Raw genomic sequence first — 461,373 nt, forward strand, 5'->3', positions numbered from 1 at the left:
TGAGGACTACTACGAGATCCCGGTCGACATCGAGGCGGTGCGCCACGTGTATGCCCTTCGCCCACTGACCCAGGACGTGGTCACCGCTTTGAACGACAAGGTATCCCTGGCGGGCATTGCCGAAGCAGCCGCCGCGATCGGCTATGCCATCGCAACTGGCTCGGCTCCCTGACCTGCACTTGCCGGAGATGCTTCGCGGGTGCCGAGCGCACCTGTCAGAGCTCCTTGAGAGACTTTCGACCATGACCTCGATTGATCATGAAGTGCGGAAGTCGTGGGATCGTATCGACGCCTGGTGCAGAGATCGTCTGCAGAGGGCCCCCGTAAGGGCGGCTGCGGACGAGGGTCAGCTCCGTGCGGTCGAGGCGGATCTTGAGGTAGCACTTCCCACCGAAGTGCACGAGTGGTGGACCCTGGACCGTGTCAGCGCCGACTACTGGATCCCTGGATCGTTTGCACCGGTGGGCCTGGAGGAAGCCCTGGAAACGAGAGAGATCTGGTTGCTGGTCGCGGAACAGGAAGGGGCCTCCTTCGATGCGAACGGCGAACCAGAACCGCGGTTCCTGCCGTCGTTCCTGCCGATCGCGATGAGTCCTGGCGGTGACGGACTCATCGTCGACCTGCGGCTCGGCGATTCCTATGGCTCAGTTTTCCTGTGGAACCACGAGACGTGGGTGCTCGGGGTACCGCTGTGGGGTTCGGTGGCTTTCATGCTCCAGGACATCGCTGCCGCACTCGAATCAGGGACCTCGGCCCTGCTCCGGCATGCCGCCCTCGGCGGCACTGAAGAGGCATGCGTCGCTGTCGTGGACGACGCCGGCGATCTGGTCTGGGAGGTAGCAGAACACTGATTGTGTGCGCCCCCTTCGAAGTCGTCCACAGCTCCTGACCGCAGGTCAGGGATCTTCGGAGGGGTTGACAACAAGACTGGCAATACGCCGTTGGTGACAGGTGGCACGGCGATTTGGTGACAACAACCACGGCACGTAGACCACGAAAGATCCGGTCACGACCCCCATCAGGTGACAACTAACCCGGCACGGCACAGACTCATATCGCATTATTCGGGGTCAATGCCGCTTCGACTCGAGGCCGGATTCGTGATGGGCCTCGCCCGGGCCACCCCAGTGCAGGCCATCACTGCTGTAGTCGTGGCGTTGAGGAAGAGCATGAACGTCCACGACGCGTCGGCGGCGTCGATGCGGCCGATCCGGAGAGGGGCGTCTCCCGCCTGGTCGAGGATGTTGACGGTTGCTGCAAGGGCTTGTGTCTGCTGACCGCGCTTCTGGGTGATCCGAAGCCTGGTCCGGTAGGTGTGCATGACCTGGTTGGCGGGGACCAAGCCATCCCAGATGACAAAGGCGCCTCCGCTGAGTAGGGCGTCACGCGCTGGACCACATGCCGTCGTCTGCCCACCGAGCATCGCGGCGAGATCTTCACGCGTCATGCCCTGACCTCGCTCGTTGGGCCTACTTCGGGAGCCGGACGGGTCCAGAGTGTGAGGTCGCTGCTGGTGGCAATGGCGAGGGTGCGTCCGGACGGCGAGAAGCCTGCGGCCCGGAATTCTGAGTAGTTGGAGTCGAAGATATGCCACCAATGGTCACCGTGCGGTCCACCGTGAGGCATTCCTCCGTCTGTGGAGAGCAGAACGCGATGGTGGGGCCACTCGGGGCTGACGACTTCCAGGCTCCAGCCGTCGAGGGTGGTGGTGTGGAGGCCGCCTCCGAAGAGTCCGGCGATGCTCACTCGGGTCCCAGCGACAGGTCCGAGTCCGGGACAGGTGAGATCGGGCACGGCGTCGGGGGTGCTGTCATCTGGGTCAGGGTCGCGGTCACGGGCGATCTTCTCGCCTGTGGTGGCGTCGAAGAGGCCGTGCCCGTCAATGGAAACCACCATGATGAGGTCGCGACCAGTGTCGGGAGCGACGGCGAAGCCAATGCCGAGAAGGCCGCCTATGGGGGTCCGCCGGTCCAGGACTGTTCGCCAGGGGGTCGGCGGCGGAGTCTCGGGGGCCGACATAATTTTCTCACGCAACTGCTGCTGGTATTCCGATATCATTGATTCTCTCTGGTCTCGCTATCGCGGTTGGCTCGTTCTTTTTTCCGTAGCCGATAGAGTCGGTTTCGACAGGCTGGCGAGCACGTCACTCGAATCTTGTTGGCAGGGCCCTTCTCCACGGGGCTTGAGCAGACGGGGCAAGTTGCCGCTTGCCGCCCGCGAGCGGAGTCGGGTGCACGCGCTGGCCAGGGGGTCTCACCTCTGTCGATCCGGCGGCGTGTGTAGGCCCAATTAATGCAGCGCCGCGAGCACCAGCGTCGTCGACTGCCACGCCCGAGCGGTGCTTCGCAGGCATTGCAGGTTGGTTCCGGGATGGTCAGTGCTTCTGCCAAAGCAGCGGCCTGTTCACGTTGCCGTTGTTGGTGGCCTTTTTGACGGCAGGCCTGCGAACACCAGCGCCGGAATTTGTCACCACGAGAGGTGAGGACTAGTTTCTCCCCGCAGCTCTGACATTCCGTAGTCTGCTGCTTTCGCGGCCTTGGCTTCCGTCGGCGATGGGCTTTCTGGCGACATGCCGGCGAACAGATCTGCCTGAATCTGTTAGTGTTCTGGAAAAACGTGATCTTTCCGCAGCCTATGCATTGTGTGCGGTCAATGATTTCTCGGAGGTTGGCGGATTCGCGGCCGCTCACCGCAGCCAAGCGATCCCAACTCAGGGGCCCCCGATGAAGCGGCGGCTCGCAGAGGTAGGACCAGAGAGAGCTGGCCTTGAGATGGTTGGCGGTTGCGAGGCGTTCGACGTAGGACTTCGCGCGCTCACCGGCGACGGGCCGGACCCGCATGGGCAGTTGGGCTGGTGGGCGGTGGTCAAGTGTGGGCATCGGAGATGATCGGATTCAGCAGGCTGGTGAAGTGGGTGCGCGATAGCTGGTCCGCTGGTTGCGGACGTAGGCGTTGAGTGTGGAGAAGGAGATCGAGATGCCGTGGTCGTCCATGAGCGTCTTCCAGATGTCCTTCGCGCTCACGTTCCGCGAGATCATCGGGATGACGATGTGCCGGACCGAGGCGATGACCGGGGTCTTTCGGTAGCGGCTCGGGCGTTCACGGGCAGGCGGCATCACGGCGGTCAAAGCCGCGCGGACGGTGCGCTGGCTGACGCCGTGCCGTTCCGCGAGATACCGCAGCGAGAGACCGGCTTCCGCGTCCTTGCGAATCGCTCGATAGAGCAGGTAGATGCCCCGGGGCAGTCGCTGGTACTGGCCTGTGACGGTGGTGCGTCGGCGGGGAACGACGGCATCCGTCAGGGCCAGGTTGAGGTGGTCGGCTGGATGGCCGGTGAGGACGGCGAGACGGTCGAGGCGGGGCTTTCCGGTCCAGTTGGGTGGACCGCAGGCGATCGCGTGCAGGGCGCTGGGCCGAAGGTGGTTGGCCTTGGCCAGGCGCCTGATGTAGTTCTCGGTGCTCTCGCCCAGGTGCGGGCGGACTCGCATGGGAAGCGGAGCCGCGGGACGTTCGTCGGCGGTGCCGGAGGGCATGGTGGGGGCGGTGCCTTTCTGCGCGGCGGTCAGCTGGATTCCGAACTGTGGTCAAGAGGAATTGCGTTGAGACCCGGCTTCGTGATCTTTCGCTGCCGGTGAGGATCGCGTCCAGGGCGGCGCCTCTGATCAGGTGGGACAGCGAGCCGATCATGCCGTCGGTGCGGTCGTGCAGGTAGCGGTCCAGAGCGGTGAGGCTGCCCGCTTTGTGGTCGTGCAGCCTCAGCGAGTCTTCCAAGGTGGCCACCAGCCCCTACCACTCCGTGTTGTAGGGCAAAGGTGCGGTGGGAACGAGGGTGAAACGTCCGGCGATCTGCTCGCCGCGGGTGCCGTCGAACAACGCGGCCCGCTCGACGTTGATACCTGCGTAGACGAACGTGGCGGGAATGCGCTCGGAGAAATACTTCAAGGTGTCGGAGACCTCGGCTCCGGACCTGGTCGTCAGCGAGATGTTGTGCAGCTCGTCAACGAGGACCAGGCCCACGCGGGCGTCAGTGAGGACGCCGCAGACGGTCTCCAGGATGTCGGTGATGTTCGAACGGACGCGGACCGGCAGGGCGAGGAAGCGCGCGAACTCCACCGCCACCATCCGGGCCGTCGCGGCTGGCGGCACGGTGATGTAGACGACCGGGATGCGGTCGCTCACCCCGGGATGCCGGGCCCGGTCAAGGAGTTCGTGAGCGCGGCCGAGCTGGGTAATTGCGGTGGTCTTCCCCGTGCCGGCCGGACCGGAGACGATCAGCCCCCGCCGGGCACTGACCGCGTGCCGGTTCAGCAGGGCCAGACGGCGGCCGCAGGTGACGGTGTGCTGGACCGTTGATGTCGCCACTACCAGCAGCCGGGTGTGATGGTCCAGGCGGTCCTCGTCGTAGCGGGTCAGCTCGGCCGGGCTGAGTGCGGCCCGCTCGGCGGCACTCAGCAGCGCGGGTATGACGGGCTGATCGTCGACGAAGGACCGCCAGCCGGACAGGCTCGTCAGATGCCGCCAGGCTCCCGAGGACCATCGGCGAAGGGGGCGAGCGGGTCGTGCGGTGCGGTCATGAACGCTTCCAGGGGTCGGCGAGAGGATCGAACAGGCCCAGCGGAATCACCTTGGCCAGCGGCGCCTCTTCCTCCGCCACGGCTTCAGGAGCCGGGTTGGGCTCGGTGACAGGCGCAGGCGTGGGAATCGGCGGGGTGGCCTTGGTGCGGGCGGCCACCTGCTTCTCCCGCCGCGTACGTTTCTTCGGCTTGCCCGTCCCGGCCTGTGCCGGACCCGCATGGGCCCGCGTCAGCAGAGCCGCGGCCGCCTCCGCGATCTCCGCCTCGGTACCCTTGGGCAAGCCCTGGGCAGCGTGGTCCCAGGCCAGCTCCCCGAAGGGAACCGGGGTGTGACGCAGGTGCTTCCAGGTCGCCTCGATCCACTCGCCTTCGCCGTGGTGATTGCGTACCCAGATCCGGGAAATGTCGTAGGGGTCGTGATGGACCTCCCACAGCCCCTTCTTCTCCGCGACACCGGAATGCTGACGGCGGATCAGGCCCGGAGCATCGTAGGTGCGACGCTTGATCCTGATGCCGTAGTCGTTCACCGCCCGCCAGGTCGACGGCAGCAACTCGATGTAGTCCTCGGCGCTCAGCGCGACCGGAACGTAGCCACAGGCCTCGATGAGGGCGGCGTACTTCTCGTTCGGTGTGAACGAGCGGCTCGGGTGCAATGGGTCACGCAGCCCGTCGTGTTCGCGATTTTGCCACGTCGCGACGAGCCATTCGTCGAGAAGCTCCTGCAACTCCGGCAGGGACCAAAGCGGCTGCTTCTCCAGGTTGCGGCCGCGGTGGTCGGTGCTGCGGCCGGTGTAGCCGGCGACGAACTGTGCGAAGAGCGGTGCCGACGGAGTCAAGCATCTTCTCCACGTGCCCCTTCTGGAACGGGGACGCCTTGTGCGTGGGCTGGAAGTCGATCTCCAGGAAGCGGCAGGACGCCTTGAAGTTCCGGGAGATGAACACTTTCCCGTGGTCACAGACGATCATCTCCGGCACGATCACCGGTTTCGCAGCCGCGTGCTCCAACCGCTCGTCGATGTCCAGCAGCCGGCGATAGGGCAGCACCGACCTCGACATCCGCAGGGCGTCCACCCAACCCGGCCGCATCACCTCGGGGGTAAGTGTGCGGGCCAGCAGCACGCTCGCGTCGACCGACTTCGTGGTGGGCCGCAGCACCGCTGCGGGCACCGTCCTGGTCGCGACATCGATCATGCCGGTGAGCTCGATCTTGCCCACCACCCCGTCGTCCAGGCGGACCAGAACGTCCAGCGAAGTGGAGTCGATCTGCACCACCTCGCCCGGCGCGAACACCGTCCACTGCCCGAACGGCGTCTTCGCCCCGTGGGCGCGTGAGCGGCGGTTGCGGGCTGTCGCCGAGACGGGTTTGCCAAAGGTCAGCTTGGCCAGCAACCGGTAGAGCGTTGACTGCGACGGCAGTTCCACCGTCTCACTGTTCTCCCGCAGGATCTCGCCGGTCCGCCAGATGATGTAGGTCCCGGTGCGGGTGGAGTCGTCGATCCCCTCCTTGATTGCTTGCCGCATGGCCTCGACCACCGCGTCGTCGACAGTCCCGAACTGCGGCTTCTTGCGCACCGGCCGACGGTCGGCCAGCCCCAGCAGCCCCTCGGCCTGATAGCGGCGGCGGAAGTTGCCGATCGTGCTCACGCTGACCTGGTAGCCCGCGGCCGTGAGTTCGGCCGCCTTCGCCCGCTCGCGCGCGGTCAGCGAATGGCGGGCCGGATCGTACTCAGGGCGCGGTCCAGCATCTTCGTCCGCATTCGGATCGACGCCGTGCAGGACCTCCAGGATGTGGCCCTCCCACCACAGAGCCTTCTCCCGCGCGTGCTCCGGAAGCGCCTCCAGCAGCGACACCGGCGGCAGCGGCATGCGTACCGGGCTGCTGAGCACCTCGAAGCTCTCATCGCCCAGCAGCACCGCCAGCGGAAACTCCCGCGGCGAATCGTCCTCCTCTGCCAGCGTCACCGCCCGGGCGGACACTGCGAGCACCGCCCGCACTTGTCCGGCGAACCGGACCCGATCGCCCACTCGGATCGCCGCCGGCCTCGACAATTTGCGCATCTGGCTCCCTTCGCCGCGCGTGCCCGGCCGCGGACGCAGCAGCAAGCCACGGCTCCGACTCTCCAACTGCGGCCCGATGACAGTTCCATCCGACGTGTGCACCACCGTGCCACCGCTCAGCAAGGCCCCGCCGAGGTCAGCGCGTAGTACCCCGGTCCACATCAGGTGGAACAGCGCCGGCAGGACACGCAGGACGTCCCCGGCCTCCTTGCTCCCGCCCGCAGCCCATGAGGCTGCCGGAAGACCTCCACCAGACGCTCGACGATGTCGGTCTCACGGCCGCACCGCCTGTGCCGGTAACGGGCCAGCCACCGCAGATTCGCCATGAACACCGGATCCGGGACACCGACGTGCGCAAACTCCCAGCCCACCGCCGAACAGGCCCGCTCGGTCGCGGCGAACGCTTCCGCGGTCCGCTCGTCGACATCGTCCTCGGCACGGACATCGAGCACGCGGGCGCGTCCGTCGGCCAGCCGTACGAAGTAGTCAGGCGCGTGCCGCCGCTTCTCTGCCTCCTCGCGCCAGTGCAGCCAGAACGGCTGTGAGGCGATCCCCACCACGTCCGGTGCGAAGTCCAGTAGGATCAGCCGATCCCGCTCCAGCCACGACTCGTAGCCCACATGGTCGCCGGTGGTCACCGCGTAGTACCAGCCCGCGAGGCTGCGGTCACCTTTGTTCCAACGGAACCCGCGTACGGGCGCTACGTCCTCGAACCGGACACCCCACCCGGAGCCCAACGCGGTGCGACGACGTCGGCCGCTGTCGAAGAAGTCCAGGTCAAAGGCGCCCAGCACGGGATCGCCGTACGCGCGTAACGGTTCCCCCACCGTCTCCCCAGACAGTCAGCCTTAAATGATCACTCAACCTTCAGTGAGAAAACCTAGCGGTCACCAACCTTCGGTGACAATGCTCAACCTTCGCTGCGAGAGATCATCAAGAAGTTCGTGTTCATGGGCGGCGCCGCCCAGGTGCCGGGGAACGTCACACCGGTCGCCGAGTTCAACATCTGGGCCGATCCGGACGCCGCCGAGATCGTGCTCTCCTCCAGCATCCCGTTCACCATGGTCGGCCTGGACGCCTCGCACCGCTGGCTGTTCCGCCCCGCCGATCTCGCCGCGCTGGAGGCCGCGGGTCCGGGCACGGCCCTCGCCGCCCGGCTGATGCGCACGTACATGGACGCCTACGCCCGCCACGGCGGCGACGGTACCTGCCCACTGCACGATCCGCTGGCCGTGGGGGTCTGCGGGGACGAGGCGTTCGTCGAGGCAGCCGAGGGAGCCGTCGTCGTGGAGTGCGCCAGCGAACTCACGCGCGGCCAGACGGTGTTCGTGCCGGCCGACGCCCGGCGGATCCACTACTCGGAGTCTCCCGCCCTGACCAACCGCCTCCGCGCCACCGGCCGCGTCGCTGTGGGCCCGGGCACCCGCGACTTCAGCAAGGACTTCGTGACGACGCTGCCGCAGTGGCCGGCGGTGGGCTGAGCCTGGCCGGAGCGAACCGACGCCCGGCCGACGCATCGTGCCTGACGGCCGACTCCTGGCACCTGGCACCTGGCACCTGGCCGATCATCGGACAAGTCATCACCCCTGTGGATAACCGCAGGCCCGTCTTCGCGCCCTTGATGCAGAATGCGAGCCATGGACATCACCATCAGGCAGATCTTCTCCGACGAGTAGGCCGCCCTCGGTGAGATCACCGCACAGGCCTACCTGGTCGACGGACTGCTGGACTTCGGGGAGAGCGACGCGTACCTCGGTGAGCTGCGGGACGTGGCGAAGCGGGCCGCGGCGGCCTACGTGCTCGTCGCCGTGGAGGAGGGCAGAGTGCTCGGCGGCGCGACCTTCGTACCGGCCGGGGGCCCGATGGCCGACATAGCGAGGCCGGGCGAGGCCGAGATCAGAATGCTGGCGGTCGCGCACGAGGCACGCGGGCGGGGCACCGGCGAGGCCCTCGTACGGGCTGTCTGAAGCGCGCCCACGCCGTGGAGGGCTGTGTACGCGTCGTACTGTCGACCCAGCGGAGCATGCGTGCCGCCCACCGGATCTACGAACGCCTGGGCTTCACCCGCACACCAGAGCGCGACTGGAACCCCGTCCCCCACCTCGACGACGTCACGCTGCTCACCTACGAGTTGACACTCTGACACGCTCCGAAGCCGACGCGGCACAACATCTGGGGGTGCCCCCGCAGCCCGACACAAGATGTATGCTCATGCTCGCTGTCGCCGCAGGGGAATCCGGTGCGAATCCGGAACTGTCCCGCAATGGTGTACTTGCGTGCTTCTGCACGCGTGTTCAGTCCGAACACCTGCCGACAGTGCGCCCGGCCGTCCGGTCCGGGTGCCCTGACGTCCGGGCCTCGTGGAATGGGCCGGTGGACGCGACGCCCCCGTGCGCTCGTGTGCTGCCGCCTGCCCTCCGCAAGGCCCTATGCCGAGCGAGGGAGAGCCCCACGTGACCATCGCGCCAGCCGACCCGGTGTCAGCCGACCTGGCTTCAGCCGCCCCGGCGACGGAGACCGACGGTCCCGGCACCGCGTTGCTGCGGACCCTGACCGAGCTGACCGCCGACCTCCCCGACGCCGACCCCGGCCGGGTCGCCGCAGCCGCGCTGCGCGGCCGGTCGGCGCGGGCCGACGAGGCGGAGCTGCGCGAGCTGGCCACGGAGTCGGCCGCCGGCCTCATCTCCGACGACCCTGCCTACTCGAAGCTGGCCGCCCGTCTGCTGGCCATCGCCATCCGCGCCGAGGCCGCCTCCCAAGGCGTCACGACGTTCACCGAGTCGATCGCCGTGGGCCACCGGGAGGGCCTCGTCGCCGACCGCACGGCGGAGTTCACACGCGTCCACGCCGCGCGCCTCGACGCCTTGGTGGACCCTGCCGCCGACGACCGCTTCGGCTACTTCGGCCTGCGCACCCTGCACAGCCGCTATCTGCTCCGGCACCCCCTCACCCGCAAGGTCATCGAGACGCCCCAGCACTTCATGCTGCGGGTCGCCGTCGGCCTCGCCGAGGACGACACCATCCGTGCCCTCGACGAAGTCGCCGCGCTCTACGGGCTGATGAGCCGCCTCGACTACCTCCCCTCCTCCCCCACACTCTTCAACTCCGGCACCCGGCACCCCCAGATGTCGTCCTGCTACCTCCTCGACTCGCCGCTGGACGAGCTGGACTCCATCTACGACCGCTACCACCAGGTGGCCCGCCTCTCGAAGCACGCCGGCGGCATCGGCCTGTCGTACTCCCGCATCCGCTCGCGCGGTTCGCTGATCCGGGGCACCAACGGGCACTCCAACGGCATCGTGCCGTTCCTGAAGACCCTGGACGCCTCGGTCGCCGCGGTGAACCAGGGCGGCCGGCGCAAGGGCGCCGCCGCGGTCTACCTGGAGACCTGGCACTCCGACATCGAGGAGTTCCTGGAGCTGCGCGACAACACCGGTGAGGACGCCCGCCGTACGCACAACCTGAACCTGGCGCACTGGATCCCGGACGAGTTCATGCGCCGGGTGAACGCCGACGGGCAGTGGTCGCTGTTCTCCCCGGCCGACGTGCCGGAGCTGGTCGACCTGTGGGGCGAGGAGTTCGACACCGCGTACCGCGAGGCGGAGGCGAACGGCCTGGCGAAGAAGACCATCCCGGCCCGTGACCTCTACGGCCGCATGATGCGTACCCTCGCGCAGACCGGCAACGGCTGGATGACCTTCAAGGACGCGGCCAACCGCACGGCCAACCAGACGGCCGAGCCGGGCCGTGTCGTCCACTCCTCCAACCTCTGCACGGAGATCCTGGAGGTCACGGACGACGGGGAGACGGCGGTCTGCAACCTGGGGTCGGTGAACCTGGCCACGTTCGTCGACCGGGCGACGGGCGACATGGACTGGGAGCGGCTGGACGAGACCGTCCGCACCGCCGTCACCTTCCTCGACCGCGTCGTCGACATCAACTTCTACCCGACCGAACAGGCGGGCCGCTCCAACGCCAGGTGGCGCCCGGTCGGCCTCGGCGTGATGGGTCTCCAGGACGTCTTCTTCCAGCTGCGCCTGCCCTTCGACTCCCCCGAGGCGAAGGCACTGTCCACGCGGATCGCCGAGCGCGTCATGCTCGCCGCGTACGAGGCCTCCGCCGCCCTCGCCGAGCGCGACGGCACGCTGCCGGCCTGGGAGAAGACCCGTACGGCCAGGGGTGTGCTGCACCCCGACCACTACGGCGTCGAGTTCACCTGGCCGGAGCGCTGGGCGGCCCTGCGTGAGCGCATCGCGACGACCGGCATGCGCAACTCCCTGCTCCTCGCGATCGCGCCCACGGCCACCATCGCCTCCATCGCGGGTGTGTACGAGTGCATCGAGCCCCAGGTGTCCAACCTGTTCAAGCGCGAGACGCTGTCCGGTGAGTTCCTCCAGGTCAACTCGTACCTGGTGAAGGACCTCAAGGAGCTGGGCGTCTGGGACGCCCGCACCCGTGAGGCGCTGCGCGAGTCGAACGGCTCGGTGCAGGACTTCGCCTGGATCCCGGCCGACGTACGGGCGCTGTACCGCACGGCCTGGGAGCTCCCGCAGCGCGGCCTGATCGACATGGCCGCCGCCCGCACCCCGTACCTGGACCAGTCCCAGTCGCTGAACCTGTTCCTGGAGACGCCGACCATCGGCAAGCTCTCCTCGATGTACGCGTACGCCTGGAAGTCGGGACTGAAGACGACGTACTACCTGCGCTCGCGCCCGGCGACCCGCATCGCCCGCGCCGCCCGGGGCCAGGCACAGGCGCAGACCCAGCCCGGCAGGACCGTCCCCGCCCAGTGGGCCGCCGACCCGGATGCGGTCGCCTGCTCCCTTGAGAACCCCGAGTCCTGCGAGGCCTGCCAGTAATTCCCGCCCGCCACCCGACCACCACCCCTGGAGGACGGCGCTTCGCGCCGGCTGCGATGACCAATCAGAACCTTCTCGACCCCGGCTTCGAGCTGACGCTCCGCCCGATGCGCTACCCGGACTTCTACGAGCGCTACCGGGACGCGATCAAGAACACCTGGACCGTCGAGGAGGTCGACCTCCACTCGGACGTCGCCGACCTCGCGAAACTCTCCCCCGCCGAGCAGCACCTCATCGGCCGGCTGGTGGCGTTCTTCGCGACGGGTGACTCGATCGTCGCGAACAACGTGGTGCTGACGCTGTACAAGCACATCAACTCCCCCGAGGCGCGGCTCTATCTGAGCCGGCAGCTGTTCGAGGAGGCCGTGCACGTCCAGTTCTATCTGACGCTCCTCGACACCTACCTCCCCGACCCGGAGGACCGGGCGGCGGCCTTCGCGGCCGTGGAGAACATCCCGTCCATCCGCGCGAAGGCCGAGTTCTGCTTCACCTGGATGGACTCGGTGGAGAAGCTGGACCGCCTGGAGTCCATGGCGGACCGCCGTCGCTTCCTGCTCAACCTGATCTGCTTCGCCGCGTGCATCGAGGGCCTGTTCTTCTACGGCGCCTTCGCGTACGTCTACTGGTTCCGCAGCCGGGGCCTGCTGCACGGCCTGGCGACGGGCACCAACTGGGTGTTCCGCGACGAGACGATGCACATGAGCTTCGCCTTCGAGGTGGTCGACACCGTGCGCAAGGAGGAGCCGGAGCTCTTCGACGACGAGCTTCAGCAGCAGGTGACCGACATGCTGCGGGGGGCCGTCGAGGCCGAGTTGCAGTTCGCCCGCGACCTGTGCGGGGACGGCCTGCCGGGCATGAACACCGAGTCGATGCGGCAGTACCTGGAGTGCGTCGCCGACCAGCGCCTGGCGCGCCTCGGCTTCGAGCCGGTTCACGGCTCCGAGAACCCGTTCTCCTTCATGGAGCTGCAGGGCGTCCAGGAGCTGACCAACTTCTTCGAGCGGCGTCCCTCCGCCTACCAGGTCGCAGTCGAGGGCACCGTCGACCTGGACGAGGACTTCTAGCTGGGCCCGAGGCCGCTGGAGCCCGACCACGCCCCGGATGCTTCCCGGCGCCGCCCGTTTCCACCGCCTCCACCGTGGGGCGACGGGCGGCGCCGGTCTTCTCGAACCGGCCCGTCCTCTCGAACTCGCCCGTCTCTCACGGGATTGCGATCAGGCGGTGCGGGCGACGTGGTGAGACGGCGAGGAGGTACCCCGGGGTCGGTACGCGCGGGCCGCTGCGGGTGGGGCCCGTCGACGGCGGCGGCACGCCGCTCCGCCTCCCTGAGCTGCCGGTCGATGCGGTCACGCCCCCGGGCCCACCGCCGGACCTTCCGGGCCCCGGAGGCGGCCTGAGGGCGTCAGCCGCTGTCACCCGACAGGCGCTCAGCCGTTGGCGACGACGGGGTAGCGGGGCTCGTTCTCGGCCATCTGCCGCAGGGCGTCCTTGCGGTCGCGCTTGGAGAGCCGGTCGATGTACAGGTAGCCGTACAGGTGGTCGGTCTCGTGCTGCAGACAGCGCGCGAAGTAGCCGGTACCGCGCACCTTGATCGGGTTGCCCTTCTCGTCCTGCCCGGTGACCTCGGCGTAGTCGGGGCGGGCAAGCGGCATGTACGCGGTCGGCACCGACAGACAGCCCTCGTTGTTGTCGTCCAACCGGCGCTTCTCAGCGGGTAGTTCGACCAGCTTCGGGTTGCAGACCACACCGACGTGCCGCTTGCCCTCGTCGTCCGGGCAGTCGTACACGAACACCTTCAGATCGACGCCGATCTGGTTGGCGGCCAGGCCCACGCCCTCCGCCGTGCGCTGGCTGGCGAACATGTCGTCCACCAGCGTCGCCAGCTCGTCACCGAACTCGGTGACGTCCTTGCACTCCTTGTGCAGCACCGGGTTCCCGACGACCGTGATGGGCCGCGACGTACCCCGCTCCCGGTAGGCCGCCTCCCGCTCCTCGCACTCCTCGGTGTCGATGACGAAATCCTCGTCGTCCACGGGGAGCACGCCCGCGTGCTGCTGATCGGTGTCCTGCTGCGCCATGACCGACGTATGCCTTCCTAGAAAAACAGGGGGGGTGTGATGCTGATACAGGGTACGGGGATCGCGCCGCTCGGGGGACGCCCCTTCAGGGGCACGGGGAACCGCCCGATCAGCCACGACGTGCCCGCGGCCGAAGACGGACCGCACGCCCCCTAGCAAACCTCTTCCAGATCCCGCCAGTCCCTGGAATCAGGGCTGTCGGCGACCCATCCGTCCAACAGCCCCCGGACCAGCGAAGCAGGCGCCGCGATCCCGCACTCCCGCTCCGGCGCCCACAACTGCCCGTCCGTGACATGCCCCAGCGGCCCGGGATGCCCCGGCTCACTGTGGTCGTGCGGATCGAGATGATCGCCGTCGCCCTCGTCCGACGGCATCCGGGACTCCGAACAGAGCCGACACAACAGCCGGACCGACGACGACCAGTCCTCCGCCGCGAACCCGGCGTCGGCCGCGAGCCGCTCCAGCGCGTTCCGGTCGGCCTCGGTCGCGGCCTCCAACAGCACCACCCACGTCGGCACCGGCGACGGCGCCCACAGTTCGATCTCGTCGAACACCGGGTAGGCGTGCCCCGCGGCCGTGGTCCGCTCCCCGTGCGGCACCCCGTCGTGCAGGACGACCTCGCCCCAGCGCCGCCCGGACGACGGCAACGGGATGGAGAGCACCTCGATCCGGGCGGGATCCAGCCGCCGCCCCCACACGACCTCTGCCTCACCCTCCGGCGAGAGCCGTACGGCCGCGCTGCCGAGGTCCATGCCCACCAGCTCGCCGGAGTCCCCGGGGCCGGCCCCGGGCTTCGGCCGGGCCGCGCCTCCGGGCACCTTCAGCCCGTACGCCTGCCAGGCCCGGCGGGCCAGCGGCCAGTCCTGCAGGGCGGTCGCGGCGATGCCCACGTTCCACCAGTCGGGCGCCCCGGTCTCCCGGTCGAGCAGCGCGACGGCCCTGAGGCCCGCGGCCCGCGCCTGCTCCCAGTCGTGCCGGAACTTGTGCAGCAGGGCGAGATTGAACCAGGACTCCGACAGCCACGGCTCCAGGTCCGCGGCACGTGTCAACAGCGCACCGGCGTCCTCGTACCGACCGTCGCCGATCAGCGTGAACGCACGGTCGGTGGCCTGCCGCCAGGAGGCGGAGGGCCGATGCCGTCCCTTGCCGAAGATCCTCACGATTCCCGCCTGCCAGTTACGGTTCCCGCCTGCCAGTTCCGTCGGAGTGGGCTGGCCGTCGCCCCCGGTACACCCTCTCCCTCGCATCCAACCACGGACGGACGGAGGGTCGCTCATTACCCATGGGTTACCCCACCACGGGCAAGATCAGACTGTCTCTGGACAGCACCCACGCGAGCGATTCCGCCACCTCCGGATGAGAGTCCCGGGCCGTGCCCAGCCGCAGTTCCGCCCGCGCCCGGAGCGGCCCTCCGGGCGCTGCTGCCCGCGTCTTCTCCTCGTATGCCTGCACGACCCGCACGATCCGCGCCGACCGGCTGCTCAGGGTACGGATCCGCCTGCCGCTCTACCACCACGGCGACCTCGACGTCCGCGCCGGTCCGCCGTACGACCGCGCCGCCCGGCGGTGCTGTGCGGCGCTGCTCGGCCGTCGGGAGCCGGGCGGTGGACCCGGCGGGCGGGCACGGGGCGACCGGGCTCAGCCGGCCGATGTCGTGCGTCAGCGCCACGTCCGCCCCCTGCCGCGGGTTCCGGTCGGGGCGCACTCGGCGATCTCCGTCTCCCGGACGAGCGAGGCGTTGGTCTGCGCCTGTACCGACCCCGTGACGGCCCTCCCGAGTCCCGGCTCCGGAGTCTGGGACAGGTCGGCGCGGGCGGGTGAATCTCCGGGGCGACGGTGGCCGGATTAACCCCTTCGTGTGAGGTACCGCTCCTGTGGCGACTGTCGAGGCCAGTCGTTCAGTGCGCCATGTCGGCCGCGAGTTCTGCGGCCATACCACCGGACCCGGCGTGGGCTCCCGGTCGGTCAGCTCCCAGCCGCCGGGCGGGCTGAGCACCATCGCGAAAGCCGCGTCGAACACGGCCGCCGTGCAGACGACCTCCAGTTCGGCGGCGCCGACCAGTCCGGTGGCCGCCAGGTGCGATTCCAGCCGGTCGCGTCGGATTCCGCCGCGCAGGCCGCCTGCCAGGCGTCGTCGTCGATCCGGCCGGAGGCGAGCAGCACGGACGTCGCGGTCGGCGCGCCCGGTTTCTCGATCGCGCCGACCAGGCCGTTCCGCAGGTGAATCGTGCCACCCGGGGAACCGGAGACCCGGACCGTACCGGTGTGACCCTCCCGCGGTGCAGTGTCTGCAGAAGCGCGGGGACGTTGCGCACCGGGGAGTCTTCACGCCAGTACTTCGCGGGCTCGGTCGCCGAGACCGCGCAGGGCGAGCGCCAGGTTCGCCCGGTCCCGGTCGAGACCGGCCGCGAGCAGCAGCGGGCCGCCGGCCTGACGGTCCAGGAAGAGCAGCACCTGGTGGCGTCTCCTGCTGGTCATGACCACGCTCTCCCCCCTCGGCCCCCGCCTCACCGAGCCGATCGGAGATGAGGGTGGCCAGGTCGGAGAACTCCGCCCCGGTCCCCGCCTGGGCGGCGTCACCCGCCGCGGCGTAGGTCAGACCCGTGACCGCGTCGATGAGGGCGACGCCGGTGACGCCGGGAGAGTCGAAAAGCCGGTTCAGAGAGGCCTGAAGCGCCGTCACCCGTTCCCCGATTCGCCCTCCAGGTGCACGCGCCGCACAGTACTTTGAACGCCAACTTCCTTAACACACAACAAAGTTGATGTCTGTGACCGGTGAGTCACTCGCGTTCGATCTTAGTTGGCCGGACAGTGACCGGTCAGCAGCACTGAGGAATTGGGGCAGCAGCTGCGCACGCTGACCTCGCTGGACATGAACGACGGCCTCGAAGTCTGAGCCCGTCCCAGCCTGCCGACGACTGAGCCCGTTCCACGAACGACCTACGGCCGCTCCCGAACGGGCTCAGGGAAGGCGCCAGAAAAGCACCGGTGAAGCGCCTGGCTCAGGTCTCCTGCGGGGTCACCGGCGAGGCTGTCACATCATGCTCGGGCACGGCCTGTCCCGATCGGATCAAATCGATCCGGCCCATCACCTTGGCACGCAGGTCAGTGGGCACGTCGTCCTGCCCGCAACACCGCTTGACCAGTTTCTTGACGGCCTGTTCGAGCCCGTACTTCTCCAGGCACGGCGAGCATTCCTCGAAGTGGTGCTCGAACTTGGTGCAGTCGGTGTCGGGCATCTCACGGTCGAGGAACTCGTAGAGGTGATCGAGGATTTCGCTGCAATCCGTCTCGTGCGGCTCTCCGCAGCTCATGAGCCCGAGCCTTTCGCTTCGTTCGACTCTCCGGCGCCGGCCGGGACCAGACCGCGATCACGGGCGTAGTCCTCAAGCATGCCGCGCAGTTGACGGCGGCCCCGGTGCAGCCGGGACATCACCGTACCGATGGGTGTCCCCATGATGTCGGCGATCTCCTTGTACGCAAAGCCCTCGACATCGGCGAGATAGACGGCGATGCGGAATTCCTCGGGGATCGCCTGCAGCGCTTCCTTCACGTCCGAGTCGGGCAGGTGATCGAGCGCCTGCGACTCGGCGGAGCGCAGCCCGGTCGACATGTGCGACTCGGCGCGCGCCAGCTGCCAGTCCTCGATCTCCTCGGCCGCGCTGCGCTGGGGTTCGCGCTGCTTCTTGCGGTACGAGTTGATGAAGGTGTTCGTGAGGATGCGGTACAGCCAGGCCTTCAGGTTGGTACCTTCACGGAACTGGTGGAAGGACGCGTACGCCTTCGCGTACGTCTCCTGCACCAGGTCCTCGGCGTCGGCCGGGTTGCGCGTCATGCGCAGCGCGGCCGAGTACATCTGATCGAGGAACTCCAGAGCGTCCCGCTCGAAACGGGAGCTGCGCTCCGCGGCGGTCTCCGTGCCCTCGGGCTGCTCCGCCTGGCCCCGTTCGGTCCCTGCGTCGGTCCCAGTGACCGGACCCACCTCCTCCAACGTCTGTGCGGTACCGAGACCGGTACCACCAGATTCGGAGGATAGACGACGATCCACACCGGCCGCCGCCCGAACGGTGCTGCTCTTCGCCGCGTGCAGCACCGTCCAGTCCAGGTCGGCGCGGCTGCTGCGGGTCGGGCAGGTGGTCGAACCCATGCGGCGGACTTCCTCTCCTACGAGCGGTTCAGCACGATCTCGCGCTGTCTGATCCGCACAACAGAGGTCCGTCACACAACATTCCCGCTCCCCCACCGGCTCCCTACCGAGTGACGCGTTCCACTCCGCTCATCGCAGTGACGCGATCCACTCCACGACACCGTCGGTGACCACCCTCAGCGCCTCCTCCTGATCGAGGGGCGCCCGCTTCGGCACGGCGAACCCGTGATCGCCGTACGGCACCTCCACGAGCCCGTAGGAGCCGTTCGAGCCCGTCGGTCCACTCGCCCCCTCCGGGAACTCCTCCGGCTTCCCGAACGGGTCGTTTCCACCCTGCACGACGAGCGTGGGCACCCCGGCCCCGAGCAGCTCGTCGGCGCGGGACTTCTCCGGCCTGCCCGGCGGATGCAGGGGAAAGCTCAGCGCGAGGACGGCCGCCGCGCCCAGCTCCCGCGCCGTACGGCAGGCCACCCGGGCACCGGCGCTCCGCCCGCCCGCGATCACCGGCAGTCCCGGCTTCGACAGCGCGGGCCACACCCCCCGCCAGCCCACGTCCAGCGTCTTCGGCGCCGGCGCCAGCTTCCTGCCCGCCACCCGCCACGGCTGCTCGACCAGCGCCACGGTCACCCCGTGCGCCGGGAGGACGGCGGCGAGCGCCTGGAGGTCACGGGCCTCGACGCCGCCTCCGGCGCCATGACCGGCGGCGAGGACCCACTGGGCCTTCCTCGCCCCGTACCAGCTGACGCGGGCCGTACCGACCTCGGTGTCGATCTCTTCCTTGATCTCGGTCACATCAGAAGAGTGTGCCCTCCTCGGGGCCCTCCAGCTCCTTCAGCAGTTCCGGGCTGTTGTTGCGGACGTTGCTGACGGCCGTGGAAACGGGGTAGGCGCGCATCAGCCCGGCGGGCGGCGGTGCGAGCAGCCCGCGCAGATCGTCGAGGTCCGTGCGGGCCGGATCGAGCCAGCTGTCCCAGCGGTCGGGCGTGAGCATCAGCGGCATCCGGGGGTGGATCTCGGCCAGACTGTGCGGGCCGTCCTCCGGGGCCACGGCCAGCGGGGTCGTCTCGGCCTCCGTGGTGAGCACCGAGCAGGTGGCCCACCAGGCCCGCGGGTGGTCGTCCGGCAGCGTCCTGTCCCGCCAGAACTCGTACAGCCCGGCCATCGCGAAGACCGACCCGTCGGCCGGCAGCACGAAGTACGGCTGCTTGCGCGGCCTCTTCTTCCTGCCCTCGACCTCCAGCTCACGCTCCCCCTTGCCGGTGACCCACTCGAAGTAGCCGTCGGCGGGCAGGACACAGCGCCGGGTGGCGAAGGCGCGGCGGTACGACGGCCTCTCGTGCACGGTCTCCGCGCGCGCGTTGATCATCCGCGCGGCGCCCTCGGGGTTCTTCGACCAGGACGGGACCAGACCCCACTTCAGTTTCCGCAGCTGGCGAACCGGTCTCTTGTCGTCGGCGTCCTTCAGAGGGCGGTCGACAACCGCGTAGACCTCCTTGGTGGGGGCCACGTTGTAATCGGGCTCCAGGGTCTCCTCCGGCTCCCACTTCTCGATCTCAAAGATTCCTGCGAGATCCTCGGGCCTACGACTCGACGCATACCGTCCGCACATATGTAACCACCCCTCCGACCTGCGAAAACGCCAGATCATGCCGTCTCGGTCAGCACCAGTCAGCGCGGTGCTGGGTCAGCGCCACATCCATCACCTTGACCGCCCGCCCAGTGGCGTCCGGGGTGAGGTGCCCGTACGTGTCCGCCGTCTCCTTGATGCTCGTGTGCCCCAGCCACCGGGACACGTCCGAGTGAACCGCTCCAGGATCGGTGGAGGCTTCGGACTGCGCCGAGTTGGGTGGAGTCGAGTTGCTTGGTCTCAGGCTACTGGCGGGGTGCGGAGTTCGTACTCCACCGGGCTGAGCATGCCCAGGGCGGAGTGCCTGTGCTGTCGGTCATGGAAGATTTCCAGGTACTCAAGGAGCGCGGTGGACAGCTCCAGACGCGTCCGCCACCGTTGGACCGAGGCCCGGAGGCCGGGGAGCTGGTGCAGGTACTCGCGCAGATGGCTCGGAAGGTGCCGTGCGTCGCAATGTGGGCCAGCGCGGCCCCATCCAGCTCGTCCAACACACGCGGCACGCGCGCGTCGTCGTACTCCAAGGTGATCGCCGAGCCGTACCGGTCGGCGAGTTCAGGCACCTCCGCGCCGCCGGTCGCCAGGCGAACCCGGGCACGCTGCCCGGGTCTCCGTGACAGCCTCGTTTTCATGCATCCGTCGATCACTTCCGCTCGCGACGCGGACTTGTTCGCCCTCGGATGTTGTCAGCTCGGTGCGTTCGTGCCCCTGACAGTGCTCACGATGCGCAGTCCAGCCGTTGTGAGACATCTGTTCAACCTGGGTCGTGCCAGATTTCCCATGGTTCCGTCGGAATTCCTGCGCCGGATGCAGGATCGCCTCGCCTTGTCACCGGACCTGCGCCCGTATCTGCCCCTTCCACCCGCCACGGCCTCCCTGCCACTCGACGAGAAACCGAAGACGAGTCTGCAGCGCGGCATCACACGTGCCGCCACGCCGGACCGCACCGATCGCCTGTTTCCCGGCGACATCGCCGTACACCGGCCCGGCGGCGCGCTCAGCCTGGCGAACGGGGCCTCCGGTGTCCTCCTGGCCCAGCACATCGTGGGCACTTAACTGGATCCCCAACACGTTGAATGGCTGGCGCGGGCGGCCCGGCAGGCCCTCGACGACATCCCCTCGGGGCTGTGCGACGGGCTGGCCGGAGCGGCCTGGCTGCTGCACCGCCTGCGTCACCCCGAGACGGCGGACATGGTGAAACGCGTCCTTTCCCGTCCGCTGCCGAGCTCACCGAGCCTCCACGGCGGACTGACGGGCGTCGCCGTCGTCTCGGGCTACGCGCTGATCGCCGCGGCCAACACCTGCGCTCTCGCCCAGCGCGACCGCCGGCCCCGACGCGCCCACCTGCGGGCGCTCGGCCTCGGCCGGGCGCAGTTGCTCCGTTGCGTGCTCTACGAGGTCCTGGGCGCGGCCGCCCTGGGGCTGACGCTGTCGGCCGTCACCGCGTTGGTGTGCCTCACCCCGCTCTCCCGGGCCGTGGGCGAGGGCGTGTTCCCCGCTCTCGACGTTCCGTGGACCACGGGGGTACTCGCCGCCGCGCTCGCGGCCGTGGCCCTTCCCGCCGTACTCGTGGCCCATCCGATGCGGGGCATCAGACAGCAGTTCGCGGGGGACGCCTCATGATCGGTGGCCTGGGCAGGCGGTTCTGGCTGCTCTACAGCGGTGAGTCCGTGTCCGCCGTGGCACCGCGGCCTCCGCCATCGCCCTGCCCGTGGTCACCCTCCACACCACCGGCGACGTCCGGCAAGCGGGGCTGAACAGCACAGCACTGTCCGTCGGTATCGTCCTCGCCCGCCTGCCCGCCGGAGTGATCGCCGACAGGTACGACCACCGGAATCTGCTCCTCGTCAACAATGCAATCGGGGCGGGGCTCCTCGGGACCCTGACCCTCCTCCTGGCCAGGGACACCGCATCGCTCTGGGCGTTGCTCGCGGCGGCTCTGCTGCTTGGCGCGGTCGGCAGCATGCTGGCGCCGGCCGAGACCGCACGGGAGTGTGATCCCGGCGCAAGCGGACTCGGACGGCGGTGACCCTGTGCCGGGTGTGTCATTCGGCCCTGATGTTGTCCACGTACACGACGCCCTTGGTCGCCGCGCCGCTTCCATGGCCGAGGTACAGATTGAACGCCGTCACCTTGGCGAGATGAGCCGCGTCGAGCACGGCTCCGGCGGGTGCGGTGTCCCAGGGAGCGGGCCCGAACTCGCTGAAGGGTGCCCTGACCTCCTGCCCGTTCATGTCGGACAGTTGAACCTGATACCAGAAATCAACTCCGCCGGCGACGATCTGGAGCGCCCCGCCGTTTGCGGAACCGTCGCCCTGCATCCACAGCGCCAGGGACGTGAAGGCGGACCAGTCCGCGACGACCGACTTGCCTATGCCGGTGAACTCGGCGCCGGTGAAGTCGTACGCGTAGGCCAGTCCGTAGGAGCCCGAGGACTTGTGGTCGGGCGACAGGGTGAGGGTGTTGGAGTTGAGATGGGTGTACGCCTCGCTCAGGGCGGCGTCGTCTCCGGCGTATCCCTCGAAGTCGTCGACCCAACCGGCAGGCAGCGGTGCGACCTCGCCGAGGAGGACAACGGCCGAGTCGGTGAGCGTCTTGCCGTCCACCCGCGCGCTCACGGTGAGGGTCACCGAGCGGCTGTTCCGCAAGGCCGCATCGATCGACCAGTCGCCCGAGTAGAAGCCGTCGGCGTCGAGGCACAGCCGTCTGGCGCGTCCGCCGTTCACGGAGTAGGTGACCCGGCTCGCCCTCGCGGGCGTGACACGCACCCGGACGGTGGTCTTGGAGGCCGTCACGCGTTGTCGGTCCGTGGGAGTCACGAGGTGCATGAACGGGGCGTTCCTGACAGCGGTGGTGCGAGCGGAGTACACGCCCCGGAGATCGGCGGCGAACAGGGTGTAGGGGTCCTGGTGGTACTTGACGAAGTCCGGCAGCAGGACGTGGCCCGGGTACGGCACATAAGCGCGCTTGGCGCCTCCGAAGTTGGCCCAGGTGAGCATGAACGTCACCTGACGGGCCAGCGGGTCCGCCTCGACGGCCTGCGACAGCTGGGTGAACCACTGCGGGTTGCGGACCTCGGTACCGCTCTCCCCGAACTCGGTGAAGGCCGGCGCCTTGCCTCGCTCGTTCGCCAGCCGGACCACCATCGCCAGGTCCTTCACCAGACCGTCCAGCCAGGCGGTCGGTCCGGCGTTTTCGTCGTAGGAGTCGTAGCCGAGGATGTCGACGAAACGGTCGCCCGGGTAGGTCTTCAGGTAGCCGGTCGGGTCGCCTCCGAAACTCGAGTTGGGCGAGTAGGCGTAGAGCAGGTTGTGGACGCCCCTGGTGTCACGCAGGTACTCGACGGTGTAGCGGAACAGCTCGATGTACTCGCCCGAGGTGGTGTGGCCGGCGCCCCACCAGAACCAGCCTCCGTTGTTCTCGTGGAAGGGGCGGAAGATGACCGGGATTGCGGTGCCGTCCGGCCTCCGCGCGCCCTTGACCGCCTTCGCGATGCGGTCGAGGAAGGCGTTGAAGTGCGCGTGCTTCGCGCCTCCGGGAAGGATCTGGCTGACCACTCGGCCCGTTGTGTCGTAGAAGTTCTTGCCGGTGACGAAGTTCGGCATGTGGGCGGTGAGGGTGTTGATCCCGCCGCGTGCGTCTCCCTGCCGGATGCACCGGCTGAGCGCGGCGATGTTCTCGGCTTCGGTTCCGTCCTGGACGCCGGGGCGTTCGTCGCCGTCGAGGATGAGGGTGTCCCAGCCGAAGACCGCGGGGTAGTCGCCCACCGCCGCCCTGGTGTCGGACGCCTTGCCGTCGGCAGTGGTGAAGGTGAAGCCGTAGGTGAGGTCGTGCTGGTGACCGAACAGGATGCCTTTGCCCTGCTGCCGCTTCAGGTACGCGAACAGCGCGCGGGTGGCGGGGGTCGCCTTGTCGTCGACGATCCGGACCGGCGTCGGCGCGCCGGCGGGCGCCGTGGGGGAGGTCGCCGCGGCGGCCACCGGTATTCCGGCGCCCGCTGCCATGGCGACCGTGGCGCCGGTGAGGATGAACGCTCGACGCTTCATGGGAGGGTTCGACATGTGCATCTCCTTTGAGGTGGGATCTCCTGCAAGGGGAGGTGACTCACTGGGGTTCGAGTGCACCGCCCCAGGGGGCGGGTGTCGTGGGCCGGGAGCCCCCCGTCGGCGGCGCCGTGCGTCGTCGGGCATGGCGGCGTGCATCGCGTCGGCCATTGCACGCGGCCGCGTCGTCGGGCATGGCGGCGGCCGCCGTTGTCCTATGCCGGGTCGCGGCGTCGCTCAGGTGGCTTGGGGTAGGCGGCCTGCTCAGTCGGCCGTCGTACAGTCGTCGCATTCCGGGGGACGAGCCGTCTTCCACTCCCGAGGGTGCCCAGAGCTGTGAACCGGGCCTGGACGGCCGCAAGCGTTGTTTCCGTAACGGGCTTCGTTGTAGGGGACTTTGAACCAGTCGGTCACCTCGCCCTCGACCAAGTAGCGGCCCGAGGACTGCTTCTCGTAGTACTTCTTCACCGACTGGGCCTTCTTGTCCGTGCCGAAGTACAGCCGCTCGTAGTGATTTTGGCTGTAGTCCGCCTGCCAGGCCGTGGTGTTGTTCTTCGTGCGGTCCGGCTCGGGTATCTGGTTGTGCAGCGGGCGGGGCGCGCCGCCGTAGCGGCTGTCGATCTCGTCACCGAACTCGACCAGGATCGTGAAGATCACGGGACGGGTTTCCTGGGGTGATCACAGGTGTCTCCAGGTCAGCACACAGTCAGCACGGGTAGAGCAAGAGCCCCGGATCACTCCGGGGCTCTAACACTGTGACATGCACGTTTGCCGTCAGGAACGATCGCTGCTAGGTCAGCGTCTCAAGTACCGTCCGCACATAAGTGCCACACTGCCAGGCCCGCCCGTCTCCCGACCACCGCCCGCAACGATGGCGCTACGCGCCGGCCCCCGTCAATCGCGACCCGGAGGAGCCACCGCAGAACATGGAAAGCACCGCAGCCACCTCCCTGGCAAGCCTGTGGGACGAGGTATTCGGCACCCAGCCCGACCCCGACACCTGGGTCGTCATAGTCACCGCGGTCGCCGCGCTCGCGGCGATCGCCCCGCACGGCGTATGGCGGCTCTCACGCAACGCCGTCACCATCGCCCACGAGGGCGGCCACGGCCTGGTCGCGCTGCTCACCGGCCGCACCCTGACCGGCATCCGCCTGCACTCCGACACCAGCGGCCTCACCGTCAGCCGCGGCAAGCCCACCGGCCTCGGCATGATCCTCACCGCCGCCGCCGGCTACACCGCGCCCCCGCTCCTCGGCCTCGGCGGCGCAGCCCTCCTCGGCTCCGGCCGCATCACCCTCCTTCTCTGGCTCGCCACGATCCTGCTGATCGCCATGCTGCTCATGATTCGCAACGCCTACGGCGCCCTGACGGTCGTCCTCACCGGCGGCACCTTCGTGGTCGTCTCCTGGCTGGCGGGCCCCCAGGTCCAGGCGGCCTTCGCGTACGCGGTGGTCTGGTTCCTGCTGCTGGGCGGAGTACGGCCCGCCTTCGAACTTCAGGCCAAGCGCCGCAGGGGAGGAGCGGGCGACTCGGACGCGGACCAGTTGTCGCGCCTGACGCACGTACCGGCGACGGTGTGGCTCCTCATGTTCCACGTGGTGTCGGTGTGTTCTCTGCTCGGTGGCGGCAGGTGGCTCCTGGGAATGTGACAGCGTGTGATGCGCCCCGAAAGGGGCGCATCACACGGGCGCGGCGAGCCGGCACGCTCGACCGCGGACGGCCCGCACCCGCACACGGCGATCACGGGGCACCCCCTTCCGCGCCCGGCCATTAAAGTGGCGGCATGGACCTGAACGCACAGCCCGCCCTCTGGCCCGCCCCCCACGCGAGCGAAGCCGTCGACGCGACGGTCCACGTCCCGGGGTCCAAGTCGGTCACCAACCGCGCCCTCGTGCTCGCCGCCCTCGCGAGCGAGCCCGGCTGGCTGCGCCGCCCCCTCCGCTCCCGCGACACCCTCCTGATGGCCGCCGCGCTGCGCGCGATGGGCGTCGGAATCGAGGAGACCGTGTCGTCCAGCTCCGCCGTGACGGGCGGCTCCGGCGAGGCCTGGCGCGTCCTGCCCACCGGCCTGCGCGGCCCGGCCACGGTCGATGTCGGCAACGCCGGCACGGTCATGCGCTTCCTCCCGCCGGTGGCCGCCCTCGCCGACGGCCCCATCCGCTTCGACGGCGACCCCCGGTCGTACGAGCGCCCCCTGAACGGCGTGATCGACGCCCTGCGCGTGCTCGGCGCCCGGATCGACGACGACGGCCGGGGCGCGCTCCCGCTGACGGTCCACGGCGGGGGTGCCCTGGACGGCGGCCCTGTGGCGATCGACGCGTCCTCGTCCTCGCAGTTCGTGTCGGCGCTCCTGCTGTCCGCCCCGCGCTTCAACCAGGGCGCCGAGGTCCGCCACATCGGCTCGACGCTTCCCTCCCTGCCGCACATCCGGATGACCGTCGACATGCTGCGGTCGGTCGGCGCCCAGGTGGACACCCCGGAGTCGGGCGGCGAACCGAACGTCTGGCGGGTCACGCCGGGTGCCCTGCTCGGCCGCGATCTGACGATCGAGCCGGACCTGTCGAACGCCCAGCCGTTCCTGGCGGCGGCCCTGGTCACCGGCGGCAAGGTCGTCATCCCCGACTGGCCCGCGCGCACCACCCAACCCGGTGACCGGCTCCGCGAGATCTTCACGGAGATGGGCGGCATCTGCGAACTGACCGAGTACGGCCTGGTGTTCACCGGTTCGGGTTCGGTCCACGGCATCGACGTGGACCTGAGCGAGGTCGGCGAGCTGACCCCCGGCATCGCGGCGGTCGCCGCCCTCGCCGACTCCCCCTCGACCCTGCGCGGCGTCGCCCACCTCCGCCTCCACGAGACGGACCGCCTGGCCGCGCTCACCAAGGAGATCAACGAACTCGGCGGCGACGTCACCGAGACCGCCGACGGCCTCCACATCCGCCCCCGGCCCCTGCACGGCGGTGTCTTCCACACCTACGACGACCACCGCATGGCCACCGCCGGTGCGATCATCGGCCTGACCGTGGAGGGTGTGCGGATCGAGAACGTGGCGACGACGGCCAAGACGCTGCCGGACTTCCCCGAGCTGTGGACCGGGATGCTCGGGAAGAACTGACGGGCGGACCGGGATCATGCGCCGTTACGGCAAGCACACCGACGAGGACGACATCCGCAGCCGCCCGAACCGCAAGGGCAACCGTCCCCGTACGAACATCCGCCCGAAGCACGAGGACGCCGCCGAGGGCATGGTCCTCACCGTCGACCGGGGTCGGCTGACCTGCCTCGTCGATGACCGGGTCGTCTTCGCGATGAAGGCCCGTGAACTGGGCCGCAAGGCCGCGGTCGTCGGCGACACCGTCGCCCTCGTCGGCGACCTCTCCGGCAAGAAGGACACCCTCGCCCGGATCGTCCGCATCACCGACCGTACGTCGGTCCTGCGCCGCACGGCCGACGACGACGACCCGTACGAACGCGTCGTCGTCGCCAACGCCGACCAGCTCGCCATCGTGACGGCCCTCGCCGACCCCGAGCCCCGCCCCCGCCTCATCGACCGCTGTCTGGTGGCGGCGTACGACGGCGGCCTCACCCCCCTGCTGGTCATGACCAAGTCGGACCTGGCCTCGCCCGACAAGCTCCTTGAGCTCTACGGCCACCTGGACATCCCGTACGTGGTGACGAGCCGCCAGGAACTGGAGGACGGCGACGCCGCCGACCGCGTACGCGAACACCTCGGCGGCAGGATCACGGCGTTCGTGGGCCACTCGGGCGTGGGCAAGACGACCTTGGTGAACGCCCTCGTTCCCGAGGAGCGACGCCGCACGACGGGCCTTGTGAACGCCGTGACGGGCCGTGGCCGGCACACCACGACCTCGGCGCTGGCCCTCCCACTGGCGGACTCCCACGGCGGCTGGGTGGTGGACACCCCGGGCGTACGGTCCTTCGGGCTGGCCCACGTCGACCCCTCCCGGGTCATCAACGCCTTCCCGGACCTGGTGCCGGGCACGGAGGGCTGCCCGCGTGCGTGCAGTCACGACGAGCAGGACTGCGCGCTGGACCAGTGGGTGGCGGACGGGCACGCGGACCCCGCCCGGCTCTACTCCCTGCGCCGACTCCTCGAGACACGAGAACGGCGGGAAGGCGACTGACCTCCGCGTTGTTTGCGCCCCGGCCCACCCGGTAAGTGCATAATCGCACCACGTCGGATCCAGGGCGGGCGAGACCACCGAAGCGGTCACGGAGCGTGGGGACACGGGAGGACGAGACATGGCGTGGCTGCTGGTGGTGGTGGCGGGGCTGCTGGAGACCGGGTTCGCCGTCTGTCTGAAGCTCTCCCACGGCTTCACCAGACTCTGGCCCACGGTCGCCTTCGTCGTCTTCGCACTCGGCAGCTTCGGCCTGCTGACCCTCGCCCTGAAGAAACTCGACGTCGGCCCGGCCTACGCCGTCTGGACCGGCATCGGCGCGGCCGGCACGGCGATCTACGGAATGGTCTTCCTCGGTGACGTCGTGTCCACCCTGAAGATCGTCTCGATCACGCTGGTGATCGTGGGCGTCGTGGGGCTGCAGCTGTCGGGATCGGCGCACTAGGGCGGGTTTCGAAAGGCCCGTCTGGCACGCGACGCCTGGCACGGCACCTCGCCGCGTTGCCGGGATCGCCCGCGTACGCCCAGTACGCGGGCGACCCTCCGCCTTGCGACGCACCGCACCAGACGCCGCGAGCCCCGCCCTCCGGGCGGACGACGCTACAGTCGAAACACGCCCTGGAAGGCCGATGAAGATCTTGCTCCGGCCGCCCGGCTCGCCCCGGATCGCCGGTAAATGTCAATCGGCGTGAATGGGTGCAAGCCGGGCGCAATTTCAAGATCTTCAGGGCACTTCCAGTGCCGCGACAGGTGACGTTCGCCCGTCAAGGAGCGGTGTCCGTCGGACTTTCGGCCGGTGCGGCGAGAGGGCGTGCCCGGGCGTCGCGACGGGGCGAGAGTCGCCTGCCGTGGCGCTAGTTCCCGCCCGGCCACAGGTGGTTGAGAGGCCGGCTCAGCTGGCGGGGCAGCGCGGTCCGTACGAGGTCCGCGACTCCGCCCTCACCCGGGGGCGCCGCCACGCAGGACAGGGCGAGGCGGACGGCGAGTTCACAGGAACGGGCCAGCTCCGTCGTCTCCGACTTGGGAGTGCCGGGCGCGGTCAGCACGGCGACGGCGCGCTCGCGCACCAGGGCCACGAAGTCGGCGGGTGCGGGCAGCGGCCCGTCCGCGCGGCGCTGCGCGGGCACCACGGAGGACGAGGGCACCGCCGAAAGCGTCGGAAAGGGCAGGCGCTCGCTCCAGCAGCCGGTGAGCATGGCGCGAACCAGCGCGTTCCTCCGGCTGGCGACCACGGTCCACTCGGCGGTCGCGGCCAGCCGGTCCCGGGTGTCCGCGGGGGTGGTCAGCGCCCGGTCGACGCCCGCCAGATAGCCGTCCGCTTCCCTCCGGACCAGGGCCCTGGCAAGCCCGTCCTTGCTGCCGAACTCGTTGTACAGCGTCTGGCGTGACACTCCGGCCACCGCCGCCACGTCCACCATGCGCACGGCGGACCACGGCCGGCGCACCAGCGCCGTGTAAGCGGCGTCCAACAAGGATTCCCGCGCTGCAGGCATCATCGCCTCCCTGAAAGCGAGCGGCGGCTCTGGCCCTCACATTTGACGCGCATCAAGTCACTGTCAAGGGTTCACGACGGGCCCCCAGGGGCGCACACCGGCCAACGTGCGCGGCCCCCTCCACCCCTCCCACCACAACACCACACCCTCGCACCCTTCACTGCCCGAAGCGACGCAACAACCCCCGTCAGGACAGCAGCACAGACACATGTGCCCGCCACCGTCCCGCCCATGCCACGACCGCCTGACACCCCCGATCACACCCACCGCGGCCCTTCCGGAACAACACCCGCCCAGCAGCCGCCCACTCGTCCCGCGAAAGCCACCCGCCGACACTCCGGCCAACTACACCCCCGGAACGACACCCGCCCGAGGGCGCAGGCGGCGCCCCGTGGACGCCGGGCCGCGTGACCGACCCCCGCCCGGCACCAGCCGCCGGGCGCCCTCCCGACCCCCGCCCGAGCCCACGCCCCAACGGACCACCAGCCCCCGGTAGCCCCGTAGCGACCTCGACAGATACCGTTCGCCACATGGCCGACTACCTCGACGACCTCCGATTCGCCCACGTCCTCGCGGACGCCGCCGACGCGACCACGATGGCCCGCTTCAAGGCCCTCGACCTGAAGGTCGAGACGAAGCCGGACATGACCCCGGTGAGCGAGGCCGACAAGGCCGCCGAGGAACTGATCCGCGGCCAACTCCAGCGCGCCCGCCCCCGCGACGCGATCCTCGGAGAGGAATACGGCGTCGAGGGCACCGGCCCCCGCCGCTGGGTCATCGACCCCATCGACGGCACCAAGAACTACGTCCGGGGCGTCCCCGTCTGGGCCACCCTGATCTCCCTGACGGAGGCGGCCGAGGGCGGCTACCAGCCCGTCGTCGGCGTCGTCTCCGCCCCCGCCCTGGGCCGCCGCTGGTGGGCGGCGAAGGGCGGGGGCGCCTTCACCGGCCGCAGCCTCAGCTCGGCCTCCCGCCTGCACGTCTCCCGCGTCGCCGAACTGCCGGACGCCTCGTTCGCGTACTCCTCCCTCAACGGCTGGGAGGACCGAGGCCAGCTGAACGGCTTCCTGGACCTGACCCGCGAGGTGTGGCGCACGCGCGCGTACGGCGACTTCTGGCCGTACATGATGGTCGCCGAGGGCTCGGTGGACATCTGCGCCGAACCCGAGCTCTCCCTCTGGGACATGGCCGCCAACGCGATCATCGTCACCGAGGCGGGCGGCAGCTTCACCGGCCTCGACGGCCGCCCCGGCCCGCACAGCGGCAACGCGGCGGCCTCGAACGGCCTCCTCCACGACGAACTGCTGGGATATCTGAACCAGCGCTACTGAACCGATCCCGCAGATTTCCGCAGATTTCCGCAGATTTCCACTGATGCGCACGGGCCCCTGCGTGCTATCAGGGCGCCCCCGAACTGACCACGCACGCCCCCTTGTTGACCTCCGCTTTGCCTGCCACATTGAGAGTCCCCCGTTTGTGCACTTGTGCAGTGCTCAAGCAGCGGTCACGAGGCGCCTCCGGCGCCGGGCCTGAGCTATCTGCCCCGGGGAATTCCTAGGAGGTGGCTGAACTCCATGCTCGTCCGCGACGCCATGAGCACAGTGGTCCTCACCATCGGCCCCGATCACACCCTCCGCCAGGCCGCCGCGCTGATGTCGGCACGCCGGATCGGCGCGGCCGTCGTCCTCGACCCCGACGCCGGCGGACTCGGCATCCTGACCGAACGCGACGTCCTCAACTCCGTGGGCCTCGGCCAGAGTCCCGACAGCGAGCGGGTCCACGACCACACCACCACCGACGTCGTGTTCGCCGCGCCGTCCTGGACCCTGGAGGAAGCAGCCCGCGCCATGACCCACGGCGGTTTCCGCCATCTGATCGTCCTCGACCGCGGCGCTCCCATCGGGATCGTCTCGGTCCGCGACATCATCCGCTGCTGGACACCTGCCCGACAGCACGCACCGGCGTAGCCCCCGGCGGGCACACCAGCGCGCGGCACACGGACGGGCCGGAACCTCCTGCGAGATTCCGGCCCGTCCTCAACGACAAGCGGTCCAACCTTGGCCGGCCGCACAGGGCCTGGACGGCGACCTCCAGGCGCCTGCTGAGCCTCCACCAACGGATTCCGGTCTCATATTGGATAAAATCCAAGTCGAGTCAAGCTCCAAAGTCACACCTGTTCGGGATCTGTCGCCCCGTGCTGTTAGGCTGACCGGTATGAGTGACCTTCTGGAGCGGCTGCGCGGACGCGGATGGCGTATGACCGCGCAGCGACGTGTCGTGGCGGAGGTCCTCGAGGGCGAACACGTCCATCTGACGGCCGACGAGGTACACGCGCGCGCTGTCGCCAAGCTGCCCGAGATCTCCCGGGCGACCGTCTACAACACCCTCGGCGAGCTGGTCTCCCTCGGTGAGGTGCTGGAAGTCGCGACGGACAAGCGGGCCAAGCGGTACGACCCGAACGCACACCGCCCGCACCATCACCTGGTCTGCGCCCAGTGCGGCACCATCCGCGACGTCCACCCCACCGGCAATCCCCTCACCGACCTCCCCGCCTCCGAGCGCTTCGGGTTCACCGTCTCGGACGTGGAGGTCACCTACCGGGGCGTCTGCCCGCACTGCGCGGCAGCCTAGTCCCGACGCGCCGGACGCTCCCCGTACAGCCAGGTGACACACTCAGGGCCCGGAACCTTATCGGTTCCGGGCCCTGAGTCTTCAGTAGCGGGGACAGGATTTGAACCTGCGACCTCTGGGTTATGAGCCCAGCGAGCTACCGAGCTGCTCCACCCCGCGTCGTTGAACCCAACAGTACGTGCACCTCAGGGACCAGCGCAAATCCATTGCGCCCCACGCTCCGTCATGGCGCGCCCCCACCCCCTGCCAGCCCCGGCAGAGGCGCACCCCTCGGGTCCGGCCCAGCACGCCCTTACGCCGACAACTCGTCCCGCAACGCATCCCGCAACCGCGCCGCCCGCTCGGCAACCTCCGCCGGCCCGAGCGCCACGGCCCGGTCGGCCCACCGCTTCCCCTCGACCAGCTCCCCCCGACGCGCGCAGACGAGGGCAAGCCGCAAAGCCGCCCGCCCATGCCCCGCATCGGCGGCTCGGGCCCACCACACGGCAGCCTCCGGCTCGCTCCCCTCCCGAGCCAGCAGCAGCCCCAGATTGAACGCACCGTTCCGCGACCCGGACTCCGCCGCCACCCGGTACCACCGCGCCGCCTCGACCACGTCACCGCGCGCCGCCGCCAGCATCCCGACCCGCACCTGCGCCCGCCGATGCCCCTGCGACGCCGCTCTCTCGTACCACTCCTCGCACTCGTTCTTCTCCCGCACCGGCTCCCCCAGCTCATGCGCGGGCGCAGGCGGCCGACGCGCGTCGAGCACGGCGGCCAGCCGGTACGCGGCCTCCGCGCTGCCCCCGCCCGCGGCACACCGCAGATGCCGCTCGGCGGCCCGCTCGTCGCCGTCCCGCAGTCGCGCGATGGCGACCTGGAGCGCCGCCTCGGTGTGCCCGGCGGCGGCTGCCCGCTCGTACCAGACGAGCGCCTTGACGTCGTCGCCCCGCCCGGCGAACAGGATGCCCAGGTTGAAGGCGGCGTCCACGCTGCCCGCCTCCGCGGCCTTGGAGAACCACGGCTCGGCCCCGGACGCGTCACCGACCTGGAGCAGCAGGATGGCCAGCGCGTTCGCGGCCTCCCGGTGCCCGGCGTACGCGGCGCGCCGGTACCACTGCTCGGCCTGCGCGGTCCGCCCCTGCTCGGCACAGAGCAGCCCGAGGTTGTAGGCGCCGTTGATGTCACCGGCGTCCATCGCGGCCCGGTACCACCGCTCGGCAGTCTGGGTCTCGCCGCGCTCGGCGTGCAGCGCGCCCAGGGCGTTGGCCGCGTTGCCGTCGCCGTTCTGGGCGGCCCGCAGCCACCACACGGCCGCGCTCTCGGTGTCGCCCGCGTCCCGCAGCAGGAACCCGAGCGCGCACGCGGCGCGCGGCTCGCCGTCCCTGGCGGAGGTCAGGTACCAGCGCCCGGCCTCCTTGAGCTCGCCGCGCCGCTCCAGGATCGCCCCGAGGTGCAGCGCGGCCCGCCGGTGCCCGCGCGCGGCGGCCTGGCGGTACCACTGTTCGGCCTCCTCGGCTGCGGTCGGTCCGACACCGTTGTCAGCGTCGGGCTCCCCCGCGCGGACGGCTGGGGCACGGCCCCCACGGACGACGGGCCGGCCCCCACGGCTCGCGCCGCCGATCTCGAACGCCGCACGTGCGATGCGGCGCCCCTCGCGCACGGCGGCACGCTCCTCCTGCTCCGCACGCTGGTCCAGTGCCCGCGCGAGCCGGTACGCGGCCTCACGGTGGCCGCGCTGGGCGGCGACCCGCATCCACCCCTCGGCAGCGGTGTCGCTGCGGTGCTCCAGCAGGTCGGCGAGGGCGTATGCGCCCAGCGCGTGGCCGTGCTCGGCGGACTGGCGCAGCCAGTACTCGGCGGCCGGTTCGTCGCCGCGCTCACGGTGGTGGCGACCGAGGGCGTGTGCGGCCGCGGCGGAACCCGCGACAGCGGCGGTCCGCCACCAGCCGGCCGCCTCGTCGGGGTATCCGCGCTGGTGCAGCAGGACACCCAGGTTGTTGGCGGCGGCGCGGTCCCCGGCGGCGGTGGCGGCGCGCAGATAGGGCTCGGCCCCGTCGAGGTCACCACGGCGCAGCAGCATGGCGCCGAGGACGCTCATCGCCTCGGTGCCGCCCTTCTCGGCGGCGAGCCGCTGCCGGGCCTCCTCGACGGCGTCCCCCGTCTCGTCCGGGTCTGCGGACTGCGCGGAGTCGGCCGGCTGCAGCGCACGGCCGGCGGACGCCGTGAGTTCGGCGGTCAGTACGGACTCGGCCGAGGACCCGGGCTCGGCGGGCACCACAAAATCGACAGGCGGCGCAAAGTCGGCATGCTGCGCAAACCGCCCTGTCGCCAACAGAGTTGCCTTGTCCCCCATAACGTCCATCGTCGCACCACCTGCAACCTGGGTACACCTGGTATACCGCAGCCATTGAGGTCACTACAGCGTTTTGTCGACTTGCCCACAGAGCGACAAGTCAAACACAGATTTCCCCACTCCCCCTGCAACACGTCGAAGGCCCGGATCCTTTGGAGGATCCGGGCCTTCAACTTCAGTAGCGGGGACAGGATTTGAACCTGCGACCTCTGGGTTATGAGCCCAGCGAGCTACCGAGCTGCTCCACCCCGCGCCGTTGCTCAGCAACCGTACCACGGCGCGGGGTGGGACTCTGAATCAGCCGCCTCCGGAGCCCTCGTCACCGCTCTGGTCGCTGTTCTCGCCGGTGTCGCCGCCGGTCCCGTCGGTCGCGGCCTGTGCCTCCTCGGCACGCTTCAGCGCGTCCTCCAGCTCCTGTTGGGCCCGGCCGTACGCCTCCCAGTCGCCGTCCTTGAGCGCCTGCTGGCCCTCGTCGAACGCCTTCTGGGCCTCCTCCAGGGCCTGTTGGACCGTCGGGTCGCCGGACGTCGGCGGCTCGTCGGTGCCCTCGTCGCCGTCGTCCGCCGGTGGCTCGGTGGTGGAACCCTCGGTTTCGAACACCTTGTTGAGCGCCTCGTCGAGGGTGTCCTCGAAGGCCGTGTTGCCGCCGTAGGTGACCAGGACCTTGCGCAGCAGCGGGTACTTGAGTCCGCCGCCTCGCACGTAGACGGGCTCCACGTAGAGCAGTCCGCCGTCGAGCGGGACCGTCAGGAGGTTGCCGTACTCGACCTCCGAGTCGCCGCGCCTCAGGAGACTGATGGTCTCGGCGATGTCCTGCTCGGAGTTGAACTGGCTCTGGACCTGTTTGGGTCCCTCGATGGCCTCGCTCGTCGGCACCTTCAGGATTCTGATCCTGCCGTAGTCCTTGGTGCCCGCTTCGGCGTTGACCGACATGAAACCGCTGAGGTTGTCACGGCCGTTCGGGGTGAACGTCGTGGTCAGCGAGAATTCCTGCTCCTGCACACCCGGCATCTTCATGCTCAGGTAGTACGGCGGCACCGCGTTGCCCGAGGTGTTGGTCGGATCGTCCGGGACCTGCCACACCTCACTGCCACTGAGGAAGGTGTCGGCGTCCTTGACGTGGTACCGGGTCAACAGCTCGCGCTGGACCTTGAACAGGTCCTGCGGATACCGCAGATGGGCCATCAGCGAGTCCGAGATGTCGTTCTTCGACTCCACCGTGCCCGGGAATGCCTTCATCCAGGTCTTCAGGACAGGGTCCTGGGTGTCCCACTGGTAGAGCTCGACCTCACCCGTGTACGCGTCGACGGTCGCCTTCACCGAGTTGCGGATGTAGTTGACCTGGTTCTCCTGGGCCACCACCGCGCGCTGGCTGTTGTCCGCGGTCAGCGAGTCGGCCGTCGTGTCGCCCAGGGTGGTGCGGGAGGCGTACGGATAGCCGTTGGTGGTGGTGTACGCGTCGACGATCCACTGGATCTTCCCGTCGACGACGGCCGGGTAGGCGTCGCCGTCGATCGTCAGCCAGGGGGCGACCGCCTCGACGCGTTCCTTGGGTGTGCGGTTGTACAGGATCCGTGAACCCTCGCCGATGGCTCCGGAGTAGATGATCTGCGGCTCGTTGAATGCCACCGCGTACGCGGCCCGGTTGACCGGGCTGGAGAGGTTGACCCCGCCGTCGCCCGTGTAGCTGGTGGTCTTCTCACCGGTGTCGTCGGAGTAGTCGATCTCCTTCTGGGGACCGCCGACGATGGAGTACTGGGTGGTCTTCTCGCCGTAGTAGACCCGCTGCTGGTACTCGCCCAGTTCGCCCTTGGACGGCAGGTCGGACTCAGTGAACACCGGACGGCCGCCGGAGGTGGCCTCGGTGCCCTTGGCGGCGACCACGCCGAAGCCGTGGGTGTAGCGGAAGTGGTCGTTGATCCAGTTGTTCTTCGGAATGCCGGCGAGGTTCAGCTCACGCAGGCCGATGACCGTGTCCTGCTCCGAGCCGTCCTCGCCGCTGTACCGGTCGACGTCCAGGTTGGCGGGGAACGCGTAGTAGTTCCTCATCTGCTGGAGCTGCTGGAACGTCGGTGAGACGACGTTCGGGTCGAGCATGCGGATGCTCGCCGTGGTGTCGGCGTCCGCGCGGAGCTTGGCCTTGTCGGTGGTGTTGCTGGTGCCCGAGTACTCCTGGACGTCCGTCCCGTCGATGCCGTAGGCCTGCCGGGTGGCCACCAGGTTCTTCTCGACATACGGCGCTTCCTTGGCCTGCTCGTTCGGCTGGACCTGGAACTTCTGGACGATCGCCGGGTACAGCCCGCCGATGAGGATCGCGGAGAGCACCATCAGGCCGAAGCCGATGACCGGCAGCTGCCAGGTGCGCCGCCAGATGGTGGCGAAGAACAGCAGTGCGCAGATGACGGCGATGCAGAACAGGATCGTCTTGGCCGGCAGATACGCGTTCGCGTCGACGTACCTGAGGCCCGTCCAGTTTCCCGTCGCCTTGAAGTCGCTGGACTTCACCGCGAGACCGTACCGGTCGAGCCAGTAGGCGACCGCCTTCAGGGCGACGAAGATGCCGATGAGCACCGACAGGTGCCCGGTGGCCGCGGCCGTGGCGCGCGCGCCCGGGGAGGTGACCCTGAGGCCGCCGTACAGGTAGTGCGTGAGTGCGGCGGCGATCACCGAGAGCACGGCGGCGGCGAAGCCGAAGCCGAGCAGGAAGCGGTACCAGGGCAGGTCGAAAGCGTAGAAGGCGACGTCCAGGTCGAACTGGGGGTCCTTCTGGCCGAACGGCACTCCGTTGACCCACATCAGCCAGGTGCGCCACTGCCCGGAGGCGGAGGCGCCGGCGATGAGGCCCACCAGGGAGGCGATCCCGAGGAGCAGCCACTTCTTGTAGGGCGCGATGCCCATGCGGTACCTGTCGAGGCTCTGCTGTTCCATCGACATGGCGCTCAGTGGTGGCCGCAGCCGGTGCGCCAGCCAGATGTTGAAGCCGACCGAGGCCGACATCAGCAGACCGAAGATGAAGAAGAGCCCGATCTTGGTCCACAGGGTGGTGGTGAAGACGGACGAGTACTTCACCGACCGATACCAGAGCCAGTCCGTCCAGAACCCCGCGAACATGACGAACGCCATGCCGAGGACGGCAAGGACGCCCAGCGTCATGAGCAGCGTCCGGACACGTCGGGACGGTCGGCCCACTCTGATTCGCGGCCCCGTCGGGCCTCCGCCGCGGTCCGGCATCTGGAAAGCCAAGGTGCGCACCTCGAAGTTCGCTGTCGATCCATCAGGCCCGCGTCTACGGACCCTCCAGCGGGCCCCATGGTCGTAGGGGCCTCACCTATGCAACTTACTCACGCTTTACTCGGTTCCCAGATCCGGGAACGAACGAGGCAGGATTGTGACCATGTCCAACACTCCCATGGCAGCGAACCCCCTCACCCGGGCGGTGCTCGAAATCGACGAGTACGCCTCGGGCCTCGGCTGGGACCAGCCCACTCGCCTCTTCGCCCTCGTGGATACCGCGCGTCTGCGGTCCCAGGAACCCGCCCTCGCGGCCCAGCTAGGCCTCCAGGACGCGTCCGAGTCCGCGGGCCTCACCCCGATCGAGCAGGACGAGATCCCCGCCGGCAAGGCGCTGGACGACTTCCTCGGCACCATCGCCTGGCCCGACGCGGTGGTCGGCTGCGCGCTGACCGTGGAGCGGCTGATGCTGCCGCCGTCCGCCGAGGCGTCCGTCCCCGAGAACCTCGACGGGTCCCGCCTCACCCAGTGGGTCGCCTCCCACCCGGACCGTCAGGAGGTCCGTATGACGGTGGCCGTCCTCCGTGACGGCTCCCGCGACTCCGCCCTGCGCCTGCGCGACAAGGACACCCCGACCGAAGTCCTCACCGGCCCCGAACTCGTACCGGGCCTGGCGGAGGCCCTGTCCGCGACCTTCGTGGACTGATCTCCGGCCGTACGGCGTTGGGGGTGCCCCGGCTTCGAGGGCACCCCCACGCGCGCGTGCACGTCCGTCTGCGTCAGCCCTCGATGGTGCACTTCGGCAGGTCGGCGGTGTCGCCGGAGCGGATGTCCTTGAGGGCGCCGAGCGCGTCCTCGATGGTGTCGACCTTGACGAGGGTGAGTCCGTCCGGGGTGTCCTTGGCGGCCGAGGCGCAGTTGTCCTCGGGCGTCAGGAAGTACTGGGCGCCCTTGTCGCGCGCGCCGACCGTCTTCATCTCGATGCCGCCGATGGGGCCGACCCTGCCCTCGTCGTCGATCGTGCCGGTGCCGGCCACGAACGTGCCGCCCGTCAGATTGCCCGGCGTCAGCTTGTCGTAGATACCGAGGGCGAACATCAGTCCGGCGCTCGGGCCGCCGACGTCGGCGAGCTTGATGTCGATGGTGAACGGGAAGGTGTGGTCGGTTCCGGCGGAGATCCCGACGATGGCCCGCTCCTCGCCCGAGTCGTCGGACCTGGCCGTGGTGATCGTGACCTTCTCGGTCTCGGTCGCCGTCCTGTTCGCCTTCTCGGCGGCGGCCTGCGCCTTGGCGGGCACGATGACGAAGTCGACGTCCTCGCCCGGCTTGTGCCGGGTGACGAGTTTCGCGACGTCCTCGGGGACCTTGACCGCCGTACCGTCGACGGACTTGATCACGTCACCGGCGTGCAGCTTGCCCTCTGCCGGGGAGTCCTTGAGGACGGTGGAGACGATCACCCAGGACTTCACCGGGATGTCCAACTGCTTCAGGGCCGCGACCTTGGCGCTCTCCTGGGACTGGCTGAACTCCTCCGCGTTCTCCTGGGTCGACTGCTCCTCGGTCTTGCCGTCCGGGTACAGCGTGTCGTGCGGAACGACCTTGTTGTCGTGCGCAAGCCAGCCGTACACGGCCTCGACGAGGTTCATCCTGTAGTCGGCGCTGGTGACCCTGACCGTCGTCATGTTGAGGTGGCCGGTCGCCGCATACGTCTTACGCCCGGAGATCTGCAGCACCGGCTCGCCGTCGTGCTCCCCGAGCGTGTTCACCGTCGGCCCCGGTGACATCTCCGCATAAGGCACGGGAATGAACACTCCCGCGCACAGGAGCGCGATCAGCATCAGGGTGGAGGCGAGCATCGTCGCGGTGCGGCGTGGCATGGAACGACAGTACGGGACAGGCTATAAGTGCACTGCCGGGGCCGTCCGTCCGGGGCGACGGCGAAGCCGCCCGCGCTGGCCCCTGGGGCGTGTTTCGAAAGTCCCACGCGGGCGGCCCTCCGCCTTGCGGCACACCGCACCAGACGCCGCGAGCCCGCCCTCCGGACGGACGACGCTACTTTCGAAAATCGACCTTCTAGCCGCCGGAGTGGGACCGCTCCATGGCCTCGCGGAAGCGCGAGTAGCCCGCGAGCTCGGTGCCGTCCTCGATGGTCCTGCGGTTACGGCCGACCCAGCCACCCCACAGTCCGGCACCGATCGCAGCCACAAGTGGAATCAGCAACCAGGCGAGCGCCGCCATGCCGACCTCCCAACCCCTCAAGCGACCGCAACTGACTGATCAGCAGATTATCCGTCTACTCCGTCAACGCTCGCGCCGGGGGGCGGGTTACGCAACCGGAACGCGCACGGATGCATTCCGGTCGGCTTCAGCAGGCCCCCACCCATTGCTCCGTACCGTCGGAGAACTTCTGACGCTTCCAGATGGGCACCTCGTGCTTCAGATCATCGATGAGTTTCCGGCACGCCTCGAAGGCTTCGCCCCGGTGCGGACACGACACGGCGACGACCACGGCCAGGTCCCCGACCTTCAGGTCCCCCACCCGGTGCACGGCCGCGAGCGCCCGCACCGGATACTCCGCGACCACCGCCTCCGCGATCCGCCGCATCTCGGCTTCGGCCGTCGGATGACACGAATAGCCGAGCTCGTCCACATCGGCTCCCCCGTCGTGATTCCGCACGGTGCCCACGAACAGCGCGGTCCCCCCGGCCGCGTCGTCCCCCACCGCCCGGAACACCTCGTCCACGGAGAGCACCGTCTCCCGAACACCGATCAGCCTGACGGGCTTCTCAGCCCCCCGCTCACCGGGATGATCATCATTCACTGCCATACCCCCATCGTGCCCCACCCGCCCCCGACCCGACATGGTCGAAACAGCGCACGCGCGCGCGTGGGGGCTTGGAGTCTCGTACAGCCACGCACTATCGCGGGCAGTCGTGCCGCCGGCGCGGCACCGGTGGACGCGGCGGCACCGGCAAGCGCCGGTGACCGAAACCCACCCCCGCCCGGCCCCGGCGAAGGCGCACCCTCAGATCCGCCGCCGAGCCTTCCGGGCCCGCCGTACCAACGCCGCCGTACCCAGGAGCGCGACCGTCGCACCCGCGGCGCCCGCCGCCGTCGCGTCCTTGCGCCCCAGCCGTCGTCCCGCCACGGTGTGCCGCCCCGCGACCTCCTCCAGCAGCTCCGCGAGCACTTCCTCGTTCGTCCACAGGGGCCGCCACCCTGCCTCGTGCAGCCGGCTCCCGCTGACGACCCACGGATACATCGTGTACGCCAGATCCCCGGCCGGCGATGGCGTCAGCCCGATCCGGTGCAGCCGGGCCGCGGCGCCGAGCGCGACCGCGGACGGCAGCTCCATGCGCCGGATCCCGCTGAGCTCCTCGACCTCCTCCTGCTCCAGCCACCCCTCGCACCCGACGGCCAGCTCCCCGTCGACCTTCTCCAGGACGGCGTACTCCAGCGCTCCGCACAGGTCTTCGACGTGACAGAACTGCCAGGCGGGCCGCGACCCGGCCACCACCAGTAGCCGAGGCGACTCGAAATACCTGGTCAGCGCTGTGTCCGTGCCCCCGACGAGGACGGCCGGCCGTACGACCGTGACATTGAGGCCCGGGTGGGCGCGCGGCGCCCGGCGCGCGAGCCGCTCGATCTCCAGCAGATCGCCGACGCCGGTGGCCTCGGCGGTCGCCCGCAGCTCGGCGTCCTCCAGGAGCGGCAGTTCGTTGTCGGGCAGTGCTCCGTAGACCATCGCCGAGGTGCACAACACGACCCGGTGCACCCCGGCGGCGGCCGCCGCCGTGAGCACGGTCTGAGTGCCGCGCACGTTGTACGCGCTGCGGGCCGCCGAGTCCGCGCCCAGGTCGAGGTCGACCGCGAGGTGCACCACGACATCCGCCCCGCGCAGCTTCTCGGCGATGGCCGGGTCCCGCACGTCCAGGATGTGCCACTGGGCGGACGCGCACTCGCCGCGCCGCTCGTCGATGGCGATGACCTGCCGGATCTCTTCGGAGTCGGCGAGCCGCTCGGCGAGCAGCGCTCCGACGCCGGACGCGGCACCGGTGACCGCGACGACGGGCCCGCGCGCGGCGGGACTGGTTGAGTGGTTTCGCGCTGCGCGAACCTGCGGATCTGGGGAACTCACCGGGCGTCTCCAGCGGTTGTCTTCAGTACGAACGCGCGTGACGCGTGCGTACCAGGTGGCATCCATCCTGCCGCAGGCCTTCGGTCGGCGGAGCACCGAGGCCTTAACCCGCCGTAGTGTCTACGCTGGATGGTGTTCGGGCAGCCGTGCCGTCGGAGAAAACCCGATGGCCCTATCAGCCGAGGAATCCCGTGAGTGACACCCCATTCGGATTCGGCCTTCCGCCGGAGGAGCCGGACGACGGCGACGAGGGCAAGAAGAAGGACCAGGAGAGCGGTGGTGGTCAGGGACCGGCCAACCCGTTCGGCTTCGGGTTTCCCGGTGCCGGCGGCCCCGGCGCCGACAATCCGTTCGCCGCGATGTTCGGTTCCATGAACCCCACCGACCTGGGCGCCGCCTTCCAGCAGCTGGGCCAGATGCTCTCGTACGAGGGCGGTCCGGTGAACTGGGACATGGCCAAGCAGATCGCCCGCCAGACGGTCTCCCAGGGGACCGCGGACGGCACGAAGGACGCGAGCATCGGCCCCGCCGAGCGCACCGCCGTCGAGGAGGCCGTCCGCCTGGCCGACCTGTGGCTGGACGACGCGACGTCCCTGCCGTCCGGCGCCGGCTCCGCCGTGGCGTGGAGCCGCGCGGAGTGGGTGGAGGCGACCCTGCCCGCCTGGAAGGAGCTCGTCGACCCGGTGGCCGAGCGGGTCGGCGGCGCCATGGGCGACATCCTGCCGGAGGAGATGCAGGCCATGGCCGGCCCGCTGATCGGCATGATGAAGTCGATGGGCGGCGCCATGTTCGGCCAGCAGATCGGCCAGGCCGTGGGCGTGCTCGCGGGCGAGGTTGTCGGCTCGACCGACGTCGGCCTGCCGCTCGGCCCGGCCGGCAAGGCCGCGCTGCTGCCGCTGAACGTGGCGGCGTTCGGCGAGGACCTGGGCGTCGCCACGGACGAGGTGCGGCTCTACCTGGCCCTGCGCGAGGCCGCCCACCAGCGGCTCTTCGCCCATGTCCCGTGGCTGCGCTCGCACCTGTTCGGCGCGGTCGAGGGCTACGCGCGCGGGATCAAGGTCGACACGGCCAAGCTGGAGGACGTGGTCGGCCAGTTCGACCCGCAGAACCCCGAGGAGCTGCAGCAGGCGCTCCAGCAGGGCATGTTCCAGCCGGAGGACACTCCGGAGCAGAAGGCCGCCCTGGCTCGTCTGGAGACGGCACTGGCGCTGGTGGAGGGGTGGGTGGACGCGGTGGTGCACGCCGCCGCCAAGCCGCGACTGTCGTCCGCGGACGCCCTGCGCGAGACGCTGCGCCGCCGGCGCGCCACCGGCGGTCCGGCCGAGCAGACCTTCGCCACGCTCATCGGCCTGGAGCTGCGCCCCCGCCGCCTGCGTGACGCCTCCCGCCTGTGGGCCTCCCTCACGGACGCGCGCGGTGTCGACGGCCGTGACGCCCTGTGGGCCCACCCGGACATGCTGCCCACCGCCTCCGACCTGGACGACCCGGACGGCTTCGTCCACCGAGAGCAGCTGGACTTCTCCGAGCTGGACAAGATGCTCGGCGAGGCCGCGGGCGGCTCCACCGACAAGCCTGATCCGAAGCAGAAGGACGACGACACCGAGTGAGCCTGCACGACGACGCGGTCCTCGTACTGAAGAGCTACGAGGACCAGGCCGAGCTGCGCCAGGCGTATCTGGACCATCTGGCGGCCCACCCGGACGGCATGTGGAAGGCGTGCGGCGCCGGGCACATCACGGCGAGCAGCCTGGTGATCGACCCCGAGCGCGGGCAGGTGCTGCTCACCCTCCACAAGAAGCTGCGCATATGGCTCCAGATGGGCGGCCACTGCGAGCCCGAGGACACCACCCTGGCGGACGCGGCCCTGCGCGAGGCGACGGAGGAGTCCGGCATCGCGGGTCTGACGCTCCTGCCGGGTGGCCCGGTCCGCCTCGACCGCCATGAGACCCCGTGCGCCTGGCACCTGGACGTCCAGTACGCGGCTCTCGCCCCCGCCGGAGCCGTGGAGGTGATCAGCGACGAGTCCCTCGACCTGCGCTGGTTCCCCTACGACGAGGTGGCGACCGTGGCCGACGAGTCGGTCGTACGGCTGCTGGAGGCCACGCGGGCGCGGCTCTGAGCCGCTCTTCCGTGTGGATCCGTCCACGATCGGTGTGAAGCCGACGGGTTCCGTAAAGGCCCCCGCTGGGGGGACGGACCCGTGAGGGTGACCGCCATGGACGGTCGCCCCTACGGGTCCTTGCCCGGACTGATCCCGCGTGGGTGATCAGTTGCGGCTGCCCCCGAGGGAGTTCCCGGTCAGTCCGGCGGAGCCCATGCCGAACTGTCCGAGGACCCCGGACGTACGCAGGTGCTGCGGCGGCAGCAGTTCGCTCGGCTGTACGAGGACGTGTCCGTGGCCGGAGAAGTGCATCTCCCAGCCCTCACCGGTGGAGCCCCGGCGGCGCCACACGGCGGAGGTGGAGGTCGGCGCCTGGAGCTGTGTGCGCAGTGACGTGGACCAGGCGATGACGGCGTCCGAGTCGACGCAGACGTTCTTCTCGGGGGTCACTTCGAGGGTCAGCGGCTCGCCCGAGGTCATCAGGACCACCTTGCCGTCACCGGAGAGCTCCAGGTTGTACGCCCCCGCCGAGGCCACCTCGACGGCGCTGTCCACGGCGACGATGCCGACGTTGAGCGAGCCGTCGAAGGCGAGTACGGCGGAGGAGTCGACGGTGATGCCGTTGCCGGCCTCCATGATGTGCAGGTACTGCGCGAAGTTGGCGAGATAGACGATCCCGTTGCCCTTGCAGCGCATGAGTTCGAGCCGCTCACCGGTCATCCGCTCGGCATTGCGCCAGCTGCGGTTGCGGTACTGGCTGTCGAAGTCGACCTGCCCCTCGAAGGCGGCCATCGCGCCCTGGCGGGCCAGGACGGGGCTGCTGCCGATCGTGACGTCGGTCTTGAGCAACTGGGGGTTCTGCAGTGTGTAGCGCTCCGTGTGGTTCACCGGAATGTGCGCGAAGAGTGTGCTGTGCATGGGGTGCTGTTCTCCTCTCGGTCCCGGTCAGCCACGGATCTTGAAACGGTCGCCGGTGTCCTCGCTGGGCTGGACGACCACGAAGCCCTGCCCCTTGAACCCGATCTGGAATGCCTCCCCGCTGCCCCGGCCGATGAGCGCGCCGGCCTTGATCGTGCGGCGGGCCTTCATGTCGAGGCCGTCGGTCCAGGCGATCAGCGCGTCCGGGTCGACGTAGGTCTCCCGTTCGCCGCAGTCGAGGGAGATCGGCACGCCCCGACTGACCAGGGCGACCCATCCGGTGCCGCGGATCACGAGGTTGGTGAGGCCGGAGCCGGAGAGCTTGGCGAGGCCCTTGACCGGCTCGATGGTGAGCTGGAGGGAGGCGTCGCAGGCCAGCAGGGCGGGGCCGTTGACGGACAGTGCCTCGTTGTTCAGGTGGAGGACGAGGACGTCGCCGCCGTAGTCGGCGAGGTAGAGGTCGCCGTCGCCCCGGCAGAGCATCAGCTTGCCGCCCTCGCCGGTGACCATCTCCTCGGCGCTGCGGCGCAGCGTGGCGGGCGGGCCGTCGAACTGTACGTAGCCGTCGTAGGCGATCATCGAGCCGGCCTTGGCCAGGAGGTCCTGGCCGGTGACCATGGTGACCTTGAGCGTCTTGGAGCTGTGCACGCCCATGCGGACGCCGGTGGACGCGGAGCGGTGCGCGTTGAGTGTCTGGAGGTCCATGCTCTGCCTCACACCTCGAAGGGCTGGACGACGACGAAGTTGCCGGGGGCACCGCGGAACTGGAGGTTCACGGCCTCCTGGGTCTGCCGGGCGTACCCGGAACGGCGCAGCCGGAGCGAGGTCGTGGTGACGGCCTGCGCGCCGGCGGACCAGGCGATGACGGCGTTGCCGTCGACGTAGGTGGCCGGGCCGACGGGCAGAACGACGGGAACGCCGCGCGTCTTGACCACGACCGCGCCCGTGCCGGAGAAGAGCATGCTGAACAGGCCGCCACCGGGCAGGCCCGCGCCCTCGATGCGGCGGATCTCGGTGTCCAGGGCCTCGTCGAAGGCGAGGACCCCGCGCGCGCTGGTGTAGAGCTGCTCGTTCTCCAGACGGATGACGAAGAGGTGGCTGCCCTCGTCGGCGAGGAACACCTCACCGTCTCCGGAGCAGCGCATCAGGGCCATGCCCTGGCCCGTGAGCTGACCCGTCAACTTGCCGAGCAGTCCGGAACCCTTGTGGGCGAAGTCGATATCGCCCTGGTAGGCGACCATGCTGCCCTGCTTGGCGAGGATGTTGGCGCCCTTGGTGAGCGTCGTCCGCACGAGCTGTGGGTTCTGCTCGGTCCAGCGGTCGCCGACGGGTGCCTCGGAGTACTTCGTCAGGACGACGCGCAGGCCCGCCTCCGGGGGCACCGGCGCGAGATGCGCACCACCGCCGAAGGGCTGGGAGTGCCCCGGGAAGGCCGCGGGGGCGCCGGGAGGCGTGAACGGGCCGCCCTGGGGCGCGGCCCCCGGAGGCGTGAAGAGGCCACCCTGAGGCGGGGCACCGGGAGGCGCGAAGGGCCCACCCTGCGGTGCGGGCGCAGCGGTGCCGCCGGGCGGCGTGCTCAGGGGCGCGACGATGGTCGGTGCGGTGTGTACGGAGGGTGCGGGCGCCGGGGGCGGCGCGAACCCCTGCGCGGGCACCGGGGCCGGTGCGGGCGGAGCGGCGGGGGCGCCGAACGCGGGTGGGGCGAAGCCGGGCCCGGCTTCGGTCTGCGGCTGCTGCGGCGCGGCGGGCTCCTCCTCGGCGACCTCGCCGCCGAAGTTCTTCAGCAACGCGTCGAGGCCGCCGTCGAAGCCCTGTCCGACGGCCGCGAACCGCCATACGTCCTTCAGGTAGAAGTCGCCCAGCATCACGGCGCGCTCGGTGGAGAACTCCGAGCCCTCGAACGGGTACCGGGCCACTTCCTCACCGCCCGCGACGATCCGGATGTAGCCGGGGCTGATCTGCGACATCTGCCCGCTGCCGTCGAGCGTCGCCGTGAAGGACAGCTTCTGGATCCGCGGCGGGATCTTGTCGAGGGTGACGCGGAAGGACTCCGTGTCACCCGGCTGGGCCCCCAGGAGCTGGATCGACTCCTCCGGGCTCTTCGGCTGGTTGAAGAAGACGAAGTAACGGTCGTCCGAGAGCCGTTCGTCGGCGTCCAGACCGAAGCAGCTGATGTCGAAGGTCAGCCCGGGGCCGGAGATCTGTACGCCTACGTACAGATCCGTACCGGCGGTGAGGTCACTGATCTTGGCCTTGTGGCCGCGTTGGAATTCCCTGGCCATGCGTGACGACCGTCCCCCATCCCGAAAGTGAGTGCGCCTGCGAGTGCGTCGCGTCAGGCTAACGCCAAAGTCCTGAGGCGAACGAGGCTGGTACAGAACCAGTACAAGAGCGCGACTTCGGTCGCCAGTCCCACAAGCGCACCCACGTGCGTGCGAGGTACCCGTTTCACATCGCTCGACCTCAGGGCACGGGTCCCGGCTCGCGTTCAGCCGCTGGTCGCACGTCTCCCGAGGGACGTCCGCGCGGTGGTGTCACTCGTCGCGCGTGACCGGCAGACGAGGCAGCCGGTCGGCGGCGACCACCCCTTCGAGGTAGCCGCGAGCGCGCTCGGTACGGGGATAGGCCTCCAGCAGCTGCCAGAAGCGGGGCCCATGACCTGGTACGAGCAGATGGGCGAGTTCGTGGACAAGGACGTAGTCGACGACGTACTCGGGCATGCCCTGCAGCCGGTGCGAAAGACGGATGCTTCCCTCTGCGGGGGTGCACGAGCCCCAGCGGGTGTTCTGGTTGGTGACCCAGCGGACCGAGGTGGGCCGGGCCCGACCGCCGAAGTACTGGTCCGAGAGCCGGGCGGCGCGCTCCACCAGCTCGGCGTCACCGAGGAGCCGTTTGCTTTCCTGCGCCGCCAGCTTGTCGAGCATGACGGTCACCCAGCGCTGCTCCTCCGCCTCGGACATCCGAGCGGGGATGAGCACGACGGTGCGATCGCCCTCGCGGTACGCGGAGACCGTTCTGCGCCGTCGCGCGCTCCTGCGGACCTCGATCGCGCTCGCCCCCGAGCCGCTTGGCGGCTGGCTCGTCGTGCTGCGCTGTGGCTTTCCGGCGCGGTGCAGTGGGTCGGCGGGCACGCCCCGACGTTACCCGCTGCGCACGGGGGAAGTCCCGCCTCCGGGACGGTTCGATACCGATCCGCACTCCGAGCGCCTGATTTGTACGACGAATACCGTCGCCTGTGGACAACTCTCGACACTCATCGTCGCGGTGCGTGCATGCTGGCACTCGTCGGCGGACCAGGCACTCGCACCGTCGGCACACGGGAACCTTCTTCTGGCTACGGGGGCCGATCATGCATCCGATGGTGAAGCCCGCGCTCCGGCGCGGCTGGCGGGATCTCAACACCGTGCAGTTCGGTCTGGCGCCGGCGCACGCCATGATGCTGGGCCCGATGGACACGGCGACAGGCAGCTTCCTCGCGCTGCTCGACGGCACACGCGGGCTGCCGCTCCTGCGTGACGAGGGGCGCCGCATGGGTCTTCCGGACGGTCATGTGGACGGGCTGGTGGACCGGCTGGCCCGGTCCGGGCTGCTGGACGACGCGACGGGCGGCGGCCCGGCCGCGGACGCCCTGCGGGGCAAACGCGAGGTCCTGGACCGATTGCGGCCCGACGCCGCCACACTCTCTCTGGTCACGCCCGACCCGGGCGACGCCATGACACGTCTGGCCGCCCGCCGGTCACTGAGAGTGCAGGTACGGGGTGCGGGGCGGGTGGGGGCGGTGCTCGCCTCACTGCTGTCGGGGGCCGGAGTCGGCGAGGTCGACGTCCGCGATGTCGGCCGGGTCGAGCCATGGGACGTGACGCCGGGTGGCCTGCCGGCCGAGTCGATCGGCGAGCGCCGGGACGCGGCGGCACGCCGGGCCGCCCGCCACGCGGCACCCGATCGTCCGCCCCGGCGCCGCCGCGGACCCCAGCCGCCGCCGGCGGACCCGTCCGCGGACATGCGGGCGAACCGCCTCCGCGAGGAGCCCGGCTTCTCACTGGTGGTCCTCGCCCCGCGCGACGGTGTCGACGTCCACGCCCCGAAGCCCACCGCCGCCGAGCCGCTCATCGCCTCCGGTACACCACACCTGTACGCCGGAGTGGTGGAGGGGACGGGTGTGGTCGGACCCTTGGTCCTGCCCGGTGAGACGGGCTGCGCGGGCTGTCTCGACCAGAGCCGTACCGACCGCGACGAGACCTGGCCGCGGCTGGTCGCGCAGTGGCGGTCCGGCCGTCCGCGCCAGGTCGAGGCGTGCGATCTGACTCTGGCCACGACCGTCGCCGGACTGGCCGCAGGGCATACGCTCGCCTTCCTCGACGGGCAGGTCCCCTCCAGCGTCGGCGCCCGCTGGGAGGTCTCGGTGCCGGGCTTCGACTGGCACCCACGCCCGGTGTGGCCGCATCCGGCATGTTCCTGCGCGGCTGCCGACACAGGTGCCGCCGGAAAAGGTAACGGGGAACACGTCGCAAAGGACGGGGAGGCACGCGAGACAATGGCTGGGCATCAGCGGTCAACGAGGCTGTCTCGCAAGGCACACGCGGCACAGCCTGCTGGGACTTGGAGGGCGCATGTCTGATCTTCCCCGGAAGGCGGTCACCCGGACCGCCAAGCTCGCCGCGCTTCCGCTCGGCATCGCAGGTCGGGCCACCTGGGGACTCGGCAAGCGGATCGTCGGCGAGTCGGCGGATCTCGTGGGCCGCGAACTCCAGCAGCGCACGGCGGAGCAGTTGTTCAAGGTCCTGGGCGAGCTGAAGGGCGGCGCGATGAAATTCGGGCAGGCCCTGTCCGTCTTCGAGTCGGCGCTCCCCGAGGAGGTCGCGGGCCCCTACCGCGCGGCGCTGACGAAGCTCCAGGAGGCGGCGCCGCCGATGCCCACGCGCACGGTGCACGCCGTGCTGGAGGAACGCATCGGGCAGGACTGGCAGGAGCTGTTCCTGGAGTTCGAGGACAAACCGGCCGCCGCCGCCTCGATCGGCCAGGTGCACCGCGCGGTGTGGCACGACGGCCGCCCGGTCGCCGTCAAGGTGCAGTACCCGGGCGCGGGCGAGGCTCTCCTCTCCGATCTCGGCCAACTGAGCCGGTTCGCCCGTCTCCTGGGTCCGCTGGTCCCCGGGATGGACATCAAGCCGCTCATCGCGGAGCTGCGGGACCGTGTCTCCGAAGAGCTCGACTACGGCTTGGAGGCCCAGGCCCAGCAGGCACACGCGGAGGAGTTCGCGGGCGACCCGGATGTCGTGGTCCCCGCCGTGGTGCATCAGTGCGAGCAGGTGCTGGTGACGGAGTGGATGGACGGCACGCCCCTCTCAGAGGTGATCACCGACGGCTCCCAGGAACAGCGGGACCGGGCGGGGCAGCTGCTGACCCGCTTCCTCTTCTCGGGCCCGGCCCGTACCGGCCTACTGCACGCCGACCCGCATCCCGGCAATTTCCGCCTCCTGCCGGACGAGAAACTCGGCTGGCGTCTCGGCGTCCTCGACTTCGGCACGGTGGACCGTCTGCCGGGCGGCCTGCCGGCGACGATCGGTGAGGCCCTGCGGCTCACCATCGAGGGAGAGGCCGACGCGGTCTACGAGATGCTCTGCACGGAAGGCTTCGTGAAGGAGTCGATCGACCTGGACCCGGACGCGGTCCTCGACTATCTGCTGCCCATCATCGAACCGGCACGGGCGGACGAGTTCGCCTTTGCCCGCGGCTGGATGCGCAGCCAGGCCACCCGCATAGCCGACCCCCGCTCCCCCGCCCACCAACTCGGCAAGCAGCTGAACCTGCCGCCGTCCTATCTCCTCATTCACCGCGTGACCCTGAGCACCATCGGCGTCCTGTGCCAACTCGGCGCGACGGTCCGCATGCGTGACGAACTGGAGGAATGGCTGCCGGGCTTCCTGTCGGAAGAGGAGGAGGGCGAAGCGGCCGCGGGGGCGTGAGAGGGCGACCTGCGTCTCACCGGGGCCGCTCCGAAGCATTCCTGATCCGACCGGATCGGCAGCACGGCAACGTATCGGTCCCGGGCTCACCGGCCGAGTCCAGCCGGCCCTCGATCGCTCTCAGGCTCTCTCGGGCACAGGCCTCGCAGATGTAGTGCCGTCCGTCGTTCTCCACGGAACAGACCAACAGCGGCTGGAGGGCTTCGACGGTGGTTTCGCAGCGGGCGCACACGAGGGCCTGGAGTTCTGTGGCGGGGCCACTGTGGTCGCCGTCCCCGGAAAGGCTTGTCCCCCGGCGACAGCAACGCCGCGGTCGGCGGACGCGCGGTCACCACGCACCGCGGGGGCCGGCCCCGTGGGACCGGCCCCCGCGAGGAGCCACTGCTACGAATGGTCGTGATGCGCCTGTCCCGGCTGGATCATGGCGGTTGCCGTGTGGCGGCTACTGCATGACCGCCATGGCGAGCGCACGGCGGGCGCGCAGCGAGGCGCGCTCGGCCCGGCGCTGCATCCGGCGGGCGACCACCAGGCGCATGGCCTGGCGCTCCTGCCCGGCCTGGTACAGGCGCTCGTGCATATGCGCACGGGCGAGGGCTTCTGGCATGAGATGCATTTCTCGGGTCCTGTTCTGACGCGAGTCGTTCGCGCCGGTGGTGAAGTCTGGAGTCGCGGAGCCGGCGGGTTCGCTCGTGGACGGCTTCATCGGGGCCTGCTTCTTGGGGTCGTGCGTGAGGGGGCGGTCGATTGTTCCGGTGATGTTCATGCTGTGACCGGGTTCTTGCGCGGGCGACCACGAGGCCGCTTGCGGGCCACGACGACACCTTGGACGAAGAGCTCGCCACCCCAGACGCCCCAGGGCTCACGCCGCTCCTTGGCGCCGGCGAGGCAGGCCTCCATCAGCGGGCAGGTGCGGCAGAGAGCTTTGGCGTACTCGACATCGGCCGGCGACTCGGCGAAGAAGACCTCCGGGTCGTAGGAGCGGCAGGGGACGGGCACGCCGAGGTTCTCGATGGCGTCGTCGAGCGCGGTGAGCGCGGTGAGCGGGGTCAAGGTGGAGTCCTCCGTGAGGCCGGGCGGGGGGATCGTTTCGGAAGGCGGTACGGACGGGGCGTGCGCTTCGAGTTGCACGGTTCGTCTTCCTCGTCTGGTCGTTCCGGCCTGTTGGCCGGTGGCGGCTGGTACCGGGTTCTTTTCTTGTCCCGAGGCCCCTTCGCTCTGCAACCCCCGGTCGGGGACAAACAGAAGGGCCGCGGATCCCGGATGGGGTTCCGCGGCCCTGAAGGCGCCGGCCTGATCGTCGATCAGGCTGGATCACTCCAGGGTTCAGGCCCACGGAAGGCCCACATCAGGTGGTGCTGCGTCGTCTGCTTCCGGAATCCGGCACCGGCCGCCGCGAAGGCATAGGCCTGCGCCTGCGCCGCTACTGCTGCTTCCAGTGCCTTGGTCGGTCGCTCATTGCGCTCACGGACGGGAAGACCCGCGGGAGACACGCAGGACGCCGGACGGCCGCCACGGACGGCGGACAGACCGGTGCCCAGGTTCGAGACGCCGAGCATGGACGTGGAGACGGCCGAGCGATCGGTCATTTTGACCGTGCTGATGAAGCTGGTGTTGATGCTGATCACTGGGATCGCCTCCTCTCGGCGTCTACGGGGACCGGCGCGAACCAATCCGACGGATATGAAGTACACCACGAAATCAGGGCCTTCGAGAAGGCCGCTGCTCTCGTGCCTAAGAACCTATGGGGATTGCTGGGGCATGCGCAAACTATTTTTTCGACGAGTTCGTTTCAGCCGTTCCCGTCCGCACCCCCAGGCTCCCGACCTGCGCAGATGTCGAGAACATCGGCGCCGTACCGCTGGAGCTTACGGGCGCGGACGCCGGGGATGCGACCGAGTTCAACCGGAGTGATTGGCCCCGCTTCCGCGATCGCCATCAGCGTCCGGTCGGTGAAGACACAGAAGTCCGGCTGCCCGCTGCGCTGCGCCTGGACGGCCCGCCACTCCCGCAGCCGCTCGTAGAGACCCTCGTCCATGTCGGAGGGGCAGTCCTCGCAGCGCATCAACTTCATCTCACCGGCGTCCCGCAGAGTGCGCCCGCAGACGCGGCAGCGGGCCGGGGCCCGGCTGGCGCGGCGCAGGGCCGCCTCGGTGCCACCGTTCGCGAAGTCGCCGAGCCGGCCACCTACCGAGCCCGGTTCCACGCCTCCGGAGCCGCCCGCGCCGGTCCGGCCCGCCATGGCGGTGGATCCTGGGCGCAGGCCGTTGAGGAAGCGGCTGGGGTGGCGGTTGGGGCGGTTGCCCGGCGATCGGGACAGAGCCCAGGAGACGGAGAGCTGCTCCCGGGCGCGGGTGACGCCCACGTAGAGGAGTCGTCTCTCCTCCTCGATCTGCTCGTCCGTTCTCGCGTAGGTGATCGGCATCATGCCCTCGGCGACGCCGACCAGGAAGACGACGTCCCACTCCAGGCCCTTCGCGGAGTGCAGCGAGGCGAGGGTGACGCCCTGGACGGTCGGGGCGTGCTGGGCGCTCGCCCTTTCGTCCAGTTCCGCCACCAGGTCGCCGAGGGTGGCGTCGGGCTTGGCCGCGGCGAAGTCCCGGGCGAGGTTCACCAGGGCCGCCAGTGACTCCCAGCGCTCCCTCACCGCGCCGGACCCCGCCGGGGGTTCGCCGGTCCAGCCCTCGCCGGACAGCACGGCCCGCACCTGTGAGGGAAGGTCGACGGCGTCCTCGAGGAGGGTGTCGTTGCCGCCGAAACGGGCGGCGGCCCGCAGTGAGGCGCCCGCCTTGCGCACCTCGGGTCGGTCGAAGAACCGTTCTGCGCCGCGCAGTCGGTAGGGCACCCCCACGTCCGCGAGGGCCTGCTCGTAGGTCTCGGACTGCGAGTTCGTGCGGAACAGGATGGCGATCTCGCTCGCGGGGACTCCGGAGGCGATGAGATCACGGATGCGGCGGGCTGCACCCTCGGCCTCGGCGGGCTCGTCCGTGTACTCGGTGTAGCGGGGCTCGGGGCCCGGTGGGCGCTGGGAGATCAGTTCGAGTCGGTGGTCGGCGGCGCGGCCACGGGCCTGGGAGAGCAGGTCGTTGGCGAGGTGGACGACCTGCGGGGTGGAGCGGTAGTCGCGGACGAGCTTCACGACCGTGGCACCGGGGTGGCGCTGGCGGAAGTCGAGCAGATGGTCGGGAGTTGCGCCGGTGAACGAGTAGATCGTCTGGCTGGCGTCGCCCACGACGCACAGGTCGTCCCGGTCGCCGAGCCACAACTCCAGAAGGCGCTGCTGGAGGGGGCTGACGTCCTGGTACTCGTCGACCACGAAGTGCTGGTACTGGGAGCGGACCTGCTCGGCGATGTCGTGGCGGTCCTGGAGGATGCCGACGGTGAGCAGGAGGACATCCTCGAAGTCCATGACAGCGCGCTCGCGTTTGAGGTCCTCGTACGTCGCGTAGATCCGGGCGATCTCCGCCGGGTCGCGGGGCGCCTCGCGACCGTGCTTGGCGGCTGCTGCGGCGTAGTCGGTGGGGACGGTCCGGGTGACCTTCGACCATTCGATCTCGGCGGCGGCGTCCCGCAGTTCGCTGCGATCGAGACGGATGCGGCAGGCGGTGGCCGCGTCGGCGACGAGTTGGATCTTGCGGTCGACGAGGCGCGGCATGCCGCCGCCGACGGCCTTCGGCCAGAAGTACTGGAGCTGGCGCAGGGCGGCCGAGTGGAAGGTCCGGGCCTGGACTCCGGCGGCGCCGAGCTGACGAAGGCGGCCTCGCATCTCGCCGGCTGCCCGGTTGGTGAAGGTGACGGCCAGCACGCTGGCGGGCTGGAGGATTCCGGCGCGCACCCCGTAGGCGATGCGGTGGGTGATCGCCCGGGTCTTGCCCGTGCCGGCGCCCGCCAGGACGCACACCGGACCGTGCAGGACGGTCGCCACCGCGCGCTGCTCGGGGTCGAGCCCTTCGAGCACCGCGTCGGCCGAGTCGGGGACCTGCGGGAAGAGGGTGGAGTGCGTTGCTGCTGTCACATGGCCATGCTGCCAGGTCGCCTGAGACGGCTGAGCACGTTGTCCACAGGCAGGTACTCGCAGTCGTACTAATGCGGCAGGCGCCACTGTATGTCCGTGCGGCGGGCGCCCGGCAGCGGTGGTGGACACCACCCGCGTACGGGAATGGCGAGCCCGTCGCGTACGTTCCCCTCACTGCGACCACGCACCCCTCAGACCGTGAAGGAGCGCCGGGAAAATGGCGGGCACTGTGACGATGTACAGCACCACGTGGTGCGGCTACTGCCGACGGCTGAAGAGCCAGATGGACCGTGAGGGCATCACGTACAACGAGATCAACATCGAGCAGGACCCGGAGTCCGCGGCGTTCGTGGAGAAGGCGAACGGCGGGAACCAGACGGTGCCCACTGTTCAGGTAGTTCCCTCCAGTGGTGGCGCTGAGGTCGTGATGACGAACCCGAGCCTTGCCCAGGTGAAGCAGGCGCTCGGCGTCTGACTCACATGACGCACACGACCCCCGACCGGCCTGGCGCCGGATCGGGGGTTTTGTATGCCCAGCATGTACAAGGCGACTTGGCGGTAACGTGATCGACATGACGGCCGAGGAGGAGGCGGACGGCGAGGCGCTGGTCGGAGGCATGGTGAACGCGGGGGCGGTCTTCCGCCGGGGGGCCCTGGTGGAACGCCCGGCACCGCACAACGCACCCGTCCTCCATGCCCACCTCCTCGCGCTGAAGGAACACGGCTTCGACGCGGCTCCGACTCCCGTGGGCCTCACCGCAGACGGCCTTGAGCAGTTGACCTTCATTCCTGGCGACGTGGCTCTGCCACCGTTCCCGCCCTGGGTGCTGACGACAACCGCCCTCGAATCGGTGGGGATCCTGCTGCGCCGCCTGCATGAGGCCAGCGCGACCATCGCGTTCGACACACACGTCGAGTGGCCCCAGAACCTTGCCGACCCGGAGGGAGGAACGATGGTGTGCCACAACGACGTGTGCCCGGACAACGTCGTCTTCCGCAACGGTCGTGCCGCCGCCTTGATTGATTTCGACCTGGCAGCTCCGGGCCGTCCTCTCTGGGACGTGGCCATGGCCGCCCGCTACTGGGTTCCCACGCTTGATCCGGTATCCGCGGCTGCCCTGTATCCCGCCGGACTGGATGTGCCTGCACGGCTGCGGATCCTCGCCGACAGCTACGGTCTCTCGACGGGAGAGCGCGCCGAATTGCCCGGCGTAGGAAGTGACCGGCCTGCCCGATCACGGCTTCTGGCTCTTCGACGACTGCGACGTGTACCGCATGCGCTACACACCCCACGGGGCGTTCATCGGCGGTGAACTGCTGTCTGCCGATCCACTCGCGGAGTACCAGGGTCACCGGACCCCGGGGGCGTGGGTGATCCAGACCCAGCGGGCGTTCAGGCAGAAGATCGGCGCGTAGCGCGTGACGTACGGGTGCTAGCCGGTGTGACCTCGCGTCGGCAGGGGCTTGCCGTACCAGAGTTCGATCAGTCGGGCCGCGATCGAGATGCCGTAGGGAGGCATGACCTCCCCGGACTCGAACGCGGCCCGCAGCTCTTCGCGGGAGAACCAGCGGGCCTCGTGGATCTCGTCGCCGTCGACGTCCACGACGGTCGAGGTGGCGCGCGCCATGAAGCCCAGCATGAGGCTGGAGGGGAAGGGCCAGGGCTGGCTGGCGATGTACTCGACCTGGCCGACGGTGATGCCGACCTCCTCGTGGACCTCGCGCCGCACGGACTGCTCTATGGATTCGCCGGGCTCCACGAAGCCCGCCAGCGTGGAGAAGCGGCCCTCGGGCCAGTGGACCTGACGGCCGAGCAGGATGCGATCCTCGTCGTCCGTCACGGCCATGATCACCGCCGGGTCGGTGCGCGGGTAGTGCTCGGCGCCGCAGGCGGGGCAGCGGCGGATGTGGCCGGCTGCCGCGATGACCGTGCGCTCGCCGCAGCGGGAGCAGAAGCGGTGGGTGCGCTGCCAGTTCTCCAGGCCGACCGCGTGCGCCATGAGGCCGGTGTCGCGCGGCGACAGCAGCATGCCCGCCTCGCGGAGTCCGGCCGGGCGGGCGGACTGGTCCATGCGGCCGGGAAGCGCGTCCTTCTGGAGTGCGAAGTAGCTCACACCGTCGGCGTCGGCGCCCAGGAAGTAGCGGTGCGCCTCGGTGAGCGGGGCCTCGAAGGAGGGGACCATGACGAGTTCGGTGCTGCCGTCCGGGGTCTCGTCGATGAGGACCTGGCCGCCGGAGACCACGAAGCAGCGGGTCGTGGGGTGACTCCACGCCGCGGCGAGCCAGGCCTCGTCGAGCCGGTGGTGGGCGGCCCGGTCGATGCCGCTCGCGGCGGTGAGTGCGATAGGGCGGTCGGCGGTGTGGTCGGTCCAAATGGTCACGGGTGCTTCCAACTCCCCCGGTGGAACGGTTGATCGGGCGGGCGGTGCGGCGGGCGGTGCGCGGGGGCTCCTTCAGTGTGCCTCGCGGGAGTTTCTGGCCAGCTCGCCCCAGAGACAGACGCTGGTCCCGACACCCTTGAGGAGCAGGTCGAGTTCGACCTGCTCGATGGGAGCGTGCCAGCCGTCGGAGGGGACGGAGACGCCCAGGAAAAGCACGGGCGCGTCGAGGGAACTTCCGGGGGGTCGGCAGTGGGCCCGGAGCCGCCCTCGCTTGGGTAGCGGACCGGCTGCTCGAAGGCGCGGCCCATGGCCCGCACCACCGCCTGCGGAGCCGGGTGGTCCAGGGGCGTCAGGCAGGGGCGGGTGGACGCGGGCTGCACGTCGTGGTGCCCGTAGGGCCGTGGGTGCGTCGGGGTCCTCCGAGGGCCGCTCCGCGAAGACAGCGGGGGCACCCGGCACCTCCCGGACCTCGGCGGTGGAAAAGCCGGTCTCCTTGAGCTGGGCGGCCAGCCAGTGGGCGCTGCGTCGTACGGCCGTCGCGTGCTCGGGCTGAGCCGACACCGACGGGATACGCAGCCATTCCACGAGGTCGTCGAGGGAGGCGGCGGATGGTTCTCGATGTACGTACGGACGACGCTGACGGCGCTGTCAACGGGCTGGCTCATGTTCACGAGCCTAGCGGCCTGCACGGGCATGCTCGTCCGGCGGTTCGTCGGTGAACGCCCCCGGCTCGTCCGCCGTCGCGTCCGGCCCATCGGCGGCGGCCGGCCCCTCGGCTCCGGGCTCCTGAAGGAGCAGCCGTTCCAGCGCCTCCCGGCCCGGCAGGTTCTCGGGCCGTACGACGTCCCCGGTACGGACGTACAGGAAGGCGGCCCCGACGGACCGCAGGGGCACGCCCTGCTGTTCGGCCCAGGCGAGCCGGTAGAGCGCGAGCTGGAGCGGGTCGGCGGTCCGGCTGCGGCTGGTCTTCCAGTCGACGATCTCGTACGTCGTCGCTCCGTCGCCGTCGCTCTCCCGGTAGATCGCGTCGATGCGGCCGCGTACGACGCGTCCGGCGATGCCGAGCTGGAAGGGTGCCTCGACGCGGTACGGCGTGCGGCGCGCGTACGGGGTGCGTTCGAAGGCGTCCTTGAGGGCCTCGAGGTCCCGCTCGTCGGCGATCTCGGCGTCGCTGCCGGGCAGTTCCTCGGGCTCCAGCATGGGCAGCCGGAGCTCTTCGAATCGGGCCTCGACCCAGGCGTGGAAGCGGGTGCCGCGACGTGCGGCCGGCTGTGGGGGGCGTGGCATGGGGCGGGCGAGTTCCCGTGCGAAGCCGTCCGGGTCGGCGGCCAGGCGCAGCAGTTGCGAGGCGGTCAGCGTCGCCGGCAGGGGTACGTCGGTGACCTTCGCGCGGGCCCGCAGGAGCTCGCCGGTGAGGGCGTCCAGGTCGCGGTCCCAGGAGGCGATGGTGCGGGTCTCCTCGGGGGTGAGGCCGGATGCGACGGGGTACCTGCGGGCGTGCGGCACGGCAGGCAGGCGCTCGCCCTGCCCGGTGTCACCCACGCGCGCGTGGGTGACCGGTGCGGAGTGTGGGGGGCGGTCCGCCGACCAGGAGTCCCAGTCGGCGGGGCCCTCCTCGGGGAAGTCGTCGAGCGCGTCCCCGGAGCCGCCCGTCGGGAAGCCGTCCTCCCCGTCGGGGACGTCGTCCGGGGGCGGGAAGCCATCGTCCCCGTCGTGGGCTTCTTCGTCGTCCGGCGGAGGTGGCCAGTCCGGGTCCTCGTAGGCGTGAGCGGCGGGGTCGTGGAGGGCGAGGTCGTGGGCGGCGGGGTCGTGGGGGGCGCTCGGGTGCGTGTCCTCGTGGGAGGCGGCCCTCTCCAGGTGGGCCAGGACGGTCGCGGCAGCCGCGCGGCGGCGTGCCAGGGCCGTGTCGTCGAGCGGGAGGGGCCAGGCGCGGTCGGCCGCCGTCTCGTGCAGGGCGGGGTTCTCGGCGTCCTCCTCGGGTTCGTCGGCCCAGACCTCGATCTCGCCGTACCCGGCGGCGCAGTGGTCGTGGAGGGCCTTGAGGAAGTCGGAGGGGCCGCGTGGGTGCTTCTGGGAGGCGCCCCACCAGTGGCCGGAGCCGAGGAGCAGGGAACGGGGGCGGGTGAAGGTGACGTAGCCGAGGCGGAGTTCCTCGGTGTGCTGGTGGACCTTCATGGCCTCCTGGAAGGCTTTCAGACCGCGCGAGTCCCAGGCGTCGACGTCGGGGAGGGTGTCTGCGTCGCCGCGCAGTTCGTGCGGCAGGACCTTGCCCTGGGCGGTCCACTTCTCACGGCCCCGGGTGCTGGGGAAGGTACCGGTGACAAGGCCTGGGACGGCGACGACGTCCCACTCCAGGCCCTTGGCCTTGTGGGCGGTGAGCACCTTGACGGTGTTCTCGCCGCCCGGCAGTGCGTTGTCGAGGCCCTTCTCGTACTGGGCCGCCGTGCGCAGGAAGCCGAGGAAGGCTAGCAGGGTGGCCTCGCCGGCGCTGTTGGCGGCGAAGGAGGCCGCGATGTCGAGGAAGTTGGACAGGGTTTCGCGACGGCGGGCGGCGAGGGCGTGCGGGGACGCGGAGAGTTCCACCTCCAGGCCGGTGACGGCGAGCACCCGGTGGAGGACGTCCATCAGCGGGTCGGCGAGCGAGCGGCGCAGGTCGCGCAGTTCGGCGGCGAGCCGGGCGAACCGGACGCGCGCGTCCGGCGAGAACGGCAGTCCGTCGTCCTCCCTCTCGGCTTCGAGCGGCAGCTCCAGAAACGTGTCCAGGGCATCCGCCAGCGAGATCACCTCGGCCGGGTCGACGCCCTCGACGGCGGCGGCGAGCCGCCGGTCCGGGTCGTCGTCGCCGTCCAGGCGCGCGTGGGACACGAGCAGCCTGGCCCGGCGCCCCAGGAGGGCGAGGTCGCGCGGGCCGATCCGCCAGCGGGGGCCCGTGAGGAGACGGACGAGGGAGGCGTTGGCTCCGGGGTCCTGGAGGACCTCGCAGACGGCGACGAGGTCGGCGACCTCGGGGAGGTGGAGCAGCCCGGAGAGGCCGACGACCTCGACCGGGATGTCGCGGGCGACGAGCGCGCCCTGGATCTCGGCGAAGTCGGTGGCCGTGCGACAGAGGACCGCGATCTCGCCGGGCTCCTTGCCGGTGCGCACGAGGTGGGCGATCGAGTCGGCGATCCAGTCGAGTTCCTCGGCGTGCGTGGGCAGCAGGGCGCAGCGGACCATGCCGTCGCGTTCGGCGCCGGGCGCGGGCCTGAGTGCCTCCACGCCCGCGTGCATGGCTCGCAGGGGTTCCGCGAGGCCGTTGGCGAGGTCGAGGAGCCGGCCGCCGCTGCGGCGGTTCTCACTGAGCGCCTGACGGGTCGCGGGGCGGCCGTCGGGGTGGGCGAAGTGCTCGGGGAAGTCGTCTAGGTTGGCGACAGAGGCGCCACGCCAGCCGTAGATGGCCTGGCAGGGGTCGCCGACCGCCGTCACGGGGTGGCCGGTGCCGCCCCCGAACAGGCCCGCCAGAAGGACACGTTGGGCCACCGAGGTGTCCTGGTACTCGTCGAGCAGGACCACCCGGAACTCGTCCCGCAGGATGCGGCCCACCTCGGGGAGCCCGGCGAGGCCGGCGGACAGGGCGATCTGGTCGCCGAAGTCGAGGAGGTCCCGCTCACGCTTGGCCGCCCGGTAGCGGCCCACCAGCTCGGCGAGTTCACGTCGTGCGGCAGCCGCCTCGGGGACCTTGCGGAGGTCCGCGTTGGTGAGCTTCACGGCTTCCAGGTCGCGCAGCAGGTCGGCGTCGTACGCCCGCAGGTCCTCGGGCCGTACGAGGTGCTCGGCGAGTTCGGAGTCGAGGGTGAGCAGGTCGCTGACCAGGTCGGGGAACGAGCGGGTGAGCGACGGGTACGGGCCGGGGGACTCGCGGAGCACACGCGCGGCGAGTTGGTAGCGGGTGGCGTCGGCGAGGAGCCGGGAGGTGGGTTCCAGACCGATGCGCAGGCCGTGGTCCGTGAGGAGGCGGCCGGCGAAGGCGTGGTACGTGGAGATGACCGGCTCGCCCGGCGGGTTGTCCGGGTCGATCACGTCCGGGTCGGTGATGCCCGCCTTGACCAGGGCCTTGCGTACGCGCTCGGCGAGTTCGCCCGCCGCCTTGTTGGTGAACGTCAGGCCGAGCACCTGCTCGGGGGCGACCTGCCCGGTGCCGACCAGCCACACCACACGGGCGGCCATCACCGTGGTCTTGCCGGAGCCGGCTCCGGCAACGATCACCTGCGGGGCAGGCGGCGCGACGATGCAGGCCGTCTGCTCCGGGGTGAACGGGATGCCGAGGAGCTCCTTGAGCTGTTCGGGATCACTGATACGGGCGGACACCCCAGAGAGGCTAGCGGCGGCCACCGACAACGGATGCCGGATCGCCCTCCGGGTGAGGAGAAGTGCTGGTCAGCTCTTGTGGTGGGGTACGTCACTCATGTCATTCCACCACGTGACGGCCCTCCGGGCGGGCGCTGCAGGACGCCCGGAACGCGCAGTGTGCGCAGTGTTGTCCCGTGGTCGGGGAGAACCGTTCGTCCAGGACTTTGCCCGCCGCGGTGGCGAGGAGGTCTCCGACCCACTCCCCCTCCAGCGGTTCCTGGGCCTGCACCTTCGGCAGGTTCTCGCCGCCGTTCTTCTTGGCGGCGCCCTGCCGCAGTTGAACGAGTTCGGCGCCGCCCGGCTCGGGGCGTGTGCCTTCGAAGGGCTCGTCGACGGCGCCCTCACGGACCGCCAGCTGGTACACGGCCAGCTGGGGGTGGCGGGTCACCTCGGCGGAACTCACGGCCTGCTTGCCGGTCTTGAAGTCGACGACGTACGCGCGGCCGTCGGCGTCCGTCTCGACGCGGTCCATGGAGCCCCGGATGCGCACCTCGTAGTCGCCCGCTTCGAGGGTGACGTCGAAGTCGTGCTCGCTGGCCACGACCGCACGCCCCGTGCGGTCCATGACGTGCCACTTCAGGAAGCGTTCGAGCGCCACGCGCGCGTGCTGCTTCTCCTGCTCGGACTTCCAGGGCGCGTCGAAGGCGAGCGCGTTCCACACGGAGTCGAGGCGTTCCATGAGGACGTCGAGGTCGGCCGGGGTGCGTCCGGAGGCGACCTCGTCGGCGAGGACGTGGACCACGTTCCCGAAGCCCTGGGCGGCGGTCGCGGGCGCGTCGGCCTTCACCTCACGGCCCAGGAACCACTGCAGGGCGCAGGTGTTCGCGAGCTGGTCGAGAGCACTGCCAGACAGCACGACGGGCTGGTCGCGGTTCCGGAGCGGCACTCTGCTCTCGGTGGGCTCGAACATGCCCCACCAGCGGTACGGGTGGGCCGACGGCACGAGTGGCCGGCCGTCCTCGTCGCTCAGCGCGGCCAGCCTGGCCAGGCGCAGGGCGGCGGCCTCGCGGAGGGTTTCCGACACCCGGGGGTCCACCGTCGTGGCACGCAGTTCGGCGACGAGGGCCGCCACGGACAGCGGGCGTCGGGGGCGGCCGGTGACGTCCCTGGGCTCGACGCCCAGTTCGGCGAGGAAGCGGGAGGGCTGGTCGCCGTCGTCGGCGGGGGCCTGGACCGCGGTGACGACGAGGCGTTCGCACGCGCGCGTGGCGGCGACGTAGAACAGACGGCGTTCCTCCGCCAGGAGCGCGCCCGGGGTGAGCGGTTCGGCGAGACCGTCGCGCCCGATGCGGTCGGCCTCCAGGAGCGAGCCGCGGCGGCGCAGGTCCGGCCACAGGCCCTCCTGGACGCCGGCGACGACGACCAGGCGCCACTGGAGGCCCTTGGAGCGGTGGGCGGTCATCAGGCGTACGGCGTCGGGGCGGAGCGCCCGGCCGGTGAGTGTGTCCGCGGCGATGTCCTCGGCCTCGATCTCCGCGAGGAAGTTGAGGGCACCGAGGCCGCCGGTGCGCTCCTCCGCGCGGGCCGCCGTGGCGAACAGCGCGCACACGGCGTCGAGGTCGCGGTCCGCGTTGCGTCCGGCCGCCCCGCCGCGCCGGGCGGCCCGCTCCAGTCGCCTGGGCCAGGGTGTGCCGTCCCACAGCTCCCACAGCGCCTCTTCGGCCGTGCCGCCGCCCGCGAGGCGTTCACGGGCCTTCCGCAGCAGCGCGCCGAGGCGTTGCGCGCCCCGCGCGTACACCGGGTCATGCGCCACCAGCCGCTCCGGCTCCGCCAGCGCGCGTGCCAGCAGTTCGTCCGATGGCGGTGGTACGGGGTTGCCGCCGGCCCGCTCCTCCTCGCGCAAGGCACGGCCGAGACGCCGCAGGTCGGCGGTGTCCATCCCGGCGAGGGGGGAGGCCAGGAGGGTGAGCGCCGTTTCGGTGTCGAGCCAGGAGGGCTGCGGTTCGGGTGCGTCGGTTGGCTCTCCGGACTCCTCGGCCTCCGCGGGGCTCGCGGGCTTCTCCGAGGCCGCCGGCGTCACTTCCCCCAGCTCCGCCCGCGCCACCGCCCGCAGCGCCGTCAGCAGCGGCTGTACGGCCGGTTCGTGGCGCAGGGGCAGGTCGTCGCCGTCGATCTCCAGAGGGACGCCGGCGGCGGTGAGGGCGCGCCGGATCGAGGGGATCGTGCGGGCGCCGGCGCGCACCAGGACGGCCATCTCGCTCCAGGGGACGCCGTCCTCCAGATGGGCCCGGCGCAGGACGTCCGCGATGTTGTCCAGCTCGGTGCCCGGCGTCGGGTACGTGTAGACCTCGACGCGACCGCCGTCCCGGGCGGGCCGGAGCTCGCGGTGGGCCCGTACCTTCGCCGCCGGGAGGCGGGTGAGCGGCATGCGTTGGGTGACCAGGCGGGTGGCGGCGAGCAGGGCCGCTCCCGAGCGTCGGGAGGTTCTGAGGACCGCGACCGGGGCCCGGCGGCCGTCCGCGCGCGGAAAGGCGGCCGGGAATTCCAGGATGCCGTTCACGTCGGCGCCCCGGAAGGTGTAGATCGACTGGTCGGGGTCGCCGAAGGCGACCAGGGTGCGACCGCCGCCGGCGAGGGCCCGCAGCAGCCGTACCTGCGCCGGGTCGGTGTCCTGGTACTCGTCGACGTAGACCGCGTCGTACTGCGCGGCCAGGTGCTCCGCGACGCCGGGGCGGCCGGCCAGGAGCACCGCGCGGTGGACCAGTTCCGCGTAGTCGATCACTCCGTGCAGGTCGAGGACGTCGAGGTACTCGGCGAGGAAGGCGGAGGCCGCGAGCCAGTCCGGGCGGCCGATACGGTCGGCGAAGGCACGCAGGTCCTCGGGGGCCAGGCCGAGTTCGCGGCTGCGGGCGAGGACCGCGCGGACCTCGTCGGCGAACCCGCGTGTGGTGAGGCAGGCGCGCAGTTCGTCCGGCCAGCGCACATGCGCGAGGCCCAGGCGCTCCAGGTCGGGCTGGCCGGCGAGCAGTTCACGGACCGCCACGTCCTGTTCGGGGCCGGACAACAGCCGCAGTGGTTCGACGAAGAGTTCGCTGTCCTGGTGGGAGCGGACCAGGGCGTAGCAGAAGGAGTGGAAGGTGGTGGCCTGGGGGGCGCGTGCGGCGCCCATCCGCAGGGCCATCCGGTCGCGCAGCTCCGCGGCCGCCTTGCGGCTGAACGTCAGCACCAGGAGGCGCGAGGGGTTCGCGCCGCGGGCCACGCGGGCCGCCACGGACTCGACGAGCGTGGTCGTCTTGCCGGTGCCCGGGCCTGCGAGAACGAGCAGAGGGCCGGTCCGGTGGTCAACCACGCCGCGCTGCTCGGCGTCCAGACGAAGGGAGTCCGTTCGGGCCGGTGGGGTACGCACCAGTCGGTAAGCGCCATGGCTCCCCTGTCGCACGTGGGTGCGCGACAGGCGCCTGGTGGAGGAAGAGGAGCTCACGTGGTTCGCCGGTCCTGGTGGGTGTGCGAGGTGTCACTGCCGACGCGGTGCGCCGTCGTCGAGGGGTGGTGGTCGGGAAACGGGTGGAAGGCTCGCCGCTCGTCGAGGGCGGTGGCCGCGGGGTGAGAGGGACGCCCGCAGCCGACGCTACGCCGACGGGTGGTGCGGAAGTATGGCTTCCCCTTTTCCCTGCCGGCTCGCGCGGCACGTGCGTCCCTCGCCCCACGAACGTACGGCATGCCACCGGCGTGCCTCGCTTCCCCCGAATGGAGCAGCGGGCACACGGCGGTCCGCCGGATGCCGGAAGCTGTCAGATGTGAGCTGCGGCGAGTCCGCCGCCGTCCCAGCGCGCCCGTCTCATGTCGACGCGCGGCACATGACCCTCGGTGGCACGGCTCGCCTCGCGCAGCGGGGTGCCCTCCGCGCGGTAGTGGTCCAGGGCTCTCAGCTCGTGGCCGGGCAGCAGGACGCCGTCGGCGCGGACCACCCGCCACCACGGGACCGCGCCTCCGTAGAGGGCCATCACGCGGCCCACCTGGCGCGGGCCGCCCTCCCCCAGACACTCGGCGACGTCTCCGTACGTCATGACCAGCCCGGGCGGGATCAGGTCGGTGACCTCGAGGACCCGCTCCGCGTACTCCGGCAGGGCGTCCACCGGAATGCTCTCCTCGCTCATCCGCCCCATCCTGCCCCACCCCACCGACAATGGGACGTGGTGGCCGACGCGTGCGTCCCTCATCGTGGGGGCGGTCTTCGGGCAGACTGTGCGCCCCCGCATTGCACCCTGATGCCCCTGTGTGCCCACCGGGCATGCCACCATCGTGCGGGCGGTGACTGGTGATACGAGACCAAGAAGAGACGATGAAGCAGGAGAGCGTGCACCCCGATGACGCGGCGGGCACCTCTGACGCCTCGTCGCGCCCGGGCACCGCCGACGGGGAAGGCAAGGGCACCGAAGAGGTCTCGGAGAAGGACTCCGGCACCGCCGAGCCGCCGGCCGAAGCGGCCTCCCCCACGGCGCACGAGAACGAGGAACAGCGGGCTGAGACCGACCCGGAGGACGCCCAGCCCGAGGAGGTCGAGGGTGACGAACCACTGCTCCCCGCGCGCGTACACCGCCCCTCCGACCTCATGCGGCTGTCGGTCGGCATTCTCGGGATCATCGTCCTGCTGGCGATCGCCGCGTTCGCCCACGGCACCACCTCCGGACTCGAACAGGACATCAGCAAGGGCACGGGGCAGGCGCCCGATCTCCTGATCAAGCTCGCGGGCCTCGGATCGAGCATCGCGATCCTGCTGGTGCCGGTCGCCTTCGCGATCGAACGGCTGATCAAGCGGGACGGGCTGCGCATCGCCGACGGCGTGCTCGCGGCGGTCCTGGCGCACGGAGTGACGCTGGCGACCGACCTGTGGGTCGCCCGGGCCGCCCCGGGCTCGATCCAGGAAGCGCTCACCCAGCCCTCACCGGGAGACATCCACGCCCTCACCGACCCGGTGCACGGCTATCTCGCGCCGGTCATCGCCTATATGACCGCCGTCGGCATGTCGCGCAGACCGCGCTGGCGGGCCGTGCTGTGGATCGTGCTGCTGCTGGACGCCTTCTCGATGCTGGTCACCGGCTACACCACACCGTTCTCCATCATCCTGACGGTGTTGATCGGCTGGACCGTCGCCTACGGGACGCTGTACGCGGTCGGCTCGCCGAACGTGCGCCCGACGGGCCGGACCCTGATTGCGGGCCTCCGGCGGGTCGGCTTCAAGCCCGTGAGCGCGGCGCGCGAGGAGGTCCCGGAGACGACGGAAGGCGGCGACCGGGGCCGCCGGTACTTCGTGACGCTGGAGGACGGCCCGCCCCTGGACGTCACCGTCGTCGACCGGGAGCAGCAGGCACAGGGCTTCTTCTACCGCGTCTGGCGGCGGCTGACGCTGCGCGGCATCACCACACGCCGCAGCCTGCAGTCTCTGCGCCAGGCACTGGAGCAGGAGGCCCTCCTCGCATACGCCGCCATCGCGGCCGGCGCCAACGCGCCCAAACTGATCGCGACCTCCGAACTCGGGCCGGACGCCGTGATGCTCGTGTACGAGCACACCGGCGGTCGCACGCTGGACTCCCTGGCGGACGACGAGGTCACCGACGACCTGATGTCCGACACTTGGCACCAGGTGAAGGCGCTGCAGTCCCGGCGCATCGCGCACCGCAGGCTCGTGGGCGACGCGATTCTGGTGGACCGTTCCGGCATGGTGATCCTCACCGATCTGCGCGTCGGGGAGATCGCGGCCGGCGACCTCGTGCTGCGCATGGATGTCTCCCAGCTGCTGACGACGCTGGGTCTGCGGGTGGGCGCCGAGCGCGCGGTCGCCTCGGCGGTGAGCGTGCTCGGGCCGGACGCGGTGGCCGGCTGCCTGCCGATGCTGCAGCCCATCGCGCTGTCGCGCTCCACGCGCGGGACCCTGCGCAGGCTGGCCCGGGAGCGTGCGGAGCGCGAGCGCGAGGCGGTCCTGGACGCCTCCCGGTTGGCCAAGCAGGCCCATGCGGAGGAGCACAAGGAGGCCGCCGAGCCCGGCAAGGCCGACAAGAAGGCCGTACGGGCCGAGCAGCGGGCCGAGAAGAGGGCGATCGTCGAGGCCCTGGAGGAGGCCCGCGAGGAGGATCTGCTTACCCAGATCCGCCACCAGGTGCTGCTGATCAGGCCCCAGGCACCGGTCGAACCAGCCCGGCTGGAGCGGGTCAAGCCGCGCACACTGATCAGCCTCATCGCCGGTGCGATCGGCGCGTACTTCCTGCTGACCCAGCTCACCCACATCAAGTTCGGGCCGCTCATCGAGAACGCCGAGTGGGGCTGGGTCGCCGCGGCCGCGCTCTTCTCCGCCCTGAGCTATGTGGCCGCGGCGATGAGCCTGCTGGGCTTCGTGCCGGAGCGGGTGCCGTTCCTGCGAACAGTGGCGGCGCAGGTCGCCGGGTCCTTCGTGAAGATCGTGGCGCCGGCGGCGGTGGGCGGGGTGGCCCTCAACACACGCTTCCTGCAGCGTGCGGGGGTGCGGCCCGGCCTCGCGGTGGCGAGTGTCGGCGCGTCGCAGCTGTTCGGGCTGGGCTGCCACATCCTGATGCTGCTCGCCTTCGGTTACCTGACCGGAACCGAGAAGACCCCGTCCCTGTCGCCGTCCCGCACCGTCATCGCGGGCCTGTTGACGGTCGCGGTGCTCGTCCTGGTGGTGACCTCGATCCCGTTCCTGCGCAAGTTCGTCGTCACGCGCGTGCGGTCGCTCTTCGCCGGTGTCGTACCACGCATGCTCGACGTACTCCAACGGCCGCAGAAGCTGATCACCGGCATCGGCGGCATGCTGCTCCTCACCGGCTGTTTCGTGATGTGCCTGGACGCCTCGATCCGCGCCTTCGGCAGCGAGAACGCCTCGGTCAGCCTCGCCAGCGTCGCCGTCGTCTTCCTCGCGGGCAACGCGCTGGGTTCCGCAGCGCCCACGCCGGGCGGTGTGGGCGCCGTCGAGGCCACCCTGACGGTCGGGCTGACCGCCGTGGGGCTCCCCCTGGAGGTCGCCGCGCCCGCGGTACTGCTCTTCCGCCTGCTGACCCTGTGGCTGCCCGTGCTGCCGGGGTGGCTGGCCTTCAACCAGTTGTCACGCAAGGAAGCCCTGTAGCGCCTTCAAACGAGTGCGCGCGCGTGGCGTGCACACTCCAAGTCCACGCGAGGATCCGGTTGTCCCTGACTCACCCGCACGGCCCGCGCCCCGAGCGCGCCGACCCGGGCGGCTCCAGGATGGGGCCATGCCCACCCCGCCCCGCCTGCGTGCCGTCGCCGTGACCGCCCTCGCCGTCCTGCTGTCCCTGTCGGCGGCGGGCTGCGGCGACGAGGCCAAGGGCGACGACGAGGAGCTGACCGCCCAGAACCCGAGCTGGAAGAAGTGCGAGGCACCGTCGGAGTCCCAGGGCGGCGGTACCGCGCCCTCGCCGCTGCCGGACGGCGACGTGTGGCAGTGCGCGACCATGAAGGCTCCCCTCGACTGGGACGAGCCCGAAGGCGCCACCATACCCATCGCGCTGATCCGGGCCCGGTCCAGCGGCCCCGAGGACCAGCGCATCGGCTCGCTCGTCTTCAACTTCGGCGGCCCCGGCGGCTCGGGCGTGAGGGCGCTCCCCGCCTTCGGCGCGGACTACGCGAAACTGCGCACCCGTTACGACCTGGTGAGCTTCGACCCACGTGGCGTCGGCCGCAGCTCGGGCGTCGAGTGCCAGGACGACGAGGAACTCGACGAGTACTTCCAGCAGGACGGCACTCCCGACGACACGGCCGAGCGGGCAGAGCTCCTCGACAGCACGAAGACGTTCAACTCCGCCTGCGAGAAGAACTCAGGCAAGATCCTCCCGCACGTCCGCACCACGGACGCGGCCCGCGACCTGGATCTCATACGCCAGGTCCTCGGCGACGACAAACTGCACTACTTCGGCATCTCCTACGGCACCGAACTCGGCGGCGTCTACGCCCACCTGTTCCCGGACAACGTGGGGCGGGCCGTGTTCGACGCGGTGGTCGACCCGACCCAGACAGTGGAGCAGGGCACGCTCGGACAGGCCGAGGGCTTCCAGCTGGCGCTCGACAACTACGCGCGGGACTGTGTGTCGAAGGTGGAGGACTGCCCGGTCGGCGACACCGAGCAGGACGTCGAGAACCGGATCAGCAAACTGCTCGACGACCTCGACACCAAGCCGATCACCGGAATCTTTCCCCGCGACCTGACGCAGTCGGCCGCGACGACCGGCATCGCCCAGGCCCTGTACTCCCAGGACTTCTGGCCGTATCTGACGGCGGGCCTGGAACAGGCGTACGACGGGGACGGCCGTCTGCTGATGCTGCTGTCCGACTCGATGAACGGGCGCAGCGAGAACGGCGAGTACAGCAACCTCGCCGCGGCGCACGTCTCCATCAACTGCGCGGACGACAAGCCGCGCTACACCACCGAGGACGTGGAGGCGAAGCTGGCCGAGTTCCGGGCGGCCTCTCCAGTCTTCGGTGAGTGGCTGGCCTGGTCCCTGCTCACCTGCACCGACTGGGCCGTCGCCGGTGCGGCCGACCACCCGGATGTGCGAGCCCCGGGCTCCGCACCCATCCTCGTGATCGGGAACACAGGTGACCCGGCCACACCGTACGAGGGCGCGCGGAGGATGGCGGAGGAGCTCGGAGCGGGAGTCGGTGTCGAGCTGACCTACAAGGGGCAGGGGCACGGTGCGTACGGCAGCGGGAACGCGTGTGTGCAGACGGCCGTGGACGGCTACCTGCTGACGGGGGAGGTACCGAAAGCCGGCACGGTCTGCCAGTAAAAATGCAGGTCAGAGGGTTATCCACAGGCGATCTCGGCGTTCACGGCAGTCCGCCTACCATGGCATCACCGCCATTCGCGACATGCGGCGGACGGTATCCGAGAGGGAGACGTGCTCATGACGCGATTGCCACGGGGAGCGGGAGCGGCTCTGGCCGCCGCCGTGCTGCTGATCGCCGGCTGTAGCGGCGGCACGGACGGCGGAGCGGGCGACGGAAAGGCCTCGGCCTCTTCGCTCGCCTCCCAGAAGCTCGACTGGGCACGCTGCAAGGCGACTGCGGAGGGCCCGGAACCGGGCGGCGACTGGCAGTGCGCGACGCTGACTGTGCCGCTGGACTACACGAACCCGGGCAGCGAGACGATCGGGCTCGCGGTGATCCGCAGCAAGGCGACGGGCGACGACGGCGAACGTCTCGGCTCGCTCCTGTTCAACTTCGGCGGGCCCGGCGGCTCCGGCGTCTCCATGCTGCCGTCGTACGCCGGGCTCACGGGCGAACTGCACGAGCGGTACGACCTGGTGAGCTTCGATCCGCGTGGCGTCGCCGCGAGCGAGGGAGTGCGCTGCCGCAGCGACAAGGAGATCCAGGCGAGGGAGTCGGTGGACGCCACACCGGACGACCCTAGCGAGGAGACGGCCTTCTTCGAGGACGCGGCCGACTTCGGCGCGGGCTGCGAGAAGGCTGCGGGCAAGCTGCTGTCCCATGTCTCGACCGCCGAGACGGCCCGCGACATGGACCTCATGCGCCAGGTCCTCGGCGACAAGAAGCTGCACTACTTCGGCATCTCGTACGGCACCGAACTCGGCGGCGTCTACGCCCACCTGTTCCCGAAGAACGTGGGACGCATGGTCCTGGACGCGGTGGTCGACCCGACCGCCGACACGACAGGCCACGCGAGGAACCAGGCGCTGGGCTTCCAGCGTGCCCTGGACAATTACCTCAGGTCCACGGGCCAGGACCCGGAGGAGGGCACACGGAAGATCGTGGACCTGCTGGACCGGATCGACACCGAACCGCTGGCGACGACGTCCGGCCGCGAGCTCACCCAGACGCTGGCGATCACCGGGATCGTCCTGCCGCTCTACAGCGAGCAGAGCTGGCCCACCCTGACCAGCGCGCTCGACGCGGCGGAGGACGGCGACGGCACCGAACTGCTCGCGCTGGCCGACGGCTACAACGAGCGTGACCCCTCGGGCCGCTACGGCACGACGACCCACTCGCAACGGGCCATATCGTGCTTGGACCAGAAGCAGCGGCCGACACCTCAGGAGACGAAGAAGCTGCTGCCCGAATTCCGGAGGATCTCGCCCGTCTTCGGCGAGTTCCTCGGCTGGGACACCGCGGGCTGGTGCCACGACTGGCCGGTGCCCGGACTGACGGACTCACCGGAGGTGAGCGCTCCGGGAGCGGCACCCGTTCTCGTGGTGGGCAACACCGGGGACCCGGCGACGCCCTACGAAGGCGCACAGAAGATGGCCGAGGAGCTGGGCGAGGGTGTCGGTGTGGTGCTCACCTGGAAGGGCGAGGGCCATGGGGCGTACGGCAGCGGCAGCCGCTGTGTCGACTCGACAGTGAACGCGTATCTGATGGCCGGGGCGGTGCCGAAGGACGGCAAGGTCTGCACGTAGCCGGCCCCGCGACGGCAAGGGGCCCGGCACCCGTGGCGCCGAGCCCCTTCCCGGAAGGCCTGTGTCTAGTAGACCGGCTTCTGCGGCTCGATCTGGTTGACCCAGCCGATCACACCGCCGCCGACGTGGACCGCGTCGGCGAAGCCCGCCGACTTCAGGACGGCGAGGACTTCCGCACTGCGGACACCCGTCTTGCAGTGCAGGACGATCTTCTTGTCCTGCGGAAGGGCCTCCAGGGCGGTGCCCATCAGGAACTCGTTCTTCGGGATCAGCCTGGCGCCCGGGATGGAGACGATCTCGTACTCGTTGATCTCCCGGACATCGATGATCTCGATGTTCTCGCCGTCATCGATCCACTCCTTGAGCTGCTTGGGAGTGATGGTCGAACCGGCGGCCGCCTCCTGGGCCTCCTCGGAGACGACGCCGCAGAAGGCCTCGTAGTCGATGAGCTCGGTGACGGTGGGGTTCTCGCCGCAGACCGCGCAGTTCGGGTCCTTGCGGACCCTGACCTGGCGGTACTGCATCTCCAGGGCGTCGTAGATCATCAGGCGACCGACCAGCGGCTCGCCCGTGCCGGTGAGGACCTTGATGGCCTCGGTGACCTGGATGGAGCCGATGGACGCGCACAGCACACCGAGGACGCCGCCCTCGGCGCAGGAGGGGACCATGCCCGGCGGCGGGGGCTCCGGGTAGAGGCAGCGGTAGCAGGGGCCGTGTTCGGACCAGAAGACGGAGGCCTGGCCGTCGAAGCGGTAGATCGAGCCCCAGACGTACGGCTTGTTGAGCAGCACACAGGCGTCGTTGACCAGGTAACGGGTCGCGAAGTTGTCGGTTCCGTCGACGATCAGGTCGTACTGGCTGAAGATGTCCATCACGTTCTCGGCCTCAAGCCGCTCTTCGTGGAGGATCACGTTCACGTACGGGTTGATGCCGAGGACGGAGTCGCGCGCGGACTCGGCCTTGGATCGGCCGATGTCGGCCTGGCTGTGGATGATCTGACGCTGCAGGTTCGACTCGTCGACCTCGTCGAACTCCACGATGCCGAGCGTCCCGACGCCCGCCGCGGCCAGGTACATCAGCGCCGGCGAGCCCAGGCCGCCGGCGCCCACACAGAGCACCTTGGCGTTCTTCAGCCGCTTCTGCCCGTCCATCCCGACGTCGGGGATGATCAGGTGGCGGGAGTACCTGCGGACCTCGTCTACGGTGAGCTCGGAAGCGGGCTCGACCAGGGGTGGCAGCGACACGGGGACTCCGTTGGTCGGTCAATCACTACAGTTGTTCTCCCCGTAACACTGCCACGCCCTTTTTCATTCCGAGACACCCGTTCCAACCAGCGAGACGATTTCGTCCCAGTAGCCGGGCATCGTCTCCCAGGGGTCCATCCGCCCGCCGCGGTCCATACGGTCGGTGAAGTAGATCGTGGCGGCGCCCTGCCAACGGGCGATGCGCAGTGCCTCGTCGAGGTGGCCGCGCGGGACACCGTGGACGAAGTGGCAGAAGCGCTCGGGCGGATGGTCGGCGGTCCATTCGGCCACCTGCGACCAGCGGTAGCCGCTCCAGGGGCCGGAGAAGGTCACCAGTTGGTCGGCGGTCTCGGCATATCCGGGATACGGGTGGGCGCCGTGGCCGAGGACGATGTGGCCGCCGCCGAGGAGCGTGCGGAGCGCGGTGACCGTGCGGTGGACCTCGGGAAGCGCGCCGCGCTCGGTGGGACAGCGGTCCAGGAGGAAGCCGTCGGCCTGGTACCAGTCGAGATACCGGCGTGCGTCGGAGACGGTCTCGCCGAAGGCGCGCGCCCCGTATGTCACGTCCAGGTGACCGAGGACCCGGACGCCCGCGTTCCGCAGCCGTCCGACGGCTTCCAGGCAGTGCGGGTCGGGGCGGGTGCCGGGACCGTCGGAGACGTTGAGGACGACCCAGTGCAGAGGGGCGCCGGGGCGGGTGAGTTCGCCCCATTCCAGCGGGGCGACAAGGGGGTGGGCATAGCCGGGGATGCCGAAGCCGTGACTCAAGCCGGTGCTCTCGGTGCCGGACGGGGCGGGGGTCAGATACGGCATGCCGCCTCCATCCAGATGTCGGCGAGGGACTCCTCCAGGTTGATCCGGGGCCGCCAGCCGAGCCGGTCGCGGGCGGTGCGCACATCGGCCTGCTGCCAGCTGCCGCAGCCGTCCGGGTAGGGGTAGGGGTAGGAGACGGGGGCGGCGTGGTCCGGGTCGGGGCGGGGGTGGCCGATGGTCGGCCGGATGGGGCCCGGCGGGGCGTCGAGTTCATGGAGAGCGCCGCCGTAGCCGGCCACGCGGGCGAGGACGGCCGCCGTGTCACGGAGACGCACGGCACGGCCCGAGCCGATGTTGATCACGCCTTGGGCAGCGGACAGAGAGGCGGCGTGGACGGCGCGGGCGACGTCGCGTACGTCGACGAAGTCGCGCTGGACGCCGAGGCCGCCGAGTTTGAGTTCGCCGTCGCCGGACTGCATGGCGCGGCGCATGGCCTCGGCGAGGCGGCCGAGCGGGGAGCCGGCGGGGGTGCCCGGTCCGGCGGGCGAGAAGACACGGAGGACCACGGCGTCCAGGCCGGAGCCGAGGACGAGTTCGGTGGCGGCGAGCTTGCTCACTCCGTACGGGCCACCGGGGCGGGGCACGGCGTCCTCGGCGGTGGAGGAGCCGGGCTGGCTGGGGCCGTACTCTGCGCCGCAGCCGACCTGCACCAGGCGCGCCCCGCAGCCGCTGCGCCGCAGGGCCTCGCAGACGGTGGCGACGGCGACGGTGTTGTGCCGGGTGAGTTCGCGGGCGCCGCCACGGGTGGCTCCGGCGCAGTTGACGACGACTCCGGGGTGGACGGCGTCCAGGAAGCGGGTGAGCGCGCCGGGGCTGCCGGTGGCGAGGTCGAACCGTACGTCGGCGTCGTCGCCGCGGCCGAGTGCGGTGAGCTGGACGGCCGGGTCGGCGAGCAGGCGCTCGGCGACGAAGCGGCCGAGATATCCGTTGGCTCCGATCAGCAGGACCCTCATCGGGCGGCTCCCGGGGCGGGCTCTCCGGTTCGGGAGGTGATCATCTGACGTTCTCCTTATGGGGTGGTGCCGTGGGTGATGACGTGGGGCCCGCGGTGTCGGCCCCGCGGGAGGAGACGCCCGGGACGGAGGTCCCGCGCGTCGGTCGGGCTCGGGCTTCGCGGGGCGGTGTGTCGCCGCCCCGCGAAGCCCGAGGCGGGTCAGGTCGCCCCGGAGGGCAGGGCGTGGGCCGAGGCCCGGGTCAGGGTGCGGGTGGCATGGATGAGCAGGACGAGTGCGGCGGTGCCGCACACCAAGGCCGGGACGGCGCCGGGCCCCCAGGCGTCGGCGACGGTCTGGACGGGGACGGCGAGGAAGGAGCAGCCGGGCAGGCGGCTCGCGAAGACCGTGGCCGGCGCGAGCACCTCGACGAGTGCGGCCGTGCGCAGGGCGGCGGCCGGGGCGTGGGGAAAGCCGTGCACGGTGAGGAGGCGGGCGAGCAGGAGGAGTGCGCCGAGCGCGCCGGCTCCGGCGTACCCGGCGGGCTCGTCCAGGACCACGCCGCACACCGTGAGCAGGGTGGCCAGAGCACACAGGTGGAGTGCGAACACGCCGAGGATGAGGGGCTGCACGGAGTCGGTGAACTCCGCGAGGCCTCGGCTGACGGCGAGTTTGCGGCGGGCGCGTGCGGAGAGGAGGTGGGCGCACCAGGTGGCCGGGGCGCAGGACAGGGCGAGCGCGAGTACGGGTGCGGTGGCGAAGGGCCAGAGGCCGTGGAGGCCGCCGCCGTCGAGTCCGGCGGCGAGCAGGCCGTCGCCGAGGAGGGCGTACGCGATCAGCCAGCAGGTCCAGACGCGGGTACGGCCCGTGGTGCCGGACGGGGCGCGCAGCGGGCCCCGTCCGAGGGCCACGCGGATGCCGACCGCCACCGCGAGGGCGCCGAGGGCGGCGGCCATGAGGCGGGGTTGGCCGTCGGTGAGCCGCACTCCGGCCACGGCCGCCGCGCAGAGGGCGCCCGGCAACAGGGCGAGCACGGCCCATCCGCCGCGTGCGCCGGGCGCACTCGGTACCGGCTCGCGCTCGGTCGGCGCGTCCCCGTCACGCGGCACTCGCGCGTACATCTCCTCGGCGAGGGAGAACACGTCCCGGTGCCGGAAGCGGGCGGCCGTACGGTCGGTCACCCCGTGCGCCTCCAGCCCGGCGGCGATCTCCAACGGGTCGACCGCCCGCTCGCACAGCTCCCGGTGCCGGTGCATCAGAGTTTTCACCGGGTCGACACCACCGCGTCGCGGGGCGGGCTCGGGGGTGGCTGTGTCGGGGCCGTCGCCGACCGCCCCGGGCGAGGTTTCACCGCCGGTGTCGCCTGCCGGCTCCCGCGGACCCGGCTCACGCAGCCGACCGGGCTCCCCCAGCGCTTCCGGCGTACCGGGCGCGTTCGGCGTATCCGACTCCGTCGACGCACCCGACCCGCTTGCCTCGCTCCGCCCGCCCGAGCGCTCCAGCCCGGCCGGCCCATCCAGCTCGCCCTGTCCGTCCAGGCCGTCCAAGCCGTCGAGTCCGGCCGACTCCACCTCGCTCATCGCGCCCCCTCCCCCGCAGGTACCGGCTCGCCGGCCGCCGTACCCGGAGGCGCCTTGGCAGCCTGTACCGGCGTCGTCGGCCGTACCGGCATGGTCGGCTCCACCGGCGTCATCGCCCGTACAGGCAAGTCGTGGGCCCAGCGTGGGCGGGAGGCGACAACTCCACCGAGGCCGGCGACATCGGCGACCCCGGGCACTCCGAGGCTGTCCGCCACCGGGCGGGACTCGGCCCAGCGGCCGGGCACACGGGCCTCGGCGGGGGCTCCGAAGGGCAGTGGTTCGCCGGTGTCGTCAAGGACGACCTTGCGTACCGGGGCATGGGAGACGATTTCGAGGTAAATACCATGAAACGCCGCGACGTTCTGCTCGACGGTGAAGAGTTCGAGGGCGCGTGCGCGGGCAGCCGCGCCGAGGCGCGCACGGCGCTCGGGTGCACGCAGGAGCGCCACGCACGCCTCGGCGAGCGCCCGCGGATTGCGCGGCGGAACGACGAGCCCGGTGCCGCCGATGACCTCCACGACCGCGCCCACGTCGGTGGAGACCGTCGGCCGTGCGCAGAACATGGCCTCGACCAGGCTGATCGGGAAGCCTTCGACGACGCTCGACAGCACCACCACGGCCCCCGACGCGTACGCCTCGGCCAGGTCGAGGACGGCCGGGTCGCCGATCTCTTCGAAGGAGACGGGGTCGTCGCCGACCGCGTGGGCGCCCGCCGCCTCGTCAGGGAAGAGCTGTGCGGCCAGCGCCTTGCAGTGGCCCAGATAGGCGGTCGCCTCGGCGCCCGCGGCTGGTCCGACGATCCTGAGACGCGCCTTGGGCTCCGCCCGGCGGACCTCCGCGAAGGCGCGCAGCAGGGAGATCAGGTCCTTGGCGGGTTCGATACGGCCGACCCACACCAGCGTGTGCGGGTCCGCGCACTCGGGGGACTCGCCCACTTCGGCGAAGCGGGATGCCTCCATGCCGGGGTAGACGGTCCGGATCCTGGCGCGGTCGGCGCCGCAGCGCTCCTGCCAGCGCCGGGCATGGGTGTTGCCGGGGGTGAGGCAGGCGGCCTGCTGGTAGACCTCGCCAGTCAGTCGCCGGTGGAAGGCCGCGAGCAGGGCGCGCACCGGCGCTTCTCCCAAGGCCCCGAGGTAGTGCGCCCGCAGCGGCACGCCGTACTCGGTGACCAGCAACGGCACCCCGTGGAAGTGGCGGGCCAGCAGACCGGGCAGCGCGGCCGAGCCGCCCGCCGCCGCGTGGCACAGGTCGACCGAGCCGAGCCCGTCCTCCTCGTACCAGTCGAGCGAGAGGGGGCGCAGCGCGCGTTCGAGGTGGGAGGCGACTGTCAGCAGATCCGGCACACGCGCCTCGCGCGCCCCTCGCAGCGCGCCTGGCGCGCGACAGGCGCGCTCCAGTGTGCGCACGGCGGCCTCGGAGCGCAGCGCGCCGACCAGTCCGCCCTCGTCACGAGCCAGTTCGGCGAGCCCGTACAGCGCGTTGCCGAAACGGTCCGCCTCGGCACCGGAGCCGTCCCCGGGCGCTTCCGCGGTCCCGCCGACTCCCCCCGAGCAGACCGCCGCCGCCAGTTCGCCGTACACCTCCGCGAAGCGCCGTCGTGCACGGCGGCCGTACACGACACCGTCGCCCTCGGCCGTCCACAGCGGTGCCGTACGGACCCGGCCGACCTGTGGCGGCAGCGGGATCCAGCCCTCGTCCTCCTGCCGCTCGTTCCGGCTGAGCGCGTAGACGTCGAACTCGTGTCGCTCCAGCCCACGCACGAGTCGGTCGCACCAGAGCCTGGCGTCACCGCTCACATACGGATAGCCACCCTCCGTAAGCAGTCCGATGCGCACGTGTGCACCCCCGATCTCCCGTTCGAGGAGCCGCCGTTCACCCGGCGGCTCGCAGCGGGACGAACGTATGCGGACAAGGCGGTGGCGCGACGGACGGTTGTCCATCACGCCACCAAAAGGGGTGAACGGTCGTAACTTTCCCTGACGCAACGCGTTTTGTCGCGCTAAGGAATCAAGTGACCACTCCGCATCGGATACTGGGCGGCCGTACACCGCCGCCCAGTCAACTCCCGGGGTACGGCCAGGGATTGGCCTTGCAGGTGATCCCGTCATGGGTGAGGAACTTGCTCTGCTGCTGCATGACGGGGGCGAGTTCCCCATCCTTGTCACAGGTCACATGGCCGTAACCCAGGCGGTGGCCGATCTCGTGATTGATCAGCATCTGCCGGTACGCGTGGATCTGATCGCCGTACGTCTCCGAGCCCTGGGCCCAGCGGTACGCGTTGATCATCACGCGCTCGGTGGCGGCCGAATCGCAGGACACGTTGTCCACGGTCGTATCAAGTCCCGACTTGGCACACCACGTCGCGGTGGTGCCCGGACTCGCCAACGTGATCACGAAGTCGGGCGTCCCCGAAGAGATCCGCTCGAACGTACGGCCGCCACTATGTGCCCAGCTCCGGTCGTCGTTCAGGGTCTTCCGCACGGCCTCGGCGAACAGTTCCGCGTCCAGCCCGAGCCCCTTCTCGACGTCGACCCGGTAGCGGTATTTCCGCCCCTTCCCCGGCGCCTCGTCGAAGCCCCCGACCGCCTCGAACCCCCCGCCCCCCGCAAGGTCCGGGGCGAGCGTGTACTTCTTGTCCATCTTCTCGTCGTACGACAGCGGGGCCACGCTCGGGCTCGGCGTACCGGACGGTGTGGGCCGACTGTCGCCGCGCGAGGCGTCCCACACATCACGCGCACCGGCGTCGGCGGGCTGCGACTGCGTGGCGGTGCCGTCCTGGCCGTCGGCCACCTGCCCGCCGACGACGACCGCCAGCACGGTCGTGACCGCGGCGGCCGCGATCCCGGCGAACGCCCGGCCCTTGCCGCCCTTCGCCGTCTCCGTGACTTCGGGCACGTCGCGCCCGGCCTCGGGCGGGCCTCGCAGGGGCTTCTCCGCGAGAGCCACCTCGACCCGGCCGTCGTCCTCGGCGTCCGGCACGCCCGCGACGCCGTGCGACCGACCGGGAGCGAAGACGTCGTCGACCTCGTCGAAGGCGTCCAGATAGGCCTGGCGGGGGCCACCGGAGGGCATGTTCTCCCGCCGCTGCCGGGGAATGGGGACACGGCGACCGGAACGCTCCGAAGGCACGCCGTACGGGGCACCTGCGGGAGCCCCGTGCGCCACGCCGTGCCCGGCACCTGCCTGACGCCCGCCACCACCCGACTGTCCCCAGCCACCACCCGCTTCACGCTGCTCGGGATGATCACCACGGCTCTGCGGGACGCCGCGGGTGGGGGTGCCGTCGGGGAGTCGGGGAAGCCGTGCGTCGGCGTGCCGTCGGCGAAGCGGGGCACACCGTGCGCCGGCGTACCTTCGGGAAACCGCGGAAACCCGTGTGCGGGCGTGCCACCGGAGCCACGCGGGCCCTCCTGCCCGGGCCCGGCGCCGGTGAACGGAGGCACCCCCTGGCCCCGAGTCGCGTCGTACCCGCGCGGTGGCGGAGTACCGCCCGGCGGTCGCGCCCCTGCCGTCGGCCCCGGAGCCGGTGCGCCTTCGGCGCCCCGAAATATCGGCCCGCCCGCCACCGGTGCTCCCGCTGGTCGCGGCGCCGCCGCCCGGCGGTCGCCGGGGTCGGCGGACGCGGCCGTCCGGGTCACCGGCATGTCGTTGGTGTCGCCTTTCGGCGCCCGCCCCTTGCGGCTGTGCCGTCCCACGCCGCGCCTCAGCTCCCCACACCGGCAGATCCCGTGGCGGACCCGCCCGCGGCCGGTTCGTCGTCATCGGCGGCGGCCGAGCCACCACGACCCACCGGGGCACCGTCACCCGACGCATCACCCGAAGCCGAAGCCGACGTAGCGGTCTGGATCCTGGTCCCGGCCTCGGCTTCAGCCTCTGCCTCCGCCGAACCCACCGGCCCCGACACCTCCCCGCCGTTCAACTTCGCCGAATCCGCGAGCAGTTCGCGGAACCCGGCGGCGACCGCCTCCGGGTACTCCATCATCGCCACATGTCCCGCGTCCGGCAGGGAGACGAGGCGGGAGTCGCGGAAGGCGCGGGCGGCGCGCTGGGCCATGCGGTAGCCGACGAGTTGGTCGCGGCAGCCGTAGACGAGGAGGGTCGGCGCGAGGACACGCTCGGCCTGGCGCCAGAGGGAGTGCTGCCCGCCCAGGGTGTACGCGTCCACGAGCCCGCGTGCGGACCGGGTCAACGCGTCCCACGTGTACGGCAGTCGCAGGCGCCGTTCCATCTCCTCCACGGCGTTGCGGAAACCCTCCTCCGTGACGCGGCCGGGGTCGCCGTAACAGAGCGCCGTGACGCCCCGTACGCGCTGCTCGGCGTTCCAGCCCTTGGTGAAGCGGGTGAACAGTGCCGACATGCCCGGCAGCGCGAGCATCGCGGTCGGCACGGCGGTCCGCTGCACGCGGAGTTCCGGCAGGGCGGGCGACACGAGGGTCAGCGTCCGGACGAGATCGGGGCGCAGTGCGGCGACGCGGGTCGCGACGGCGCCGCCGAGGGAGTTGCCGAAAAGGTGCACGGGGCCGCGCTCGGCGGAGTCGAGGTAGCGGATGACCGCGCGCGCGTGTCCCGTGACGGAGTAGTTGCCGTCGTCCGGCGGCGGCGAGTCACCGAAGCCGGGAAGATCGAGCGCCTCACTGTCCACAAGCGTGTCGAGCAGCGGCATCAGCGCCGACCAGTTCTGCGAGGAACCGCCCAGGCCGTGCACGTACAGGGCGGGCGGCAGCCCTGCGCACGCCGGCGGTCTCGACCGCACCGTCAGCGTGATCCCCGGCAGCCGGACCGACCGCAGCCGCTCACCGGGCGCCACACGCACGGCACTCGCCTTCGGCGACGCGGTGGCGTTCAGCAGGGACGGCAGCTCGGTCGAAGACATGCGGGCAATGTTACGAGACGATCACGTAGTGGCTCATGTGTTCCCCTGTGTTCGCCGTCACAGATCGCGCCATGGAGCGATGCCGAGCATCGGCCGTATGTCACGGGGTACCGGAGTGCCGAGCACTCACCGCCGAAGCGCTCCGGACCGCATGGCGCCACGATCGCCCGTCTCCTAGGCTCGTAGACAGGGCACCTGGGCTCACGAACGGGCACCCGTACGCGGCTCCGCCGCCTTCAGGGGTGGTCCGCCCGGCGCCGGTGCAGCACCAGGAAGGGGTATCCACGATGGCCGTTGACCCGACCGAACCCGACACCTTCACCGAGGAGGAGCCCGTGGAGTTCGAGGACGTCGAGGCCCCCGAGGCCGACGCCGCCGAGCAGCACACAGAGGTCGCGCAGGACCGGGACGACCCGCTCACCGACGCCGACAAGGACGCCGCCAACGAGGCCGACCTGGCGGAGCAGGCCCGAGTGGTCTCCCTCGACGAGGACGACTACCGATAGGCCGCGACCTGCGGACTCGACACGGCCCCGGCACGACTCGGTACGGTCAGCACGGCCCGGCACGGCCGGGTGCGACTGCCGGTAACCCCGCCCTCACCAGGGAGGACCACCGGTGAGACGAAAGGCGACGATCGGTGACCAGAAAGGGCTCCCTTCTGCCCGCCCTGCCCCTGTTTGACGTGGTCCGCGGCACTTTCCCCGCCGTCCGGTCCGTGAAATTCTGCGCTCGCACCGCGCGCACCCGGGTTACCGAAAAGTACGATGACGGCGCGGCGCACACCGCATGTGGACGATCTTGGGAGGCGGCGTGACAGCCATCGAGCAGACAGAGGCGGCGCGCCCGCGGGGCACACGCCTGCCGCGCCGAGCCCGACGGAACCAGTTGCTGGGCGCCGCCCAGGAAGTCTTCGTGGCACAGGGCTACCACTCGGCCGCGATGGACGACATCGCCGAGCGTGCCGGTGTCAGCAAGCCGGTGCTCTACCAGCACTTCCCCGGCAAGCTCGATCTCTACCTGGCCCTGCTGGACCAGCACTGCGAGTCCCTGATCCAGGCCGTACGCAGCGCGCTCGCGTCGACGACCGACAACAAGCAGCGCGTCCTGGCCACGATGGACGCCTACTTCGCGTACGTCGAGGACGAGGGCGGCGCGTTCCGGCTGGTCTTCGAGTCGGACCTGACGAACGAGCCCGCCGTGCGCGAGCGCGTCGACAAGGTCACCAACGAGTGCGCCGAGGCCATCTGCGACGTCATCGCCGAGGACACCGGCCTGTCACGCGCGGAGTCGATGCTCCTCGCCTCGGGCCTGGGCGGCCTGGCCCAGGTGGTGGCGCGGTCCTGGTTGCACAGCGACCGCAGCGTCCCGCGTGAGCAGGCGGTCCAGCTGCTTGCCTCGCTGGCCTGGCGCGGTATCGCCGGCTTCCCCCTGCACGGCCTCGAACCCCACTGACCGACCCCGGCTGACCGACCGGCACTGACTGACTGCCCCTGCTCGCCCAGCACTGCCCGCCCAGCACTGGGCGCTCAGCGCTGATCGACGGAACTGACTGATCGACGTAACTGACGTGCACAGCCCGGGCCGGTGACTGCGACGCAGCCCCGGTCCGGGATTTCGTTCCCCCACCCTGTTCGCTCCTGGCGTTCTCGCGCGGAACATGTACGTCCCCTCACCGGGCTAATGTGTGCTGCGTACGGCGCGGAAGCCCGCGCATCTCACTGACCGTCGGAGGGACATAGCCGTGGAGGTCAAGATCGGCGTGCAGCACGCGCCCCGCGAGATCGTTCTGGAGAGCGGTCAGAGTGCCGAGGAGGTCGAGCGTGCCGTTGCCGAGGCGCTGGCCGGCAAGTCGGCGCTGCTCAGCCTCACGGACGAGCACGGTCGCAAGGTGCTGATCCCTGCCGACCGTCTCGCCTACGTCGACATCGGCGAGCCGACCGTCCGCAAGGTGGGCTTCAGCGCGCTGTAGTCAAGAGGCACAAGAGGCGTACGGCAGGGCCCGGTGGTGTGAAAGTGAAACCACCGGGCCCTGCCGTACGCCCATCCCCCAGTGCGCTCATGACCTTCAACCGCACAGAGCCCCCATATCTCCCCCACAGAGGATGATTGCGTCTCGTGACTCGCGGGTAGTACCCGCTACGACCGATTTGCCCAGGCCAGGCTGTGCGGGAGGGAACCCCGATCATGTTCTTGGAAGCACTCGGATCCGCACTTCTCGGCCTCGCCCTGGCCGGCGCCGCCGTCTACCGCCTGCCGCACCGGCTGCCGCCCCGCACCCTGGTCCTTCCGACCGGCATCGCGGGAGCCCTCTTCGGTGCGTTCCTCACCCACACGGCACTGTCCGCGAACTACCTGCTGGTCCTCACCGGCGCCCTGATCGTCGCCGCCGCCTCCCTCTCCCTCCTGCTGCGCCCGACGGAACGCTTTCGACGCAGCAGCTCAGCGACGGCGTGAGGGGTCCGGGACAAGCGCGAAGCCCTGTCCCGGGGCGCGGGGAACCACGCGACCAGCCACGAAGCACCCGCACCCGCCGGACGACAAGTCACCCCACGGCGACTAGGCGCTCACGCGGCCAAGCCCAGCGCGGCCATCCGCTTCGTGTGTGCCTCGGTGATCCGCGAGAACATCCGCCCCACCTCGGCCAGATCGAACCCGTCGGCGACACCCCCCACCAGCATGGTGGACAGGGCGTCCCGGTCGGCCACCACCCGCTGCGACTGCGACAGCGCCTCCCCCATCAACCGCCGCGCCCACAGCGCCAGTCGACCCCCCACTCGCGGGTCCTCGTCGATCGCCGCCCGCACCTTCTCCACGGCGAACCCGGCGTGCCCCGTGTCGTCCAGCACCGCGAGCACCAGCCCGCGCGTGTCGGTGTCGAGGTGCGCCGCGACCTCCCGGTAGAAGTCACTGGCGATCGAGTCGCCGACATACGCCTTGACGAGCCCTTCCAGCCAGTCCGACGGCGCGGTCTGCTTGTGGAACCCGTCGAGCGCTTCGACGAACGGCTCCATGGCCCGGGTCGGCTCCTCTCCGATCTCGGTGAGCCGGTCCCGGAGCCTCTCGAAGTGGTGGAACTCGGCCGCCGCCATCTTCGCCAGCTCCGCCTTGTCGACGAGGGTCGGCGCCAGCTTGGCGTCCTCCGCGAGCCGTTCGAACGCCGCCAGTTCCCCGTACGCCAGCGCGCCCAGCAGATCCACCACCGCGGCCCGGTACTGCGGATCGGCGGAGGCCCGGGCCCAGTCCTGGGCGGCGATCCCGGTGACCTCGGTGGTGTCGGCGGTGTCGGCGGACTCGCCGACGGGGGCGTTCTCAGGCTTGTCAGACGTGGTCATGAAGCGCACAATAGCCCGCTGTCCGCAGGGCGGAAGGGCGTGGTCATCCACTGTGACGACGACTACGTGACCGAATCGGCCATCGCATATGCGCGATTCCGAGGTATGGTGGTAATGCGCCTGCTGGTACGCCGACGTAGTTCGACGGTGCCTCGACAGGCCGCACGCATGAGGATGCCCGGTCGGTGGCCCGATCGGCTCCGACCCGACAGCCCTCCTTTTCCGTACGGCACTCTGCGTACGGCGTCCGGAGGGAACCCCTCAGCGGTATGAGCGCTAGAGCGTCGGCAGTGGTCCCGTGCCACACGGCCCGCCCGTGAGGGCGGCCGACGTCCCCGCACGGTCGACACGACCCCCCGCGCTCGCCTCGCACCGCGTACACAGAAGAGGCAGCACCCTGACTACGACTTTCCGAGATCTCGGAATCTTCCCCGAGACGGCCGAGGCCCTGGAGGCCGTCGGCATCATGAACCCCTTCCCCATCCAGGAGATGACGCTCCCGGTCGCCCTCTCCGGCACCGACGTCATCGGCCAGGCCAAGACCGGCACCGGCAAGACGCTGGGCTTCGGCCTCCCGCTCCTTGAGCGCGTCGTCGTCCCCGCCGACGTCGAGGCCGGTCGCGCCAAGCCCGAGGACCTCGTCGACGCCCCGCAGGCGCTCGTCGTCGTCCCCACGCGCGAGTTGTGCACCCAGGTCACCAACGACCTGTTGACCGCCGGCAAGGTGCGCAACGTCCGCGTCACCGCGATCTACGGCGGCCGGGCCTACGAGCCCCAGGTCGAAGCCCTGAAGAAGGGTGTGGACGTCGTCATCGGCACCCCCGGGCGGCTCCTCGACCTCGCGGGCCAGAAGAAGCTGAACCTGAAGCACGTCAAGTGCCTGGTCCTCGACGAGGCCGACGAGATGCTCGACCTGGGCTTCCTCCCCGATGTCGAGAAGATCATCAACATGCTGCCGGCCCGCCGCCAGACGATGCTCTTCTCGGCGACCATGCCGGGCGCGGTCATCGGGCTGGCCCGCCGTTACATGTCGCAGCCGACCCACATCCGCGCCACGGCGCCGGACGACGAGGGTGCGACAGTCGCGAACACCTCGCAGCACATCTACCGCGCGCACAACATGGACAAGCCCGAGTTGGTCGCGCGCATACTGCAGGCCGACGGCCGGGGACTGGTCATGGTCTTCTGCCGTACGAAGCGCACGGCGGCCGACCTCGCCGACCAGCTCAAGCAGCGCGGCTTCGCCTCCGGCGCGGTCCACGGCGACCTCGGCCAGGGCGCCCGCGAGCAGGCTCTGCGAGCCTTCCGCAACGGTAAGGTGGACGTCCTCGTCTGCACCGACGTCGCCGCCCGTGGCATCGACGTCGAGGGCGTGACCCACGTCATCAACTACCAGTCCCCCGAGGACGAGAAGACGTACCTGCACCGCATCGGCCGCACCGGCCGCGCGGGCGCCAAGGGCATCGCGATCACACTCGTCGACTGGGACGACATCCCGCGCTGGCAGCTCATCAACAAGGCGTTGAACCTCGGGTTCAACGACCCGCCGGAGACCTACTCCACCTCGCCGCACCTCTTCGAGGAACTGAGCATCCCCGCGGACACGAAGGGCGTACTGCCGCGCTCCGAGCGCACTCGGGCGGGGCTGGACGCGGAGGAGCTGGAGGACCTGGGCGAGCCGGGCGGGCGCGGTCCGCGCGGGCGCGGCGGCCGTTCCTCCGGTCCGTCGCCGTCCGCCGAGCGTGAGCGCCCGGCGCGCACGCCGCGCCATCGCCGCCGTACGCGTGGCGGTGCCACGGTCGACGGCGCGTCCCCGGAGGCCGCAGCGGTCACCGAGCCCTCGGCACCCGCGCCCACGCCGGGCGGTTCCGGCTCCGACGAGTCCGAGCCGCGCACACCACGCCGTCGCCGCCGTACGCGTGGCGGGGCGGCCCCTGCCGTCGAGACCGCCGTGGAGGCATCCGAGAGCACACCCGCCGAGGCCGTGGTCGAGGCGGTCGAGGAGACCGCCAAGCCGCGTCGCCGTCGTACGCGCGCCGGGGCCGCTCCCGCCACGGAGGCCGCCGTCGAGACGGCCGCGCCCGCTGAACGGGCCGAGGCCGTGGTCGAGACCGTCGCGGGCACGCCCGCCAAGTCGGTCGAGGCCGTCGAGGAGGCTTCCGAGCCGCGTCGCCGTCGCACCCGTAAGTCCGCGGTGGCAGCCGTCGAGGCCGTGCCTGCCGCGGAAGCCGTGCTCGACACGGCCGAGGGCACGACCGACGCCGAGCCGCCGACGGCCGAGGCCAAGCCGCGCCGTCGCACCCGCAAGGCCGCCGCACCCGCCGAGGCCGTGGTCGAGGAGACCACCACCGAGGAAGCGGCGCCCAAGCCGCGCCGCCGGACCCGCAAGGCCGCGGCCGACGCGGTGGAGGCTTCTCCGGCCGTGACCGCTGAGGCGGTGGCAGAGGCTCCGGTCAAGACCCGTCGTCGTACGCGCAAGGCAGCGGAGGCTGTCGTCGAGTCGACGGACGCCGCTGCCGAGGCTGCTGTCGACACGGCCGAGGCCGCCACTCCCCGGCGGCGCACCCGTAAGACGGCGGCGGCCACGGCCGAGGCCACGGTGCCGGCTCAGCCGACGGAGGAGCAGGCCACGAAGCCGCGACGTACTCGCAAGGCGGCGGCTTCGACTGTCGCCGCCGAGCAGACGGCCGAGGCTCCGGCGCCTCGTCGGCGGACGCGGAAGGCCGCGGCTGCCGCCGTGGAGTCCGCGGAGAGCTGAGGCCGTTCAGCTGAACGAGGCCCGGTCCCCGTTTTCGGGGTCCGGGTCTTCGGCTTTTCGCGGGCTGGGTCTTCGGCGTTCCCGCAAAGGGTTCTCCCGCAAAGGGTCTTCTCCGCGCCCGCCGCCCCTACCGTCCCGTCCCCAGGGGCGGCGCCCCATCGACCTGCCACGGGGATCCGCCCAGGACCTCGCTTCTCCAGCGCCGAGGAGCTGGATTTCGCCCGACCCACCCGCCAGCTACCCTCCCCCCATGAGCCGTCCCTCCACCTTCACCCCGCCCCCCGGCGCCCGCGCCCACCGTCTGCGCACCCCTCGCGGCGAGTTCGCCGTGATCGAGGCGGGGACGGCGGTCAAGGGCACCGTGCTGCTCGTGCCGGGTTTCACCGGGAGCAAGGAAGACTTCATCGCGTTGCACGAACCGCTGGCGGACGCGGGATACCGCACGGTGGCGGTGGACGGACGCGGACAGTACGAGAGTCCGGGCGCCAAGGACGACGAGGCACCGTACGCGCAGGCGGAGTTGGCGAAGGACCTGCTCGCCCAGGCGGCGGCGGTGAGCGACGGTGGCCCCCTGCACCTCGTCGGCCACTCCCTCGGCGGCCAGATCTCCCGCGCCGCCCTGCTGCTGGACGCCTCTCCCTTCGCCTCGCTCACCCTCATGTCCTCGGGCCCCGCCCAGATCTCGGCCGGCCAGCAGCAGCGCCTGAAGCTGTTGCGGGACGCCCTGGCCGTGATGGGCATGGAGCAGGTGTGGGACGCCATCCAGGCGATGGAGGCGCCGGAGGAGACCGAGACGGGCGCCCTCGACGAGGGTCTGGACGACCGCGCCGACCTGCGCCGCCGCTGGCTCGCCACCAGCCCCGCCCAGCTCATCGCCACGGGCCGCCAGCTCTGCGCGGAACCCGACCGCGTCGCCGACCTCGCCGCCGTGGACCTGCCCAAGCACGTCCTGTCCGGCGAACGCGACGACACCTGGCCGATCCCGGTCCTCGACGACATGGCCGTACGCCTGGGCGCGCACCGCACCGTCATCCGCGACGCCGACCACTCCCCCAACACCGACCGGCCGAAGGCGACGGCGGACGCCCTCATCGCCTTCTGGGACGGGATCGACGGCTGATCAGCGGCACAGGACGATCGAGCCCCGGACCCCACCGGCGGCGTGAAAAGCGCCCGCCAGTACTGCCTACTGCCTAGTACTGCGCCCGCAAGTGCTCCCAGAACCCGTCCCGCAGCGCCCGTCTCAGGTCCGCCTGCCCCCGCAGCGAGTACTGGAGCAGTCCCTCCGCCTCGACGAGCAGGTCCTGGTCGACGGAGCCGGGGAGGTACGGGTGGCCGTGCAGAAGCTCCTGCAGGCTCTCCCGTCCCCGGGCGGCGAGCCACTTCGCTGCGATCTGGGCGCCGACGAAGCGGACGTCCTCGCGGGAGGGGCGGGGCCCGGAGGCCTCATAGGCCGCGGCCCGCCGGGACACATACGGCTTGAAGAAGTCGAGGTCGAAGGTCCGTTGGCTGTCGACCTCCCAGAGCAGCGGGTCGGCCTGGTTGCGGCCCTCGGGCGCCTCGACGCCCCACAGATGGACCCGCGCCCCGTACCCCTGCGCGGCCTCGACCGCCGAGACGAGGTCCTCGTCGCCGCCGATGAGGGCCGCGTCACTGATCGCGCGGTGCCGGGCCAGTGACTCCAGGTCGGTGCGGATGAGGGAGTCGACACCCTTCTGCTGGTTGTTGGCGTTGAGGTTGCCGAGGCGCACCTTCACGTCCGGCAGTTCGGCGATCGACTGCTGCTCCGCCGTGTGGATGCGGCGGCGTGCCCCGTCGTACCAGTAGACCCTCAGCAGCCGGCTGTCCGCGAAGATCGTCCGCGCCTTGTCGATCAGCGCCTCGATAAGGCCCTCCGCGTCGAGGTCGAAGGACCGCCGGTCCTCGGTTCCCGCGACGAGCCGTCCCACGGCAGCGTACAGATACCCGGCATCGACGAAGATCGCGTGTGTCGAGGGCGTCTTCGCCACCTCGGCGAGCATGCGCTGCAGCAACTCGTTCGTACGGTCGATGCGGGCGCCGAGCGCCGTGAGGTCGTCGTTCATATGCATCCATTGTCCCGGCGGTCACGCTGCGAACACAACCGGTCCCGATCAGTCTTCCCGCTCGCAGGCAGACATGCCCACCTCTTACCGCTCAGTAATTAGGTTCTCGAAAATTTTCCTTAGCGTAGGGAATGTTTGTAACATGCATACCGTTGATTACTCAGGGAACACGGGCACCGACGACCCGTGAACCACCACCAGTAGTTCTCCTCAGGAGGATGACCAGACGAAGGGAGAAGCCCTTGCGCTTCGAAATCCTGCGACTCGACGATGTCGACGGCACGCCTGTCGACAGCACCGTCGTGGATGCCGCCTCCGTCAACCGGATCGTGCAGCAGGCCGCCGCCATCGGGCAGCGCCTCTGGATCCGCCCGGCCGACGTGACCGCCTCGTAGTACGCGGTCCCGTTCACACTTCAGAGCCCCGTACGGCACCGACGCCGTACGGGGCTCTGCTACGCGGACCGACGGGTGCACAGCCGTTCAGGCACCCCGCACGACCTGGGTGACACCGTTGATGATCTGCTGCACGGCGATCGCGGAGAGCATCATGCCCGCCAGCCGCGTCACCAGCACCACACCGCCGTCCTTGATGACCCTGATGATCAGCAGCGAGTACCGCATGGTCAGCCACAGCACGACGTGGATCACCAGGATCGCGGCCCACACGGACACCTGTCCGGACAAGCCGTCCGCCTTCTGCACCGCCAGGATCACCGACACGATCGCACCGGGACCGGCCAGCAACGGCATCCCCAGCGGCACGAGCGCGACATTCACGTCCTTCGTCTGCTTCGGTTCGTCGGTCTTGCCGGTCAGCAGATCCAGCGCGATCAACAGAAGAAGCAGTCCGCCCGCGATCATCAACGCCGGCACCGACACATGCAGATAGGCCAGGATCCGATGCCCGAGCAGCCCGAAGACGGTGATCACTCCGCCGGCCACGCAGACGGCCTGCAAGGCCATCCGCTTCTGTGTACGGGCGGGCCGCCCTGCGGTGAGCCCGAGGAAGATCGGGGTGATCCCCGGCGGGTCCATGATCACGAAGAGGGTGAGGAAGAGGGAGCCGAAGACGGCGAGATCGAACACGGGATGCCTTGCTGGGGGAGGAGACGAAAGGTGAGGGCGCGGCCTTGCGCCCGACCGTCGCCGCTGTGGGCACGGCCGGCAGGGGAGACGGCCGGGTGCCGTACGACGGGAGAAGAGAGGGCGAGGCGACGCGAGGACGAGAGGGCCAGCTAGAGGGCCCCGCCGGCCCCCGGGACCGGAAACGCTCCGGTAGCCCGGCGTGTGATCTCCCCGTACACCTCGGGGTCGGTCGTGTACTCGCCGAGCACGCAGGTCTTGCGGCTGCCGTGGTAGTCCGAGGATCCGGTGGTGAGGAGACCCAGTTCCCTCGCCAGGCCGCGCAGCCGCGCCCGGGTCGCCGGGTCGTGTTCCATGTGGTCGACCTCGATACCGTCCAGCCCGGCGGCTGCCAGGTCGGCGATGGCGGACTCCGGTACGGTCCGGCCCCGCTTGACGGCTGCGGGGTGGGCGAAGACGGCGACGCCGCCGGCGCCCTTGATCAGCCGGATCGCCTCGAAGGGGTCGGTCTCGTGCTTCTCGACGTAGGCACGGCCGCCGTCGGCGAGCCACTGTTCGGTGAAGGCGTCGCCCACGGTCGGTACGACGCCGAGTTCGACGAGGGCGGTGGCCACATGCGGACGCCCCACGGAACCGCCGCCGGCGATCCGCCCGACCTGCTCCCAGGTCACGGGCACACCCAGGTCGTTCAGCTTGGCGATCATCCCCCGGGCCCGCGGGACCCGGTCGTCCCGGACCAGCTCGCGCTCGGCGAGCAGCCGCGGCTCCTCGGGGTCGAACAGGTAGGCCAGCATGTGCAGGCTGACGCCGTCCAGCCGGCACGACAGCTCGGCGCCGGTGACCAGCGTGAGCGCCTCCGGCAGAGCGGCGATCGCCTCGGCGTGCCCGCGCGTGGTGTCGTGGTCGGTCAGCGCGACGACGTCCAGCCCTGCCGCCGCGGCCTTGCGTACCAGCTCGGTGGGGGTGTCCGTACCGTCGGAGGCCGTGGAGTGGCAGTGCAGATCGATACGCACGACTCGGACTCCAGGCTCAGACGAAGCGGAAGCGGACGCTCAAGGATAACGCTCTTCCAAACCGCTTCTGTCACACCCGAAACCTGGGAGCACCCCCTACAGGTGCCGGGAAGGGCCCGCTGACAGCCCCGTCCAGCGGCGCAAGAGCGAGGAGCGCAAGAGCCAGGAGCGCGGAAACTGCACGCCCAGCCCCAGCCCCCGGCGCAGCCCGCAGCCCGCAGCCCGCAGCCCGCAGCCCGCAGCCCGCAGCCCGCAGCCGCCAGACCCTAGGACCCCGGAACCCCAACCGCGACACGCGTCCTACGGCTCCAGAATCCGAGGCGAAAGCGCTCCGCAGGGGAGCAACTCCACCTCCGCCCCCGCCTCCCGCAAATCCGTCAGCACGAGCTCGTCGTACATCAACAGCCCGGTCTGCTCGGGCCAGACGATCGCCCACAGCCACAGCCCGAGCGCCTCCCCCGCGAACACCGCACGGTCGTCCGGCGTGCCGGAGACATGCCAGAGCGGTGTCGGCCGACCTGCGGCGAGCACCTTCGCCTGGGGCGGCTTCTCGACGCTCAGATACGGTCCGGGGTCGGGGCCGTCGATGCCCGCGTATCGCGCGCCGAGGCCGACGCCGAGTTCCTCCGCGATGAGGACGAGTTCGCCCACGCCCCCGAGCGGGCCGGGGCCTGAACAGGCCACGGCGGTGGCGCGACCGCCGCTGCGGTCGTCGCCGGCGAAGACGGCACCCGTGAACAGCCAGCCCACCGGCAGCGGCCACGGCATCCAGACCGGCACCTTGGCACGGTGCACCACGACGCCGAGGGCCTCGACGCTGGGCGGGATCACGGGCTGCAGCGGGTGCACCGTCCCATGCACGGAACACTGCCAGGCGTCGGCAAAGAGGCCGGGAGCCCTGACCCGGCCACCACACTTCGGGCAACTGGGTTCGCCCCTCATAAGGCCCAACGGTCCTCCCCGTGCTTCCTCGCGTCAAGGACGATCACCCGTCCGGCGTGCGCGCGTCACATTTCACGCAGGTTCCGCGCACGAACGCCGGAACCCGGACAGCGGCCGGCCCACCGGCCGACCAACGGAATCAACTCCCCACCCAGCCAGGGGAAGCGGCGATTTTCGGCCGCCTGTCGAGCACCCTCCGGTCACCCATGGCGTGCCGTCCGTCACACGGGGACACCGGAGCACCGTGCCGGGCGATCCCGTCAGCCCAGCGGGACCGACCTGCGGGCCGGGTCGCGGAGGTCCGTTCCGTGGGTGAGCCAGCGCTCCTGGAGGGCCTGGGCGCCGTGCACCCTCTTCCACGCGGCCTCGTTGGCGGTCATCGGGAGGAGGGGCAGGAACCGTACGGGGTCGGCGGGGGAGCCGAGTTCGAGGTCCTCGACCAGACCGCCGGACTCGGCGACGAGGACGGAGGTGAAGGGGGCGCCGGGCCACAGCGGCCCACCCACGTCGAGGGAACCGCCGGGGGCCACGACCACGCCTTCCACCTGCGGCGAAGCGGCGAGTACGGCGAGCGGGCGGAGCACCTTGTCGGTGTCGGCGACGCCGTGTCGCACGGACAGGACCAGCTCGGCGCGGGGACCCTTGACAGGGTCGGCGAGGACAGCGGTGGGGTCGGACATCGGCTGGGCGGACATGCCGAGGGTGGCGTAACGGACGACGTCACCGTCGGTGAAGCGGAGGACCTCGATGCGGTCCGTGCCGAGGAAGGTGACCGCGGCACGCGCGTCCGGTTCGCCCAGCGCGGTGCGCAAACGGGCCTCCACCAACGGAAGAACATCAGCCATGGGCTGAGCATAGAACTCGTCAGGAACCGGCAAACGGGCACCTTGACACTTCAGCCGACTGTTAGTCTTGGGCGCCGGTCGAGACAGCACGCGGGCAGCACGCAGAAGCGTCGCTCTCAAGCCTTCGCGTCTCGGCCGAAATGACTGACTCCCCTACGGGGAACCCCGAACGGGGTATGGAACGTCCCTTACGAGGGACCGGCCGGAGGAGGTGGGGCTGCGATGGACCGAAGTCGACCGTGCAGTACTACCCGCTCTTCCGATCGCTGAGTTCCTTAGATCTCGCTGTAGCCGTCGTTCTCGCTCCGCTGGCTGCCACCCTCACTCGCCTCGTACCGCCTGTCGGTCGTCGCGTATCGGAAGAGCACTTCTTTCCCGTCTTGATCTGAATCAAGCGAAGCTGTCACCGCGACGGTGCGGTGCTCCCCGCTTTGTGGACGTGCCAAACATCCGAAGTCAAAACGTCCCCATTCCGGGTAGTTCCAACTGTCGTCGGCGGCCTTTCGTTGCGAAGGAGCCTGCTCATGTCGATGATCCACAACCTGCGCGCGGCGGTCCGGCCGGCCCGTCCCTCGCGCCTGTCGCTGCGCAAGGACGGCGGCACGTACGACGCCACACGCCCGGCGGAGGCGGCGACGGCCGTGGTGGACTGCGCCGTCTACCGCGACGGCGCGCGGGTCGGGTTCGAGCGGAACCTGGCCCCGCACGAGGCGATCCGTCAGGTGCGCCGCGACGGCGGCTTCGTCTGGATCGGCCTGCACGAGCCGTCCGAGAGTGAGTTCGCCGGCATCGCGGCCGAGTTCGGGCTGCACCCGCTGGCCGTGGAGGACGCGGTGCACGCGCACCAGCGGCCGAAGCTGGAGCGGTACGACGACACCCTCTTCACCGTCTTCAAGACCATTCACTACATCGAGCACGACGAACTCACCGCCACCAGCGAGGTCGTGGAGTCCGGCGAGGTCATGTGCTTCACCGGGCGGGACTTCTTCATCACCGTCCGGCACGGCGGGCAGGGATCGCTGCGGGCGCTGCGTCACCGGCTGCAGGACGACCCGGAGTTGCTGGCCAAGGGCCCGTCGGCCGTGCTGCACGCCATCGCCGACCATGTCGTCGACGGGTACGTGGCGGTCGCGGACGCCGTGCAGGACGACATCGACGAGGTGGAGACGGAGGTGTTCTCCCCCGGGCGCAAGGGCACACCCCGGGGCACCGACGCCGGCCGGATCTACCAACTCAAGCGCGAGGTCATGGAGTTCAAGCGCGCGGTGCTGCCGCTGGTGCGGCCCATGCAGCTGCTGAGCGAGCGGCCGATGCGGCTGATCGACCCGGACATCCAGAAGTACTTCCGTGACGTGGCCGACCACCTCGCGCGGGTGCAGGAGCAGGTCGTCGGCTTCGACGAGCTCCTCAACTCGATCCTCCAGGCGAACCTGGCGCAGGCCTCCGTCGCCCAGAACGAGGACATGCGCAAGATCACCTCGTGGGCGGCCATCATCGCCGTACCGACGATGGTGTGCGGCGTCTACGGCATGAACTTCGACTACATGCCGGAGACGCACTGGAAGTACGGCTACCCGGTGGTCCTCGGCGTGACGGTCGCCCTTTGTCTCGGCATCCACCGCACCCTGAAGCGCAACGGGTGGCTCTGACTCGGCGAGGAGCCGGGAGCCGGGGCCCCGGTTAGGCTGCCCCTATGACCGCCGACTCGCTGGCCGCCGACGCGCTGCTCGACCGGGCCCTCGTGGAAGAGGCCACCAGGAAGTCCGGGCTCATCTGGGTCCGGGGCGACGGGGTGGCGACGCTCCAGGGGCGGGGCCAGGGCGCGCCCTCGCGCGCGCTGTGGCACGTGTGGCACGACGGCGCGGCATGCGTGGTCGGCGACGGGCCGGGCGAACAGCCGTTGCCGGGGCTGACCGCCGGGGGATCGGCGGTCGTGACCGTCCGCAGCAAGGACAAGGGCGGCCGGCTCGTGAGCTGGGCCGCGAGCGTGGTCGAGCTGGCTCCGGAGTCCCCCGAGTGGGAGGCGACGGTGTCGGAGCTCAAGGGCAAGCGTCTGAACGCCCGCGACGGCGAGGCGATGCCGGCCCGCTGGGCCCGCGAGTGCCGCGTTCTCCGCCTGCGGCCGACCGGTACGACCCTGCCGCTGCCCGACGACGACCTGGCCGAGGCGCCGGTACCGACGCCCGCGACGACGCGACAGCCGATTCCGGCGGCCGTGCCGCGCCTGCTCTTCGGGCGCCGCAAGCGGAAGTAGGGAAGAAGGAAAAGGGCGCCCGGTCCACCCGGGTCGGGCGAGGCGTCAGGACGTCGGCAGTTGCTTGCCGTAGTCCACCACCGACTTCTCGTCGGGTTCCTCCAGGGGGAAGTTCTTGCCCCAGTCCGTGAGGCGGATGGTTCCGGCGTCGCCGGCGCGGACCAGGCGCAGCGGGTAGGGGGTGCCTTCGAGGGAGACGTCGAGGGTGCCGCCGGATCCCTTGTCGCCGGTGATGCGGATCGTGCGGGTGCCGGACTGCTCGTAGTGGCCCTCGGTGGACAGGGTGCCGTGCAGGGTGAGGAGGCTGTTGAGGAGGACTTCCTTGTCGGTGAAGCCGCTGAACCGCTGGTAGGCCGGGTCGCCGGTAGGCACCTTCACATACATGCCGTCCAGCTTGTCCGCGGCTGCCGCCTCCGACTCCTCGCCGTCCTTCCCGGAGTCCTGGTGGTTCCAGAAGTCCGCGTCGGCCTTGAGGAAGAGGTGCTCGCCGACCCTCAGCAGCCGGAAGGTCGAGCCCTCCGACGTCACCGAACCCATGCCGCCGTCCTCCTTCAGGCGCATGTCCAGCTTGTAGGTCCTGCCGTTGCTCACCACGGCCCCCGACAGCCGGACCGTGTCCGCCGCCGTGGCCGCCGCCTTGGTCTTGCTCTGGATCTTCGCGGGCGTCAGCCTGCCGACCCCGTTGGTGCCCTCGTTGGGATCCTCGCCGCACCCTGTGAGTCCCAGCCCGCTCGCCACGAGGGTGCAGACGGCGCTCACCAGTGCGGCCCTTCGAGTACGGGGAATCACAGTCACAGGCGATGCACCTCTTCGTGGGGAGTCCAGGCGTACGGCAGAGTACCGGGGCTCCCGCCGTGCCACGGAGCCAGTCCGTCCGCACCGCTCACCAGGGCATATCCGATCAGGACGGGCTAGCCTGAAGCCGTCCTCGGCGGACAATCCCCCTGCGACGGGAAGGAAAGGGGCGGCTCATGGCGGCGGCACCCCGGATCTTCGTCTCCCACCTCTCCGGCGTCGCCGTCTTCGACCCGAACGGCGACCAGGTGGGCCGCGTCCGCGACCTCGTCGCCATCCTGCGGGTGGGCCGCAAGCCGCCACGCCTGCTCGGCCTGGTCGTCGAACTGTCCACCCGCCGCCGGATCTTCCTGCCCATGACCCGCGTCACCGGAATCGAGTCGGGCCAGGTCATCACCACCGGCGTCCTGAACGTGCGCCGCTTCGAACAGCGGCCCACCGAGCGGCTGGTCATCGGGGAACTGCTCGACCGCCGCGTACGGCTGGTGGAGACGGGCGAGGAGGTCACGGTCCTCGACATCTCGGTGCGGCAGCTGCCGGCCCGCCGCGACTGGGAGATCGACCGGGTGTTCGTCCGCAAGGGGAGGGGCGGGCCGTTCCGGCGGCACAAGGGCGAGACGGCGACCGTGGAGTGGTCGGCCGTCACCGGGTTCTCGCTGGAGGAGCACGGGCAGGGCGCCGAGAACCTCCTCGCGACCTTCGAGCAGCTCCGCCCGGCCGACCTGGCCAACGTGCTGCACCACCTCTCCCCCAAGCGCCGGGCCGAGGTCGCCGCCGCTCTCGACGACGACCGGCTCGCCGACGTCCTGGAGGAGCTGCCGGAGGACGACCAGATCGAGATCCTCGGCAAGCTCAAGGAGGAGCGGGCCGCCGACGTCCTGGAGGCCATGGACCCGGACGACGCCGCCGACCTGCTCGCCGAGCTGCCGGAGGAGGAGCAGGAGCGGCTGCTGACGCTGATGCAGCCGGACGACGCGGCGGACGTACGGCGGCTCATGGCGTACGAGGAGAAGACCGCCGGCGGTCTGATGACCACCGAGCCGGTCGTGCTGCGCCCGGACGCGACGGTCGCCGAAGCGCTGGCCCGGGTCCGCAACGCCGACCTGTCCCCCGTGCTCGCCGCCCAGGTGTACGTGTGCCGGCCGCCGGACGAGACCCCGACCGGCAAGTACCTGGGCACCGTCCACTTCCAGCGGCTGCTGCGGGACCCGCCGTACACGCTGGTCAGTGCGATCCTCGACGACGATCTCCAGCCGCTGGACCCGGAGGCCGCGCTGCGGGCCGTCGCCGGGTTCTTCGCGACGTACGACATGGTCGCGGCGCCCGTGGTCGACGAGGGCGGTTCACTGCTGGGCGCGGTGACCGTGGACGACGTCCTGGACCACATGCTGCCCGACGACTGGCGGGAGACGGAGTTCCATCTGCACGAGGACGGCGTGGACGCCGAGGGGGCCGCCCATGGTTCCTGAGCGTGAGGGGCCTGACGGGCGGGACGGGTGGCGTACTCGGGCGCACTCGGGGGCTTCCGCACGCCCGCGTAAGCGCCTCGACCAGCCGCTGGCGCGCCGGGCCAGGCTCCTGCCCGAGTGGGACCCTGACGCCTTCGGACGGCTCTCGGAGCGGATCGCGCGGTTCCTGGGCACCGGGCGGTTCATCGTCTGGATGACCGTCGTCGTCATCCTGTGGGTGGTGTGGAACGTCTCCGCCCCGAGCGATCTGCGCTTCGACAACTACCCCTTCATCTTCCTGACCCTGATGCTCTCCCTCCAGGCCTCGTACGCCGCCCCACTGATCCTCCTCGCGCAGAACCGCCAGGACGACCGCGACCGGGTCAACCTCGAACAGGACCGCAAGCAGAACGAACGCTCGATCGCCGACACCGAGTATCTGACCAGGGAGATCGCCGCGCTCCGCATCGGCCTCGGCGAGGTCGCCACCCGTGACTGGCTGCGCTCCGAGCTCCAGGACCTGGTCAGGGAACTGCACGAACGCGGCACCGACGGGGCGCGGACCGTATTCCCGCAGGAACATCCTCGCGGACGTGACATGGGCGACCGCTGAAGGGGCTCCCGGGGCCCCCGCGCAGCGCCGTACCATCGTCCTTATGGCTACGGAAGACGCGGTGCGCGAAGCACTGTCGACGGTGAACGACCCCGAGATCAACCGTCCCATCACCGAACTCGGGATGGTCAAGTCGGTGGAGATCGGCGCGGACGGAGCGGTCGAGGTCGCCGTGTACCTGACGGTCTCCGGCTGCCCCATGCGCGACACGATCACCCAGCGCGTGACCGAGGCGGTCTCGCGCGTCGAGGGCGTCACCCGCGTCGGCGTCGAACTCGACGTCATGAGCGACGACCAGCGCAAGGAGCTGGCGAACGCGCTGCGCGGCGGCCAGGCCGAGCGCGAGGTCCCTTTCGCGAAGCCGGGCTCACTCACGCGCGTGTACGCCGTCGCCTCCGGCAAGGGCGGCGTCGGCAAGTCCTCGGTGACGGTGAACCTGGCGGCGGCGATGGCCGCCGACGGCCTGAAGGTCGGTGTCGTCGACGCGGACATCTACGGCCACTCCGTGCCCCGCATGCTGGGCGCCGACGGCCGCCCCACCCAGGTCGAGAACATGATCATGCCGCCGTCCGCGAACGGCGTGAAGGTCATCTCGATCGGCATGTTCACCCCCGGCAACGCCCCCGTCGTCTGGCGCGGGCCGATGCTCCACCGCGCCCTCCAGCAGTTCCTCGCGGACGTCTACTGGGGCGACCTGGACGTCCTGCTCCTCGACCTCCCGCCGGGCACGGGCGACATCGCCATCTCCGTGGCCCAGCTGGTCCCCAACGCCGAGATCCTCGTCGTCACGACCCCGCAGCAGGCGGCGGCCGAGGTCGCCGAGCGCGCCGGCTCCATCGCCGTCCAGACCCACCAGAAGATCGTCGGTGTCGTGGAGAACATGTCGGGCCTGCCCTGCCCGCACTGCGACGAGATGGTCGACGTCTTCGGCACGGGCGGCGGTCAGTCGGTAGCCGACGGCCTCACCCGCACCACCGGCGCCTCCGTCCCGGTCCTCGGCAGCATCCCCATCGACGTCCGCCTGCGTGAGGGCGGCGACGAGGGCCGCCCCGTCGTCCTCTCCGACCCCGACTCTCCCGCCGGCTCCGCCCTCCGAGCCATCGCGGGCAAGCTGGGTGGCCGCCAGAGGGGCCTGTCGGGCATGAGCCTGGGAATCACCCCGAGGAACAAGTTCTAGGGCATCTGCCGAAGCCCAGGGCGCTTGTGAGGGGCGCGGGCTGTGTCGATGGGCGGCTCCGCCGCGTGCCCGCGACAGGCCGCGAAAGCTCCCGCAGTCCCCGGGCGACCCGCGCCCCAGGGCGATGAAGGGCACCGCGCCACAACCGGGCGGTGCCCTTCGCCGAGAAGGGGCCTCTTCGGACGAGCCCTGTCGGCTACGCGTACGCCGAGAGGGCGAGCGCCGTCGGCTACGCGTACGCCGAGATGTCCTTGATCATGGCGAAGCCCAAGCCGTACGCGCTCATCCCTCTCCCGTACGCCCCCACATGCACACCCTCCGCGGTCGGCCCCGCGAGCACCCACCCGAACTCGGACTCGCGGTAGTGGAACGGCGTCGGCACCCCGTCCACGGGCAGGGACAGCGTCGACCAGTCCGGACCGGCCAGGTCGTCCGCCAGGACCCACGCGGTCTCGGTCTGCTGGTCCAGCCAGTCGTCCCGCAACGTGTGGTCCAGCCGGCCCGGCCAGGTGAGGGAGACCAGCCCGACCCCGGCGAGCCAGGCCGCGGAGGAGACCGAGGTGGCCTCCAGCACGCCCGTGCCGTCCGCGCTGCGCCGTACGTCGTTCCCGGCGACGGTCACCACGACCGCGAACCGCTCCTTGCTCTCGTCGTCCGCACCGGCGGTGTACTCGTTGCGCACCGAGGGCTCGTCACCGTGGCCGATCGAACCGTGCTCGACGGCGCCTTCCGCCGACGTACCGACCTGCATCAGCCAGCGCGGCCCCGTGAAGGCCTCGTCGAGGCCGTACCAAGGGAAGGGCGCCAGCAGGTAACCGTCGACCGTGCGGCGGACGGAGGGGACCTGTTGTCCGCCCTCCGCGGCCGACGCCTGAGCGCCTACCCGACTCGTCGTCTCCATCTGCCCGGACGCCTCCTCGCTCTCGACGGACCGGAGCGGCCCCGCCCCCCTCGGCGTCGTCGCTCGCTCTCCTTACGGTCCGCACAACAACTGGGCAGCATAGCCACAGCTCTCCGGGCAACAGGGAAAGCGCCCGGCGCGTAGGACGGCGTAGGGGCGACTCCAGGCCGTACGACGGTACGTGACGGTATGAATCGCATCACGCACGGGGGCGCGGCGGCGCATGGCTGACGGCGCCGAAAGGGCAGGTCCGAGGGCCGTACGGCGGCCACGCGGCGGACGGCGACCGGGCGGACGGCTCAGGTGGCGTCCATGTCGTACGGCGGACGCTCGCCCAGTTCGAGCTTCTCTCGCTTCTTGGTCATGTCGATGGCACCGCCGGAGGAACCAGCGGAGTCGGCACCGACGGCGGCCGACGAGGACTCGGACTCGCGGCCGTGGACCGCGTCCGTGAGCTCGGCCATCTCCTTCTTCAGGTCGAAGCCGTTGCGGATCTCCTGCAGTCCCAGCTCGTCGTTCTCCATCTGCTTGCGGATGAACGTCTTGGGGTTGAGGTCCTCGAACTCGAAGTCCTTGAACTCCGGGCCGAGTTCACTGCGGATGTCCGCCTTGGCGCTGTCCGAGAACTCGCGGATCTTACGGATGGTCCGCGTGATGTCCTGGATCACCTTCGGAAGCTTGTCCGGACCGAAGACGAGCACGGCGAGGACGACGAGCGTCACCACCTCGAGCGCACCTATGTCATTGAACATCTGAAGCTCCTTGCGATGTCCTCGGTCCCGTTCCGCGGGCCCCGGCAGGTCTTCCGTGGTCCGGGCCGGGTCCACGGTACCCGGGGATCCCGCCGATCCGGTACCGTCGGGCGGCTTCCGACCACGTCCGCACGACGGGTTTTCCCAGCTGTTTGCCTGGTGGGAGGGAGTACGGGACCCCCTCCTGTGAAGTTGCTGTCAGTACCACCGGCCGTCCCGGTCGCCGTGGGCGGCTCAGTCGCCGGACGAGCCGAGCGTCAGGGCGACCGTCTGCTCCCTGCCGTTCCGCCGGAGGGTGAGCTCCAGCCGGTCGCCGGGCCGGTGGGCGCGGACCTTGACGATCAGTTCTTCACCGGAATGGACCCGCTGGCCGTCGACCTCGGTGACGACGTCACCGGACCGGATGCCCGCGCGGTCGGCCGGGCCGCCCGGGGTCACCGCGGTGCCGCCGTCGCTGCCCTCGTCGCCGACGCGGGCGCCGTCACCGGCGTAGTCCATGTCGAGGGTGACACCGATCACCGGGTGGGTCGCCTTGCCCGTGTTGATCAGCTCCTCGGCGACGCGCTTGCCCTGGTTGATGGGTATCGCGAAGCCGAGCCCGATCGAACCGGCCTGCCCGCCGTCCGACTCGGAACCGCCACCGGCGGACCGGATGGCGCTGTTGATGCCGATCACCCGGGCCTTGCCGTCGAGGAGCGGGCCACCGGAGTTGCCCGGGTTTATCGGCGCGTCGGTCTGCAACGCGTCCACGTACGACACGTCACTGACGTCGCCGCTCTCGCCGCCGGCCGTGATGGGCCGTTCCTTGGCGCTGATGATGCCGGATGTGACGGTGTTGGCCAGGTCGAAGGGTGCGCCGATGGCGACGACGGGGTCGCCGACCTGGACGTCCTCGGAGTTGCCGAGCGGCAGCGGCTTCAGCCCGCTCACACCGGAGACCCTCACGACAGCCAGGTCGTAACCGGTGTCCCGGCCCACGATGGTGGCCTTGGCGGTCTCACCGCCGCTGAACGTCACCGATATGTCGCCGTCCGACCCGGCGGGATCGACGACGTGGTTGTTCGTGAGGATGTGGCCCCGCTCGTCGAGCACGAACCCGGTGCCGGTCCCCTGCGCGCCCGTCCCGCTCACATGCAGGGTCACGACGCTGGGCAGCGCGCGGGCGGCGATCCCGGCGATGCTGTCGGGAGCCCGCCCCGTCACCCCCTCGCCGGACTGCGGCAGCTCGACCTCCCCCACCCCGCCGTTCCGCTCCAGATACGCGCCCACGGCCCCGCCGACGCCCCCGGACACGACGGCGATCAACAAGGCCCCGACCAGCAGCACCTTCCCCCGCCGCCGACGCCGCCGCGTCACATCGTCCACAGCGGCCCCGTTCTGCTGCAACGACCCCGACCCGGCCCAGGGGTCGTAGTTCCGCCAGGGACCTTGCGGCGCCTGCGGGGCGTCCGCGTAGGGAGACCGCGACGGGTCCCCGTACGCCGTCGGTGCCGCCTGGGACACCTCCGCGTACGTATCCGTCGCCGACTGCGACGGATACGCGTAGGAAACCCCTGGAGACCCGTACCCCGAGCCATCCGGAAAAGGCCCCGCCGCACCCTGGGGCGCCTCCGGATACGACGCCGCTGCGACGGCCTGGGAGCCCTCCGGGTACGACGACCCTACGGCGGCCTGGTACGCGTCCGGATACGGAGCCGTCGGCTGAACTCCCTCGGGGTACGGGGCCGCCGTCGGCCGACCTGCCTCCGGATACGGGGCCGCCCCCGGCCGAGGTGCGTCCTGGTACGGGTCGGCTGCCGCGGGTTGCGGAGGGGGCGGGGGTACGGCGGTGCCGTGGGCCTGCGCCAGCGGCGACGGCGGGGGCGCCGCCGCCGTCGCGTGGGTGCGCCCGCCCGGCGACGGTGCGGGTGACCCGTCGGGCGTCGGGGCACCGGCCGAGGTGGCCCCGGGGGCGTTGCTGCCCCCGCCGAGGCCGGCCCGCCGGACGGCGCAGTCCCCGCCGAGGTCGCCCCACCCTGCGGAGGAACACCGGCCGACGCAGACCCGGCGTGCGGCGCGGCCACCGCCAAGGTCGACCCACCGTGCGTCGGTGCTCCCGTCGGCGCGGTTACGCCGTGCGTCGGTGTGCCCGCCTGGACGTTCGTGCCGTGTGCGGGAGTCGTCGCCGGGTGCTGGACCGGTGGAGCGGGCGCCCAGGGGCCGGGCTCGCCGTACGGCGGGGTGCTGTAGGGGTCGGGGTCGTGCAGCGGCTTGGGTCGTGTGGAAGGCGCTCCAGAGGGTTCCTGGGCACCAGGCCCACCGGACACCTGCGTGTCGGCGACAGCGGTGGCCGCCACGCCGGTGACCGCTGCCGTCGCCGCGCCGGCGACTGGGGGCACAACCGCTGCCGTGGCGGAACCCGGTGCGCTCGGCTCGCCCACGCTGTGGGCCGCCGACTCCGGAGCCGCTGGCTCCCGGGCCGACGCCTCAGGCCCCGCCGCCCCCTGAGTCGTTTCCTCAGCACCAGCCGCCGCGGCGTCCTGGGCACTCTTCTCCAGCCCCGACCGCGTGGTCGCCTCATCGGAAGACGGCGAACTCACCCCACCGGCCGAGCCGTTGCCATGCCCCAGCCCCAGCCCCAGCCCCAGCCGGGTGGTCGTCGCATCGGAAACGGGCGAACTCGTTCCACCGGCCAGGCCGTTGCCGTGTTCCAGTCCCAGCCGCGCGGCCGTCTCACCGGAAGCCGACGAACCCACTGCGTCCGCCGACCCGTTGCCGTGCCCCGGCCCGGGGCGCGTGGTCGCTCCACCCGGAGCAAGCTCACGTCCCTCAGTCCCTTGCTCGGCGGCGCCCAGCGGCATCGCCGCCCCGGTACCGGCGTGCGCGGGCTCGGCCTCAGCGGCACGTCCCGTGCCCGCCGAGGCCGGGCGCTCCAGGGCGAAGTCGCCGTCCGCGTCGGGGGCCGGCGTGGAGCCCGGCCGGGGCGGTGCCTCCGTCACCGGGCGGGCCAGTTCGAAGTCGGTGTCGGCTTCGGCAAGTGCGTGCGCAGGCGTCGTGCCGGGCCGCTCCGACTTGAAATCGCCTTCGGTGTCGTCCTCGTGCGCCCCGGTGTGGTGCCCCGTCGTCCCGGCCCCCGCGCCGCGCGCTCGGGGTCGGCTCCACCACTTCGCCTTCGTGGGCTTCCCCTCGTTCATGTTCTCCCCACACCTAGGGCCCGTCCAAGGACCGGTCCGCTGCCCGCCGTTCGCCGAGTGCCGCGGGCCGGAACCGGCCCGAGCGGACACGGCCCACTCGGGATTCAACCAGGTTCGCGGGCCGGCGCGCAGAACTCGGGGTCAGCGGAGGGCGGGCGAGGTGGGAGTGGGAGACGAGGTGGCGTCGGGAGCCGACAGCAGTCCCGGGCCGGTGAGCTCGTATGCCGGCGACCAGTCGGTGAGCTGGAGCGGCTGCGCGTCGGTGAGCGGACGTATGAGCGGGGACATGACGGAGGCGCCGGTCAGCACGGGCGCGGTCGGCGGGTATACGGCCGAGCGGCCCTGGCCTGCCGGAGCGGGGACCCCGGGCAGCAGGGGCGCGGAGACCTCCGTCGGCGCCACGGGCACCTCGCGGGTGGACTGCTGGCTCTGTCCCAGCAGCGGCCCGACGGTCCCCCGGCGGCGCTGCGCCTCCGAGGGCGGAACCGTCCCCGAAGCCTGCGTCCGCAGGGGCGTGACATTGCTGCCGGAGCCGGCGCCACCCCGGGCGTCCACCGTCTCGATGGGCATCCCGTTGGTCACGCCGCCGAGGGCGATCGCGGCCAGCGACACCGCGCCGGCCGCCACGAAGGCGAACCGCATGCCGCGCGAGGCCGAACGCTCGGCCTCCTGCCGGCTCACGGCATGGATCCGAAAGCCACGGTCGCGCGTGACTCCGCTGTCGTCGGCGGCTCTGTCCTCACGGTCCGGGCCGGTGTCCCCCGAGAGAACGCGTCCGCCGCCCAGGAAACCCCGGTCGCCCAGTGCCCCGCGCTCGCCCAGGAGGCCACGCCCGCCGAGGAAGCCGCGGTCACCGAGGAACCCACGGCCGCCGGTCGGACCCCGGCCGCCGAGCAGTCCGCGGCCTTCCGACGGCGTCAGCGCACCGCCGTGTGGTCCCGGCGGGACGTATCCGAAGGATTCGCCGCCGGGTGCGAATACGCCGAAGTCGGCGAAGTCCCGGGAGTCGGAGGAGTCGACGGGCAGGGCCGGCCCACCGGCCGCGCCCCCGAGTCTTCCTCCGAAGCCGACGGACAGCGGCGAGCCGCCGTCGGTGTCGTCGCCCGCCGGGAGCATCTGGAGACGCGCCAGAAAGCTCTCGGAGGGAGGCGGTGGGGCGGCCTCCGCGAAGACGTTCTTCAGACGGCGCTGCTCGTCGGCCTCCGTCTTGCACTTCGCGCAGGTGGCCAGATGCGCCAGGACGCGGTCACGCGCCTCATGACCGAGCTCTCCGTCGACCAGGGCGGAGAGACGGTCTCCCAGATGCTGCTCAGCGGGGGTAGGCCGGGATCCACTCACGCGGTCGCGCCCCCTCCTCCCAGCACGGGCACCCGCGGCACCGTGAAGCCGCGACGCTGCTCGGCCCGAGCCTCCGGGGAACGGTGCGCGAGGGCCCTACGCAGCTGGGAGCGGCCGCGGTGGATCCGGGAGCGGACCGTGCCGAGCTTGACGCCCAGGGTCGCGGCGATCTCCTCGTACGACAGTCCTTCGATGTCGCAGAGGACGACGGCGGCGCGGAACTCGGGCGCGAGGGTGTCGAGAGCCTGCTGGACGTCGGCGTCGAAGTGCGCGTCGTTGAAGGCCTGCTGCGGGGTGGGCTCGCGGCTGGGCAGGCGCTCGGCCGCGTCGTCCCCGAGGGCGTCGAAGCGGATGCGCTGCTTGCGCCGGACCATGTCCAGGAAGAGGTTCGTGGTGATGCGGTGCAGCCAGCCCTCGAAGGTGCCGGGCGTGTACGTCGACAAGGAGCGGAAGACGCGGACGAAGACCTCCTGGGTGAGGTCCTCAGCGTCGTGCTGGTTGCCGGTCAGACGGTAGGCGAGCCGGTAGACGCGGCCGCTGTGGGTGCTGACGATCTCCTCCCAGGTGGGCGGAGTCCACGCGTGCGCGTGCGCGTCCGTGGTGAAGGTCGCGGTCTGCGCGGCGTCGGCGGCGTGGCTGTGGTCAGCGGTGTCGTTCACGGATTTCGGCCTGCCCGCCGATCCGAGGAAGCGCCGCAGCACTCCTCCCCGATCCACAGGCGCAGCCGCACCTCCCCTGTCGGCTCTGGTGGTGTCCAGTGGAGCCCCTACCATAGCCACCTCGCCCGTTAGCTCCGGATAAGCGGTTTTACGAGAAGTTGATGTGCGCCGATGTGGCTCATATGGCTGATACGGCTCATATGGCTTTGTCAGCACCTGCGCCCCCGCCTGTGCGGCGTACCTGTCCATCCCGTGCCCCCCGTCGCGGCCCCCGTCACTCACTCATCCCTTTAAACGACCGGTCCCATCAGCAGGTTCCCGACGGCAACGGATACAGTCACGCCCAGGCAACCACGGGGACATAAGGAGAGGGTCATTACCGGCAACCGGCTGACGAGCTGGGCGTTCGCCGACGCCTTTGTCGCCGAGGACGACGCGCTGCGCTGGGCCCGCGACCGGGCCCGGGAGGCAGGGCTGCGCTCGGTGTCGCCCGGCACGGGCGCCGCGCTGCGGGTGCTCGCCGCCACCGTGGACGCGAAGGCGGTGGCGGAGATCGGGACCGGGACCGGTGTGTCCGGGATCCATCTGCTGCACGGCATGCGGCCGGACGGGGTGCTGACCACCGTGGATCCGGAGCCGGACCACCAGCAGTTCGCCCGGCAGGCGTTCCGCACGGCCGGTTTCGCCAACAACCGCGCGCGCTTCATCCCGGGCCACGCGCTGGACGTGCTGCCCCGGCTTGCGGACTCCGGGTACGACCTTGTCTTCTGTGACGGCGACCGGCTGGAGTGCCTCGACTATCTCGCTGAATCGTTGCGGCTGCTCAGACCCGGCGGCCTGGTCGCCTTCGAGGGCGTCTTCGCCAGTGGCCGCACGGTGGACTCGAACCCCCAGCCGACCGAGGTCATACGGCTGCGGGAGCTGCTGCGCACGGTCCGCGAGAGCTCTGAGCTGGTGCCGTCGCTGCTCCCGGTGGGCGACGGCCTGCTGTGCGCGGTCAAGCGCTGAGGGACGTTACCGGACGGCACCTGGCACAGTCCCCGGCACAACAGTCGCCCCGGCCCCGCCGGGTGGCGGGGCCGGGGCGACTGAAAGGGTATGGCCGCTACGCGCGTCAGCCGACGACCTTCTTGAGGGCATCACCAAGGGCGTCGGCCTCGTCAGGGGTCAGCTCGACGACGAGCCGCCCGCCGCCTTCGAGCGGAACGCGCATGACGATGCCCCGCCCCTCCTTGGTCACCTCGAGCGGGCCATCGCCCGTCCGCGGCTTCATGGCCGCCATGCTCGTACCCCTTCCTGAAACCAGCTCATCGCCAAGCCGACGGCCCGGGAGGGCAGGCACGGTCCCACCTGGGGACACGCGACACCGGCATCGAACACATTGCTTCCAGGCCATTATCCCGCATCTCACGACCCGATGACCAACATCAGTCGGCATCGCTTGGGCAACGCGCGGTAGCAAAACCACTCAATTCGGCGATGTGACTGCGATACTGCGCCGCCTCGCGGGTCCGGTCCGCCGCTCGGGTATCGGTGATTTGTTGACGCAGGTCACACGTCCGCTCCGCCGCCGCCGCCGTTGATCTCCGCCATGCTGTGCTGTGACGAGGGCGTACTGACCAGTACGTCGCCAGCCGTGACACCGGAGGGGAACCGCCATGGCCGACACCGTGCTCTACGAGGTGCGCGACGGACTCGCGACGATCACGCTGAACCGTCCGGAGGCGATGAACGCGCTGAACGTCGCGACGAAGGTGGCCCTGCGGGAAGCCGTGGAGACCGCCGCCGGGGACGACGCCGTACGGGCCGTGCTGCTGACCGCGGCCGGGGACCGGGCGTTCTGTGTGGGCCAGGACCTGAAGGAGCACATCGGGCTGCTGATCCAGGACAAGGAGACCGGCTCCCGGCAGACCATGACCACCGTCCGCGAACACTACAACCCCGTCGTGAAGGCCCTGGTCGGCATGGCCAAGCCCGTGGTCGCAGGCGTGAACGGGGTCGCGGCCGGGGCCGGCTTCGGCTTCGCGCTCGCCGCGGACTTCCGTGTCGTCGCCGACACGGCCTCCTTCAACACGTCGTTCGCCGGGGTCGCGCTGACCGCCGACTCCGGGGTGTCGTGGACCCTGCCGCGCGTGGTCGGTCCCGGCCGGGCCGCCGACCTGCTGCTCTTCCCGCGCAGCATCAGCGCGCAGGACGCGTACGGGCTGGGGATCGCGAACCGGGTCGTGCCGGCGGCGGACCTGGCCGGGGAGTCGCGCAAGGTCGCCCGCGCCCTGGCCGAGGGGCCGACGGCGGCGTACGCGGCGCTGAAGGAGTCCCTGGCGTACGGGCTCACGCATTCTCTGGAAGAGGCGCTGGAGAAGGAGGACGAGCTGCAGACGCGGGCGGGATCCTCCGAGGATCACGGGATCGCCGTACAGGCGTTCGTGAACAAGGAGAAGCCGAGATACCTGGGGCGGTGACGGTCCGTGGGGAACCGCGGGTTCGTCGTGGCCGTACGCGCCCACGGGACGCAGCCGCACAGGTCACAGCCTCGTGTCCCTAGAGGGACGCGCTCCTCGCCACGCATGTGTCCAAGTGGTCGTTCACCAGTCCGCAGGCCTGCATCAGCGCGTACGCCGTTGTCGGGCCGACGAAGCGGATGCCCCGCTTCTTGAGGGCCTTGGAGAGGGCGGTGGACTCGGGGGTGACCGCCGGCACGTCCGCAAGGGTTCTCGGAGTGGCGCGGGTCGTCGGGTCCGGGGCGTGGGACCAGATCAGGGTGTCCAGCTCGCCCGGGGACCAGTCGGACAGGACGCGGGCGTTGGCGATCGTCGCCTCGATCTTGGCTCGGTTGCGGATGATGCCCGGGTCGGCGAGGAGGCGTTCCTGGTCGGCGTCCGTGAAGGTGGCCACTTCGGCGATCTTGAAGTCGGCGAAGGCCGCGCGGAAACCCTCGCGGCGGCGCAGGATGGTGATCCAGGAGAGGCCGGACTGGAAGGCCTCCAGGCAGAGCCGTTCGTACAGGGCGTCGTCGCCGTGGACCGGGCGGCCCCACTCCTCGTCGTGGTAGGCGGTGTAGTCCTCGGTGGACAGGGCCCAGGGGCAGCGGAGCGCGCCGTCGGGGCCGGCCAGGGCGGTGCCGTCGCTCACTGGTGGCCGCCCTCCTCCGGCTTGTGCGGCGAGGTCACGCTTGCCGCGCGGGCGCCCGCGAGCGCGGACTCCAGGTCGGTGATGCGGGCGTCCCGCTCGGCGATCTCGGCGCTGAGGCGGCCGAGGGCGTCGTCCACGTCCGCCATGCGGTAGCCGCGGACGGCGACCGGGAAGCGGAGCGCCTCGACATCCGCGCGGTTGACCGGGCGGTCCGCCGGCAGCGGGTCCTGGAACCGCTCGCCCGCGGCCTCCGGCAGCGCCGCGCTGTCGCCGCCGCCCACCACGGCGAGCGTGACCGCGGCGACCACGACGGCCAGCGCCACGACCAGGAACAAGAACATGAACATCGCTGGGTCCCCTCGACAGTGCTCGGCTCCGATCGTGCCATGCGAGTCTGACAGTTAGGGTCGCAGGCGGTCGCGCAAGGCGGTCATTCGACGGGACGCACCGGGAGAGGTCACAGCGGATGCTCAGGCTGGGCAAGCGGGAGTTCGACGCGCACGAGCCGGTGATCATGGCCATCGTGAACCGGACCCCGGACTCCTTCTACGACAGGGGGGCCACCTTCCGGGACGAGCCTGCGCTCGCGCGTGTGGAGCGGGCGGTCGCCGACGGCGCGGCCGTCATCGACATCGGCGGGGTGAAGGCCGGGCCCGGGGAGGAAGTGACGGCGGCGGAGGAGGCGCGGCGGACGGTGGGCTTCGTGGCCGAGGTGCGGCGGCGGTTCCCCGATGTGGTCATAAGCGTCGACACGTGGCGGCACGAGATCGGGGAGGCCGTCTGTGAGGCCGGTGCCGATCTGCTGAACGACGCGTGGGGTGGGGTCGATCCCCGGCTCGCGGAGGTGGCGGCGCGGTATCGGGTGGGGCTGGTGTGTACGCACGCGGGTGGGGCCGAGCCTCGTACGCGCCCGCATCGGGTCGAGTACGGCGATGTCATGGCGGACATCCTGCGGGTGACCGTGGGCCTGGCGGAGCGGGCGGTGGCACTGGGCGTGCCTCGGGAGGCGGTGCTGATCGATCCGGGGCACGACTTCGGGAAGAACACACGGCACAGCCTGGAGGCGACCCGTCGGCTGGGCGAGATGGTGGAGACGGGGTGGCCGGTGCTGGTGTCGCTGTCCAACAAGGACTTCGTGGGGGAGACGTTGGACAAGCCGGTCAAGGAGCGGGTGGTGGGGACCCTGGCGACCACTGCCGTGTCGGCCTGGCTGGGGGCTCAGGTCTATCGGGTGCATGAAGTGGCGGAGACTCGGCAGGTGTTGGACATGGTGGCGTCCATCGCGGGGCATCGGGCACCGGCTGTGGCTCGGCGGGGGCTTGCCTAGCCGGATCTCTCGCCCCCGCCGCCCTACCCGTCCATCCTCAAGGGGCAACGCCCCTTTGACCCCGTCCGTTTCCGTTCGTGGGGCTGCCCGCGCATCTCCCCGCGCCCCTGAGAGCGGGGGCGCGGGGGTGGGGCCGTGGTCAGCGGCCTGCCTCCTTGGAGACCAGCGCCACCGCCTCGTCCACGTCGTCTGTCACGTGGAAGAGGGTCAGGTCCTTCTCCGAGGCCTTGCCCTGGGCGATGAGGGTGCCGGTGAGCCAGTCGACCAGGCCGCCCCAGTAGGACTCGCCGAAGAGGACGATGGGGAAGCGGGTGACCTTCTGGGTCTGGACGAGGGTGAGGGCCTCGAAGAGTTCGTCGAGGGTGCCGAGGCCGCCGGGGAGGACCACGAAGCCCTGGGCGTACTTGACGAACATCATCTTCCGGACGAAGAAGTAACGGAAGTTGAGGCCGATGTCGACGTAGGAGTTGAGGCCTTGCTCGAAGGGAAGCTCGATGCCGAGGCCCACGGAGATGCCGCCCGCTTCGAGGGCGCCCTTGTTGGCCGCCTCCATGGCGCCCGGCCCGCCGCCGGTGATCACGGCGAAGCCCGCCTCCACCAGGCCGCGGCCGAGCCGGACGCCCGCCTCGTACTCCGGTGCGTCCGCCGGGGTCCGGGCGGATCCGAACACGCTGATCGCGGGCGGGAGTTCGGCGAGCGTGCCGAAGCCCTCGATGAACTCGGACTGGATGCGCAGGACACGCCAGGGGTCCGTGTGGACCCAGTCCGAGGGGCCGCCCGCGTCCAGCAGTCGCTGGTCCGTCGTGCTCGCCTGCACCTGGGCGCGTCTGCGCAGCACCGGCCCCAACCGCTGCTCCTCCGGTGGCCCGTTCTCGCCCTCTGGGTTGCCGGTCGCCATGTCCGCTCCCTCCGCCGTGCTGGTCGTTCACCTCAGCGTAGATCCAGGCGGGTTACGGACGGGGGACGCGCGCGTGTCCGCCACGATCCGCCACCACGCGCGGGTGGCTCACGCCGTCAGCCAGGACTTCAGGCGCTCCTCCCCCGCCAGGATCTTCGCCGTCTCCACCCGTTCGTCGCGCCGGTGCGCCAAGTGCGGGTTGCCGGGACCGTAGTTGACGGCCGGGACTCCGAGGGCGCTGAAGCGGGAGACGTCCGTCCAGCCGTACTTGGGCTGGGCGGTGCCGCCGACCGCGTCGATGAAGGCCACGGCCGCCGGGTGGGACAGGCCGGGCAGCGCGCCGGGGCTGTGGTCGTCGACGAGGAAATCCTCGACCCCGCAGTCGGCGAAGACCTCGCGGACATGGGCGACGGCCTCCTGCTCCGTACGGTCCGGCGCGTAGCGGAAGTTGACCGTCACCACGCACGCGTCGGGGATGACGTTGCCGGCGACGCCGCCCGAGATGCCGACGGCGTTGAGGCCTTCCCGGTACTCCAGGCCGTCGATCAACGGGTGGCGCGGCTCGTACGACGCCAGCTTCGCCAGGATCGGGGCCGCCGCGTGGATGGCGTTGGAGCCCATCCAGCCGCGGGCGGAGTGGGCGCGCTCGCCCTTCGTCGTCAGCAGCACCCGCAGGGTGCCCTGGCAGCCGCCCTCCACCTCGCCGTTCGTGGGCTCCAGGAGGACCGCGAAGTCGCCCTCCAGCCACTCGGGGCGGGCCTCGGAGACGTGCTTCAGGCCGTTCAGGTCCGCGGCGACCTCCTCGTTGTCGTAGAAGACGAAGGTCAGGTCGCGGTTGGGAGCCGGGACGGTGGCCGCGATGCGCAGTTGGACCGCGACGCCGGACTTCATGTCGCAGGTGCCGCAGCCCCACAGGACGCCGTCCTCGTCGAGGCGCGAGGGGACGTTGTCCGCGATGGGGACGGTGTCGATGTGGCCGGCCAGGATCACGCGCTCCGCGCGGCCCAGGTGCGTTCGAGCCACGATGTTGTCGCCGTACCGGTCGACCGTGAGGTGCGGCAGGGCACGCAGGGCGCTCTCGATCGCGTCCGCGAGCGGCTTCTCCGTGCCGCTCGCGGAGGGGAAGTCGACGAGCTGCGCGGTCAGCCGCGCGGCGTCCAGCGTGAGGTCAATCGGAGTCTCGGCCATGTCCCCGACCCTAACGCGCCGGCAGGGCGGGGCCGCCGGCGAGTGGATCAGGTCATCTCCGCAGTACTTTCACAACCCTTGCACAGCCGCCGTTACTCTCCAGTACCTTGGACCGCGTGTCAGAGCCGTACCCCTTTTCCCCAGGTCCTCGTCCACGCCGTCGTGGCCGGCGTGTGCTGCGCTTCATGGCGGCGTTCGTCGTCATGACCGCGCTCGGGGCGTATCTCGTCGTGCAGTATCTGACCGGCGGGAACGGCACGCCTCGGTGCATGGTCGTGTCCGGCACGGACGACGGGGCGTCGTACGCGTTCACCCCCGAGCAGGCGGCGAACGCGGCCACGATCTCGGCGGTCGGCACCTCGCGCGACCTGCCCGAGCGGGCCGTGACGATCGCACTGGCCACCGCGCTGCAGGAGTCGAGCCTGCGCAACATCGACTACGGCGACCGGGACTCCCTCGGGCTGTTCCAGCAGCGGCCCTCGCAGGGCTGGGGCACCAAGGAGCAGATCCAGGACCCGGTGTACGCGGCGGGCGAGTTCTACGAGCACCTCGTCAAGGTCGACGGCTACGAGGAGCTGCCGCTGACCGTCGCCGCCCAGCGGGTGCAGCGCAGCGGCTTCCCGGAGGCGTACGCCAAGCACGAGCCGGACGCCACGCTGCTCGCCGCCGCGCTGACCGGGCGGACGGCGGCCACGCTGACCTGTGAGGGGCGCCGGGAGACGACCGGCGTCGGCACCGTCTACGCGGGCGGCCCCGACGCGGTGCGCGCCGCGCTCGTACGGGACTTCGGGGGCGCGCGCTACGAGGTGGCCGGCGCGGTGGTGGACTCCGAGAACCGCGCCGGGGCCCGGACGCCCGCGACGCCCAGCCCTGCCGTCTCCTCCGCCGCCGGGACCGTCATCATCCCCCTCTCGGACGCCGGGGACTCCGCCGAGGTCCGGCAGCGCGGCTGGGAGCTGGCGCACTGGGCCGTGGCCCACGCCTCCCGCCTGGGCGTCGAGCGCGTCTCGTACGCGGGCCGGGAGTGGATCGCCGAGGGCCGGGCCGGTGCGTGGCGCAAGGCCCGGCAGGCGGGGACGTCCGCCGCCGAGGTCCGAATCGTCACTGGACAGTAGGTCTCGCGGCTCACCCGTGCGGGGGACGTGCGGCGCGTCGCGTGGACGGGGGAGGGCAGGGTTTCGCCTCCTCACCCCGGGTTCGCGGAATTCCTTGGGAACAAAGGGCTGTAAGGATTCGGCCGACTTTCAGACCGGGTGACGTTTGTCGGTATTTGCCCGCATCCGATAATGCGACGCATTGCAAACTCTTTACGCCGGATCGCCGCAACCTTCAGCGGCTTCGAGCGGTAGTCACTGCGTCCGAGCCCGGAGCGATCAGCTCCCGGGCTCGGACGGACACTTCACCGTCCTCTTCCGTCAAAGGAGCATCATGTCCCTCCCCCTGACCCGCCGGATCGCCCGTGCCGCGCTGCTCACCGCAGCGGGGGCGGCTTCCGTGGTCGGTGCGGCCGGCTCCGCGAGCGCGGCGCCCGAACTCCCGGCCGCCCCGAACCTGAGCGGTCTGTCCGCCGTCGACGGGGCGAACGCCGGCGACACCCTGGACGGCGCGGCGCAGAACGTCACCGGCCTCGCCGGCGAGGCCGCCAAGCAGACGGTGCCGGCTGCGGGCAAGACCGGTGGGAAGGCCGTCAAGAAGGCGACCCCCACGGTGCAGAAGGTCGCCGGGGACACCGCCGGGTCCGCCGGTGAGGTCCTGGGCGGCACGACCAAGACCGCCACGAAGGGCGGCCTGCCGACCGACTCCGTGACCAAGGGCGCGTCTCTGCCCACGGGGCAGCTGCCGGTCGGGAGCCCGCTCGGCTGACGCCCGGTCGAACCGTTGAAGGGGTCCGGGGTCTCCCCCGGGCCCCTTCGGCACTTGTGCGGCTGGACACACCACCGGCGAGGCGGCTACGTCAGGCGTTCCACCGCTGCCGCCACTCGCTCGTCCGTCGCCGTGAACGCGACTCGTACGTGGCGTGCGCCCGCCTGGCCGTAGAAGTCGCCGGGGGCCACGAGGACGCCGAGGTCGGCCAGGTGGGCGACGGTGGTCCAGCAGGATTCGCCGCGGGTGGCCCAGAGGTAGAGGCTGGCCTCGCTGTGTTCGATGCGGAAGCCGTGGGCGACGAGCGCCTCGCGGAGGGCGGAGCGGCGGGCGGCGTAGCGGGCGCGCTGCCGCTGGACGTGGTCGTCGTCGCCGAGGGCGGCGACGACGGCGGCCTGGGTGGGGGCGGCGGTCATCATGCCGCCGTGCTTGCGGATCTGGAGAAGGGGGCCGAGGACGGCCGGGTCGCCGGCGAGGAAGGCCGCGCGGTAGCCCGCCAGGTTCGAGCGCTTCGACAGCGAGTGGACCGCGACGATTCCCTCGTACGAGCCGCCGTTCACATCCGGGTGGAGGACGGAGACCGGGTCGGCGTCCCAGCCGAGCTCCAGGTAGCACTCGTCGGAGAAGAGCAGGACGCCGTGCTCGCGGGCCCAGGCGACGATCCGGGTCAGCTCGGCCTTGGAGAGGACCTGGCCGGTGGGGTTGGAGGGCGAGTTCAGCCAGAGAAGCTTCAGGCCGGTGGGGTCCAGGTCCGTCGGGCCCGGCGCGTCAGCGCCTGGTGTCAGCGTGTAGGCCTCGTGGTCGGCGCGGGCTAGGCGGGCGCCCACCTGGTACGTCGGGTAGGCCAGGCTTGGGTGGGCGACGCGGTCGCCGGGGCCGAGGCCGAGCTGGGTGGGGAGCCAGGCGACCAGTTCCTTGGAGCCGACGATCGGCAGGACGTGGTGGTGGGTGACGTCGCGGGCGCCCAGGCGGCGCTCCAGCCAGCCCGTGATCGCGTCGCGCAGCTCGGGGGTGCCCCAGACGGTCGGGTAGCCCGGTGAGTCCGCGGCGGCGACCAGTGCTTTCTGGATCGGCTCGGGCACCGGGTCGACCGGGGTGCCGACGGAGAGGTCGACGATGCCACCGGGGTGAGCGGCGGCCGTCGCCTTGTACGGCTCCAGCTTGTCCCAGGGGAAGGTGGGGAGGCGGTCGCTGACTGCGGACACGGGATCTGGCTCACTTTCTCGTACGAACGTTCCCGAGCGGTGGGACGGGCGCGTACGCACCGCTCGTACGGCGAACGCCTCGGCCCCGTACGTCGATCATGGTGATCGGACCGTACGGGGCCGAGGCGGTACGGACGCGGGCCGCAGGGGCCGTGCCCCGGCCCGCGACCTCGCTCTCAGGCCTGCGGCGGCAGTGCGGCGACGAAGGGGTGGTCACGCTCGATCAGGCCGAGCTTGCTGGCACCACCGGGCGAGCCGAGCTCGTCGAAGAACTCGACGTTCGCCTTGTAGTAGTCCTTCCACTCCTCCGGAGTGTCGTCCTCGTAGAAGATCGCCTCGACCGGGCACACCGGCTCACAGGCACCGCAGTCGACGCATTCATCCGGGTGGATGTAGAGGGACCGCTGGCCCTCGTAGATGCAGTCGACCGGGCACTCCTCGATGCACGCCTTGTCCTTGACGTCGACACAAGGCTGCGCGATGACGTAGGTCACGCTGTCGTTCCTCCTCGATAGGGCGCTGGCGGGCCTCCTCAGGCTCCGCCGCCTGGCGCGCGGGAGCGCGGCGTCGTCGATGCCCGCACCTAGTATCTCCGTTCCTGGGCATGATCCGAACAGGAGGGGTGAACTGACCTGTGGAAATCTCTGCCGGTGCGCGGCTCGAGATCCGTGTCTCCGCTGCTGACGTGGGCAAACGCGTCTCCGTGCGACGCGTCGACGACGATGCCGCCGGGAGTGGGAAATTCACCGACACGGTTGGTGTTCTCACATCATGGGACGACGGCGTGCTGCTGATCACACGTCGGGACGGGGAACGGGTGCGGGTCGCGGAGTCGTCGCTGGTCGCGGCGAAGGTCGTGCCCGCCGCCCCCGCCCGTCGGCGCGGACCCGCCGCCTCGTACGCGGAACTGGCGCGGGTCGCCGCGCGGGGCTGGCAGCCGGTCGAGCGGGAGCGGATGGGTGACTGGGAGCTGCGGGCCGCCTCCGGGTTCACCCGCAGAGCCAACTCGGTGCTGCCCCTGGGGGACCCCGGTGTGCCCCTGGATGACGCGCTGACGACTGTGGAGTGCTGGTACGCGGCCCGGGGGCTGCCCGCCTACTTGCAGCTCGCCACGGGTGCGGAGGGCACGCAGGAGCTGCTCTGCGCCGAGGTGGAGCGGCGGGGTTGGCGCCGGGAGGTCACCGCCGAGCTGTGGATCGGGGCGCTCGCGCCGGTCGCGGACCGGGAGGCGGCCGGGGTCGGGCTGTCGCGGACGGCGGACGAGGCGTGGCTCAGCCGCTACCAGCGCAAGGGGGTCAGCGAGGTCGCGCTGAAGGTACTCGGCAGCGGGTCCTCGGTGTGGTTCGCGACGGTGCCGGGCGACGGGGACGCGGCACCGGCCGCCATCGGGCGGTGCGTGGTGGACGGACGGTGGGCCGGTTTCGCGGCCGTGGAGGTCGATCCTGCCCAGCGGCGGCGGGGGCTCGCCACGACCGTGATGACCGCGCTGGCCCGGCGGGCGCTGGAGGAGGGGGCCTCCGCGGGCTGGTTGCAGGTGGAGACGGACAACGCGGGGGCGCGGGCCCTGTACGGCGGGATGGGGTTCGCGGTGCATCACTCGTATCACCACTACCGGGGGCCCCGGTGTGATGGGGACGGTGTCGCTCGCTCCGGCGGCGATTCGGGTTCCGGTTCCGGTTCCGAGCCGTCTCGATCGTCATGAGCGGGCACGACCCTGCTGTGCCCGCCCCGCATCCCCCGGAGCCGGAGCGGGCCGCCGAGGTGCGGCGGCGGTTCGGCGAGGAGGCGCGGGCCGAGCGGCCCGATCTGGCCGTGCTGTGCCTGCTGGTGGGGGCGGCGGGCGACGGGGCGCTGGACGAGGCGGGGACCGACGCCGCCGAGATCGAACTCGACCGCCTGGCCGGGCTGATGCCGTACCGGCCCGGTGGGCCCCGCGCGTGGGCGGTCGCGGCGGCCGAACTGCTCGGCGGGCGGTGCGGGTTCCATGGTTCCGCCGCGGACTATCAGCGGCTGGAGTCGTCGCTGCTGCACCAGGTGCTGGTACGGCGGCGGGGGCTGCCGATCCTGCTGTCCGTGGTGTGGATGGAGGTGGCCCGGAGAGCGGGTGCGCCCGTGCACGGCGTCGCGCTGCCGGGACACTTCGTGGTGGGTTTCGGGCCTCGTGACCAGCAGGTGCTCGTCGATCCGTTCGACGGGGGGCGGGTGCTGAGCGGGGACGATGCGGAACTGCTGGTCACCGGGGCGACGGGGGCGCCGCTGGACCCCGGGATGCTCGTTCCGGCCGATCCGCTGGACGTGGTGCTGCGGGTCCTCAACAACGTGCGGGCGTGGGCCGCGGCGCGGCCCGAGCGGTCGGATGTGGCGTTGTGGGCGCTGGAGTTGTCGTTGGCCTTGCCTTCGCATCCGGCGCGGTTGCGGTACGAGTGGGCGCAGTTGCTGGTACAGCGGGGGGATTTCGTGCGGGGGGCGGCTGAGTTGCGGGCGTATGCGGAGGTGGTGGCTGGGGTGGACGCGGGCGCGGCCGAGCGGGTGCGCAGGCAGGCGGACGCGGCTCGGGCTCTGCTGAACTGAGGCCCACCCATTCCCCTTGGGGGTTCGATCGGAGCGGCGTTGTGTGCGGGTGTCCGTGGCCAGTGCCGCGGCAGGCGACGGGTGCCCGTGAAGGAGCGGCGTCCGGTGCGTGCTCTCGGTGTGCCGACCGGAAGGCGTCATCCGCCCGAAGGGCCTGGACGTACTCGGGCTCTCGGCAGGTGCGGCGAGAGGGCGTGCCGGGCGTCGTGACGGGGCGAACCTCGCCTGCCGCGGCACTGGTCGCACCCACGCGGCGCAGCCCCGCGCCCTGAGCGGCGTGCCCCCGCGTAGGGACGGCGGCGGTCGCTCACCGGCGCCTGCCGGGTGCCGCGGCGCCCACCCGTGCCGCACCAGCGGCACGACCGCCCGCAGCTACGACAGGGCGGTGCTCCACGGCTGCCGGGCGGGCTGCGGGCCCGGCGGCGAGGCCTCCCGCAGCCACCACCGGACGGCGCCACGCCGCCTGCCGAAGGGGCTGCCGCCCCACAGCGCGATCGCCCGCGACCACCACAAGGCCGCGCCTGACCCCGCGGGGTAGGCAGCCCCTTCGGGGCATGACCGCCAGCAGTCACCACGGCACAGGCGGTAGCGCCGTCGGCGCTGCCGCCTGTGCCGATGACTTCCCGTACGGCGGGGCGGCGTCGCGGCTGCCGGGTGGGCTGCCGCCCCGGCCATGCGATCGTCCGTAACCGCCACAGGGCGACGACGCGCCCCTGACGGGCGGCTGGAGGACGGTGGGGCGGAGCGTCAGCTCGGGTTTGTTTCGATGACTGCCACGCGGTCTGTCGTGCTCTTCAGGGCCAGGCGTAGGGCGCTGTAGACGTCCTGGACGGTGACCGGGGTCTTCTCTCCGTTGCCCCGGGTGATCAGGACTCCGTCGAAGGTGCTGCCGTAGAGGTCCTTGAGGGCCTTCTCGTCGTAGGAGTCGACGAGTTTGCCGTCGACCGTCTTGACGGTCAGGAACTTCCACAGGGAGTTCTCCGGGCTCATCGGGAGCGGGACGCTGCTCGCGGGGTCCGTCTGCACGACGACGTTGGCGGACATCGCCGGCTGCGCGAACTCCTTCATGAACCGGTCGACCTCGGCCTTGTCGACCGACGGCTCCTTGGTCGTGGTGGGGAGGCTCACGGCGGTGGCGGTGCCGGTCTCGACCTGGGTGCGGTAGGCCTTCTCGACGGCGTCGGTGGACTCGTCGACGTCGATGCCCTTGCCCGCCTTACCGTAGACGGCGACGGCCTTGCCGGCCTCGTACTTGACCGTGCCGTCGCTCGCCGAGCCGGAGCTGCCCGCGACGCGCTTCAGGGCGGCCTCCAGCTTCTCCTCGTCGACGGGCATGACGGGCGCGACGACGCGCTTCTGGCCGAAGAGCGCGCCGATCACCGAGACGGGGTTGTAGTCGCTGACGGCGGCGGCGCCGACCGTGGCCTGCTTGTCGAACTGGAGTCCGGCCTGGTCGGGCTTGAGGGAGACGGTCTCACCGTCGACCGTGAGCTTCAGCGCCTCGTCCGTGCTGTCGCCGAGGGCGCGGTCGAGCTTGTTGACCGCCTCGTCGCGGGTGCCGCCGCCGATGTCGACGCCGAGGACGGTGGTGCCCTTGGGGACGTCGGAGTGGTTCAGCAGCAGACCGGCGCCGTAGACACCGCCGCCGAGGACCACCAGACCGCCGACGAGCAGGCCGAGCTTGCTGCGGCCCTTCTTCTTGGCCGGCTTCGAGGACTTCGTGTTCTTCGCCGGGCCGGACTTCTGCTGCGGCCCCGGGTCCGGCAGCTTCGGCGGGGTGTGCTGCACCGCGCCGTCCGAGCCGCCCGCGCCGAAGGGCGCCCCCTGGGTGCCGGGGGGCACGACCGGGATGCCGCTGGTCAGGGTGTGCCCGGAGGGGTTGTCGACGTGGCCGGGGCCGCCGTAGCCCGGGGTGCCCGGCTCGGGGGCGGGCCGCTGCGGGGTGAGGACCGCGGTGTCGTCGCTGAGGCCCCCACCGGGGCGGCCGTAGCCGGCGCCAGGTGCGGAGAAGTCGGCACCGTGACCGCCGAAGGGGCCGCCCTGGCCGCCCTGACCGGGCGGCGGGCCGAGCGGGCTGTCGCCGGTGACGGGGCCGCTGGTGGGGCCCGCCGGGCCGGTGTTGCCGTTCGGGCGGCCGGGACCGCCGTTGTCCGAGAAGTACGGCAGGTCGTCGCGCTCGGGCTTGGTGCCGGCCAGCGCGGCGGACACGTCGAAGGAGCCGGTGCCGCCGCCGTGGCCGGGAGCGACCGGCTGGGCCCCGGTGGCCCCGGGGAGCCCGCCGCCGTTCGCACCCCCGGGCCGGGGGCCGCCGGCCACCGGACCCGCACCGTTCGCACCGCCGGGCCGGGCGCCCGCGCCGGGGCCGCCCGGCGCGCCGGAGCCCTGGCCGCCCAGCGAGCCGGTGGGGAACCCTGCCCCGCTGCTTGCGCCGCCGCCCGCGCCCTTGGGCGGGGCCGAGCCCCTGCGGGGCGCGAACCAGTCGCTGGTGGGCTTGTCGTCGGCCGGCGCGGTCGGTTCCGGCGCGGGGGCCGGGGTGTCCGTGAACACGGGCATGGCCGTCGTGCCGGTGGTCTCCGACTCGGACCCGGCGTCGTCCGCGACGCCCTCGCCGTCGCCGACCGGCTTGCGGACGACGACCGGCGGGATGGGGCGCGAGCCGGGGATGTTGATCCGCACCCGCGTCGTCAGCGTGGTCTCGGTCCTGGGTCCGTCCGGTCGCTCGCCGGCCGCCGACCGGGCCGCCTCGGCACCGGCCTCGGTGGCCATGGGCGTGCCGTACGGCGGTGTCCCCGACGGGTACGCGGTGCTGCCGCGCCCATTGGCCCCGGAGGACGAAGTGTCAGTTTCACGACTCAAGGCAGGTTCTCCCGGTTTGCTCCGCCGCCCGTCACGACCTCAACTCAGCGGGCAGCTCGGCGGCGCGCACCACCATACTGGCCACTTCCGGCGCGTATCCCACGACCGCGTGGGAAACCCGCACGGGACCCGCACCGGCGCACTACGGCGAAGTGGTACGTCACTTCCCAAGTCGGGCGTCGGGCCTGGTCGGTTGCCGCCCCCACCCAAGGGTGGCGCACATCACAGCCACAGCCATGCCGCCGAGCAGGAAGAGATACGAGCCGACTCCCGCGCCGAACAGGAAGTCTCCCTCCGGCCGGGGGGACGTCAGCAGGATGACGGAGATCATCCAGCCGGCGGCCGGCGCAACGGCCCCCGCTCTGCCGCCCATAGCCTGCGATCCGCCCAGGAAGAGCCCGGCCGCACCGAGCAGCGCGAGCAGCAACCCGCCGGGGAACCAGGCGGCTTGGAGCAGCCCGCCGGCCGCTGCGACCACGGCTCCCAGCACGAAGAGCACCAGGTGGGCGGCGGTCCGCCCACCTGGGGGCAGTGTCAACGGCTGGGCGAGCGCGCTGCCTTGCCCGCCCGAGGTCCGGTCCGTCGGTTTCATCGCCGGCCCGCCTCCCGGCGGCCGTGCGGGCACACCACTCGTTTGTCATACACATGCGTACGCATCACAGGGCCGTTCCGTTCTGCCGTTCCTCGAAAGAATTGCCGGGGATCCCTTCGAACAAGTCGCGCTCCCGGCCCCCTCCTTCGCGTCTGCCGCGCACCAACTCGTAGTACTCGGTCGTCAGGAGGGGCTGCGCGAGTTTGTTGGAGAGGGCGAAGTACGGCTCGGCGACCTCGATCTGGGTGGCGTGCGCGCGCATCGCGGCGATCTTCGCTGCCGCGAAGTCGGTGCCGTCGATCTCGGTGGTCACGAGGTGGTCGTCGACCACTCCGGGCACATCGGTGACGGCAGCGGTCTGCCGGAAGGGGAGCCGTCCGGGCTCGGCGAGGTCGCGGCGGAGTCGGCCGAAGCCCTCCATGAGCACCCCACGCGGCACGCGGTTCCAGTAGACCTTGTCGATCTCCCAGGGCTCGCCCAGGTCGGAGCGGAAGGCCGGGTCGGGGGCCAGGTCGGCGGCGCGCATGGCGACGCGGTGCGCCTGGATGTGGTCGGGGTGGCCGTAGCCGCCGTCGGGGTCGTAGGTGACGAGGACCTGGGGGCGTACCTCGCGGATCACCCGGACCAGGTGGGCGGCTGCCTCGTCGAGGTCGGCGGACCAGAAGGCGCCGGGCCGCTCGTTCTGCTCGACGCCCATCATCCCGGAGTCGCGGTAGCGGCCGGGGCCGCCGAGGAAGCGGTGGTCGCTGACACCGAGCTCCTTCATGGCCTCGGCCAGCTCGCCCTTGCGGTACGGGCCCAGCTCGTCGTCACGGTCGGGCGCGAGACGGGCGAGGCGGGGCGGGATGACCTCGCCCTCCTCGCCGAGGGTGCAGGTCACCAGCGTCACCCGCACTCCCTGGGCCGCGTACTTGGCCATGGTCGCGCCGTTGTTGATCGACTCGTCGTCCGGGTGCGCGTGCACCAGGAGCAGTCGGCGTGCGGAGCGAGATGGGCGTCCCCCCGGCCGAAGGTCGGGGAGGGCAGATCCGTCATGGACCCACCCTACGAGGCGCCCGTGCCGTGCCTGTGCCGGGTTCGGGCCTTCACGGGAGCGTACGGGCCGCGGGGGTCTGTACGGGGACCCCGGCGGCCGGAGCCGTCAGAACTTGATGCTGCCGATCATGCCCGCGATGTTGGTCGTCAGCTCGCTGATCGTCGGCGCGATGGTCGAGGAGGCGAGGTAGAAGCCGAGCAGGATGCAGATGATCGCGTGTGGTGCCTTCAACCCCGACTTCTTGATCAGGATGAAGACGATGATCGCCAGCAGCACCACCGCCGAAATCGAGAGTGCCACGGCGGCTCACCTCCAAAAGTTCCCTGGGACCTGGGGAGCGAAGCAGTTGTCGACCGATGACGGCGGAGCCGTCGTCAACCGATGACAGGGGTGACGCAGTTGTGAATCCGTACAGCGGCCAGCAGGTTCCTACCCACTCAGCGGTAGTGATCATAACTATCCATACGCGCGCATCGATCGGCGCACGGCCGCACAAGGGGGCGCATGGCCAATATGGTCGGAGGATGACGACCCAGCCCGAGTCCTTTCCCCGTCGGCACGCCCGGACGCAGCGTTTCACCCTCGGCGCGCCGCGTGCGTTCTCCGTCGCTCCGGACGGTTCCCGAGTCGTGTTCCTGCGGTCCTCCTCCGGTACCGCCAGGGCCAACAAACTGTGGGTCCTGGACCTCCCGGACGGCGAGGAGCGGGTGGCGGCCGACCCGGGCACGCTGCTGGACGGCTCTTCCGAGGAGTTGTCGGCCGAGGAGCGGGCGCGCCGGGAGCGCAGCCGCGAGGGCGGTGCCGGGATCGTCGGCTACGCGACCGACGTGGCCGTGGAGTTGGCCTCTTTCGCCTTGTCAGGGCGGCTGTTCGTGGCCGAGCTGCGGGCCGGCACGACACGTGAACTGCGCGTCCCCGGGCCGGTGATCGACCCCCGCCCCTCCCCCGACGGCCGGTGCGTCGCATACGTCGCCCAGGGCGCGCTGCGGGTCGTCGGGGCGGAGGGCGGTGACGATCGCGCGCTCACCGAGGAGGGAGCGGAGAACGTCACGCACGGCCTGGCGGAGTTCATCGCGGCCGAGGAGATGGGCCGTTCCCGCGGTTTCTGGTGGTCGCCCGACTCGGACCGGCTGCTCGTGTCGCGCGTGGACGACACGCCGGTGCGCCGCTGGTGGATCTCGGACCCCGCGCAGCCGGAAAGGGAACCGCGGCGGGTGGCGTATCCGGCGGCCGGCACCGCCAACGCGAAGGTGCGGCTCTTCCTGACCGACCTCTCCGGGACCCGCACGGAGGTCGTGTGGGACCGGGCGCGCTACCCGTATCTGGCGCATGTGCACTGGTCAGCGGCGGGTGCCCCGTTGATCCTGGTGCAGGCGCGGGACCAGCTCAGCCAGCTGTTCCTGGCAGTGGACCCGGGCACCGGGACGACCCGGATGGTGCACGCCGACGAAGATCCACATTGGCTTGATCTTTTCCCTGGGGTGCCCGCGTGGAGTCCGTCCGGCCGACTCGTGCGTGTCGCGGACGAGGGCGGCGCGCGGGTGCTGGCGGTCGGTGAGCGCCCGCTGACGGGACCGCAGTTGCACGTCCGTTCGGTCCTCGACGTGGCCGACGACGACGTGCTGGTCTCGGCGTCGGCCGGTGCGGCGGCCGTGGACCCGGAGGTCGGCGAGATCCATGTCTACCGCGTGAACGAACTGGGTGTGGAGCGCGTCTCGCAGGAGCCCGGCGTGCACTCGGCGGCGCGCTCGGGGGGCGTCACCGTGCTCGTCTCGGCCACCCCGGGGACAGCGGGTGCCCAGGTGCAGGTACTACGGGACGGCAAGCGTGTGGCGACCGTGACGTCCCGCGCGGAAGATCCCGGTATGTCCCCATGCGTGCGGTTCACGCAGGGGGGCGCACGCCGCGTACCGTGCGCCCTGCTTATGCCGAGGGACTACGACGGGGTCACACCCCTGCCGGTCCTCATGGACCCCTACGGCGGTCCGCACGGCCCCCGGGTGCTCGCCGCCCACAACGCGCACCTCACCTCGCAGTGGTTCGCCGACCAGGGTTTCGCGGTGGTCGTCGCCGACGGGCGCGGCACCCCCGGCCGCTCCCCCGCCTGGGAGAAGGAGATCGACGGCGACTTCACGCTCTCGCTCGACGACCAGGTCGACGCGCTGCACGACCTCGCGGAGTCCCATCCGCTGGACCTGTCCCGGGTGGCGATCCGCGGCTGGTCGTACGGCGGGTATCTGGCGGCCCTCGCGGTGCTGCGCCGCCCGGACGTCTTCCACGCCGGCATCGCGGGCGCCCCGGTCACCGACTGGCGGCTGTACGACACGCACTACACCGAGCGGTACCTGGGCGACCCGACGACGGCCCCTGCGGCATACGCGAAGAGCTCACTGATCACGGACGAGGGACTGTCCGCGCCCGCCGAGCCGCACCGCCCGCTGATGATCGTGCACGGCACCGCCGACGACAACGTCGTCTTCGCCCACGCCCTGCGCCTGTCCTCCGCCCTCCTCGCGGCCGGCCGCCCGCACGAGGTGCTGCCGCTCTCCGGAGTCACCCACATCACCCCGCAGGAACAGGTCGCGGAGAACCTGCTGCTGCTCCAGGTGGACTTCCTGAAGCGCTCACTGGGGCCGGTGTAGGCCCGCGGCGGGTACAGCAACGGGCCGGGGCTACATGGCGAGCCCCGGCCCGTTTACGGCACCCGCACGGCCGTACGCGTTGTAGATTCGCGCGTCCGTATATCGGAACGACGTCAGCCAAGTTGCCTGCGCGTTAACGCGGTTGATGTGCGTTTGTACGGCTGTGCGACGCCACCTCACGGATCGTCCACGGGTTCGCCGGACGGCCCCACCGACGGCACCACCTGCTTCTCCTCCGCGAAATGGCAGGCCGAGTCATGGGCCGCCGGGCCGGTCACGAGCCGGAACTCCGCGGGGACCGCGAGGAGCGGCACCTCCAGGGCGCACCGTTCCCGGGCCTTCCAGCAGCGGGTGCGGAAGCGGCAGCCGGAGGGGACGCTCGTCGGGGACGGCACATCGCCGAAGAGGATGATCCGCTCCCGGTGCTCACGGGCCCCGGGGTCCGGGACGGGCACGGCGGAGAGCAGCGCCTGGGTGTAGGGGTGCGTCGGGTGGTCGTAGATCTCGGCGTCCCGGCCGATCTCCACCATCCGCCCGAGGTACATCACCCCGACCCGGTCGGAGATGTGCCGCACGATCGACAGGTCGTGCGCGATGAAGACGTACGACAGTCCGAACTCGCCCTGGAGCCGGTCGAGGAGGTTGACGACCTGGGCCTGGACGGAGACGTCGAGGGCGGAGACGGGTTCGTCGGCGACGATGATCTCGGGGCGGAGGGCCAACCCCCGGGCGATGCCGATGCGTTGACGCTGGCCGCCGGAGAACTGGTGCGGGTAGCGGTTGATGTACTCGGGGTTGAGCCCGACCACGTCGAGGAGTTCCCGCACCCGGCGTCGGCGGTCGCCCCTGGGCGCGACCTCGGGGTGGATGTCGTACGGCTCCCCGACGATGTCGCCCACGGTCATGCGGGGATTGAGGGAGGTGTACGGGTCCTGGAAGACCATCTGGATGTTGCGGCGGACCGCCTTCAACGCGCGTCCCGACAGCTTGGTGATGTCCTCGCCCTTGTAGCGGATCGAGCCGGCGGTCGGCCGTTCCAGGTGGACCAGCATCCTGGCCACGGTGGACTTGCCGCAGCCGGACTCGCCGACGATGCCGAGCGTCTCGCCCTGGCCGAGGGTGAAGTCGACGCCGTCGACGGCCTTGACGGCGCCGGTCTGTTTCCTGAAGAGGATGCCCTCGGTGAGCGGGTAGTGCTTGACCAGGCCGCGGACCTCCAGGATCGGCTCAGTCGCCGTAGCCGTCGTGACCATCGAGGCACTCCCTCCAGTAGTGGCAGGCGCTCGCCCGTGGGCCGCCGGCCGGGGTCACCGCGTGCGGGGGCGGTACGTCGGTCCGGCAGACGTCCCGGGCCATCGGGCAGCGGGGGTGGAAGGCGCAGCCGGGCGGGATGTCCATGAGGTTGGGCGGCAGGCCCTTGATCGCGTACAGCTCCCGGCCCTTCTGGTCCAGGCGCGGGACGGAGTCGAGCAGGCCGCGCGTGTACGGGTGGGCGGGGGCCTTGTAGATGTCGTGCACGGGGGCGGACTCGACGATGCGGCCCGCGTACATCACGGCGATGCGGTCGGCGACGTCGGCGACCACGCCGAGGTCGTGGGTGATGAGGATGAGCCCCATGTCCAGCTCGCGCCGGAGTTCCGCGAGGAGGTCCATGACCTGGGCCTGGACGGTGACGTCCAGCGCGGTCGTCGGCTCGTCGGCGATGATCAGCGCGGGTTCCAGGGCCAGCGCCATGGCGATCATGATGCGTTGGCGCATCCCGCCCGAGAACTGGTGCGGATAGTCCCCCGCGCGCTCCTTGGCGGCGGGGATGCGGACCCGGTCCATCAGCCCGACGGCCTGGGCGCGGGCGTCCTTCTTGGACATGCCCCGGTGGACGACGAACATCTCGCCGAGCTGGTCGCCCACGCTCAGCACGGGGTTCAGGGACGACAGCGCGTCCTGGAAGATCATCGCCATCTCGGCGCCCCGGAGCTTCCGGCGGTCCTCCTCCTTCAGCTTCAGCAGGTCCTGCCCCTTGAACAGGATCTCGCCGCCGGTGATCCGCCCGGGCGGCATGTCGAGGATCCCCATGATCGCCTGCGCGGTGACCGACTTGCCGGAGCCGGACTCGCCGAGCACGGCCAGGGTCTGCCCCTCGTCCACGCCGTAACCGACACCGTTCACAGCCTTGGCGGCCCCGTCCCGGGTGCTGAACTCCACCCGCAGATCCCGCACCTCGAGCAACATGGCGACGCCTCACCTCAACTTCGGATCGAGGGCGTCGCGCACCGCGTCGCCGAGCATGATGAACGCCAGAACCGTGACCGCGAGGGCGCCGGAGGGCCAGAGGAGGGCGTGGGGGGCGTTGCGGATGTAGGGGGAGGCGGCGGAGATGTCGATGCCCCAGGAGACGCTGGGGGGTTTGAGGCCGACGCCGAGGTAGGACAGGGTCGCCTCCAGGGCGATGTACGTGCCGAGCGCGATGGTGGCCACGACGATGACCGGGGCGACCGCGTTCGGGGTGATGTGGCGGAGCAGCATGCGGGAGTTGGAGGCGCCGAGGGCTCGGGCGGCCTGGACGTAGTCGTTCTGCCGGGCGGTGATGACCGAGCCGCGGGCGATGCGGGAGATCTGCGGCCAGCCCAGCAGCACCATGAACCCGATGACCGGCCAGACCGTGTTGCTGGTGACCACGGACAGCAGCACCAGCCCGCCGAGCACCACCGGGATGGCGAAGAAGACGTCGGTGATCCGGGACAGGATCGCGTCCCAGAACCCGCCGAAGAACCCGGCGAGCCCGCCGAGCACCGACCCGAGGAGCGCGACCCCGAGCGTGGCGCAGACGCCGACGGCGATCGAGATCCGCGCCCCGTAGACGGTACGGGTGTACACGTCGCAGCCCTGCCCGTCGTACCCGAAGGGGTGGCCCGGCTCGGAGCCCTGCTGGGCCTTGGCCAGGTCGCACTCGAGCGGGTTGCCGGAGGCGATCAGCGACGGCCAGAGGGAGATGACGGCCAGGAAGAGGATCACCAGCCCCGAGATGATGAAGACGGGGTTGCGGCGCAGGTCGCGCCAGGCGTCCGACCAGAGGCTGCGGGCCCGGTCGGACGGGCCGTCGTCGTCCGGCAGGGCCGGGCCCTTCTCCAGGATCTCCCCCTCGGTGGTGGCCAGGCCCATCGCGCCGCCCGTCCCCGTCGCGGCGGTCTCCCCGTCCTCGGCGGTGCGTACGCCGCCCGAGACGTGCGGCTGAGGAGGCTGCGGCTCAGGCATAGCGGATCCTTGGGTCCAGTACGGCGTAGAGGAGGTCGACGAGCAGGTTGGCGACCAGGAACACCAGGACGAGCACGGTCACGAAGCCGACGACGGTCTGGGTGTTCTGGCGGAGGATGCCCTGGTAGAGCTGGAAGCCGACGCCGTGGATGTTGAAGATCCGCTCGGTGACGATGGCGCCGCCCATCAGGGCCCCGATGTCGGTGCCGATGAAGGTGACGACGGGGATCAGGGAGTTCCGCAGCAGGTGTTTGCGGATCACGCGGTGCCGGGGCAGGCCCTTGGCGACGGCGGTGCGGACGTAGTCGGCGCGGGCGTTCTCCGCGATGGACGTACGGGTCAGCCGGGTCACGTAGGCGAGGGAGACGGAGGCGAGGACGAGCCCGGGGACGATCAGTTCGCCGAAGGGGGCGTCGGAGGAGACGGAAGGCCGGATCCAGCCCCACTCCACGCCGAGCAGCAGCTGGAGCAGCAGACCGGTGACGAAGGTGGGGACCGAGATGACGACCAGGGTGACCAGCAGCACCCCGCTGTCGACGGGCCGGCCGCGGCGCAGGCCGGTGACGACACCCAGGATGATGCCGATGACGATCTCGAAGAAGATCGCGACGATCGTCAGCCGGATGGTGACCGGGAAGGCGGAACCCATCAGCTCGGTGACCTCCTGCCCGTTGAACGCGGTGCCGAAGTCGCCGGTGAAGACGTTGCCCATGTAGGTCGGGTATTGGTGCCAGACGGGCTTGTCGAGGCCGAACTCGTGGCGCAGCCGGGCGGCCGTCGCCGGATCGCACTCCCGGTCGCCGCAGAGGCCCGCGACGGGGTCGCCCATCACGTTCACCATCAGGAAGATCAGGAGTGTGGCGCCCACGAAGACCGGGATCATCTGCAGCAGGCGCCGGACGACGTACCGTCCCATGAGAGGTCAGCTGACCTTGATGTGCTCGTAGACGGGCACGCTGAACGGGTTCAGTGAGACATCTGAGAGGCGTTCGGAGTAGCCCGCGCTGCCGTTCTGGTACCAGAGCGGGATGGCGGCCATGTTGTCCCGGACGACCCTCTCGGCCTGCTGGAACTTCTCGACGGCCCGCTGCGTGTCCTCCTCGGCGTTGGCCTCGTCGACGAGCCTGTCGAACTCGGCGTTGGACCACTTGCCGTCGTTGGAGGAGGCGTTGGTGTAGTAGAGCGGCTGGAGGAAGTTCTGGATGAGCGGGTAGTCCATCTGCCAGCCGGCGCGGAACGGGCCGCTCATCTTCCGCTGGGTGATCTGGTTGCGGTAGTCGGCGAAGGTGCCGACCGGGTTGCCGACGCACGCCTTGTCGTTGTCGAGGGCGTTGTTGACGGAGTTGCAGACGGCGTCGACCCACTGCCGGTGGGAGCCGGTGTCCGCGTTGTACGTGATCCTGACCTGGCCGCCGGGGAGGCCGCCGCCCTCCTCGATCAGCTTCTTGGCCGCGTCCGGGTCGTACTCGCAGGCGTCACCGCACAGGCCCTCCTCGTAGCCGCCCCCCGCACCGAGGACGGGTGAGGTCCAGTCGGTGACGGGGGTGCGGGTCTTCTGGAAGATGGTGTCGGTGATCTGCTCGCGGTCGATCGCCCGGGACAGTCCCTCGCGGACCTTCTCCATGCCGTCCTTGCCCCAGTTCTCGTCGTAGTACGGGAAGGACAGGGTCTGGATGATGCCGGCCGAGGTGTTGATGTACCGGTCGCCGAGGTCGGCCCGGACGTTCTTGAGCTGGGCGGCGGGGACGTCGTCGACGAGGTCGAGGTTGCCCGCCATGAGGTCGGTGTAGGCGGTGTTGTTGTCGGTGTAGACCTTCAGGTCCACGCCCCCGTTCCGCGCCTTGTCCTCACCCGGGTAGTCGTCCCACTTCCTGAGCGACAGCTGGGAGCCCTTGGTGTACGACTCGACGGTGTACGGGCCGTTGCCGACCGGCTTGCTCAGCCAGGCGTCGTGGTCGGAGAAGAACGACTGCGGCAGCGGGGCGTAGGCGTTGTAGCCGAGAGTGTCGGGAAAGGTCGAGAACTTCTGGGTGAGCCTGACCGTGAAGGTGTTGTCGTCGACGACCTTCAGCCCGGAGAGGGTGTCGGCGCTCTGCTCGCTGCCGTCGTCGGGGTGCGTCTTGTCGTAGCCCTCGATGTACTCGAAGAAGTACGCGTTCTTCTGGTTGTTCTTCAGACTCGCCCCGTAGTTCCAGGCGTCCACGAAGGACTTGGCGGTGACCTTCTCGCCGTTGCTGAAGGTCCAGCCGTCCTTGATGGTGATGGTGAAGTTCCGCGAGTCCGTCGTCTCGATCTCCTCGGCGAGCATGTCCTTCGCCTCACCGGTCTCGGCGTCGTACCGCTTCAGGCCGCGGAAGATCATCTCAAGCACCTTGCCGCCCTGCACCTCGTTGGTGTTGGCGGGCTCCAGCGGGTTCTGCGGGTCCCCCCAGGAGGAGCTGAGCACCGCCCCGCCGTCCCCACTGCCGCCACCGCTGTCGCCGTCCCCACCCCCACAGGCCGTCGCGGCGAGAGCTACCGCCGCCGCGCCGGCGACCCATCGGGCGTGCGTGGCTCCACGCATGGAGTGCCTCCTCGTACGTGCGCGGGTGTGCGCAGGGCTCCAGCGCGGGCGCGCTGTTCCGATACCGGACAATATCGATCAAATGCAGGTATAGGGCACATCGCGCGAGCCGTCCGGGGGACGGCCTCCCTCCGAATGCACGGCAGCGCCGCCTCCGACAGGGCGTCAGGGGCGCGGTGGAGGAGACTCGCGAAGTGTCCGCGGAGTCCCACTCGGACCATCCGCCAGACGGGGTTGCATGCGCGCACCATGGCGGGACCGGTCTCCCATCCCCCACGACCCGCGTGCCGCCTCCGTCGTCAGAGCCGCCCTCCGCGCACTGCTGCGCGCGACCCGCCTGGGGTGTGTGTCCGACACAGTCGAACTCCTCGCCTCCGAGCTGGTCACCGCCGTCCCGCCGCGTGACGCGGCATGAGGCGTGGCCCGCTCGTCATCCCGGAGGAGTTGCTCGACGAGGAATGCCTGACCGTGGACGCCACCCAGGTGCTGGCCGTCATCGAGATCGTCTCACCGTCCAACCCGGACAACGACCACGGCGAGAGGCTCACCGATTACCCCGCCATGGGGATCGCCCACCACATGATCGTCGATCCACGCACGGGCACGGTCGAGGTGCGTTCCGACCCGTGCCGGGGGCGCTAGCGCGCAAGGATCCGTACGTCTTCGGCGACAGGGTGCCTTTCGGCGCCTGGACGGTGGAGACCGCCGCATTCCGTCGCTACGGCAGGGCGGGGAACAGCTCAACCCGACGGGCTGCCCCCGAAGGCGCAGATCAGCCCGGCTCCCCCCGCTCCACACAGAATTCGTTGCCTTCGGGGTCGGCCATGAGGACCCAGCCGCCGCCGTCGGGGCGGGTGTGGTCGGCGATCACACGGGCGCCCAGCGCGAGCGCCCGCTCGACCTCCTCGGCCCGGGTGCGGCCGTGCGGCTTCAGATCGAAGTGGAGCCGGTTCTTCGCCGACTTACCCTCGGGCACACGAACGAACAGCAGCCTCGGGCCCCCGGCCGGGTCCGCGATCAGCGCCTCCGGGTCACCGGGCTTGTCGTCGTCGGCCAGCGGGCGGCCGAGCAGTTCGCTCCAGAAGAGGCCGAGGTCGTACGGGTCACCGGTGCAGTCGAAGGTGAGGCTGTGGATGGTGGGGGGCGTGAGGCTCAACTGGGTTTCTCCGTTGTGAGTCGGTGAGCGGGTGATCGGGTGAGGCAGGTGATTCAGCCGTTACGGGTCTGACCGGGGTTGTCGTGGTTGAGGGGCGGGGTCACGGGACGGCGGTTGGTGCCGCGCGCCGGTGCCCTCCCTCGTCACCAGCCCTCCTCCGCAGACCGCCGGGCCGCCGGCCCCAGCTGCTCGACGGCTCGCCGCAGTTCCTCGGGGCAGCCACCCGTTCCTGGTCAGACGCCGGTCAGCCCGTCGACGAGCTCCCGTACGACGTCGAGGTGCCCGTTGTGCCGAGAGGTCTCCTCCACGAGGTGGAGGAGCACCCAGCGGAGGTCGACGTGACGGCCGTCACCGATCGGCCGCTGGGCCTTGCTGTCCAGGTCGTGATCGGCGACCAGGCGGCGGTAGCGGGCGCTCTGCTCCTCGTACTCGGCCAGGAGTTGGGGCAGCGGGATGTCGACGGCGAGGCGCATCTCCGGGTCGGGGTCGTCGTCGGTCGCCTCCGCGAGCGGACCGGACATGCTCTCCCCGAGGAACACCACCTGGAACCAGTAGTACTCGACCCACCTCAAGTGACTGATCAGACCGCACAAGGTCATGAGCGGCGATCCCGGCAGTGGAGCTCTCCGCGCGTCCTGTCGTGACACACCCTCGCACTTGGCGAGTGCGGTGCCTCTTGCGTAATCGAGGAAGGTGGTCAGCTGCGTCCGCTCGTCCCAGGCGCAAGGTGTATCGGTGCGTTTCGTCATCGTCGGCAACCATCCCCGCCACCGGCCCGAGTGGCAAACGAATTAGCACGCCGGTCCGACTTCGCGATCTCGCGCCGGGTCTCACGTTGGCCACCGCTTGAAATGGCCGTGAAAAGTCGTCCCGGCGGCGCTGAGACAGATGGTGTCTGCGCCAGATCGACCGGTGCAGCAACCTGGCCGCAGTCACGGCCGACGGGGTGAAGACTGCGGCGAGGAGGTGGCGGGTGTGTCCCACTTCGCATGGCAGGATCCCAGCTTCGGCGAGCCCCGCGCCGACACCCGCGTAGAGCTCGCCACTACCCCACGGGCCGCACTCACCTGCGCCAGAGTGACGAGAAAGCGCCAGGTCACGGACTTGCGCCGGTGGCGCACACTATTCCCGTACATGTTCCCGTCCTGTTCGGACTTCGCTCTGCCGGGGTTCGGGTGAGCCTCGTTCGTCGGAGTACGTCCGATGCGGATCGGAGGCTGCGACGCTCGGGGCCGCGGGCTCGCTACGACGGATCCACAAGACTGTTCCCGCCAGCAGTACGGTGCCTGCCAGCAGCCAGGGCAGCGGGCCCGGTCGCACAGCGCCGACGACCAAGCCGGTCAGAGCGCCCACCAGTTGCAGGGCGAGGGACTTCACGGACAGTGCCGTGGCGCGGCCCGAAGAGGCGACTCGGCGGTGCAGAAGGGCGTTCACGTTCGGCTCCGCCGCGCCGAGTCCGACATAGACCAGGCCGTAACCGAGCGCGGCGACGGCCGTGGGGACCATGCTCGTGAGGCCTGCGGTGGCTCCGAGCAGGGACAGCCCGGTCACCATGATGCCGAAACCGGCCAGAACCGCGCGCTCACCGCTGCCTGTGACGCGGGCGGCGAGCGGTGCGAAGTGGCTACCCATGCCGAAACAGACGAAGCCCGCACAGGCAAGTCCGGCGTACAGCACCGCGCCCGACTCGGACGCACCGGTCAGGGCAGCGGCCCGGCGCGGTGTGAGCAGTTCGATCGCGCCCAGGGCACCACCGACGGCCCCGGCGCTGAGGAACACGCGGGCCACGAGCGCGTCACGTACGCCCAGCCGCAGTCCACCCACGGCGGTGACGGGGATGGAGCGCAGCACACCGCGCAGGGCGGCCTTCGGCCGGGGCGGCTCACGCAGAGCGGTCAGGACACGGAGCACGAAGGCGATCTGGATCGCGGCGCCCAGCAGCAGAGGGACGGAAAGCGGCAGCACCGTACCGGAGGTCGCCTCGCTCAGCCGGGCGCCGATGTCGGGCCCCAGCCCGAGCAGCCAAGGGAGGGCACCACCGAGCAGGGTGCCGGTCGCGAGCGCGGCGGATGTCGCGGAGGAGCCCCGGGCAAGGCCCGTCCGCAGGTCTGCGCCGGGGCCGGAGTGACGCTGGACGGTGTCGACGTACCATGCCTCGGCGGGTCCACTGGACAGTGCTCGGCCCGTGCCCATGAGCACCAACCCGACGGTGAGGACCCAGGGAGTCGTGCCCAGGCCGACGAAGGTCAGGGCAGTCAGGTTCAGCACCCCCGCGGCGGCCAGGACGGTACGGCGTCCGATGACGTCGGACAGTCCTCCGGTGGGCAGTTCCAGCACGGCCACGGTCAGGGAGTACACGGCGAAGAGGCCCGCGATGGCCGCCAGGGTCATCCCGCGTTCGGTGAGCAGCAGGACCTGGGGCGCGACACTCAGGCCCACGGGGAACCAGAAGAGGGCGCAGACCGTGGCGTAGCGGCGGCGGGCACTGCGTAAGACCGACGGCTCGGTCATGGTGTCCGACGACTCGGTCACGGCTGGTCCTCGCCGTCCGCCTCCGTGGTGGCGGAGGTGCCCGGCCCCGGGCCCTGCGCATTCGGGGCGAGGGGCAACCCGGCGGTGAGAACCACGACTTGGGCGGCGCGCGGATCCCCCGCGTCGCGGGCGGTCAGCTCCTCCAGCTTCCGGCCGAACGTCTCCCGGAGTTCGGTCAGCGACTCGGGGGTCAGCCTGGGCATGAGGTCGCTGATCCCCGACGGCTCCAGCCACTCCGTGCCCAGCCGTCCAGCGTCGATGTCCGCCTCGTGCCGGGCGACGGACACCTCCAGGTGCTCGATCTGGCGCCTGCGCGACTGGCTGACGAAGGCTCGGCCTCCCTCCGAGGCCCTCATCGCCTCGTTGCTCCAGGAGGTCACGGTGTGCACGGCCTGCCAGCGGCGCTCCCGCCCGTCGCGGTGCTCGGCCTCGGTGACGAACGCGTACTTCGCCAGAACGCGCAGGTGATAACTGGTGGAGGCGGATGACTCGCCGGTCCTGGCGGCGAGTTCGCTCGCGGTGGCCGGGCCGTCCTGCCGCAGCAGTCCGAGCAACCGGATACGCAGCGGGTGCGTGAGGGCCTTCAGGGCTGCCGCATCCTGCCCGGCATCGAGTACGCGCTTGTGCTCATGACTGGCCATGCCGAGAGAGTAGGTCCCGACCACCGTTCCCCAAAAGAACTTTTGGAAAAAAGTTTTGGCAAAATCGGGAGTTGTTGAACCGCAGCTCAGCAGAAGATCGACAGAGGTGATCAGCGAGCGTGACCGTGTGGCCCAGGGACCTCGCCGGCCCTACCGTGACGTGGACGCCTCCAGTTCGGCTGTCGAGGGCCGAAGTCGCACGGCGAGGTGGAGGTGGCCGGTGCCGTCGATGGCCGAGTGTTCTCGGCCCGCCTGATTCCCGGCGCCGTCGGGCGCGGCGCCGGGAACATGAGGGCCAGGCCCCTACGCCGCGTGCACCACGTCCTTCTCCTCCGCGAAGTGACACGCGGACTCGTGGGCCGCCGGAGTGTCCGCGCCCTGGAAGATCTCGGGGATCGCCAGCAGCGGCACCTCCTCGGCGCACTTGTCCTGAGCCTTCCAGCAGCGCGTGCGGAAGCGGCAGCCCGACGGCGGATCGGCCGGCGACGGGACGTCGCCGGTGAGGATGATCCGTTCCCGGCCCACCCGGGCCTCCGGGTCCGGAACCGGCACGGCGGACAGCAGCGCCTGCGTGTACGGGTGCGTCGGGTGGTCGTAGATCTGCACGTCGGTGCCGATCTCGGCCATCTTGCCGAGGTACATCACACCGACCCGGTCGGAGATGTGCCGGACGATCGACAGGTCGTGCGCGATGAAGAGGTAGGAGAGGTCGAACTCGTCCTGGAGCCTCTCCATCAGGTTGATCACCTGCGCTTGAACCGACACGTCGAGCGCGGACACCGGCTCGTCACAGATGATGATCTCCGGGTTGAGCGCGAGACCGCGGGCGATCCCGATGCGCTGGCGCTGACCGCCGGAGAACTGATGCGGGTACCGGTGGATGTACTCGGGGTTGAGGCCGACCACGTCCAGCAGATCCTGCACCATGCGCCGCCGGTCCCCCTTCGGCGCGACCTCCGGGTGGATCTCGAAGGGCTCGCCGATGATGTCGCCCACGGTCATGCGGGGGTTGAGCGAGGTGTACGGGTCCTGGAACACCATCTGGATGTTCCGCCGCACCGCCTTCAGGGCCCGCCCGGAGAGCCGGCTGATGTCCTCGCCCTTGTAGAGGATCTCGCCCGCGGTCGCCCGCTCCAGGTTCATCAGGAGCTTGGCCACCGTGGACTTGCCGCAGCCGGACTCGCCCACGATCCCGAGGGTTTCGCCCCGGTACAGGTCGAAGGAGACTCCGTCGACCGCCTTGACCGCGCCGACCTGCCTCTTCAACAGCACGCCCTGGGTGAGCGGAAAGTGTTTCGCCAGGTTGCGGACCGACAGGATCGGCTCGCCCCGCCCGGTCGAGTCCTCCGGGGCGACGGATGTGTCCGCTCCCGGGCGCTCTTCGGAGGCTTTCGCGCCGGAGACGTCCGGCGCGGTCTCGTCCGTCGCCCCTGTCTTGCTGAGCTCAGCCATGGATCGTCTCCTTCCAGAAGTGGCACGCGGAGCCACGGCCCGCCAGTTCGGTGCCGTCCTGCTCGGTGACCGGGTGCAGCGCGGGAGTGTCGGCACGGCAGACGTCCTGGGCCTTCGGACACCGCGGGTTGAAAGCGCAGCCGCTCGGGATGCGTGTCAGGTTCGGCGGCAGACCGCTGATCGCGTACAGTTCCTGGCCCTTCTGGTCCAGGCGCGGGATCGAGTCGAGCAGCCCCCGCGTGTACGGGTGTGCGGGCCGCTTGTACAGCTCATGGACCGGAGCACTCTCCACGATGCGGCCCGCGTACATCACCGCGATCTTGTCCGCGACGTCGGCGACCACGCCGAGGTCGTGGGTGATCAGGATGAGGCCCATGTGGTATTCGCGCTGCAAGTCGGCGAGCAGGTCCATGACCTGGGCCTGGACCGTCACGTCGAGCGCCGTCGTGGGCTCGTCGGCGATGATCAGGTCCGGCTCCAGAGCGAGCGCCATGGCGATCATGATGCGCTGGCGCATACCGCCGGAGAACTGGTGCGGGTAGTCGTTCACGCGCTGGGCCGCGGCCGGGATGCGCACCCGGTCCATCAGCTCGATCGACTTGGCCTTCGCCTCCTTGCGGCTCATGCCCTGGTGGACGCGGAACATCTCGCCGAGCTGGTAGCCGACGGTGTAGACCGGGTTCAGGGAGGACAGCGCGTCCTGGAAGATCATCGCGATCTTCGCGCCACGGAGCCTGCGCCGCTCCTCGGCCGCCATCTTCAGCATGTCCTGTCCCATGAACAGGATCTCGCCCTGCGTGATACGGCCGGGAGGCATGTCGAGGATGCCCATGATCGCCTGGGCGGTGACGGACTTGCCGGAGCCGGACTCGCCGAGCACGGCGAGCGTCTCGCCCGCGCGCACGGTGTAGTTCACACCGTTGACCGCCTTGGCGACGCCGTCGCGTGTGTGGAACTCGATGTGGAGGTCGCGGACTTCCAGCAGCGGAGCGTCGCTGTCCGGACCGCCTCCCTGGTGGGGCACCATCGATGCCTCGTCGATGAGAGTCATGGTGTACGCCTCCCTCAGCGCAGCTTCGGATCGAGGGCGTTGCGCACTGCATCGCCGAACATCAGGAAGGACAACACCGTGATGGAGACCAGCACGGACGGCATGATCAACACGTACGGCGCGTTGCGGATGGACTGGAAGCCCCGGGAGATGTCCACACCCCAGGAGACCACGGGATCGCTCAGGCCCACACCGAGGAACGACAGCGTGGCCTCGGCACCGATGTAGCCACCGAGCGAGATGGTGGCGACGACGATGATCGGAGCCAGTGCGTTGGGCAGGATGTGGCGCAGCAGAATCCGGTTCGTGGAGGCGCCCAGCGCCTTGGCCGCGACGACATAGTCGGACTGCTTGACACCGATGACCGCACCACGGGCGACACGGGCGATGGTCGTCCAGCCCAGGAAGGAGATCGCCAGGATCACCACCCAGACGCTGCGCCTCTCGAAGCTCGTCAGGATGACCATGGCGCCGAGCAGGAACGGAATGCCGAAGAAGACGTCGGTGAGCCGGGACAGCAGGGAGTCCCAGAGGCCCCCGAAGTAGCCGGCGATCACGCCGAGGAGGCCTCCCGCGACCGTCACGATCACCGTGACGAAGACGCTGACGAGGATGGAGGCACGAGTGCCGTAGACCATGCGCGTCCACACCGAGCGGCCCTGGATGTCGTATCCGAACCAGTCGGGCTGCATGATGTGCGACCAGTTCGGCGGCTTGAGGTAGTTGTTGGCCAGGTCCGCCTCGGTGGGCGAGCCATCGGTGAACAGACCGGGGAACACGGCCATCGTCACCAGCAGCAGGATCAGCAACGACGATGCCACGAAGAGGGGGTTGCGCCGCAGGTCGTGCCAGGCATCGGACCACAGACTGCGGGGCTTGCCCAGGCCGTCGCCGGCTTCTGGACGTGAAGCGGTGGCGGTCACTGGCGCGTCGTCGCCGCCGAGCGTCTCCTTCTGGAGCGCGATCTTCTCAGACATACCGGATCCTCGGGTCCAGGACCGCGTACAGCAGGTCGACGAGCAGGCTGCAGATCAGGTAGACGATCACGATGAGGCTGACCACTCCCACCACGGTCGCCCCCTCCCGATGACCGAGGGCGTCGAAGACGAGGCTACCGATGCCATGGATGTTGAAGATGCCCTCGGTGACCACGGCGCCCGCCATGAGTGTGCCGAGGTCGGTTCCGAGGAAGGTGACGACGGGGATCATGGAGTTGCGCAGCAGATGGACGCCGATGACGCGGCGCCGGGGCAGTCCCTTGGCGATGGCCGTACGAATGTAGTCGGAGCGCAGGTTCTCGGCGATCGACGTGCGCGTGAGCCGGGCCACGTAGGCCAACGAGAGGGCAGCGAGCACCGTCGCGGGAAGCAGAAGTTCGTTCCAGTTCTCGTCCAGGGACACATTGGGTTCGACGAGGTCGAGTTGGAACGCGAAGAAGTACTGGGCCAGGCGGCCGAGGACGAAAGAGGGCATGGACACGAGCACCAGGGTGAGGCCCAGCAGCGCACGGTCCCGGAAGCTGTCCGGACGCAGGCCGGCGACGATGCCCAGGGCCACTCCGACGACGGTCGTGAACACCAGGGCGAACAGCGCCAGTTGAACCGTGACGGGCCAGGCGTCAGCGATGACTTCGGCCACCGGTCGCCGGGAGGCGATCTGGGTGCCGAAATCACCCTGGACCAGCCCTGTCAGATAGTCCCAGTACTGCCACCAGATCGGCTTGTCCAGACCTAGTTCGGCCTTCAGGGCCGCGATCTGCGTGGGGTCCGAATACTGCTCACCGGCGAGCGCGCGGACAGGGTCGCCCGGCAGGGCGTACATCATCAGGAACACAAGGGCGGTGGACCCGATGAAGACGGGGATCATCTGGAGCAGTCGTCTGGCGACATAGTGCCCCATGGGTGCCTCCATGGTAAGGATTTGAGGGGTGCGGGGCCGCTCCCTCGCATACTTGGGAGAGCCTGCCCACGCGTCCGGCGCGCAGAGCGAGAGGTGCTCTGCGCGCCGGACGGTCGTACTGGGTGACGCCGTACGGTACGAAGGACCGCGGTCGTCAGGTCACTTGGTCGTCACGTCGTACAGCTTGTACTGGCCGTGCCAGTCGATGTCGACGTTGTCGACCTTCTCACCGTAACCGCCGTTCATCTCGTAGAACCACAGCGGGATGGCCGGCATGTAGTTGATCAGTTCCTTCTCGACGTCCTGGTATGCCTTGACGTAGGAGTCGAGGTCCTCGGCCGCGTCGGCCTTCGCCATCGCCTCGTCGACGTTCTTGTTGGAGAAGCGCCCGTTGTTGGACTCGGCGTCCGAGTGGTACAGCTCCTTCAGGAAGTTGCCGTTGAGCGGGTAGTCGCCCAGCCAGCCACCGCGGTACATCGACTTGACCTGGTCGTTGTCACGGGCCTCAAGGTCGGTGGCGAAGTCCGGCTTGGCGTCGCCCTCGCACTTCACACCGGTGGCCTTGGTGATGGAGTTGCAGACCGCGGTGACCCACTCGGCGTGACCGCCGTCGGTGTTGTACTGGATGAAGACCTTGTTGCCCGGGACGCCGCCGCCGTCCTTGATGAGCTGCTTCGCCTTGTCGGCGTCGTACGTGAAGATGTCCGTGTCCAGCGTCTGCTTGCCCTGCGCACCCGGGGCCACCCAGCCGTCGGCAGGGGTGCGCGTGCCCTGCAGCACGGTCTTGGTGATCGTGTCGCGGTCGATCGCCATCGACAGGCCCTGGATGACCTTCGGGTCGATGTCCTTGAAGGTCTTGGAGTAGAACGCCGGGACCAGCGTCTGGATGGCGGCGTACGGCTTGGCGATGGCCCGGTCGCCCAGGTCCTGCTCGTACTTGGCGAGGTCGGTGGGGCCGACCTGGTCGATGATGTCGAGGTTGCCGGACAGCAGATCCTGGTAGGCGGCCTCGATTGTCGAGTACGCCTTGTACTGGACACCGGCGTTCTTGGCCTTGTTGGCGCCCTTGTAGTCGGCGTACGCCTTGACCTGGATGAGCTTGTCGTGGTCCCACTTCTCGAACTCGTAGGGACCGTTGCCGATCGGCTTCTCACCGAACGCCTTCGGGTCGGCGTGGAACGCCTCCGGCAGCGGCGCGAAGGTGGAGTAGCCGAGCTTGTACTCGTAGTACGGCAGGGCCTCGGAGAGTTCGATGGTGAACGTCGTGTCGTCCACGACCTTCAGGCCGGACATCGTGTCCGCCTTCGCCTTGGCCCCCTCCTTGGCCGGGTGGACGTCCTCGTAGCCGGCGATGTCGGCGAACCAGAAGGCGTTCTGCTGCGCGTTGTCGATGTGGGCCGACCAGTTCCACGCCTTCACGTACGACTCGGCGGTGACCGGGGTGCCGTCGTGGAACTCCCAGCCGTCCTTCAGCTTGACGGTCCACGTCTTGGAGTCCTCGGTGGAGATGGACTCGGCGTTGAGGTACTCGATGCCGCCCTTCTCATCGAACGTCAGCAGGCCGGCGAACAGCGCATCGAGGATGTAACCGCCGTTGGACTCGTTGGTGTCGGCGGGGATGATGCCCTTCTGGGGCTCTCCCACGTTGATGGACACATAACGGGCCTTGCTGGACTCATTGTCCCCGTTGCCGCTGTCGCTGTCGCCGCCGGAGCTGCAGGCAGTGGCCGCCAGAGCCACGACTATCGCACCGGCAAGCCACTTCGCGCTGTTGGCACCGCGCATTTGGATTCCTCCTCATGAGTCCATGACCACTTCAGGAGGGGCACAACAACGCAACACCGCCACCGGGACGGCGAAGATCGGAGAGTGCCCCCGCACGCTCGCGAGTCGACGCCTCCCACAGCGCATGACCCATTCACTCGAGCTCTACGCGCCTAACTATCTGCCATCACCTACGCCCCGACCACACCCATTGGGTCTCGGTTCAATCACATCTGACACTAACTTCTTCCAAAATCCGGACAAACAGTTTGGCGAAAGATCCCTACGAAACGGACTCGTTACACATCTATCGGTCGCCACTGTTCGCATTTCGGACATCGGCAAGAAGAAAGCCGGTTGCGTCTCCGCGATTCCTGTGCTGTGCGTCTCAGGCTCTCCACTCACACGCCTTCCCTGTTGTCCGTCGACTGCGCAAGGGCACCGATAGGACACCGTGGGAAGAGTGCCGAGGAACGTCACGAAGATGAAAACGTGATGAGAGGCTGACGTCCCCCGCAGGGTAGTGCGAACCGGCCACGGCACACGACCGGCGCAGCCCAACGCGAGGGTTTTCCCTCACCCTCGGCACGCCTCCGGAACACACCGGAAACAGGGAGCGAAACGTGCGACGGCTCGGCCGCCGCGCGTTGCGTCAGCGGCCGAGCCTACGTACATGCCCTCGCACACTTCGGCGCCCGGCTCCACGAAGAGCACACGCGCTCCTGGACGTTCGTCATCGCAAGGGTGGGACGGCGCCGACGCGATGCGGAAACCGGCCATGCCGCGCTCTGCGCAGCGATCGAGTTCTCGGGGCAAGAGATCACGCGGCTTGACGGCCGGCTCGGGGGCCCGGGTCCAGAGCCAGCGGGGCGGATCAACCAGACCGGAGACGGCCGAGTGCGAACTCCGCCCCACAGCGCGAGGCGAGACCGATCCTGCCGTAAACGCGGGGCAGACGTCTGCGACGGCCCGGACGCTCCGTCGCGGGAGCGCCCCGGCCGTCGGCCTGAACGGGGCAGGCAGCGTCAGCCGTGCTTGGCGCGGCTGGCGGCGCGCGCCCGCTCACGCGCGTCCAGGTTGACCTTGCGGATGCGTACGGCCTCGGGGGTCACCTCGACGCACTCGTCGTCGCGGCAGAACTCGAGGGACTGCTCCAGGGAGAGCTTGCGCGGCGGCACGATCGCCTCGAACGAGTCGGCCGAGGAAGACCGCATGTTCGTGAGCTTCTTCTCCTTGGTGATGTTCACGTCCATGTCGTCGGAACGCGAGTTCTCACCGACGATCATGCCCTCGTACACCTCGGTGCCGGGGTCGGTGAACAGCACGCCGCGCTCCTGGAGGTTCGTCATCGCGAACGCGGTGACGGCGCCGGAGCGGTCGGCGACGAGCGAGCCGTTGTTACGGGTCGTCAGCGTGCCGAACCACGGCTCGTGACCCTCGTGGATGGAGTGGGCGATGCCCGTGCCACGGGTGCCGGTCAGGAACTCCGTACGGAAGCCGATGAGGCCGCGGGAGGGGACGACGAACTCCATGCGGACCCAGCCGGAGCCATGGTTCGACATGTTGTCCATGCGGCCCTTGCGGACGCCCATGAGCTGCGTGACCGCGCCCATGTGCTCCTCGGGAACGTCGATCGTCATGCGCTCGACCGGCTCGTAGACCTTGCCGTCGACGTCCTTGGTGACGACCTGCGGCTTGCCGATGGTCAGCTCGAAGCCCTCGCGGCGCATCTGCTCGACCAGGATGGCCAGCGCCAGCTCACCACGCCCCTGGACCTCCCAGGCGTCGGGACGCTCGGTGTCGAGGACGCGAAGGCTGACGTTACCGACCAGCTCACGGTCCAGGCGGTCCTTGACCTGGCGTGCGGTGACCTTGCGGTCCTTGACCGCGGCCTTGTTCTCCGCGCCCTTGCCGGTGCCACCGCGGCCGACCAGCGGCGAGGTGTTCGTACCGATGGTCATCGAGATCGCCGGCTCGTCGACCGTGATCAGCGGCAGCGCGATCGGGTTCTCGGTGTCGGCGAGGGTCTCGCCGATCATGATGTCCGGGATACCGGCGACGGCGCAGATGTCACCGGGGCCGGCCACCTCGGCGGGCTTGCGGGTGAGCGCCTCGGTCATCATCAGCTCGGTGATGCGGACGTTGGACATCGTGCCGTCGCGCTTGATCCACGTGACCGTCTGGCCCTTGCGCAGCTCGCCCTGCTCGACGCGGAGCAGCGCGATACGGCCCAGGAAGTTGTCGGCGTCCAGGTTGGTGACGTGCGCCTGCAGCGGCGCCTCCACGTCGTACTCCGGCGCCGGGACGTGCGACAGGATCGTGGAGAAGAACGGCTCCAGGCTGTCGCTGTCGGCCGGGACCGTGCCGTCCTCCGGCTTGGTCAGCGAGGCGACACCGTCACGCGCACACGCGTAGACGATGGGGAACTCGATCTGGTCCTCGTCGGCGTCGAGGTCGAGGAAGAGGTCGTACGCCTCGTTCACGACCTCGTCGATGCGCGAGTCGGGCCGGTCCGTCTTGTTGATGCACAGGATGACGGGCAGCCGGGCCTTCAGAGCCTTGCGCAGCACGAAGCGGGTCTGCGGCAGCGGGCCCTCGGAGGCGTCGACGAGCAGCACGACCGCGTCCACCATCGACAGACCGCGCTCGACCTCGCCGCCGAAGTCGGCGTGGCCGGGGGTGTCGATGATGTTGATGGTGATGACGTCGCCGCCATCCTTCGGGTGGTACTTCACCGCCGTGTTCTTGGCGAGGATCGTGATGCCCTTCTCACGCTCCAGGTCGTTCGAGTCCATCATGCGGTCGTCGAGCGACTCGGCGGCGTGCGCGGCGAAGGCGCCGGCCTGCTTGAGCATGGCGTCGACCAGGGTGGTCTTGCCGTGGTCTACGTGGGCGACGATGGCGACATTGCGGATGTCGTGGCGCGTGGCCATATTGCGGCGTACTCCCGGAGTGTGAGGAAGGGGCCGACGCGTACGTCTGTGTTACGCGGACCCTGCCGGGCGGAACATGCCACGGCCTCACCCCATGGTACGGGGCCGCCGCCGCAGGGGCTCGCAGGGTTGTGTTGGCGCTGATCAAGGCTGGTCAGAGGGCTGACGACCCTGGTGAGCCAGGGCCGACCGCGCTTGTCCGCGCACACGTGAGCGGACGAGGCGTGCGCGCAGGCGTCGTTCAGCTGTCGACAGGAGCCTTCGCCCCGGCCCTCAGGGCGTCCTTCGCGGCTGCCGAGTCCTTGGCGCAGGACAGCAGCGCGGCCTGACGTGCGGCGTCGCTGCCGGCGGCTTCGTCGCACTTGAGGCCGCCCTCTCCGTCGACCTTCCAGCTCTTGGCATGGCCCGTGGTCGCCTCACCGCCGGGGCAGGAGTACCGGAAGTCCCCTGCCGCCTCCTTCACATAGGCATAACCTACGTATTCGCCCGCCGAGTCGGCCGACAGCGACAGGGAGCCGTCGTTCAGCACGGGTGCCTTGAGGCCGACTGTGACGAATGCGGACTCGACCGAATCCTCGTCCAGCGAACGTGCACCGGGATCGATGTAGCCGATCTCCTTGCCCAGCGAGAACAGAACGTCGGCAGAGTCCAGGCTCGGCCCCTCCGCCTGTACCGAGACCTCCGGCGTGTACAGCCGACGCAGCTTGCTGGTGAGCTTGCCACCACCATCCCCCTGCCGCTCCGCTCGGGAGACACCGGTAAGCCGCGTCGGCTGCTCGACGTTGGACCAGGTGAAGGTGCCCCCCTCGCACGCCTTGGCGACACGCACGGACGGTGATTCCTTGGCCTCGGGTTTGTCATCCTCGCCCTTGTCGCCGGTGCAGGCCGCCAGCCCCACCGCCAGGACAACCGTGACCAGTCCCGCCACCGGGGCCCGTCGCACTCCGCCGCGCATTCGTGCTCCCCTCCCCCGTACGACTGACACAGCCGCGTGATGACCAGCGATGGACTCATCGTGCTGACGGCGTGAGGGCAGGGCAAGCGACTTGAGCGTTACCAGAGGTAGCCGCCCGGATCAGTTCCGTGATGAGGGGCCCGACGACGCCCTCGTACTCTTCTTCAGGAAGCCCATGTCCTCGTAGAGCGGGGTCCGGAAGCCGAAGGCGCCCGCGTTGGCCAGGTCGGTGCGGGCGGCGACGAGCTGGGGTCGCTGGTAGAGGGGGATGGACCCGGCGGCGGCCCAGATGTGGGCGTCCGCCTTGCGGATCAGGGAGCGGCTCTCGGACTCGTCGAGGGTGGCCACGGCCTGGTCGAAGAGCTGGTCGACCTGGTCCGTGCCGACACGCGTGTAGTTCTGCTCGACGCTCAGTGAGCCGTCGGCCGCGGGGACCGGCTTGGCGTAGATCGGCCGGGCGTCGGTGGCGGGGTAGGCGGAGGTCGGCCAGGAGTACAGCGCGAGGTCGAACTGCCCGTTCGCGATGTGGTCCTTGAAGTAGCTCGCGTCGGCGACCTCGGAGATCTCCGTACGGATCCCGACGCGCTCCAGCATCACCGCGATCCGCCGGCCGACGGTCCGCAGGGACTCCGTACCGGGCCCCGACGGCAGCACGAACCGCAGCGTCAGCGACTTGCCGTTCTTGGTGAGCGGTTCGCGCGCGGCGTCGGCCGGCGCCCGCGTCCCCGTGGGCGCGTACGCGCCGGGCGCGTCGCCCGGCCTGAACCGTCTGCCGTCCTGAGCGAGCTGCCCGCCGTCCTCGCCCTCCTTCTCGTCCTTCTCGTCGGCGTCGTACGGCTTGTTGTCCTCGCCGACGATGTAGGTGCCGTCGTCCTCGGATTCGGAGCCGGAGCCCGAGCCCGAGCCGGAGTCGCCCTTCTTCCCGCTCTTCTCCCCCTCCGCGCCGGCCGCCTTCTCGGCCTGCTTCAGCGGGCCGCGTTCCCATCCGGCGTCGGCGAGCAGGGCGCGTGCCTTTTCGGTGTCCTGGCCGCCGAGGGCGCCGCTGTTGTCGGCGTAGGCGGCCTGGCCGGCCAGGGCGAGATGGCTGCCGACGGGGACGGCGGGCAGGCCCAGGGGCTTCAGGACGAGGGCGGCGAGTTCCTCGCGGTCGATGGCGCGGGCCACGGCCCGGCGGACACGTTCGTCGGCGAGGGGGCCCTCGGAGCCGTTGAGGGCGAGCTGGGTGAAGGCGGGTTCGAGGGAGCGGCGGACCGCGAAGCCACGCAGGGCGGACTGCTGAGTCGTGTACGCGGCGATCGCCTCGCGCCGTTTCTGCCGGGCGCTGGTCTCACCGTCCGCGGCCTTCTCGTCCGAACCGTGCGCGATCGCCCAGGACCGCAACGACCGCGCGGTGGTCAGGCCGGAGCCGGAATCGTGGGCGAGGGGGCCGGCCTGCCCGCGCGAGCCGTCCCGGGCCGGCGGACCCGCGCCCTGTCTGCCCGGTTCACCCCGCTTGTCGCGCGAGGAGGCCGACATGATCCGCTCGGCCTGCGCGGAGTCGATCTCGGCGATGTCGACCTTGTCCTCGGCCAGCGCCTTGACCCGCTTCTCACGCGATACGGCGCGCAGGACCAGCTCGGAGAGCTTGGCGGGGCGGCCCCACCAGCGGGGGTTGCGGGTGAGGGTGACCTCGCCGTCCTCGCGGTCGACGTCCTTCAGCGCGAAGGGCCCGGCGGTGACCTTGAGCTTCTTGCGGGCGCCGTCGTTGAAGGCGTCCGGGGTGCCCATCACCTGCTTGGGGTACAGCGGCGAGAACAGCGACTTCCAGTCGGCGTACGGGCGGGCGAAGGTGACCCGGACCTCCAGGTCGTCGTCGCCCCGCTCGATCTTCTCGATGCGTTCGTAGCCGGCGTTCCTGGCCGTCCAGTACGCGGAGTCCTTGCCGGACAGGGCCCGCCACTGCGCGGCGAAGTCGGCGGAGCCGATCTCCCGGCCGTCGCTCCACACCGCCTCCTGGTGGAGCTTGTAGAGCACGACCTGCCGGGGCTCGCGTTCGACGATCTTCGCGGACTCCACGTAGTCGGAGTTGAGCCGCGGGCGTCCGTCGGCGTCGAGGCGGTACATCGACGGCAGTACGGCGCCGGCGATCCGTGCCGTCGCCGGGCCGGCGTCGGCCTGGAAGGTGTTCAGCGTCTCCGGTACGGCGTCCACGGCCCAGCGCAGGGTGCCGCCGTCGGCAACGAGGTTCCGCGGGGCCGACGCGATGTCCTGGCCGGCGAGCGGCTTGCCGGCCGGGTCCTGTTCGCTGCACCCGCTCAGCACGGGCAACGTCAGCACGCCTGCCGCCAGAAACGCCACGGAGCGGCGCCGGGCACGCGGTCGAACGCGGTCGTGGGGCATCGGCGTCACTGCGACCTCCTCGCTCCGCGGTGGGAGAACGGGGACGGGGGCGGCTCTGATCACGTTCGGCGGTATATGGAGCTGATCAGACGGATGCGGCCCACTGAAGTGGACGGGGTCCGTATGGGGTCGCCGACACGACGAGGGGTACCTCGGAACCCACCCGTGCGGCCCAACGCGGCTCTTGGGCGCCTCGGATACCGGGGGTGCGGACTCGTCGTAGTGCGGGTGGCGTGTGTGCTCGCGTGGTTCCCCGCGCCCCCGGAGAGCAGGGGCTGCGTCCGGTGCTTCCCCCCGCGGGGGGCGTGTCTTTCAGGGGCGCGGAGAACTGCGCGGGAAGCCCCCGCGCCCCGCAGACAACAAACGCACCACGGACACCCCCCACCTCGCCCCCCCACCCACCCGCGAGAAGCCCCGGCGCCCGGGCACCCAGCGAGGCTCCGGCGGCGGCAGCCCCAGGGCGAGGGAGCGGTCGCCGCACCCCCGCGCACCGATTCCCTCCAGCCAATCCACGCACACCGCTTCCCACCGGCAGGTGTGACGCGCGACACTCGCAGGCGCATGAACGTTGCCGCCTTGGGGCCACCACCCCGTGAAAGCGAGGGCAAGTCATGGCCGTGCACGACGACTTGGCGTCAGTCCGGCGCTGCCTGGACGAACTGACCAGGTCCGTACGTCGCCTGGAACAGCAACTCGGCGACAGTGGCCTGGAGATACGCCGCGTCCGGACGGACGCCGACCACCTGCGCGAGAGCATCGCGCTGCTCAGTGAGGCCGCCCCCGACCTGACGAAGCCACGCCGCCCCGACCTGGTCTCCATCCCCGACACCCCGTACGACAGCTCCCTGTGGACGGACTCGGACGACGAGGGCCTCGGCGCCCGCGACCGCCGCGCCCCCTGAACCGACGTAGCCGAAGCAGAGCCCGAAGACCGACGACCAACACGCCCAGAAACCCGACCGGGAGTCTCCCGTTGGCCACTGGTACGGAACCCCCAGCAACAGAACCCCCTGTCCAGCGCGGCGGCGTGCGGACCCGTACGCGCGCCGCGATCGCCGCACCGCATCTGCGCACCGACCGCTGGTGGCTGGCCCCCGCCGCCACGGCCGCCGGGCTGCTGGCCTTCATCGTGTACTCGACATGGCGGGCCTTCGCGGACGAGCACTACTACGCGGCCCCTTACGTATCGCCTTTCTACTCGCCCTGTCTGGCGGAGCGCTGCGAACCGATGCGGGGCGGCCCCAACTGGGAGATCTTCGGCGGCTGGTGGGGCATCTCACCCGCGGTCATCATCCTGATCTTCCCGCTCGGTTTCCGCCTGACCTGCTACTACTACCGCAAGGCCTACTACCGGGGCTTCTGGGCGTCCCCGCCCGCCTGCGCGGTGGCCGAACCGCACAAGAAGTACTCCGGGGAGACCCGCTTCCCGCTGATCCTGCAGAACCTCCACCGGTACTTCTTCTACGCGGCCCTGCTCGTCGCCGCGATCCTCACCTACGACACGGTCCTCGCCTTCCGCGACGAGAACTACGAGTGGGGCCACATGGGCCTCGGCACCCTCGTGTTCCTCGTCAACATCGTGCTGATCTGGGCGTACACCCTCTCCTGCCACTCGTGCCGGCACATCGTCGGCGGCAAGCTCAAGCACTTCTCCAGGCATCCCGTGCGCTACCGGATGTGGCAGTGGGTCGGCAGGCTGAACGCCCGTCACATGCTGCTCGCCTGGGCCTCGTTGGTGAGCGTGGCGCTCGCCGACTTCTATGTGTACCTGGTCGCGTCCGGCGCCTTCGACGATCCGACCCTCTTCTAACAGACAAAGGGTGCTTCTGATGTCCGTGGTCGAACGACAGGAGTGGGACGTCGTCGTGATCGGCGCCGGCGGCGCCGGACTGCGCGCCGCGATCGAGGCCCGTGAGCGCGGCGCCCGTACGGCCGTGATCTGCAAGTCCCTGTTCGGCAAGGCCCACACGGTGATGGCCGAGGGCGGCATCGCCGCCGCCATGGGCAACGTCAACTCCGGTGACAACTGGCAGGTCCACTTCCGCGACACGATGCGCGGCGGCAAGTTCCTCAACCAGTGGCGGATGGCGGAGCTGCACGCGCGGGAGGCTCCCGACCGGGTGTGGGAGCTGGAGACCTGGGGTGCCCTCTTCGACCGTACGAAGGACGGCCGGATCTCGCAGCGCAACTTCGGCGGCCACGAGTACCCGCGGCTGGCGCATGTCGGCGACCGTACGGGTCTGGAGCTGATCCGCACCCTCCAGCAGAAGATCGTCGCGCTCCAGCAGGAGGACCACAAGAAGACCGGCAGCTACGAGTCCCGGCTGAAGGTCTTCCAGGAGTGCACGGTCACCCGGGTCCTGAAGGACGGCGAGCGGGTCTCGGGAGTCTTCGGCTACGAGCGTGAGTCCGGGCGTTTCCTCGTCCTCGAAGCGCCCGCCGTCGTCATCGCCACCGGGGGCATCGGCAAGTCCTTCAAGGTGACGTCGAACTCGTGGGAGTACACGGGCGACGGGCACGCCCTCGCGCTGCTGGCCGGGGCGCCGCTGCTGAACATGGAGTTCGTGCAGTTCCATCCGACGGGCATGGTCTGGCCGCCGTCGGTGAAGGGCATCCTCGTCACGGAGTCGGTGCGCGGCGACGGCGGGGTGCTCCGCAACTCCGAGGGCAACCGGTTCATGTTCGACTACGTCCCGGACGTCTTCAAGGAGAAGTACGCGGAGTCCGAGGAGGAGGGCGACCGCTGGTACGGGGATCCGGACCACAACCGGCGTCCGCCCGAGCTGCTTCCCCGTGACGAGGTGGCGCGGGCCATCAACGCCGAGGTGAAGGCCGGCCGCGGCTCCCCGCACGGCGGTGTCTTCCTGGACGTGTCCACGCGGATGCCGGCGGAGACCATCCGCCGGCGGCTGCCGTCCATGTACCACCAGTTCAAGGAGCTGGCGGACGTCGACATCACAGCCGAGGCGATGGAGGTCGGGCCCACCTGTCACTACGTGATGGGCGGTATCGCGGTCGAGTCGGACACGGCGGCGGCGCGCGGGGTGCCGGGCCTGTTCGCGGCCGGTGAGGTGGCCGGCGGTATGCACGGCTCCAACCGGCTGGGCGGCAACTCCCTCTCCGACCTGCTGGTGTTCGGCCGCCGGGCGGGGCTGCACGCGGCCCGGTACACGGCGGGGCTCGCCGGGGCACGGCCGCCGGTGGACGAGATCGAGGTCGACACGGCCGCCGCCGAGGCGCTGCGGCCGTTCTCCGCCGAGGGACCGGCGCCCAACCAGCCGGAGAAGGAGGCGGGACGGCCGCCGGAGAACCCGTACACCCTCCACCAGGAACTCCAGCAGGCGATGAACGACCTGGTCGGCATCATCCGGCGCGAGGGGGAGATGGAGCAGGCGCTGGAGAAGCTCGCCGAACTGCGGGTGCGGGCGCGCCGGGCGGGTGTGGAGGGTCACCGGCAGTTCAACCCCGGCTGGCATCTCGCCCTGGACCTGCGGAACATGCTGCTGGTCAGCGAGTGCGTGGCACGGGCCGCGCTGGAGCGCACCGAGTCGCGCGGCGGCCACACCCGCGAGGACCATCCGACGATGGACCACGGCTGGCGCCGTATCAACCTGCTGTGCCGGCTGGCCGATCCGACGGGCCGGCCGGAGGCCATGGATGTCGCCGCCGACCAGATCGCCCTCACCCGTGAGACCACCGAACCCGTCCGCCCCGACCTGCTCGCCCTCTTCGAGAAGGAGGAGCTGGTCAAGTACCTCGCCGAAGAGGAGCTGTACGAGTGAGCAGCTACGAGGAGCCGCGGTCATGAGCGGCTACGAGGCCCGTTTCAAGGTGTGGCGGGGCGATGTGCAGGGGGGCGGCCTGGAGGACTTCGAGGTCGAGGTGAACGAGGGTGAGGTGGTCCTCGACATCATCCACCGCCTCCAGGCGACCCAGGCGCCCGACCTCGCCGTCCGCTGGAACTGCAAGGCGGGCAAGTGCGGTTCGTGCTCGGCGGAGATCAATGGTCGTCCCCGGCTGATGTGCATGACGCGGATGTCGGTGTTCGAGCGGGACGAGACGATCACCGTCACCCCGCTGCGCGCCTTCCCGGTGGTCCGTGACCTGGTCACGGACGTCGACTTCAACTACGCCAAGGCGCGCGAGGTGCCCGCCTTCGTGCCGCCGGAGAAGCTCGGTCCCGGCGAGTACCGGATGATGCAGGAGGACGTGGACCGTCCGCAGGAGTTCCGCAAGTGCATCGAGTGCTTCCTGTGCCAGGACACCTGCCATGTCGTCCGCGACCACGAGGAGAACAAGCGGGCCTTCGCCGGCCCCCGCTTCCTCATGCGCGTCGCCGAGCTGGACATGCACCCCCTCGACGCGGCCGAGGACACCGGCCTCGACCGCAAACGCACCGCCCAGGACGAACACGGCCTCGGCTACTGCAACATCACCAAGTGCTGCACCGAGGTCTGCCCCGAAGGCATCAAGATCACGGACAACGCGCTGATCCCTCTGAAGGAGCGCGCCGTCGACCGCAAGTACGACCCGCTGGTGTGGCTGGGCTCGAAGATCAGGAGACGTTCCTCAGCGGGGTGAGGTCCCGAGGAGGTCGAACGTCCGCCGCGTGCTGTGCTCGGCGATGGCCCGCCTGAACGCCCGGTCCGGGAAGTCGCCGTCGAGCAGCCGCAGCGGACCGGTGGCGAGGCTGAGGCGCGGGGCCGGACGGTAGAGGCGGAGCCGGTCCTCGTCGAGGCCGGGAACGCGCAGGGCGTCGTAGTGGGAAGCGCACGGGTTCGCGGATTCTTGGAGCGGTCTGCGGGCGAACCCACACGAGGGTTCGCGTTGGTGCCAGCCACAGTGGCGAGTTCGCGGCGATCAGGAGCAACGGACGGGGCGTGGGAGTCCGGCCTGGTCGAGGATCATCCAGGTAGCGAGGCGGGTGAACGTGGCCGTCGGCGGGTGGCTCTGTGACGACGCCCTGATGCTCGCCCCCGCCGGCTGAAGGGCCGCTGGACAATCGCCGAGAGGATTCCTAGACTCATCATCTAGATATGGAATATGAGTCCAGTCAAATCTTCAGGTTGGGGCCTCGTGGCACGCGTCGTTGATGGTGTGGAGAGGGTCGAACGCGAGGGCGTCGTCACCTCGGCCTCGGCTGAGGCGGACGAGCACCTCATCCGTGAGGCCGAGAAGATCGCTGTTGCGCTGGGCCGCATGTTCCCGGGCCTGTGCGAGGTGGTTCTGCATGACCTGCGGGATCCGCAGCACGCGATCCGAGCGATCGAGAACAATCTCTCCGGCCGCGAGGTCGGGGACTCCGTCACAGAGCTGGGCCTGGCCCGCATCGAGGACCCCGGCTACCCCAGCGTCATCCAGAACTACCCCAACCAGTTCCCCGACGGTCGCCCGGCGAAGAGCACGTCCATCGGGATCAAGAACGCGGCCGGCGAGTACATCGCGGCTCTCTGCCTGAACCTCGACGTGTCGGTGCTGTCACCGGTGACGCTCGCGTTGTCGAACCTCGTGGCCACGGACACCGAGCACCGCGAGCAGGCCCTGGAGACCCTGCGGGACCGCAGCGCGCGCGAGCTTCGCCAGGCGGTGGAGGAACTGGCCGCGGAGCGCGGCGCGACTCCCCGGTCGCTGAGCAGACAGGACAAGAAGGCACTCGTACGGCAGCTGCACCAGGGCGGCTACTTCGACTCGCGTGATGCCGCGCAGACCATCGCGGACCTGCTCGGCGTGTCCCGGGCGACCGTTTACAACTACACCAAGTAAGGGGCACTTCGTGACCGCCGCCGGATCGACCACCGATCCCATACCCGTTCCCTCGTCCGGCTCCGGCCGGCCACCGGCTGCGCGCCGCCTGCTGCACATCACCGAGGAGCAGACCGCCGCGCTCGTGGACGAGGACCTGGCCCTCGAAGCGGCCCGCGCCGCCTTCGCCGCGACGGTGGACGGCACGGTCTTTCCCAGCCTGGCCGTGCACGGGTCCGACCCGCGCAACCAGTTCACCCTCAAGCCGTCCGCGTCCGCGACCCACGCCGGGGTGAAGATCGGTACCTACTGGCCGGGCAACACGGAGCACGGGCTGCCGCGCCACCACTCCACCCTGCTGCTGTTCGACCAGACCATCGGCAGGATCGCGGCCGTCTTGGAGGTCGGAACCGCGAACGCTTACCGGACCGCTGCGGCCGACGCCCTCGCCGTCGACCTGCTGGCCCGTACCGGTACCACCACGCTGGCCGTCTTCGGCACCGGCCACCAGGCCGCCTACGAGGTGGCGGCCGTCAGCCGCGTCCAGCCCATCGACGAGGTCCTGGTTGTGGGACGCAGCGCCGAGCGTGCCGAGCGGATGGCCGTGGTACTGGCGGCGCAAGGGCATACCGCCCGGAGCGTGGGCGCCGAGGAAGCCTGTGCCCGGGCCGATGTGATCGTCACCGCCACGACCGCCCGGGCCGACACTCCGCCGCTGTTCGAGGCTGCGTGGGTCCGCCCCGGTACGCACGTCTCCTGCATGGGTGCCGACGCCCCCGGCAAGCGGGAACTCCCGCCCGAACTGTTCGCCCGCGCCCGTGTCTTCTGTGACCTTCCCGAGCAGGCCCGCCGTATGGGCGAAAGCCAGCACGCCCCGGCGGAGACGGTCCTCATCCCGCTCGGCGAGGTCCTCACCCAACGCGCCACGGGGCGCACGGACGACAGCGACATCACGGTCTTCGACAGCTCCGGAATCGGCCTGCAGGACCTGTATCTGGGCCTGGCCCTCCTGAAGAAGATGGACATCTCCCTGTGAACAACCCCGCACCCGCCACGAGCGCCAGCGCCGCCTGGACGCTTGCCGATCCCGACACGCCGTTCGCCGTCGTCGATGTCCACAAGATGCGGCGCAACATCGAACGACTGGCAGCCAGGGCCGACCGGCTCGGGGTCGCCCTGCGCCCTCACGTGAAGACGGCCAAGAGCCTCGACGTCGCCGCCCTCCTGCACCACGGCACTCCCTGTCCCGTCACCGTCTCCACCCTCGCCGAGGCCGAGGCGTTCGCCGACGGCGGCTACACCGACATCACCTACGCCGTCGGCATCGCCCCCCACAAACTCCCGCGCGTCCTCAAGCTGCTGCGCCGCGGCGTCACCCTGCGCATCCTGCTGGACAGCACCGAGCAGGCGGAGTTCGTCGCCCAAGCCTCCCACGAGGCGGGCCTTGCCGTCCCCGCCCAGATCGAGATCGACTGCGACGGCCACCGCGGCGGCCTCAAGCCCGACGCACCCAAGCTCGTCGAGATCGGCCGCATCCTGCATGACGCGGGCTGTCTGGACGGAGTGCTGACCCACGCGGGCGAGTCGTACTTCGCCTACACCGGCGAGGAACAGCGCCTGGCAGCGAAGAACGAACGCGACACCGCCGTCGTCGCGGCAGAGCGGCTGCGCGCTGCCGGCCTGCCCGTGGCCACCGTCAGCGTCGGCTCCACCCCCTCCGCCCACGCGGCCGAGGACCTCACCGGCGTCACCGAACTGCGCGCCGGCAACTACGTCTTCTTCGACCTGGTGATGGCCGGCATCGGCGTCTGCCGCATCGAGGACATCGCCCTGTCGGTCGTCGTCACCGTCATCGGCCACCGCCCCGAATACGGCTGGATCGTCACCGACGGCGGCTGGACGGCCATGTCCCGCGACCGCGGCACTGCCGTCCAGGCGCAGGACCAGGGCTATGGCCTGGTCACCGACCTGGACGGCACTCTCATCCCGGACCTGGTCATGACGGCCGCAAGCCAGGAACACGGCACCCTCACCACCCGCGACGGCGCCCGCCTGCCCGACCTGCCCGTCGGCACCCGCCTGCGCATCCTGCCCAACCACGCCTGCGCCACCGCCGCCCAGCACCAGGGCTACCACGTCATCGACAGCACCCGAACCACGAACACCACACCGGCGATCCAGGACATCTGGCAGCGCGTCACCGGCTGGTGACCAGCAAGTACACCGGACCAGCCGCCCCGTCAGCGGATGCGGGGCAGGGCCTTGTCCGGATGTGCGGCGTGCACGTACTTCACCGCGATGTTGGGGTGGATGCCAAAGAGACGGACGAGGTGCACGGGATCGGCGGTCTCTCGTGCCTCATACAGGATGCGGTCGGCCCACACCTGCCGGGGCAGCAGTCCGACCTGGTCGAAGGCAGCCCGCAGGGCACAGTAGCTGAGCTGTGGCGATGCCGGATGCCGACGCCCGGACGTCGTCGGCGGTGAGCTGGCGCAGATCCTCCCCGGCAGCGGCCCAAGACGTAAGGGCGGGCCAGGCGATGCGCAGATAGTGGCGGATACGCCGGTAGTGCGCCGGAGGATGCTGGAACCGGCCGCAGCCCCGCATGACCCGTACCCAGGCGCGCAGCTGGTCGGCCATCGGTTCGGGTAGCTGCGCGATTCGCCCGGACAGGGCCCGTTCGTCGTGCCGGTCCCGTTGCTCGGCCCCCAGATCCGGGATGCAACGGTGGGGCTGGCACTGGACGTCGGTGAGCAACTGGCCATCGCTTTCGAATATCTTGTCCTCCTCCAGCAGGGCCTGGCCGTTGAGGAACGAGATCACGCAGCGGGTCGCGGCGGTGCCGGCCGCTACCGCCCCGGCAAGGGAGCGCACATCCCGCTCAGGAATCGGCGCGTGCGGGCCCACCCTGGCCAGCAGGGTATGCAGAACCAAGGCTGCGCCGCCCACGACGCTGCCCTTGTCGGCAATCCAGGATTTCGGGTAGCCGACGGTAAACGCGTCCAACACCTCCTGAGCCCGGTCCGGCAGCGGGCACAAGGCAGTGGTGGCGACGTGCTTCTCGCGCTGCCAGGTACGGGGCATGGTGAACAGGATCAGCTGCCCCAGATCCATCGGCGCCGACGTCACCCGCTCCCTGGTCAGCACCGTCCGGGCTCGATCACGTGCGCGGCTGACGGGGCCGGACCGCTTGTGCACGACGAACCCCAGCTCCCCGGCCCGCCGCTTCAGCTGGTGTGCCAGCACCCCGGCGAAGGCGAGCTGGGTGAAGGACCCTTGCCCTGGACGACGAACCGCCCCCAGCTCCCCGCAGACACCAGCCCGGAACCCGTGCCTACTCCAGTAGGGCCGAACCTGCTCGTGTCGGCCTCCCTCTCGCGAACCACGCGATCACGACATGCCCCCGAATACCCACCGGCCTCCCTCTCCCCCGCTCCGCTCACCCCGCTCGCGACCACACAACGCCCGTCATACGCTCCCCGATGTGACGTCGAGCCTGCCCACGAGCCGGCCCCGGGGCCTCACCTCCCACATAGGCGTACGGCTGGTACACGCCGCGTTCGGGGGGCTGGCAGCCATGGGCTGGCTGCTGCTGCCTACGGCGCCGGAGGGGGGCGTAGGCGGGCGGGCCGCGGGGGTGGGGGCCAGCGAGCGGCCCGTGATCACAACCGTGGAGGAGCAGGCCGTGGCCCCGACTGCCGGCGGACAGAGCGTGAGCCTGGTCCATGGCAGGGGGCGGGTCGGCCCCGTCGGGTCGGCGACTGCCGTAGGCGACGGCACCGACGGGGTGGATCTGATCCTGCCGGTGGCTGTCGCGGGGGCGGTGGTGATCGGGGCTCTGTACTCGGTGGTACGGCGTAGGCGGCGTGGTCGGCTGCGTACGACTCCGGGCGGGGTTCTCGTACCTCCGGTCACCCCGTTGTCCGAGGTGCGGGGGCGGGCTGAGCGGCTGCTTGTCGGGACGGACGACAGTGTCCGTACGAGTGCCGAGGAGGTCCGTTTCGCGGCGGCCCTGGCGGGTCATGACGCGGCGGAGCCGTTCGTGGAGGCGTTGGCGGACGCGCGGGGCGAGCTGGCGGTGGCCTTCCGGGCCGGACAGCGGCTCGACGACGACGCGGACACCCTGGCGCCCGACGAGGAGCGGGCCCTGCTGGAGGAGATCCTCACCCGCTGCACGACGGCCCAGCGACGGCTCGACACGGCGGCCCCCGCCTTCGATCAACTCCGCGCCCTGGAAAGGGACGTCACCCCCGCACTGGAGTGCGCGGAGGCCCGCTTCCACGAGCTGACCGGCCGTACGGTGAGCGCGGCCACCACCCTCACCACCCTCCGCGACACCTACGCCCCGACCGCCTCCCTCCCCGTCACCGGCCACGTCGAAGAGGCCAAGGACCGCCTGGTCTTCGCCACGGCCGAGCTCAACCGTGCCCGGCAGGCCGCCTACCCGGGCGACGTGGGCACCGCGGCCGTACACCTCCGGGCCGCCGAGGGCGCGATCGACCAGGCGGACGTGTTCGTGACCGGCGTGGAGCGGCTCGCCGTGGAGCTGGTCCGGGCCGCCGAGGCCGTGAAACAGGACGGCCCCGCCGTCGACCCGTACGCCGGCCCCCTCGACCCCCTCGACGTCCTCCGCCGTCGGCACCGCCCCCTCCTCCCGGCCCGCAGCACCGTGGCCGCCGCGACGGACTTCGTCACCACCCATCGCGGGGCCGTGGCGGCTAGGGCCAGGACCCGACTGGCGGAAGCGTGGCGGCACTTGGCGCGGGCCGCAGCGGACTCCCCCGAGACCGACACCCCGCACGCCCGGCGCGCCCACACCCTCGCCGAGGAGGCCCGGCACCTGGCCGAGCAGGACGTACGGGCGTACGGGACCCCGTACGGCGATCCCGTCGGCGACACTCCGGCCGGGGCCCTGCTGGGCGGCATCATCCTCGCCGAGGAACCCGGCGGGGGTGGCCAGGGGGAGGACTGGCGGGGCCCGGCCTGTTACGGCGGGACGGCGACGCGTGCCCGCAGGGCCGTGGGCGGCCGGTTCTGACACCGCCGCGCCCTGGAGGGACGCGGGGAACCGCGCGACCGGCCACCACACACCAGCAGCCCGGAGGCCGCCGAGCCGCCCTCTCCGGCGGCCCGTCGCCGCCCGCCGGGGAGTCGCAGCCGGTGAGGAGGCCGACCCGCCGACGAGGAGCACCGCGCCTAGAACAGGCTCAGCAACGCCTCCGCCGGATCCGTGAGCCCGTGCTCCCCGCCGGGGAGCGGCAGTTCGAACCACACGGTCTTGCCGCGCGGCGTACGGCGCGAGCCCCACGCGGCGGAGAGGAGGCCGACCAGTTGGAGGCCACGGCCGCCCTCGTCGGTGTCACGGGCGCGGCGCCGACGGGGCTGGACGAGGCCCGCGTCCCAGACCTCGCAGACGAGCGTTCTGTCGAGGAGGAGCCGGAGCCGTATCTCACCCTCGCCGTATCGCAGGGCGTTGGTGACCAGCTCGCTGACCAGTAGCTCCGCCGTGTCGACGAGCGGCTCCAGGTCCCAGCCGAGGAGCCGGCCGCGGGCGTGCTCCCGGGCACGGCCGACGCTGCGGGGCTCACGCGGCAGGATCCAGTCCCCGACGGAGTCGGCCGGCAGCCCCTGGACGCGTGCCATGAGCAGCGCGATGTCGTCCTCGCCGTGGTGGGTGTCGAGGGTGTTGAGGACGTGGTCGCAGACGTCCTCCAGGGAGCGGGCCGTGTCGGCGCGCAGCGTGGTCGGCGTCTGGGCCGGGTCCGTGAGCGCCCCGACGAACGCCTGGAGGCCCTCGTCGAGGGGATGGTCGCGGGATTCGACCAGTCCATCCGTGTAGAGCGCCAACAGCGCGCCTTCGGGCAGTTCGACCTCCACCTCCTCGAACGGCTCGCCCCCGACGCCGAGCGGCATGCCCGGCGGCACGTCGAGCATCAGCGCGCTCTCGCCGGGTTCGACCAGGACGGGCGGCAGGTGGCCGGCGTTGGCGAAGGTGCAGCGGCGGGTCACCGAGTCGTAGACGGCGTAGACGCAGGTCGCGAGGTAGACCTCGGCGAGGTCCTTGTCGAGGGGCCGGCTGGCGGCCGTACGGGAGGCGGACTGGACGCCGCCGGAGGTGCCGAGGCCGCGGGCGATCTCGTCGAGGGCCGAGAGAACCTCGGCGGGTTCGAGGTCCAGCAGGGCCAACGTACGAACGGCCGTACGAAGTTCGCCCATTGCCACCGCTGCCCGTAGTCCGCGGCCCATCACGTCGCCGACGACGAGTGCCGTGCGGTGCCCGGGGAGTTCGATGACGTCGAACCAGTCGCCGCCGACCTCGGTGGCCGCGTTGCCCGGCAGATAGCGGCAGGCGATGTCGAGCCCGGAGGCCTCGGGGTCGCCCGGCGGCAGCAGGGAGCGCTGCAGGATGAGGGCGCGCTCGTGCTCGCGGCGGTACAGCCGCGCGTTGTCGATGCAGACGGCGGCGCGCGCGGCCAGCTCCACGGCGAGTGCCCGGTCGCGTTCGCCGAACGGCTCGCTGCCCTTCGTACGCGAGAACTGCACGAGCCCCACAACGGTGTCGTGCGCGACCATCGGCACCGCGAGCGTGGACTGGATCAGGCTGCCGTCCTCGGGCACCTGCTGGGGGCGGGCGGTGCGCAGGGCGTCCGCGCAGGGCGAGTTGAACGGGTAGTGGTGGACCGCGCCGACGCGCACCGGGGCCGGTCCGCCGACGAAGGGCGCGTCGGAGACCGCGCTGGCGAAGGCGACCCGGCGCAGCTCGGCGCTGCCGTCGGCGAGTCCGGGCGGGGTCTCGTCGCCCGCAAGGAGGCCCTGGTAGAGGTCGACGGTGGCGAGGTCGCAGAAGCCGGGGACGACGACGTCGAGGAGTTCGCGGGCGGTGGTCTCCAGGTCGAGGGAGTTGCCGATGCGCGAGCCGGCGTCGTTGAGGAGGGCGAGATTCCGCCGGGCGGCGGCGGCCTCGCGGGCGGCGGCGCGGCGGGCCGTGATGTCGGTGCCGAGCCAGGCGATGCCGATGGGGCGGCCGGTGCCGCTGTGCACGCGATAGAGGTTGACGGACCAGTGGCGGCGCTCGTCGGACCCGGGCACGAAGCCCGTGATGTGCATGTCCGTGATCGAGTCACCGGTCTCCATGACCCGCCGCAGGGTGGCTTCGACCCGCTCGGCCTCCGGGGACTGCAGATAGTCGCTGACGCCACGGCCGCGGTGGTCGTCGACGTCACCGCCGTAGAGGGAGGCGAAGCGCTGGTTGGCGCGCCTTACCCGAAGATCGGTGTCTATCAGAAGGAATCCGAACGGAGATTGGCCGAAAATGGCCTGCGAAGCGGCAAGGTCGGTCTCCATCCGTCGCAGGGTCCGGACGTCCACGACGATGCACACGGCGGCCCGTTCGCCGCCCTCCACAGTGGTGGGCATCACATAGACCTCGGCGAGTCCCTCCACCCCCTCGGGGCCCGGCACCCGGAAGGGGACCACCCCGGTCCACTCCCGGCCGTCGAGGACCTCGGCCATCTTCCGCTGGCCCTCTTCGCGCCGGTCGGGGTCGACGAAGGCCTCGATGGGGTCCATGCCCACGGCCCGCATGGCCGATATACCGAACAACTGCTCGGCACGCAGACTCCATTGGTCGACGAGCCCGTCGGGGCCTATGGAGAACGACGCGACCTTGATGTAGTCGTAGATCGACCCCGGCGGGCTGGTCTGCCACATCGGGTCGCCACCCCCGTGGCCTGCCATGACGCCCCCGGCGTGATCGGCGGCAACTCCCTGTGCCCCGGCCGCCGCACGGCCCTCCGGCCGATGTCCCGCACCGCCACGCCCGGCGGAGCCACGGCTCCCGGACGTGCGACCGCCTGACGCCCGGCCGGCGGACGCTCGCCTCTCGGACTCCCGCCGCCCGGACCCACGGCCCGTCGGGTCGCCGCCCGCTTCACCGCGCACGGCCCCGCTGTCGCGTGTGGCTCCGCTGTCGCGTGTGGCTCCGCCCAGGCCGGAATCGCCTGCGGCCTCAGGCCTCGCGCCGCCCGACGGGTCCTTGGACTCCGTGGACTTCGTGGCCTTCGCTGGTATCTCGCTCACGCGAACCGTCCCCTCCAGCTCACCGCGTCCGGCTTCGGTCACCAGGGGCGGCTGCCCGCAGTATCCAGCACTACGGCGCCGCGCAACACGGTGTTCACGATCACAGCACGGTCCCGATCGTTTTTGGACCGGCTGGGACATACTCCCAAGTCTTCTAACCAAGGGGTGCCCACTCGAATCAAAGACTCCAGCCAGCCCTACTGGCTTGAACCAGTCGGTCGCACGAGCGCCCGGAGGAGCCGCCCCTTCCGCCGGGCCGTACGCCGTGGGCTCCGGCCGTGCACCGGGACCCTCGCCCCGTACGTCGACGGGACCGCTCAGCCGGGAACCGCCAGCTCGAACCAGACCGTCTTGCCCGTCTCTCCCGGGCGGGTACCCCATGCCCGCGAGGAGCAGGCCACCAGTCGCAGACCCCGCCCGCTCTCGTCGTCGGCCTCGGCCGCGCGCTCGCGGGGCGGATCGGGCAGCGGGTCGGAGACCTCGACCAGGAGAGTGCCCGAGGGGTCGGCGGGACGCACGAGCCGTACCCCGATGGGGCCCGTAGCGTGCCGCAGCGCGTTGGTCACCAACTCGCTCACCAACAGCGCGGCGATGTCCCCGAGCACATCGAGCCCCCACGCGCGCAGTCGCCCGCGGACCACCGCCCGCGCATCGCGCACCGCACCGGGCTCCGCCGGAAAGGTCCACTCGGCGCGGTCGTCTCCGATGTCGATCACGCCGATCACTTCCCAGTCCAGAAGCAGACCCTGTCCGGTTTCATGGGGTTAATGGGCACATACCCGATATGCGGCTCGGAGTACCGCGCACGAGGGCGCACTGTGGCACGAACGGCGTAGGGGGCGCACCGTCATGGACGGAAGCGGGCCACGCCTCATGCCGCGTCACGCGGCGGGACGGCGGGACGGCGGGACGGCGGGACGGATGAACATCCCCTTGAAACTCAGCCTTCCCCGTTCCCCCAGGCCAGGCGAGCCGTCTCCATCACCGCCGGCACATCCTGATCCAGCCAGTCGACGTCCCACACCTCATCCACGGCCAGCCAACGCAACTCGTCATGGTCTTCCAGCGGCCGGGGCTCCCCGGACAGCAGATGCGCGATCCAGACCCGCAGCACATACCCCGGCCGCACCACCCACTCCCCGGGCACCCGCTCCGCGGACTTCGCCTCGACGCCGAGCTCTTCGCGCAGCTCACGGACGAGGGCCCGCTCGGGAGGCTCGCCGGGCTCCACCTTGCCGCCCGGCAGTTCCCAGCGTCCGGCCAGCTCAGGCGGTGCACTGCGGCGCGCTGCGAGCAGTCGCCCGCCACTGAGCAGAGCGGCTCCCACCACCACGATCGGTTCGGTCATGCGCGGGAGCCTACGGGAGCGGGCACGGACGCCGGGCGGGGTGCGTCACTTGCCCCCACTCCGCCCGTTCTGCCCGATGCGTTCGACCCAGTAGAGCTGCCTGTGGCCGCGGTTGTCGAGACTGTCCGCGATCTTCTGCGCCTCGGCGCGCGTCGCGTACCTGCCCACCCGGTAGCGATTGCCGTTGTCGTCCTGCCTGACGACGAGCCAGGGAAGAGTGATCGTGCCGTCACTCATCGCCCCCCACCGCTCCTTCCCGCCCCGGCCCGCCCGGGCCCCACCCCCGGATCCCGCCGTGCCCCACCCAAGGAAACCGCAATCCGCATATGCCCGAGCGTACGCCCAACCTTCACGGAGCGAATCCGCCTTCTCACAAAGACGTACGCAACAAGCCAAGACGACGGGGCCGCACCCCGTCGAACGCGCCGCCGATCGCTACCCGCGCGCCCCCCAGCGCGTCAACGAGCAGCGATCCAGCGCCGTTCGTACGGAACGGGCCGCCGCCGGGCTCCATGACGACCCGGCCGCAAGAACGACCGAATTCGAACTGTGTTCGGGCAACCTCTCAAGGCTTCGACAGAGACAGCCCCAACTCCCATCCGGGGAGGGTTACTTGACACACCCCAGCGCCACCGGTCGCCCCCCGGGATCGACTGCTTCCCCGAACGGGCGGTCAGCGCGAGGTCACTTCACCGGCAGGTGGTAGGCCACCTGGTAACGGTCCGCCGGGACCACCACGTCCGCCGTCTCCACCGGGCGGCCGGAGGCGAAGTAGGTCCGCTGGACGACCAGGACGACATGCCCGGGGACTCCCCCGAGAGCGAGCAACTCCTCGGCGAGGCCGGGACGGGCGCCGACCTCCTCGGTGACGTTGTCGACGACGACGTCGATGGCGGCCATGCGCTCGACGACACCCATCCCGCGGAGGGGGCCCTCCTCGGGGAGCATCACAGGGGTGCGGCCGGTGAGGGCGAGGGGCTCCCAGGAGGTGGAGAGCATCATCGCCTCTCCCGCGTCCCGGAAGGTGTACCTGGTGCACATCACGCGGTCGCCGGGCTGGATGGCCAGCCGCTCGGCGACACAGCCGCTCGCTTCCATCTGCTCGCTGCGCGACTCCCAGGTGCCGCGCGCGGCGGCGTCGGCCTGCTCCTGCCGGAAGGGCGTGGCGCCGCCGACGGGCCGGAACCCCGAGCGGGCGACCCTGCGGGGCACCGGCCGCTCGCGCACATACGTGCCCGACCCGGAACGGCCTTCCACCAGCCCCTCGGCCATGAGCACCTTGCGGGCCTCCAGCGCGACCGTGTCCGAGACGCCGTACTCCTCGCGGATACGGGCCTGGGAGGGGAGGCGGGTGTGCGGCGGCAGCGAACCGTTCACGATCTTCTTGCGGAGATCACCCGCGACACGCAGATACGCCGGCTGCTCACCGAAAGTCACTGACCGCTCCCCTCTGCTGTACAGACAGCAACAGCCTGGCAACCGTGGGTTGTGCCAGGCAAGCAAAGGCCAGAGAATCACTCGATGTGATGACATGTGCCCGGTGAGGGCTTTACGCAGGCACTTTCTCCCCGCTATGGCCGCCGTCACACCTCCAAGCCGGAGTCGCCCCCTCCGCCCCCTCCGCCGCCTTCGCCGGTGTCCTCCTCGCCGTACGCCCGCGCCTCGGTGGCCAGCCCCAGAGCCTCGCGTGCGGTGACCACCTTCGGGCCGTCGGTCAGCCGGTGCGCCTTGTCCCAGTGGTCGCTGCGTAGCCCTCCAACGAGCCGTCCGGCGTGTCGAAGCACTCCCCCTCGTCCACCGAGAAGGTGCCGCCCGCGCTGCCCGCCGCGTCCCGGAAGCCGTCCCACACGTCGCGCGCGCCGCCCGTGGAGAACGCGAGCGCCATCAGCAGCGCGCCGATCGCCGACAGCACGATTCCGGCCACCGCCATGCCTCTCCCGCGCTCCCCCTTCTTCCTGATCTGCGCCAGCCCGAGAATCCCCAGCACCAGCCCGACGCCCGGCAGGAAGCACAGGACCCCGAGCACGAGCGCGGCGATGGCGAGCCCGTTGACGGGCACGGGTGGCTGCGGCACCGGATACGGCCGCCCCCAGGCGTGGCCCCAGGGTTGCGGGACCGGTCGGTACGGATCCGGCTGGGGCCCGGGAGGAGGGGGTGTGGCCACGGGTACGGGTGCTCCTTGCGCCGAGCGGAGAAGGACGAGCCGGGAAGGGTGAGCGAGGCGGGGTGAGCGAGGTGGGAACTGACGTACGACTGGGCGCATGGTAAGCGTGCGACGGACGACGGCGGTAGGGACATACCCGCGGCGGGGGCGGGGACCTGGGGGCGCACGGCGTCGTCGCTCACACCGGCCGGGCCCCCACGCCCCCCCATGACGCACCGTCACCAACCCGCCCCCACTACCCTGCGCTCATGACACCTCTGCCGGATCGCTTCTGCCCGACGGACGGTACGCGCGTCCCCGCCGCCTCCCTCGCCTGGTGCTGCCCGGCCTGCCGCGGCCCTCTGAACCTGGACTTCGCGCCCACTCCGGCTTCGCTGAAGTCCCTGACCGGCCGTGTGAACTCCCTCTGGCGCTATGCGGAGTGCCTGCCTCTCACGGCGCCCACGGTCTCGCTGGGTGAGGGCCGGACCCCGCTCGTCGAGCTCAAGGACGGAGTGCTTGCCAAGCTCGACTTCCTGATGCCGACGCTGTCGTTCAAGGACCGCGGCGCGGTGCTGCTCGCCGAACTGGCGCTGCGGCTCGCACCCCGGCGGGTGGTCGCCGACAGCAGCGGCAACGCGGGCACGGCGGTCGCCGCGTACTGCGCCCGGGCCGGGCTGCCCTGCACGGTCTACGTCCCGGCCGGTACGTCGGCCAAGAAGGTGGAGCAGATCGAGGGGCACGGCGCGCAGCTCCGCATCGTCGACGGCGACCGTGAGGCGACGGCCCGGACGGCCCGCGAGGCGGCGGACGCGGACGGTGTCTTCTACGCCTCGCACGTCTACAACCCGTACTTCCTGCACGGCACGAAGACCTACGTCCACGAACTGTGGGAGGACCTCGGCGGCCGTCTCCCCGAGGTGATCGTCGTACCGGTCGGCAACGGCACCCTCCTGCTGGGAGCGGCCCTCGCCGTCGCCGAACTGCACGCGGCGGGTCTCATCGACCGCCGCCCCGCCCTCCACGCCGTCCAGTCCGCCGCCGTCGCCCCACTCGCCCACGCCTGGGCCGAGGGCGCCGACGATCTCGTCGGGGTCACCTCCATGGCCCCCACCCACGCCGAGGGCATCGCCATCCCCCGTCCGCCCCGCGCCCGCCAGATCCTCCGCGCGGTCCGCGACTCCGGCGGCACCTTCGTGACCGTGACGGAGGACCAGATCCGCCACGCCCAGCGCGACCTGGCCTCCCGCGGCTTGTACGTCGAGTCCACGGGCGTGGCGTGCTGGGCGGCCGTACGGGAGGGGGCTCTCGGGGGGCGTACGGCGGTGGTGCCGCTGTGCGGGGCGGGGCTGAAGACGGGGTTGGCGGAGAACTAGACGTCTTCCGCCCCGGTGCGCGGCTCCGCCCCGAGCCGACTCGGGTCAGTACGCCGCGAACAGCGTCACGGCGAGGAGCCCCGCCCCCGCCGCCGTCAGCAGCATCCTGCTCCGCTTGTCTCCGGCCCCCAGCGGAAGCGCTCCGCCGACGACGGCCAGCACACGAAGCTCACCGTTGAACACGACGAGCACGCCGCGTATCACCCATGCCACCCACATGTGCCCCCTCTCCCGTCCGCTCCACCTGCCTGTCCAAGGGCGGTGGTCTACATGATCGACAACGGAGAACTGGTGGCGCGGGTCGACCACGTCGGGCATCGCTCCCCGTTCACGGCACCTGACCTGACACCGGCTGATCCGGCGTCAGGACACGGACTCGGCCGAGCCGGTCCGTAGGGACACATCGTGCGGGGTCAGGTGCCGAGCCCTTGTAGAGGAGTGTCGAGGAGGCTGGTCGCCAGCCACTGTTCGACGCCGGCGATGTGAACGGTCGCGGCGGACGCTGCCAGCAGGGCGTCGCGTGACTGGAGTGCCTGGAGGATCTCCTCGTGGTCCTGATGGGCGTTGGCCAGCGCTCGCCGGGCTCGGCTGCCCCGGACGATGCGGACCCTCTGGGTACGGGTGGAGAGCCCCTGGAGGAGCATCGTCAGGACCGGGTTGCCGACGGCTTCGACGATGCCCACGTGGAAGGCTATGTCGTGGGCGACGAACTCCTCCACGGTCGCGGCGGCCCGGCATCGGTCGAGGATCTCGCGGAGCGCCCGCAGGTCGTCGGGCTGTAGCAGGGCGGCGGCGAGTCCGGTCGCCTGCGGTTCGAGCAGTCTGCGCACCTGGAGCAGTTGCAGGGCGGTGTGCCCCTGGGAGACGTCGGCGGCGAAGGAGAGCGTTTCGAGGAGGAGGTGCGGCTCCAGGCTGGACACATAGGTGCCGTCGCCCTGCCGGGTGACGAGGATCCGCATGGCGGTCAGCGCCCGCACCGCTTCGCGCAGCGAACTGCGGGAGAGGCCGAGCTGTCCGGCGAGGACCTCCTCCTTGGGCAGGCGCGAGCCGGGCGCGAGTTCACCGGCGACGATCATCGCCTTGATCTTGTCCATCGCCTCGTCGGTCAGTGCCACGACGGGTGCCTCTCTGCGGGGAACCTTCCCGCGGGTGCGGGCGGGGCCGCTTCCGCCGGTCTCGCACGGAGCCCGCGCGGAGCGGCCCGCGGCTGCGCCTACTCCTGCTTCTCGCCGGAGGCGAAGCGGGAGATGATCAGGGCGAGGATGATGATGGCGCCGTTGAGGAACTGGTTCCAGAGCGCCGGCACACCCGCCAGGGTCATCACGTTGACGACGAGTTGGAGGGTGAGCACGCCCGTGAGGGCGCCGATGACCGACCCCTTGCCGCCGTTGAGGCTGACCCCGCCGATGACCGTGGCGGCGAAGACCTGGAAGATCCAGCCGCTGCCCTGGGTGGCGGAGACGGAGCCGTAGTGTCCGCTGTAGAGGATGCCGGCGAAGGCGGCGAGCAGGCTGCCGACAATCAGGACGACCCAGACGATGCGGTCGACGCGGATACCGGCGGTACGGGCGGCTTCGGCGTTGCCGCCGATCGCGTACAGCGCCCGGCCGTGGCGCAGCCAGGCGAGCGCGCTGCCGCCGATGGCGAACAGCAGCGCGCAGATCCAGATGGCGGCGGGGACCCCGAGCCAGGACGCCTTGCCCAGGTAGGTGAAGGAGGGGGGCAGGTCGACGATGGACTGGCCTTCGGAGAGGGCGACCTGGAGCCCGCGAAGCATGGTCAGGCCACCGAGGGTGACGATGAAACCGTTCAGCCGCAGTTTCAGTATCAGGAACCCGTTGAGGGCACCGATCGCCACGCCGACCAGCAGGCACAGCGGGACCGCCATCCACTCCGGGAAGAGTCCCAGGCCGGCGAAGCGTCCGCCCGAGCCGGGCAGCACGAGCCATACGGCGATGACGGGCGCCACGCCGATGGTGGATTCCAGGGACAGGTCCATCCGGCCGACGATGAGGATCAGCGCGGTGGCGAGCACGAGCAGGCTGAGCTCGGTGGACTGCTGGGCCACGCCGATGAGGTTGTCGGCGGTGAGGAAGGCCGGCGAGACGATGAACCCGATCAGGCCCAGCACGAAGATGGCGGGGACGAGGGACAGGTCACGGAAGCGGCCGAGAGCGAGTCCGCGCCGGGCGGTGTCCGCGTCGGCCGGCTCCGCCACCTTCACTGGCGGCTCGGTGAGATCTGTGGTGGCGGACATGACTACCTTCCGTGCTCTTCGGTGCCGGATACGGCGGATGCGGTGGCCGCGCCCGATGTGGTGGGCGCGGCGGATGCGGAGGGGGCCACGGCGACGCCTTCCATGGCGGCGACGACGTGTTCGTCCTTCCAGCCGCGGTCGAACTCGGCGACCACCCGGCCGTGGAACATGACGACGACCCGGTCGCAGACCTTGAGGTCGTCCAGTTCGTCGGAGACGATCAGCGCGGCCTTCCCGCCGTCGGCGACCTGACGGATCCTGCCGAGCAGGAACTCCTTGGACTTGACGTCCACGCCGTTGGTGGGGCGGATGGCGACCAGGACGTGCGGGTCGGTGGCCAGGGCGCGGGCGACGACGACCTTCTGCTGGTTGCCGCCGGAGAGGGCGGAGACCGGGGTGGCCGCTGCCGGGGTCTTGATGTCGAGGTCCCGGATCATGCGCTGGGCGAAGGCCCTGGTGCGGGCCGGCAGCACCGTGCCGAACGGGCCGAGCTGGTCGGTGACGGTCAGTGTGGCGTTCTCCGCCACGCTGCGGTTGTTGACCAGCCCCTGGACGTGGCGGTCCTCGGGGACCAGACCGACGCCGGCGGCGAGGGCGGACGGCACGCTGCCGGTGCGCACCCTCGTCCCGCCGACCGAGATGGTGCCGCCGACGGCGTGGTGCAGACCGGCGACGGCCTCGCCCACCCGCACGTTGCCGCTGGCCGTGGCACCGGCCAGCCCCACCACCTCACCCGCGCGGACCGACAGGTCCAGTTCCCGGCAACCGCCGGGCAGTGTGAGGCCGTCGACGGTCAGCAGTTCCTCGGAGCCGGCCCGCGCGGGGCGGCGTCCGCTCGCGACGGCCGGGCCGGCCGAGGCGCTCTCGCCGGTCATGGCTTCGACCAGGTCCTGGTGGCCGAGCCCGGCGACGGGCGCGGTGAGGATGTGGGCGGCGTCGCGGTAGACGGTGACCGTGGTGCAGAGGTCGTAGACCTCCTGCAGGTGGTGGGAGATGAAGAGGAAGGCGACGCCCTGGCGCTGGAGGTCGCGGAGCTTGTCGAAGAGGCGGCCGATGCCACGGGCGTCGAGCTTGGCGGTCGGCTCGTCGAGGATGATGAAGCGGGCACCGAAGGACAGGGCTCGCGCGATCTCGACGAACTGCCGCTGTTCGACGGTGAGCTCCCTGGCCCGTGCGGCGGGATCGATGTCCACGCCGTACTCGGCGAGCAGCTCCCCGGCCCTGCCACGCAGCTCCTTCCAGCGGATGGGCCGTATCGCGCCGGTGCTCTGCCGGTTCAGGAAGAGGTTCTCTGCGACGGTGAGGTCACCGATGATGGTGGACCGCTGGTAGACGCAGGCGACGCGGGAGCGCCACGCGTCGATGTCGCCGAAGGGGGGCGCGGGTTCGCCGGAGAAGCGCAGGGTGCCGGAGTCGGGCTGCTGGAGTCCGGTGAGGATGGAGACGAGCGTGGACTTGCCGGCGCCGTTCCGGCCGACCAGTGCGTGCGACTCGCCGGCGGCGACGGTGATACGGGCGTCGCGCAGCGCCACGGTGGCGCCGAACCGCTTGCTGATGCCGGTCGCCTCGGCCACCGGCGCCGGATGGGCGCGGCCGGTCGCCGGCAGGGTCGCGGTGTCCGCCATGGTGGATACCGTCCTTCGTGTACGGATGCTGGCCCGGGAGCGGGAGGGCGTTGCTGGTTTCTCCGGTACGCCGTCATGCGGAGGGGCGGTGACGCCCGCCCCTCCGCATGGCCGACCGGTCCTGCCGGTCACTGGCCGACGTTGTTGCCCCACAGGGACTTGTCGTCCACGTTCTCCTTGGTCACCAGCGGCGCGGGCAGCTGGTCCTCCAGACCGTTCGGGATCTTGACGATGGTGGAGTCGTGGTCGGTCTTGCCCGGCTCGAAGGTCTTGCCCTCGGCCGCGGCCTGGGCGTAGTAGAGGGCGTACCGGGCGTAGAGGTCGGCGGGCTGGGAGACGGTGGCGTCGATGTGGCCCTTGCGGATCGCGTCGAACTCCTGCGGGATGCCGTCGTTGGAGATGATCGTGACGTGGCCCTTCTCCCCCGCGGGCTTGAGCAGGCCCTTCTGCTCCAGCAGCGCCAGGGTGGGCTGCAGGAAGACACCGCCGGCCTGCATGTAGATGCCGTTGAGGTCGGGGTGCTGGGCGAGGAGGCTCTGCAGCTTGGCGGAGGCGACGTCACCCTTCCAGTCGGTGGGGAGTTCGAAGACCTTGATCTTCGGGAACTTCTCCTTCATGCACTGCGCGAACGCCTCGGAGCGGTCGCGCCCGTTGATGGAGTCCAGGGCGCCCTGCAGTTCGGCGACCTTGCCCTTGCCGCCCAGCTGCTTCCCCAGGAACTCGCACGCCTTGGTGCCGTAGGCCCGGTTGTCGGCACGGACGACCATGTAGACGTCACCCTTGTCCGGTCTGGTGTCGACGCTGACCACGGGGATCTTCTCGGCTGCCAGGGTGTCGAGTGTGGAGGCGATGGCGCCGGTGTCCTGGGGGGCCATGACGACGGCCTTGGCGCCGGTGTTCTGGAAGACCTGGACGTTGGCGACCAGCTTGGTGACGTCGTTCTGCGAGTTGCTCAGCGGGAGCGCGTTGACTCCCTCGGACTTGATGCCACTCCTCATGTACTGCGCGTAGGAGTTCCAGAAGTCGGAGTCGGAACGGGGCAGGTCGATGCCGACGGCGGGCTTCCCGCCACCCGAGGCGGCCGAGTCCGCGCTCTCTCGGTTGCAGGCGGTGGCCAGCGCCATCACCGCCAGGACGGCGGTGGCGGCTGCGGCGGTGGAACGGGTGCGGGCGAGCTTCATTGCGGGTTCTCCTTGGCCTGGGCGGGGAAGCCGCTGGGCGGCGGTGGGATGGTGGAGGATTCGCCGGAAGGCAGGGCGAGACCACCGATGGGGTGCAGGTGCCGGCTCATGGGGCAGGTACGGACCGTGCCCGGCGAGGACGGGATGAGGGACAACCGATGGCCGAGAAGCGGAGGGGCCGGAACGGCCGCCCGGCACCAGCTCGGGCATTCCTCCGATGTATCTCGGACAGTCGAGGACGTTACGACGGCGTTGCCGACATTGACAAGAGTCCCCATCCGTTGATTTCCGTCATATCCCGCGGAAGGCGGCCGCGATCAAGTCGCAGCATGCCGAGCCACCCCTCCCACCCGCCCCTGACCTGCTCTTTCTCTGGCACTCCTCACCGAGGGGCCTGCTGTCACGACAGCCTTACGATTCGGCAAAGGGCGACTCCGGGCGCCCGGAGCGGTACGTCGTCGCGGCTGCTCGTGCGCGCGAACGCCTCCCCCCGGTGCCACGCGCGGGCGAATCCGCCCGTACGGCCAGGACGGGATGATCCTCGATCGATGCGATATTCATCGGATGTAGGCGATCATGAAGCGTTTGCCGTGGCGCGAGACAGGCACCCGAAACCGTCATATCGGCACGGTGATTGACACCCAAGGCAAATACATCCGAGGTGTGCGTTGCGCGTCGGCCCTGTTGGTTCTACAGTCACGGTGCCGTCATACATCCGATGACTGCCGCGAAATTACCCGGACGCCACGTCGCGGGTTGCGGTGTGGGCCCTGTGGGCGGCCCTGCCGCCACGGCCCACCGCCACCCCCGAACCACCCAAGGGAGCCCCCAGTGAAACTGCTACGCGTCGGTGTTCCCGGCGAGGAGCGGCCTGCTGTCCGTGTCGCCGATGGCCGGCTGTTGGACCTGTCGTCCGTGGTGTCCGACATCGACGGCGCCTTTCTCGCCTCGGGGGGCGTCGACCGGGTCCGCGCGGCCGTGGAGGCGGGGCCCCTGCCGGAGTGCGACCCGGACGGGTTGCGGATCGGCGCGCCGGTGGCGCGGCCCGGGAAGGTCGTCTGTGTCGGCCTGAACTATCGCGACCACGCCGCCGAGACCGGTGCCGTGGTCCCGTCCCGTCCGGTGGTCTTCATGAAGGATCCGGGCACGGTGGTCGGCCCCTACGATCAGGTGCTTGTCCCGCGTGGCTCGGTGAAGACCGACTGGGAGGTGGAACTGGCAGTCGTGATCGGCCGCCGGGCCCGCTACCTGGCGGGCCCCGAGGAGGCGGCGGAGGTGATCGCGGGGTACGCGGTCAGCCATGACGTCTCCGAGCGCGAGTTCCAGCTGCAGTACTCCTCGCAGTGGGACCTGGGCAAGTCCTGCGAGACCTTCAATCCGCTGGGCCCGTGGCTGGTCACCGCCGACGAGGTGGGCGACCCGCAGGACCTGTCCCTGCGTCTGAGTGTCAACGGCGTCAAGCGCCAGCACGGCCACACCAGCGACATGATCTTCCCGGTCCACCACATCGTGGCCTACCTGAGCCGGTACATGGTTCTGGAGCCCGGTGACGTGATCAACACCGGTACGCCCGCGGGCGTGGCCCTGGGCCTGCCCGGCACCCCTTATCTCCGCGCCGGTGACACCGTCGAACTCGGTATCGACGGGCTCGGTGACCAGCGCCAGACCTTCGGCCAAGCGTGAAAGGCACCCCCTTGACTGCAACCCCCGCCCGGATCACCGCGGTCGACACCCACGACATCCGGTTCCCCACCTCACGCGAGCTGGACGGCTCGGACGCGATGAACCCGGACCCCGACTACTCCGCCGCCTACGTGGTGCTGCGTACCGACGCCGCCGACGGGCTGGAGGGCCACGGCTTCACGTTCACCATCGGACGCGGCAACGACGTCCAGGTCGCCGCGATCGACGCGCTGCGTCCCCATGTCCTGGGCCGCCGTGTGGACGAACTGTGCGCGGATCCCGGCTCCCTGAGCCGGGACCTGATCGGCGACAGCCAGCTGCGCTGGCTGGGCCCCGAGAAGGGCGTGATGCACATGGCGATCGGTGCGGTCGTCAACGCGGTCTGGGACCTGGCCGCCAAGCGGGCCGGACAGCCGCTGTGGCGACTGCTGGCGCACGCCGACCCCGAGTGGCTGGTCTCGCAGGTCGACTTCCGCTACATCGCCGACGCCCTCACCCCCGAGGACGCCCTCCAGCTGCTGCGCGCGGGCCGGACCGGGCTCGCGGAGCGCGAGGCGGTCCTGCTGGAGCGCGGCTACCCCGGCTACACCACCTCACCGGGCTGGCTCGGCTACTCCGACGACAAACTCACCCGGCTGGCCAAGCAGGCCGTGGCCGACGGCTTCACCCAGATCAAGCTCAAGGTCGGCGCTGACCTCGCCGACGACATCCGCCGGATGCGCACCGCCCGCGCCGCCGTCGGCGACGGCATCCGCATCGCCGTCGACGCCAACCAGCGCTGGAACATCGGCGAGGCGATCGAGTGGACCAACGCCCTGGCCGAGTTCGCCCCGTACTGGATCGAGGAACCCACCAGCCCCGACGACATCCTCGGCCACGCCGCCGTGCGCCGGGGCGTCGGCCCGGTGAAGGTCGCCACCGGCGAACACGTCCAGAACCGCGTGGTCTTCAAGCAGCTCCTCCAGGCCGAAGCCCTCGATGTCCTCCAGATCGACGCGGCCCGCGTCGGCGGCGTCAACGAGAACCTGGCCATCCTGCTGCTCTCCGCGAAATTCGGGGTCCCGGTCTGCCCGCACGCCGGCGGCGTGGGCCTGTGCGAACTCGTCCAGCACCTGTCGATGTTCGACTACCTGGCCCTCTCCGGCACCACCGAGGACCGGGTCATCGAGTACGTCGACCATCTCCACGAGCACTTCACCGCACCCGTGGAGATGCGCGACGGCCACTACGTCGCGCCCCTGGCCCCGGGCTTCTCCGCCACCATGCGCTCCGGGTCAATCGCCGAATACCGCTACCCGGACGGCGGGTTCTGGGCCGCCGACCTCGCCGGACGGGAGGAAGCCGCATGACCGAACCGACAGGTGAACTGACAGGTCTCAAGGCGATCGTCACGGGTGGCGCGTCCGGTATCGGGCTGGCCACGGCCGGGCTGCTGGCCGCGCGGGGCGCGGCGGTGGCCGTGCTCGACCTCTCCCCGGGGGCCGTGCCGCGCCCGCTGCTCGCCCTCAAGACCGATGTCGGCGACGACACCTCGGTGCGGGCCGGTGTGGACGCCGCGGCAGCGGAGCTGGGCGGCCTGGACATCCTCGTCAACAACGCGGGCATCGGTGCCGCGGGCACCGTCGAGGACAACCCCGACGAGCAGTGGCACCGCGTCCTGGACATCAACGTCCTCGGTCTCGTCCGCACCAGCCGCGCCGCCCTGCCGTATCTGCGCCGCTCGCCGCACGCCGCCATCGTCAACACCTGCTCCATCGCGGCCACCGCCGGCCTCCCGCAGCGCGCCCTGTACTCCGCCAGCAAGGGTGCCGTGCAGTCCCTGACCCTGGCCATGGCCGCCGACCACGTCCGCGAAGGCATCCGCGTCAACTGCGTCAACCCCGGCACCGCCGACACCCCCTGGGTCGGCCGGCTGCTCGACGCCGCCGACGACCCCGAGGCCGAACGCGCCGCCCTCGACGCCCGCCAGCCCATGGGCCGCCTGGTCACCGCGGAGGAGGTCGCCGCCGCCATCGCCTACCTGGCGAGCCCCGCCGCCGCCAGTGTCACCGGCACCGCCCTGGCCGTCGACGGCGGCATGCAGGGACTGCGACTGCGCCCGTCGGCCCGCCCGTGACGGCCACGACCCCGCCGGCCATGGGGCGTACGACGCTGGGCGGCAGCACCGTCGAGGTCACGCGGCTGGCTCTCGGCTGCGCGGGCCTGGGCAACCTCTACCAGCCGGTCACCGACGAGGCCGCCTTCGCCACCGTGGAGGCGGCCTGGGAGGCGGGCGTCCGCACCTTCGACACCGCGCCCCACTACGGGCTGGGGCTGGCCGAGCGCCGGCTGGGCGCGGCACTGCGCGACCGCCCCCGCGACGCGTACACCGTCTCCACGAAGGTGGGCCGGCTGCTCGTGCCCCGTCCGGACGACCGCCCCGGCGACGACACCGCCCACGGCTTCGCCGTCCCCGCCACCCACCGCAGGGTCTGGGACTTCACCGCCGACGGAGTGCTGCGCTCCCTGGCGGCCAGTCTGGACCGCCTCGGCCTCGACCGGGTCGACATCGCCCTGCTGCACGACCCGGACGACCACGCCGAGCAGGCCCTGCGGGAGGCGTACCCGGCGCTGGAGCGACTGCGCGGCGAAGGCGTGGTCGGCGCGATCGGCCTCGGGATGAACCAGTGCGCCCTGCCGGTCCGCTTCCTGCGCGAGACCGACATCGACGTGGTCCTCCTGGCCGGCCGCTACACCCTCCTGGAGCAGGAAGGGCTCGCCGAGCTGCTGCCGCGGGCCGCCGCCCGCGGCAGCAGCGTCGTCATCGGCGGGGTCTTCAACTCCGGCCTGCTCACCGACCCCCGGCCCGGCGCCACCTACGACTACGCTCCCGCGCCACGGCCGGTGCTCGACCGTGCCCTGCGGCTCAGGACGGTCACCGAACGCCACGGTGTCCCGCTGCGGGCCGCCGCCCTGCGCTTCCCGTTCGGCCACCCGGCCGTCGCGAGTGTCCTGACCGGTGCCCGTTCCGCCGAGGAGGTGCGCGACACCGTGGAGCAGCTGCGGCGCCCCGTGCCGGACGCGGTCTGGGAGGAGCTGCGCGCCGAGGGCCTGCTGGCCCCGGACACCCCCGTCCCCGTACCCCCGCCCGCCGTGGGATTCCCGTCGCCGAAGGAGCCGTCGTGAGGGTCGCCCTGCATACCGAGGTCCGCGCCGACCGCGTCGAGGAGTACGAGGCGGCCCACCGAGAGGTCCCCGAGGAGCTGACCGCCGCCATCCGCGCCGCCGGAGTGAGCGAGTGGACGATCTGGCGCAGTGGCACCCACCTCTTCCACCTGCTGGAGGTCGAGGACTACGCGGCGATGATCGCGCGGTTGGAGAAGCTTCCGGTCAACATCGCCTGGCAGGCCCGGATGGACGACCTCCTGGAGGTCGTCCACGACTACTCGGCCGGGGGTTCCGACGCCGGGCTGCCCGTGGTGTGGGAACTGTGACCGGGGCGGGCACCGGCCCGGGGGTCGTCGACGCGCACCATCACGTGTGGGACCTGTCCGTGCGCGACCAGGACTGGATCGTCGGAGACGAACTCGCCCCGCTGCGGCGCGACTTCTCTCTGAGTGACCTGGAGCCGGAGGCGCGCGCCGCCGGGGTCACCGCGACCGTACTGGTGCAGACGGTCACCGTGGCGGAGGAGACGCCGGAGTTCCTGGCCCTGGCCGCCGGGAGCGCGCTGGTCGCCGGAGTCGTCGGCTGGACCGATCTGACCTCTCCCGATGCCGCCGACGTCCTCGCCGCACTGCGCGAAGGCCCCGGTGGGGAACGCCTGGTGGGCATCCGCCACCAGGTGCAGGGCGAACCCGACCCGCGCTGGCTGCTGCGACCGGAGGTACTGCGGGGACTGGCCGCGGTCGCCGAGGCGGGACTCGTCTACGACCTGCTGGTCAAGCCCCACCAGCTCCCCGCGGCCGTAGAAGCGGCCCGGCGTCTGCCGGGCCTCACCTTCGTCCTGGACCACCTGGCCAAGCCGCCCGTCGCCTCCGGTGAACTCCGGCCGTGGGCGGCCCGGGTACAGCGACTGGCCGCCCTGCCCAACACGGTGTGCAAGCTCTCCGGCCTGGTCACGGAGGCCGACTGGGCCTCCTGGACCGTCGCGGACCTCAGGCCGTACGCCGAGACCGTGCTGGACGCCTTCGGCCCGGAGCGACTGATGTTCGGTTCCGACTGGCCCGTCTGCCGGCTCGCCGCCGGATACACGGAGGTGGTCGACGCTGCCCGGTCGCTGACGGCGGGTCTGACCCCCGCCGAACGGAGGGAGGTCTTCGGCGGCACCGCCGTCCGCGCCTACGGACTGACGCCGGCCACCGGCGGCGACGACGCCCACCCGACGGCCCCTCACACGGCGACGCCCCCGGTCCCGCCCCGGGAGAACCCACACACATAGCTCACCGATGTGCTCCGGCGAGCACCCGCCACCGTGCGGTCTCTCCCGGTCGCGTCGCGCCGTCTGAGGGGTGACCGAGTCACTCCGGGCGGCCTGTGTGCCGGAGCCGCTGCACCGTGTGCGGTCTGCCGACAGTCAGGAGAAGACCCTGTCAGAGCCGATCACCCGCCGAGACCACCCCGTCGCCGTGTCCGACGCCTCCCAGTTCGCCGACGCCCTGATTCATGACACTCCCCTCCAAGGAGCCCGCCGAGGCCACCTCGCCGTCACGGGACGCGGGACATCCTGCGCGAGCTGGCCGAGTACGTCGCCGGGGAGGCGAACGGGTGAGCCGCTTCCGGTCCGGCGTGTGGCGCGGCGGACCGGTCGGCGACCGCGGCGGCGCGCGTGTCGCAGTCGTCGCGCTGCCGGGGTGTCAGCGGGCACGCTTCGACCGTGCACGGCCCGGCACCCCCGACCTCCAGGCGATCACGGCCCACCCCTACCCATGACGGCATGCCCGGCAGTCGTCACCCACGTTCGGGGCGGGGGTGGGACGTGAGGGCGCCGGAGGCCACGCGGTCGGCCCTGGCCGCGTCGGCCAGGGCGGCGGCAGCGGCTTCCGCGGCCTGTGCCGTGTCGTCGGCGGCCTGGGCGGCGCTGTCGTCCGAGGGCTTCTCCCGGGTGGCCGGCGACTGGGGCAGCACCTCGGTGAAGGCGCGGGACACACCCTGGAGCGCGGAGGTGATCTCGCTGGGGATCACCCAGAAGTTGTTCCCCGAGCCCTGCGCGAGCTGGGGCAGTGTCTGGAGGTACTGGTAGGCGAGCAGCTTGGGGTCGGGGTCGTTGCGGTGTACGGCCTGGAACACCTCGTCGATGGCCCGGGACTGGCCCTCGGCCTGGAGGATCGCAGCGGTTCGGTTACCCTCCGCACGCAGGACGGCAGCCTGCTTGTCGCCTTCGGCGGTGAGAATCTGCGACTGGCGTTGCCCTTCGGCGCCCAGGATCGCGGCCCGCTTGTCCCGCTCGGCACGCATCTGCTTCTGCATCGCGTCCTTGATGGACTGCGGAGGGTCGATGGCCTTGATCTCCACCCGGTTGACCCGCAGCCCCCACTTGCCGGTGGCCTCGTCCAGCACGCCACGCAGTTGGCTGTTGATGGTGTCCCGGGAGGTGAGGGTCTTCTCCAGGTCCATGGATCCCACGACGTTGCGCAAAGTGGTGACGGTGAGCTGCTCGACCGCCTGGAGGAAATTGGCGATCTCGTAGAAAGCCGCTCGTGGGTCGGTGACCTGGAAGTACAGAACGGTGTCGATCTCGACGACCAGATTGTCCTCGGTGATGACCGGCTGCGGTTTGAAGGACACCACCTGTTCCCGCAGATCGATCACCGGATGAACGCGGTCGATATAAGGAATGACGAGGCTGAGGCCTGGATTCAGGGTCCGATGGTAGCGGCCGAGGCGTTCCACATTTCGAGCACGCGCCTGGGGCACGATACGGACCGCCCGCACCACGGTGAAAACCGCGATGAGCGCGACGATCAGGCCGGCAATCAAGAACGCCGAGATTTCCATGGTTTCAGTCCCTGGGGTAGACGAGCGCGGTGGCGCCGCTGATCTCCATGACGTCAACGGTCTTTCCAGCGGGAATCACGAGCGTCTCGTCGTAGGCGCGGGCCGTCCACTCCTCACCGTCGATACGGACCCTGCCCCCCAGGCCCGTCACCTCGGAGACCACGTAGGCATGCCTGCCGACCAGTGCGTCCACGCCGAATCGCTCCACTTGGCGCCCCACCACATGGCGCAGCGCGACGGGGCGCACGAACAGCACGGTGACGGTAGCGACGACCGTGAACACCAGGAACTGGAAGGGCAGCGGCAGCCCGACCGCAGCGGACCCCGCCGTGACCAATGCGGCCGCACTCAGCATTCCGAGCGCGGCGGTAAGAGTGAAGATCTCCGCCACAGCCAGCACGGCTGCGATGATCAACCAGATCAGCCATAGATCCATTGCGTGCCTCTTCTGACCGGTGTGGGTGCGAAGGGCCTGACTCTCACCATTGGACCCCGATACGGGACAGCCGCGATACCCCTGGGAGGAGACTTCGCCGAACGCGCCGAGGTGTAATGGCGCAGCACACCACCGAGCGACCATGGCCACCATTTCACACCTTTGCAGTGGTTTTACCCGTATGGAGAAGATCCTCACCTCGCGCAGGCGATCGATTTCGAGGCGGGGCGCGAAGCGGCCGGCGTCTGGCACAGCAGCACGGAGCGGCCAGAACCGGAAGCGGCAGCGGAAGAGCGGAAGCGGCAGCGGCTCAGGCCGGGAGCTGAGCTGCCCCGAGTTTCACAGAGTCCGGCGATCTTGTTTCAGGCGAACTGCGGTGATCAGAAGTCACCCGGGTAGACGATCTGGGTTAACGTCGATAAGTTATCGTCACTAACCAGGATGGGAGTGGCCTGTGCTCACACTTGAAGCCGAAGACGTCTACGCGCTCGCGCCGTATGCCAAGACGCTCGGAGTCGTGTTCGAGGAGATCACGGAAGTCAGCGTTCAAGGCAGGTTGGCGCACGATCCCTCCCTTTCCACGGTGGGCGGTGGCCTCCACGGAGGGGCGTTGATGGGGCTCGCCGACGTGTGTGCTGCCGTTTGCGCCGCCCTCAACGGTCCAGCCGGCGCCGCACCAGCCACCGTGGAGTCGAGCACGCATTTTCTTCGGCCCGCACACACGAGCGTCGTTGCGACGGCTCGCCCCTTGCGTCTGGGACGCAACACTGTCGTCGAGGTCAACGTTCATGATGACAAAGGCGAACTATGCGCCCGGGTGACCCAAGTGGTCACTACCATCAAACCGAAGGCATCTTGATGTTGGTCACGCACCGTCAGAACATCACGGCGAGGCATCCTCCCCTCAGGGCCGCTCGGACATTCCTGTCGTCTGCGTAGTGCCGCCCTCTCACGAAGGCTCATATCTGTGACCGGCTCCCGAGTTCGTGCCGCCAAGGGCCAGGGCGGTCTGCTGCGAAACCAGCTTCTCGACATCGCCGATCGGCTACTGGCAGACGGTGGCGCCGACGCTCTTACGATTCGTGCGGTAGCAACAAGCGCGGGAGTCAGCCCGCCGGCCGTCTACCTCCACTTCGCCTCGAAGAGGGAGCTCGTCCATGCGACGTGCCTGCGTGTGTGGAGCTCACTGTTCATCGAGTTGGAAGCAGTGTCCCGGGAGATCCCGGATCCCGTGACGGCGCTCTATGAAACCTGCGTCGCCTACATCGCATTCGGACTTCGTCATCCTTCCCAGTACCGACTGGTGATGTCCGGTGAGGCCACCGAAGCCAGCCGCCAGAACGAAGATGCGTGCTTCCGCTACTTCCGGGACAAGGTCACAGCCTGTCTTGATGCCGGGGTGCCTGTCGAGAGTAGGACCGAAACCGCCAGAGTGTTGTGTGCCAGCGTGCACGGGGCGGTTTCTCTTCTGATCCACCAAGAGCGTGACGTATGGCCTCCAGATGGCGATCGCTACGTCAGACGGGCGGCGTCCTCAGCCGTCCACGGCGCTCTTCTCACTGCATCCCACACGCTCAGCCCCTCGATGGCCGGCGTGACGCAGTCGGGCTGAACTTTCCGAGCGCCCTTCGTCGTTGCGTCCACCACCGCCTCCAGACATGCCTGGCTGTGCTGTGAGCTGGCCGCCGGTCGTGACCGCCGCGTCGGGTCCGCCGCCCCGCACGCCGCCACGCCGTCCGTACGCCGGACCGGGGCCTACTCCGCCTTGATGGCGCTGAGCGGGTCGAGGCGCGCGGCGCGGCGGGCGGGCCAGAAGGCGGCGAGCACGCCCACCAAGCCGGCCAGCGCCAGGAAGAGGGCCAGGCGCCCCCAGGGCAGGACGAGTTCGAAGCCGGGCATGTCGGAGGCGAGCAGTCGGCTTCCGGCCCAGCCGAAGAAGATGCCCAGACCGATGCCGAGGACACCGCCGAAGAGGGAGATGGCCAGCGACTCCAGGCGCACCATGCGCCTGGCGCCGTGCCGGTCCAGCCCGATGGCACGCAGCATGCCGATTTCCGGTGCTCGTTCGACCACGGACATGGCCAGGGTGTTGATGACGCCGAGGACGGCCACGATCACGGCCATGGCGAGCAGCCCGTAGAGGACGTTGAGCATCATGGTCATACCGCGGGCTATGGAGTCGGAGACGTCCTGTCTGCTCTGGACGAGTACGGCCGGGTTGTCGCCGAGCGCCTTGGCGATGCCCCGCCGGGCGGTGTCGCTGGGGCCGCCTTCGGTCTTCACCAGGATCTTCCAGGCACTCGCGGTCTGCAGATGCGGGTCGAGGGTGCGGATGTCGGTGATGACGCCGCTCAGCAGGTCGTTGCCCTGGTAGATACCGGAGACGGTCAACCGGCCCTGCTTCCCGTCCGGGTAGGTGACCGGCACTGTGGTGCCGGTGTGCCATCCCCGCATCTGCGCGGTCTCCGTGGAGACGATGATGCCGCGGCCGCCGAAACGGGCGAGCGAGCCCTCGGTGAAGTCGGGCCGGACCAGGCGGTGGACGGTGGCGGCGTTGACGCCGGTCACGAAGGTTTCCTGGCCGGCGATGCGGACCGGGGCCTCGCGCAGAGGGCTGACGGCGCTGACCCCGTCGACCTTGGCGAGGCGCTTCTCCACCGTCCCGGAGAGCGGATCGTAGGTGGCCATCCGCACGACGTAGTCGGCTGACAGTGCGGCGGTGGCACGCTGGTCGATGCTCCGCTGACCGCTGACCGCGACCACCGTCAGCGAGGTGATCAGGGTGAGGCCGATGGTGAGGGCCGAGGCCGTGGCCGCGGTACGGCGCGGATTGCGCAGGGCGTTCTCGCGGGCGAGCTTGCCGCAGACGCCGAAGCTGCGCAGGACTGGTGCGGTGGCGGCGATGAACGGGCGGGACAGCAGGGGGGTCAGGACGAGCACCCCGGTCATCAGGATCGCACCGCCCAGCGCCATGACCATCTGGCCCTCGTCCGGCTTCATTCCGGTCGCACCCAGCACAGTGACGGCCCCAGCCGCGGTGATCAGGGCTCCGAGGGCGTTGCGCACGACGAGCGAGCGAGGGGTGGCCACCGCGTGCACGCTGCCCATCGCGGCCACCGGCGGAATCTTCGCGGCGCGGCGGCCCGGCAGCCATGCGGCCAGCATCGTGATGCCGATACCGAGGGCGAGCGAGGTGATGACCGTGGCCGGGGTGACGGCCAGAGGGCCATCGGGCCATGCGTGTGACCCCTTCCCGAAGGACGAGGTCAGCGGGCGCAGTGCGGCGCCGATGCCGATGCCGGCGGTGAGCCCCGCCACCGAGGCCACCAGACCGACGAGGAACGCCTCGATGAGGACGGAGCGGGTCACCTGGCGGCGGGTGGCGCCCACCGCGCGCAGCAGGGCCAGCTCCCTGGTGCGCTGGGCGACGAGCATGGTGAAGGTGTTGGCGATGAGGAAGATCCCGACGAACAGCGCGACACCGGCGAAGACCAGCAGGGTGGTCCGCAGGCTGGTCACGCTGCTCTCGGCCCTGAGGGCCTGCGAGTCGGCGAGCTCCTGTCCGGTGATCGACCGCAGGTCTTCGGGGAGCACCTTGTCGAGGGCCGCCGCGAGCTCGGTCTGGGAGGTGCCCGGTGCGGCCTTGACGTCGATTTCGCTGAATTCCCCGGGCCTGCCGAACAGTTGCTGCGCGGTGCGTGTGTCGAACAGGGCGAGCGTGCCACCCGCGGCGACCTCACCGCTGTCGGTGGTGAAGATCCCGACCAGTCGCGGTGTGCGGACCGGCCCGTCGACCGACAGGCGGACGGTGTCACCGACGCGGTACCCCGCCCGCTCGGCGGTCTCGGCATCCAGAACCACCTCGCCCGGCCCCGTCGGGGCACGGCCGTCCTTGAGTGGGTAGCGGGCGTCCCGGTCACCGCTGTTCACGGCGTAGTTCGCGCCCTGCGTAGTCCACCCCTTGCCCACCAGATCGCCGTTCTTGCCGGCCACGGCGGTGAAACCGGAGACCACTCCGGTCACCGACTGCACGCCGGGCACCTTCGCCATCCGGCCCACGAGTTCCGGCGTGAGCTTGGAGACGGTACCCGGCCGCGCGTGGGCACCGTCCGACTGGACGGCGACGTCCACGTGGTCGAAGCCCTTGTTCGAGCTGTTCTGGTACGCGGCGGAGACGGTCGAGGTGAGGACCAGGGTGCCGGCGACGAAGGCCACGCCGAGCGTCACGGCGAGGACGGTCATCAGCAGCCTGGCCTTGTGTGCGAGCACATTGCGCAGGGCGGTACGGAACATGGGCGATCAGTCCTGGGGGAAGAGGAGAGGGCAACCGGACACGGAGGGCCCGCGGGTCAGCCGGGGTGCCGGGAAGGAGTCGCCGAGAGGCCCAGCATGCGGTCGAGCACCGTGTCAGCCGTGGGCTGGTGGAGGTAATCGACGATCCGGCCGTCGGCCAGGAAGATCACGCGGTCCGCGTAGGAGGCGGCGACGGGGTCGTGGGTGACCATCACCACGGTCTGGCCCAGCGCCAGGACGGACGAGCGCAGAAAGCCCAGTACCTCGGCTCCGGAGTGGGAGTCGAGGTTTCCGGTGGGCTCGTCCGCGAAGATGATCTCGGGCTGGGAGGCCAGCGCGCGGGCGACGGCGACCCGCTGCTGCTGGCCGCCGGACAGCTGGGACGGGCGGTGCGACAGGCGTTGCGACAGGCCCACCGTGTCGATGACCTGGCTCACCCACTTCCGGTCCGGCTTACGGCCGGCGATGTCCATGGGCAGCGTGATGTTCTCGCCGGCCGTCAGCGTCGGCATGAGATTGAACGCCTGGAAGATGAAGCCGACCTTGTCGCGGCGCAGCCGAGTGAGCTGCTTGTCCCCCAGGGAGGACAGTTCGGCATCGCCGATCCGGGCCGTACCGGAGGAGATGGAGTCCAGACCCGCCATGCAGTGCATCAGCGTGGACTTTCCCGAGCCCGACGGGCCCATGATCGCGGTGAACCGGCCGCGGTCGAACTCCACGGACACGGAGTCCAGTGCGGTCACGCGGGTCTCCCCCGGCCGTAGACCTTGGTCAGATCCGTGGCCGAGGCCGCCACCGGAGCGGTGGCCCGGGTGACCGCCTGCGCTATCAGGGGGTGCTGCGTCGGTCCGGGGCGCTGTGCCCCAGGGTGGTGTGACATGGCGGATGGCTCCCATTCGGCCGGGCAAGGGGGGTCCGGGACGATGGAGGCGGCCCCGTCCCACACCCCGATCATCCGGTGGAGCGGGGCCGCCGCGGATCAACCGGAATGCCGAAAGGCCCGGCCCGTCCGCATCGGCCGAAGAGCCGAGGCGGCCCGCCGGATACCGCCGTAACGTGAGGTGGCATGATCCACGCCTTCCGGGGCCGCTCCCGCACACATCAGGTCCTGCTCGTGCTGGCGGGTGTCCCCGTCCTCGCCCTGCTCGTCGCCGAGGGGCTCAACACCGGCTTCGCCCCCACCGCGGCGGCCACCACCGTCGCCGGCGGACTGTGCGTGGTGGCTCTGTTCGTACCGCCCGCGCGCTTCTTCCTCGTCGCCGGCTGCGCCGTGGCGGCGTCCCTCGCGCTGTCGGTGACCGAGCTGCAGCTGCCCCGGACCCAGCGGCCCGACAACACCCCGGGGATGACGGAACTGTGTGCACTCCTGCTGATGATCGCCCGTACCGTGCGCCTTCAGCCGCTGCTGCGGATCACCGCCCTGGTACCCCCGACAGGCGTGGCCGCCCTGCTGCTGAACCTGCGGATTCCGGAACCCGGGTACGAGCTTGTGAAGACCCTCGTGGGGCCGGCGGTCCTCTTCAGCATCGTGCTGATGGTCGTGCTGGGGCTGTATCTGCGTCTCGTCGACACACTGCGCGACCGCGAGCGGACGGCCGCGGAGCAGGCCGCACGCCAGGCCGAGCGCCTGGAGCACGCCCGGGAGCTGCACGACTTCGTGGCCCATCACGTCACCGCGATCGTCGCGCAGGCCAAGGCAGCCCGCTATGTCACCTCGGCCGGCCGGGCACCGGCCCCCGCAGACCTGGACCGGGTGTTCGCCGGGATCGAGGAGGCCGGCTCACAGGCGATGGACTCGATGCGCAGCATGGTCTCCATGTTGCGCACCCCCGGGGATCCGGCCGCCACCCGACCCGGAGGCGACCTCACCCGCGTGCGCGACCTCGTCGAGAGCTTCTCCGCCGCAGGCCCGCCAGCCCGCCTCACCCTCGACCCCCGGCTCGCCGAACGTTCCCTGCCACCCGAGATCAGCACCACCGTGCACCATCTGGTGCGGGAATCGCTCACCAACATCCGCAAGTACGCCGACACCGCCGCACACGTCACCGTGGACATCCGGCTCCGGGCCGACGACCCCGGCCGACTGGACGTCTCGGTGAACGACGACGGCCGGGCCGCAAGCGGCACGGCACACCGCCCCCGGACCGGCACATCCGGCCATCCGCCGACTGTCCGGCGCGGCACCGACTCCACCGGACAGCCCACGCCCGGCCGACAGCGCGGCGGCTACGGCCTCATCGGACTCGCCGAACGGGTCGAGGCCATCGGCGGTCACTTCACCGCGAGCCCCCGGCACGGCTGCCCCGGCTGGCAGGTCACCGCCGACATCCCCCTCCCACCATCACCCCCGGCGAGCCATCCATGACCACACGACCGGCAGCCCCCACCACCTCTGCGACCATGACGACATGAAGATCCGTGTCCTGATCGCCGACGACCAAGACCTGATCCGGTCGGCCTTCCGCATGATCCTCAGCGCCCAGCCGGACATGGCCGTCATCGCCGAGGCCGCCAACGGCACCGACGCCGTGGAAGCGGCCCGCCGACTCCGCCCGGACGTCTGCCTCCTCGACATCCGCATGCCCGGAATCGACGGTCTGGCAGCCACCCGCCTGCTGGCCGGCCCCGACGTCTCCGACCCGCTCAACGTGCTGATCGCCACCACATTCGACCTCGACGAATACGTCTACCAAGCGCTGCGCAACGGCGCCTGCGGCTTCCTCCTCAAGGACGGCGCCCCCGCCCTCCTCGCCGAAGCCGTACGCGCGGCGGCCGCCGGCAACTCCCTCATCTCCCCCTCCATCACCGTCCGCCTCCTGCGGCACATGGCGCCGCCCCCGCAGAAGGATTCCGGCTCCTGCCCCGCTCCCTCCCCCACTCGCGCGACCACCCGGCTCACCGAACCCCTCACCCAGCGCGAACTCGACGTCGTCCGCCTGGTCGCCCGTGGCTACACCAACGGAGAGGTGGCAGCAGAGCTCTACGTCACCCACTCCACGGTCAAGACCCACCTGGGCAACATCCAGCGCAAACTGGCCGCCCGCAACCGCGTCGAGATCGCGGCATGGGCCTGGGAGGCGGGGGTCTGCGCCGGCCGGGGCTGAACCTTTGCGCGCGGCACCGTGGCCGCGAACGGCGATGGCCACTCGGCGACGCGTGCGCCGCACTCCGACGAAGACGCACTCCCAACTTCCCCCGCAGTCAGGGACTCCACGCTACGAGAAGAGACTCGGAATGATCCGGTCGCCCGTGGCGAGGTGCCTCCACCGCGCCGGAGTCAGGGGCACGAGGCGTACCGGAGCCGAGTGCCGGGCGCGAGGCCAGGGACGAGTTCGACCCACCCGGGCGAGGTCCATGTCGCTCCCTCCAGCGTCCCTCCGGTTGCCGATGTCCCACATCGGCCGCAGCACTCCGGCTCCGGGGATCGGCGTACGCCGGAACGTCTCACCGGCCGGCCGGCCGGGCGAGTACGAGTTCGGCCCGGATGCCCCCCAGGCGGATCTCGGCCCCCGCCACCAGCACCACTCCCGGCTCCGTTCGAGCCCTATCATCTCCGCCTCACGCCCCAGCGCCTCCCAGAAGCCCGGCGGCGCCGTCCATTCGTCACCCAGCTCCTCCAGCAGGTCAAGCGCCACTTCCCACTCGTCGTGCGTGTGGTGGTCCCAGCCGTCGGACACCGTGATCTCGTTGCCGGTGGCCGCTCCTTCGGGTACCAGCGGCGAGGCGGGCCTCAAGCACCCCTACGACATCCATGCGCCGAGTACGGATCAACAGATCAACGCCTCCTCGTGACGGCCGCAATCGCTAGGGTTGTCCCATGACCGCACTGCCCGACTGGATGCGCCCGCCGCGCGCGGAAGGCTGGTTCGCGGAGGACCTGGACCGCCTCCCCGAGGCACCACGCCACACCGAGCTCATCGACGGAGCCCTCGTCTTCATGATGTCGCCCCAGCGGGCCTGGCATGGCCGCCTCGTCACCGCCCTGACCACCACGCTCATGGCGCAGGCACCAGCCGGCTTCGAGGTCGAGCGGGAGATGACGATCCGCCTCGATGCCCGCAACCGCCCCGAGCCGGACCTCTTGCTGACGAACCTGCCCTACGACCCCGACCGCACCTGGTACGCCCCAGAGGACGTAAAACTCGTCGTCGAGGCCGTCTCCCCCGAATCCGCCCACCGCGATCGCACCGTAAAGCTGCGCAAGTACGCAGAGGCCGGTATCCCGCACTACTGGTGCGTCGAGGATGAGGACGGGGCTCCTGTCGTCCATGTCTACGAGCTCGACGAACCCACCGGCGCCTACGCGCCCGCCGGTATCTTCCGAGGCACCCTCCAGCGCCCGGTGCCCTTCGATATCAGCCTGGACCTCGACAAGCTCACACCACCCAGGAGCAGCTGAAAAGTCAGCACCGTGTCAGCACGGGAACACAGCAGGGGGCCGGGCTCGTCAGAATCCGGCCCCCTGCAGACCTGTACATGTGGCGAAATCATCTCGCACGCAGCGACAGAACGGCCACACGCGGCTACACGCTCCTCGTGCGCCGGGTCGAAGTCGGCCTGGCCGGTGAAGACGCGCTCCAGCAGGTCGCAGGCGGTGGCGGTGCGGTCGAGGAGGGCCAGACCGAGGGCGGTCAGTTCGTAGCGTCCGCCGGCCCGGGAGAGCCTCGTCGTCGAAGTGGTGACGCAGCCGGGCCAGGGCGGCGCTCATGGCGGGCTGGCTGAGCCCGATGCGCCGGCCCGCCCTGGTGACGTTGGGCTCCTCCAGAAGGGCGCGCAGGGCGACGACGAGGTTGAGGTCGAGGCTTGCCGGGTTCACGAAGGGTCCCAGTGCCGTGTCGGAAGCGTACGGGTATTTGCTGCCTGGATTGAGATCATCCAGGGAATCGATTTCCCAGATCGGAAGTTACGGGCCAGATTAGTGGAACCGCAATCGGGAGGACATCTCCGTGACATCCGCTGCCGCGTCGGCACCCGTTACCCCCTTTTCCGGCCGCCAGTTTCGCGTCGGGTCCCCGGCGAGGGTGTGCAGGCGCGGCAGCTCCTCTTCCCAGCGCTCCAGGAGCGCGAGCGTGGTCAGCGCGGGTTCACCCGGTGCCGTACGCAGGTCGAGCGCTCGGCCGTCCGGCGCCGCGGGGCCCGGCCACCAGGCACCGGCCGCCGGGCCCCGCCCGGTGCCGGAAGGGTTACCGATGGCGAGCGGTCCGCTGGCGGACCTGGCGGTGCACGCGCCCGTCGAGCCCCGGCAGATCTTCCAGTCCGGCGCCAACTACCGGCAGCACGTGATCGACCTGGCGGTCGCACACCGCGCCCCGGACGCCCCGGGCACCGTCGAGGAGGCCCGCGCCGAGGTCGCGGCGGTCATGGACGAGCGGGCCGATGAGGACGTCCCGTACGTCCTCATCGGCCTGCCGAAGGAAGGACGGTGAGATGACCCGGATCGTGGTCGACTTCGACCGCTGCGAGGGCCACGGGCTGTGCGAACAGACCGCGCCCGAGGTGTTCCGGCTCGACGACGAGGGCGAGTTGCACCTGACGCGTGACGAGGTGGACGCCGAACACGAGAGTGTCGTCGAGGCCGCCGTTCGGGTGTGTCCCGTCGCGGCGTTGAAGGTGCAGCCGTGAGACGGATCGTCGTGGTCGGTGGGTCCATCGCCGCGGTCACGGCGGCGCAGAGCCTGCGTACCGAGGGCTATGACGGCCAGGTGACCGTGCTCTCCGAGGAGCCTCATCCGCCCTACTCGCGCGTTCCACTCTCGAAAGGCGTGCTGGCAGGCCGGGAGTCGGTGGAGTCGACCCTGCTGCCGCCGCCGAGCGAGGACATCGAGTTCCACACCGGAGCACGGGCCGCGCGGCTCGACATGCGCGGCCGTCTGGTGACAACGGCCGACGGCACCGGCATACGGTACGACGGGCTGGTGATCGCCACCGGCGCCCGGGCACGCCGCCTCACCGGCGACAGCGACCTGGTGCTGCGCACTCTGGATGACGCCTCGGCCCTCGCCGCCAGGCTGACCACTGCCCGCAGCGCGATCGTGCTGGGCGGTGGCTTCCTCGGCATGGAGGTCGCCAGCACCTGCCGCGCCGTCGGTCTGGAGGTCACCGTCGTCGACCTCGTACCGCCGCTGCTCAGGCTGCTCGGTCCGTGGCTGGCCGATCTCGCCGTCGCGGCCGGCCGTGACCTCGGCATCCGGGTCCGGGTCGCGCCCGACGGCGTCGACGTACTGGACGAACACCGCGTGCGCTGCGGGGAGTCGGTCCTGGAGGCCGACATGATCGTCTGCGCGGCGGGCGACGTGCCCAACACCGAATGGCTCAGGGACTCCGGCCTGGCCCTGGACGCCGGCGGCGGCATCGTCGCCGACGCCTGCTGCCGCGTCGCCCCCGGCATCGTCGCCGCCGGAGACGTCGTATCACGCCAGGGGCGCCGGACTCCCCACTGGACCAACGCGGTCGAGCAGGGAAGGGCGGCTGCGGCGAGCCTGCTGCACGGGGAGTCTGCGCAGCCCTACCGACCCGACCTCTATTTCTGGACCGAGCAGTGCGGCCTCGATATCAAGATCAGCGGCGAACTCCCCCTCACCGGAACCCCCGAAGTCCTCGCCGGATCGGTGGACGACCGCAGCGCGCTGCTGAGATGGCGCCACGACGGGGGTGCGGCAACCGCCGTGGCCGTCAATCATCGACTTCCCGTCATCAAACTCAAGCGCCTCGGAGCCGGAGCGCCGACCCCAGCCCCAGCCCCTGCCTCTGCCCGTACCGACAACCCCTACGTGAGGACGTGACCATGGCTCTCCCGCACCTCGCCCCCTACGATCCGCTCGACCCCGCCCACAACGCCGATCCCGCGGCCCGGCTCGCCGAGGCCCGCGACCGCTGCCCGGTGTCCCAACCGCGCCCCGGCGTGCACTTCCTCACCCGCCACGACGACGTACGGGACGTCCTCACCGACCATGAGGCGTACTCGTCCGTCGACAACTTCGCCCTGGAAAGCGGTGTCACGACAGCCGACCTGCCAGCGGCCATAATCACCATGTCGGACCCGCCCGACCACACGGCACTGCGCGCTCGTCTCAGGCGCTGGTTCGCTCCCGCCGTGCTCCGCAAGCAGGAACCACGCGTCCGCGACATCGTGACCGACGTCCTCGACGCGTGGCAGCCCGGCCAGAAGGCCGAGATTTACCACGACCTGGCCCGTCGGGTACCGACCCGGGTGGTGTATGCCTTCCTCGGTCTGCCGGAGGAGGACTGGGACCGCCTGCACCAGTGGGCCGACGCGATCGACGACGTCCTCCCGCAGGTGCCGATCGACATGCCGGAGTTCGTGGCACTCACCCGCTATCTCGGAGAGCAGTTCGCCGCCCGGGCTGCCGCCCCGGCCACCGGGGAGGGCGTCCTGGACGGTCTCGCGCACCCCGCTGACGGCGAGCCTCCGCTCACTCCGGCCGAGGCCGTCATGCACGCCCTCCAGCTGATCCTGGCCGCCACTGACACCACTGCCAGCCTGATCACCAACCTCCTCCACGAACTACTGGCAGACCGCAGCCACTGGGAACGGCTGCTCGCCGACCGGTCCCTCATCCCCACGGCGATCGAGGAGTCGCTGCGCCACGATGCGCCCCTGCAGTACGTTCTGCGCACGGTGACGCAGGAGCGGGAGATCTCCGGCTGCCCCGTCAAACCCGGCGACCGCCTGGCCGTCAGCCTCCAGTCGGCCAACTGGGACGATCGGGCCTGGGGCGCCGACGCCGCGGACTACTCTCTCGACCGCCCGGCGGGACAGGCCACTCCGCTGACCTTCGGCTACGGCATCCACACCTGCCTCGGCGCACCACTGGCCCGGTTGGAGTCCCGCGTCGTCCTGGAACAGCTGCTGGAGCGCTTCCCCGAACTGCGGCTCGCTCCCGGCTATCGCCGTGAGCCCGCTCCGGGCCTGGTCATGGTCCGCCGCCCGGCTCAGCTCGACGTCGTGCTCTGATCAGAGCGCGATCCACCGCTGACGTCATGGAAGACATCAACCCGAGGAAGTGGTCCTCGCCGCGCTCGCGGACTCGGCAGCCGTCGAACCCGCCCCCGGTGGGACCGGCACCAGCCGTGCCCGCCCCTCAACCGCCACGGTGGCGTGAGTACGCGGGTCAGCGCCGTTGGCATGACCAGCCATGTTTTGCGGCTCCCGCCCGGGACTCGAAGCTGCGGCCAACACCCGCCGTGAGCCGCTGCCCGGTTTCCCGGCCGCCAGCCACCCGCCACCCGCCACCCGCCACCCGCCACGACGAGCCGTAACACTCCCGGGATGACGTTCCCGGGAAACGGCACCACCTTGCCCTCCGTCGGCTCCAGTTGCCCCGTAGCGGCCCCTGAACTGCGGATTTCACGGCTAGGCCAAGACGAGACAACTGACGTTGCGTCAGACAGATCCAGCGCCGATGCAGCAGAGGTGCGGATGACCAGGGATGACGACAGGTGACCAGACGTCAGGACCACCAGCAGCGGGTACGGCGACACGGGCGACCCCGGTTGGGGCCAACCCTGCCTGACCTGCGTATTTGCCAGATCGCTACACCGATGCCGAGTCGGCCACCAAACGTTGACCCGGAACATCGATGGCAACGCCATGACCTGCGAAAGAGCCTGTTTCGGGGCCACGATCCAGCAGTGATCGTGCATTCAGTCCGCCACCGCGCCAGCGCCCGTCCGAGTCCGCCCAGCATCGACTCTGAGCTGCTATGACGTGGGTCCCTGGGGTGCAGAGCGGTCACCAAGGCGATAACAGTCCGAGCCCCGGACCACGATCGGCAGCAACCATAGCCCGCCCTGCGGAGACCGCGACGCCCCATCCAGCGCGTGGATGCGCGGGATACGGGATTCGGATGGTGCGGAGGGTGGGCGGCGGGCCATAAAGGCCGCATAGTCGTCCCACCCGCACGTCGCTGTCCGAATTCGCCGACGACGTGAGGTCCTCCTCAGCATGCCGAGCGCCGTCGGCGCCTGCGCGGCATGCCCGCTCGCCCGAGTCCCTGGAGTCGCCATGCCTGCTTCCGTGCCCCTGCCCTCCACCACGATCGATGAGTCCGCCCCGCCGCCCGTGAGCGTGTCGGGCCCGGCGCACCGGCTGCGGGTGACCGCACTGATGGCGGGCAGCTGTCTGCCCATCCTGGGGGCGGTGCTGATCGCTCCGGTGCTCCCCCGGATGCAGGAACACTTCGCCTCGACCCCCGGCGCCAAGGCACTCGTCCCGCTGGCGCTGACCGTTCCGGCGCTGGCACTGGCGCTGCTGGCTCCGTTCGCCGGAGTGATCCTGGACCGCCTGGGCCGCAAGCGTCTGCTGCTCGTGGCGACCGTCTTGTACGCGCTGTTCGGCACGGCGCCGCTCTGGCTGGACTCGCTGGGCGCGATCATCGCGAGCCGCGCTCTGGTCGGCATCACCGAGGCCGCGATCATGACCTGCTGCACCACCCTGATCGGGGACTACTACACCGGCCAACGGCGGGTGAAGTACCTCGCGCTGCAGACCATGTGCACCTCGGCGTCGGCCACGGCGTTCTTCGTGCTCGGCGGCACGGTCGGCGCGGCGGGCTGGCGGGTGCCGTTCTGGGTCTACGCGGTGAGCCTGCTGCTCGTCCCGGTGATGGTCTTCGCCCTGCCCAGGCCGGTGGTGCGCACGCGCACGGAGGTCGTCCTGACTGCACGTCGCCCGTTTCTCTGGCGGCAGATGGCGGGAATCTGCGCCCTGACCTTCTTCGCTGCGATCGTCTTCTACGCCGTCCCCGTGGAGATGTCGTACCTGCTCGACGACCTCGGAGTGGACAGCACGGGCCTGATCGGTCTGGCCACCGCAGTCGCCAGCGCCGGCACCGTGGCCGGAGCGATCACCTTCGCCCGCCTGAAGCGCTCCCCGGAGCCGATGCTGCCCGTCGTCTTCGCGGTCTGCGCGGCCGGTTTCGGGGTGATGTTCCTCGCCGGCAGCGTCCCGCTGATGATCGTCGGTGCGGTGATCAACTGCCTGGGCACCGGCATGCTGTTGCCGTCGCTGCTCACCAGTGCCATGTCCCGGTTGGAGTACGAGGACCGCGGCCGGGGCACGGGGCTGTGGACGTCTGCCTTCTTCGGCGGCTCGTTCGTGTGCCCGCTGGTGCTCCTTGCCCTGGAATCGGCGGTCGGCACGCTGGCCGGAGCCGTGGGGGTGCTGGGGCTGGCTGCCGCGATCGTCGCTGTCGGGCTGCTGGTGGCCCGGCGACGGGCCAGTACCGCGGCGCCCGGGCCGCTGCCCGACCAGATGGCCTGAGAGCCCGGGCCTCGTGCGGCGACCCGCGACACCCTGGGTCCGCCCCGAGAGCGGGCTGCCGGTCGGCCGGTATCAGCTGGCCGGACGGCAGCCGCCGCTTCTCCGTGGCGAGCACAGCTGTGCCGTTGACATGAAGGCACCGATCAGTACGTAGGTGAACCGCTGTCAGCCTCCGAGAACGTCGAGTCACCCCAGATCGCCCCCGGCGGGAGAGACAGTCCGAGCGCGGAACTGCAACCTACGAAGACGCCGCCCCGAAACAGCCGTCTCAACCTGGGGGAGGCATCCCGCGACGCCCGTATGGCGCGAGCGATCAGTAGTGGTAACGCGCCGCAAGGATCACGATCTCCTTGTCCGTCATCAGGTAGACAAGGCGGTGCTCATCGTCGATCCGTCTCGACCACGCCCCGGGCAAGTGGCACTTGAGCGGCTCGGGCTTGCCGATCCCCGTGAAGGGGTCACGCCTCACGTCCTCGATGAGCTTGTTGATCCGAGCGGGCATCTTGCGGTCGTTCTTGAGCCAGGACGTGTAGTCCTCCCAGCCCTGATCCTCGAAGACGAGCCTCACGCAGCACCCTCACGTGCCGCATCCGGCGAGTCGGGGTCGATCAGCTCTCGCTCAGACACGTTGATGTCGGCCAGGGCGTTCTCGTATGCCTTGAGCAACCGACGAGCGTTCGCCGGGGAGCGCAGCAGATACGAGCCCTCCCGCAGAGCCGCGTAGTCCTCGGCCGAGACGAGTACCGCGTTCCCGTGCTTGGAGACGATCTCGATGGCCTCGTGATCGTCGTTGACCTTCTTGATCAGCGGAAAGAGAGCCTTGCGGGCTTCGCTCGCGGTAATGGACATGGGCTGACTCCCTACATCAAGTGGTACCGAATAACGTACCACTCTCAGTCGCCTGCACCAGAACCAATTGCGTGACGAGTCATCAGAAAACCCGGCATCCCAGCACGGGAAACAGCAAGGGGCCGGCTCCCGGAAGAGCCGACCCCCATCTGACGTGCAGTTTGCCAGGCCGCCAACGTGGTGTTATTGCACTCGCTCACACGTTGAAGCGGAACTCGACCACGTCCCCGTCCTGCATCACGTAGTCCTTGCCCTCCATCCGCGCCTTGCCCTTGGCGCGGGCCTCGGCGACCGAGCCGGTTTCGACGAGGTCGGTGAAGGAGATGACCTCGGCCTTGATGAAGCCCTTCTGGAAGTCGGTGTGGATGACACCGGCGGCCTCTGGGGCGGTGGCGCCCTTCTTGATGGTCCAGGCGCGGGATTCCTTGGGACCGGCCGTGAGGTAGGTCTGGAGGCCGAGGGTTTCGAAGCCGACGCGGGCGAGGGTTGCGAGGCCCGGCTCCTCGGCGCCGACGGACTCCAGGAGCTCCATCGCGTCCGCCTCGTCCAGCTCGGCGAGGTCCGCCTCCAGCTTGGCGTTGAGGAAGATCGCCTCGGCGGGGGCGACCAGGGCGCGCTGCTCGTTCTTGAAGTCCTCGTCGGTCAGCTCGTCCTCGTCGACGTTGAAGACGTAGAGGAACGGCTTGGTGGTGAGCAGGTGCAGGTCGTGGAGGAGTTCCTCGTTGCCGGAGCCCTGCACGATGCCCTGTGAGAAGAGGGTGTCGCCCTTCTCCAGGATCTCCTTGGCGGCCTCGACGGCGGCGACCTTCGGGGCGATGTCCTTCTTGATGCGCGACTCCTTCGCCAGCCGCGGCAGTACCTTCTCGATGGTCTGGAGGTCGGCGAGGATCAGCTCGGTGTTGATCGTCTCGATGTCGTCCTTGGGCGAGACCTTGCCGTCGACGTGGACGACGTTCTCGTCCTGGAAGGCGCGGATGACCTGGCAGATCGCGTCCGACTCACGGATGTTCGCGAGGAACTTGTTGCCGAGGCCCTCGCCCTCGCTGGCACCGCGCACGATGCCCGCGATGTCGACGAAGTCGACGGTCGCCGGGAGGACGCGCTGTGAGGAGAAGATCTCGGCCAGCTTGGCGAGGCGCTCGTCCGGGACGCCCACGACGCCGACGTTCGGCTCGATCGTGGCGAACGGGTAGTTGGCCGCCAGCACGTCGTTTTTGGTCAGGGCGTTGAACAGGGTCGACTTGCCGACGTTGGGCAGACCGACGATTCCGATCGTGAGCGACACGTTTGCGACTTCCCGTACGTAGGAGGGCCAGGCGGCCGGGGCCTGGGGCGGCAGGGCCTAGGGCTCCTGTCCGGCGGATCGCGCCCCAGCGGCCAGAGGGCTGGCCGATCCCCCAGTTTACGGCGTGCCGACGCCCGGTCCGGCGAGGTATCGAACGCTTGGCCAAGGTCCGCTCGACGGCGTGTCTGTGCACCCGTTCGACACACTGACCGACCTAAGTTGGTCGAGTGGAGCAGCACAGGACGTACCCCCCTCGGACCGGGCCGCGGCGCGGCACACCGCCCCTTCCCCGCAGGCGGGCAGAGGTCGCCGGAATCCGGGAGTGGGCGCCCCGCGTCGTGCTCCGGTCTCGCGCGGATCCGTACCGCCGCCGGTGCGAGCCGTGCGCCGGATGCCGAACCCGCGGCTCACGGGGCTGGGCTGCGGCTTGTTCTGCGGGGTGTCGATGCTCGCGCTCGCCAGTCTCGACCGGCTGCTGTTCGGCTCGGCTCCCGCTTTGTACGGGGCACTGTTCCTGTTGGTCAGCGCGTTGACCGCGGTGTGGGTGCGGGGCGGTGACCTGGCGAGCGCGCCGGTCGTCGTACCGATCGCCTTCGCTGCCGGTCTGCCGCTGATCGCCGACAGCGAGGGCGGGCTCGGCGGGCATCTGATGGCCCTGGTCACCGCCCTCGCCATGCAGGCGGGCTGGCTGTACGGCGGCACCCTCGTCGCGGGGCTCATCGTGACCGTGCGCAAGCTCCGGCTGATGGCCCGACGGGCGGCCGAGCGGGAGAGAGAGCGCGAGAGGCTCGGGGAGCAGGGCCCGGCCGGGGCAGGCGGCCCACAGGCCCGGCCCGCGTACGTCCGGGCGGCGGCCCGCGCCCGGGCACCCAGGCCTCCGGTCCAGCCCGGCCGCACCGTCCCCCGGAGTTCCTAGCCGGCCTGCCGTGGTCCGGGCCGCCGGCCCCGCGCCCGCTGCCTGGCCGGTGCCTAGCCGGCCTTCGCCGCTCGCATCGCCGCGCCCACGATGCCGGCGTTGTTCTGCAGCCGGGCCGGAACGATCTCCGCCTTGACGCCCTCGATGAGGTGGAGGAACTTGTGGGACTTGCGGCTGACGCCCCCGCCGATGATGAAGAGTTCGGGCGAGAAGAGCATCTCCACGTGGGCGAGGTACTTGGTGACGCGCTTGGCCCAGTGCTCATAGGTCAGCTCGTGGTCGTCCTTGGCCTTGGTGGAGGCTCGGGTCTCGGCGTCGTGGCCGTCCAGCTCCAGGTGGCCCAGCTCGGTGTTGGGGACGAGGACCCCGTCGGAGAAGACGGCGCTGCCGATGCCCGTGCCGAAGGTGAGCAGGATGACCGTCCCCTGGCGGTCGCGCCCGGCGCCGAACTGCATCTCGGCGACGCCCGCCGCGTCCGCGTCGTTCAGCACCGTCACCGGCAGGCCGCCGAGCCGGTCACCGAGCAGGGCGCGCGCGTCGACGTCGACCCAGCTCTTGTCGACGTTGGCCGCCGTCCGGATCGTGGCACCGCCCGTGACCACGCCGGGGAAGGTGACGCCGACCGGGCCGGTCCAGCCGAAGTGGTCGACGACCTCCTTGACCCCGTCGGCCACCGCGTCGGGCGTCGCCGGGTGCGGGGTCAGCACCTTGTGTCGCTCGTCCGCCAGGTCGCCCAGGTCCAGGTCCACGGGAGCGCCCTTGATCCCGGAACCACCGATGTCCACGCCGAAAATGTGCATGGCCCTACGTTACGTCGTACGACTGACAGTCACGGCAGGGAGGTTACCCGGCCGCAGCCCGGGGCCGGAATCCTCACGTCCTCGTACGCGTACGGCCCCGGAACCTTCACGTCCCGGGGCCGTGGGCGTGCGTGCGGAGGTTCAGGCTCCGGCGGCGCCCTGTCCGGTGCGCTCGGCGACCAGGGAGGCCGCCTCGGCGCGCAGGTCGCGGCGCAGTTCCTTGGGCAGCGAGAAGGTGATCGACTCCTCGGCCGCCTTGACCAGTTCGACGTCCTCGTAACCGCGCCGGGAGAGCCATTCCAGGACCTCCTCGACGAGGATCTCCGGGACGGAGGCACCCGAGGTGACACCGACGGTCTCCACGCCCTCCAGCCAGGCCTCCTCGATCTCGTCGGCGAAGTCCACGAGGTAGGCCTCGCGGGAGCCGGCGAGCTTGGCGACCTCGACGAGGCGCTTGGAGTTGGAGGAGTTGCGCGAGCCGACCACGATGACCAGCTCCGCCTCGGCGCCCATCTGCTTCACGGCGAGCTGGCGGTTCTGCGTGGCGTAGCAGATGTCGTCGCTGGGCGGGGAGACGAGCAGCGGGAACTTGTCCTTCAGGGCGCCGACCGTCTCCATCGTCTCGTCGACGGAGAGCGTGGTCTGGGAGAGCCAGACGACCCGTGAGGGGTCGCGGACCTCGACCTTGGCGACGTCGCCGGGGCCGTCGACCAGCTGGATGTGGTCCGGTGCCTCACCCGACGTGCCGATGACCTCCTCGTGCCCCTCGTGCCCGATCAGGAGGATGTCGAAGTCCTCCTGGGCGTACCGGATCGCTTCCTTGTGGACCTTGGTGACGAGCGGGCAGGTCGCGTCGATGGTGGCGAGCCTGCCGCGCTCCGCCTCGTCGTGGACGGTCGGGGCCACGCCGTGCGCGGAGAACATGACGATGTTCCCCTCGGGGACCTCCTCCGTCTGCTCGACGAAGACGGCGCCCTTCTTCTCCAGGGTCCGCACGACGTATTTGTTGTGGACGATCTCATGGCGGACGTAGATCGGGGCCCCGTACTGCTCCAGGGCCTTCTCGACGGCGATCACGGCACGGTCGACACCCGCGCAGTAGCCGCGCGGGGCGGCGAGGAGGACACGGCGGCGGCCAGGCGAAGCGGTCATGTCCTCCATCGTAGGGGGTTCCCTGCGGGGAGGGCTCCGCCGTGGGAGCGCACGCGGGAGAGCTCGGCGGGGTGCGGTCGTGTGGCGTGTACGGGTGCGTGGGGGTTGTCCGCGCGGCTCCCCGCGCCCCTGAAAACCGGCGGCACGTCCTGCTGTCAAGGGACGCGGGGAGCCGCGCGGACGACCACGAACCACCCGCCGCCGCCGACGCGGCCCGTGCCCCGAGCTTCTGGGCGGCCTTGTCGGCCCCCGCCGTTAGGCTCCACGCATGGCTCTCCACACGTCCGCCGAATCCCCCCTCCCCGTCGGCGAGGTCTCCCGGCTCATCGGTGGCTGGATCGACCGGCTCGGCGCGGTGTGGGTGGAGGGGCAGATCACCCAGTTGTCGCGGCGCCCGGGGGCGGGGGTCGTCTTCCTCACGTTGCGGGACCCTTCGCACGACATCTCCGTGAGCGTGACCTGCTTCCGGCAGGTGTTCGACGCGGTGGCCGACGTGGTGAGCGAGGGCGCCCGCGTCGTGGTACTGGCGAAGCCCGAGTGGTACGCGCCGCGGGGGCAGCTGTCGTTGCGGGCGACGGAGATGAGGCCGGTGGGGGTCGGTGAACTGCTCGCGCGGCTTGAGCAGCTGAAGAAGTCCCTGGCGAGCGAGGGGTTGTTCGCGCCGGAGCGGAAGAAGGCGCTGCCGTTCCTGCCCCAGCTGATCGGGCTCGTGTGCGGCCGGGCATCGGCCGCCGAGCGGGATGTGCTGGAGAACGCGCGGCACCGGTGGCCGGCCGTCCGCTTCGAGGTGCGCAACGTCCCCGTGCAGGGGGTGCACGCGGTGCCGCAGGTCGTGCAGGCGGTGAAGGAGCTCGACGCGCTGGACGGCGTGGACGTGATCATCGTGGCTCGTGGCGGCGGCAGCGTGGAGGACCTGTTGCCGTTCTCCGACGAGCAGCTCGTACGGGCGGTCGCGTCCTGTCGTACACCGGTGGTGTCGGCGATCGGCCATGAGCCGGACACCCCGTTGCTGGACTATGTGGCGGACCTGCGGGCGTCCACGCCGACCGACGCGGCCAAGAAGGTCGTGCCGGACGTGGGCGAGGAGTACGAGCGGGTGCGGTGGCTGCGGGACCGGGCGCGGCGGTGTGTGGAGGCGTTCGTGGAGCGGGAGGAACGGGGGCTCGCGCATGCCCTCGCCCGCCCGTCGATAGAGGATCCGCACCGCATGATCGACGAGCGGGCCGATCACGTGGTCTCGCTCCTCGACCGGGGCCGTCGCTGCCTCGGTCATCATCTGGACCGGGCCGTCTCGGAGTTGACGCACACACACGCGCGCGTGGTGGCCCTCTCCCCGCGGCGACGCTCCAGCGGGGGTACGCGGTGCTGCAGAAGGCCGACGGTCATGTGGTCCGCGCGCCCGACGAGGTCACGGGTGAGGAGCCGTTGCGGGCGCGGGTGGCCGAGGGCGAGTTCGTCGTCCGGGTCGACGAGGGCGGGACTGTCGACGAGGTCGGGACTGTCGGAGGGGACGCATAAGGTGGGCCGCATGACCAGCAACGTGAGCGAGGCCGAGGGGACGACCGGGGCGGCCGGGGCGGCCGGGGCCTCGGAGGCCGACCGCGCCCTCGGGTACGAGCAGGCGCGGGACGAGCTGATCGAGGTCGTCCGCCGTCTGGAGGCGGGCGGCACGACGCTGGAGGAGTCCCTCGCGCTCTGGGAGCGCGGCGAGGAGCTGGCCAGGGTCTGTCGCCGCTGGCTGGACGGGGCCCGGGCGCGGCTGGACGCGGCTCTGGCGGAGGACGAGGAGCGGGACGGCGCCGCCGACGGCACGTCCGGGTGATGCTCCGGCCGTACCGGCCGTCGAGGCGTGTTATGCCGGTCACCAGCACCGCCGTGACGTGTGACGCCGGCCACTCGACCCCGCTTTTGGTTGAACTTTGAACTTCATTGGCGTAGCGTCACAGCCGTACACGACACGTCTCACGAAGGTTGCCTCATGTCCCTCGTTCTTGACTCCGCCGCCCAGGACCTGCTGTTCCGCGAGGCGCACACCGCGAACGTGTTCACCGACGAGCCGGTGAGCGAGGAGCAGGTGCAGGCGATCTACGACCTGGTCAAGTATGGCCCGACCGCCTTCAACCAGACCCCGCTGCGTATCGTCCTGGTCCGCTCCGCCGAGGCCCGTGAGCGCCTGGTGCCGCACATGGCCGAGGGCAACCAGGCCAAGACGGCCACCGCCCCGCTGGTCGCGATCCTCGCCGCGGACAACGAGTTCCACGAGGAACTGCCCACCCTGTTCCCGGTCTTCCCGCAGGCCAAGGATGTCTTCTTCGCCGAGCGCACGGCCCGTGAGTCCGCCGCCGGCATGAACGCCGCCCTCCAGGCCGCGTACTTCATCATCGGCGTGCGTGCCGCGGGCCTGGCCGCCGGTCCGATGACCGGCTTCGACTTCGCCGGCGTCCAGAAGGAGTTCCTGGACGACGACCACACCCCGCTGATGGTCGTCAACATCGGCAAGCCCGGCGAGGGCGCGTTCCACCCGCGCTCCCCGCGACTGGCCTTCGACGAGGTCGTCACCACGGTCTGATCCTCACCACGGCCATGACGGCCACGCGCGAAGGGCCCCGGCGACACCGCCGGGGCCCTTCGCGCGTGTACGCCGGGCGTGGTCACTCCGTCTTCAGCGCCTGCGCCATCTTCGTCAGCTGCGCGAACGGCGCCGTCCCGGCGACCACGGTCGTGGAGCCCTCGCGCTCCACGACGAGGGCGTCGTAGCGCTCGCCCTCGTACCGCGTCCAGGTCTCGTCGCCGATCTGCCGGGTGGCCCCGGTCTTCTTCGCGTCCCGCGTGGCGTCCGGGATGAACCGGGACGGCTCCTCGGCGGACTGCTCGACCGCCACGTACTGGCCCTCGGGGTCGTGGAACCCGAGGTGCCAGCGGTCGGACTCGTCACCGCGGAAGCGGACCGAGGTCGCCTTCCAGGTGTCGGGCAGCCCCTCGGGCGCGGCCACCGGATAGGAGGCCGCACGGCGCGCCGTCAGCAGTTCGACGCGATAGTCGACACGCTTGAGTTCCCGCTCGGTGTCTCCATGCGGGATGAAGAGATAGATGACCCATGCCGCCAACACGATGAGCCCCAGGGAGAGGACCATGTCGCGGACGGTCTGCTTGCCTTTCGTACCTGCCACGCCTCTCATCGTCGCAGGTACACCGGCCCGCTCATCCGTGGGGTCCCCTGCTCATTCTGTCGGACTGGCGATAGAGTCGGGCGGAACCCTCACCCGGCCGTCGTCGTATCAGAAAGGTGCGCTCCGATGACCGAGAACAATCATCTGCCGTCCGAGCTCGAAGTCCCCTCCGAGGCCCCCGACCGGAACCTCGCCCTGGAGCTCGTACGGGTGACCGAGGCGGCTGCCATGGCCGCGGGCCGCTGGGTCGGCCGCGGGGACAAGAACGGGGCGGACGGGGCCGCCGTGCGCGCCATGCGGACCCTCGTCTCCACCGTGTCGATGAACGGCACCGTCGTGATCGGGGAGGGCGAGAAGGACGAGGCCCCGATGCTCTTCAACGGCGAGCGCGTCGGTGACGGCAGCGGCCCGGAGTGCGACATCGCCGTGGACCCGATCGACGGTACGACGCTGACGGCCAAGGGCATGACCAACGCGATCGCCGTTCTCGCGGCGGCCGACCGGGGCACGATGTTCGACCCGTCGGCCGTCTTCTACATGGACAAGCTGGTCACCGGCCCCGAGGCGGCCGACTTCGTCGACATCGACGCGCCCGTCTCCGTGAACATCCGGCGGGTCGCCAAGGCGAAGCGGTCCGCGCCGGACGATGTGACCGTGGTCATCCTGGACCGGCCCCGGCACGAAGGGATCATCCAGGAGATCCGGGAGGCCGGGGCGCGCATCAAGCTGATCTCCGACGGGGATGTCGCGGGCTCGATCCTGGCGCTGCGGGAGGGCACCGGGGTCGATCTGCTGCTCGGCGTGGGCGGTACGCCCGAGGGCATCATCTCGGCCTGTGCGGTGAAGTGTCTCGGTGGCACGATTCAGGGCAAGTTGTGGCCGAAGGACGACGCGGAGCGGCAGCGGGCGGTCGACGCCGGGCATGACCTCGACCGGGTGCTGACGACGGACGACCTGGTGTCCGGGGAGAACGTGTTCTTCGTGGCGACCGGGATCACGGACGGGGAGTTGCTGCGGGGGGTGCGGTACCGGTCGGAGACCGCGACCACCGACTCGATCGTGATGCGGTCGAAGTCGGGGACGGTGCGGCGGATCGACTCGGTGCACCGGCTGAGCAAGCTGCGGGCCTACAGCTCGATCGATTTCGAGAAGGCCAAGTAGCCCCGCCGGTTCAGCCGTGCGACGACGGGGCTTCAGCGGGCTGTGAGCCACGGGTTGTTCGTGGCCGGCTGCGCCCACGTGGCGGAGCCGGCCTCGACGCGGCCCCGCGCCCCGGAAAAGCGCGGCGCCCAACGGAAGGGGCGCCCTCTTGTGCGGAGAGGACGCCCCTTCGGCGTGTACGTACAGGCCTAGCCGGCCGCGGCTATCGTGCCCGCTGCCCTGGCCGCCTTCTTCAACTCCACGTCGCGGCGGCGCCTTCGGGCGAGGACCACCCGGCGTTCGGCGGCGGTGAGCCCGCCCCAGACACCGTAGGGCTCGGGTTGCAGGAGTGCGTGTTCTCGGCACTCGACCATGACGGGGCAGCGGGCACAGACACGCTTGGCGGCTTCCTCGCGGGAGAGCCGGGTCGCGGTGGGTTCCTTGGAGGGGGCGAAGAACAACCCGGCCTCGTCACGCCGGCACACGGCCTCCGTGTGCCACGGGGCGTCCTGGTCCCTGTCCCGCACTGGTACCCGCTGGGGCGGAACGGCAGCGACCTGCAGGGACGAATGCGGCGGATGCAGCACGGTCTACTCCTGACGACGGCTTCGCGAGCGAGAGACGATGCAGCAAGGCTTACCCGCTGTGCGCGGGCCTATGCACTGAGTCCCGAACCGCTGGAATCCGGCGCCCTCACCGTGCGGCCACAACCGGACCGGGCCCTTTCGGCGGTGTCCGCGGTGGCCTGATTCACAAGCGTCAATGGTCCAGGTGTCTGCGCAAATGATCGTCCATCTTGCGGGAGACGTGGTGGGTGACCCGGCCGAAGAGGTCGGCGATCAGCTTGCCCCGCTTGGGCTTCGCCTCGATGCTCCCCAGTACGGCGAGCCCGTCCACATAGACCACGGGCGCGTCGGTCTCGGCCGAATCCAGCGCGTCCACCTCGAAGCTGCCGAGGATGCCGCCGCCGCTGCCGCGCAGTGAGACGTTCTCCGGGACGCGGATCTCGACGGTGCCGAAGACCGAGACCGCCCTGATCATCACCTGGCGGTGTTCGAAGAGCGCCTCACTGAGGTCTATCTCGACGCTGCCGAAGATCGCGTACGCGTGGATGCGGCGGCCGGCCCGCCAGCGCCCCTTGCGCATCGAGGCGCTGAAGACGGCCATCAGCCGGTCGTCGGGGTCGATCGGGATGGCGCCCGGCGTCGGGCGGTCGGGCACGGTGGAGACGCGCGGCACATACGGCGACGCCGCCTTCCGGGCCTGACCGGCCGGCAGGTCCCGTACGAAGACGTCCAGTTCGCCCACCGTCTTGGCGGCGAGCACGCCCTCGACCCGCTCGGCGTGCTCCTCGGCGGTGAGGCGGCCCTCGGCGAGGGCGTCGCGCAGGAGGTCGGCCATGCGGTCGCGGTCGGCGTCGGAGGCGCGCAGCTCGGCGGACGGCAACGGCGGTTGTCGGGTGGGGCGCTTCTGAAGGTCCACGACAGCAGAGTACCCACTCGCGATAGATCGCGACCAGGGGTGTGGACAACCTCGTGACGCCGAACTGAGCCTTACCTCACAGGCCCGGCGTCCGGGCCAGGTCCTACGCTGGTGGCGCTGCCAACGGAGGTCAGCCGTCGGCGAGTGGGCCGAAGGGCACGCGAGCCTGACACCAGCCTTGTCGAGTGAGGAATGGGCGACATGCCTGAGTTCGAGTACACCGATCTGCTTCCCGTGGGAGAGGACACCACCCCCTACCGGCTGGTGACCTCCGAGGGTGTCTCCACCTTCGAGGCCGACGGGCGCACGTTCCTCAAGGTGGAACCGGAGGCGCTGCGCAAGCTCGCCGCCGAGGCCGTCCACGACATCCAGCACTATCTGCGCCCGGCCCACCTCGCGCAGCTGCGCCGGATCATCGACGACCCCGAGGCGTCGTCGAACGACAAGTTCGTGGCCCTCGATCTCCTGAAGAACGCGAACATCGCCGCCGCGGGCGTCCTCCCCATGTGCCAGGACACCGGTACGGCGATCGTGATGGGCAAGCGCGGGCAGAACGTCCTCACGGAGGGAGGCGACGAGGCGGCCCTGTCCCGGGGCATCTACGACGCGTACCTGAACCTCAACCTGCGTTACTCGCAGATGGCTCCGCTCACCATGTGGGAGGAGAAGAACACCGGCTCCAACCTCCCGGCCCAGATCGAGCTGTACGCGACGGACGGCGGGGCGTACAAGTTCCTCTTCATGGCCAAGGGCGGCGGGTCCGCGAACAAGAGCTTCCTGTACCAGGAGACGAAGGCCGTCCTGAACGAGGCCTCGATGATGAAGTTCCTGGAGGAGAAGATCCGTTCGCTGGGTACGGCCGCCTGCCCGCCCTACCACCTGGCGATCGTCGTCGGCGGTACGTCCGCGGAGTACGCGCTGAAGACGGCCAAGTACGCCTCCGCGCACTACCTGGACGAGATCCCGGCGGAGGGTTCGCCGCTCGGGCACGGGTTCCGGGACAAGGAACTGGAGGAGAGGGTCTTCGAGCTGACGCAGCGGATCGGTATCGGCGCGCAGTTCGGCGGCAAGTACTTCTGCCACGACGTACGGGTCGTCCGCCTCCCCCGGCACGGCGCGTCCTGCCCGGTCGCGATCGCCGTGTCCTGTTCGGCCGACCGGCAGGCCGTCGCGAAGATCACCGCCGAGGGGGTGTTCCTGGAGCAGCTGGAGACGGACCCGGCGCGGTTCCTTCCCGACACGACGGACGAGCATCTGGACGAGTCGTCGGACGTGGTGCGCATCGACCTCAACCAGCCGATGGACGACATCCTCGCCGAGCTGACCAGGTACCCGGTGAAGACGCGGCTTTCGCTGTCCGGTCCGCTGGTCGTGGCCCGCGACATCGCGCACGCCAAGATCAAGGAGCGGCTGGACGCGGGCGAGGGGATGCCGCAGTACCTGAAGGACCACCCGGTGTACTACGCCGGGCCGGCGAAGACGCCCGAGGGGTACGCGTCGGGGTCGTTCGGCCCGACGACGGCCGGGCGGATGGACTCGTACGTGGAGCAGTTCCAGGCGGCGGGCGGGTCCAAGGTGATGCTGGCGAAGGGGAACCGTTCGCAGCAGGTCACGGACGCGTGCGGGTCGCACGGCGGGTTCTACCTGGGCTCGATCGGCGGCCCGGCGGCCCGGCTCGCCCAGGACTGCATCAAGAAGGTCGAGGTCGTCGAGTACGAGGAGCTCGGCATGGAGGCGGTCTGGAAGATCGAGGTCGAGGACTTCCCGGCGTTCATCGTCGTCGACGACAAGGGAAACGACTTCTTCACTTCGCGGGAACCGGAGCAGCCGACGTTCACCAACATCCCGGTCCGGGGCCCTGGCCTGGCCTGAGTCGCCGTCTAGAACCTCCAGACCCCTCGGCGGACGCCGGGGGGTCTATTGCTGCGGGCGGGGCAGGAGCCGACGCGTACGGGCGCGCTACGACCGTGCGCCCCCGCACCGGCCGTCACACCGGTTTATGCGACAACGCGCATGGTCGCGTGACCGCATAGGCGACATCTCAGGGTCGGTCGTCCGAACGAGACCTTGCAAATCACCCTGCCCTTGCGGAAGACGACGGCCTTCAGCGGGATCGACGTGGCCGTGACCGGGCGGCGGGCATCGGCCGCCGCCCGGTGTCACGGCGGTGACACCGACATCGGCGCAGGGGTTCCGTGCTCACCCGCGCGGGGTACGGCCGGGAACATCACGGCCGGCCGGGACGCTGTACCGGTCATGAGTGACTACCGCGTCGAACACGACTCCATGGGCGAGGTCCGCGTGCCGGCGGACGCCAAGTGGCGGGCCCAGACACAGCGGGCGGTCGAGAACTTCCCGATCTCGGGGCAGCGCGTCGAGCGCGCCCACATCGAGGCGCTGGCCCGGATCAAGGGCGCCGCCGCGAAGGTGAACGCCGAACTGGGCGTGCTCGACAAGGACGTGGCCGAGGCGATCCAGGACGCGGCCGGGGAGGTCGCGGAGGGGCGCTGGGACGAGCACTTCCCGGTGGACGTGTTCCAGACCGGGTCCGGGACCTCGTCGAACATGAACACCAACGAGGTCATCGCCACGCTGGCGACCGAGCGGCTCGGCCGGGACGTGCACCCGAACGACCACGTCAACGCCTCGCAGTCGTCCAACGACGTCTTCCCCTCCTCGATCCACGTCGCCGCCACCGCCGCCGTCACCCGTGACCTCGTCCCGGCGCTCGACCACCTCGCCACCGCCCTCTCCCGCAAGGCGGAGGAGTTCGCGGACGTCGTGAAGTCCGGTCGTACGCATCTCATGGACGCCACACCGGTCACTCTCGGCCAGGAGTTCGCCGGGTACGCGGCCCAGGTGCGGTACGGCATCGAGCGGTTGGAGGCGTCCCTCCCCCGGCTCGCCGAACTCCCCCTCGGCGGTACGGCCGTCGGGACCGGGATCAACACGCCGCCCGGGTTCGCCGCCGCCGTCATCGCCGAGGTCGCGCGGGCCACCGGACTGCCCCTCACCGAGGCCCGCGACCACTTCGAGGCGCAGGGCGCGCGGGACGGGATCGTCGAGACGTCCGGGCAGCTCCGTACGATCGCGGTGTCCCTCACCAAGATCGCCAACGATCTGCGGTGGATGGCGTCCGGACCGCGCACCGGCCTCGCGGAGATCTCCCTGCCCGACCTCCAGCCGGGCTCCTCGATCATGCCCGGCAAGGTCAACCCGGTGATCCCGGAGGCCGTCCTCATGGTCGCCGCCCAGGTCACGGGGAACGACACGACGGTCACCGTGGCGGGCGCGTCCGGCAACTTCGAGCTGAACGTCATGCTGCCGGTCATCGCCAGGAACGTGCTCGAATCGATCCGTCTGCTCGCGAACGTCTCGCGGCTGCTCGCCGACCGGACCGTGGACGGGATCGTCGCGCACCGGGAGCGGGCCCGGGAGTACGCCGAGTCCTCGCCGTCCGTGGTCACCCCGCTCAACAAGTACATCGGATACGAGGAGGCAGCGAAGGTCGCCAAGAAGGCGCTGGCCGAGCGGAGGACGATCCGGGAGGTCGTCCTGGAGAGCGGGTACGTGGAGCGCGGCGCGCTCACCCCGGAGCAGCTCGACGAGGCCCTGGACGTCCTCAGGATGACGCGCCCGTGACCGGACGGCGGGCTCTTCGGCCGCCCCCGGGTCTCACGGCGGTGACCGCGTTCCCGCCGGGGCGTGAACCGTGACGGGTACCACCGCGTCGTATGCGCATGACACCTAATATCTGTTCATGGCAGACGACGGAGTGGTGAGACGGGTGGAAGCGGGCGGGTCGGCGGGGTTCTGGGAGCCCGGAAGCCGGATCCTGTGGCGTTACCGGGAGAACGCCGGCGAGGGCTTCCACATCGCGCGGCCCGTCACCGTGGTCCGTGACGACGAGGACCTGCTGGCCGTGTGGCTCGCCTCCGGCACCGAATGTGTGAAGCCCGTGATGGCGGACGGCACTTCGGTGCAAGCCGAGCCGCTGGCGTCCCGGTACAAGAAGCCGCGTGACGTGCGGCGCGGCCGGTGGTTCGGCACCGGGGTGCTGAAGCTGGCGCGGCCGGGCGAGCCGTGGTCGGTGTGGCTGTTCTGGGAGCCGGGTTGGCATTTCAAGAACTGGTACGTCAACCTGGAGTCGCCGCTGGCCCGTTGGGACGGCGGCGTGGACTCCGAGGACCACTTCCTGGACATCTGTGTGTACCCGGACCGGTCCTGGGAATGGCGGGACGAGGACGAGTTCGCGCAGGCTCAGCTGGACGGCCTGATGGGTGCTCAGGCGGCCGAGCGGGTGCGGGAGGCGGGACGGGCCGCCGTGGAGACGATCCGCGCGTGGGGCCCGCCGTTCACGGACGGCTGGCAGGACTGGCGCCCGAATCCGGCATGGGGGGTACCGTCTCTCCCGGACGACTGGGACCGTACGCCCGCGCGCTTGTCCTCATGAGACCCTTGATGCGCCCCCGGGCCACAACCGTAGGATCGTCCTCCGCAAGGGTGCACAGGGGCAACTTCGGCAGTTCGCGCAGTGCTTGACCGTACGTCACCGAGGGGCGGCAGGACGTGATCAAGGGGTACGACGGCCATACCGGCATGAGGAGACAGCCGCGCGGACGGTCGGTGCTGTCGTTCGGCGGGCCCGCCGGTACCGTGTGTGGCACAGGAACTGCTCCTGGCCACGAGGGAATTCCGTTCCCAGGACACGTATTCCGGGTATCGGCCTTTCTGCGGGACGAAGTTTCGGGTTTGCGGGACGCACTGCGCACACGACGCGCAGTCCCGGACGGATGGATTCGACACGCGTGACGGAGCACCCCACCTCCCACGAGCGCCCTCAGAGCGGCGCCGGCCCCACGGACCCCCGAGGGGCGCTCCTGCGTACCCAGGAGCCGTCGCGCACCGCGCCCGCCCCGGCCTTGCCGGCACAGGCACGCATGGGTGACGCGGCGGCCGAGCCGGGCACCGCGACCCCGTGCGCGAAGAGCGGACAGGCCGGGCAGGCCCCCTCGGAGCACGCCCAGCCGACGCTCTCCGAGCACTCGCAGCCCGCGTCCGCCGAGTCCGACCCGCACCGCCCGCGGCCCGCGCCGGAGACCATCCCGGCGCAACCCGGCGGCGAGGGCGACCGCTCGGGCGGCACCGGCGGCGGTCTGGAGCGGCGCGGAGGACAGGGCGTGCCGCCCGGCGCCCCCATGCCCATGCGGCGGGACGGCGACCGGCTGCGCTTCGTGGGCGCCGCGACCCGGCGGATCGCCCGGGGCATAGACCTCGACGAGATCGTGATGGGGCTGTGCCGGGCCACCGTGCCGACGTTCTCGGACGCGATCCTCGTGTATCTGCGCGAGCCGCTGCCGGTCGGCGACGAGCGGCCCACCGGGCCCATGGTGCTGCGCCTGCGCCGCACCGACCGGATCCCGGAGGAGCGGGACACCGAGGGCGGCTTCATGCCGGTGTTCCAGCCCGAGCCTGTCGACCTGGCCGTGGTGACCGCCGAGCAGTGCGAGGTACGGCCCGGCGGAGCGCTCGCCGAGGTGCTGCGGGGCGTACGGCCGGTCTTCGCGGACGCCCCCGCCGCGCACGACGCGCTGCCCGAACTGCTGGGGCCGGACGCCGAACTGACGGTGCCGACGGGCCAGCGGGCGATTCTCGCTCCGCTGCGCGGTCGGCGCCGGGTGATCGGCGCGGCGGTCTTCCTGCGGCGCCCGGAGCGGATGGCGTTCGAGCAGGACGACCTGCTGGTCGCCGCCCAGCTCGCCACGCACAGCGCGCTCGGCATCGACAAGGCGGTGCTGTACGGCCGAGAGGCGTACATCGCCGACGAGTTGCAGCGCACGATGCTGCCGGAGGCCCTGCCGCGCTGCACCGGCGTACGGCTCGCGCACCGGTATCTGCCGGCCGCCGAGACCGCGCGGGTCGGCGGTGACTGGTACGACGCGATTCCCCTGCCGGGAAGCCGGGTCGCCCTGGTGGTGGGGGACGTCATGGGGCACTCCATGACGTCGGCCGCGATCATGGGCCAGCTACGGACGACCGCGCAGACCCTCGCCGGGCTGGATCTGCCGCCGCAGGAGGTGCTGCACCACCTCGACGAGCAGGCGCAGCGGCTGGGGACGGACCGCATGGCGACATGTCTGTACGCCGTGTACGACCCGGTCACGCACCGGATCACCATCGCCAACGCGGGGCATCCGCCACCGGTGCTGCTGCATCTGGGCGGGCGTGCCGAGGTGCTGCGGGTGCCGCCGGGTGCGCCGATCGGTGTGGGCGGGGTGGACTTCGAGGCGGTGGAGCTGGACGCGCCGGCCGGGGGCACGCTGCTGCTGTACACCGACGGGCTCGTGGAGTCCCGGCTCAGGGACGTGTGGACCGGCATAGAGCAACTGCGGGAGAAGCTGGCCGCGACCGCGCAGCTGACCGGTCCGGACCATCCGCCGCCGCTGGAAGCGCTCTGCGACGAGGTGCTCGACATGCTCGGCCCGGGGGACCGGGACGACGACATCGCGCTGCTCGCCGCGCGGTTCGACGGGATCGCTCCCAGCGATGTCGCGTACTGGTTCCTGGAGCCGGAGGAGATGGCTCCGGGGCGGGCCCGGCGGCTGGCGCGGCACGCGCTGTCCCGTTGGGGGCTCGAGGAGTTGACCGACTCGGTCGAACTGCTGATCAGTGAGGTCGTCACCAACGCGGTGCGGTACGCGACCCGGCCCGTGACCCTGCGGCTGCTGCGGACCGATGTGCTGCGGTGCGAGGTGACCGACGACGTGCCTCAGCTGCCCCGGTTGCGGCAGGCTCGGGCGACGGACGAGGGGGGCCGTGGGCTCTACCTGGTCAACCGGCTGGCCAAGCGGTGGGGCGCTACTCGGCTGAGTGCGGGGAAGGTCGTCTGGTTCGAGTTGAACCAGACGTGAGGGATTGTGCGGGGAGCGCCGTAGGGGGTTGGGCGGATGGCTGACCGCGGGTCCGTCTGTGGCTGATCTCGCGGTTCCCAGCGCCCCTTGAAACGCGAAGGGCGCCCGGTGATTTCACCGGGCGCCCTTCGTTCGAGCGCTACTCGTCGGACTGTGGCTCGTTCGGATCCGTCGGTAGTTCGATGTTGTCGCCGTCGTCGGGCGGGGTCGTCCCCGGGGTCGTCTGCGGGGTCTCCACCGGGGTCGTCTGCGGGGTCTCCTCCGGCGTCGTCTCCGGGGTCGTCGGGGCCTCGGTCGTCGGCTCTTCCGTGGTGGGGGTCTCGGACGGGGTCTGGCTCGGGGTGGCCGATGGAGTGGGGGTCTCGGTGGGCTCCACCGCGGCGCCCTGGGTGGTCTCCAGGTCGAACTCGGTGATCTTCCCCATGACGCCGAAGGTGTACGTGGCCCAGATCTGGGCGGGGAAGCCACCGCCGTTGACGCGTTCGACCCCGGCCGCGCCGTACATCGGGACGTGCTTGCCGTTCTTGCTCATGTCCTCGCCGAAGAGACCGACGGAGGTCACGAGCTTCGGCGTGTAGCCGGTGAACCAGGCGGAACGGTTCTCGTCGGAGGTACCCGTCTTGCCGGCGACCTGCTGCCCGTCGCGGGCGGGGTTGTCGCGGACGGATGTCTTGGCCGTACCGTCGTCCACCACGCCGGTGAGGACCGAGGTGACGGTGTCGGCGGCCTCGCGGGTGATGACCTGCTCGCCGATCGGATCGGCGAACTTGATCGCGCCTTCCCGGTGCTCGGCCGAGGCGACGATGGTCGGGGTGACCTTCTTGCCGTGGTTGTCGAGGGTGGCGTAGATGCCGGCCATCTCCAGCGGGCTGGCACCCATGGAGCCGAGAGTCTGGGCGGGAACCGCCTCCATGCCCTCGGTGTCCATGCCGAGCTTCCCGGCGACCTCCATGACCTTCTCCATGCCCACGTCGACGCCCATCTGGGCGAAGACGGAGTTGATGGACTTGTTCATGGCCGTCTGCACGGTGACGTCGCCGTAGTCGACGTCGTCCTCGTTCGGCGGGTTGAATCCGACCGCGGTGCCGTTGTCCATGACCTTGTGCCCGCTGTCACCGTCGTAGACCGTGCTGGCGGTGATCGGGTCGCCGTCCTGCGTCTCGGCCGCCCCGTCGACGGCCGCGGCGAGAATCACCGGCTTGAAGGTCGAGGCGGGCTGGTAGTCCCGGCGCATGGCGTTGTTCGTGAAGTGCTTCACGTAGTCGACGCCGCCGTACATGGCGACGACCTTGCCGGTCTTCGGGTCGACGGAGACCGCGCCGGCCTGGATGTGGTTGTCGACCTTGCGCTTCTTCGGGTCCAGCTTGCCGGTGAGCCGTTCCTTGACGGCCTTCTCCAGCGCGGCCTGCTTCTTCGGGTTGATGTTCAGCGTGACGGTCCAGCCGCCCGCCTCGATGAGTGTCCGGGCGTCCTCGGCGTCGGACGCCCTGTTCTCGGCCACGAGCTGCCTGGCCAGCTGGGCGTTGGCAGCGGTCACCAGGTAGCCGTTCTGGCCCTCCATGTCCGGGGCGGACTGGGGCTCCTTCGGCTTGGGGAGCTTCATGCCCGCCCGCTCCGAGGCGTCCAGCTCCTTCATCTCGACCATGTTGTCCAGCACGTAGTTCCAGCGCGCCGTGACCAGTTTCCTGCCGGTCGGGGTGGCGGTGGACAGGTCGTACTGGCTGGGGGCCTGGAGCAGCGCGGCGAGGTAGGCGCCCTCCTGGACGGTGAGGTCCTTGGCGTCCTTGCGGTAGTACGCCTGGGCGGCGGCCTGGATGCCCCAGGCGCCGCGGCCGTAGTAGCTGGTGTTGATGTAGCCCGCGAGGATGTAGTCCTTGGTCTTGGTGCGCTCCAGCTTCAGGGAGATGACCAGCTCGTTGAGCTTGCGGGTCACCGTCTGGTCCGACGTCAGGTAGAAGTTCTTGACGTACTGCTGGGTGATCGTCGAGCCGCCCTGCTTGCCCTTGCCGGACAGGGTGTTGATCAGACCTCGGGTCATGCCCTTGAAGTCGACGCCGGGGTCCGAGTAGAAGGTCTTGTTCTCGGCGGCGACGAAGGTCAGCTGGACTTCCTTGGGGACCTTGTCGAGCTCGACGATCTCGCGGTTGGTCGTGCCCGCGCGGGCGAGGATCTTGTCGTTGGAGTACTTGTAGATGTTGCTTTCCTGGGTCGCCTGAGGGTTCCCCTTGGGGATGTCGATCATCATGTACAGCACGACGAAGGCACCCATGGCGAGCAGGCAGAAGCCGAAGAACGTGCCGAGGACCTTCTTCCAGGTGAAGAGGCGGCGTATGAAGCTCTTCTGTGGTTTCTTGCCGCCGCCCTTGGCCGCGGCCCTGGCCGCCGCCCGGCCCCCGCCCTCGGGCCCGCCTATGACGGTCGTCGTCCCGGCTTCCGCGCCGCCGCCGGACGAGCGCCTGGGCGCCGCGCGGCGACCGCCGCGCTGCCGCGCTCGTCTTTCTTCCGCTCGTCCCATGGCTCCGGTCCGCTCCGCCTTCTGCTCGGTCTCATACGTCACTGGGGTCTCGTCAGCTCAGCAAGCTAACACCGAGCACTGCGACAAAGGGGAGTCGGTCCGTTCCTTCGCGGCGTGACAATGCGCACGCGGGGCGCTGACCCATAGACCTCATCCCACCGGAACGGACGTGCGAACAGGGCCGATGGTTGCCCCGTCAGACCCGTGAGTTGCCGACGGCCTCGGTGACAGAACCGTGACGATCGACTCTGACCTGGGCTCCCTCCACACCCGGCGGCCAGCTATACACGCCAGGTATACGCGAGGTGTATACGCCGTGTGTATAGTCGTGCCCATGTCCATCGGTCACACCCTCCTGGGACTCCTGGAGTCCGGGCCCCGACACGGTTACGACCTGAAGCGGGCCTTCGACGAGAAGTTCGGTCACGACCGGCCGCTGCACTACGGCCAGGTCTACTCGACGATGTCGCGGCTGCTGAAGAACGGCCTCGTCGAGGTCGACGGCATCGAGCCCGGCGGCGGCCCCGAGCGCAAGCGGTACGCGATCACCGAGGCCGGCATCACGGATGTCCAGCGGTGGCTCGCGACGCCCGAGAAGCCGGAGCCGTATCTGCAGTCGACCCTCTACACGAAGGTCGTCCTCGCCCTGCTCACCGGCCGGAACGCGGCCGACCTCCTCGACACCCAGCGTTCCGAGCACCTGCGCATGATGCGCATCCTCACCGACCGCAAACGCAAGGGCGATCTGGCCGACCAGCTGATCTGCGACCACGCCCTGTTCCATCTGGAGGCCGACCTGCGGTGGCTGGAGCTGACCGCCGCCCGGCTGGGCAAACTGGCAGAGGTGGTGATCCGATGAGCGTGCCTCCCGCCGGCTCCCTGCTCGTCGCGGCCGACCTGCGCAAGGCCTACGGCCCGACGACCGCGCTGGACGGCGCCGAGTTCTCGATCCACCCCGGCGAGATCGTCGCGGTGATGGGCCCCTCCGGCTCCGGCAAGTCGACGCTGCTGCACTGCCTCGCCGGGATCGTGCCGCCCGACTCGGGCTCGATCACCTACGACGGCCGCGAGATGGCCACCATGAACGACGCCCGGCGCAGCGCGCTCCGGCGCAGCGAGTTCGGGTTCGTCTTCCAGTTCGGCCAGCTCGTGCCCGAGCTGACGTGTGCGGAGAACGTGGCGCTGCCGCTCAGGCTGAACGGCGCCTCCCGCAAGGAGTCCGAGCGGACCGCCCTCGGCTGGATGGAGCGCCTGGAGGTCGACGACCTCGCCCGCAAGCGTCCCGGTGAGGTCTCCGGCGGCCAGGGGCAGCGGGTCGCCGTCGCCCGGGCGCTGGTCACCAACCCGCGGGTGCTCTTCGCGGACGAGCCCACCGGCGCGCTCGACTCGCTCAACGGCGAGCGCGTGATGGAGCTGCTCACCGAGGCCGCCCGGTCCACCAACGCCGCCGTCGTCCTCGTCACGCACGAGGCGCGGGTGGCCGCGTACTCCGACCGGGAGATCGTCGTACGGGACGGCAGGTCGCGGGACATGGAGCGCGTCGTATGAGCTCTCCTGCCGTCCGCCAGTGGTACCGGGACCTGGCGATGGGGGTCCGGTTCACCTTCACCGGGGGCCGCGAGGGCTGGGTGCGCGCCGTGCTCACCGCGGTCGGCGTCGGCCTCGGGGTGGCGCTGCTGCTGCTCACCGCGGCGCTGCCGAACGCGATGGCCACGCGGGGGGCCCGGGAGGAGGCCCGGCGGGACCTGGGGCTCGTCTACTACGCGGACGACATCAGGTCCAAGCCGTCCGACAAGAGCCTGGTCGTCGCCGACACCGACACCGAGTACCGGCACCGGGAGATCCGGGGACGGCTCCTCGAACCCGAGGGCGTTCACGCGCCACTGCCGCCGGGGGTCGGGAAGTTCCCCGCGCCGGGCGAGATGGTCGTCTCCCCCGCCCTCTCCGAGCTGCTGAAGGCGGACGCCGGGGAACTGCTGCGCGACCGGCTGCCGTACGAGACGGTGGGCACCATCGGCGAGGCCGGGCTGATCGGCTCGGGCGAACTGGCCTACTACGCCGGCGCCGACGGGCTCGCCCAGCGGATCGACGGCTCGGTGGTGGCCCGCATCGAGAAGTTCGGGACGTCCATGGTCGAGCGGCCGGAGGAGGAGGTGGACCCGGTCCTGCTGCTGCTCACGCTGGTCGTCTTCGTGGTGCTGCTGATGCCGGTCGCCGTCTTCATCGCCACGGCCGTACGGTTCGGCGGCGAGCGGCGCGACCGCAGACTGGCGGCGCTGCGGCTGGTCGGCTCCGACGGACGGATGACTCGGCGGATCGCGGCGGGCGAGGCCCTCGCGGGCGCCGTGCTGGGACTGCTCTTCGGCACCGGGTTCTTCCTGCTCGGCAGGGAGGTCGCCGGCTCGGTCGAGGTGTTCGACATCAGCGTGTTCCCGAGCTATCTCAACCCCTCCCCCAGCCTCGCCCTGCTGGTGGCGCTCGCGGTCCCGGCCGCCGCCGTCCTCGTCACCCTGTTCGCGCTGCGCGGCGTCGTCATCGAACCGCTCGGCGTGGTCCGCACGGCCAGGCCCGCGCGGCGCAGGCTCTGGTGGCGGCTGCTGCCGCCGCTCGGCGGTCTCGCCATGCTCTACCCGATGGTCGGCCAGGGGTCGCAGAACGGGAAGTTCAACGAGTACATGGTGGCCGGCGGTGTCATCCTGCTGCTCTTCGGCATCACCGCGCTGCTGCCGTGGGTCGTCGAGGCTTTCGTGGCCCGGCTGGGCTCCGGCGCCGTCTCCTGGCAACTGGCCGTCCGCAGGCTCCAGTTGAGCAGCGGCTCGGCGGCCCGCATGGTCAACGGCATCGCGGTGGCGGTGGCCGGCGCGATCGCCCTGCAGATGCTGTTCGCCGGGATGGAGAGCAGATACACCAGCTCGACCGGGCTGGACACCAGCCGTGCCCAGATGCAGCTCGTCCTGCCGCAGGACCTCTCGGTGAGCGCCGCCGACAAGGAGCTGAAGCGGGCCAGGGGCGCGGCGACCACCACGGCGCTGTCCACCACGACGGTCGCCCCAGGCCCCGAGGACCCCGAGGAGACGACGGAGGTGACCGTCGGCGACTGCGCCGCGCTGCGCGAACTCGCGACGATCCCCTCGTGCCGGGACGGCGACGTCTTCGTCACGAGCGCTCCGGTGGACCCGAGCGTGGCGGACCTCGCCGCCCCCGGCCGAACGCTGTACTTCGACCCGTCCTACGGCCCGGAGGATCCGGGCGCCGAGATCGCCTGGAAGGTGCCGGCCGAGGTGAAGCGGGTGTCCGAGCGTGCCGATTCACTGCAGACCGGGATGTCGGGGCTGATGGCGACCCCGGGTGCCCTGCCCACGAAGACGGAGCCGCTGCTGCACGGCACCGTCTACGTACGGACGGACCCCGCGGTTCCGAACGCGCTCGACGAGGTGCGCAACGCGGCCGTGGCGGTCGATCCGCTCATCAGGACCTGGGAGTGGGAGTCGACCAGGCGGGTGGACCAGTTCGCGAGCATCCGCACCGGCCTGCTGGTCGGCGCGACCGCCGTCCTCGTCCTCATCGGCGCGAGCCTGCTCGTCTCCCAGCTGGAGCAGCTCCGCGAGCGCAGGAAGCTCCTGTCGGCGCTGGTCGCCTTCGGCACCCGGCGTCGCACGCTCGCTCTGTCCGTGCTGTGGCAGACGGCGATCCCGATCACGCTGGGCCTCGTCCTCGCCTCGGCGGTCGGCCTGACCCTGGGCGCGGTCCTGTTGAGGATGACGAACGTCGAGGTGGCCGTGGACTGGCCGAGCATGCTGTCGATGACGGGCATCGGCGCGGGCATCGTCGTCCTGGTGACGGCGCTGAGCATGCCGCCGCTGCTGCGGATGATGCGGCCGGAAGGGCTGCGCACGGAGTAGGGCCGCCTGTGGTCTGCGGGGTCACTGTGCCGGTCACGGAGTTCTCCGCCCCCCTGCGGGCCCCTCCGCACCCGGACCGGCAAGGGCCGCAGCGCTTCCTCTCGGCGCTGCGGCCGACTCCTCGTGGGAACGTGCAGGAGGCGTTCGCGATCGCGCCGGTGAGGGAGCCGCACAGCGATACGGCCCCGCGCCTCCAGCACTTCCCCGACCCGGCCCGCCCGCTCCCCCAGCTCCCGCTCCTGTCCGGCGGTCAGCCGGCCCAGCGGTTCCACCGTGACCGTCGTACGCCGCCCCCGGCGCCGCTGGTGCCAGACACCCTCGACCACGCCGTCGACCAGGAGCAGGGGGTGGTTGCCCGCCTGGCCGCGCGCGAGGGCCCGTTCGTACGCCGCGCCGGGGAACAGCCGCTCGCGGGGCTGCGCGGCGATGGACGGTGCCGCGCGGCCCGTACGTCTTCACCAGCGTCCGTTCCTCCCACAGCGCGGCCCGTACGGCCGCCCGCGTGCCGCTCTCCGTGCGCAGCCCCACGGACAGCTCGGCCGCGACAGCACCTGGGCGTGGGCGCCGAGCAGGGCGCCGGCCACCTCGGCGACCGGCGTGCCGGCGGGGGCGGGAGCCTGCAGGAACTGCCGCTCGGTCCGCCGCGCGCTCGCCTGCTCCCAGGTGGCCTTTCATGGTTGGGGCACCTCTCGTGCTCGTCGCCGTCATGGGACGACCGTAGGACCGAAAGAGGTCGGATCCCGATCTCTGCGCCGGTGTCCACATCGTTATCGCCCACGGCTTGGCTCCACGACCTCTCCGGCGTAGGTTCAGACCAAGGGAATTCGCGTGAGCAAAGCTGCGCGGCACAGCACCGCGCGGCGGGAGGGGGCCGCGCGGCGCCGTGCGCCCCACCACCGGGCACCATCGGGCGTTCCACCGCCGCTTCACCCGAACGAGGGCGCCCGACCGCTTCTCCCCGACAGTCGCGCAAGGTTGCGCAAAACCCGCAATCCCATCAGAATTCCACCCGCCCCCCTTGGAATCCGTCGTGATCCGGCAATGATCCCCCCTCTACCACACCCGGAATGAAGGCTTCCGCAGCTACCCTCGCGCTGTCGTCCGACTCCGGAGAGTAGTTGTGGCACGCCGATGCACGCAGCATCACTCACAAAGGGTTATGGTGGAGCCCCCCCTCGGGCCGGTCCGTCTCCCCCACGGACCGGCCCGTTTTTCTGCCCGCGCGCAGCCTGCTTTCCGTCGGCCCCGGGCCCGCCCCAACCCCGCACGCCCCTTGGCGCAGTTGGCCTCCACCCCCGGTAGGCTCTGCCCACCAAGGGGACCGCCACCGCACTGAGGGGCTGACATTCACGTGAACCTGCGCGACAAACTGCGCGGCCTGCTGGTCAGGGTGTACGCACGCAGGGTCGAAGGCCACCTCGACCACGCCCAGGTGCCCAAGCACATCGGCGTCATCATGGACGGCAACCGGCGCTGGGCGAAGGCCGCGGGCTCCACGACCGCGCAGGGACACCGGGCCGGGGCGCACAAGATCGAGGAATTCCTCGGCTGGTGCACCGAGACGGACGTGAAGGTCGTCACCCTCTGGCTGTTCTCCACCGACAACTTCGGCCGCCCCCGGGAGGAACTGGTCCCCCTCTTCGGGATCATCGAGGACGTCGTCCGCACCCTCGCCGCCGACGGCCGCTGGCGGGTGCACCACGTGGGCACCCTGGACCAGCTGCCCGGACAGCTGCAGACCGCGCTGAAGGAGTCCGAGGAGTCCACCGCGGACGTCGACGGGATACTGGTCAACGTCGCCATCGGGTACGGCGGCCGGCAGGAGATCGCGGACGCCGTACGGTCGATGCTCCAGGACGCGCGGGACAGGGGCACCTCCATGGAGGAGCTCGCCGAGACCGTCGACGTCGACATGATCGGCCGTCATCTGTACACCGGCGACCAGCCCGACCCGGATCTGGTGATCCGTACCAGCGGCGAGCAGCGACTGTCCGGATTCATGCTCTGGCAGACCGCCCACTCGGAGTACTACTTCTGCGACGTCTTCTGGCCGGCCTTCCGGAAGGTCGACTTCCTGCGCGCTTTGCGTGACTACGCGGCGCGACACCGCCGTTACGGAGGCTGAGATTCCGTGATCCGCCGGTATCACGCCGGGACGGAAGTAACGAGGAGTTCACCGGGGCGCCGTTCCACCGCATGGCATGGCGGCGCGTGTTGCAGGGCATAAGGCAGTCAGGTCGACACCCGAACCACGGGTGTCGGATCTCAGCGGGCGGCTCGGGGCCGTCCGCCCGGGAGGCCCTTTGCACCAGCCCGATCGTGCGGTCACAGCACGGACGAAGCAGCGGAGGGCCGGTCACCGGCCCGCGCAACGGGGCCGACGACCGGTCGCCTGTTCCCATCCTGCCCACCCTGGGTTTCATCCCGTCGCTCCCCGACCTCATCCGAGGGGGTACGTCCTTCCGTGGTGACCAGCACAAAGCGCCACAAGCCAGACCGGCGCACCTACGTCCTCGACACCAGCGTCCTGCTGGCCGACCCGAAGGCTTTGAGCCGCTTCGACGAGCACGAAGTCGTGCTTCCCATCGTCGTGGTCACAGAGCTGGAGGCGAAGAGGCACCATCCCGAACTCGGCTACTTCGCCCGGCAGGCGCTGCGCCTGCTCGACGAGTTCCGGGTCCGGCACGGCCGCCTCGACGCCCCCATCCCGATCGGGGACCTCGGCGGGACCGTACGCGTCGAGCTCAACCACTCGGACCCCGGCATCCTGCCGACCGGCTACCGCCTGGGGGACAACGACTCCCGCATCCTCGCGGTCGCCCGCAATCTGCAGGCCGAGGGGTACGACGTCACTGTCGTGTCGAAGGATCTGCCGCTCAGGATCAAGGCGTCCTCGGTCGGCCTCCTCGCCGAGGAGTACCGCGCCGAGCTCGCCATCACGGACACCTCCGGCTGGACCGGGATGTCCGAGTTGACCCTGCCGGGTGAGCAGGTCGACATCCTCTTCGAGGAAGGGACCGTCCACGTCCCCGAGGCGAGTGACCTGCCCGTGCACACGGGTCTGACGATCCAGTCGGAGCGCGGCAAGGCACTCGGCCGGGTGTCGCCCGACGGCGGCATCCGGCTCGTCCGGGGTGACCGGGAGGCCTTCGGCATCAAGGGCCGCAGTGCCGAGCAGCGCATCGCGCTCGATCTGCTGCTCGACCCGGACGTCGGGATCGTGTCGATGGGCGGCCGGGCCGGCACCGGCAAGTCCGCGCTCGCGCTGTGCGCGGGTCTGGAGGCCGTGCTGGAGCGGCGGCAGCACCAGAAGGTGATGGTCTTCCGGCCGCTGTACGCGGTGGGCGGGCAGGAACTGGGCTACCTGCCCGGCTCCGAGGCCGAGAAGATGAGCCCCTGGGCGCAGGCGGTCTTCGACACGCTCTCCGCGGTCACCAGCCGCGAGGTCATCGAGGAGGTCACCGCGCGCGGCATGCTGGAGGTTCTGCCGCTCACGCACATCCGCGGCCGTTCACTGCACGACGCCTTCGTGATCGTGGACGAGGCGCAGTCGCTGGAGCGGAACGTCCTGCTGACCGTCCTGTCCCGGATCGGCGCGAACTCGCGGGTGGTCCTGACCCATGACGTGGCCCAGCGCGACAATCTGCGCGTCGGCCGCTACGACGGTGTCGTCGCCGTGGTCGAGAAACTGAAGGGCCATCCGCTCTTCGCCCACGTCACGCTCACGAGGTCCGAACGGTCCCAGATCGCGGCCCTGGTGACCGAAATGCTGGAGGACGGACAGATCTGACAGAAAGGGCCGATAATGACCGATTAGGTCAACTTCGGTCGTCCGTCGATCCCTTGGATCCCTGGGCGCCGCCCGGCAAAGGCGATGAGCCTAGCCGGGCGGCGCCTCGACGTGTGGGGCTTTCCTCGAATCGCCCGGGTCAAACGAGGTGTGAGCTTTCACACTCACCACTGGATTGCCTAGCGGCGTCCGGTTACGGCAGAGTCTCATTTCTGTCAGGCCCCGCATACGACACACCTGTACCCCCAGCGGTACGGAGCAACAGCTACACATGATCAACTCCATAGCGTCGTCGTATGCCGCCCGAGCACCTCGCGGCGCTCCCACAAGGGAGTTGCCCACCGGGCCCGTGCCTCCGTGACCCGCAGTTGGGAGGCCAGCGTCAGGGGCACGATTGCGTCCGCCAGGGTCACCGAGGCGGGCGATGCTGGAAGGAAACCGTGTGAGCCGGATTTCGGTCCGGGGATTCGCAGTGGCCTCGGCCACCGCGGTCACCGCAGTCGGCAGTGTCGTCGGGGTCGCCTCGGGCAGCACCGCCCAGACCATTGACGACGCCGAGGCGGTCGCGAACGACACCACGTTGCTCGCTGACCTGCCTGTGGGTCAGCAGGCCCAGGTCCAGACCGCGTCCCTGACTGCCCAAGCCGACGCACAGGCCATCGCCGCCGACGCGAGCGCCCGCAAGGACGCCGAGGAGAGCGCCCGTAAGAAGGCGGCCCAGGACGCGATCGACAAGCAGCAGGCGGCGGAGCAGGCTGAGCAGGCGGAGAAAGAGCGCAAGGCGAAGGAAGAGGCCGAGAAGAAGGCCACAGCCGCCGGCTCGCTCGGAAACGCCCCCGTCAAGAGCTCGTACACCGTCGCCGAGATCCAGGCGATGGCGAAGGCGGTCGTGGCGAGCGACCAGTGGACCTGCTTCAGCAACATCGTGCAACGCGAGTCCACCTGGAACTACCAGGCCGTCAACCCGTCCTCGGGTGCCTACGGTCTCTTCCAGGCGCTGCCCGCCGGCAAGTACGCCTCCGCCGGTGCCGACTGGCGGACCAACCCGGCCACGCAGATCAAGTGGGGTCTGAACTACATGGATTCGCGCTACGGCAGCCCGTGCGAGGCGTGGACGTTCTGGCAGGCCAATCACTGGTACTAGGCCTGCCGCCCGGCGGTCGCGAACCGCCCGGCAGCTCAACCTTCCGAAGCCCTCCGCCGTCCTTTGGTGGGGGGCTTCGGCCATGTACGGTCGGAGTCCCGAGAGGGATCGCGGTCTCCGGGAGGAGTGGCGGCCAACAGGGGTGACGGGGGAAGAGGACGGATGATGTCGCGAGTTCCCGGATGGCTCGACCGGCTCGGTGCCGGACTGCGCGGGTGGAGCGAGCGGTTGGAGCGACGCCGGGCGGACATGGAGTCGGAGTCCGAGGGCGCCGACGGTACGGGCGTCGCGAGGACCAGCGGTCACGCCGGTGACACCGGCGGCGGCCCCGGCCCCGCCGACTCCGAGGGTGCCGGTGGGGCCCTGGGCGGGGGCGAAGGCGCCGAGGCCGCCGCGGACGGGCCTCAGGACTCCTCCTCCGCCGGGGCGGTGCGGGGCCAGGCGTCCGCCCCTGTCCTCTACGCCCGCCCGGACCCCGCCTCCGCGGTGCCCTGGGGCATGCGGGTGGCGGCCGAGGCCGGCTGGCGGCTGCTCGTTCTCGCGGGCACCGTCTGGGTGTTGATGCGGATCATCAGCTCCGTACAACTGCTGGTGCTGTCGTTCACCAGCGCTCTGCTCATCACCGCCCTGCTCCAGCCGACGGTGGCACGGCTGACCCGGCGGGGCGTACCGCGCGGCCTCGCCACCTCCCTGACCGCCGTCCTCGGCTTCGTCATCATGGGTCTGATCGGCTGGTTCGTGACCTGGCAGGTCATGGAGAACATCAACGACCTCTCCGACCAGATCCAGGACGGCATCGACGAGTTGCGGCGCTGGCTGCTCGACAGCCCGTTCCACGTCACCGAGAACCAGATCAACGACATCGCGCAGAACCTCCGCGACGCGATCAGCGACAACACGGACACGATCACCTCGGCGGGCCTGGAAGGCGTGACCGTCATCGTCGAGGCGCTGACCGGCATCCTCCTGGCGATGTTCTCCACGCTCTTCCTTCTCTACGACGGCAGGCGCATCTGGCAGTGGACCCTGAAGCTGGTGCCGGCGGCGGCCCGGCCGGGTGTCTCCGCGGCGGGGCCGCAGGCCTGGGGGACGTTGACGGCGTATGTGCGCGGCACGGTGATAGTGGCGCTGATCGACGCGATCTTCATCGGCCTGGGTATCTACTTCCTGGACGTACCGATGGCCGTGCCGCTCGCCGTCTTCATCTTCCTGTTCGCCTTCATCCCACTGGTCGGCGCGGTCTTCTCCGGTGCGCTCGCCGTGGTCGTGGCGCTGGTGACGCAGGGCGTCTTCACGGCCGTCATGACCCTGGTCGTGGTGCTCGCGGTCCAGCAGATCGAGGGGCACATCCTCCAGCCGTTCATCCTCGGGCGGGCCGTGCGGGTGCATCCGCTGGCCGTCGTCCTGTCGGTCGCCGCGGGCGGCCTGATCGCGGGGATCGGGGGTGCGGTGGTGGCGGTGCCGTTGGTCGCGGTGACGAACACGGTGGTGGGGGCGTTGCGGGCGTACGCCCATGACGGGCCGCCGGGGACCGACTAGGGCGCCGCCGGGCGGGACTCTCACCCCGTGCCCTGGCTCCTGCCGTGGCGCAGGAGTACGACTCCGTTGCCGAAGGCGCGGGTCTCGATCAGGCGCAGGCTCTTGGGGGCGTCGGCGGCGGCCGGGAAGAGGCGCCTGCCCGCGCCCAGCAGGACGGGGTGGACGTAGAGCCGGAACTCGTCGACCAGGTCGTGGCGCAGGAACTCGGCCGCGAGGTCGGCGCCGCCCACGGCGAGGTCGCCGCCGTCCTGTGACTTGAGGGCCTCGATGTCCTCCACGACGACGTCCCGGACGATCGTCGCGTGCCACTCCGCGCGGCTCAGCGTGCGGGAGAAGACGAGCTTCGGCATGGCGCGCCAGATCGCGGCGAAGTCGGCGACGGGACGGGGCGCGGCGGGGTCCCGGTCGGCCGTGGGCCAGTAGGCGGCCATCATCTCGTAGGTGACACGACCGTCGAGGAAGGCCCCCATCTCCCTGAGTACGTCGTTGAAGTGCGTGTGCAGTTCCTCGTCGACCAGGTGCCAGTCCAACTCGCGGTTCGGGCCCTCCATGTAGCCGTCGAGGGACACGGACATCATCAGGACGATCTTTCGCATGGCGGCGGCTCTCTTCGTGGCTCGGTCGCTGGTTGCAGAGAGAGGATCGCGCGCGTGCGCCTCGGCTGCACGGATATGGCCATCCGACGCGTGCTTCTGTCGCCCGTGATCAGCCACTGCGCCTGGATGCCGGTGGCATCAGAAGATCCAGCCCGGCTGGCATCTCGATCCCCGGACCCGGGCGGACCGCATCGATCTCGTCCGGTGTGACACCGGGAGAAATGACGTCCTTGATGAGCTCCAGGACGGCGGCGAGCTCGGGGTCGAACGGGGGCGGTACCTGGGTCATGGGTGCTCCTCACACTGGTCGCCCGGGGGCACGCGGCGGCTCGGGCGGCCATCATTCGCGCACCGGCGGCCGACCGGGGTTCCGCCGTCCGGCGGAACCTGCCCGCCCGTACGGCGGGTGGCCCGGCCATGACCTTCTTGCCAGGACACGACCCGTGGTTCACCTGCCGTAGGTGGAGGGGATTTCACGTGGAGACATCGCTGTCAAGGCCCCCCGCACCAGGAGTGGGATCGAATTCCTGACCGTAGGTGCTCGTTCACGCTGGGTGGTGTCGACCTTGCAGGTCAGCACCACCCAGCGTGATCTTTGGTCTTGTTCGAGCCCTCTGCCGTGACCGTGTAGACGCGGATCGTCATCCGGGACGGTCTCGGGGCCGGGCGAGGAGTTACCGGGCGTCGGTGGGCGGCGGGTAGTGCGCGGCGCACTCCTGGCAGGCGTAGACCGTGAAGCCGGGGCCGGTCGCGGCGCGCTCCTCGTGGACCACGACCGGGGTGCCGGTCATCCGCTGGCAGTGCGCGCACATGCGGACCGGGCGGCGGCGGGTGTGGTGGCCGCGGTCGGTCATCGGGCGGCTCCCACGCGGATGCCGTGGATGTGGTCCGGGCCGGTGTCGATGCCGAGAGTGGCCAGGTAGAGGGCGCGGCGGCGTTCGCGTTGGTGGCGGCGTTCGTCCGGGGTCAGGAGGTAGGGGCGCACGAGGGGGGATGCGCTGCCGTCGATCAGGTCGGTGACGAGGGGCGGCGGCGGGGCGACTGAGATCGGCGCGGGCGTCTCGGCGCCGAGACGGTGACGGCCTCGGGGGTCCGGAGTGCAGAGGCTCAGCATCCAAGCGAGGAAGCGGACGATAAGGTCCACGGTGTTGGCGCTCCTTTTCAGCGTTGACCACGCCCTGGGACGGCCAGCATCCGTCGCCAGGGTCTTTACGGGCACGTGCACGCTACAGGGTGCAGTTGGGCGGTGTATAGCGGTTAGGCGCACTCCATTGAACCGCACAGCTGAACGACGTCGTACATTGTTCGATATGACGCCGGAGCCACACCAGTCGCCGATCGATCCGAACAAGATCGCGTACGTCTACATGCAGATGGCCGACCACATCGCCGAACGCATTGCCCGTGGCGAGCTCCGGCCCGGCGCCCGACTGCCTGGAGAGCGCGACCTCGCAGCGGAGTACGGAGTCGCGCATCTGACCGCCCGCCGCGCCACCCGCGAACTACGCGACCGCGGTCTCGTGGTCACACTCCCCGCGAAGGGCACCTTCGTCGCGTATCCGCAGGACGGGGAGCCCGGTAACGACGCCACAGGGGCCGGGACGGACGTCTGAGGGACGCGGAGCGGACCCGTCCCGGACGGAACTGCCGCGCCCGTGAACGCGTCCGGGCTTCTCGTTTCACGCCAGGAGGGCGGAGGTGGCGCCACCGTGTGCGGCTGCCATTCGCGGGCTACGCCCGCTCTCCCGACTCCACCGTCTGGTATCCGTCGTCGGTCGGCAGCGCTTTCAGCCGACCCCGCACCTCAGGCTCAGGAGGTCCGGGGGAAGGAGACCTCCACTCGGCGGTTCTTCTTGCGGCCCTCTTCCGTGGAGTTGTCGGCGATGGGGTAGTCCTCGCTGTAGCCGCGCACCTCGAAGGTGACGTTGCCGCCGAGGTCGGCGGCGAGGATGTCGTGGACGGCTTCGGCGCGTTTCTTGGAGAGGGTCAGCCCGTGGGCGTACGAGCCGAGGTTGTCCGTGAAGCCGAAGACTCGGACCGTGCCCGCGCTCTGCTTCCTGATCTCCTCCGCGATCGTCTGGATCCGGGATTGCGCCTGCGGGTTCAGCTTCGCGCTGTCCTTCGGGAAGAGGACCTCCGCCTGGAGGGCGAACGTCACGTTCTCGTTCGTGTCCTCGCGGCGTTCCTCACCGCCCAGGTCCTCCACGACCGACTTGATGTCCAGGACCTTGGCGGGGGCGAGGGTCGCGCCCTGTGCGAGCTTCAGGCCCGGGCTGTTCGCGTCGACTTCCGGGGGCGGTGAGGTGGTGACCGTGCCGGGGGGTTCGCTCGGGTCGTCCGCGGCGTGGGCGGGGGCCGCGAGGGTGAGGGCGGCGAGGACCGCGACGGCCACGGCCAGCGTCGCCGTGCCCGCCGATCCCTGCGTGCCCGTCGTGCCTTTCGTGGCGGCTCGTGGGAAGAGGGCGGTCATCGTCACTCGTCCTCGGAGAGTTCGATCGAGGCGGGGGGCATGGAGCCGACCTGGAAGTCCACGGAGGTGGTGCCTTCGGGTGGGGCGGGGAACTGGGCGAACCAGTCGGTTGTCGCGCCCGTCCCGACACCGCCGGTGAACCTCGTACACAGGCAGCGCCCTTCAGTATCTCGGAGGACGAGGTACTTCTTCTTGCCAGTCTGATCGATCAGGCTCGCGCCCGCGATCGAGCCACCGTTCTTGACCAACTCGCTTTCGTCGCCTCGCCATTCCGCGCCTACCCAGGGTTTGCCGGTGCCGTTGGTCACCGTTCCCCCGACCGTGACGAAGCCACCGCCGTCGCGGGTTGCCGACGTGACTTTCAGCGTCAGGCCACCAGCCTTGACCTCGGTGAGGACTGACTCGGTGGCGGGGGCTTCGGACTCCTGCTTGCCGGCATCTCCGGTGTCCTTGGACGGCGTCGACGATGCCGCCGTGTCCGACGACTTGTCGTCGTCCCCTCCCCCACCGCAGCCGGCCACCGTGAGAACCAGACCGGTGGCAATCGTCACCGTGGTCAGAGCCATACGGCCCTTCATGGTGTACCGGAACTTCATGGACACAGCTTCCTCTCACTCGGCCAGACGCACAGAGAACATCACAGACGCGTCGGGAAGGTCGTCCGGATCGAATTCTCCGGGGTCGATGCCCACGGACTGACCGTCGCAGTCCAGCATCACGGGCTTCGTTGGATCCGCGTCCACGTCGAAGGCACAGCGCGGTTGGATGACTGCGGTCGCCCTGGCCGTGGCCGTCATGCTCTCGGTGCCGGGAATGATCGACTCACCGACGGTGTAGGCCGTCTGCACCTCCACCAGGAAGCCGGGAAAGCCGTTGACCTCAGTGGCCTGGGCACCGCCCAGAACGGTCGACTCGTTCGCGGCGGCCAGTTCCTGGGCTGCGGCTGTGGCTCCTTCGCCGGGCAACTCCCCATCAGGAAGGTCCAGCCAGTCCAGCCAGTCGTCGTCCGCCTTGATGGCACCGCCCAAGTCGAGCAACAGGTCTTCCCGTGCCTGCTGTGCCGCAGCCAACGCCGCGGCGTCCGCTGCGGACTGGGCCCCATTGCGGGCGGAGGCCGCCTGAGCGAACGCGAAGAAAGCCAACGCCGTGAACAGCAGAATCGTCGTCAGCCACATGTAGAGGGGCAGGGTGGATCCTCGATCGCCGAACGGCCGTACGCCCGTCAGCCCCCGATGACGTTGGTCACGGCGGACAGGATCGCACCTGAGATCAGTCCGTCCAACCCCAGGCCGTCGATCATCACGAAAATACCCGCAATAATGATCATGATGCCCGCGTACTCGACGAACCCCGCGCCCGCGTCCCGTCCCTTCCCCCGCATCCGGGAGACGACGGTCCTTCTCCATGCCTCGAAACGGTGCTTCACCTTCATGGCGGTTGCCTTCCCGCGCGATGCCGACACCAACCGGATCACCGTACGTGAAACTCCCCCTACCACGGGTGGGTCCGGGGGCCCAACTTCGCTGAGGTGGAGGGCTCATCGGGGCCACCCCCTGTGGGCCGTGCCGAGCCAGTGGGCGATGGCTTCGCCGCGGGTTGAGGCGTGCAGTTTTGCGAAGATGTGATTGATGTGGTTTTTGACGGTCTTCTCGCTGATGAAGCAGGTGGCGGCGATCTGACGGTTGTTCATGCCGGACGCGATGAGGTCCATCACCTCCACCTCCCTTGAACTCAGACCGAAGGACGGTCGGCCGGCGCGGTCGGGGGCGCGGCGGTGAAGTCGCGGCGCGTACCAGGGGCGAGCCTTTGACGACTGTGCCACAAATGGTTGCAGCTGCGAAGAGGGGTCGTGACTTTCGCGTGAAGGTTTGTAGGAAACGCCGAGCGAACTTGAGACAGTCGGCCGACCCTCCCTCAAGTCCCGCACCGCCTTGATCAGTTCGGGGGCCGTGAACTCGCCGTGGACCAGGTAGCCGGACGCGCCCCGGCACAGGGCCTCGGCCACGACCTCGGGTTCCGTGCTGTAGGTCAGCATCATCACGGGGCAGAGGGCGGCCAGTTCGGGCAGCGCGGTGAGACCGTCCGTGCCGGGCATGCGGACGTCGAGGAGCACGACGTCGGGGTGGTGTACGCGTGCTTCGCGTAACGCCTCCTCGCCGTCGGTGGCCTGGGCCACCACCTCCAGGTCGGGGTGGGTGCCGAGGAGGGCGGTGAGGCCGGCTCGGACCACCGGGTTGTCGTCGGCGACCAGCACGCGGAGGGGTGGGCCGGGGAGTGCCTGGGGCTGGTCAGGCATGGGCGGCCTCCTGTCGGGGGGATTCGGGGGTGGTGGGGGGTGTGGGGAGGGGGACGGGGAGAGTCAGGGTGACTTTCGTACCTGCGGTGGGTGGGACGTGTGGGGTGGGCAAGGGGTTTGAGGCGGGTGGGGTGGGTGGGTTCAGGCGCAGGGTCGCGTTGATGCGGTTCGCTCGTTCCGCCATGCCCAGGAGGCCGAAGTGGCCGGATTTCTGCGCTTCTTCGAGGGTGAGGGCGGGTGGGAGGCCTACTCCGTCGTCCTCGATCGTGAGGTGGAGGGCGTCCGGGGTGACCGCCAAGGAGACCGTCGCCGTCGTCGCCCGCGCGTGGCGGTGGATGTTCTCCAGGGCCTCCGTCGCGATCGCCAGGAGGTGGTGGGTCGTCTCGGGTGGGAGGGGTGGGGGTGCCTCACCCGTGTGGGTCAGGTGGGTGGGGATGGCCGTGCGGGAGGCGAAGTCCGTTGTACGGGCGGCCAGTTCGGGCTTCAGATCAGTGAGGGGCGGGGATGTCGTCAGGTCCGCGTGGCGGCGTAGGTCCGTCAGGAGATCGCGGGATTCCGCCGCGGCTCGGCGGGCCGCCGAGGCCACGAGGGCCGCTTGTTGCCTCACCTTGGTGGGGTCGGGGTCCGGGCGGTCCGCCGAGGTCGCCAGGGCGTCCGCGGCGAGGGCCAGACCGTGGAGGGTCTTGGCCACCGAGTCGTGCAGTTCGCGGGCCAGGCGGGCACGTTCCGACTCCACGGCCTCCGCCACGGCCAGGCGGGACGTGGCCTCGGAGAGCGCCTGGGTGGCCGTACCGAAGCGGAACATCAGGTTGCGGAGGGTGACGCCGATGATGCCGGCCGCGACGCAGAAACCGGCGATGAGGAGGGTGCTGGCGCCCGCGCCAGGGCGGTGTTCCCAGGTGCGGTGGACGGTGAGGAGGACGGTGAGTTGCAGGCCGGTGAGGACGCCGGCGCCGCGCCAGCCGTAGAGGAGGCCGGAGAGGAGGGGGGTGCAGACCGTGGCGTAGGCGAGGGGGGAGGCCGGGGAGGCGGTGAGGAGGAGGACCGCGCCGAAGAGGAGGTCCAGGGCCATGAGGGAGGGATGGGCGAGGAGGCGGGGGGCGAAGCTGTGCCAGTCCCTGAGCATGGCGTAGGAGATGGTGATGCCGAGGACCGCGGCGAGGAGTACGGCGTAGGTCGGGGGGCCGTCCGTGGTGTTGGCCATGGCGAAGGGGGTGCCGATGGCGAGGGTGGTGAGGCGGACGGCGAAGGTCTGGCGGGCGAGGGACTGCAGGGCGTTGAGTTGGAGGCGGAGGGTGGCGGGGGGTGCTGCGTCGTCCGCCAGGTACCCGGTGCCGGGGCCGGGCGGGGGTGGGAGGCGCCTGCCGGCGCTGACAGGGTGCCGCTGCGCCCACCCGTGCCGCCCCGGCGGCACGACTGCCCGCCGCTGAGACGGGGTGGGAATCCGGCCCGGCGGCACGGCTGTCCGCAGACGGGACAGCATGGCGATTCGGCCCCTCGGCGCGACTGTCCGCAGACGGGACAGCATGGCGATTCGGCCCCTCGGCACGGCTGTCCGCAGACGGGACAGGCGGGTGGGCAGGCGGGGCCTCGTCATCGGCCCAGGATCTCGCCGAAGTTGGTGCCCGAGCCGAGGAACATTCCGGTGGCGATGAGGATCATCGTCGCCGGAAGCATGAAGACCAGGGTGACGAGGGTGGCCTTGGGGATGGTGCGGGCGGCACGGCGGCGGGCGTTCTGGGCGTCGGTGCGGCGCATGTCGGCGGCGAGTTGGATGAGGGTCTCGGCGATGGGGGAACCGAGTTCCTCGCCCTGCTGCAACGCCGAGACGAACTGGGCGACCTGTTCGGAGGTGTTGCGTCTGCGGAGTTCGTCGAAGGCCTGGCGGCGGCTCACGCCCATGTCCATCTGACGGAGGGTGATGCGCAACTCGTCGGCCCAGGGCCCCTCGTACTTCTCGGCCACCCGGTCCAGGGCCTGGCGGAAGCCGAGGCCGGCCGAGACGACGACGGCGAGGACGTCCAGGAAGTCGGGGAGCGTGCGGTCGATGACGTCCTTGCGTTCGCGGACGGCCTGCCAGATGGCGGCGTCGGCGGCGAGGAGGCCGAAGGCGAAGGTGAAGGCGGCGAAGAGGGGTCGGCCGCTGGTGAGGAAGACCAGGCCCATGAAGGCGCCGAAGAAACCGTAGACGGCCCGGCGGGCGGCGTAGCGGTTGAGAGTGAGGCCGCCGGGGTTGCCCGCCATGTCGATACGGCGGCGTTTGGCCTCGACCCGGCGGGGGCCCATGAGGCGCAGGACGAGGGGAGCGAAGCGCATGCCCAGGCGGTCGACGGCCGAGCCGGTCCTGGAGACGCGGGTGGCACCGACCTCCAGGGCGAGGGCCAGGTCGCCGGGGAGTTTCGCCTCGGCTCGGATCATGCGGATGCCCAGCAGGGCGCCCGCGACCGCGACGGCCGTCAGGAGGGCCAGCATCACGGGCACCATCGTCGTCGTCATGTGAGGTCCGTCCGCTTCCTTCTCATACTTCGATCTTGCCGAGGCGGCGGATGACGAAGAAGCCGACCGTGTAGAGGCCGATCGAGATCAGGACCAGGACCTGGCCGAGGGGGGAGCCGGTCACGCGGGCCAGGGCGCCGTCGTTCGAGGAGTTGATCAGGAGGAGGGAGCCCAGGCCCAGGAGGGGGACCGTGAAGGCCGTCGCGTTGACCTCGGAGAGCATCGTGCGGACCTCGCGGCGGGTCTCCTTCCGGTCCTCCAGCGTCTGGGTCAGGTTGCGCAGCGAACTCACCACCGAGCCGCCCGCCTTGTTGGACAGGACCAGGGTGGTGACCAGGACGATCAGCTCGCGGGACGGGAGGCGTTCGGCCAGCTCGCCGAGGGCGTCGTCGACGGAACGGCCCAGCGCCAACTGGTCTGCCACGCGGGCCAGTTCCTCGCCCGCCGGGGCCTCCAGTTCCTCCGCAGCCATCGCCAGGGCCGTACGGAGGGCGAGTCCGGCGGCGGTGGCGTTGGCGAGGAGGCGGGCCACGTCGGGGAGTTGGTTGATGAAGGCCTCGATGCGTTTCTGGCGCTGCCAGTTGAGGAAGATGGCCGCGCTCCAGACGCCGACGGCGCCGGCGATCGGGCCGAAGAACGGGGCGAGGGTCGCCGCCGCGATCAGCCAGAGGGTGACCACGGCCATGGCGACGTAGGCGGCGAACTCACCCGCCGTCAGGTCCAGTCCCGTCGCCGTCAGGCGCAGGTGGATCGCGCGGCCGAGGCGGGTGCGGCGCAGGCGGCGGTCGACGGCCGTGAAGCGTCGTACGCGTCCCGCGGCTGTGCGCGGAAGGCCTCCCGGGTTGCCCGCGAGACGGTCGGCCACGGCCTGGCGCCGCGCGCGGCCGGAGGCGTACAGGTGCGCGCCGGCGACAGCCAGGGTGCCGCAGAGGACGGTGGCGCCGAGGGCCAGCAGGGTGGGGTTGTCCAGGGGTGTCGCCATGGTCGGTCCTACCTCCTCGGGGCTCTCGGGGCTATCCGATGGCCTGGCGGGTGTGGAGTACGTCGATGGCCTCGGCGACGCCGTACGCGGGTGGCAGCGGTTCGTCGGCCACGTACAGCTTCTCCGCGACGGGGCGCGGCACCGGCAGGTGTTCGAAGCGGCCCTGCACGACGCGGTCGGCGCCGAGGGGGCTCGCGACGAAGCGGGAGACCGTGGCGATACGGAACTGCTCGCGTCCGTGCGAGACGAGCAGGGCGATCTCGGTGACCTTGCGGGAGCCGTCGGCGAAGCGGGTGAGCTGGACGACCACGTCCACCGCCGAGTTGATCTGGTCCTTGAGGGCCTCGAAGGGGATGAGGACCTCGGACATCGAGCCGAGGGTCTGCAGGCGCATGAGGGCGTCCTCGGCGGAGTTGGCGTGGACCGTGGCGAGGGAGCCGTCGTGGCCCGTCGACATGGCCTGGAGCATGTCGAGGGTCTCGCCGCCGCGGACCTCACCGACGATGATGCGGTCCGGGCGCATACGGAGGGAGTTGCGGACCAGGTCGCGGATGGTGATCTGGCCCTTGCCCTCGATGTTCGGGGGGCGGGACTCCAGGCGGATCACGTGCTCCTGCTGGAGCTGGAGTTCGGCGGAGTCCTCGATGGTGATGATGCGCTCGCGGGGCGGGATCAGGCCGGAGAGCGCGTTGAGGAGGGTCGTCTTTCCGGTGCCGGTACCGCCGCTGACGATGACGTTGAAGCGGGCGCGGACGAAGGCGGCGAGCAGCATCAGCATCTGCTCGTCGAGGGAGCCGAGGTCGATGAGTTCCGGGAGCGTGTACGCGCGGGGGAAGCGGCGGATCGTGAGGGTCGGGCCGGTGAGGGCGAGCGGCGGGATGATGACGTTGACGCGCTCGCCGGTGGGGAGGCGGGCGTCGACCATGGGGTTGGACTCGTCGACGCGGCGGTTGACGGTCGAGACGATCCGCTCGATGGTCTGCATGAGCTGCTCGGTGGAGGCGAAGCGGAGGGGGAGCTGTTCGACGCGGCCGGCTCGTTCCACGAAGATCGAGTCGGGGCCGTTCACCATGATCTCGGTGACCGACGCGTCGGCGAGGAGGGGTTCGAGGACACCGAGGCCGAGTGCCTCGTCGACGACCCTGCGGATCAGTTGGGAGCGTTCGGCGGAGGAGAGGACCGGGCCCTCTCGGCTGATGATGTGACCCAGTACGCGTTCCAGGCGGGCCCTGCGGTCGGCTGCCGTCAGGGTGGACATCTCGGCCAGGTCGATCTCTTCGAGGAGCTTGGCACGGTAGACGGCCACGAGGTGTCCGTCCTCGCGTCCGGTGGACCCCTCGTCGGGGGCGGCGATACGGGATCGCAGGCTCATCTTCTCGTCAACTCCTCTCGGGGGTACGGATGCTGTGGCGGTCGGGTCAGTCGGTGTCGGAGTCGTTGGGCATGGTGACGGTGCGTTCCACGGTGACCGGGTCGAAGAGGGGGATCACGGAGGGGACGGTCACGGTGACCGTGGCCGTGGTGGTGTCGGTGCCGGGGCCCACGTCGGGTTCCGGGTCCAGCCAGGCGCTCGTCGCGGCCACGCCGGCGGCTTCCCCCGCGCCGGGCGACAGCGACTCGGCCCGCGCCGCCGCCCGCGCCGCCGATCCCGCCTGGCTGATGGCGTAGCCGACGAGGCCGAGCTGGATCGCCGCCATGCCTACGAGTAGGAGGATCGGGAGGAAGCCGGCGAACTCCAGGATGGAGGCGCCTCGGTCGTTCCAGCGGCGGGGGCGCGGCTTCGGTCCCGTCGCGGCCGGTTCGGCACCGCCGGGACGGGGGCGCTGGACGGGCGGAGTCATTCCGTATCCACCTCCAGTGCCGCCCCCGCTTCGCCGTTGACAGTCCAGCCGGCGTCGAAGCCGGGGAAGAAGAGGGGGACGTTCGCCTCGACCTCGGCCCGCATGACCGGGCCGCTGGGGGCGCAGTCGATGGAGGTGTCGCTCCAGGCGCCCGGGAGGTTCCCGGCGCCGGCGGCCTGGCAGGCGCCCTGGACGTCGCCGTCGACCGCGTAGGCCGCCGTGGCCGCGCGGGCCGCCTCGTCGGCCGCGTTGCCGGCGAGGGAGTAGGTGTAGCCGTAGAGGGCGGCCTGCCAGAGGATCGCCATGGTGATCAGGATCAGGGGGAACACCCCGGCGAACTCGAGGGTCACCGAACCCCGGTCGCCGCCCTTGCGGCGCAGGACGAGGGCGCTCCGGTCGCCGGCGGCCTTGCGGCGCCGGCCGCCACCGTTCTCCGGCGCGGCGACCAGTTCCAGTTCCCCGGCCAGCGCCCACAGCGCCTGCTTGACGGTCGAGCGGGCGTCGAGGTCCTGGAGGCGGCCCGCGTCGACGACGGACTGGAGTTCCTTGAAGGCTGCGGGGACGGCGGCGCGGGCCACCCTCGTGCCGGTGACCTTCTCGACCAGGGACGGCTGGATCTCCGTACCACGCGAGTGGCGGTTGACGACGGTCAGCGTCTCCTCGGCCTTACGGATCTGGAGGCGGTCCCAGAGGCGGACCATGCGTTTGGCGGCGCGGACCGCGACCACGTCCGGGGTGACCAGGAGGAGCGCCTGGTCGGCCGTTTCGACGGCCGCCGCGGTCGCGGAGTTCATCTGGGAGCCGCAGTCGACCACCACCACGTCGTGGCGCGAGCGGAGGGCCGCCAGGATCTGGCGGGCGACACGGTCCGTCACCTCCTCGCCGCGTTCGCCCTCGGCGGGGGCGAGCAGGAGGGCGATGCCGGTGTCATGGACGTACACCGCCTCCTGGAGGACACGGGGGTTGATGTCCGTGATCCCGGCCAGGTCGGCGACCGAGCGGCGGAACTGCACGTCCAGGTACGACGCCACGTCCCCGGACTGCAGGTCCAGGTCGAGGAGCGCCACCGTGCGGCCGGACGCCCGTGCCGCCAGGGCGAGCTGGACCGCCGCGACGGTTGCACCGACGCCGCCCTTGGCTCCGCTGACCGTGACGACGGTGCCGCCCGGGCCCGCGTACAGCTCCGGCGTACGGCTGCCGAGGTGGCGGCGCATGCCGGCGGACCAGGCGGCGGCGGCCTGGACGCGTTCGGCGAGGGCGTCGTAGGAGAGGGGCAGGTTGACGATGCCCCGGGCGCCGGAGTCCATGGCGGCGGTGAGGACGCCGGTGGTCGTGTCGGAGGTGACGAGGACGACGCCGACCGCCGGGAAGCGCAGGACGAGGTCGCGGACCAGGTCCAACGCCGGTACCGGGCCGATCCGTTCATGGACCAGCACCACCTCGGGCAGCTCGTCCAGCGATTCGGCGGCCAGTCGCGCGAGGGTGTCGAGCAGGGCGGTGGAGTCGGTGACGGGCGGTGCCGGTTCGGCGTCGGTCAGCTGGCTGAGCAGGGTGGTGAGGGCACTGGCCGACTCTACGTCCCCGGCGGCGGGGAGGACACGGATGGTCATCGGCGGATCCCCGTTCCGCTCACGGAGGTGTGGGGTCCGGCCGCCTCACACCGCCAACCCACCCGGGGCTCGCTCGGCACCCCGGCCCCCTTCGGCACCCGGCGCCCTTTCGGCTCACCGCCGCGCGGCACCCTCATCAGCATGCCCACCCGCGGGGGTGTTCGACGCATTCTCGTTCGAGCAGCCCCTCTGCGGACGTTCCGGACCGACCTCATCGCGGGGCCTCCTACTTGTCCTCGTCGAGGGTGTACGAACGGTCGTCCGGTACGACGACCGTGGCCTCGCCGCCCCCGACGAGGGCGAGACGGACGTGCTCGGCGAACGACTCGGCGAACGCGACGCGCTGGGCGTCGGCGGTGTCGAGCGCGAAGGTGATCGGGACGGCCTCGGTCGCCGTGCGCCGGCGGTCGCTGCTGGACTGGCCGGCTTCGAGGGCGGTGAGCCTGCCGACGTCGATGACGCGGGCGTCGGTGACGAGCAGCTTGGACGTGTCCTTGCCCGAGTCGCTGTCCTTCTCCTCGAACGTGGCGTAGATGTTGACCCGCGACCCCGGGTTGATCTTCCCCGCCACACCGGTGGACGCGTCGATCATGATCGCGATCTCCTGCTGCCCCGATTCGAGTCCGGGCCGGTCGACGATCATGTCCGACTGGAGCAGCGAACCCTTCTCCAGCCGGGTGACGGCGATCTTCCCGCGGATCTGCGCCAGATCGGTGACCGCCGTCGCCGACAGCCACCGCTCCGGCATCGTGATTTTCTCGAACTGGCCCGCCGACAGCTCCTTGTAGGGCGCGATGTCGCCCTTCAGCCGGTACGCGGTCACCTCGGGCCCGACCTTCGCGTTCACGTCACGGATCACCGAGAGCACCCCGGCGAAGGCGGCCAGGGCGCACAGGGCCGAGAGGACCAGCAGGATGACGCCGCGGCGCTGGCGTGAGTTCACTACATCTCACCTCGTGGGGACGTGCCGGGCACTTGAGCGAGCCTGCTTTTCCTGCTGGGAGTCCGGGGGTCGGTCCCCGAGTGATGCAGCATGAGCCGAACAACCTCGATCGGGGCGGGGGACGGACGGGGTCGGGCGGTCGGGCGGTCGGGGCCGGATGCGGGGAGCCTTGGCCGCTACGGCCCACGGAGTTGTCGTACGGCGGTCATGTGGCCCCCCGCGGCAGCGCGTGGACGGACCCGGAGCCGGGGCCCGGGACGGGTTCCGGTTCTCGTAACGGTGCCGCGCAGAACCCGCAACGGTCGCCGATGAGTTCCAGGCCGCACCAGTGGCACGTCTCGCGGCGTACGGACGACACGAGCTGGTAGAGCACGGAGACGTCACAGAGACCGGCGGCGAACTCGACGAGCTTGCCGGTCCCCCACCAGCGTGTGGAACCGGCCGGCAGCGGCACCGGCAGGGATCCCTGCACCTGCCAGGCCGGCGCGAGCGTCGCGGTGACCCAGTCGGACGGCGGTTGCGGCCCCTGCGCGACGAGCAGCCGGGTGGCGAACTCGGGTCCCGCGAGGGGCTCCTCGTCGACGGTGTTGAGCCGTACGAGCTGGGGCCGGGGGTTGGCCAGTACGGCGAACCGGGCGCCCGGCATCCACGACTTGGCGTGCGACTTCAGCGTGACCGGCACACGGTCGAGCTTGGCGACGGAACCGAGGAGGGCGCCGGCGTAGATGTAGTGCGCGAGGAGGCGCACGGAGGAGGCGAGCACCCCGGGGCTGAAGTCGCACAGGGACAGCTGCCGCAACTGCTGGGCGAGCAGGGCGAGTCCGAGCGGCGGCAGGTCGACGCCGAGCAGGGCGATGCGGTCGCTCTCCAGCACGGAACGCACGGTGTGCAGCCGCCGGGAGACGGCCGACTCGCCGGAGGCCGAGTGGAGGGCGATGACATAGCCGTGCTGCTCGATGAGCGCGTGCATGCCGAGCAGGGACCCTTCGAGCGTCTCCTGCGGCTGCACGACGGCGGGCGGGGTCTGCCGGTCATGCGGTGGGAGCACCAGATCGGAACTGGTGACGGCTATCGCGGTCGGCACGCTGCACACCACCCCGTTCACTGCGGCGAGGTGGTCGACCACCGCCTCAGACGGCCCCTGTGAGGATCGGCGTCCGCCTCGACGCCCCTCCTGCATCGTCTTGCATCAGCACCATATCCACGGCATGCCCCGATCAACACCGAATCTTCTTGATCGACTCACGGAAGGTACGGCCCGTACCCACGCAGAGTGAGACGCATATGCCCCAACTAGGCAGGCGTGAGCGGGGGTTGGGGCGACCCGGACGGGTGAACGGGTCTCCTGCGGGAGCGTTGACGGCTTGATGGGTGGACAGCGACCGCGTGGTCCCTCGGCAGGGAGCCACGTTCCGTTGACGTCGATGGCGGACTGAGAGCCGGGGAGCACCTGTGGCGCAGGTCACCGGAACCCTCCCCGTCTCGCGGAGAGACACGGGTGTGAGGTGTAAGAGGTGCATACGAGATGAGTGACCCTTCGTCGGCGCGGGTGCGGGCGCGGCGGCTGCCGCCGCCGCGGTTCCTTTCGGCGAGCGATCAGCTACGACCGCTTGATCTTCACGATCGGGTGAACCGCGAAGTACGGGCCTAGAGGAAGTCCGCCCACGGCTGGTCCCAGATCTGCTTCACCGCCAGGACCAGGAACAGCAGGCCCGCGACCGCCAGCATCGTGTTGCTGACCATCCCGCTGCGCCATTCCCGGGGCGTGCGGGAGGAGTTGAGGAGCCAGAGGAGGGTGGCGGAGAGGAAGGGGAGGAAGGCCGCGCCGAGGACGCCGTAGAAAATGATCAGGCGGAACGGCTGGCCCTGGAAGAGCAGGACGATGGGCGGGAAGGTCAGCCAGAGCAGATACGCGCGGAAGGGCCACGAGCGCTCGCGTCGGCCGGAGGCGACCTCCTCGCCCGTCACCTCGCCCTTCCTGCGGAACCGCTCCACGAAGTCCGCGAACATCAGGCTCACGCCGTGCCAGACGCCGATCAGGGAGGTGTACGAGGCGGCGAAGAAGCCGATCAGGAAGAACTTGGCGGTGGCCGTGCCGTACTCGTCGGCCAGGATGTCGCCGAGTTGGATCAGGCCCTTGTCGCCGCTCGCGATGGCGATGTTCGCGGAGTGCAGCAGTTCGGCGCCGACCACGAGCATCGCGATCACGAAGATGCCGGTCGTGATGTACGCGACCCGGTTGTCGAGGCGCATGATCTTCATCCAGCCGGTGTTCGTCCAGCCCTTGGCGTTGACCCAGTAGCCGTAGGCGGCCAGCGTGATCGTGCCGCCGACGCCGCCGATCAGCCCGAGGGTGTTGAGGATCGAGTCCTTCTCGTCCGGCAGGACGGGCAGGAGGCCGGCGAAGGCGTCGCCGAGGTTGGGCGTGACGCGGATCGCGAGGTAGACCGTCACCACGAACATGACGCCCACGAGGACCGTCATGACCTTCTCGAAGACCTCGTACCTGTTGAACCAGACGAAGACCAGACCGGTCAGGCCGCAGGCGATGGCCCACCACTTGAGGTCCATGACGTCCGGGAAGAGGGCCTGCAGGGGCAGGGCGCTGGAGGACATCGCCGCCGCGCCGTACACGAAACCCCAGATCACGACGTACACGACGAAGAACGACGTCGTCCAGCGGCCGAGGCTGGCCCAGCCGTCGAAGAGGGTGCGGCCGGTGGACAGATGCCAGCGGCCGGCCGCCTCGGCGAGGGAGATCTTCACGACACAGCCGATGACGGCCGCCCACAGCAGCGTGTAGCCGAAGTTGCTGCCCGCGATCAGGGTGGCGACCAGGTCGCCGGCGCCGACACCGGTCGCGGCGACGACGATGCCGGGGCCGATGTACTTCCAACTGGACTTGCGGGGGGCCGAAGTCGCGTCCCCGATAGCTGTGTTGTCCGTGGTGTCAGCCATGCCGATCAAGAAAGCGCAAAGCGGGGGCGGGCACAAGGGGGCGTGCGGTGAAGGAAACCGGGGGTGATCTTGAGGATTCCGGGAGCGCCGGGGGGCTGATGCCGACGGTCCGCAGACGGCGCGTGTCGGCGGTGCGTAGGGCGGTGCGTCGCGGTACGGACACCGGTCGTGCCGGCGGACGCGCACGGGCTTCGGCGGACGCGCAGGGTCTCGACGGACGCTCACGGGCCTGGCGCATAGGACGGACGCTCACGGGCCTGGCGCATTGGGACGACGGGCCCCGGCGGCTGGGCGTGCCGTCGGGGCCCGGGCTGTGGCTCCGGGGCGGTCGGGTGTCGTCGCTCGCCGGAACTCGGCGGGCTACTTCGGCTGTCGCCGACCACAGCCGTCGGACCCGCACGTGCCGAGCTCGAACCACACGGTCTTGCCCGGCCCGTCCTGGTGGCAGCCCCAGCGCCCGGCGAGCGCGTCCACCAGGAACATCCCTCTGCCGCTCTCCGATATGCCCGGCGTCCGGCGTAACCGGGGCGGGCGGCCGTCCGAGTCCGACACCTCACAGCGCAGTACGCCGTGCGCGGCCGACAGGGTCAGCTTCAGACGGCTCTCCGCGTGCACCAGCGCGTTGGTGACCAGCTCGCTCACCAGGAGTTCCGCCGTGTCGGTCTGGTCGAGCAGTCCCCACCCCTCCAACTGCCTGCGCACCTGCGCGCGGGCCTGTGCGGCGGCGGTGGGGCGTGGGTCGTACTCGACGCTCAGGTGGCCCGCCCCCATAGGTGGTTGGGGGTACGAGGCGTAATGGGGGCCGGAATCCGGAAGGAGTCCCCCGGAGAGTTGCAGCATGCTTCCAGGGTTGCCCCCGCGTGCGCCCCGCACACGGGGAGGACTACCTGTTTCCGACCGTGCATATACCTGTCTCCCGCCCCGGTACGTCCGTAATTGCAGCCGTACGGGGCGGATTGGCATGTACGTGGGCGTGTGCGGCTCGTTTCGGCCACGCGAACCCCGCACTCGCCACCCGCTCTTGACCTGGTCATGCCACGCCCGCACCATGAGCGCCACACCCGCACCAGGGTCCGGCGGACACCCCACGGTCGCCGGCCGGGCCCGAGGCACGTCGCAAGGATCCACCCCCCGCTCCACTCCCCACTTCCGGAGACCCCGGAATCCCTGGAGAAAACAGGAGACTTCATGCGACTCCGCATACGCGGCAGCTCGGCGACGCCCGGCGGCACGGGCAGGAGATCAGGCCGCCGTACCGCCGCCCTCGCCACCCTGCTGGCGCTGGCCCTCGCCGGGCCGGTCGCCACGACCTCCACGGACGCGACGGCGACCAGCGCCGAGCGGCCCGGGGCCTCGGCGGACGACATCCGCCAGTACGAGGTCCATATGCACTCCGACACCAAGTCCCGCACGGCGCTGCAGCGGGCCGGCGTGACCGTGGACGACGCCGACGACCACACGGTGTTCATCTCCGGCCGCGCGGACCAGGTCAAGAAGCTGAGGCAACAGGGCTACGAGGTCACGCCGCTCGGCGCGGTGCCGGACCGGTCGAACGGCGAGGACGACGTACGGCTCTTCGACTTCCCGTCCGCCGACTCCCGCTATCACAACTACGCGGAGATGACGAACGAGATCGACTCCGTCGTCTCGGCGAACAGTTCCATCGCCAGCCAGCGGGTCATCGGTACCTCGTACCAGGGCCGGAACATCGTCGCCATCAAGATCAGCGACAACGTCGGCACGGACGAGTCCGAGCCCGAGGTGCTGTTCACCCACCACCAGCACGCCCGTGAGCACCTCACCGTGGAGATGGCGCTCTACCTGCTGAACGAGCTGACCTCCGACTACGGCACCGACTCCCGGGTCACGAACATGGTGAACAACCGCGAGATCTGGATCATCCCGGACCTCAACCCGGACGGCGGCGAGTACGACATCGCCAGCGGTTCCTACCGCTCGTGGCGCAAGAACCGGCAGCCCAACAGCGGTTCGTCGGCCGTCGGCACCGACCTCAACCGCAACTGGAACTACCGCTGGGGCTGCTGCGGCGGCTCGTCCGGGTCCACGTCCTCGGACACCTACCGGGGTCCGTCCGCCGAGTCGGCGCCCGAGGTGAAGGTCGTCGCGAACTTCGTCCGCAGCCGGGTCGTCGGCGGTGTCCAGCAGATCAAGACGGGCATCGACTTCCACACGTACAGCGAGCTGGTGCTCTGGCCGTTCGGGTACACGACCGCCGACACGACGACCGGAATGACGGCGGACGACCGGAACGCGTTCGCGGCGGTCGGCGGGAAGATGGCCGCCAGCAACGGATACACGCCTGAGCAGGCCAGTGACCTCTACGTCACGGACGGGTCGATCGACGACTGGCTGTGGGGCAGCCAGAAGATCTTCGGATACACGTTCGAGATGTATCCGTCTTCGGGCTGGGGTGGCGGGTTCTACCCGCCCGACGAGGTGATCGCCCGGGAGACCGCGCGGAACCGGGACGCGGTGCTGCAACTGCTGGAGAACTCGGACTGTATGTACCGGTCCATCGGCAAGGAGGCGCAGTACTGCTAGCGCGGCACTGCCGGCAGCAGGTGGCTATGTGAGCGGGGAACTGCGGGCCGTACGTGGCCGGGCGCGCAGTTCCCCGCGCCCCTACGAAGCGTCAGCGTCGTCGTCGACGGCGGCGGCGGCGTCCGCGTCGTCGTCGAAGTAGGCGTCCAGGACCTCGTCGATCCGGGTTTCCCACTCGGCGTGTTGGGACTTGGCCGTGGCCTCGATCTCGATGGGGTACCAGCGGCTGTCGGGGGTGTGGACCGTGACGGTGAAACGCTTGCCGAAACGGGGGGACTCCGTCTCGATCGCGCCGATCTCGTCCCAGCCGAAATCGCACTCCTGGTCGTCCAGGCGCAGCCGTACGCCACGGCTGTCGGCGACGATCTTCGCGCGGCGGTCGGAGGCCTCGAAGACGGGGCCGTCGTCCGTGTCCGCGCCTTCCGAGTCCTCCGCGCCTTCGGAGGACTCGGAGTCTGCGGAATCCGCGTCCGCCTCGTCATCGGCCTCGCCGTCGGAGTCGGCCTCGACACCGTCCGAGGTCTTCTCGACGGACGTCTTCTCGGCGGAGGCCGGCTCGTCCTGGTCCGGGGCGGCCTCGTCCGGCTCCTCGGCCTCGGCGGGTTCGACCGACTCCGTCGGCTTGGTGTCCTCCGGCTCCTCCTGCTTCTCCTTCTTCACGGACACCGGTGCCGTGAGTCCGGGGATGTGCGACGGGTCGACCGCGGCGGCGGCCAGGGGCTGGTTGTTCGAACCGATGCGCTGCTCCACAGCGGGCAGTATGGTCGACGACCCTGTGCCGGGAACAGTCGGGCAGGCATATGTCCGCATCTGGGTTTCCCGGCCGCACACCTGCAAGCGATATGCGCAATGAACGTTGCACACGGTGCAACGCGTCTCGTCAGGGAGGCTCTTCATGAGTGTCGTGCGTGTCGATGGGCTCGCCCGTCTGGCTGCCGAACGCGTCGACCACCGCTTCAAGGGCCTCCCGCCGGACGCCGACGGCCTGACGGTGGCCGAGTTGGCCGCCCAGCGCCGGAACCTGTTCACCGGCGGCTTCACCACCCCCGTGCTCGCCCTGTCCGCCGAGCGCCTGGAGCACAACCTGGCGCTGATGGAGACCTACTCCGCCCGTCACGGTCTCGCCTTCGCCCCGCACGGCAAGACGTCCATGGCACCGCGGCTGTTCTGGCGGCAGATCGAGCGCGGCGCGTGGGGCATCACCCTCGCCGTGCCCCATCAGGTGCGCGTGGCGAGGAAGTTCGGGATCGAGCGGATCTTCCTCGCCAACGAGGTCGTCGATCCCGCCGCCCTGCGCTGGTTCGCCGCCGAACTCGCCGCCGACCCCTCCTTCCGGCTCGTCTGTTACGTCGACTCCGTGCGCGGTGTGGAGCTGATGGACGCGGCGCTGCGCGGTTCCGCCCGCCCGGTGGACGTCGTCGTGGAGCTGGGCGCGGGTGAGGGCGCGCGGACGGGGGTCCGTACGGAGGCGGAGTGCGCGGCGGTCGCGGACGCGGTGGCCGGGGTCGGCACACTGCGGCTGGTCGGGGTGGCCGGCTACGAGGGCGAGGTGCCGCGGGCCGACCCGGAGCGGGTGCGGGCGTGGCTGCGCCGGCTCACCGCGCTGGCCGTCGACTTCGACAAGACCGGGCGGTTCGCGGGGCTGGAGGAGATCGTGGTCAGCGCGGGCGGCAGCGCCTGGTTCGACGCGGTGGCCGAGGTGTTCGCCGAGATCCCCGAACTGTCCGTGCCCGTACTGAAGTTGCTGCGGTCCGGCGCGTACGTCTCGCACGACGCGGGGCACTACCGGCGGGTGACCCCCTTCAACCGTGTCCCCGAGGAAGGCGCCCTGGAGCCCGCCTTCCGCCTCTGGGCCCAGATCGTCTCCCGCCCCTCCCCCGCCAGGCCTTCGCCAACGCGGGCAAGCGCGACGCCGCGTACGACCTGGACCTGCCCGCCGCCGAGGCCGTACGGGACGCCGGCACGGGCGCGGTCCGCGACGCCACCGGGATCACGGTGACGGGTCTGTCCGACCAGCACGCCTGGCTGCGCACGGAGACGGGGGCAGAGCTGGAGGTCGGCGACTGGGTGGGGCTGGGGCTGTCCCATCCGTGCACGTCGTTCGACAAGTGGGAGCTGATTCCGGTGGCGGAGGCGGACGGGACGGTCGTGGAGTACGTCCGCACGTTTTTCTGAGACCTACCGACCGGTACCGGAAGGTGGCGCACATGGGGCTCGCCGTGGGCCGGGAGGTCGCCGGGTTCGGCGGCGGCCACTGCCCGCGCCACCGCTCGTACGGGACGTTCCCGCACCGTCCCGGCCAGGTAGGCGGGGGAGTTGGGCGTGCTGTCGCTGGAGGAGCGCGTAGCCCACCTCACCTCCCGGCCCGCTGCCCGGCTCCGGCTCGCCGACCGTGGACTCGTCCGTGAGGGGCACGCGTCGGCCTCGTACGTCGGCCCGGCGACCGGGGCCGCCGGGCCGACGTACGAGACACCGCGCACGCTGCCCACCGGCATCCCGTACGCCCTGGTCGACGGCCGTTTCGCCGTCGAGGACGGCAGGAGGACGGACGTGCCGGCGGGCCGGGCTGTCCGGCGCGGCGCCTGAGGAGGTTCGCTACGGCTTGGGAAGTATGCAGCCGCTCCGGGTGAGGTCGAGCTTGTTGTCCACGCCGAAGCAGGCCGCGACGTGCCAGGTCTGCTGGGCGTAGTTGATGCCCCGGCGGACGGTCACCGTGCCGTTCGCGTCGACCTCGCAGGGGTTGTTCACGGTGCAGCGCTGTCCGGACTCGTTGCCCGTGTTGTTGACGCCGACGACCTTGCCGGTGGCGTCGTCGAGGACCGGGGAGCCCGAGGTGCCGCCGATGGTGTTGCAGGCGGAGGTGTAACGGATGGAGTCCTTCCAGGTCCAGTCACCCTCCTTGAGGCGGTACGCGTTCCCGTCGACACCGCAGCTGTAGATCCGCTTCCAGTACCCGGAGACGACCTTGATGGCGGTGCCGGCGGCCGGGCGGGCGGTGTCGAAGACGAGCGCGTCGATGCCGTACGAGCTCCTGATCTGCGCGTACGTGGTGGTGAGCTGGTACAGCGCCATGTCCGTGTCGGTCATCGTGCCGTACGCGATCTTGCTGGCGCGGAGCGTGCCGACGCGGGTGCCGGCGGAGTTGAGCAGGCCGAAGGTACGGCTGGAGGCCCGGTCGACGAGGACCTCGCCCGGGCGCGGGAAGCCGCTCTCCAGGCAGTGGCCGTTGGTCATCACCAGCGCCGGGTCGTTGTCCTCGGAGTCGGGCATCCGGACGACCGAGCCGGAGCAGTTGCTGAGCGAGACGGTGCCGGCGAAGTTGACGGCCTGGGCCGCGGGGGCCGCGGCGGCCAGGTCGGCGACGGTCCTGTTCGCCGTCTCGACGAGCGTGCCGACCGCCGTCTTCGCGGGCGCGTTCGCGGGCTCCGACGCCGCGACCGCGGGTGCCGCGCCCGCCCCGGTGATCACCAGGGCGAACAGCGAGGCAACGAGAGGTTTTCTCATGTGGGGGTCCCCTCTTGCTACGTGGGTGACGGAAGATCTTCCGGCCACCGCAGTTTGTCATGCGCATTGTGAAGGCGATGCGGGGGACGAGCAAGGAGTTGGTTCCGGCCGTGCGATCTTCGGCCAGGGGGTGACTGCCTCTCACCGGCCGCCGTCGAGCGGCCTCGTTGGGCTACCTGGGGCCCTTCGTGGATCCTTGGCCGCGGCCCTGGTTGCCGTTGGAGTTGCCTCGGGGCGAGGAGGACGCCGAGGCGGAGGCGGAGGGCGAGGAGGACGGCGTGGTGGAGGCCGTGGGGGGCGTGGTGCCGGAGGGCTCGGAGGTGGTGACGGCCGGGGACGGGCTCGGGGAGGTGTCCGGGGAGGAACCGCCGGGGGATGCCGTGGGCGCCGTGTCGGCGGATCCGCCGGCTGACGGGGAGGCCGCTTCCTCCTCGCCGGACCGGGCGCCGACCTGGGCGGACCCGACGGGCGCCGGGACACCCGGGCCCTCCTGGCCCGAGGGGCCGATCCCGGCCAGTCCCGCCACCGCGGCACCCACGAGCACCGCGGCGCCGATACCGCCCGCGATCAACGCGCCCCGCCGCCTGGCCCGACGCCGCCCGAGCCTGGCCCTTCGCCCGTCCGTGGGCCGCGCCCGACGCCCGGCCGCGTCCGGGACCAGGGACTCCGGGACGCCCGGCCCGCCCTTCGCCCCCCGGCCACCTGCCCCGTACGGCACATCGGCCCCGTACGGCACATCGGCCCCGTAGGGCGCATGATCCCCGTAGGGCGCACCGGTCGCGGACGTCTCGACCTCGCCGTACGACACGCGCCCCGCCGCCGTACCACTCCCACCCGAACCGGCACCCACGGGACCCGGGCCATGCGCCACGACCTCGTCCAGCTGCACGGTGTCGTCGTAGGCGTTCTGCCAGCCGTGGGCGGCGGCGGGGTCCCTGAAGGTCTCGTAGGCGGGGGTGGCGGGGGAATCGCCGATGGGGTGGTACACGTTCGGCGGAGTCCGGACGTCGGCGTTGTTCCGGTCCGGCCCGTGCGCCCTGTCCACGCCGCCCACCCCATTCATCTCGTTCCACTGCCTTCGTGTCGCGTGCCGTACGACCGTGTGTCATGCGGTCGGTGACCTGTGTGGGGGGCGGCCGGACCTGTTGGCGGATTCTAGAGAGGAGTGGGGCCGGGGGACAGCGGCGGGGCATTTCGGGGTATAGCAGCGGCCCCACGTGGTGGAAAACACGGTCCGGAAAGCGTTACCGGGCCGTAAGCTCGCGGACATGCAGGTGATCCAGTCGACCAAGCTCGCCAACGTCTGTTACGAGATCCGGGGCCCGGTGCTCGAGGAGGCGATGCGGCTTGAGGCTGCGGGGCATCGGATCCTCAAGCTGAACACGGGCAATCCGGCCGCGTTCGGCTTCGAGTGCCCGCCCGAGATCCTGGAGGACATCCTCCGCAACGTGTCGTCGGCGCACGGATACGGCGACGCGAAGGGGCTGCTGGCCGCCCGCCGGGCCGTCGTCATGCACAACCAGACCCTCGGCATCGAGACGGACGTCGAGCACGTCTTCATCGGCAACGGCGTCTCCGAGCTGATCGTGATGGCGATGCAGGGCCTGCTCGACGACGGCGACGAGGTGCTCGTACCCTCCCCGGACTATCCGCTGTGGACGGCGGCGGTGTCACTGTCCGGCGGCACCGCCGTCCACTACCGCTGCGACGAGCAGTCCGACTGGATGCCGGACCTCGCCGACATCGAGCGGAGGGTCACCGACCGCACCAAGGCGATCGTCGTCATCAACCCGAACAATCCCACGGGCGCTGTGTACGACGAGGCGATGCTGCGCGGCCTGACGGACATCGCGCGCCGCCACAACCTCCTCGTCTGCTCGGACGAGATCTATGACAAGATCCTCTACGACGACGCCACGCACACCCCGACGGCCTCGGTCGCCCCCGACCTGCTGACGCTCACCTTCAACGGCATGTCGAAGGCGTACCGGGTGGCCGGCTACCGGGTGGGCTGGATGTCGATCTCCGGGCCGCGCGCGCACGCCGACTCCTACATCGAGGGCCTGACGATCCTCGCGAACATGCGGCTCTGCGCGAACATGCCGGGCCAGCACGGGGTGGTGGCCGCGCTCAGCGGACGCCAGACGATCAATGACCTGGTGCTGCCGGGCGGGCGGCTGAAGGAGCAGCGGGACGTCGCGTACGAGCTGCTCACCCAGATCCCGGGCGTGACGTGTGTGAAGCCGAAGGGCGCGCTGTATCTCTTCCCACGGCTCGACCCCGACGTCTTCAAGATCAAGGACGACCGCCAGATGGTCCTCGACCTGCTTCGCCGGGAGAAGATCATGGTCGTCCAGGGCACCGGCTTCAACTGGGCCGAGCCCGATCACTTCCGGGTCGTGACCCTGCCTTCGGTCGGCGACCTGCGGTCCGCGATCACCCGGATCGGCAACTTCCTGGACGGATACGGGCAGGCCTAGCGCGGACAGCGGCAGGCGTGGGCGCCACGCACGAGATGGACGCACCAGGACTTTCGGACCTCGCTCAACTTTAGACGGAATCTAAGCTAGAGTGGTCGTCCGAGAGCTTGGAGGCCATCCCATGTACGAGCCGATCCGCACCAAGTCGGTCCACACGATGGCCGGCACGACATCCTCCGACTTCCCTCACCGTTCGCGTGAGGAAGAGCTGGACATCCAGCTCGCGGGTCATCTGGCGGCGCTGCTGGCGGCGACCGACGAGCTCCGCGCGCTGGCTCCCTCCGACGACCTCGACGTGGCCGCGGCGCGGCTGTCCGCGCGGGTCGCCCGGCTGCGGGGCGGGCGTCCGCCCGTACGGTCCTCGGCGGGCGCCGCCGACGGTCCCGAGCAGGAGGCAGCCGGGCTCCACCGGCGCGCCCACGACCTCGCGGGCCGCGCCCTCGTCGTCGCGGCGTCCCGCGCGGACACGGCGTCGGCGATCCTCGCGGCCGAGCGCATGGACGCGCACGCCGCCGCCTTCGCCGCCCCGTCCGCCCCCGCTCCCGCCGTGGCCGCCGCCTCCGCCGCCGAGTCGCTGCCGCGCGAGTTGGCGGCCCGCTGAGGCGGCGTGGCGCTGCGGCGCCGTAGCGCCACGGCGGAACCGCCGGAAGGCCGCTTCGTGACTAGCCGACGTGCCGCCGGGTGATGCCCCACCACGCCGACGCCCTACCGCACGGACGCCCTACCGCACGGACGCCCTACGCACGGGTGCCCCTCCGAACCGACGCCCTACTCACGGGTGCCCCTCCGAACCGACGCTCCCCCGATCTGTTGTCCCCTGCGCCGAAGGCTCCCCCGGGAGCCCGGCTTCCCCTGACGGCCCCGGTCCGCGTGCATCCGCAGCGACATGCGGACCGGGCGCCACAACCGCGGCCCGGCGGCAGGACCGGCCCGCGCGGTGCCTGGAGGTCCGCTCCGCCTGCCCCTCTCAGTCGAGGTTGGTCAGGAGCACGATGAGGAGGACCACCCCGAGGACCACGGCCAGGACCTTCAGCGCGGCGTACGGGGACGGCGGCCGGCCCGGCTGGGGTGGCGGGATGGGGACCGACGGGGGGCGGGGCCCGTTGAAGACGTCGTGGCCGGTGACCGCCGCTCGGGTGCACCAGGGGCAGGTCGGCAGGTGGGAGCCGTAGGTGTGCAGGGGCCGTACCGTGCAGGCGCGCACCCGGCCGCGCTCCTTGTCGAGGGCGCGGAGCCAGGCCTCGGCCGGGGGTCGGGCGGCGGGGTCCTGGACGCCGGGGCCGAAGGCGGCCCTGGCGAGGGTGAGGAGTTCGGGCGGCAGGACGGACGGGTCGATCGTGCCGCGCGGGATGGTGACCCGCTCGGGGCGGACGACATAACTGCAGCTCGCGGCGATGTTGTCCTTGACGGTCGACTCGGAGGCGCTCTCGTGCGGGACCCCGCCGAAGGGATGGTTGCCGGCGGTGAGCAGTTGGTAGACGAGGACGGCGAGGGCGAAGTCGTCGCTCTGCCGGGTCGCGGGGCCGCCCGTCTGGCGCTCGGGGGACGAGTAGTCCGTGGTGTGCATCAGGCACGGGAAGAGTTCGCCGGTGACCGGGTCGGTGAAGGCGATGGAGTCGCAGTCGAGGAAGGTGACGAAGCCGTCGGCGTCGACGACGACGTTGCTGCTGGAGAAGTCGCCGATGACGAGGTCGTCGTAGTGCATCCGGGCCGTCATGAAGGCGAGGTTCCAGGCGACGCCCAGCAGGAACCGCCAGTCGGCCCGGTGCGGGAAGAGCCTGAGGCGCTGGACGCGGGTGAACAGGCCCACGAGCTGGACGTGGCGGGGTTCGCCGAAGCGGCGCATCGCGTAGCCGAGGAACTCGCCCTTCGTGCCCCGGGCGATCGCGGTGGGCCAGGCCAGCTCCGGCGGCTGGTTGGCGTCCGTCGGGCGGGCGGCGAGCGGGGACATGGTGAGCATGCGGGCCAGCCGGCGCTCCTGGTCGGGGCCGGGCGTGTCCCGGTAGATCTTGACGACGATCCCCGCGTCGCCCTCCACCGGGAACACGGCCGCCTGCCCGCCGCCCTTCAGTGGCAGCTCGGCCAGGGTGACCCGCCTGCCGTCGAGAAAGACCGTCCGGCCGCTCATGGCCGTACCTCCGCATGCTCGTCGGACCGCTCATCACGGCTCACCACCGGCCACGTCCGACCGTGCCCGGCGGGGGCCACCAACGCCGGCGAACCGGTGGGGCCGCCTCCACCGCCGACGATGGCCGGTGGAGACCACCACCGCCCCGGCCACGGCCTGCCTTCTCCGGTTGCCGCCGGCCGTCCCGTCGGTCGGCGCCATCCAGCTCCTGGTCGTCGCCGCCGGGCCCGCTCAGTGCCGCTCAGTGCGATCCGTGCCGATTTCGCGCCGATCCGTGCGTACCGCCCGCAGCAGCGTCTTGTCGTCGGCGTTGAGGGCGGTGAGGCGGTCGGAGCGGAGGAGGGCGGAGAGGCTGGTGTCCTGGGCGTCCTCGGGGGCGGTGTCGAGGGAGCGGAAGACGGCGTCGGCGAAGGAGGTGTTGGGTGACTGGGCGCCGCCGGCCGGGCGGTTGAGCATGGCCTGGGCGAGGCCGTCCGTGGAGAGCAGCACCCCGTCGACCCCGGCGTCCGACACGCACTCGGTGTGCGTCCAGCGCCCCATGTCCGGCGAGGTCAGGAACACCGTCTCGTTGCTGTACTCGCTGGCCGCCGCGGCCTGCGGCAGCAGATGGAACTGCCGTTCCCCGTCCTCCGTCCCGGCCCGCACGACGACGAACCCGTCCCCCACGGTGAGGTGCCCGATCCAGCCGGGCGCGAGCACCACCACCGTGAGCGTCGTGGCGAAGTCCTGCGCGTCGGCGCCGGTCCGGTCGAGGAAGTCCGTGCTGACGTCGTGCAGGGCGTTCCGCAGCAACTCGTGCACGGTCTCACCCGGTCGCGCCTCCACGGCCGCCCCGGCCCGCCGCGCGAAGTGTTCCGCCGCGAGCTGCACCGCGAGCCGTGCGCCCTCCTCCGACCGGGGCCGGCTCCCGGCCCCGTCGGCGACGGCGAGCACGGCGACGGAGAAGGAGGTGGCGTAGGCGCAGGCGTCCTGGCAGGGCAGGCCCTGGCGCCGGTGCCGGTAGCCCTCGACGCTGAGCCCGTGGATCCGCCAGGGCGGAGCGGCGGTCACCTCACGCCTCCCAGGCGGGGCGTTGCGTCTTGAACTGACTGAAGATCTTCTCGAACACCTCGTCCCCCGCCCCCTTCTGCTCGGCGTTGGCGCTGGCGGACATCATCTGGAGCAGCTCCCGGAACGGGAACCCCTGCAACCGGGCGTTGAACTTCGGCGCGAACGCCCGCAGCACCCGCTCCCCCATGTCGGTGATCCCGCCGACCCCGATGGCGTACAGCCGGAACCGGCGCGCGCTCTGTTCCTCGGCGAGGACGTGGACCAACCGGTGCCAGGAGTCGGTGAGATGGCCGGTCGGGTCGGTGGGCAGCCCGTCCGTGACGAGGCAGATCTGCGGCCGGTAGTACTGCAGCCCTGACGCCCGCAGTTCGCTCTTGCGGGCCGCGACGATGTGCATGGCCAGCTCCAGCGCCTCCGTCATCAGGGTGACCCCGGCGGCCGTGAGCTGCGGGGCCTGGAAGGCGTGCGCGGGTATGAAGGGGCTCACCCGGCTGCGCGGGTCGAGGAGTCGGGGCCCGCGCCAGGCGCCCACGCCCTGGCCGCCGAAGGTGACGACGGCCACCTCGACGCTGTAGCTGAGGCTCACGTCGTCGTGGAGTTCGCGGGTCCACTCGGCGAGCGCGTTGTTGAGCGCCTGGATCGGCTGACCCGCCATGGAGCTGGACGTGTCGAGGCAGAGCACGAGCGGCATGCGCTGCGCGTTGTTCTCGAACTCGATGTCGGCGTACTCCGCCGGCAGCGTGGGCGGGTATTCGCTGTGCATCGTTCATCCCCCTGTGCTTCTGACGTTCGGGGTCGTGCCGGCGCCGCGTGGGCCCCGGCAGTCCCTTTCCGGGCGTGCTCCCCTGTCTCCGGGCGTGCCCCCTCTTTCTGGGCGTGCCTTCTGTCTCTGGGCGTGCCCCTTATCCGGGCGTGCCCTTCGCGTGCCGGGCGGCGGCGGGCGGGAAGGCGTACAGGACGTCGGAGTCGCGCTCCCGCGCGTCGGCGACGTCGACGAGTCCGCCGGGCGCGGGCGGCGGACGGCCGGGCTCGGCCCACACCGCCCTGCGCAGCACCCGGTCGAGTTCGACATAGCCCTGCGGATGCAGTTCGGTGCGTACGACCGCGGTCCGCGCGTGCGTCGGGCGGGCCCCGACCTGCCGTCCGTGGCGGGGCGCGGGTGTGACCCTCAGCCGGGCGGTGCTCTCGTCCCCGTCCGCGCCCCTGCCGCGCGCCGCGTGCGCCGGCGCCGCCCGCGCGGGGCCGCCTAGCCCCCGCGCGGGGCCGCCTTGCGCCCGCGCGGGGAAGACCGCCCGGCGCCCCACGGCCACCGGGCCTCTGGAGCGCCGGATCACGATCACGAACGCGAGGAGCAGCAGGGCGAGGAGAAGGCCCATCCAGAGGGCGGTCCGGGTGGTGCCGCTGTAGCCGGAGGCTTCGCTGTCGGGGGTAGCGGCTTCCTCGCCGTCGCCCTGACTCTTGTCGTCCCTATCCCCGTCGGCCTTGTCGCCCTTGTCGCCCTTGTCGTCGGCCTTGCCGGACCCGCTCGACGGGGCGGGGCCCGTGTCGTTCTCCACGGGTTCGACGGCGAAGACGTTGGCGGAGACGTCCGCCGCGAACCCCTTGTCGACAAGCTGCTTGCCGGGGAGCGTGCGCGACCCCGGCTCGGGGCCGACCTCGCCGCACAGCACGTTCCGGTCGCAGAGGCCGAGCGCCCGCAGGTCGGCCTCCGTCTTCGGCCGCAGCCGGTCGATCGTGGCACCGCGGTCGACGAGCAGTCCGTCGGCGAGGAGGAGAAGCGCCGTCCCGCCCTCGCCCGTACTCGTGCCCTTCGGCACCTGAACCACGAACGGGTGGGTGTCGTCGCGGAGCCGCTCGATGTCCTGCCGCTGCGGCGCCCCGATCTCCTCGTACTTCAAGGTCCCCCGCAGGGTGATCACCACGGGCCCGTCGGGGATCCGCTCGGCCCAGCACTTCAGCCGTTCCGTGAAACGGTCCTCCGCGCACGAGTCGGCCACCGCGACCGACGATCCCCCCGGCACCAGCACGACCAGCAGCCCCACCAGCGCACCGAGAAACGACAAACGCCCGATCGCACCCATCGCACCGACCCCCCGTGGCCTGAAAGGCACGCCCCCGCGGCCCTGAAAAAGCCCATCCCATAGTGGAGCAGGCGGCCGGGTGGCCGGAAGGGTTTGGGGAATTCCGCCAAGGGACTTACGGCGAGTTACGGCGATTTTCGATCAGTACGCCTTTCACTTCTACAACTTGAACACCTGATGGCAACGACTGAACATCTGCCGCGCCCGGTCCACCCAGTCATGGGCCAGGGCGTCGAAGTCCGCCTGGGTGATCCGGCACGTCAGCGGCAGATCGCAGACCCCGGCGAGACAGGGACGCGGACCGCGCACGTCCCACACGGAAAGCATGGGGTTCAGTTGTTCGGTATTCCATGCGTTCGACGCCGCGGCGGCGATGGCGAGTTGGTCCTGTCGCAGGAAGTTCCCGTCCGTGGCGAAGGCGACGAGGAGTTTCCTGGTCGTCATGAATCGCACCGTGACCACCCGTCCCGCCTCCTGGAGGTCGAATTGCAGGGACACGGAGACGGTGTCGTGCACCGTGTGGAGATTCCGCCGGGCGACCCAGTTCTGCACCAACTGCCGCCAGTGCGTGCCGAGGTCGTAGATCTCGGAGTTGCGCCCCGGATGCGAGTCACGCCCGGAGAAGGAGTCACGTCTCGCATACGGGTCGCGGCCCGCGTACGAGTCGCGGCCGGGGTAGGACTCGCGGCCCGGGTGGGAGTCAGGCACCGTCACGGACCACCGCCCCGGTGACCATGGCGTCGGTCAGCCCGGCGTCGAGCAGCGCCTGCGCGTGCAGCAGCAGACAGGAGGGCACGGACTCGCTCGTCGTACGGCGCCGGTGGCGGTCCTTCAGCTCCTCGTACCGCACCTCGATGGTCCGGGCCACCTGCGGCGGCGGCCACACCTCGGCCCCTCCGCCGTCCCCCACCAACTCCTCCAGGACGTCGGCGAGTCGAGGCCGGTCCTCGGGCCGCTTGGCCAGACAGCGGGCGACGAGGGGCCGCAGTCCCGCCGGTACGCCGTCGAGCCGGGGTGCTCCTCGTTCGACCTCGACCCGCACGCCCTCCCCGCCGCCGTGCGGTGGGCGGCCGGTGAGCGCGTACACCAGGACCCCGCCCAGCGAGAACACGTCGCTCGGCGGGCCGACCCGGGCGCCGCGGATCTGCTCCGGGGACATGAACGGCGGGGTGCCGACGACCACGCCGACGCGGGTGAGACCGGGGGCGCCGTCCACGCGGGAGATGCCGAAGTCGATGACGCGAGGGCCGTCCTGGGCGAGCAGGACGTTCGCCGGCTTGAGGTCGCGGTGGACGACACGGGCGGCGTGGATGGCCTGCAGCGCCTCGACCAGGCCGGCGCCGAGGGGGCGGACCTGGGCCTCGGGGAGGGGGCCGTCGGCGCGGACCGCTTCCGCGAGGGAGGGGCCGGGGACGTACAGCGTGGCCAGCCACGGGAGCGCGGCCGTCGGGTCCGCGTCCACCACCGCCGCGGTGTACGCGCCGCTGACCACGCGGGCGGCGGCCACCTCTCGGGCGAAGCGCTCGCGGAACTCCGGTTCGGCGGCGAGTTCGGGGCGGGCGACCTTGACGGCCACCTCCCGGCCGGCGGGTGAGCGACCGAGGTAGACCCAGCCCATACCGCCCGATCCCAGGCGGCCCACTATCTTGTACGGGCCGATCTTCATGGGGTCGCTTACGGGTGTACGCACCCCGCTCACCTCATTTCGGGGTTCGGTGCGGATGTCCCGAGTGTCCCGTGAAATCCCGTGCGCGGCAGTGCTTTTCGCCCCCTCCGCCCCTACCCGTCCGTCCTTGGGGGCGGTACCCCTTTGCGCCGTTGAGATTCGGGGTTGAGGAGCGTTGTCCGTCCGCGGGCGAGATGTGGTTGCTCGCGCAGTTCCCCGCGCCCCTGAAAGCAGGAGCACGGGGCGCGGCCCCTGCTTTTCGAGGGGCGCGGGGAAGGGGGCGAGCAGACCCCCACTCGCCCGCGGACGGACAACTACTGCAGGCCGCCGAACTCCCCCCGCCCAGGAGAAGTCCGCGGCCGGCCAAAGAGACGTCGCTGGTCAGGGCAACCCATATCCGGCCGGCCGCGGAGTCGAGGGGGCGTCAGCCCAGGCGCTGGACCAGGGCCCGGTACTCGTCCCAGAGTTCCTTCGGCGTGTGGTCACCGAAGGTGTTGAGGTGTTCGGGGATGAGCGCGGCCTCTTCCCGCCACACCTCCTTGTCGACGGTCAGCAGGAAGTCCAGCTCGGACGAGGACAGGTCCAGCCCCTCCGTGTCCAGCGCGTCCGGCGTCGGAAGGACGCCGATCGGGGTCTCCACACCCTCCGCCCTGCCGTTCAGCCGCTCCACGATCCACTTCAGGACGCGGCTGTTCTCTCCGAAGCCGGGCCAGACGAACTTGCCCTCGTCGTTCTTGCGGAACCAGTTGACGTAGTAGATCTTCGGCAGCCCGGACTGGTCCTTGCCCTTGGCGACGTCGACCCAGTGGCCCATGTAGTCGCCCATGTTGTAGCCGCAGAAGGGCAGCATGGCGAAGGGATCGCGGCGCAGTTCGCCGACCTTGCCCTCGGCCGCGGCGGTCTTCTCGGACGCCACGTTGGCGCCGAGGAAGACCCCGTGGTTCCAGTCGAAGGACTCGGTCACCAGCGGCACGGCCGTGGCGCGGCGCCCACCGAAGAGGATCGCCGAGATCGGCACGCCCTTGGGGTCCTCCCACTCGGGCGCGATGATCGGGCACTGCGCGGCGGGAACGGTGAAGCGGGCGTTCGGGTGGGCGGCCGGGGCCTCGGCGGACGGCGTCCAGTCGTTGCCCTTCCAGTCGGTCAGGTGGGCCGGAGTCTCCTTCGTCATGCCCTCCCACCACACGTCGCCGTCGTCGGTCAGCGCCACGTTCGTGAAGACGGAGTTGCCCCACAGCGTCTTCATCGCGTTGGCGTTGGTGTGCTCGCCGGTGCCGGGCGCGACGCCGAAGAAGCCGGCCTCGGGGTTGATGGCGTACAGGCGGCCGTCCTCGCCGAACCGCATCCACGCGATGTCGTCGCCGATCGTCTCGACGGTCCAGCCGGAGATCGTCGGCTCCAGCATCGCGAGGTTCGTCTTGCCGCAGGCGGACGGGAAGGCGGCGGCCACGTACTTCGGCTCGCCCTGCGGCGGGGTCAGCTTGAGGATCAGCATGTGCTCGGCGAGCCAGCCCTCGTCGCGCGCCATGACGGAGGCGATGCGCAGGGCGTAGCACTTCTTGCCGAGCAGCGCGTTGCCGCCGTAACCCGAGCCGTACGACCAGATCTCGCGGCTCTCGGGGAAGTGGGAGATGTACTTGGTGCTGTTGCAGGGCCACGGCACATCGGCCTGGCCGGCCTCCAGCGGGGCGCCGAGGGTGTGCACGGCCTTCACGAAGAAGCCCTCGGAGCCGAGCTCGTCCAGCACCGGCTGCCCCATACGGGTCATCGTGCGCATGGAGACGGCGACGTACGCGGAGTCGGTGATCTCCACGCCGATGGCGGAGAGCGGGGAGCCCAGGGGGCCCATGCAGAACGGCACGACGTACATCGTGCGTCCGCGCATCGAGCCCCGGAACAGGCCTTTCTCCCCCTGGAAGATCTCCCGCATCTCGGCGGGGGCCTTCCAGTGGTTGGTCGGGCCCGCATCCTCCTCGTTCTCCGAACAGATGAACGTACGGTCCTCGACCCGGGCGACGTCGGTCGGGTCGGAGGCCGCGTAGTAGGAGTTCGGGCGCTTGACCGGGTCGAGCCTGCGGAAGGTGCCCTTCTCGACGAGCTCCCCGCACAGGCGCTCGTACTCGGCCTCGGACCCGTCACACCAGACCACGTGGTCCGGCTGGGTCAGTTCGGCGATCTCGTTCACCCACGCCACGAGTTCTCGGTGGGTGGTCGGGACGGTTGAGGGGGGAGCCGCGATGTCGCGCGCCACGATTGCTCCTAAAATGAGGGATTTTTTGTTGGAGGCCCCGTGGGGGCTGCGACCCGGATGCTTCACGGTGGGATCTTCTGGGCGCTCATCCGGTGCCGACCGCACTCATTTGATCATCCGATGGTAGTGCCCATATGTCCAGAGGGCCCCACACATGAGCACAGTGACCATCGCCACTCACCCACCTCCACCCGGGAGGTTTCCGTGTGTCACCGCCGCCTCACCGCGGGTGTCCACGATTTCACCCGGCTACCCTCATGAGGGGCTCCGCGTGAGACGATGGCCACTTCGGGGGATGCGAACGACCCGCACGGTCCCGTAAGTTACGGCCCCGTAGGTACGATGCAAGGCATGACAGCGTCCGCCCCCGACGCGCACACGAAGACGCCGGCCGACGGCCGGCCTTCCGACGCGCGATCCCTGCCGCACCAGATCGCCGACCAGATCACCGATGAGATCCACCAGATCACTGACGAGATCAAGCCCAGGCTACGGGGCTGGCTGCATCTCGGCATGTTCCCGGCCGTGCTCGTCGCCGGCCTGGTCCTGACCGCCCTCGCGGACTCGACGCGGGGGCGCATCGCCTGCGGGATCTTCGCCTTCACCGCCTGTCTGCTGTTCGGCGTGAGCGCGCTGTACCACCGGGGCGACTGGAGTCCGCGCATGGACGGCATCCTGCGCCGACTGGACCACGCCAACATCTTCCTGATCATCGCGGGCACCTACACCCCGCTGACGATGCTGCTCCTGCCGGACTCCAAGGGCCGGTGGCTGCTGTGGGGCATCTGGGGGGCAGCACTCGCCGGCATCGCCTTCCGGGTGTTCTGGGTCGGCGCCCCGCGCTGGCTCTACACCCCCTGCTACATCGCGATGGGCTGGGCGGCCGTCTTCTTCCTGCCCGACTTCATGCGCACGGGCGGCGTCGCCGTCCTCGTCCTGGTGATCGTGGGCGGCGTCCTCTACAGCGTCGGCGGCGTCATCTACGGCCTCAAGCGCCCGGACCCGTCCCCACGCTGGTTCGGTTTCCACGAGGTCTTCCACTCCCTCACCCTCGCGGCCTTCGTCGCCCACTACGTGGGGATCTCGCTGGTGGCGTACCAGCACGCCTGACACCCGGGACCGCAACGGCCACGGCTTGCCGCCGTGGCCGTTTTTTCGTGCGCCCTCATTGACCCACACCATTTCATGACAGCTGATCTTATTTTATGGTCAATGTCACTGAATGAGGTGCGGCGGGACCCCGCCGCTGGTGGGCGCTCCGGGCCTGATGACGGGCGGCCTGATCGTCGCCGCCCGGGCGAGCGCCCCACTCGTCCAGCGCCTCGGCCCGCGCCCGGTGGTCACCGCCGGTCTCGCCGTGCTGTGCTTCGCCGAGCGCACCGGCCGCGACGAGGACGACCTCGAAGTACGGGTCTTCGCCATGGGGTTGATGGGCGCGCTGCTGGAAGGAGTCGTCTACTGGGCCGAGCACGACTACCAGCACGACCTGCTCCAGTTGATCGACCGCACCCTCGACACCTTCAAGGACCTGCCGAAGCGGTGACCCTCCGGGACCACCGGAAAAGCAACGGCCCACCGCCCGTCCGCCGTGGCATCCTGGCCCCGTGAACGGACCGGAGATCCTCGTCGAATTCGCCTCTGAGCTGGCCCTGTTCGTCCCACACGGCCGACGCGGCGACCCCAGCCGGGTGGTCACCGACGGCGTCTCGACCCTCGGTCACGTCATCGAGTCCCTCGGTGTGCCGCTGACGGAGGCGGGCGCGCTCGTCATCGACGGCCACGAGGTGCCTGTGTCGCACATCCCGGCCGACGGCGAGTCGGTGACCGTACGCCCGGTGACCCGCCCCCAGCACGTGCCGGGCGCCCCGCTCCGCTTCCTCCTCGACGTCCACCTCGGCACCCTCGCACGGCGGCTGCGGCTGCTGGGCGTCGACGCGGCCTACGAGTCCACGGACATCGGCGACCCCGCGCTGGCCGCACTCTCCGCCGCCGAGCGGCGCGTGATGCTCAGCCGCGACCGGGGGTTGCTGCGACGACGCGAGCTGTGGGCCGGAGCGTACGTCTACAGCACACACCCCGAGGACCAACTCCGCGACGTGCTCGACCGCTTCGCGCCCGAGCTGCGCCCGTGGACCCGGTGCACCGCCTGCAACGGACTGCTGAAGCCGGCGACGAAGGAGGAGGTCGCCGACCGGTTGGAGGGCGGGACGCAGCGGTCGTACGACGTGTTCGCGCAGTGCGCTGCGTGCGGGCGGGCCTATTGGAAGGGCGCGCACCACGAGCAGTTGGAGGCGATCGTGCGAGAGGCGTTGAGGATGCGTGCGGGGTGAGTCGTGCGCCGACCGCCCTGGCGCTGCTGGCGGTGCTGACCTGGGCGAACGGTTGGAGGGAGGCGTAGCGGTTGATGCCGGCCGCCGCGAGGAGGCCGCCCGGCTTGTTGACGCGGCGGGCCTCGGCGAGGGCCCGGTCTCGGTCGGTGCGGTCGGGGAGATGGTAGAGGGGGCCCAGGAGGAGGACGACGTCGTACGAGGCGTTTTCGGCCGTGATGTGGCGGGCGTCGCCCAACTCGACCGTGACGCCCATCTCTTCAGCCTGGGCGAGGTGGCGGGAGATCGGGTCGACGAGGTGAACCGCCACAGGTCAGGCCACGGCCCCGTGCCCGACGGACAACCGCCGGTACGGGGCCGTGGCCCTGATATGTGCGCTCAGGTCGTGCTGGTCAGTCGGTTGCCACCGTTCCGAGGGCCGTGCGCAGCAGTTCGAGGTCCGTCGTGGGCGCGTCGCAGGTGAAGTCACGGCAGACGTACGCGGCCGGTTCCCCGCCGACGAGCGGCCGGTCGGCGAGCAGCGGCAGCTCGTCACCGCCCGGGGCCCCCGCGGCCACCACCGCGCCCGGCGCGGTGCCCAGCAGCGCCGTCCGGTGCAGCGCCTTCGTCCCCGGATGCTCCTCCGGTCCGACGACCGCCACCTCACGCGGCCCGTCGAGCAGCGCCTCCGCCGTGGCCAGTCCCCACCCGAGGAACCTCGGCGCCCGTGGCCCCAACGCCTTCACCACGCCCAACGCCCGCTCGGCGGCGGTCCGATGGGGCTCGGACCCGGTGTGCGCGGCATAGCTCAGCAGCGCCCCCGCCGCCGCGCTCCACCCGGACGGCGTGGCGTTGTCGGTCGGGTCCTGGGGCCGCCGGATGAGCTTCTCCGCGTCGGCGGCGGTGTCGTAGAGCGCCCCGGACTCCTCGTCCACGAACCGCGCGAGCACATGGTCGAGCAGGAACCCCGCGAACTCCAGCCACACCCCCTCCCCCGTGACCGACGCCAGCGACAGGAACCCCTCCGCGACGTCCGCGTAGTCCTCCAGCACCCCCGCGTTGGCCCCGGCGCGCCCGTCCTTGCTCGTCCGCGTGAGCCGCGCCTTCTCATCCAGGTGCAGTCGTACGAGCAGGTCGGCGGCGGTGAGCGCGGCGTCCACCAGATCGGGGCGGTCGAAGTAGGCGCCGGTCTCGGCGAGCGCGGCGACGGCGAGCCCGTTCCAGGCGGCCACCACCTTGTCGTCGCGGCCGGGGGCGGGACGCCGCGCGCGGGCCGCGTTCAGCCGCTCCCTGACCGACGCGATCCGCTCGGCGTCGAACACGCCCTCGTGCTGCGGGAGCCGGAGAACCGACGCTCCCTCCTCGAAGGTGCCCTCCTCCGTGACCCCGAAGTAGTGCGCGGCGAGCCGGCCGTCCTCCTCCCCGAGCACCTCCGTCAGCTGCTCCGGCGTCCACACGTAGTAGGCGCCCTCGACATGCCTTCCGGTCCCGTCGTCGCTGTCGGCGTCCAGCGCGGACGCGAACCCGCCCTCGGCCGTCCGCAGTTCACGGACCATGAAGTCGGCCGTCTCCAGCGCCACCCGCCGGGCGAGCTCGGAGCCGGTGGCCCGCCACAGGTGGGCGTAGACCCGGCACAGCAGGGCGTTGTCGTACAGCATCTTCTCGAAGTGGGGTACGACCCAGTCGCGGTCGACGGAGTAGCGGGCGAAGCCGCCGCCGAGCTGGTCGTAGATGCCGCCGCGGGCCATGCGCTCGCAGGTGTCCCGTGCCATCTGGAGCGCGCCCTCGGAGCCGGTGCGCGCCACGTGCCGCAGCAGGAACTCGATCACCATCGACGGCGGGAACTTGGGCGCCCCGCCGAACCCGCCGCGCGCCTCGTCGTACTCCCGGGTGAGCCCGAGCAGCGCCTGCGCGAGCTCGTCCTCACCGGGCACGTCGACGGCCGCGAACCTCAGCTCCCGCCCGGCCAGGTCCCGCACGATCTTTCCGGCGACCTCGGCGACCTCGTCCCGCCGGTCCGCCCAAGCCGCCCGTACGCCATCCAAAACCTGCCGGAAGGACGGCATCCCGTGGCGGGGCTCCGGCGGGAAGTACGTGCCGAAGTAGAAGGGCTCGCCGTCGGGCGTCAGGAACACGGTCATCGGCCAGCCGCCCTGTCCGGTGGCCGCCTGCACCGCCTCCATGTACACGGCGTCGACGTCCGGCCGCTCTTCACGGTCCACCTTGACGGAAACGAAGTGCTCGTTCATGTACGCAGCGGCGTCGTCATCCTCGAACGACTCGTGCGCCATGACATGGCACCAGTGGCAACTTGAATAGCCGACGCTGAGCAGCACAGGCGCCCCTCGCCGCCGCGCCTCCTCGAACGCCTCGACCGACCAGGGCCACCAGTCCACCGGGTTGTCGGCGTGCTGCAGAAGGTAGGGGGACGTCTCGTGGGCCAGTCGGTTCGCCATGGGGTCCATCATGGCGCAGTACCCGGGAGGCACCGCTCAGCACGCGCGCCGCTGTGTCGACTGCGGCTCCGCCGCGTGGGCGCGACAAGCCACGACGGCGTGGCGGTCGGCGACGGACCCCCGCCCGCCACGGCGATACCTGCCCCGTCCCCACGGCGACACCCGACCCGGGACCCGGCCAAGCCCGGCGCAGCGAGATCGCCCTCTCGCCTACACGGACTACGCGGCCCACACTGGCCGGAGGCAACCGTTTCGGCGAAGGGGGACGTGGGATGCGGGACAGCCACCGGGGGGAGGCCGAACGGCTGTTGGTGCGGGCGGTCGAGGAGGAGGTCCGTAGGTCGGGTGGGCGCACCGATGGAGTCGTCCTGCTGGGCCGGGCCCGCGCGGCACTGGACACGATGGCCCGGAGCGCGGCCGAGGAGTACGAGGCGTACACCCGTGCACTGGACGAGTCCGAGGCCGGCCGCCTCACGTTCGGCCAGCGCTACGCGAAGGAGGGCTCCGGAACTCCCCTGCTGGTGGCGGCCGTCGCGGCCGGCACCGCCGTGGTGGCCGACCTCTCCTTCGGCGTCGACGCCGGCACGGCTGTGAGCACCGGCGTGATCGTCGGCGTCGCCGGCGCGGTGGCGACGGTCCTGAAGGTGACCGCCGCCCACCTCCCCGCCGCCCACCACCACGCGGGCGCCCTGGGCCAGCCCGGCGGCCCCGAGCAGCTGCGGCTGCAGTGGCTGACGGCGCTGGAGGTGCGCGGGATACGGCCGTTCCTGGACCAGCAGCGCGTCCTCGCCGCGTCCACGGCGAAGAAGAAGGCGCCCCGGCTGCGCGGCGCCGACAAGAGCGCGGCGGCGCGGCGGCGCAATGTGCTGGAGCAGTCGTTCGCCCAACTCCCGGAAGCCAACGACCGGTTCGCCGGTCGGCGGGTGGAGATGGGGAGAATCCGCCAGTGGGTGCAGGCCGCCCGCGCGGAGGCCGAGACCCGGCCGACGGTCGTCGTGCTGCACGGCGCGCCCGGCTCCGGCCGTACCGCCCTCGCCGTGCGCGCGGCGCACGAGCTGCGGGACTACTTCAGGGGCGCGTGTGTGGTCGATCTGCGCGCCGACAGCCCGGAGGAGCCGCCGCTGTCCACCCGGGACGCGCTGATGCATCTGCTGAATCGTCTCGGCGCACCGCGCGACCAGCTCCTCTTCCGTGAGCGTACATCCCAGGACCAGCAGGTCAAGCGGCTGAGCGAGCTGTACCACCAGCACCTGACGGGCCTGGCGGTGACGATCGTCCTGGACGACGCCTCCGACCCCGACCAGGTCCGCACCCTCGTCCCCGAACGCTCCGACAGCCTCCTCCTGGTCACCGCCCGCTCCCCTCTCGACCTCCCCGCCGACCTACCAGCCTGGGTCCACCAGCTCCCCGTCGAGGCGCTCGACGGAGACGGCGTGCGGGAACTGTTGAGCATGGCGGCCCAGGACGGCTCGATGCCGGCGGCGGGGGTGCCTGCGGAGGCAGCGGGAGGAGAGGGAGGAGCGTCCGCCGAAGTGGCTTCGGGCGGGGCGCCCGCCGCCTCGTACGACACCGAAGCCGTCGCCCGGATAGGGCAGTTGTGCGGCGGTCTGCCGCTCGCCCTGTGTGTCGCGGGCTCGTCCCTGGGCCCGCGTACACCCGGAGAGCTGGCCGCGGATTTGAGCGCGTACGGCCCCGTCGAGCCGGTGGAGCGGGCCCTGTGGCTGCGCTACACCGACCAGTCGGAGCCCTCCCGCCGACTGCTGCGCCGGCTGGCCCTGGCCGGTCGGGCGTCGCTGGGGGCGGCAGCCGCCGCCTCCCTCCTGGCGACCGACGAGACGGAGGCGACCCGGCACCTCACCGCGCTCGCCCGCGCGGGCCTGATCGACCACGTCCACGGCAACCGCTACCGGCTGCACGACCTGGTCCGCGCCTTCGCCCAGGCCCGCCTCCTCGACGAGGAGGAGCCGAGCGAGCGCACGGCCGCGCAGGAACGCCTGATCGTCACCTACGCCGACCTCGCCGACTCGGTCCTCCGCCTGGTCGACGGCAACATGTCGACCCGCTCCGACCGCTTCGGCTCGCACGGCTTCGTGTCCCTGGACGAGGCGCTGCGCTGGCTGGACGACGAGACGAGCTTCATCACCTCCACGCTCCGGCACGCGGAGGGCGTGAACCAGGCGGCGGTCCTCAGCCTCCTGGGCGCCCTGTGCGACTACTGCCTGCTGCGCGGCGACCTCTACCGCCTCGGTGAGCTGAGCGAACTGGCCCAGTCGGTGGACCAAGGGCTGCTGACGCGCTCGGTCCAGTGGCGTACGGGGATCGCGGCCCGTCAGCTGGGCGAGCTGGACAAGGCGCGCTCGACGCTCGCCTCGGTCGTCGACCTCTACATGGAGACGAAGCACGACGCGGGCGCCGCCCGTGCCCTGTGCTCCCTCGGCATCACGCTCCATCACCAGGGCAATCTGACCGAGGCGGCGGAGAAGCTGCTGGAGGCCCTCCAGCTCCAGTCGGTCCCCCGGCTGGCGGCGGACCGCGCCTGGACCATGCACGCGCTGGCGGCGGTGGAACGCGACCGCGCCCACCTCGCCGACGCCATGGACCTCCTCACCCGCGCCCTGGTCGTCCACCGTCAGCAGGAGTCCTTGCACGGCGAGGGCTGGGCGCACTACCAGCTGGGCCAGCTGCTGCTGCGTATGGGCGACGTACCGCGCGCGGAGACCGAGCTGCGCTCCGCCCTGGACCTCTTCGGCCGCACCCGCGACCCGCGCGGCCAGGCCTGGTCCATGACCCAGCTCGCCCGCGCCGGTCTTCTCGCCGGCGATCCCTCCGCCGCAGTGGACGGCCTCCGCCAGGCGCTCTCCCGGCACCGCGACAACGAGGACGCCCGCGGTGAGGCCTGGACCGGCTACTACCTGGGCCAGGCCGTGGAGGAGACGGGCAACCTGGACCAGGCGGTCCGTGAACTGGAACGCTCACGCACGATGTTCTCCCGTATGCGCGACGTCTACGGCCTCGCCTGCGCCCGCCACCACTCCGCCCGCGTCACCCGCGACCAGCGAGCGGTCCAGACCGGCTCCTTGCGGAACTCCGGATTCGCCCGGCAGCTCCTCGTCGACGCCCGCGCCGACTTCCAGCGCATCGGCGTCGCCCACGGCGAGGCCTGGACCTGTCTGGAGCTGGCCGTCGTGGACGCCGGCAACAACCGCACCCCCCAGGCCCTCGCCCTCGTCGAAGAGGCCGCCCGGCTCTTCACGTCCTACGGGGACCGCCGAGGCGAGGACTGGGCCCGCTTCCTGCGGTGCACGCTCCTGCCCTACGCGGCCCCCGGCGGCGTGGAGATCGGCACGGCCGTCGCCCAGGAGGAACTCGCCCATCTCTCCCGCACCGCCCACCCTTTGCGCGACGGGAAACTCACCGAGTACGTGGAGGCGTATCAGCTGCTGCTGGAGCGCGGAGTGAACCTGGAGGCCGGCTGGCGCGCCTGGACCCTCGGCATGGTCCCGAACCGGCACGCGCGGGAGGTGATGGGGGTGCCGGTGACGGGCGGGCAAGGGTGAGCGGAGCCAACGCAGAGGCATCCCGCCCGGAAGCCGCCTTTGAATCACGGCGTACCGGCGGGCCGGGCCCGGCTGACTCAGCGCAGTCACGCCATCCCGCACCGCCTGCGGAGAAGCTCGACGCCGTCACCTTCGAGGTCGTCGCAGTACGTCGAACGCCCGGTCATCGCCATCACCAGGGCCAAGGTGGCACCGGAGACGAGCTGCCCGGAACCGGTGGTGAAGGGACCGTCATTCGCGACGAGTCTCAGGCCACCGATGCGTCCCTTGGCCACGACCACGAGGTCCGATCCCTGGTAGTACTCGGCCACCAGCGTGACCACCTCAATCGGGTACTCGTGGCGGATGCCCAGCGGGCGCCGGATGTCTTCTCCGTGCACGATCGTCTCGCCGAGCATGGCTATGGCAGGGAGGGGAGGCTTGGTGGTGCTCGGGACCAAGCGCCGGAATCTCTCCAGCGTCTCGGCCGGGGTGGCGCCCAGCTGCTCGGCCAGCCGCATGGCCACCTGCTTGTCGAAGTCGAACCGACAGCGGATCACACCCGCCAGCCAGCGCACGGAGTTGAGGCTCGCCGCCACGGTGAGATGCGCCAGCACCTCACGCACCGTCAATTCGGTGCACAACGACCGTGTTGCCCACTGCTCGTCAGTCAGGTCTGCGAGATCAGCCGCCAGCGCCGCTCGCTCAGCGTGGATCAGGGGCCAAACCCCAGCCGTCCGGCTGTGGTCTGCTGTCAGTTTCGGATCAGTCATGCGGCAGCGTCTCCTGTCACGGGTAGTGCTCTGCGTTGCACCTTGGCCGGAACAGGTGGCGTCCGGCAGGGGCGTTCAAGGAGAAGACCCTTGCCCCGGAGCAAAGTCATCGCCCGTGAGTGAACTGTTCTGAGGGCACCCGACCCCAGACCTCATACACATCGGCTGCAACCGCAGCCGAGTCGCCGGGTCCATCAGCTTCTGCCCCGGAAACTGCCACCTTCAGATCACGCTGCGAAGTGAGGGGCTGAGGGCGGTTGGGTTGCGTACAGTCCTCCCCATGCCCGAGTTACAACTGCTCCGTCCGGACCACGCGCCCGCGCTTCTTGCCTTCGAGCGGGAGAACCGGGCCTACTTCGCCGCGTCCATCCCTGACCGAGGCGAGGACTACTTCGCTCGGTTCGACGAGCGGCATCGTGCCCTGCTTGCCGAGCAGGAGGCTGGGGTCTGCTGGTTCCATGTGCTGGTCGGCGCCGACGCCGAGGTGCTGGGGCGGGTCAACCTCGTGGATGTGGCGGATGGCAGCGCCGAACTCGGGTATCGGATTGCAGAGCGTGCCGCAGGCCGGGGGCTGGCCACTTGGGCCGTGCGGAAGCTGTGCGATCTTGCCGCCGACGGGTACGGGCTGACCGTCCTGCGAGCCGCGACCACCCTCGACAACGCGGCGTCGCGGGCCGTGCTGGCCCGCGTCGGGTTCACCGTCGTCGGCGAGACACAGCTCTCCGGTCGCCCCGGCCTTTCGTATTCTCGCAATCTTGCGGCTTCTTAGCCGGCGGTGGTCGGCGGTCTGCATGCCGATGCTGGCCGTGGCGCACCCGGAGCAGAAAGGCTGAGGCGGCGAATGCTCTGCACCTCGGCGACCGGCCCGCTTATCGCGCTGCCCACGCCGAACGCGGGCACCTCGCCGAGAGCGCTGGGGCAATCGCCACCGCCGCCTGCCAGACGGCGCACGCGGTCATGGCGGCGCGGGGAGAGTGGGTTGCCAACGAGAAAAGGCTGCTCGACCGCGCGGGGCTGCGAAGCATCGACCGCGTCCTGGCCAACCTGGCTCCCCAGCCACAAGCACTCACCCATGCCATCGACGAAACGGCATCCCTGCTGAAGTGGGCCGTCGAAACGTCGTGACAGCAGCCCTGATCTCCGCTTGACGGCAGCAGCCGAGCTCTTCCGGGGCTGTCGGCTTCGGCACTGGAGCCTTCCGCCTCGCCTCCCGAACCTGCGGCTTCACCCCACACGGCCGGGGCGAGGGCTGACGCCCTCGCCCCGGCCCAGGGCACGCGGTCCTGCAGGGTCTGCGCGGGACCACTGCCATCAGGTCGCCATCGGGCGCGACACCGAACGTGTTCCCACCGCTGCCGTCAGAAGGCCTGTCGCCAACGGCAGTCAATCCGCTGAGCAGGGACCACATCAGCTGAGATTTCCGGTTTCCCCACGTCTCAACAGATCTGGTCGTCGCAGGTCACAGGACTGGTCCGAGACCAGATCATTTGAGACGGGACACGCTCAGCCCTTCGCCGGCGTCGTCTTCCCGCCCGTATCCGTCGTCGTCTCCTCGACGGATGCGTCGGGCGTCTCCTTGAAGTCGACCTTGCCCATGTGCTTGTTCATGGACTTCATCAGACCCCAGACCGCCAGGGCCATCACCGCGAAGACGATGAAGCCGAGGACACCGGGGGTGACCTTGTCCTTGTCCAGCTCCTTGGCGAGGGGGACGAGGTGTGTGACTGCCAGGCTTACGCTCATGCCTGGCATTGTCCCCCAGGGCTAGCGGATGCCCGCAAACAGGTCGTCCTCGGGGAGCGAGGTGCCCACCAGGGACTTGACGAGCTCGTACTCCTCGGTGGGCCAGACCTCCTTCTGGAGCTCCAGCGGCACCCGGAACCAGCCGCCGTCGGGGTCGATCTGCGTGGCGTGGGCGATGAGGGCCTTGTCACGGATCTCGAAGAACTCGGCGCACGGGATGTGCGTGGTGAGCGTGCGGTCCTTGTGCTCGGACTCGTCCCAGCGCTTGAGCCAGTCACCGTACGGGGACTCCAGGCCGCGCGCCACCAGGGCGTTGTGCAGCGCCTCGGTGCGGGGGCGGTTGAAGCCCTGGTTGTAGTACAGCTTCTGCGGCTGGTACACCGGGCCGTACTCGGCCTCGGGGTACTTCTCGGTGTCCGCCGCGCCCTCGAAGGCCACCATCGAGATCTTGTGGGTCATGATGTGGTCGGGGTGGGGGTACCCGCCGTTCTCGTCGTAGGTGGTGATCACCTGGGGGCGGAACGCGCGGATCTTCCTGACCAGCTCGCCGGCCGCCTCGTCGACGTCCTCCAGGGCGAAGCAGCCGTCGGGAAGGGGTGGGAGGGGGTCGCCCTCCGGAAGGCCCGAGTCGACGAAGCCGAGCCACTCCTGCTCGACGCCGAGGATCTCGCGGGCTTCGTCCATCTCCTTCTTGCGCACCTCGTGGATGTGCTCCTCGACGTACTTGTCGCCCTGCAGTTTCGGATTGAGGATGGAGCCGCGCTCCCCGCCCGTGCAGGTCACGACCAGCACGTCCACCCCCTCGGACACGTACTTCGCCATGGTGGCCGCACCCTTGCTCGACTCGTCGTCGGGGTGTGCGTGCACGGCCATCAGTCGCAGCTGGTCGGTCAAGACTCATTCCCTCGTAGGTCGGCGCCCTGCCTGAACTTCGGTGACTCGGCCCGGCGCGATCCGGTGGGCCCCATACTGCCGCCCCCCTCGGACACCCGGCCGGGGCGGCCGTCAGGCGCTGGGCTGGAGGCTTCTATAGTGACGGCATCGGGAGGCGGGATATTCCCGGTCCAGAGCCTGGACGCCCCTTCCGGGAGGAGACACCCGGCCCCTTTCGAGAGGACGACCATGAGCACGGCGAGCAGTCAGCTGCCCGAGGGCCGCTACGGCCGCTCCGCCGACGAGCGTGCCGACCGCAGGCTCAAGGCCGTCGGCGCCGTCCTGGGCGCCGCCCTCCTCGTCCTCATCGGCTGGTTCGCCCACCACTACGTCGCCGGGAACCGGATCAGCGTCGAGATCTACACCTTCGACACCTCGGCCTCCTCGGTGAAGGTGCACCTCAGGGGCGACAAGGACGCCGGGGTCGAGGGCTACTGCACCGTCCGCTCCCAGGCCGAGGACGGCGCCGAGGTCGGCCGCGCCGACTTCCGCTTCGGCGCCGACACCACCGGCATCGACAAGGTCGTCACTCTCCGTACGGCGTCCCGGGGCACCACCGCCGAGCTGGTGGGCTGTCACGCCGACTGAGCGGCGACGGGGCGGCGACTGAGCGCCGGACGAGGCACCGGCCCGGGTCCGGCTCTCCGTAACACGGCCCTGACCTGCGTCGACGTAATGCTTGTGGTTTATGTCCTCCCGCTTCCGCCACTGAATTGTTAGGCTCGTGGTTTCGCCCACTCATGAAGGACCACTCTTCTGGGTAGGGCGATGCTTTGTATTCCCAGTACCTACGAGGAGCACCTGTGACCCAGACCAGCGAGAACGTCACCTGGCTGACCCAGGAGGCGTACAACCAGCTCAGGGCCGAGCTGGAGTACCTGTCTGGTCCTGCGCGTACGGAGATCGCCGCGAAGATCGCGGCCGCGCGCGAGGAGGGCGACCTGCGTGAGAACGGCGGGTACCACGCGGCCAAGGAGGAGCAGGGCAAGCAGGAGCTCCGGGTGCGCCAGCTGACCCAGCTCCTGGAGAACGCCAAGGTCGGCGAGGCGCCGGCGTCGGCGGACGGCGCGGTGGCACCCGGCATGGTCGTGACGATCGCCTTCGACGGCGACGAGGACGACACGGTCACCTTCCTGCTCGCCTCCCGGGAGTACGCCAGTTCCGACATCGAGACCTACTCCCCCAGTCCCCGCTGGGCTCGGGTGTGATCGGCAAGAAGGTCGGCCAGGACGCCGAGTACGAGCTGCCGAACGGCAAGTTCGCCTCGGTGAGGATCCTCAAGGCCGAGCCCTACCGGAGCTGAGCGGCGACCCGCCCTCGCCTCAGCGATGCCCCCGGCACCCTCGCGGAGCCGGGGGCACCGTCATGCCGAAGCGGGCATCGGCCTCAGTCGATGACGGTGTAGCCCGCCTCGCGGAGGGCGAGGTTGACCTCGGCGCAGTGCGTCGGGCCCCTGGTCTCCAGGTGCAGTTCGACCTCCACCTCGGTGAGCCCGAGCCGGGGGTCGGTCCGGACATGGCTCACGTCGAGGACGTTGGCGTCGACCGCTGACAGCACCCCGAGGAGCGTCGCGAGGGCGCCCGGGCGGTCGGTCAGGCGGAGGCGGACCTGAAGGTAGCGGCCCCCGGCGGCCATGCCGTGGCGCAGGATGCGCTGCATCAGCAGCGGGTCGACGTTGCCGCCCGACAGCACCGCGACGACCGGGCCCTCGAAGGCCTTCGGGTCGCGCAGCAGGGCCGCGACGGGGCTGGCGCCGGCCGGTTCCACGACCAGTTTGGCCCGCTCCAGGCAGAGCAGGAGGGCGCTGGAGAGGTTGTACTCCGAGACCGTACGGACCTCGTCCACCAGGTCGGCGACGATTCCGAACGGCACGTCGCCCGGCCGTCCGACCTTGATGCCGTCGGCCATCGTCGCCGGGTTCTCCACGGCCACCGGCCGCCCGGCGGCGAGCGAGGGCGGGTACGCCGCCGCGCCCTCCGCCTGGACACCGATGAGGCGTACGTCCGGCCGCAGCGACTTCACCGCGACCGCGATGCCCGCCGCGAGCCCGCCCCCGCCGATGCCGACGACGATCGTGCGCACCTCGGGGCACTGGTCCAGGATCTCCAGGCCGACCGTGCCCTGGCCCGCGATGACGTCACGGTGGTCGAAGGGGTGGATGAACACCGCGCCCGTCCGGGCCGCGTACTCCTGGGCCGCGGTCAGTGTCTCGTCGACCACCGTGCCGTGCAGGCGCACCTCGGCGCCGTACTCCTCGGTCGCGCTGATCTTCGGCAGCGGGGCGCCCTTCGGCATGAAGACCGTGGAGCGCACACCGAGGAGCGAGGAGGCGAGGGCGACGCCCTGGGCGTGGTTGCCCGCACTCGCGGCGACGACGCCGGCGGCGCGCTCCTCGGGCAGCAGGCCCGCGATACGGACGTACGCGCCGCGCAGCTTGAAGGAGCCCGTCCGCTGGAGGTTCTCGCACTTGAGGTGCACCGGGGCGCCGACGAGCTGCGACAGATGCCTGCTGCCTTCCATTGCGGTGACACGTGAGACGCCCGTAAGCATCTTCTGGGCACCTCGCACGTCGTCGAGCGTCACCCGTGGAAAGGAGTCGGCCGTGCTGTAGCTCATGAACACCAGTCTCGCAGTTCACAGTGGCGGAACGCGGGTGTGATCAAGGGCCGGGTCGGGTTTCGACGGGGCCGGTACACCTTGCGCCCGGTCCGCGTACTCTGTCCCCCAACCCAGCGCCTCACGCACGAATTGAGCCTTTGGTCATGCCCACAACACCTGAAATGTCGATGGAGATGACGACCGTCGGTGACGACGGTCTTCTCGACACGCTGCAGCACGAGGTCGCGGTCTTCGCACGCCGTGCCGAACAGACCCGGCTCGGCGGCGTCGGGCAGGTGCGCAACTCCATGGACCGTGCCGCGTACCTGCTGCTCAACCGCCTCGACAAGGAAGGTCCGATGGGCGTCAAGGCACTCGCGGCGAGCATGGGGATCGACTCCTCGACGGTCACCCGTCAGGTGGCGCCGCTCGTGGACACCGGTCTCGTCAAGCGCACCTCGCACCCGGAGGACGGCCGCGCGGTGGTGCTTCAGCTGTCGCCGCGCGGGCTGTCCCGCCTGGAGGAGGTACGTTCCTCCAGGCGCCGGTTGATGGCCGAGCTGACCGAGGAGTGGGCCCCCGGGGAGCGCGAGGTGTTCTGCTCCCTCCTGACGCGCTTCAACACCGCGCTCTCCGCCCGCATGGCCGCCGCTCCGGAGGCACCGTCCCCGTCCTGACTCTTGACCGCGCACCCTCTTCTGGCCTCATATGAGACCGGGCCCACGTCGTACGCGGCGGACGGATCCGTAACGGCCGGGCCCGTTCCCCTCACGTTCGGCCTCAGGCGGGAGGCGCGGTGCGAGAACGGCATGCGGTCCGGGGCGCCCGCCGGGACCGGGAGTTCGAGGCGTTCGTCGCGGGTGCGGCGGGGCGGCTGACGCGGACCGCCACCCTGCTCACGGCGGAGCCGCCGAACGCCAACCCGCGCGCGCGGCGGCTGCTGACCCACGCCCTCGCCCACACCTACGCCACCTGGGACCGGCTGCGCGGCGAGGACCCCTACGACCGAACCCGTCAGCACCTGGCCGTCCGCTTCGCGCGCGGTGCCTGGCACCACCACGGTCTCTTCCGCCCCGAGCCCGGCGGTGTACTGGGCGGCCTCAGCCCTCAGGAGCGCCTGATCCTCGTCCTCAGGCTCTACGAGGGTGTCGCCGAGGAACAGACCGCGGCGCTTCTCGGGCTGCCCGCCGAACGCGTACGGGCGATCTGTGCGCGCGCGATGGCGACCGTCCTGCATCCCCCGCGCGAGGCCGCGCCCGGGGTGGCGGAGGTGGCACCGTCATGAGTCTGCGGGACCGGGAGGCGGCCGTGCGGCGGATCCTGGAGCGGACGCCGCCCGAGGTGCCGCCCGGCCTGTGCGGTGACGCGGTGCGGCGCGGCGGGCGCATGCTGCGGCGCCGGACGGCGGCCCGCCGGGTGATGTGGCTGGTGCTGCTGGCCGCCGTGGTGGCGTTCCTGGTGTGGGCGTCGACGGCCCGCCCCTGGGTGGAGCCGCCGTCGGAGACGACTCCACCGCTGACGGGCTGGTGACCCGGGTCACGCACGCCGCGGACCGGGTCCGGCGCCGCCTCCCGGGACAGAACAGCTGGTGCCGCGGCAGGCGACGTCCGCCCGCGAATGAGCGGCGTCCGGTGCGTGCTCTCGGTGGGCCGGCCGGAAGGCGTCATCCGCCCGAAGCGCCTGGGCGTACTCGGGCTTTTCGGCCGGTGCGGCGGGAGGGCGTGCCGGGCGTCGCGACGGGGCGGACGTCGCCTGCCTCGGCGCTAGCCCAGGGCCTGCTGGAGGTCCGCCAGGAGGTCGTCGACGTTCTCGATGCCCACGGAGAGGCGTACGAGGTCGGCGGGGACCTCCAGGGCGGAGCCGGCCACGGAGGCGTGCGTCATGCGTCCCGGGTGCTCGATCAGGGACTCGACACCGCCCAGGGACTCACCGAGGGTGAACACCTTCGCGCGGTCGCAGACCTCGACGGCCGCCTCCTCGCCGCCGGTTACCCGGAACGACACCATGCCGCCGAACGCCTTCATCTGCTTGGCGGCGACCTCGTGCCCGGGGTGCTCGGGCAGGCCCGGGTAGAGCACGCTGGACACGCGCGGGTGCCGGGTGAGCATGTCGGCGACCTTGGTGGCGTTCTCGCTGTGCCGGTCCATGCGGACGGCGAGCGTCTTGGTGCCGCGCAGCACCAGCCAGGAGTCGAAGGGCCCGGCGACCGCGCCCATCGCGTTCTGGTGGTACGCCAGTTCCTCGCCCAGCTCCTGGTCGCCGACGATCAGGGCGCCGCCGACGACGTCGGAGTGGCCGCCCATGTACTTGGTGAGCGAGTGCACGACGACGTCCGCGCCGAGCGAGAGCGGCTGCTGGAGGTAGGGGGTGGCGAAGGTGTTGTCGACGACCAGCTTCGCGCCGGCCTCGCGGGCGACCTGGGCGACGGCCGGGATGTCGGTGATGCCGAGCAGCGGGTTGGAGGGGGTCTCCACCCAGACGGCCTTCGTCTTCGGGGTGATGGCGGCCCGTACGGCCGTGGGGTCGCCGGTGTCGGCGACGGACCAGTCCACGCCCCACCGGGAGACGACCTTCGCGAAGAGGCGGAACGTGCCGCCGTAGGCGTCGTTCGGGATGACCACGTGGTCGCCGGGGCTGAGCAGCGTACGCAGCAGGCAGTCCTCGGCGGCCAGCCCCGACGCGAACGCGAGGCCGCGCCGGCCGCCCTCCAGGGCGGCGAGGTTCTCCTCCAGGGCGGTGCGGGTGGGGTTGGCGCTGCGGCTGTACTCGTAGCCGCCGCGCAGGCCTCCTACGCCGTCCTGCTTGTAGGTCGAGACCTGGTAGATCGGCGGGACGACCGCGCCGGTGAGGGGATCCGCGGTGTTGCCCGCGTGGATCGCGAGGGTCTCGAAGTGCTGGCTGGTGTGGGTGTCGCTCATAGGGATCGAGCCTAAGGGGTCCTTGCGCCCGGTGGCCGCGCCGAGTGCCGGGGGGCCTGCCGGCTCAGGAAGAACAGTGGCCTCCGACCGGGTTGGGCGATTGTCGGTGGCGTCTGGAACCCTTGTCTCATGGAGATTCTCTGGGCCCTGATGGCGATGCTCATGATCGGGTTCGTGATGTGGCCGATCGTGGCGCGTCGGCGGGCCGGCATTCAGCAGGTGGAGGCGGGGCACCCGGACGCCGCGGACCCGGCGGACTACGGGTTCGTGCGGCAGGAGCTGCTGGACGTGCGGATGCCGGGTCCGGACCAGGATCTGCTGGACGTGCTGGACGTGGTGCAGCGTTCGCAGGACTACCGGGCGGCGAAGCAGCTGCTGGCCGGTACGGAGGCGGCCGGAGAGGTCCGGTGGCAGCGGGTGCAGGCGTTCGCGGGCGCGGCGGCGCTGGAGCTGGCGCAGCGGCCCGGCGGGGCGGGCGAGTCGCCGGGCGGGCAGTGGCTGCGGGTGTGGCGCGCGGAGGCGCCCAAGGACGCGGGCGGCGCGGCGGTGCACGCGGAGTTCCTGGTGCAGCAGGCGTGGCGGACGTCGACGCCGGGCACGGACGACTTCCGGATCATCATGGAGGAGGCCAGATCGGCGTGCGGCGACGCGGCGCTGCTGGCCCCGGGCGACCCGGTCCCGTACATCATCGAGCTGTCGGTGGCGCGTGGACTGGGGTACCCCCGTGAGGAGTTCGAGCAGCTCTGGCTGAAGATCCTGGACCGGAACCCGGCGCACATGGGAGCGCATCTGGCCGCCCTGCACTACTGGTGCGAGAAGTGGCACGGCTCGCGGGAGCTGGCCCACTCCTTCGCCGAGGCCGCCGCGGCCCGCGCGCCGCAGGGGTCGCTCCTCGCGGCCATGCCGCTCTTCGCGGTCCTCGAGCACCTGCCCGAGGTGAACCTGGTGCGGGGCTTCTACGAGAGCGAGGTCGTCACCAAGGCGGTCCACGGCGCCCTGTTCGCGGTGCACGCGGCACGCCCCGACGACCCGATGCTGGCGCACGTCCGCCATCTGCTGGTCTTCTTCCTGGTCCGCAGTGAACGCTGGACCGAGGCCATGCACCAGCTCGTCCACGTCGACGGCCACGTCGGCGCCCTCCCCTGGACCCTCACCTCCGACCCGGCCTCGGACTACGCGCTCTACCGCGCTCTGGCGGTGGCGGGGTACGAGGCCAACGGGGGGAACCCGGCCGCGCTGCCGCACTGAGACAAGCTGGTCGGCGGGTACGTCGACGCACTGCCGTGGCGGTACCGGGGCGGCGGCGAGGCGACGGCCGAGTCCTACCGCCGTATCCGCAGCTCCTGCGCACAGGTGGTGGCGGCAGCCGCGACGGACTGAGAGGCGTGAGCGACAGCGGAATGCGGGCGGTACCTGGAACGTTCTCCAGGTACCGCCCGCCCGTTGCGCCCCGCAGGCCTACAAGCCCCAAGCCCCCCAAGCCCCAAGAAGTAGGAGTCCCGATGCTCTTCGGCCGCACGCCCCAGCTGCCCACCCCCGAGCAGGCGCTGCGTGGCCGCGCCGAGCCGCCGTTCACGGCCCCGGACCGCCACACCGTCCTCGGCACCCCGCTCCTCGGCCCGTACCCCGAGCACCTGGAGACCGCCGACTTCGGCCTCGGCTGCTTCTGGGGCGCCGAGCGTACGTTCTGGCAGCTCCCGGCAGGCGTGTGGACGACCCTCGTCGGCTACCAGGGCGGCTACACGGAGAACCCCACCTACGAAGAGGTCTGCTCCGGCCTGACGGGCCACACCGAGGCCGTCCGAGTCGTCCACGACCCCTCCCTGATCTCCTACGAGCGCCTCCTCCAGGTCTTCTGGGAGTCCCACAACCCCACGCAGGGCTACCGCCAGGGCAACGACGTCGGCACGCAGTACCGCTCCGCCGTCTACACCCACACCCCGGCCCAGGCCGCAGCCGCCGAAGCCTCCCGCGAGGCCTACCAGAAGGTCCTCACCACCGCCGGCCACGGCGACATCACCACCGAGATCCTCCCGGCCGAGGGCCGCCCCTTCTACCCTGCCGAGGCGCACCACCAGCAGTACCTGGACAAGAACCCGGCGGGCTACTGCGGCATCGGCGGCACGGGGGTGTCCTGCCCGATCGGCGTGGCCAGGGCCGATGGCTGAGCCACTGTCGCCGGAAGCCGCGGCGACTCTGCGGGCGCTGCTGACCGGCCCGGATCCGGTGAGCGGCGCCCTGCTGGCAGATTCCACACACGCGGGTGGTGGGCAGGTGTGGCTGCGGCTGTGCGACGGTCGATCTGGAGGATCGTACGGCGGCACCGCCTGCGCCGTCGCAGGACAATCCGGCCGTGGACGCCGGGTACGACGCTCCGCACTCGGCCGGTGTCATGCCATCGCGCAGGACACCGGCGATGCGCCGGGCGGCCACAGGTCAAACCGGCCCTGGAGCACCAGGCCGTGGCCCCACGCCCCTGAGAAGGCGGGGGCGAGTGCTCCCCGCCGTCGTCAGACGGTCGTCGGTCAGATCGTCGCCGTGTCGATCACGAACCGGTAGCGGACATCGCTCGCCAGCACCCGCTCGTACGCCTCGTTGATCTGGTCCGCGCGGATGAGTTCGATCTCTGCGCCGAGGCCGTGCGCGGCGCAGAAGTCGAGCATCTCCTGGGTTTCCCGGATGCCGCCGATGCCGGAGCCCGCGAGGGTCTTGCGGCCGGCGATGAGGGAGAAGAGGTTGAGGGCGACGGGCTCCTCGGGGCCGCCGACGTTCACGAAGGTGCCGTCCGTCTTCAGCAGGGACAGGTAGAGGTCCAGGTTCAGCGGGGCCGAGACCGTCGAGAGGATCAGGTCGAAGGAGCCGCGCAGTTCCTCGAAGGTCGCCTCGTCGCTGGTCGCGTAGTAGTGGCTCGCGCCCAGCCTGAGGCCGTCGTCCTTCTTTCGGAGGGACTGGGAGAGGACCGTCACCTCGGCGCCGAGGGCGGCGGCGAGCTTCACGCCCATGTGGCCGAGGCCCCCGAGACCGACGACGGCGACCTTCCTGCCCGGCCCGACGTTCCAGTGCCTGAGCGGGGAGTACGTGGTGATGCCGGCGCACAGCAGGGGCGCGGCCTCGTCGAGGGATATGCCGTCGGGGACGCGTACGGTGAATGCCTCGTCGACGACGATCTTCTCCGCGTAGCCGCCGTAGGTGGGCTCGCCGTCCTTTCCGATGGCGTTGTACGTGCCGACGTTGCCCTTGAGGCAGTACTGCTCCAGGCCCGCCTCGCAGTTCTCGCACGCACGGCAGGAGTCGACCATGCAGCCGACGCCGACGTTGTCGCCGACGGTGAACTTGGTGACGCCGGAACCGACGGCCTCGACGACACCGGCGATCTCGTGGCCCGGGACCATCGGGAAGATCGCCTCACCCCAGCCCTCGCGGGCCTGGTGGATGTCGGAGTGACAGATACCGGCGTACTTGATGTCGATCAGAACATCGAACTCACCGACTTCACGGCGCTCGATGGTGGTGCGCTCCAGCGGGGCCTTGGCGGCGGGGGCAGCGTAGGCGGCAACAGTGGTGGTCATGCCGGGGTTCTCCTGATCGTCGTCCGTGGTCCGGCCTGCCTTCCGGCCGGGCACGGCCATGAGCCTGCCCGAAGTCCCAGGGTTCACCCAGGTCCCGGTCCGGCCTACGTCCGCTGGTCCTACCACTGACGGGATCAGGCTCAGGGGCGTACAGCCGTGAATACTTGCCGTATGGACGAACAGCCCGAAGCCGTACAGAGGCCGCCGTCGCTCGGCGAGGCCGGAGGTGCCGGGGCCCTGGACCGGCGTGCCGAGCTCAGCGAGTTCCTGCGTTCCCGGCGGGCCCGGCTGAAGCCGGAGGACGTGGGGCTGCCGGCCTTCGGGCGGCAGCGCCGGGTACCCGGGCTGCGCCGCGAGGAACTGGCGCAGCTCGCGGGGGTGTCGGTGGCGTACTACACGCGGCTGGAGCAGGGCAACGGGCGCAATGTGTCGGCGGAGGTGCTCGACGCCATCGCGCGCGCCCTCCGGCTGAACGACGCCGAGCACGCCCATCTCACGCACCTCGCGAAGCCGAAGTCCCACAAGAAGAAGCGGTCGGCCCGTCCGCAGCAGGTGCGGGGGGCGCTGCGGCAGCTGATCGACGCGCTGGACGGCGTCCCGGCGTACGTCACGGGCCGCCGCTCGGACATCCTCGTCTGGAACCGGATGGCGGCGGCGGTGTTCGGGGACTGGTCGGAGCTGCCGGCGCAGGAACGGAACTGGGCGCGGCTGGTGTTCCTGCGGCCCGCCTACCGGGATCTGTATGTCGACTGGGACCAGAAGGCGGCCGACATCGTCAGCCATCTGCGGATGGACGCGGGCTGCCATCCGGACGACCCGCTGCTGTCGGCGTTGGTGGGCGAGTTGTCGGTGAAGAGCGAGGAGTTCCGGCGACTGTGGGCGACCCACGACGTGAAGGAGAAGAGCCACGGGCTGAAGCGCATGCGCCACCCCCTGGTCGGTGACCTCACCCTCTCCTTCGAGACGCTCCGCCTGCCCGACGACCAGGAACAGGCCCTGATCACCTACCACGCCGAACCCGGCTCCCCGTCCGCCGACGCCCTGCGGCTGCTGGCGAGCTGGGGCACGGACGCGTCCCGCTCGGGCTCGGTCACGCCCCGGCTCTAGAAGTGCCCTGAAGATCTTGTAAATCGCACCCGGCTTGCACCCATTCACGCCGATTGACATCTACCGGCGATCCGGGGCGAGCCGGGCGGCCGGAGCAAGATCTTCATCGGCCTTCCAGTGTGACCACTTGCCCACGCTCGGAATTTCTGGCGCGGCACACCAGCCGGGGCATGACGGGCTGAAGATCCCGCTTCGCCCGCCAGGTGACGGTCAGGTCTGCCCCCAGACCGTACAGGGGTTCGGGTAGGTGCCTGATGAAAATCCTGTGCGCAGACCTGTGAACACCGATGCCGCCCCCCGGGGGCGGCATCGGTGTTCACAGCTGACGGTGGATCGGAGGCGACGGGCGGGTCAGACCGCCGAGCCGGCCTTCCAGTCGGCCCAGCTCAGGTTCCAGCCGTTGAGACCGTTGTCGGGGGCGACCGTCCTGTCGCCGGTGTTCTCGACGACCACGACGTCACCGACGATCGAGTTGCTGTAGAACCACGCGCCCTCGGTGCCGGGGTCGTCGGCGCCCTTGGTGTCGTTCAGACCGACACAGCCGTGGCTGGTGTTGACGTTGCCGAAGACGGAGTCGGCGCCCCAGTAGTTGCCGTGGATGAACGTCCCGGAGGTGGTGAGGCGGATGGCGTGGGGCACGTCCTTGATGTCGTACTCGCCCTCGCCGTCGTCGTCGGTGAAGCCCACGGTCGCGCCGTTCATGCGCGTCTCCTTGAACTTCTCCGACATCACCATGATGCCTTCGTAGGTCTTGTTCTCGGGCGAACCGGCGGATATCGGGATGGTCTTGACGACCTTGCCGTCCTGCATGACCTTCATCTGCTTGGTCTTGGCGTCGACGACCGAGATCTGGTTGCGGCCGATCTTGAAGGACACCGTCTTCTGCTGCACACCGTAGACACCCTCGGCGCCCTCGACCCCGTCGAGCGCGAGCTTCAGGGTGACGGTGGAGCCCTCCTGCCAGTAGTCCTCGGGACGGAAGTCGAGGCGGTTGGTGTTGAACCAGTGCCCGACGACCTCCTGGCCGGAGCTGGTGGAGACGGTGATCCCCTTCTGGACGGCGACCTTGTCGGTGATCGCCTTGTCGAAGTTGATCGAGACCGGCATGCCCACGCCGACGGTGGAGCCGTCCTCGGGCGTGAAGTTGCCGATGAAGCTGTTGGCGGGCGAGACCGTGGTGAACGCCGCGTTCTCGTGGGCCTTACGGCCCTCGGAGTCCTGGGCGGTGGCGGTGATCTTGTAGTTGGTGGACCGCTCCAGCTGCACGCTCGGCGCCCAGCTCTTCTTGTCCGCGGATATCTCGCCCTCGACGGCGGTCCCCTCGGAGGTGGTCATCTTCACCTCCGTGAGCGTGCCCTTGCTCACGGTGACCTTGGCCGAGTTGTTGATGGAGGCGTTGTCGGAGCCGTCCTTCGGGGTGATCTTGATGTCGGCCTCGGAGGTCTTCCTGGCCGCCGCCTCGTCGACCTTGGCCTGCGAGGAGTCCCCGCCGTCGTTCCCGGACGCGTTGTCGCCGCCGCCTCCGCTGCACGCAGAGAGCACCAGCACCCCGCCGAGCAGTGCGGACGCGACCGACAGGCCCCTGCGCCGCCTACTGTTCGTCATCACACGCTTCTCCATCGTTGCCGAATCCCCAAAACCCCGAAGATCCCCGTGAGCACTTAAACACCACCACGGCACCGAGCCGTTCCGCCCGGCGCGGATATGTGGGATACGCCACTCCACCGGCATCGGATCGACAGCGACCCGGCGGCGGCGCACACGTGACTGATGCTCCCCGTGAGACGACAGAACCCCGGGCGGCGGTTGCCACCCGGGGCCAGTGAATCTCCCGAGCCGCTCAGCCGAGGCCGTCTTCCTCTTCGTCCTCCCGGTCATCATCCTCGTCCAGGTCCCACTCCGGCGAATCGGGGTCGTAGTCGATGCCCTCGCTGCTCCACGAGGCCTGGGCGAGTTCGACCCCGGGCACCTCGCCGACCAGGTCGAACGGGTCGACCAGGTAGGCGAGCGCCTCCGCCGTGTCCTTCGTCACCGCACTCTCGGCGTGTACCCGCTCGCCGTTCGGCATATCGGAGTCGTCCGCGATCCGCCGCAGAGCGGCGCCCGTGACGGCCTCCACGTTCTCGACCTCCACCACCAACTCGACCCGAAGCCGGACAAACTGTGATGTCTCAGTTGCGCTCATGCTCCGGAGCGTACGGCGCACAGGTCACGCGACTTTCCCACGACCCGCGCCTTTCACTAGCATCGCTCCCTACGGCCAATTCGCCAGCGCCACAAGGGGATCGATATTCCGTGTCCGTCGCACGTCGCGCGTCGCCCACCGCCCGCCGGTCCCTGCTGACCGCCACCGCCGCGGGCGCCCTCCTGGGTGCCCTGTGGTTCGTGCCGTCCGCGAACGCGACGCAGGACGCCCCGGCCCCACGCCGGCAGACGACCACGACGGCCGACACGACTCCTCCGGGCGGCACGACTTCTTCGGGCAACCCCAGCACCGCCCAACTCGCCGACACCGGCAGCCCCAACACCACCCCCTACGTCATCGGTGGCACCGCCCTCCTGGGCCTGGGCGGGGGTTTCGTCGCGTACTCGATCCGCCGCGAACGCGAGGTGTACTGACCACCGTGGGGTGACCGGGGCCCCCGTACCGCTGAGGAGCGGGGGAACCGCGCGAGCAACCACACACCCCGCACCCGCCGAGCAAGCCCGCATCCTCCGCCGGCGGAGGCGAAAGGCCCCCTCACGCCAGTGGCCCGGTCACCCCCTCCGCCGCCGCGACCAACCGCCCGTCCCGAACGAACGCCTCGGCCGACGCCAGATCAGGCGCGAGGAACCGATCCCCCCGGCCCCCTCGACCCCGGCCTCCCGTACGGCCTCCACGACCGCCCGAGTGGCCGCCGCGGCCACCAGCCCCTCCCGCAGCTCGACCGCCCGCGTCCCGGCGTACAACTCGACCGCCAGCACCCGCGTGAGATGGTCCACGGCGGTACGCAGCTTCCGGGCGGCCGACCACCCCATCGACACGTGATCCTCCTGCATCGCGGAGGACGGAATCGAGTCGGCGGAAGCCGGCACGGCGAGCCGCTTCAGCTCACTCACCAGAGCCGCCTGCGTGTACTGGGCGATCATGAGCCCGGAGTCCACCCCGGCGTCGTCCGCGAGGAACGGCGGCAACCCGTGCGACCGGTTCTTGTCGAGCAGCCGGTCGGTACGCCGCTCGGCGATCGAGGCCAGGTCCGCCACGGCGATCGCCAGGAAGTCGAGGACGTACGCGACCGGCGCCCCGTGGAAGTTGCCGTTGGACTCCACCCGGCCGTCCGGCAGGACGACGGGGTTGTCGACCGCCGCCGCCAGCTCCCGCTGGGCGACGAGCCGCGCGTGCGCGACGGTGTCGCGTCCGGCCCCGGCCACCTGCGGAGCGCACCGCACGGAGTACGCGTCCTGCACGCGCGGCGCGTCGTCCTGGTGGTGCCCGGTGAGCCCGGAGCCCTTCAGCACGGCGAGCATGTTGGCGGCGGAGGCCGCCTGCCCCGGGTGCGGGCGGATGGCGTGCAGTTCGGGCGCGAGGACCTTGGCGGTGCCGAGCAGCGCCTCCAGGGTGATGGCGGCGGTGATGTCGGCCGACGTGTACAGCCTCTCCAGGTCGGCCAGCGCCATGACCAGCATGCCGAGCATGCCGTCGGTGCCGTTGAGGAGGGCCAGCCCCTCCTTCTCGCGCAGCTCGACGGGCGCGATGCCGTGTGCGGCGAGCAGCTCGCCGGCCGGCCGTACGACACCGTCCGGGCCCTCGGCGTCACCCTCACCCATGAGCGTGAGCGCGCAGTGGGACAGCGGCGCCAGGTCGCCGGAGCAGCCGAGGGAGCCGTACTCGTGCACGACGGGAGTGATCCGGGCGTTGAGGACGTCGGCCATGGTCTGCGCGACTTCGGGCCGTACGCCCGTGCGCCCGGAACACACCGTCTTCAGCCGCAGGAACATCAGCGCGCGGACGACCTCGCGCTCCACTCTCGGCCCCATGCCGGCCGCGTGCGAGCGGACGATGTTGCGCTGGAGCCGGGCGCGCAGCTCCTGGCTGATGTGCCGGGTCGCGAGGGCGCCGAAGCCGGTGGAGACCCCGTAGACGGGGTCCGGCTTGGCCGCCAGCGCGTCCACGATCTCGCGGGCCGCGGCGAGGGCCGCCACCGCCTCGTCGGAGAGCTCGACCCGGGCGCCGGCGCGCGCCACGGCGAGGACGTCGGCCGCGGTGACCCCGGACGTCCCGAGCATCACCGTGTCCACAGAGTGCATATTCATATTCAGGATCGTAGGGACTGAATCGTCGAATGTCACGACCGAACGGGGAGAGGACTCCTTACCCGCGCGTACGGAGCAGTTCGGGCCGCTGGTGCCCGCCGACGAGGCTATCCGCGTAGATCGGAAGCAGATCGGAGAACGATCGGAGAAGCATCCGAGGTTGATCAGATTCCGGCAGCCCAGAGCATTGACGGCACCTGCTCGCCCTTAGGGTCGAAGCATCGGATGACGCGATGGCCCCCTCCTTTCCCGGTCGCGCTTTCCGCCGGGTCCTCCGGACCACCACAGACCCGCCTACGGCCCACTCCCCCCTTGGCCGTGGGCAGCCCAGGGCAGCGCGGCGACCCGACCCGCGCGCGGCCCGCCCTAGGACCGGCGCCCGCGAATGCGGCGCCGGTCCCCCGGGCGCGCGGGGTCGACCGGCGGGGGCGGCCGGTCGGCGAGGCTGACCACGGGGTCCTCCTCACCGTCGCCTTCCCGCCCGGCGACGACCGGCTCGACGGAACCGGCGGCCTTGGCCCGGTACTGCGCGGCGTCGGCGAGCCGGAACAGCCGCCGGGCCGAGCGCAGCGGCCCGATCGGGTCCCCGGTGGAGGCGACCCCGCAGGCGACCCCGTCGCCCGGCTCCAGCGCCCGCGCCCGTACGCAGAGGTCCCCGGCGACCCGTACCACCTCGTCCGCCGACGGCCCGACGGCGAGCAGACAGAACTCGTCGCCGCCGAGCCGCGCGGCCAGCACCTTCGGCAGTTCGGCCGCGCAGCGCGAGAGCACCGAGCCGAACCGTTCCAGCAACTGGTCGCCCATCGCGTGCCCGTAGGTGTCGTTGACCTTCTTCAGGCCGTTGAGGTCGCAGACGACGAGGCTGATCACCGTGCCGTCGCGCCGGTGCGCCTCCATCGCCTCGTCCAGTCGCAGGTCGACCGCGCGCCGGTTGCCCAGCCCCGTGAGAGAGTCGGTGAAGGCCAGCCGCCGGGCCTCCTCCAGCCGCTCGGACTGCGCGATCCCGGCCGCCACGACCGAGGCGAGCACGGTGGCGAACGCCGCGTCGTCACCGTGGAAGACGGGCTCTCCGGCGGGCCGGGCCACATACAGCTCGCCCCACGCCCTGCCGTTCAGCACGACGGGCGCCACCACGCAGCAGCCGCGCCCGCGCCGGCGCAGCGCCGCGACCCGCTGATGGCAGTAGCCGCCGGGGCGCCGCCCGGCGGCCGGTCCGGCCGCCGTCTCCACCCAGGCGTTGGGCTCACCGCCCTCCAGCCACCGCTCGTGCAGGAACTCCGCGATCTCCGGGAACTGGTGCACCGGGTACGTCTCGTCCTCGGGGAACTCCTCCTCGTCCGCCGCCAGGTTCCCCACGTTGACCAGCACCCGCAGCACCCCCCGCTCCCGCTCCCACACGGACAGCGCGGCGAAGCTCCCGGACAGCGCCCGGCACGCCCCGTCCGCCGCCGCCCGCCACGACTCGCGCGGCGTGTGCGCCCCCGCCATCCCCCGCGCCAACGCCACCACGGCCCTCAGCCGTCTGTCCTCACCCATCACTCCAGGCTAGGGAGCTTTGAGGGTATTTGAGATGTTAGTGGAGCGAACAGGGGTACGGGTGGGTGCGGGCGGTGGTCTGATGCCTGTCGGGATGGGCCGAGAGGAGGCTGGTGCCGGTACCGGAGGGTCTGGCGCCGACCGAGGGAGAGGGCCTGCCGCCGACCGAGGCGGGCAAGCCTGGGGCCGACCGGCCGAGGCGGGCCCCGTCACTCCCCGGGCGGCCGGGGTCCCGCGCCGTGAGGTCACCCGGCCGCCCCATGACTCACTCCCCCGGCCAGTCGGGCTTCCGCTTCTCGTTGAAGGCGGCCACGCCCTCCGTCCGGTCTCCCGAGAAGGCCACCGAACGCCATGCCGCGTCCTCGACGTCCAGCCCGGCGCGCAGGTCGAGCCCGTGGCCGAGCCGGAGCGCGCGCTTGGCCGCACGCAGCCCGACGGGCGAGTTCGCGGCGATGCGCGCGGCCAGCGCCAAGGCCTCCGCCCGGTCCCGCCCCTCCTCCACCACCTGGTCCACGAGCCCCAGCTCCCCCGCCTCGACCGCCTCCAGCCGCCGCGCCGTGAAGATCAGCTCGGCGGCCCGCGCGGCCCCCACCCGACGCGGCAGCAACTGCGTGCCCCCGCCGCCGGGAATCACCCCCACCGACACCTCCGGCAGCCCCACCACCGCCGTACGGTCGGCCACGATCAGGTCGCAGGACAGGGCCAGTTCGAAGCCGCCGCCCAGCGCGAAGCCGTGCACGGCGGCGATGGCGGGCATCGGCAGCTCCAGCACGCCGGTGTACGCCGCCCGCGCCACGGGCCGCTGCCGCACCAGGTCGGCGTCGCTGAACGAGTTCCGCTCCTTCAGATCCGCCCCCACGCAGAACGCCCGCTCATGCGTCGACGTCACCACGACCACGCGTACGTCCCGGTCGGCGGCCAGCGCCGCGCACGCCGCCGCGACGGAACGGGCCATCTCCGTCGACACGGCGTTCATGGCCTTGGGCCGGTCGAGGACCAGCTCGGCGACATACTCGTGCCGCCGTACGACGACGAACTCCCCGTACCGCCGCCCGTCCCGCCCCACTGCCGCGCCGTCACCCATGACACCCTCCCGGTTAACGTCGGTTAACTACTGCCGCCCCGATCATCGCAGCCGGGCCCTTCCGGGGAAAGCCGTGGTCGGCTGTGGGTGCTGCCGCCGGCGGCTGGGTGGGCGCCGGACGGGGCGGGGCGGGGGCTTCGGGCGTGCGGGCCGTCGAGGGCGCGGGAGGGGCACGTCGGCGGCGGGGCCCCACACAAGCGACACGGTGCGGCGGGGCCCGGCGGGCAAGCCGGCGACCTCACCGGTACCTCAGCCCATCGCCACTCGACCCACGGGCCATGACCGGCGCGTCACTCAAGCTCACCCGTCCCGAGCCACGCTCTCCGCACCACACACCCTCGGCCCGCCGGTCCGCCGCCCCGCCACGCCGCTCACGGGCTTCAGCGCCTCAGGGCCACCCGACCCGCACCCCACACGCCCGAGGCGCCCGACGCGCGTCGGGCCCTCACGCCCTCCCCGGCCTGCGCGTCAGCAGCCACGGCTGGACCACGCCCAACCCGCGCACGGGCCGTTGCCACATCGGCTGGAGGGCGAAGCGGTAGGTGGGAAGCTCCTCGCCCTCCTTCTCGGCGGCAGCAGCGGCCTCGGCGGCATCGGCCTCGGATGCGGGGGCCTCACCGGTGCGGGTGAGTTCCTCGGCGAAGGCGCCGTCGACGAGGACCGCGTCCTTGGGCGCTATCGAGGTGAGCCGGCTCGCGAGGTTCACGGTCGAACCGAAGACGTCGCCCATCCGGGTCGTCACCGTGCCGAAGGCCATGCCGACGCGCAGCTCGGGCATGGTCTCGTCGTTTGCCATGGTCTCGATGAGCCGCAGGGCGATCTCCGCGGCCACGCCGGCGTCATCGGTGGCGTACAGGACCTCGTCGCCCAGGGTCTTGACGAGCCGGCCGCCGTTCGCGGCCACCAGGTCCGCCGCCGTCGTCTCGAAGGCCTCGACGAGTTCACCGAGCTCCTCCTCCTCCATGCGCCGGGTCAGGCGCGTGAAGCCGACGAGATCGGCGAAGCAGACCGCCAGCCGCCGGTCGACCATCTCCTCGTCGTCGGCCGCCTGCACGACCCGCCCCGTCGCGGCGGCGAGCTGCCGCCGCCAGACGTAGACGAGGAACTCCTCCAGCTCCGGCAGCAACAGCTCGACCAGGGGGTACGTCACCTCGGTACGGGTCATGCCCGGCTCCGGCGGCTCGGTCAGGCCCTCCAGGAAGGAGTCGATCTGCCACTCGGCGAGCCGCGCCGTGGTCTGCCCGGTGGAACGGGCCACCTGTACCGCCATGGCCTCACTCAGCAGCCCCGCCTCGACGAGACCGGCGAGCCGTCGCAGCGCCAGCACGTCCGCCTCGGTCAGCGCCTTGGCCTGGCCGATGTCCGCGAAGCCCATCGCCCGCCAGAAGCGGGACGCCAGCTCCATGGAGACGCCCGCGCTGCGCGCCGCCTGGAAAGGGGTGTAGCGGCGCTCGGCACCGAGGATGAGCCCTTCGAGCCGCAGCGCCAGCGGGTCCTCCTCGCCGGCGTCCGCGCCCGGCGGGTCGACTCGGCCGTGCGCGTCCGTGCCGGAGCCCGTGTCCTCGACGCTCACGCCTGCTGCCCTTCCGATCTCCCGCGGTCACGTACTCGACCGGCCTCAACTCTACGGCAGGTGTGCGCCAGCTCACTCCGTCAGGTGGGCCGAAGGGCGCGTACCCCCTTTCCGGTGCCTGTATCCAGCATCAATGTCCGGCATCCCCACGGGCCACCCGAAGGAGCGACGTCCCCGGACCCCGCCGCAGCCCTCCGGAGCGGGGCCGTCACACAGGCCGCAGGTGCACGATGTCCCCCGCTCCCACCGGTTCCTGCATGCCGTCCTCCGTCGCGAGCACGAGCCGCCCGTCCCCGTCCACCGCCACGGCCTCCCCCACGACCGACCGGTCTCCGGGCAGCTCGGCCCGCACCTTCCGTCCCAGGGTCGCGCACCCGGCGGCGTACGCCTCCTGAAGACCGCTCACCGACGGATCACCGCCGGCGGCCCGCCACCGCCCATACCAGCCCTCCAGGGACCGCAGCACGGCCCGCAGCAGCGGATCGCGGTCGGTGGTCAGCGCGCCCGCGAGCACCAGCGACCCGGCCCCGGGGACCGGCAGCTCGTCCTCCCGCAGGCTGACGTTGACACCGATACCGATCACCACGCCCTCCGCGCCGGCGCGCTCCGCGAGGACACCGCCGGCCTTGCGCTCCTCGCCGCCCACGGTCACCAGCAGGTCGTTGGGCCACTTGAGTGCCGTGTCGACCCCGGCGGCGCGGGACAGCCCGGTCGCCACGGCGACGCCGGTGAGGAGCGGCAGCCAGCCCCAGCGCTCGACGGGCACCTCGCCCGGCTTGAGGAGGACGGAGAAGAAGAGTCCGGAACGCGCGGGCGCGGTCCACGTCCGGTCGAGGCGCCCGCGCCCCGCGTCCTGCTTCTCGGCGACGAGCACGGCCCCCTCGGGCAGCCGGTCGGCGCGCCCCGCGAGGTCGGTGTTGGTGGAGCCGATGGCCGACACGACGTCCAGGGAACTCCACAGCCCGCCCTGCCGGACCAGCGCCCGGCGCAGCGCGGCGGAGTTGAGGGGCGGCCGGTCCAGGTCGGACCACCGGCTGCCGCTGGAGTCGTCGGAGTGGCCGGGCTTGTCGTCTGAGGCATCTCGCGGCGTCATGCAACCCACCCTAGGTGTGGTAAACGCCGCACTGCCGAACGGTAGGCGCAGCACTACGCTACGGATGAGTAACCGCCGCCACTTCTGAGCACGTACTGATACGACCCGATACGCCCCGTTCCCTCGACGTCCGCCGCACGCCCCGCAGGTCCCGCACGTCCCCGCACGACCCTCACGTCCCCGCACCGCCCTCACCACCCTCACGTCCCCATTGAGCAGGCAGGGAGCCGCATCCCGATGTCCGAGCCGGAAGAGATCGACATTCACACGACCGCGGGGAAGCTCGCGGACCTGCAGCGCCGTATCCATGAGGCGACGCACGCCGGCTCCGAGCGCGCGGTGGAGAAGCAGCACGCCAAAGGCAAGTTGACTGCCCGTGAGCGGATCGGCCTGCTGCTCGACGAGGACTCGTTCGTCGAGTTCGACGAGTTCGCCCGGCACCGCTCCACCGACTTCGGCATGGAGCACAACCGCCCCTACGGCGACGGCGTCGTGACCGGCTACGGCACCGTCGACGGCCGCCCGGTCGCGGTCTTCTCCCAGGACTTCACCGTCCTCGGCGGCTCCCTGGGCGAGGTCTTCGGCCAGAAGATCATGAAGGTGATGGACTTCGCCCTCAAGACGGGCTGCCCGGTCGTCGGCATCAACGACTCCGGCGGTGCCCGCATCCAGGAGGGCGTCATGGCGCTGGGCATGTACGGCGAGATCTTCCGCCGCAACACCCACGCCTCCGGCGTGATCCCCCAGATCTCCCTCGTCGTCGGCCCGTGCGCGGGCGGCGCGGTCTACTCCCCCGCGATCACCGACTTCACGGTCATGGTCGACCAGACCTCGCACATGTTCATCACCGGCCCCGACGTCATCAAGACGGTCACCGGCGAGGACGTCGGCTTCGAGGAACTGGGCGGCGCCCGCACCCACAACGCGACATCGGGCGTGGCGCACCACATGGCGGGCGACGAGAAGGACGCCGTCGAATACGTCAAGCAGCTCCTGTCCTACCTCCCGTCGAACAACCTCAGCGAGCCCCCGGCCTTCCCGGACCAAGCCGATCTCGCCGTCACCGACGAGGACCGCGAGCTGGACGTGCTGGTTCCCGACAGCGCGAACCAGCCGTACGACATGCACACGGTCATCGAGCACGTCCTGGACGACTTCGAGTTCTTCGAGACCCAGCCTCTGTTCGCGCCGAACATCCTCACCGGCTTCGGCCGCGTCGAGGGCCACCCGGTCGGCATCGTCGCCAACCAGCCGATGCAGTTCGCCGGCTGCCTGGACATCGACGCCTCCGAGAAGGCGGCTCGTTTCGTCCGCACCTGCGACGCCTTCAACGTCCCGGTGCTGACCTTCGTCGACGTCCCCGGCTTCCTTCCGGGCGTCGGCCAGGAACACGAGGGCATCATCCGCCGCGGCGCCAAGCTGATCTACGCCTACGCCGAAGCCACCGTCCCCCTCATCACGGTGATCACCCGCAAGGCCTTCGGCGGCGCCTACGACGTCATGGGCTCCAAGCACCTCGGCGCGGACCTCAACCTCGCCTGGCCCACCGCCCAGATCGCCGTCATGGGTGCCCAGGGCGCGGTCAACATCCTCCACCGCCGCACCATCGCCGCCGCCCCCGACGCCGAACGCGAGGACGTCCGCGCCCGCCTCGTCCAGGCATACGAGGACACCCTCCTCAACCCCTACACGGCGGCCGAACGCGGCTACGTCGACGCGGTCATCACCCCCTCCGACACCCGCCGCCACCTCGTCCGCGGCCTGCGTCAACTGCGTACCAAGCGGGAATCCCTTCCCCCGAAGAAGCACGGCAACATCCCCCTCTAGGTCTGCTGGGAGCCGACATGACCATCAAGGTCGTACGGGGCAATCCGACCCCGGAGGAGCTGGCCGCCGCACTGGCGGTGGTCCGCGCCCGCGCCGCGGCGGCTGCCGCCGAGCCGCCCGGCGCGCCCGACACCCGGGACTCCTGGTCCGACCCGTCCCGCATCGCCGCCCACCGCCTCCCGGCCCCGGGCCCCACCACGTGGAGCCGCACCTACTGGCCCGGCTGAGCGGAACCTCTGCCACCGACTTGAGTACGCGTACTCAGGCGCCCGGCCCCCAGGGCGACGCACCATCGCAGCATGCTCTGGTCCGACCCCGAGAACGAGCCGCCGAAGGAACTGCGCGACACGCAGGACATGCTTCGGCGGCTCGGCATCCTCATGGCCTGCGCCATGCTCGTGGCCATGCTCGTCCTGGGCATCCTCTGACCGAAGGCCGGGGGCCGGGGGCTGGGGGCTGGGGGCTGGGCAGCGGTAGGCCGCGCGACTCGGCGCTCACCAGGTGCCGCCGCGCCCACCGTGGCCGCCTCAGCGGCACGACTGCACGCCGGCCGGGGAGGGCGGCACGGGACCGACGCCGGCACCCGCAGCCACGCCGATACCCTGGCCCCATGACCGATCCGCAGCCCCGCCGCCGCCTCGTCCTCGCCTCGCAGTCCCCCGCCCGCCTCAACCTGCTCCGCCAGGCCGGCCTGTCCCCCGAGGTGATCGTCAGCGGCGTGGACGAGGACGCCGTGACGGCCCCCACCCCCGCCGACCTCGCCCTCGCCCTCGCCGAGGCGAAGGCCTCCGTCGTGGCGGCGAAGCCGGAGGTCAAGGGCGCCCTCGTCATCGGCTGCGACTCGGTCCTCGACCTCGACGGCGAAGCGCTCGGCAAGCCCGCCGACGCCGAGGAGGCCACCGCCCGCTGGAAGTCCATGCGGGGTCGCGCCGGCACCCTCCAGACCGGCCACTGCGTCTACGACACCGCCACCGGCCACCACACCTCCGCCACCGCCTCCACGGTCGTCCACTTCGGCGACCCCAGCGACGAGGAGATCGCCGCGTACGTCGCCTCCGGCGAACCCCTCCATGTGGCAGGCGCGTTCACCCTCGACGGCCGCTCGGCCCCGTTCATCAACGGCATCGAGGGCGACAACGGCAACGTCATCGGGATCAGCCTTCCCCTCGTCCGCCGCCTGCTGGACCGACTGGGCGTGGGGATCACGGAGTTGTGGACGCCGCGCACGAACTGACCTGCGAGCGTGAGCCGATCCGCGGCGTCACGAAGCGCTGGACGCCGAGGACACGACCGCGTCGGACGGTTCGCCCGCCCCGTCCCGCCGCTCGTACGTCATCAGTGTGAGCAGCACCAGCCCCAGCACCACCATCATGAACGCGAACGCCCCCCACCCCACCAGCCCGACGGTGAGCGCCCCGAGCAGCCCGTGCACGACGGCCACGCTGATGAGCAGGATCCGTCCGAGCCCGGCGGCGGGCCGGTTGCGTACCGCGACGAGCAGGGCGACCACCCCGCAGAGGACGAAGTAGAGGCCGAAGACCAGCCCCCCGGCCTTCGTCGAGACGGACATCGCGTCCGGATCGAGCCCGGCGAGCGACATCTTCTGCCGGTCGACGACGGTGCCGAGGAACCACTGCAGCCCGGCGATCCCGAGCCCCTCCGCGATCAGCACGATCGCCGTGACCACCGCCACCGGTCTGCGGATCACCGGCCCCCACCCACTTCCACTTACCCCAGGTACACCTTCGAGACATCGCGAACGCTACTAACGGGTAAACCCGGGGACAAGGGTTATCCCGAGAGCAAAGAATCGTTGGGCCATTAGTAGGGACTCCACAAAGAAACCCGACCTGCCGCAGCGCTGCCACACAGAGACCTTGACCACATCAGAGGGCTAGGGTTTGGCCGTGGTGTCCTACGCCATGCTGTGCGACAAGGGATTTCGCCGGTCGAGCGAGCCTCTGCTAACGCTGCGTGTGGGCAAGCTCACCATTGTGGACGGGTCGAAACGCCGTGTCGGCAGTCCCTAAACTCGGCTTGTTTCAAGGAGAGGGAGCCATCGTGCGCAAGGTGTTGATCGCCAACCGAGGCGAAATCGCTGTCCGCGTCGCCCGGGCGTGCCGGGACGCCGGGATCGCGAGCGTGGCCGTGTACGCCGATCCGGACCGGGACGCGCCACACGTGCGGGCCGCGGACGAGGCGTTCGCCCTGGGCGGTGACACTCCGGCGACCAGCTACCTGGACATGGGCAAGGTGCTGCAGGCCGCGAAGGACTCCGGCGCGGACGCGATCCACCCGGGTTACGGCTTCCTCTCGGAGAACGCGGACTTCGCGCAGGCGGTCCTGGACGCGGGCCTGATCTGGATCGGTCCACCCCCGCAGGCCATCCGCGACCTGGGTGACAAGGTGGCGGCCCGTCATATCGCCCAGCGCGCGGGCGCCCCGCTCGTCGCGGGCACCCCGGACCCGGTCTCGGGCGCCGAGGAGGTCGTGGCGTTCGCCGGGCAGCACGGTCTGCCGATCGCCATCAAGGCGGCGTTCGGCGGCGGCGGCCGTGGTCTGAAAGTCGCCCGCACCCTGGAGGAGGTCCCGGAGCTGTACGACTCCGCCGTCCGCGAGGCCGTGGCGGCCTTCGGCCGGGGCGAGTGCTTCGTGGAGCGCTACCTGGACAGGCCCCGCCACGTCGAGACCCAGTGCCTGGCCGACAGCCACGGCAACGTGGTCGTCGTCTCCACCCGCGACTGCTCCCTCCAGCGCCGCCACCAGAAACTGGTCGAGGAGGCGCCGGCCCCGTTCCTGTCCGAGGCGCAGAACGCCGAGCTGTACGCGGCGTCGAAGGCCATCCTCAAGGAGGCCGGCTACGTCGGTGCCGGCACCGTCGAGTTCCTGGTCGGCCTGGACGGCACGATCTCCTTCCTGGAGGTCAACACCCGCCTCCAGGTGGAGCACCCGGTCACCGAGGAGGTCACCGGCATCGACCTGGTGCGCGAGATGTTCCGCATCGCCGACGGCGAGGAACTGGGCTACGACGACCCGCCGCTGCGCGGCCACTCCTTCGAGTTCCGCATCAACGGCGAGGACCCGGGCCGCAACTTCCTCCCGGCCCCCGGCACGGTCACCACGTTCACCCCGCCCGCCGGCCCCGGTGTCCGTCTGGACGCGGGTGTGGAGTCCGGCAGCGTGATCGGCCCGGCCTGGGACTCCCTCCTCGCCAAGCTGATCGTCACCGGCGCCACCCGCCGGCAGGCCCTGCAGCGCGCCGCCCGCGCTCTGGAGGAGTTCACCGTCGAGGGCATGGCGACGGCCATCCCCTTCCACCGGGCGGTCGTCAGGGACCCTGCGTTCGCCCCCGAACTGACCGGTTCGACGGACCCGTTCACGGTCCACACCCGCTGGATCGAGACCGGGTTCGTCAACGAGATCAAGCCCTTCGCCGTCCCCGCCGACACCGACGCCGAGGACGAGACGGACCGCGAGACGATCGTCGTCGAGGTCGGCGGCAAGCGCCTGGAGGTCTCCCTCCCCGCCGCCCTCGGCATGACCCTGGCCCGCACGGGCCTCGCGGCGGGCGCCAAACCCAAGCGCCGCGCGGCGAAGAAGTCGGGCCCGGCCGCCTCCGGTGACACCCTCGCCTCCCCGATGCAGGGCACGATCGTCAAGGTCGCCGTCGAGGAGGGCCAGGAGGTCAAGGAGGGCGACCTCATCGTCGTCCTGGAGGCCATGAAGATGGAGCAGCCCCTCAACGCCCACCGCTCCGGCACCGTCAAGGGCCTGAGCGCCGAGATCGGCGCCTCCGTCACCTCCGGCGCGTCGATCTGCGAGATCAAGGACTGAGGACCGCAGGACACAGCCCCGCGCCCCTCGGCTTCCAGGGGCGCGGGGCGCCGCGCGGACACCGCACCCGCGGAAATTCCCCCGTCACCCGAGCTCCCAGTCTGCAGAGACCCCGGCGAAGAGAGCAGGTGACGCTTGGTGAGCACCCTCCCGGCCCGGCCCCCCGCGGGGGCCCGCCCGATGCGGGCCGACGCCCGCCGCAACCATGAGCGCCTGCTCACGGAAGCCCGCCTCGCCTTCGCGGCCCACGGCACCAACGCCTCCCTGGAGGACATCGCCCGCCGCGCGGACGTGGGCATCGGCACCCTCTACCGCCACTTCCCCAACCGCCAGGCGCTGCTGAGCGCGGTCTTCGAAGAAGCCGTGGGCGACCTCCTGGCCCGCGCCCGGACACAACTCGGCGCGGCCCGGCCCTGCTCCGCGCTGATCTCGTGGCTGCGCGACATCATCACCCACGCGGGTGAATACCGCGGTCTCGCCCAGGCCCTGATGACGGTCTCCTACACGGACTCCCGCACCGAGGCGGAACACCCGTCGGACCTGGCCAGGTGCTGCGCCCCCATCCGGGAGGCGGGCACCGCCCTGCTCCAGCGGGCGCAGCAGGCGCACGCCGTACGCGACGACGTGTCCATCGGCGATCTGCTCCAGCTCACCCACGCGATCGCGCTGGCGGCCGAGGAGAGCCCGGACGACCCGGAGTTGGCCGACCGCCTGCTGACGCTGACCCTGCGCGGCCTGAGACCGTGACGGTGTGCCTCCAGGGTCCGTCGCGCGGGCCGTGCCGGCTTCGGCCCGCGGCGCCTGATGGCCGCCGGTCAGCGGGGCTCGGTGCGGGCGGCTGCGAGGCGGAGGAGAGCGTCGACGTGACGGGGGTCCCCACGCCTGCAAGGAACAGTCGACGCGATGGGGTCCCCCACGCCTTCAAGGAGTGGGGGAACGCGCACCAAGCCCCGCGGCCCGGGAGTGATCCGAACGACAGGCTTTGGGGTCCTTGCGCTATGAGCGCCCGGGTCGCGTGGTCTGGCACCGCACCTCGCCGCGTCGCCGAAAAGCCCTGGTAGCTCCTCCCCACGCTCGACTTCGCCCGCGCGGGAGGGGCCCCCGTCGAGGGCCCTCCGACGCCTTGCGACGCACGGCACCAGACCACGCGACCTCATCGGGCGCTCAAAGTGCAAGGACCCCTCAGCGGCGCCGCAGGTCCGCGACCCGGGCCGCGCGCTCCCTCTCCCGCTCACCGGCCGCCGACTGCTCCCCCAGGACCGCGGCGCTGCGCAGTTGCGGTGCCGAGCCGTGGACCTGGTTGCGGCGGGGGCCCGGCAGGGGCATGTCCCGGCGCGGCTGGCGCGCCGGGACGGGATCGCCTCCCGTACCACCGCCGCCGGCCGCCCCGGCCACGGAGATCTGCACGCCCTGGTCGGCCAGGGCCTGCAACTCGGTGACGGCACGGTCGTCGTTGCCCGGCGGGTCGTCGGTGACCAGGCGGGTGATCACATCGGTCGGCACCGTCTGGAACATCGTGTCGGTGCCGAGCTTGGTGTGATCGGCGAGGACGACGACTTCGGCGGCGGCCTGGACCAGCGCGCGGTCGACGGACGCCGACAGCATGTTGGACGTGGACAGGCCGCGCTCGGCGGTCAGTCCGCTCCCGGAGAGGAACGCCTTGGAGACGCGCAGCCCCTGGAGGGACTGCTCCGCGCCGGAGCCGACCAGGGCGTAGTTGGAACCGCGCAGGGTGCCGCCGGTCATCACGACCTCCACACGGTTGGCATGGGCCAACGCCTGGGCCACCAACAGGGAGTTGGTGACGACGGTCAGTCCGGGGACCCGCGCGAGCCGGCGTGCCAGCTCCTGCGTGGTGGTCCCCGCCCCGACCACGATGGCCTCGCCTTCTTCGACGAGGCTCGCGGCGAGGTCGGCGATGGCCGTCTTCTCGGCGGTCGCGAGATGAGACTTCTGCGGAAAGCCGGACTCCCGCGTGAACCCGCCCGGCAATACCGCACCGCCATGCCGGCGGTCGAGGAGTCCTTCTGCCTCCAGAGCGCGCACGTCCCGCCGTACGGTCACTTCGGAGGTCTGGACGACGCGGGCGAGCTCACGGAGCGACACGGCTCCATTGGCCCGCACCATTTCGAGGATCAATTGGCGACGTTCTGCAGCGAACACGAAACTGACAGTAACGCCAACGACCATCTCCTTTCAGCAGTTTGCGCCGAATAACAGAAGTTGTTCGCACGGTAGGTCGAGAGGTGATATAGGAGCCGTCGGGGGCGGAAACGTGGGCAGTCCCGGGGCCCGGACCCGCCCGCGTGCGCGTCAGGCGCCGTCGCCGGACTTCCGGGTGTGCAGCTGTCGCGCGACCTCGGCGATCGATCCCGACAGGGACGGGTACACGGTGAAGGCCTTCGCGATCTGCTCGACGGTCAGGTTGTTGTCGACCGCGATCGAGATCGGATGGATGAGTTCGGAGGCGCGCGGGGAGACCACCACACCACCGACCACGATGCCGGTGCCCGGCCGGCAGAAGATCTTGACGAAGCCGTCCCGGATGCCCTGCATCTTGGCGCGCGGGTTGCGCAGCAGCGGCAGCTTCACCCCGACGGCGTCGATGACCCCGGCGTCCAGGTCGGCCTGGGTGTAGCCGACGGTGGCGATCTCGGGGTCGGTGAAGACGTTCGAGGAGACGGTCTTCAGGTTGAGCGGGGCCACGGCGTCGCCGAGGAAGTGGTACATCGCGATACGGCCCTGCATGGCGGCCACGGAGGCGAGAGCGAAGACCCCGGTCACGTCACCGGCGGCGTACACGCCGGGCGCCGTCGTCCGGGAAACCTTGTCGGTCCAGATGTGCCCGGACTCCTTGACCTTGACCCCGGCCTCCTCCAGCCCCATCCCCGCGCTGTTGGGGATGGCGCCGACGGCCATCAGGCAGTGCGTCCCGCTGATGACCCGTCCGTCGGCGAGCGTCACCTCGACCCGGTCCCCCACCCGCTTGGCGGACTGGGCCCGGGACCGCGCCATGACGTTCATGCCACGCCGCCGGAAGACGTCTTCGAGGACCGCGGCGGCGTCCGGGTCCTCGCCCGGCAGCACGCGGTCACGGCTGGACACGAGCGTGACACGCGACCCGAGCGCCTGATAGGCACCGGCGAACTCGGCGCCGGTCACACCGGACCCGACCACGATCAGCTCTTCCGGCAGCTCGTCGAGGTCGTAGACCTGCGTCCAGTTGAGGATCCGCTCCCCGTCCGGCTGCGCGTCGGGCAGCTCCCGCGGATGACCGCCGGTGGCGATGAGCACGGCGTCGGCGGTCAGCGTCTCCTCGGACCCGTCGGCCACCCGTACGACGACCTTGCGCGACCCGTCCAGGTCCTGCTGCCCGTCCAGCCGCCCGCGCCCGCGCATGACCCGCGCGCCGGCGCGCGTCACGGAAGCGGTGATGTCGTGCGACTGCGCCAGCGCGAGCCGCTTCACACGCCGGTTGACCTTGCCGAGGTCCACCCCGACGACACGCGCGGGCGTGTCGATGTGCGGGGTGTCGTCGGCGACGATGATCCCCAGCTCCTCGTACGAGGAGTCGAAGGTCGTCATCACCTCGGCCGTGGCGATGAGGGTCTTCGACGGCACGCAGTCGGTCAGCACCGACGCGCCACCCAGACCGTCGCAGTCCACGACGGTCACCTCCGCGCCGAGCTGCGCGGCCACCAACGCCGCTTCATATCCGCCGGGTCCGCCACCGATGATCACGATCCGAGTCACATGTTCCATTGTCCCGTACGAGCGCGGGTGGCACTTCCCCGGGGGTTCCCCGCGCCCCCTCAGGGGCGCGGGGAACCCCGCGACCAGCCCCGACGAGCCCGCAGCCGCCACACGACAGTGCCCCCGACCCCTCAGGCACCCGACCTCATCCCACCCCCTCCCGTACTCTCTCCCCCATGTCGCTCTACGCCGCCTACTCCGGCAACATGGACGCGCGGCTGATGTCCCGCCGCGCCCCCCACTCCCCGCTGCGCGCAACCGGCTGGCTGAACGACTGGCGGCTGACCTTCGGCGGCGAGCACATGGGCTGGGAGGGCGCCCTGGCCACGGTCGTCGAGGCGCCGCGCTCCCAGGTCTTCGTGGCGCTGTACGACATCGCCCCCATGGACGAGGAGGCGATGGACCGCTGGGTCGGCGTCGGCCTGGACATATACCGCCGGATGCGGGTCCGCGTCCACACACTGGAGGGCGAGGAACCCGCCTGGGTCTACGTCCTCAACGGCTACGAGGGCGGCCTGCCCTCGGCCCGCTACCTGGGTGAGATCGCGGACGCGGCGGAGTCGGCGGGCGCGCCCCACGACTACGTGATGGAACTGCGCAAGCGCCCCTGCTGAGAAAGCCCCCGTGGGAACTGTCGGAAACGACAAGACAACGATCCCGATGCCGTGAGCCCCGCCATCTACGCGCGTAGGCTCGCACCGGCTACCCTCATCGCGTGAACGCATCTCTTCTTCCGGACGACATCCAGGGCGACCCCTACGCCGCCGCCGACGCCGCCGCCGCGCGCCTGCGCGAGCTGACGGGCTCCGAGACCCACGACGTCGCCCTTGTGATGGGCTCCGGCTGGGCTCCGGCCGTGGACGCCCTCGGCGCCCCCGAGGCCGAGTTCCAGGTCACCGAGCTGCCCTGTTTCCCTCCGCCGGCGGTCGAGGGGCACGGCGGCAAGGTCCGCTCGTACAAGATCGGTGACAAGCGCGCGCTCGTCTTCCTGGGGCGCACCCACTACTACGAGGGCCGCGGCGTCGCCGCCGTCGCACACGGTGTCCGTACGGCCGTCGCCGCGGGCGTGAAGACGATCGTGCTCACCAACGGCTGCGGCGGTCTCCGCGACGGCATGCGCCCCGGCCAGCCGGTCCTCATCAGCGACCACCTGAACCTGACGGCCACGTCGCCGATCGTCGGCGCGAACTTCGTCGACCTCACGGACCTCTACTCCCCGCGCCTGCGCACCCTGTGCAAGGAGATCGACCCGACCCTCGAAGAGGGCGTCTACGCGCAGTTCACCGGCCCCCACTACGAGACCCCGGCGGAGATCCGCATGGCCCGCGTCATCGGCGCGGACCTGGTCGGCATGTCGACGGTCCTTGAGGCCATCGCCGCGCGTGAGGCGGGCGCGGAGGTCCTGGGCATCTCCCTGGTCACCAACCTGGCCGCAGGCATGACCGGCGAACCCCTCAACCACGAGGAGGTCCTCCAGGCGGGCCGCGACTCGGCCACCCGGATGGGCGCGCTGCTGACGCAGGTACTGGGTCGCCTGTAGACGCGGGTACTGGGTCGCCTGCGCGAGGGGCGCGGGAGGACCCGGGACTTCCCGCGCGTCGGCGGATGCGGGTGAGTGAGGGCCTGTCGCGCAGTTCCCCGCGCCCCTGGAGGGGGGCCTCGGGCCCTTCCGGACCGGCCCGCCGGGCCCGGTCCTTCAGGGGTCCTTGCGCTATGAGCACCCGATGAGGTCGCGTGGTCTGGTGCCGTGCGTCGCAAGGCGTCGGAGGGCCCTTGACGGGGGCCACTCCCGCGCGAGCGAAGTCGAGCGTGGGAGAGGAGCCACCAGGACTCTCCGGCGACGCGGCGAGGCGCGGTGCCAGACCGCTCGCCCCGGGCGCTCACAGTGCAAGGACCCCTTAGGACCGCGGGGAACTGCGCGATCCACCACAACCCGCCCGCACCCGCCGACGCGTCACCGCCCCGAGCTCTCCGGCGCCCCCGGAGGCCGAAGGGGCGCCGCCCCTGAGACGGGTCGGGGCGGCGGGGGCGGCGGCGGGGGCGAGCACAATCGGACCCACCACCAAAAGACGAGAGGTTGACTCCCCGTGCACGACGACCTGATCGCCCGCGCCCACGCGTGGCTGGCCGAGGACCCCGACCCGGAGACCCGCGACGAACTCTCCGAACTGATCGACACGGCGGACACGGCAGAACTCACCGCCCGCTTCTCCGGCACCCTCCAGTTCGGCACAGCCGGCCTCCGCGGCGAACTCGGCGCCGGCCCCATGCGCATGAACCGCTCGGTCGTCATCCGCGCCGCCGCGGGCCTCGCCGCGTACCTGGGCAAGAAGGGCGAGACCGGCGGCCTGGTAGTCATCGGCTACGACGCCCGTCACAAGTCCGCCGACTTCGCCCGCGACACCGCCGCCGTCATGACCGGCGCCGGCCTCCGTGCGGCCGTCCTCCCCCGCCCCCTGCCCACGCCCGTCCTCGCCTTCGCCATAAGGCACCTGGGCGCGGTGGCCGGCGTGGAGGTCACGGCCAGCCACAACCCGCCGCGCGACAACGGCTACAAGGTGTACCTGGGCGACGGCTCCCAGATCGTGCCCCCGGCCGACGCCGAGATCGCGGCCGAGATCGACGCCGTACGGTCCCTCGACGACGTCCCCCGTCCGGACGGCGGCTGGGACATCCTCGACGACACCGTCCTGGACGCCTATCTGGCCCGTACGGACGCGGTTCTCGCCCCCGGCTCGCCCCGTACCGCCCGCACGGTCTACACGGCCATGCACGGCGTCGGCAGGGACACCCTCCTCGCCGCGTTCGCCCGCGCGGGCTTCCCGGAGCCCGTCCTCGTCGCCGAACAGGCCGAGCCGGACCCGGACTTCCCGACGGTCGCCTTCCCCAACCCGGAAGAGCCCGGCGCGATGGACCTCGCCTTCGCGAAGGCCCGCGAGACCGACCCGGACCTGATCGTCGCGAACGACCCGGACGCCGACCGCTGCGCGGTGGCCGTCAAGGACGGCGCCGACTGGCGGATGCTGCGCGGTGACGAGGTGGGCGCGCTCCTCGCCACCCATCTGGTCCGGCGCGGCGCGCGAGGCACCTTCGCCGAATCCATCGTCTCCTCCTCGCTCCTCGGCCGGATCGCCGAGAAGGCGGGCCTCCCCTACGAGGAGACCCTGACCGGCTTCAAGTGGATCGCCCGCGTCGAGGACCTGCGCTACGGCTACGAGGAGGCCCTCGGCTACTGCGTCGACCCCGGGGGTGTACGCGACAAGGACGGCATCACGGCGGCCCTCGCCGTCACCGAACTGGCGTCCCGGCTCAAGGAAGAGGGCCGCACGCTCCTCGACCTCCTCGACGACATCGCCGTCGAGCACGGGCTGCACGCCACCGACCAGCTCTCGGTCCGGGTCCAGGACCTCTCGGTCATCGCCCGCGCCATGGAACAGCTCCGTGAGCAGCCCCCGACCGTCCTCGCCGGCCTGCCCATCACCAAGGCGGAGGACCTCACCCGGGGCACGGACAGGCTCCCGCCCACGAACGGCCTCCGCTACACCCTCGACGGCGCCCGAGTGATCGTCCGCCCCAGCGGCACGGAACCCAAGCTCAAGTGCTACCTGGAGGTGGTCGTCCCGGTGGCCGCCCACGCCGGCCTCCCCGCCGCCCGCGCCAAGGCGACGGAGCTCCTGGCCACGATCAAGCGGGACCTGTCGACGGCAGCGGGCATCTGACCCCACCCCGAAAGCCCCTGTGCAGCAGGAGAAGCGACAGGAGAAACAGGAGCGGCAGAGCGGCAGAGCGACAGGAGAAGGCGCAGCCCCGGCCCCGGCGAATTCCCCCGGCCGGGGCTTTCTCCTGCTCAGCCCCAACGGCACGTTCAGCCCCTACGGCACGAACACCAGCGCCGCCAGCCACAGCACGGCCAGCACCGCGCCCAGCGGCCACAGGGCCCCGCCCCGCCCACGGTCGGGGCTCACCCCGGTGGGCCGCAGCGCCGGGTCCCGCCACATGGCGGTGATCTCGGCGGCGACCTTCTCGTACGGGTGGATCAGGCCGAGGCGCCGCTCCAGCCGCGCCCACCGGGGCGCGTGCGCCGTCCACGCGCCGCCGAACCGCGTCCGGCGGCTGTCCACCTTCAGTTCGCCGCCCTCGCACTTCACCGTCATGAGGTGCTCCCAGGGGATGTGCCGCCCGCCGAGCATCCCGTTGAACCAGAGCCCGTCCCGGTCGGCGGTGATCCGCCACGCGGCCATGCCGGGCAGCAGCAGCGCCCCGATCAGTCCCACCACTGCACCCGGGACGTACCTCCAGCCGCCTCCCTCGCTCAGCACCATGAGGGCCGCCCAGAGCAGGGCCACCAGGCAGACGGCCCAGTCCGGCCACCCGGCCCGCCATCGCCGTACCGCCCCCGGCTCCAGCCGCCCGGCGGTCAGGACGGCGGCGGCCTCCCGCCGGTCGGCGAAGGCGGCGCTGCGCCGGGCCCGGGCCTTCTCCGCCGCGGTCCGAGCGCGCACGGCCCGGTCGGACAACGGCCGCACCGGCCCGATGGAGGCCTCCACGACCAGTTCCTCCGCCGCGCCCTCCGCCCCCTTGGGATCCTCGTCCTCGGAGTCCTCGGGCGCGCTGACGATCACGATCTCGCCACCCTCGTAAGGCGTCCCGTACAGGACCGCCTCCCGCAGCGGTCCGGGTCGGCCGTCGTCCTCCTCGTCGTTCTCGATCGAGTCGAGAAGGGCGTCCATCTCCTCCTCGCTGAGACCGCCGGCGTCCTCGTCCCCCTCATCCCCGGCGCCGTCGTCGTACCACTCCTCGGCCGAGACGGTGAACACCGGTCGCAGCGCGACCACGTCGTCGGCGGCGAAGACCTCGACGTCGCCGCCCGCGCCGTCGCGCACGAGCACGCGGAGCACGGGGACGGGCGCCCGGCGCAGAGCGGCGGCCCTGCGGCGTCCGAGCCACCCGGAGAGCAGCGCGGTGAGCCCGCACCCGATCACGAACCACCCGGCCATCGCCCCCTCGCGCCGGTCCCCGGCGACCGGCCAGTTGGACGCGGAACACACGAACAGTCCGCCGACGAGGGCCAGTCCCGTTCCCAGGGCGATGAGGAACCGCCCGCGCCGCAGTGGCCCGACCCCGTCCGGCATCGCGGCCGTGACGCCCTGGGAGGCCGCCAGGGCCCACCGCTTCTGCGTCCGGCCGGCGCTCAGCCGGAACTCGGCCATCGCCCAGACGGTGTTCACGGCGAGGAAGCCGACCAGGGTGACGGGGTCGCGGCTGTCGCCGTACCAGGCGAGTACGAGGGTCAGCAGGGGCGACGTGACCCGGACGACCTCGGGCCGCACCAGCAGCCACACCAGTTGCAGCGGGACCAGCGTGGCGAGGACCGGTGGCACACCCGCGAAGGCGGCCAGCCAGAAGCCGACCATCAGGCCGACCATGGCGACGGCGAGACGGTGCACGGGCCGCGTCCGCACCGGCACCCACATCGGCGGTCGCGACCGCGTCCACACCCGCGCCTGCTCCTCGCTCCAGGCGGCGCACCCCTCGGGCACGGTGGACTCGGGCAGCCGCCGCAACGGCTGCCCCGGGGACTGGAGATTCGTGCTCATCGCTACCTAGACACTCGGACCGCCACGGTGGTTGTCGCTCGCAGGACGGTACGGCCCGAACCCGGGAAAGCCCTCAACCGAGCCACCGGGCGCCCCGGCTCAGCCCAGCGCGACCAGCACCGCCAGCAACACGGCCCCCGCCGCCGCGGGCCCCATGATCTCCCAGGCCCACCGTACACTCGGCTCCCCCTGCGACCCGGCCGCCCTGGCCCGCATCTCGCACAGTTCTCGCAGGTCAGCCATGAACTGGTCGGTCTCGGAAGCAGGCACCGGCCGCGCGACCAGGGAGGTACGGCCGCTGCTGTCCCCCTTGGCCACCCGATGGGCGTCCCGGGCCTGAATCCGGGCGGCCTTCTTGCGGGCCCGCAGCGAAACGGGAATCGCCCACAGCTGATACTTGGCGCCGCTGGAGTCGATCACCTCGTTGGTGTAGCCGGAGCGCAGGGACACGATGCTCGCCCAGGGCAGCTCGATCACCCGGAACGGATTGCGCACCCGCAGCCGCTCGTCATTGGCGAAGACGGCCGGCCGGACGGAGAAGGCGGCCACCAGCGGCACGGCCACCAGCAACAACGCCAGGGCCAGCCAGGGCGTACGCCCGTCCCCCGACACCAACGCGTCCCCGCCGAGCCACCCGCCCAGCGCCAGCAGCAACACCCCGCCCGCCAGTCCGGCGGGCGACCGGTACACCCGGTCCTTGTACGCGGGCTCGGCGGGCGTCGGAGCCTTGGTGGTCTTCTCCGCCTGCTCCGCCTGCTGAGGTTTCTCGGCCTGCTGAGGTTTCTCGGCCTGCTGAGGCTTCTCGGCCTGCTGAGGCTTCTCGGCCTGGTCGGCGTGGTCGGCCGTCGGAGGCTTCTCGGCCTTCGGGGTCTCCGAAGCCGACGAGGCCTCCGCGCGCTCGCGAGCCGCCGACGCGTTCTCCGGCTCGGGCGACGATTGATCCGGGGTGCTCATGCCTCCGATTCTGCCCGACGCCCCGAACACCACGACGGCCGGCAGACGGCTGGAGACCGGGGTGCGCGCGGTACTTCCGCGCCCCTTCCGGTCCGGCCGCGCACATCCATGTCCGGGGCTGTACACCCGCTACGCGCGTAGATATGCTCGTCTGGTGACCATGTCCACAGCTGCACCCCACGCTCTCGCCGACGTCACCGCGTCCGACAGCACGCTGCGCCGCTTCCTGCACGGGCTGCCCGGCGTCGACCCGGTCGGCCTGGAGGCGCGCGCCGCCTCCCTCGGCACCCGTTCCATCAAGACGACCGCCAAGGCGTACGCCATCGACCTGGCCATCTCCATGGTCGACCTGACGACCCTGGAAGGCGCGGACACCCCGGGCAAAATCCGGTCCCTCGGCGCCAAGGCGGTCCTACCCGACCCCACCGACCGGACGGCCCCCGCCACGGCCGCGGTCTGCGTCTACCCGGACATGGTGCCCGCCGCCAAGGCGGCCGTCGCCGGCTCCACCGTCAAGGTCGCCTCCGTCGCCACCGCCTTCCCGGCCGGCCGCGCCCCCCTCGCCGTGAAGCTTGCCGACGTCCACGAGGCCGTCACCGCCGGCGCCGACGAGATCGACATGGTCATCGACCGGGGCGCGTTCCTCGCGGGGAACTACCTCAAGGTCCACGACGAGATCACCGCCGTGAAGGACGCCTGCGGCTCCACGGCCCGCCTGAAGGTCATCTTCGAGACCGGCGAGCTCTCGACGTACGACAACATCCGCCGGGCCGGCTGGCTCGGCATGCTCGCGGGCGCGGACTTCATCAAGACCTCGACCGGCAAGGTCGCGGTGAACGCCACCCCCGCCAACACCCTCCTGATGCTGGAAGCAGTTCGCGACTTCCGCGCCCAGACCGGTGTGCAGATCGGCGTGAAGCCGGCCGGCGGCATCCGCACCACCAAGGACGCGATCAAGTTCCTCGTCCTGGTCAACGAGACCGTCGGCGAGGACTGGCTGGACAACCACTGGTTCCGCTTCGGCGCGTCCTCGCTCCTCAACGACCTGCTGATGCAGCGCCAGAAGCTGGCCACCGGCCGCTACTCCGGCCCCGACTACGTGACGGTGGACTGATCCCCATGGCATCCGCATTCGACTACGCCCCGGCACCCGAGTCCCGCGCGGTCGTCGACATCGCACCCTCGTACGGCCTGTTCGTCGACGGCGAGTTCACCGAGGCCGCCGACGGCAAGGTCTTCAAGACGGTCAGCCCCGCCTCCGAGGAGGTCCTCTCCGAGATCGCGCGGGCGGGCGAGGCGGACGTGGACCGCGCGGTGAAGGCGGCCCGCAGGGCCTTCGAGAAGTGGTCGGCCCTCCCCGGCGCGGAGCGCGCGAAGTACCTCTTCCGCATCGCCCGCATCGTCCAGGAGCGCTCCCGCGAACTGGCCGTCCTGGAAACCCTCGACAACGGCAAGCCGATCAAGGAGACCCGCGACGCCGACCTCCCCCTGGTCGCCGCGCACTTCTTCTACTACGCGGGCTGGGCCGACAAGCTCGACCACGCCGGGTTCGGCGCGGACCCCACGCCGCTCGGCGTGGCGGGCCAGGTCATCCCCTGGAACTTCCCGCTCCTCATGCTCGCCTGGAAGATCGCCCCGGCGCTCGCGACCGGCAACACGGTCGTCCTGAAGCCCGCCGAGACGACCCCCCTCTCCGCGCTCTTCTTCGCGGACATCTGCCGCCAGGCGGGCCTCCCGAAGGGCGTCGTCAACATCCTCCCCGGCTACGGCGACACGGGCGCGGCCCTGGTCGCGCACCCGGACGTCGACAAGGTCGCCTTCACCGGCTCCACGGCGGTCGGCAAGGAGATCGCGAAGACGGTCGCGGGCACCCGCAAGAAGCTCACCCTCGAACTGGGCGGCAAGGGCGCCAACATCGTCTTCGACGACGCCCCGATCGACCAGGCCGTCGAGGGCATCGTGAACGGCATCTTCTTCAACCAGGGCCAGGTCTGCTGCGCGGGCTCCCGCCTCCTGGTCCAGGAGTCGATCCAGGACGAGCTGCTCGACTCCCTGAAGCGCCGCCTCTCCACGCTCCGCCTCGGCGACCCGCTGGACAAGAACACGGACATCGGCGCGATCAACTCCGAGGAGCAGCTCACCCGTATCACCTCGCTCGTCGAGCGCGGCGAGTCGGAGGGCGCCGAGCGCTGGTCCCCGGCCTGTGAACTGCCCTCCGCCGGCTACTGGTTCGCCCCGACGCTCTTCACGAACGTCACCCAGGCGCACACCGTCGCCCGTGACGAGATCTTCGGCCCGGTCCTGTCGGTCCTCACCTTCCGTACCCCGGACGAGGCCGTCGCCAAGGCCAACAACACCCAGTACGGCCTCTCGGCGGGCATCTGGACCGAGAAGGGCTCCCGGATCCTGGCCGTGGCGAACAAGCTCCGTGCGGGCGTCGTCTGGTCCAACACGTTCAACAAGTTCGACCCGACGTCGCCGTTCGGCGGTTACAAGGAGTCGGGCTTCGGCCGCGAAGGCGGTCGCCACGGCCTGGAGGCGTACCTCGATGTCTGACCGTCTCAGTGTGTTCAAGACCTACAAGCTGTACGTCGGCGGGAAGTTCCCGCGTTCCGAGAGCGGCCGGGTGTACGAGGTGACTGACTCGAAGAACAAGTGGCTGGCCAACGCCCCGCTCTCCTCCCGCAAGGACGCCCGTGACGCGGTCGTCGCCGCCCGCAAGGCGTTCGGTGCCTGGTCCGGCGCGACGGCGTACAACCGGGGCCAGGTCCTCTACCGCGTCGCGGAGATGCTGGAGGGCCGCAAGGGGCAGTTCGTCCACGAGGTCGCCGACGCCGAGGGCCTGTCGAAGTCGAAGGCCGCCGCCCAGGTGGAGGCGACGATCGACCGCTGGGTCTGGTACGCGGGCTGGACCGACAAGATCGCCCAGGTGGTCGGCGGCGGAAACCCGGTCGCGGGCCCGTACTTCAACCTCTCCACCCCCGAACCGACGGGCGTGGTGGCCGTCCTGGCCCCCCAGGAGTCGTCCTTCCTGGGCCTGGTCTCCGTCCTCGCCCCGGTGATCGCCACGGGCAACACGGCGGTCGTGATCGCTAGCGAGAAGTCCCCCCTCCCGGCACTGTCGTTGGGCGAGGTGCTGGCCACCTCCGACGTACCCGGCGGTGTGGTCAACGTCCTCTCCGGCCGTACGGCGGAGATCGCGGCCCCCCTCGCCGCCCACCAGGACGTCAACGCGATCGACCTGGCCGGCGCGGACGACGTGCTGGCGAAGGAACTGGAGATCGCCGCGGCCGACAACCTCAAGCGCGTCCTGCGTCCACAGCCTGTGGACGACTGGACGGCCGCGCCGGGCATCGACCGCATGACGGCGTTCCTGGAGACGAAGACGGTGTGGCACCCGACGGGGTCGCTGGGCGCGTCGGGTTCGGCGTACTGAGGAGCGCCCCGTAAGGGGGTCGGCTGCGTCCCGGCGCCGTTGTCGAGAGGATCGGCCCCCGTGCCCGCGAGCGGGTCGGGCCTGGGGCCGGCTGCCGGGCCGGTGACGTAGCCGACGGTGCCGGCGAGTGCCTGGAGGCCCGCCCGCGGGGCGACGTCGCCGAGCGAGGCGGGCCGGGTGCGCGTCACGTCGAGGACCGGGGGCCGCGCCGTCCGCCGCCGCGGCCGTACCGGCGCGCGCGCCGAGGGCGGCGGCCCCCGCGCCGGTGACGGCCGGCAGCGTGCGCCGGGCGGCGCAGTTCCGGGGGGCCGAGTGGCGAGCCGTCAGCGGTGCCGCCTCCTCCTGTCGATTCCCGCCGCGGAAAGTAGTCACAGAGACACGTACGGCGGTTGAGGTGTGATGTGCGCTCCAAGGGCGACCCGCCGCTCGGCGAGAGCCGCGTGATGCCTCACACTGGACTCTCGTGAGTTCGCATCCCCCGATACCGACCCGGGTCGTCCTGCTGTCCGGTCCGTCCGGCTCAGGCAAATCCCTCCTCGCCGCCCGCTCCGGCCTGCCCGCGCTGCGGCTCGACGACTTCTACAAGGAGGGCGACGACCCGACGCTGCCTCAGGTGGCGGGCAGCGCGGACATCGACTGGGACCACCCGCTGTCCTGGGACGCGGACGCCGCCGTCGCGGCGATCGAGGAGCTGTGCCGCACGGGCCGTACGACCGTGCCGACGTACGACATCTCCCTGAGCGCGCGCACCGGCGCGGAGGCCCTGCACATCGAGCGGACGCCGGTGTTCATCGCCGAGGGCATCTTCGCCGCCGAGATCGTGGGGCGCTGCCGTGAACTCGGTGTCCTCGCGGACGCCCTGTGCCTGACCCGTGGTCCGGTGAAGACCTTCCGCCGCCGCTTCCTGCGCGATCTGCGGGAGGGCCGCAAGTCCGTGCCCTTCCTGCTGCGGCGCGGCTGGCGGCTGATGCGCCTGGAGCGCTCGATCGTGGCCCGCCAGACGGAGTTGGGCGCCCACCCCTGCGACAGGGACGAGGCCCTGGGCCGACTGGCCGCGGCCACCCCGGGCCGCTCCGCGACGGCTACGGCGTAGACGGCAGAAGCCGGTGCCGCGGCAGGCAACGTTCGCCCGTCGCGGCACCAGCCGGACAGAACACGGGCCGGCGCGAACAGAAGCGGGACTGGACGGACCCCCCGGCCCTCCAGTCCCGCTTCCCCCGTATCCCCCGGTTTCCACCGTCGTGGTCCCCCCGGACCCCCGCCGCTCTCCCCCGGTTGTCGCGGCGGCGCTCCCCCGCACCACCGCGATCTTCCCCGCTCCCCCGTTCTTCCCCCGCTTACTTGCTCCCCCACAGACCTTCAGGCGACAAGCTCCCCGAAGGACTCCTCCTCGTCACGGCCGAAGCTGAGGACCTCGTCGTCGCGCAGCCGGCGGAGGGACCGCCAGATGCTGGACTTCACCGTGCCGACACTGATGTCGAGGATCTCCGCGATCTCCGGGTCGGTGTGGCCCTCGTAGTAACGGAGGACCAGCATCGTCCGCTGGAGTTCGGGGAGCCGGGCGAGCGCCTGCCACAGGACGGCGCGCAGCTCGGTGCCGCGCATCGCGTCCGTGTCGCCGGCGGTCTCCGGCAGCTCCTCGGTCGGGTACTCGTTCAGCTTGCGGCGGCGCCACGCGCTGATGTGCAGATTGGTCATGGTGCGGCGGAGGTAGCCCCCGACCGCGGCCTTGTCGCTGATCCTGTCCCAGGCCCGGTACGTCGAGAAGAGGGCGCTCTGGAGCAGGTCCTCGGCCTCGAAGCGGTCTCCGGTCAGGTGGTAGGCGGTTGCGTACAGGGAGGCACGACGCTCCTTGACGTAGGCGGTGAACTCCGCCTCCGACCCGGACCGGCGCTCCCCCGTGCTCTCCCCGTACGCGGTCCCCGTTGCCCCGGCAGTGCCGACGGCGGTTGCCGCCGCGGACCCCGTGGTGCTTCCCCCACATGGGCGTCGACCACCGACATGTACGTCGTGTGCTGACGCCCGGCACCGCGAGCGCACCCCCGCCCGCTCCCAACACCGGACTTCTCCGTGTTCCGGATGACGTCGTGGAGACGCGTGACAACTGCGCCAGTGCTGGTGCTGTGCAGCGTGTTCATCTCGCGCCCCCCGTCGTGGAGTTCCGGTTGCGGTGCCGTGCCGTGGTGCTCGTCCGCGCTTCTCCGGCTCCGCCCCTTCGTGCTGTCGGGCGGTGTTTCCTTGCCTGTGCCGAAAAGACTGCCCGCCCACTTTCATGGCCGTGTCCGCCGTCTGTCACAGACCTGTCACAGGGGTCGTGCCCAGGCGGGACACAGGTTGATCACAGAGAAGAGTCGTGCGGCTACGCGATCGGCACGATCGTGTGCGCGTGAGGGGTGGGAGCGCTCCAACGGTCGATTCGGCGCCATGCCATGGGCCAGAATGAGCCCGTGCCTTCCCTGTTGCTGATCGAGGACGACGACGCCATCCGCACGGCCCTGGAGCTCTCACTGACGCGCCAGGGGCACCGTGTCGCCACCGCCGCCACCGGCGAGGATGGCCTCAAGCTGCTGCGCGAACAGCGGCCTGATCTGATCGTTTTGGACGTGATGCTGCCTGGAATCGACGGCTTCGAGGTGTGCCGGCGGATCCGGCGCACCGACCAGCTGCCGATCATCCTGCTGACCGCGCGCAGCGACGACATCGACGTCGTGGTGGGCCTGGAGTCCGGCGCGGACGACTACGTGGTCAAGCCCGTGCAGGGGCGGGTGCTGGACGCCCGTATCCGCGCGGTGCTGCGGCGCGGTGAGCGCGAGGCCAACGACGCGGCGACCTTCGGCAGCCTGGTGATCGACCGCGCGGCGATGACCGTGACGAAGAACGGCGAGGACCTCCAACTGACACCCACCGAGCTGCGGCTGCTCCTGGAGCTGAGCCGCCGTCCCGGACAGGCTCTGTCCCGGCAGCAGTTGCTGCGGCTGGTGTGGGAGCACGACTATCTGGGCGACTCCCGTCTGGTGGACGCGTGCGTGCAGCGGCTGCGCGCCAAGGTCGAGGACGTACCGTCGTCGCCGACCCTGATCCGTACCGTGCGCGGCGTGGGTTACCGGCTGGACGTTCCTCAGTGACGAAGGCCCAAGGGGGGATCCGCGGCTGGTCCGCGGCGCGCAGGCAAGTTCAGTCCCGTATCCGTTTCACCAGTCTTCGGCTGCGTCTGGTCGTCGTCTTCGGGCTGGTGGCGCTCACCGCGGCCGTGTCGGCGTCCGGTATCGCGTACTGGCTCAACCGCGAGGCCGTGCTGACCCGCGCTCAGGACGCGGCGCTGGAGGACTTCGAGCGGGAGATGCAGAGCCATGTGAGCACGCTGCGCCCGCATCCGACACAGGATCAACTGCGCCTCGCGGCACGTCAGATGGCGGACGGGGGCGAGCGGTTCAGTGTGCTGCTCATCGCCGAGGACGCCGACGGCAGGACGGTGTACGGCTCGTCGACCGACAACTCCCTGGACGGCTTCGCGCCGACGGACGTGCCCGCGTCCCTGCAGAAGGCCGTCGGCAAGCGGCAGAAGCTCACCTCGGGCAACCAGCACGCCCACCACCTGTACTGGCAGCGGGTCATCGAGAACGACGAGCCGTATCTGGTGGGCGGCGCGAAGATGATCGGCGGTGGGCCGACCGGTTACATGCGCAAGTCCCTGGAGTTGGAGGCGAAGGACCTCAACTCGCTGGCCTGGTCGCTCGGTATCGCGACGGGTCTGTCGCTGATCGGCTCGGCGCTGCTCGCACAGGCCGCCGCGACGACCGTGCTGAAGCCGGTGCAGCGCCTCGGTGTCGCCGCCCGGCGCCTCGGCGAGGGCAAGCTCGACACCCGGCTCCGGGTGTCCGGAACGGACGAACTGGCCGATCTCTCCCGGACGTTCAACCTGGCGGCGGAGTCCCTGGAGAAGAAGGTCGACGACATGAGCGCCCGCGAGGAGGCGTCCCGCCGCTTCGTCGCCGACATGTCCCATGAGCTCCGCACGCCGCTGACGGCGATCACCGCTGTCACGGAGGTGCTGGAGGAGGAGCTGGACGCCGACACGGGCAGCCTCGATCCCATGATCGAACCGGCGGTGCGGCTCGTCGTCAGCGAGACGCGGCGCCTGAACGACCTGGTCGAGAACCTGATGGAGGTCACCCGCTTCGACGCGGGCACGGCCCGGCTGGTCCTCGACGACGTGGACATCGCCGACCAGATCACCGCCTGCGTCGACGCCCGCGCCTGGCTGGACGCGGTGGAGCTGGACGCCGAGCGCGGCATCATGGCCAACCTCGACCCGCGCCGCCTGGACGTGATCCTCGCGAACCTGATCGGCAACGCGCTCAAGCACGGCGGTTCCCCGGTGCGTGTGTCGGTGCGCGACGAGGGCGAGGACCTGCTGATCGAGGTGCAGGACCACGGGCCCGGCATCCCCGAGGACGTTCTCCCGCACGTCTTCGACCGTTTCTACAAGGCGAGCGCCTCCCGCCCGCGCTCCGAGGGCAGCGGCCTCGGCCTGTCCATCGCGCTGGAGAACGCCCACATCCACGGCGGCGGGATCACCGCCGCCAACTCCCCCGAGGGCGGCGCCGTCTTCACGCTCCGCCTGCCCCGTGACGCGGCCTCGCTGATCGCGCGCGAACGGGACGAGGACGGCACGGAGGACACCGAGGGGGACGGGCAGTGACGATGCGAGGCACACGCGGACGAGACGTACGCGCAGGCGGCATACGGGCGCGGGGCGTACGGACCCTGGTCGCGACCGGGGCGCTCGCCGGGCTGCTCGCCGGCTGCGGTATCCGGGCCACGCAGGTGCCGACGGACTTCGGGCCGGCCCCGTCGATGGTGCCCTGTGAGCTGTCGGTGACGGACATCGCGCCGCAGGCGACCCCGTCCGGGATTCCCGTCGAAGTGTTCCTGCTCTGTTCCGGGGCGCTGGTGCGGGTCGACCGCACGGTGCGGGCGGCTGAGGGTGTCGCGGAGGCCGAGCGGCGCGTCGTCGTCGCACAGGGGCTCCTGGACGCGCTGGCCGGGAACCCCTCCGACGTCGAGGACGAGGCCGGCTACGACACGGCCGTACCGACCGGCCTCACGGTGACCGGCCCCCGCCCCGGCGACCCCGAGGACGCCCTCCACCTGTCCATAGCCCCCGACGCCCTCCCCGAGTACGCCCTCGCCCAGATCGTCTGCACCTTCGCCGGCTCCGCCGCCGCCGGCGACAACGGCTCGGTTGTCCTCGGCAGCACGAGCACCGAGCCCCTGCGACGCTACGACTGCACCCCGGACGTCCAGTCGAACCCGGGCGCGGAGACACCGCCGTCGACGGAGATCGCGGCTCCCTGACCCTGTCGCCGCTCCCCACGCGGCCCGCTGTACGGGAGGCCGGCGAGTGAGCCGAGGGGGCCCACCTCTCCTGACCTGCCCAAGCGAGACTCCCTGCCTGCTCCACTGCAACCGGTCGGCGAGTGACCCGAAGGTCCCATGAGGCGGCGGACGCCCTTCGACAGCAACCACCTCCTCCCGAACTGCTGAAGCAGCCCTCCACTGCAACCGGGCCGGCGGGTGAGCCGAAGGGGCGTGCCTGTGGTGAGGCGGCGGACGTGCGCACCGCCCGCCGAAGGAGGGCCGAGCACGATCGCCGCCTCACCACAGGCTTCTGCGCCCCGGAGGCGAACCGAGCCACGAAGCAGGGGGGAACCGATCGTGGCGGGGGCCGCGTCTTGGGGGGCGTGCAGCGTCAAGGTACGAACGGCGGTAGTGCCGGAATCCGTGTCCGTGCGGCGGGGGGTGTCCTCCTCGCCGCGCATCTCGCGGTCGTCGCCTGGATCACGCTGCGTCCGCTGGATGTCACCTGGATGAGTCCCGCGAATCTGCGGCCGCTCGCGGGGATCAGAGCGGATCTGTCTCTGGGCTGGCCGGAGGCCGCCCGCAGGATCGGTGAGGGGCTGGCGCTGCTGGCGCCGTTGGGTGTGCTCCTGCCGATGGCGCACGGCAGACTGGCGGCGTCGCCGCTGGCCTCGCTGGCCAGGTCGGTCGCGGTGGGGGCACTGTTGTCGCCGGCGATCGAGCTGTTGCAGACGGGGGTGCCCGGTCAGGTCGTCGACATCGACTCGATCCTGCTGAACACGGTCGGGGTGGGCCTCGCCCATCTCGCGGTGGTGCCCACGGTCAGGGCGGCGCTGCGGCGCAGGGCCGAGACGCGGGTGCGGACGAGTCTCCGCCGGGAGGAGCCGTCTCAGGGTCGCACCCCGACGATTCCCAGGGTCGGCATGGCTCCGTAGAGGGACGCTTCGTCCGGTTCGTCACCGTAGTGTCGAAGGTGTGGAAACGAGAGCGGAGGCCGTCAGGAGGCCCCGCCCCACCGTCGGCCCGGGGCCGACGTCCTACGCTGACGAAGGAGCCCTCATGAGCCGCCTCGCCCGCCCCTCGGAAGGCCGGATGATCGGCGGAGTCTGCGCAGCGCTGGCACGGCGCTTCGGCACCTCCGCGACCACGATGCGCGTGATCTTCCTGGTGTCGTGCCTGCTTCCGGGACCGCAGTTCCTGCTCTACATAGCCTTGTGGATCCTGCTCCCCTCGGAGAGCAAGGCCCGCACGGCCTGGTGACGCGTACACCGACGGGGCGCCCCCTTCGCAGGGGGCGCCCCGTACGGGTGGAGCGGTCCGGCTCAGGCGGCGCCGCCGCCGAGCGGCAGGCCGTTCACGCCGAGGCCGTTGGCCGGGAGGGTCTTGCCGACGGGGACGCCGCCGAGCAGTCCGGCGACGGGGGCGGCCGGGCCCTCGGCGAGGACGTTGGTGGCGGCGGGCTGAGCGGATTCCAGACCGGCGCCGAGCGCACTCTGCCCCTGGGTGACGGCCTCGGTGGCCGGCAGCGACTTCGAGACGTTCTCCACGGGCAGCGACTGGGTGACGGTGCCCAGGGCCTGGGAGGCGTCGGGTGCGCTCGGGGCGGCGTTCGCGGCGCCCGCGCCCGCAGCGGCGATGGCGGTACCGAAGACGGCGACACCGAGGGTCTTGACAGCAGACTGCTTCATGTTGAATGCGTCCTTGGAATGCGTTTGACGGGTGGTGAGCGGTACCGAAACGTAAACACCAAAGTCCCGCCGGAGGCAAACATCGAAAAGCGGTCGCGTCGCCGTCCGTGCAACCGCTTCCCGAGCCGCCGTTCAGTTCCGGTCGTTGGCAGAACCACTGGTGGAGGCCGTCTGCCGGAACAGCCATTCGGATTTCAACTCGGCGTATCCGGGCTTGATCACGTCATTGATCATGGCCAGTCGTTCATCGAAAGGAATGAATGCTGACTTCATAGCATTGACGGAGAACCACTGCATGTCGTCGAGCGTGTAACCGAAGGCATCGACAAGGTGCTCGAATTCGCGGCTCATTCCGGTGTGGGACATCAGCCGGTTGTCGGTGTTCACGGTGGCCCGGAAGTGCAGTCGCCGCAGCAGTCCGATGGGGTGCTCGGCGTACGAACGGGCGGCGCCGGTCTGGAGGTTGGAGCTGGGGCACAGCTCCAGCGGAATGCGCTTGTCGCGCACATAGGAGGCGAGGCGGCCGAGTTTCACGGAGCCGTCCTCGTGGACCTGGATGTCGTCGATGATGCGGACGCCGTGGCCGAGCCGGTCGGCGCCGCACCACTGCAGCGCCTGCCAGATGGAGGGCAGTCCGAAGGCTTCCCCGGCGTGGATGGTGAAGTGGTTGTTCTCGCGCTTGAGGTACTCGAAGGCGTCGAGGTGCCGGGTGGGCGGGTAGCCGGCCTCCGCGCCGGCGATGTCGAAGCCGACGACGCCGAGGTCGCGGTAGCGGTTGGCGAGTTCGGCGATCTCCAGGGCCCGGGCCGCGTGCCGCATGGCGGTGAGCAGGGCGCCGACCCGGATGCGGTGGCCGTTGTCCCGGGCGCGCCGCTCGCCCTGCCGGAATCCCTCGTTGACGGCCTCGACGACCTCTTCGAGGCCGAGCCCGCCGTCGAGGTGCTGTTCGGGTGCGTAGCGGACCTCGGCGTAGACGACGCCGTCCGCCGCGAGGTCCTCGGCGCACTCGGCGGCGACCCGGACGAGCGCGTCGCGGGTCTGCATGACGGCGACGGTGTGGGAGAAGGTCTCCAAGTACCGCTCCAGGGAACCGGAGTCGGCGGCCTCGCGGAACCACGCGCCGAGCCGGTCGGGGTCCGTTTCCGGGAGCCGGGGGGTGTAGCCGGAGGTGTGGGCGAGCTCGACGATCGTGCCGGGGCGCAGTCCGCCGTCGAGGTGGTCGTGCAGCAGAACCTTGGGCGCCCGGCGGATCTGGTCCGGGTCCGGGGTGCTTCCGGTCCGGTCGGTCTGGTTCGTCATTTTCGCACGATAAAGCCTACGCGCGTAGAGCGCCTGTCGGGCGGTGCCGTCGATACCCAACGGTGACCCGCAGACGGGTGGCGCACACCCTCTCTTCTGACACTGTTCTGTCATGGCGCAGCAAGCAATGCCGGTCCGTACGCCCCGACTTGGGCGGACGCTCGGACCGGAGCCGAGCACGGTCAGCGGAGTCGTCCTGCTGCTTCCGGCCGGCGACGAGGCATCCACCCGCAGACCCTCCTCCATGAGGGCCGCCGCCTCCGTGCGCGCCCTCGGCCGCCGGCTCGCCCGCGCGGGCCGCACCGACGGGCTGGCGACCCATGTCGTGCACTACCGCTACCGGGGCTGGAACGGCACGGAGGCGAGGCTCGCGCGGGACGCCGAGTGGGCCGCCGACGAGGTGGTGCGGCGCTACGGCGACGTGCCGGTGTGTCTCGCCGGGCTCCACATGGGTGCGCGGGCCGCGCTGCACGCGGGCGGCCACGATGCCGTCAACTCCGTGCTGGCCATCGCTCCCTGGCTGCCTCAGGAGGATGTGGCCTCGCCGCCCGAACCGGTGAAGCAGTTGGCCGGGCGGCGGGTGCTGATCGTGCACGGTACGAACGACGAGCGGGTGGATCCCGAGCTGTCGTTCCGGTTCGCCGCGCGGGCGAAGAAGACGAACCCCGGCATCTGCCGGTTCGAGGTGCATGCGGCTCGGCATGGGTTGACGCAGTACCGGGACGAGGTGCATGCGCTGGCTTCGGATTTCGTGATGGGGGTTCTGTTCGGGAGGGCTTTCTCCCGGCCCGTGGAGGACGCGCTTGCCGCGCCGCCGCCGCTGGGGTTGCGTATGCCGCTTGCTTCCGGGTTCGGGGTGGCTCGCGCTCGGAGGCGTGGCTGAGGGTTTCCGCGCGGCTGCGGGTGAGTGGGTGGGGGCTGGTCGCGCCCACGCGACGCAACCGCATGCCGACGCAGTCCCGCGCCTCTGGCTCCCCCGGCGCTCAACTGCCCAGCAGGTTGCCCCTTCTCGACAGCAGGAACCTCTTGAAAGCCGCCACGGGGGGTGTGTCCGGGTGGCCGTCGAGCCACGCCACGCCGATTTCCCGGGCGGCTCGGGGAGCGGTGACCGTCAGTTCCACGACGCCTGGTCGCGGGACGGCCGGTGGGGGCAGGAGGGCCACCCCCAGCCCGGCCGCCACCAGGCCCCGCAGCGTCTCCGCCTCCTCGCCCTCGAAGGCGATGCGGGGTGTGAAGCCGGCCTCCTTGCAGAGGTCGTCGGTGATGCGGCGCATGCCGTAGCCGGGTTCGAGGGTCACGAAGGTCTCGTCGGAGGCCTCGGCGAGGCGGACGCGTTTGCGGGCGGCGAGGCGGTGGTCGGCGGGGACGACGAGACGGAGTTTCTGTTCGTCGAGGCGGCGGGCCACCAGGTCGGGGGCGTCCGGGACGGGGGACGTGAGGCAGAGGTCGAGTTCGCCGGCGCGGAGGCGTTCGAGCATGGCCTCGCCGTAGTTCTGGACCAGGCTGAAGCGGACGCGGGGATGTTCGGCGCGGAAGGCCTGGAGGAGGCCGGGGACCGTCTCGGCGCCCATGGTGTGCAGGAAGCCGAAGGCGACCTTGCCGGTGGCGGGGTCGGCGTCGGCGCGGACCTCGTCGGCGGCGCGCTCGATCTCGGCGAGGGCACGTTCGACGGATGCGTGGAAGGTGCGCCCGGCGTGGGTCAGGGAGACCGTGCGGCCCCGGCGGGCGAACAGGTCGACGCCGAGGTCCTGTTCGAGGCGGACCATCGCCCGGGAGAGCGTCGACTGGGGGACCCGCATCTCCTGCGCGGCCCGGGTGACGTGTTCGGTGCGGGCGACGCCGGCGAAGTAGGCGAGGCGCGGGGCCAGGCGCAGGACGATGTCCTCGATCGCCTCGGAGTCATCGATGGCATAGCCATCGATCTGTTCTGTGTCACTGGACTGTGACAGCCGCCGCCCTGACCTCTGCTCATGCATCACGGGAACGATTATGGGGGTTCCGTGCATTGGACGGATGAGTCACGGCGTCCGTACTTTCGAGGCATGCCTTCCGTCAGTACCGAGGCGTCCACCACCGTGGGCGCCGAATCGACCACGTCCAGCCGTTCGAACGCCACCGACTCCCGAGTGACCCCCGGCGGGCCCGGCTACCGCCGGATGAGTCTGGCGCTGTTCCTCGCGGGTGTCGCGACCTTCGCCCTCCTCTACTCCACCCAGGCTCTGCTGCCGCTGATCTCGGACGGCTTCGGGAGTACGGCGAGCGCGGCGAGCTGGACGGTGTCGGCGGCGACCGGTGCGCTGGCGCTGTTCGTGCTGCCGATGAGCGCGCTGTCGGAGCGGTTCGGGCGGCGTACGTTGATGACGGCGTCGCTGGCGGTCGCGGTCACGGTCGGGCTCCTGGTCCCCTTCGCGCCGTCGCTGGGCGCGCTGGTGGTGTTGCGGGCGGTGCAGGGCGCGGCGCTGGCGGGGGTGCCCGCCTCGGCCACCGCCTACCTCGCCGAGGAGGTCCGGCCCGAGGCCCTCATCACCGCGATCGGTCTCTTCGTCGCCGGCAACAGCGTCGGCGGCATGAGCGGGCGCGTCGTCACCGGGTGGGTCGCGCAGGAGTGGGGCTGGCGGGTCGCGCTGGGTGTGCTCGGGCTGATCGCCGTGGGGTGTGCGGCGGCGTTCCGGCTGCTGCTGCCGGCGCCGAAGCACTTCGCGGCGGGTTCGCTGCGGCCGGCTGTGCTGGGGCGGACGGTCCGGGCGCATCTGGCGGATCCGCTGCTGCGGCGGCTGTACGCCGTCGGTGCGCTGTTCATGACGGTGTTCGGCGCGGTCTACACCGTGATCGGCTACCGCCTGACCGACGCGCCCTTCTCCCTTCCACAGGGGGTCATCGGTTCGGTCTTCCTCGTGTATCTGGTGGGCACGGTGTCCGCGTCGACCGCCGGGAAGCTGGTGGGGCGGCTCGGGCGGCGGGGGGCGCTGTATCTCGCGGGCGGTACGACGACCGCGGGGCTGCTGGTGTCGCTGTCCGGTTCACTGGTGCTGGTGCTGGTGGGGCTGGTGCTCATCACCGCGGGGTTCTTCGCGGGCCACGCCGTGGCGTCGTCGGCGGTCAGTCACACGGCGAAGCGGGGGCGGGCGCAGGCTTCCGCCTTGTACCAGTCGGCGTACTACGTGGGGTCCAGTGCGGGCAGCACGCTGGGGGCGGTGGCCTTCCACGCGGGGGGTTGGAGCGCGACCGTCTCGCTCGGAATGCTCGCCGTGGCGGGGGTTGTGGGGATCACTGTGGTGGGGTCGCGGGCGGCTCGGCGGGGACCCGTGACTGTGCGTTGAGTTGTTCGCCCCCGCCGCCCTTACCCGTCCCCTTACCAACAGCGTCGTCCCGGCATCCCGGTGCCTGTTCTGCGTTTGGTCTATTGGACGGGCAACAGGGATGGCGGAGTGACCAGCCGCGCGCGTTCATAGAGGCCCCGCGCTGTTGGGTTGCCCAGGTGCGGGCGAATCATTTTGAACATGTTCTGTACCCGCTGTTCTGCCCGCCCGGATTGGACGAGTGGGTAATCATCCAATACGAGATTCCACGTGGCGCAGGCGGCTTCCAAGTACCCAATGGAAAGTTGACGTTCAGCAAGAATCCCGCGATGGTGGACGCGCGTACGCCGGTAAACCTTGTACCGCAACTTGTCGGCCTGCTGCATTGCCTCGACGGCGCCCGCCGTGTCCCCCAATTCGTACCGCACTTGACTTGTGTGATAATTGAGGGCGGCAGGATCGTACGAACCAAAGATCTTCGCTCGGGATTCCGCCTTATCCATTGCAACTTCGGCTTCCCGGAGGTACAGGAGAGCTTTATTGCGTTCACCGGTTTGAGCGGCAGCGTGCGCCTGTTGGCCAGCGAGGAAGGCGCGCATTCGAGGACCCGCATTCGGAGAGACGGCAGCGGCAGCATCGGCTAGGCGCATTGCCTCTTGTCCATGCCCTAGTTCTACGGCTTGAACGCTCATTCCTCGTAGCGTTGTGCAGTACGTCAAGTGATCCTCTGACGCTCCGGCAAGTTCCAACGCTTTGAGGTAATACTGCTGAGCCAATCCGTGAACTCCCTCGTCTGCGGCCATGTAACCAGTGAGATAGCAGAGGTCAGAAGCCGCCGCCATCATCGCTTTACGAACGTGGTCGGGAGCATCCGCCCGAAGGTAGGGGGCTACTGTATTCACGAGAAATGCGGCAGCCATTGGGCGCGCATGGCGCCCGCCGAATTGGTCGTCAAGTTCAGAAACCCGTTCCGTCATGGCAATGACCATGTCCACTTCGGGCATTCCCACCCGCTGCGTCTGGCCTTTCTGAACAGCTTCCATCCGGCCAACGACGTCGGGCCAATTGGGCACGGTGAGGGCAACGGAGAATAGACCTGCGCCTAGTATGCTGCGGCGGGACGGGTCCATATCGTTTCTCCCAAGATCCATGAGCCCTTCCACTGTACTCGGATGGGCGTTCAACTGATCCTGGGGTGCGGGAAACCCGGCTTGGGCGTGCGTGATAGGGCGGTGTAGTCGGCGGGACAAGGATTCCAAGACCAACGGCCGCACAGCCTCTCTCGGCATGTGCCCCTTTAGCCACTGGTGAACGGACGGTTCCCGATAGTTGAGGGGCGTGCCTCGCTCCGTGCCTACGCGGTTCACATCCTGGGCGAACTGGCGCAGTGTCCAGCCGGTCTCGCAGTACAGCCGCTCTAGATCAGCGTTCGGTTCCGGCGTGCTCACTGGGTTTCAACTCCTCGTGCTGGCGTGGCACTTAAAGCTCTTAAGTCCTGCTGCCGCTTCAACGGTACCGCTGTGTGTAGCCGTGGAGTTGCCTAGAGCAGCAAGGACCCCCGCGCCGTGCGACCGGCCGGGGGCGTGGACCACCTGAGAGAGCAGGCAGTCACCCATGGGTCTATCACGAACGCTCGAACGAGTGAGAGCCGCATTCCGGCGACGCAACCCCGACAGGCACGCCCGCACCGCTACGCCCCAGGAAGCGCCCCAGGTACCCAGTAACGGGCCGTCGCCGGACGTGTGGGGCGCGAGGCCGGTCACCACGCGGAGGAACCGCAGGGACAGGCATGCTCTGGGCGAGGCATGGCAGCCTCAACCGCAGGCGGGCGCCGAGTGGTTCCCGCCCCGTGACTGGGAGGCAGAGGAAGCCTGGGCACACATGGGCGCCCTTGTCCGCCCCTGCCTCGTGGCACCGGGCGAGGCGCCCAGGACGGCCCGGACAGGCGCCCAGCGCGCGCCCTGGGGGAATGCCCAGTGATGACACTCGCTGTCTACAAGATCAATCCGCAGACGGGCGCCCGGACCCTCGTACGCGCTGAGCACACCGTGAAACCGTCGAGCGTGCCGGATCTCTCCAGCGAATACCCGCCCTGCGCGTGCCCGCGCCACAAGGGCAGCGACCAGCGCGCGAACAAGCTCCGCGCCCTGTTGGCCGAAGCAAACCGACGCAGCAGGGGGACACTGTGACGCGCTCGATCGTCAAAGCGGCCGAGTGGACGCTAGGGCCGGAAACGGCCCAGGGCGCAACGCAGGGCATCTACTCCGCCGAGTGCATCACGTGCGGGGCTCAGGCTCAGCCAACTGACAATGAGTGCTTGCTAGTGCCGGATCAGGCAATGTTTGCCCTGTCGACGACGGCGCGTAGGCGTCGGTCGTCGGCATGGCGGTTTCGCCAGATGATGTAGCGGCGGATCATGCTGCCCTGTTCCTTGTGGTCGGCATGGTCGGTGCCGTCGAGGGTGAAGTAGCGCAAAGCGGTGAACTGGGCCTCGACGCGGTTGAGCCACGAGGAGTTCGTCGGGGTGTAGGCGATCTCGACGTTGTTCGCCGCCGCCCAGGTGCCGACCCGCTGGCACTTCTTCGTGGTCAGATGCGGGGAAAAGTTGTCGCAGACGATCGCGATGCGGACACCGGCCGGGTAGAGGGTGCGCAGGTAGCGGCAGAACTCCAGGAACTGAGTGCGTCGCTTGATGGGCTTGATGTGGCCGTAGAGCTTGTCCTTGGCCAGGTCCAGAGCGGCGAACAGGTGCCGCACCCCGCCGTAGCGGTTGTAGGTCGCCCGCCGACGACGACGTGGTTCACGGTCGGGGTCCTTGTACTTGCCGCCGCGTTCGGCCCACTGCCGGCCAGGGTGGGGCATCAGGTTGAGCGGCCCGAACTCGTCCAGACAGAAGACGACTTCGGGCTCGCCCTCCTCGGGTATGACCTCGCCGTCGGCGATGGCATACAGGTGCTCGACGCGTGCCTTCTTGGCCGCGTAGTCCGGGTCGCGGGAGGTCTTCCAGGTCTTCAGGCGTTGAAAGGAGACGCCTTCCTCGCGGAGCAGGATGCGAAGGCCCTCGTGGCTGATGTCGTCGACCACCCCCTCGGCGACCAGGAAGTCCGCCAGCTTGGTCAGACTCCAGGTCGAGAACGGCAGGTCGTGCTCGGCGGGCTTGGACTTGGCGATCTTCTTGATCTCGCGACGCTCGGGCAATGTGAACGTCTTGGGCCGGCCGCCCTTGTACTTCGGATACAGCGACTCGAAGCCGTCGGTGTTGAAGTTGTGGATCACATCGCGGACCCGGTCGTCGCTGGTGAACGACACCTCGGCAATCTTCGCCACCGGCATGCCCTGCGCGGACAGCAGCACCATCTGGGCCCGCCGCCAGGTCACCACCGACCCAGTCCCCCTGCGGATGATCCGCAGCAGCCGTCTGCCCTCGTCGTCATCGATCTCACGCACGCGTACTCGTTCTGCCACCCGGACAGAGTGACGGACACGCGCCGCCCGACACAGCACCCGGACGACGCGTCACATCACAACAGGGCAAACGTTCCCTGCTACGGCACTAGTTGAGGTATGGGCGCTGAAACACACGGGCCTGCATCCGACGCATCGACAGTTCAAGGCGACGGCGGAAACCTTCTGGCGGGTGACCCCTGCGGAGGGCAATCCCTACCGCGAGCACGACGCCCAGGGCGCCTAGGACCCGCAGCACCAAACCCGATGGCTGCCGCTTCCGGGGCGCTGCGAGGCGCAAGGGCAGCATGCGTGACCCCCGTACCGGCCTCCCCCGTCCGGTGCGGGTGGCGCCCCCGACTGCACACGCCTCGGCCGCAGTCGGGGGCCATCTCATGCCCTCAGCACGGTTCAATGGGCGCAGAGAAGCAAGCGGGGGAGAGGACGGCGGCACGATGCGGGAATGGCTGTACCCGGTGGACCCGAAGACGGCGGACAGGGACGGGGAACCGCTCAGGCCGGACCGCTATTTGATGTTCGCCGAGGCGGGGCGCACGCAGTTCTGGGGGCTCAGGGTGAGACGTCACATCAAGCTCGGTGACCGCCTCTGGGTGTACTTCAGACTCCCACTTGGCATCGTCGCTGCCATGGCCGAAGTGGAGGACGAACCGTACGAGATCCAGGACGACCCTGACGGGTTTCTGTGGGAGTTCCCCGCCGTGCCGAACCTCGACGCGACGCGTGCACTGAACCGCAATCCCGTCCCGCTTTCGGCCCTCAGCAACCAGCGGCCCCAAGGGGTTGGTGGAGTCCCTGACGCGGACCTGGTGACCTTTCTCAGGCATGCGGGCGTGTGACCGACTGTAAGAGGTCGACCATGTGTCGGCTGGTTACCCCGGTCACCGCTCTGCAACTCTGCCAGAGCCCAGAAGTTTGGCCTGAAACTCTATGTTTCTGCAGGTCAGCGACCCAGGGCGGCTTCGCCGCTCGCCGTGGGGGTGGGTAAATGGCAGCACGAATGCCCCGTAGCCATTGATCAACACCGCGCCGCGGGGTGGCAACGCAGGAGGCGAGGTCAGCTACCTGCGGTTTTGCCCGCGCCGGTTGGTATTTACGCGTCAGAGCCTAACCACACCGTGAAAGGGTCCCGCCCCTTCGACCTCCTTGGGGGCCTGAGGCTCGGGGGATGGGGCGTATTGGCGGGTGCGGGTTCGTTGAAGGTTGATCGCGCGGCTCCCCGCGCCCCTGAAAGGCCTACCGCCCCCCACCCACAGACGGCGCACCCGCCCCTGACCTGCCGCTTTCTCGACTCAGCGGGCCATTGTCAGTGGCCTGCGGTAGCTTCCGAAGTGTTGGTACGCACAGGTATGCCACAGGGGTGGGTTGGCCATGAGTGAGGGTACGGCGACGGCTACGGCGGAGCTGGACGTTCGGTTGGAGAGGCACCGGGTCGAGCTGACCGGGTACTGCTACCGGATGCTCGGTTCGTCCTTCGAGGCGGAGGACGCCGTGCAGGACACGATGATCCGGGCCTGGCGGAGTTACGGGAAGTTCGAGGGGCGGTCGTCCCTGCGGTCGTGGCTCTATCGGATCGCGACGAACGTGTGCCTGGACATGCTCAACGCCGGGAACAAGCGGGCCCGGCCCATGGACCTGACCGAGTCCACGCCGCTCGCGCAGGCCGCCCTCGCCCCCCGCCCCGACAACACCTGGCTGGAGCCCGTGCCCGACGCCCGTGTCCTGCCCGCCACGTCCGACCCTGCGGAGGCCGCCGTGGCGAAGGAGTCGGTGCGGCTGGCGTTCGTGGCGGCGCTGCAGAAGCTGCCCTCGAAGCAGCGGGCCGTGCTGATCCTGCGGGAGGTGCTGGCGTGGAAGGCGAGCGAGGTCGCCGAACTGCTGGGCACCTCGGTCGCCTCGGTGAACAGCGCGCTGCAGCGGGCCCGCGCGACCCTCGCCGAGCGCGAGGGTCAGGCGGCGGCCGATGTCTCGGACCCGCTGGACCAGGAGCAGCAGAAGCTGCTGGAGCGCTATGTGGCCGCCTTCGAGGGGTACGACATGGCGGCGCTGACGGTCCTGCTGCACGAGGACGCGGTCATGACGATGCCGCCGTTCGACCTGTGGCTGACCGGGACGAGCGACATCACCGGATTCATGACCACGCTCGGCGCGCCCTGCGCCGGGTCGCACCTCGTGCCGGTCGCGGTGAACGGCCTGCCGGGCTTCGCGCAGTACAAGCCGGACCCGGAGAAGGGCGGCTTCAGCGCCTGGGCCGTGCAGGTGCTGGAGATATCAGCGGGCCGGATCGCCGGGTTCCACTGCTTCCTCGACACCGCCCGCTGGTTCCCCCTCTTCGACCTGCCCCTCCACATCGAGGGCAAGCCCGACCAGGCCCAGTAGGGCGCGCAGCGCCGGGTCGGGGTCCCGGAGCCGTATCCGCCCCCCGGCCCGCCGGGCCGCCAGCTGCAGCCGGGCCAGTACGTCGATGACGCCCAGCCCCGGCGGTCCGATCCCGGCGACGTCACACACCAGCACCCCGCCCCCGGCCCCCTCCAGTCGCGCTCGTACCTCGTCACAGAGCCGAGGCACCTCGTCCCGGGTGACAGGGCCTGGCAGTACGAGTACGGCGGGTGTCGTCGCGTCCACGGTCTGTAGACCGCGAGGAGCCGCGTAATTCATCGGCGAGCGAGCAGGCCGCCGCGTGAGCGGATGAGCTGGCGCCCCTACTCGTCGGGGAAGACGCTGGGCGTGGTCGACAGTGAGTGCGCTCATGGCGCTCCAATCGTCGCGTCACCGACCACAGCATGCCGAACGGGACCGGTACCGGTCCACCGGTCCCGTTCACCCGAAGGGGAGGGACGCAGGTCAGGCGATACGTTCCAACACCACCGGCGACGCCGTGAACGCCGTGCCCGGGGCCGCGATGTCGTACGAGCCCGTCACCGCCTCCAGGGCGTACCCGAAGCGCTCCGGGGTGTCGGTGTGCAGCGTGAGGAGGGGCTGGCCCTCCGTCACCGTGTCGCCGGGTTTGGCGTGCATCTCGACGCCCGCGGCGGCCTGCACCGGGTCCTCCTTGCGGGCGCGGCCGGCGCCGAGGCGCCAGGCGGCGATGCCGATGTCGTACGCGTCGAGGCGGGTCAGGACGCCGGAGGCGGTCGCCTTCACCACATGCTGCTCGCGGGAGGTCGGCAGTTCGGCGTCCGGGTCGCCGCCCTGGGCGGCGATCATGCGGCGCCAGGTGTCCATCGCCGAGCCGTCGGCCAGGGCCTTCGCCGGGTCGGCGTCCTTCACGCCCGCCGCGTCGAGCATCTCGCGGGCCAGGGCGACGGTGAGTTCCACGATGTCCGCCGGGCCGCCGCCCGCCAGGACCTCGACCGACTCCCGGACCTCCAGGGCGTTGCCCGCCGTCAGTCCCAGCGGGGTCGACATGTCCGTCAGGAGGGCGACCGTCCGCACGTCGTGGTCGGTGCCCAGGCCCACCATCGTGGAGGCCAGCTCGCGCGCGTCCTCGATCGTCTTCATGAAGGCTCCGCTGCCCACCTTCACGTCCAGGACCAGCGAGCCGGTGCCCTCCGCGATCTTCTTCGACATGATCGAGGAAGCGATGAGCGGGATCGCCTCCACCGTGCCCGTGACGTCGCGGAGCGCGTAGAGCTTCTTGTCCGCCGGGGCAAGGCCGTCGCCCGCCGCGCAGATGACCGCGCCGACCTCGTCCAGGACGTTCAGCATCTCCTCGTTGGAGAGGAGGGCGCGCCAGCCCGGGATGGACTCCAGCTTGTCGAGGGTGCCACCCGTGTGGCCGAGGCCCCGGCCCGAGAGCTGGGGGACGGCCGCGCCGCAGGCGGCGACCAGGGGGGCCAGCGGGAGAGTGATCTTGTCGCCGACGCCGCCCGTGGAGTGCTTGTCGGCGGTGGGGCGGGACAGGGACGAGAAGTCCATGCGCTCGCCGGAGGCGATCATCGCGGCCGTCCAGCGGGCGATCTCACGGCGGTCCATGCCGTTGAGGAGGATCGCCATGTTGAGGGCGGCCATCTGGTAGTCGGCGACCTCGCCGCGGGTGTACGCGTCGATGACCCAGTCGATCTGCTCGTCGCTGAGCGCGCCGCGGTCCCGCTTGGTGCGGATGACGGAGATGGCATCCATCGACAACAGCGTCATGGCTTTCCTTTCAAGGGTTCCACAAGCGTGCGGCCCCTCCGACCATTCGGCAGGAGGGGCCGCACGGGAGTCACTTGGTGAGATGGTCCGGGCCGAAGGCCTGGGGCAGCATCTCCGCGAGGGTGCGGATGCCCGCCGGGGTCTCCAGCAGCAGTTCCGGGCCGCCGAACTCGTAGAGCAGTTGCCGGCAGCGACCGCACGGGACGAGGATCTCGCCCCTGCCGTCCACACAGGTGAAGTGCGTGAGCCGGCCGCCGCCGCTGTTCTGCAGTTCCGAGACCAGCCCGCACTCCGCGCACAGGCCGATGCCGTAGGAGGCGTTCTCCACGTTGCAGCCGGAGACGGTCCGCCCGTCGTCGACGAGGGCCGCCACGCCGACCGGGTAGCCGGAGTACGGGGCGTACGCCCGGGACATGGCGTCCCGGGCCACCGTACGCAGCTTCTCCCAGTCGATGTCCACGGAGGCGGCGGGGGCGGAGTTCACTTGCCCTGTCCCTTCCGGTACGGCACACCGTTGGCCTTCGGCATCCGCAGCCGCTGCGCGGAGAGCGCGAGGACGATCAGTGTGATGACGTACGGCGTGGCGGCGACGACCTGGTTGGGGACCTCGTCGGTGGTGGCGTACCAGGCGAAGACGAGGGCGCCGACGACGAAGGTGATCGCGGCGGTGACGTACTTCTTGCGGACGGCCTGCCAGATCGCGCCGATGATCAGCAGCAGGGCACCGAGCAGCAGCAGGGCGTGGACGTTCCCGGAGCCGCCGCGCAGGTTGAGGCTGTCGGTGTAGCCGAAGAGGCCGGCGCCGAGGGCGAGGCCGCCCGGCATCCAGTTGCCGAAGATCATCGCGGCGAGGCCGATGAAGCCTCGTCCGCTGGTCTGGCCCTCCAGGTAGAAGGGGTTGGCGACGATGGAGAGGAAGACGCCGCCGAGGCCGGCCAGACCACCGGAGATGATCACGGCGAGGTACTTGTACCTGTAGACGTTGACGCCGAGGGACTCGGCGGCCACCGGGTTCTCGCCGCAGGAGCGCAGCCGCAGACCGAAGGCGGTGCGCCACAGGATCCACCAGCTGGCGGGGATCAGCGCGACGGCGAGGAGGGTCAGCCAGGAGACGCTGGTGACCAGGCCGCCGAGCAGGCCCGCTATGTCGGAGACGAAGAACCAGCCCTTGGCGTTCAGGTCCCGCAGCGCGTCCGAGAGACCCGGCACCGTGAAGTTCCCGAGGGACTCCACCGGCGGGGACTGCTTGGCCGAGCCGCCCTGATGGCCCTCGAAGGCGAGGGGGGCGAGGTAGCGGGTGGCGCCGAGGGCGAGGATGTTGATGGCCACACCGGAGACGATGTGGTTGACGTTGAAGGTGACGGTGACGAAGGCGTGCAGCAGGCCGCCGATCGCGCCGCCGGCGATGCCGACCAGGACGCCGGTCCACGGGCCCCACTGGAAGCCGGCCCAGGCGCCGAACCAGGTGCCGAGGATCATCATGCCTTCGAGGCCGATGTTGACCACGCCCGCGCGCTCGGCCCACAGACCGCCCAGGCCGGCGAGGCCGATCGGCACGGCGAGCTGGAGCGCGGTGGACATCTGGCTGACGTTGGTGATGCCGTCGGCGCCGGTGATGATGCGGACGATCGAGGTGAGTGCCAGGACGCCGGCGATGACCAGCAGCAGCACGGGCAGCGACAGCTTGCGGCCGGTCGGGGCGGCCGGCTGCAGCGTGGGCTGGTTGACGTCGGTTGCGGTGGTCATCGGCCAGCCACCTCCTTCTTGGCGTTGTTGTTGTCCGCGCCGAGGACGTGACCTGCGGCGAGCTCGGCGCCGACCCGGCGCTGCTGGCGGCGCAGACCCCACTCGCGCACGGTCTCGTACGAGACGACGACCGACAGCACGATCAGGCCCTGCATGATGACCGCGATCTCCTTGTCGTAGCCGTGGAAGTCCAGCTCCGGCGAGGCCTTGTCGAGCCAGGCCCACAGCAGGGCGGCGAAGGCGATGCCGACCGGGCTGTTACGGCCGAGGAGGGCGATGCCGATACCGAGGAAGCCGATGCCGGTGGGGAAGTTGAGGCTGTAGGTGTGGGTGTCGCCGAGCAGGATCGGCAGGCCCGCGAGGCCCGCGACACCGCCGGAGATCAGCATGGCGGTGAGGACCATACGCCTGGGGTCGACACCGCTGGCCGCGGCGGCCGTCTGCGAGGCGCCGGAGGCGCGCAGGTCGAAGCCGAAGCGGGTGCGGCTGATGACGACCCAGTAGCCGACGCCGAGCAGGACGGCGAGGAAGACCAGGCCGTAGATCTCGCCGGCCTTGCCCATGTCGATGCCGGACACCCAGCCGGACTCGGCCATCTCGCCGGTGGTGTTGTTGTTGCCGACCTTCACGCCGAAGACGTTCGGCAGCCAGAGGTAGCCGATGACGGAGGTCGCGACCGCGTTCAGCATGATCGACGAGACGACCTCGCTGACCCCCCGGGTGACCTTGAGGACACCGACGATGCCGGCCCAGAAGGCGCCGGTGAAGACCGCGGTGAGCAGCAGCAGCGGGATCTGGATGACCGCGGGCAGGTCCATGTGGGCGCCGACGATCGCGGTGATCATGGCGCCGAGGAGGTACTGGCCGTCGACACCGATGTTGAACAGGTTCATCCGGAAGCCGATGGCCACCGCGAGGGCCGCGATGTAGTACAGCGAGGCCTGGTTGATGATCCGGACCTGGATGTCGGAGAACGTGGCCTGCTCGAACATGATCGTGAACGGCTCGACCGGGTTCTTGCCGGAGGCGAGCAGCACGATCGTGGTCAGCGCGAAGGCCACGGCGAGCGCGAGGACCGGTCCGGCCACCGCGAGGAGCACGCGCTCCCTGTCGAACTTCTTCATCAGCGGGCCTCGTCTTCCGGGGCGTCCTGGGTCTTCGACGGACCGTCGGCCGGGGGCTGCGGGGACTCTTCGTGTTCGAGGTGGCCGGTGGCGGCGCCCGTCATGGCCGAGCCCAGCTCCTCGGGGGTGATGGCGGCGGGGTCGGCGTCGGCGACCAGCCTGCCGTTGTAGATCACCCGGAGGGTGTCGGACAGGCCGATCAGCTCGTCCAGGTCGGCGGAGATCAACAGCACCGCCAGGCCCTCGCGGCGGGCCTCGCGGATCTGGTCCCAGATCTGGGCCTGCGCGCCGACGTCCACCCCGCGCGTGGGGTGGGCGGCGATCAGGAAGCGCGGCTGGTGGCTCATCTCACGGCCGACGATCAGCTTCTGCTGGTTGCCGCCGGAGAGGGAGGCGGCGGTGACCTCGATGCCGGGGGTGCGGACGTCGTACTCGGTGACGATCCGGCGGGTGTCCTCCTGTGCGGCCTTCGGGTCGAGCCAGACGCCCTTGGCGTTGGGCCGCTCGGTCACATGGCCGAGGATGCGGTTCTCCCAGAGGGGGGCATCCAGGAGCAGACCGTGCCGGTGGCGGTCCTCGGGGATGTAGCCGACGCCCTGCTCGCGACGCTTGCGGGTGGGCCAGGCGGTGATCTCGTCGTCGGCGAGCGAGATCGTGCCGGAGTCGGCGTGCTTGAGGCCTATGAGCGCGTCGACCAGCTCGGTCTGGCCGTTGCCCTCGACGCCGGCCAGGCCCAGGACCTCGCCCGCGTGGATGGTGAAGCTGATGTCGTCCAGGAGCGCCTTGCCGCCGGCCGTCTCCAGACGGAGGTCCCTGACGGTCACTACGGGGCGGTCGGTGACCGTGGACTCGGCCGTCTCCGGGGTGGGCAGCTCGCTGCCGACCATCAGCTCGGCCAGCTGGCGCGGGGTGGTCTCGGCGGGTACGGCCGTGCCGACGGTCGTACCGCGCCGGATGACGGTGATCTCGTCGGCGACGGACAGCACCTCGCCCAGCTTGTGCGAGATGAAGATGACCGACAGGCCCTGTGCCTTGAGCTCGCGCAGGTTGGCGAAGAGGGCGTCGACCTCCTGCGGCACGAGGACGGCGGTGGGCTCGTCCAGGATCAGGGTGCGGGCGCCGCGGTAGAGGACCTTGAGGATCTCCACGCGCTGGCGCTCGGCGACACCCAGTTCCTCGACCAGGACGTCGGGGCGCGCCCCGAAGCCGTACCGGTCGGAGATCTCCTTGATCTTGCGGCGTGCCTTGCCGCCGATGCCGTACAGCTTCTCGCTGCCGAGGACCACGTTCTCCAGGACCGTGAGGTTGTCGGCGAGCATGAAGTGCTGGTGCACCATGCCGATGCCGCGCGCGATGGCGTCGGCCGGGGACGAGAAGGAGACCTGCTCCCCGTCGACCGCGATGGTGCCCTCGTCCGGCTTCTGCATGCCGTAGAGGATCTTCATCAGGGTCGACTTGCCGGCGCCGTTCTCCCCGACGAGGGCGTGGACGGTGCCCTTGCGAACGGTGAGGTGGATGTCGTGGTTGGCCACGACGCCGGGGAATCGCTTGGTGATCCCGGCGAGTTCGACGGCGGTCACCTGACCGTTGACCGCCGCGTCGGCCGGAGGGCTGCTGGACGCGTTGATGGCGCACTCTCCTGGGAAAGGGGGTCGTCTACGCGCGTAGCGCCCCTTCGGCATCGAAAGCGGGCGACGCACCGGGACAACGGGGTACAAGGAGGACACCCCGTACCCCGTCGAGCGCACGCAACCCCGCGGTTACCGCTGGCTCCGGGAAGGAGCGGGTCGGACCGACCTGAACCTCCCCGGAGCCGCCTGGATTCTCATGGTGTAGCCGGGTCAGCTGGTCCTGACCTTGATCTCGCCGCTGATGATCTTCTCCTTGGCCGTCCTGATGGCTTCCTGGAGCTCGGTGTCGTCCTTGAACTTCGGGTTCGACTCGGCGAGGCCGACCTCGCCGGTCTTCAGATCGCCCCTGACGATACCGGTCTCGGGCTTGCCGTCCTCGACCGACTTCGCCAGGTGGTACACCGCCTTGGCGACGTCCTTCGTCGCCGAGGTCAGGATGGAGTCCTTGTACTTCGCGAGGGCTTCCTGCCGGTACTGGTCGGAGTCGACGCCGATCGCCCACACCTTGTTCGCGGCGGCGGCCTCGATCACGCCCTGACCGGACAGACCGGCAGCCGCGTAGACGACGTCGGCCTTCTTCTCGATCTGGCCCTCGGCGGCCGACTTGCCCTTGTCCGGGCTGGAGAAGCCGCCCTCCTCGGCCGTCTGCGTGAGGTACTGGGTGAGGACCTCGGCCTTCGGGTCGGTGTCCTTGACACCCTGCTCGAAGCCCGCCTGGAACTTGTGGATCAGCGGGATGTCCACGCCGCCGACGAAGCCCACGGTGTTCGTCCTGGTGGCCTTGGCCGCCGCGACACCGGCGAGGTACGAGGCCTGCTCCTCGGAGAAGACCAGGTCCGCGACGTTCTTCAGCTGGACCGTGGAGTCGTCCACGATGCCGAAGGTGGTGTCCGGATACTGCTCGGCGGCGGCCTTCACGGCCGTCGCGTACGCGTAGCCGACACCGACGACGGGGTTGTAGCCCTGCTTGGCCAGGGAGACCAGGCGCTGCTCCTTGTCCGCGTCCGTCTCACCCTCGGTGGGCTCGATGTCGGCGGTCTCGTACCCGAACTCCTTCTCCGCCCGCTCCAGGCCCGCGTACGCGGCGTCGTTGAAGGACTGGTCGCCCTTGCCCCCGACGTCGTACGCGATGGCGAGGCCCTTGTCACCCCCCGAGCCGGCCGAGGACGAGGCCTCCGTCGAGGTGCCGCCACAGGCGGAGAGGGCGAGGGCGAGGGAGGCGGTCACTGTGCCCGCGACCGCGATACGGGAAACCCGGCGCATGTGTTGGTGCTCCTGTCGTACAAGCGCCGGGGGGTACTGCTCAGGTGGTGCTGCACAGCTTCGGCGCCTTGTGGCTTTCGCCGAGGGTAACGCGCGTAGACCCGGCGGGAAACCTGGTGGACCACGTTGTTATGGGGCCGTGTTCCAAGGGCGGTCGGTGATGGTGTGGGACGGGTTGTCGGTCGAGTGCGGATGCGGGTGCGTTGCGGCTGGTCGCGCGGTTCCCCGCGCCCCTGAACGGCGTGGGCGTCGTCCGGCGTCGAAACGTGAAGCGGGCGGGTGCGCCTGTGCACCCGCCCGCTTCACGTCACTCGGAGATGTGTGACTACTCGGTCTTGACCTTGATCGTGCCGTCGATGATCTCTTCCTTGGCCTTGGCGACCGCGTCGGTGAGGCCGTCGATCTCACCCATCTCCGGGTTGGAGTCGGAGAGGCCGACGCCGTCGACCTTCAGGTCGAAGGTCTGGGTGCCGGCGAGGGGCTCGCCGTCCTCGACGGACTTGGCGAGGGCGTAGACCGCGCCGCCGACGTCCTTCAGGGCGGAGGTGAGGATGTAGTCCTTGTAGGAGGCGAGGGCCTCCTGCTGGTACTGGTCGGAGTCGACGCCGATCGCCCACACCTTGGCCTTGGCGGCGGCCTCGATCACGCCCTGGCCGGAGAGACCGGCGGCCTGGTAGACGACGTCGGCCTTCTTCTCGATCTGGCCCTCGGCGGCGGCCTTGCCCTTGTCGGGGCTGGAGAAGCCGCCCTCCTCGGCGGTCTGGGTCAGGTACTGCGAGATGACCTTGACCTTGCCGCCGCTGGTGTCCTGGACACCCTGCTTGTAGCCGGCCTCGAACTTGTGGATGAGCGGGATGTCGACACCGCCCACGAAGCCCACGGTGTTCGTCTTGGTGGCCTTGGCCGCCGCGACACCGGCGAGGTACGAGGCCTCCTGCTCGGCGAAGACGAGGGACGCCACGTTGTCGCCCTCGACGACCGAGTCGACGATGCCGAAGGTGGTGTCCGGGTAGTCCTTGGCCACGGCCTCCATCGCGGGGCCGTAGGCGAAGCCGACGCCGATGACAGGGTTGTAGCCCTGCTTGGCCAGCGAGGCCAGGCGCTGCTCCTTGTCCGCGTCCGTCTCACCCTCGGTGGGCTCGATGTCGGCGGTCTTGTACCCGAACTCCTTCTGAGCCTTCTCCAGGCCCGCGTAGGCGGCGTCGTTGAAGGACTGGTCGCCCTTGCCGCCAATGTCGTACGCGATGGCGAGGCCCAGGTCCTGCTTGGTCTCGCTGTCGCTGCTACCGCTCTCGCTACTGGTACCGCCACACGCGGTGGCGGCGAGCGCCAGCGACGCGACCCCCACCGCGACGCGGGTCAGTTTGGAAATCCGACGCATTGTGAAGTTCCCCATCTTCTCCAAAGCCCCGCAGCCGGGTGCTCAGTTCGGCGCACATTAACGCGCGTAGACACTCCTGGGAACGGGGTTTCGACTGGCCGTTATCCATTCGTGCCGATGGCCGGTTACGTCCTCGTAAACCATGGGACCGAAAGGACGGTCGGAGCGCAGCCCCGCTCGCGCCCCTCGCGTTCCGCATGTGCGAGGTGCTTCAGCGTGACGGTGCGCGCACCGTACGGGGGTCGTACGGACACGCGCACCAGGCTGCCGCGCGGGTGCGCGGGACGCAACCGGAGCGGGCCTCGAACGCGTGGCGATCGCGTACCGAGGCCGTGAAACCCGCGGGGAGACGGGCCAGGGGCTGTCGCGGAAGTCCCTGATGCCGCGGCGCTTCTAGTGGCCGGCAGTGTCCAGGACGCGCATGCGGGCGTCGAGGAGGGCGGCGGCGGTGAAGAGTTCCACGCCCACGGTGATGGCGTGTTCGTCGGCGTCGAAGTCGCCCTGATGGAGGTCGCGGACGGTGAGGTCGCCGGGGCGGCGGACGCCGAGGCGGGCCATGGCGCCGGGGACCTGCTCCAGGTACCAGGAGAAGTCCTCGCCGCCGAGGCTCTGCTCGGTGTCCTCGACGGAGCGGACGCCGCGGCGGACGACCATGGCGTCGTGGAGCAGTTCGGTGACGACGGGGTCGTTGACGACCGGGGGGACGCCCCGGATGTAGTTGATCTCGGGCTTGGCGCGGTGCATGGTCGCGACCTCGTGGACCGCCTCGTGGATCAGGTCGGGCGCCTGCCGCCACGCGTTGATGTCCAGGCAGCGGACGGTGCCGGAGAGCTCGGCGTGCTGCGGGATGACGTTCGGCGCATGGCCCGACTCGATGCGGCCCCAGGTCACGACGAGCCCGGCGCGGGCGTCGAACCGGCGGGCGACCAGCGCGGGCACGTCGGTGACGACCCGGGCGGCGGCGGTGACGAGGTCGGTGGTGAGGTGCGGGCGCGCGGTGTGGCCGCCCGGACCGTCCAGGGAGAGCTCCAGCCGGTCGCAGGCCGAGGTGATGGGCCCGTGGCGCAGCCCGATGAGGCCCGCGTCGACCCTCGGGTCGCAGTGCACGGCGATGATCCGGCCGACGCCGTCGAGCGCGCCGGTCCCGATCACGTCGACGGCGCCGCCCGGCAGCACCTCCTCGGCGGGCTGGAAGATCAGCCGTACGGGGCGCGGCAGCTGCCCCTTGCGGTGCAGGTCGGCGAGGACCAGGCCGGCGCCGAGGACGACGGTGGTGTGCACGTCGTGGCCGCAGGCGTGGGCGCGGTCCGGGACGGTGGAGCGGTAGTCGCAGTCCACCTTGGTGTCCGGGATGGGCAGGGCGTCGATGTCGGCGCGCAGGGCGAGCGCGGAGTGGTCGGTGCCGTTCCAGTCCCCGATGTCGCAGATGAGTCCGGTTCCGCTGTCGAGTACCCGCGGCCGGAGCCCCGCCTTCTCCAGGCGGGCCTTGATCGCGGCGGTCGTACGGAACTCCTGGTTGCCGAGCTCCGGGTGCATGTGCACGTCGCGGCGGAACGCGACGAGTTCGGCACGCAGGGCTTCCGGCAACGTGCCGGGGAGCGACGCTTCGGCTTCCCCTGGCAGATCGACCTCGGACTCTCGGGACATCAGTTGGTTCACCCTCTGAAGGGTAGGGCGATCGAGCGGCCTTCTCACCCACGATCAACAAAAAATCAGCCGACAAGGGGAAGTTTTCCAGCCGCACGACGCATACGTATTGGCAAGGACGGGTATACCCGTCGTCCTTCGGGACGGGCGGACCTCGCGGACGGGACACACGCCACGCCGCGCCCGACGACGCGGTCCACCGGGGGTGGCCGGGGCGACCCGCAGGGAGGGCCGGGTTTGCCCGCGAATCCCATCGTCCAAACGTCCGGGGCATCCCGAACGATTTCCCACACTCCACGGATACCACGTTTCCGCCACATCACCGCCCCGGAATCCTCACCACCGGGTGACCTCTGGCTACGTGGTGTGTCCGACGGGTGGATGGGCATCACGCCGGGCGGGTGAGTGGCAGGGCGTTGGCCTGCGGTTGTGGGGGTGAAGCGTTCCGGGAGTCACCGTGCGTGACCGGGCCGGGGGGCTGCGGCGCGGGTGACGGAGATCACCGAGAAGCCTCATGGGCGGGGTGCGGCTCGGTGACTCAGAGGGACGCCACCGACGACAGACGGTGCACGTCCCGGGCCGTGCCCGTGACGCCGGACAGGAAGCCCTGGGCGCGGGGGGAGGCGTGCTGGGTGAGCCAGCTCGGGTCGATGTCGCAGACCGCCACGCGGACGTCCGTGCCGGCCAGGGCGAGGGGCAGGGTGTGGACGACGGTCGAGGGGAAGCTCAGGATCGTACGGCCGATGGGGCCGCGGCGGGCGATCAGTTCGAGGGGGAGGTCGGGGCGGACGATCTCCAGGCCGGTCCGTGCGGCCAGGGTGTGGAGTTTCTCGGCGCTCTCGCGGCGGTGGGCGAAGTAGCGGGTGGCTCCGTGGGCCGTGGCCAGGGAGCGGACGGCTTCGAGGTAGCGGTCCGCGTCGACGACTCCGGTCTCCACCAGGGAGGTGCCCACGAGGTCCGCGCCCTTGGTGATGCGGGGCGGGCCGAAGCGGGCGCGGGTCCAGGCGAAGGCGTTGGCGGTGACGGAGACGCCCTCGGGGCTCTCGTCGATCGGCATGGAGGAGAAGACCTCGACGCGCCCGCCGGCGGCCGGGGTGAGGCGTCTGCGGGCCTTGGCGGAGACCGGGGCGAAGACCAGGTCACGGAGGCCGGGCCGGCCGCCCTTGCGGTGCCAGCGGACGAGGCGTTCGCCGCGGGCGAGCTGGGAGACGAACTCCATGGTCGCGGTGCCGTCGTCGACGACGACCACGTCCGGTGCGCGGGTGATGGTGAGCAGGAGCTGGACGTAGCGGGAGAAGGGATCGCCCAGGACGATTCGGGTCGCGGCGCGCAGGAGGGGGGCAAGGCCTCCGACGGTGCGGAAGGGGGCGGCCGTGCCGCCGCGTGCCTCTTCCCAGCGGATCTCGTGGCCCTCGTCCCGGGCCAGTTCCGCCATACGGCGCAACTGGCCCCGGGTCATGGGGTCGTTGGGCGACAGGACCACGAGGATGAGGCCCGCGCCTGTCCCGGAGGGCCCCGCGCCGGGGGACTTCGGCGTGCCGAGGGCGTGGGTGTGCGCCCACTCCAGCACGTTCAGGAGCTGTACCGGGCTCTCGACGAAGGCGAGAGTGTGGGGGCCGGTGGTTCCGGCGCGGGGGCTCATCGGCTTGAGGACCGTCCCGTGGTGAGGGATTCCCGTGGTCAGGGATTCAGGGGGCTCAGACCGCGACCGGCTCGCCCGCCGCCGCCGCGATCTCCGCCTCGGCGACGACGCCGGTGACGCGGCGCAGCTTCTTCATGGGGCCGAGCTCGGAGTCGTAGACCTTCTTGACGCCGTCGCCGAGGGAGGCCTCGATGGCGCGGATGTCGCGGACCAGGCGGTTGAGGCCCTGGGGCTCGACGGAGGCGGCCTGGTCGGAGCCCCACATCGCGCGGTCGAGGGTGATGTGGCGCTCGACGAAGGTGGCGCCGAGGGCGACGGCGGCGAGCGTGGTCTGCAGGCCCGTCTCGTGGCCGGAGTAGCCGATCGGGACGTTCGGGTACTCGGCCTGGAGGGAGTTGATGACGCGGAGGTTGAGCTCTTCGGCCTTCGCCGGGTAGGTCGACGTGGCGTGGCAGAGGAGGATGTTGTCCGAGCCGAGGACCTCGACGGCGTGGCGGATCTGCTTCGGGGTGGACATGCCGGTGGAGAGGATGACCGTACGGCCCGTCGCGCGCAGCTCGCGCAGCAGCTCGTCGTCGGTGAGGGAGGCGGAGGCCACCTTGTGGGCGGGGACGTCGAACTTCTCCAGGAAGGCGACGGCCTCGGTGTCCCACGGCGAGGCGAACCAGTCGATGCCCTTCTTCTTGGAGTACTCGTCGATCTGGCGGTACTCGTCCTCACCGAACTCCACGCGGTGGCGGTAGTCGATGTAGGTCATCCGGCCCCAGGGGGTGTCGCGCTCGATGTCCCACTGGTCGCGGGGGGTGCAGATCTCGGGGGTGCGCTTCTGGAACTTGACGGCGTCGCAGCCGGCCTCGGCGGCGGCGTCGATCAGCTTGAAGGCGTTCTCCAGCTCACCGTTGTGGTTGATGCCGATCTCGCCGACGACGTAGACGGGCCGGCCCGGGCCGGCGGTCTTCGAACCGAAGGTGCGCAGACGGGAGTTGATGCTCATGGCGGGACAGTTCCTTACTTGTCGAGGGGGTCGAGAGAGTCGAGAGAGGGACCGAGGATCCAACCGGCGATCTCCCGGATCGCGCCTTCGCCACCGGGGAGGGTGGTGACCGCGCGTGCGGCGTCGCGCACGACGTCGCGGGCGCTGCCGACCGCCACGGGCCAGCCCACGAGGGCGAAGCACGGGAGGTCGTTGACGTCGTTGCCGACGTAGAGCACGCGCTCCGGCGCGATGCCCTGCTCCTCGCACCACTGCTTGAGTGCGAGGTCCTTCCGGTCGATGCCGTGGAGGACCGGGATCCGCAGCTTCCGGGCCCGTGCGGCGACGACCGGGTTCTGTTCCGTGGACAGGATGAGCATCTTCAGGCCGCTCCTGCGGAGGGCCGCGATGCCGAGTCCGTCGCCGCGGTGCACGGAGACGAACTCCCGTCCGTCGGAGTCGATCAGCACCCTGTCGTCGGTCTGGGTGCCGTCGAAGTCGAGGACGACCGCGTCGATGTCGTCGGCTGCGGGGAGGTGGGTGGGGGAATCAACCGCGAGGGCGCCGGGGCGGTCCGCGTCGAAGAGCGGCGCGAGGGCCTGGGCGCGGGCGAGGTCGTGCGGGTCGTCGATCTCCAGCACCCGCGCGGGGTCGGTCCGCACGAGCTCCGTCCGCCCGAAGAACCGGTGCCGGTGCTCGCGCAGCCCGGCCGCGTCCATGGCGTACGCGGCACCGGTCTCCAGCAGGTCCTGCGGGCGGTCCTGCCGACGGGGCCGGAACGACTTGTCGTGGTTGACGCCGTAGCCTCCGGCGGCGGGGACGGCGGCGGGGCTGTCGCCCGCGAGGGCGACAGCCTGGGCTCCACCGCCGCCGGCGGCGCCGGGTCCGCCGAACTCGCCGGTGCCGGTCGCGGCGGAGGCGAGGTTGCGGGTGGTGGGGGTGCGGCCGTCCGACGCGGGCGCGTGGCCGTTCGGCGTAGGCACATGGCCGTCCGCCGTGGGCACGCGACCACTGAACTCGTCCGCCGTGTCGCGCCAGACGAAGCCGTGGAACGGGGCCACGGTGAGGGCGGTGTCGGCGCCGCGTACGACGGCGCGGGCGACGCCGTCGATGTCCTCGCGGAGGATGAAGGGGCTCGTGCACTGGACGAGGAGGACGACGTCGACGGGGGTGCCGTGGCGGGACTCGTGGGCGTCCAGGGCGTGGAGGACGGCGGCCTCGGAGGTGGCGGTGTCGCCGGCGATGGCGGCGGGGCGCAGGACGACCTCGGCGCCGGACTCGCGGGCGGCGGCGGCGATGGCGTGGTCGTCGGTGGAGACGACGACGTCGGTGACCAGCCGTGCCGCGAGGCACTCACGCACCGCGCGGGCCACCAGCGGGACGCCGCCGACGGGGGCGAGGTTCTTCGCGGGGACGCCCTTGGAACCGCCGCGCGCGGGGATGACGGCGAGGACGCGGCGGGCGGAAGTCTCCCGGTCCGCTTCCGAGTCGGTCATGGGCTGTACTCCTTGCAGAGGGGACGGGCGGCGGCTCACAGCTCCCCCATCCGGCGGATGACGGGCGCCACGCGCTGCACCCCGTGGCGGTAGGCACCGCGCGCCGCCCGGCGCACGATCTGCCGTACCGGCCCGGCCTGCTCGTCGGCGGCGGGCGCCCCGGGCAGCGCGTCGCCGCCGGGGCCGAGGTGGTGGCGGGCGAGGATGCCGGGCAGGTAGCCGGGCGCGGTGACGGGCGTGTAGTACGGCGCGAGGGGCGGAAGTTCGGCGGCGGCGACCAGCTTGGCGATGCGGGCGCGGGCGGCGTCGAAGGCGGTGGCGTACGAGCCTCCACCAGAGGGGGTGCCCCCAGCGACGACGCCCTGCCGGGCCACCCACCGCGGGTCGGGCACCGGCACGTACCCGGCGTCCAGCTGGTCCCAGGAGGCCAGGCAGCCGGAGCCCACGAAGTGGTGGTTGCCGAGCGTCTCGCGGACCCCGAGGTCGGTGAGGACGACGGTGGGGATCCGGCGGTGCAGCGACTCCAGGGCGGCCGTGGAGCTGACGGTGACGAGCAGGTCGGTGGAGTCGAGGACTTCGCCCATGTTCCCGTACACCAGACGGAAGTTGGCGGGCGCGCCCCCGGGAAGCCGCTGGATGAGCTTCTGGTACGGCAGTTCCTCGATGTGCGTGGTGTGCTCGCCCGGCCTGGAGCGCAGCTTCAGCAGGACCCGGCGGTCCGGGTGCAGCCGCGCGTGCCCGATGAGCCGGTTCAGCAGGTACGTACGGTCCTCGCGGTTGTCCGGGACGGAGGGCTGGACGGCGAAGACGACGGTGTAGGGGTCCTCGGCGCCGGCGTACGGCGTACCGCCCAGGAAGGGCAGCGCGACCTCGGTGACCGAGGAGGCGTCGGCGCCCACACCCTCGTACACGGCGCGGAAACGGTCCGCGTCCTGACGGGAGTTGGCGAGGACGAGGTCCGCGCCGTGCCGCAGCAGCAGGCCGTCGGTGAGCTTCTCGTAGACGACGCCGACGTAACCGGTGACGACCACGGGCCGCTTCGCGCGCCCGTCCCACGCCCGGCGCAGGCCGTGCAGCATGGCCTGGACGCCCCCGCCGACGAGGGCGAGAACGACCACGTCGTACGCCTCCCGCGTCATGGCGCGCAGGAACTCGACGCCGGTCACCTCGCTCAGGGAGTCGGGGCGGGCGCCGACCTCCTGGAGCTGGCGGGCGGTGGGGGTGGCCCGGCCGCGCAGGAGGAAGCCGTCCAGGCGGATGTCCATGTGTTCGGGGGCGAGGCGGTTCGCGGTGAGCGCGCCCCATTTCCACCGGGTGTCGGAATCCGCGAGTACGGCGACTCGCAGGCTGTTCGTAGCACTTACTGGCACGTCGAAGACGCTAGGAAGCGATTCCGTTGATCGGCCCAACCTGAATGCAACAAAGGGTTAACAGCACATCGCCGAATGGCGAATCGGGGCGCGGGGCCCATCGGAAAGCGCCTGGTTCACGGTTCCGCCACGCGTCGTTCACCTGGCATCAAGCGGGTGGTCAAGACGAATGCCGGAGTGCCGCCTAACGTCACGGGGGTGGTCAAGCTCTCCGTCATCGTGCCGTTCTACAACGTGCAGCAATACGCGCCCGACACCCTGAAGAGCCTCAGGGCGAACGCGCGTGAGGACTTCGAGTTCATTCTCGTCGACGACTGCTCGCGCGACGAGACGCCGGACATTCTCGCGCGCGCGGAGCGGGAGCTGCCGGGTGCGGTGTACGTCAGACACGAGCAGAACGGGGGGCTGGCGACCGCCCGTAACACGGGCATCGACAAGGCCCGTGGCGAGTACCTGACGTTCCTCGACGGGGACGACTGGCTCGCCCCCGGGTACTACCCGCGACTGCTCGGCGCCATCGAGGAGTTGGGCTGCGACTTCGTGCGCACGGACCATGTCCAGTGCACCGCGCGGGCCCGTTCGGTCCACCGGGTGCCCCACGGGCGGCGGGGCGTGGTGATGAACCCGCGGGACGCGATCCTGCCCGCCGACCGCTCCACCTCCGTCGACTACGCGTACGCGTGGGCGGGCGTCTACCACCGCCGACTGGTCGACAAGGGAGTGCTGCACTTCACCCACGGGCTGCGCACGGCGGAGGACCGGCCGTGGATCTGGAAGCTGCACCGGGAGGCGGATTCCTTCGCGACGGTGGGTCTGCTGGGCGTTTTCTACCGCCGCGGAGTGGCCTCTTCGCTGACCCAGATCGGCGACGTACGGCAACTCGATTTCATTCGCGCTTTCGACCAGGTCGTCGCGGAAACGGCGAAGGACCGGAACGCGGACGAACTCCTCCCCAAGGCCGTGCGCACCTATTGCGCGATCATCTCCCATCATCTGGGATCCATCGAAAGGTTCGAGCCGGCGGTGGCACGGAAACTGAAGTCGACGAGCGCGGTCGCGTTGCGCCGAATGCCGCAGGACGTGCTCGACGAGGCCCTCGACTCCATGGAGGTGCAGCGCGCCACCCGGCTGCGCCGGCTGCGCCGCCGTCCCGCCGCCACGGGGGGCGCCGCGTGACCACGCAGATCTTCATGGCCTCCACGTTGTACGGCACGGCCACGCTGGCCGCCGCCCTGGACGCCGAGTGCTTCCGCCCGGCAGCCCGGCGCGTCCTGCTGGTATCCAACAACGCGGCGACGCCGGAGACGGCCCCGAGCCTGGACGAGATGCCGGGCTTCGAGCGACTGCGTGACCGCTTCGACGACGTGATCTCCTGGAACGAGACCATCTTCCCCTTCCACCCGGGCGGTTGGTCTGCGCGCCTGGACGACGTACCGCTGTGGGAGCGGCATCTGCGGCTGCTGTGGAATCTGGGCGACGACGACGTCGAGCTGGCCGTGGAGTCCATCCAGGTCCACCCGGCGCTCGGCTTCGCCCAGATCTTCACCGGCGCCCCCGTGACCGTGTACGCCGACGGCCTGATGAGCTACGGCCCCACCCGCAACAAGATCGACCCGCTGGTCGGCACCCGCATCGACCGGCTCCTCCACCTGGACCTCGTACCGGGCCTGGAGCCGCTGCTGCTCACCGAGTTCGGCGTCGGGGCGGAGATCGTGCCGACGGACGCCTTCGTGAAGGTGCTGGCGGAACTGGGCGACACCGGTGACGCGCTGCCCGCGATCGAGGAGCCGGCGCTGCTGCTCGGCCAGTACCTCTCCGCGCTCGGCATCCTCACCGCCGAGGAGGAGGACCTCCACGTACGGATGCTGAAGGGCGCGGTCGCGCTCGGGCACACCAAGGTCGTGTTCAAGCCGCACCCGAGCGCCCCGGCCCGCTGGTCGCGCGGTCTGGAGAGGGAGGCGGAGCGGCTCGGCGCCGATCTGACGGTCCTGGACACGCCGGTCCTCGCCGAGGTGCTCTACCAGCGGATGCGCCCGGCCCTCGTCGTCGGCTGCTTCTCCACGGCCCTGCTCACCGCCTCCGCGCTGTACGGGCTGCCGGTCGCCCGCGTCGGCACCGGCACCCTGCTGGACCGGCTGTCGCCCTACGAGAACAGCAACCGGGTGCCCGTCACGGTCGTGGACGCGCTGCTCCCGGAGCTGGGCGACCAGGCGGCGGTGGCGGCGCGGCGGCCGGGCATGGCGGTCGCGGACCTAGACCGCCTGGTCCGCGCGGTGGGGTACGCGATGCAGTCCAGGATCCACCCGTCGCTGCGGCCGGAGGCCGAGGCGTATCTGGCCGAGCACCTGGGCGCGCACACCCTGCGCTACTTCAAGCGCCGCCGTCTCACCTCGCTGGGCCTGCCCGGCGGTGTCCCGGTCCAGCTCGCGTTCATCCCGCGCAACGCGACCGTGCGCAGAGTCGCGCGCCGGGCCCGCTCGCTCAAGCGGGCCACCCTGGGGTGAGCGAAGTGACCGAGACGACCACCACATCCGCTTCTACGTCCTGTTCGCGCTGTGTGTGGTCCTGCCCGGGGTCACCCGCAGACGGGTGATCTGGTTCTGCGGCGGCTGGACCCTCGCCTCGGTCCTGGCGCAGACGCCCGCTGCAGCCGCTCCTGCGCGCGTCTCTGGAGGGGCGCCGGACGTGAACCCGGAGCGTCCTCGTCCGGGCCACAGGACTGTCGCACGCGGGTACGGCACTCCGGCAGGTCCGCCGGTGGTGGGGGCGGTCGCTCAGAACGCGTCGCTGGGGACGTACGTGCCCCACACCTCCCGCAGCGCGTCGCACACCTCGCCCACCGTCGCGCGGGCCCTCAGGGCCACGCGCATCGGGTAGAGGACGTTCTCCGTGCCCTCGGCGGCCTTCTTCAGGTCGGCGAGGGCCGCGTCGACCGCCGACCGGTCGCGCTCGGCGCGCAGCCTCGCCAACCGCTCCGCCTGCTGGGCCCCGATGGCCGGGTCGACCCGCAGGGGCTCGTACGGCTCCTCCTCGTCCAGCTGGAAGCGGTTGACGCCGACGACCACCCGCTCGCCCGAGTCGGTCTCCTGGGCGACGCGATAGGCGGAGCGCTCGATCTCGCTCTTCTGGAAGCCGTGCTCGATGGCCGACACCGCGCCGCCGAGGTCCTCCACCTTCCGCATCAGTGCGACAGTGGCCGCCTCGACGTCGTCGGTCATCTTCTCCACGACGTACGACCCGGCGAAGGGGTCGACCGTCGCCGTCACATCCGTCTCGTAGGCCAGCACCTGCTGCGTACGCAGGGCGAGGCGGGCGCTCTTGTCGGTGGGGAGGGCGATGGCCTCGTCGAAGGAGTTGGTGTGCAGGGACTGGGTGCCGCCGAGGACGGCGGCGAGGCCCTGGACGGCGACCCGGACGAGGTTCACCTCGGGCTGCTGGGCGGTCAGCTGGACCCCGGCCGTCTGCGTGTGGAAGCGCAGCATCAGCGACCTGGGGTTCCGCGCGCCGAACTCGTCCCGCATCACCCGCGCCCAGATCCTGCGCGCCGCGCGGAACTTGGCGACCTCCTCCAGGACCGTCGTACGGGCGACGAAGAAGAAGGACAGACGGGGGGCGAAGTCGTCGACGTCCATGCCCGCCGCGACGGCCGTACGGACGTACTCGATGCCGTCGGCGAGGGTGAACGCGATCTCCTGCGCGGGCGAGGCGCCCGCCTCCGCCATGTGGTAGCCGGAGATCGAGATCATGTTCCACCTGGGGACCTCGGCCTTGCAGTACCTGAAGATGTCGGCGGTCAGGCGCAGTGACGGCTTCGGCGGGAAGATGTACGTGCCCCGCGCGATGTACTCCTTCAGGACGTCGTTCTGGATCGTGCCGGTCAGCCGGTCAGCGCCGACGCCCTGCTCCTCGGCGACCAGCTGGTAGAGCAGAAGGAGGAGAGCGGCGGGGGCGTTGATCGTCATCGACGTCGAGACCCGGTCCAGCGGGATGCCGTCGAAGAGCACCCGCATGTCGTCGACGGAGTCGATCGCCACACCCACCTTGCCGACCTCGCCGTGGGCGATCGGCGCGTCGGAGTCGTGGCCCATCTGGGTGGGCAGGTCGAAGGCGACCGACAGACCCGTCGTACCGTCGGCGATGAGTCGCTTGTAGCGGGCGTTGGACTCCACCGCCGTGCCGAAACCGGCGTACTGGCGCATGGTCCACGGGCGGCCCGTGTACATCGACGGGTAGACACCGCGTGTGTACGGGTACGCGCCGGGCTCCCCCAGTTTCTCCGCCGGATCCCAGTCCCGCAGCGTCTGCGGCCCGTACACCGGCTCGATGGGCAGTCCGGACTCCGACTCGCGCGCCATGGTGTGCCTCCGTGCTGCTCGGTCGCCCCGCGCCGGGACCCTGCTCACCACCATGCCCCGTAGTTCGCGGCGGGTCACATCCGGGAAACCCGTCCGGGAGGACCGACGGACGCGGTGGGTCGCGGGACGGCATCGTGAGACGACGGGGGGGCGGTGGGCGCGTACCAGGGACATGCGGAGATCGACGGCCGCCCTCGCGGCACCGGTGCGGTCGGCGGCTGCACGGCCGGGGTGGTGGACGTGCACGGCGGTCAGCGGCAGCCGGAACGCAAGCAGGGTGACGTGCGTCACATCACGCATAGCGGGAGGGCGTCGGACGCGTCATGGGGAGTACGGGGTCACGGGGGATCACGGGGAACGGGGGACCCGTACGGGGGGCGTCACGGGGGATATGGGGCGCGGGCGGGACCGGGGGAACGTGTCCCGCCCGCGCCGAGGTGCACGAGCCGTAGGTACGGGGGGAACCCCGGCTCTGTGCGACGGCCGATGACCAGTCGGCTCACTCATTACTGCGCCGGGGCGGCTGAAAGTGTTACCCGTTCCGCGAAAGAATTCGTAACGGACACGAAAGCGCAGTTCAGGGCCGGTGGATGGGGGGTGCTGGCCGGTGCGCGGCGGCCAGCGAGGACGGCGCGGCGGGAGAGGCGGAGACGTCGGCCGGGCCGCCGGCGCCGAGGAGGCGTGCCACCCCGCCCTGACCGCGGTGGCCGTTGCCCCCCTTGCCCTTGCGGCCTCTCTTGTTCTCGCCGTTCCCGTCGCCCGTGCCGTCACTCCTGTGGTTCCCGTCGCGCTTGCCGTCGCCCTCGCTGTTCCAGCCGCCCTTGCCGTGGCCGCCGCGGCGCTCGCCCCTGTCCGGGTCGTCCTCCTCGTCGGAGTCCTTGCCGGACCGCTGTGCGTCGTCCCCGCCGCCGACGGAGCCGGCGGGCCCGGAGCCCGACGTGCCGGTGCCCGCGCCCGGACGGCTGCCGCGTTTGTCGGCGCCGCCGGCCAGGACGTCCTCGCAGTACCGCTTCAGCTTCTTCCCGCCCCCGCCGCCCGCCGCGTCCTCCAGGCCACGTCTGCGGTCGACGTCCAGGCCCTTGCCGTCGCGGACGTCACGGCAGGCGGAGAGCACGCTGTTCCACCGCTCACGGGCGGGGTTCCCGTCCTGGCCGGTGCCACGGGGCTGCTCGTTCTCGTCCTCGCCGCCGGTGCTGTCACCGGTGGGGGCGTCACCCTTCGTCGAGCCGCCCGGGAAGCTCTCGGGCGGGGGGTCACCCGGCATCCCCTTGTGATCGTCGCGCTCCTTGTCGCCCGGCGACGGCCGGTCGGGGGTGTGCGCGGCGGAGACCGTGGGTTCCGGTTCGTCGTCGCGGAACGCGCTCAGCGCGCCGCTGCCGGCCGCCACCGCGACGCCGCCGAGCATCCCGGCGGCCAGTGCCGCGGCCAGCCCGAAACGCACCGAACGGCCCCAGCCGGCGTCACCGCCGTCCGGCACGGGGCGCTCGGGACGGCCGAGGCGCACGAGTCCGGCGTCGGCGACGAGGGGCGAGGCGTCCGGACGGCCACCGCCGCCGGGCCCGGCGGCCTCACCGTCCCGGCCCGAACGGGCCGCACGTGCCGGACCGGTAGTGCTGCCCACACGGGTCGCGCCGGCTGTGCGGGCCATTCGGAAGGCCGCCAACGCGGCTTCCTCGCCCGGGAGTTCGGTATTCTGCGGAGTCGGCGGCGAGAGCTCGGCGGTCAGGGCGTCCAGCGCCTCGGCGAGCCGGTCGGCACGGGCGCGGGTGTCGGCGTCGACGGCTTCGAGCGGCTCGCCACGCAGCAGCCGCTCCACGGCATCGCGGTTCAGCCACCTGTTCTGCTCGTCGGCCATCACACATCCTTCTGCGTCCTCGCACGCGTATGCGTCACACCGGCGGACGTGGCCGCGCGTGTGCGCGGTTCTCTCGGCGGGGGTACGGCGTCCAGCGGGTCACCGGATTCCGGATCGGCCTCCGCAGCCGTCTCCGGATTCTCCCCGATCAGTTCGGCGAGCCGCTTCAGCCCCCGGTGCGCGGCCGTCCGTACGGCGCCCGCGCGCTTGCCCAGCGTCTCCGCGGCGGTCTTCGCGTCGAGGCCGACCACGACACGCAGGACCACCGCCTCCGCCTGCTCCTGCGGCAGCTGCGCGATGAGCGAGAGGGTCCGGTCGGTCGCCAGGGCCTCCATCGCCTCGCCCGCCGTGTCGGACTCGGCGGCCTTGCCGGTCAGCTCGGACTCGTCGCCTCCTATCGCGGGCCGGCGGCCCCGCATGCGTATGTGGTCGAGGGCGCGATTGCGGGCGATCCGCGCGGCCCAGCCACGGAACCGGTCCGCGTCACCACTGAACCGCTCCAGGTCACGGGCTATCTGCAACCAGGACTCGGAGGTGACGTCCTCCGCGTCGGGGTCGCCCACCAGCGTCCGCACGTACCCGAGCAGCCGTGGGTGCACCGAGCGGTACACAGTCCGGAACGCGCTCTCGTCCCCGTCCTGTGCCGCAAGCACCGCGGCGGTCAGCTCCGCGTCGTCCCCCAGCACCCACGCGCCCCTCTGCGCCTAAGCCGGCGCCGCTGTCGCGGACCGGGTTCTCGCCGTTGTGGTTCCTCGATCGATGGTTGCGGTCCCAGGACCACTGATGGTTGCGGTGGTCTTCCGCCAACCACGATCCGGCGCGAAAGGCACGTTACGGCCTGAAACCGCTGACCGTCCACGTCCGTAGAACATGCAACTGACTCGTGATGCGGACAGGTGTGACAGAAAACGTCGTCGCGGCGCTGTAGGGAGTACGGGCCGCCGCGCGGCCCGTACCGGTCGACGGTCGGGGCCTCTCCTGTGGGGGGTGGCGGCCCCGACCGTCGCCATCGGCGGAGTCGGCCGGGTGTCTTGCGAGTACGGGGGTCTTGCGAGCACTCCGGCCTTACTTCTTCTCCCGGGCCTCGCCCGCCCTCCCGGCCCCCTCGGGCCGGGCCGGCCCGTCCGACGCCGGTGGCTCACCCGAGGCCCTTGACCCGGCCGACGCTCCCGACTCACCCTGCCCGCTCGACGCGTCCTGCCTGCCCGCCGCGGTCCCGGGCCTCGTGGTTCCGGCCGGTGCCGTCGTCGCGCGGGGCCGGGCCGATCGCCGCGTACGCGACTCCGCCGAGGGCCAGGCCGGCCAACAGGACGACCAGGGTGGTGCGCAGGGAGAGCTGGACGCGGCGGCGCGGGTTCGGCCGCCAGTCGTCCCGGCACCGGGTACGGGCGGTGCGCGCCCCCTGCTCCCGGGCCAACCGGAACGCGGCCACCGCCCGCGCCTCGCCCTCGCTGTCGGCCGCAGCACGACCGCGTACGGCGGCGGCGGCGAGAAGGGCGTCGACGGAGACGGGGGCGCCGGAACCGGAAGGAACAGGGTCGCCGGAAGGAACGTCGCTCATGCCCCGGCACCGATCGCCCGGACCTCCGCTGTGGCGCCGTGCACCCACGTCCGACTCCACCCCTGCCCGAGGGCATCCCGCGTCGTTCCCTGTCGCCGTACTCTGCGCCGGTGTCATACCCGCGGTGCCCGTGGCGGCTGTGGCGGCCGTGGCGGCCGTCGTCACTGTCGGTCATCTCGACTCCCCCAGCGTCCGGGGGCCGTCATCCGTCACACCCTCACTCCGGAGAAGCTGGGCGAGTCGCTTCAGCCCCCGGTGGGTGGCCGTACGGACCGCGCCCGGGCGTTTGCCCAGGACGCGGGCGGCGGCGGGGCCGTCGAGGCCGACGACCACGCGCAGCAGGACCGCCTCGGCCTGGTCACGGGGCAGCCGGGCGACGAGCGCGAGGGCCTGCTCTGTGGAGAGCGACTCCAGGGCCTGGTCGTGGGTGCTGTGGGCGCCGGGCAGTTCCAGCAGGTCGTTCTCCAGCGCGGTCGCCCGGGGCCTGACCTTCTGGCGCCGCAGATGGTCCAGGGCCCGGTGCCGGGCGATGGTCGCGGTCCAGCCCCGGAAGCCCGCCCCGTCGCCCTTGAACCGCCCGAGGTCCCGCGCGATCTCCAGCCAGGCGTCCGACGCGACGTCCTCCGCGTCGTCCCCGACGATGCCGCGCAGATACCCCAGCAAACCGGGCTGCACGAGCCGGTACGCCACCGCGAACGCGGCCTCGTCCCCGGCCTGCGCCCGCGCGACGGCCGCGCCCAGTTCCCCGTCGTACGCCTGCACGCGCCGCGGTTCCCCTCCCTGGCCTGGAGGTCCTTGCGCTGTGAGCGCACGGGGCGAGCGGTCTGGCACCGCGCCTCGCCGCGTCGCCGGAGAGTCCTGGTGGCTCCTCCCCCACGCTCGACTTCGCTCGCGCGGGAGTGGCCCCCGCCGAGGGCCCTCCGACGCCTTGCGACGCACGGCACCAGACCACGCGACCTCATCAGGCGCTCATAGCGCAAGGACCCCTCAGGGCCCGTCGTTCGGATCCTGCCTGGGCCGCGGGGCTCGGCACGCGCATCCGCGGCCGTCAGGAACCGCAGCCCGAGGTCGGCATGATCCGGACGACGGGCCCGAGCCGTCCGGGACAGTGCCACGTCAGGCCGGGATCGCGTTCCCGGGGACCTTCCCGGCCACCGCCAAGCCTCCATGGTCATCTGCGCCGGGCCCCGCGGAAGTGTCACAGTCAACCGCCCCCGGCGGACGACGCCACCGGCCACTGGCGCCCGGAACGACGGCTTCGTGCGAGTCGGGCATCTCGATGGTGCGCCTGCGGGTGCGCCCGCCCATGAGCGGGAGGACCGCCGCGACGTACCGCTCGGCGGCAGCTGCTCCAGCACGTGGAAGTGGAAGTACACGACACCGCCCACGTGTTCCGAGGGGTGGTCCACGGCCCGCTCCACGAAGGCGGAGCACCAGCCCCCGCTTCTCAGGGCCGCGGGGAACCGCGCGAGCAATCCCGACGCACCCGCACCCCGCCGGCGAACCGATCCCCCGAGGTCTCCCGCCGGGATCGAAGGGGCGTCAGCCCCTGGGACGGGAAGGGGCGGCGGGGGCGAGAAACTCCCCCGGTCAGCCGAAGGACATCGCGTCGCGGCACAGCAGCCGAAGCGACCCGTCGCCCAGGTAGCACCGCCGGGCCTCGTCGAACGGGTCCCAGAAGCGGCCGTCCCTGGCGCGCACCCAGTACCCCCCGCCCGACTCGACCCACTCACCCCCGGCCCACCGCACCACGACCTCTCCCCCGTACGCCCCGAACCCCCGCAGCACACCCTCCACCGCGGCGAACGGCGCCCCTTCCCGCCGTATCTCCTCGATCATCCGGTCCACCCGCCACAGGCTCTGCGTCGAGTAGTCGAGACGCACACGCGCCCCCTCCCGCATCATCGCCACCGAGTCGGCTGCCCACCGAACGGGTTTCGCCGCACTCCCTGACCGGTTCCCGAGGCTCCCCGAAGCACGGGAGCCACTGGACGTACTGACCGAACTGAATGTCTGCTGTGCGCTCACACTGGGGACAGCGCCCGCCCCACCGCGCGCGTCACACGAATTCGCCACCGTGCGCGACACCGGCGCAGGACCACCACACCCCGGCCCCAGGACACCCACAGGACCCGCTCAGAAGACCCGACTTACCGCCGCGCCCCGCGCGCCCGCCGTGACACGACCGCCCGCAGCACCCGCCGCCCCTCCGTGGCCACACCGAGCGCCTGCCGGACCCCCGCCGCGCCGTGCTGCGCGAGCAGCTCCAACACCACGACCTGACGACGCAGTTCCGCGGCGACCAGATGGGAGACGTCCTCGGTACGGCCCTCCCGACAGGCCGTCACGGCGGCGTCACCCCCGGCGTCCAGCGGGTCGAGCAGCTGATGGATCCGCAGGGCGGAGACGGAACACACGTCGGCCCACTCCCGCAGCCCGCCACCGGACCACTCCACGGGAACCGCGTCGAGCATCCGACGGGCGAGCACGACGATCTCCTCGTCCCCGCCGGAGGAGGCCGAGGCCAACTCGCCCCGCGCCTTAGCCACACTCTCCCCCCACCCCTCCCCGTCGTCCACCAACCCCGCCCACAGCGGACGCAGCACCTCGTCGTCGCCCCCGAGAAGCGGTACGCAACGGTCCAGACAAGCCAACCCGCTTGCCGCCAGACCGCGTTCGTCGGCCTGGGCCATCAGCTCCACCAGGCTCATCACGCCTCCCCCTAGATCCCGCTCGACCACGCCCCGGTTATACGGAGCCCACACTTCCCCTTACTGCGTGCGACGACCCGGGAGTGTCACAGCGGCACGACCCCGAGCCGGTCGAGCAACCGGAAGAGAATGTTTTCAGCCAACGGGTCCACCGGTCCAGGTTCCGAGGTCAGCACATCGACCAACGCCTGCTCGACGACGATCCGCTCCGCCTCAGCCGCCCAGGCGACGGCACGCTCGGCGGCGTCGCGCGGTTCGAGGAAGTAGTCCTCGACGGTGAGGCCGTGCTCACTCCCCACCCCGCGCGTCCACCCGGTCACCGGCCTCGCCGGACTCAGCCCACCCGCCCCGCCAGCTCCTGGAACTCCGCCCAGCTCGTCCCCGGCTTCGCCGGATCCCACAGCTTCTGCGACAGCGCCCGCAGCGGCATCCGTACGCCCGCCGCGACCTGTGCCTCGGTCTGCCGGTTCGCGAGGTCGCACCAGACGGCGAAGACACCGCCGAGGATCTGGTCGTCGTAGCGCGCGGGGACGGCGGTCGTGCCGCGCAGCACCCTCGGCGTCCACGACTCGTAGATGCGCTGCCCGGTCGGGTAGACGAACTGGTTGGGCTCGCCGAGGACGTAGTACAGGTACTCGTCGTTGTAGTTGATCACCTGGCGCCCGGCGCTCAGGTACTCGGCCGGCTGCCGGGCCCCGATCTCCTTGCCCGTCCAGTACGCGACCTGGATCGCCGGGTCCGCCTGGACCGTCCCGCCCCGGAAGAAGCCGTCGTTCCAGGCCCGTACGGTCCGGTCGTGCCCGCGCATCACCTTGGCCCGGTCGTTCAGCCACCCGGTCGCGAGGTCGGCGACGGTCGCGCCGGGGCCGTACTTCTCCCGCGCGGCGGCGGCCAGCCGCGGATACGACGCCTCGGGGTTCGACACCATCAGCGCCCGGTACTCGTCGGCGCCGAGGTGCCAGTACGCGCCGTCGAACAGGTCGGCGTACTCGTCGAGCAGCTCGTCGACGACCTCGGCGGCCTCGGGATCGGAGATGTCGACGGCCCCACGGGCGGCGACACCCTGGGCGTCGACCAGCTGGAGCCCGGGGTTGCCGGCGATCACGGCGCCCAGATGCCCGGGTGAGTCGATCTCCGGTACGACCTCGATGTGCCGGCTCTTCGCCAGGGCCAGGATCTTCCGCACCTGGGCCTTGGTGAGGTGCTGGTCGGAGACGACCTCGGGGTGGGTCGTGGACTCGATCCGGAACCCCTGGTCGTCGGAGAAGTGCAGCCCGAGCTGGTTGTACTTGAGGTCGCCCAGCTCTCGTACGCGGTCCTCGATCCAGCCCGCCGTGAAGTGCTTGCGCGCGATGTCGAGCATGAACCCGCGCTGCGGCTTGGCCGGCTCGTCCCGTACGACGCCCTCCGGCGCCGTACCGCCGTCGCGCACCTCCTGCTTCAGGGTGCGGGTCCCGTAGAAGACGCCCGCCTCGGCGGGCGCGGCTATCCGCACCCGCCGGTCCTTCACCGTCAGCGTGTACGCCTCCGAGCCGGACTCCCCCGCCCCGGTGAGCGCCAGCTCCACGTCCCCGTCCCGGGGCCGCGCCTGACCCGCGTAGTCCAGCCCCAGCTCCCCGGCGGTCAGCCGCCCCTCGTCGGCCAGCGCCTCGTCCCGTACGACGAGCCGGGCCCCTTCGGCGGGCTTCCAGCCGGGGCCCCGGGCGGCCTCGTGCCGCCGTACGGCGGGGATGGTCCGGGGCTCCTGCGAGAGCGGATACGAACGCGAGGGCGAGGGGGACGCGGAGGGCGAGGTCCCGGACCCCTCCGGCGAGGGCCCCGCCCCGCTCGGCGTCCGGGTGTCGCCGCCCGGCCACACGGTCACGGCCACCGCGACCGCGCCGCCCGCGAGGACGACTCCCGCGCCCAGGAGCAACCCCTTCGACGTGATCGCCGTCTTCCTGCGGGGAGCCCTGCGTCGGCCACGGTTCACGACGGGTCCCCGGTCCCGTTCCCGGTCAGCATCCACCACACCTCACACACCTCTCGCCCGCGCCTCTCCCCCGGTCTCCGTCCCGGCTCTCTCCCGAGCCCTCTCCTCGAACCTACGACGTCCCACCGCCCCACCCGTCCACCACAGGCTCCGAAACTCTCCCGTCCGGGTGAAATCCGGGCATCGAACGGACATCTCATGACCCGCCTCGATAACGTCGTGGCCCATGTCGCACGGCCTGCCCTGCCCTCCTCTACGCACCGCCGAGGATCCACGCTGCCTCCGCACCGTCTCCCCCACCTCCCCGGCCGGGTCGCCATACCGGAGCAGGCCCGCACCCCCGGACCGTCGGCCCTGGAGCAGTTCAACCACGCCCCCGCGGACACCACCCGCGAGGCCCTCCTCACCTGCCTGCGCAGTCTCCGCTGGGCCCACCGCCTCACCGACCACCGCCCCTATCCCGACCTGGACGCCCTCCTCGCCGCCTCCGACGAGGCCGCCTACGACCTCACGGCAGCCGACCTGGCGGAGGCCCTCGCCGGCGAGACCCTTCCCACGCTCCCGGACGACATCTACGGCGTGGCCCACACCGCCCTGAACGCCGCCCACGCCGCCTACGAGGCCCGCTTCGGCCACGTCTTCGTCATCTCCCTGGACGGCACCCACCCCGCCGAACTCCTCGACCGCGCCCTGGAAGGCATCCGGTCACGTCTGGCGAACGACCCGGAGGAGGAACGGGTGGTGGTGGCGGAAGAACTCCGGCGCCTGGCCGGACAACGCCTGATCACCCACCTGACCGGCCCGAAGGGCCGTCCTTAGGGTGTCTTCAGGGGCGCGGGGGACCGCGTGCCAGGCCCCACACAACCCGCGCCCGGCAACGCAGGGCCGTCCCCCGCCCCGGATGCCGCCCGGTACTCACCCTTACGAGCACCTTTGTATGCCAGTTTGATCACACCAACCCTCCCGGCTTAAGCGCCGCAGGCACACGTCGCTACCATGGCCGGGGCCGGTGGACCGTACCCGGCCGGGTCAGACCGACAAGAAAGCCGGCCGGCCCCAATCCCCGCTCCCGGAGGGTTCTTCCGTGCCGGCTGGAACGCTGTACCGCGGCCGGGAAGGAATGTGGTCCTGGGTGGCTCACCGAGTCACCGGCGTCCTCATCTTCTTCTTCCTGTTCGTACACGTGCTGGACACCGCTCTCGTCCGTGTGTCCCCCGACGCCTACGACAAGGTCGTGGCCACCTACAAGACGCCGATCGTCGCGCTGCTGGAGTACGGCCTCGTCGCCGCCATCCTCTTCCACGCGCTGAACGGTCTTCGGGTCGTCGCCGTCGACTTCTGGTCGAACGGCCCCCGCCACCAGAAGAAGATGCTCTGGACCGTCGTCGGTATCTGGCTCGTGCTGATGATCGGGGCCCTGTACCCCGTCCTCGGCCACGCCGTCCGTGAAGTGTGGGGGAGCTGACACCCATGGCCACCACTGAGACCACCGCGTCCGGCATCGGTCCCGTCGAGGGCACCGGCGGGACGTCGGGCTACAGCCCCGACAACCCGGCTCCCGTCATCGAGCCGCCCCGCAAGCGCACCAAGAAGACCCCGAGGTCGACCCGCGGCAACTTCGAGATGGCCGCATGGCTCTTCATGCGGCTGTCCGGCATCGTCCTGGTCGTCCTGGTCATCGGCCACCTGCTGATCCAGCTCGTCCTCGACGGCGGCGTCTCCAAGATCGGCTTCGCGTTCGTCGCGGGCCGCTGGGCCTCGCCGTTCTGGCAGACCTGGGACCTGCTGATGCTGTGGCTGGCGATGCTGCACGGCGCGAACGGCATGCGGACGATCATCAACGACTACGCCGAGCGCCCGAACACGCGCCTGTGGCTGAAGGGCCTGCTGTACACCGCCACGGTGTTCACCATCCTGCTGGGCACGCTGGTGATCTTCACCTTCGACCCGAACATCCGCTAGGCACGGGGCTGAGGTAACCGATCATGAAAATCCACAAGTACGACACCGTCATCGTCGGCGCAGGTGGCGCCGGTATGCGCGCGGCCATCGAGTCGACCCAGCGCAGCCGCACCGCCGTGCTGACCAAGCTGTACCCCACCCGCTCCCACACGGGCGCCGCGCAGGGCGGCATGGCCGCCGCGCTGGCCAACGTGGAGGAGGACAACTGGGAGTGGCACACCTTCGACACGGTCAAGGGCGGTGACTACCTGGTCGACCAGGACGCCGCCGAGATCCTGGCGAAGGAGGCCATCGACTCCGTCCTGGACCTGGAGAAGATGGGCCTGCCGTTCAACCGCACGCCCGGCGGGACGATCGACCAGCGCCGCTTCGGCGGTCACAGCCGCAACCACGGCGAGGCCCCGGTCCGCCGGTCCTGCTACGCGGCCGACCGCACCGGCCACATGATCCTCCAGACTCTGTACCAGAACTGCGTCAAGCACGGCGTGGAGTTCTTCAACGAGTTCTACGTCCTCGACCAGCTGATCACCGAGGTCGACGGCGTCAAGAAGTCCGCCGGCGTCGTGGCGTACGAGCTGGCGACCGGCGAGATCCACGTCTTCCAGGCGAAGGCCGTGATCTACGCGTCCGGCGGCTGCGGCAAGTTCTTCAAGGTGACGTCGAACGCGCACACGCTGACCGGTGACGGTCAGGCGGCCGTGTACCGCCGGGGGCTGCCGCTGGAGGACATGGAGTTCTTCCAGTTCCACCCGACCGGCATCTGGCGCATGGGCATCCTGCTGACGGAGGGCGCCCGCGGTGAGGGCGGCATCCTCCGCAACAAGGACGGCGAGCGCTTCATGGAGAAGTACGCGCCGGTCATGAAGGACCTCGCGTCCCGTGACGTCGTCTCCCGCTCCATCTACACGGAGATTCGCGAGGGCCGGGGCTGCGGCCCCGAGGGTGACCACGTCTACCTGGACCTCACGCACCTCCCGCCGGAGCAGCTGGACGCCAAGCTCCCGGACATCACCGAGTTCGCGCGCACGTACCTCGGCATCGAGCCCTACACGGACCCGATCCCGATCCAGCCGACGGCGCACTACGCCATGGGCGGCATCCCGACGAACGTCGAGGGTGAGGTCCTGAGCGACAACACCACGGTCGTCCCCGGCCTGTACGCCGCCGGTGAGGTCGCCTGTGTCTCCGTGCACGGCGCCAACCGTCTCGGCACCAACTCGCTGCTCGACATCAACGTGTTCGGGCGCCGGGCGGGCCTCGCGGCGGCCGAGTACTCCCAGAAGGCCGACTTCGTCGAGCTGCCGGAGAACCCCCAGTCGCTGGTCGTCGAGCAGATCGAGCGGCTGCGCGCCTCCACGGGCAACGAGCGTGTGGCGGAGCTGCGGCGCGAGCTGCAGGACACCATGGACGCCAACGTCATGGTGTTCCGCACCGAGCAGACGATCAAGACGGCCGTCGAGAAGATCGCCGAGCTGCGCGAGCGCTACAAGAACGTGGCGATCCAGGACAAGGGCAAGCGGTTCAACACCGACCTCCTGGAGGCCGTCGAGCTGGGCAACCTGCTCGACCTCGCCGAGGTCATGGCCGTCTCCGCCCTCGCCCGCAAGGAGTCCCGCGGCGGTCACTACCGCGAGGACTACCCGAACCGCGACGACGTCAACTTTATGCGTCACACCATGGCGTACCGCGAGGTCGGCGACGACGGCTCCGAGACCGTCCGCCTCGACTACAAGCCGGTCGTCCAGACCCGCTACCAGCCGATGGAGCGTAAGTACTGATGGCTACTCCCACCCTCGACAAGGCGGACAGCGCCGGCCGGCCCGAGGCGGGCTTCGCCGACTCCCCGTACATCACCGCCACGTTCCGCGTCCGCCGCTTCAACCCGGAGGTCGCGGCCGAGGCGGTCTGGGAAGACTTCCAGCTGGAGATCGACCCCAAGGAGCGTGTCCTCGACGCGCTGCACAAGATCAAGTGGGACCAGGACGGTTCGCTGACCTTCCGCCGCTCCTGCGCCCACGGCATCTGCGGCTCGGACGCCATGCGGATCAACGGCAAGAACCGCCTGGCCTGCAAGACGCTGATCAAGGACATCAACCCCGAGAAGCCGATCACGGTCGAGCCCATAAAGGGCCTCACGGTCCTCAAGGACCTGGTCGTGGACATGGAACCGTTCTTCCAGGCGTACCGGGACGTGATGCCCTTCCTGATCACGAAGGACACCAACGAGCCGACGCGTGAGCGTTTCCAGACGGCCGAGGACCGCGAGCGCTTCGACGACACCACGAAGTGCATCCTCTGCGCCGCCTGCACGTCCTCGTGCCCGGTGTTCTGGAACGACGGCCAGTACTTCGGTCCGGCCGCGATCGTCAACGCCCACCGCTTCATCTTCGACTCGCGTGACGAGGCCGGTGAGCAGCGCCTGGAGATCCTCAACGACCGGGACGGCGTGTGGCGTTGCCGTACGGTCTTCAACTGCACGGACGCCTGCCCGCGCGGCATCGAGGTCACCAAGGCGATCCAGGAGGTGAAGCGGGCGCTCATCACGCGCCGCTTCTGATCGCGACAGCGTCGGCACGGAAGGCCCGCGGGTTCACCCGCGGGCCTTCCGCTTTCCCGGGCCACGGAGTTCCCGGGCCACGGAGTTCCCGGCGCACGGACGAGGGCCCCGTTCCCGCGCGAAGCTCCTGGGAAGCTCCGCGGCGAACGAGGCCCTTCGGTCGATCACCCGTCGGCGGTGATCCTCAGCGCGATCAGCCGCGCAGGACGCGGCCCTGCGCGTCGGTGCGGTCGTTGCTCGTGAGGAACAGGATGCCGTCGATCAGGGACCAGAAACCCAGACCGCCACAGGTCAGGAGCTGGGCGACGCCCACGCCGACGGAACCGACGTAGAAGCGACCGATGCCGAGCGTGCCGAGGAAGAGCTGCAGGACACCGGCCACGATCTTCGACTTGTCGGAGTACGGGCGCCCCTGCGGGTCGTAGCCGAAGGGAGCGTCAGGGGTGGGGACGGTCATGGATGTAACTCCTGGAAGTACTGACTGAGATACCGAGGCGGATTACCTCGGGGGAGTACGCAGGAGAGAAGGCGCGGCAAAGAACCGGCAGTAATCGGGCACGGCGAATACCGGCCAACGATCGAGCACGACGATCCCCCGTCATCCCCCCTGTCGTTCTTGCAGCGTAGTGAGACCCGCAGGACACAGGGGAGGGGAACGGGGCGATCGTTCCGATTCCGTGATCCGATTCCAGCCAACTTGCTACAACTGCACGACCTAAAGCGGGCGTAAGGGATTTACGGGGGCCGACGGAGTCAGGTGAAGGGGATTCGCCTGTGACGGTTCCCCCTGGTCGCGGGCTCGCGGGCTCGAAGGCCGCACGTCTCAGCGGAGGTTGCGGACGACCGTCCACGTCACGGCGACGCCCAGGATCAAGGCCTGGGTGCGGGGCTTCAGTTCGGGCCGCCAGCGGCGGCCAAGCAGGCCCTCGACGGCCCAACGGCCCAGCAGCGCGAGGGCGAAGGGCGCGGCGAGCAGCAGCACCCGGTTGTCGTGCCAGGCGGCGCCGAACTGGCCGTGCATCAGGTCGTACACCATGCGGGTACCGCCGCAGGCGGGGCAGAGAAGCCCCGTGACATGGCGGAACGGGCACTGGGGCAGCAGTTGGCCGGGCTCGTGCGGATCCGTGCCGTACAGGTACGCGGCGCCCGCCAGCCCGGCGGCGGCCACCGCGAGGGGGGCCGCCGCCGGGTGCCGGAGGGCGGCGAGGCCGCGCTCAGCCACGCAGGACACGTCCGTCGGAGTCCGTGGTGTCGCTGCTCGTCAGCAGGATGATGCCGTCGACCAGCGCCCAGATGCCGAGGCCGCCGCAGGTGAAGAGCTGTGCGAGACCGAGGCCGACATGACCGATGTAGAACCGGCCGACGCCGAAGGAGCCCAGGAACAGCGAGAGGACGCCCGCGACGATCTTCGACTTGTCGGAGTACGGGCGGCCGTAGGGGTCGTAGCCGTACGGGGCGCTCGGGTCGCCCGTGTACGCACCGCCCGGCGTCGGAGGCACCTGGTAGCCGTAGCCCGGCTGGGCGCCCTGCTGCGGGTACCCGTAGCCCGGCGCGGCACCCGGCTGCTGGTAGCCGCCCTGCGGCGCGCCGTACGGGTTGGCGCCCGGGTCCTGGCCCGGGGCCTTGCCGGGGTACCCGTATCCGGGCTGCGGGGGCTGAGCCGGCTGCTGGGGCTGCTGGGGCTGCTCGGTCACGGTACTGACTCCTGCATGTTGATTGCTTGAGCGGCTGGAATATGGGCTGTCCGTCATATTGCAGGAGGGAAGGGCCCGGAGAGAAGTTGTTACTTCGGCCGGGTCCCACCCGAGGTTCGCATGTGCGCGGAGTCACAGCCCTTCGTCACAGCCGGCCGAGGATCGCCGGATCCGTGATCTCCGCGTCCTTGGCGAGCAGCACCGCCCCGCCGAGGACGACAGCGAGCATACGGCCGCCTTCACGAGGGAGACAGCCGGTCTTCATGGTTCCGTTCCCGGGGCTTCCGTTCCGGTCGGCCCCGGCCGTCACCGTCGCCACGGGGAGACGGCGGGGCGCGGAACCGTGAAGCGGCCGGGGCGGAACGACGGACGCGGGTCAGTCCATGTCCTGCGACATGGGCCCGCAGTCCTCCCGGCCCTCCGGGTCCCGCTGAACGGCGGTCGGCAACTGGTCGACGCCTCCCGGCCACACCGAAGCGGACACTGAGGGTGCGCCCCCGTCATTCCTCCGCGTGTCCGACGTCCCCCGGCCGCGCCCCGTGCGTGTTGTCGCTCACGGGGATCCGTCGACCGAAGCTCTAATCTGATGACATGTCAGCAAATGAGTCATACGAACTGCTCGGCTTCGACAACGTGCTTCTCCCGGTCGGCGACCTCGGGGACGCCGTCTCCTTCTACGAGCGGGCCGGTTTCGCCGTGGCGTTCCGGCTGGACGAGGCCGGGATCGCGGTACTGACGGTGGGCAAGGAGACACCCGGACTGCTGCTGCGCGTTGAAGAGGAGCTGCGGCATCGGCCGCCCGTGTGGGGAGCTGCGCGGGTGTGGCTGGAGGTGCGGGACGCGCGGGACGCGGCGCGGGTGCTCGCGGCGGCGGGCGTGCCTCCCCTTGACCCCCCGTTTCCCGTCGTCACCGGGTGGACCGTGGAGTTCGCGGACCCGTGGGGGAACGTCATCGGGTTCACGGACTACGGCAAACGGCCGGAACTGGGGCGCGCCGGGTGATCGGGCCCGGCCGGGCCGGGCCGGAGCACTGGACGTACGGCCGGCGGTGCGCGGAGTCGTACCGCCCTTCGGCAGGCGCGGCCGTCGCGCCCTCCCTACCACCGCGGCGCCGGCACTCGTATGACTCGTTAGGCTCTGCCCGTGCCCGCAGTGAACGACGACCCCAGCCCGGAGCCCGGCGGCCCCGAGGACGGCACGGAGCAGCCGGGTCCCAAGGGCTCCGCGAAGTCGGAGCAGACCCGTGCGCTCATCCTGGAGACCGCGCTGAGGCTCTTCCAGGATCGGGGGTACGACAAGACGACGATGCGGGCCATCGCGAAGGAGGCCGGGGTCTCCGTCGGGAACGCGTACTACTACTTCGCCGGCAAGGAGCACCTGGTCCAGGGGTTCTACGACCGGATCGGCGCGGAGCACCTGGCGGCGGTCCGGCCGGTGCTGGAGCGGGAGACGGACCTGGAGGCGCGGATCGCCGGGGTGCTGAAGGCGTGGCTGGACGTGGCGGAGCCGTACCACGAGTTCGCGGCGCAGTTCTTCAAGAACGCGGCCGATCCGGACAGCCCCCTCAGCCCCTTCTCACCCGAGTCGGAGGGGCCGCGCGAGGCGTCCATCGCCCTCCACCGGGAGGTGCTCGCCGGGTCCAGGACCAAGGTTCCGGACGAACTGCGGGAAGTCCTCCCCGAGTTGATGTGGCTCTCCCTGATGGGACTCGTCCTGTACTGGGTCTTCGACCGGACGGAGGGACGCGAGCGCAGCTACCGGCTGGCCGAGCGGGGGGCCCGGCTCACCGCCCGGGGCGTCTCCCTGGCACGGTTCCGGGTGCTGCGACCGCTGGTCCGCGACGGGCACGAACTGTTCACGGACTTCCTGCCGGGGATGACGAAGGTGCCGCCGGAGCCCGGGGGCAGGCGGCGAGCAGCGGAGTGATCGCTTCCGGGCGAACGGCGTAAGGCCTACGGGGGAAAGGCCAGGACCCGGCAAGTCAGAGCCTGGCGGTCAGATCCATCGCAGCTTCCACAGCCGGAAGACACCGGTCCCGTCGGACAGGTACTGCGCCCCGCCCACGTCCTCACCGCTGAGTACGTACTCCTTGCGCTGCCACAGCGGAATCAGCGGCACGTCGCGGGCCACGATCTCCTGGAGTTCCCCGAAGTCCGCCGCCGCCCGGCTGCGGTCCTCGTGGCGCCGGCTGTCCTGGACGAGCCGGTCGGCCTGCTCGCTGCTGTAGCCGTTGTCCAGGGAGCCGCCGGTGCCGACGAGGGGCCCGCTGAAGGTGTCGGCGTCGGGATAGTCACCGACCCAGCCGACGCCGTACGCGTCCAACTTTCCGTCGGCATAGCGCCGTTGGAAGTCGGCCCGCTCGTGCGCCCTGGTGGTCACGTAGAACAGCCCGCTCTCCTCCAACTGCTGCTTCAGTTCGGCGGCCTCGACGGTGCCCGAGCCCCGGCCCTCCGCGTAGCCGTAGGTGAAGCGGACGGGCAGGCTCACGCCCGCCTCGTCGAGGAGTGCGCGGGCCCGGTGGGGGTCGGGCTTCGGATAGGCGTCGAAGAACGAGGTGGTGTGGCCGGTGATGCCGGCCGGGATCAGCGAGTACAGCGGGTCGGCGGTGCCCTGGTAGACCTCGGCTACGAGCTTCTCCCGGTTGATCAGCGCGGCCAGTGCCTGCCGTACCCGGCGGTCGTGGAAGGGCGAGTCCGCCCGCACGTTCAGGACGAGGTTGCGGGTCTCTCTGCTGTCCGCCTCCGTGACCCGCTGGTCCGGGTCGCTGGGCGACAGTCCGGCGAGGACCGAGGGCGGCAGGGTGCGGGTGACGACGTCGACCTGCCGCGCCTCCCACGCCTTCCGCAGGGCCGCCGAGTCCTTGTAGAAGCGCATGAGGACGGGGTTGCCGGTGTCCCGGGGCACGCCCCGGTAGGCGTCGTTGGGCGTGAGACGAGCCTGCTTGTCCGTGTACGAGGTCAGCAGGTACGGCCCGGTGCCGTCGGCGCCGCCGTCGGCGCGCAGCCGGCTCGTCGGGTACGTGGTCCGGTCGACGATCGCCCCGGCGCCGGTGGCCACCTTGAACGGGAAGGTGGCGTCCGGCGAGGAGAGACGGAAGCTGACCGACAGCCCGCTCGCACGCACCGACTGGAGGGTGTCGAGCAGCGGGGCGGGGCCCACGTCCGCGTTGATCCGCCTGACCCGGTCGAACGAGTACTTCACGTCGGCCCCGGTCACCTCGCGCCCACTGGGGAACCGCAGACCCCGGCGCAGCGTGCAGCGGTAGACGGTGAGCGCGTTGCCGACGAACTCACAGCTCCGCGCGGCGTCCGGGACGGGCGCGGCGCCGCCCGGTTCGAAGGTCAGCAGCGACTGGAACACATTGCCGAACAGGGCCCAGGACCCGGCGTCGTACGCCCCGGCCGGGTCGAGTGAGGTGACCGTGTCGGTCGTCCCGACGGTGATCGTCCTGTTCTCGTCCCGCTGGGCCTCCAGCAACTGCCAGCCGCCGATCGCCGCGATCGCCAGCACCAGCAGAGACGCGAGAATCCGCAAGCGAACCGACCGCATCGGCGCCCCTTCCAAGGACCCCACCCGGCCCTACGCACAGTGGTTCCGTGATGGCGCGGGATCACCTAACCACAGCCGACTGTGCCGACGGAAGGCAGGTTTTGTGCAGTTCAGAAAGAAGTCAGCAAGTGTGTTGCTCGAAGATGTCCGTATGGCGCCTGACAGTCCGTCATGCCTGCTTCGAGGCCAGCTCCACCACCGTGATGTCCGACGGCGCCCCCACCCGCACCGGCGGCCCCCACGCGCCCGCGCCACGGCTGACGTAGAGCTGGGTGTCGCCGTAGCGTTCGAGACCCGCGAGGGTGGGGTTGGCGGCTTGGGCCACGTAGTTCATGGGCCACATCTGGCCACCGTGGGTGTGCCCGGAGAGCTGGAGGTCGACGCCGTGCTCGACGGCGTCGTGGATCTGGACGGGCTGGTGGGCGAGGAGCACGACGGCCCGCGAGGTGTCCCGGTCGCCGAGCGCCCTGGCGTAGTCGGGGCCCTGGCCCTGGTCCGCGCCCGAGGCGTCGTTCACCCCGGCGAGGTCGAGATACGGCAGCTCCCGGCGGGCGTTCTCCAGCGGGACCAGGCCCAGGCGGCGCACCTCCTCCACCCACTGCTCTACACCGGAGAAGTATTCGTGGTTGCCGGTGACGAAGTAGCTGCCGTGCCGCGCCCTGAGTCCCGCGAGGGGTGCCGCCGCCGGGCCCAGGTCGGCCACGCTGCCGTCGACGAGGTCGCCGACCACCGCGATCAGGTCGGGTTGCGTTGAGTTGATCGTGTCCACGACCTTCTGCGCGAAGCCCCGGCCCAGCAGCGGCCCGAGGTGGATGTCGCTGACCACCGCGATCCGGAAACCGTGGGCCGCGCGCGGGAGTTTCGCCAGCGGCACGGTGACCCGCTTGACCTTGGGGCCGCGTACGACGCCGTAGGTGCCGTAGCCGACGGTCCCGACGGCCGCGGCGGCGACGGCGCCGCCGACGACACGGGAGACGAAGAGACGGCGGGAGGGGTCGGCCGGGGAGGCCGGGGATCCAGGAGCCGTGGGCGATGCGGGCCGGCCGGGCTCGGCGGGAGCCGGCTCGGCGGCCCCGGACCGAGCGGTCACGGGCTCGGCGGCCTCCGTGGACCGAGCGGTCGCGGGCTCGGCTGCCTCCGTGGGCTGGGCGCCCGCCGGGACCGACTCCGGCGCCCGTACCGGCGGCACCGGCTCGGAGCGGGTCTCGGCCTCCGTCCGCTGTGCGGAGACGGCCGGGGCGCGCCGCGCCACCAGCCAGCGCACGAGGGGGCGTACAAGCTCCCCCGCCAGAAGGGCCAGCAGCAGATACAGCGCCAGGGCGAGCCACATGAAGCCGGGCCAGGTGAGCGTCTGCTGCAGCCAGAAGGGGGCGCCACCGCGCTCGGCGGCGAACCCGGCGACCATCAGCACCGGCCCGGCGACGAACACCGCCGTGCCCACGCGTCTGGCGAGGCCCGGCCCGCGTGTCGTGTCGCGCACCAGGCGGCGCCACGCGTACCAGTGCAGCACCCCGAAGGCGCTCAGCACCAGCAGGGCGATGAGGACGAAGACAATGATCATCACGTCATGCTCCCGGTCGCGCGGTCCGGCGAAGGGCGCGCACCGCGCGCAACCCGATGACCCCGATGGCCGTCCCAAGAGCAAGGGAGACGACGGCGAGCGTCAGATGCACCCAGAAGTACGCCGTCGGATCACCCGCGTCGTCGAACGCGAGCCCGCTGCCGTCCTTCCACAAGTTCCTGATGAAAGTGACCCAGATGACCCAACTCCACACGCCGAAGGCGAGCAGGAACCAGGCGAGGGGGCGGCTGAGCTTCATACGTTCAGTATCGCCGCCGATCGCACCCCGCTCGCGCCGGGGTGCGAGCGGGGGCGTGAGCGGCGACGGGGGCGCCGCCGAGTGCGGTGATGGGATTTACCGGTCAAAGCCATGTACTTTCTCGATCGTGCCCGCCTCCAAGAAGACCATCAGGCCCCCGCTGCTGGTCACCTCCGCCACCCTGCTGTCCCTCTCGCTGACGTCCCTGACGACGCTGACGGCCGCCCCGGCCTTCGCGGCGAAGCCCTCACCGAGTCCGAGCGTCTCGCCGTCCGCGACTCCCCCGGCGACCATGTCGACCGTCGGCGGCGAACTGCTGGGCAAGCCGGGTACGCAGGCCGACCTGGGCAGCGATGCGCCCGTGGTGCCCAAGGGCATCAGCGCCCGCTCGTGGATCGTCGCGGACGCCGAGTCGGGCGAGGTGCTGGCCGCGCACAACGCACACTGGCGGCTGGCCCCGGCGAGCACGCTGAAGATGCTGTTCGCGGACACGCTGCTGCCGAAGTTCAACAGGGACGAGAAGCACAAGGTGGCCCCCTCCGACCTGGCGGACATCGGCTCGGGCTCCAGCATGGTCGGCATAAAGGAGGACGAGACGTACACCGTCCACGATCTGTGGCTCGGCGTCTTCCTTCGCTCCGGCAACGACGCCGTGCACGTGCTGTCGGCGATGAACGGCGGTGTGGAGCAGACCGTCGCGGACATGAACGAGCACGCCGAGGAGCTCCAGGCCCTCGACACGCACGCGGTCAGCCCGGACGGCTACGACGCCAAGGGGCAGGTGTCGTCCGCGTACGACCTGACCCTGATCGCCCGGTCGGGCCTGCAGAAGAAGGACTTCAGGGAGTACTGCTCCACCGTGCGCGCGAAGTTCCCGGGCGAGACCAAGAAGGGCGAGAACGGCGAGAAGAGCCGCTCCTCCTTCGAGATCCAGAACACCAACCGGCTGCTCACCGGGGACAGCGGCCTCGACTCGTACCAGGGCATCGCGGGTGTGAAGAACGGCAACACCACGCACGCGGGTGCCACGTTCACCGGGGTCGCCGAGCGGGACGGCAGGGTACTCCTCGTCACCGTCATGCATCCGGAGAAGGACGGGTACAACCAGGTCTACAAGGAGACCGCGAGCCTGTTCGACTGGGGGTTCTCGGCGGCGGGCAAGGTGACGCCGGTGGGCGAGCTGGTGCCGCCGAAGGGGGCGGACACCTCCGGTGGGGATGCCGAACCGAGTGCGCAGCCGGGGGCCACGGCGTCGGCGTCCGCCTCCGGCGGGGCGGGCGGCAAGTCCGTGGCGGTGTCCGCCGCCGGCGGGTCCAGCGGGATGGGGGTCGCGTTGGGGATCACCGGTGGGGTGTTGGTCCTGCTGGCCGGCGGGGTGTTCCTGGTCAACCGCAAGTGGCCTCTGGGCGGGCGGAAGTAACCCGGAAGCGATCAGGCGCCACCGGTCTCGTCCGGCGCGCCGGCATCCTCTGTCTCCCCGCCTTCCTTGCTGTCCTCCGCCGTCCAGGCCGCGCAGTACAGCAGGAGCTTGGCCGTGAAGTTGATCCACAGGAGCAGGGCGACGGGGACGCCGAAGGCGCCGTACATGCTCTTGGCGGCGATGCCCTGCATGTAGCCGCTGAGGAGGAGCTTGAGGAGTTCGAAGCCGACCGCTCCGAGAAGGGCGGCCACGACGAGGCGGCGGCGGGGTGGCTGGACGCCGGGGAGCAGGGTGAGGACGTAGAGGAGGAGCAGGAAGTCGGCGAGGACGGCGACCGCGAAGGCGGCGTGGCGCAGGAGGAGGCCGCCCCAGCCGTCGCTGTCGATGCCGAGCTGGTCGGCGAACCGGCCGACGGCCCAGGAGGCGACGGTGGAGGCGGCCAGGGAGACGAGGACGGCGCCGCCGAGGCCGAGCAGGACGCCCGTGTCCTTGGCCTTGACGAGGACGGGGTTCTCGTCGGGGTCCGGTTTCTCCCAGACCGCGCGCAGACAGCCCCGCATCTCGCCGACCCAGCGGATGCCGGTGAGGAGCAGCAGCGCGCCGGCGATGATCCCGACGGTGCCGGCGTTGTCGATCAGGCCGGCGATGTCGAGCTCGTCGGAGATGCCGGGCACCTGCTCGGAGAGCCGGTCCTCCAGTTCCTGCTGCCGGCCCTCGCCGAGGGTCGCCGCGGCGATGGCGGCGGCCACGGTCAGCAGCGGGAACAGCGCCAGGAAGCTGATGAAGGTCATCGCCGCGGCCAGCCGCGTCCACTTCACCCGCTCCAGCCGTTCGTACGAGCGCCACGCGTGCGTGGTCATCAGGCGCTCGACCAGCGGGCCGACCCCGGGGAGCTTCTTCAGCCAGTCCATGAGCCGACTCTGCCCCGGTTGTGGTCGGCCGATGCCGAGTACCCCCGGCCGGGGCGGCTCACCAGTCGGCCACCGCCAGCTAGTACGTGGTCGGCCACACCACCCCGATGAGGGTGAGCGCCCGGTCGCGCAGCACCACGTCCTCGGGCTCTCCCACCGTGCCCCGGTCGGCGAAGACGGCGTAGCCGAGCACGGCGACCCCGGCGGCCGACTGCCACACGAAGCGCAGGTGTCCGGCCGTGTACTCGGTGGGCAGCGACCGTGTCGCTCCGGCCCGGTCGGCCGTCCGCACGGCCTCCGAGTACCGTTCGGCCGCCCCCATGAACAGCGCGCCGAACCCGGTGGTGATCAGGAACCAGCGCGAGAGCGGGATGTCCGGCGCGATCCCGCCGATCACCGCCAGCATCACGAACCCGGTGGTGACGACCGCCAGGTCGACGACCAGCACATGCTTGAGGACATCCCATTAATCACCCGTTTCGGTGAGGCGCCCGAGCAGCCGCACCGCCGCGCCCGATACACACCCGTACGCGGCGATACGGTCGCGGGCATGCCAGCCGACGCCGCCGCAGCCTCCCCGACTCCCGCGCCCCCTCCCCCGGCCGCACCACACCCGTCACCGGCTGGGGCGGCACCGCCCCGACCGCCGCCCGGCTGATCCGCCCGCGTACGTACGAGGAGGCCCTGACCGCCGTACGGACCTGCGGGGCACACGGCGGGATCGCCCGGGGGCTGGGGCGCGCGTACGGGGACGCGGCGCAGAACGCGGGCGGGGCCGTCCTCGACATGACGGCCCTCGACCGCGTCCACGCCATCGACGCCGACGACGGCACCGTCCTGTGCGACGCGGGTGTCTCCCTGCACCGGCTGATGGAGGTGCTGCTCCCGCTGGGCTGGTTCGTGCCGGTGACCCCCGGAACCCGCCAGGTGACCGTGGGGGGCGCCATCGCGGCCGACATCCACGGCAAGAACCACCATGTCTCCGGGTCGTTCGCCCGCCACGTCCTGTCCCTCGAACTGCTGACGGCGGACGGCGAGATCCGTATGGTCGTCCCCGGCACCCCGCTGTTCGACGCCACGGCGGGCGGCATGGGCCTGACCGGTGTCATCCTGACCGCGGCCGTGCGTCTCCTTCCCGTCGAGACGGCCTGGATGTCCGTCGACACCGAACGCGCCGGCGACCTCGACGACCTCCTCGCCCGGCTGACGGCCACCGACCGCCACCACCGCTACTCCGTAGCCTGGATCGACCTGCTCGCCCGCGGCGCGTCGACGGGCCGTGGGGTCCTCACGCGCGGCGACCACGCGCCCCTGGAAGCTCTCCGGCCGCGCCAGATCGTGGGCCGGATCTCGGCGCGCCGCTGCCCCTCCTTCCTCGCCGTCCTGAAGCGCTTCGGCGAGGGCGACGACGGCTGGCTGTCCTTCCCGATGCCCGGCTGGACCCTCGCCCTGGACGTCCCGGCGGGCCTGCCGGGCCTCGGTGCCTTCCTGGACGGCTTCGACGAGGAGGTCGCGGCGGCCGGCGGACGCGTCTACCTGGCCAAGGACGCCCGTCTGCGCCCCGAACTGGTGGCCGCGATGTATCCCCGGCTGCCCGAGTTCCGCGCGCTGCGGGAGGAGTTGGACCCACGCGGCGTCTTCGTGTCGGACCTGGCCCGCCGCCTGGACCTGTAGAGACCCGCGGAAGACCGGCACAGGCCTCTCGGAAAACCCCTGTCCCCCACCCCAGGAGCTGTCATGAAGGACGCCTTCGGCACCCCCCAGTCCCTGCTGATCCTCGGCGGCGCGTCGGACATCGCGCTCGCCACCGCGCGCCGTCTGATCGCCCGCCGCACCCGCACGGTGTGGCTTGCGGGCCGCCCGTCGCCGGACCTGGAGAACGCGGCCGTGCACCTGCGCGGCCTCGGCGCCGAGACCCACACGATCACCTTCGACGCGCTCGACTCCGAGTCCCACGAGGCGATCCTGGGCAAGGTCTTCGCCGAAGGCGACATCGACATGGTCCTCCTCGCCTTCGGTGTGCTCGGCGACCAGGCGAACGACGAACGCGACCCGGTGTCCGCCGCGCGGGTCGCCCAGACCAACTACACGGGCGCCGTGTCGGCCTCCCTGGTCTGCGCCCGCGCCCTCCAGACGCAGGGCCACGGCTCGCTCGTCGTCCTGTCGTCCGTCGCCGCCGAGCGGGCCCGCCGCTCCGACTTCATCTACGGCTCCAGCAAGGCCGGCCTCGACACCTTCACCCAGGGCCTCGGCGACGCCCTCCACAACACCGGCGTCCACGTCATGCTCGTCCGCCCCGGCTTCGTCCGCACGCGCATGACCGCCGGCCTGCCGCAGGCCCCCCTGGCTACGACCCCGGAGGCGGTGGCCTGCGCCATCGAACTGGGGCTGCGACGGCGCTCGGAGACGGTGTGGGTGCCGGGCGCGCTCCGGCTGGTGATGGCGACGCTGAGGCACATGCCGAGGGCGGTGTTCCGCCGCCTGCCGCTGTAACAGGGGTGGCCCCTCGCGCGTGCCCGCTACGGTCAGCCCTCCCGGAGCGACACCACGACGGCCTTGCTCATCGGATTCCCGCTCTGGTTGACCTGCACGTGCCCGACCCCGATCACCCGGTCCGTCCCCGGCAGCCGCGCCAGCTCGTCCAGCCACAGCGACTGCCGGGAGTCCTTGCGGACCCCGCCCTCGTTCGGCAACCGGGACCGCGTGATCTTGACGCACGTACCGTCCGCGGCGAGATACCGATTCCCGTCCAGGAACAGGCCCTTGCCCCCGTCCCGCGACACCGGCACCCGCTCGGCGCACTCCCCCGCGACGGCCGGCTGATCCACCCACTCCCGGCCCTCCCAGCGGATGCGTACCGCCTCGTCGTCGGGCTCGTCCTCGGCCTCACCGTGGTTGAAGGAGTGCGACCCGTAGGCGCGTACGTCGTCCTTCGCGAGGGCGACGACGAGGTCGAGCGAGGCGCCGGGCTCGGGCGGCACCGGCTCCGGGAAGTGGTACTCGGGGGTCTCGGTGCGCTCCCACGTACGGCCGTCCCAGTGCGCGGCGACGGGCTGGGTGAGCTCGGTCTCGCCGGCGCCGTCCGCCGCGTCGGTGTTCCGGTACCCCACGGCCCACAGGTCGTCCGTCGCGATGCCGTCGAGGGACGCGACACCGCTGGTGGGCAGGGGCATGGCGGTCCACCGGGTGCCGTCCCAGTGCTGGGCCCGGTTCTCACCGGCGAGAACCCAGACGTCGTCCGGGCCGAAGGCCCTGAGGTCGACGAGCCGACCGCTCGGCGCCTCCAGCGCGGTCCAGGAGGCGCCGTCCCAGCGAGTGATCCGTGTCCCGCCCTGTCCGCCGTAGCCGGTGGACGCGGTCAGCCAGACCTCGCCGGACCCGGTCGGTCCCGCCGCGCCGACCGGGTCCAGCCGGACGTGCGCCAGGTCCGTGCCGAGGCCCCCCGGGAGCGGCTGCTCCCGCCAGTCCGTGCCGTCGTAGCGCAGCAGGAACTGCTCCCGCGCCCCGCCCGAGCCCTCCCGGCTCCCGTAGGCCCAGATGTCGTCCTCGGCGACCACGGCCATGTCCCCGAGGCTCGCGGAGCCGTCGAGAATCCGGTCGTACGCCCAGGACATGCGCTTCTTCGCGGACTCCCCGGATCCCGGGCCGGACGCCGCACCGGATCCCGGGCCGGACGTCTTCCCGGACTGCTCCCCGGCGCCCGCCGAACCACCCGGCGCTCCGCATCCGGCCACGGCGAAGACGCAGGTGACGGTGAAAGCGGCGAGCAGCGCCATGCCGGTCCCGCGCATCCGGTTGCTCCCTCTCTTGCCCTGCCCTGCCGTACCTCGGCGCCGCCGGGCCCGTCAGTGCGCCGGAAGCGTCGTGTCCCCGACCGGCGCCCCCGCCTGCGGCGGGACGACGGACCCGCCGAACGTGAACTCGCGGAGCTTGCGCCAGACCCCGTCGGCGCCCTGCTCGTAGAGCGCGAAGCCGGTGCAGGGCCACTGCGCCTCGTACGCGGCGAGCTCCTCGAACGCCCGGTCCATCGCCTCGTCGGAGATGCCGTGCGCCACCGTGACGTGCGGGTGGTACGGGAAGTTCAGCTCGCGCGCCACCGGCCCCGAGACATCCCGGACCTGCTTCTGCAACCACGTGCAGGCCTCGGCCCCTTCGACGACCTGTACGAAGACGACGGGTGACAGCGGACGGAACGTGCCCGTGCCGGACAGCCGCATCGGGAAGGGCCGGCCGGCCGCCGCGACCTCGACGAGGTGCGTCTCGATCGCCGGCAGCGCGGCGTCCTCGACCTCGGTCGGCGGCAGCAGGGTGACATGGGTGGGGATGCCGTGAGCCGCGGCGTCGCCGAAGCCCGCGCGCAGCTGCTGGAGCTGGCTGCCGTGGGGCTCCGGGACCGCGATCGACACACCGATCGTTACGGTCCCCACGTCATCTCCTGTCGTCGTGTCATGCGTCTTGTCGTACGGCCCTGTCGGTCGCACCGGCTATCGACTGTACGGCCACGGTGGTGTTCCGGGCAGGCGCAGCGGGAGTGATGTGCGGCGCTGTCGGTGGTGCGAACGGTGGTGCGTTCGGCGCTCGGGTGCCGAGGTGCTGCGAGTGGTCCGGCTCAGTGCTTGGCGGGCAGGAGGCCCACCTTGTCGTACGCCTGGGAGAGGGTCTCCGCGGCGACGGCGCGCGCCTTCTCGGCTCCCTTGGCCAGGATCGAGTCGAGCGTCTCCGGGTCGTCCAGATACTGCTGGGTGCGCTCCCGGAAGGGCGCCACGAAGTCGACCATGGCCTCGGCGAGGTCCGTCTTGAGCGCACCGTAGCCCTTGCCGACGTACTTCTGCTCCAGATCCGCGATACCCGCCCCGGTCAGGGTCGAGTAGATGCTCAGCAGGTTGCTGACGCCCGGCTTCTCCACGGTGTCGAAGCGGATCACCGTGTCGGTGTCGGTGACCGCGCTCTTGACCTTCTTCGCGGTGACCTTCGGGTCGTCGAGCAGGTTGATCAACCCCTTGGGGGTCGACGCCGACTTGCTCATCTTGATCGTGGGGTCCTGGAGGTCGTAGATCTTCGCCGTCTCCTTCAGGATGTACGGCTTCGGGACCGTGAAGGTCTCGCCGAAGCGGCCGTTGAACCGCTCGGCGAGGTCCCGGGTGAGCTCGATGTGCTGGCGCTGGTCCTCGCCGACCGGGACCTCGTTCGCCTGGTACAGCAGGATGTCGGCGACCTGGAGGATCGGGTACGTGAAGAGGCCGACGCTCGCGCGGTCGGCGCCCTGCTTGGCGGACTTGTCCTTGAACTGGGTCATGCGGGAGGCCTCGCCGAAGCCGGTGAGGCAGTTCATGACCCAGCCGAGCTGCGCGTGCTCGGGGACGTGGCTCTGGACGAAGAGCGTGCACCGCTCAGGGTCGAGACCGGCGGCGAGGAGCTGGGCGGCCGCGAGCCGGGTGTTGGCCCGCAGGTCCGCGGGGTCCTGCGCGACGGTGATCGCGTGCAGGTCGACGACCATGTAGAACGCGTCGTGGGACTCCTGCAGGGCCACCCACTGGCGGACGGCGCCGAGGTAGTTGCCGAGGTGGAACGAGCCTGCGGTGGGCTGGATTCCGGAGAGCACTCGCAATGGGGGCAGCGGCGCGGAGCGCCCCGCTTGAGGGCGGTCGTGGGCGACGGATGGGCGGTCAGAGGCCATGCTCACCATTCTCTCAGGTGTCCGGGCCCGCTCCGGAACCGACCGGAAACAGATGCGACACGGGTGGGAACCGATCCGGCTCGGGCGGTGTACCAGTTGTGTGAGAACGCGGGAGGGGGGCCGCATCGTCGATGAGGCCGCGGTGATCGCGCGTGTACGCGCCGGTGAGCCGGAGGCGTATGCGGAGCTGGTGCGCGCCCACACGGGCATCGCGCTGCGGGCGGCCCGTGCGCTGGGCGCCGGCGCGGACGCGGAGGACGTGGTGCAGCAGGCCTTCTTCAAGGCGTACCGCTCACTGGGTCGCTTCCGGGACGGCGCGGCGTTCCGGCCATGGCTGCTGTCGATCGTTGCCAATGAGACGAGAAACACAGTGCGGACAGCCGGGCGCCAGCGCACCCTGGTCGACCGCGAGGCGGCCTGCGCGGAGGCCGAGCCACTGATACCACTGTCGGCCGACCCCGCGGTCGCCGCGCAGGAGACGGAGCGCCGCGTCGCCCTCCTGGGCGCCCTGGAACAGCTGAGCGAGGAGCACCGCCTGGTCGTCACCTACCGCTATCTGCGCAGCTGCGGAAGCTGCTCAACGGCCTGGGAGTCCTGGGCATGGCCCCCGGCGCCCCGGCGCGTGGCGAGCAGCCGTCGGGCGACTCACCGGCCTACACCGACGGGACGACCGCCGCCTCCCGGGCGACGACAAGCCGTCCCGACCTGACCGACCGGGCCCAGTGGGCTATACCCGCCTTGGCCCTGGGCCTGCTCCGCGGCGCCGGAGGCGCCACGCTCCTCCGGCGCCGCGCGGCGGCCCGGCACGGGTCCGGACCACCGCGGGAGCCACGTCAGGAGCTGCTGGACGCCTGACCGGCGGCCGTGAGGGGTCAGCCGAGGTCGATCTCCGGGTACAGCGGGAAGCCGGCGACGAGGTCGGTGGCTCGGCGGGAGATCTCGTCGGCGACCTTCGCGTCGAACACGTGCTGGGCTTTGGAGGGCGCGCCCGACTTGGTGGTCCCGGGCTCGGTGGTGGTGAGGACGCGGTCGATGAGACCGGCGACCTCGTCCATCTCGGCGGTGCCCAGGCCCCGCGTGGTCAGGGCGGGCGTACCGATGCGGATGCCGGAGGTGTACCAGGCGCCGTTCGGGTCGGCCGGGATGGCGTTGCGGTTGGTGACGATGCCGGAGTCGAGCAGCGCGGCCTCGGCCTGGCGGCCGGTGAGGCCGTAGGAGGTGGCGACGTCGATGAGGTTGAGGTGGTTGTCGGTGCCGCCGGTGACCAGGGTGGCGCCCCGGCGCATCAGGCTCTCGGCGAGGGCACGGGAGTTGTCGACGATGCGCTGGGCGTAGTCCTGGAAGGCGGGCCGGCGGGCCTCGGCGAGGGCGACGGCCTTGGCGGCCATGACATGCGGGAGGGGGCCGCCGAGGACCATCGGGCAGCCTCGGTCGACCTGGTCCTTGAGGGACTCGTCGCACAGGACCATGCCGCCGCGCGGGCCGCGCAGCGACTTGTGGGTGGTCGTGGTGACGATCTGGGCGTGCGGTACGGGGTCGAAGTCGCCGGTGAGGACCTTGCCGGCGACGAGGCCCGCGAAGTGCGCCATGTCCACCATGAGCGTGGCGCCGACCTCGTCGGCGATCTCGCGCATGATTCGGAAGTTCACGAGACGGGGGTAGGCGGAGTAGCCGGCGACGATGATCAGCGGCTTGAAGTCACGGGCGGAGGTGCGCAGGGCCTCGTAGTCGATGAGGCCGGTGGCGGGGTCCGTTCCGTAGGAGCGCTGGTCGAACATCTTGCCGGAGATGTTCGGGCGGAAGCCGTGGGTGAGGTGGCCGCCGGCGTCCAGGGACATTCCGAGCATGCGCTGGTTGCCGAAGGCATGGCGCAGTTCGGCCCAGTCGGCCTCGGAGAGGTCGTTGACCTGGCGGGCGCCGGCCTTCGCCAGGAACGGGACCTCGACGCGGTCGGCGAGGACGGACCAGAACGCGACGAGGTTGGCGTCGATGCCGGAGTGCGGCTGGACGTAGGCGTGACGGGCGCCGAAGAGCTCGCGCGCGTGCTCGGCGGCGAGGGACTCCACCGTGTCGACGTTGCGGCAGCCGGCGTAGAAGCGGCGGCCGATGGTGCCCTCGGCGTACTTGTCGCTGAACCAGTTGCCCATGGCCAGGAGGGTGGCCGGGGAGGCGTAGTTCTCGGAGGCGATCAGCTTGAGCATCTCGCGCTGGTCGGCGACCTCCTGACCGATGGCGTCGGCCACGCGCGGCTCGACGGCGCGGATCACGTCGAGTGCGGCACGGAAGGCGGTGGACTCGTGGGAAAGGGGCTCGGCTGACATGGGGACCTCCGGACGTGGCGTTCAGCGTTCACGGTACGGCCCAGGCGCACGGCACTCGTCTTCCCCGGGCCGCTCCCCGATGGTCCGTCCCATCCCAGCGCGCCAGTCACGGCCCGACGGTCACCCTATCGGGCGCCCGGGAGCTGCGGGCCCGGACGTCCACCATGCGAGCGACGGGAGCGACGGGAGGAGGAGACGGCGGACGTCAGAGGATCACGTGCGGGAGGAAGCGGGCGTACTCGTCCGTGACCAGGCCCGAGGATTCGCGGATACCGAGGCCTGCCGAGGCGTCCTCGACGACCCAGGCGCCGAGGACGACGTGGTTGTCGTCGAAGGTGGGGAGGGGGGCCAGCTCCTGGTAGCAGCAGGGCTCTTCGCGGGTGACGGGGGCGCGGCCCGGGTCGTGGAGGGTGACGCCGGCGCCCTCGCGGCCGAGGAGGGGCTTGGCGACGTAGCCGGTGGTGGTGGCCAGTTCGCGGGGGCCGTCGAGATAGGCGGGGAGGAGGTTGGGGTGACCGGGGTACAGCTCCCAGAGGACGGCGAGGAGGGCCTTGTTGCTGAGGAGCATCTTCCAGGCGGGCTCGATCCACATCGTGGTCCCGGTGCCGCCGCCGTTGTCGAGGGTGGCGAGGACGTGCGGGGCGAAGCGGTCGGTGGTGAGCCACTCCCAGGGGTAGAGCTTGAAGATGCTGCGGATGAAGCGGAGCTTCCTGTCGACGAAGCGCTCGGAGAGGCGGTCCCAGCCGATGTCCTCCATGGAGATCCAGTCGGTGTCGAGGCCGGCCTGTTCGGCGGTCTCCTTCAGATACGCGACCGTCATCAGGTCCTCCCCGAGTTCGTCGCCGGCGGAGTGCGCGAAGTAGAGGGGGCCGGGTGGGAGGAGGCGGGACTGCTTCTTCCAGGCGTCGACGAGGCGTTCGTGGAGGGAGTTCCACTGGTCGGCGCCCGGGAAGCGTTCCTCCATCCAGAACCACTGGGGGCCGGCCGCCTCGACCAGCGAGGTCGGGGTGTCGGCGTTGTACTCCAGCAGCTTGGCGGGGCCGGTCCCGTCGTAGCGCAGGTCGAAGCGGCCGTAGACGGACGGCAGTTCGGCCCGGCGGCGCCAGGCCTCGGCGACGAGGCGGGCGAGGCGCGGGTCGGTGATGCCGAGGTCGGCGAAGCGGTCCCCGGCCACGATGTGCTCGGCGGCGGCCAGGCACATGACGTGCAGTTCCTCGACGACCTCCTCCAGCGCCTCGACCTCGGGGAGCGAGAAGACGTAGTACGCGCTCTCGTCCCAGTACGGGCGCAGGGAACCGTCCGGGTGGCGGGTCAGCGGGTAGATGAGCCCCTGTTCCTCGACGGTCTCCTGCCAGCCCGGCCGGGGTTCGATGGTGCGGCGTTCCATGGCTCTGCCCCGTCCGCCGGGTCAGCCGCCGCCGGAGCCGGAGCAGCCGAAGCCGTCCCGGTCGACGGCCTCGCTGCGGCTGAAGGTGCCGTACTCGGCCCGGCCGCCGCTGACGTCGGCGTCGTAGTACCAGGCGGCGTCGGCCGAGCCGGGCCGGCTCCTGTTGCCGCTGCTGTTGCTCTTGTTGTTCTTGCCGTAGGACGACGAGCCGGAGGCCGAGTTGCAGTTCCTGTCGGCGATGATCTTGTAGCCGTTGGCGTAGTCGTAGCTGTCACGGTCCACGCAGCGGCGGTCCGGATCGGAACCGCAGGAGGTCAGGGCCGCCGCGACGACGCCCATCCCACCGAGTACGACCGTGCTGGACCGCAGCCGTCTGCGCTGTTCTCCCATGCGTGCTCCCCCGTCGGGCTCACAGGCCCTGCTGTACCGGCGGCGGTTCGCGATGCGGTACGCGAGGACCGGCCGCTTTCTTGTGTGCGCTTTGTCGGCGCTCAGACTAGTGATTGAGTCTCTGGGGGGACCAATCGGGTGCCGGGGTGGGGCTACGGACGGCGGATCGCCGCCAGGGAGCGCAACGCCTGGGCGCGCAGGGCGTCGACGAGTCCGGGCGGGGCGGATCCGTCGAGGGCGAAGTCGGCGTCCACCGAGGTGATCATCCAGGCGATGTCCCGGTAAGTCTCGGCGCCCAGGTGAAGCAGACAGCGGTGGCCGTCGGGGGGTTCGAGAACGCCCGTGCCGGGCCAGACCCGGTCGGCGACCGACTCGGCTGGCTCGTGCAGGGTGACGGTGGCCCGGAAGGGCCAGACCCGGGAGGAGAGACGGTGGGCGAGGTACGTCGCCGCGTCCCCGCCCGGGAGTTCGCGCGGGACGAAGCGCGGGCCGGCCGGGGTGCGCGGGACGAGCCGGTCGACGCGGAAGGCCCGCCGGTCCGCGCGGTCGGTGTCCCAGGCGACGACTGACCAGTGCCGGTCGAAGCTGACGAGGCTGTGCGGCTTGACGGTGCGGACAGCGGGGGCGGCAGGGGTGTCGACGCCGCTGGTACCGAGGGCGGCGCTGGTGGGGTGCGGGCCGGGGCTGTGCGGGCTTGTGTAGGTGAAACGGTTCTCTCTGGTTCGTGGCGGCGTCGTGCACTGTCGCGTCACCCGCAAGTGGGGTGCCGTGTACAACGCCTTTTCGTGTGGTCATGCCGTCGGGTCAGCGGTACTGGACCGTGTTGGACGAGGACCGCCTGGAGCCCGTACAGGCGGCGGATGAGTTCTTGCGGCACGTACGGTTCGGTCGTGATCAGGCGGAGTCGACGACGCGGACGTACGCCGGGGCGGTCGCGCTCTCTCCGGCTGTCACCAGTCCGCCGACGGTGCCACGGCCTGGCTCGCCGTGCGCTCCTACCTCGACTCCGCCCGCAAGCACGGGCTGAGCGCCTTCGAGGCCATCCACCGCGCCTTCACCGGCAACCTCTGGATGCCACCCATCGCACAGCCCACCTGACCAGCACACTTCACACACCGTCGCCGATCAGCCGCATTCCTACTGAATGCATACCCACCAACCCGTTCTGCGGCGGTGTCGCCAAGGTCAAGGGAGCCATCGACGGCGCCCTGACGTTCCACATAACCCGCGGAGGCTGGGAAATCCGCTCTGGCAACCACCGGCAGATGCCCAACCACGAGATCTACATCTACAACGGTGGCCGCGTCACCTGGGTCTACAAGAGCAAGTACTCTTCCCCGCTGTGCCTCGTCGGCTCCGCGATGTGCGACCTGAAGAACCTCACAGGCTACTACGGCAAGTACAAGTAAGCATCCGAGCATGAGGAAGGCCCCCTGCGCCAGGGCGCTGCCGGGGGCCTTCCTCATACCGCGAAAAGCTAAACGAAGACCTTCTTCCAGGCCATCCCGCCGAAACCGAACACGAAGAACACGTAGCCGGTGTACAGGGCCCAGATCCATAGCATCCCGCCCCACTCGCCCCACGTCGTGGCCACGACCATCACGGTGAACAGCGCCAGCAGAGCAAACGTCAGCCCAGCTCCCGGCCAGAAGTCGGAGCGCAGACCGTCATAGCGTCGGAAGGCCGCCACCACGCCGACGACCGCACCGACCAGCAGCAGCGGCACCAGAACCATCCGGGTGCCGAACGTGAAGAACAGCCCGTCCGGCTCCTCCGAGAACCCCCACAGCATGTTCGTCACCGTAGCCAACAGCCACGGCACCACGGCCACCCAGATGACCAGCGGAAGCACCACACGCCTGACCGGCATCACAGCAGACCCCCAAACAGCATTGCTCACTAAACCCACGCTATCCTGCCCCGCCACAACGCAAGGGGGGTCTGTCCTGCCAACAGCTCTGGCCCCGGAAGGTGACGCCGGGTGTCCGTCAGGGCAGGAGGATGCGGTGGCGGAGGAGGTAGCGCCTTCGACCGGCGCTGCGACCCACGGCCTCAGTCCGCGACACCTGTCGCGCACCCACTGCCCACCAGAGCCATGCCGCTGAACTGGGCGATCATCGTGCTTCCTGGGCTCGCACTCCGGGCAGCCCCGGGAGAAAGGCAGAGGCGTTCGCGACGGCGGCAGGCTCGGCGATGGCCATCAGGGTGTCCGGCGCTACCTTGGGGGCCGGGGCCGCGCCCGCTCGTACGGTGGCGGTGTGCAGGGTGGTGACTCGGTGCCGCAGCCGGGAGGGCAGCATCTGCTCCGGTTTGGTGAGGGCGCGCGGTGAGGCCTCCTCGAGATCGACGGGCAGAACGTCCACTTCCTGCATGTGCGTTCGCCCGAGGAGAGGGCCACCCCGTTGATGCTGCTGCACGGCTGGCACACGCCTGCCTCTTTGACGGAGGCGCAGGCGATGTAACGGGCGTGCGGGTACAGGGAGATCCCCCGGTACACCGACGACGTGTACGGGGCGCACTTCTTCGAGAAGCGGCTCGCGGCGCCACGGCGGCGGTGACCCGGCGGGGCCGCGTCGCACAGGCCCCGTCCCGTCGAAACCGGGGCGGGGCCTGTGCGAGCGAGCCATGACGTCAGTTGTGGGACGGCTCAGATGAGGCCGAGCGCGCGGACCGCGTCGCGCTCCTCCGCCAGTTCCTGGACCGAGGCGTCGATACGGGCGCGGGAGAACTCGTTGATCTCCAGGCCCTGGACGATCTCGTACTTGCCGTCCTTGACGGTGACGGGGAAGGAGGAGATGAGACCCTCGGCCACACCGTAGGAACCGTCGGACGGGATGCCCATGGAGGCCCAGTCGCCCTCGGCGGTGCCGTTGACCCAGGTGTGCACGTGGTCGATGGCGGCGTTGGCGGCGGAGGCGGCCGACGAGGCGCCACGGGCCTCGATGATGGCGGCGCCGCGCTTGGCGACGGTCGGGATGAACTCCTCCGCCAGCCACTTCTCGTCGCTCACGACCTCGGCCGCGTTCTTGCCGGCGACCGTGGCGTGGAAGATGTCCGGGTACTGCGTGGCGGAGTGGTTGCCCCAGATCGTGAGCTTCTTGATCTCGGAGACGGGGGCGCCCGTCTTCTTCGACAGCTGCGTCAGCGCGCGGTTGTGGTCCAGACGGGTCATCGCGGTGAAGCGCTCGGCCGGTACGTCCGGCGCGGCGGCCTGGGCGATGAGGGCGTTGGTGTTGGCCGGGTTGCCGACGACGAGGACCCTGATGTCGTCCGCGGCGTGGTCGTTGATGGCCTTGCCCTGCGGCTTGAAGATGCCGCCGTTGGCCTCCAGGAGGTCGCCGCGCTCCATGCCCTTGGTGCGGGGGCGGGCGCCGACGAGCAGGCCCACGTTGGCGCCGTCGAAGGCCACGTTCGGGTCGTCCGTGATGTCGATGCCCTGAAGGAGCGGGAAGGCGCAGTCGTCGAGCTCCATGGCGGTGCCCTCGGCGGCCTTCAGCGCCGGCGTGATCTCCAGCAGGCGGAGCTTGACCGGCACGTCCGCGCCGAGCAGCTGGCCGGAGGCGATGCGGAAGAGCAGGGCGTAACCGATCTGGCCGGCCGCGCCGGTGACGGTGACGTTCACGGGAGTGCGGGTCATGGCGTTCTCCGTATGACAGCTGGCGGTGGGGCGTCCCTGCCCCTGGTGGGACGTACAAATGATCGATCTCTTGGCGTCAAGAGAGATCGTTGGTCAGGCTATCGCGCATCCGGGATCCGGGACCGCCGGGTCCGTGTGGCCCACCCCACAGCGGCGCCGTCTGGCGGGGCGGGCCATGCATGGAGAGGCGGCCCGCCGGTCCGGGAGAGGGGGACCATGGCGGGCCGCCATAGGGGGTGCCGGGCCGGGAGGGGGTGTTGACCTCCCGAGCGGACCGAACTCCCGTGGGGGTACTGTCCGCATGCCCCGGAGTTCGGCGGGCATTCCCCTTACACCGTGATTACTTTTCCGGTTGAGAGAGTTACGTCGAGTCAGCCGGTGGCGCTATCCCGTGCACCCCTTCTGCCCCGAGGCCAGCGTCGCGCAGGCCGTGGCCTCGCCCGTGTCCTTCACGGCGACCATCCGGGTGTAGGCGATGCTGTCGCCGACCGCTTCGACGGCGGCGGTCCGCCTGGTCCTGCCGACCGTCACCTCGACCTCGTCGCCCTGGGCGGCACCGGTGATGCGGGCCCAGGCGGCCTGGCAGGTCTTGCTGTATCGGACCTCGATCCTCGTGGTGCCCACCGTGGCCTCGTCGGTGGTCCGTACGAGGTTGCCGATGCAGCCCATGGTCTCCGGGTCCTTGCCGGCGCAGTCCCCGCCGGCGCATTTCACGCCCGCCGGGAGGTCGGGGTTCGTGCCGGCCGACGTCGACGAGGACGCCGGCTGCTTCCCCTCGGCCTCGTTCCTGCCGTCGCCGTTGGTGAGGAGGAAGGCCGCAGCGATCACCACAAGCGCGCCGACGGCCCCCGCGAGGAACATCGTCATCCGCCGCCGGGGCGGCGCATCGCCGTCGTCGCGGCGGCCACCGCCACCGCCGGGCGACGGGCCGAAGACACCGGAGGGGGTTGAGACGCCGCCGGAAACCTGGGCGCCGCCGGGAACGGCCGCACCGGCGGAGACGCGAGCCGAGGGCGCCGAGTGAGCTGGAGAAGACGACGACGGTGGTCCGCCGGCCAGACCAGCCGAGGACGACGAAGGCGGGGCGGCCCCCCAGCTGACGCGAGGCGTGCCCCCGGCGACGGCCCCCGCGCCACTGCCGCTCCCGCCGCCGTACGGCGGGGCGGAGGATACCGAAGACGAGGAGGAGGACGAGGCAGGCGAGGACGGTGACGGTATGGACGGCCTGGGCGGCGCGGCCGAACCCCCGTACGACGTGCGCGAGGTGCACTCCTCCCCCGGTGGCTGCGGCTGCGGCGGAACCGTCGGGGAGACGCCCGCGGGGCCCGCCACACCCGGTGTCGCGGTCGCGCTGCGGCTCACGCTGCCGCTCTTGCCGCCCCTGACGGTCGACTGGCCGCCGGTCTCGCCCAGCGCGGCGCGCGCCTGGGAGATACGGATGGCTTCCATGGTCATGTCGTGGCGCATCTCCGAACGGCTCCACGCCCGCTCGGCCAGCTCCCACATGGTGGTCAGATGGACGGGATGGGCGCCGGTCACCTCGGCCAACGCGACGATCGCGCCTTTCGGGGCGAGAAGTCTGCCGTTGAGATACCGCTCCCAGGACGTCTTGCTGTAGCCCGTGCGGTCGGCCACCGCGGCGATACTCAGTCCACTGCGGTCGACGAGCCGGCGCAGCTGGCCCGCGAACTCCCTTACCTGTGGATCGAGTTCATCGGGCAAGGCCCTCCAACGAGGCATTGCTTCCCCCTCTTCCCCGTACGTCTCTGCACTTTCCCCCGTGCCGACTATCCCTGTGCCGCGCATGATGCCCTCGCTGAATCCTGGTCCGGGACCGAGCCCGAGCCCCTCTGGGGAAGTCCGTTCCGGACTACCCTCTGGGATGCGCCCCGCCGGGATGTCAGTTCCCTGAAAAGGGGCGCGTGGGAGCATTTCGGGCCAGGACGTGCGCCCGTTGCACGCCCCCGGCGGTCCGCGGTCCAGTGTCCCACCGGCCTCCCGGATTTCCGGGCGGAATTGCAGGTCCGCGCGTGGGACATCCCGGACCGCCCCAAATACTCAGGTTAGCCCTGGTGTTGAGCGGGTCGACGGCCGATCCTCGAACTTGTCGGCACACCGGCACAACGGCCCCACAAGCACGGTCACGCGAGTCGAACAGAGGCTCGCACGCCTCGTACGCATCGCCGTACGGACCGCCGCACGCATCGCATCACGCGTCACCGTACGCAGCGCCGTACACAGCGGCACACACGTGGACGCACACGTCGGCATTCACGTCGGCGGGGCTCTGCGCGTCATGTGCGGCCGTGAAGGCCGGAAGGCCAACGGGGACCAGGGGGATCACATGCGACACAAGGTCAGGACGCTGCTCGCGGCCGTCGCCGCGACGGCCTCGGCCGGGCCCGCGCTCGGCGGCGCCGCTCCGCTCGCCACGGCCCGCGGGGCCGCACGTCGTCGGCGGGGCCGGCGCCGCGTACAAGGACCGGGGAGACGAGGGCACGCTGTCCGTCAACTGGTACTCCAGGAGCAACGCGACACGGCTGTGGCAAAGCGTCCTGGACGCCGACGGCGCCAAGTGGTGACGTGCGGGTGCCGTCGCCGTGGCCGGGTGCGGACACCTCGGCGGAATGGTCACTTCCGTGCCACAGCGGGCTGACAGGTGTTGAACAGGGAGTCCGCCGTGCAGGAACGTGGAGCGCAGACGGCGGTCCGTCCTTACTCGGGGGAGGGGACGGGCCGCCGCCCGCCCCTCAGCTCGCCTCGTCGCCCACGGTGAAGTGCAGGGTGTCCTCGAGGAAGGGGATCTCCAGCCACGGCTTGGGCTGGGCCATCAGCGCGAGGAGCACGATGGCGGTGCCCAGGATGATGTACGTGAGCAGGTCGGTGAAGCGGGAGCGGACGGCGAGCATGCCGACGTCCGGTACGGCCCAGCGCAGCACCGCGCCGGTGAGCAGCGCGGCCCCGACCAGAATCGTGCCGAGCCGGAACGCGTCCAGCGCGGTGAGCAGCAGGCCGAGCCCCACGGTGCACAGCACGACGAGGATCGGCCACTGCCGCACGGGCGCGGGCGCCTCCCGGGGCGCCGCCCGGCCACCGCCCTCGGGCCGCGCCGTGTCCTTGGTGAACAGCGGGAACCTCCGGGTGGCCCGAACAGGCTTCCCCTCGGTATCCGGAACACTGATCGGATCCCGGACCGCGATCTCGCCCTCCGCCGCCGTCTCCGTCCCCGCCGTCCCTGACATCTCCGCCCTCTCCGACGCCACCGCCCCGTCCGGCTCCGCCGACACGTCCGACGCCGCTGCCCTGTTCGTCTTCGGCGATCCCTCCGACGAGGCCGATTCGCCCGTCACGCCCGGCCGCTTCGCCCGCCTCGCCCCGTCCGGCTTCGCTGACCCGTCCGAAGCCCTCGCCCCGTCGGTCATCTCCCCGACGCCGCCGTCGGTGGACGCCCCGGACCGGTCGCGGTCGGCTTTCTCCGACTCCCCTGACTTCTCCGACGCACTCGAACCCTGCGACGCCTTCAAGGCCTGTTTCGAGGTCTCCGAGCCCCCCGACTCTCCCGTCCTGCCGACCTCGTCCGACGCGCTCGGCGCGCTCGGCGCGCTCGGCGCGCTCGGCGCGCTCGGCGCGCTCGGCGCGCTCGGCGCGCTCGGCGCGCTCGACGTCGTGGGCCTCCTCGACGTCGCGGGCGTCCCGGGCGTCATCGGCGTCGTGGACCCGCTCGATCCTTCCGGCACCCCCGGCACCCCCGGTGCCCCCTCCACCCCGCCCTCAGCCGGCACTGCGCTCCGCCGCCTCGACCACGTTGACGAGCAGCTGGGCTCGGGTCATGGGGCCTACGCCGCCGGGGTTGGGGGAGATCCAGCCGGCGACCTCGGCGACGCCGGGATGGACGTCGCCGACGATCTTGCCCTCGGCGGAGCGGGAGACACCGACGTCGAGGACGGCGGCGCCCGGCTTCACGTCCTCGGGCCGGACCAGGTGGGCCGAACCGGCGGCGGCGACGATGATGTCCGCCCGCTTCAGGTGCGCGGACAGATCACGGGTGCCGGTGTGGCACTGCGTCACGGTCGCGTTCTCGCTGCGCCGGGTGAGAAGCAACGGCATCGAGCGGCCGATGGTGACACCGCGGCCGACGACCACGACCTCGGCGCCCTTGATCTCGACGCCGTACCGGCGCAGGAGGGTCAGGATGCCGTGGGGGGTGCAGGGCAGCGGCGCGGGCTCGTTCAGGACCAGGCGCCCGAGGTTCATGGGGTGGAGGCCGTCGGCGTCCTTGTCGGGGTCCATCAGTTCGAGGACGCGGTTCTCGTCGATGCCCGTGGGGAGCGGCAGCTGGACGATGTAGCCGGTGCAGGCGGGGTCCTCGTTGAGCTCCCGCACCACCGCCTCGATCTCCTCCTGCGTGGCGGTCCCGGGCAGCTCACGCTGGATGGAGGCGATACCGACCTGCGCGCAGTCGCGGTGCTTGCCCGCTACGTACTTCTGGCTGCCGGGGTCGTCGCCGACCAGGACCGTGCCGAGTCCGGGCGTGACGCCCCGCTCCTTCAACGCCGCCACGCGGGCGGTCAGATCGGACTTGATCGCGGCTGCGGTGGCCTTGCCATCGAGAATCTGGGCGCTCATGGCCCCAATCTTCGCGGATGACCGGCGCCGGGTACCAATCCGGTCACCTGGCGGACGCCCTCCCACCGCTTCCGGACGCGCGGCACCCCGCTCCCGCCGAGGCGCGAACCTGTGCCCCTGCCCCTGCCCGTGCCCGTGCCCGACAAGCCTCCAGCCCGTGCCCGACAAGATCGGATGTGTTGCACTTGCACAACACCTGCCGAATCTCCCTGGACATCCGATCGGGCATATAAAACGATTGAGGGCACAGTGCCGCGGGCACTGCCGGGGGGTTGACCACTTCATGAGATCAGGGCATTCCTCCGAACCGTGCCGCGCGTCCCCGCACAAGGCAACGGAGGAAATCCCGCCATGAGCTTCGGCGACCCGAACAACCCGTACGGACAGCCCCAGCAGCAGCAGCCGCCCGCCCAGGGCTACGGCTACCCGCAGCAGACCCCGCCCCAGCAGCAGGGTTACGGCTACCCGACCGCCCCGCCGGTCTCCCAGGGGTACGGCGGCTACCCGGGTGCGCCCACGACCATGCCCAGCACGGTCAACGCGGCCCGCATCATGCTCTGGGTCATCGTCGGCCTGCAGGTGGTCGGCGTGCTCCTGTACGGCCTGGGCGCGATCGGCGTGGCCGCGGCCAGCGACAGCGCCGAGGACCCCGCGCTCGCGGAGGCGCTCGGCGACATTCCCGTCGGCCAGATGGTGGCGGCTGCCATCTTCGCGGCGGCCTGGCTCGTCTACGCGGTCATGCTGGCCCTCAAGTTCAAGTCCGGTGGCAACGGCGTACGTGTCGCCGCCCTGGTCTTCGGCATCATCACCGCGATCCTGGGCGTCTTCCCGTTCCTCATCATCGGCCTGGTCCACCTGGTGCTGGGCGTCCTGATCGCCGTCTTCGTCGGCAACGCCAACGGCAAGGCGTGGTTCAACCGCCCGCGCCACTGAGCCACCGAGCACCACACGCCGAAGGGCCGCGCCTCCCGTACGAGGGGCGCGGCCCTTGTGGCGTGTTCACCATCAGGGTGTCAACACCGGACAGGCCCAGCCCAGCCACTCGTACGAGGCTCACGGAGCGCACCAAGCTGTCCCGGGCGTTGCGGCCGTGACGCCCACGCTGCCGTCGCCTGCCCGACGGTGGGAGATCACATGCCGTCAAGCACCGACTCGCCATGCCGAGCCCAAGCTTCGCAGCCGCACAGCGGGATCACTTAGCCTGCCCTTGGGCTGTCGGATCGAGGGTGGGTGGCCCTCTGGGACCGGGGGAAGGGGACAACCCTTGTACAGCATCATCGTCGTACCGCCACTGTGCGGCAGGCCGGACGGCCAGATCAGGATCGGCAGCGGTGAACGGCTCGTCTTCGGCAGGACCGAGACGAGGGGCGGCCTCGCCATCGCACACGAGGGAGTGCCCCGGGTCGCCGGGGAGATCACGGCGCACGGGAGCTACTGGTTGCTGAGCAATCTGAGCACGGACCAGACCTATGTGGTGGAGAACCCGGAGGGCGCGGGCGAACACATCAAGGTCGCACCGGGCCGGGTGGAGGCGCCCGTGCCGTTCGAGTTCGCGCGGGTGGTCCTGCCCGCCTCCGGTGAGCTGCTCTCGTTCGACGTCTGGGCTCCCCGGCACAGCTTCCGCAGCGCCGACCGCCATGAGCTGACCGGCGCGGCCACCGCACCGGCGTTCGCCCTGGACCGCGCCAGCCGGTACTTCGCGGTGCTGGTCGCCCTGTGCGAGCCCCGGCTGCGCGGCGAACCGCACGCCCCGCTGCCCGCGGTCGAGCAGTTGGTGGACCGGCTGCGCCCGGCATGGCCGCAGGTCAGCCGCTCCGCCGTCTACTGGAACATCGACTACCTCGCCCTCAAGCTGCGGCTCCGGCCCGGTCCCGAGGTGGCCGAGCCCGGTCGGCGCGTCAACGGCAAGAAGGAGTCGCTGGTCTCGCTCGCGCTGCGCTTCGACCTGGTCCGCGAGGACGACCTCGTCACGCTGGTCGCGGCGACGACCGGCGAGGTGGCCTACCGATGACCGACAAGCCGTACGCCGTCACCGTCCCGAAGGGCTACCGGGTCGGCTCGTGGGAAGTCCGTGAGCCCCTCTCCTCCGGCGCGTTCGCCACCGTCTACGCGGCCCGCCACGCCGGCGACGAGGAACCGGGGGCGGGGCTGCCCCGCCGGGCGGCCCTGAAGTTCCTGCCCACCGGCACCCGCACCCCGCGGCAACTGCGCCACCTGCGCGAACTGGCCGACCGCGAGGTGCGGTTGCTGGAGCGGCTGCGCGCCCCCCGTCTGATCCGCATGTACGAGACCCTGACGGTCGACGATCCGGACCAACCGGAACTGGACGGCGCCACCGTCCTCGTCCTGGAGCAGGCCGAGGACTCCCTGGACGCCGTACTGGACCGGACCCCGACCCCTGACGCGGGCCCCGTGCTGCTGGCCCAGATCTGCGAGGGCCTGCACCAACTGCACCAGGCGGGGTGGATCCACGGGGACCTGAAGCCGGCCAACGTGCTGCTGATGAAGGACGGTTCGGTACGGCTGGCCGACTTCAACATGGCGGCCGAACTGCACGGCACGCACGCCTACGCCCCGGCGTTCGCGACCCCCGACTACACCGCACCGGAGCTGCTCTGGCCCGAGGTCGACGAGCGAGGCACCCGGATACGCCCCACCGCCGACATCTGGGCCTTCGGCGTCCTCGCCCACGTCGTCCTGACCGCCACGTTCCCACTGCCGGGCGCCACCACTCAGGCCCGCGTCGACGCGGCGACGCGCTACGCACGCGGCACCGAGGAACTGCGGCTGTCCCCGAACTCCCGGAGGCCTGGCAGGGAATCGTCCGCGAGTGCCTGGCCGCCACCCACCCGGAGCGCGCCGTCGACACCGCCTCGCTGCTGCGCCGGGTGGAGCAGGCCTCCGGCGCGGCCCGCTCGGCCCGCGTGCCTCGGCTGCGGCCCCGGCGGTGGCGCCGCCCCGTGCTGGCGGGCGCACTCGCCGCGGCGGTGCTGGGGGCGGCGACGGTGACGTACACCGCGCTGCGGGACTCGGACCCGACCGCGGTATCGACGGGGCCGCCCACCTGCGAGAAACCCGCGGTGTACGAGGACGACACCCACGGCCGCGGCTACACGGCGGGCTGGAACGGCACGTGGGACTTCACCATCAAACAGGGTGACGGGGGCAGTCAGGTCAGAGAGACGCAGTGCCTGCTCAGACACCTGCACGGCATCACCGAAGTCGGAGAGGCCGACGGTGACTTCGGTCCCCTGACCCACGCGGCCGTCGTCACCTTCCAGAAGCGGGCCGGACTGGACGCGGACGGAATCGTCGGCCCGAACACCTGGCGCGCGCTGCGCGAGGCCGAACAGCCCTGACCGGTCGAGTCGCGGCGGAGGGTCCGGCGTCGGCCTCGGCTATCACCGCCCGACGTCCTCGTGGCGGCCCGCAGCATGGAGGATCCGGCCGGTGTGAGGGTGTGCGGCACGGTCGCGTCGTGCCGGACGCTGGTGATGAGGCCCGCGTCCCGCAAGTGCGGTGGCGTGTCGGCCGGCGGAGGAGGCGGGCACCCCGGACGCACGGGCGATCTCGCCCGTCCTGCACGTCGACTACCACCCCGCTGTGGACCGTGACGTACACCTGGACGGCCGCGGGATGCTCCTGGTCGCCTGAATCCGTAGCACGCCGCTGTCTCCCGATGAGCTCTGCTTGCGCGGTCGAACGACACCAACTCGGCGTGCCTCGTGCGGTGCCCTGAAAAGTTCCAGGTTCCGCCCGCACCGTGATGGCCGTCATCATGGTGCGGGCGGAACCCTGGGGAGCGTCGACGGCAAGGGCGCCGTGGGCGTCTCCGTCGGCTCTCCCGCGTCGTTTCCCCGGCCCCGGGCCCCGCATCGATCCCCGCACGGTAGCCTCACGTCAACCGGCGTAACAGAACAGCACGTTGAGCAAGAAAGCACTCGGGGGAGCCATGTCGGACCAGCGGCCCGCGCCGCCCTGCACCCCGGCGTCCGGTGAGGCCGCGCTGGAACAGGCGGGGGCGACCCCGCTGCGCCCCGCCGACCCGGCGCACATCGGACCGTACGCGCCGCTCGGACTGCTCGGCAGCGGCGGCATGGGGCGGGTCTATCTGGCGCGGCCCGCCGACGACCGGCCGGGGCTCGCCGCGGTGAAGGTCATCCGGCCCGAGTACGCCGAGGACGCCGAGTTCCGGCGACGGTTCGAGCGCGAGGCCACCGTGCACGGACGGGTCCGCACTCCGTACGCGCCGCAGTTGCTCGGCACCGGGTTCGACGACGAACTGCTCTGGATGGCCACGGAGTACCTGCCCGGTCTCAACCTCGCCGACGCCGTCCACGACTGCGGCAGGCTGGAACCCGTCGGCATGTGGCGGCTGGTGACGGAACTCGGGCGGGCTCTCGCCGCGCTGACCGCCGCCGGTGTCGTACACCGGGATCTCAAGCCGTCCAACGTGATCCTGTCGTCGCGGGGCGCACACGTGATCGACTTCGGCATCTCCCAGGCCGTGGACAGCAGCGCGATCACCACCACCGGCAGTCGCGTCGGCACACCGGCGTACATGTCGCCCGAGTACCTGCGGGACGGCCGCTGCGACAGCGCCTCCGACGTGTTCTCGCTCGCCTGCGCGCTCGTCTACGCCGCGACGGGGCACGCCCCGTTCGGTGACGGCACCGGTGTCGACGTGATGCACCGGGTCGCGTTCGAGGAGCCCAAGCCGGAGATCATGGCCGAAGTCGCCGCTGCCGATCCCGCGTTGGGTGCGCTGCTGACCGCGTGCCTCGCCAAGGATCCCAGCGGACGCCCCACCTCGCAGCAGCTGATCGACACAGCCACGGCCTCCGGGTACGGCCCTGGCCCGGCGTCCACGTGGCAGGAGCCGTTGGGCGCCCGGCTGCTGGAACGGCGGCAGGCCTGCGAGGAACTGGCGCACGCCACCACCCAGCAGACAGGCCATTTCCGCACACCCACGCAACGCGTGGCCGCGCCCACCCCGGGCCCGGCCTTCGGCCCGCCGACGCCACCGGGCGCGTACGGTTCACCGACTCCGCCCGACCAGCACGGCACGGCTCCCGCTCCCGGACAGGCACCGGTTCCGGACGGGACGATCCAGGGGAGCCAGGCCAAGAAGAAGCGGAAGAAGTCGTACCTCGCCGCTCTCGCGGGTTCTGCCGTGTGCGCCGTGGCCGTGAGCGCCTTCCTGGTGACCGGTCCGCTCTTCGACGACACGGCCTCCTCGTCCCCGATGACCGCCGAGACCACCGCGTCCGGCGACGGGACGGCCTCCCCCTCGCCCGACTCCTCCCCATCCTCCTCCCCCACCAGCACGGACAAGGAGCGGCAGGAGAAGGACGAGGCGGAGAAGGAGGCGGGCGGGCAGACCGAGGACGACGAACGACAGGGCGGCTCGTCCGGTTCCAGCGGCGGCGACGCCGGGGTACGGCCGCCCACGGCCACCGTCACCGCCACGTCCGGCACCGGCACCGGCACCGGCACCGGCACCGCTCCCAGCGCCGCGCCGACCAAGTCCGCGACACCACCCGCCGATCCGCCGTGGATCACCCAGTGCACGTACTACTCCGGTGCCGAACTGACCCGGTACGGCGACAAGAACCGACGCGTCACACAGGTCCAGTGCATGCTGGTCAAGCGCGGCTACGGCATCGGTAGCGCGGGCGTCGACGGCCAGTTCGGCACCGACACCCTCTCCGCGGTCAAGCGGTTCCAGGGCGACAAGGGTCTGTCCGTCGACGGCGACGTCGGCCCCGACACCTGGAGGGCTCTTCGCGGTTCGACGTAGTCCCGGTCCGGGACTACGTCAGGTGCGCAGCGCGGGCCCGCCGGCCGGTGACCGACGGGCCCTCCTGCGTGACGGCTCAGTGGAAGAAGTGCCGCGTCCCCGTGAAGTACATCGTGATCCCCGCATTCCGCGCGGCCTCGACGACCAGCTCGTCACGGACCGAACCGCCGGGCTGGACGATGGCCTTGACGCCGGCGGCGCTCAGGACGTCGATGTTGTCGGGGAAGGGGAAGAAGGCGTCCGACGCGACGTAGGAGCCCGCGGCCCGCTCGGCGCCGGCCCGCTCCACCGCCAGCTTGCACGAGTCGACGCGGTTGACCTGCCCCATGCCGACACCGACCGACGCGCCGTCCTTGGCGAGGAGGATCGCGTTGGACTTCACCGCGCGGCAGGCCTTCCAGGCGAACGCCAGCTCGGCCAGTTCGTCGGCGGAGAGGGCGTCGCCGGTCGCGAGGGTCCAGTTCGCGGGGTCGTCGCCGTCGGCCTGGAGCCGGTCCGTGACCTGCAGGAGGGCGCCGCCGTCGACGGGCTTGAGCTCGACCGGGTCGCCGGGCGCGCCCGGGGCCTTCAGGACGCGGATGTTCTTCTTCTTGGCGAGGGCTTCGAGCGCCCCCTCCTCGTAGTCCGGCGCGACGATGACCTCGGTGAAGATCTCGGCGACCTGCTCCGCCATCTCCTTGCTCACCGGCCGGTTGACGGCGATGACCCCGCCGAACGCCGACAGCGGGTCGCAGGCATGCGCCTTGCGGTGCGCCTCGGCCACGTCCGCGCCGATCGCGATGCCGCAGGGGTTCGCGTGCTTGATGATCGCCACCGCCGGCTCGTCGTGGTCGTACGCGGCACGGCGGGCGGCGTCCGTGTCCGTGTAGTTGTTGTACGACATCTCCTTGCCGTGCAGCTGCTCGGCCTCGGCGAGCCCGCCCGTCCCGGAGACGTACAGCGCGGCCGGCTGGTGCGGGTTCTCGCCGTAGCGCAGGGTGTGCGCGCGCTCCCAGGTGGCGCCGAGGAAGTCGGGGAACCGGCCCGCGGCGGAGCCGCTGTCGGCCTCGGCGTCGGCGGGGGCGTAGGAGGACGCGAACCATGAGGCCACGGCGACGTCGTACGCGGCCGTGTGCTGGAAGGCCTCGGCGGCGAGCCGCTTGCGGGTGGTGAGGTCGAAGCCGCCGTCCTTGACGGCGGCGAGGACGTCCGCGTACCGGGCGGGGCTGGTGACGACCGCGACGGAGGGGTGGTTCTTGGCGGCGGCGCGGACCATCGACGGGCCGCCGATGTCGATCTGCTCGACGCACTCGTCGGGGGTGGCGCCGGAGGCGACGGTCTCCCGGAACGGGTAGAGGTTCACGACGACGAGGTCGAAGGGCTCGACGCCCAGCTCTGCGAGCTGCCCCCGGTGGTCCTCCAGACGGAGGTCGGCGAGGATGCCCGCGTGCACCTTGGGGTGCAGGGTCTTGACCCGGCCGTCCAGGCATTCGGGGAAGCCGGTCAGCTCCTCGACCTTGGTGACCGGGACACCGGCAGCGGCGATGCGCCCGGCGGTGGACCCGGTGGAGACGAGCTCGACGCCCGCCTCGTGCAGGCCGCGCGCGAGGTCTTCGAGGCCCGTCTTGTCGTAGACGCTGACGAGCGCGCGACGGATGCCCCGCTTGCCGCTCTCGGCCGTGACAGTGCTGTCGGCGGTCACTGGATAACTACCTTTCGTCCCTCAATGCGATAGCCGTTGCGGGCGAGCCGCCCCACGACATCGACGAGCAGCCTTCGCTCGACTTCCTTGATGCGCTCGTGCAGAGCGCTCTCGTCGTCCTCGTCCCGGACCTCCACCACGCCCTGCGCGATGATCGGTCCGGTGTCGACGCCGTCGTCGACGAAGTGGACGGTGCAGCCGGTGACCCTGGCGCCGTACGCGAGCGCGTCCCGCACCCCGTGGGCCCCCGGGAAACTGGGGAGGAGGGCCGGGTGGGTGTTGACGAACCGCCCGCCGAACCGCGCCAGGAACCTTTTCCCCACGATCTTCATGAACCCGGCGGAGACGACCAGGTCGGGCTCGTACGCGGCGACGGCCTCGGTGAGTGCCACGTCCCACGCCTCCCGGGTCCCGTAGTCCTTGACCCGGCGGACGAAGGTCGCCAGCCCGGCGCGCTCGGCCCTCGCGAGCCCCTCGATGCCGGCGCGGTCGGCGCCGACGGCCACGATCTCGGCGCCGTAGGCCTCGACGCCGGTCGTGGCGATGGCGTCCAGCAGCGCCTGGAGGTTGGTGCCGGATCCGGAGACCAACACGACGAGGCGCTTGGCCACGGGCTTGGCGGCCACGATGGGGCCCTTTCCACGAGTTCTGCGGGGACGTGCGGACGTGCGGGCCTGCCGCCGCACACTTGTACGTTCATACGAATGCTTCACGTCCCGCGATACGGGGAAGTCTACGAAGCGGCCGACCGTCAGCAACGATACCGGCACACAGGACGGCCCCCGTGGGACGGGGGCGTGGCCGGAAGGTAGCGTCTGCGAGGAGCGGGCTCGGGAACGCGGTCGGTGTGTGGGGCGTTCACGGAGTGACAGCTCATGCCCTGCCAGTCATGTCACCGCCGTATTCACAAGGGGAAGACTCACTCCTGATGCCGGACCGCAGCCTCCGCCTTCCTTCGCTCCTGCTGCGCGAGCGGAGTTCTTCCCCCACGCCTCCGCGCGAGAGCGAGGGCACCCCCGAGCAGTCCGGGCAGCCCGGCCGGGACCAGGGCTCAGGTCCTTCGGACGACAACCCGTTCGCGCCGCCGCCCGACGGCGCGCCCGACCGGCCGTGGCAGCCGCGCCGACCCGAGGGCGGCCAGGGTGCCGACGACCGAGACGGGCGCGGTGGTGGTCTGGCGCCGTGGGGCAGGTGGAGCGACCGGCAGCCCGGCCGCTCGTCCGGCGGACCGTTCGGTGAGCGCCCCGGCGGACCGGGCGGTTCCGGCCAGGGCCCCGAGGGAGGCCCGGGTTCCGGACTGCGCTGGGATCCGACGGACCCCGTCCAGCGCCACGCGCGGTACTCGCTGCTCTGCGGCATGTGGGCCTTCTTCTTCGCCCTCTTCTCCTGGCCGTACGTCGCCCTGCTGCTCGGCTCCCTCGCCGTGTACTGGGCGGTCGGCGCCCTGCGCGCCAAGCCCCGTACCCCGGACCCGGCCCAGTCGGCGACCCCCGAGCCGAGCGGCCGGCCCCAGAAGACGGCAGCCATCAGCGGCCTGGTGACCTCCACCCTCGCCCTCACCATCGTCGCCGGCACCTTCACGGCCCAGTTCGTCTACCGGGACTACTACACCTGCGTCAACGACTCCCTGACCACCGCCTCCGAGAAGTCCTGCAAGGAACTCCTGCCCGAGGGCTTCGTACGGGAGCTGCTGGCATCGAGCTAGTGTCCTGCGCCAGTAGTCCGTTGGTAGATCCGTCTCGTCCCGGCGTTTGGGTTCCGGTCGGCGACCAGGCGTGTTGACCGCCGGCGGCCCAGTACGAACCACCTAGGAACTTCCGGCGCAGGGCACTAGTGCCGCGGCCCCGCGACGGAGCGAACGTCGCCTGCCGCGGCACCAGCGGCGGCTCAGACGGCTTCCCCGGGGCTGGGACCGAGGCCGCCGGCGTCAGCGGCGCCGTCGTAGTCGCTCGCCCCCGTCGAGGACATCCCGCGCAGCGCCGCCCAGCGGGCCGCGCGGGAGTTCCGGACGGGCGGCGGCACAGGGGCGGACTCCGCGCCGTAGGGGTCGAGGGCGTCGTACGGTGCGAGACCGTCGTACGACGGCGCCGGGCCCTCGTACGGTCCGGGAGCGTCGGGAAGGGTCTGAGGCTGCGGCACGAGGGTCGGCTCGGTGGTCCGGGGCTCGCCAGGTGTGCCGTCCGCCGTCACGCGCGGCTCGCCGGGCGTCCCCGGGGAAGCCTCGGTTGCCGCCACCCGCTCGGTCGCCCTCGGCGTACGCCGGATCACCCCGGCCGCCGGGTTCCGTCGAGTCCGCTTCACCGCGACCACCCCCTCCCGCCCCCGCCACGACCGCCCCATCAGGGCCACCGGGACCCCGACCACGCTCATCCAGGCCCCGGCCGCGCCGCCCGCCTGCCACCACACAGGCCCGAAGTCGGCCAGCGCGGCGACACCGAGGGGACCGCCGGAGAGGAGGGCGAGGAGGGCGAGGGCGGCGGCGCACAGGGTGGCCGCGAGGAGGGTCGCGGCGGTCGTTCGGCGAACCGACCAGGGGCCGGTCCGGTCAGCCGTGGCCCGGCGCGCGGTGAACCAGCCGACCGTCGCGCCCGCGGCGATCGGCACCGCGCCGACCGCCCAGTAGACCGGCGTCCCCCCGCCCGCCGGGACGGCCGCGAGGAGGGGGAACGGAGGCAGGAAGGCGACCGGATCGGCTGCGTACAGCGGTCCGGTGGTGTGTCCGGCGCCCAGGGCGAAGCCGGGGCCGAGGGCGTAGGCCGCCGCCCACAGCGCCGCGTTCGGGACGAGTGCGAGGCAGAGCAGCAGCACGGCGAAGCGCCCGGACAGCCCCTCGGTGAGCTGGAGGAAGGAGTCGCGGGCCGCACCGCCGTGCCAGACCAGGGACACGGCCACCAGCAGAGCGCCGCCGCCGGTCAGCACGAGCACGCCCGCCCCGGCTGCCCGTGCGGCGGCGGCCGTCAGGTGCCGTCGGCCCTCCGCTCCCGGGGCGCCCCCTAGGAGCGCGGGCAAGGGCAGGCGGGGGCGCCCACACGCCGCCCACACCCCCGTGCCCGCCGCGAGCGCCGCCAGCAGCGGTACGCACAGCGCCGCCCACCACCACGACGGCCGCAGCGCACCACCCGAGGCGTACAGCGTGACCACCGCGCCGACGGCCGTGTATCCGGTGACGAGACCGGCCCACGTCGTACGGGCGCTCGTGCCGGAGCCGTCGTCCGCGTGGTCGCGGGCCGAACGGTGCAGCAGGACCGCCGGCAGGGCTAACAGGAGGAGGGGGACGAGGCCGACGGGGGCGGGTGCGCCGGAGAGCGTGTCGGTGCGGACGAACTCCACGCCGTGGGAGAGCAGCCACAGGACCGCCGCCACGCGCAGTGCCCCGGCGGGACCGCTGTCCGGGTACGGCGAGCTGATCCACAGCACCATCACGAGCGCGGCCAGCGCGCCGAGCCCGAGCCCCGCCGCCAGGACCCCGCCCAGCGCCCCGGCGGCCAGCTCGGACGACCGGCCGCGCGCCCGCGCGAGCAGCGCGGACAGGGGCGACGACGCGTACAGGGATGCCTTCGGCGTTGTGGGCCGCATGGGCCCCGTGGCCCCCGGGGGTGCCGTGGTGGAGGCCGGCCGGGTGCGGTCGGCGGAGTGGTCCGTCCCGGCGGTCGGGTCGTTCGAGTGCGTCACGTCGGCCATGCTCCCAACGACACGCGCTTTACCGGCGTAACGGAGGATTCGCGCACGTGTCGCCCAATATATGTTTATGTTCTTTTCCGTGCGAGGGTCGGACCGGTGAAGGCGGGTACGGCCGGAGGCGACCGGGGGACCGGAGTCCGCGACGAACCGTCCACGCCCAGCGAGACCGAGTGGGACGAACAGCCCCTCTGTGCGGACGACGACACCGACGAACCGGACCCGGCCCCCTCACCCCTGACGCCCGGCCAGGCCTTCGACGCGCTCTACGCGTACTGCGCCCCCACCCTCGTACAGCAGACCTATCTGCTCACCGGGCGGCGCCAGTGCGCCCGCGACGCCGTGGAAGGGGCCTTCCAACTCGCCTGGCAGCGCTGGCCGGAGGTGGCCGTCGACCGGGACCCGGCGGGCTGGGTGCGGGCGGCTGCCCACGAGTACGCCCTCTCCCCCTGGCACCGCCTGCGCCCCCGCGTCCTGCGGCGCCACCACGAGCCGCAGCCGTCCGACCCCGTCGGCCGCGCCCTGTTGAGCGCACTCCTCGAACTGCCACCCCCGTACCGCCGCACGCTGCTCCTCTACGACGGGGTGGGCCTCGATCTGCCCGACACGGCCGCCGAGACGGAGGCGAGCACGCCGGCCACGGCGGGCCGGCTGCTCCACGCCCGCGCGACCGTCGCCGCGCGCCTGCCGGAGCCGGTCGCCCCCGGCGACCTCAGCCGTCTCCTCGCCTCGCTGCCGGCCGGGATCCACCCGGGCCCCGTCGAACCCGCCGCCCTCCGCGCCCGAGCCGACCAGCACGCCCGCCGCTGGACCCACGCCGTCATCGCCTTCACCACGCTTCTGCTCACCACCACGGCCCTCACGCTCCACACCGCCCCCGACCACTACGAATCCCCGGTCCCCCGAGGCACCCCGATCCGCGGCATCCCCCCGAAACCAGCCCCCGGCCCCCTGTCCGCCTCCCAGCAGGCACTCCGGGCAAAGCTCCGGTCAGAAGCAGCCGCAGGCCCGGAGAGGCTCCACCCGGAGGCCCGCTGAGCGGTCGGCCCAGGTGGCGCGGGCGATCGTGCCGCTGGGGCGGCACGGAATCGCCCGTGGGCCCGCACCCCCACCAAGGGGGTACGGGCCCACGAAAGGCTCAGCCGAGCAGAAGTCAGCCGCCGAGGATCTCGCGCGCGAGCTTCGCCGTCTCGGTCGGTGTCTTGCCGACCTTGACGCCGGCGGCCTCAAGGGCCTCCTTCTTCGCGGCAGCCGTACCGGAGGACCCGGAGACGATGGCACCGGCGTGGCCCATGGTCTTGCCCTCGGGCGCGGTGAACCCTGCGACGTACCCGACGACCGGCTTCTTCACGTTCGCCTTGATGAAGTCGGCGGCCCGCTCCTCCGCGTCGCCACCGATCTCACCGATCATCACGATGAGGTCGGTGTCGGGGTCGGCCTCGAACGCGGCGAGCGCGTCGATGTGCGTGGTGCCGATGACGGGGTCGCCACCGATGCCCACCGCCGACGAGAAGCCGATGTCACGGAGCTCGTACATCATCTGGTACGTCAGCGTGCCGGACTTCGAGACGAGACCGATGCGCCCCGGCTTGGTGATGTCACCGGGGATGATGCCGGCGTTCGACTGACCGGGGGTGATCAGACCCGGACAGTTCGGGCCGATGATCCGGGTCTTGTTGCCCTTGGTCCCGGCGTACGCGTAGAACGCGGCGGAGTCGTGGACCGCGATGCCCTCGGTGATGACGACCGCGAGCGGGATCTCGGCGTCGATGGCCTCGACGACGGCGGCCTTGGCGAAGGCCGGCGGCACGAAGAGGACGGATACGTTCGCACCCGTCTTCTCGATCGCCTCGGCGACAGTGCCGAAGACCGGGATCTCGGTGCCGTCGACGTCGACGGTCGTGCCCGCCTTACGGGGGTTCACGCCACCGACGATGTTCGTGCCGTCGGCCAGCATGAGCTTGGTGTGCTTCATGCCCGTGGCACCGGTCATGCCCTGGACGATGACCTTGGAGTCCTTGTTGAGGAAGATAGCCATGGCTGTTCTGTCCCTCGTCCCTTACTTCGCAGCCGCGAGCTCGGCGGCCTTGTCGGCCGCGCCGTCCATGGTGTCCACGCGCTGCACCAGCGGGTGGTTGGCATCGGAGAGGATCTTGCGACCCAGCTCGGCGTTGTTGCCGTCGAGGCGGACGACGAGGGGCTTGGTGACTTCCTCGCCCTTGTCCGCGAGCAGCTGCAGCGCCTGCACGATGCCGTTGGCGACCTCGTCACAGGCGGTGATACCACCGAAGACGTTGACGAACACGGACTTGACGTCCGGGTCGCCGAGGATGATCTCCAGGCCGTTCGCCATGACGGCGGCGGAGGCGCCACCGCCGATGTCGAGGAAGTTGGCGGGCTTGACGCCACCGTGCGCCTCACCGGCGTACGCGACGACGTCCAGGGTGCTCATGACGAGACCCGCCCCGTTGCCGATGATGCCGACCTCACCGTCGAGCTTGACGTAGTTGAGGTTCTTCTCCTTGGCCGCGGCCTCGAGGGGGTTCGCGGCCGCGTGGTCGACGAGCTCCTCGTGGTCGGCGTGGCGGAAGTCCGCGTTCTCGTCCAGGGAGACCTTGCCGTCGAGGGCGATGACGTCACCGGAGGCGACCTTCGCCAGCGGGTTGACCTCGACGAGCAGGGCGTCCTCCTCGACGAAGGTCTTCCACAGGGTGACGAGGATGTCGGCGATCTTGTCGGCGACCTCGGCCGGGAAGTTCGCGGCCTCGACGATCTCGCGCGCCTTGGCGGGGGTCACACCCTCGTTGGCGTCGATGGGGGTCTTGGCGACGGCCTCGGGGCGGGTGGCCGCCACCTCCTCGATCTCCACTCCACCCTCGACCGAGGCGATGGAGAGGAAGGTGCGGTTGGTGCGGTCGAGGAGGAAGGAGACGTAGTACTCCTCGACGATCTCCGGAGCGGTCTCGGCGATCATCACCTTGTGGACCGTGTGGCCCTTGATGTCCATGCCGAGGATGTCCGTCGAACGGGCGACGGCCTCGTCCGGGGTGGCGGCGAGCTTGACGCCGCCGGCCTTGCCTCGACCACCGACCTTCACCTGCGCCTTGACGACCGACTTGCCGCCCAGCCGCTCGGTGATCTCGCGCGCCGCCTCAGGCGTGTCGATGACTTCACCGGCCAGCACCGGTACACCGTGCTTGGCGAAGAGGTCCCTCGCCTGGTACTCGAACAGGTCCACGCGCTTCCGTCCCTATCAGTGATCGCGGTTCGTCTGATGCGTGGGCGTGCCGCGAAGGGCAACGTGACGTCCGCCGAGAGTCACAAGGGAGGCGCACACGGTGTCCGAGCGCGCGGCATGTCCGTCTCGCAGGTTATCGCTGCTTCCGGGAGCCCCCTAAATCGCAGGTCACACCTGAGCGGTGATACCTGTCACATGATGCCGGGTTCACCGGCACCCCGTGCCGCGTGTGCGGGGCCTCACCGGACGGAGGTACGCCCGGTGAGGCCCCTCCGGGGTCCTTCGACCGCTCTGGAGAGCCGCGACCGGCGATCTCCCCCTATGGGAGAGCGCCTGTCACCCGCCCCGGGGCATCCGCCGTCGCGCACGCCCCCTGTCACTGATGCGTTGTCATGTCAGCTTTTCACCGCCCCCTGGCCGGTTCTCCGCTCTTACCGGCGCCCGACGCCCTCACGCACCGTCCGGGATCGGCAACGGCCGCTTCTCGATCGCCGCCGCCATCACCTCGGGAAAGAGATCGGGCGTGCAGGCGAACGCCGGTGCGCCGAGGGCCGACAGCGCCGCCGCGTGGTCGCGGTCGTATGCCGGCGCCCCTTCGTCGGAGAGCGCGAGCAGTGTCACGAACCGCACCCCCGACGCCTTCATCGCCACCACCCGCTTCAGCATCTCGTCGCGTATCCCGCCCTCGTAGAGGTCGCTGATCAGCACGACCACGGTGTCGGCGGGCCGGGTGATCTGCGACTGGCAGTACGCGAGCGCCCTGTTGATGTCCGTGCCGCCGCCGAGCTGGGTGCCGAAAAGGACGTCGACCGGGTCGTCGAGCTGGTCGGTGAGGTCGACGACGGACGTGTCGAAGACGACGAGCCGGGTGATGAGGGACCGCATGGACGCGAGCACCGCGCCGAACACGGACGCGTAGACGACGGACGCCGCCATCGACCCCGACTGGTCGATGCAGAGGACGACCTCCTTCTTCACCGACTGCGAGGCCCGCCCGTACCCGATGAGCCGCTCGGGCACCACCGTCCGGTACTCCGGCAGGTAGTTCTTGAGGTTGGCCGCGATCGTGCGGTTCCAGTCGATGTCGTTGTGGCGCGGCCGGTTGACGCGGGCGCTGCGGTCGAGGGCGCCGGTGAGCGTGGCCCGGGTCCGGGTGGCGAGCCGCTTCTCCAGATCCTCGACGACCTTCCGCACGACGGCGCGCGCGGTCTCCTTCGTCGTCTCCGGCATGGCCTTGTTGAGGGAGAGGAGGGTGCCGACGAGGTGGACGTCCGCCTCCACCGCCTCCAGCATCTCCGGCTCCAGCAGCAGCGTGGACAGGCCGAGCCGGTCGATGGCGTCCCGCTGCATGACCTGTACGACGGAGGAGGGGAAGTACGTCCGGATGTCACCGAGCCACCGCGCCACCGACGGCGCCGACGCCCCGAGCCCCGCCGAACGGTCCTGCCCCGCCTGCGCCTTGTCCCCCTTCCCGTACAGCGCGGTCAGCGCCTGGTCCATCGCCGCGTCCTGCCCGCCGAGCGCGCACCCGGTGCCGTCGGCCGGGTCCCCGCCGAGCACGAGCCGCCAGCGCCGCAACCGCTCGTCGTCCGCGCTCCCACCCGTGTCCGCATCTGGCTTCGTCGTCATGCCCGCACCCCCGTACGGGGCCGGGCCCAAAGGGGAATCACCGGCACGGTCGTCGGGCGGTCGACCGCCCGCGACCCGTGTCCATGACCGTGCCCGTCCCTGGTGTCCATCGCTTCGGCGGCCCGCCTCGGCTCGCGCAGTCCGTCGGTCGTCATTCCCCCACCCCCACAAGGTCGTTGTCGTCGGAGTTCTCCTGGCCGGGCTTCTCCCGGCCCCTGTCCAGGCCGAGCAGCAGACGCACCACCGGCAGCACCGCGTCCGCGCGGTCCTCGTCGAGGCCGGCGGCGAAGCCCGGTATGCCGGACCCGCCGGCCGCCTCGCTCCCCCGCTCCCCCGGCCCACGCCGCACCAGCTCGCCAAGTGTCCGGCGCACCCCCGGCTCGTACGCCGAGAACGTCCGCCGCAGCAACGGCAGTACGTCGGTGAACGCGTCCCCAGGCACCCGCGTCAGCCAGGCGTCCACCAGCGCGAGCAGCCGTTCGTCGTGCACCAGCAGCATTCCGCCGCCTGATCCGCCGCCGACGAACCCCTCGATCCACGCCGCCGCGTCGGCGGGCGCCGTGCCCGGCGACAGCACGAGCCCCATGAGTCGCGCCGTCTCGTTCTGCGCCAACTCCCCGTCGTCCAGCAGGAGTCGTACGGCCCGCCCTCTGATGACCCCGGGAACGGTGTCCCGCGCGGACAGCACGTGGAGCACCGAGTGCCAGCGCCCCCGCATGTCCCCGTTCCCCGCCCCACCCTCCGTGACCGCGTCACCGAGCAGACCCACCGCCCCCTGCACCGCGTCCACATGGCGGCGCATCTCCTGCGCGGCCTCCGCGTCGAGCGCGGCGCACGCGGGTGGCAGCCCGACGAAGACCCGCTCGGCGAGCCCGGCGGCGACCCCGGCCAGCGCGCGGGTGTCGGTGGCGCGGACGTCGCCGTAACGCAGGGAGCGGACCAGGGCAGGGAGCGCCTGGGCGAGGTGGCCGACGTCGGCGTCGAGGGCGGCCCGGTCGGCCAGCACCCGCATCACGGCCGGCAGGGCGTCGGGCAGTTCGGCGAGGAGGCAGCGCTCGGCGAGTCCCGTGACGGCGGCGAGCGACCGGGCCATGAGCGCGTCCGCCTCGGCCTTCGCGGTCGTCGCGGAGAGCACGGTCGTCCCCCACACCCCGGCCTCGGCGACCCGCACCGACAGCTCCGGCTCCCAGCGCAGCCGCCAGGTCTCCCGGAACGTACCCGTGCCGCCGCGCGAGGTCGTCTGCTCGCCCCACACGACGCCGAGCAGCCGCAGCCGGTGGAGCAGTCGGCTGCGCTCCGCGTCGTTCTCCTTGCGCAGGTCGAGCTCCAGCTCCCGGTCCGACGCCTCCGGGGTGAGCCGCAGCCGCCGCTGGAGCCGCGTGAGGTCCCGCTGCAACGGCACCGACGGCGCCGACTCGGGCACCTCCCCCAGCACATCTCCGACCACCAGTCGGTCGTGCACCAGCGACAGCGGTACGTTCGAGCCCTCGCACATCACCGCCCGTACGGCGTCGGTGGTCTCCGTCAGGCCCGGCAGCGGGCGCCCCCGCATCACGGCCAGCGTCTCGGCCAGCCGCACCGCCTCGATGACATGGGCGGAGGAGACGATCCGGTCCTCCGCACGCAGCAGCCCCGCCACCTTGGTCAGCCACCGCTCCACGGGACGGTCGGGCGCGCCGAACAGATGCCCGTACCAGCCCGGCGAGTCGATGCCCGCCCCGTAGCCGCCGGCCCGGGACAGCCGCCGGTGCGTCCACGGCACCCAGGTCATGTCGGCCTTGACCTTGGGCAGTCCCTTCAGCAGCGCCCGGTCGGCGGCCACGGTCCGCTTCTCCCGCAGCGCGGGCACGTGCCAGGCCCCGCACACCACGGCCACGCCGTCGTCCCCGAACTCCTTCCGCGCCGCCCTCAGTCGCAGCCGCATGTGCGCCTCGCGCGCCGGGTCCCGGTCGCGCCCCCCGGTTCCGTACACCGCCCGCAGCGCCTCCATCGCCTCCTCCAGCACGACGAACGGCGCGAAGGCGTCTCCGCCCGTCCCCCGATGCTCGACCACGTCCTCCCACCACCGCTCGGCGTCGTCATGGCCGGCGACTTCGGCGAGCGCGGCCAACGGATCCCCCCGCACCGCCTCCCCGGCCGGTTCCGCGACGGCTTCCCCGGCTGCCTCCCCCCTCCCCCACACCAGCGAGTGCGTGGCCGGCAGGTCGATGAAGCGGGCCGGGACGCCGTGGGCCAGGGCCCAGCGGATGGCCACCCACTCCGGGGAGAACTCGGCGAGGGGCCAGAAGGCGCAGCGGCCGGGCTCGTCCACCGCGTGGGCGAGGAGGGCGACCGGGGGCCGCATGTCCTCGTCGGCGGCGAGCGGGATCAGCGCGTCCGCCTCCGGTGGCCCCTCGATCAGCACCACCCGGGGCCGGGCCGCGTCCAACGCCGCCCGCACGGCCCGCGCCGAGCCCGGCCCGTGGTGCCGTACACCGAGCAGCAACGGCCCGCCACCGGGCGCTCGCAGCCCAGCGCGCGCCTCCACGCCACCGTGCGCATCCGCCTCGGCGGCCGGGCCCGTGGAGCAGGACCGAACGCCGTCGGCGGTCTCCGCCGTTCCCGCCCCCCGCCCCGTCACGCGCTCACCTCGCGGCAGGCACGGTAGAAGTCCGTCCAGCCGTCGCGCTCGCGCACGACCGCCTCCAGGTACTCCCGCCAGATGACGCGGTCGGCGGCCGGGTCGCGGACGACGGCGCCGAGAATGCCGGCGGCGACGTCGGAGGCGCGCAGGACGCCGTCGCCGAAGTGGGCGGCCAGGGCGAGCCCGTTGGTGACGACCGAGATCGCCTCGGCGGTCGACAACGTGCCGCTGGGAGACTTCAGCTTCGTACGGCCGTCCGTCGTGACGCCGTCGCGCAGCTCGCGGAAGACGGTGACGACGCGGCGGATCTCGTCGATGCCGTCCGGCGCGGCCGGCAGATCGAGGGAGCGGCCGATCTGGTCGACGCGGCGCGAGACGATGTCGACCTCGGCGTCGGCGCTCTCCGGCAGCGGCAGCACCACGGTGTTGAAGCGGCGGCGCAGGGCGCTCGACAGGTCGTTCACCCCGCGGTCGCGGTCGTTGGCCGTGGCGATGAGGTTGAAGCCCCGCACGGCCTGCACCTCCTGCCCCAGCTCCGGTATCGGCAGCGTCTTCTCGGACAGGATCGTGATCAACGAGTCCTGAACGTCGGCCGGGACACGGGTCAGCTCCTCGACGCGGGCCGTCATGCCCTCAGCCATGGCCCGCATGACGGGACTGGGCACGAGGGCGTCGCGGCTCGGACCGTGGGCCAGCAGCTGCGCGTAGTTCCAGCCGTAGCGGATCGCCTCCTCCGGGGTGCCCGCCGTGCCCTGCACGAGCAGCGTGGAGTCGCCGCTGACGGCCGCCGCCAGATGCTCGGACACCCAGGTCTTGGCGGTGCCGGGCACGCCGAGCAGGAGCAGGGCGCGGTCGGTGGCGAGGGTGGTGACGGCCACCTCGACGATGCGGCGCGGCCCGACGTACTTCGGTGTGATCACCGTGCCGTCCGGGAGCGTGCCGCCGAGCAGATAGGTGGCGACGGCCCACGGCGAGAGCTTCCAGCGGGCCGGCCTGGGCCGGTCGTCCTGGGCGGCCAGCGCGGCGAGTTCACCGGCGAAGGCGTCCTCCGCGTGGGCCCGCAGCACTTCACCGCCCGTCCGCGCGTCCGCAGGCGCGCCGACACGGGCATCCGTGTGCGCACCCATGTGCGCGTTCGCGGGCGCGGACTGGTTGCGGCTCGGGTCGGCAGTGGTCGTTCCAACAGACGCAGGCATGGCTGAGTCCCCCTCCAGCTCGGCCGGTTCGGATCTGCTGACCACACTGCACCACGCCACTGACAATCCAGTCTGACCTGCGAAAATTGGATCGCGCAAGCCAATTGTCAGTGGTGGGATCTACCTTCGGAACATGACTCAGCAGGGGGTGCGCTGGACGGCTGAGCAGGTGCTGGCATTGGCACCTGACGCCACGTCGCGCAAAGCCGGAAGCAAACTCGGCGCGGCCGGGCCGTGGTCGGATGCAGGCACTTCGGACGAGGGGACGGTGTGGGGACTGTGCAAAGGAAGTGGCAGCAAGCCGTATCGGACAGTTGTGGACATCGCGGACTCCGCCGGGCCCGCCTACAAGTGCAGTTGTCCGAGCAGGAAGTTCCCGTGCAAACACGCGCTGGGGCTGCTGCTCCTCTGGTCGGGCGACACCACCGCGGTGCCGTCTGGGCAGGCACCGGACTGGGCGGAGCAGTGGCTTGCCGGCCGCCGCGGGCGCGCAGCGGAGAGGACGACGAGGACGGCCGCGGCATCTGGGGCCACGTCCGCTGACGCCGAGGCGGCGCGGCGCCGAGCCGAGCGGCGCGCCGACCGGATCACCGCGGGCGCGGCGGAGCTCGAACAGCGCCTGACCGACCTTCTCCGTGGCGGCCTGGCCGCCACGGAGCAGGCGGGGTACGGCCTGTGGGAGGAGACGGCGGCCCGCATGGTTGACGCCCAGGCTCCCGGGCTGGCCGCCCGCGTGCGGGAGTTGGGTGCCCTTCCGGGCTCGGGGCCCGGCTGGCCGGTCCGTCTCCTTGAGGAGTGCGCCCTCCTCCATCTTCTGGACCAGGGGTGGCTGCGCCGCGAGCACCTCCCGGACGGCCTGGCGGCCACGGTCCGTTCGCGGGTCGGCCTGCCCGGCTCCCCGGAGGGCACGCCGGTCCGCGACCGCTGGCTCGTCCTCGCCCAGTACGACACGTCCGACTCCCGCCTCACCACCCGCCGCATCTGGCTCCACGGCACCGAGTCCGGCCGCACGGCACTGCTCCTCTCCTACGGAGCCGCCGGCCGTGCCCCCGAACTGTCGCTCCCGGTGGGGCTGGCCTTCGAGGCGGAGGTGTCGGCGTACCCGGGCGCGGGACAACTACGAGCGGCCCTGGGCCAACGATTCACGGCGCCCGAGCCCGCCACCGTACGACCGCGGGGGGTCGCTCCGGCCGAAGCGGCGGCCCGTTACGGCGAGGCCCTGCGGGACGACCCGTGGCTGGACTCCTCCCCGGTCACCCTCACCCGCGTCATACCGACCCCGGACGGCGACTCCTGGCAACTGGCCGACGCGGACAGCGACCTCGCCCTCCCCCTCACCCCTTCCGCCCGGTCCCACCCGGGCCTGTGGCGCCTCGTCGCCCTCTCCGGCGGCACGCCCGTGGCGGTCTTCGGCGAGTGCGGCCACCGGGGCTTCACACCGCTGACGGCCTGGGCCGAGGGGACCGCTCCCGGGGAAGCACAGGGGACGCTCGGGCAGGCGGTGGCGCTGTGCTGAGTGGCGGCGCAGCCAGCGGCGGGAGCAGCGGCTCGTGGCATACGGAAGGAACCTCATGACCGGCACATCAGATGCTCCGGCGGGCCTCTCCTGGGAGGAACTCGTCACCACGGCGTTGCTCGGCACTGATCGTCGTACTCCGCCGGGGTCGGTGTCGGGCCGGGAGGCACCCGCGGTCCTGATGGACGCGGCGGCCGTGGAGACCGTACGGCGCAGGGCGGGGATACGGCCGGTGCGGGCGGCGGCGCGGCCGGAGCCGGCGGCGCCGGATCCCCGGCCTCGGCTGCCGCCCGCCGCGACGCGTCGGCTGGCGACGTTGCTGGCCGACCGGCCCGGCACGGGCGGCGGCCGTCGGGGTGCGGCACCCGACCTGATGGAGCTGCTGCCCCAGTGGCTGGCGTTGGCCAACTCGTACGGCTACGCGGCGCCCCCGGAGGCCCTGCCCGCGCTGCTGGACGCGGCGCGAGGCCGTACGGATCTGCGTCCCGCCGCCCTGGCCTTCGCGGGCCCGCGGGCGCTGTGGCTGGCCCGGCTGAACACGGACTGGAGGTTCGCGCTGCGTGCCGCGCCGGGCGGCGGCACCGCGCTGCCCGGTCCGGACGAGCGGGAGAGGGTCCAACAGCTGTGGCGAGAGGGCCTGTTCGCGGAGCGCGTCGCGCTGCTCACAACGATACGGGCCCGGGATGCCGCCGTGGCACGGGAGTTGCTGGCATCCACGTGGCCGACGGAGCGGGCCGAGGACCGGCTCATGTTCCTCGACACACTCCGCACGGGGCTGGCGGCGCGGGACGAGCCGTTCCTGGAAGCCGCGTTGGGTGACCGCAGCCGCAATGTGCGGGCCATGGCAGCGGAGTTGCTTTCCGCGTTGCCCGACTCGGCGCTCGCGGGGCGGATGGCGAAGCGGGCGACCGCGTGCGTGGCCGTCGACCGCACGAGCGGTACGGCCGCGAGCGGGACGCCCACGATCGTGGTCGAGGCCCCGCACGCGTGCGACCCCGGCATGGAGCGCGACGGTGTGCTGCCCAAGGCCCCGGCCGGACGGGGCCAACGGTCGTGGTGGCTGGTCCAGTTGGTGGAGGCGGCGCCGCTCGGGGCGTGGTCGCGGCGGTTCGGGGGGCGTACGCCGAAGGAGATCCTTGCGCTGCCGGTCGCCGACGACTGGCAGAGCGAGCTGCACGGGGCGTGGTGCCGGGCGGCGGTGCGGCAGCGGGACGCCGAGTGGTCGCGGGCGCTGTTGGGGCCGCCCTCCACTCCGGAGGCCGGGGGGCCGGGGGCCGTGTCGCCGGCCGAGCGGGCCAAGCTGCTGGCGACCTTGGAAGGCGGGGAGCGGGCCGAGTGGGTGGCCGGGTTCATCGCCACACACGGCCTGTCGGAGGCGTTCCAGCTACTCGGGGCGTGCGCGGTGCCGTGGGCTCCGCCGCTGGGGCGGGCCGTGGTGGACGCGCTCAACATCGCGCGGGACGCGGGCAGCTACCCCTGGAGTTTCAGCGGGGTGATGGGGTTGGCCGAGCGGTGCCTGGACCCTGCGGAGGCTGTGCGGCTCGAGCCGCTCACGGCTACGCCGGAGGACGCCGAGGATGCGGCGCCGGGCGCGGGGGGCTATTGGGCAGAGGCATTCCAGCGGCTTTCGACGACACTGCGGTTGCGGGCCACGATGTGTAGGGAGCTGGCACCGTGAACTGGGGACGCCTGAGAGTTCGGGGTGAGGTTCTCTGGCGGGCGCGGATTGGTCGTGGTTGCTCGCGCGATCCCGCGCCCCGGAAAGCATGGGGCCGCCCGGGGTTTTCACGTGCTCGGGGAACTGCGCGACAGGCCCCCACCCAACCCGCCCGCCCGCCCCAACGACCCTGCGGTCTACGCCCCGGCGGGCTGTCGGACGTTCGTGCGTACCCAGTCCACGATCGACGCGGTCGTCGCGCCCGGCGTGAAGATCTCCGCGACACCCTTGTCCTTCAGGGGCGCGATGTCGGCCTCGGGGATGATGCCGCCGCCGAAGACGAGGATGTCCTCGGCGTCACGGTCCTTGAGGAGGTCGATGACGGCGGCGAAGAGGGTGTTGTGGGCACCGGAGAGGATGGAGAGGCCGATCGCGTCGGCGTCCTCCTGGATCGCGGTGTCGACGATCTGCTCCGGCGTCTGGTGGAGGCCGGTGTAGATGACCTCCATACCGGCATCGCGCAGCGCCCGCGCGATCACCTTGGCTCCACGATCGTGGCCGTCGAGTCCCGGCTTGGCCACCACCACGCGGATCGGACCGGCTGTTGCACCCATCACTGCCTCCCTGAAACGACTACAACCAACCCGTAACAGACCAGAGCCTGACATGTCACGCCAACCGCGCGAAGTGAATGAACGTTGTCCCCAGCATCCCGCAACCGGCAGTTTCACGGTGGAGAGCGAGGGGGAAATCACCCGTGGGACACGTTCGCCGCGCACTGCTCCCGGTTTCCGCGGCTCACGCGTCGCGGGGACTTGAGTGATCGCCCAGGCGATCGCGGCATCCGGACCGTTCGCGGGGCCGACTGCCACAGGGCCCCGTGGCGTGCGCGTCACGGGGGAAGCGTGCGCAAGGAGAGTCGTCAGAGGGGTGCCGCGTCCGTTCCACCGCCTGCGGGAGGTCAGGGTGGCGGGGCGGATCGGCACCGGCAGACGGCAGTTGGCAGGGCAGCGGGGAGTCAGGAAGGGCCGACCCCTCGTCGCGTGATCGGCGCCTCACGCGTCGTACACGCACCGCGCGGCGCGTACGACACACGCATCGCGTCACCCCCACCCCGCCACCCGCCGCCCACACCACGACTTTCCACGAGGGCACACGGGGAGGCACAGGCGTCCGCCCGTCTGCCGACGGGAGGTCGGGCATGAAGGTCACCAGGGCGGTAACGCCCTTGCTGCCGCTCTGCGAGCGGCTCCTGCCCACCAGACCGGCGGGGATTTCCGCCGCCCTCCTCAGGGCGACCGCCCTGGAGCTGGCGATCCTCGCCGGGCATCTGCTGCTCTACCCGTCCGGGATGACGCAGGAGCGCCGGGTCGCCCCCACGCCTCCCCCGCCCGACGCCCCCCGGCTGCCGACCGAGGAGAAGCCCCCGGCCATCCTCCTGCACGGCTTCATCGACAACCGCTCGGTCTTCGTCCTGCTCCGCCGCTCCCTCGCGCAGCACGGCGGCCGGCACATCGAGTCGCTCAACTACTCCCCCTCACCTGCGACATCCGCACCGCCGCCGAGCTGCTCGGCCGGCATGTCGAGGACATCTGTGAGCGCACGGGCCAGGAGCAGGTGGACATCGTCGGTCACAGCCTCGGCGGACTGATAGCGCGGTACTACGTGCAGCGGCTCGGCGGCGACAGCCGCGTCCGTACGCTCGTCACGCTCGGCACCCCGCACGGCGGCACCCGTGTCGTGCCGCTGGCGAACGCGCACCCGATCGTCCGGCAGATGCGGCCGGGTTCTCAGGTACTGGAGGAGCTGCGGGAGCCTGCGCCGGGATGCCGTACGCATTTCGTGGCGTTCTGGAGCGACCTCGACCACCTGATGGATCCGCTGGAGACCGCCTGTGTCGAGCACCCGGACCTGATGTCGCGGAACATCCGGGTCACCGGCATCGGCCACCTCGCCCTGCCCGTTCACCCCGCCGTCGCCACCGGAATACGGCAGGCGCTCGACACTTCCCTGACCGGTGCCGCCACCGCCGCCGACCCGGGCGGCCTGACCGTCGCGTGAGCCCGACAGCTCACGCGAAAACGCGGTGACCCTCGCCACTACTGGAAGGCGAAACAGGGACGTAAGGCGATAAACGCCGCGCAAGCCCACGCGCCCGCCTCACGACACCCCTCCACACGGCAACAACGCGCCCCACCTCCGGCACGCCGTCACCCGGAGAAAGCACGCGCCCCCGTCGGCGCGGCCGTCCCACACGGCCACCCGGTATCGAACAGGCTTCGAACGCAAAGCCAAAGTCGTGCCCACAGACCGCCGAAAGACGCTCGAATGCCCGTTTCCTGTGCGCCCGAAACCCGTTGAAGATTGTCGCGCCCGCGCACCGCCGGGTACAGTCACCGCACTGCTCTGCCAGCCCCTGCCGTCGAGGCGAAAGAGAAGTTGGTGAACGATCGTCACCCGTCGGGGACCGCAACACCCTCGACTCCGGCTTCCGAAGCCGACCCGGCGCACTACGCGTCGTACGGCCACCAGGAAGTCGGCTACGGCGACTTCACCACGTACGGCGACTACACCGCCACAGGTTTCGCCTCCGGCACGGGTCCCCACACAACCGTCACCGGAACCTTCGAAACCGACCCTCTTTTCGGTGATCTTCCCGGCAAGGACACGGGCACCGGCTCAAACGACGCCTCTCAGTGGGCGACGGGCAGCCACCGGACACTGAACTACGACCCGTACGCCGCACAGCACCAGGCCGCGTACGACACGGGCAGCTACGACACGACGCCCTGGTCGGCCGATCACGAGCATCTCGCCGCGGTCCCCGCGCAGTCCACGAGCCCCGACGTCAGTGGCCAGTGGGACGCGCGCGGCTGGCTGCACGCCGACGCCGAACAGCTCGGCGAGTCCGGCCAGTTGGAACAGAACGACCAGACCCAGCAGTGGGTCGGCACCCAGCACTTCGACACGGGCGCGTTCGACGCCACGCAGTGGAACAGCGACGGCACGCCGGCCACCGACGAACACGACGCCGCCTCCGACTCGTACGACGCGCACGAGCACCCCCGGACCGAAGTGGTGGACTTCTCGGCCGAGGCCGTGGACTTCGCCCAGCAGGCGACCGCCACCTTCGAGCAGGTCACCCCGCACGACCAGGACCAACCCCCCTCCGCCGACGACGGGTTCGAGGCCGACGACGCCACACTCCTCGACGGCGAGGAGGAGGCCTCCCCGGCGGCCACCAAGAGCGCGAGCCCTGGTCGCGCCGCCGCCCGCGCGGCCTCGCGGTCACGTCGGCGCGCTCCGGCCAAACGTTCCGCCCTGCTGACCGTGGCCGTTCCGTCGGCCTGTGTCATGGGTGTCGCGGGCATCGCGGCGGCCTCCGTCGGCGCCGTGTCGGACGACTCGGAGACGACGGCGACGGTCAAGTCGGACGTCACCGCCGTGAAGCCGTCCACCGCCAACAACCAGCTCGACACCCAGCTGGAGCGCCTCTCCGCCGAGGCGGACGACTTCGCCGAACGGGCGAGCCGGACCCAGGAGCGCATCGACCTCAAGACCCAGCAGGAGCTTGAGCAGAAGAAGGCGGCGGCCGAGGCGGCCCGCAAGGAGCGGCTGCGTCCGAAGTTCGCCCTGCCGGTCTCCAAGCTCGGACTCAGCGCGTACTACGGGCAGTCCGGCGTCAACTGGATGTCCCTGCACACCGGCATCGACTTCCCCGTCTCGTACGGCACCCCGGTGCTGGCCGCGACCGACGGCACCGTGCGCACCGAGTGGAACAGCGCCTACGGCAACATGGTCATCGTGACGGCCAAGGACGGCACCGAGACCTGGTACTGCCACCTCTCCACGTACAAGGTCGCCTCGGGTACGACCGTCAAGGCCGGCGACACCATCGCGTACTCGGGTAACTCGGGCAACTCGACCGGCCCGCACCTGCACTTCGAGGTGCACCCGGCGGGCGGCTCCGCCATCGACCCCCTGTCGTGGCTGCGCAGCCACGGGCTGGACCCGGCGTAACGGACTCCGGCGCGACGGATACGGGAACGAAGACAGGGCCCCTGCTCAGCAGGGGCCCGAGTCATGTCACCGAAGAGCTCGCTACAGCTTCTCCACCGGCGCATAGCGCAGCAGCAGCCGCTTCGGCTTGGTGTCGCCGAAGTCGATCGTCGCCTCCGTGTTCGCGCCAGTGCCCTTGACGCCGACGACCGTGCCGAGGCCGAACTGGTCGTGGGTGACGCGGTCGCCGACGGCCAGGGAGACGACCGGCTTCTCGGCGGCGGTGCGGCGGGTCGCGAAGCCGGACGCGCCGGAGGCGGAGGACCGGGAGCGCGAGGACGACAGCGACGACGCGAGGCCGGCGGCAGGGCCCGAGGAAACCGGCGCGGAGGCACCCGTCCGCTTCCACTCCAGGTGGGTGGCCGGAATCTCCTCCAGGAAGCGGGACGGCGGGTTGTAGGAGGGCTGGCCCCAGGCGCTGCGCAGCGAGGACCGGGTGAGATAGAGCCGCTCACGGGCGCGGGTGATGCCGACGTACGCGAGGCGACGCTCCTCCTCCAGTTCCTTGGTCTGGCCGAGGGCGCGCATGTGCGGGAAGACACCGTCCTCCATGCCGGTCAGGAAGACGACCGGGAACTCCAGGCCCTTGGCGGTGTGGAGGGTCATGAGCGTGATGACGCCCGAGCCGTCCTCCTCCTCGTCCGGGATCTGGTCGGAGTCGGCGACGAGGGCGACCCGCTCCAGGAAGGAGGCGAGCCCACCGGCCGCCGCTGCCGCGCCCGCTTCCCCGCCCTCACCCGGGGTCGCGGTCTCGCTCCCGCCGGTCTCCTGCTCGAACTCCAGGGCCACGGCGGCGAGTTCCTGGAGGTTCTCGATGCGGGTCTCGTCCTGCGGGTCCGTGGAGGCCTGCAACTCGGCCAGATAGCCGGTCCGTTCGAGGACCGCCTCCAGGATCGTCGCCGCTCCGGCGCCGGAGTCGACGACGGTCCGCAGGTCCTCCATCAGCGTGTTGAACCGCTTGACCGCGTTCGTCGACCGGGCCGCCATGCCGTACGCCTCGTCGACGCGCTTCAGCGCCTGCGGGAAGCTGATCTTCTCGCGCTGCGACAGCGCGTCGATCATCGCCTCGGCACGGTCGCCGATGCCGCGCTTGGGCACATTGAGGATGCGGCGCAGCGGGACGGAGTCCTCGGGGTTGGCGAGGACACGCAGATACGCGAGGACGTCCCGGACCTCCTTGCGCTCGTAGAAGCGGACGCCGCCGACGACCTTGTAGGGCAGGCCGACGCGGATGAAGACCTCTTCGAAGACACGGGACTGGGCGTTCGTACGGTAGAAGACGGCGACGTCTCCGGCCTTCGCGTCGCCCGCGTCCGTCAGCCGGTCTATCTCCTCGGCGACGAACTGTGCCTCGTCGTGCTCGGTGTCGGCGACGTACCCGGTGATCCGCGCGCCCGCGCCCGCGTTCGTCCACAGGTTCTTGGGGCGGCGGGACTCGTTGCGCTCGATGACCGCGTTGGCCGCGGAGAGGATCGTCTGCGTGGAGCGGTAGTTCTGCTCCAGCAGGATCGTCGTCGCGTCCGGGTAGTCCTCCTCGAACTGGAGGATGTTACGGATGGTCGCGCCGCGGAAGGCGTAGATCGACTGGTCGGCGTCACCCACGACGCAGAGCTCGGCGGGGGGCACGTCCCACTCGCCGGGCGGTACGTCGACGGGGTGCTCTGAGGTACCGACCAGCTCTCTGACCAGGGCGTACTGTGCGTGATTGGTGTCCTGGTACTCGTCGACGAGGACATGGCGGAAGCGGCGCCGGTAGTGCTCGGCGACGTCCGGGAAGGCGCGGAGCAGGTTGACCGTCGTCATGATCAGGTCGTCGAAGTCGAGTGCGTTCGCCTCACGGAGGCGGGACTGGTAGAGCGCGTAGGCCTGGGCGAGGGTCTTCTCGAAGCCGTCGGAGGCCTGGGCTGCGAAGTCCTCCTCGTCGATCAGCTCGTTCTTCAAGTTCGAGATCTTGGCGCTGAAGGACTTGGGCGGGAAGCGCTTGGGGTCGAGGTCCAGGTCACGGCAGACGAGCGCCATCAGCCGCTTGCTGTCGGCGGCGTCGTAGATCGAGAAGGAGGACGTGAAGCCGAGCTTCTTGCTCTCCCGCCGCAGGATGCGGACACACGCGCTGTGGAAGGTCATGACCCACATCGCGGTTGCGCGCGGGCCGACGAGCTGCTCGACGCGCTCCTTCATCTCGCCCGCGGCCTTGTTGGTGAAGGTGATCGCGAGGATCTGGCCCGGGTGGACATGCCGCTCACCCAGCAGGTGCGCGATGCGGTGGGTGAGCACCCGCGTCTTGCCCGAGCCGGCGCCGGCCACGATGAGCAGGGGGAGCCGGCGTGCACCACGGCCGCGCGCTGGTTCTCGTTCAGCCCGTCCAGGAGCGCCGCCGCGTCGAGGGCGGGGCGGGCGGCGCCGTCGCGGTAGTACGCGTCCCGGTTCGGCGGCAGGTCGAACTTCCCGCCGAACAGGTCGTCCGGAAGCGGCTCCGGCACGTGATCGTCCTCGGGCGGCGGCGGGGGTCCCTCGTCATGGCCGCGGGGGGCCTGGAGGTCCGCCAGGAAGCTGTCGTCAAAGAGGCTGCTCATCGCTCTCCGAGTCTAGGCGCCCGCACTGACAGCGAGGGGCCGCCCCGGGAAGTCCGCGCCCACTACCCAACGGAACCACCCCGGAACGCTGAGCGATCGAGCATATCGCCTATCGCGCCGAAGGGGCCAAGGTCACGAAAACGTATCGGACATATCGAACACCAACCTTCACACGAGCCACACCAGTTGGCTAGCTTTTCCCCTCAGACCATGCGACCCAACCGGCGAACGTCGCCGGGCCGCACGGCCTCCGCCGAGTCCGGCACGCCTCCCGTGGCAGCCGGAGCCGGGGACCCACCGAACTCTGGGGTGAATCGACCCGACCGCCGCTCGCGGCAAGGGTCGTAGGGCAGACCTTCCGAAAGCTTGCGCCCGAACCCGACAGCTAACTCGGTAGGCGGACAACGGAAGGAGACGCCGAACCATGGCGCCGCACCGCAAGCCGCGTCCGACCGGCCGAACACGCGCGGGCATACGCACACCCGCGCTCGCCACGGCCGCCCTCACCTCCGTGGCCCTGCTCTCCCAGACGGCCACCGCCGCTCCGTCGGCCGACGACAAGCCGAGCCTGGAGGAGGTCGAGAAGAAGGTCGACGACCTCTACCGTCAGGCCGGGACGGCGACCGAGAACTACAACGCGGCCAAGGAGAAGACGTCCCAGCAGAAGAAGAAGGTCGACACCCTCCTCGACGACGTCACCGAGCGCACGGAGAAGCTCAACGAGGCACGGGAGCAGTTGGGGTCGTTCGCCGCCGCCCAGTACCGCGCGGGTGCGGCAGCCCCCGACCAGGCGTCACTGCTCCTGGCGGACGACCCAAAGGACTACTTCGACCAGGACCAGCTGATGGGCCGGTTGACGGACCGCCAGAAGGGCGCCGTCGACGCGTACGTCACGCAGCAGGCCGAGGTGACGGAGCAGCGCCGGAAGGCGAGCGACAGCCTCGAACAGCTCACCGAGTCGCAGAACGCCCTCAAGACCAGCAAGGCCGAGGTCCAGGCGAAGCTCGCCGAGGCCCGCCGGCTCCTCTCCACGCTCACCGCCGAGGAGAAGGCCCGGCTCGCCGCGATCGAGCAGCGCGAGCAGGAGGAGGCCGAGCGCAGGGCTGACGAACTGACCCGCCGGCAGGCGGCGGCCCAGTCGGCGACCGAGGAGACCCTGGGGGCACCAAGGGCCCAGGGGACCCCGGAGGGGGCTCCCACCGGCGCGGAGACGTTCGCCACCGGCACCGAGACCTCCGCCCCGGCCGAGGACGCCACCTACGCCTCGAAGGCCGCCAAGGCCCTCGCCTTCGCCCGCGCCCAGGTCGGCAAGCCGTACGTCTGGGGCGCGACCGGCCCCGGTTCCTACGACTGCTCCGGCCTCACCCAGGCCGCCTGGAAGGCCGCCGGCGTCGACCTCCCCCGCACCACCTACGACCAGGTCACCGCCGGCACCGCCGTCTTGCTCGCTGATGCCAGGCCCGGCGACCTCGTCTTCTTCTACGACAACCTCGGCCACGTCGGCCTCTACATCGGCAACGGCATGATGATCCACGCCCCGAAGCCGGGCGCGTACGTGCGCGAGGAGTCGGTCTTCTACGACGGGGAGTCGTCGATCCGCAGCGTGCTGCGACCGGCGTAGGCGACGGCGCTCGGGCAGCCGGCGTCGGGTGCCGTCAGGTCCAGAGGACCGCGATGAAGACGTTCACCGTCGTCAGGGCGCCCACCAGCCCGAACAGCCGCTTCTCCACCGTCTCCTCGTCCCGTTTCACGTACACCAGCCCCAGGATCACGATCAGCAGCGCCAGTTTGACGCCGATCTTGATGTTGTTGACGGGCTGGTCGTCGGCCTGGTTGAGGCCGACGAGGAGGGCGCCGGTGACGAGCATGACGAGGGCACCGTGGAACATGGCCGGGACGAAGCGTGCGGTGCCCTGGCCCATGGCCTTCAGCTGGGTGAGGAAGCCTCCGAGGAGGGAGGCGATGCCGATGATGTGGAGGGCGACGAAGAGGTGGATGAGTACGTCCATGGGCGGAGCCTAATGAGAGGCCCGTGTGGTCTCGGGCACCGGGGCGGGTGCGGGGTCGGTGCTCCGTGGCGCCCGGGACGCGGTCCCCGACGCTGAACGACCTTGCATATATGCGCTCCATAGCACCATCCCGTCCCCGCCGGGCTCGGAATCGCCGCATCGGTCATCGCACAGCGTGAAGTTGGCGGCGCCCGGGAGGGATCACGGTCACATACGGTCACCCCGCGGTCGGTGCACGCCACTTCCGCACAACGCGTTACCGGGCCGATACGCCCCGGCTTAGCGTCCTTCATCAGGTGACCGACTCCCCACCGCCGCCCGGGCCAGGGGCGGCAGTCGGACACCACCGCCGAGAAGGTCCGGCGGCGTCCCGCTCCCCCTGTGCGGGCCGCCGCCGGACGCGTCACCGCTCCCCCAAGCGGTCCGTACGCGCAGATGGTGTTCGTACACGGACGGCGGTCGTACGGAGAGGACGTGGAGTCCACGTGGCAGCGCACCGCAAGCCCAGACAGCGATCACTCGGCGGCCATACCGTCCGCGCTGCCGCGACGTTCGCCCTCGCGGGCGCGGCGACCGCGACCGGCTTCGACGGCACCGGGCACGCTGATCCACACCTCACGCCTGAGCAGGTCAAGGCGAAGGTGGACAAGCTGTACCAGGAGGCGGAGGTCGCCACCGGGAAGTACAACGGGGCCAAGGAGAAGGCCGACAGGGCTCAGGAGAACCTCGAAGAGCTGCGCGACCAGGCCGCCCGCCGCACCGACCGGCTCAACTCAGCGCGCGACGAGCTCGGTTCGCTGGCGGCGGCCGAGTACCGGAGCGGGGGCATGGACCCCTCCTGGCAGCTCGCCCTCTCCGGCGATCCCGACCGTTACCTGGACGGCGCCGCCTTCGTCGAGCGGGTCGGCAGCCGTCACGCGGCGGACGTGTCGTCCGTACGGCAGCAGTTGCTGGAGATCGAACGGCTGCGTGGGGCCGCCCGCGTCGAACTGGGCACGCTCAAGTCCCGGCAGGCGGAGCTGAGGCGGCACAAGAAGACCGTCACCTCGAAGCTCAGCAACGCGCGCCAGCTGCTCGGCCGCCTCACCGACGAGGACCGGGTGCGGTTCGGCAGCGCGGGTGGCGCCACCGTGCACGCCTCGCGCTCCTCCGCCTCGTCCCGGCACAGCCTCACCGGCCCGGTCTCCCCTGCCTCCGCCACCGCCGACGCCCCGGACTCCCGCGCCGCCGCAGCGGTCTCCTTTGCCTACTCCAAACTCGGCAGCCCGTACGTCTGGGGCGCCACCGGCCCCAACGCCTTCGACTGCTCCGGCCTCACCCAGGCCGCCTACCGCTCCGCCGGCGTCTCCCTCCCCCGAACCACCTATGCCCAGATCAACGCCGGCCGCCGCGTCTCCCGCTCCGAACTCCGCACCGGCGACCTCGTCTTCTTCTACTCCGGCATCAGCCACGTCGGCATCTACGTGGGCAACGGCCAGATGGTCCACGCTCCCAATCCATCGGCCCCGGTGCGCGTGGCCCCTCTCGACGAGATGCCGTTCGCGGGGGCCACGCGGGTGGCTTGAGCCGGGTGTCGCCTCATGCCGCCGCCGGGCCGGGGTAGGGCATCACGGCCCCGCCCCTCTCACCCCGACGCACGGCGTCAGCACGTCCGCGGCGTCAGACCAGGCGTCGTGCCGTCGCCCATCTCGTCAGCTCGTGCCGGTTGGAGAGCTGCAACTTGCGCAGTACGGCGGAGACATGGGACTCCACCGTCTTCACCGAGATGTAGAGCTGTTTGGCGATCTCCTTGTAGGCATAGCCACGGGCGATGAGACGCAGCACCTCGCGTTCGCGCTGGGTGAGCCGGTCGAGGTCCTCGTCGACGGGCGGGGCGTCGGTGGAGGCGAAGGCGTCGAGGACGAAGCCGGCCAGGCGGGGGAGAAGACCGCGTCGCCGTCCTGGACCCGGAAGATGGAGTCGACGAGATCGGTGCCGGTGATCGTCTTGGTGACATAGCCACGCGCGCCGCCCCGGATGACTCCGATCACGTCCTCCGCCGCGTCCGACACGGACAGGGCGAGGAAGCGGACGGGCTGCTCGGTGTCCGCCATCAACGCCGAGCAACGGCGCAGGACTTCGACGCCACCTCCGCCGGGCAGATGGACGTCGAGGAGCACCACCTCGGGCCGCGTGCTCGTGATCACGGAGACCGCCTGGTCGACGTCGGGCGCCTCCCCGACGACCTCCACGCCCGTACGGTCCGTCTGCCCGATCTCGGCCTGCACTCCCGTACGGAACATGCGGTGATCGTCCACCAGCACGACCCGGGCATGCCGCCCGGGTCCGCCTTCCACCGGTGCGGGACTCCGCACCGCGGGGCCGCCCTGGTCCTCGGCCGGGTCCGTACCGGAACCGCCCTGGTTGGCAGGGTCGTTCGCCCCGTTCGCGTCACTCATGACGTCGTCTCCGCCCTCTCCATCTCCAGCTCGACCTCCGTGCCGCCGTCCGGTACGGCACGGAGCCGTGCCGTACCGCCGTTGCGCTCCATGCGGCCGATGATCGATTCTCTGACGCCCATGCGGTCGGCGGGTATCGCGTCGAGGTCGAAGCCGGGGCCGCGGTCGCGGACGGACACGAAGACCGTCCTTCCCTCGACCTCGGCGAAGACCTGTACGGCGCCGCCCTCGCCACCGTACTTGGCGGCGTTCACCATCGCCTCGCGCGCGGCCTGCATCTGCGCGGTCAGTCCCTCGTCGAGGGGGCAGTCGCCGACGACGACCACCTCTATGGGGACGCCGTGTTTGTCCTCGACCTCCGCAGCGTTGCGCCGCACGGCCTCGGCGAGCGTGTCGGGCTCGTCGTCCTCGTCCTTTCCGGTGCCCTCGGGTCTGTACAGCCAGTTACGCAGGTCGCGCTCCTGGGCGCGGGCGAGGCGGCGGACCTCGTTCGGGTTGTCCGCGCTGCGCTGTATCAGTGTCAGGGTGTGCAGCACCGAGTCGTGGACGTGGGCCGCGACCTCCGCCCGCTCCTGGGCGCGGATGCGCATCAGGCGCTCCTCTGAGAGGTCCTGGGTCATCCGGACGAGATACGGGCCGACCAACAGCGTTATACCGACGAGGACCGCGAGGGCGGCCTGCAGTACCGAGCCGAGGTGGGCGGCGGAGCCCTGCAGGACGAATATCCCGGAGACGCCCGCGGTGACCAGCAGGACACCGGCCACGGAGCGGAGCAGGGTGATCGTGCGCCGGCGGCGGCCGACCTCGGCCCAGCGGGCCCGCCGCGCGTTGTCCGCCTGGCGCCAGACCAGGGCGACACCCGCCGCGACGAGCACGGTCGGCCAGAGATACGCCCTGGCGGGCTCTCCGAGATCCACATTGCCGACGAAGACCATGGCCACGACGACCATGAGGAGGAGGGCCACCATCTGGCCGCGGTCGGGCTTGCGGGCCACGAGTCTGCGGCGGCCGTCGGAAGAGGTCTCGGTGGAGATGGCCGGGGGCCGTTGGTTGTCGACACCGCCCACGCCGAGCGGCACGAAGAACCAGAACGCCGCATACACCAGGGCGCCGAGGCCGTCCGCCAGGAACAGGCCGGCGAACACGAGCCGCACCCACGCGGCAGGCAGGCCGAGATGTCCGGCGAGCCCTCGCGCCACGCCTCCGAGCCAGCGTCCGTCGCTGCTGCGGTAGAGCTTGCGCGGGGGCCACGGAGTGTCGACTGGCAGTGCTGCGGCTTCCGGCATGCCATCGATGTTCACACGCACGGCGCATCGAGGCATCAGGGTCGGCCCCCGAGAGACCCCTGATCTTCGACCGCAACTTGATCGAACACGTCCCAGGGCCGATATCAGGGTTCGACCAGGGTCATCCCGACTGCCGCCGGACCGGCTCTGCGGTCACGATGGACGCATGACGGATCACCAGCACGCGGCAGCGGAGCCGGGCCCCGGCTCGGGTCCGGACGCCCGGCGGCCCACCACCGAGCCGCAGGACGCCGTGCCCGCACCGGACACGGCCCAGGAGCCGCGCGCGCACGAGGACGGTGGCGCGCATCGGCGGCCGGGCACAGGCACACAGGCCGGCTCGGGCGCACCCGCGGATCAGGCGCCCGCCGGGGACCCGGTCGGGGCCGCACGCGGGCCCACCCCCGGCGTCGCCGCAGACCCGTCCGCCCCGGGCGGGGCCGGCCACCCCTCCCCCGACGATCCGGCCGGCGCCCTCTCCGCCCCGCACAGGTTCCGCCGTGACCGGCGGCACAAAATGCTGGGCGGTGTCTGTGCGGGACTCGGGCGTCAGTGCGACATGGACCCGGTGATCTTCCGTGTCGTGCTCGCGGTGCTCTCCGCGACCGGCGGCTTCGGTCTCGTCTTCTACGGCTTCGCCTGGCTGTTCATGCCGTACGACGACGAAGAGGAGAACGAGGTACGCAAGCTGCTGACCGGCCGGGTCGACGGCCAGGCCCTCACAGCCGTGCTCTTCGCACTGGTCGGCTGCGGCGTCTTCCTCACCATGCTGAGCAACACCACCGTCCTGACCTTCTCCGTGGTCGTCTCCCTGCTCCTGGCCGGTGCGGGGTACTGGTCGCAGCAGCGCGGTGCCCCCGACCCCGATCCGCTCGCCGCGCAGGCCGTGGCCGACGCGCCGCCGGAGGCCCAGGCGCCGCCCGTGGCCGCCTCCTACCCCTCCTGGTGGCGCGACCCCATAGTCAAGGACGGGACGTATGTCGGCGGCACGGGCTATCTGTGGGGGCCGTGGGAGACCCGCGACCGCGACATGGCGGCGGCCGTCAACATCGCCCAGGGCACACACCCCTCCGGCCAGAACATACGCACCGTGCACGCGCCGAAGCCTCGTGGCGCGCGCTGGACAGGCGGCTGGATCTTCCTGCTCGCGCTGCTCGCCGGCGGCGCCGGCACCACCGCGACCTGGGAGGACCGCGCACTGGCCGCCAGCCTGCAGACGGGCCTGGCGTGCGCGCTGACCGTGTTCGGCCTGGGCATAGCCCTGAGCGCCTTCCTGGGCCGTACGGGAGCGGGGTCGATCTTCCTGGCCGTGGTCACGGCGGGACTCCTGGCCTGCTCGGCGGCGCTCCCGGCGAACATCACCACCGACTGGGTCCGTACGGAATGGACACCGGGGAACGCGGAGAGCGTGGCGGCCCGGTACGGGCTGGGCACGGGTGTGGGCACTCTGGACCTGTCCAGGGTGGCCGTGCCGAAGGGAGAGACGCTGGCCACGAGCGTGGAGGTGGGCGCGGGCAAGGTGAAGGTGGTGGTGCCGCCGGACGTCACCGTGCGGCTGGACGTCGAAGTGGGCCTCGGTGACATCCAGTTGCCGGGCGACGACAAGGAGGACGTGGATGTGGCACCGGACAAGAGCGATCGGCTGACACTGCCGCCGGCCGAGGGCTCGGACGGCGGCGGCACGATCACCATCGATCTCGAAGTCGGTCTGGGACAGGCGGAGGTGGCCCGTGCTGCGTCATGAGTTCCGGCCGGGCAAGCTCGTCGCCGGCCTCTTTCTCACCGCCACGGGTGTCGTCTATCTCGGCGACGCGGCCGACGCCTGGGACACACCGTGGTTCGCCGTGATACCCCTCGTCGTCGCCGGGCTGTGTCTCGCGGGGGCGGTGGCGTTCCTGAGCCATGCGCTACGCGGGCACCGGGCACCCGGGCGAAGCGGGTCGGCAGGACCGACGGGGCCAATGGGGCCGGTGGAGTCGATGGGGTCGATGGGCCCCATAGGGCCGACGGGATGGGCTGGAGCATCTGGGCAAGCGGGGCGGGAGGGAGCGGGTGAGCAGGTGAGACATGCGGGAGCGGCCGGCGAGCCGGGGCATGCGCCGGAGGACGGGCCGGCGTCCGAACGGGGTGCGCGGGGCTGACCGACGCGGGACGCCACGGGAGCAGGCACATGACTGACCAGGGACCCGCTGCGGTGATGCGTCGAGCTGGGAGACGACTGTGGCGGCGTTCCCGCGGGCCGGACCGTACGAGTCACAGCCGAGGTTCACGGACCGCCGGTCCCGCCGCCCGGCCTGAGACCCCCTCCGTAGCCCCCGGGCCGCCCGACACTGCACTGCGGGCAGCCCCGCGGGGCTCCGGAGGGGGGCGAGGCTCGGGGGCTGCGGACGTGGGCCTCAGCGGTAGGTGCTCGCGCGGTGTCGGCTGCCGCCGCCGCGGCGGGAACGGATGACCGCGTCCAGCGAGAGGACCGGGGCGCCGGCGAGGATCAGGGGGATCCAGGCCATGAGGTACGGGAGATCCTGGCCGTAGTAGTACGGGGATGCCGACCAGCTGACCGTCAGCCAGAGGCTGAGGGAGATCAGGGCGCCGCCGAGGGCGGCCAGGCGGGAGAAGAGGCCTAGGAGGGTGCCGATACCGACGGCTAGTTCGCCGAGGGCGATGGCGTAGCCGAAGCCGACGGGGTTCTTGAGGGCCATGTCGATCAGGGCCGGGATGGCGGAGGAGTCTCGGGCGGCGCTCATCACGTCGCCGATGGAGCCTGAGCCGGAGTCGGACAGGAAGGCGCTGTCGGTGAGTTTGTCCAGGCCGGCGTAGATGAAGGTGACGCCGAGGAAGACGCGAAGGGGCAGCAGGGCGTAGCGGGTGGCTGTGTCCCGCCAGCCGTGGCCGCCGTCGGGGTAGGGGGTGTGGGAGTCCGTGCGAATCTCGTGAGTCATGGTCTGCGCCGCCTCTTCGTCCGCCGTGCCGTTGACCCCTCAACAGACCATACGTTCGGAGGGGTGGGGGTGATCAATGGTGCGGGCGTGTCTTTCCGGATCGGGATACCTTGTCCGGCGGCCAGACGGGTCGGAGTGCCCCTGAATGCCCCGTTCTCGCCCTCGCCGCCCTACCCGCCCCAGCCCATGGGCTGGGGCCCCTGCGATCCGGCCCGCACGCGCCCTGACGGCTGCTCCGCCCCGACCCCCGCCAGAGTCCCTGACCCCGTCGGGCCGGTCGGGCTCAGTCCGCTGAGACCTCGATCGTGTAGCGGTTGGTTTCCACGCCGGCTGCGGTGACGACCTGGACCTCGACTTTGCCGGGTTCGACGTCGGCGGGGACCGGGGCGGTGAGGACGGCGTCGGTCGGGTTGCTGAAGCCGCCGGGTACGGGGACGAGGGGGACGTGGACATGGACGGGGCCGATGCGGACGACCATGCGGGAGAGGCGGTCGGCGGTGTGGGCGCCGGGTGGGACGAAGCCTGCGCCGCGGATCTCGATGTCGTCGCCGCTGCGGATGGGAGCGTCGAGGTCGCCGGCCTCGCGGGCGCGGACGACGGAGAGGATGACCGGCCGGCCACCCTCGGCGTATTTGCCGGCGATGTAGGTCGCCGAGGAGACCAGGACGAGGAGGGCCAGGCCCCAGGGCAGGTCAGGGAGTTGGTCGGGACGGCGGGCGAGGCGGACCGCCGCGAAGGCGAGGGCGACGGTGCAGATGATCACGTACTGGATGTCCGTGAAGCTGCCTCGGCCCGAGTCGTCGGTGAGGAGGTCGGCGGCTCTGGGGCGGTGGGCACGGATCTTCTGGAGGCGTTGGCCGAGGACGCGGAGACCGACCACGCGGCGGACGAGTACGGCGATGCCGCAGACGACGGCCAGGACGGTCACGATGCCGACGCCCCTGGCGAGGTCGAGGCCGGCGATGAGGGCGTCGCGTTCGCGGTGGTCGGAGGCGGCGGCCAGTCGGCCGACCAGGACGAGCACCGCGAAGACGACGAAGAGTACCCAGCCGGCCGCGACCGCGCGGGAGGTGGAGAGCCGGTTGTCCTCGCCGATGACCGGGGCGAGGGCACCGCCGCGCGCCCGGTGCAGATAGCCGGCGCCCGTCAGCGCCGCGCCCACCAGCAGGGCGGCGAGCAGACCGGCGGTGCGGGCGACCGTCCAGCTCGCGCCGATCGCGGTGAGGGCCTGGACAAGGAGGAGGGTCACGACGGCGGCCCAGACGACGATCGCCGTGCGCAGCCACAGGCGGGCGAGCCAGGCCTCCCCCTCGACCCGGCCGCGCTCGGCGACAAGAGCCGCGGACTGGGTGAGTTCGTCGGAGACCCACTGGCGGGAGGCGGACGCGGAGTGCGCGACGGCCGCCGGCAGTCCCTGCCCGGACGCGAACCCCTCCCGCTTCAGCAGGAACTCGGCGACCGCGCGCCGATGTCCCGCGCGCGCCCCGTGCGGGCAGTCCCCGCACGTGCACCCACCCTCATGGGCGCCCGCGCCCATGCCACCTCTCGCCTCCTGCACCGCCACGCCCGAGCCCGCCTTCCCGCGCCGCGTCCGCTTCTGCGTCCGCTTCCCTCGGCATTCGCCGACACCGCCGTCGATGCCATGACTGTCGTCGACACCATCGCTGTCGTCGCCGGGGGTCGTACGTGCGTCCGCTCACTACCACGGCCGTGCGACCGTACAACCGCCCTGCGACGACAGCGAATTGTGCCGTACGGAACACGGCGTGCGTCCGGCAGGGCCGCTCCGTGCAAGTGACGGGCGGGGTGAAGTGCCGGCCCCCGTGTTGACCCGGCTGCGAGAATCCTCCTATGGCCGAGATCATCCAGCGGAACGGGACCTGGGCCCTCGACGGCAGCACGGTCCGGATCACGCCGGGCCTGCACCGTTCCGGGGCGCTGTTCCGGCAGGCGTACGGAGAGATCGCGGTGCCCCTGGAGGCGGTTTCGGGTGCCGTCCGCGAGCCCGACGAACGAGGAGTTCGCGGTCACGAAGGCGGCGGTACCGCGCGACTTCTGAGCGACACCGGCGGCCGGAACGGGCACGAGGAACCGCGCGACCAGAGACGACGAACCCGCAGCCGAACGCCCGAGTTGCTGCCGGTCAGCTCAGCAGGTCCGGCTCGCTTCGGCTGATGTCCTGCCACAGCGGCTGGTAGTTGATCCATGCCACCAGGTCACCGCCCGCCTGCTCCCGCGTCGCCACAGCGAGTCGGTGTTCGATCGGCAACAGGCGTCCCGCCGCCTTCGCGGTGAGTTGAACCTGTGCCGAGCGTTCCATCGACAGGAACCACCAGGCCGCCGCGTCGACCGAGTCACCGACGGTCAGCAGGCCGTGGTTGCGCAGGACGAGCGCCTTGCGACTGCCGAGCACGGCGGCGATGCGGCGGCCCTCCTCCGCGTCCACGGCGACGCCCGTGTAGTGGTCGTAGAGCGACTGGTCCTCGTAGAAGGCGCAGGACTCCTGGGTGATCGGCTCGATCAGGTCGCCGAGCGCGGCCAGCGCGCGGCCGTGCACCGAATGGCAGTGGGCGACCGCGACGACATCCGGGCGGGCGGCGTGCACCTGGGCGTGGACGGTGAAGGCAGCCTGGTTCACGTGGTAGCGGCCCTCGATCACCTGCCCGTCCTGGTTGGCGAGGACCAGGTCACTCACCGTGACGTGTTTGAACGCCATCCCGAAGGGGTTGACCCAGAAACAGTCGCTGAACTCCGGGTCGCGCGCGGTGATATGTCCCGAGACCCCCTCCTCGAACCCCAGTCGCCCGAAGATCCTCAGGGCCCCGGCCAGCCTTTCCTTGCGGTGCCGCCGCTCGTCCTCCGCCGACTCGTGCATCGGCGGCATGGCGAACCGCAGCTGGTCGGTGGGTAGGGGCAGGGGCGGTGTGGGCCCGTGCATGTGTCCTCCAGACTGACTTCCTTTACGAAGCGGAAGTTACCGTCGGTCCCCCACGCAGAACAGGTTCGTTCCGTGAAGAGAGTGCGCAACCGTTACGCAAGTCACAGAAACGTGCGAGAGCGCTCACCACTCGGGGCGCGGGCCGTACGTCGCTGCGGGTGACCGGACAGTGGTTGTCGGGTATTCGCGCGAGACTCGACGTATGCCAGAGAATCCTTCCAACTGGGCCGCCCTCGCCGCCGCCGAACCCGCGCTCGCGCAGACCGTCGAGGCGCGCTTCGGGGCCTTCACGCATCACGTCCTCGCCACCCTCCGCAAGGACGGCTCGCCGCGCACGACCGGGCTGGAGGTCCGCTTCCGGGGCGGTGAGCTGTGGCTGGGGATGATGCCGGACTCGCTGAAGGCGCTCGATCTGCGCCGCGATCCCCGCTTCTCGCTCCAGGCCAATCCCGGCCCCGGTACAGAGATGGGCGGGGGTGACGTACGGGTGAGCGGGCGGGCGGTCGAGGTCGACGATCCCGCGGTCAGGGCGGCGTACGGCGTCGAGGGCGAGCAGGAGAGCGGCAAGGAGCGCGGGGACGGCGAAGAGGTGGAACCGCCGGAGCCGTTCCACCTCTTCCGCACCGAGTTGACGGAGGTCGTACGGACCTACGTCGAGGACGACAAGTACCTGGTCGTCCAGGTCTGGAAGCCCGGAGCCCCGGTGCGCACGCTCAGGCGGACCTGAGTCTCAAGCGGGTGTCACTCCCACTCGATCGTGCCCGGGGGCTTGCTGGTCACGTCGACGACGACGCGATTGACATCGGCGACCTCGTTGGTGATCCGGGTGGAGATCTTCGCGAGGACGTCGTACGGCAGCCGCGACCAGTCGGCGGTCATCGCGTCCTCGGAGGAGACGGGGCGCAGGACGATGGGGTGGCCGTAGGTGCGGCCGTCGCCCTGGACGCCGACGCTGCGGACGTCGGCGAGGAGGACGACCGGGCACTGCCAGATGTCACGGTCGAGGCCGGCCGCCGTCAGTTCCTGGCGGGCGATGGCGTCGGCATCGCGGAGCAGGTCGAGCCGCTCCTTGGTGACCTCGCCGACGATACGGATGCCGAGGCCGGGACCCGGGAAGGGCTGGCGCTGGACGATCCCCTCCGGGAGCCCGAGTTCCTGGCCCACCATCCGGACCTCGTCCTTGAAGAGCTTGCGAAGCGGCTCGATCAGCTCGAATTCGAGGTCTTCCGGCAGGCCGCCCACATTGTGGTGGGACTTGATGTTGGCCGTGCCGGTGCCGCCGCCGGACTCGACGACGTCCGGGTAGAGGGTGCCCTGGACCAGGAACGCCACCTCGGGGCCCTCGTCGGCGATGATCTCGGCCTGGGCCTGCTCGAAGACGCGGATGAACTCGCGGCCGATGATCTTCCGCTTCTGCTCGGGGTCGGACACCCCGGCCAGCGCCTTGAGGAACCGCTCCTCCGCCTCGACGACCTTCAGCTGTACGCCGGTCGCGGCGACGAAGTCCTTCTCGACCTGCTCGGTCTCGTTCTTGCGCATCAGACCGTGGTCGACGTACACGCAGGTCAGCTGGGAGCCGATGGCCTTCTGGACGAGGGCCGCGGCAACCGCGGAGTCCACGCCACCGGAGAGGCCGCAGATCGCGCGCTTGTCGCCGACCAGCTCGCGGATGGCCTCGACCTGCTCCTCGATCACGTTGCCGGTGGTCCAGTTCGGGGTGATGCCCGCGCCCCGGTAGAGGAAGTGCTCCAGGACCTGCTGGCCGTGCGTGGAGTGCATGACCTCCGGGTGGTACTGGACGCCGTACAGCTTCTTCTCGTCGTTCTCGAAGGCAGCGACGGGTACGACGTCGGTGGAGGCGGTGACGGTGAAGCCCTCGGGAGCGGCGGAGCAGGCGTCACCGTGCGACATCCACACCGACTGCTCGTCCGGGGTGCCCTCGAAGAGGGTGCTGCCAGACCCTGTGGGCGTGACGTGGAGGGGCGTACGACCGTACTCGCGCGCGCCCGTGTTGTCGACAGTGCCGCCGAGGGTGGTGGCCATCAGCTGGAAGCCGTAGCACATACCGAACACGGGGACGCCGGCCTCGAAGAGTGCGCGGTCGAGGCGGGGGGCGCCCTCGGCGTAGACCGAGGAGGGACCGCCGGAGAGGATGATCGCCGCCGGGTTCTTGGCGAGCATCTCCGCGACCGGCATGGTGCTCGGCACGATCTCGCTGTAGACCCGGGCCTCGCGGACCCGTCGGGCGATGAGCTGGGCGTACTGGGCGCCGAAGTCGACGACCAGGACGGTGTCGGGGGCGGCGGCAGCGGGGTTCGCTGATGACACGGGGTGCCTTCCGGCGGTTGGGCGGGGGTCTGTGTGGCCGAGTCTACCGGGGTGCGCTCTCGTGGAGCGGTCCACGGGGACTCGGCCCCCGGCCCCCGGCCTCCGCCCGCCCACCACCCGAACTCGGCGGGAGGAGAAGGCACCGAAAGGCGCCTCGGTTGGAGGGGCGGGAGCGGAGGCGCCCTGGCTGGAGGGGCGGGCGCGGAAGGCGTTCTGGCCGGGGCGGACAGCCTCGAAGGGCCGCCTCGGTCGACGAAGGCCGCGCCGAAAGGACCCCGGTCGATCGAACGGGACGGCTCGGCAGAGCGCTCGGGGTGGAGTCGGGGCGGGAAGGCGGCTTGGGTGCGCGCCGCTGCCAGAGAGACCGCTCCGAAGGGACGCGACGGTCGGAGGAGGCCTCTTCGAAAGGCGCGGCGATCAGAGGGGCCGCAGCGGAAACCCGCGGCGACCAGAGGACCCGCACCGGAAAGGCGCGGCGACCAGAGGAGACCGCTCTGAGAGGCACCGAGATCGGTGAGGCCGCTGCGCAGGGGGTGCGGCGGTCGGAGAGGCCGCCAAGGGTGGTTGAGGCTGGGTGGGGAGGGTCTGGGAGGTGTCGTTCCGGGGCGTGGCATACTTGCGGTCGTGTTCGCGCACTCGACCTTCGTCTTTATCTATGGCGACCGGCCCACCGGCTGCCATGGTCGTGCTGCTTGAGCAACTGACGAGCGACTTCCCAGGCGCCCCGGGCCGACAAGGTCCGGGGCGCCTGGCGTTTTCGGGAACTGTCGGGGCGGGGTGGCCGATCGGACAGAGAGAACGAGGAGCCCGGAGATGACCACCACCTCCACCGATAAGACCGGCGCCAGGACCGCGGAGGCCGCCGATGTGATCAGCGGTGCGCGGGAGCGGATCGACGCGCTGGACGACCGGATCATCGGGCTGGTGCAGGAACGGATGGCCGTGTCGGCCGTGATCCAGGAGGCCCGGATCGAGTCGGGCGGCCGACGGGTGAACCTGTCGCGGGAGATGGACATCCTCTCCCACTTCAGGGACGCCCTCGGCAAGCCCGGCACCGCGCTCGCCATGACCCTGCTGGAACTGTGCCGGGGCCGCATCTGACGATCGGCGCGGCGCCGCGCGGATCGCGGCGCACTCGCGGCGCACTCGCGGCGCACGTACGTACGCCAGCCCTCTCACCCGTACGACGCGCGACCGTCCTACGACACGCTTCGACTCAGAAGGGCCCCGCGGTCTCCGTCTTTTCCGTCTCGCGGGGGCCCTTCGCCGTATCCGGCGGACGGCTGACGTCAGCCGGCGGTCTTCTCCAGCTTCGCGAGCTGGGCCTCCAGGACCGCGTCCGGCACGAGGGTTTTGTCCGCGTCGAGGATGTTCATCGCGTAGAACGCGGCGAGGGTCGACCCGCTGCGGACCACGGTGAAGCTCATCGGGACCAGGGTGCCCTCGATGGCGCCCTTCAGCTTGTACGAGACGGCCTCGTCGCCCTGCTCGGGGGCGGTGAGGGCCTCGACGTCGGTGTACCTGTTACCCACCTGCTCGTACTCGGCGCACTTCTCCGTGGCCGTACGCAGGTCGGCGACGACCTTCTCGGCGTCGCTCTGCCCGTGCGCGAGGAGGGCGAGGGTGACGACCGTGCCGGTGAGATCGCTCTTGTCCGTCAGGGTCCGGCCCGTTCGGGCCTCGGCCTTGGGGTTCGAGGTGAAGAAGAACATGTCCGCGAGGGGCTGGCAGTCGGCCGGGTCCGAGGGCACGCTCTCGGTCGGCATCTCCGCCGCGGACTTCTCCTCGATCTCGTAGCCCTTGATGTCACCGTTCGCGAGAGCGGCCTTCTTCAGCCGCGCCTCGGTCAGTGCCGCCTTCCCCGCCATGTCCGCGCCGTCCTGCGCGTCCCCGGCGGACGTGGCGCCGGCCGACGGCCTCGGCTCCGCGTTCGTGTCCTCGTCGCTCCCACCACCGCACGCCGCGGTGAACCCCAACGCGGCCACGACCGAGACTGCCACCGCCGCCCCCGAGATCTTCGACCTCATGTCCCCCACCCTCACGACTTGCGACACATCCCTCAGAGATGCCTCGCAGAGGCCTCACAGGTCCCATCAGATCACGTACGCGACACCGCGCTCCAGCGGGTTTCCGATGCCACCTCGGCCCACTGTTTGTGACTCAGGTCACGCAGAAAAACTGTCATCGCAAGGGCAACCCTTCACCCCGCTCGCCGGTCACACCTGGCACACGCGAGAAGTACCCGCACTCGGAGGGGGGTGCGGGTACTTCTCCGCTACCTCTTCCTCCGCACGTCCTCCGCTACTTCTTCGGCGGCACCTCCGGCACCGGAAGCAGGGGCAGCCGCAGCGCGCCGAAGGCGTCCGCCGGGACTGCCGGGTGCAGGGGCTCCACCGGGCGGAGGCGTGCGTAGACCGCGCCGGGGGCCGGGCGGTGGTCGGGCTCGCCGTTGTTGGGCCAGAACGACATCGCGCGTTCGGCCTGGGCGGTGATGGTCAGGGACGGGTTCACGCCCAGGTTCGCGGAGACGGCGGCGCCGTCGACGACGGAGATGCCGGGGTGGCCGTAGAGGCGGTGGTACGGGTCGATGACGCCGTCGGCCGCGGTGGCGCCGATGGGGCAGCCGCCGAGGAAGTGCGCGGTGAGCGGGGTGCCCATCAGCTCACCCACGTTGCTGCCGGCGAAGCCGTTGATCTCGGCGGCGAGAGTGGCGGCGGCCGTCGAGGCGGCCTCGATCTGCTTGGGGTTGGGGGCACCGTGGCCCTGACGTGCCGTCAACAGTCCCTTGCCGAGGCCCTTCGGCTTCAGATGCGTCGTCAGGGAGTTGTCCAGGGACTGCATCACCAGGCCGATGATGGTCCGCTCCGACCAGCGGCGGCTGGAGAGGGAACGGGCGACGAGCAGGGGGTGCCTGGCGGCGTACGCCAGCCAGCCGAGTACGCGCGAGGCGTCCGACGCGGTGCCGCCCGCGTACGGGACCTGGAGGATCGACAGGCCGCCCATCGCGTTGGAGCCCCTGCCGTAGCGGACGGGCTCGATGTGGGTGTTGGCGTCTGGGTGGATGGAGGAGGTGATCGCCACGCCCCGGGTGAAGTCGACCTCGGGCACACCGTGGGCCTTGCGGTAGCGGCGGTTGTCGGTCTGGGCGCCGACCAGAGCCTCGGAGTTGGTACGGGTCAGCATGCCCAACCGGTCCGAGATGTGCGGCAGTTGGCCGCCCTCCTTCATGCGGTGCAGCAGGGTCTGGGTGCCGTAGGTGCCGGCCGCGAGGACGACCCGGCGGGCCTTGAACACACGCCCCCTCCCGGCCCTGCTCTTGCCCACCTTGCGGCGGTCGTCGGTCGGGAGGGTCGTGACGGCGTAGCCGCCCTGTGAGTCCTCGGTGAGGGAGACGACCGTGGTCATCGGGTGGACGACCGCGCCCGCCTTCTCGGCGAGGTAGAGGTAGTTCTCGTTGAGGGTGTTCTTCGCGCCGTGGCGGCAGCCGGTCATGCACTCGCCGCACTCGGCGCAGGCGTTGCGGGCGGGGCCCACGCCGCCGAAGTACGGGTCCGCCACCTGCTCGCCCGGCGCGGCCTTCGCCCTGCCGTCGGCGTCCTCGCCGTCGCCGAAGAAGACGCCGACCGGGGCGAGGTGGAAGCTGTCGCCGACTCCCATCCGCTCCGCGACGGCCTTCAGGTGGACGTCGGACGGGGTCATCGTCGGGTTGAGTCGTACGCCGAGCATGCGTCGGGCCTGGTCGTAGTACGGCTGCAACTCCTCCTGCCAGTCGGTGATGTCCTTCCACTGCGGATCTTCGAAGAACGGCTTCGGCGGTACGTAGAGGGTGTTGGCGTAGTTGAGCGAGCCGCCTCCCACGCCGGACCCGGCCAGCACCATCACGTTGCCGAGCAGGTGGATGCGCTGGATGCCGTAGAGGCCGAGTCCGGGCGCCCACAGGTAGTTCTTGAGGTCCCAGGAGTTCTTGGGGAGGGACTCCCGGGTGAAGCGACGGCCCGCTTCGAGGACGCCGACCCGGTATCCCTTCTCGGTCAGGCGCAGGGCGGTCACACTGCCGCCGAAGCCGGAGCCCACGACGATGACGTCATAGTCGTACGACACTTGTTCTCCTCGTTGAGAACGGTCCTCAGCTGCGGGCCGTCTGTGGTTGCTCGCGACGCAGTTCCCCGCGCCCGGAAAAAACCGCTACCTGAGCCTCAGTGCCTTCATCGCCCTCAGGCTGCGGCTCATGAACTGGGCGTACTTCTCGTCGTCCATCCCGAAAGAGGGCGCCATCGGCAGCAGGCGCTGCTGGGCGACCGTCTGGGCCTCCGTGTACTTGAGGATGCCCTCGGAGCCGTGGCGACGGCCGAGGCCGGAGTCCTTCATGCCGCCCATGGGGGACTGGACGCTGCCGTAGGCGGAGGCGTAGCCCTCGTTGACGTTGACGGTGCCGGCGCGGAGGCGGGCGGCGACGGCGCGGCCCCGGCGGCCGTCCTTGGTCCAGACGGAGGCGTTGAGACCGTACGCGGTGGAGTTGGCCTCCTCGATGGCGGCGTCCTCGTCCTTGAAACGGTAGACGGAGACGACGGGGCCGAAGGTCTCCTCCGCGCAGACGGACATGGGTTCCGTGACGCCGTCGAGGATCGTGGGCTCGTAGAAGTAGGGGCCGATGTCGGGGCGGGCGACGCCGCCCGCGATGACCTTCGCGCCCTTCTCCACGGCCTCGTCGACGTGGCGGGTGACGGTCTCCAGCTGGCGGTCGCCGACGAGGGAGCCCATCTCGGCGCCGTACGCGAGGGACGTGCCGAGGCGCATGGCCTTGGTGCGGGTGGCGAAGCGCTCCAGGAAGGCATCGGCGATGGACTCGTGGACGTACAACCGCTCGATGGAGATGCAGAGTTGGCCGGCGGAGCTGAAGCAGGCGCGGACGGCGCCCGCCGCCGCCTTCTCTATGTCCGCGTCCTCCAGGACCAGCATGGCGTTCTTGCCGCCGAGTTCGAGGGAGACGCCGACGAGGCGAGCGGCGGCGCCCTGGGCGACCTGGCGACCTGTGCGGGTGGAGCCGGTGAAGGAGACGTAGTCGGCGTACTTGACGACCTCGGGGCCGATGACGGGGCCTTCGCCGAGGACGACCTGGAAGACCTCGGCGGGAAGGCCGGCCTCGACGAGGAGGTCACGGGCCCAGAGGGCGGTCAGGCAGGTCTCCGTGTCGGGCTTCATCACGACCGCGTTGCCCGCGACGAAGGCGGGGATCGCGTCGCCGACGGAGAGTTCGAGGGGGTAGTTCCAGGGGGCTATCTGGCCGACGACGCCGCGCGGGTGGCGTAGTTCGACGACCTTCGTGAGGGTCGGTACGGCGCCGGTGTGCCGCTTCGGCTTCAGGTACGCGGGGGCCTTGCGGCCGTAGTGGCGGGCGGCGACCGCGACGGCCTGGACCTCCTCGTGGGCGTGCAGACGGGCCTTGCCGGTCTCCAGCTGGATGAGGTCGAGCACCTCCGCCTGACGCTCCAGCACGAGGTCGTGGAAGCGGAGGAGTACGGCGGCGCGGTCGCGCACGGGCACCTGGGCCCAGACGGCCTGGGCGGCGCGGGCCCGCTCGTAGGCCTGCTCCACGTCCTCGGGGGTGGACTCCGGCAGATCGGCCAGCTTCTCGCCGGTGAACGGCGTGTGGTTGGCGGTCCGGCCGGAGCCGGCCACGCCCTTGGTGAGCTGGGCGACCAGTTCGGGGGTGACCACGTCGGCGGCGGTACGGGCACCCTGCGGGGCTGCCGCGAGGGGGTTGGTGCCGGTCGTCCGTGGTGCCGAGCCGGTCTTTTCGGGGGCCTGCGAGTCCGTCATGACGCGCAGGGTATTCCGGACCGGACGACTTTGGGTACCCGGCGGTAACAGGGTTTCACCGGGCACACACACCATGCCAGTGATCGCTGGCGACGAAGTGGCTGATCAGCGCGCCGGGAGTGGCCGTGCGGGTGCGAGTGCGGCGTCGATCACGGTTTCCGGTTCTCAGCCGACGCCGGGCTTTCCGATCCCCGGACGCTCTCGCGCGCCCTCGAACACCGCCGCACCCTTCCTCTCGTCCGCCGATCCCTTCGGCATCCCCACGCGCAGTTCGTACATCCGTCTGTCGTCGGTGCGGACGATCAGCTTCATGATCCGGGTGGGGACGTCCTCCGGGTGGTGGGTGGTGTCGGCGAGGACGGCCTCGTCATCGCGGAAGCTGGTCGTGGTGGAGTCGGCGGTCGACCTCACGTCGCGCGTGCCGATGTCCGTGCTGTCCTTGGCCCGCTCCAAAGGACGAGGCCGGGTCGTCGTCCCACTGCGTGAGCCGTACCCGGACGGCCTGCTCGCCGTCATAGGTGACCGTGCGGGGCCGGTCCTTCGCGCCGTCCTGGGCGCGACGGCGTTCGTAGGGGGCGGGGAGGGAGAGGACGGCGCTTATGGGCCTTCTCCCAGTGGGGACCCAGCGGACGCGCGGCGTGGGGGCGGGAGCGACCGGATCCGAGACCGTCTCGGCACCCTCCCGACCGAGCGAGTACCGCGCGAGAGCGGAACTTGCCCGACGCACCGCCAAGCCCCGCAAGAGGGGCGGGTCAACGCCGGCGGCCCCACAACTCCTGGGCCCACCCGTACCGTTCGCGGTGCTTGGGCAGTGCCGTTCGGCCGACCGCGGCGGCCAGCTTGCGCAACCGGCGCCAGTCCAGAGGCGGTTTGGGTTCGGGGACGCCCGGCCGGTCGCGGGGCACACGTACGCGCAGCGCCTTCCTGGCGATCCGGCAGTGGACGGGGGTGGGCAGGACGAGGGCCTCACCGTCGATGCCGACCTCGATCTCCGGGCGGTCGGCCTCGACGACGATCTCGTCGGCGATGAGGAGGCTGAACCCGGGTGCGTTCGGGCCGAGAACCATACCGGCGGCCTCGGCGGCGCTGTCGACACGGATGCCGACGACGCCCAGCACGCCGGCGTCGAGCCGTTCCCGGCGGCCGAGGCCGACGAGGTCGTCGCTGCGGTAGACGTTGTTGCTGACGAGGACGGCCTGGGGCGCGTCGATGACAGCGTCCCCGATGCGGGCGGTGAGGCGTGGGCCCCGCTGGTGCGTGAGTAGTTCGGGCAGCAGCTCCAGCGTGGTGCGGACCTTGTCGTCGCGGTACGCGGGGCTCTGCACGACGGCGGCGTACGCGCCGAAGGAGGCGTTGTTGACGAAGGGGTGGCCGCTCGCGTAGCCGAGGTCGACATGGAGTTCGACGCCCTTGTCGGTGAGGGCGTCGAGGCAGTTGGCGGGATTGTCGCGGTCGAGCCCGAGGTCCATGGCGAAGTGGTTACGCGTTCCTGCGGAGATGACGAGGAGGGGCACGTCGTACGCCGCGGCGATGGCGGCGACCTGGGCCTGGGTGCCGTCGCCGCCGGCGACGCCGAGAAGGTCGGCGCCGCCCCGGACGGCGTTCTGGGCGAGTACGGCGACGTCCTCGTGGTGGGCCGGATCGAGCAGATGGACCGTGGCGCCGAGGCGTTCGGCCTTCTCCTTCAGCCGGAAGCGTTCGACCTTTCCGTCCCCGGATCTGGGGTTCATGATGAGGAAGGGGCGAGTGGGCGGCGGTGTGCGGTGCTCCGGCACGTGCACCTGGTGGGACCTGGTGCTGCTGAGGGCGAACTTGCCCGCCCAGACGGCGATGCCCCACAGGACGGCGGAGACGACCACGACCCACAGCAGGTTGACGGCGGCGAACCACCAGACGACACCGACCGGCGCGGCGACGGCCAGCGCTCCCGCCGCGATCCGGGGGGCGCCCCGGTGGGTCAGCACCCACCACAGCGAGGCCACGGTGAGGCCGGCGCCCAGCAGGACCCCGGCGACGAGCAGAAGGCTCGCCCCGCGCGCGTAGCCGAGCGGCAGCAGTACGGCGAGTGCCGCGCAGCCGAGTGCGGCCCGCGCCGCCCAGCGCTGTCTCGCGTGAGCCCGCACGTCCAGGTGTTCGATGCCCACCGCTCGCCCTTCGCGCCGATCATGCACTTGACACGGCATGTTAGAGCCAGGGGGCTACACAAAGCGATGGTCCCCGGGGAGTCGGACTCCGCGGGAGGCATCGCCCGAGCATGCGTCCACGGCCTCCGTTCACGCGCCATGGTCCGCCCTTCGGCCGCCGTTTCGAGCAGGCCCATTTCAGGTGCCGGCCGGGGTTGGCCGGCCGTGCCGACCCTCGCGGAAGGCAGCCGTCCGGGGCTACATCCGCTCGATCTCCAGGTTCGCGATGACCGTACGGGCGATCTCGCGGCCCTGCTCGGTGAAGTGCCCCTTGCCCGGATAGTCGATCCACACCCGGTACATGTCGCCGTTGCCCGCCTTGTAGTACAGGACCCGGGCCTCACGCTGACGCGGGGCCCGGCTGTCCGTCGTCGTATAGACGATGGTGTTCTCGGCGGCCTCGTGGTCCTGGAACGTCGCCTCGTGCGGCCGGCCCTCGGGGGCGGGGTCGGCGGCGACGTCCAGGGTGTACTCGCCGTCCTTGACCAGCTCCCAGTCGGCGTACGCCCGGTCCAGCGCGACGCCCGGGATCTCGTTCTCCTCGTCGTCCTTCTTGATGTCCCGGTCGACGTTGATCCGGATCAGCCCGCTCGGGTCGCTGTACTGCGCGAACGTGCCGTCCGTGTCGTCCGGCTCGAACGTGTCCCGCACGAAGTCGCCGGGCACGCCCACACGTGCGGCGACCTTCGAGCCGAGGTCCCGCTGCTTCCATCCCTCCGGCAGGGGCCCCGCGAACGGCTCGGTGACCACCAGGTACGCCGTCAGCACCACCACGACGACGGCCGCGCCGAGCCCGGCGAGGGTCCTGGCGCCGACGCGGACGCCCTTGGCGGTCTCGGCCGGGGGCACGGTGGCCTTCTGGACGATCTGGGTGGGCGCGGGGGCCGGCGGGTTCGCGGCCGTCTCCAGCAGCTCGCGGACGCGGGCGGCGGTCGGGCGGCTCGTGGGGTCCTTCCGCAGCAGGCCGTTGATGGCCTCGGCGAGCGGGCCCGTGGCCGAGGCGGGCGCCGCGGGCGTGGCGTTGAGCACGGACTGCAGGGTCGCCGGCGTGTTGCTGCGCCGGAAGGGCGACACGCCCTCCGTGGCGGCGTAGAGGACGACGCCGAGCGACCAGAGGTCCGACGCGGGGCCGGGGCGCTGGCCCAGCACCCGTTCGGGGGCGATGTACTCGGGGGAGCCGACGAAACCGCCGGTGTCCGTCAGGTTCGTCTCGCCCTCGATCTGGGCGATGCCGAAGTCGGTGAGGACGACCCGGTCGTGGCGGCCGAGGAGGACGTTGTCCGGCTTGACGTCGCGGTGCAGGGTTCCGGCCGCGTGCGCGGCCTCCAGCGCCCCGAGCACGTCGAGGCCGATTCTCGCCGCGTCCCGCACCCCGAGGGTGCCCTCCTGGAGCGCGTCGCCCAGCGAGCGCCCGCGCACCAGCTCCATCACGATCCACGGCTGGCCGTCCACGACCGCCACGTCATGCACGTTCACGACCGAAGGGTGATCGAGCCGGGCCGCCGCGCGCGCCTCACGGCGCATGCGCTCGAAGGCGTTGGCCCGTTCCCGCTCGGGAAGGTGGTCCGGTACGCGGGGCTCCTTGACGGCCACCTCGCGGTCCACCGTCTCGTCCTTCGCCCGCCACACCGTGCCCATGCCGCCATGGCCGAGCTTGGCGAGCAGCCGGTACCGGCCCCCGATCAGCCGCCCGGTGCCGGGGTCCTGCGAGGGCTGCGCCGACGGCGGTGTCGGCGACGGCGGTGTCGGCGTGGCTGGCGGAAACGGTTCCGCGACCATCGGCGTCGACTGCGCGTACGGGTTCCCCGGGTACGGCACAGCCGGCTGCGGTGGTTGCAGTCCGAAACTCGTCGGCTCGTCGGGTCCGTAGCCGGGTCGCTGGCCGGATCCGTAAGGGGCGCCCCCGTTGCTGCTCATACGTTCATCTGTATCGTGCCCGGCGCTTCGGCATCCAGCCCCGTCGCTTTCCGGTCACAGACCCGTGACGCGAAACGCCGCTTATGCCCGTTTAGTGATGTGCGAAGGTGTCCACCGCCACGTCGAAGTACTCCTTCGCCTCGCTCATCTTCCCGACCGGCGCTGACACCCACACGTCGTACAGCCGCCCGTCCTGCTCCCAGCACAGGTCGTACGTGTGCCGGGGGCCCTCCGCCGCGCTGAAGCCGTCCCAGGTGAACTCCCAGAACGCGGCGGGCCGCCCCTCGTGCGTGGTCTCGGCGACCCGGCCGTCGCGGTAACCGGGGTTCGTGGAGGGGCCCTTCTCGTGGGCGCGCCGCATCACCCCGGCCGGCCCGCCCTCCTCCGGATCGTCGAGCTTGATGCCGATCCGGATCACCTGCCCCGGCGACATGTAGAAGACCCGCTCGCCCTGCGGCTCCCGCTGGAAGTCCTCCGGCACGGCGAGGCTGAAGCCCCGGTCGTCCCCGGCGAGCCGGTACCCCGAGGGCACGGTCGGCGCGGTGGCCGCCCGTGAGCGCGTGACGGTGGGGGCGGCGTCCGCCGACGTACCGGACGGGCCTGGGGTACCGGAGCCGCCGGACTCACCCGAGGTGCTGGGCGTGCCCGGCTCGCGCGAGTCTCCCGTCGTGGCCGACGTGCCCGGTGTACGCGGTGCCGAACTGCTCGGGGTGTTGCCCCCGTCGCCGCCGTCCCGCATCAGCAGGGCCGTCGCCGAGACGCCTGCCCCGGCCATCGCCGCCACGAGCGCCGCCGCGACCAGCACGCTGCGGGTGGAGTGCGGCTGCCGCTGCTGGGCGGGCTGCTCCCGCAGGGCGGCCGGGCCGTCCGCCGACGCCTCCTGGGCGGCACGCGGCACGTCCCGCCGGGTCGGGGTGTATCCGGTCGACGCCCTCGGGGGCTTCGTCGTGCGCGGCGTGCGGCCGGTCTCCCGGAAGGCGCGCAGCAGCCACTCCGCCTCCGCCGCGTCGAGCCGCCGGTCCGGATCGCGCTCCAGCAGGCCGCGTACGACGGGGAGCAGCGGCGCGGCCTGCGCGGGTGGGCGGATCTCGTCGACGACGACCGCGTGCAGGATCCCGCCCAACGAGTCGCGCCGGAACGGCGACTCCCCGCTCAAAACGGCGCACAGCAGCGCGCCCAGCGACCACAGGTCGGACTCCGGCCCGGTGCGGAGGCCGGACATCCGCTCCGGCGCGGTGTACTCGGGTGAGCCGACGAAGGACCCGCTCTCGGTGAGGGTGGTGGCCCCGGCCACCTGGGCGATACCGAAGTCGGTGAGGACGACCCGGTCGGTACCGGCCTCGATCAGGACGTTCGCGGGCTTGAGGTCGCGGTGCAGCACCCCGGCGTCGTGCGCCCGCCGCAGCGCGCCCAGGAGCGCGAGCCCGATCCGCGCGGCCTCCCGCGCGTCGACGGGCCCCTGCGCCGCGATCCGCTCCGCGAGTGAGCCGCCTTCGATCAACTCCATGACGATGTAAGGGCGTTCGTCCTGCTCGACGACGTCGTGCACGACGATGATGTGCGGGTGGCTGAGCCGGGCGACCGCCCGTGCCTCCCGCAGGGTGCGCTCGCGCCGCTGCCGGGACCGCTCGTCCGGGAGCGAGCCGTCGAGGGTCAGCTCCTTGACCGCCACCCGCCGACCCAGGAGCTGGTCGGTGGCCCGCCACACGACCCCCATACCGCCGCGGCCGATCCTGGCCTCCAGCCGGTAACGCCCCGCTACGACACGGACGTTCTCCCCCTCGGTCCCCATGCGCCCCATCATGCCGCACCGGACCGAAACCCTCCGCTGCCCCGTCCCGCCCCTGGCCGACAACCGACGCACCCCACCACGCCCGCCGCCCGCGCCACGCGGTACACCACACACACTCGCGGCCGCATGGCACGGGTGAGTCGCGCGTGCCGGTGACATGTCACCACGGACGCGCGTCGCGCACTGTCGCGCACCGTGTCGCGGGTGCCGTCGCGCCCAGCGATGAATGCGCCTCCCGGCTGTCGCGGATGCGCCTCGCGCGCGCCATCGCGGATGCCTGCTCACGGCTGTCGTGCGCGTCAACCCGTGCCTGTCACGCGTTCCGGCAGGTGCCTGGCGCGTGTCACCGCCGGTACGGGGCTCGCGCTCCTGCGAACCCGCGTCGCACGCCACCGCCCGTACCTGCCGCACGCCGTCGCGAACGCGCCTCGCACGCGCACGTCTGCGCGGCCCCTCACGGTGCACGCCGTGGGCGCCTCCGTGTGCCTCACTTCTCCACCGGTCGCCAGCTGCGCAGCACCGCGTAGAACCGGTCCTCCGCGGTGTCCCAGTCCGCCGCGGGCGCGGACATGTAGATCGTGTACTCGACGCCGTCCTGGGAGAGATACGTCTGCTCGATCGCCCGGCGCGGCCCGGGGAACTCGGTGTCCTTGCGCGCGGTCCAGGTGAAGTCCCACAGCGCGCCGGGCCGGTCGCGGTAGATGTTCTCCTCCAGACGCACCCGCCGGTACTCGGGCAGCCGTGTCTTCACCTGCTCCTCCAGGTCGGCCTGGTGGTGGTACGGGCTGTCGAAGTCCGGCGCGTCGTCCACGGCGACACGGAGGAAGTGCTCGCGGTTGTCGGGCGTGTAGTCGATCTGCGCGCCCTCCACCTGTCGCTTCCACCCCTTGGGCAGCGCAAGGCTGAAACCCTCCGGGTCCTCGACCCGCTCCCACCCCTCGGGCACACCGTCGACCGCCGACGGGTCCCCCTGGCCCGAGCCATCCGCCCCGGCCCCGGTCGTACCGGCCGTGGAAGCGGAGCTGTTCCCCGCGCGCCGCTCGTCGGCGTAGTGCATCGCGGCGGCACCCCCGGCCCCGACCAGCGCGGCCAACAGCACGACAAGCGCGACCGTACGACCCCGGCCGCGCCGCTTCCAGGGAGGCGCGGCGGGAACGGGCTGATAGACCGTGCCGCCCGGGGCGACCGGCGTACCGGACGCGGTGGAGGCGGCGTAGCCGGTGGACGCGTGCGCCCCGGCGAGCCGGCCGCCGACGTGCCGGCCGGGATCATGCCCGCGCGGCTCTGACTCGGCGCTGCCCCCGCCCTCCGCACCGGGCCGGGAACCGGGGCCCGTCCCCACCCCCCACTGCTGCGTCACTCCCCGCTGCTGCGTCGGCACATACGCCTGCGCCACCCGGGGCCGCCGCCCCTCCGCCGCCTCGGCGAGCATCTGCTCGGCCTCGTCCGCGCCGGGCCGTACGGCGGGGTCCTTGCGCAGCAGCGCGCTGATGACGGGCCCCAGAGCTTCCCCCGCCGCCACGGGCTCGGCGGCCTCCTCGCTCACCACGGCCTGCATGGTGGTGAGCGGTGTGGTGCGCCGGAACGGTGACTTGCCCTCCACCGCCGTGTACAGCGTGGCCCCGAGCGACCACAGGTCGCAGGCGGGCCCGGGATCACGCCCGCGCACCCGCTCGGGGGCTATGTAGTCGACGGACCCGACGATCTCCCCGGTCCGTGTGATGGTCGTGTCACCCTCGACCTGGGCGATGCCGAAGTCGGTCAGCATGACCCGGCCGTCCTCGGCGAGCAGCACGTTACCCGGCTTCACATCACGGTGCAGTACGCCCGCCTGATGGGCTGCCCGCAGCGCGCGCAGCACCCACATCCCGATCCGCGCCGCCTCACGCGCCTCGATCCGCCCCCGGTCCCTCACCGCGTCGGCCAGCGAGACGCCCTCGACCAACTCCATGACGATCCACGGCCGGTTGTCGTGCTCCAGCACGTCGTGCACGGTGACGACGGCCGAGTGGTTGATCCGCGCCGCCGCGCGCGCCTCCGCCCGGGTCCGTGCCAGCAGCACGGCCCGCTCGTTCTCCGAGACATAGAACGCGGCCGTCAACTCCTTGACGGCGACGGACCGGTGCAGCACCTCGTCGTGCGCACGCCAGACCCGGCCCATGCCGCCGCTGCCGATCGTGTCGACGAGCCGGTAGCGCCCCGCGAGGAGCAGACCCTGCATCTGATTCACGTTGCCCCGCAATGTTTTTGACAGGGTCAGGTTAAGGAACGGCCCGCACCCCCGGAAACCGGCTCGGCCGCACAGAGACAGCACGTGGCGGTTATCGCTTCCGCGGGCGGACCACCACCGGGCCGATGCCCTCGATGCGGGCGCCCGACTCCCGGTCCCCGGAACCGCTCAGCCGGTCACCCGGTACGTGTCCGCCGCCTGCTCGTACAGCCGTGTGACCTCGTCCCGCTCCGCCTCCGGACCGCGCAACTGCACCACGTGGTACCGCCCGTCGAGGAGGATCGCGAGATTCCGTACGTAGACTCCGCGCGCCTCGGCGTCCTGCCAGGTGAACTGCCCCTCGGCCATGGTCACCCCGCCCACCTCGATCAACCGCATCCCGGTGGACGTCGCCCAGGACGAGTCGCGGAACGGCTGCAGTTCGCGCTCGTCCTCCCGCTGGTACTTCAACGGATCGCTGCCGTACGTCCGCGCGCTGTCCCGCCCGGGGACGAGGATCAGCTCGAAGTCGCCCTGGGAGTACACGATCTGACCGCGCCCGTTCTTGGCGCTGCGGTCCCACCCCCTGGCGACGGCGACCTCGAACCCCTCGGGGTCCTTCCGCAGACCGAACCCCTGGGCGACCTCGGGGTCCCCGGTCTGGGTCTGTGTCGAACCGGACGACTCCGACGGACCGGCCCCGCTCTCCGACTTCTCGCCGCCGTCGGGCGAGCTGGAGTTCTGGTCGGGCCGGGGCTCGCTGCTCGCCTCCGGCGCGGAACTCTGCTGACCGGCACTCTCCGTACGGCTGCCCGTGTCGTTTCCCTCGCTGCTCGGCGCGGCCTTCGGCATGAACACCATGGCGTACGCGACCGCCACGGCCAGCGCGAGCAGGACCAGCAGAAGCAGGTTCCGGCCCAGTTTGCGGGGCTGCGGGGGCTTCTCCCGCCGGGCCCGCTTGTGGCGGGCGTGCGCGCTGGTCGCGGGCAGCCGGGCCCGACGCCGGCGGACGAGTTCGCCCCGCCGCCGTACGATCGGCAGCCGGCGCGCGTCCACGGGCGGCGCGGGCACGACGTGCGCACCGGCCTCGGGCTCCGGTGCCGACCGCACCAGCGAGCGCAGCCAGCCGCGCAGTTCCTCGAAGTCCAGTCGCTCGGTGGGATCCTGACGCAGCAGCGACTCCACGACCGGCCGCAGCGGCCCGCACTCCTCGGCGAACGCGGGCGGCTCGGCGCACACCATCTGCACCAGCTCGGCGGTGTTCTCCTCCGGGTACGGCGCATGCCCCTGCACGGCCCGGAACAGCAACGCCCCCAGCGCCCACAGATCCGTGGCCGGCCCGATCGGCGCCGCCAACTGCCAGTTCTCGTGCACCGGCCCGGCCTGCTCGGGCGCCCACCGTTCGGTGACCGGCCCGACGACCGCCATCCGCACCTGCCGCGCCCGCTCGGCCGCGAGCGCGGTGGCGGGCCCCCGACGAGGAGCGGCTCCACGGGCGCCGCCGTCCCAGGCGACGGTGTCCGCGACACCGGCGGTGTGCGGCGCGCCGTGGGTGCCGGTGCCGTACACCGGGTCATCGTGGGCGTCGTTGCCGTACGGGGAGCTGCCGTACGCGGAATCGCCGTACCCGGCGTCGAGGCGGGAGCCGTGTGCCGGGGTCGGGGTCGGGGTCGGGGTCGGGGTCGGGTGGTGCGTACCGGTGCCGTGGCTGTCGAAGGTGAAGGTCGCCTCGCCCCGGTCGTCCATGCCGGGGTTTCCACCGAGCGGGCCCCCGCCGTAGGGCGCGTCACCGGACGCCGGGCCCCCCTGGCCGGTGCCGCCGGGCGCGGGTGTCCCGCCACGCGGGAGCGCGCCGTGCCAGGCGTTCGCGGCGCCGCCGTTCGCGCGGACGCCGTAGGGGTCGGCGAACTCGCCGAGCGGCACCGGGGCCGTCCCCGCACCGGAAGCCGGCCTGCCGTCCCGCCCGGTCCCCGACGCCGGCGCGGCGTCCTGCGGTCCCGCCCCGGGGGCCGGCCGCTGCGCGGGCAACCCCGCGCCCGGGCCGCCCCGCCGGTCGTCCTGCACACGGGCCGCGGCCCGCGCCCCGGCCCGGTACGCCGCGATCGCCCCAGCCCGCGCCGCCCGGACGTCACCGTCGGCCTCCAGCGCGCGCTGCCCCCCGGAGGGGTCCGTGACCGGCGCCGCCGCACTGCCCGCCCGCGCCTCTATCGCGGCCCGCCGAGCGGCTTCGGGATCCTCGCCGCCACCACCGGCTCCGCCACCGAGCCCGCTCCGGGAGCCGCCGGCCGCGCCGCCGCCGGTACCTCCGGTCAGGGCACCTCCGGCTGCCAGCGGTCCGCGCGTCCCGGGAACCCCGCCGGGCGGCACCGGGTCCCGCCCCGGACCCTCGCGCCCTGCACCACCGGGCCCGACGGCGGGAACTCCCGGGCCTATGCCGGGCTCACCCGGCCCGCTGTCCGCGGCCTCCCGCACGGGCACGGGGTCGTACCCGCACAGCGCCTCTTCCGCCGCCCCGGCCGCCAGCCCCGTGAGCATCACCCGGCCGTCGTCGCAGACCAGCACCGTGCGGGCGGTGATGTTGCGGTGCACCCAGCCGTGGGCGTGCAGCGCCCGCAGCGCGGTGAGCACGTCCGAGGCGACCTCGGCCGCCCGGTACGGGGTGAGCGGCTGCTCCGCGAGGAGCGCGGAGAGCGGCCGGGCGGACACCAGTTCGCTCACTATCCACAACGAGCCGCCCTCGGCGAACACGTCGAAGACCTGGTCGAGCCGGGGGTGGTCGGGGATCTGCGCGGCGGCCTGCGCGGCCTCGATCGCCCGTCGCACGGCCGGGTCGGTAGGCCGACGCGTGGTGCGCGCCGCGCCCCGGCGCACTCCGCCGACCCGTGCCACGTACCCCTCGGGCAGCCCGTCCGCGTCGAGCATCTCCGCCTCGACGACCTCGGGCAACGGCACCTGCCGGACCAGGACTTCCTGTCCGCTGTAGGTGTCGAAGGCCCGGCTCTCGGCGAGTTCGAACTCGTCGGAAGGCGGTAGCGGCAGGCGATAGCGGTCGGCGAGTACTCGCCCCGCGTATTCGTCCACGATGCCCTCCCCCGGCCGGCTGATTGGTCAATTCCGTTCGCCTTGCGTCCCGTTCCGTTCTGGATGCTTACGGTCCGCAGCCATTCACGATACGTGCCGGAGGCAGGCCGCATTGAGCCGATGCGATATCTCGCCCGTCTCGAATACGCTCGAACGCCCTCGATCTTCCCCGGAACGCGCGTCCCCGAACTCACCCGGCGGGCAGAACCCCCGAAGCCGAACTCATGTCGACCGAGCTCACCCCGGCCCACGCCCCCCTCACGCCCCCGTACGCCACCCCGAGCTGAGGCACGGAACCGTCTGTGCCCGCCGCCTCGAAACCACCGGCGCACAACGCTCCGCCCGCACGCGCTCCCCTGGCGCGGACGCGATGCGCCGCCTCAGGACTTCGGCCGGAAGGTCTTGGTGAAGGTCCGCCAGGTGTCCTTGCGCAGCTCACCGCTCCACTCCGACGCCTTCGCGGTGTACATCAACGCGTATCCCTGCTGGGAGTCGACGACGAATCCACGGTCGATCGACCGGTACTTCGTTCCGCTCTCCGTGTAGGTGAACTCCCAGTCGGCCGTGTTCCAGCTCCGGTAGTCCACCGCCTCTATTCGAATCCGCTTGTACTGCGAGCGCTGCATGTAGCGCTCCTGGTTCTTCCAGTCCGTGACGGGGTCGTCCTTCGGCGTGGTCGTCCACCCCACCAGCAGCCGCTGCCCGTCGGGGCCGGAGAACCTGGCTCCCGCGGCGTCCGTGGACCGGTACTTCCACCCGTCGGGCAACCCGATCGAGAAGCCCTGACCGCTCTTGTACGTCTCGGTCTCGATGTCCGCCGACTTTCCGGAGCCGTCACCGCTCACCGCGTCGCCCGATCCTCCCGAAGGGCTCGGCGAGCTGCCCGCGGACCCGGCCGACCCCTTGGCCTCGTCCGTCGTGTCGCCGTCCGGGCCGGCGGCGGAACTCTTGTCCGCGTCCTCGTTCTCGCCGCCGGCGTCGCTCCCCGACGCCGGCTTGCCGGAAGCCGCCGCCTTGGTGTCGGCACCCGTGCTGTTGGTCGAACTGCTGTCGTCGCCATCGAGGGTGAACGCCAGCACGGTCCCGAGGACGACCACCACCACGGCCACCGCGATCGCCACCAGCGTCCGCCGGGACACCACATCGGTGATCGGGGCCCGGGGCACCGGCCGCGGCGGCAGATCCGGCGGCGGCACCTGGGGCCACCCCGAAGTCCGCCCCACCGATGCGGGGTCGCCGGCCCCAACGCCCACGCCGGTGCCCGTGCCACGCGCCGCAGCCGCCCCGGCCGACGGCTTGCCCGCAGCCGGCGCCGACGGGCCCGCGGCGGCCCTCTCCGCAGTGGCCCCACTGTCGGCGGGCGCGGCACCGGACGAGGCCCCGACGGACGCGGACGTCACCGCAACTCCCTTCGCGGACGCGGCCGGCGCAGCCGCCCCACCGGAGACTCCGCCGGATGTCCCACGGGAAGCGCCACCGGAGGTCCCGCCGGAGACTTCGCCGAAGGCCCCACCGGGGGTTCCGCTCGCCGCACCGGCAGACGCGGCGACGGCCCCCGCCGCCCCGGACGGCCCCTTCCGCATGGACCACCTGGGCGCACGAGCCCGCTCGCCGCCCTCCTTGGCCCCTGTCCTCGCCCCGGCCCCGCCGGAACCGCCCTTCCTCCGGCGTTCCTCGGGCACCGGCGGCAACGGCACGACCCGCGTCGCGTCCAGCGGCTCGGCCTCCTTCCGCTCGGGCGCGTGGATCACCGTGTTGAGCATCGCCCGCGCACCGGCGTCGTCGAGTCGCCGCTCGGGGTCCTTGGTGAGCAGCCCGAAAATGACGTCCTTCAGCGCCCCGGCGCGCTTCGGCTCCGGCACCGGCTCGGTCATCACCGCGGTCAGCGTCGCTATGGCCGACCCCTTGTCGTACGGCGGCACCCCCTCGACCGCCGCGTAGAGCAGACCGCCGAGCGACCACAGGTCGGCCGCGGGGCCGGGCTTGTGGCCGCGCGCCCGCTCGGGCGAGATGTACGAGGGCGCGCCGACGAGCATGCCGGTCGAGGTGACGGAGGGGTCGCCCTCGACCTGGGCGATACCGAAGTCGGTGAGGACGACCCGGCCGTCGCGCTTGTCGATCAGCACGTTCGACGGCTTCACGTCCCGGTGCAGGATGCCCTCGCGGTGCGCGGCCCGCAGCACGTCGAGGATCGCGAGCCCCACCTCGGCGGCCCGCCTCGGTTCGAGCACGCCGTCCTCGCGGATGACCTCGGCGAGCGACTTGCCCTCGACGAGTTCCATCACGATCCACGGCCGGTCGTCCTCGTGCACGACGTCGAAGACCGTCACCGCGGCGTTGTTACGGATCCGCGCGATCGCCTTCGCCTCGCGCAACGTACGCGTGATCAGCCGCCGCTTCTCGTCCTCGTCGATGCTCGACGGGAACCGCAGCTCCTTGACGGCGACCGTACGGCCCAGCGTCTCGTCCTTGGCACGCCACACCGTGCCCATGCCGCCGCGACCGAGCACCCCTCCCAGCCGGTACCGCCCGGCGAGGAGACGTGCGTCCTTGTCATGACGGGATTCCCCAGCCCGCTCCGCCTCCGACATGCGTCCCCTCATGCAACCCGCCCTGACAGAGCCTCCATTGTCACCCACCCGCCAACCGCCCCACGCCCTGGGCCCCCTCAACCAGCCATCCGGCCTCCAGGCCCCTCACCACGCCCGCCCCACACTTCACAACCGACGCCCGACATCTGACGCCGCCCCAGAAGGGGGCGCGGCACCCGGGCACGGAAAGGGCAGGGGTGGCGGGGGCGAGAACAACGCCCCACCCACCGCCCCCGGCAGCCGCCCACGTCCCCTCGACTACAGCGGCACTATGTCCGGTGCCCCCAGCCTCGCCGCGTCCGCCGTCAGATCATCCGGCTGCCGCTGCGACTCCCGCTCCGCCTCCACCCTCTTGCGATAGTGCTCGACCTCCCGCTCTATCTGGTCCTTGTCCCAGCCGAGCACCGGAGCCATCAGCTCCGCGGCCTCCCGCGCACTGCGCGTCCCCCGGTCGAACGTCTCGATCGAGATCCGCGTCCGCCGGGTGAGCACGTCGTCGAGGTGCCGCGCCCCCTCGTGCGAGGCGGCGTACACCACCTCGGCCCGCAGATAGTCGTCGGCGGCCTGCAACGGCTCCCCCAGGGTGGGGTCGCCGGCGATGAGGTCGAGCAGCTCCTCGGCGGCGGACCCGTACCGGTTCAGCAGGTGCTCCACCCGCACCACATGGAGCCCGGTACTCGCCGCGATCCGCGCCCGCCCGTTCCACAGCGCCCGGTAGCCCTCCGCCCCGAGCAGCGGCACGTCCTCGGTGACACACTCGGCGACCCGCTGGTCCAGCCCGTGCACGGCGGCGTCCACCGCGTCCTTGGCCATGACCCGGTATGTCGTGTACTTGCCGCCGGCCACGACCACGAGCCCCGGCACCGGATGGGCGACGATGTGCTCGCGCGAGAGCTGGCTGGTGGCGTCCGACTCCCCGGCGAGCAACGGCCGGAGCCCCGCGTACACACCCTGCACGTCGTCCCGCGTCAGCGGCACCGCCAGCACGGAGTTCACATGCTCCAGCAGATAGTCGATGTCCGCGCTGGACGCCGCCGGATGCGCCTTGTCGAGGTCCCAGCCGGTGTCCGTCGTCCCCACGATCCAGTGCCGCCCCCAGGGGATCACGAACAGCACGGACTTCTCGGTCCGCAGGATCAGCCCGGTCGTGGAGTGGATCCGGTCCTTGGGTACGACCAGATGGATGCCCTTGGACGCCTGTACGTGGAACTGCCCGCGTTCGCCGACCATCGCCTGGGTGTCGTCGGTCCACACCCCGGTGGCGTTCACCACCTGCCGGGCGCGGACCTCGTACTCCCCGCCCGCTTCGACGTCCCGCACCCTGGCCCCGACGACCCGCTCACCCTCACGCAGGAACCCGGCCACACGCGCGCGGTTGGCGACCTTCGCCCCGTACGACGCGGCCGTGCGCACCATGGTCGCCACATAGCGTGCGTCGTCCATCTGGGCGTCGTAGTACTGCAACGCCCCGACCAGCGCGTCCTTCTTCAGGCAGGGCGCGACGCGCAGCGCGTGACGGCGGGTCAGATGACGGTGCAGGGGCAGCCCCCGGCCATGCCCCCGGGCCATGGACATCCCGTCGTACATCGCGACGCCCGAGCCCGCGTAGAAACGCTCCCAGCCCTTGTGCTGCAAGGGGTAGAGGAACGGCACGGGCTTCACCAGATGGGGCGCGAGGCGCTCCAGCAGCAGCCCGCGTTCCTTCAACGCCTCCCGCACGAGGGCGAAGTCGAGCATCTCCAGATAGCGCAGGCCTCCGTGGATCAGTTTGCTGGACCTGCTGGAGGTGCCCGACGCCCAGTCACGTGCCTCGACCAGGCCGGTGGACAGACCGCGCGTCACGGCGTCCATGGCCGTGCCCGCACCGACCACGCCACCACCCACGACCAGCACATCCAGCTCGCGCTCGGCCATACCCGCCAGTGACTCGGCGCGCTGCGCCGGTCCCAGTGCCGCTGTCCTCACCGCTGCCTCCCGCTGTTTGTCGCGCTGGCCTCACCTGCCCGGCAAGACCCGGCTCACATCCCCCATGCCCAGAATTCTGACCGTGTTGCCCGAGATCGGCCACCACCCGCCCCCAGCCTGTGGACAACCCTCCGTGACGCGTGAAGAAATGCGGCACCCCAATCCCGCATATCGGTCATATTTACGCCTAGTCTGACATTGCGCTCGCTCATACAGTCCACAGGGCTTGCGCGCCTGTCCCGTTTCGGTTACTGGGAAGGACGGCCCACGCCATGCCCGCAGATCTCGCCGTGATCGGACTCGGCCAGTTGGGCCTGCCGCTGGCCCAGGCCGCCGTCGCCGCCGGCATCCCCACGCTCGGTTACCGCACCGGCCCCGAGGGCGGCTCCCTCACCCCCGCCGAACTGCGCCGCATGCTCGCCCGTGGCTTCAAGCCCACCACCAGCCCCGCCGAACTCGGCCGCGTCCGCACGGCCGTCGTCTGCGCCCCCGTCCCCGGGGGCGCAGACGGCGCACCCGACCTCACCCAGGTGGCGGACGCCGCCCGCACCCTGGCCGCCCGCCTCCGCCCGCACACCACGGTCATCCTGGAGTCCCCGGTCCACCCGGGCACCACCGAGGAATTCCTCCGTCCGCTCCTGGAAGAGGGCTCGGGCCTGCGCGCGGGCCGCGACTTCCACCTCGCCTACTCCCCCGCCCGCGTCGATCCGGGCAACCGCGACTTCGGCCCCGCCAACACCCCCAAGGTGATCGGCGGCCTCACCCCGGCCTGCACCGAGTCGGCCGCCGCCTTCTACGGCCGCCTCACCGACAAGGTGGTACGCGCGCGCGGCCCCCGCGAGGCGGAGACGGTGCAACTCCTGGAGACCAACTACCGCCACGTCAACATCGCCCTCGTCAACGAGATGGCCGCCCTCTGCCACGACCTGGGCGTCGACCTGTGGGACGTCATCCGCTGCGCCGAGACGAAGCCCTTCGGCTTCCAGGCCTTCCGCCCCGGCCCCGGCGTGGGCGGCCACGCTCTCTCCCAGGACCTGTCAGGCCACGCCCCCCGCTCTCTCCGCATGGTCGAACAGGCCCAGCGCGTCAACAACCGCATGCCCCAGTACGTCGTCCAGCGGGCCGCCACCCTCCTCAACGAGCACGGCAAGTCCGCCCGGGGCGCCCGCGTCCTCCTCCTCGGGATCACCTACAAGCCCGACGTCCCCGACCAACAGGGCACGCCCGCCGACGAGATCGCCCGCCGCCTCCTCGAACTCGGCGCCCACGTCAGCTACCACGACCCCCACATCCCCGCCTGGAGCATCCTCGACCGCCCCATCCCCCGAGCCGACTCCCTCTACGAGGCCACCGCCGACGCCGACCTGACGATCCTCCTCCAGCACCACCGCACCTACGACCTCCAGGGCCTGTCGGTGAAGGCCCAGCTGCTGCTGGACACCCGGGGGGTCACACCCACCGGGGCGGCACACAGGTTGTGAGGGGGGCGCACGAGACAGCCCTGGCCTCCGGGGACGGTGGCAGAGGTCGCCCCACGCCGGTACCGTACAGAAACGAGTGGAGCCCGCCGCAGTCGGTCGCTGCGACAGGCTCCTGAATGGATCACGGAGTGTCCACCCCTAATTTCCCTAGGAGTGGCCGCTCACCATCCGAAGATCCGCAAGATCCACCTCCTCCGGCACTGAACCATCCGAAGACGGAGTCGGTCCCAGTGGGTGGGCTTGCGGTGACGTCCCATGGGCGCCCGCGTCCACGACACCGCCCATTGACCCGGTAGGCGGTCCGTCGGAAATCGGGCCGGGCCCCGAGGGCGGGGGGCGGGGGGCGGGCCATGTCCCTGGAAGGGGGCGCTCCAGGAAACTGGGGCGCCAGCACGGACGCTATCGCCTCACTACGCCCGTTCGGCCCGCATTCGTCCCGAACGCAACCACGTGCCCCCACCCACGGCTCACGCCCCCACCAGCCCACTCGGGCACACAAAAGGGGCCCGGTCACCCACGCGGGCAACCGAACCCCTCCCTCCGCTCAAGCCGAGCGCGGCGTCACCTCACCGCTTGTGCTGCGAGTCCGCCACCGTCACCTCGACGCGCTGGAACTCCTTCAGCTCGCTGTACCCGGTGGTGGCCATCGCGCGGCGCAGCGCACCGAAGAGGTTCATGGAACCGTCGGGCGTGTGCGACGGCCCGGTGAGGACCTCCTCGATCGTGCCGACGGTGCCGAGGTCGACCTTCTTGCCGCGCGGCAGTTCCTCGTTCACCGCCTCCATGCCCCAGTGGTTGCCCTTGCCGGGCGCGTCCGTGGCGCGGGCCAGCGGGGAGCCCATCATCACCGCGTCGGCGCCGCAGGCGATGGCCTTGGGGATGTCGCCGGACCAGCCGACACCGCCGTCGGCGATGACGTGCACGTACCGGCCGCCGGACTCGTCCATGTAGTCCCGGCGGGCGGCGGCGACGTCCGCGACGGCGGTGGCCATCGGGACCTGGATGCCCAGCACGTTGCGCGTGGTGTGGGCCGCACCGCCACCGAAGCCGACGAGGACACCGGCCGCGCCGGTGCGCATCAGGTGCAGGGCGGCCGTGTACGTGGCGCAGCCGCCGACGATCACCGGGACGTCCAGCTCGTAGATGAACTGCTTCAGGTTCAGCGGCTCGTGCGAGCCGGAGACATGCTCCGCCGACACGGTCGTACCGCGGATGACGAAGATGTCGACGCCCGCGTCCACGACGGCCTTGGAGAACTGGGCCGTGCGCTGCGGGGAGAGCGCGGCGGCGGTGACCACGCCGGAGTCGCGCACCTCCTTGATGCGCTGCCCGATCAGCTCCTCCTTGATGGGAGCCGCGTAGATCTCCTGGAGCCGGCGGGTCGCGGCCTCGTCGGGCATCCCGGTGATCTCGTCGAGCAGCGGTTGCGGGTCCTCGTGCCGAGTCCACAGGCCTTCGAGGTTCAGGACGCCGAGGCCGCCGAGCTCGCCGATGCGGATCGCGGTGTCCGGGGAGACGACCGAGTCCATGGGGGCGGCCAGGAAGGGCAGCTCGAAGCGGTAGGCGTCGATCTGCCAGGCGATCGAGACCTCCTTCGGGTCGCGCGTACGACGGCTGGGGACGACGGCGATGTCGTCGAAGGCGTACGCCCGGCGGCCGCGCTTGCCGCGCCCGATCTCGATCTCAGTCACGTGTGTGGCCTTTCCCTGATGCGTTCAGCGTCTTCCAGTATCGCCGACGGGTACGACAAGGGCGGCCCCGGATGCTCCGGGGCCGCCCTGACCGCACCGTGGCAAGGCCCGCTGACTACATGCGGCTGTAGTTCGGTGCCTCGACCGTCATCTGGATGTCGTGCGGGTGGCTCTCCTTGAGGCCCGCGGAGGTGATCCGGACGAAGCGGCCCTTGGAGTCCATCTCCTCGATGGTGGCGGCGCCCACATAGCCCATGGTCTGCCGCAGACCGCCGACGAGCTGGTGCAGCACATTGGCCAGCGGGCCGCGGTAGGGCACCTGGCCCTCGATCCCCTCGGGTACGAGCTTGTCGTCGGAGGCGACCTCGGCCTGGAAGTAGCGGTCCTTCGAGTACGACCTGCCCTGCCCGCGGGACTGCATGGCACCCAGCGAGCCCATGCCGCGGTACGACTTGAACTGCTTGCCGTTGATGAACTGCAGCTCGCCGGGGGACTCCTCGCAGCCCGCGAGGAGGCTGCCCAGCATCACGGTGTCGGCGCCGGCGGCGAGCGCCTTGCCGATGTCGCCGGAGTACTGCAGACCGCCGTCGCCGATCAGCGGGACGCCGGCCGGGCGGGCCGCGAGGGACGCCTCGTAGATGGCGGTGACCTGCGGGACGCCGATACCGGCGACGACCCGGGTGGTGCAGATCGAGCCGGGGCCGACGCCCACCTTGATGCCGTCGACACCGGCGTCGACCAGCGCCTGGGCGCCGTCGCGCGTGGCGACGTTGCCGCCGATCACGTCGACGCCGACGCTCGACTTGATCTTCGACATCCAACTGAGGGCGTTGCTGTTGTGGCCGTGCGAGGTGTCGACGACCAGGAAGTCCACACCGGCCTCGGCGAGCGCCTGGGCCCGCTCCAGGGCCTCGGGGCTGGCGCCCACGGCGGCGCCGACGATCAGGCGGCCCTCCGCGTCCTTGGCGGCGTTGGGGTACTGCTCGGCCTTGACGAAGTCCTTGACCGTGATGAGGCCCTTGAGGACGCCCGCGGCGTCGACCAGGGGAAGCTTCTCGATCTTGTGGCGGCGCAGCAGCTCCATGGCCTCGACGCCGGAGATGCCGACGTGCCCGGTGACCAGAGGCATCGGGGTCATGACCTCACGCACCTGACGAGAGCGGTCGCTCTCGAAGGCCATGTCCCGGTTGGTGACGATGCCGAGCAACTTCTTGTCGCCGTCGGTGACCGGGACACCGCTGATGCGGAACTTCGCGCACAGCGCGTCGGCCTCCGCGAGCGTGGCGTCCGGGTTCACCGTGATCGGGTCGGTGACCATTCCGGACTCGGAGCGCTTGACCAGGTCGACCTGGTTGACCTGGTCCTCGACGGACAGGTTGCGGTGAAGTACGCCGACGCCGCCCTGACGGGCCATGGCGATGGCCATACGGGCCTCGGTGACCTTGTCCATCGCGGCCGAGAGCAGGGGGATGTTCACCCGGACGTTGCGGGAGATGCGGGACGAGGTGTCGACCGCGTTGGGGAGCACCTCGGATGCACCCGGCAGCAGCAGCACGTCGTCGTAGGTCAGCCCGAGCGTCGCGAATTTGTCGGGCACTCCGTCGACGTTGACAGTCATGACACCTTCCCCAAATGACCTTGATCGGTGCGGATGTCCATGCTAACGGGAAGCGCGCGTCACACATTCCACGGTACGAAGTCGCCGCAGGCTTCGTACGTTCGTACGGAAAACGCGGCCCACCTGTTCATTTCGGGACGCCTCCGTCCTCGCCGAACGCCCGTACCACTACTGTTCCGCCAGCGCCCGGAGCCTGCTCAGCGCCCGGTGCTGGGCGACCCGGACCGCGCCCGGCGACATCCCCAGCATCTGTCCGGTCTCCTCGGCCGTGAGGCCCACCGCGATCCTCAGCAGCAGCAACTCCCGCTGGTTCTCAGGGAGGTTGGCCAGGAGTTTCTTCGCCCACTCGGCGTCGCTGCTGAGCAGGGCGCGCTCCTCGGGGCCGAGCGAGTCGTCGGGGCGCTCCGGCATCTCGTCCGAGGGGACGGCCGTCGAGCCGGGGTGGCGCATCGCGGCGCGCTGGAGGTCGGCGACCTTGTGACCGGCGATGGCGAAGACGAACGCCTCGAACGGCCGTCCGGTGTCCTTGTAGCGCGGCAGCGCGAGGAGGACGGCGACGCAGACCTCCTGCGCCAGGTCCTCCACGAAGTGCCGCGCGTCACCCGGCAGCCGGGACAGACGGGTGCGGCAGTAGCGCAGCGCCAAGGGGTGGACACGGGCGAGCAGATCATGCGTGGCCTGCTCGTCCCCGTCGACCGCGCGATGCACGAGCGCACCGATCACTGTCGTCTCGTCGTCGCGCATCGGTCCATGGTGCCTTGCGGCCGTCCGGTCCGTGGCGCCACGTCCGTGGTTGTGCACCGAAGCGTTATGAGCAGGTGCGCCGGAACTCATCTCCCGCGCCCTCCCCTCCCGCTCGTTCGACTGCTCCCCGAGGAACTCCACACCTCAAGGATGCGGCATCCGCGGCGAAACGAGCAGCGGGCGCCGTGCGGACCTTCTCGCCACCCCCGCCCGCCGTGCGGCAGGCGGGGATTCTTCTACCCCCGTGACGGTCCACTCAGCGAACCAGACCCCAGCGGAAGCCGAGCGCCACCGCGTGCGCGCGGTCCGAGGCGCCGAGCTTCTTGAACAGGCGCCGGGCGTGGGTCTTGACGGTGTCCTCGGAGAGGAACAGCTCGCGGCCGATCTCGGCGTTCGAGCGGCCGTGGCTCATGCCCTCCAGGACCTGGATCTCACGCGCGGTGAGCGTCGGCGCGGCACCCATCTCTGCGGAGCGCAGCCGGCGCGGGGCGAGCCGCCAGGTCGGGTCGGCGAGGGCCTGCGTCACCGTGGCGCGCAGCTCCGCGCGGGAGGCGTCCTTGTGCAGATAGCCCCGCGCGCCGGCGGCGACCGCGAGGGCCACGCCGTCCAGGTCCTCGGCGACGGTGAGCATGATGATGCGCGCACCGGGGTCGGCGGAGAGCAGCCGCCGTACGGTCTCGACGCCGCCCAGACCGGGCATGCGTACGTCCATCAGAATCAGATCCGAGCGGTCGGCCCCCCAGCGGCGGAGGACTTCCTCGCCGTTGGCCGCCGTGGTCACGCGCTCGACGCCGGGCACGGTCGCCACCGCGCGGCGCAGCGCCTCTCGGGCAAGCGGGGAGTCGTCGCAGACGAGGACGGATGTCATGGCCGCCCTCCGCAGCTGATGCGCGTCACCTTGAGCCTCCAGGCTGGGTACGAAATCGTCACCTGTGCGGTCGACGCCCACGAGCGGACACGAACGTCTGCCCGAGCGCTTGTTCTTCAACCGCCTCCGCCCGTCTCAACGACGGTCACTCGAAAGAGTTACGGGATGGCCGACCATCTTCGGCACTCTACGTGAGGGCACGGACACGGTGCAGACATGCGCGACGGACCCTCAACGTTTCATCACAACCCATGCCCCATTCAGACGTTTTTGTTCCCATTTATTGGTGTCTGAGGCTAGATTCGCAATGAGTCATATTTTCATCTCCTTAGATAGTCGATGTACGGTCATGGGCAACATCTCCTCTCAGAACGGCGACAAGGGGACACGTAATGGCAGATTTCTCCCGCCTTCCCGGACCGAACGCTGATCTGTGGGACTGGCAGCTCCTCGCGGCCTGCCGTGGGGTCGACAGCTCCCTCTTCTTCCACCCCGAGGGAGAACGCGGTGCGGCACGGAGCGCTCGTGAGAACTCGGCCAAAGAGGTCTGCATGAGATGCCCGGTCCGCGCCCAGTGCGCGGCCCACGCCTTGGCGGTGCGCGAGCCGTACGGCGTGTGGGGCGGGCTCACCGAGGACGAGCGCGAGGAGCTCATGGGCAGGGCGCGCCACCGGCTGGTGACGGCCTCCGCGCCCGGGGGCGACGCCGGTCCGAACAGCTGAAGGAACGTTTTTTCAGCGCCTCCGCACGGCCCTCGGGCCCAGAACGTCCGGGCCTACCGCGCGGCGGCCCCGGCCAGCCGGTCGAGCGTCGCCGCGACCGCGGGCACCGGGGCCAGGTCCGGCAGGGTGTGCGCCACGATCTCCCGGTGCACCGGCGGTTCGACCGCCACCATCCGCACTCCGTTGGGGCGTACGGACTCCACGGCCAGCTCCGGCAGGACGGCGACCCCGAGGCCCGCTCCCACCAGGCCGACCACCGCCGGGTAGTCGTCGGTCGCGAAGTCGATCCGGGGCGTGAAGCCCGCGCTCTCGCAGACCCGCACCGACTGCCCCCGGCAGCGCGGGCAGCCGGCGATCCAGGGCTCCCCTGCGAGTTCCCCGATGCCGATGGACCGCGCACCGGCCAGCCGGTGTCCCTGGGGCCCGAGCCCGACGAGCCGGTCGGTGAGCAGGGGGCGTACGACCAGGTCGACGGAAGGATTCGAGCGTCTTGCCGGGTGCAGGGATGCGGGCAGGCGCTCGTGAACGTGGCGTGGAGCCGACGGGCCCGCACAGGCCGGGTCACTACCCTTACGCCATGACAACGGCTTTGATTACGGGATCGACCGCGGGCATCGGCGCCGCCTTCGCACGGCGGCTGGCAGCGGACGGGCACAACCTGGTGCTGGTGGCGCGGGACACCAGGCGACTGCGGGAGCAGGCCACGGAGTTGCACGACCGGCACTCCATCGAGGCGGAGGTGCTGACGGCGGACCTGGCGACGGACGACGGCATCGAAGCGGTGGTGAAGCGGCTGGCCGACCGCAGGAACGCGGTCGACCTGCTGATCAACAACGCCGGCTTCGGCAACAAGGGCGCCTATCTCGACGTACCCATGGCCGACGAGCTGATGATGCTCAAGGTCCACTGCGAGGCGGTGCTCCGGCTGACCTCGGCGGCCACGGAGGCCATGCGCGAGCGCGGCCGGGGCGGGGTCGTCAACGTGGCGTCGGTCGCCGCCTTCCTGCCGCGCGGCACGTACGGGGCATCCAAGGCCTGGGTCGTCCAGTTCACGCAGGGGGCGGCGAAGGACCTCGCGGGCACCGGCGTCCGTCTGATGGCCCTCTGCCCCGGCTTCGTCCGCACCGAGTTCCACGAGCGGGCCGGCATGGGCACCGACAACATCCCGTCCTGGATGTGGCTCGACGCCGACAAGCTGGTCACCGCCGCCCTCGCCGACCTGGCCCGTGGCAAGTCGGTGTCCATCCCGGACCCCCGGTACAAGGCGCTGATGGGTGTGGCGAAGGTGGTGCCGCGGGGGCTGCTGGGCGGGGTCTCGTCGCGGACGGGG

The 461,373-nt window shown here is 70.9% G+C and carries 382 protein-coding genes, 2 tRNA genes, 32 pseudogenes and 3 riboswitches (2 of these 419 only partly in view); of the genes and pseudogenes, 169 read left to right on the forward strand and 247 right to left on the reverse strand.

What is annotated here, in order from left to right:
• Together WBG99_RS11045 and WBG99_RS11050 are read left to right on the forward strand one after the other, a co-directional pair.
• A protein-coding gene (locus WBG99_RS11045; protein WP_338896161.1) for a hypothetical protein crosses the window boundary here: on the forward strand, window positions 1-172 show its end. Its footprint begins 500 nt before the window's first position; the window shows 172 of its 672 coding nt (coding positions 501-672); its start codon lies off the left edge, out of view; the stop codon is at window positions 170-172.
• Between the two features lie 70 nt (window positions 173-242).
• Window positions 243-851, forward strand: coding sequence for an SMI1/KNR4 family protein (locus tag WBG99_RS11050; RefSeq protein ID WP_338896162.1), 609 nt, complete (start codon window positions 243-245; stop codon window positions 849-851).
• A 209-nt stretch (window positions 852-1,060) separates the two neighbouring features.
• On the opposite strand, the gene WBG99_RS11055 is transcribed toward WBG99_RS11050, so the two are convergent.
• The 6 genes and pseudogenes from WBG99_RS11055 to WBG99_RS11080 all read right to left on the reverse strand — a co-directional run bounded on the left by WBG99_RS11055 (window position 1,061) and on the right by WBG99_RS11080 (window position 7,459).
• Entirely contained in the window at window positions 1,061-1,447 is a 387-nt protein-coding gene (locus tag WBG99_RS11055) for a hypothetical protein (RefSeq protein WP_338896163.1), read from the reverse strand.
• Window positions 1,444-2,058, reverse strand: a complete 615-nt coding sequence (locus tag WBG99_RS11060) for a hypothetical protein (protein WP_338896164.1) — start codon at window positions 2,056-2,058, stop codon at window positions 1,444-1,446. The genes WBG99_RS11055 and WBG99_RS11060 overlap by 4 nt, the downstream gene beginning before the upstream one ends.
• An 836-nt stretch (window positions 2,059-2,894) precedes the next feature.
• Entirely contained in the window at window positions 2,895-3,533 is a 639-nt protein-coding gene (locus WBG99_RS11065) for a hypothetical protein (protein WP_338896165.1), read from the reverse strand.
• 29 nt (window positions 3,534-3,562) lie between these two features.
• A pseudogene (locus tag WBG99_RS11070) lies at window positions 3,563-4,464 on the reverse strand (TniB family NTP-binding protein).
• 106 nt (window positions 4,465-4,570) lie between these two features.
• Window positions 4,571-6,632: pseudogene (locus WBG99_RS11075) on the reverse strand (Mu transposase C-terminal domain-containing protein).
• Between the two features lie 161 nt (window positions 6,633-6,793).
• Entirely contained in the window at window positions 6,794-7,459 is a 666-nt protein-coding gene (locus tag WBG99_RS11080) for a TnsA-like heteromeric transposase endonuclease subunit (protein ID WP_338896166.1), read from the reverse strand.
• A 93-nt stretch (window positions 7,460-7,552) separates the two neighbouring features.
• Between WBG99_RS11080 and WBG99_RS11085 the strand changes: the two genes are divergently transcribed.
• From WBG99_RS11085 to WBG99_RS11100, 4 genes and pseudogenes are all read left to right on the forward strand, one after another.
• Window positions 7,553-8,113, forward strand: a complete 561-nt coding sequence (locus WBG99_RS11085) for a nucleoside hydrolase (protein WP_338900291.1) — start codon at window positions 7,553-7,555, stop codon at window positions 8,111-8,113.
• A 210-nt stretch (window positions 8,114-8,323) separates the two neighbouring features.
• Window positions 8,324-8,775: pseudogene (locus WBG99_RS11090) on the forward strand (GNAT family N-acetyltransferase).
• Between the two features lie 87 nt (window positions 8,776-8,862).
• Window positions 8,863-8,940, forward strand: a riboswitch (cobalamin riboswitch).
• A 145-nt stretch (window positions 8,941-9,085) separates the two neighbouring features.
• Window positions 9,086-11,491: a ribonucleoside-diphosphate reductase subunit alpha gene (locus WBG99_RS11095; RefSeq protein ID WP_338896167.1), complete on the forward strand. Its 2,406-nt coding sequence runs from the start codon at window positions 9,086-9,088 to the stop codon at window positions 11,489-11,491.
• A 56-nt stretch (window positions 11,492-11,547) separates the two neighbouring features.
• Entirely contained in the window at window positions 11,548-12,555 is a 1,008-nt protein-coding gene (locus WBG99_RS11100; protein ID WP_338896168.1) for a ribonucleotide-diphosphate reductase subunit beta, read from the forward strand.
• A 363-nt stretch (window positions 12,556-12,918) separates the two neighbouring features.
• Here WBG99_RS11100 and def read toward each other — a convergent pair whose 3' ends face one another.
• The 9 genes and pseudogenes from def to WBG99_RS11145 all read right to left on the reverse strand — a co-directional run bounded on the left by def (window position 12,919) and on the right by WBG99_RS11145 (window position 19,509).
• Window positions 12,919-13,569, reverse strand: a complete 651-nt coding sequence (def, locus tag WBG99_RS11105; protein WP_338896169.1) for a peptide deformylase — start codon at window positions 13,567-13,569, stop codon at window positions 12,919-12,921.
• Between the two features lie 152 nt (window positions 13,570-13,721).
• A complete protein-coding gene (locus WBG99_RS11110; RefSeq protein WP_338896170.1) occupies window positions 13,722-14,729 on the reverse strand; it encodes a hypothetical protein in 1,008 nt (335 codons plus the stop codon).
• A 127-nt stretch (window positions 14,730-14,856) separates the two neighbouring features.
• A pseudogene (locus WBG99_RS11115) lies at window positions 14,857-15,235 on the reverse strand (metal-dependent phosphohydrolase); the annotation flags it as partial.
• A 659-nt stretch (window positions 15,236-15,894) separates the two neighbouring features.
• Window positions 15,895-16,047 (reverse strand): hypothetical protein, encoded by a 153-nt coding sequence (locus tag WBG99_RS11120; RefSeq protein ID WP_338896171.1) that lies wholly within the window; start codon window positions 16,045-16,047, stop codon window positions 15,895-15,897.
• Between the two features lie 524 nt (window positions 16,048-16,571).
• Window positions 16,572-16,883 (reverse strand): mycothiol system anti-sigma-R factor, encoded by a 312-nt coding sequence (gene rsrA / locus WBG99_RS11125; protein WP_338896172.1) that lies wholly within the window; start codon window positions 16,881-16,883, stop codon window positions 16,572-16,574.
• On the reverse strand, window positions 16,880-17,551 hold the full coding sequence (gene sigR / locus WBG99_RS11130; RefSeq protein WP_338900292.1) for an RNA polymerase sigma factor SigR: 672 nt from the start codon (window positions 17,549-17,551) through the stop codon (window positions 16,880-16,882). Before sigR ends, rsrA begins: the two co-directional genes overlap by 4 nt.
• Window positions 17,552-17,845: 294 nt before the next feature.
• Complete coding sequence (locus tag WBG99_RS11135) at window positions 17,846-18,508, reverse strand: alpha/beta family hydrolase (RefSeq protein WP_338896173.1); 663 nt, start codon at window positions 18,506-18,508, stop codon at window positions 17,846-17,848.
• Window position 18,509: 1 nt separating this feature from the next.
• A complete protein-coding gene (locus tag WBG99_RS11140) occupies window positions 18,510-19,325 on the reverse strand; it encodes an SOS response-associated peptidase (RefSeq protein WP_338896174.1) in 816 nt (271 codons plus the stop codon).
• 49 nt (window positions 19,326-19,374) lie between these two features.
• Window positions 19,375-19,509: a hypothetical protein gene (locus tag WBG99_RS11145; protein ID WP_338896175.1), complete on the reverse strand. Its 135-nt coding sequence runs from the start codon at window positions 19,507-19,509 to the stop codon at window positions 19,375-19,377.
• Between the two features lie 152 nt (window positions 19,510-19,661).
• Between WBG99_RS11145 and WBG99_RS11150 the strand changes: the two genes are divergently transcribed.
• From WBG99_RS11150 to WBG99_RS11160, 3 genes are all read left to right on the forward strand, one after another.
• Window positions 19,662-20,396, forward strand: a complete 735-nt coding sequence (locus tag WBG99_RS11150) for a hypothetical protein (RefSeq protein ID WP_338900588.1) — start codon at window positions 19,662-19,664, stop codon at window positions 20,394-20,396.
• Between the two features lie 135 nt (window positions 20,397-20,531).
• Window positions 20,532-20,963: an FtsX-like permease family protein gene (locus WBG99_RS11155; protein WP_338896176.1), complete on the forward strand. Its 432-nt coding sequence runs from the start codon at window positions 20,532-20,534 to the stop codon at window positions 20,961-20,963.
• Between the two features lie 76 nt (window positions 20,964-21,039).
• Window positions 21,040-21,369 (forward strand): MFS transporter, encoded by a 330-nt coding sequence (locus WBG99_RS11160; protein WP_338900293.1) that lies wholly within the window; start codon window positions 21,040-21,042, stop codon window positions 21,367-21,369.
• A 16-nt stretch (window positions 21,370-21,385) separates the two neighbouring features.
• Here the strand turns inward: WBG99_RS11160 and WBG99_RS11165 are convergent, their stop codons facing one another.
• Together WBG99_RS11165 and WBG99_RS11170 are read right to left on the reverse strand one after the other, a co-directional pair.
• Window positions 21,386-23,401: a glycosyl hydrolase gene (locus WBG99_RS11165; RefSeq protein ID WP_338896177.1), complete on the reverse strand. Its 2,016-nt coding sequence runs from the start codon at window positions 23,399-23,401 to the stop codon at window positions 21,386-21,388.
• A 336-nt stretch (window positions 23,402-23,737) separates the two neighbouring features.
• Window positions 23,738-24,037, reverse strand: a pseudogene (locus WBG99_RS11170) (immune inhibitor A domain-containing protein); the annotation flags it as partial.
• Window positions 24,038-24,309: 272 nt separating this feature from the next.
• Between WBG99_RS11170 and WBG99_RS11175 the strand changes: the two are divergent.
• The 4 genes from WBG99_RS11175 to WBG99_RS11190 all read left to right on the forward strand — a co-directional run bounded on the left by WBG99_RS11175 (window position 24,310) and on the right by WBG99_RS11190 (window position 27,970).
• Window positions 24,310-25,032 carry a M50 family metallopeptidase gene (locus tag WBG99_RS11175; protein WP_338896178.1) on the forward strand — a complete coding sequence of 241 codons (723 nt, stop codon included), beginning with the start codon at window positions 24,310-24,312 and terminating at the stop codon, window positions 25,030-25,032.
• A 134-nt stretch (window positions 25,033-25,166) separates the two neighbouring features.
• On the forward strand, window positions 25,167-26,498 hold the full coding sequence (gene aroA, locus WBG99_RS11180; protein WP_338896179.1) for a 3-phosphoshikimate 1-carboxyvinyltransferase: 1,332 nt from the start codon (window positions 25,167-25,169) through the stop codon (window positions 26,496-26,498).
• Between the two features lie 16 nt (window positions 26,499-26,514).
• On the forward strand, window positions 26,515-27,528 hold the full coding sequence (rsgA, locus tag WBG99_RS11185; protein WP_338896180.1) for a ribosome small subunit-dependent GTPase A: 1,014 nt from the start codon (window positions 26,515-26,517) through the stop codon (window positions 27,526-27,528).
• 118 nt (window positions 27,529-27,646) lie between these two features.
• A complete protein-coding gene (locus tag WBG99_RS11190; protein WP_338896181.1) occupies window positions 27,647-27,970 on the forward strand; it encodes a multidrug efflux SMR transporter in 324 nt (107 codons plus the stop codon).
• A 409-nt stretch (window positions 27,971-28,379) separates the two neighbouring features.
• Here WBG99_RS11190 and WBG99_RS11195 read toward each other — a convergent pair whose 3' ends face one another.
• Window positions 28,380-29,018 (reverse strand): TetR/AcrR family transcriptional regulator, encoded by a 639-nt coding sequence (locus WBG99_RS11195; protein WP_338900294.1) that lies wholly within the window; start codon window positions 29,016-29,018, stop codon window positions 28,380-28,382.
• Between the two features lie 530 nt (window positions 29,019-29,548).
• Between WBG99_RS11195 and hisN the strand changes: the two genes are divergently transcribed.
• From hisN to WBG99_RS11210, 3 genes are all read left to right on the forward strand, one after another.
• On the forward strand, window positions 29,549-30,349 hold the full coding sequence (gene hisN / locus WBG99_RS11200; protein WP_338896182.1) for a histidinol-phosphatase: 801 nt from the start codon (window positions 29,549-29,551) through the stop codon (window positions 30,347-30,349).
• Between the two features lie 243 nt (window positions 30,350-30,592).
• Window positions 30,593-30,985 (forward strand): CBS domain-containing protein, encoded by a 393-nt coding sequence (locus tag WBG99_RS11205; RefSeq protein ID WP_338896183.1) that lies wholly within the window; start codon window positions 30,593-30,595, stop codon window positions 30,983-30,985.
• Between the two features lie 247 nt (window positions 30,986-31,232).
• On the forward strand, window positions 31,233-31,649 hold the full coding sequence (locus tag WBG99_RS11210) for a Fur family transcriptional regulator (protein ID WP_338896184.1): 417 nt from the start codon (window positions 31,233-31,235) through the stop codon (window positions 31,647-31,649).
• A gap of 85 nt (window positions 31,650-31,734) precedes the next feature.
• Here the strand turns inward: WBG99_RS11210 and WBG99_RS11215 are convergent.
• The 4 genes from WBG99_RS11215 to WBG99_RS11230 all read right to left on the reverse strand — a co-directional run bounded on the left by WBG99_RS11215 (window position 31,735) and on the right by WBG99_RS11230 (window position 37,215).
• A tRNA-Met gene (locus WBG99_RS11215) sits at window positions 31,735-31,808 on the reverse strand.
• A 133-nt stretch (window positions 31,809-31,941) separates the two neighbouring features.
• The gene (locus WBG99_RS11220; protein WP_338896185.1) at window positions 31,942-33,993 is read right to left on the reverse strand and encodes a tetratricopeptide repeat protein; all 2,052 of its coding nucleotides are present in this window, start codon (window positions 33,991-33,993) and stop codon (window positions 31,942-31,944) included.
• 170 nt (window positions 33,994-34,163) lie between these two features.
• Window positions 34,164-34,237: transfer RNA gene (locus tag WBG99_RS11225), tRNA-Met, on the reverse strand.
• 44 nt (window positions 34,238-34,281) lie between these two features.
• Window positions 34,282-37,215, reverse strand: coding sequence for a UPF0182 family protein (locus WBG99_RS11230; RefSeq protein WP_338900296.1), 2,934 nt, complete (start codon window positions 37,213-37,215; stop codon window positions 34,282-34,284).
• Window positions 37,216-37,378: 163 nt separating this feature from the next.
• Here WBG99_RS11230 and WBG99_RS11235 point away from each other — a divergent pair, with 163 nt between their 5' ends.
• Window positions 37,379-37,921, forward strand: coding sequence for a PPA1309 family protein (locus tag WBG99_RS11235; protein ID WP_338896186.1), 543 nt, complete (start codon window positions 37,379-37,381; stop codon window positions 37,919-37,921).
• Between the two features lie 73 nt (window positions 37,922-37,994).
• Here WBG99_RS11235 and WBG99_RS11240 read toward each other — a convergent pair whose 3' ends face one another.
• The 4 genes from WBG99_RS11240 to WBG99_RS11255 form a co-directional block, all read right to left on the reverse strand.
• Window positions 37,995-39,092 (reverse strand): PDZ domain-containing protein, encoded by a 1,098-nt coding sequence (locus WBG99_RS11240; protein WP_338896187.1) that lies wholly within the window; start codon window positions 39,090-39,092, stop codon window positions 37,995-37,997.
• 196 nt (window positions 39,093-39,288) lie between these two features.
• On the reverse strand, window positions 39,289-39,453 hold the full coding sequence (locus WBG99_RS11245; RefSeq protein ID WP_338896188.1) for a hypothetical protein: 165 nt from the start codon (window positions 39,451-39,453) through the stop codon (window positions 39,289-39,291).
• Window positions 39,454-39,580: 127 nt separating this feature from the next.
• Window positions 39,581-40,042, reverse strand: coding sequence for a molybdenum cofactor biosynthesis protein MoaE (locus WBG99_RS11250; protein ID WP_338896189.1), 462 nt, complete (start codon window positions 40,040-40,042; stop codon window positions 39,581-39,583).
• A 198-nt stretch (window positions 40,043-40,240) separates the two neighbouring features.
• On the reverse strand, window positions 40,241-41,353 hold the full coding sequence (locus WBG99_RS11255; RefSeq protein ID WP_338896190.1) for an SDR family oxidoreductase: 1,113 nt from the start codon (window positions 41,351-41,353) through the stop codon (window positions 40,241-40,243).
• Window positions 41,354-41,544: 191 nt separating this feature from the next.
• Here WBG99_RS11255 and WBG99_RS11260 point away from each other — a divergent pair, with 191 nt between their 5' ends.
• Together WBG99_RS11260 and WBG99_RS11265 are read left to right on the forward strand one after the other, a co-directional pair.
• Window positions 41,545-42,960 (forward strand): zinc-dependent metalloprotease, encoded by a 1,416-nt coding sequence (locus tag WBG99_RS11260; protein ID WP_338896191.1) that lies wholly within the window; start codon window positions 41,545-41,547, stop codon window positions 42,958-42,960.
• Window positions 42,957-43,472: an NUDIX hydrolase gene (locus WBG99_RS11265; RefSeq protein WP_338896192.1), complete on the forward strand. Its 516-nt coding sequence runs from the start codon at window positions 42,957-42,959 to the stop codon at window positions 43,470-43,472. The genes WBG99_RS11260 and WBG99_RS11265 overlap by 4 nt, the downstream gene beginning before the upstream one ends.
• A 147-nt stretch (window positions 43,473-43,619) precedes the next feature.
• On the opposite strand, the gene WBG99_RS11270 is transcribed toward WBG99_RS11265, so the two are convergent.
• The 4 genes from WBG99_RS11270 to WBG99_RS11285 form a co-directional block, all read right to left on the reverse strand.
• Window positions 43,620-44,372, reverse strand: a complete 753-nt coding sequence (locus WBG99_RS11270) for an AIM24 family protein (RefSeq protein WP_338896193.1) — start codon at window positions 44,370-44,372, stop codon at window positions 43,620-43,622.
• Between the two features lie 27 nt (window positions 44,373-44,399).
• Window positions 44,400-45,077 (reverse strand): AIM24 family protein, encoded by a 678-nt coding sequence (locus WBG99_RS11275; RefSeq protein ID WP_338896194.1) that lies wholly within the window; start codon window positions 45,075-45,077, stop codon window positions 44,400-44,402.
• An 8-nt stretch (window positions 45,078-45,085) separates the two neighbouring features.
• A complete protein-coding gene (locus tag WBG99_RS11280) occupies window positions 45,086-46,654 on the reverse strand; it encodes a TerD family protein (protein ID WP_338896195.1) in 1,569 nt (522 codons plus the stop codon).
• A gap of 252 nt (window positions 46,655-46,906) precedes the next feature.
• Complete coding sequence (locus WBG99_RS11285; protein WP_338896196.1) at window positions 46,907-47,503, reverse strand: M48 family metallopeptidase; 597 nt, start codon at window positions 47,501-47,503, stop codon at window positions 46,907-46,909.
• Between the two features lie 218 nt (window positions 47,504-47,721).
• Between WBG99_RS11285 and WBG99_RS11290 the strand changes: the two genes are divergently transcribed.
• Both WBG99_RS11290 and WBG99_RS11295 read left to right on the forward strand, forming a co-directional pair.
• Window positions 47,722-48,990 carry a TOMM precursor leader peptide-binding protein gene (locus tag WBG99_RS11290; protein WP_338896197.1) on the forward strand — a complete coding sequence of 423 codons (1,269 nt, stop codon included), beginning with the start codon at window positions 47,722-47,724 and terminating at the stop codon, window positions 48,988-48,990.
• Window positions 48,983-50,338, forward strand: coding sequence for an AarF/ABC1/UbiB kinase family protein (locus WBG99_RS11295; RefSeq protein WP_338896198.1), 1,356 nt, complete (start codon window positions 48,983-48,985; stop codon window positions 50,336-50,338). Before WBG99_RS11290 ends, WBG99_RS11295 begins: the two co-directional genes overlap by 8 nt.
• A 442-nt stretch (window positions 50,339-50,780) precedes the next feature.
• Here WBG99_RS11295 and WBG99_RS11300 read toward each other — a convergent pair whose 3' ends face one another.
• The 4 genes from WBG99_RS11300 to WBG99_RS11315 all read right to left on the reverse strand — a co-directional run bounded on the left by WBG99_RS11300 (window position 50,781) and on the right by WBG99_RS11315 (window position 54,350).
• A complete protein-coding gene (locus WBG99_RS11300) occupies window positions 50,781-51,101 on the reverse strand; it encodes a hypothetical protein (RefSeq protein WP_338896199.1) in 321 nt (106 codons plus the stop codon).
• A complete protein-coding gene (locus WBG99_RS11305; protein ID WP_319236691.1) occupies window positions 51,098-51,466 on the reverse strand; it encodes a WhiB family transcriptional regulator in 369 nt (122 codons plus the stop codon). The genes WBG99_RS11300 and WBG99_RS11305 overlap by 4 nt, the downstream gene beginning before the upstream one ends.
• A gap of 173 nt (window positions 51,467-51,639) precedes the next feature.
• Window positions 51,640-51,963 carry a hypothetical protein gene (locus WBG99_RS11310; RefSeq protein ID WP_338896200.1) on the reverse strand — a complete coding sequence of 108 codons (324 nt, stop codon included), beginning with the start codon at window positions 51,961-51,963 and terminating at the stop codon, window positions 51,640-51,642.
• A gap of 164 nt (window positions 51,964-52,127) precedes the next feature.
• Window positions 52,128-54,350, reverse strand: a complete 2,223-nt coding sequence (locus WBG99_RS11315) for an ATP-dependent DNA helicase UvrD2 (RefSeq protein WP_338896201.1) — start codon at window positions 54,348-54,350, stop codon at window positions 52,128-52,130.
• A gap of 217 nt (window positions 54,351-54,567) precedes the next feature.
• On the opposite strand from WBG99_RS11315, the gene WBG99_RS11320 reads away from it, so the two are divergent.
• The 3 genes from WBG99_RS11320 to WBG99_RS11330 all read left to right on the forward strand — a co-directional run bounded on the left by WBG99_RS11320 (window position 54,568) and on the right by WBG99_RS11330 (window position 55,766).
• Window positions 54,568-54,825: a mycoredoxin gene (locus WBG99_RS11320; RefSeq protein WP_338896202.1), complete on the forward strand. Its 258-nt coding sequence runs from the start codon at window positions 54,568-54,570 to the stop codon at window positions 54,823-54,825.
• 97 nt (window positions 54,826-54,922) lie between these two features.
• Window positions 54,923-55,663 carry a phosphotransferase gene (locus WBG99_RS11325; protein ID WP_338896203.1) on the forward strand — a complete coding sequence of 247 codons (741 nt, stop codon included), beginning with the start codon at window positions 54,923-54,925 and terminating at the stop codon, window positions 55,661-55,663.
• The gene (locus tag WBG99_RS11330) at window positions 55,617-55,766 is read left to right on the forward strand and encodes a hypothetical protein (RefSeq protein ID WP_338896204.1); all 150 of its coding nucleotides are present in this window, start codon (window positions 55,617-55,619) and stop codon (window positions 55,764-55,766) included. The genes WBG99_RS11325 and WBG99_RS11330 overlap by 47 nt, the downstream gene beginning before the upstream one ends.
• 17 nt (window positions 55,767-55,783) lie before the next feature.
• On the opposite strand, the gene nudC is transcribed toward WBG99_RS11330, so the two are convergent.
• The 5 genes and pseudogenes from nudC to WBG99_RS11355 all read right to left on the reverse strand — a co-directional run bounded on the left by nudC (window position 55,784) and on the right by WBG99_RS11355 (window position 65,217).
• A complete protein-coding gene (gene nudC, locus WBG99_RS11335) occupies window positions 55,784-56,731 on the reverse strand; it encodes an NAD(+) diphosphatase (protein ID WP_338896205.1) in 948 nt (315 codons plus the stop codon).
• A gap of 72 nt (window positions 56,732-56,803) precedes the next feature.
• A pseudogene (locus tag WBG99_RS11340) lies at window positions 56,804-57,396 on the reverse strand (hypothetical protein).
• Between the two features lie 10 nt (window positions 57,397-57,406).
• A complete protein-coding gene (locus WBG99_RS11345) occupies window positions 57,407-61,078 on the reverse strand; it encodes an ATP-dependent DNA helicase (protein ID WP_338896206.1) in 3,672 nt (1,223 codons plus the stop codon).
• 100 nt (window positions 61,079-61,178) lie between these two features.
• Complete coding sequence (locus tag WBG99_RS11350; RefSeq protein ID WP_338896208.1) at window positions 61,179-64,541, reverse strand: ATP-dependent DNA helicase; 3,363 nt, start codon at window positions 64,539-64,541, stop codon at window positions 61,179-61,181.
• Between the two features lie 310 nt (window positions 64,542-64,851).
• Entirely contained in the window at window positions 64,852-65,217 is a 366-nt protein-coding gene (locus tag WBG99_RS11355; protein ID WP_338896209.1) for an MGMT family protein, read from the reverse strand.
• 185 nt (window positions 65,218-65,402) lie between these two features.
• On the opposite strand from WBG99_RS11355, the gene WBG99_RS11360 reads away from it, so the two are divergent.
• From WBG99_RS11360 to WBG99_RS11370, 3 genes are all read left to right on the forward strand, one after another.
• Window positions 65,403-68,195, forward strand: coding sequence for a lysylphosphatidylglycerol synthase domain-containing protein (locus WBG99_RS11360; RefSeq protein WP_338896210.1), 2,793 nt, complete (start codon window positions 65,403-65,405; stop codon window positions 68,193-68,195).
• Between the two features lie 127 nt (window positions 68,196-68,322).
• Window positions 68,323-69,873, forward strand: coding sequence for an alpha/beta fold hydrolase (locus tag WBG99_RS11365; RefSeq protein WP_338896211.1), 1,551 nt, complete (start codon window positions 68,323-68,325; stop codon window positions 69,871-69,873).
• Window positions 69,874-69,990: 117 nt separating this feature from the next.
• The gene (locus WBG99_RS11370; protein ID WP_338896212.1) at window positions 69,991-71,499 is read left to right on the forward strand and encodes an alpha/beta hydrolase; all 1,509 of its coding nucleotides are present in this window, start codon (window positions 69,991-69,993) and stop codon (window positions 71,497-71,499) included.
• Between the two features lie 65 nt (window positions 71,500-71,564).
• Here WBG99_RS11370 and moeZ read toward each other — a convergent pair whose 3' ends face one another.
• The 7 genes from moeZ to WBG99_RS11405 form a co-directional block, all read right to left on the reverse strand.
• Window positions 71,565-72,743 carry an adenylyltransferase/sulfurtransferase MoeZ gene (gene moeZ / locus WBG99_RS11375; RefSeq protein ID WP_338896213.1) on the reverse strand — a complete coding sequence of 393 codons (1,179 nt, stop codon included), beginning with the start codon at window positions 72,741-72,743 and terminating at the stop codon, window positions 71,565-71,567.
• Window positions 72,744-72,806: 63 nt separating this feature from the next.
• Window positions 72,807-73,556, reverse strand: coding sequence for a spherulation-specific family 4 protein (locus tag WBG99_RS11380; RefSeq protein ID WP_338896214.1), 750 nt, complete (start codon window positions 73,554-73,556; stop codon window positions 72,807-72,809).
• Window positions 73,544-74,509 (reverse strand): NAD-dependent epimerase/dehydratase family protein, encoded by a 966-nt coding sequence (locus WBG99_RS11385; RefSeq protein ID WP_338896215.1) that lies wholly within the window; start codon window positions 74,507-74,509, stop codon window positions 73,544-73,546. The genes WBG99_RS11380 and WBG99_RS11385 overlap by 13 nt, the downstream gene beginning before the upstream one ends.
• A 200-nt stretch (window positions 74,510-74,709) precedes the next feature.
• Entirely contained in the window at window positions 74,710-76,068 is a 1,359-nt protein-coding gene (locus WBG99_RS11390) for a hypothetical protein (RefSeq protein WP_338896216.1), read from the reverse strand.
• Window positions 76,065-77,903 (reverse strand): DUF3492 domain-containing protein, encoded by a 1,839-nt coding sequence (locus tag WBG99_RS11395; RefSeq protein ID WP_338896217.1) that lies wholly within the window; start codon window positions 77,901-77,903, stop codon window positions 76,065-76,067. Before WBG99_RS11395 ends, WBG99_RS11390 begins: the two co-directional genes overlap by 4 nt.
• Before the next feature lie 223 nt (window positions 77,904-78,126).
• Window positions 78,127-79,197 (reverse strand): DUF3152 domain-containing protein, encoded by a 1,071-nt coding sequence (locus tag WBG99_RS11400; protein ID WP_338896218.1) that lies wholly within the window; start codon window positions 79,195-79,197, stop codon window positions 78,127-78,129.
• 574 nt (window positions 79,198-79,771) lie between these two features.
• Window positions 79,772-80,941 carry an alpha/beta hydrolase gene (locus tag WBG99_RS11405; RefSeq protein ID WP_338896219.1) on the reverse strand — a complete coding sequence of 390 codons (1,170 nt, stop codon included), beginning with the start codon at window positions 80,939-80,941 and terminating at the stop codon, window positions 79,772-79,774.
• 287 nt (window positions 80,942-81,228) lie between these two features.
• Between WBG99_RS11405 and WBG99_RS11410 the strand changes: the two genes are divergently transcribed.
• The 4 genes from WBG99_RS11410 to WBG99_RS11425 all read left to right on the forward strand — a co-directional run bounded on the left by WBG99_RS11410 (window position 81,229) and on the right by WBG99_RS11425 (window position 83,398).
• Window positions 81,229-81,447, forward strand: coding sequence for a hypothetical protein (locus tag WBG99_RS11410; RefSeq protein WP_338896220.1), 219 nt, complete (start codon window positions 81,229-81,231; stop codon window positions 81,445-81,447).
• 307 nt (window positions 81,448-81,754) lie between these two features.
• On the forward strand, window positions 81,755-82,396 hold the full coding sequence (locus WBG99_RS11415) for a TetR/AcrR family transcriptional regulator (protein WP_338896221.1): 642 nt from the start codon (window positions 81,755-81,757) through the stop codon (window positions 82,394-82,396).
• Between the two features lie 289 nt (window positions 82,397-82,685).
• The gene (locus WBG99_RS11420; protein WP_009293559.1) at window positions 82,686-82,913 is read left to right on the forward strand and encodes a DUF3107 domain-containing protein; all 228 of its coding nucleotides are present in this window, start codon (window positions 82,686-82,688) and stop codon (window positions 82,911-82,913) included.
• A gap of 215 nt (window positions 82,914-83,128) precedes the next feature.
• Window positions 83,129-83,398, forward strand: coding sequence for a hypothetical protein (locus tag WBG99_RS11425; protein ID WP_338896222.1), 270 nt, complete (start codon window positions 83,129-83,131; stop codon window positions 83,396-83,398).
• 110 nt (window positions 83,399-83,508) lie between these two features.
• On the opposite strand, the gene WBG99_RS11430 is transcribed toward WBG99_RS11425, so the two are convergent.
• Complete coding sequence (locus WBG99_RS11430; protein ID WP_338896223.1) at window positions 83,509-84,285, reverse strand: ferritin-like fold-containing protein; 777 nt, start codon at window positions 84,283-84,285, stop codon at window positions 83,509-83,511.
• Between the two features lie 457 nt (window positions 84,286-84,742).
• Here WBG99_RS11430 and WBG99_RS11435 point away from each other — a divergent pair, with 457 nt between their 5' ends.
• Together WBG99_RS11435 and WBG99_RS11440 are read left to right on the forward strand one after the other, a co-directional pair.
• A complete protein-coding gene (locus WBG99_RS11435) occupies window positions 84,743-87,034 on the forward strand; it encodes a DEAD/DEAH box helicase (RefSeq protein WP_338896224.1) in 2,292 nt (763 codons plus the stop codon).
• A gap of 250 nt (window positions 87,035-87,284) precedes the next feature.
• The gene (locus tag WBG99_RS11440) at window positions 87,285-88,154 is read left to right on the forward strand and encodes an alpha/beta hydrolase (RefSeq protein ID WP_338896225.1); all 870 of its coding nucleotides are present in this window, start codon (window positions 87,285-87,287) and stop codon (window positions 88,152-88,154) included.
• Window positions 88,155-88,227: 73 nt separating this feature from the next.
• Here the strand turns inward: WBG99_RS11440 and WBG99_RS11445 are convergent, their stop codons facing one another.
• The gene (locus WBG99_RS11445; RefSeq protein WP_338896226.1) at window positions 88,228-89,118 is read right to left on the reverse strand and encodes an NYN domain-containing protein; all 891 of its coding nucleotides are present in this window, start codon (window positions 89,116-89,118) and stop codon (window positions 88,228-88,230) included.
• 242 nt (window positions 89,119-89,360) lie between these two features.
• Between WBG99_RS11445 and WBG99_RS11450 the strand changes: the two genes are divergently transcribed.
• Window positions 89,361-89,513: a hypothetical protein gene (locus WBG99_RS11450; protein ID WP_338896227.1), complete on the forward strand. Its 153-nt coding sequence runs from the start codon at window positions 89,361-89,363 to the stop codon at window positions 89,511-89,513.
• A gap of 87 nt (window positions 89,514-89,600) precedes the next feature.
• On the opposite strand, the gene WBG99_RS11455 is transcribed toward WBG99_RS11450, so the two are convergent.
• The 4 genes from WBG99_RS11455 to WBG99_RS11470 form a co-directional block, all read right to left on the reverse strand.
• Window positions 89,601-90,206: a MarC family protein gene (locus tag WBG99_RS11455; RefSeq protein ID WP_338896228.1), complete on the reverse strand. Its 606-nt coding sequence runs from the start codon at window positions 90,204-90,206 to the stop codon at window positions 89,601-89,603.
• 149 nt (window positions 90,207-90,355) lie between these two features.
• On the reverse strand, window positions 90,356-91,216 hold the full coding sequence (locus WBG99_RS11460; RefSeq protein WP_338896229.1) for a PHP domain-containing protein: 861 nt from the start codon (window positions 91,214-91,216) through the stop codon (window positions 90,356-90,358).
• Between the two features lie 300 nt (window positions 91,217-91,516).
• A complete protein-coding gene (locus WBG99_RS11465) occupies window positions 91,517-92,158 on the reverse strand; it encodes a DUF6758 family protein (RefSeq protein WP_338896230.1) in 642 nt (213 codons plus the stop codon).
• A 260-nt stretch (window positions 92,159-92,418) separates the two neighbouring features.
• Window positions 92,419-93,003 carry a suppressor of fused domain protein gene (locus WBG99_RS11470; RefSeq protein ID WP_338896231.1) on the reverse strand — a complete coding sequence of 195 codons (585 nt, stop codon included), beginning with the start codon at window positions 93,001-93,003 and terminating at the stop codon, window positions 92,419-92,421.
• 524 nt (window positions 93,004-93,527) lie between these two features.
• On the opposite strand from WBG99_RS11470, the gene WBG99_RS11475 reads away from it, so the two are divergent.
• Both WBG99_RS11475 and WBG99_RS11480 read left to right on the forward strand, forming a co-directional pair.
• The gene (locus tag WBG99_RS11475; RefSeq protein WP_338896232.1) at window positions 93,528-94,652 is read left to right on the forward strand and encodes a magnesium and cobalt transport protein CorA; all 1,125 of its coding nucleotides are present in this window, start codon (window positions 93,528-93,530) and stop codon (window positions 94,650-94,652) included.
• 44 nt (window positions 94,653-94,696) lie between these two features.
• Window positions 94,697-95,257 carry a hypothetical protein gene (locus WBG99_RS11480; protein WP_338896233.1) on the forward strand — a complete coding sequence of 187 codons (561 nt, stop codon included), beginning with the start codon at window positions 94,697-94,699 and terminating at the stop codon, window positions 95,255-95,257.
• A gap of 45 nt (window positions 95,258-95,302) precedes the next feature.
• On the opposite strand, the gene WBG99_RS11485 is transcribed toward WBG99_RS11480, so the two are convergent.
• Complete coding sequence (locus WBG99_RS11485) at window positions 95,303-96,052, reverse strand: hypothetical protein (RefSeq protein WP_338896234.1); 750 nt, start codon at window positions 96,050-96,052, stop codon at window positions 95,303-95,305.
• Between the two features lie 176 nt (window positions 96,053-96,228).
• Here WBG99_RS11485 and WBG99_RS11490 point away from each other — a divergent pair, with 176 nt between their 5' ends.
• The 3 genes from WBG99_RS11490 to WBG99_RS11500 are packed head-to-tail and all read left to right on the forward strand — an operon-like array spanning window position 96,229 to window position 99,290.
• Window positions 96,229-97,521, forward strand: coding sequence for a CBS domain-containing protein (locus WBG99_RS11490; protein WP_338896235.1), 1,293 nt, complete (start codon window positions 96,229-96,231; stop codon window positions 97,519-97,521).
• Entirely contained in the window at window positions 97,511-98,113 is a 603-nt protein-coding gene (locus WBG99_RS11495; RefSeq protein WP_338896236.1) for a DUF1003 domain-containing protein, read from the forward strand. Before WBG99_RS11490 ends, WBG99_RS11495 begins: the two co-directional genes overlap by 11 nt.
• 43 nt (window positions 98,114-98,156) lie before the next feature.
• Window positions 98,157-99,290 (forward strand): Mrp/NBP35 family ATP-binding protein, encoded by a 1,134-nt coding sequence (locus WBG99_RS11500; protein WP_338896237.1) that lies wholly within the window; start codon window positions 98,157-98,159, stop codon window positions 99,288-99,290.
• Between the two features lie 229 nt (window positions 99,291-99,519).
• On the opposite strand, the gene WBG99_RS11505 is transcribed toward WBG99_RS11500, so the two are convergent.
• From WBG99_RS11505 to sigE, 5 genes and pseudogenes are all read right to left on the reverse strand, one after another.
• Window positions 99,520-100,191: a hypothetical protein gene (locus tag WBG99_RS11505; protein WP_338896238.1), complete on the reverse strand. Its 672-nt coding sequence runs from the start codon at window positions 100,189-100,191 to the stop codon at window positions 99,520-99,522.
• Between the two features lie 299 nt (window positions 100,192-100,490).
• Window positions 100,491-100,943 (reverse strand): sec-independent translocase, encoded by a 453-nt coding sequence (locus WBG99_RS11510; RefSeq protein WP_338896239.1) that lies wholly within the window; start codon window positions 100,941-100,943, stop codon window positions 100,491-100,493.
• 234 nt (window positions 100,944-101,177) lie between these two features.
• Window positions 101,178-103,139: pseudogene (locus WBG99_RS11515) on the reverse strand (trypsin-like peptidase domain-containing protein); the annotation flags it as partial.
• Window positions 103,140-104,257: 1,118 nt separating this feature from the next.
• A complete protein-coding gene (locus WBG99_RS11520) occupies window positions 104,258-105,454 on the reverse strand; it encodes a zf-HC2 domain-containing protein (RefSeq protein ID WP_338896240.1) in 1,197 nt (398 codons plus the stop codon).
• On the reverse strand, window positions 105,451-106,155 hold the full coding sequence (gene sigE / locus WBG99_RS11525; protein ID WP_338900297.1) for an RNA polymerase sigma factor SigE: 705 nt from the start codon (window positions 106,153-106,155) through the stop codon (window positions 105,451-105,453). Before sigE ends, WBG99_RS11520 begins: the two co-directional genes overlap by 4 nt.
• A gap of 264 nt (window positions 106,156-106,419) precedes the next feature.
• Between sigE and WBG99_RS11530 the strand changes: the two genes are divergently transcribed.
• Window positions 106,420-107,121 carry an O-methyltransferase gene (locus WBG99_RS11530; RefSeq protein ID WP_338900298.1) on the forward strand — a complete coding sequence of 234 codons (702 nt, stop codon included), beginning with the start codon at window positions 106,420-106,422 and terminating at the stop codon, window positions 107,119-107,121.
• Window positions 107,122-107,227: 106 nt separating this feature from the next.
• Here WBG99_RS11530 and WBG99_RS11535 read toward each other — a convergent pair whose 3' ends face one another.
• Window positions 107,228-107,395 carry a DUF3117 domain-containing protein gene (locus WBG99_RS11535; RefSeq protein WP_003966491.1) on the reverse strand — a complete coding sequence of 56 codons (168 nt, stop codon included), beginning with the start codon at window positions 107,393-107,395 and terminating at the stop codon, window positions 107,228-107,230.
• Between the two features lie 376 nt (window positions 107,396-107,771).
• Between WBG99_RS11535 and WBG99_RS11540 the strand changes: the two genes are divergently transcribed.
• Window positions 107,772-108,575 (forward strand): enoyl-CoA hydratase-related protein, encoded by an 804-nt coding sequence (locus tag WBG99_RS11540; RefSeq protein WP_338896241.1) that lies wholly within the window; start codon window positions 107,772-107,774, stop codon window positions 108,573-108,575.
• A gap of 79 nt (window positions 108,576-108,654) precedes the next feature.
• Here the strand turns inward: WBG99_RS11540 and WBG99_RS11545 are convergent, their stop codons facing one another.
• Entirely contained in the window at window positions 108,655-109,245 is a 591-nt protein-coding gene (locus WBG99_RS11545) for a DNA-3-methyladenine glycosylase I (RefSeq protein ID WP_338896242.1), read from the reverse strand.
• The gene (locus WBG99_RS11550; RefSeq protein ID WP_338896243.1) at window positions 109,242-109,592 is read right to left on the reverse strand and encodes a DivIVA domain-containing protein; all 351 of its coding nucleotides are present in this window, start codon (window positions 109,590-109,592) and stop codon (window positions 109,242-109,244) included. Before WBG99_RS11550 ends, WBG99_RS11545 begins: the two co-directional genes overlap by 4 nt.
• A gap of 119 nt (window positions 109,593-109,711) precedes the next feature.
• On the opposite strand from WBG99_RS11550, the gene folP reads away from it, so the two are divergent.
• On the forward strand, window positions 109,712-110,572 hold the full coding sequence (gene folP / locus WBG99_RS11555; RefSeq protein WP_338896244.1) for a dihydropteroate synthase: 861 nt from the start codon (window positions 109,712-109,714) through the stop codon (window positions 110,570-110,572).
• Window positions 110,573-110,711: 139 nt separating this feature from the next.
• Here folP and WBG99_RS11560 read toward each other — a convergent pair whose 3' ends face one another.
• A complete protein-coding gene (locus WBG99_RS11560) occupies window positions 110,712-111,470 on the reverse strand; it encodes a TIGR00730 family Rossman fold protein (protein WP_338896245.1) in 759 nt (252 codons plus the stop codon).
• Between the two features lie 108 nt (window positions 111,471-111,578).
• Window positions 111,579-112,658, reverse strand: coding sequence for a succinyl-diaminopimelate desuccinylase (gene dapE, locus WBG99_RS11565; protein WP_338896246.1), 1,080 nt, complete (start codon window positions 112,656-112,658; stop codon window positions 111,579-111,581).
• A 185-nt stretch (window positions 112,659-112,843) separates the two neighbouring features.
• On the opposite strand from dapE, the gene WBG99_RS11570 reads away from it, so the two are divergent.
• Window positions 112,844-113,773 carry a heavy metal transporter gene (locus tag WBG99_RS11570; protein WP_338896247.1) on the forward strand — a complete coding sequence of 310 codons (930 nt, stop codon included), beginning with the start codon at window positions 112,844-112,846 and terminating at the stop codon, window positions 113,771-113,773.
• A 313-nt stretch (window positions 113,774-114,086) separates the two neighbouring features.
• Complete coding sequence (locus WBG99_RS11575) at window positions 114,087-114,521, forward strand: ATP-binding protein (RefSeq protein WP_338896248.1); 435 nt, start codon at window positions 114,087-114,089, stop codon at window positions 114,519-114,521.
• An 86-nt stretch (window positions 114,522-114,607) separates the two neighbouring features.
• Here the strand turns inward: WBG99_RS11575 and WBG99_RS11580 are convergent, their stop codons facing one another.
• A complete protein-coding gene (locus WBG99_RS11580) occupies window positions 114,608-115,726 on the reverse strand; it encodes a bifunctional succinyldiaminopimelate transaminase/glutamate-prephenate aminotransferase (protein ID WP_338896249.1) in 1,119 nt (372 codons plus the stop codon).
• Between the two features lie 176 nt (window positions 115,727-115,902).
• On the reverse strand, window positions 115,903-116,220 hold the full coding sequence (fdxA, locus tag WBG99_RS11585) for a ferredoxin (RefSeq protein WP_005480604.1): 318 nt from the start codon (window positions 116,218-116,220) through the stop codon (window positions 115,903-115,905).
• Between the two features lie 140 nt (window positions 116,221-116,360).
• On the opposite strand from fdxA, the gene WBG99_RS11590 reads away from it, so the two are divergent.
• Both WBG99_RS11590 and WBG99_RS11595 read left to right on the forward strand, forming a co-directional pair.
• Window positions 116,361-117,428 (forward strand): GNAT family N-acetyltransferase, encoded by a 1,068-nt coding sequence (locus tag WBG99_RS11590; RefSeq protein ID WP_338896250.1) that lies wholly within the window; start codon window positions 116,361-116,363, stop codon window positions 117,426-117,428.
• Window positions 117,425-118,297 (forward strand): transglutaminase-like domain-containing protein, encoded by an 873-nt coding sequence (locus tag WBG99_RS11595; protein WP_338896251.1) that lies wholly within the window; start codon window positions 117,425-117,427, stop codon window positions 118,295-118,297. Before WBG99_RS11590 ends, WBG99_RS11595 begins: the two co-directional genes overlap by 4 nt.
• A 747-nt stretch (window positions 118,298-119,044) precedes the next feature.
• On the opposite strand, the gene WBG99_RS11600 is transcribed toward WBG99_RS11595, so the two are convergent.
• The 4 genes from WBG99_RS11600 to WBG99_RS11615 form a co-directional block, all read right to left on the reverse strand.
• Window positions 119,045-121,063 carry a hypothetical protein gene (locus WBG99_RS11600; RefSeq protein ID WP_338896252.1) on the reverse strand — a complete coding sequence of 673 codons (2,019 nt, stop codon included), beginning with the start codon at window positions 121,061-121,063 and terminating at the stop codon, window positions 119,045-119,047.
• Between the two features lie 250 nt (window positions 121,064-121,313).
• The gene (locus tag WBG99_RS11605) at window positions 121,314-121,745 is read right to left on the reverse strand and encodes a DUF6113 family protein (protein ID WP_338896253.1); all 432 of its coding nucleotides are present in this window, start codon (window positions 121,743-121,745) and stop codon (window positions 121,314-121,316) included.
• 64 nt (window positions 121,746-121,809) lie between these two features.
• On the reverse strand, window positions 121,810-122,709 hold the full coding sequence (gene mshB / locus WBG99_RS11610; protein ID WP_338896254.1) for an N-acetyl-1-D-myo-inositol-2-amino-2-deoxy-alpha-D-glucopyranoside deacetylase: 900 nt from the start codon (window positions 122,707-122,709) through the stop codon (window positions 121,810-121,812).
• A gap of 177 nt (window positions 122,710-122,886) precedes the next feature.
• A complete protein-coding gene (locus WBG99_RS11615; RefSeq protein WP_005480627.1) occupies window positions 122,887-123,081 on the reverse strand; it encodes a hypothetical protein in 195 nt (64 codons plus the stop codon).
• A gap of 224 nt (window positions 123,082-123,305) precedes the next feature.
• On the opposite strand from WBG99_RS11615, the gene WBG99_RS11620 reads away from it, so the two are divergent.
• On the forward strand, window positions 123,306-125,423 hold the full coding sequence (locus tag WBG99_RS11620) for a prolyl oligopeptidase family serine peptidase (RefSeq protein WP_338896255.1): 2,118 nt from the start codon (window positions 123,306-123,308) through the stop codon (window positions 125,421-125,423).
• A gap of 176 nt (window positions 125,424-125,599) precedes the next feature.
• On the opposite strand, the gene WBG99_RS11625 is transcribed toward WBG99_RS11620, so the two are convergent.
• The 5 genes from WBG99_RS11625 to WBG99_RS11645 are packed head-to-tail and all read right to left on the reverse strand — an operon-like array spanning window position 125,600 to window position 131,238.
• A complete protein-coding gene (locus WBG99_RS11625; RefSeq protein ID WP_338896256.1) occupies window positions 125,600-126,676 on the reverse strand; it encodes a dipeptide ABC transporter ATP-binding protein in 1,077 nt (358 codons plus the stop codon).
• Window positions 126,651-127,652: an ABC transporter ATP-binding protein gene (locus WBG99_RS11630; RefSeq protein WP_338896257.1), complete on the reverse strand. Its 1,002-nt coding sequence runs from the start codon at window positions 127,650-127,652 to the stop codon at window positions 126,651-126,653. The genes WBG99_RS11625 and WBG99_RS11630 overlap by 26 nt, the downstream gene beginning before the upstream one ends.
• Before the next feature lie 9 nt (window positions 127,653-127,661).
• Window positions 127,662-128,675, reverse strand: a complete 1,014-nt coding sequence (locus WBG99_RS11635; RefSeq protein WP_338896258.1) for an ABC transporter permease — start codon at window positions 128,673-128,675, stop codon at window positions 127,662-127,664.
• Window positions 128,668-129,591 carry an ABC transporter permease gene (locus tag WBG99_RS11640; RefSeq protein ID WP_338896259.1) on the reverse strand — a complete coding sequence of 308 codons (924 nt, stop codon included), beginning with the start codon at window positions 129,589-129,591 and terminating at the stop codon, window positions 128,668-128,670. Before WBG99_RS11640 ends, WBG99_RS11635 begins: the two co-directional genes overlap by 8 nt.
• Window positions 129,592-129,597: 6 nt before the next feature.
• Window positions 129,598-131,238 (reverse strand): ABC transporter substrate-binding protein, encoded by a 1,641-nt coding sequence (locus tag WBG99_RS11645; protein ID WP_338896260.1) that lies wholly within the window; start codon window positions 131,236-131,238, stop codon window positions 129,598-129,600.
• A gap of 238 nt (window positions 131,239-131,476) precedes the next feature.
• Between WBG99_RS11645 and WBG99_RS11650 the strand changes: the two genes are divergently transcribed.
• Together WBG99_RS11650 and WBG99_RS11655 are read left to right on the forward strand one after the other, a co-directional pair.
• Entirely contained in the window at window positions 131,477-131,653 is a 177-nt protein-coding gene (locus WBG99_RS11650) for a hypothetical protein (RefSeq protein ID WP_338896261.1), read from the forward strand.
• Window positions 131,650-131,880, forward strand: a complete 231-nt coding sequence (locus WBG99_RS11655; RefSeq protein ID WP_338896262.1) for a Uma2 family endonuclease — start codon at window positions 131,650-131,652, stop codon at window positions 131,878-131,880. The genes WBG99_RS11650 and WBG99_RS11655 overlap by 4 nt, the downstream gene beginning before the upstream one ends.
• A 130-nt stretch (window positions 131,881-132,010) precedes the next feature.
• Here WBG99_RS11655 and WBG99_RS11660 read toward each other — a convergent pair whose 3' ends face one another.
• The 12 genes from WBG99_RS11660 to WBG99_RS11715 form a co-directional block, all read right to left on the reverse strand.
• Window positions 132,011-132,394 carry a VOC family protein gene (locus WBG99_RS11660; RefSeq protein WP_338896264.1) on the reverse strand — a complete coding sequence of 128 codons (384 nt, stop codon included), beginning with the start codon at window positions 132,392-132,394 and terminating at the stop codon, window positions 132,011-132,013.
• Window positions 132,395-132,627: 233 nt separating this feature from the next.
• Entirely contained in the window at window positions 132,628-133,143 is a 516-nt protein-coding gene (locus WBG99_RS11665; RefSeq protein ID WP_338896265.1) for a DinB family protein, read from the reverse strand.
• A 373-nt stretch (window positions 133,144-133,516) separates the two neighbouring features.
• Window positions 133,517-134,905, reverse strand: coding sequence for an MFS transporter (locus tag WBG99_RS11670; RefSeq protein ID WP_338900299.1), 1,389 nt, complete (start codon window positions 134,903-134,905; stop codon window positions 133,517-133,519).
• A gap of 17 nt (window positions 134,906-134,922) precedes the next feature.
• On the reverse strand, window positions 134,923-135,567 hold the full coding sequence (locus WBG99_RS11675) for a winged helix-turn-helix domain-containing protein (protein ID WP_338896266.1): 645 nt from the start codon (window positions 135,565-135,567) through the stop codon (window positions 134,923-134,925).
• A 303-nt stretch (window positions 135,568-135,870) separates the two neighbouring features.
• Window positions 135,871-137,019 carry a dipeptide ABC transporter ATP-binding protein gene (locus tag WBG99_RS11680; RefSeq protein WP_338896267.1) on the reverse strand — a complete coding sequence of 383 codons (1,149 nt, stop codon included), beginning with the start codon at window positions 137,017-137,019 and terminating at the stop codon, window positions 135,871-135,873.
• Window positions 137,012-138,070, reverse strand: a complete 1,059-nt coding sequence (locus WBG99_RS11685; RefSeq protein ID WP_338896268.1) for an ABC transporter ATP-binding protein — start codon at window positions 138,068-138,070, stop codon at window positions 137,012-137,014. Before WBG99_RS11685 ends, WBG99_RS11680 begins: the two co-directional genes overlap by 8 nt.
• A 14-nt stretch (window positions 138,071-138,084) precedes the next feature.
• On the reverse strand, window positions 138,085-139,047 hold the full coding sequence (locus WBG99_RS11690) for an ABC transporter permease (RefSeq protein ID WP_338896269.1): 963 nt from the start codon (window positions 139,045-139,047) through the stop codon (window positions 138,085-138,087).
• Complete coding sequence (locus WBG99_RS11695; RefSeq protein ID WP_338896270.1) at window positions 139,040-139,969, reverse strand: ABC transporter permease; 930 nt, start codon at window positions 139,967-139,969, stop codon at window positions 139,040-139,042. Before WBG99_RS11695 ends, WBG99_RS11690 begins: the two co-directional genes overlap by 8 nt.
• Before the next feature lie 159 nt (window positions 139,970-140,128).
• Complete coding sequence (locus tag WBG99_RS11700; RefSeq protein WP_338896271.1) at window positions 140,129-141,754, reverse strand: ABC transporter substrate-binding protein; 1,626 nt, start codon at window positions 141,752-141,754, stop codon at window positions 140,129-140,131.
• Between the two features lie 1,004 nt (window positions 141,755-142,758).
• Entirely contained in the window at window positions 142,759-144,666 is a 1,908-nt protein-coding gene (gene typA / locus WBG99_RS11705) for a translational GTPase TypA (RefSeq protein ID WP_338896272.1), read from the reverse strand.
• A gap of 241 nt (window positions 144,667-144,907) precedes the next feature.
• Window positions 144,908-145,621 carry a hypothetical protein gene (locus WBG99_RS11710; protein ID WP_338896273.1) on the reverse strand — a complete coding sequence of 238 codons (714 nt, stop codon included), beginning with the start codon at window positions 145,619-145,621 and terminating at the stop codon, window positions 144,908-144,910.
• A gap of 120 nt (window positions 145,622-145,741) precedes the next feature.
• Window positions 145,742-148,000 carry an ABC transporter family substrate-binding protein gene (locus tag WBG99_RS11715; protein WP_338900300.1) on the reverse strand — a complete coding sequence of 753 codons (2,259 nt, stop codon included), beginning with the start codon at window positions 147,998-148,000 and terminating at the stop codon, window positions 145,742-145,744.
• Window positions 148,001-148,611: 611 nt separating this feature from the next.
• Here WBG99_RS11715 and WBG99_RS11720 point away from each other — a divergent pair.
• From WBG99_RS11720 to WBG99_RS11735, 4 genes are all read left to right on the forward strand, one after another.
• Entirely contained in the window at window positions 148,612-148,902 is a 291-nt protein-coding gene (locus WBG99_RS11720) for a hypothetical protein (protein ID WP_338896274.1), read from the forward strand.
• Between the two features lie 71 nt (window positions 148,903-148,973).
• Entirely contained in the window at window positions 148,974-149,810 is an 837-nt protein-coding gene (locus WBG99_RS11725; RefSeq protein WP_338896275.1) for a hypothetical protein, read from the forward strand.
• 19 nt (window positions 149,811-149,829) lie between these two features.
• Window positions 149,830-151,782 (forward strand): fumarate reductase/succinate dehydrogenase flavoprotein subunit, encoded by a 1,953-nt coding sequence (locus WBG99_RS11730; RefSeq protein ID WP_338896276.1) that lies wholly within the window; start codon window positions 149,830-149,832, stop codon window positions 151,780-151,782.
• Between the two features lie 22 nt (window positions 151,783-151,804).
• Window positions 151,805-152,581, forward strand: a complete 777-nt coding sequence (locus WBG99_RS11735) for a succinate dehydrogenase/fumarate reductase iron-sulfur subunit (RefSeq protein ID WP_338896277.1) — start codon at window positions 151,805-151,807, stop codon at window positions 152,579-152,581.
• On the opposite strand, the pseudogene WBG99_RS11740 reads toward WBG99_RS11735, so the two are convergent.
• Window positions 152,570-152,752 (reverse strand): annotated as a pseudogene (locus WBG99_RS11740) (aminoglycoside phosphotransferase family protein); the annotation flags it as partial. The gene WBG99_RS11735 and the pseudogene WBG99_RS11740 sit on opposite strands and share 12 nt — an antisense overlap.
• Window positions 152,753-153,097: 345 nt before the next feature.
• Between WBG99_RS11740 and WBG99_RS11745 the strand changes: the two are divergent.
• The 3 genes from WBG99_RS11745 to WBG99_RS11755 are packed head-to-tail and all read left to right on the forward strand — an operon-like array spanning window position 153,098 to window position 155,953.
• Window positions 153,098-153,763 (forward strand): PAS domain-containing protein, encoded by a 666-nt coding sequence (locus WBG99_RS11745; RefSeq protein WP_243382410.1) that lies wholly within the window; start codon window positions 153,098-153,100, stop codon window positions 153,761-153,763.
• Window positions 153,764-153,773: 10 nt separating this feature from the next.
• Window positions 153,774-154,778 carry an ornithine cyclodeaminase family protein gene (locus WBG99_RS11750; RefSeq protein WP_338896278.1) on the forward strand — a complete coding sequence of 335 codons (1,005 nt, stop codon included), beginning with the start codon at window positions 153,774-153,776 and terminating at the stop codon, window positions 154,776-154,778.
• A complete protein-coding gene (locus WBG99_RS11755) occupies window positions 154,775-155,953 on the forward strand; it encodes a DSD1 family PLP-dependent enzyme (protein WP_338896279.1) in 1,179 nt (392 codons plus the stop codon). The genes WBG99_RS11750 and WBG99_RS11755 overlap by 4 nt, the downstream gene beginning before the upstream one ends.
• A gap of 147 nt (window positions 155,954-156,100) precedes the next feature.
• Here the strand turns inward: WBG99_RS11755 and WBG99_RS11760 are convergent, their stop codons facing one another.
• On the reverse strand, window positions 156,101-156,988 hold the full coding sequence (locus WBG99_RS11760; RefSeq protein ID WP_338896280.1) for a hypothetical protein: 888 nt from the start codon (window positions 156,986-156,988) through the stop codon (window positions 156,101-156,103).
• Window positions 156,989-157,226: 238 nt separating this feature from the next.
• Between WBG99_RS11760 and WBG99_RS11765 the strand changes: the two genes are divergently transcribed.
• Entirely contained in the window at window positions 157,227-158,780 is a 1,554-nt protein-coding gene (locus WBG99_RS11765) for a hypothetical protein (RefSeq protein WP_338896281.1), read from the forward strand.
• Window positions 158,781-158,938: 158 nt separating this feature from the next.
• Here WBG99_RS11765 and WBG99_RS11770 read toward each other — a convergent pair whose 3' ends face one another.
• The 6 genes from WBG99_RS11770 to WBG99_RS11795 form a co-directional block, all read right to left on the reverse strand.
• Entirely contained in the window at window positions 158,939-161,479 is a 2,541-nt protein-coding gene (locus tag WBG99_RS11770) for a SpoIIE family protein phosphatase (protein WP_338896282.1), read from the reverse strand.
• Between the two features lie 659 nt (window positions 161,480-162,138).
• Window positions 162,139-162,546 (reverse strand): ATP-binding protein, encoded by a 408-nt coding sequence (locus WBG99_RS11775; protein ID WP_338896283.1) that lies wholly within the window; start codon window positions 162,544-162,546, stop codon window positions 162,139-162,141.
• 215 nt (window positions 162,547-162,761) lie between these two features.
• Window positions 162,762-163,169, reverse strand: a complete 408-nt coding sequence (locus tag WBG99_RS11780; RefSeq protein WP_338896284.1) for a (deoxy)nucleoside triphosphate pyrophosphohydrolase — start codon at window positions 163,167-163,169, stop codon at window positions 162,762-162,764.
• Window positions 163,170-163,214: 45 nt separating this feature from the next.
• A complete protein-coding gene (locus WBG99_RS11785; RefSeq protein ID WP_338896285.1) occupies window positions 163,215-163,406 on the reverse strand; it encodes an SPOR domain-containing protein in 192 nt (63 codons plus the stop codon).
• Window positions 163,407-163,853: 447 nt separating this feature from the next.
• Window positions 163,854-164,606 (reverse strand): GntR family transcriptional regulator, encoded by a 753-nt coding sequence (locus WBG99_RS11790; RefSeq protein ID WP_338896286.1) that lies wholly within the window; start codon window positions 164,604-164,606, stop codon window positions 163,854-163,856.
• 277 nt (window positions 164,607-164,883) lie between these two features.
• Window positions 164,884-165,243 carry a DUF4190 domain-containing protein gene (locus WBG99_RS11795; protein ID WP_338896287.1) on the reverse strand — a complete coding sequence of 120 codons (360 nt, stop codon included), beginning with the start codon at window positions 165,241-165,243 and terminating at the stop codon, window positions 164,884-164,886.
• 338 nt (window positions 165,244-165,581) lie between these two features.
• Between WBG99_RS11795 and WBG99_RS11800 the strand changes: the two genes are divergently transcribed.
• The gene (locus WBG99_RS11800; protein ID WP_338896288.1) at window positions 165,582-166,688 is read left to right on the forward strand and encodes a threonine synthase; all 1,107 of its coding nucleotides are present in this window, start codon (window positions 165,582-165,584) and stop codon (window positions 166,686-166,688) included.
• A 45-nt stretch (window positions 166,689-166,733) separates the two neighbouring features.
• On the opposite strand, the gene WBG99_RS11805 is transcribed toward WBG99_RS11800, so the two are convergent.
• The 5 genes from WBG99_RS11805 to WBG99_RS11825 form a co-directional block, all read right to left on the reverse strand.
• The gene (locus WBG99_RS11805; protein ID WP_338900589.1) at window positions 166,734-166,901 is read right to left on the reverse strand and encodes a hypothetical protein; all 168 of its coding nucleotides are present in this window, start codon (window positions 166,899-166,901) and stop codon (window positions 166,734-166,736) included.
• A gap of 200 nt (window positions 166,902-167,101) precedes the next feature.
• Window positions 167,102-167,803 (reverse strand): FadR/GntR family transcriptional regulator, encoded by a 702-nt coding sequence (locus WBG99_RS11810; RefSeq protein ID WP_338896289.1) that lies wholly within the window; start codon window positions 167,801-167,803, stop codon window positions 167,102-167,104.
• 98 nt (window positions 167,804-167,901) lie between these two features.
• A complete protein-coding gene (locus tag WBG99_RS11815; RefSeq protein ID WP_338896290.1) occupies window positions 167,902-168,945 on the reverse strand; it encodes an ABC transporter permease in 1,044 nt (347 codons plus the stop codon).
• Window positions 168,946-168,947: 2 nt separating this feature from the next.
• A complete protein-coding gene (locus tag WBG99_RS11820) occupies window positions 168,948-170,570 on the reverse strand; it encodes a sugar ABC transporter ATP-binding protein (protein WP_338896291.1) in 1,623 nt (540 codons plus the stop codon).
• Window positions 170,571-170,698: 128 nt separating this feature from the next.
• Entirely contained in the window at window positions 170,699-171,751 is a 1,053-nt protein-coding gene (locus WBG99_RS11825; RefSeq protein ID WP_338896292.1) for a sugar ABC transporter substrate-binding protein, read from the reverse strand.
• A gap of 831 nt (window positions 171,752-172,582) precedes the next feature.
• Between WBG99_RS11825 and WBG99_RS11830 the strand changes: the two genes are divergently transcribed.
• The 7 genes from WBG99_RS11830 to WBG99_RS11860 all read left to right on the forward strand — a co-directional run bounded on the left by WBG99_RS11830 (window position 172,583) and on the right by WBG99_RS11860 (window position 178,345).
• Window positions 172,583-173,434 (forward strand): fumarylacetoacetate hydrolase family protein, encoded by an 852-nt coding sequence (locus WBG99_RS11830; RefSeq protein WP_338896293.1) that lies wholly within the window; start codon window positions 172,583-172,585, stop codon window positions 173,432-173,434.
• An 11-nt stretch (window positions 173,435-173,445) separates the two neighbouring features.
• The gene (locus WBG99_RS11835; protein ID WP_338896294.1) at window positions 173,446-174,783 is read left to right on the forward strand and encodes an L-fuconate dehydratase; all 1,338 of its coding nucleotides are present in this window, start codon (window positions 173,446-173,448) and stop codon (window positions 174,781-174,783) included.
• The gene (locus tag WBG99_RS11840) at window positions 174,780-175,550 is read left to right on the forward strand and encodes an SDR family oxidoreductase (RefSeq protein WP_338896295.1); all 771 of its coding nucleotides are present in this window, start codon (window positions 174,780-174,782) and stop codon (window positions 175,548-175,550) included. The genes WBG99_RS11835 and WBG99_RS11840 overlap by 4 nt, the downstream gene beginning before the upstream one ends.
• A 20-nt stretch (window positions 175,551-175,570) precedes the next feature.
• Window positions 175,571-176,599 (forward strand): aldo/keto reductase, encoded by a 1,029-nt coding sequence (locus tag WBG99_RS11845; protein WP_338900301.1) that lies wholly within the window; start codon window positions 175,571-175,573, stop codon window positions 176,597-176,599.
• A complete protein-coding gene (locus WBG99_RS11850; protein WP_338896296.1) occupies window positions 176,596-176,907 on the forward strand; it encodes an L-rhamnose mutarotase in 312 nt (103 codons plus the stop codon). The genes WBG99_RS11845 and WBG99_RS11850 overlap by 4 nt, the downstream gene beginning before the upstream one ends.
• A complete protein-coding gene (locus tag WBG99_RS11855; protein ID WP_338896297.1) occupies window positions 176,904-177,854 on the forward strand; it encodes an amidohydrolase family protein in 951 nt (316 codons plus the stop codon). The genes WBG99_RS11850 and WBG99_RS11855 overlap by 4 nt, the downstream gene beginning before the upstream one ends.
• Before the next feature lie 326 nt (window positions 177,855-178,180).
• A complete protein-coding gene (locus tag WBG99_RS11860) occupies window positions 178,181-178,345 on the forward strand; it encodes a hypothetical protein (RefSeq protein WP_338896298.1) in 165 nt (54 codons plus the stop codon).
• An 18-nt stretch (window positions 178,346-178,363) separates the two neighbouring features.
• On the opposite strand, the gene WBG99_RS11865 is transcribed toward WBG99_RS11860, so the two are convergent.
• Both WBG99_RS11865 and WBG99_RS11870 read right to left on the reverse strand, forming a co-directional pair.
• On the reverse strand, window positions 178,364-179,410 hold the full coding sequence (locus WBG99_RS11865) for an SPFH domain-containing protein (protein ID WP_338896299.1): 1,047 nt from the start codon (window positions 179,408-179,410) through the stop codon (window positions 178,364-178,366).
• Window positions 179,411-179,414: 4 nt separating this feature from the next.
• Window positions 179,415-179,846 carry an NfeD family protein gene (locus tag WBG99_RS11870; RefSeq protein ID WP_338896300.1) on the reverse strand — a complete coding sequence of 144 codons (432 nt, stop codon included), beginning with the start codon at window positions 179,844-179,846 and terminating at the stop codon, window positions 179,415-179,417.
• 454 nt (window positions 179,847-180,300) lie between these two features.
• Between WBG99_RS11870 and WBG99_RS11875 the strand changes: the two genes are divergently transcribed.
• Window positions 180,301-180,705: a PaaI family thioesterase gene (locus tag WBG99_RS11875; protein ID WP_338896301.1), complete on the forward strand. Its 405-nt coding sequence runs from the start codon at window positions 180,301-180,303 to the stop codon at window positions 180,703-180,705.
• Between the two features lie 108 nt (window positions 180,706-180,813).
• Entirely contained in the window at window positions 180,814-181,458 is a 645-nt protein-coding gene (locus tag WBG99_RS11880) for a TetR/AcrR family transcriptional regulator (RefSeq protein WP_338896302.1), read from the forward strand.
• 143 nt (window positions 181,459-181,601) lie between these two features.
• Here the strand turns inward: WBG99_RS11880 and WBG99_RS11885 are convergent, their stop codons facing one another.
• Together WBG99_RS11885 and WBG99_RS11890 are read right to left on the reverse strand one after the other, a co-directional pair.
• Window positions 181,602-184,139, reverse strand: coding sequence for an FtsX-like permease family protein (locus WBG99_RS11885; RefSeq protein WP_338896303.1), 2,538 nt, complete (start codon window positions 184,137-184,139; stop codon window positions 181,602-181,604).
• Between the two features lie 56 nt (window positions 184,140-184,195).
• A pseudogene (locus tag WBG99_RS11890) lies at window positions 184,196-185,019 on the reverse strand (ABC transporter ATP-binding protein).
• Window positions 185,020-185,205: 186 nt separating this feature from the next.
• Here WBG99_RS11890 and WBG99_RS11895 point away from each other — a divergent pair.
• From WBG99_RS11895 to WBG99_RS11905, 3 genes are all read left to right on the forward strand, one after another.
• Window positions 185,206-186,504: a histidine kinase gene (locus WBG99_RS11895; protein ID WP_338896304.1), complete on the forward strand. Its 1,299-nt coding sequence runs from the start codon at window positions 185,206-185,208 to the stop codon at window positions 186,502-186,504.
• Window positions 186,505-186,547: 43 nt separating this feature from the next.
• Window positions 186,548-187,243 carry a response regulator transcription factor gene (locus WBG99_RS11900; RefSeq protein WP_338896305.1) on the forward strand — a complete coding sequence of 232 codons (696 nt, stop codon included), beginning with the start codon at window positions 186,548-186,550 and terminating at the stop codon, window positions 187,241-187,243.
• A gap of 713 nt (window positions 187,244-187,956) precedes the next feature.
• Window positions 187,957-188,538 (forward strand): Uma2 family endonuclease, encoded by a 582-nt coding sequence (locus WBG99_RS11905; RefSeq protein WP_338896306.1) that lies wholly within the window; start codon window positions 187,957-187,959, stop codon window positions 188,536-188,538.
• Window positions 188,539-188,669: 131 nt separating this feature from the next.
• Here the strand turns inward: WBG99_RS11905 and WBG99_RS11910 are convergent.
• A pseudogene (locus WBG99_RS11910) lies at window positions 188,670-188,955 on the reverse strand (LysR family transcriptional regulator); the annotation flags it as partial.
• A 385-nt stretch (window positions 188,956-189,340) separates the two neighbouring features.
• On the opposite strand from WBG99_RS11910, the pseudogene WBG99_RS11915 reads away from it, so the two are divergent.
• The 5 genes and pseudogenes from WBG99_RS11915 to WBG99_RS11935 form a co-directional block, all read left to right on the forward strand.
• Window positions 189,341-189,550 (forward strand): annotated as a pseudogene (locus WBG99_RS11915) (hydrolase); the annotation flags it as partial.
• Between the two features lie 16 nt (window positions 189,551-189,566).
• Window positions 189,567-189,761 (forward strand): ferredoxin, encoded by a 195-nt coding sequence (locus WBG99_RS11920; RefSeq protein ID WP_338896307.1) that lies wholly within the window; start codon window positions 189,567-189,569, stop codon window positions 189,759-189,761.
• Window positions 189,758-190,921: an NAD(P)/FAD-dependent oxidoreductase gene (locus WBG99_RS11925; RefSeq protein ID WP_338896308.1), complete on the forward strand. Its 1,164-nt coding sequence runs from the start codon at window positions 189,758-189,760 to the stop codon at window positions 190,919-190,921. Before WBG99_RS11920 ends, WBG99_RS11925 begins: the two co-directional genes overlap by 4 nt.
• Before the next feature lie 2 nt (window positions 190,922-190,923).
• Window positions 190,924-192,114: a cytochrome P450 gene (locus tag WBG99_RS11930; protein WP_338896309.1), complete on the forward strand. Its 1,191-nt coding sequence runs from the start codon at window positions 190,924-190,926 to the stop codon at window positions 192,112-192,114.
• Window positions 192,115-193,164: 1,050 nt separating this feature from the next.
• Window positions 193,165-194,421, forward strand: a complete 1,257-nt coding sequence (locus WBG99_RS11935; protein ID WP_338896310.1) for an MFS transporter — start codon at window positions 193,165-193,167, stop codon at window positions 194,419-194,421.
• Window positions 194,422-194,734: 313 nt separating this feature from the next.
• Here WBG99_RS11935 and WBG99_RS11940 read toward each other — a convergent pair whose 3' ends face one another.
• The 3 genes from WBG99_RS11940 to ychF all read right to left on the reverse strand — a co-directional run bounded on the left by WBG99_RS11940 (window position 194,735) and on the right by ychF (window position 196,555).
• Window positions 194,735-194,989, reverse strand: a complete 255-nt coding sequence (locus WBG99_RS11940) for a Txe/YoeB family addiction module toxin (protein WP_338896311.1) — start codon at window positions 194,987-194,989, stop codon at window positions 194,735-194,737.
• A complete protein-coding gene (locus tag WBG99_RS11945) occupies window positions 194,986-195,270 on the reverse strand; it encodes a type II toxin-antitoxin system prevent-host-death family antitoxin (RefSeq protein WP_338896312.1) in 285 nt (94 codons plus the stop codon). Before WBG99_RS11945 ends, WBG99_RS11940 begins: the two co-directional genes overlap by 4 nt.
• Before the next feature lie 196 nt (window positions 195,271-195,466).
• Window positions 195,467-196,555: a redox-regulated ATPase YchF gene (gene ychF / locus WBG99_RS11950; protein ID WP_338896313.1), complete on the reverse strand. Its 1,089-nt coding sequence runs from the start codon at window positions 196,553-196,555 to the stop codon at window positions 195,467-195,469.
• 391 nt (window positions 196,556-196,946) lie between these two features.
• Here ychF and WBG99_RS11955 point away from each other — a divergent pair, with 391 nt between their 5' ends.
• Entirely contained in the window at window positions 196,947-197,471 is a 525-nt protein-coding gene (locus tag WBG99_RS11955) for a DUF6542 domain-containing protein (RefSeq protein ID WP_338896314.1), read from the forward strand.
• 53 nt (window positions 197,472-197,524) lie between these two features.
• Here the strand turns inward: WBG99_RS11955 and WBG99_RS11960 are convergent, their stop codons facing one another.
• On the reverse strand, window positions 197,525-198,271 hold the full coding sequence (locus WBG99_RS11960; protein WP_338896315.1) for an ROK family protein: 747 nt from the start codon (window positions 198,269-198,271) through the stop codon (window positions 197,525-197,527).
• Between the two features lie 141 nt (window positions 198,272-198,412).
• Window positions 198,413-199,432 carry a 4-hydroxy-3-methylbut-2-enyl diphosphate reductase gene (locus WBG99_RS11965; protein ID WP_338896316.1) on the reverse strand — a complete coding sequence of 340 codons (1,020 nt, stop codon included), beginning with the start codon at window positions 199,430-199,432 and terminating at the stop codon, window positions 198,413-198,415.
• 259 nt (window positions 199,433-199,691) lie between these two features.
• On the opposite strand from WBG99_RS11965, the pseudogene xseA reads away from it, so the two are divergent.
• The 3 genes and pseudogenes from xseA to WBG99_RS11980 all read left to right on the forward strand — a co-directional run bounded on the left by xseA (window position 199,692) and on the right by WBG99_RS11980 (window position 201,992).
• A pseudogene (xseA, locus tag WBG99_RS11970) lies at window positions 199,692-200,941 on the forward strand (exodeoxyribonuclease VII large subunit).
• A gap of 94 nt (window positions 200,942-201,035) precedes the next feature.
• Window positions 201,036-201,245, forward strand: a pseudogene (locus WBG99_RS11975) (exodeoxyribonuclease VII small subunit); the annotation flags it as partial.
• 156 nt (window positions 201,246-201,401) lie between these two features.
• A complete protein-coding gene (locus tag WBG99_RS11980; protein ID WP_338896317.1) occupies window positions 201,402-201,992 on the forward strand; it encodes a malonic semialdehyde reductase in 591 nt (196 codons plus the stop codon).
• 82 nt (window positions 201,993-202,074) lie between these two features.
• On the opposite strand, the gene WBG99_RS11985 is transcribed toward WBG99_RS11980, so the two are convergent.
• On the reverse strand, window positions 202,075-202,593 hold the full coding sequence (locus WBG99_RS11985) for a DUF4245 domain-containing protein (protein ID WP_338896318.1): 519 nt from the start codon (window positions 202,591-202,593) through the stop codon (window positions 202,075-202,077).
• A 126-nt stretch (window positions 202,594-202,719) separates the two neighbouring features.
• Here WBG99_RS11985 and glpX point away from each other — a divergent pair, with 126 nt between their 5' ends.
• Window positions 202,720-203,754 carry a class II fructose-bisphosphatase gene (gene glpX, locus WBG99_RS11990; RefSeq protein ID WP_338896319.1) on the forward strand — a complete coding sequence of 345 codons (1,035 nt, stop codon included), beginning with the start codon at window positions 202,720-202,722 and terminating at the stop codon, window positions 203,752-203,754.
• Between the two features lie 188 nt (window positions 203,755-203,942).
• Here glpX and WBG99_RS11995 read toward each other — a convergent pair whose 3' ends face one another.
• Together WBG99_RS11995 and WBG99_RS12000 are read right to left on the reverse strand one after the other, a co-directional pair.
• Window positions 203,943-204,320 carry a WhiB family transcriptional regulator gene (locus tag WBG99_RS11995; protein ID WP_338896320.1) on the reverse strand — a complete coding sequence of 126 codons (378 nt, stop codon included), beginning with the start codon at window positions 204,318-204,320 and terminating at the stop codon, window positions 203,943-203,945.
• Between the two features lie 172 nt (window positions 204,321-204,492).
• Window positions 204,493-205,215 (reverse strand): DUF1707 domain-containing protein, encoded by a 723-nt coding sequence (locus WBG99_RS12000; protein WP_338896321.1) that lies wholly within the window; start codon window positions 205,213-205,215, stop codon window positions 204,493-204,495.
• Between the two features lie 201 nt (window positions 205,216-205,416).
• Between WBG99_RS12000 and WBG99_RS12005 the strand changes: the two genes are divergently transcribed.
• The 4 genes from WBG99_RS12005 to WBG99_RS12020 all read left to right on the forward strand — a co-directional run bounded on the left by WBG99_RS12005 (window position 205,417) and on the right by WBG99_RS12020 (window position 212,126).
• A complete protein-coding gene (locus WBG99_RS12005) occupies window positions 205,417-207,087 on the forward strand; it encodes a fumarate hydratase (RefSeq protein ID WP_338896322.1) in 1,671 nt (556 codons plus the stop codon).
• Window positions 207,088-207,471: 384 nt separating this feature from the next.
• Window positions 207,472-208,857, forward strand: coding sequence for a class II fumarate hydratase (locus tag WBG99_RS12010; protein ID WP_338896323.1), 1,386 nt, complete (start codon window positions 207,472-207,474; stop codon window positions 208,855-208,857).
• A gap of 118 nt (window positions 208,858-208,975) precedes the next feature.
• The gene (locus WBG99_RS12015) at window positions 208,976-209,668 is read left to right on the forward strand and encodes a DUF402 domain-containing protein (protein ID WP_338896324.1); all 693 of its coding nucleotides are present in this window, start codon (window positions 208,976-208,978) and stop codon (window positions 209,666-209,668) included.
• A gap of 340 nt (window positions 209,669-210,008) precedes the next feature.
• Window positions 210,009-212,126: a SpoIIE family protein phosphatase gene (locus tag WBG99_RS12020; RefSeq protein ID WP_338896325.1), complete on the forward strand. Its 2,118-nt coding sequence runs from the start codon at window positions 210,009-210,011 to the stop codon at window positions 212,124-212,126.
• Window positions 212,127-212,265: 139 nt separating this feature from the next.
• Here WBG99_RS12020 and WBG99_RS12025 read toward each other — a convergent pair whose 3' ends face one another.
• Entirely contained in the window at window positions 212,266-214,641 is a 2,376-nt protein-coding gene (locus WBG99_RS12025; protein WP_338900302.1) for a transglycosylase domain-containing protein, read from the reverse strand.
• Between the two features lie 334 nt (window positions 214,642-214,975).
• Here WBG99_RS12025 and WBG99_RS12030 point away from each other — a divergent pair, with 334 nt between their 5' ends.
• From WBG99_RS12030 to WBG99_RS12040, 3 genes are read left to right on the forward strand one after another with little or no spacing between them, the layout of a single operon-like run.
• Window positions 214,976-215,500, forward strand: a complete 525-nt coding sequence (locus tag WBG99_RS12030) for a PadR family transcriptional regulator (protein WP_338896326.1) — start codon at window positions 214,976-214,978, stop codon at window positions 215,498-215,500.
• Window positions 215,497-216,189 (forward strand): ABC transporter ATP-binding protein, encoded by a 693-nt coding sequence (locus WBG99_RS12035; RefSeq protein ID WP_338896327.1) that lies wholly within the window; start codon window positions 215,497-215,499, stop codon window positions 216,187-216,189. The genes WBG99_RS12030 and WBG99_RS12035 overlap by 4 nt, the downstream gene beginning before the upstream one ends.
• A complete protein-coding gene (locus tag WBG99_RS12040; protein WP_338896328.1) occupies window positions 216,186-218,543 on the forward strand; it encodes an ABC transporter permease in 2,358 nt (785 codons plus the stop codon). The genes WBG99_RS12035 and WBG99_RS12040 overlap by 4 nt, the downstream gene beginning before the upstream one ends.
• A 185-nt stretch (window positions 218,544-218,728) precedes the next feature.
• On the opposite strand, the pseudogene WBG99_RS12045 reads toward WBG99_RS12040, so the two are convergent.
• A pseudogene (locus WBG99_RS12045) lies at window positions 218,729-219,166 on the reverse strand (crosslink repair DNA glycosylase YcaQ family protein); the annotation flags it as partial.
• Window positions 219,167-219,894: 728 nt separating this feature from the next.
• Between WBG99_RS12045 and WBG99_RS12050 the strand changes: the two are divergent.
• From WBG99_RS12050 to WBG99_RS12065, 4 genes are all read left to right on the forward strand, one after another.
• Entirely contained in the window at window positions 219,895-220,668 is a 774-nt protein-coding gene (locus WBG99_RS12050) for an isoprenyl transferase (RefSeq protein ID WP_338896329.1), read from the forward strand.
• Window positions 220,669-221,007: 339 nt separating this feature from the next.
• Complete coding sequence (locus tag WBG99_RS12055; RefSeq protein WP_338896330.1) at window positions 221,008-222,333, forward strand: PhoH family protein; 1,326 nt, start codon at window positions 221,008-221,010, stop codon at window positions 222,331-222,333.
• A gap of 424 nt (window positions 222,334-222,757) precedes the next feature.
• Entirely contained in the window at window positions 222,758-223,477 is a 720-nt protein-coding gene (locus WBG99_RS12060; RefSeq protein WP_338896332.1) for a transglycosylase SLT domain-containing protein, read from the forward strand.
• A gap of 165 nt (window positions 223,478-223,642) precedes the next feature.
• A complete protein-coding gene (locus WBG99_RS12065) occupies window positions 223,643-225,016 on the forward strand; it encodes an AI-2E family transporter (RefSeq protein WP_338900303.1) in 1,374 nt (457 codons plus the stop codon).
• Between the two features lie 20 nt (window positions 225,017-225,036).
• On the opposite strand, the gene WBG99_RS12070 is transcribed toward WBG99_RS12065, so the two are convergent.
• The 4 genes and pseudogenes from WBG99_RS12070 to WBG99_RS12085 form a co-directional block, all read right to left on the reverse strand.
• Window positions 225,037-225,612 (reverse strand): dihydrofolate reductase family protein, encoded by a 576-nt coding sequence (locus tag WBG99_RS12070; protein WP_338896334.1) that lies wholly within the window; start codon window positions 225,610-225,612, stop codon window positions 225,037-225,039.
• A 136-nt stretch (window positions 225,613-225,748) separates the two neighbouring features.
• Window positions 225,749-225,901 (reverse strand): annotated as a pseudogene (locus WBG99_RS12075) (alpha/beta hydrolase); the annotation flags it as partial.
• Between the two features lie 385 nt (window positions 225,902-226,286).
• The gene (locus WBG99_RS12080) at window positions 226,287-226,466 is read right to left on the reverse strand and encodes a hypothetical protein (protein ID WP_338896335.1); all 180 of its coding nucleotides are present in this window, start codon (window positions 226,464-226,466) and stop codon (window positions 226,287-226,289) included.
• Window positions 226,463-226,756: a hypothetical protein gene (locus WBG99_RS12085; RefSeq protein ID WP_338896336.1), complete on the reverse strand. Its 294-nt coding sequence runs from the start codon at window positions 226,754-226,756 to the stop codon at window positions 226,463-226,465. The genes WBG99_RS12080 and WBG99_RS12085 overlap by 4 nt, the downstream gene beginning before the upstream one ends.
• A gap of 166 nt (window positions 226,757-226,922) precedes the next feature.
• Here WBG99_RS12085 and WBG99_RS12090 point away from each other — a divergent pair, with 166 nt between their 5' ends.
• Window positions 226,923-227,225: a winged helix-turn-helix domain-containing protein gene (locus WBG99_RS12090; protein ID WP_338896337.1), complete on the forward strand. Its 303-nt coding sequence runs from the start codon at window positions 226,923-226,925 to the stop codon at window positions 227,223-227,225.
• Between the two features lie 197 nt (window positions 227,226-227,422).
• Here WBG99_RS12090 and WBG99_RS12095 read toward each other — a convergent pair whose 3' ends face one another.
• The 15 genes from WBG99_RS12095 to WBG99_RS12165 all read right to left on the reverse strand — a co-directional run bounded on the left by WBG99_RS12095 (window position 227,423) and on the right by WBG99_RS12165 (window position 241,979).
• Window positions 227,423-228,082 carry an OmpA family protein gene (locus WBG99_RS12095; protein WP_338896338.1) on the reverse strand — a complete coding sequence of 220 codons (660 nt, stop codon included), beginning with the start codon at window positions 228,080-228,082 and terminating at the stop codon, window positions 227,423-227,425.
• A gap of 2 nt (window positions 228,083-228,084) precedes the next feature.
• Window positions 228,085-228,678, reverse strand: a complete 594-nt coding sequence (locus WBG99_RS12100) for a hypothetical protein (protein WP_338896339.1) — start codon at window positions 228,676-228,678, stop codon at window positions 228,085-228,087.
• Between the two features lie 15 nt (window positions 228,679-228,693).
• Window positions 228,694-229,308, reverse strand: a complete 615-nt coding sequence (locus WBG99_RS12105) for a pilus assembly protein TadG-related protein (protein WP_338900306.1) — start codon at window positions 229,306-229,308, stop codon at window positions 228,694-228,696.
• On the reverse strand, window positions 229,305-229,514 hold the full coding sequence (locus WBG99_RS12110; RefSeq protein WP_338900307.1) for a hypothetical protein: 210 nt from the start codon (window positions 229,512-229,514) through the stop codon (window positions 229,305-229,307). The genes WBG99_RS12105 and WBG99_RS12110 overlap by 4 nt, the downstream gene beginning before the upstream one ends.
• 105 nt (window positions 229,515-229,619) lie before the next feature.
• Window positions 229,620-230,378, reverse strand: coding sequence for a response regulator transcription factor (locus tag WBG99_RS12115; RefSeq protein ID WP_338896340.1), 759 nt, complete (start codon window positions 230,376-230,378; stop codon window positions 229,620-229,622).
• Window positions 230,371-231,975, reverse strand: a complete 1,605-nt coding sequence (locus WBG99_RS12120) for a histidine kinase (protein ID WP_338896341.1) — start codon at window positions 231,973-231,975, stop codon at window positions 230,371-230,373. Before WBG99_RS12120 ends, WBG99_RS12115 begins: the two co-directional genes overlap by 8 nt.
• The gene (locus WBG99_RS12125) at window positions 231,972-232,874 is read right to left on the reverse strand and encodes a DUF5936 domain-containing protein (RefSeq protein WP_338896342.1); all 903 of its coding nucleotides are present in this window, start codon (window positions 232,872-232,874) and stop codon (window positions 231,972-231,974) included. Before WBG99_RS12125 ends, WBG99_RS12120 begins: the two co-directional genes overlap by 4 nt.
• Before the next feature lie 22 nt (window positions 232,875-232,896).
• Window positions 232,897-233,844 carry a type II secretion system F family protein gene (locus WBG99_RS12130; protein ID WP_338900309.1) on the reverse strand — a complete coding sequence of 316 codons (948 nt, stop codon included), beginning with the start codon at window positions 233,842-233,844 and terminating at the stop codon, window positions 232,897-232,899.
• Window positions 233,845-233,887: 43 nt separating this feature from the next.
• On the reverse strand, window positions 233,888-235,228 hold the full coding sequence (locus WBG99_RS12135; protein WP_338896343.1) for a CpaF family protein: 1,341 nt from the start codon (window positions 235,226-235,228) through the stop codon (window positions 233,888-233,890).
• A gap of 46 nt (window positions 235,229-235,274) precedes the next feature.
• The gene (locus tag WBG99_RS12140; protein ID WP_338896344.1) at window positions 235,275-235,697 is read right to left on the reverse strand and encodes a TadE family protein; all 423 of its coding nucleotides are present in this window, start codon (window positions 235,695-235,697) and stop codon (window positions 235,275-235,277) included.
• A complete protein-coding gene (locus tag WBG99_RS12145; RefSeq protein ID WP_338896345.1) occupies window positions 235,694-237,307 on the reverse strand; it encodes an AAA family ATPase in 1,614 nt (537 codons plus the stop codon). Before WBG99_RS12145 ends, WBG99_RS12140 begins: the two co-directional genes overlap by 4 nt.
• Before the next feature lie 226 nt (window positions 237,308-237,533).
• Entirely contained in the window at window positions 237,534-238,250 is a 717-nt protein-coding gene (gene cpaB, locus WBG99_RS12150) for a Flp pilus assembly protein CpaB (RefSeq protein ID WP_338896346.1), read from the reverse strand.
• Window positions 238,251-238,455: 205 nt separating this feature from the next.
• Window positions 238,456-239,376 (reverse strand): hypothetical protein, encoded by a 921-nt coding sequence (locus WBG99_RS12155; RefSeq protein WP_338896347.1) that lies wholly within the window; start codon window positions 239,374-239,376, stop codon window positions 238,456-238,458.
• A 521-nt stretch (window positions 239,377-239,897) separates the two neighbouring features.
• Window positions 239,898-241,208: an Nramp family divalent metal transporter gene (locus WBG99_RS12160; RefSeq protein WP_338896348.1), complete on the reverse strand. Its 1,311-nt coding sequence runs from the start codon at window positions 241,206-241,208 to the stop codon at window positions 239,898-239,900.
• Window positions 241,209-241,568: 360 nt separating this feature from the next.
• The gene (locus tag WBG99_RS12165; protein ID WP_338900310.1) at window positions 241,569-241,979 is read right to left on the reverse strand and encodes an ATP-binding protein; all 411 of its coding nucleotides are present in this window, start codon (window positions 241,977-241,979) and stop codon (window positions 241,569-241,571) included.
• Between the two features lie 417 nt (window positions 241,980-242,396).
• Here WBG99_RS12165 and WBG99_RS12170 point away from each other — a divergent pair, with 417 nt between their 5' ends.
• Entirely contained in the window at window positions 242,397-243,770 is a 1,374-nt protein-coding gene (locus WBG99_RS12170) for a M14 family metallopeptidase (protein ID WP_338896349.1), read from the forward strand.
• A gap of 81 nt (window positions 243,771-243,851) precedes the next feature.
• Here the strand turns inward: WBG99_RS12170 and WBG99_RS12175 are convergent, their stop codons facing one another.
• Window positions 243,852-244,520, reverse strand: a complete 669-nt coding sequence (locus WBG99_RS12175; protein ID WP_338896350.1) for a hypothetical protein — start codon at window positions 244,518-244,520, stop codon at window positions 243,852-243,854.
• A gap of 145 nt (window positions 244,521-244,665) precedes the next feature.
• Between WBG99_RS12175 and WBG99_RS12180 the strand changes: the two are divergent.
• Both WBG99_RS12180 and WBG99_RS12185 read left to right on the forward strand, forming a co-directional pair.
• Window positions 244,666-245,945 (forward strand): annotated as a pseudogene (locus tag WBG99_RS12180) (amino acid deaminase).
• Between the two features lie 92 nt (window positions 245,946-246,037).
• Window positions 246,038-246,356: pseudogene (locus WBG99_RS12185) on the forward strand (D-aminoacylase); the annotation flags it as partial.
• 9 nt (window positions 246,357-246,365) lie between these two features.
• Here the strand turns inward: WBG99_RS12185 and WBG99_RS12190 are convergent.
• Both WBG99_RS12190 and WBG99_RS12195 read right to left on the reverse strand, forming a co-directional pair.
• Complete coding sequence (locus tag WBG99_RS12190; RefSeq protein WP_338896351.1) at window positions 246,366-247,274, reverse strand: serine protease; 909 nt, start codon at window positions 247,272-247,274, stop codon at window positions 246,366-246,368.
• 172 nt (window positions 247,275-247,446) lie between these two features.
• A complete protein-coding gene (locus WBG99_RS12195) occupies window positions 247,447-248,319 on the reverse strand; it encodes a hypothetical protein (RefSeq protein WP_338896352.1) in 873 nt (290 codons plus the stop codon).
• A gap of 223 nt (window positions 248,320-248,542) precedes the next feature.
• Here WBG99_RS12195 and WBG99_RS12200 point away from each other — a divergent pair, with 223 nt between their 5' ends.
• Both WBG99_RS12200 and WBG99_RS12205 read left to right on the forward strand, forming a co-directional pair.
• Window positions 248,543-249,754: a pyridoxal phosphate-dependent aminotransferase gene (locus WBG99_RS12200; RefSeq protein WP_338896353.1), complete on the forward strand. Its 1,212-nt coding sequence runs from the start codon at window positions 248,543-248,545 to the stop codon at window positions 249,752-249,754.
• A 121-nt stretch (window positions 249,755-249,875) separates the two neighbouring features.
• Window positions 249,876-250,355, forward strand: a complete 480-nt coding sequence (locus tag WBG99_RS12205) for a hypothetical protein (RefSeq protein ID WP_338896354.1) — start codon at window positions 249,876-249,878, stop codon at window positions 250,353-250,355.
• Between the two features lie 366 nt (window positions 250,356-250,721).
• Here WBG99_RS12205 and WBG99_RS12210 read toward each other — a convergent pair whose 3' ends face one another.
• The 7 genes from WBG99_RS12210 to WBG99_RS12240 form a co-directional block, all read right to left on the reverse strand.
• Window positions 250,722-251,882, reverse strand: coding sequence for a hypothetical protein (locus WBG99_RS12210; protein WP_338896355.1), 1,161 nt, complete (start codon window positions 251,880-251,882; stop codon window positions 250,722-250,724).
• 231 nt (window positions 251,883-252,113) lie between these two features.
• Window positions 252,114-252,932, reverse strand: a complete 819-nt coding sequence (locus WBG99_RS12215; protein ID WP_338896356.1) for a PP2C family serine/threonine-protein phosphatase — start codon at window positions 252,930-252,932, stop codon at window positions 252,114-252,116.
• Window position 252,933: 1 nt separating this feature from the next.
• Complete coding sequence (locus tag WBG99_RS12220) at window positions 252,934-253,695, reverse strand: hypothetical protein (RefSeq protein WP_338896357.1); 762 nt, start codon at window positions 253,693-253,695, stop codon at window positions 252,934-252,936.
• A 139-nt stretch (window positions 253,696-253,834) separates the two neighbouring features.
• Entirely contained in the window at window positions 253,835-254,995 is a 1,161-nt protein-coding gene (locus WBG99_RS12225; RefSeq protein ID WP_338896358.1) for a hypothetical protein, read from the reverse strand.
• 177 nt (window positions 254,996-255,172) lie between these two features.
• Entirely contained in the window at window positions 255,173-255,727 is a 555-nt protein-coding gene (locus tag WBG99_RS12230) for a hypothetical protein (protein WP_338896359.1), read from the reverse strand.
• Complete coding sequence (locus WBG99_RS12235; protein ID WP_338896360.1) at window positions 255,714-256,703, reverse strand: serine/threonine-protein kinase; 990 nt, start codon at window positions 256,701-256,703, stop codon at window positions 255,714-255,716. The genes WBG99_RS12230 and WBG99_RS12235 overlap by 14 nt, the downstream gene beginning before the upstream one ends.
• Window positions 256,704-257,103: 400 nt before the next feature.
• Window positions 257,104-258,930, reverse strand: coding sequence for a phosphoenolpyruvate carboxykinase (GTP) (locus WBG99_RS12240; protein ID WP_338896361.1), 1,827 nt, complete (start codon window positions 258,928-258,930; stop codon window positions 257,104-257,106).
• Window positions 258,931-259,281: 351 nt separating this feature from the next.
• On the opposite strand from WBG99_RS12240, the gene WBG99_RS12245 reads away from it, so the two are divergent.
• The 3 genes from WBG99_RS12245 to WBG99_RS12255 all read left to right on the forward strand — a co-directional run bounded on the left by WBG99_RS12245 (window position 259,282) and on the right by WBG99_RS12255 (window position 261,260).
• Complete coding sequence (locus tag WBG99_RS12245) at window positions 259,282-260,040, forward strand: hemolysin III family protein (RefSeq protein WP_338896362.1); 759 nt, start codon at window positions 259,282-259,284, stop codon at window positions 260,038-260,040.
• A gap of 139 nt (window positions 260,041-260,179) precedes the next feature.
• Window positions 260,180-260,473: a hypothetical protein gene (locus WBG99_RS12250; protein ID WP_338896363.1), complete on the forward strand. Its 294-nt coding sequence runs from the start codon at window positions 260,180-260,182 to the stop codon at window positions 260,471-260,473.
• Between the two features lie 61 nt (window positions 260,474-260,534).
• Window positions 260,535-261,260, forward strand: a complete 726-nt coding sequence (locus WBG99_RS12255; protein ID WP_338896364.1) for a Mut7-C RNAse domain-containing protein — start codon at window positions 260,535-260,537, stop codon at window positions 261,258-261,260.
• A gap of 55 nt (window positions 261,261-261,315) precedes the next feature.
• Here WBG99_RS12255 and WBG99_RS12260 read toward each other — a convergent pair.
• Window positions 261,316-261,561 (reverse strand): annotated as a pseudogene (locus WBG99_RS12260) (class I SAM-dependent methyltransferase); the annotation flags it as partial.
• An 88-nt stretch (window positions 261,562-261,649) separates the two neighbouring features.
• Window positions 261,650-263,692: a thioredoxin domain-containing protein gene (locus WBG99_RS12265; RefSeq protein WP_338896365.1), complete on the reverse strand. Its 2,043-nt coding sequence runs from the start codon at window positions 263,690-263,692 to the stop codon at window positions 261,650-261,652.
• Window positions 263,693-263,964: 272 nt separating this feature from the next.
• Between WBG99_RS12265 and WBG99_RS12270 the strand changes: the two genes are divergently transcribed.
• Window positions 263,965-267,249: a tetratricopeptide repeat protein gene (locus WBG99_RS12270; protein ID WP_338896366.1), complete on the forward strand. Its 3,285-nt coding sequence runs from the start codon at window positions 263,965-263,967 to the stop codon at window positions 267,247-267,249.
• 86 nt (window positions 267,250-267,335) lie between these two features.
• Here the strand turns inward: WBG99_RS12270 and WBG99_RS12275 are convergent, their stop codons facing one another.
• Window positions 267,336-268,001 carry a maleylpyruvate isomerase family mycothiol-dependent enzyme gene (locus tag WBG99_RS12275; RefSeq protein WP_338896367.1) on the reverse strand — a complete coding sequence of 222 codons (666 nt, stop codon included), beginning with the start codon at window positions 267,999-268,001 and terminating at the stop codon, window positions 267,336-267,338.
• Window positions 268,002-268,281: 280 nt separating this feature from the next.
• On the opposite strand from WBG99_RS12275, the gene WBG99_RS12280 reads away from it, so the two are divergent.
• On the forward strand, window positions 268,282-268,770 hold the full coding sequence (locus tag WBG99_RS12280) for a GNAT family N-acetyltransferase (RefSeq protein WP_338896368.1): 489 nt from the start codon (window positions 268,282-268,284) through the stop codon (window positions 268,768-268,770).
• Between the two features lie 734 nt (window positions 268,771-269,504).
• Here WBG99_RS12280 and WBG99_RS12285 read toward each other — a convergent pair.
• The gene (locus WBG99_RS12285; RefSeq protein WP_338896369.1) at window positions 269,505-269,744 is read right to left on the reverse strand and encodes a hypothetical protein; all 240 of its coding nucleotides are present in this window, start codon (window positions 269,742-269,744) and stop codon (window positions 269,505-269,507) included.
• A gap of 21 nt (window positions 269,745-269,765) precedes the next feature.
• Complete coding sequence (gene mca, locus WBG99_RS12290) at window positions 269,766-270,617, reverse strand: mycothiol conjugate amidase Mca (RefSeq protein ID WP_338900311.1); 852 nt, start codon at window positions 270,615-270,617, stop codon at window positions 269,766-269,768.
• Window positions 270,618-270,866: 249 nt separating this feature from the next.
• On the opposite strand from mca, the gene WBG99_RS12295 reads away from it, so the two are divergent.
• Window positions 270,867-271,265, forward strand: coding sequence for a DUF4307 domain-containing protein (locus WBG99_RS12295; RefSeq protein WP_338896370.1), 399 nt, complete (start codon window positions 270,867-270,869; stop codon window positions 271,263-271,265).
• Window positions 271,266-271,480: 215 nt separating this feature from the next.
• Window positions 271,481-271,980, forward strand: a pseudogene (gene greA, locus WBG99_RS12300) (transcription elongation factor GreA).
• An 83-nt stretch (window positions 271,981-272,063) separates the two neighbouring features.
• On the opposite strand, the gene ilvA reads toward greA, so the two are convergent.
• On the reverse strand, window positions 272,064-273,293 hold the full coding sequence (ilvA, locus tag WBG99_RS12305) for a threonine ammonia-lyase (protein WP_338896371.1): 1,230 nt from the start codon (window positions 273,291-273,293) through the stop codon (window positions 272,064-272,066).
• Window positions 273,294-273,457: 164 nt separating this feature from the next.
• Here ilvA and WBG99_RS12310 point away from each other — a divergent pair, with 164 nt between their 5' ends.
• The 3 genes from WBG99_RS12310 (at window position 273,458) to WBG99_RS12320 (ending at window position 274,805) form a co-directional block, all read left to right on the forward strand.
• Window positions 273,458-273,952, forward strand: coding sequence for a MarR family transcriptional regulator (locus WBG99_RS12310; protein ID WP_338900312.1), 495 nt, complete (start codon window positions 273,458-273,460; stop codon window positions 273,950-273,952).
• A gap of 119 nt (window positions 273,953-274,071) precedes the next feature.
• Window positions 274,072-274,560 carry a sigma factor-like helix-turn-helix DNA-binding protein gene (locus WBG99_RS12315; RefSeq protein WP_338896372.1) on the forward strand — a complete coding sequence of 163 codons (489 nt, stop codon included), beginning with the start codon at window positions 274,072-274,074 and terminating at the stop codon, window positions 274,558-274,560.
• Window positions 274,557-274,805, forward strand: coding sequence for a hypothetical protein (locus tag WBG99_RS12320; RefSeq protein WP_338896373.1), 249 nt, complete (start codon window positions 274,557-274,559; stop codon window positions 274,803-274,805). Before WBG99_RS12315 ends, WBG99_RS12320 begins: the two co-directional genes overlap by 4 nt.
• Window positions 274,806-275,038: 233 nt before the next feature.
• Here the strand turns inward: WBG99_RS12320 and WBG99_RS12325 are convergent, their stop codons facing one another.
• The gene (locus tag WBG99_RS12325) at window positions 275,039-276,193 is read right to left on the reverse strand and encodes a cystathionine gamma-synthase (RefSeq protein WP_338896374.1); all 1,155 of its coding nucleotides are present in this window, start codon (window positions 276,191-276,193) and stop codon (window positions 275,039-275,041) included.
• Between the two features lie 129 nt (window positions 276,194-276,322).
• Between WBG99_RS12325 and WBG99_RS12330 the strand changes: the two genes are divergently transcribed.
• Complete coding sequence (locus WBG99_RS12330; RefSeq protein ID WP_338896375.1) at window positions 276,323-277,441, forward strand: hypothetical protein; 1,119 nt, start codon at window positions 276,323-276,325, stop codon at window positions 277,439-277,441.
• A gap of 254 nt (window positions 277,442-277,695) precedes the next feature.
• Window positions 277,696-278,361: a peptide-methionine (S)-S-oxide reductase MsrA gene (gene msrA, locus WBG99_RS12335; RefSeq protein WP_338896376.1), complete on the forward strand. Its 666-nt coding sequence runs from the start codon at window positions 277,696-277,698 to the stop codon at window positions 278,359-278,361.
• 357 nt (window positions 278,362-278,718) lie between these two features.
• Here the strand turns inward: msrA and WBG99_RS12340 are convergent, their stop codons facing one another.
• On the reverse strand, window positions 278,719-279,762 hold the full coding sequence (locus WBG99_RS12340) for an NAD(P)-dependent alcohol dehydrogenase (protein ID WP_338896377.1): 1,044 nt from the start codon (window positions 279,760-279,762) through the stop codon (window positions 278,719-278,721).
• 171 nt (window positions 279,763-279,933) lie between these two features.
• Here WBG99_RS12340 and WBG99_RS12345 point away from each other — a divergent pair, with 171 nt between their 5' ends.
• Window positions 279,934-280,869 carry a helix-turn-helix transcriptional regulator gene (locus WBG99_RS12345; protein WP_338896378.1) on the forward strand — a complete coding sequence of 312 codons (936 nt, stop codon included), beginning with the start codon at window positions 279,934-279,936 and terminating at the stop codon, window positions 280,867-280,869.
• Window positions 280,870-281,220: 351 nt separating this feature from the next.
• Here WBG99_RS12345 and WBG99_RS12350 read toward each other — a convergent pair whose 3' ends face one another.
• Together WBG99_RS12350 and WBG99_RS12355 are read right to left on the reverse strand one after the other, a co-directional pair.
• Window positions 281,221-282,474, reverse strand: coding sequence for an Ig-like domain-containing protein (locus WBG99_RS12350; protein WP_338896379.1), 1,254 nt, complete (start codon window positions 282,472-282,474; stop codon window positions 281,221-281,223).
• A 235-nt stretch (window positions 282,475-282,709) separates the two neighbouring features.
• The gene (locus WBG99_RS12355; protein ID WP_338896380.1) at window positions 282,710-283,054 is read right to left on the reverse strand and encodes a hypothetical protein; all 345 of its coding nucleotides are present in this window, start codon (window positions 283,052-283,054) and stop codon (window positions 282,710-282,712) included.
• Window positions 283,055-283,164: 110 nt separating this feature from the next.
• Between WBG99_RS12355 and WBG99_RS12360 the strand changes: the two genes are divergently transcribed.
• Window positions 283,165-283,488 (forward strand): LPXTG cell wall anchor domain-containing protein, encoded by a 324-nt coding sequence (locus tag WBG99_RS12360; protein ID WP_338896381.1) that lies wholly within the window; start codon window positions 283,165-283,167, stop codon window positions 283,486-283,488.
• A 121-nt stretch (window positions 283,489-283,609) separates the two neighbouring features.
• On the opposite strand, the pseudogene hutH reads toward WBG99_RS12360, so the two are convergent.
• The 5 genes and pseudogenes from hutH to WBG99_RS12385 all read right to left on the reverse strand — a co-directional run bounded on the left by hutH (window position 283,610) and on the right by WBG99_RS12385 (window position 290,448).
• Window positions 283,610-285,147, reverse strand: a pseudogene (gene hutH / locus WBG99_RS12365) (histidine ammonia-lyase).
• A 381-nt stretch (window positions 285,148-285,528) separates the two neighbouring features.
• Window positions 285,529-286,698, reverse strand: a complete 1,170-nt coding sequence (locus WBG99_RS12370) for a sensor domain-containing diguanylate cyclase (RefSeq protein WP_338896382.1) — start codon at window positions 286,696-286,698, stop codon at window positions 285,529-285,531.
• A gap of 265 nt (window positions 286,699-286,963) precedes the next feature.
• Entirely contained in the window at window positions 286,964-287,782 is an 819-nt protein-coding gene (locus tag WBG99_RS12375) for an enoyl-CoA hydratase-related protein (RefSeq protein ID WP_338896383.1), read from the reverse strand.
• A gap of 445 nt (window positions 287,783-288,227) precedes the next feature.
• The gene (locus WBG99_RS12380) at window positions 288,228-289,355 is read right to left on the reverse strand and encodes an adenylate/guanylate cyclase domain-containing protein (RefSeq protein ID WP_338896384.1); all 1,128 of its coding nucleotides are present in this window, start codon (window positions 289,353-289,355) and stop codon (window positions 288,228-288,230) included.
• 208 nt (window positions 289,356-289,563) lie between these two features.
• Window positions 289,564-290,448, reverse strand: coding sequence for a biotin--[acetyl-CoA-carboxylase] ligase (locus WBG99_RS12385; RefSeq protein WP_338896385.1), 885 nt, complete (start codon window positions 290,446-290,448; stop codon window positions 289,564-289,566).
• 237 nt (window positions 290,449-290,685) lie between these two features.
• Here WBG99_RS12385 and WBG99_RS12390 point away from each other — a divergent pair, with 237 nt between their 5' ends.
• The 4 genes from WBG99_RS12390 to WBG99_RS12405 all read left to right on the forward strand — a co-directional run bounded on the left by WBG99_RS12390 (window position 290,686) and on the right by WBG99_RS12405 (window position 293,509).
• Window positions 290,686-292,275 (forward strand): acyl-CoA carboxylase subunit beta, encoded by a 1,590-nt coding sequence (locus tag WBG99_RS12390; RefSeq protein ID WP_338896386.1) that lies wholly within the window; start codon window positions 290,686-290,688, stop codon window positions 292,273-292,275.
• Window positions 292,276-292,292: 17 nt separating this feature from the next.
• The gene (locus tag WBG99_RS12395) at window positions 292,293-292,502 is read left to right on the forward strand and encodes an acyl-CoA carboxylase epsilon subunit (protein WP_338896387.1); all 210 of its coding nucleotides are present in this window, start codon (window positions 292,293-292,295) and stop codon (window positions 292,500-292,502) included.
• A gap of 72 nt (window positions 292,503-292,574) precedes the next feature.
• On the forward strand, window positions 292,575-292,703 hold the full coding sequence (locus WBG99_RS12400; protein WP_338896388.1) for a hypothetical protein: 129 nt from the start codon (window positions 292,575-292,577) through the stop codon (window positions 292,701-292,703).
• Between the two features lie 182 nt (window positions 292,704-292,885).
• A complete protein-coding gene (locus WBG99_RS12405; protein WP_338896389.1) occupies window positions 292,886-293,509 on the forward strand; it encodes a nucleoside triphosphate pyrophosphatase in 624 nt (207 codons plus the stop codon).
• A 27-nt stretch (window positions 293,510-293,536) separates the two neighbouring features.
• On the opposite strand, the gene WBG99_RS12410 is transcribed toward WBG99_RS12405, so the two are convergent.
• Window positions 293,537-293,983, reverse strand: coding sequence for a hypothetical protein (locus WBG99_RS12410; RefSeq protein ID WP_338896390.1), 447 nt, complete (start codon window positions 293,981-293,983; stop codon window positions 293,537-293,539).
• A 353-nt stretch (window positions 293,984-294,336) separates the two neighbouring features.
• Here WBG99_RS12410 and WBG99_RS12415 point away from each other — a divergent pair, with 353 nt between their 5' ends.
• Together WBG99_RS12415 and WBG99_RS12420 are read left to right on the forward strand one after the other, a co-directional pair.
• On the forward strand, window positions 294,337-296,109 hold the full coding sequence (locus tag WBG99_RS12415) for a biotin carboxylase N-terminal domain-containing protein (protein ID WP_338896391.1): 1,773 nt from the start codon (window positions 294,337-294,339) through the stop codon (window positions 296,107-296,109).
• A 180-nt stretch (window positions 296,110-296,289) separates the two neighbouring features.
• Window positions 296,290-296,856 (forward strand): helix-turn-helix domain-containing protein, encoded by a 567-nt coding sequence (locus tag WBG99_RS12420; protein ID WP_338900313.1) that lies wholly within the window; start codon window positions 296,290-296,292, stop codon window positions 296,854-296,856.
• Between the two features lie 435 nt (window positions 296,857-297,291).
• Here WBG99_RS12420 and WBG99_RS12425 read toward each other — a convergent pair whose 3' ends face one another.
• Window positions 297,292-298,299, reverse strand: coding sequence for a DeoR/GlpR family DNA-binding transcription regulator (locus WBG99_RS12425; protein WP_338896392.1), 1,008 nt, complete (start codon window positions 298,297-298,299; stop codon window positions 297,292-297,294).
• A gap of 123 nt (window positions 298,300-298,422) precedes the next feature.
• The gene (locus WBG99_RS12430; protein ID WP_338896393.1) at window positions 298,423-299,871 is read right to left on the reverse strand and encodes an NAD(P)H-quinone dehydrogenase; all 1,449 of its coding nucleotides are present in this window, start codon (window positions 299,869-299,871) and stop codon (window positions 298,423-298,425) included.
• Between the two features lie 167 nt (window positions 299,872-300,038).
• On the opposite strand from WBG99_RS12430, the gene WBG99_RS12435 reads away from it, so the two are divergent.
• From WBG99_RS12435 to WBG99_RS12445, 3 genes are all read left to right on the forward strand, one after another.
• Window positions 300,039-300,476, forward strand: coding sequence for a gamma-glutamylcyclotransferase (locus tag WBG99_RS12435; protein ID WP_338896394.1), 438 nt, complete (start codon window positions 300,039-300,041; stop codon window positions 300,474-300,476).
• A gap of 101 nt (window positions 300,477-300,577) precedes the next feature.
• Complete coding sequence (locus tag WBG99_RS12440; RefSeq protein WP_338896395.1) at window positions 300,578-301,402, forward strand: purine-nucleoside phosphorylase; 825 nt, start codon at window positions 300,578-300,580, stop codon at window positions 301,400-301,402.
• Window positions 301,403-301,949: 547 nt separating this feature from the next.
• Window positions 301,950-303,581: a phospho-sugar mutase gene (locus tag WBG99_RS12445; RefSeq protein ID WP_338896396.1), complete on the forward strand. Its 1,632-nt coding sequence runs from the start codon at window positions 301,950-301,952 to the stop codon at window positions 303,579-303,581.
• Window positions 303,582-303,734: 153 nt separating this feature from the next.
• On the opposite strand, the gene WBG99_RS12450 is transcribed toward WBG99_RS12445, so the two are convergent.
• Window positions 303,735-305,459, reverse strand: coding sequence for a hypothetical protein (locus tag WBG99_RS12450; protein WP_338896397.1), 1,725 nt, complete (start codon window positions 305,457-305,459; stop codon window positions 303,735-303,737).
• A 99-nt stretch (window positions 305,460-305,558) separates the two neighbouring features.
• Window positions 305,559-306,149 carry a PH domain-containing protein gene (locus WBG99_RS12455; RefSeq protein WP_338900314.1) on the reverse strand — a complete coding sequence of 197 codons (591 nt, stop codon included), beginning with the start codon at window positions 306,147-306,149 and terminating at the stop codon, window positions 305,559-305,561.
• A 424-nt stretch (window positions 306,150-306,573) separates the two neighbouring features.
• Between WBG99_RS12455 and deoC the strand changes: the two genes are divergently transcribed.
• From deoC to WBG99_RS12470, 3 genes are read left to right on the forward strand one after another with little or no spacing between them, the layout of a single operon-like run.
• Window positions 306,574-307,527, forward strand: coding sequence for a deoxyribose-phosphate aldolase (gene deoC / locus WBG99_RS12460; protein WP_338900315.1), 954 nt, complete (start codon window positions 306,574-306,576; stop codon window positions 307,525-307,527).
• Between the two features lie 5 nt (window positions 307,528-307,532).
• Entirely contained in the window at window positions 307,533-308,969 is a 1,437-nt protein-coding gene (locus tag WBG99_RS12465; RefSeq protein ID WP_338896398.1) for an aldehyde dehydrogenase family protein, read from the forward strand.
• Window positions 308,962-309,849 (forward strand): aldehyde dehydrogenase family protein, encoded by an 888-nt coding sequence (locus WBG99_RS12470; protein ID WP_338896399.1) that lies wholly within the window; start codon window positions 308,962-308,964, stop codon window positions 309,847-309,849. The genes WBG99_RS12465 and WBG99_RS12470 overlap by 8 nt, the downstream gene beginning before the upstream one ends.
• Window positions 309,850-309,872: 23 nt before the next feature.
• Here the strand turns inward: WBG99_RS12470 and WBG99_RS12475 are convergent.
• Window positions 309,873-310,176, reverse strand: a pseudogene (locus tag WBG99_RS12475) (hypothetical protein); the annotation flags it as partial.
• Between the two features lie 136 nt (window positions 310,177-310,312).
• Between WBG99_RS12475 and WBG99_RS12480 the strand changes: the two are divergent.
• Window positions 310,313-310,942, forward strand: a complete 630-nt coding sequence (locus WBG99_RS12480) for a uridine kinase (protein ID WP_338896400.1) — start codon at window positions 310,313-310,315, stop codon at window positions 310,940-310,942.
• Window positions 310,943-311,208: 266 nt separating this feature from the next.
• Here the strand turns inward: WBG99_RS12480 and WBG99_RS12485 are convergent.
• A pseudogene (locus tag WBG99_RS12485) lies at window positions 311,209-311,987 on the reverse strand (SigE family RNA polymerase sigma factor).
• A gap of 309 nt (window positions 311,988-312,296) precedes the next feature.
• Here WBG99_RS12485 and afsQ1 point away from each other — a divergent pair.
• The 5 genes from afsQ1 (at window position 312,297) to WBG99_RS12510 (ending at window position 316,470) form a co-directional block, all read left to right on the forward strand.
• The gene (afsQ1, locus tag WBG99_RS12490) at window positions 312,297-312,974 is read left to right on the forward strand and encodes a two-component system response regulator AfsQ1 (protein WP_055515961.1); all 678 of its coding nucleotides are present in this window, start codon (window positions 312,297-312,299) and stop codon (window positions 312,972-312,974) included.
• Window positions 312,971-314,551 carry a HAMP domain-containing sensor histidine kinase gene (locus WBG99_RS12495; protein WP_338896401.1) on the forward strand — a complete coding sequence of 527 codons (1,581 nt, stop codon included), beginning with the start codon at window positions 312,971-312,973 and terminating at the stop codon, window positions 314,549-314,551. Before afsQ1 ends, WBG99_RS12495 begins: the two co-directional genes overlap by 4 nt.
• A 2-nt stretch (window positions 314,552-314,553) precedes the next feature.
• The gene (locus WBG99_RS12500; protein WP_338896402.1) at window positions 314,554-315,207 is read left to right on the forward strand and encodes a hypothetical protein; all 654 of its coding nucleotides are present in this window, start codon (window positions 314,554-314,556) and stop codon (window positions 315,205-315,207) included.
• A gap of 386 nt (window positions 315,208-315,593) precedes the next feature.
• On the forward strand, window positions 315,594-316,145 hold the full coding sequence (locus tag WBG99_RS12505) for a VanZ family protein (protein ID WP_338896403.1): 552 nt from the start codon (window positions 315,594-315,596) through the stop codon (window positions 316,143-316,145).
• Between the two features lie 124 nt (window positions 316,146-316,269).
• On the forward strand, window positions 316,270-316,470 hold the full coding sequence (locus WBG99_RS12510) for a PspC domain-containing protein (protein WP_338896404.1): 201 nt from the start codon (window positions 316,270-316,272) through the stop codon (window positions 316,468-316,470).
• A gap of 62 nt (window positions 316,471-316,532) precedes the next feature.
• On the opposite strand, the gene WBG99_RS12515 is transcribed toward WBG99_RS12510, so the two are convergent.
• Both WBG99_RS12515 and WBG99_RS12520 read right to left on the reverse strand, forming a co-directional pair.
• Window positions 316,533-316,898 (reverse strand): ATP-binding protein, encoded by a 366-nt coding sequence (locus tag WBG99_RS12515; RefSeq protein WP_338896405.1) that lies wholly within the window; start codon window positions 316,896-316,898, stop codon window positions 316,533-316,535.
• A gap of 132 nt (window positions 316,899-317,030) precedes the next feature.
• Window positions 317,031-318,197: an adenosine deaminase gene (locus WBG99_RS12520; RefSeq protein ID WP_338896406.1), complete on the reverse strand. Its 1,167-nt coding sequence runs from the start codon at window positions 318,195-318,197 to the stop codon at window positions 317,031-317,033.
• A 112-nt stretch (window positions 318,198-318,309) separates the two neighbouring features.
• Here WBG99_RS12520 and WBG99_RS12525 point away from each other — a divergent pair, with 112 nt between their 5' ends.
• Entirely contained in the window at window positions 318,310-319,080 is a 771-nt protein-coding gene (locus tag WBG99_RS12525) for a prolyl oligopeptidase family serine peptidase (protein ID WP_338896407.1), read from the forward strand.
• Between the two features lie 100 nt (window positions 319,081-319,180).
• Here WBG99_RS12525 and WBG99_RS12530 read toward each other — a convergent pair whose 3' ends face one another.
• Window positions 319,181-320,176, reverse strand: coding sequence for a LysR substrate-binding domain-containing protein (locus WBG99_RS12530; RefSeq protein WP_338896408.1), 996 nt, complete (start codon window positions 320,174-320,176; stop codon window positions 319,181-319,183).
• Between the two features lie 63 nt (window positions 320,177-320,239).
• Here WBG99_RS12530 and WBG99_RS12535 point away from each other — a divergent pair, with 63 nt between their 5' ends.
• A complete protein-coding gene (locus WBG99_RS12535; protein WP_338896409.1) occupies window positions 320,240-321,517 on the forward strand; it encodes an MFS transporter in 1,278 nt (425 codons plus the stop codon).
• Window positions 321,518-321,597: 80 nt separating this feature from the next.
• Here WBG99_RS12535 and WBG99_RS12540 read toward each other — a convergent pair whose 3' ends face one another.
• Window positions 321,598-322,944 (reverse strand): tetratricopeptide repeat protein, encoded by a 1,347-nt coding sequence (locus WBG99_RS12540; protein ID WP_338896410.1) that lies wholly within the window; start codon window positions 322,942-322,944, stop codon window positions 321,598-321,600.
• Window positions 322,945-323,475: 531 nt separating this feature from the next.
• Here WBG99_RS12540 and WBG99_RS12545 point away from each other — a divergent pair.
• Window positions 323,476-323,685, forward strand: a complete 210-nt coding sequence (locus WBG99_RS12545) for a hypothetical protein (RefSeq protein WP_338896411.1) — start codon at window positions 323,476-323,478, stop codon at window positions 323,683-323,685.
• 142 nt (window positions 323,686-323,827) lie between these two features.
• On the opposite strand, the gene WBG99_RS12550 is transcribed toward WBG99_RS12545, so the two are convergent.
• On the reverse strand, window positions 323,828-324,961 hold the full coding sequence (locus WBG99_RS12550; protein ID WP_338896412.1) for an IS630 family transposase: 1,134 nt from the start codon (window positions 324,959-324,961) through the stop codon (window positions 323,828-323,830).
• Window positions 324,962-325,395: 434 nt separating this feature from the next.
• On the opposite strand from WBG99_RS12550, the gene WBG99_RS12555 reads away from it, so the two are divergent.
• Together WBG99_RS12555 and WBG99_RS12560 are read left to right on the forward strand one after the other, a co-directional pair.
• Window positions 325,396-325,797 (forward strand): hypothetical protein, encoded by a 402-nt coding sequence (locus WBG99_RS12555; protein ID WP_338896413.1) that lies wholly within the window; start codon window positions 325,396-325,398, stop codon window positions 325,795-325,797.
• A gap of 532 nt (window positions 325,798-326,329) precedes the next feature.
• Entirely contained in the window at window positions 326,330-327,337 is a 1,008-nt protein-coding gene (locus WBG99_RS12560) for a sigma-70 family RNA polymerase sigma factor (protein WP_338896414.1), read from the forward strand.
• Here WBG99_RS12560 and WBG99_RS12565 read toward each other — a convergent pair.
• The 13 genes from WBG99_RS12565 to WBG99_RS12625 form a co-directional block, all read right to left on the reverse strand.
• Window positions 327,230-327,616 (reverse strand): STAS domain-containing protein, encoded by a 387-nt coding sequence (locus WBG99_RS12565; RefSeq protein ID WP_338900316.1) that lies wholly within the window; start codon window positions 327,614-327,616, stop codon window positions 327,230-327,232. The two genes, WBG99_RS12560 and WBG99_RS12565, sit on opposite strands and share 108 nt — an antisense overlap.
• Before the next feature lie 186 nt (window positions 327,617-327,802).
• On the reverse strand, window positions 327,803-329,086 hold the full coding sequence (locus tag WBG99_RS12570; protein WP_338900317.1) for a thymidine phosphorylase: 1,284 nt from the start codon (window positions 329,084-329,086) through the stop codon (window positions 327,803-327,805).
• A 79-nt stretch (window positions 329,087-329,165) separates the two neighbouring features.
• Window positions 329,166-329,579 (reverse strand): cytidine deaminase, encoded by a 414-nt coding sequence (locus WBG99_RS12575; protein ID WP_338896415.1) that lies wholly within the window; start codon window positions 329,577-329,579, stop codon window positions 329,166-329,168.
• Complete coding sequence (locus WBG99_RS12580; RefSeq protein ID WP_338896416.1) at window positions 329,576-330,841, reverse strand: ABC transporter permease; 1,266 nt, start codon at window positions 330,839-330,841, stop codon at window positions 329,576-329,578. The genes WBG99_RS12575 and WBG99_RS12580 overlap by 4 nt, the downstream gene beginning before the upstream one ends.
• On the reverse strand, window positions 330,838-331,965 hold the full coding sequence (locus WBG99_RS12585) for an ABC transporter permease (protein ID WP_338896417.1): 1,128 nt from the start codon (window positions 331,963-331,965) through the stop codon (window positions 330,838-330,840). The genes WBG99_RS12580 and WBG99_RS12585 overlap by 4 nt, the downstream gene beginning before the upstream one ends.
• Window positions 331,965-333,545, reverse strand: coding sequence for an ABC transporter ATP-binding protein (locus WBG99_RS12590; RefSeq protein WP_338896418.1), 1,581 nt, complete (start codon window positions 333,543-333,545; stop codon window positions 331,965-331,967). The genes WBG99_RS12585 and WBG99_RS12590 overlap by 1 nt, the downstream gene beginning before the upstream one ends.
• A gap of 261 nt (window positions 333,546-333,806) precedes the next feature.
• A complete protein-coding gene (locus tag WBG99_RS12595) occupies window positions 333,807-334,859 on the reverse strand; it encodes a BMP family ABC transporter substrate-binding protein (RefSeq protein WP_338896419.1) in 1,053 nt (350 codons plus the stop codon).
• 325 nt (window positions 334,860-335,184) lie between these two features.
• Complete coding sequence (locus tag WBG99_RS12600; protein ID WP_338896420.1) at window positions 335,185-336,240, reverse strand: BMP family ABC transporter substrate-binding protein; 1,056 nt, start codon at window positions 336,238-336,240, stop codon at window positions 335,185-335,187.
• Window positions 336,241-336,633: 393 nt separating this feature from the next.
• On the reverse strand, window positions 336,634-337,887 hold the full coding sequence (locus WBG99_RS12605) for an amidohydrolase (RefSeq protein ID WP_338896421.1): 1,254 nt from the start codon (window positions 337,885-337,887) through the stop codon (window positions 336,634-336,636).
• A 538-nt stretch (window positions 337,888-338,425) separates the two neighbouring features.
• Window positions 338,426-339,529: a hypothetical protein gene (locus WBG99_RS12610; RefSeq protein ID WP_338896422.1), complete on the reverse strand. Its 1,104-nt coding sequence runs from the start codon at window positions 339,527-339,529 to the stop codon at window positions 338,426-338,428.
• Window positions 339,530-339,584: 55 nt separating this feature from the next.
• Entirely contained in the window at window positions 339,585-340,523 is a 939-nt protein-coding gene (locus WBG99_RS12615) for an N-acetylneuraminate synthase family protein (RefSeq protein WP_338896423.1), read from the reverse strand.
• Between the two features lie 14 nt (window positions 340,524-340,537).
• On the reverse strand, window positions 340,538-341,998 hold the full coding sequence (locus WBG99_RS12620; protein WP_338896424.1) for an N-acylneuraminate cytidylyltransferase: 1,461 nt from the start codon (window positions 341,996-341,998) through the stop codon (window positions 340,538-340,540).
• A gap of 35 nt (window positions 341,999-342,033) precedes the next feature.
• On the reverse strand, window positions 342,034-343,368 hold the full coding sequence (locus WBG99_RS12625; RefSeq protein ID WP_338896425.1) for a DUF6716 putative glycosyltransferase: 1,335 nt from the start codon (window positions 343,366-343,368) through the stop codon (window positions 342,034-342,036).
• A 198-nt stretch (window positions 343,369-343,566) separates the two neighbouring features.
• Here WBG99_RS12625 and WBG99_RS12630 point away from each other — a divergent pair, with 198 nt between their 5' ends.
• Entirely contained in the window at window positions 343,567-344,544 is a 978-nt protein-coding gene (locus WBG99_RS12630) for a glycosyltransferase family 2 protein (protein WP_338896426.1), read from the forward strand.
• On the forward strand, window positions 344,541-345,872 hold the full coding sequence (locus WBG99_RS12635) for a polysialyltransferase family glycosyltransferase (protein WP_338896427.1): 1,332 nt from the start codon (window positions 344,541-344,543) through the stop codon (window positions 345,870-345,872). Before WBG99_RS12630 ends, WBG99_RS12635 begins: the two co-directional genes overlap by 4 nt.
• A gap of 270 nt (window positions 345,873-346,142) precedes the next feature.
• Here WBG99_RS12635 and WBG99_RS12640 read toward each other — a convergent pair whose 3' ends face one another.
• From WBG99_RS12640 to WBG99_RS12680, 9 genes and pseudogenes are all read right to left on the reverse strand, one after another.
• Entirely contained in the window at window positions 346,143-347,723 is a 1,581-nt protein-coding gene (locus WBG99_RS12640; protein ID WP_338900318.1) for a methylmalonyl-CoA mutase family protein, read from the reverse strand.
• A gap of 577 nt (window positions 347,724-348,300) precedes the next feature.
• Window positions 348,301-349,578: a hypothetical protein gene (locus WBG99_RS12645; RefSeq protein WP_338896428.1), complete on the reverse strand. Its 1,278-nt coding sequence runs from the start codon at window positions 349,576-349,578 to the stop codon at window positions 348,301-348,303.
• Window positions 349,578-350,264 carry an RNA polymerase sigma factor gene (locus WBG99_RS12650; RefSeq protein ID WP_338896429.1) on the reverse strand — a complete coding sequence of 229 codons (687 nt, stop codon included), beginning with the start codon at window positions 350,262-350,264 and terminating at the stop codon, window positions 349,578-349,580. The genes WBG99_RS12645 and WBG99_RS12650 overlap by 1 nt, the downstream gene beginning before the upstream one ends.
• 488 nt (window positions 350,265-350,752) lie before the next feature.
• Window positions 350,753-351,139: a hypothetical protein gene (locus WBG99_RS12655; RefSeq protein WP_338896430.1), complete on the reverse strand. Its 387-nt coding sequence runs from the start codon at window positions 351,137-351,139 to the stop codon at window positions 350,753-350,755.
• Window positions 351,140-351,310: 171 nt separating this feature from the next.
• Window positions 351,311-351,970: an RNA polymerase sigma factor gene (locus WBG99_RS12660; protein WP_338896431.1), complete on the reverse strand. Its 660-nt coding sequence runs from the start codon at window positions 351,968-351,970 to the stop codon at window positions 351,311-351,313.
• A gap of 759 nt (window positions 351,971-352,729) precedes the next feature.
• Window positions 352,730-353,167: a hypothetical protein gene (locus tag WBG99_RS12665; protein WP_338896432.1), complete on the reverse strand. Its 438-nt coding sequence runs from the start codon at window positions 353,165-353,167 to the stop codon at window positions 352,730-352,732.
• A gap of 122 nt (window positions 353,168-353,289) precedes the next feature.
• Entirely contained in the window at window positions 353,290-353,850 is a 561-nt protein-coding gene (locus WBG99_RS12670) for a hypothetical protein (protein ID WP_338896433.1), read from the reverse strand.
• 86 nt (window positions 353,851-353,936) lie between these two features.
• Window positions 353,937-354,146 (reverse strand): annotated as a pseudogene (locus WBG99_RS12675) (hypothetical protein); the annotation flags it as partial.
• A gap of 38 nt (window positions 354,147-354,184) precedes the next feature.
• On the reverse strand, window positions 354,185-355,765 hold the full coding sequence (locus WBG99_RS12680; protein ID WP_338900319.1) for a glycoside hydrolase family 20 protein: 1,581 nt from the start codon (window positions 355,763-355,765) through the stop codon (window positions 354,185-354,187).
• A gap of 255 nt (window positions 355,766-356,020) precedes the next feature.
• On the opposite strand from WBG99_RS12680, the gene WBG99_RS12685 reads away from it, so the two are divergent.
• From WBG99_RS12685 to WBG99_RS12705, 5 genes are all read left to right on the forward strand, one after another.
• Window positions 356,021-356,641 carry a 2-oxo-4-hydroxy-4-carboxy-5-ureidoimidazoline decarboxylase gene (locus WBG99_RS12685; protein ID WP_338896434.1) on the forward strand — a complete coding sequence of 207 codons (621 nt, stop codon included), beginning with the start codon at window positions 356,021-356,023 and terminating at the stop codon, window positions 356,639-356,641.
• A 265-nt stretch (window positions 356,642-356,906) separates the two neighbouring features.
• Window positions 356,907-357,287, forward strand: a complete 381-nt coding sequence (gene sdhC, locus WBG99_RS12690) for a succinate dehydrogenase, cytochrome b556 subunit (protein ID WP_338896435.1) — start codon at window positions 356,907-356,909, stop codon at window positions 357,285-357,287.
• A 5-nt stretch (window positions 357,288-357,292) separates the two neighbouring features.
• Entirely contained in the window at window positions 357,293-357,784 is a 492-nt protein-coding gene (locus WBG99_RS12695; protein WP_338896436.1) for a succinate dehydrogenase hydrophobic membrane anchor subunit, read from the forward strand.
• A gap of 23 nt (window positions 357,785-357,807) precedes the next feature.
• The gene (gene sdhA, locus WBG99_RS12700; protein WP_338896437.1) at window positions 357,808-359,562 is read left to right on the forward strand and encodes a succinate dehydrogenase flavoprotein subunit; all 1,755 of its coding nucleotides are present in this window, start codon (window positions 357,808-357,810) and stop codon (window positions 359,560-359,562) included.
• Window positions 359,562-360,341, forward strand: a complete 780-nt coding sequence (locus WBG99_RS12705) for a succinate dehydrogenase iron-sulfur subunit (RefSeq protein ID WP_338896438.1) — start codon at window positions 359,562-359,564, stop codon at window positions 360,339-360,341. Before sdhA ends, WBG99_RS12705 begins: the two co-directional genes overlap by 1 nt.
• A 193-nt stretch (window positions 360,342-360,534) precedes the next feature.
• Here the strand turns inward: WBG99_RS12705 and WBG99_RS12710 are convergent, their stop codons facing one another.
• The 3 genes from WBG99_RS12710 to WBG99_RS12720 form a co-directional block, all read right to left on the reverse strand.
• Window positions 360,535-360,798 (reverse strand): TM2 domain-containing protein, encoded by a 264-nt coding sequence (locus WBG99_RS12710; protein ID WP_338896439.1) that lies wholly within the window; start codon window positions 360,796-360,798, stop codon window positions 360,535-360,537.
• A 366-nt stretch (window positions 360,799-361,164) separates the two neighbouring features.
• Window positions 361,165-361,563 (reverse strand): DUF2752 domain-containing protein, encoded by a 399-nt coding sequence (locus tag WBG99_RS12715; RefSeq protein ID WP_338896440.1) that lies wholly within the window; start codon window positions 361,561-361,563, stop codon window positions 361,165-361,167.
• Window positions 361,556-362,035 carry an NINE protein gene (locus WBG99_RS12720; RefSeq protein ID WP_338896441.1) on the reverse strand — a complete coding sequence of 160 codons (480 nt, stop codon included), beginning with the start codon at window positions 362,033-362,035 and terminating at the stop codon, window positions 361,556-361,558. The genes WBG99_RS12715 and WBG99_RS12720 overlap by 8 nt, the downstream gene beginning before the upstream one ends.
• Before the next feature lie 591 nt (window positions 362,036-362,626).
• Between WBG99_RS12720 and WBG99_RS12725 the strand changes: the two genes are divergently transcribed.
• Both WBG99_RS12725 and WBG99_RS12730 read left to right on the forward strand, forming a co-directional pair.
• Complete coding sequence (locus WBG99_RS12725; protein WP_338896442.1) at window positions 362,627-363,037, forward strand: VOC family protein; 411 nt, start codon at window positions 362,627-362,629, stop codon at window positions 363,035-363,037.
• Window positions 363,038-363,178: 141 nt separating this feature from the next.
• Window positions 363,179-363,961, forward strand: a complete 783-nt coding sequence (locus WBG99_RS12730) for a TetR family transcriptional regulator (protein WP_338896443.1) — start codon at window positions 363,179-363,181, stop codon at window positions 363,959-363,961.
• Window positions 363,962-364,030: 69 nt separating this feature from the next.
• On the opposite strand, the gene WBG99_RS12735 is transcribed toward WBG99_RS12730, so the two are convergent.
• The 3 genes from WBG99_RS12735 to WBG99_RS12745 all read right to left on the reverse strand — a co-directional run bounded on the left by WBG99_RS12735 (window position 364,031) and on the right by WBG99_RS12745 (window position 367,404).
• Window positions 364,031-365,584: an ABC transporter substrate-binding protein gene (locus WBG99_RS12735; RefSeq protein WP_338896444.1), complete on the reverse strand. Its 1,554-nt coding sequence runs from the start codon at window positions 365,582-365,584 to the stop codon at window positions 364,031-364,033.
• A 169-nt stretch (window positions 365,585-365,753) separates the two neighbouring features.
• A complete protein-coding gene (locus WBG99_RS12740) occupies window positions 365,754-367,145 on the reverse strand; it encodes a metallophosphoesterase (protein ID WP_338896445.1) in 1,392 nt (463 codons plus the stop codon).
• Between the two features lie 4 nt (window positions 367,146-367,149).
• A complete protein-coding gene (locus WBG99_RS12745; protein ID WP_338896446.1) occupies window positions 367,150-367,404 on the reverse strand; it encodes a hypothetical protein in 255 nt (84 codons plus the stop codon).
• 127 nt (window positions 367,405-367,531) lie between these two features.
• Between WBG99_RS12745 and WBG99_RS12750 the strand changes: the two genes are divergently transcribed.
• On the forward strand, window positions 367,532-368,824 hold the full coding sequence (locus tag WBG99_RS12750) for a D-alanyl-D-alanine carboxypeptidase (RefSeq protein ID WP_338896447.1): 1,293 nt from the start codon (window positions 367,532-367,534) through the stop codon (window positions 368,822-368,824).
• An 11-nt stretch (window positions 368,825-368,835) separates the two neighbouring features.
• Here the strand turns inward: WBG99_RS12750 and WBG99_RS12755 are convergent, their stop codons facing one another.
• A complete protein-coding gene (locus tag WBG99_RS12755; RefSeq protein ID WP_338896448.1) occupies window positions 368,836-369,735 on the reverse strand; it encodes a YihY/virulence factor BrkB family protein in 900 nt (299 codons plus the stop codon).
• Between the two features lie 79 nt (window positions 369,736-369,814).
• Window positions 369,815-370,192, reverse strand: a pseudogene (locus WBG99_RS12760) (decaprenyl-phosphate phosphoribosyltransferase); the annotation flags it as partial.
• A gap of 197 nt (window positions 370,193-370,389) precedes the next feature.
• Here WBG99_RS12760 and WBG99_RS12765 point away from each other — a divergent pair.
• Both WBG99_RS12765 and WBG99_RS12770 read left to right on the forward strand, forming a co-directional pair.
• The gene (locus WBG99_RS12765; protein ID WP_338900320.1) at window positions 370,390-371,409 is read left to right on the forward strand and encodes an FAD-binding oxidoreductase; all 1,020 of its coding nucleotides are present in this window, start codon (window positions 370,390-370,392) and stop codon (window positions 371,407-371,409) included.
• Window positions 371,410-371,472: 63 nt separating this feature from the next.
• Window positions 371,473-372,228, forward strand: coding sequence for a decaprenylphospho-beta-D-erythro-pentofuranosid-2-ulose 2-reductase (locus WBG99_RS12770; protein WP_338896449.1), 756 nt, complete (start codon window positions 371,473-371,475; stop codon window positions 372,226-372,228).
• A gap of 32 nt (window positions 372,229-372,260) precedes the next feature.
• On the opposite strand, the gene WBG99_RS12775 is transcribed toward WBG99_RS12770, so the two are convergent.
• From WBG99_RS12775 to trpS, 3 genes are all read right to left on the reverse strand, one after another.
• Window positions 372,261-373,526, reverse strand: a complete 1,266-nt coding sequence (locus WBG99_RS12775) for a hypothetical protein (RefSeq protein WP_338896450.1) — start codon at window positions 373,524-373,526, stop codon at window positions 372,261-372,263.
• Between the two features lie 54 nt (window positions 373,527-373,580).
• On the reverse strand, window positions 373,581-374,162 hold the full coding sequence (locus WBG99_RS12780) for a 2'-5' RNA ligase family protein (RefSeq protein ID WP_338896451.1): 582 nt from the start codon (window positions 374,160-374,162) through the stop codon (window positions 373,581-373,583).
• Between the two features lie 182 nt (window positions 374,163-374,344).
• Window positions 374,345-375,412, reverse strand: coding sequence for a tryptophan--tRNA ligase (gene trpS, locus WBG99_RS12785; RefSeq protein WP_338896452.1), 1,068 nt, complete (start codon window positions 375,410-375,412; stop codon window positions 374,345-374,347).
• Window positions 375,413-375,554: 142 nt separating this feature from the next.
• Here trpS and WBG99_RS12790 point away from each other — a divergent pair, with 142 nt between their 5' ends.
• Window positions 375,555-376,121 carry a sigma-70 family RNA polymerase sigma factor gene (locus tag WBG99_RS12790; protein WP_338896453.1) on the forward strand — a complete coding sequence of 189 codons (567 nt, stop codon included), beginning with the start codon at window positions 375,555-375,557 and terminating at the stop codon, window positions 376,119-376,121.
• A gap of 163 nt (window positions 376,122-376,284) precedes the next feature.
• Here WBG99_RS12790 and WBG99_RS12795 read toward each other — a convergent pair whose 3' ends face one another.
• From WBG99_RS12795 to WBG99_RS12810, 4 genes are all read right to left on the reverse strand, one after another.
• On the reverse strand, window positions 376,285-377,733 hold the full coding sequence (locus tag WBG99_RS12795) for a glycine hydroxymethyltransferase (RefSeq protein ID WP_338896454.1): 1,449 nt from the start codon (window positions 377,731-377,733) through the stop codon (window positions 376,285-376,287).
• A 31-nt stretch (window positions 377,734-377,764) separates the two neighbouring features.
• A riboswitch (ZMP/ZTP riboswitch) is annotated at window positions 377,765-377,853 on the reverse strand.
• A gap of 85 nt (window positions 377,854-377,938) precedes the next feature.
• Window positions 377,939-379,120 carry a glutathionylspermidine synthase family protein gene (locus WBG99_RS12800; RefSeq protein WP_338896455.1) on the reverse strand — a complete coding sequence of 394 codons (1,182 nt, stop codon included), beginning with the start codon at window positions 379,118-379,120 and terminating at the stop codon, window positions 377,939-377,941.
• A gap of 21 nt (window positions 379,121-379,141) precedes the next feature.
• Window positions 379,142-379,510 carry a hypothetical protein gene (locus tag WBG99_RS12805; RefSeq protein WP_338896456.1) on the reverse strand — a complete coding sequence of 123 codons (369 nt, stop codon included), beginning with the start codon at window positions 379,508-379,510 and terminating at the stop codon, window positions 379,142-379,144.
• 152 nt (window positions 379,511-379,662) lie between these two features.
• Window positions 379,663-380,262 (reverse strand): WYL domain-containing protein, encoded by a 600-nt coding sequence (locus WBG99_RS12810; protein WP_338896457.1) that lies wholly within the window; start codon window positions 380,260-380,262, stop codon window positions 379,663-379,665.
• Between the two features lie 513 nt (window positions 380,263-380,775).
• On the opposite strand from WBG99_RS12810, the gene WBG99_RS12815 reads away from it, so the two are divergent.
• Window positions 380,776-380,919 (forward strand): hypothetical protein, encoded by a 144-nt coding sequence (locus tag WBG99_RS12815; protein ID WP_338896458.1) that lies wholly within the window; start codon window positions 380,776-380,778, stop codon window positions 380,917-380,919.
• Window positions 380,920-380,987: 68 nt separating this feature from the next.
• On the opposite strand, the gene WBG99_RS12820 is transcribed toward WBG99_RS12815, so the two are convergent.
• A complete protein-coding gene (locus tag WBG99_RS12820; protein ID WP_338896459.1) occupies window positions 380,988-381,380 on the reverse strand; it encodes a hypothetical protein in 393 nt (130 codons plus the stop codon).
• 244 nt (window positions 381,381-381,624) lie between these two features.
• Window positions 381,625-381,882 carry a hypothetical protein gene (locus WBG99_RS12825; RefSeq protein WP_338896460.1) on the reverse strand — a complete coding sequence of 86 codons (258 nt, stop codon included), beginning with the start codon at window positions 381,880-381,882 and terminating at the stop codon, window positions 381,625-381,627.
• On the opposite strand from WBG99_RS12825, the pseudogene WBG99_RS12830 reads away from it, so the two are divergent.
• Window positions 381,850-381,957, forward strand: a pseudogene (locus tag WBG99_RS12830) (epoxide hydrolase N-terminal domain-containing protein); the annotation flags it as partial. The gene WBG99_RS12825 and the pseudogene WBG99_RS12830 sit on opposite strands and share 33 nt — an antisense overlap.
• A gap of 200 nt (window positions 381,958-382,157) precedes the next feature.
• Here WBG99_RS12830 and WBG99_RS12835 read toward each other — a convergent pair.
• The 4 genes from WBG99_RS12835 to WBG99_RS12850 all read right to left on the reverse strand — a co-directional run bounded on the left by WBG99_RS12835 (window position 382,158) and on the right by WBG99_RS12850 (window position 387,773).
• Entirely contained in the window at window positions 382,158-383,147 is a 990-nt protein-coding gene (locus tag WBG99_RS12835) for a malate dehydrogenase (RefSeq protein ID WP_338896461.1), read from the reverse strand.
• A gap of 384 nt (window positions 383,148-383,531) precedes the next feature.
• Window positions 383,532-384,887, reverse strand: coding sequence for a DUF2690 domain-containing protein (locus WBG99_RS12840; RefSeq protein ID WP_338896462.1), 1,356 nt, complete (start codon window positions 384,885-384,887; stop codon window positions 383,532-383,534).
• Between the two features lie 1,010 nt (window positions 384,888-385,897).
• Window positions 385,898-386,389 carry a DUF3017 domain-containing protein gene (locus WBG99_RS12845; protein WP_338900321.1) on the reverse strand — a complete coding sequence of 164 codons (492 nt, stop codon included), beginning with the start codon at window positions 386,387-386,389 and terminating at the stop codon, window positions 385,898-385,900.
• Window positions 386,390-386,918: 529 nt separating this feature from the next.
• Window positions 386,919-387,773, reverse strand: a complete 855-nt coding sequence (locus WBG99_RS12850) for a bifunctional methylenetetrahydrofolate dehydrogenase/methenyltetrahydrofolate cyclohydrolase (protein ID WP_338896463.1) — start codon at window positions 387,771-387,773, stop codon at window positions 386,919-386,921.
• Between the two features lie 351 nt (window positions 387,774-388,124).
• Here WBG99_RS12850 and WBG99_RS12855 point away from each other — a divergent pair, with 351 nt between their 5' ends.
• From WBG99_RS12855 to WBG99_RS12865, 3 genes and pseudogenes are all read left to right on the forward strand, one after another.
• A complete protein-coding gene (locus WBG99_RS12855) occupies window positions 388,125-388,706 on the forward strand; it encodes a hypothetical protein (RefSeq protein ID WP_338896464.1) in 582 nt (193 codons plus the stop codon).
• Between the two features lie 331 nt (window positions 388,707-389,037).
• Window positions 389,038-389,784 (forward strand): FHA domain-containing protein, encoded by a 747-nt coding sequence (locus WBG99_RS12860; RefSeq protein WP_338896465.1) that lies wholly within the window; start codon window positions 389,038-389,040, stop codon window positions 389,782-389,784.
• Window positions 389,781-391,132 (forward strand): annotated as a pseudogene (locus WBG99_RS12865) (serine/threonine-protein kinase). The gene WBG99_RS12860 and the pseudogene WBG99_RS12865 overlap by 4 nt, the downstream one beginning before the upstream one ends.
• 62 nt (window positions 391,133-391,194) lie before the next feature.
• Here WBG99_RS12865 and WBG99_RS12870 read toward each other — a convergent pair.
• A pseudogene (locus WBG99_RS12870) lies at window positions 391,195-391,351 on the reverse strand (helix-turn-helix domain-containing protein); the annotation flags it as partial.
• On the opposite strand from WBG99_RS12870, the gene WBG99_RS12875 reads away from it, so the two are divergent.
• Complete coding sequence (locus tag WBG99_RS12875; protein ID WP_338900591.1) at window positions 391,293-391,427, forward strand: hypothetical protein; 135 nt, start codon at window positions 391,293-391,295, stop codon at window positions 391,425-391,427. The pseudogene WBG99_RS12870 and the gene WBG99_RS12875 overlap by 59 nt on opposite strands.
• A 298-nt stretch (window positions 391,428-391,725) precedes the next feature.
• Window positions 391,726-393,573 (forward strand): protein kinase, encoded by a 1,848-nt coding sequence (locus WBG99_RS12880; RefSeq protein WP_338900322.1) that lies wholly within the window; start codon window positions 391,726-391,728, stop codon window positions 393,571-393,573.
• A gap of 76 nt (window positions 393,574-393,649) precedes the next feature.
• Here WBG99_RS12880 and purH read toward each other — a convergent pair whose 3' ends face one another.
• Together purH and purN are read right to left on the reverse strand one after the other, a co-directional pair.
• Window positions 393,650-395,254 carry a bifunctional phosphoribosylaminoimidazolecarboxamide formyltransferase/IMP cyclohydrolase gene (gene purH, locus WBG99_RS12885; protein ID WP_338896466.1) on the reverse strand — a complete coding sequence of 535 codons (1,605 nt, stop codon included), beginning with the start codon at window positions 395,252-395,254 and terminating at the stop codon, window positions 393,650-393,652.
• Complete coding sequence (gene purN, locus WBG99_RS12890; RefSeq protein ID WP_338896467.1) at window positions 395,251-395,880, reverse strand: phosphoribosylglycinamide formyltransferase; 630 nt, start codon at window positions 395,878-395,880, stop codon at window positions 395,251-395,253. Before purN ends, purH begins: the two co-directional genes overlap by 4 nt.
• 302 nt (window positions 395,881-396,182) lie before the next feature.
• Between purN and WBG99_RS12895 the strand changes: the two genes are divergently transcribed.
• Window positions 396,183-396,959, forward strand: a complete 777-nt coding sequence (locus WBG99_RS12895) for a hypothetical protein (protein ID WP_338896468.1) — start codon at window positions 396,183-396,185, stop codon at window positions 396,957-396,959.
• Window positions 396,960-397,141: 182 nt separating this feature from the next.
• On the opposite strand, the gene WBG99_RS12900 is transcribed toward WBG99_RS12895, so the two are convergent.
• Window positions 397,142-398,935 carry a DUF6350 family protein gene (locus WBG99_RS12900; RefSeq protein ID WP_338896469.1) on the reverse strand — a complete coding sequence of 598 codons (1,794 nt, stop codon included), beginning with the start codon at window positions 398,933-398,935 and terminating at the stop codon, window positions 397,142-397,144.
• A gap of 96 nt (window positions 398,936-399,031) precedes the next feature.
• Here WBG99_RS12900 and WBG99_RS12905 point away from each other — a divergent pair, with 96 nt between their 5' ends.
• On the forward strand, window positions 399,032-399,970 hold the full coding sequence (locus WBG99_RS12905; protein ID WP_338896470.1) for an RNA polymerase subunit sigma-70: 939 nt from the start codon (window positions 399,032-399,034) through the stop codon (window positions 399,968-399,970).
• Window positions 399,971-400,085: 115 nt separating this feature from the next.
• Here the strand turns inward: WBG99_RS12905 and sucD are convergent, their stop codons facing one another.
• The 5 genes from sucD to WBG99_RS12930 form a co-directional block, all read right to left on the reverse strand.
• Window positions 400,086-400,970: a succinate--CoA ligase subunit alpha gene (gene sucD, locus WBG99_RS12910; protein ID WP_338896471.1), complete on the reverse strand. Its 885-nt coding sequence runs from the start codon at window positions 400,968-400,970 to the stop codon at window positions 400,086-400,088.
• A gap of 21 nt (window positions 400,971-400,991) precedes the next feature.
• Entirely contained in the window at window positions 400,992-402,170 is a 1,179-nt protein-coding gene (sucC, locus tag WBG99_RS12915; protein WP_338896472.1) for an ADP-forming succinate--CoA ligase subunit beta, read from the reverse strand.
• 450 nt (window positions 402,171-402,620) lie between these two features.
• Window positions 402,621-403,799, reverse strand: coding sequence for a VWA domain-containing protein (locus WBG99_RS12920; protein WP_338896473.1), 1,179 nt, complete (start codon window positions 403,797-403,799; stop codon window positions 402,621-402,623).
• A 151-nt stretch (window positions 403,800-403,950) separates the two neighbouring features.
• Window positions 403,951-406,326, reverse strand: a complete 2,376-nt coding sequence (locus WBG99_RS12925; protein WP_338900323.1) for a DUF5682 family protein — start codon at window positions 406,324-406,326, stop codon at window positions 403,951-403,953.
• An 89-nt stretch (window positions 406,327-406,415) separates the two neighbouring features.
• Complete coding sequence (locus tag WBG99_RS12930) at window positions 406,416-407,618, reverse strand: AAA family ATPase (RefSeq protein ID WP_338896474.1); 1,203 nt, start codon at window positions 407,616-407,618, stop codon at window positions 406,416-406,418.
• 133 nt (window positions 407,619-407,751) lie between these two features.
• Here WBG99_RS12930 and WBG99_RS12935 point away from each other — a divergent pair, with 133 nt between their 5' ends.
• Together WBG99_RS12935 and WBG99_RS12940 are read left to right on the forward strand one after the other, a co-directional pair.
• The gene (locus WBG99_RS12935; RefSeq protein ID WP_338896475.1) at window positions 407,752-409,134 is read left to right on the forward strand and encodes an SWIM zinc finger family protein; all 1,383 of its coding nucleotides are present in this window, start codon (window positions 407,752-407,754) and stop codon (window positions 409,132-409,134) included.
• A gap of 55 nt (window positions 409,135-409,189) precedes the next feature.
• A complete protein-coding gene (locus tag WBG99_RS12940; protein ID WP_338896476.1) occupies window positions 409,190-410,812 on the forward strand; it encodes a DUF5691 domain-containing protein in 1,623 nt (540 codons plus the stop codon).
• 176 nt (window positions 410,813-410,988) lie between these two features.
• Here WBG99_RS12940 and WBG99_RS12945 read toward each other — a convergent pair whose 3' ends face one another.
• Complete coding sequence (locus tag WBG99_RS12945; RefSeq protein ID WP_338896477.1) at window positions 410,989-411,405, reverse strand: cobalamin B12-binding domain-containing protein; 417 nt, start codon at window positions 411,403-411,405, stop codon at window positions 410,989-410,991.
• A gap of 587 nt (window positions 411,406-411,992) precedes the next feature.
• On the opposite strand from WBG99_RS12945, the pseudogene WBG99_RS12950 reads away from it, so the two are divergent.
• Together WBG99_RS12950 and WBG99_RS12955 are read left to right on the forward strand one after the other, a co-directional pair.
• Window positions 411,993-412,852: pseudogene (locus tag WBG99_RS12950) on the forward strand (alpha/beta fold hydrolase).
• Between the two features lie 381 nt (window positions 412,853-413,233).
• Window positions 413,234-414,811 carry a peptidoglycan DD-metalloendopeptidase family protein gene (locus tag WBG99_RS12955; protein WP_338896478.1) on the forward strand — a complete coding sequence of 526 codons (1,578 nt, stop codon included), beginning with the start codon at window positions 413,234-413,236 and terminating at the stop codon, window positions 414,809-414,811.
• Window positions 414,812-414,892: 81 nt separating this feature from the next.
• On the opposite strand, the pseudogene pcrA reads toward WBG99_RS12955, so the two are convergent.
• Window positions 414,893-417,423, reverse strand: a pseudogene (gene pcrA, locus WBG99_RS12960) (DNA helicase PcrA).
• A 241-nt stretch (window positions 417,424-417,664) separates the two neighbouring features.
• Window positions 417,665-417,839, forward strand: a riboswitch (cyclic di-AMP (ydaO/yuaA leader).
• 8 nt (window positions 417,840-417,847) lie between these two features.
• Here pcrA and WBG99_RS12965 point away from each other — a divergent pair.
• On the forward strand, window positions 417,848-419,044 hold the full coding sequence (locus tag WBG99_RS12965; RefSeq protein ID WP_338896479.1) for an NlpC/P60 family protein: 1,197 nt from the start codon (window positions 417,848-417,850) through the stop codon (window positions 419,042-419,044).
• A gap of 34 nt (window positions 419,045-419,078) precedes the next feature.
• Here the strand turns inward: WBG99_RS12965 and WBG99_RS12970 are convergent, their stop codons facing one another.
• Complete coding sequence (locus WBG99_RS12970) at window positions 419,079-419,432, reverse strand: hypothetical protein (RefSeq protein ID WP_338896480.1); 354 nt, start codon at window positions 419,430-419,432, stop codon at window positions 419,079-419,081.
• A 485-nt stretch (window positions 419,433-419,917) separates the two neighbouring features.
• On the opposite strand from WBG99_RS12970, the gene WBG99_RS12975 reads away from it, so the two are divergent.
• On the forward strand, window positions 419,918-420,997 hold the full coding sequence (locus WBG99_RS12975; protein WP_338896481.1) for an NlpC/P60 family protein: 1,080 nt from the start codon (window positions 419,918-419,920) through the stop codon (window positions 420,995-420,997).
• Window positions 420,998-421,091: 94 nt separating this feature from the next.
• On the opposite strand, the pseudogene WBG99_RS12980 reads toward WBG99_RS12975, so the two are convergent.
• Both WBG99_RS12980 and WBG99_RS12985 read right to left on the reverse strand, forming a co-directional pair.
• Window positions 421,092-421,714: pseudogene (locus WBG99_RS12980) on the reverse strand (response regulator transcription factor).
• A gap of 152 nt (window positions 421,715-421,866) precedes the next feature.
• Entirely contained in the window at window positions 421,867-423,156 is a 1,290-nt protein-coding gene (locus tag WBG99_RS12985) for a PspC domain-containing protein (RefSeq protein ID WP_338896482.1), read from the reverse strand.
• Window positions 423,157-423,322: 166 nt separating this feature from the next.
• On the opposite strand from WBG99_RS12985, the gene WBG99_RS12990 reads away from it, so the two are divergent.
• The gene (locus WBG99_RS12990; protein WP_338896483.1) at window positions 423,323-424,900 is read left to right on the forward strand and encodes a PspC domain-containing protein; all 1,578 of its coding nucleotides are present in this window, start codon (window positions 423,323-423,325) and stop codon (window positions 424,898-424,900) included.
• Window positions 424,901-425,552: 652 nt separating this feature from the next.
• Here the strand turns inward: WBG99_RS12990 and WBG99_RS12995 are convergent.
• Together WBG99_RS12995 and WBG99_RS13000 are read right to left on the reverse strand one after the other, a co-directional pair.
• Window positions 425,553-426,095 carry a DoxX family protein gene (locus WBG99_RS12995; protein ID WP_338896484.1) on the reverse strand — a complete coding sequence of 181 codons (543 nt, stop codon included), beginning with the start codon at window positions 426,093-426,095 and terminating at the stop codon, window positions 425,553-425,555.
• A gap of 283 nt (window positions 426,096-426,378) precedes the next feature.
• Window positions 426,379-427,632 (reverse strand): hypothetical protein, encoded by a 1,254-nt coding sequence (locus WBG99_RS13000; protein ID WP_338900324.1) that lies wholly within the window; start codon window positions 427,630-427,632, stop codon window positions 426,379-426,381.
• Window positions 427,633-427,946: 314 nt separating this feature from the next.
• On the opposite strand from WBG99_RS13000, the pseudogene WBG99_RS13005 reads away from it, so the two are divergent.
• Window positions 427,947-428,111: pseudogene (locus tag WBG99_RS13005) on the forward strand (DUF4429 domain-containing protein); the annotation flags it as partial.
• 127 nt (window positions 428,112-428,238) lie between these two features.
• On the opposite strand, the gene WBG99_RS13010 reads toward WBG99_RS13005, so the two are convergent.
• Window positions 428,239-429,033 carry a class II aldolase/adducin family protein gene (locus tag WBG99_RS13010; protein ID WP_338896485.1) on the reverse strand — a complete coding sequence of 265 codons (795 nt, stop codon included), beginning with the start codon at window positions 429,031-429,033 and terminating at the stop codon, window positions 428,239-428,241.
• 202 nt (window positions 429,034-429,235) lie between these two features.
• Between WBG99_RS13010 and WBG99_RS13015 the strand changes: the two genes are divergently transcribed.
• Window positions 429,236-429,760, forward strand: coding sequence for a pyridoxamine 5'-phosphate oxidase family protein (locus WBG99_RS13015; RefSeq protein WP_338896486.1), 525 nt, complete (start codon window positions 429,236-429,238; stop codon window positions 429,758-429,760).
• A 14-nt stretch (window positions 429,761-429,774) separates the two neighbouring features.
• Here the strand turns inward: WBG99_RS13015 and guaA are convergent, their stop codons facing one another.
• A complete protein-coding gene (gene guaA, locus WBG99_RS13020; protein ID WP_338896487.1) occupies window positions 429,775-431,361 on the reverse strand; it encodes a glutamine-hydrolyzing GMP synthase in 1,587 nt (528 codons plus the stop codon).
• A 777-nt stretch (window positions 431,362-432,138) separates the two neighbouring features.
• On the opposite strand from guaA, the gene WBG99_RS13025 reads away from it, so the two are divergent.
• Window positions 432,139-432,462, forward strand: coding sequence for a chorismate mutase (locus WBG99_RS13025; RefSeq protein WP_338896488.1), 324 nt, complete (start codon window positions 432,139-432,141; stop codon window positions 432,460-432,462).
• A gap of 188 nt (window positions 432,463-432,650) precedes the next feature.
• On the opposite strand, the gene WBG99_RS13030 is transcribed toward WBG99_RS13025, so the two are convergent.
• The 11 genes from WBG99_RS13030 to WBG99_RS13080 form a co-directional block, all read right to left on the reverse strand.
• Window positions 432,651-433,388: a hypothetical protein gene (locus WBG99_RS13030; RefSeq protein ID WP_338896489.1), complete on the reverse strand. Its 738-nt coding sequence runs from the start codon at window positions 433,386-433,388 to the stop codon at window positions 432,651-432,653.
• 274 nt (window positions 433,389-433,662) lie between these two features.
• Window positions 433,663-435,462: a GMC family oxidoreductase gene (locus WBG99_RS13035; protein ID WP_338896490.1), complete on the reverse strand. Its 1,800-nt coding sequence runs from the start codon at window positions 435,460-435,462 to the stop codon at window positions 433,663-433,665.
• 84 nt (window positions 435,463-435,546) lie between these two features.
• The gene (locus WBG99_RS13040; RefSeq protein WP_338896491.1) at window positions 435,547-437,181 is read right to left on the reverse strand and encodes a succinic semialdehyde dehydrogenase; all 1,635 of its coding nucleotides are present in this window, start codon (window positions 437,179-437,181) and stop codon (window positions 435,547-435,549) included.
• A 165-nt stretch (window positions 437,182-437,346) separates the two neighbouring features.
• A complete protein-coding gene (locus WBG99_RS13045) occupies window positions 437,347-437,634 on the reverse strand; it encodes a hypothetical protein (RefSeq protein ID WP_338896492.1) in 288 nt (95 codons plus the stop codon).
• A 299-nt stretch (window positions 437,635-437,933) separates the two neighbouring features.
• Window positions 437,934-439,325: a diacylglycerol kinase family protein gene (locus WBG99_RS13050; protein ID WP_338896493.1), complete on the reverse strand. Its 1,392-nt coding sequence runs from the start codon at window positions 439,323-439,325 to the stop codon at window positions 437,934-437,936.
• Window positions 439,326-439,562: 237 nt separating this feature from the next.
• A complete protein-coding gene (locus tag WBG99_RS13055; protein ID WP_338896494.1) occupies window positions 439,563-441,281 on the reverse strand; it encodes a serine/threonine-protein kinase in 1,719 nt (572 codons plus the stop codon).
• Between the two features lie 91 nt (window positions 441,282-441,372).
• Window positions 441,373-443,073, reverse strand: coding sequence for a serine/threonine-protein kinase (locus WBG99_RS13060; protein ID WP_338896495.1), 1,701 nt, complete (start codon window positions 443,071-443,073; stop codon window positions 441,373-441,375).
• Between the two features lie 487 nt (window positions 443,074-443,560).
• On the reverse strand, window positions 443,561-445,294 hold the full coding sequence (locus tag WBG99_RS13065) for a serine/threonine-protein kinase (RefSeq protein ID WP_338900325.1): 1,734 nt from the start codon (window positions 445,292-445,294) through the stop codon (window positions 443,561-443,563).
• A 177-nt stretch (window positions 445,295-445,471) separates the two neighbouring features.
• Complete coding sequence (locus WBG99_RS13070; protein ID WP_338896496.1) at window positions 445,472-448,363, reverse strand: protein kinase; 2,892 nt, start codon at window positions 448,361-448,363, stop codon at window positions 445,472-445,474.
• Between the two features lie 380 nt (window positions 448,364-448,743).
• Entirely contained in the window at window positions 448,744-450,954 is a 2,211-nt protein-coding gene (locus tag WBG99_RS13075) for a serine/threonine-protein kinase (RefSeq protein WP_338896497.1), read from the reverse strand.
• Between the two features lie 258 nt (window positions 450,955-451,212).
• Window positions 451,213-452,919, reverse strand: a complete 1,707-nt coding sequence (locus tag WBG99_RS13080; RefSeq protein WP_338896498.1) for a glycerol-3-phosphate dehydrogenase/oxidase — start codon at window positions 452,917-452,919, stop codon at window positions 451,213-451,215.
• A gap of 272 nt (window positions 452,920-453,191) precedes the next feature.
• Between WBG99_RS13080 and WBG99_RS13085 the strand changes: the two genes are divergently transcribed.
• On the forward strand, window positions 453,192-454,400 hold the full coding sequence (locus WBG99_RS13085) for a nucleotide sugar dehydrogenase (RefSeq protein ID WP_338896499.1): 1,209 nt from the start codon (window positions 453,192-453,194) through the stop codon (window positions 454,398-454,400).
• A 566-nt stretch (window positions 454,401-454,966) separates the two neighbouring features.
• Here the strand turns inward: WBG99_RS13085 and WBG99_RS13090 are convergent.
• The 4 genes from WBG99_RS13090 to WBG99_RS13105 all read right to left on the reverse strand — a co-directional run bounded on the left by WBG99_RS13090 (window position 454,967) and on the right by WBG99_RS13105 (window position 459,321).
• A complete protein-coding gene (locus WBG99_RS13090; RefSeq protein WP_338896500.1) occupies window positions 454,967-456,091 on the reverse strand; it encodes a GuaB3 family IMP dehydrogenase-related protein in 1,125 nt (374 codons plus the stop codon).
• A 115-nt stretch (window positions 456,092-456,206) separates the two neighbouring features.
• Entirely contained in the window at window positions 456,207-457,709 is a 1,503-nt protein-coding gene (guaB, locus tag WBG99_RS13095) for an IMP dehydrogenase (RefSeq protein WP_338896501.1), read from the reverse strand.
• 168 nt (window positions 457,710-457,877) lie between these two features.
• On the reverse strand, window positions 457,878-458,453 hold the full coding sequence (locus WBG99_RS13100) for a sigma-70 family RNA polymerase sigma factor (protein WP_338896502.1): 576 nt from the start codon (window positions 458,451-458,453) through the stop codon (window positions 457,878-457,880).
• 256 nt (window positions 458,454-458,709) lie between these two features.
• Complete coding sequence (locus WBG99_RS13105) at window positions 458,710-459,321, reverse strand: response regulator transcription factor (RefSeq protein WP_003948568.1); 612 nt, start codon at window positions 459,319-459,321, stop codon at window positions 458,710-458,712.
• A 392-nt stretch (window positions 459,322-459,713) separates the two neighbouring features.
• Here WBG99_RS13105 and WBG99_RS13110 point away from each other — a divergent pair, with 392 nt between their 5' ends.
• Window positions 459,714-460,043, forward strand: a complete 330-nt coding sequence (locus WBG99_RS13110; RefSeq protein ID WP_338896503.1) for a WhiB family transcriptional regulator — start codon at window positions 459,714-459,716, stop codon at window positions 460,041-460,043.
• Between the two features lie 53 nt (window positions 460,044-460,096).
• On the opposite strand, the pseudogene WBG99_RS13115 reads toward WBG99_RS13110, so the two are convergent.
• Window positions 460,097-460,513: pseudogene (locus WBG99_RS13115) on the reverse strand (LysR substrate-binding domain-containing protein); the annotation flags it as partial.
• Between the two features lie 107 nt (window positions 460,514-460,620).
• Between WBG99_RS13115 and WBG99_RS13120 the strand changes: the two are divergent.
• Window positions 460,621-461,373, forward strand: partial view of an SDR family oxidoreductase gene (locus WBG99_RS13120; RefSeq protein WP_338896504.1) — the 5' portion only. 21 nt of this gene lie beyond the right edge of the window; only the first 753 of its 774 coding nucleotides appear in the window; it begins with the start codon at window positions 460,621-460,623; its stop codon lies off the right edge, out of view.

It is taken from the genome of Streptomyces sp. TG1A-60 (assembly GCF_037201975.1).
GTDB lineage: Bacteria > Actinomycetota > Actinomycetes > Streptomycetales > Streptomycetaceae > Streptomyces.

Coding starts and splice junctions, on each gene's coding strand:
- WBG99_RS12640 (WP_338900318.1), bottom strand. CDS start 347,723: ATGGCGCGCGAGTCGGAGTCCGGACTGCCCATCGAGCCGGTGTACGGG.
- WBG99_RS12705 (WP_338896438.1), top strand. CDS start 359,562: ATGGCTACTCCCACCCTCGACAAGGCGGACAGCGCCGGCCGGCCCGAG.
- WBG99_RS11240 (WP_338896187.1), bottom strand. CDS start 39,092: ATGCCACGCCGCACCGCGACGATGCTCGCCTCCACCCTGATGCTGATC.
- deoC (WP_338900315.1), top strand. CDS start 306,574: ATGTCCACAGCTGCACCCCACGCTCTCGCCGACGTCACCGCGTCCGAC.
- aroA (WP_338896179.1), top strand. CDS start 25,167: ATGGACCTGAACGCACAGCCCGCCCTCTGGCCCGCCCCCCACGCGAGC.
- WBG99_RS11435 (WP_338896224.1), top strand. CDS start 84,743: ATGAACCCCTTCCCCATCCAGGAGATGACGCTCCCGGTCGCCCTCTCC.
- WBG99_RS11730 (WP_338896276.1), top strand. CDS start 149,830: ATGTCCGTGGTCGAACGACAGGAGTGGGACGTCGTCGTGATCGGCGCC.
- WBG99_RS11690 (WP_338896269.1), bottom strand. CDS start 139,047: ATGTCTGAGAAGATCGCGCTCCAGAAGGAGACGCTCGGCGGCGACGAC.
- WBG99_RS11385 (WP_338896215.1), bottom strand. CDS start 74,509: ATGAGGGTCCTGCTGATCGGAGCCAACGGATATCTCGGCCGCTTCGTC.
- WBG99_RS11865 (WP_338896299.1), bottom strand. CDS start 179,410: ATGGAAATCTCGGCGTTCTTGATTGCCGGCCTGATCGTCGCGCTCATC.
- WBG99_RS11055 (WP_338896163.1), bottom strand. CDS start 1,447: ATGACGCGTGAAGATCTCGCCGCGATGCTCGGTGGGCAGACGACGGCA.
- WBG99_RS12725 (WP_338896442.1), top strand. CDS start 362,627: ATGTCAGCAAATGAGTCATACGAACTGCTCGGCTTCGACAACGTGCTT.
- WBG99_RS11325 (WP_338896203.1), top strand. CDS start 54,923: ATGACGGCCGAGGAGGAGGCGGACGGCGAGGCGCTGGTCGGAGGCATG.
- WBG99_RS11800 (WP_338896288.1), top strand. CDS start 165,582: ATGACACCTCTGCCGGATCGCTTCTGCCCGACGGACGGTACGCGCGTC.
- WBG99_RS11700 (WP_338896271.1), bottom strand. CDS start 141,754: ATGCGCGGTGCCAACAGCGCGAAGTGGCTTGCCGGTGCGATAGTCGTG.
- WBG99_RS12500 (WP_338896402.1), top strand. CDS start 314,554: ATGCGAGGCACACGCGGACGAGACGTACGCGCAGGCGGCATACGGGCG.
- WBG99_RS12710 (WP_338896439.1), bottom strand. CDS start 360,798: ATGACCGTCCCCACCCCTGACGCTCCCTTCGGCTACGACCCGCAGGGG.
- WBG99_RS12100 (WP_338896339.1), bottom strand. CDS start 228,678: ATGAAGTTCCGGTACACCATGAAGGGCCGTATGGCTCTGACCACGGTG.
- WBG99_RS12565 (WP_338900316.1), bottom strand. CDS start 327,616: ATGAATTACGCGGCTCCTCGCGGTCTACAGACCGTGGACGCGACGACA.
- WBG99_RS12330 (WP_338896375.1), top strand. CDS start 276,323: ATGGAGATTCTCTGGGCCCTGATGGCGATGCTCATGATCGGGTTCGTG.
- WBG99_RS11210 (WP_338896184.1), top strand. CDS start 31,233: ATGAGTGACCTTCTGGAGCGGCTGCGCGGACGCGGATGGCGTATGACC.
- WBG99_RS12350 (WP_338896379.1), bottom strand. CDS start 282,474: ATGACGAACAGTAGGCGGCGCAGGGGCCTGTCGGTCGCGTCCGCACTG.
- WBG99_RS12450 (WP_338896397.1), bottom strand. CDS start 305,459: ATGAGCACGAATCTCCAGTCCCCGGGGCAGCCGTTGCGGCGGCTGCCC.
- WBG99_RS12620 (WP_338896424.1), bottom strand. CDS start 341,998: ATGACCGACTCGGAAGCGGACCGGGAGACTTCCGCCCGCCGCGTCCTC.
- WBG99_RS11955 (WP_338896314.1), top strand. CDS start 196,947: ATGCCGAACCCGCGGCTCACGGGGCTGGGCTGCGGCTTGTTCTGCGGG.
- WBG99_RS11230 (WP_338900296.1), bottom strand. CDS start 37,215: ATGCCGGACCGCGGCGGAGGCCCGACGGGGCCGCGAATCAGAGTGGGC.
- WBG99_RS12990 (WP_338896483.1), top strand. CDS start 423,323: ATGACGGATCACCAGCACGCGGCAGCGGAGCCGGGCCCCGGCTCGGGT.
- WBG99_RS12320 (WP_338896373.1), top strand. CDS start 274,557: ATGAGTCTGCGGGACCGGGAGGCGGCCGTGCGGCGGATCCTGGAGCGG.
- WBG99_RS12545 (WP_338896411.1), top strand. CDS start 323,476: ATGACACTCGCTGTCTACAAGATCAATCCGCAGACGGGCGCCCGGACC.
- WBG99_RS11770 (WP_338896282.1), bottom strand. CDS start 161,479: ATGGCAGGCCACGGGGGTGGCGACCCGATGTGGCAGACCAGCCCGCCG.
- WBG99_RS11655 (WP_338896262.1), top strand. CDS start 131,650: ATGAGGCGTGGCCCGCTCGTCATCCCGGAGGAGTTGCTCGACGAGGAA.
- WBG99_RS12585 (WP_338896417.1), bottom strand. CDS start 331,965: ATGAAGAAGTTCGACAGGGAGCGCGTGCTCCTCGCGGTGGCCGGACCG.
- WBG99_RS12515 (WP_338896405.1), bottom strand. CDS start 316,898: ATGAAGCAGTCTGCTGTCAAGACCCTCGGTGTCGCCGTCTTCGGTACC.
- WBG99_RS12560 (WP_338896414.1), top strand. CDS start 326,330: ATGAGTGAGGGTACGGCGACGGCTACGGCGGAGCTGGACGTTCGGTTG.
- WBG99_RS12025 (WP_338900302.1), bottom strand. CDS start 214,641: ATGGGACGAGCGGAAGAAAGACGAGCGCGGCAGCGCGGCGGTCGCCGC.
- WBG99_RS11475 (WP_338896232.1), top strand. CDS start 93,528: ATGTCGATGATCCACAACCTGCGCGCGGCGGTCCGGCCGGCCCGTCCC.
- WBG99_RS12140 (WP_338896344.1), bottom strand. CDS start 235,697: ATGACTCCGCCCGTCCAGCGCCCCCGTCCCGGCGGTGCCGAACCGGCC.
- WBG99_RS12685 (WP_338896434.1), top strand. CDS start 356,021: ATGACCCGCCTCGATAACGTCGTGGCCCATGTCGCACGGCCTGCCCTG.
- WBG99_RS11560 (WP_338896245.1), bottom strand. CDS start 111,470: ATGGCGACCGGCAACCCAGAGGGCGAGAACGGGCCACCGGAGGAGCAG.
- WBG99_RS11900 (WP_338896305.1), top strand. CDS start 186,548: ATGAAGATCCGTGTCCTGATCGCCGACGACCAAGACCTGATCCGGTCG.
- WBG99_RS11620 (WP_338896255.1), top strand. CDS start 123,306: ATGACGACCCAGCCCGAGTCCTTTCCCCGTCGGCACGCCCGGACGCAG.
- WBG99_RS12210 (WP_338896355.1), bottom strand. CDS start 251,882: ATGAGCGGCCGGACGGTCTTTCTCGACGGCAGGCGGGTCACCCTGGCC.
- WBG99_RS12405 (WP_338896389.1), top strand. CDS start 292,886: ATGACCGATCCGCAGCCCCGCCGCCGCCTCGTCCTCGCCTCGCAGTCC.
- WBG99_RS12740 (WP_338896445.1), bottom strand. CDS start 367,145: ATGATCATTGTCTTCGTCCTCATCGCCCTGCTGGTGCTGAGCGCCTTC.
- WBG99_RS12115 (WP_338896340.1), bottom strand. CDS start 230,378: ATGCCTGACCAGCCCCAGGCACTCCCCGGCCCACCCCTCCGCGTGCTG.
- WBG99_RS12135 (WP_338896343.1), bottom strand. CDS start 235,228: ATGAGCCTGCGATCCCGTATCGCCGCCCCCGACGAGGGGTCCACCGGA.
- WBG99_RS11290 (WP_338896197.1), top strand. CDS start 47,722: ATGCATCCGATGGTGAAGCCCGCGCTCCGGCGCGGCTGGCGGGATCTC.
- WBG99_RS11815 (WP_338896290.1), bottom strand. CDS start 168,945: ATGTCCGCCACCACAGATCTCACCGAGCCGCCAGTGAAGGTGGCGGAG.
- WBG99_RS12435 (WP_338896394.1), top strand. CDS start 300,039: ATGTCGCTCTACGCCGCCTACTCCGGCAACATGGACGCGCGGCTGATG.
- WBG99_RS11595 (WP_338896251.1), top strand. CDS start 117,425: ATGAGCGGGCACGACCCTGCTGTGCCCGCCCCGCATCCCCCGGAGCCG.
- WBG99_RS12465 (WP_338896398.1), top strand. CDS start 307,533: ATGGCATCCGCATTCGACTACGCCCCGGCACCCGAGTCCCGCGCGGTC.
- WBG99_RS11570 (WP_338896247.1), top strand. CDS start 112,844: ATGGCGGCGTTCGTCGTCATGACCGCGCTCGGGGCGTATCTCGTCGTG.
- sdhA (WP_338896437.1), top strand. CDS start 357,808: ATGAAAATCCACAAGTACGACACCGTCATCGTCGGCGCAGGTGGCGCC.
- WBG99_RS11980 (WP_338896317.1), top strand. CDS start 201,402: ATGTCCCTCGTTCTTGACTCCGCCGCCCAGGACCTGCTGTTCCGCGAG.
- WBG99_RS11535 (WP_003966491.1), bottom strand. CDS start 107,395: ATGGCGGCCATGAAGCCGCGGACGGGCGATGGCCCGCTCGAGGTGACC.
- WBG99_RS12615 (WP_338896423.1), bottom strand. CDS start 340,523: ATGAGCATCAACTCCCGTCTGCGCACCTTCGGTTCGAAGACCGCCGGC.
- WBG99_RS11380 (WP_338896214.1), bottom strand. CDS start 73,556: ATGCCGTATCTGACCCCCGCCCCGTCCGGCACCGAGAGCACCGGCTTG.
- WBG99_RS12395 (WP_338896387.1), top strand. CDS start 292,293: ATGACCATCAAGGTCGTACGGGGCAATCCGACCCCGGAGGAGCTGGCC.
- WBG99_RS12840 (WP_338896462.1), bottom strand. CDS start 384,887: ATGCCTCGTTGGAGGGCCTTGCCCGATGAACTCGATCCACAGGTAAGG.
- WBG99_RS11360 (WP_338896210.1), top strand. CDS start 65,403: ATGAAGCAGGAGAGCGTGCACCCCGATGACGCGGCGGGCACCTCTGAC.
- WBG99_RS12110 (WP_338900307.1), bottom strand. CDS start 229,514: ATGAAGGTGAAGCACCGTTTCGAGGCATGGAGAAGGACCGTCGTCTCC.
- WBG99_RS11540 (WP_338896241.1), top strand. CDS start 107,772: ATGGCCGACACCGTGCTCTACGAGGTGCGCGACGGACTCGCGACGATC.
- WBG99_RS11870 (WP_338896300.1), bottom strand. CDS start 179,846: ATGGATCTATGGCTGATCTGGTTGATCATCGCAGCCGTGCTGGCTGTG.
- WBG99_RS12580 (WP_338896416.1), bottom strand. CDS start 330,841: ATGACCACCGCAACCGACGTCAACCAGCCCACGCTGCAGCCGGCCGCC.
- WBG99_RS12850 (WP_338896463.1), bottom strand. CDS start 387,773: ATGAGCGCCCAGATTCTCGATGGCAAGGCCACCGCAGCCGCGATCAAG.
- WBG99_RS13100 (WP_338896502.1), bottom strand. CDS start 458,453: ATGCGCGACGACGAGACGACAGTGATCGGTGCGCTCGTGCATCGCGCG.
- WBG99_RS12220 (WP_338896357.1), bottom strand. CDS start 253,695: ATGCACAGCGAATACCCGCCCACGCTGCCGGCGGAGTACGCCGACATC.
- WBG99_RS11445 (WP_338896226.1), bottom strand. CDS start 89,118: ATGAACGACGACCTCACGGCGCTCGGCGCCCGCATCGACCGTACGAAC.
- WBG99_RS12800 (WP_338896455.1), bottom strand. CDS start 379,120: ATGGAACGCCGCACCATCGAACCCCGGCCGGGCTGGCAGGAGACCGTC.
- WBG99_RS12285 (WP_338896369.1), bottom strand. CDS start 269,744: ATGAGCGTAAGCCTGGCAGTCACACACCTCGTCCCCCTCGCCAAGGAG.
- WBG99_RS11640 (WP_338896259.1), bottom strand. CDS start 129,591: ATGGGACGGTACGTCGTCCGGCGCCTGCTGCAGATGATCCCGGTCTTC.
- WBG99_RS11840 (WP_338896295.1), top strand. CDS start 174,780: ATGACCGAACCGACAGGTGAACTGACAGGTCTCAAGGCGATCGTCACG.
- guaB (WP_338896501.1), bottom strand. CDS start 457,709: ATGACTGTCAACGTCGACGGAGTGCCCGACAAATTCGCGACGCTCGGG.
- WBG99_RS11100 (WP_338896168.1), top strand. CDS start 11,548: ATGACCAATCAGAACCTTCTCGACCCCGGCTTCGAGCTGACGCTCCGC.
- WBG99_RS12010 (WP_338896323.1), top strand. CDS start 207,472: ATGAGTGACTACCGCGTCGAACACGACTCCATGGGCGAGGTCCGCGTG.
- WBG99_RS12425 (WP_338896392.1), bottom strand. CDS start 298,299: ATGGTCGTTGGCGTTACTGTCAGTTTCGTGTTCGCTGCAGAACGTCGC.
- WBG99_RS11635 (WP_338896258.1), bottom strand. CDS start 128,675: ATGCCTGAGCCGCAGCCTCCTCAGCCGCACGTCTCGGGCGGCGTACGC.
- WBG99_RS11945 (WP_338896312.1), bottom strand. CDS start 195,270: ATGTCCATTACCGCGAGCGAAGCCCGCAAGGCTCTCTTTCCGCTGATC.
- rsrA (WP_338896172.1), bottom strand. CDS start 16,883: ATGAGCTGCGGAGAGCCGCACGAGACGGATTGCAGCGAAATCCTCGAT.
- WBG99_RS12390 (WP_338896386.1), top strand. CDS start 290,686: ATGTCCGAGCCGGAAGAGATCGACATTCACACGACCGCGGGGAAGCTC.
- WBG99_RS11495 (WP_338896236.1), top strand. CDS start 97,511: ATGGTTCCTGAGCGTGAGGGGCCTGACGGGCGGGACGGGTGGCGTACT.
- WBG99_RS12695 (WP_338896436.1), top strand. CDS start 357,293: ATGGCCACCACTGAGACCACCGCGTCCGGCATCGGTCCCGTCGAGGGC.
- WBG99_RS12520 (WP_338896406.1), bottom strand. CDS start 318,197: ATGACGAACCAGACCGACCGGACCGGAAGCACCCCGGACCCGGACCAG.
- WBG99_RS12600 (WP_338896420.1), bottom strand. CDS start 336,240: ATGCGTCGGATTTCCAAACTGACCCGCGTCGCGGTGGGGGTCGCGTCG.
- WBG99_RS13040 (WP_338896491.1), bottom strand. CDS start 437,181: ATGACGGACTCGCAGGCCCCCGAAAAGACCGGCTCGGCACCACGGACG.
- WBG99_RS11370 (WP_338896212.1), top strand. CDS start 69,991: ATGACGCGATTGCCACGGGGAGCGGGAGCGGCTCTGGCCGCCGCCGTG.
- WBG99_RS11680 (WP_338896267.1), bottom strand. CDS start 137,019: ATGGCTGAGCTCAGCAAGACAGGGGCGACGGACGAGACCGCGCCGGAC.
- WBG99_RS12120 (WP_338896341.1), bottom strand. CDS start 231,975: ATGACGAGGCCCCGCCTGCCCACCCGCCTGTCCCGTCTGCGGACAGCC.
- WBG99_RS12165 (WP_338900310.1), bottom strand. CDS start 241,979: ATGGGGGCGGGCCACCTGAGCGTCGAGTACGACCCACGCCCCACCGCC.
- WBG99_RS11355 (WP_338896209.1), bottom strand. CDS start 65,217: ATGAGCGAGGAGAGCATTCCGGTGGACGCCCTGCCGGAGTACGCGGAG.
- WBG99_RS12920 (WP_338896473.1), bottom strand. CDS start 403,799: ATGACGACGAAGCCAGATGCGGACACGGGTGGGAGCGCGGACGACGAG.
- WBG99_RS11715 (WP_338900300.1), bottom strand. CDS start 148,000: ATGCCCCACGACCGCGTTCGACCGCGTGCCCGGCGCCGCTCCGTGGCG.
- WBG99_RS12935 (WP_338896475.1), top strand. CDS start 407,752: ATGACTCAGCAGGGGGTGCGCTGGACGGCTGAGCAGGTGCTGGCATTG.
- WBG99_RS12655 (WP_338896430.1), bottom strand. CDS start 351,139: ATGAGCGACGTTCCTTCCGGCGACCCTGTTCCTTCCGGTTCCGGCGCC.
- WBG99_RS12080 (WP_338896335.1), bottom strand. CDS start 226,466: ATGACCGACCGCGGCCACCACACCCGCCGCCGCCCGGTCCGCATGTGC.
- WBG99_RS12270 (WP_338896366.1), top strand. CDS start 263,965: ATGCGGGACAGCCACCGGGGGGAGGCCGAACGGCTGTTGGTGCGGGCG.
- WBG99_RS12525 (WP_338896407.1), top strand. CDS start 318,310: ATGGCGCAGCAAGCAATGCCGGTCCGTACGCCCCGACTTGGGCGGACG.
- WBG99_RS12065 (WP_338900303.1), top strand. CDS start 223,643: ATGTCGCGAGTTCCCGGATGGCTCGACCGGCTCGGTGCCGGACTGCGC.
- WBG99_RS12375 (WP_338896383.1), bottom strand. CDS start 287,782: ATGGGTGACGGCGCGGCAGTGGGGCGGGACGGGCGGCGGTACGGGGAG.
- WBG99_RS11895 (WP_338896304.1), top strand. CDS start 185,206: ATGATCCACGCCTTCCGGGGCCGCTCCCGCACACATCAGGTCCTGCTC.
- WBG99_RS12510 (WP_338896404.1), top strand. CDS start 316,270: ATGAGCCGCCTCGCCCGCCCCTCGGAAGGCCGGATGATCGGCGGAGTC.
- WBG99_RS11235 (WP_338896186.1), top strand. CDS start 37,379: ATGTCCAACACTCCCATGGCAGCGAACCCCCTCACCCGGGCGGTGCTC.
- sucD (WP_338896471.1), bottom strand. CDS start 400,970: ATGGCTATCTTCCTCAACAAGGACTCCAAGGTCATCGTCCAGGGCATG.
- WBG99_RS11490 (WP_338896235.1), top strand. CDS start 96,229: ATGGCGGCGGCACCCCGGATCTTCGTCTCCCACCTCTCCGGCGTCGCC.
- WBG99_RS11885 (WP_338896303.1), bottom strand. CDS start 184,139: ATGTTCCGTACCGCCCTGCGCAATGTGCTCGCACACAAGGCCAGGCTG.
- WBG99_RS13085 (WP_338896499.1), top strand. CDS start 453,192: ATGCCCGCAGATCTCGCCGTGATCGGACTCGGCCAGTTGGGCCTGCCG.
- WBG99_RS11270 (WP_338896193.1), bottom strand. CDS start 44,372: ATGCACAGCACACTCTTCGCGCACATTCCGGTGAACCACACGGAGCGC.
- WBG99_RS11060 (WP_338896164.1), bottom strand. CDS start 2,058: ATGATATCGGAATACCAGCAGCAGTTGCGTGAGAAAATTATGTCGGCC.
- WBG99_RS12385 (WP_338896385.1), bottom strand. CDS start 290,448: ATGACGCCGCGAGATGCCTCAGACGACAAGCCCGGCCACTCCGACGAC.
- WBG99_RS12945 (WP_338896477.1), bottom strand. CDS start 411,405: ATGGGTGCAACAGCCGGTCCGATCCGCGTGGTGGTGGCCAAGCCGGGA.
- WBG99_RS12160 (WP_338896348.1), bottom strand. CDS start 241,208: ATGGCTGACACCACGGACAACACAGCTATCGGGGACGCGACTTCGGCC.
- WBG99_RS13075 (WP_338896497.1), bottom strand. CDS start 450,954: ATGTCGGAGGCGGAGCGGGCTGGGGAATCCCGTCATGACAAGGACGCA.
- WBG99_RS12015 (WP_338896324.1), top strand. CDS start 208,976: ATGGCAGACGACGGAGTGGTGAGACGGGTGGAAGCGGGCGGGTCGGCG.
- WBG99_RS11190 (WP_338896181.1), top strand. CDS start 27,647: ATGGCGTGGCTGCTGGTGGTGGTGGCGGGGCTGCTGGAGACCGGGTTC.
- WBG99_RS12070 (WP_338896334.1), bottom strand. CDS start 225,612: ATGCGAAAGATCGTCCTGATGATGTCCGTGTCCCTCGACGGCTACATG.
- WBG99_RS11480 (WP_338896233.1), top strand. CDS start 94,697: ATGACCGCCGACTCGCTGGCCGCCGACGCGCTGCTCGACCGGGCCCTC.
- WBG99_RS12005 (WP_338896322.1), top strand. CDS start 205,417: ATGCCTGAGTTCGAGTACACCGATCTGCTTCCCGTGGGAGAGGACACC.
- WBG99_RS13055 (WP_338896494.1), bottom strand. CDS start 441,281: ATGAGCAGCAACGGGGGCGCCCCTTACGGATCCGGCCAGCGACCCGGC.
- mca (WP_338900311.1), bottom strand. CDS start 270,617: ATGGCCGTGCACGCACACCCCGACGACGAGTCGAGCAAGGGTGCGGCC.
- WBG99_RS11295 (WP_338896198.1), top strand. CDS start 48,983: ATGTCTGATCTTCCCCGGAAGGCGGTCACCCGGACCGCCAAGCTCGCC.
- WBG99_RS11670 (WP_338900299.1), bottom strand. CDS start 134,905: ATGACCGAGCCGTCGGTCTTACGCAGTGCCCGCCGCCGCTACGCCACG.
- WBG99_RS12265 (WP_338896365.1), bottom strand. CDS start 263,692: ATGGCGAACCGACTGGCCCACGAGACGTCCCCCTACCTTCTGCAGCAC.
- WBG99_RS12325 (WP_338896374.1), bottom strand. CDS start 276,193: ATGAGCGACACCCACACCAGCCAGCACTTCGAGACCCTCGCGATCCAC.
- trpS (WP_338896452.1), bottom strand. CDS start 375,412: ATGGCCTCTGACCGCCCATCCGTCGCCCACGACCGCCCTCAAGCGGGG.
- WBG99_RS11195 (WP_338900294.1), bottom strand. CDS start 29,018: ATGCCTGCAGCGCGGGAATCCTTGTTGGACGCCGCTTACACGGCGCTG.
- WBG99_RS11405 (WP_338896219.1), bottom strand. CDS start 80,941: ATGTCTTCGACCGAGCTGCCGTCCCTGCTGAACGCCACCGCGTCGCCG.
- WBG99_RS11120 (WP_338896171.1), bottom strand. CDS start 16,047: ATGACCAGCAGGAGACGCCACCAGGTGCTGCTCTTCCTGGACCGTCAG.
- WBG99_RS11960 (WP_338896315.1), bottom strand. CDS start 198,271: ATGCACATTTTCGGCGTGGACATCGGTGGTTCCGGGATCAAGGGCGCT.
- WBG99_RS11650 (WP_338896261.1), top strand. CDS start 131,477: ATGCGCGCACCATGGCGGGACCGGTCTCCCATCCCCCACGACCCGCGT.
- WBG99_RS12985 (WP_338896482.1), bottom strand. CDS start 423,156: ATGCCGGAAGCCGCAGCACTGCCAGTCGACACTCCGTGGCCCCCGCGC.
- WBG99_RS11150 (WP_338900588.1), top strand. CDS start 19,662: ATGGAAGATTTCCAGGTACTCAAGGAGCGCGGTGGACAGCTCCAGACG.
- WBG99_RS11220 (WP_338896185.1), bottom strand. CDS start 33,993: ATGGACGTTATGGGGGACAAGGCAACTCTGTTGGCGACAGGGCGGTTT.
- WBG99_RS13060 (WP_338896495.1), bottom strand. CDS start 443,073: ATGGGGACCGAGGGGGAGAACGTCCGTGTCGTAGCGGGGCGTTACCGG.
- WBG99_RS12825 (WP_338896460.1), bottom strand. CDS start 381,882: ATGCAGGAAGTGGACGTTCTGCCCGTCGATCTCGAGGAGGCCTCACCG.
- dapE (WP_338896246.1), bottom strand. CDS start 112,658: ATGGCCGAGACTCCGATTGACCTCACGCTGGACGCCGCGCGGCTGACC.
- WBG99_RS11140 (WP_338896174.1), bottom strand. CDS start 19,325: ATGTGCGGACGGTATGCGTCGAGTCGTAGGCCCGAGGATCTCGCAGGA.
- WBG99_RS11300 (WP_338896199.1), bottom strand. CDS start 51,101: ATGAACATCACCGGAACAATCGACCGCCCCCTCACGCACGACCCCAAG.
- WBG99_RS12745 (WP_338896446.1), bottom strand. CDS start 367,404: ATGAAGCTCAGCCGCCCCCTCGCCTGGTTCCTGCTCGCCTTCGGCGTG.
- WBG99_RS12805 (WP_338896456.1), bottom strand. CDS start 379,510: ATGGGAGAACAGCGCAGACGGCTGCGGTCCAGCACGGTCGTACTCGGT.
- WBG99_RS12815 (WP_338896458.1), top strand. CDS start 380,776: ATGCCCAACCACGAGATCTACATCTACAACGGTGGCCGCGTCACCTGG.
- WBG99_RS12770 (WP_338896449.1), top strand. CDS start 371,473: ATGAAGGACGCCTTCGGCACCCCCCAGTCCCTGCTGATCCTCGGCGGC.
- WBG99_RS12275 (WP_338896367.1), bottom strand. CDS start 268,001: ATGACTGATCCGAAACTGACAGCAGACCACAGCCGGACGGCTGGGGTT.
- WBG99_RS12095 (WP_338896338.1), bottom strand. CDS start 228,082: ATGACCGCCCTCTTCCCACGAGCCGCCACGAAAGGCACGACGGGCACG.
- WBG99_RS12970 (WP_338896480.1), bottom strand. CDS start 419,432: ATGGACGTACTCATCCACCTCTTCGTCGCCCTCCACATCATCGGCATC.
- WBG99_RS12775 (WP_338896450.1), bottom strand. CDS start 373,526: ATGCGCGGGACCGGCATGGCGCTGCTCGCCGCTTTCACCGTCACCTGC.
- ilvA (WP_338896371.1), bottom strand. CDS start 273,293: ATGAGCTACAGCACGGCCGACTCCTTTCCACGGGTGACGCTCGACGAC.
- WBG99_RS12795 (WP_338896454.1), bottom strand. CDS start 377,733: ATGTCAGCCGAGCCCCTTTCCCACGAGTCCACCGCCTTCCGTGCCGCA.
- WBG99_RS12645 (WP_338896428.1), bottom strand. CDS start 349,578: ATGGCCGACGAGCAGAACAGGTGGCTGAACCGCGATGCCGTGGAGCGG.
- WBG99_RS11820 (WP_338896291.1), bottom strand. CDS start 170,570: ATGGCGGACACCGCGACCCTGCCGGCGACCGGCCGCGCCCATCCGGCG.
- WBG99_RS12205 (WP_338896354.1), top strand. CDS start 249,876: ATGTACGAGCCGATCCGCACCAAGTCGGTCCACACGATGGCCGGCACG.
- WBG99_RS11930 (WP_338896309.1), top strand. CDS start 190,924: ATGGCTCTCCCGCACCTCGCCCCCTACGATCCGCTCGACCCCGCCCAC.
- WBG99_RS12610 (WP_338896422.1), bottom strand. CDS start 339,529: ATGAGCCCCCGCGCCGGAACCACCGGCCCCCACACTCTCGCCTTCGTC.
- hisN (WP_338896182.1), top strand. CDS start 29,549: ATGGCCGACTACCTCGACGACCTCCGATTCGCCCACGTCCTCGCGGAC.
- WBG99_RS11845 (WP_338900301.1), top strand. CDS start 175,571: ATGGGGCGTACGACGCTGGGCGGCAGCACCGTCGAGGTCACGCGGCTG.
- WBG99_RS13110 (WP_338896503.1), top strand. CDS start 459,714: ATGGCAGATTTCTCCCGCCTTCCCGGACCGAACGCTGATCTGTGGGAC.
- def (WP_338896169.1), bottom strand. CDS start 13,569: ATGGCGCAGCAGGACACCGATCAGCAGCACGCGGGCGTGCTCCCCGTG.
- WBG99_RS11500 (WP_338896237.1), top strand. CDS start 98,157: ATGGCTACGGAAGACGCGGTGCGCGAAGCACTGTCGACGGTGAACGAC.
- WBG99_RS12880 (WP_338900322.1), top strand. CDS start 391,726: ATGTCGGACCAGCGGCCCGCGCCGCCCTGCACCCCGGCGTCCGGTGAG.
- WBG99_RS12995 (WP_338896484.1), bottom strand. CDS start 426,095: ATGACTCACGAGATTCGCACGGACTCCCACACCCCCTACCCCGACGGC.
- WBG99_RS12125 (WP_338896342.1), bottom strand. CDS start 232,874: ATGACGACGACGATGGTGCCCGTGATGCTGGCCCTCCTGACGGCCGTC.
- WBG99_RS13010 (WP_338896485.1), bottom strand. CDS start 429,033: ATGCACGGGCCCACACCGCCCCTGCCCCTACCCACCGACCAGCTGCGG.
- WBG99_RS11935 (WP_338896310.1), top strand. CDS start 193,165: ATGCCTGCTTCCGTGCCCCTGCCCTCCACCACGATCGATGAGTCCGCC.
- WBG99_RS12040 (WP_338896328.1), top strand. CDS start 216,186: ATGAGCTCTCCTGCCGTCCGCCAGTGGTACCGGGACCTGGCGATGGGG.
- WBG99_RS11410 (WP_338896220.1), top strand. CDS start 81,229: ATGGCCGTTGACCCGACCGAACCCGACACCTTCACCGAGGAGGAGCCC.
- WBG99_RS11710 (WP_338896273.1), bottom strand. CDS start 145,621: ATGCGCGGCGGAGTGCGACGGGCCCCGGTGGCGGGACTGGTCACGGTT.
- WBG99_RS11245 (WP_338896188.1), bottom strand. CDS start 39,453: ATGGCGGCGCTCGCCTGGTTGCTGATTCCACTTGTGGCTGCGATCGGT.
- WBG99_RS13030 (WP_338896489.1), bottom strand. CDS start 433,388: ATGAGGTCGAAGATCTCGGGGGCGGCGGTGGCAGTCTCGGTCGTGGCC.
- WBG99_RS12340 (WP_338896377.1), bottom strand. CDS start 279,762: ATGACCACCACTGTTGCCGCCTACGCTGCCCCCGCCGCCAAGGCCCCG.
- folP (WP_338896244.1), top strand. CDS start 109,712: ATGCTCAGGCTGGGCAAGCGGGAGTTCGACGCGCACGAGCCGGTGATC.
- WBG99_RS11440 (WP_338896225.1), top strand. CDS start 87,285: ATGAGCCGTCCCTCCACCTTCACCCCGCCCCCCGGCGCCCGCGCCCAC.
- WBG99_RS11280 (WP_338896195.1), bottom strand. CDS start 46,654: ATGGCCAGGGAATTCCAACGCGGCCACAAGGCCAAGATCAGTGACCTC.
- WBG99_RS12755 (WP_338896448.1), bottom strand. CDS start 369,735: ATGGACTGGCTGAAGAAGCTCCCCGGGGTCGGCCCGCTGGTCGAGCGC.
- WBG99_RS12145 (WP_338896345.1), bottom strand. CDS start 237,307: ATGACCATCCGTGTCCTCCCCGCCGCCGGGGACGTAGAGTCGGCCAGT.
- WBG99_RS11905 (WP_338896306.1), top strand. CDS start 187,957: ATGACCGCACTGCCCGACTGGATGCGCCCGCCGCGCGCGGAAGGCTGG.
- WBG99_RS12930 (WP_338896474.1), bottom strand. CDS start 407,618: ATGCCTGCGTCTGTTGGAACGACCACTGCCGACCCGAGCCGCAACCAG.
- WBG99_RS11685 (WP_338896268.1), bottom strand. CDS start 138,070: ATGACTCTCATCGACGAGGCATCGATGGTGCCCCACCAGGGAGGCGGT.
- WBG99_RS12400 (WP_338896388.1), top strand. CDS start 292,575: ATGCTCTGGTCCGACCCCGAGAACGAGCCGCCGAAGGAACTGCGCGAC.
- WBG99_RS11390 (WP_338896216.1), bottom strand. CDS start 76,068: ATGAGCGAGGTGGAGTCGGCCGGACTCGACGGCTTGGACGGCCTGGAC.
- WBG99_RS12820 (WP_338896459.1), bottom strand. CDS start 381,380: ATGCCGGTCAGGCGTGTGGTGCTTCCGCTGGTCATCTGGGTGGCCGTG.
- WBG99_RS12200 (WP_338896353.1), top strand. CDS start 248,543: ATGCAGGTGATCCAGTCGACCAAGCTCGCCAACGTCTGTTACGAGATC.
- WBG99_RS12855 (WP_338896464.1), top strand. CDS start 388,125: ATGAGCTTCGGCGACCCGAACAACCCGTACGGACAGCCCCAGCAGCAG.
- WBG99_RS11275 (WP_338896194.1), bottom strand. CDS start 45,077: ATGGACCTCCAGACACTCAACGCGCACCGCTCCGCGTCCACCGGCGTC.
- WBG99_RS12420 (WP_338900313.1), top strand. CDS start 296,290: ATGCGGGCCGACGCCCGCCGCAACCATGAGCGCCTGCTCACGGAAGCC.
- WBG99_RS13000 (WP_338900324.1), bottom strand. CDS start 427,632: ATGGGCGCGGGCGCCCATGAGGGTGGGTGCACGTGCGGGGACTGCCCG.
- WBG99_RS11600 (WP_338896252.1), bottom strand. CDS start 121,063: ATGGCCACCGAGGCCGGTGCCGAGGCGGCCCGGTCGGCGGCCGGCGAG.
- WBG99_RS11695 (WP_338896270.1), bottom strand. CDS start 139,969: ATGGGGCACTATGTCGCCAGACGACTGCTCCAGATGATCCCCGTCTTC.
- WBG99_RS12605 (WP_338896421.1), bottom strand. CDS start 337,887: ATGTCCCGAGAGTCCGAGGTCGATCTGCCAGGGGAAGCCGAAGCGTCG.
- WBG99_RS12595 (WP_338896419.1), bottom strand. CDS start 334,859: ATGCGCCGGGTTTCCCGTATCGCGGTCGCGGGCACAGTGACCGCCTCC.
- WBG99_RS11065 (WP_338896165.1), bottom strand. CDS start 3,533: ATGCCCTCCGGCACCGCCGACGAACGTCCCGCGGCTCCGCTTCCCATG.
- WBG99_RS12895 (WP_338896468.1), top strand. CDS start 396,183: ATGCCGGACCGCAGCCTCCGCCTTCCTTCGCTCCTGCTGCGCGAGCGG.
- WBG99_RS11780 (WP_338896284.1), bottom strand. CDS start 163,169: ATGACCGAACCGATCGTGGTGGTGGGAGCCGCTCTGCTCAGTGGCGGG.
- msrA (WP_338896376.1), top strand. CDS start 277,696: ATGCTCTTCGGCCGCACGCCCCAGCTGCCCACCCCCGAGCAGGCGCTG.
- glpX (WP_338896319.1), top strand. CDS start 202,720: ATGACCGAGAACAATCATCTGCCGTCCGAGCTCGAAGTCCCCTCCGAG.
- WBG99_RS12345 (WP_338896378.1), top strand. CDS start 279,934: ATGGACGAACAGCCCGAAGCCGTACAGAGGCCGCCGTCGCTCGGCGAG.
- WBG99_RS12735 (WP_338896444.1), bottom strand. CDS start 365,584: ATGCGGTCGGTTCGCTTGCGGATTCTCGCGTCTCTGCTGGTGCTGGCG.
- WBG99_RS12190 (WP_338896351.1), bottom strand. CDS start 247,274: ATGAGAAAACCTCTCGTTGCCTCGCTGTTCGCCCTGGTGATCACCGGG.
- WBG99_RS11165 (WP_338896177.1), bottom strand. CDS start 23,401: ATGTCGAACCCTCCCATGAAGCGTCGAGCGTTCATCCTCACCGGCGCC.
- WBG99_RS11250 (WP_338896189.1), bottom strand. CDS start 40,042: ATGGCAGTGAATGATGATCATCCCGGTGAGCGGGGGGCTGAGAAGCCC.
- WBG99_RS11965 (WP_338896316.1), bottom strand. CDS start 199,432: ATGGAGGACATGACCGCTTCGCCTGGCCGCCGCCGTGTCCTCCTCGCC.
- WBG99_RS11645 (WP_338896260.1), bottom strand. CDS start 131,238: ATGCGTGGAGCCACGCACGCCCGATGGGTCGCCGGCGCGGCGGCGGTA.
- WBG99_RS11425 (WP_338896222.1), top strand. CDS start 83,129: ATGTTCTTGGAAGCACTCGGATCCGCACTTCTCGGCCTCGCCCTGGCC.
- WBG99_RS12245 (WP_338896362.1), top strand. CDS start 259,282: ATGACAGCGTCCGCCCCCGACGCGCACACGAAGACGCCGGCCGACGGC.
- WBG99_RS11720 (WP_338896274.1), top strand. CDS start 148,612: ATGGCCGTGCACGACGACTTGGCGTCAGTCCGGCGCTGCCTGGACGAA.
- WBG99_RS12060 (WP_338896332.1), top strand. CDS start 222,758: ATGCTGGAAGGAAACCGTGTGAGCCGGATTTCGGTCCGGGGATTCGCA.
- WBG99_RS11505 (WP_338896238.1), bottom strand. CDS start 100,191: ATGGAGACGACGAGTCGGGTAGGCGCTCAGGCGTCGGCCGCGGAGGGC.
- WBG99_RS12535 (WP_338896409.1), top strand. CDS start 320,240: ATGCCTTCCGTCAGTACCGAGGCGTCCACCACCGTGGGCGCCGAATCG.
- WBG99_RS11365 (WP_338896211.1), top strand. CDS start 68,323: ATGCCCACCCCGCCCCGCCTGCGTGCCGTCGCCGTGACCGCCCTCGCC.
- WBG99_RS11735 (WP_338896277.1), top strand. CDS start 151,805: ATGAGCGGCTACGAGGCCCGTTTCAAGGTGTGGCGGGGCGATGTGCAG.
- WBG99_RS11550 (WP_338896243.1), bottom strand. CDS start 109,592: ATGTTCATGTTCTTGTTCCTGGTCGTGGCGCTGGCCGTCGTGGTCGCC.
- WBG99_RS11510 (WP_338896239.1), bottom strand. CDS start 100,943: ATGTTCAATGACATAGGTGCGCTCGAGGTGGTGACGCTCGTCGTCCTC.
- WBG99_RS11575 (WP_338896248.1), top strand. CDS start 114,087: ATGTCCCTCCCCCTGACCCGCCGGATCGCCCGTGCCGCGCTGCTCACC.
- WBG99_RS12035 (WP_338896327.1), top strand. CDS start 215,497: ATGAGCGTGCCTCCCGCCGGCTCCCTGCTCGTCGCGGCCGACCTGCGC.
- WBG99_RS11605 (WP_338896253.1), bottom strand. CDS start 121,745: ATGAAACCGACGGACCGGACCTCGGGCGGGCAAGGCAGCGCGCTCGCC.
- WBG99_RS12170 (WP_338896349.1), top strand. CDS start 242,397: ATGCGACTCCGCATACGCGGCAGCTCGGCGACGCCCGGCGGCACGGGC.
- WBG99_RS13105 (WP_003948568.1), bottom strand. CDS start 459,321: ATGACATCCGTCCTCGTCTGCGACGACTCCCCGCTTGCCCGAGAGGCG.
- WBG99_RS11630 (WP_338896257.1), bottom strand. CDS start 127,652: ATGTTGCTCGAGGTGCGGGATCTGCGGGTGGAGTTCAGCACCCGGGAC.
- WBG99_RS12370 (WP_338896382.1), bottom strand. CDS start 286,698: ATGGGTGAGGACAGACGGCTGAGGGCCGTGGTGGCGTTGGCGCGGGGG.
- WBG99_RS11465 (WP_338896230.1), bottom strand. CDS start 92,158: ATGAGGGGCGAACCCAGTTGCCCGAAGTGTGGTGGCCGGGTCAGGGCT.
- WBG99_RS12900 (WP_338896469.1), bottom strand. CDS start 398,935: ATGGCCGACGTGACGCACTCGAACGACCCGACCGCCGGGACGGACCAC.
- WBG99_RS11470 (WP_338896231.1), bottom strand. CDS start 93,003: ATGGCTGATGTTCTTCCGTTGGTGGAGGCCCGTTTGCGCACCGCGCTG.
- WBG99_RS11625 (WP_338896256.1), bottom strand. CDS start 126,676: ATGGTCACGACGGCTACGGCGACTGAGCCGATCCTGGAGGTCCGCGGC.
- WBG99_RS11665 (WP_338896265.1), bottom strand. CDS start 133,143: ATGACGAAACGCACCGATACACCTTGCGCCTGGGACGAGCGGACGCAG.
- rsgA (WP_338896180.1), top strand. CDS start 26,515: ATGCGCCGTTACGGCAAGCACACCGACGAGGACGACATCCGCAGCCGC.
- typA (WP_338896272.1), bottom strand. CDS start 144,666: ATGGCCACGCGCCACGACATCCGCAATGTCGCCATCGTCGCCCACGTA.
- WBG99_RS12670 (WP_338896433.1), bottom strand. CDS start 353,850: ATGAGCCTGGTGGAGCTGATGGCCCAGGCCGACGAACGCGGTCTGGCG.
- WBG99_RS12555 (WP_338896413.1), top strand. CDS start 325,396: ATGCGGGAATGGCTGTACCCGGTGGACCCGAAGACGGCGGACAGGGAC.
- WBG99_RS12965 (WP_338896479.1), top strand. CDS start 417,848: ATGGCGCCGCACCGCAAGCCGCGTCCGACCGGCCGAACACGCGCGGGC.
- WBG99_RS11320 (WP_338896202.1), top strand. CDS start 54,568: ATGGCGGGCACTGTGACGATGTACAGCACCACGTGGTGCGGCTACTGC.
- WBG99_RS11155 (WP_338896176.1), top strand. CDS start 20,532: ATGGTGAAACGCGTCCTTTCCCGTCCGCTGCCGAGCTCACCGAGCCTC.
- WBG99_RS11825 (WP_338896292.1), bottom strand. CDS start 171,751: ATGAAGCTCGCCCGCACCCGTTCCACCGCCGCAGCCGCCACCGCCGTC.
- WBG99_RS12280 (WP_338896368.1), top strand. CDS start 268,282: ATGCCCGAGTTACAACTGCTCCGTCCGGACCACGCGCCCGCGCTTCTT.
- WBG99_RS12845 (WP_338900321.1), bottom strand. CDS start 386,389: ATGTCAGGGACGGCGGGGACGGAGACGGCGGCGGAGGGCGAGATCGCG.
- WBG99_RS12470 (WP_338896399.1), top strand. CDS start 308,962: ATGTCTGACCGTCTCAGTGTGTTCAAGACCTACAAGCTGTACGTCGGC.
- WBG99_RS12030 (WP_338896326.1), top strand. CDS start 214,976: ATGTCCATCGGTCACACCCTCCTGGGACTCCTGGAGTCCGGGCCCCGA.
- WBG99_RS12020 (WP_338896325.1), top strand. CDS start 210,009: ATGGATTCGACACGCGTGACGGAGCACCCCACCTCCCACGAGCGCCCT.
- WBG99_RS11675 (WP_338896266.1), bottom strand. CDS start 135,567: ATGGCCAGTCATGAGCACAAGCGCGTACTCGATGCCGGGCAGGATGCG.
- WBG99_RS12940 (WP_338896476.1), top strand. CDS start 409,190: ATGACCGGCACATCAGATGCTCCGGCGGGCCTCTCCTGGGAGGAACTC.
- WBG99_RS12295 (WP_338896370.1), top strand. CDS start 270,867: ATGAGCACGGCGAGCAGTCAGCTGCCCGAGGGCCGCTACGGCCGCTCC.
- WBG99_RS12090 (WP_338896337.1), top strand. CDS start 226,923: ATGACGCCGGAGCCACACCAGTCGCCGATCGATCCGAACAAGATCGCG.
- WBG99_RS13015 (WP_338896486.1), top strand. CDS start 429,236: ATGCCAGAGAATCCTTCCAACTGGGCCGCCCTCGCCGCCGCCGAACCC.
- WBG99_RS12310 (WP_338900312.1), top strand. CDS start 273,458: ATGTCGATGGAGATGACGACCGTCGGTGACGACGGTCTTCTCGACACG.
- WBG99_RS13065 (WP_338900325.1), bottom strand. CDS start 445,294: ATGCAGGGTCTGCTCCTCGCGGGGCGCTACCGGCTCGTCGACACGATC.
- WBG99_RS12430 (WP_338896393.1), bottom strand. CDS start 299,871: ATGGAACATGTGACTCGGATCGTGATCATCGGTGGCGGACCCGGCGGA.
- WBG99_RS12835 (WP_338896461.1), bottom strand. CDS start 383,147: ATGACCCGCACTCCCGTGAACGTCACCGTCACCGGCGCGGCCGGCCAG.
- WBG99_RS11175 (WP_338896178.1), top strand. CDS start 24,310: ATGGAAAGCACCGCAGCCACCTCCCTGGCAAGCCTGTGGGACGAGGTA.
- WBG99_RS11205 (WP_338896183.1), top strand. CDS start 30,593: ATGCTCGTCCGCGACGCCATGAGCACAGTGGTCCTCACCATCGGCCCC.
- WBG99_RS12355 (WP_338896380.1), bottom strand. CDS start 283,054: ATGAGCGCAACTGAGACATCACAGTTTGTCCGGCTTCGGGTCGAGTTG.
- WBG99_RS11050 (WP_338896162.1), top strand. CDS start 243: ATGACCTCGATTGATCATGAAGTGCGGAAGTCGTGGGATCGTATCGAC.
- WBG99_RS11785 (WP_338896285.1), bottom strand. CDS start 163,406: ATGAGTGACGGCACGATCACTCTTCCCTGGCTCGTCGTCAGGCAGGAC.
- WBG99_RS11920 (WP_338896307.1), top strand. CDS start 189,567: ATGACCCGGATCGTGGTCGACTTCGACCGCTGCGAGGGCCACGGGCTG.